The sequence below is a fragment of the Streptomyces ambofaciens ATCC 23877 genome (assembly GCF_001267885.1).
Classification (GTDB): Bacteria; Actinomycetota; Actinomycetes; order Streptomycetales; family Streptomycetaceae; genus Streptomyces; species Streptomyces ambofaciens.
On record NZ_CP012382.1, the window covers coordinates 1,475,001 to 1,929,878 of the forward strand.

At 72.5% G+C, this 454,878-nt stretch carries 401 protein-coding genes, 8 tRNA genes, 3 rRNA genes, 3 pseudogenes and 1 riboswitch (1 of these 416 cut by a window edge); of the genes and pseudogenes, 137 read left to right on the forward strand and 278 right to left on the reverse strand.

The window, feature by feature from the left end; translation table 11 throughout:
- Positions 1 to 369: 369 nt before the first annotated feature.
- Both SAM23877_RS06655 and ptsP read left to right on the forward strand, forming a co-directional pair.
- The gene (locus tag SAM23877_RS06655) at positions 370 to 819 is read left to right on the forward strand and encodes a PTS sugar transporter subunit IIA (protein WP_053127856.1); all 450 of its coding nucleotides are present in this window, start codon (positions 370 to 372) and stop codon (positions 817 to 819) included.
- 75 nt (positions 820 to 894) lie between these two features.
- A complete protein-coding gene (ptsP, locus tag SAM23877_RS06660; RefSeq protein WP_053127858.1) occupies positions 895 to 2,565 on the forward strand; it encodes a phosphoenolpyruvate--protein phosphotransferase in 1,671 nt (556 codons plus the stop codon).
- 68 nt (positions 2,566 to 2,633) lie between these two features.
- Here ptsP and SAM23877_RS06665 read toward each other — a convergent pair whose 3' ends face one another.
- Positions 2,634 to 3,524: a hypothetical protein gene (locus tag SAM23877_RS06665; RefSeq protein WP_053127860.1), complete on the reverse strand. Its 891-nt coding sequence runs from the start codon at positions 3,522 to 3,524 to the stop codon at positions 2,634 to 2,636.
- A gap of 123 nt (positions 3,525 to 3,647) precedes the next feature.
- Positions 3,648 to 5,624 (reverse strand): acetoacetate--CoA ligase, encoded by a 1,977-nt coding sequence (locus SAM23877_RS06670; RefSeq protein ID WP_053127862.1) that lies wholly within the window; start codon positions 5,622 to 5,624, stop codon positions 3,648 to 3,650.
- Positions 5,625 to 5,837: 213 nt separating this feature from the next.
- Here SAM23877_RS06670 and SAM23877_RS06675 point away from each other — a divergent pair, with 213 nt between their 5' ends.
- On the forward strand, positions 5,838 to 8,198 hold the full coding sequence (locus SAM23877_RS06675; RefSeq protein WP_053127865.1) for a glycoside hydrolase family 31 protein: 2,361 nt from the start codon (positions 5,838 to 5,840) through the stop codon (positions 8,196 to 8,198).
- Positions 8,199 to 8,215: 17 nt separating this feature from the next.
- On the opposite strand, the gene SAM23877_RS06680 is transcribed toward SAM23877_RS06675, so the two are convergent.
- Together SAM23877_RS06680 and SAM23877_RS06685 are read right to left on the reverse strand one after the other, a co-directional pair.
- Positions 8,216 to 8,752: an NUDIX domain-containing protein gene (locus SAM23877_RS06680; protein ID WP_053127868.1), complete on the reverse strand. Its 537-nt coding sequence runs from the start codon at positions 8,750 to 8,752 to the stop codon at positions 8,216 to 8,218.
- Positions 8,753 to 8,798: 46 nt separating this feature from the next.
- Positions 8,799 to 9,608: a M15 family metallopeptidase gene (locus SAM23877_RS06685; protein ID WP_053127870.1), complete on the reverse strand. Its 810-nt coding sequence runs from the start codon at positions 9,606 to 9,608 to the stop codon at positions 8,799 to 8,801.
- 151 nt (positions 9,609 to 9,759) lie between these two features.
- Here SAM23877_RS06685 and SAM23877_RS06690 point away from each other — a divergent pair, with 151 nt between their 5' ends.
- The 3 genes from SAM23877_RS06690 (at position 9,760) to glpK (SAM23877_RS06700) (ending at position 14,434) form a co-directional block, all read left to right on the forward strand.
- On the forward strand, positions 9,760 to 11,385 hold the full coding sequence (locus SAM23877_RS06690; protein ID WP_053127872.1) for a GGDEF domain-containing protein: 1,626 nt from the start codon (positions 9,760 to 9,762) through the stop codon (positions 11,383 to 11,385).
- Between the two features lie 706 nt (positions 11,386 to 12,091).
- Positions 12,092 to 12,847: an MIP/aquaporin family protein gene (locus tag SAM23877_RS06695; protein WP_053127874.1), complete on the forward strand. Its 756-nt coding sequence runs from the start codon at positions 12,092 to 12,094 to the stop codon at positions 12,845 to 12,847.
- A 60-nt stretch (positions 12,848 to 12,907) separates the two neighbouring features.
- The gene (gene glpK / locus SAM23877_RS06700) at positions 12,908 to 14,434 is read left to right on the forward strand and encodes a glycerol kinase GlpK (protein ID WP_053127876.1); all 1,527 of its coding nucleotides are present in this window, start codon (positions 12,908 to 12,910) and stop codon (positions 14,432 to 14,434) included.
- Between the two features lie 63 nt (positions 14,435 to 14,497).
- Here glpK (SAM23877_RS06700) and SAM23877_RS06705 read toward each other — a convergent pair whose 3' ends face one another.
- The 4 genes from SAM23877_RS06705 to SAM23877_RS06720 all read right to left on the reverse strand — a co-directional run bounded on the left by SAM23877_RS06705 (position 14,498) and on the right by SAM23877_RS06720 (position 18,989).
- Entirely contained in the window at positions 14,498 to 15,103 is a 606-nt protein-coding gene (locus SAM23877_RS06705) for a GTP-binding protein (RefSeq protein ID WP_053127878.1), read from the reverse strand.
- A gap of 106 nt (positions 15,104 to 15,209) precedes the next feature.
- Positions 15,210 to 15,605 (reverse strand): DUF742 domain-containing protein, encoded by a 396-nt coding sequence (locus tag SAM23877_RS06710; RefSeq protein ID WP_053127881.1) that lies wholly within the window; start codon positions 15,603 to 15,605, stop codon positions 15,210 to 15,212.
- 10 nt (positions 15,606 to 15,615) lie between these two features.
- A complete protein-coding gene (locus SAM23877_RS06715) occupies positions 15,616 to 16,050 on the reverse strand; it encodes a roadblock/LC7 domain-containing protein (protein ID WP_053127883.1) in 435 nt (144 codons plus the stop codon).
- Positions 16,047 to 18,989, reverse strand: coding sequence for a sensor histidine kinase (locus SAM23877_RS06720; protein WP_053142229.1), 2,943 nt, complete (start codon positions 18,987 to 18,989; stop codon positions 16,047 to 16,049). Before SAM23877_RS06720 ends, SAM23877_RS06715 begins: the two co-directional genes overlap by 4 nt.
- Before the next feature lie 426 nt (positions 18,990 to 19,415).
- Between SAM23877_RS06720 and SAM23877_RS06725 the strand changes: the two genes are divergently transcribed.
- Complete coding sequence (locus SAM23877_RS06725; RefSeq protein WP_053142233.1) at positions 19,416 to 19,973, forward strand: hypothetical protein; 558 nt, start codon at positions 19,416 to 19,418, stop codon at positions 19,971 to 19,973.
- A 164-nt stretch (positions 19,974 to 20,137) separates the two neighbouring features.
- On the opposite strand, the gene SAM23877_RS06730 is transcribed toward SAM23877_RS06725, so the two are convergent.
- The 4 genes from SAM23877_RS06730 to SAM23877_RS06745 form a co-directional block, all read right to left on the reverse strand.
- The gene (locus SAM23877_RS06730) at positions 20,138 to 24,802 is read right to left on the reverse strand and encodes a hypothetical protein (protein ID WP_053127885.1); all 4,665 of its coding nucleotides are present in this window, start codon (positions 24,800 to 24,802) and stop codon (positions 20,138 to 20,140) included.
- A gap of 86 nt (positions 24,803 to 24,888) precedes the next feature.
- Complete coding sequence (locus SAM23877_RS06735) at positions 24,889 to 25,770, reverse strand: hypothetical protein (RefSeq protein ID WP_053127887.1); 882 nt, start codon at positions 25,768 to 25,770, stop codon at positions 24,889 to 24,891.
- Between the two features lie 316 nt (positions 25,771 to 26,086).
- Positions 26,087 to 27,613, reverse strand: coding sequence for a hypothetical protein (locus SAM23877_RS06740; RefSeq protein WP_053127889.1), 1,527 nt, complete (start codon positions 27,611 to 27,613; stop codon positions 26,087 to 26,089).
- 329 nt (positions 27,614 to 27,942) lie between these two features.
- Positions 27,943 to 28,638: a GntR family transcriptional regulator gene (locus tag SAM23877_RS06745; RefSeq protein WP_053127891.1), complete on the reverse strand. Its 696-nt coding sequence runs from the start codon at positions 28,636 to 28,638 to the stop codon at positions 27,943 to 27,945.
- 129 nt (positions 28,639 to 28,767) lie between these two features.
- Between SAM23877_RS06745 and SAM23877_RS06750 the strand changes: the two genes are divergently transcribed.
- Both SAM23877_RS06750 and SAM23877_RS06755 read left to right on the forward strand, forming a co-directional pair.
- A complete protein-coding gene (locus SAM23877_RS06750) occupies positions 28,768 to 30,090 on the forward strand; it encodes an MFS transporter (protein WP_053127894.1) in 1,323 nt (440 codons plus the stop codon).
- The gene (locus SAM23877_RS06755; RefSeq protein ID WP_244902921.1) at positions 30,087 to 31,085 is read left to right on the forward strand and encodes a putative hydro-lyase; all 999 of its coding nucleotides are present in this window, start codon (positions 30,087 to 30,089) and stop codon (positions 31,083 to 31,085) included. The genes SAM23877_RS06750 and SAM23877_RS06755 overlap by 4 nt, the downstream gene beginning before the upstream one ends.
- Positions 31,086 to 31,241: 156 nt before the next feature.
- Here SAM23877_RS06755 and SAM23877_RS06760 read toward each other — a convergent pair whose 3' ends face one another.
- The 4 genes from SAM23877_RS06760 to SAM23877_RS06775 form a co-directional block, all read right to left on the reverse strand.
- Positions 31,242 to 32,399, reverse strand: coding sequence for a glycosyltransferase (locus tag SAM23877_RS06760; RefSeq protein ID WP_053127895.1), 1,158 nt, complete (start codon positions 32,397 to 32,399; stop codon positions 31,242 to 31,244).
- Positions 32,396 to 33,523, reverse strand: coding sequence for a glycosyltransferase family 4 protein (locus SAM23877_RS06765; RefSeq protein ID WP_053127897.1), 1,128 nt, complete (start codon positions 33,521 to 33,523; stop codon positions 32,396 to 32,398). Before SAM23877_RS06765 ends, SAM23877_RS06760 begins: the two co-directional genes overlap by 4 nt.
- 318 nt (positions 33,524 to 33,841) lie before the next feature.
- Complete coding sequence (locus SAM23877_RS06770) at positions 33,842 to 35,260, reverse strand: hypothetical protein (RefSeq protein ID WP_053127899.1); 1,419 nt, start codon at positions 35,258 to 35,260, stop codon at positions 33,842 to 33,844.
- Positions 35,261 to 35,594: 334 nt separating this feature from the next.
- Entirely contained in the window at positions 35,595 to 35,987 is a 393-nt protein-coding gene (locus SAM23877_RS06775; protein ID WP_053127901.1) for an ankyrin repeat domain-containing protein, read from the reverse strand.
- A gap of 320 nt (positions 35,988 to 36,307) precedes the next feature.
- On the opposite strand from SAM23877_RS06775, the gene SAM23877_RS06780 reads away from it, so the two are divergent.
- Together SAM23877_RS06780 and SAM23877_RS06785 are read left to right on the forward strand one after the other, a co-directional pair.
- Positions 36,308 to 36,502, forward strand: coding sequence for a hypothetical protein (locus SAM23877_RS06780; protein WP_003977410.1), 195 nt, complete (start codon positions 36,308 to 36,310; stop codon positions 36,500 to 36,502).
- Between the two features lie 52 nt (positions 36,503 to 36,554).
- A complete protein-coding gene (locus SAM23877_RS06785) occupies positions 36,555 to 38,474 on the forward strand; it encodes a hypothetical protein (RefSeq protein ID WP_053127904.1) in 1,920 nt (639 codons plus the stop codon).
- A gap of 157 nt (positions 38,475 to 38,631) precedes the next feature.
- Here SAM23877_RS06785 and SAM23877_RS06790 read toward each other — a convergent pair whose 3' ends face one another.
- Positions 38,632 to 40,134: an SCO1417 family PLP biosynthesis transcription factor gene (locus tag SAM23877_RS06790; protein ID WP_053127905.1), complete on the reverse strand. Its 1,503-nt coding sequence runs from the start codon at positions 40,132 to 40,134 to the stop codon at positions 38,632 to 38,634.
- A gap of 101 nt (positions 40,135 to 40,235) precedes the next feature.
- On the opposite strand from SAM23877_RS06790, the gene yczE reads away from it, so the two are divergent.
- From yczE to SAM23877_RS06810, 4 genes are all read left to right on the forward strand, one after another.
- The gene (yczE, locus tag SAM23877_RS06795) at positions 40,236 to 40,898 is read left to right on the forward strand and encodes a membrane protein YczE (protein ID WP_053127907.1); all 663 of its coding nucleotides are present in this window, start codon (positions 40,236 to 40,238) and stop codon (positions 40,896 to 40,898) included.
- Positions 40,895 to 41,671 (forward strand): glycerophosphodiester phosphodiesterase family protein, encoded by a 777-nt coding sequence (locus SAM23877_RS06800; RefSeq protein WP_053127909.1) that lies wholly within the window; start codon positions 40,895 to 40,897, stop codon positions 41,669 to 41,671. The genes yczE and SAM23877_RS06800 overlap by 4 nt, the downstream gene beginning before the upstream one ends.
- A gap of 74 nt (positions 41,672 to 41,745) precedes the next feature.
- Positions 41,746 to 43,092: an MFS transporter gene (locus tag SAM23877_RS06805; RefSeq protein WP_053127912.1), complete on the forward strand. Its 1,347-nt coding sequence runs from the start codon at positions 41,746 to 41,748 to the stop codon at positions 43,090 to 43,092.
- A 278-nt stretch (positions 43,093 to 43,370) separates the two neighbouring features.
- Positions 43,371 to 43,745, forward strand: a complete 375-nt coding sequence (locus SAM23877_RS06810) for an RNA polymerase-binding protein RbpA (protein ID WP_003977404.1) — start codon at positions 43,371 to 43,373, stop codon at positions 43,743 to 43,745.
- Positions 43,746 to 43,865: 120 nt separating this feature from the next.
- Here the strand turns inward: SAM23877_RS06810 and fxsA are convergent, their stop codons facing one another.
- The 4 genes and pseudogenes from fxsA to SAM23877_RS06830 form a co-directional block, all read right to left on the reverse strand.
- On the reverse strand, positions 43,866 to 44,438 hold the full coding sequence (gene fxsA, locus SAM23877_RS06815) for an FxsA family membrane protein (RefSeq protein WP_053127915.1): 573 nt from the start codon (positions 44,436 to 44,438) through the stop codon (positions 43,866 to 43,868).
- Between the two features lie 366 nt (positions 44,439 to 44,804).
- Positions 44,805 to 45,602: pseudogene (locus SAM23877_RS06820) on the reverse strand (polyprenol monophosphomannose synthase); the annotation flags it as partial.
- Positions 45,603 to 46,128: 526 nt separating this feature from the next.
- The gene (locus SAM23877_RS06825; RefSeq protein WP_053127917.1) at positions 46,129 to 47,733 is read right to left on the reverse strand and encodes an amidohydrolase; all 1,605 of its coding nucleotides are present in this window, start codon (positions 47,731 to 47,733) and stop codon (positions 46,129 to 46,131) included.
- A 135-nt stretch (positions 47,734 to 47,868) separates the two neighbouring features.
- Positions 47,869 to 48,309, reverse strand: coding sequence for an Lrp/AsnC family transcriptional regulator (locus SAM23877_RS06830; RefSeq protein ID WP_053127919.1), 441 nt, complete (start codon positions 48,307 to 48,309; stop codon positions 47,869 to 47,871).
- Positions 48,310 to 48,577: 268 nt separating this feature from the next.
- Here SAM23877_RS06830 and SAM23877_RS06835 point away from each other — a divergent pair, with 268 nt between their 5' ends.
- A complete protein-coding gene (locus SAM23877_RS06835) occupies positions 48,578 to 49,015 on the forward strand; it encodes a hypothetical protein (RefSeq protein ID WP_053127921.1) in 438 nt (145 codons plus the stop codon).
- A 375-nt stretch (positions 49,016 to 49,390) separates the two neighbouring features.
- Positions 49,391 to 49,612 carry a hypothetical protein gene (locus SAM23877_RS06840; protein WP_235614525.1) on the forward strand — a complete coding sequence of 74 codons (222 nt, stop codon included), beginning with the start codon at positions 49,391 to 49,393 and terminating at the stop codon, positions 49,610 to 49,612.
- Here the strand turns inward: SAM23877_RS06840 and SAM23877_RS06845 are convergent.
- The gene (locus SAM23877_RS06845; RefSeq protein ID WP_053127925.1) at positions 49,575 to 50,747 is read right to left on the reverse strand and encodes an acyl-CoA dehydrogenase family protein; all 1,173 of its coding nucleotides are present in this window, start codon (positions 50,745 to 50,747) and stop codon (positions 49,575 to 49,577) included. The two genes, SAM23877_RS06840 and SAM23877_RS06845, sit on opposite strands and share 38 nt — an antisense overlap.
- A 356-nt stretch (positions 50,748 to 51,103) precedes the next feature.
- On the opposite strand from SAM23877_RS06845, the gene SAM23877_RS06850 reads away from it, so the two are divergent.
- Positions 51,104 to 52,375 carry a glycoside hydrolase family 18 protein gene (locus SAM23877_RS06850; RefSeq protein WP_053127927.1) on the forward strand — a complete coding sequence of 424 codons (1,272 nt, stop codon included), beginning with the start codon at positions 51,104 to 51,106 and terminating at the stop codon, positions 52,373 to 52,375.
- A 63-nt stretch (positions 52,376 to 52,438) separates the two neighbouring features.
- Here the strand turns inward: SAM23877_RS06850 and SAM23877_RS06855 are convergent, their stop codons facing one another.
- From SAM23877_RS06855 to SAM23877_RS06860, 3 genes are all read right to left on the reverse strand, one after another.
- Positions 52,439 to 53,098, reverse strand: coding sequence for a TetR/AcrR family transcriptional regulator (locus SAM23877_RS06855; RefSeq protein WP_053127929.1), 660 nt, complete (start codon positions 53,096 to 53,098; stop codon positions 52,439 to 52,441).
- A gap of 82 nt (positions 53,099 to 53,180) precedes the next feature.
- Positions 53,181 to 53,321, reverse strand: a complete 141-nt coding sequence (locus SAM23877_RS38905; RefSeq protein WP_107291852.1) for an SCO1431 family membrane protein — start codon at positions 53,319 to 53,321, stop codon at positions 53,181 to 53,183.
- Between the two features lie 197 nt (positions 53,322 to 53,518).
- Positions 53,519 to 54,892: a peptidase C39 family protein gene (locus tag SAM23877_RS06860; protein ID WP_053127931.1), complete on the reverse strand. Its 1,374-nt coding sequence runs from the start codon at positions 54,890 to 54,892 to the stop codon at positions 53,519 to 53,521.
- Between the two features lie 926 nt (positions 54,893 to 55,818).
- Between SAM23877_RS06860 and SAM23877_RS06865 the strand changes: the two genes are divergently transcribed.
- Together SAM23877_RS06865 and SAM23877_RS06870 are read left to right on the forward strand one after the other, a co-directional pair.
- Positions 55,819 to 56,388, forward strand: a complete 570-nt coding sequence (locus SAM23877_RS06865) for a uridine kinase family protein (RefSeq protein ID WP_425314750.1) — start codon at positions 55,819 to 55,821, stop codon at positions 56,386 to 56,388.
- Between the two features lie 430 nt (positions 56,389 to 56,818).
- Positions 56,819 to 58,684 carry an AAA family ATPase gene (locus SAM23877_RS06870; protein WP_053127933.1) on the forward strand — a complete coding sequence of 622 codons (1,866 nt, stop codon included), beginning with the start codon at positions 56,819 to 56,821 and terminating at the stop codon, positions 58,682 to 58,684.
- An 8-nt stretch (positions 58,685 to 58,692) separates the two neighbouring features.
- On the opposite strand, the gene SAM23877_RS06875 is transcribed toward SAM23877_RS06870, so the two are convergent.
- From SAM23877_RS06875 to SAM23877_RS06915, 9 genes are all read right to left on the reverse strand, one after another.
- The gene (locus SAM23877_RS06875) at positions 58,693 to 59,730 is read right to left on the reverse strand and encodes a hemolysin family protein (protein ID WP_053127934.1); all 1,038 of its coding nucleotides are present in this window, start codon (positions 59,728 to 59,730) and stop codon (positions 58,693 to 58,695) included.
- Entirely contained in the window at positions 59,727 to 61,058 is a 1,332-nt protein-coding gene (locus tag SAM23877_RS06880) for a hemolysin family protein (RefSeq protein ID WP_053127936.1), read from the reverse strand. The genes SAM23877_RS06875 and SAM23877_RS06880 overlap by 4 nt, the downstream gene beginning before the upstream one ends.
- Before the next feature lie 204 nt (positions 61,059 to 61,262).
- On the reverse strand, positions 61,263 to 61,730 hold the full coding sequence (locus tag SAM23877_RS06885) for a PH domain-containing protein (RefSeq protein ID WP_053127938.1): 468 nt from the start codon (positions 61,728 to 61,730) through the stop codon (positions 61,263 to 61,265).
- A 20-nt stretch (positions 61,731 to 61,750) separates the two neighbouring features.
- Positions 61,751 to 62,608, reverse strand: coding sequence for an ATP phosphoribosyltransferase (gene hisG, locus SAM23877_RS06890; RefSeq protein ID WP_053127940.1), 858 nt, complete (start codon positions 62,606 to 62,608; stop codon positions 61,751 to 61,753).
- Positions 62,609 to 62,656: 48 nt separating this feature from the next.
- Positions 62,657 to 62,929 carry a phosphoribosyl-ATP diphosphatase gene (locus SAM23877_RS06895; RefSeq protein ID WP_053142239.1) on the reverse strand — a complete coding sequence of 91 codons (273 nt, stop codon included), beginning with the start codon at positions 62,927 to 62,929 and terminating at the stop codon, positions 62,657 to 62,659.
- A 34-nt stretch (positions 62,930 to 62,963) separates the two neighbouring features.
- On the reverse strand, positions 62,964 to 63,449 hold the full coding sequence (gene ribH, locus SAM23877_RS06900) for a 6,7-dimethyl-8-ribityllumazine synthase (RefSeq protein ID WP_053127942.1): 486 nt from the start codon (positions 63,447 to 63,449) through the stop codon (positions 62,964 to 62,966).
- Positions 63,450 to 63,469: 20 nt separating this feature from the next.
- Positions 63,470 to 64,759, reverse strand: a complete 1,290-nt coding sequence (locus tag SAM23877_RS06905; protein ID WP_053127944.1) for a bifunctional 3,4-dihydroxy-2-butanone-4-phosphate synthase/GTP cyclohydrolase II — start codon at positions 64,757 to 64,759, stop codon at positions 63,470 to 63,472.
- Positions 64,756 to 65,400, reverse strand: a complete 645-nt coding sequence (locus SAM23877_RS06910; RefSeq protein WP_053127947.1) for a nicotinamide mononucleotide transporter family protein — start codon at positions 65,398 to 65,400, stop codon at positions 64,756 to 64,758. Before SAM23877_RS06910 ends, SAM23877_RS06905 begins: the two co-directional genes overlap by 4 nt.
- Positions 65,397 to 65,999, reverse strand: coding sequence for a riboflavin synthase (locus SAM23877_RS06915; RefSeq protein WP_053127948.1), 603 nt, complete (start codon positions 65,997 to 65,999; stop codon positions 65,397 to 65,399). The genes SAM23877_RS06910 and SAM23877_RS06915 overlap by 4 nt, the downstream gene beginning before the upstream one ends.
- A gap of 152 nt (positions 66,000 to 66,151) precedes the next feature.
- A riboswitch (FMN riboswitch) is annotated at positions 66,152 to 66,282 on the reverse strand.
- Positions 66,283 to 66,512: 230 nt separating this feature from the next.
- Here SAM23877_RS06915 and SAM23877_RS06920 point away from each other — a divergent pair.
- The 3 genes from SAM23877_RS06920 (at position 66,513) to SAM23877_RS06930 (ending at position 70,373) form a co-directional block, all read left to right on the forward strand.
- A complete protein-coding gene (locus SAM23877_RS06920) occupies positions 66,513 to 68,894 on the forward strand; it encodes a chitinase C-terminal domain-containing protein (protein WP_053127950.1) in 2,382 nt (793 codons plus the stop codon).
- Positions 68,895 to 69,041: 147 nt separating this feature from the next.
- The gene (locus tag SAM23877_RS40525) at positions 69,042 to 69,839 is read left to right on the forward strand and encodes a sigma factor-like helix-turn-helix DNA-binding protein (RefSeq protein ID WP_244902922.1); all 798 of its coding nucleotides are present in this window, start codon (positions 69,042 to 69,044) and stop codon (positions 69,837 to 69,839) included.
- A gap of 66 nt (positions 69,840 to 69,905) precedes the next feature.
- On the forward strand, positions 69,906 to 70,373 hold the full coding sequence (locus SAM23877_RS06930; protein ID WP_244902923.1) for a hypothetical protein: 468 nt from the start codon (positions 69,906 to 69,908) through the stop codon (positions 70,371 to 70,373).
- 165 nt (positions 70,374 to 70,538) lie between these two features.
- Here the strand turns inward: SAM23877_RS06930 and SAM23877_RS06935 are convergent, their stop codons facing one another.
- Positions 70,539 to 71,732 (reverse strand): ROK family transcriptional regulator, encoded by a 1,194-nt coding sequence (locus tag SAM23877_RS06935; RefSeq protein ID WP_053127952.1) that lies wholly within the window; start codon positions 71,730 to 71,732, stop codon positions 70,539 to 70,541.
- A gap of 141 nt (positions 71,733 to 71,873) precedes the next feature.
- Here SAM23877_RS06935 and SAM23877_RS06940 point away from each other — a divergent pair, with 141 nt between their 5' ends.
- Positions 71,874 to 73,085, forward strand: a complete 1,212-nt coding sequence (locus SAM23877_RS06940; RefSeq protein WP_053127954.1) for an MFS transporter — start codon at positions 71,874 to 71,876, stop codon at positions 73,083 to 73,085.
- On the opposite strand, the gene SAM23877_RS06945 is transcribed toward SAM23877_RS06940, so the two are convergent.
- A complete protein-coding gene (locus tag SAM23877_RS06945) occupies positions 73,045 to 73,512 on the reverse strand; it encodes an acyl-CoA thioesterase (RefSeq protein ID WP_053127955.1) in 468 nt (155 codons plus the stop codon). The genes SAM23877_RS06940 and SAM23877_RS06945 overlap by 41 nt on opposite strands.
- Positions 73,513 to 73,677: 165 nt before the next feature.
- Here SAM23877_RS06945 and SAM23877_RS06950 point away from each other — a divergent pair, with 165 nt between their 5' ends.
- Positions 73,678 to 75,159 carry a uracil-xanthine permease family protein gene (locus tag SAM23877_RS06950; RefSeq protein WP_053127957.1) on the forward strand — a complete coding sequence of 494 codons (1,482 nt, stop codon included), beginning with the start codon at positions 73,678 to 73,680 and terminating at the stop codon, positions 75,157 to 75,159.
- On the opposite strand, the gene SAM23877_RS06955 is transcribed toward SAM23877_RS06950, so the two are convergent.
- Positions 75,141 to 76,274: a glycoside hydrolase family 6 protein gene (locus tag SAM23877_RS06955; RefSeq protein WP_053127959.1), complete on the reverse strand. Its 1,134-nt coding sequence runs from the start codon at positions 76,272 to 76,274 to the stop codon at positions 75,141 to 75,143. The genes SAM23877_RS06950 and SAM23877_RS06955 overlap by 19 nt on opposite strands.
- Before the next feature lie 174 nt (positions 76,275 to 76,448).
- On the opposite strand from SAM23877_RS06955, the gene SAM23877_RS06960 reads away from it, so the two are divergent.
- Positions 76,449 to 77,144 (forward strand): DUF5995 family protein, encoded by a 696-nt coding sequence (locus SAM23877_RS06960; RefSeq protein ID WP_053127961.1) that lies wholly within the window; start codon positions 76,449 to 76,451, stop codon positions 77,142 to 77,144.
- Positions 77,145 to 77,242: 98 nt separating this feature from the next.
- Positions 77,243 to 78,172: an LLM class F420-dependent oxidoreductase gene (locus SAM23877_RS06965; RefSeq protein ID WP_053127963.1), complete on the forward strand. Its 930-nt coding sequence runs from the start codon at positions 77,243 to 77,245 to the stop codon at positions 78,170 to 78,172.
- Positions 78,173 to 78,223: 51 nt separating this feature from the next.
- Here SAM23877_RS06965 and SAM23877_RS06970 read toward each other — a convergent pair whose 3' ends face one another.
- The 11 genes from SAM23877_RS06970 to fmt all read right to left on the reverse strand — a co-directional run bounded on the left by SAM23877_RS06970 (position 78,224) and on the right by fmt (position 91,590).
- On the reverse strand, positions 78,224 to 79,936 hold the full coding sequence (locus SAM23877_RS06970; protein ID WP_053127965.1) for a flavin monoamine oxidase family protein: 1,713 nt from the start codon (positions 79,934 to 79,936) through the stop codon (positions 78,224 to 78,226).
- A gap of 55 nt (positions 79,937 to 79,991) precedes the next feature.
- A complete protein-coding gene (locus tag SAM23877_RS06975; RefSeq protein WP_053127967.1) occupies positions 79,992 to 80,780 on the reverse strand; it encodes a carbon-nitrogen hydrolase family protein in 789 nt (262 codons plus the stop codon).
- Between the two features lie 539 nt (positions 80,781 to 81,319).
- Entirely contained in the window at positions 81,320 to 82,525 is a 1,206-nt protein-coding gene (locus SAM23877_RS06980) for an MFS transporter (protein ID WP_053127969.1), read from the reverse strand.
- 224 nt (positions 82,526 to 82,749) lie between these two features.
- A complete protein-coding gene (locus SAM23877_RS06985; RefSeq protein ID WP_003977367.1) occupies positions 82,750 to 83,202 on the reverse strand; it encodes an Lrp/AsnC family transcriptional regulator in 453 nt (150 codons plus the stop codon).
- A gap of 10 nt (positions 83,203 to 83,212) precedes the next feature.
- Positions 83,213 to 84,697, reverse strand: a complete 1,485-nt coding sequence (locus SAM23877_RS06990) for an amino acid permease (protein WP_053127971.1) — start codon at positions 84,695 to 84,697, stop codon at positions 83,213 to 83,215.
- 513 nt (positions 84,698 to 85,210) lie between these two features.
- Complete coding sequence (locus SAM23877_RS06995) at positions 85,211 to 86,653, reverse strand: GuaB1 family IMP dehydrogenase-related protein (protein ID WP_053142241.1); 1,443 nt, start codon at positions 86,651 to 86,653, stop codon at positions 85,211 to 85,213.
- 108 nt (positions 86,654 to 86,761) lie between these two features.
- Positions 86,762 to 87,115, reverse strand: a complete 354-nt coding sequence (locus SAM23877_RS07000; RefSeq protein WP_053127973.1) for a barstar family protein — start codon at positions 87,113 to 87,115, stop codon at positions 86,762 to 86,764.
- A 141-nt stretch (positions 87,116 to 87,256) separates the two neighbouring features.
- Positions 87,257 to 88,300, reverse strand: a complete 1,044-nt coding sequence (locus SAM23877_RS07005; RefSeq protein WP_053127975.1) for a sugar-binding transcriptional regulator — start codon at positions 88,298 to 88,300, stop codon at positions 87,257 to 87,259.
- A 77-nt stretch (positions 88,301 to 88,377) separates the two neighbouring features.
- On the reverse strand, positions 88,378 to 89,064 hold the full coding sequence (gene rpe, locus SAM23877_RS07010; protein WP_053127977.1) for a ribulose-phosphate 3-epimerase: 687 nt from the start codon (positions 89,062 to 89,064) through the stop codon (positions 88,378 to 88,380).
- A 92-nt stretch (positions 89,065 to 89,156) separates the two neighbouring features.
- Positions 89,157 to 90,578 (reverse strand): RsmB/NOP family class I SAM-dependent RNA methyltransferase, encoded by a 1,422-nt coding sequence (locus SAM23877_RS07015; RefSeq protein WP_053127980.1) that lies wholly within the window; start codon positions 90,576 to 90,578, stop codon positions 89,157 to 89,159.
- A 79-nt stretch (positions 90,579 to 90,657) separates the two neighbouring features.
- Positions 90,658 to 91,590 (reverse strand): methionyl-tRNA formyltransferase, encoded by a 933-nt coding sequence (gene fmt / locus SAM23877_RS07020; RefSeq protein ID WP_053127982.1) that lies wholly within the window; start codon positions 91,588 to 91,590, stop codon positions 90,658 to 90,660.
- Positions 91,591 to 91,925: 335 nt separating this feature from the next.
- Here fmt and SAM23877_RS07025 point away from each other — a divergent pair, with 335 nt between their 5' ends.
- Positions 91,926 to 92,477, forward strand: a complete 552-nt coding sequence (locus tag SAM23877_RS07025) for a hypothetical protein (protein WP_053142242.1) — start codon at positions 91,926 to 91,928, stop codon at positions 92,475 to 92,477.
- A 262-nt stretch (positions 92,478 to 92,739) separates the two neighbouring features.
- On the opposite strand, the gene SAM23877_RS07030 is transcribed toward SAM23877_RS07025, so the two are convergent.
- The 14 genes from SAM23877_RS07030 to pyrR form a co-directional block, all read right to left on the reverse strand.
- Entirely contained in the window at positions 92,740 to 94,890 is a 2,151-nt protein-coding gene (locus SAM23877_RS07030) for a primosomal protein N' (protein WP_053127984.1), read from the reverse strand.
- Between the two features lie 547 nt (positions 94,891 to 95,437).
- Positions 95,438 to 96,646, reverse strand: a complete 1,209-nt coding sequence (gene metK, locus SAM23877_RS07035) for a methionine adenosyltransferase (RefSeq protein WP_030973159.1) — start codon at positions 96,644 to 96,646, stop codon at positions 95,438 to 95,440.
- A gap of 240 nt (positions 96,647 to 96,886) precedes the next feature.
- Positions 96,887 to 98,089, reverse strand: coding sequence for a bifunctional phosphopantothenoylcysteine decarboxylase/phosphopantothenate--cysteine ligase CoaBC (gene coaBC, locus SAM23877_RS07040; RefSeq protein WP_053127986.1), 1,203 nt, complete (start codon positions 98,087 to 98,089; stop codon positions 96,887 to 96,889).
- Positions 98,090 to 98,217: 128 nt separating this feature from the next.
- Positions 98,218 to 98,490, reverse strand: coding sequence for a DNA-directed RNA polymerase subunit omega (gene rpoZ, locus SAM23877_RS07045; protein WP_003977348.1), 273 nt, complete (start codon positions 98,488 to 98,490; stop codon positions 98,218 to 98,220).
- An 80-nt stretch (positions 98,491 to 98,570) separates the two neighbouring features.
- Positions 98,571 to 99,164, reverse strand: coding sequence for a guanylate kinase (gene gmk / locus SAM23877_RS07050; RefSeq protein ID WP_053127988.1), 594 nt, complete (start codon positions 99,162 to 99,164; stop codon positions 98,571 to 98,573).
- A gap of 37 nt (positions 99,165 to 99,201) precedes the next feature.
- Positions 99,202 to 99,525: an integration host factor gene (locus SAM23877_RS07055; RefSeq protein ID WP_003977346.1), complete on the reverse strand. Its 324-nt coding sequence runs from the start codon at positions 99,523 to 99,525 to the stop codon at positions 99,202 to 99,204.
- A gap of 223 nt (positions 99,526 to 99,748) precedes the next feature.
- Positions 99,749 to 100,603, reverse strand: coding sequence for an orotidine-5'-phosphate decarboxylase (pyrF, locus tag SAM23877_RS07060; RefSeq protein ID WP_053127990.1), 855 nt, complete (start codon positions 100,601 to 100,603; stop codon positions 99,749 to 99,751).
- Complete coding sequence (locus tag SAM23877_RS07065) at positions 100,600 to 101,706, reverse strand: quinone-dependent dihydroorotate dehydrogenase (RefSeq protein WP_053127992.1); 1,107 nt, start codon at positions 101,704 to 101,706, stop codon at positions 100,600 to 100,602. Before SAM23877_RS07065 ends, pyrF begins: the two co-directional genes overlap by 4 nt.
- Before the next feature lie 80 nt (positions 101,707 to 101,786).
- Positions 101,787 to 105,095, reverse strand: coding sequence for a carbamoyl-phosphate synthase large subunit (gene carB / locus SAM23877_RS07070; protein WP_053127994.1), 3,309 nt, complete (start codon positions 105,093 to 105,095; stop codon positions 101,787 to 101,789).
- Entirely contained in the window at positions 105,088 to 106,245 is a 1,158-nt protein-coding gene (carA, locus tag SAM23877_RS07075; RefSeq protein ID WP_053127996.1) for a glutamine-hydrolyzing carbamoyl-phosphate synthase small subunit, read from the reverse strand. Before carA ends, carB begins: the two co-directional genes overlap by 8 nt.
- Positions 106,242 to 106,808 (reverse strand): PH-like domain-containing protein, encoded by a 567-nt coding sequence (locus SAM23877_RS07080; RefSeq protein WP_053127998.1) that lies wholly within the window; start codon positions 106,806 to 106,808, stop codon positions 106,242 to 106,244. Before SAM23877_RS07080 ends, carA begins: the two co-directional genes overlap by 4 nt.
- Positions 106,805 to 108,091: a dihydroorotase gene (locus tag SAM23877_RS07085; RefSeq protein WP_053128000.1), complete on the reverse strand. Its 1,287-nt coding sequence runs from the start codon at positions 108,089 to 108,091 to the stop codon at positions 106,805 to 106,807. Before SAM23877_RS07085 ends, SAM23877_RS07080 begins: the two co-directional genes overlap by 4 nt.
- Positions 108,092 to 108,095: 4 nt before the next feature.
- Positions 108,096 to 109,076, reverse strand: coding sequence for an aspartate carbamoyltransferase catalytic subunit (locus SAM23877_RS07090; protein WP_053128002.1), 981 nt, complete (start codon positions 109,074 to 109,076; stop codon positions 108,096 to 108,098).
- Between the two features lie 112 nt (positions 109,077 to 109,188).
- On the reverse strand, positions 109,189 to 109,806 hold the full coding sequence (pyrR, locus tag SAM23877_RS07095; protein ID WP_053128004.1) for a bifunctional pyr operon transcriptional regulator/uracil phosphoribosyltransferase PyrR: 618 nt from the start codon (positions 109,804 to 109,806) through the stop codon (positions 109,189 to 109,191).
- Positions 109,807 to 110,102: 296 nt separating this feature from the next.
- On the opposite strand from pyrR, the gene bldD reads away from it, so the two are divergent.
- Positions 110,103 to 110,606, forward strand: coding sequence for a transcriptional regulator BldD (gene bldD / locus SAM23877_RS07100; protein WP_007447547.1), 504 nt, complete (start codon positions 110,103 to 110,105; stop codon positions 110,604 to 110,606).
- A 174-nt stretch (positions 110,607 to 110,780) separates the two neighbouring features.
- On the opposite strand, the gene nusB is transcribed toward bldD, so the two are convergent.
- From nusB to SAM23877_RS07165, 13 genes are all read right to left on the reverse strand, one after another.
- On the reverse strand, positions 110,781 to 111,218 hold the full coding sequence (nusB, locus tag SAM23877_RS07105) for a transcription antitermination factor NusB (RefSeq protein WP_053128006.1): 438 nt from the start codon (positions 111,216 to 111,218) through the stop codon (positions 110,781 to 110,783).
- Positions 111,219 to 111,220: 2 nt separating this feature from the next.
- The gene (gene efp / locus SAM23877_RS07110; RefSeq protein WP_053128008.1) at positions 111,221 to 111,787 is read right to left on the reverse strand and encodes an elongation factor P; all 567 of its coding nucleotides are present in this window, start codon (positions 111,785 to 111,787) and stop codon (positions 111,221 to 111,223) included.
- A gap of 67 nt (positions 111,788 to 111,854) precedes the next feature.
- Positions 111,855 to 112,961, reverse strand: coding sequence for an aminopeptidase P family protein (locus tag SAM23877_RS07115; protein ID WP_053128010.1), 1,107 nt, complete (start codon positions 112,959 to 112,961; stop codon positions 111,855 to 111,857).
- Between the two features lie 167 nt (positions 112,962 to 113,128).
- Positions 113,129 to 113,998 carry a Pro-rich N-terminal domain-containing protein gene (locus SAM23877_RS07120; protein WP_053128012.1) on the reverse strand — a complete coding sequence of 290 codons (870 nt, stop codon included), beginning with the start codon at positions 113,996 to 113,998 and terminating at the stop codon, positions 113,129 to 113,131.
- 196 nt (positions 113,999 to 114,194) lie between these two features.
- Positions 114,195 to 115,286, reverse strand: coding sequence for a 3-dehydroquinate synthase (aroB, locus tag SAM23877_RS07125; protein ID WP_053128015.1), 1,092 nt, complete (start codon positions 115,284 to 115,286; stop codon positions 114,195 to 114,197).
- Complete coding sequence (locus SAM23877_RS07130) at positions 115,283 to 115,765, reverse strand: shikimate kinase (protein WP_079030646.1); 483 nt, start codon at positions 115,763 to 115,765, stop codon at positions 115,283 to 115,285. The genes aroB and SAM23877_RS07130 overlap by 4 nt, the downstream gene beginning before the upstream one ends.
- A 32-nt stretch (positions 115,766 to 115,797) precedes the next feature.
- Positions 115,798 to 116,982, reverse strand: a complete 1,185-nt coding sequence (aroC, locus tag SAM23877_RS07135; RefSeq protein WP_053128018.1) for a chorismate synthase — start codon at positions 116,980 to 116,982, stop codon at positions 115,798 to 115,800.
- 205 nt (positions 116,983 to 117,187) lie between these two features.
- Complete coding sequence (locus SAM23877_RS07140) at positions 117,188 to 118,027, reverse strand: shikimate dehydrogenase (protein ID WP_053128020.1); 840 nt, start codon at positions 118,025 to 118,027, stop codon at positions 117,188 to 117,190.
- Positions 118,008 to 119,741 carry an endolytic transglycosylase MltG gene (gene mltG, locus SAM23877_RS07145; protein ID WP_053128022.1) on the reverse strand — a complete coding sequence of 578 codons (1,734 nt, stop codon included), beginning with the start codon at positions 119,739 to 119,741 and terminating at the stop codon, positions 118,008 to 118,010. Before mltG ends, SAM23877_RS07140 begins: the two co-directional genes overlap by 20 nt.
- 130 nt (positions 119,742 to 119,871) lie before the next feature.
- Positions 119,872 to 120,366 (reverse strand): Holliday junction resolvase RuvX, encoded by a 495-nt coding sequence (gene ruvX, locus SAM23877_RS07150; protein ID WP_053128024.1) that lies wholly within the window; start codon positions 120,364 to 120,366, stop codon positions 119,872 to 119,874.
- Positions 120,363 to 123,035 carry an alanine--tRNA ligase gene (gene alaS, locus SAM23877_RS07155; protein WP_053128026.1) on the reverse strand — a complete coding sequence of 891 codons (2,673 nt, stop codon included), beginning with the start codon at positions 123,033 to 123,035 and terminating at the stop codon, positions 120,363 to 120,365. Before alaS ends, ruvX begins: the two co-directional genes overlap by 4 nt.
- Positions 123,035 to 123,406, reverse strand: a complete 372-nt coding sequence (locus SAM23877_RS07160) for a hypothetical protein (protein WP_053128028.1) — start codon at positions 123,404 to 123,406, stop codon at positions 123,035 to 123,037. The genes alaS and SAM23877_RS07160 overlap by 1 nt, the downstream gene beginning before the upstream one ends.
- A gap of 7 nt (positions 123,407 to 123,413) precedes the next feature.
- Positions 123,414 to 123,854 carry a DUF948 domain-containing protein gene (locus tag SAM23877_RS07165; RefSeq protein WP_053128030.1) on the reverse strand — a complete coding sequence of 147 codons (441 nt, stop codon included), beginning with the start codon at positions 123,852 to 123,854 and terminating at the stop codon, positions 123,414 to 123,416.
- A gap of 173 nt (positions 123,855 to 124,027) precedes the next feature.
- Here SAM23877_RS07165 and SAM23877_RS07170 point away from each other — a divergent pair, with 173 nt between their 5' ends.
- Entirely contained in the window at positions 124,028 to 126,202 is a 2,175-nt protein-coding gene (locus SAM23877_RS07170) for an ATP-binding protein (RefSeq protein WP_053128033.1), read from the forward strand.
- 29 nt (positions 126,203 to 126,231) lie between these two features.
- Here the strand turns inward: SAM23877_RS07170 and rpsD are convergent, their stop codons facing one another.
- The 5 genes from rpsD to SAM23877_RS07195 form a co-directional block, all read right to left on the reverse strand.
- A complete protein-coding gene (rpsD, locus tag SAM23877_RS07175; RefSeq protein WP_030185023.1) occupies positions 126,232 to 126,846 on the reverse strand; it encodes a 30S ribosomal protein S4 in 615 nt (204 codons plus the stop codon).
- 296 nt (positions 126,847 to 127,142) lie between these two features.
- Complete coding sequence (locus SAM23877_RS07180; protein ID WP_053128035.1) at positions 127,143 to 128,498, reverse strand: replication-associated recombination protein A; 1,356 nt, start codon at positions 128,496 to 128,498, stop codon at positions 127,143 to 127,145.
- 100 nt (positions 128,499 to 128,598) lie between these two features.
- Complete coding sequence (locus SAM23877_RS07185) at positions 128,599 to 129,261, reverse strand: vitamin K epoxide reductase family protein (protein WP_162492091.1); 663 nt, start codon at positions 129,259 to 129,261, stop codon at positions 128,599 to 128,601.
- Positions 129,262 to 129,456: 195 nt separating this feature from the next.
- Positions 129,457 to 130,719, reverse strand: a complete 1,263-nt coding sequence (gene hisS, locus SAM23877_RS07190) for a histidine--tRNA ligase (RefSeq protein ID WP_053128039.1) — start codon at positions 130,717 to 130,719, stop codon at positions 129,457 to 129,459.
- Between the two features lie 13 nt (positions 130,720 to 130,732).
- Positions 130,733 to 131,440 carry an MBL fold metallo-hydrolase gene (locus SAM23877_RS07195; RefSeq protein ID WP_053128041.1) on the reverse strand — a complete coding sequence of 236 codons (708 nt, stop codon included), beginning with the start codon at positions 131,438 to 131,440 and terminating at the stop codon, positions 130,733 to 130,735.
- A 183-nt stretch (positions 131,441 to 131,623) separates the two neighbouring features.
- Here SAM23877_RS07195 and SAM23877_RS07200 point away from each other — a divergent pair, with 183 nt between their 5' ends.
- Both SAM23877_RS07200 and SAM23877_RS07205 read left to right on the forward strand, forming a co-directional pair.
- A complete protein-coding gene (locus tag SAM23877_RS07200) occupies positions 131,624 to 132,448 on the forward strand; it encodes a peptidylprolyl isomerase (protein WP_053128043.1) in 825 nt (274 codons plus the stop codon).
- A 135-nt stretch (positions 132,449 to 132,583) separates the two neighbouring features.
- Positions 132,584 to 133,813, forward strand: coding sequence for a DUF349 domain-containing protein (locus SAM23877_RS07205; protein ID WP_053128045.1), 1,230 nt, complete (start codon positions 132,584 to 132,586; stop codon positions 133,811 to 133,813).
- Positions 133,814 to 133,894: 81 nt separating this feature from the next.
- Here the strand turns inward: SAM23877_RS07205 and relA are convergent, their stop codons facing one another.
- The 15 genes and pseudogenes from relA to pgsA all read right to left on the reverse strand — a co-directional run bounded on the left by relA (position 133,895) and on the right by pgsA (position 149,796).
- Positions 133,895 to 136,438, reverse strand: a complete 2,544-nt coding sequence (gene relA / locus SAM23877_RS07210) for a GTP pyrophosphokinase (protein ID WP_053128052.1) — start codon at positions 136,436 to 136,438, stop codon at positions 133,895 to 133,897.
- A 173-nt stretch (positions 136,439 to 136,611) separates the two neighbouring features.
- Complete coding sequence (locus tag SAM23877_RS07215; RefSeq protein ID WP_053128054.1) at positions 136,612 to 137,160, reverse strand: adenine phosphoribosyltransferase; 549 nt, start codon at positions 137,158 to 137,160, stop codon at positions 136,612 to 136,614.
- Positions 137,157 to 138,290 (reverse strand): protein translocase subunit SecF, encoded by a 1,134-nt coding sequence (gene secF / locus SAM23877_RS07220; protein WP_053128056.1) that lies wholly within the window; start codon positions 138,288 to 138,290, stop codon positions 137,157 to 137,159. Before secF ends, SAM23877_RS07215 begins: the two co-directional genes overlap by 4 nt.
- Before the next feature lies 1 nt (position 138,291).
- Positions 138,292 to 140,097, reverse strand: a complete 1,806-nt coding sequence (gene secD / locus SAM23877_RS07225) for a protein translocase subunit SecD (protein ID WP_162492092.1) — start codon at positions 140,095 to 140,097, stop codon at positions 138,292 to 138,294.
- Between the two features lie 131 nt (positions 140,098 to 140,228).
- Positions 140,229 to 140,729, reverse strand: a complete 501-nt coding sequence (yajC, locus tag SAM23877_RS07230; protein WP_053128058.1) for a preprotein translocase subunit YajC — start codon at positions 140,727 to 140,729, stop codon at positions 140,229 to 140,231.
- 175 nt (positions 140,730 to 140,904) lie between these two features.
- A complete protein-coding gene (gene ruvB / locus SAM23877_RS07235; protein ID WP_053128060.1) occupies positions 140,905 to 141,978 on the reverse strand; it encodes a Holliday junction branch migration DNA helicase RuvB in 1,074 nt (357 codons plus the stop codon).
- Between the two features lie 34 nt (positions 141,979 to 142,012).
- Positions 142,013 to 142,618 carry a Holliday junction branch migration protein RuvA gene (gene ruvA, locus SAM23877_RS07240; protein WP_053128062.1) on the reverse strand — a complete coding sequence of 202 codons (606 nt, stop codon included), beginning with the start codon at positions 142,616 to 142,618 and terminating at the stop codon, positions 142,013 to 142,015.
- A gap of 149 nt (positions 142,619 to 142,767) precedes the next feature.
- Positions 142,768 to 143,316: pseudogene (gene ruvC / locus SAM23877_RS07245) on the reverse strand (crossover junction endodeoxyribonuclease RuvC); the annotation flags it as partial.
- A gap of 113 nt (positions 143,317 to 143,429) precedes the next feature.
- Positions 143,430 to 144,182, reverse strand: coding sequence for a YebC/PmpR family DNA-binding transcriptional regulator (locus tag SAM23877_RS07250; protein WP_053128064.1), 753 nt, complete (start codon positions 144,180 to 144,182; stop codon positions 143,430 to 143,432).
- Positions 144,183 to 144,230: 48 nt separating this feature from the next.
- Positions 144,231 to 144,839 (reverse strand): pyridoxal 5'-phosphate synthase glutaminase subunit PdxT, encoded by a 609-nt coding sequence (gene pdxT, locus SAM23877_RS07255; protein ID WP_053128066.1) that lies wholly within the window; start codon positions 144,837 to 144,839, stop codon positions 144,231 to 144,233.
- A 13-nt stretch (positions 144,840 to 144,852) separates the two neighbouring features.
- Positions 144,853 to 145,764 carry a pyridoxal 5'-phosphate synthase lyase subunit PdxS gene (gene pdxS, locus SAM23877_RS07260; RefSeq protein WP_053128068.1) on the reverse strand — a complete coding sequence of 304 codons (912 nt, stop codon included), beginning with the start codon at positions 145,762 to 145,764 and terminating at the stop codon, positions 144,853 to 144,855.
- Between the two features lie 122 nt (positions 145,765 to 145,886).
- Entirely contained in the window at positions 145,887 to 146,429 is a 543-nt protein-coding gene (locus SAM23877_RS07265) for a LemA family protein (RefSeq protein WP_053128070.1), read from the reverse strand.
- 609 nt (positions 146,430 to 147,038) lie between these two features.
- The gene (locus SAM23877_RS07270) at positions 147,039 to 148,202 is read right to left on the reverse strand and encodes a glycosyltransferase family 4 protein (protein ID WP_053128072.1); all 1,164 of its coding nucleotides are present in this window, start codon (positions 148,200 to 148,202) and stop codon (positions 147,039 to 147,041) included.
- Positions 148,199 to 149,131 (reverse strand): phosphatidylinositol mannoside acyltransferase, encoded by a 933-nt coding sequence (locus tag SAM23877_RS07275; protein ID WP_053128074.1) that lies wholly within the window; start codon positions 149,129 to 149,131, stop codon positions 148,199 to 148,201. The genes SAM23877_RS07270 and SAM23877_RS07275 overlap by 4 nt, the downstream gene beginning before the upstream one ends.
- On the reverse strand, positions 149,128 to 149,796 hold the full coding sequence (gene pgsA, locus SAM23877_RS07280) for a phosphatidylinositol phosphate synthase (protein ID WP_053128076.1): 669 nt from the start codon (positions 149,794 to 149,796) through the stop codon (positions 149,128 to 149,130). The genes SAM23877_RS07275 and pgsA overlap by 4 nt, the downstream gene beginning before the upstream one ends.
- A gap of 260 nt (positions 149,797 to 150,056) precedes the next feature.
- On the opposite strand from pgsA, the gene SAM23877_RS07285 reads away from it, so the two are divergent.
- On the forward strand, positions 150,057 to 152,255 hold the full coding sequence (locus SAM23877_RS07285; RefSeq protein WP_053128078.1) for an elongation factor G-like protein EF-G2: 2,199 nt from the start codon (positions 150,057 to 150,059) through the stop codon (positions 152,253 to 152,255).
- A gap of 218 nt (positions 152,256 to 152,473) precedes the next feature.
- A complete protein-coding gene (locus SAM23877_RS07290) occupies positions 152,474 to 154,135 on the forward strand; it encodes a hypothetical protein (protein WP_053128080.1) in 1,662 nt (553 codons plus the stop codon).
- Positions 154,136 to 154,159: 24 nt separating this feature from the next.
- Here SAM23877_RS07290 and SAM23877_RS07295 read toward each other — a convergent pair whose 3' ends face one another.
- The 4 genes from SAM23877_RS07295 to SAM23877_RS07310 form a co-directional block, all read right to left on the reverse strand.
- Positions 154,160 to 154,711, reverse strand: a complete 552-nt coding sequence (locus SAM23877_RS07295) for an HIT family protein (protein WP_053128083.1) — start codon at positions 154,709 to 154,711, stop codon at positions 154,160 to 154,162.
- A gap of 150 nt (positions 154,712 to 154,861) precedes the next feature.
- Positions 154,862 to 156,838 carry a threonine--tRNA ligase gene (thrS, locus tag SAM23877_RS07300; protein WP_053128085.1) on the reverse strand — a complete coding sequence of 659 codons (1,977 nt, stop codon included), beginning with the start codon at positions 156,836 to 156,838 and terminating at the stop codon, positions 154,862 to 154,864.
- A 151-nt stretch (positions 156,839 to 156,989) separates the two neighbouring features.
- Positions 156,990 to 158,240: a hypothetical protein gene (locus tag SAM23877_RS07305; RefSeq protein ID WP_053128087.1), complete on the reverse strand. Its 1,251-nt coding sequence runs from the start codon at positions 158,238 to 158,240 to the stop codon at positions 156,990 to 156,992.
- On the reverse strand, positions 158,237 to 158,803 hold the full coding sequence (locus SAM23877_RS07310) for a DUF4365 domain-containing protein (protein ID WP_053142246.1): 567 nt from the start codon (positions 158,801 to 158,803) through the stop codon (positions 158,237 to 158,239). The genes SAM23877_RS07305 and SAM23877_RS07310 overlap by 4 nt, the downstream gene beginning before the upstream one ends.
- Positions 158,804 to 158,974: 171 nt before the next feature.
- Between SAM23877_RS07310 and SAM23877_RS07315 the strand changes: the two genes are divergently transcribed.
- Complete coding sequence (locus tag SAM23877_RS07315) at positions 158,975 to 159,700, forward strand: 3'-5' exonuclease (RefSeq protein WP_053128089.1); 726 nt, start codon at positions 158,975 to 158,977, stop codon at positions 159,698 to 159,700.
- A 47-nt stretch (positions 159,701 to 159,747) separates the two neighbouring features.
- On the opposite strand, the gene SAM23877_RS07320 is transcribed toward SAM23877_RS07315, so the two are convergent.
- The 9 genes from SAM23877_RS07320 to SAM23877_RS07360 all read right to left on the reverse strand — a co-directional run bounded on the left by SAM23877_RS07320 (position 159,748) and on the right by SAM23877_RS07360 (position 167,995).
- Positions 159,748 to 159,819: transfer RNA gene (locus SAM23877_RS07320), tRNA-Val, on the reverse strand.
- Positions 159,820 to 159,858: 39 nt separating this feature from the next.
- A complete protein-coding gene (locus tag SAM23877_RS07325; RefSeq protein WP_053142249.1) occupies positions 159,859 to 160,305 on the reverse strand; it encodes an SRPBCC family protein in 447 nt (148 codons plus the stop codon).
- A 40-nt stretch (positions 160,306 to 160,345) separates the two neighbouring features.
- Positions 160,346 to 163,081: an exo-rhamnogalacturonan lyase family protein gene (locus SAM23877_RS07330; RefSeq protein ID WP_053128097.1), complete on the reverse strand. Its 2,736-nt coding sequence runs from the start codon at positions 163,079 to 163,081 to the stop codon at positions 160,346 to 160,348.
- A 111-nt stretch (positions 163,082 to 163,192) separates the two neighbouring features.
- Positions 163,193 to 163,792, reverse strand: coding sequence for a hypothetical protein (locus tag SAM23877_RS07335; protein ID WP_053128099.1), 600 nt, complete (start codon positions 163,790 to 163,792; stop codon positions 163,193 to 163,195).
- Between the two features lie 12 nt (positions 163,793 to 163,804).
- Positions 163,805 to 164,695, reverse strand: a complete 891-nt coding sequence (locus tag SAM23877_RS07340; protein WP_053128101.1) for a carbohydrate ABC transporter permease — start codon at positions 164,693 to 164,695, stop codon at positions 163,805 to 163,807.
- Complete coding sequence (locus SAM23877_RS07345; RefSeq protein ID WP_053128103.1) at positions 164,692 to 165,693, reverse strand: carbohydrate ABC transporter permease; 1,002 nt, start codon at positions 165,691 to 165,693, stop codon at positions 164,692 to 164,694. The genes SAM23877_RS07340 and SAM23877_RS07345 overlap by 4 nt, the downstream gene beginning before the upstream one ends.
- Positions 165,693 to 166,982 carry an ABC transporter substrate-binding protein gene (locus tag SAM23877_RS07350; RefSeq protein ID WP_053128105.1) on the reverse strand — a complete coding sequence of 430 codons (1,290 nt, stop codon included), beginning with the start codon at positions 166,980 to 166,982 and terminating at the stop codon, positions 165,693 to 165,695. Before SAM23877_RS07350 ends, SAM23877_RS07345 begins: the two co-directional genes overlap by 1 nt.
- A gap of 406 nt (positions 166,983 to 167,388) precedes the next feature.
- A tRNA-Val gene (locus tag SAM23877_RS07355) sits at positions 167,389 to 167,460 on the reverse strand.
- Between the two features lie 79 nt (positions 167,461 to 167,539).
- The gene (locus SAM23877_RS07360) at positions 167,540 to 167,995 is read right to left on the reverse strand and encodes a TIGR02611 family protein (RefSeq protein WP_053128107.1); all 456 of its coding nucleotides are present in this window, start codon (positions 167,993 to 167,995) and stop codon (positions 167,540 to 167,542) included.
- Between the two features lie 191 nt (positions 167,996 to 168,186).
- On the opposite strand from SAM23877_RS07360, the gene SAM23877_RS07365 reads away from it, so the two are divergent.
- Together SAM23877_RS07365 and SAM23877_RS07370 are read left to right on the forward strand one after the other, a co-directional pair.
- The gene (locus tag SAM23877_RS07365; protein ID WP_004002642.1) at positions 168,187 to 168,600 is read left to right on the forward strand and encodes an SsgA family sporulation/cell division regulator; all 414 of its coding nucleotides are present in this window, start codon (positions 168,187 to 168,189) and stop codon (positions 168,598 to 168,600) included.
- 536 nt (positions 168,601 to 169,136) lie between these two features.
- On the forward strand, positions 169,137 to 169,697 hold the full coding sequence (locus SAM23877_RS07370) for a CGNR zinc finger domain-containing protein (protein WP_053128109.1): 561 nt from the start codon (positions 169,137 to 169,139) through the stop codon (positions 169,695 to 169,697).
- A gap of 94 nt (positions 169,698 to 169,791) precedes the next feature.
- Here the strand turns inward: SAM23877_RS07370 and SAM23877_RS07375 are convergent, their stop codons facing one another.
- Positions 169,792 to 169,971: a hypothetical protein gene (locus SAM23877_RS07375; protein ID WP_053128110.1), complete on the reverse strand. Its 180-nt coding sequence runs from the start codon at positions 169,969 to 169,971 to the stop codon at positions 169,792 to 169,794.
- A 193-nt stretch (positions 169,972 to 170,164) separates the two neighbouring features.
- Positions 170,165 to 170,614 carry a hypothetical protein gene (locus SAM23877_RS07380; protein WP_053128112.1) on the reverse strand — a complete coding sequence of 150 codons (450 nt, stop codon included), beginning with the start codon at positions 170,612 to 170,614 and terminating at the stop codon, positions 170,165 to 170,167.
- A gap of 191 nt (positions 170,615 to 170,805) precedes the next feature.
- On the opposite strand from SAM23877_RS07380, the gene SAM23877_RS07385 reads away from it, so the two are divergent.
- Positions 170,806 to 171,327, forward strand: coding sequence for a DsbA family protein (locus SAM23877_RS07385; protein ID WP_174532198.1), 522 nt, complete (start codon positions 170,806 to 170,808; stop codon positions 171,325 to 171,327).
- 41 nt (positions 171,328 to 171,368) lie between these two features.
- Here the strand turns inward: SAM23877_RS07385 and SAM23877_RS07390 are convergent, their stop codons facing one another.
- From SAM23877_RS07390 to SAM23877_RS07400, 3 genes are read right to left on the reverse strand one after another with little or no spacing between them, the layout of a single operon-like run.
- Positions 171,369 to 172,193, reverse strand: coding sequence for a GNAT family N-acetyltransferase (locus SAM23877_RS07390; RefSeq protein ID WP_053128116.1), 825 nt, complete (start codon positions 172,191 to 172,193; stop codon positions 171,369 to 171,371).
- 48 nt (positions 172,194 to 172,241) lie between these two features.
- Complete coding sequence (locus tag SAM23877_RS07395; protein WP_053128118.1) at positions 172,242 to 173,063, reverse strand: aminotransferase class IV; 822 nt, start codon at positions 173,061 to 173,063, stop codon at positions 172,242 to 172,244.
- Positions 173,060 to 174,112: a chorismate-binding protein gene (locus tag SAM23877_RS07400; protein ID WP_053128120.1), complete on the reverse strand. Its 1,053-nt coding sequence runs from the start codon at positions 174,110 to 174,112 to the stop codon at positions 173,060 to 173,062. The genes SAM23877_RS07395 and SAM23877_RS07400 overlap by 4 nt, the downstream gene beginning before the upstream one ends.
- Positions 174,113 to 174,289: 177 nt before the next feature.
- Here SAM23877_RS07400 and SAM23877_RS07405 point away from each other — a divergent pair.
- The 5 genes from SAM23877_RS07405 (at position 174,290) to SAM23877_RS07425 (ending at position 174,752) form a co-directional block, all read left to right on the forward strand.
- A tRNA-Gly gene (locus tag SAM23877_RS07405) sits at positions 174,290 to 174,362 on the forward strand.
- Positions 174,363 to 174,399: 37 nt separating this feature from the next.
- Positions 174,400 to 174,473: transfer RNA gene (locus SAM23877_RS07410), tRNA-Cys, on the forward strand.
- 1 nt (position 174,474) lies between these two features.
- A tRNA-Val gene (locus SAM23877_RS07415) sits at positions 174,475 to 174,546 on the forward strand.
- A gap of 49 nt (positions 174,547 to 174,595) precedes the next feature.
- Positions 174,596 to 174,667 (forward strand) — tRNA-Val (locus SAM23877_RS07420).
- 13 nt (positions 174,668 to 174,680) lie between these two features.
- Positions 174,681 to 174,752: transfer RNA gene (locus SAM23877_RS07425), tRNA-Val, on the forward strand.
- Positions 174,753 to 174,808: 56 nt separating this feature from the next.
- Here the strand turns inward: SAM23877_RS07425 and SAM23877_RS07430 are convergent.
- The 3 genes from SAM23877_RS07430 to SAM23877_RS07440 all read right to left on the reverse strand — a co-directional run bounded on the left by SAM23877_RS07430 (position 174,809) and on the right by SAM23877_RS07440 (position 176,478).
- A complete protein-coding gene (locus tag SAM23877_RS07430; protein ID WP_053128122.1) occupies positions 174,809 to 175,096 on the reverse strand; it encodes a TFIIB-type zinc ribbon-containing protein in 288 nt (95 codons plus the stop codon).
- 116 nt (positions 175,097 to 175,212) lie between these two features.
- The gene (locus SAM23877_RS07435; RefSeq protein ID WP_053128124.1) at positions 175,213 to 176,142 is read right to left on the reverse strand and encodes a phosphotransferase family protein; all 930 of its coding nucleotides are present in this window, start codon (positions 176,140 to 176,142) and stop codon (positions 175,213 to 175,215) included.
- Positions 176,143 to 176,295: 153 nt separating this feature from the next.
- Positions 176,296 to 176,478: a hypothetical protein gene (locus tag SAM23877_RS07440; RefSeq protein ID WP_053128126.1), complete on the reverse strand. Its 183-nt coding sequence runs from the start codon at positions 176,476 to 176,478 to the stop codon at positions 176,296 to 176,298.
- A 589-nt stretch (positions 176,479 to 177,067) separates the two neighbouring features.
- On the opposite strand from SAM23877_RS07440, the gene SAM23877_RS07445 reads away from it, so the two are divergent.
- Positions 177,068 to 178,528 carry a serine/threonine-protein kinase gene (locus SAM23877_RS07445; RefSeq protein ID WP_053128128.1) on the forward strand — a complete coding sequence of 487 codons (1,461 nt, stop codon included), beginning with the start codon at positions 177,068 to 177,070 and terminating at the stop codon, positions 178,526 to 178,528.
- Positions 178,529 to 178,750: 222 nt separating this feature from the next.
- Here the strand turns inward: SAM23877_RS07445 and SAM23877_RS07450 are convergent, their stop codons facing one another.
- The 9 genes from SAM23877_RS07450 to SAM23877_RS07490 all read right to left on the reverse strand — a co-directional run bounded on the left by SAM23877_RS07450 (position 178,751) and on the right by SAM23877_RS07490 (position 191,368).
- Positions 178,751 to 179,569, reverse strand: coding sequence for a TrmH family RNA methyltransferase (locus SAM23877_RS07450; protein ID WP_053128130.1), 819 nt, complete (start codon positions 179,567 to 179,569; stop codon positions 178,751 to 178,753).
- 1 nt (position 179,570) lies between these two features.
- Complete coding sequence (cobA, locus tag SAM23877_RS07455) at positions 179,571 to 180,821, reverse strand: uroporphyrinogen-III C-methyltransferase (protein ID WP_053128133.1); 1,251 nt, start codon at positions 180,819 to 180,821, stop codon at positions 179,571 to 179,573.
- 170 nt (positions 180,822 to 180,991) lie between these two features.
- Positions 180,992 to 185,065, reverse strand: a complete 4,074-nt coding sequence (gene cobT, locus SAM23877_RS07460) for a nicotinate-nucleotide--dimethylbenzimidazole phosphoribosyltransferase (protein ID WP_053128135.1) — start codon at positions 185,063 to 185,065, stop codon at positions 180,992 to 180,994.
- 395 nt (positions 185,066 to 185,460) lie between these two features.
- Positions 185,461 to 186,687 (reverse strand): precorrin-6y C5,15-methyltransferase (decarboxylating) subunit CbiE, encoded by a 1,227-nt coding sequence (cbiE, locus tag SAM23877_RS07465; protein ID WP_053128137.1) that lies wholly within the window; start codon positions 186,685 to 186,687, stop codon positions 185,461 to 185,463.
- Between the two features lie 118 nt (positions 186,688 to 186,805).
- Entirely contained in the window at positions 186,806 to 187,444 is a 639-nt protein-coding gene (locus SAM23877_RS07470) for a GNAT family N-acetyltransferase (RefSeq protein WP_053128139.1), read from the reverse strand.
- 127 nt (positions 187,445 to 187,571) lie between these two features.
- Positions 187,572 to 188,399, reverse strand: coding sequence for a MetQ/NlpA family ABC transporter substrate-binding protein (locus tag SAM23877_RS07475; RefSeq protein ID WP_053128142.1), 828 nt, complete (start codon positions 188,397 to 188,399; stop codon positions 187,572 to 187,574).
- An 82-nt stretch (positions 188,400 to 188,481) separates the two neighbouring features.
- A complete protein-coding gene (locus SAM23877_RS07480; protein WP_053128144.1) occupies positions 188,482 to 189,219 on the reverse strand; it encodes a methionine ABC transporter permease in 738 nt (245 codons plus the stop codon).
- Entirely contained in the window at positions 189,216 to 190,298 is a 1,083-nt protein-coding gene (locus SAM23877_RS07485; protein ID WP_053128146.1) for a methionine ABC transporter ATP-binding protein, read from the reverse strand. Before SAM23877_RS07485 ends, SAM23877_RS07480 begins: the two co-directional genes overlap by 4 nt.
- Before the next feature lie 419 nt (positions 190,299 to 190,717).
- Entirely contained in the window at positions 190,718 to 191,368 is a 651-nt protein-coding gene (locus SAM23877_RS07490) for an HAD family hydrolase (protein WP_053128147.1), read from the reverse strand.
- Between the two features lie 102 nt (positions 191,369 to 191,470).
- Here SAM23877_RS07490 and SAM23877_RS07495 point away from each other — a divergent pair, with 102 nt between their 5' ends.
- Both SAM23877_RS07495 and SAM23877_RS07500 read left to right on the forward strand, forming a co-directional pair.
- Positions 191,471 to 191,830 (forward strand): hypothetical protein, encoded by a 360-nt coding sequence (locus SAM23877_RS07495; RefSeq protein ID WP_053128149.1) that lies wholly within the window; start codon positions 191,471 to 191,473, stop codon positions 191,828 to 191,830.
- 1 nt (position 191,831) lies between these two features.
- Positions 191,832 to 192,248, forward strand: a complete 417-nt coding sequence (locus SAM23877_RS07500) for a hypothetical protein (RefSeq protein ID WP_053128152.1) — start codon at positions 191,832 to 191,834, stop codon at positions 192,246 to 192,248.
- Positions 192,249 to 192,297: 49 nt separating this feature from the next.
- On the opposite strand, the gene SAM23877_RS07505 is transcribed toward SAM23877_RS07500, so the two are convergent.
- The 3 genes from SAM23877_RS07505 to SAM23877_RS07515 all read right to left on the reverse strand — a co-directional run bounded on the left by SAM23877_RS07505 (position 192,298) and on the right by SAM23877_RS07515 (position 194,594).
- Positions 192,298 to 192,792, reverse strand: coding sequence for a GNAT family N-acetyltransferase (locus SAM23877_RS07505; RefSeq protein WP_053128155.1), 495 nt, complete (start codon positions 192,790 to 192,792; stop codon positions 192,298 to 192,300).
- 57 nt (positions 192,793 to 192,849) lie between these two features.
- Positions 192,850 to 193,344, reverse strand: a complete 495-nt coding sequence (locus SAM23877_RS07510) for a sigma-70 family RNA polymerase sigma factor (RefSeq protein WP_053128156.1) — start codon at positions 193,342 to 193,344, stop codon at positions 192,850 to 192,852.
- Positions 193,345 to 193,418: 74 nt separating this feature from the next.
- Positions 193,419 to 194,594, reverse strand: a complete 1,176-nt coding sequence (locus tag SAM23877_RS07515) for a glycerophosphodiester phosphodiesterase (protein ID WP_053128158.1) — start codon at positions 194,592 to 194,594, stop codon at positions 193,419 to 193,421.
- 599 nt (positions 194,595 to 195,193) lie between these two features.
- Here SAM23877_RS07515 and SAM23877_RS07520 point away from each other — a divergent pair.
- Complete coding sequence (locus SAM23877_RS07520; RefSeq protein ID WP_053128160.1) at positions 195,194 to 195,865, forward strand: lysophospholipid acyltransferase family protein; 672 nt, start codon at positions 195,194 to 195,196, stop codon at positions 195,863 to 195,865.
- 119 nt (positions 195,866 to 195,984) lie between these two features.
- Here the strand turns inward: SAM23877_RS07520 and SAM23877_RS07525 are convergent, their stop codons facing one another.
- From SAM23877_RS07525 to argH, 4 genes are all read right to left on the reverse strand, one after another.
- Positions 195,985 to 197,517 carry an MFS transporter gene (locus SAM23877_RS07525; protein WP_053128162.1) on the reverse strand — a complete coding sequence of 511 codons (1,533 nt, stop codon included), beginning with the start codon at positions 197,515 to 197,517 and terminating at the stop codon, positions 195,985 to 195,987.
- Between the two features lie 3 nt (positions 197,518 to 197,520).
- On the reverse strand, positions 197,521 to 198,066 hold the full coding sequence (locus SAM23877_RS07530; protein WP_174532199.1) for a TetR/AcrR family transcriptional regulator: 546 nt from the start codon (positions 198,064 to 198,066) through the stop codon (positions 197,521 to 197,523).
- Between the two features lie 82 nt (positions 198,067 to 198,148).
- Positions 198,149 to 199,120 carry an aldo/keto reductase gene (locus SAM23877_RS07535; protein WP_053128166.1) on the reverse strand — a complete coding sequence of 324 codons (972 nt, stop codon included), beginning with the start codon at positions 199,118 to 199,120 and terminating at the stop codon, positions 198,149 to 198,151.
- A gap of 74 nt (positions 199,121 to 199,194) precedes the next feature.
- Positions 199,195 to 200,622, reverse strand: coding sequence for an argininosuccinate lyase (argH, locus tag SAM23877_RS07540; RefSeq protein ID WP_053128169.1), 1,428 nt, complete (start codon positions 200,620 to 200,622; stop codon positions 199,195 to 199,197).
- Positions 200,623 to 200,741: 119 nt separating this feature from the next.
- On the opposite strand from argH, the gene SAM23877_RS07545 reads away from it, so the two are divergent.
- From SAM23877_RS07545 to SAM23877_RS07565, 5 genes are all read left to right on the forward strand, one after another.
- On the forward strand, positions 200,742 to 201,329 hold the full coding sequence (locus SAM23877_RS07545; protein ID WP_053128171.1) for a pyridoxamine 5'-phosphate oxidase family protein: 588 nt from the start codon (positions 200,742 to 200,744) through the stop codon (positions 201,327 to 201,329).
- A 3-nt stretch (positions 201,330 to 201,332) separates the two neighbouring features.
- The gene (locus SAM23877_RS07550; protein ID WP_053128177.1) at positions 201,333 to 202,043 is read left to right on the forward strand and encodes a L,D-transpeptidase family protein; all 711 of its coding nucleotides are present in this window, start codon (positions 201,333 to 201,335) and stop codon (positions 202,041 to 202,043) included.
- Between the two features lie 91 nt (positions 202,044 to 202,134).
- The gene (locus tag SAM23877_RS07555) at positions 202,135 to 203,517 is read left to right on the forward strand and encodes a ferredoxin reductase family protein (protein ID WP_053128179.1); all 1,383 of its coding nucleotides are present in this window, start codon (positions 202,135 to 202,137) and stop codon (positions 203,515 to 203,517) included.
- A 27-nt stretch (positions 203,518 to 203,544) separates the two neighbouring features.
- Positions 203,545 to 204,327 carry an FMN-binding protein gene (locus SAM23877_RS07560; protein WP_053128181.1) on the forward strand — a complete coding sequence of 261 codons (783 nt, stop codon included), beginning with the start codon at positions 203,545 to 203,547 and terminating at the stop codon, positions 204,325 to 204,327.
- A gap of 55 nt (positions 204,328 to 204,382) precedes the next feature.
- Entirely contained in the window at positions 204,383 to 205,120 is a 738-nt protein-coding gene (locus SAM23877_RS07565; protein WP_063796812.1) for an FAD:protein FMN transferase, read from the forward strand.
- Positions 205,121 to 205,449: 329 nt separating this feature from the next.
- Here SAM23877_RS07565 and SAM23877_RS07570 read toward each other — a convergent pair whose 3' ends face one another.
- The 5 genes from SAM23877_RS07570 to argC are packed head-to-tail and all read right to left on the reverse strand — an operon-like array spanning position 205,450 to position 210,283.
- Positions 205,450 to 205,989, reverse strand: a complete 540-nt coding sequence (locus SAM23877_RS07570; RefSeq protein WP_053128183.1) for an arginine repressor — start codon at positions 205,987 to 205,989, stop codon at positions 205,450 to 205,452.
- A gap of 7 nt (positions 205,990 to 205,996) precedes the next feature.
- On the reverse strand, positions 205,997 to 207,205 hold the full coding sequence (locus SAM23877_RS07575) for an acetylornithine transaminase (protein WP_053128184.1): 1,209 nt from the start codon (positions 207,203 to 207,205) through the stop codon (positions 205,997 to 205,999).
- Positions 207,202 to 208,110, reverse strand: coding sequence for an acetylglutamate kinase (gene argB / locus SAM23877_RS07580; RefSeq protein ID WP_053128187.1), 909 nt, complete (start codon positions 208,108 to 208,110; stop codon positions 207,202 to 207,204). Before argB ends, SAM23877_RS07575 begins: the two co-directional genes overlap by 4 nt.
- The gene (gene argJ, locus SAM23877_RS07585; protein WP_053128189.1) at positions 208,107 to 209,258 is read right to left on the reverse strand and encodes a bifunctional glutamate N-acetyltransferase/amino-acid acetyltransferase ArgJ; all 1,152 of its coding nucleotides are present in this window, start codon (positions 209,256 to 209,258) and stop codon (positions 208,107 to 208,109) included. Before argJ ends, argB begins: the two co-directional genes overlap by 4 nt.
- Positions 209,255 to 210,283, reverse strand: a complete 1,029-nt coding sequence (gene argC, locus SAM23877_RS07590; protein ID WP_053142253.1) for an N-acetyl-gamma-glutamyl-phosphate reductase — start codon at positions 210,281 to 210,283, stop codon at positions 209,255 to 209,257. The genes argJ and argC overlap by 4 nt, the downstream gene beginning before the upstream one ends.
- A gap of 152 nt (positions 210,284 to 210,435) precedes the next feature.
- Here argC and SAM23877_RS07595 point away from each other — a divergent pair, with 152 nt between their 5' ends.
- Entirely contained in the window at positions 210,436 to 210,930 is a 495-nt protein-coding gene (locus tag SAM23877_RS07595) for a MarR family winged helix-turn-helix transcriptional regulator (RefSeq protein WP_053128191.1), read from the forward strand.
- Positions 210,927 to 211,382 carry a helix-turn-helix domain-containing protein gene (locus SAM23877_RS07600; RefSeq protein ID WP_053128193.1) on the forward strand — a complete coding sequence of 152 codons (456 nt, stop codon included), beginning with the start codon at positions 210,927 to 210,929 and terminating at the stop codon, positions 211,380 to 211,382. Before SAM23877_RS07595 ends, SAM23877_RS07600 begins: the two co-directional genes overlap by 4 nt.
- A gap of 82 nt (positions 211,383 to 211,464) precedes the next feature.
- On the opposite strand, the gene SAM23877_RS07605 is transcribed toward SAM23877_RS07600, so the two are convergent.
- Positions 211,465 to 213,939 carry an alpha-L-arabinofuranosidase C-terminal domain-containing protein gene (locus tag SAM23877_RS07605; RefSeq protein ID WP_053128199.1) on the reverse strand — a complete coding sequence of 825 codons (2,475 nt, stop codon included), beginning with the start codon at positions 213,937 to 213,939 and terminating at the stop codon, positions 211,465 to 211,467.
- A 139-nt stretch (positions 213,940 to 214,078) separates the two neighbouring features.
- On the opposite strand from SAM23877_RS07605, the gene SAM23877_RS07610 reads away from it, so the two are divergent.
- Complete coding sequence (locus SAM23877_RS07610; protein ID WP_053128201.1) at positions 214,079 to 214,531, forward strand: DUF6314 family protein; 453 nt, start codon at positions 214,079 to 214,081, stop codon at positions 214,529 to 214,531.
- On the opposite strand, the gene SAM23877_RS07615 is transcribed toward SAM23877_RS07610, so the two are convergent.
- Together SAM23877_RS07615 and SAM23877_RS07620 are read right to left on the reverse strand one after the other, a co-directional pair.
- Positions 214,528 to 215,124 (reverse strand): histidine phosphatase family protein, encoded by a 597-nt coding sequence (locus SAM23877_RS07615; protein ID WP_053128203.1) that lies wholly within the window; start codon positions 215,122 to 215,124, stop codon positions 214,528 to 214,530. The genes SAM23877_RS07610 and SAM23877_RS07615 overlap by 4 nt on opposite strands.
- A 93-nt stretch (positions 215,125 to 215,217) precedes the next feature.
- Entirely contained in the window at positions 215,218 to 216,654 is a 1,437-nt protein-coding gene (locus SAM23877_RS07620) for an aminotransferase-like domain-containing protein (RefSeq protein WP_053128205.1), read from the reverse strand.
- Between SAM23877_RS07620 and SAM23877_RS07625 the strand changes: the two genes are divergently transcribed.
- Positions 216,653 to 217,615, forward strand: a complete 963-nt coding sequence (locus SAM23877_RS07625; RefSeq protein ID WP_053128212.1) for a DMT family transporter — start codon at positions 216,653 to 216,655, stop codon at positions 217,613 to 217,615. The genes SAM23877_RS07620 and SAM23877_RS07625 overlap by 2 nt on opposite strands.
- 28 nt (positions 217,616 to 217,643) lie before the next feature.
- On the forward strand, positions 217,644 to 217,838 hold the full coding sequence (locus SAM23877_RS07630; RefSeq protein ID WP_053128214.1) for a DUF1918 domain-containing protein: 195 nt from the start codon (positions 217,644 to 217,646) through the stop codon (positions 217,836 to 217,838).
- Here the strand turns inward: SAM23877_RS07630 and SAM23877_RS07635 are convergent.
- Positions 217,835 to 219,151 (reverse strand): glycoside hydrolase family 10-like protein, encoded by a 1,317-nt coding sequence (locus tag SAM23877_RS07635; protein ID WP_053128216.1) that lies wholly within the window; start codon positions 219,149 to 219,151, stop codon positions 217,835 to 217,837. The two genes, SAM23877_RS07630 and SAM23877_RS07635, sit on opposite strands and share 4 nt — an antisense overlap.
- Positions 219,152 to 219,327: 176 nt before the next feature.
- On the opposite strand from SAM23877_RS07635, the gene SAM23877_RS07640 reads away from it, so the two are divergent.
- Complete coding sequence (locus SAM23877_RS07640; RefSeq protein ID WP_162492093.1) at positions 219,328 to 220,200, forward strand: 3-hydroxybutyryl-CoA dehydrogenase; 873 nt, start codon at positions 219,328 to 219,330, stop codon at positions 220,198 to 220,200.
- 183 nt (positions 220,201 to 220,383) lie between these two features.
- Complete coding sequence (locus tag SAM23877_RS07645) at positions 220,384 to 220,641, forward strand: hypothetical protein (protein WP_053128218.1); 258 nt, start codon at positions 220,384 to 220,386, stop codon at positions 220,639 to 220,641.
- 11 nt (positions 220,642 to 220,652) lie between these two features.
- Here the strand turns inward: SAM23877_RS07645 and SAM23877_RS07650 are convergent, their stop codons facing one another.
- The 9 genes from SAM23877_RS07650 to infC all read right to left on the reverse strand — a co-directional run bounded on the left by SAM23877_RS07650 (position 220,653) and on the right by infC (position 230,511).
- Positions 220,653 to 221,216: an NUDIX hydrolase gene (locus tag SAM23877_RS07650; RefSeq protein ID WP_063481621.1), complete on the reverse strand. Its 564-nt coding sequence runs from the start codon at positions 221,214 to 221,216 to the stop codon at positions 220,653 to 220,655.
- Between the two features lie 114 nt (positions 221,217 to 221,330).
- Positions 221,331 to 222,671: an NsdA family TPR-like regulatory protein gene (locus tag SAM23877_RS07655; protein WP_053128222.1), complete on the reverse strand. Its 1,341-nt coding sequence runs from the start codon at positions 222,669 to 222,671 to the stop codon at positions 221,331 to 221,333.
- A 405-nt stretch (positions 222,672 to 223,076) separates the two neighbouring features.
- Positions 223,077 to 225,590 (reverse strand): phenylalanine--tRNA ligase subunit beta, encoded by a 2,514-nt coding sequence (gene pheT, locus SAM23877_RS07660; protein WP_053128224.1) that lies wholly within the window; start codon positions 225,588 to 225,590, stop codon positions 223,077 to 223,079.
- On the reverse strand, positions 225,590 to 226,711 hold the full coding sequence (gene pheS, locus SAM23877_RS07665; protein WP_079030070.1) for a phenylalanine--tRNA ligase subunit alpha: 1,122 nt from the start codon (positions 226,709 to 226,711) through the stop codon (positions 225,590 to 225,592). The genes pheT and pheS overlap by 1 nt, the downstream gene beginning before the upstream one ends.
- A 136-nt stretch (positions 226,712 to 226,847) precedes the next feature.
- Complete coding sequence (locus SAM23877_RS07670) at positions 226,848 to 227,987, reverse strand: sensor histidine kinase (RefSeq protein WP_053128228.1); 1,140 nt, start codon at positions 227,985 to 227,987, stop codon at positions 226,848 to 226,850.
- A gap of 50 nt (positions 227,988 to 228,037) precedes the next feature.
- Complete coding sequence (locus tag SAM23877_RS07675; RefSeq protein WP_053128230.1) at positions 228,038 to 228,886, reverse strand: TrmH family RNA methyltransferase; 849 nt, start codon at positions 228,884 to 228,886, stop codon at positions 228,038 to 228,040.
- 181 nt (positions 228,887 to 229,067) lie between these two features.
- Complete coding sequence (gene rplT / locus SAM23877_RS07680; RefSeq protein WP_053128232.1) at positions 229,068 to 229,451, reverse strand: 50S ribosomal protein L20; 384 nt, start codon at positions 229,449 to 229,451, stop codon at positions 229,068 to 229,070.
- 100 nt (positions 229,452 to 229,551) lie between these two features.
- Positions 229,552 to 229,746, reverse strand: a complete 195-nt coding sequence (gene rpmI, locus SAM23877_RS07685) for a 50S ribosomal protein L35 (RefSeq protein ID WP_003977225.1) — start codon at positions 229,744 to 229,746, stop codon at positions 229,552 to 229,554.
- Positions 229,747 to 229,857: 111 nt separating this feature from the next.
- Positions 229,858 to 230,511, reverse strand: a complete 654-nt coding sequence (gene infC / locus SAM23877_RS07690) for a translation initiation factor IF-3 (RefSeq protein ID WP_079030654.1) — start codon at positions 230,509 to 230,511, stop codon at positions 229,858 to 229,860.
- Positions 230,512 to 230,893: 382 nt separating this feature from the next.
- On the opposite strand from infC, the gene SAM23877_RS07695 reads away from it, so the two are divergent.
- A complete protein-coding gene (locus SAM23877_RS07695; RefSeq protein WP_053128235.1) occupies positions 230,894 to 231,250 on the forward strand; it encodes a DUF1844 domain-containing protein in 357 nt (118 codons plus the stop codon).
- Positions 231,251 to 231,411: 161 nt separating this feature from the next.
- Here SAM23877_RS07695 and SAM23877_RS07700 read toward each other — a convergent pair whose 3' ends face one another.
- Positions 231,412 to 232,140: an SseB family protein gene (locus SAM23877_RS07700; protein WP_053128238.1), complete on the reverse strand. Its 729-nt coding sequence runs from the start codon at positions 232,138 to 232,140 to the stop codon at positions 231,412 to 231,414.
- 179 nt (positions 232,141 to 232,319) lie between these two features.
- Here SAM23877_RS07700 and SAM23877_RS07705 point away from each other — a divergent pair, with 179 nt between their 5' ends.
- A complete protein-coding gene (locus tag SAM23877_RS07705; RefSeq protein ID WP_053128239.1) occupies positions 232,320 to 232,766 on the forward strand; it encodes a TIGR03618 family F420-dependent PPOX class oxidoreductase in 447 nt (148 codons plus the stop codon).
- Between the two features lie 86 nt (positions 232,767 to 232,852).
- Positions 232,853 to 233,752, forward strand: coding sequence for a serine hydrolase (locus SAM23877_RS07710; protein ID WP_425314782.1), 900 nt, complete (start codon positions 232,853 to 232,855; stop codon positions 233,750 to 233,752).
- Here SAM23877_RS07710 and mycP read toward each other — a convergent pair.
- Entirely contained in the window at positions 233,737 to 234,915 is a 1,179-nt protein-coding gene (gene mycP / locus SAM23877_RS07715; protein WP_053142258.1) for a type VII secretion-associated serine protease mycosin, read from the reverse strand. The two genes, SAM23877_RS07710 and mycP, sit on opposite strands and share 16 nt — an antisense overlap.
- 53 nt (positions 234,916 to 234,968) lie before the next feature.
- Positions 234,969 to 235,781 (reverse strand): hypothetical protein, encoded by an 813-nt coding sequence (locus SAM23877_RS07720; RefSeq protein WP_053128241.1) that lies wholly within the window; start codon positions 235,779 to 235,781, stop codon positions 234,969 to 234,971.
- Between the two features lie 1,606 nt (positions 235,782 to 237,387).
- On the opposite strand from SAM23877_RS07720, the gene SAM23877_RS07725 reads away from it, so the two are divergent.
- On the forward strand, positions 237,388 to 238,590 hold the full coding sequence (locus tag SAM23877_RS07725) for an amino acid deaminase/aldolase (RefSeq protein ID WP_053128243.1): 1,203 nt from the start codon (positions 237,388 to 237,390) through the stop codon (positions 238,588 to 238,590).
- Between the two features lie 10 nt (positions 238,591 to 238,600).
- Here SAM23877_RS07725 and SAM23877_RS07730 read toward each other — a convergent pair whose 3' ends face one another.
- The 4 genes from SAM23877_RS07730 to SAM23877_RS07745 are packed head-to-tail and all read right to left on the reverse strand — an operon-like array spanning position 238,601 to position 243,214.
- Positions 238,601 to 239,581 carry a DUF2510 domain-containing protein gene (locus SAM23877_RS07730; protein WP_053128245.1) on the reverse strand — a complete coding sequence of 327 codons (981 nt, stop codon included), beginning with the start codon at positions 239,579 to 239,581 and terminating at the stop codon, positions 238,601 to 238,603.
- A 37-nt stretch (positions 239,582 to 239,618) separates the two neighbouring features.
- Positions 239,619 to 240,401, reverse strand: a complete 783-nt coding sequence (locus SAM23877_RS07735) for a 3-oxoacyl-ACP reductase (protein WP_053128247.1) — start codon at positions 240,399 to 240,401, stop codon at positions 239,619 to 239,621.
- Between the two features lie 49 nt (positions 240,402 to 240,450).
- On the reverse strand, positions 240,451 to 241,842 hold the full coding sequence (locus SAM23877_RS07740) for an aldehyde dehydrogenase family protein (protein ID WP_053128249.1): 1,392 nt from the start codon (positions 241,840 to 241,842) through the stop codon (positions 240,451 to 240,453).
- 7 nt (positions 241,843 to 241,849) lie between these two features.
- Positions 241,850 to 243,214 (reverse strand): glutamine synthetase family protein, encoded by a 1,365-nt coding sequence (locus SAM23877_RS07745; RefSeq protein WP_053128251.1) that lies wholly within the window; start codon positions 243,212 to 243,214, stop codon positions 241,850 to 241,852.
- Between the two features lie 74 nt (positions 243,215 to 243,288).
- Here SAM23877_RS07745 and SAM23877_RS07750 point away from each other — a divergent pair, with 74 nt between their 5' ends.
- Positions 243,289 to 244,023: a FadR/GntR family transcriptional regulator gene (locus SAM23877_RS07750; RefSeq protein WP_053128253.1), complete on the forward strand. Its 735-nt coding sequence runs from the start codon at positions 243,289 to 243,291 to the stop codon at positions 244,021 to 244,023.
- Between the two features lie 72 nt (positions 244,024 to 244,095).
- The gene (locus SAM23877_RS07755) at positions 244,096 to 244,788 is read left to right on the forward strand and encodes a gamma-glutamyl-gamma-aminobutyrate hydrolase family protein (protein ID WP_053128255.1); all 693 of its coding nucleotides are present in this window, start codon (positions 244,096 to 244,098) and stop codon (positions 244,786 to 244,788) included.
- A 344-nt stretch (positions 244,789 to 245,132) separates the two neighbouring features.
- Here the strand turns inward: SAM23877_RS07755 and SAM23877_RS07760 are convergent, their stop codons facing one another.
- Positions 245,133 to 246,110: a LysR family transcriptional regulator gene (locus SAM23877_RS07760; RefSeq protein WP_053128257.1), complete on the reverse strand. Its 978-nt coding sequence runs from the start codon at positions 246,108 to 246,110 to the stop codon at positions 245,133 to 245,135.
- Positions 246,111 to 246,180: 70 nt separating this feature from the next.
- Between SAM23877_RS07760 and SAM23877_RS07765 the strand changes: the two genes are divergently transcribed.
- Positions 246,181 to 247,359, forward strand: a complete 1,179-nt coding sequence (locus SAM23877_RS07765; protein WP_053128259.1) for a TDT family transporter — start codon at positions 246,181 to 246,183, stop codon at positions 247,357 to 247,359.
- Here the strand turns inward: SAM23877_RS07765 and SAM23877_RS40660 are convergent.
- The 4 genes from SAM23877_RS40660 to SAM23877_RS07785 form a co-directional block, all read right to left on the reverse strand.
- Positions 247,286 to 248,110, reverse strand: a complete 825-nt coding sequence (locus SAM23877_RS40660) for a helical backbone metal receptor (RefSeq protein WP_053128261.1) — start codon at positions 248,108 to 248,110, stop codon at positions 247,286 to 247,288. The two genes, SAM23877_RS07765 and SAM23877_RS40660, sit on opposite strands and share 74 nt — an antisense overlap.
- On the reverse strand, positions 248,107 to 248,676 hold the full coding sequence (locus SAM23877_RS07775; protein WP_053128263.1) for a helix-turn-helix domain-containing protein: 570 nt from the start codon (positions 248,674 to 248,676) through the stop codon (positions 248,107 to 248,109). The genes SAM23877_RS40660 and SAM23877_RS07775 overlap by 4 nt, the downstream gene beginning before the upstream one ends.
- Positions 248,677 to 249,103: 427 nt before the next feature.
- A complete protein-coding gene (locus tag SAM23877_RS07780) occupies positions 249,104 to 251,719 on the reverse strand; it encodes an ABC transporter permease/substrate binding protein (protein ID WP_053128265.1) in 2,616 nt (871 codons plus the stop codon).
- Positions 251,712 to 252,797 (reverse strand): quaternary amine ABC transporter ATP-binding protein, encoded by a 1,086-nt coding sequence (locus tag SAM23877_RS07785; protein WP_053128267.1) that lies wholly within the window; start codon positions 252,795 to 252,797, stop codon positions 251,712 to 251,714. The genes SAM23877_RS07780 and SAM23877_RS07785 overlap by 8 nt, the downstream gene beginning before the upstream one ends.
- Positions 252,798 to 253,088: 291 nt before the next feature.
- On the opposite strand from SAM23877_RS07785, the gene SAM23877_RS07790 reads away from it, so the two are divergent.
- Positions 253,089 to 253,994, forward strand: a complete 906-nt coding sequence (locus SAM23877_RS07790; RefSeq protein WP_079030656.1) for a 5'-3' exonuclease — start codon at positions 253,089 to 253,091, stop codon at positions 253,992 to 253,994.
- A gap of 219 nt (positions 253,995 to 254,213) precedes the next feature.
- The gene (locus tag SAM23877_RS07795) at positions 254,214 to 255,059 is read left to right on the forward strand and encodes a siderophore-interacting protein (protein ID WP_053128271.1); all 846 of its coding nucleotides are present in this window, start codon (positions 254,214 to 254,216) and stop codon (positions 255,057 to 255,059) included.
- Positions 255,060 to 255,283: 224 nt separating this feature from the next.
- On the opposite strand, the gene SAM23877_RS07800 is transcribed toward SAM23877_RS07795, so the two are convergent.
- Positions 255,284 to 255,865 (reverse strand): GNAT family N-acetyltransferase, encoded by a 582-nt coding sequence (locus tag SAM23877_RS07800; protein ID WP_053142260.1) that lies wholly within the window; start codon positions 255,863 to 255,865, stop codon positions 255,284 to 255,286.
- A gap of 104 nt (positions 255,866 to 255,969) precedes the next feature.
- On the opposite strand from SAM23877_RS07800, the gene SAM23877_RS07805 reads away from it, so the two are divergent.
- Positions 255,970 to 256,932 carry an RluA family pseudouridine synthase gene (locus tag SAM23877_RS07805; RefSeq protein WP_053128273.1) on the forward strand — a complete coding sequence of 321 codons (963 nt, stop codon included), beginning with the start codon at positions 255,970 to 255,972 and terminating at the stop codon, positions 256,930 to 256,932.
- On the opposite strand, the gene SAM23877_RS07810 is transcribed toward SAM23877_RS07805, so the two are convergent.
- From SAM23877_RS07810 to SAM23877_RS07885, 16 genes are all read right to left on the reverse strand, one after another.
- Positions 256,926 to 258,416: a cytochrome P450 gene (locus SAM23877_RS07810; protein ID WP_053128275.1), complete on the reverse strand. Its 1,491-nt coding sequence runs from the start codon at positions 258,414 to 258,416 to the stop codon at positions 256,926 to 256,928. The genes SAM23877_RS07805 and SAM23877_RS07810 overlap by 7 nt on opposite strands.
- Before the next feature lie 66 nt (positions 258,417 to 258,482).
- Entirely contained in the window at positions 258,483 to 259,103 is a 621-nt protein-coding gene (locus SAM23877_RS07815; protein WP_053128277.1) for a GTP-binding protein, read from the reverse strand.
- On the reverse strand, positions 259,084 to 259,500 hold the full coding sequence (locus SAM23877_RS07820) for a DUF742 domain-containing protein (protein WP_053128279.1): 417 nt from the start codon (positions 259,498 to 259,500) through the stop codon (positions 259,084 to 259,086). Before SAM23877_RS07820 ends, SAM23877_RS07815 begins: the two co-directional genes overlap by 20 nt.
- On the reverse strand, positions 259,497 to 259,874 hold the full coding sequence (locus SAM23877_RS07825) for a roadblock/LC7 domain-containing protein (protein WP_370466402.1): 378 nt from the start codon (positions 259,872 to 259,874) through the stop codon (positions 259,497 to 259,499). The genes SAM23877_RS07820 and SAM23877_RS07825 overlap by 4 nt, the downstream gene beginning before the upstream one ends.
- A gap of 26 nt (positions 259,875 to 259,900) precedes the next feature.
- On the reverse strand, positions 259,901 to 261,523 hold the full coding sequence (locus SAM23877_RS07830) for a sensor histidine kinase (RefSeq protein WP_053128281.1): 1,623 nt from the start codon (positions 261,521 to 261,523) through the stop codon (positions 259,901 to 259,903).
- Positions 261,524 to 261,891: 368 nt separating this feature from the next.
- Positions 261,892 to 264,744 carry a DEAD/DEAH box helicase gene (locus SAM23877_RS07835; RefSeq protein ID WP_079030073.1) on the reverse strand — a complete coding sequence of 951 codons (2,853 nt, stop codon included), beginning with the start codon at positions 264,742 to 264,744 and terminating at the stop codon, positions 261,892 to 261,894.
- A gap of 91 nt (positions 264,745 to 264,835) precedes the next feature.
- Entirely contained in the window at positions 264,836 to 265,789 is a 954-nt protein-coding gene (gene tatC, locus SAM23877_RS07840) for a twin-arginine translocase subunit TatC (protein ID WP_079030074.1), read from the reverse strand.
- 47 nt (positions 265,790 to 265,836) lie between these two features.
- Entirely contained in the window at positions 265,837 to 266,124 is a 288-nt protein-coding gene (gene tatA, locus SAM23877_RS07845; protein ID WP_053128285.1) for a Sec-independent protein translocase subunit TatA, read from the reverse strand.
- A gap of 279 nt (positions 266,125 to 266,403) precedes the next feature.
- Positions 266,404 to 266,598: a hypothetical protein gene (locus SAM23877_RS07850; protein WP_053128287.1), complete on the reverse strand. Its 195-nt coding sequence runs from the start codon at positions 266,596 to 266,598 to the stop codon at positions 266,404 to 266,406.
- 54 nt (positions 266,599 to 266,652) lie between these two features.
- Positions 266,653 to 266,946 (reverse strand): hypothetical protein, encoded by a 294-nt coding sequence (locus tag SAM23877_RS07855; RefSeq protein ID WP_425314751.1) that lies wholly within the window; start codon positions 266,944 to 266,946, stop codon positions 266,653 to 266,655.
- Entirely contained in the window at positions 266,943 to 267,989 is a 1,047-nt protein-coding gene (locus tag SAM23877_RS07860; RefSeq protein WP_079030075.1) for a helix-turn-helix transcriptional regulator, read from the reverse strand. Before SAM23877_RS07860 ends, SAM23877_RS07855 begins: the two co-directional genes overlap by 4 nt.
- An 18-nt stretch (positions 267,990 to 268,007) precedes the next feature.
- Complete coding sequence (locus tag SAM23877_RS07865) at positions 268,008 to 268,985, reverse strand: helix-turn-helix transcriptional regulator (protein WP_053128291.1); 978 nt, start codon at positions 268,983 to 268,985, stop codon at positions 268,008 to 268,010.
- A 137-nt stretch (positions 268,986 to 269,122) separates the two neighbouring features.
- Positions 269,123 to 269,494, reverse strand: a complete 372-nt coding sequence (locus SAM23877_RS07870; RefSeq protein ID WP_053128293.1) for an FKBP-type peptidyl-prolyl cis-trans isomerase — start codon at positions 269,492 to 269,494, stop codon at positions 269,123 to 269,125.
- 60 nt (positions 269,495 to 269,554) lie between these two features.
- Positions 269,555 to 270,556 carry an FKBP-type peptidyl-prolyl cis-trans isomerase gene (locus tag SAM23877_RS07875; protein ID WP_053128295.1) on the reverse strand — a complete coding sequence of 334 codons (1,002 nt, stop codon included), beginning with the start codon at positions 270,554 to 270,556 and terminating at the stop codon, positions 269,555 to 269,557.
- Positions 270,557 to 270,712: 156 nt separating this feature from the next.
- Entirely contained in the window at positions 270,713 to 272,074 is a 1,362-nt protein-coding gene (gene pafA / locus SAM23877_RS07880; RefSeq protein WP_052837743.1) for a Pup--protein ligase, read from the reverse strand.
- A 9-nt stretch (positions 272,075 to 272,083) separates the two neighbouring features.
- Entirely contained in the window at positions 272,084 to 273,343 is a 1,260-nt protein-coding gene (locus tag SAM23877_RS07885; protein WP_053128297.1) for an MFS transporter, read from the reverse strand.
- A gap of 134 nt (positions 273,344 to 273,477) precedes the next feature.
- Here SAM23877_RS07885 and SAM23877_RS07890 point away from each other — a divergent pair, with 134 nt between their 5' ends.
- Positions 273,478 to 274,488, forward strand: coding sequence for a LacI family DNA-binding transcriptional regulator (locus tag SAM23877_RS07890; protein ID WP_053128299.1), 1,011 nt, complete (start codon positions 273,478 to 273,480; stop codon positions 274,486 to 274,488).
- A 275-nt stretch (positions 274,489 to 274,763) separates the two neighbouring features.
- Here the strand turns inward: SAM23877_RS07890 and prcA are convergent, their stop codons facing one another.
- The 5 genes from prcA to arc all read right to left on the reverse strand — a co-directional run bounded on the left by prcA (position 274,764) and on the right by arc (position 280,563).
- On the reverse strand, positions 274,764 to 275,522 hold the full coding sequence (gene prcA / locus SAM23877_RS07895; RefSeq protein WP_053128301.1) for a proteasome subunit alpha: 759 nt from the start codon (positions 275,520 to 275,522) through the stop codon (positions 274,764 to 274,766).
- A 59-nt stretch (positions 275,523 to 275,581) separates the two neighbouring features.
- Positions 275,582 to 276,427 carry a proteasome subunit beta gene (prcB, locus tag SAM23877_RS07900; protein WP_053128303.1) on the reverse strand — a complete coding sequence of 282 codons (846 nt, stop codon included), beginning with the start codon at positions 276,425 to 276,427 and terminating at the stop codon, positions 275,582 to 275,584.
- A 228-nt stretch (positions 276,428 to 276,655) separates the two neighbouring features.
- Positions 276,656 to 276,874, reverse strand: a complete 219-nt coding sequence (locus SAM23877_RS07905) for a ubiquitin-like protein Pup (protein ID WP_053128307.1) — start codon at positions 276,872 to 276,874, stop codon at positions 276,656 to 276,658.
- A gap of 178 nt (positions 276,875 to 277,052) precedes the next feature.
- Entirely contained in the window at positions 277,053 to 278,564 is a 1,512-nt protein-coding gene (gene dop, locus SAM23877_RS07910) for a depupylase/deamidase Dop (RefSeq protein ID WP_342342858.1), read from the reverse strand.
- 232 nt (positions 278,565 to 278,796) lie between these two features.
- A complete protein-coding gene (arc, locus tag SAM23877_RS07915; RefSeq protein WP_053142266.1) occupies positions 278,797 to 280,563 on the reverse strand; it encodes a proteasome ATPase in 1,767 nt (588 codons plus the stop codon).
- A gap of 245 nt (positions 280,564 to 280,808) precedes the next feature.
- Between arc and SAM23877_RS07920 the strand changes: the two genes are divergently transcribed.
- The gene (locus SAM23877_RS07920; RefSeq protein ID WP_053128311.1) at positions 280,809 to 281,114 is read left to right on the forward strand and encodes a ferredoxin; all 306 of its coding nucleotides are present in this window, start codon (positions 280,809 to 280,811) and stop codon (positions 281,112 to 281,114) included.
- Positions 281,115 to 281,188: 74 nt separating this feature from the next.
- Here the strand turns inward: SAM23877_RS07920 and SAM23877_RS07925 are convergent, their stop codons facing one another.
- From SAM23877_RS07925 to SAM23877_RS07935, 3 genes are all read right to left on the reverse strand, one after another.
- The gene (locus tag SAM23877_RS07925; RefSeq protein ID WP_053128313.1) at positions 281,189 to 281,767 is read right to left on the reverse strand and encodes a hypothetical protein; all 579 of its coding nucleotides are present in this window, start codon (positions 281,765 to 281,767) and stop codon (positions 281,189 to 281,191) included.
- Positions 281,768 to 282,043: 276 nt separating this feature from the next.
- Positions 282,044 to 282,946 (reverse strand): tRNA (adenine-N1)-methyltransferase, encoded by a 903-nt coding sequence (locus tag SAM23877_RS07930; protein ID WP_053128315.1) that lies wholly within the window; start codon positions 282,944 to 282,946, stop codon positions 282,044 to 282,046.
- Positions 282,947 to 282,993: 47 nt separating this feature from the next.
- Entirely contained in the window at positions 282,994 to 284,622 is a 1,629-nt protein-coding gene (locus tag SAM23877_RS07935; protein WP_162492094.1) for a site-2 protease family protein, read from the reverse strand.
- Between the two features lie 174 nt (positions 284,623 to 284,796).
- Between SAM23877_RS07935 and SAM23877_RS07940 the strand changes: the two genes are divergently transcribed.
- Both SAM23877_RS07940 and SAM23877_RS07945 read left to right on the forward strand, forming a co-directional pair.
- Positions 284,797 to 285,795 (forward strand): RecB family exonuclease, encoded by a 999-nt coding sequence (locus SAM23877_RS07940; RefSeq protein WP_053128319.1) that lies wholly within the window; start codon positions 284,797 to 284,799, stop codon positions 285,793 to 285,795.
- Between the two features lie 14 nt (positions 285,796 to 285,809).
- Entirely contained in the window at positions 285,810 to 286,481 is a 672-nt protein-coding gene (locus SAM23877_RS07945) for a response regulator (RefSeq protein ID WP_053128321.1), read from the forward strand.
- 142 nt (positions 286,482 to 286,623) lie between these two features.
- On the opposite strand, the gene SAM23877_RS07950 is transcribed toward SAM23877_RS07945, so the two are convergent.
- The 3 genes from SAM23877_RS07950 to metH all read right to left on the reverse strand — a co-directional run bounded on the left by SAM23877_RS07950 (position 286,624) and on the right by metH (position 293,014).
- Positions 286,624 to 288,228, reverse strand: a complete 1,605-nt coding sequence (locus tag SAM23877_RS07950) for an ABC transporter substrate-binding protein (RefSeq protein ID WP_053128324.1) — start codon at positions 288,226 to 288,228, stop codon at positions 286,624 to 286,626.
- A gap of 443 nt (positions 288,229 to 288,671) precedes the next feature.
- Positions 288,672 to 289,373, reverse strand: coding sequence for an HAD family hydrolase (locus SAM23877_RS07955; RefSeq protein WP_053128326.1), 702 nt, complete (start codon positions 289,371 to 289,373; stop codon positions 288,672 to 288,674).
- Between the two features lie 128 nt (positions 289,374 to 289,501).
- Positions 289,502 to 293,014, reverse strand: a complete 3,513-nt coding sequence (gene metH / locus SAM23877_RS07960; RefSeq protein ID WP_053128328.1) for a methionine synthase — start codon at positions 293,012 to 293,014, stop codon at positions 289,502 to 289,504.
- Positions 293,015 to 293,444: 430 nt separating this feature from the next.
- On the opposite strand from metH, the gene SAM23877_RS07965 reads away from it, so the two are divergent.
- The 6 genes from SAM23877_RS07965 (at position 293,445) to parJ (ending at position 300,584) form a co-directional block, all read left to right on the forward strand.
- On the forward strand, positions 293,445 to 294,209 hold the full coding sequence (locus tag SAM23877_RS07965) for an IclR family transcriptional regulator (RefSeq protein WP_053128330.1): 765 nt from the start codon (positions 293,445 to 293,447) through the stop codon (positions 294,207 to 294,209).
- Positions 294,210 to 294,597: 388 nt separating this feature from the next.
- Positions 294,598 to 295,392, forward strand: coding sequence for an MIP/aquaporin family protein (locus SAM23877_RS07970; RefSeq protein ID WP_053128333.1), 795 nt, complete (start codon positions 294,598 to 294,600; stop codon positions 295,390 to 295,392).
- Positions 295,393 to 295,477: 85 nt separating this feature from the next.
- A complete protein-coding gene (gene glpK, locus SAM23877_RS07975; protein WP_053128335.1) occupies positions 295,478 to 297,016 on the forward strand; it encodes a glycerol kinase GlpK in 1,539 nt (512 codons plus the stop codon).
- 17 nt (positions 297,017 to 297,033) lie between these two features.
- A complete protein-coding gene (locus SAM23877_RS07980) occupies positions 297,034 to 298,650 on the forward strand; it encodes a glycerol-3-phosphate dehydrogenase/oxidase (protein WP_053128337.1) in 1,617 nt (538 codons plus the stop codon).
- Between the two features lie 122 nt (positions 298,651 to 298,772).
- Entirely contained in the window at positions 298,773 to 299,444 is a 672-nt protein-coding gene (locus tag SAM23877_RS07985) for a FadR/GntR family transcriptional regulator (protein WP_053128339.1), read from the forward strand.
- Between the two features lie 156 nt (positions 299,445 to 299,600).
- Entirely contained in the window at positions 299,601 to 300,584 is a 984-nt protein-coding gene (gene parJ, locus SAM23877_RS07990) for a filament polymerization regulator ParJ (protein WP_053128341.1), read from the forward strand.
- Positions 300,585 to 300,650: 66 nt separating this feature from the next.
- Here parJ and mshC read toward each other — a convergent pair whose 3' ends face one another.
- The 4 genes from mshC to SAM23877_RS08010 all read right to left on the reverse strand — a co-directional run bounded on the left by mshC (position 300,651) and on the right by SAM23877_RS08010 (position 304,144).
- Complete coding sequence (gene mshC, locus SAM23877_RS07995) at positions 300,651 to 301,880, reverse strand: cysteine--1-D-myo-inosityl 2-amino-2-deoxy-alpha-D-glucopyranoside ligase (protein WP_053128343.1); 1,230 nt, start codon at positions 301,878 to 301,880, stop codon at positions 300,651 to 300,653.
- A gap of 108 nt (positions 301,881 to 301,988) precedes the next feature.
- A complete protein-coding gene (locus SAM23877_RS08000; RefSeq protein WP_053128345.1) occupies positions 301,989 to 302,819 on the reverse strand; it encodes an SCO1664 family protein in 831 nt (276 codons plus the stop codon).
- Complete coding sequence (locus tag SAM23877_RS08005) at positions 302,783 to 303,373, reverse strand: DUF3090 domain-containing protein (RefSeq protein ID WP_053128347.1); 591 nt, start codon at positions 303,371 to 303,373, stop codon at positions 302,783 to 302,785. Before SAM23877_RS08005 ends, SAM23877_RS08000 begins: the two co-directional genes overlap by 37 nt.
- A gap of 84 nt (positions 303,374 to 303,457) precedes the next feature.
- Positions 303,458 to 304,144, reverse strand: a complete 687-nt coding sequence (locus SAM23877_RS08010; protein WP_053128349.1) for a histidine phosphatase family protein — start codon at positions 304,142 to 304,144, stop codon at positions 303,458 to 303,460.
- Between the two features lie 61 nt (positions 304,145 to 304,205).
- Here SAM23877_RS08010 and corA point away from each other — a divergent pair, with 61 nt between their 5' ends.
- Positions 304,206 to 305,201, forward strand: a complete 996-nt coding sequence (gene corA / locus SAM23877_RS08015; RefSeq protein WP_053142268.1) for a magnesium/cobalt transporter CorA — start codon at positions 304,206 to 304,208, stop codon at positions 305,199 to 305,201.
- A gap of 22 nt (positions 305,202 to 305,223) precedes the next feature.
- Here the strand turns inward: corA and SAM23877_RS08020 are convergent, their stop codons facing one another.
- Together SAM23877_RS08020 and SAM23877_RS08025 are read right to left on the reverse strand one after the other, a co-directional pair.
- On the reverse strand, positions 305,224 to 306,012 hold the full coding sequence (locus SAM23877_RS08020; RefSeq protein WP_053128351.1) for a hypothetical protein: 789 nt from the start codon (positions 306,010 to 306,012) through the stop codon (positions 305,224 to 305,226).
- Positions 306,013 to 306,275: 263 nt separating this feature from the next.
- Complete coding sequence (locus SAM23877_RS08025; protein WP_053128352.1) at positions 306,276 to 307,331, reverse strand: LLM class F420-dependent oxidoreductase; 1,056 nt, start codon at positions 307,329 to 307,331, stop codon at positions 306,276 to 306,278.
- 111 nt (positions 307,332 to 307,442) lie between these two features.
- On the opposite strand from SAM23877_RS08025, the gene SAM23877_RS08030 reads away from it, so the two are divergent.
- Both SAM23877_RS08030 and SAM23877_RS08035 read left to right on the forward strand, forming a co-directional pair.
- Positions 307,443 to 308,429, forward strand: coding sequence for an aldo/keto reductase (locus SAM23877_RS08030; protein ID WP_053128354.1), 987 nt, complete (start codon positions 307,443 to 307,445; stop codon positions 308,427 to 308,429).
- Positions 308,426 to 310,924, forward strand: coding sequence for a helix-hairpin-helix domain-containing protein (locus SAM23877_RS08035; RefSeq protein WP_053128356.1), 2,499 nt, complete (start codon positions 308,426 to 308,428; stop codon positions 310,922 to 310,924). The genes SAM23877_RS08030 and SAM23877_RS08035 overlap by 4 nt, the downstream gene beginning before the upstream one ends.
- 246 nt (positions 310,925 to 311,170) lie before the next feature.
- Here SAM23877_RS08035 and SAM23877_RS08040 read toward each other — a convergent pair whose 3' ends face one another.
- Positions 311,171 to 311,944 carry a hypothetical protein gene (locus SAM23877_RS08040; protein ID WP_053128358.1) on the reverse strand — a complete coding sequence of 258 codons (774 nt, stop codon included), beginning with the start codon at positions 311,942 to 311,944 and terminating at the stop codon, positions 311,171 to 311,173.
- A gap of 47 nt (positions 311,945 to 311,991) precedes the next feature.
- On the opposite strand from SAM23877_RS08040, the gene SAM23877_RS08045 reads away from it, so the two are divergent.
- Positions 311,992 to 312,180 carry a DUF5703 family protein gene (locus SAM23877_RS08045; RefSeq protein ID WP_027758838.1) on the forward strand — a complete coding sequence of 63 codons (189 nt, stop codon included), beginning with the start codon at positions 311,992 to 311,994 and terminating at the stop codon, positions 312,178 to 312,180.
- A gap of 71 nt (positions 312,181 to 312,251) precedes the next feature.
- Here the strand turns inward: SAM23877_RS08045 and SAM23877_RS08050 are convergent, their stop codons facing one another.
- The 3 genes from SAM23877_RS08050 to SAM23877_RS08060 form a co-directional block, all read right to left on the reverse strand.
- Positions 312,252 to 313,013: a chaplin gene (locus tag SAM23877_RS08050; protein ID WP_053128360.1), complete on the reverse strand. Its 762-nt coding sequence runs from the start codon at positions 313,011 to 313,013 to the stop codon at positions 312,252 to 312,254.
- Between the two features lie 248 nt (positions 313,014 to 313,261).
- Positions 313,262 to 313,495, reverse strand: a complete 234-nt coding sequence (chpH, locus tag SAM23877_RS08055; protein ID WP_053128361.1) for a chaplin ChpH — start codon at positions 313,493 to 313,495, stop codon at positions 313,262 to 313,264.
- A 218-nt stretch (positions 313,496 to 313,713) separates the two neighbouring features.
- Positions 313,714 to 315,039, reverse strand: a complete 1,326-nt coding sequence (locus SAM23877_RS08060) for a M20/M25/M40 family metallo-hydrolase (RefSeq protein ID WP_053128363.1) — start codon at positions 315,037 to 315,039, stop codon at positions 313,714 to 313,716.
- Between the two features lie 173 nt (positions 315,040 to 315,212).
- Between SAM23877_RS08060 and SAM23877_RS08065 the strand changes: the two genes are divergently transcribed.
- Positions 315,213 to 315,300, forward strand: a tRNA-Leu gene (locus SAM23877_RS08065).
- 70 nt (positions 315,301 to 315,370) lie between these two features.
- The gene (locus SAM23877_RS08070) at positions 315,371 to 315,745 is read left to right on the forward strand and encodes a YchJ family protein (protein ID WP_079030658.1); all 375 of its coding nucleotides are present in this window, start codon (positions 315,371 to 315,373) and stop codon (positions 315,743 to 315,745) included.
- A 16-nt stretch (positions 315,746 to 315,761) separates the two neighbouring features.
- Here SAM23877_RS08070 and SAM23877_RS08075 read toward each other — a convergent pair whose 3' ends face one another.
- Entirely contained in the window at positions 315,762 to 316,463 is a 702-nt protein-coding gene (locus SAM23877_RS08075) for a FadR/GntR family transcriptional regulator (RefSeq protein WP_053128367.1), read from the reverse strand.
- A gap of 137 nt (positions 316,464 to 316,600) precedes the next feature.
- Here SAM23877_RS08075 and SAM23877_RS08080 point away from each other — a divergent pair, with 137 nt between their 5' ends.
- Entirely contained in the window at positions 316,601 to 317,128 is a 528-nt protein-coding gene (locus tag SAM23877_RS08080; protein ID WP_079030081.1) for a gluconokinase, read from the forward strand.
- An 85-nt stretch (positions 317,129 to 317,213) separates the two neighbouring features.
- Positions 317,214 to 318,611 carry a GntT/GntP/DsdX family permease gene (locus SAM23877_RS08085; protein ID WP_053128369.1) on the forward strand — a complete coding sequence of 466 codons (1,398 nt, stop codon included), beginning with the start codon at positions 317,214 to 317,216 and terminating at the stop codon, positions 318,609 to 318,611.
- A gap of 180 nt (positions 318,612 to 318,791) precedes the next feature.
- On the opposite strand, the gene SAM23877_RS08090 is transcribed toward SAM23877_RS08085, so the two are convergent.
- Both SAM23877_RS08090 and SAM23877_RS08095 read right to left on the reverse strand, forming a co-directional pair.
- Positions 318,792 to 320,330 (reverse strand): APC family permease, encoded by a 1,539-nt coding sequence (locus SAM23877_RS08090; RefSeq protein WP_053128371.1) that lies wholly within the window; start codon positions 320,328 to 320,330, stop codon positions 318,792 to 318,794.
- 34 nt (positions 320,331 to 320,364) lie between these two features.
- On the reverse strand, positions 320,365 to 321,315 hold the full coding sequence (locus SAM23877_RS08095; RefSeq protein ID WP_053128373.1) for a hypothetical protein: 951 nt from the start codon (positions 321,313 to 321,315) through the stop codon (positions 320,365 to 320,367).
- Between the two features lie 262 nt (positions 321,316 to 321,577).
- On the opposite strand from SAM23877_RS08095, the gene SAM23877_RS08100 reads away from it, so the two are divergent.
- The 4 genes from SAM23877_RS08100 to SAM23877_RS08115 all read left to right on the forward strand — a co-directional run bounded on the left by SAM23877_RS08100 (position 321,578) and on the right by SAM23877_RS08115 (position 324,210).
- Positions 321,578 to 322,471 carry a DMT family transporter gene (locus SAM23877_RS08100; RefSeq protein WP_053142272.1) on the forward strand — a complete coding sequence of 298 codons (894 nt, stop codon included), beginning with the start codon at positions 321,578 to 321,580 and terminating at the stop codon, positions 322,469 to 322,471.
- Positions 322,472 to 322,497: 26 nt separating this feature from the next.
- On the forward strand, positions 322,498 to 323,007 hold the full coding sequence (locus SAM23877_RS08105) for an NUDIX hydrolase (RefSeq protein ID WP_053128376.1): 510 nt from the start codon (positions 322,498 to 322,500) through the stop codon (positions 323,005 to 323,007).
- 421 nt (positions 323,008 to 323,428) lie between these two features.
- Positions 323,429 to 323,821, forward strand: a complete 393-nt coding sequence (locus SAM23877_RS08110; protein ID WP_053128378.1) for a YidH family protein — start codon at positions 323,429 to 323,431, stop codon at positions 323,819 to 323,821.
- A 2-nt stretch (positions 323,822 to 323,823) separates the two neighbouring features.
- Positions 323,824 to 324,210 (forward strand): DUF202 domain-containing protein, encoded by a 387-nt coding sequence (locus tag SAM23877_RS08115; RefSeq protein ID WP_079030083.1) that lies wholly within the window; start codon positions 323,824 to 323,826, stop codon positions 324,208 to 324,210.
- A gap of 22 nt (positions 324,211 to 324,232) precedes the next feature.
- Here SAM23877_RS08115 and SAM23877_RS08120 read toward each other — a convergent pair whose 3' ends face one another.
- On the reverse strand, positions 324,233 to 325,174 hold the full coding sequence (locus tag SAM23877_RS08120) for an NADP-dependent oxidoreductase (protein ID WP_053128379.1): 942 nt from the start codon (positions 325,172 to 325,174) through the stop codon (positions 324,233 to 324,235).
- Positions 325,175 to 325,247: 73 nt separating this feature from the next.
- Between SAM23877_RS08120 and SAM23877_RS08125 the strand changes: the two genes are divergently transcribed.
- The 3 genes from SAM23877_RS08125 to SAM23877_RS08135 all read left to right on the forward strand — a co-directional run bounded on the left by SAM23877_RS08125 (position 325,248) and on the right by SAM23877_RS08135 (position 328,105).
- The gene (locus tag SAM23877_RS08125; protein ID WP_053128380.1) at positions 325,248 to 325,544 is read left to right on the forward strand and encodes a hypothetical protein; all 297 of its coding nucleotides are present in this window, start codon (positions 325,248 to 325,250) and stop codon (positions 325,542 to 325,544) included.
- A gap of 320 nt (positions 325,545 to 325,864) precedes the next feature.
- Positions 325,865 to 326,884, forward strand: coding sequence for a phosphotransferase family protein (locus tag SAM23877_RS08130; RefSeq protein WP_053142275.1), 1,020 nt, complete (start codon positions 325,865 to 325,867; stop codon positions 326,882 to 326,884).
- Positions 326,885 to 326,890: 6 nt separating this feature from the next.
- Positions 326,891 to 328,105 (forward strand): acyl-CoA dehydrogenase family protein, encoded by a 1,215-nt coding sequence (locus SAM23877_RS08135; protein WP_053128382.1) that lies wholly within the window; start codon positions 326,891 to 326,893, stop codon positions 328,103 to 328,105.
- 38 nt (positions 328,106 to 328,143) lie between these two features.
- Here SAM23877_RS08135 and SAM23877_RS08140 read toward each other — a convergent pair whose 3' ends face one another.
- Genes SAM23877_RS08140 through SAM23877_RS08150 form a run of 3 tightly spaced genes read right to left on the reverse strand, consistent with a single transcriptional unit; the run spans position 328,144 to position 331,209 of the window.
- Complete coding sequence (locus SAM23877_RS08140; RefSeq protein WP_053128384.1) at positions 328,144 to 328,737, reverse strand: TetR/AcrR family transcriptional regulator; 594 nt, start codon at positions 328,735 to 328,737, stop codon at positions 328,144 to 328,146.
- Positions 328,738 to 328,771: 34 nt separating this feature from the next.
- Complete coding sequence (locus SAM23877_RS08145) at positions 328,772 to 330,442, reverse strand: class I adenylate-forming enzyme family protein (RefSeq protein ID WP_053128386.1); 1,671 nt, start codon at positions 330,440 to 330,442, stop codon at positions 328,772 to 328,774.
- The gene (locus SAM23877_RS08150) at positions 330,439 to 331,209 is read right to left on the reverse strand and encodes an SDR family oxidoreductase (protein WP_053128388.1); all 771 of its coding nucleotides are present in this window, start codon (positions 331,207 to 331,209) and stop codon (positions 330,439 to 330,441) included. The genes SAM23877_RS08145 and SAM23877_RS08150 overlap by 4 nt, the downstream gene beginning before the upstream one ends.
- Before the next feature lie 171 nt (positions 331,210 to 331,380).
- Between SAM23877_RS08150 and SAM23877_RS08155 the strand changes: the two genes are divergently transcribed.
- A complete protein-coding gene (locus SAM23877_RS08155) occupies positions 331,381 to 332,637 on the forward strand; it encodes an exo-beta-N-acetylmuramidase NamZ family protein (protein ID WP_174532200.1) in 1,257 nt (418 codons plus the stop codon).
- Between the two features lie 16 nt (positions 332,638 to 332,653).
- Here the strand turns inward: SAM23877_RS08155 and SAM23877_RS08160 are convergent, their stop codons facing one another.
- Complete coding sequence (locus tag SAM23877_RS08160) at positions 332,654 to 335,485, reverse strand: penicillin acylase family protein (protein ID WP_053128392.1); 2,832 nt, start codon at positions 335,483 to 335,485, stop codon at positions 332,654 to 332,656.
- A gap of 222 nt (positions 335,486 to 335,707) precedes the next feature.
- On the opposite strand from SAM23877_RS08160, the gene SAM23877_RS08165 reads away from it, so the two are divergent.
- Positions 335,708 to 336,310, forward strand: a complete 603-nt coding sequence (locus SAM23877_RS08165; RefSeq protein WP_053128393.1) for a hypothetical protein — start codon at positions 335,708 to 335,710, stop codon at positions 336,308 to 336,310.
- Between the two features lie 96 nt (positions 336,311 to 336,406).
- Positions 336,407 to 337,147 carry a 3-keto-5-aminohexanoate cleavage protein gene (locus SAM23877_RS08170; protein WP_053128394.1) on the forward strand — a complete coding sequence of 247 codons (741 nt, stop codon included), beginning with the start codon at positions 336,407 to 336,409 and terminating at the stop codon, positions 337,145 to 337,147.
- 257 nt (positions 337,148 to 337,404) lie between these two features.
- Here the strand turns inward: SAM23877_RS08170 and soxR are convergent, their stop codons facing one another.
- Positions 337,405 to 337,926, reverse strand: a complete 522-nt coding sequence (soxR, locus tag SAM23877_RS08175) for a redox-sensitive transcriptional activator SoxR (protein WP_053128395.1) — start codon at positions 337,924 to 337,926, stop codon at positions 337,405 to 337,407.
- A 120-nt stretch (positions 337,927 to 338,046) separates the two neighbouring features.
- Here soxR and SAM23877_RS08180 point away from each other — a divergent pair, with 120 nt between their 5' ends.
- Entirely contained in the window at positions 338,047 to 338,508 is a 462-nt protein-coding gene (locus SAM23877_RS08180) for a MaoC family dehydratase (RefSeq protein ID WP_053128396.1), read from the forward strand.
- Here SAM23877_RS08180 and SAM23877_RS08185 read toward each other — a convergent pair.
- From SAM23877_RS08185 to SAM23877_RS08195, 3 genes are all read right to left on the reverse strand, one after another.
- Positions 338,499 to 339,143: a TetR/AcrR family transcriptional regulator gene (locus SAM23877_RS08185; RefSeq protein WP_053128398.1), complete on the reverse strand. Its 645-nt coding sequence runs from the start codon at positions 339,141 to 339,143 to the stop codon at positions 338,499 to 338,501. The genes SAM23877_RS08180 and SAM23877_RS08185 overlap by 10 nt on opposite strands.
- Positions 339,144 to 339,203: 60 nt before the next feature.
- Positions 339,204 to 339,518 carry a YiaA/YiaB family inner membrane protein gene (locus SAM23877_RS08190; RefSeq protein ID WP_053128400.1) on the reverse strand — a complete coding sequence of 105 codons (315 nt, stop codon included), beginning with the start codon at positions 339,516 to 339,518 and terminating at the stop codon, positions 339,204 to 339,206.
- Positions 339,519 to 339,591: 73 nt separating this feature from the next.
- Positions 339,592 to 340,743, reverse strand: a complete 1,152-nt coding sequence (locus SAM23877_RS08195; protein WP_053128402.1) for an acyl-CoA dehydrogenase family protein — start codon at positions 340,741 to 340,743, stop codon at positions 339,592 to 339,594.
- A 105-nt stretch (positions 340,744 to 340,848) separates the two neighbouring features.
- Between SAM23877_RS08195 and SAM23877_RS08200 the strand changes: the two genes are divergently transcribed.
- The 3 genes from SAM23877_RS08200 to SAM23877_RS08210 all read left to right on the forward strand — a co-directional run bounded on the left by SAM23877_RS08200 (position 340,849) and on the right by SAM23877_RS08210 (position 343,421).
- On the forward strand, positions 340,849 to 341,490 hold the full coding sequence (locus tag SAM23877_RS08200; protein ID WP_053128407.1) for a TetR/AcrR family transcriptional regulator: 642 nt from the start codon (positions 340,849 to 340,851) through the stop codon (positions 341,488 to 341,490).
- A gap of 47 nt (positions 341,491 to 341,537) precedes the next feature.
- Positions 341,538 to 342,251 carry an ArsR/SmtB family transcription factor gene (locus SAM23877_RS08205; RefSeq protein WP_053128409.1) on the forward strand — a complete coding sequence of 238 codons (714 nt, stop codon included), beginning with the start codon at positions 341,538 to 341,540 and terminating at the stop codon, positions 342,249 to 342,251.
- A 216-nt stretch (positions 342,252 to 342,467) separates the two neighbouring features.
- Positions 342,468 to 343,421, forward strand: a complete 954-nt coding sequence (locus tag SAM23877_RS08210) for a DMT family transporter (protein WP_162492143.1) — start codon at positions 342,468 to 342,470, stop codon at positions 343,419 to 343,421.
- Here the strand turns inward: SAM23877_RS08210 and SAM23877_RS08215 are convergent.
- The 8 genes from SAM23877_RS08215 to SAM23877_RS08250 form a co-directional block, all read right to left on the reverse strand.
- Positions 343,418 to 344,515 (reverse strand): Zn-dependent alcohol dehydrogenase, encoded by a 1,098-nt coding sequence (locus SAM23877_RS08215; RefSeq protein WP_053128413.1) that lies wholly within the window; start codon positions 344,513 to 344,515, stop codon positions 343,418 to 343,420. The genes SAM23877_RS08210 and SAM23877_RS08215 overlap by 4 nt on opposite strands.
- A 22-nt stretch (positions 344,516 to 344,537) precedes the next feature.
- A complete protein-coding gene (locus tag SAM23877_RS08220) occupies positions 344,538 to 345,926 on the reverse strand; it encodes an aldehyde dehydrogenase family protein (RefSeq protein ID WP_053128415.1) in 1,389 nt (462 codons plus the stop codon).
- Between the two features lie 123 nt (positions 345,927 to 346,049).
- Positions 346,050 to 347,387, reverse strand: coding sequence for an ABC transporter ATP-binding protein (locus tag SAM23877_RS08225; protein WP_053128418.1), 1,338 nt, complete (start codon positions 347,385 to 347,387; stop codon positions 346,050 to 346,052).
- Between the two features lie 335 nt (positions 347,388 to 347,722).
- Complete coding sequence (locus tag SAM23877_RS08230) at positions 347,723 to 348,961, reverse strand: MFS transporter (protein WP_053128423.1); 1,239 nt, start codon at positions 348,959 to 348,961, stop codon at positions 347,723 to 347,725.
- 73 nt (positions 348,962 to 349,034) lie between these two features.
- Complete coding sequence (locus SAM23877_RS08235) at positions 349,035 to 350,486, reverse strand: CitMHS family transporter (protein ID WP_053128424.1); 1,452 nt, start codon at positions 350,484 to 350,486, stop codon at positions 349,035 to 349,037.
- Between the two features lie 135 nt (positions 350,487 to 350,621).
- Positions 350,622 to 352,853: a molybdopterin-dependent oxidoreductase gene (locus tag SAM23877_RS08240; protein WP_053128425.1), complete on the reverse strand. Its 2,232-nt coding sequence runs from the start codon at positions 352,851 to 352,853 to the stop codon at positions 350,622 to 350,624.
- 104 nt (positions 352,854 to 352,957) lie between these two features.
- Positions 352,958 to 353,575 carry a TetR/AcrR family transcriptional regulator gene (locus SAM23877_RS08245; RefSeq protein WP_053128426.1) on the reverse strand — a complete coding sequence of 206 codons (618 nt, stop codon included), beginning with the start codon at positions 353,573 to 353,575 and terminating at the stop codon, positions 352,958 to 352,960.
- Between the two features lie 326 nt (positions 353,576 to 353,901).
- Entirely contained in the window at positions 353,902 to 354,471 is a 570-nt protein-coding gene (locus tag SAM23877_RS08250) for a hypothetical protein (protein WP_053128427.1), read from the reverse strand.
- 182 nt (positions 354,472 to 354,653) lie between these two features.
- Here SAM23877_RS08250 and hmgA point away from each other — a divergent pair, with 182 nt between their 5' ends.
- From hmgA to SAM23877_RS08265, 3 genes are read left to right on the forward strand one after another with little or no spacing between them, the layout of a single operon-like run.
- Positions 354,654 to 355,979, forward strand: a complete 1,326-nt coding sequence (gene hmgA, locus SAM23877_RS08255) for a homogentisate 1,2-dioxygenase (protein WP_053128428.1) — start codon at positions 354,654 to 354,656, stop codon at positions 355,977 to 355,979.
- A gap of 26 nt (positions 355,980 to 356,005) precedes the next feature.
- The gene (locus SAM23877_RS08260; RefSeq protein WP_053128429.1) at positions 356,006 to 356,755 is read left to right on the forward strand and encodes a GntR family transcriptional regulator; all 750 of its coding nucleotides are present in this window, start codon (positions 356,006 to 356,008) and stop codon (positions 356,753 to 356,755) included.
- A 22-nt stretch (positions 356,756 to 356,777) separates the two neighbouring features.
- Complete coding sequence (locus SAM23877_RS08265; RefSeq protein ID WP_053128430.1) at positions 356,778 to 357,938, forward strand: type ISP restriction/modification enzyme; 1,161 nt, start codon at positions 356,778 to 356,780, stop codon at positions 357,936 to 357,938.
- A 484-nt stretch (positions 357,939 to 358,422) separates the two neighbouring features.
- Here the strand turns inward: SAM23877_RS08265 and SAM23877_RS08270 are convergent, their stop codons facing one another.
- From SAM23877_RS08270 to SAM23877_RS08280, 3 genes are all read right to left on the reverse strand, one after another.
- Positions 358,423 to 358,692 (reverse strand): hypothetical protein, encoded by a 270-nt coding sequence (locus tag SAM23877_RS08270; RefSeq protein WP_053128431.1) that lies wholly within the window; start codon positions 358,690 to 358,692, stop codon positions 358,423 to 358,425.
- A gap of 115 nt (positions 358,693 to 358,807) precedes the next feature.
- On the reverse strand, positions 358,808 to 359,620 hold the full coding sequence (locus SAM23877_RS08275; protein ID WP_053128433.1) for an anti-sigma factor: 813 nt from the start codon (positions 359,618 to 359,620) through the stop codon (positions 358,808 to 358,810).
- Positions 359,617 to 360,159 (reverse strand): sigma-70 family RNA polymerase sigma factor, encoded by a 543-nt coding sequence (locus tag SAM23877_RS08280; protein WP_053128435.1) that lies wholly within the window; start codon positions 360,157 to 360,159, stop codon positions 359,617 to 359,619. Before SAM23877_RS08280 ends, SAM23877_RS08275 begins: the two co-directional genes overlap by 4 nt.
- Positions 360,160 to 360,383: 224 nt before the next feature.
- Here SAM23877_RS08280 and SAM23877_RS08285 point away from each other — a divergent pair, with 224 nt between their 5' ends.
- From SAM23877_RS08285 to SAM23877_RS08300, 4 genes are all read left to right on the forward strand, one after another.
- Positions 360,384 to 361,910 carry a DUF4331 domain-containing protein gene (locus SAM23877_RS08285; protein ID WP_053128437.1) on the forward strand — a complete coding sequence of 509 codons (1,527 nt, stop codon included), beginning with the start codon at positions 360,384 to 360,386 and terminating at the stop codon, positions 361,908 to 361,910.
- A gap of 125 nt (positions 361,911 to 362,035) precedes the next feature.
- The gene (locus SAM23877_RS08290) at positions 362,036 to 363,520 is read left to right on the forward strand and encodes a tetratricopeptide repeat protein (protein WP_053128439.1); all 1,485 of its coding nucleotides are present in this window, start codon (positions 362,036 to 362,038) and stop codon (positions 363,518 to 363,520) included.
- Positions 363,517 to 365,028, forward strand: a complete 1,512-nt coding sequence (locus SAM23877_RS08295) for an urease accessory protein UreH domain-containing protein (RefSeq protein ID WP_053128441.1) — start codon at positions 363,517 to 363,519, stop codon at positions 365,026 to 365,028. The genes SAM23877_RS08290 and SAM23877_RS08295 overlap by 4 nt, the downstream gene beginning before the upstream one ends.
- A gap of 79 nt (positions 365,029 to 365,107) precedes the next feature.
- Positions 365,108 to 366,790: a serine/threonine-protein kinase gene (locus SAM23877_RS08300; RefSeq protein WP_053128447.1), complete on the forward strand. Its 1,683-nt coding sequence runs from the start codon at positions 365,108 to 365,110 to the stop codon at positions 366,788 to 366,790.
- On the opposite strand, the gene SAM23877_RS08305 is transcribed toward SAM23877_RS08300, so the two are convergent.
- A complete protein-coding gene (locus SAM23877_RS08305; RefSeq protein WP_053128449.1) occupies positions 366,760 to 367,566 on the reverse strand; it encodes an SGNH/GDSL hydrolase family protein in 807 nt (268 codons plus the stop codon). The two genes, SAM23877_RS08300 and SAM23877_RS08305, sit on opposite strands and share 31 nt — an antisense overlap.
- Before the next feature lie 620 nt (positions 367,567 to 368,186).
- Between SAM23877_RS08305 and SAM23877_RS08310 the strand changes: the two genes are divergently transcribed.
- The 5 genes from SAM23877_RS08310 (at position 368,187) to SAM23877_RS08330 (ending at position 372,829) form a co-directional block, all read left to right on the forward strand.
- Positions 368,187 to 369,062, forward strand: a complete 876-nt coding sequence (locus SAM23877_RS08310; protein ID WP_235614531.1) for a glycosyltransferase family 2 protein — start codon at positions 368,187 to 368,189, stop codon at positions 369,060 to 369,062.
- On the forward strand, positions 369,059 to 370,060 hold the full coding sequence (locus tag SAM23877_RS08315) for a glycosyltransferase family 2 protein (protein ID WP_053128452.1): 1,002 nt from the start codon (positions 369,059 to 369,061) through the stop codon (positions 370,058 to 370,060). Before SAM23877_RS08310 ends, SAM23877_RS08315 begins: the two co-directional genes overlap by 4 nt.
- Before the next feature lie 34 nt (positions 370,061 to 370,094).
- On the forward strand, positions 370,095 to 370,868 hold the full coding sequence (locus tag SAM23877_RS08320; protein ID WP_053142278.1) for a polysaccharide deacetylase family protein: 774 nt from the start codon (positions 370,095 to 370,097) through the stop codon (positions 370,866 to 370,868).
- A 100-nt stretch (positions 370,869 to 370,968) separates the two neighbouring features.
- On the forward strand, positions 370,969 to 372,063 hold the full coding sequence (locus SAM23877_RS08325; RefSeq protein WP_053128455.1) for a DUF5925 domain-containing protein: 1,095 nt from the start codon (positions 370,969 to 370,971) through the stop codon (positions 372,061 to 372,063).
- Positions 372,064 to 372,079: 16 nt separating this feature from the next.
- Entirely contained in the window at positions 372,080 to 372,829 is a 750-nt protein-coding gene (locus tag SAM23877_RS08330; RefSeq protein ID WP_053128457.1) for a DUF72 domain-containing protein, read from the forward strand.
- 70 nt (positions 372,830 to 372,899) lie between these two features.
- On the opposite strand, the gene SAM23877_RS08335 is transcribed toward SAM23877_RS08330, so the two are convergent.
- Positions 372,900 to 373,268: a GntR family transcriptional regulator gene (locus SAM23877_RS08335; RefSeq protein ID WP_053128459.1), complete on the reverse strand. Its 369-nt coding sequence runs from the start codon at positions 373,266 to 373,268 to the stop codon at positions 372,900 to 372,902.
- Positions 373,269 to 373,339: 71 nt separating this feature from the next.
- Between SAM23877_RS08335 and SAM23877_RS08340 the strand changes: the two genes are divergently transcribed.
- The 3 genes from SAM23877_RS08340 (at position 373,340) to SAM23877_RS41755 (ending at position 375,041) form a co-directional block, all read left to right on the forward strand.
- The gene (locus SAM23877_RS08340; protein ID WP_053128461.1) at positions 373,340 to 374,269 is read left to right on the forward strand and encodes a GNAT family N-acetyltransferase; all 930 of its coding nucleotides are present in this window, start codon (positions 373,340 to 373,342) and stop codon (positions 374,267 to 374,269) included.
- Positions 374,250 to 374,768: a ribonuclease FAU-1 family protein gene (locus SAM23877_RS08345; protein WP_053128463.1), complete on the forward strand. Its 519-nt coding sequence runs from the start codon at positions 374,250 to 374,252 to the stop codon at positions 374,766 to 374,768. Before SAM23877_RS08340 ends, SAM23877_RS08345 begins: the two co-directional genes overlap by 20 nt.
- A gap of 138 nt (positions 374,769 to 374,906) precedes the next feature.
- A complete protein-coding gene (locus SAM23877_RS41755) occupies positions 374,907 to 375,041 on the forward strand; it encodes a hypothetical protein (RefSeq protein ID WP_079030087.1) in 135 nt (44 codons plus the stop codon).
- A gap of 26 nt (positions 375,042 to 375,067) precedes the next feature.
- On the opposite strand, the gene SAM23877_RS08350 is transcribed toward SAM23877_RS41755, so the two are convergent.
- Positions 375,068 to 375,550, reverse strand: coding sequence for a GNAT family N-acetyltransferase (locus SAM23877_RS08350; RefSeq protein ID WP_053128465.1), 483 nt, complete (start codon positions 375,548 to 375,550; stop codon positions 375,068 to 375,070).
- 177 nt (positions 375,551 to 375,727) lie between these two features.
- On the opposite strand from SAM23877_RS08350, the gene SAM23877_RS08355 reads away from it, so the two are divergent.
- Positions 375,728 to 376,789: a lytic polysaccharide monooxygenase auxiliary activity family 9 protein gene (locus tag SAM23877_RS08355; protein ID WP_053128471.1), complete on the forward strand. Its 1,062-nt coding sequence runs from the start codon at positions 375,728 to 375,730 to the stop codon at positions 376,787 to 376,789.
- 75 nt (positions 376,790 to 376,864) lie between these two features.
- On the opposite strand, the gene SAM23877_RS08360 is transcribed toward SAM23877_RS08355, so the two are convergent.
- Both SAM23877_RS08360 and SAM23877_RS08365 read right to left on the reverse strand, forming a co-directional pair.
- Positions 376,865 to 377,728, reverse strand: a complete 864-nt coding sequence (locus tag SAM23877_RS08360; RefSeq protein ID WP_053128472.1) for an esterase/lipase family protein — start codon at positions 377,726 to 377,728, stop codon at positions 376,865 to 376,867.
- A 173-nt stretch (positions 377,729 to 377,901) separates the two neighbouring features.
- Positions 377,902 to 378,348 (reverse strand): MarR family winged helix-turn-helix transcriptional regulator, encoded by a 447-nt coding sequence (locus SAM23877_RS08365; RefSeq protein ID WP_053128473.1) that lies wholly within the window; start codon positions 378,346 to 378,348, stop codon positions 377,902 to 377,904.
- A 93-nt stretch (positions 378,349 to 378,441) separates the two neighbouring features.
- Here SAM23877_RS08365 and SAM23877_RS08370 point away from each other — a divergent pair, with 93 nt between their 5' ends.
- Entirely contained in the window at positions 378,442 to 378,816 is a 375-nt protein-coding gene (locus SAM23877_RS08370; RefSeq protein ID WP_053128477.1) for a cupin domain-containing protein, read from the forward strand.
- A gap of 12 nt (positions 378,817 to 378,828) precedes the next feature.
- Here SAM23877_RS08370 and SAM23877_RS08375 read toward each other — a convergent pair whose 3' ends face one another.
- Both SAM23877_RS08375 and SAM23877_RS08380 read right to left on the reverse strand, forming a co-directional pair.
- Complete coding sequence (locus SAM23877_RS08375; RefSeq protein WP_053128478.1) at positions 378,829 to 379,797, reverse strand: DNA polymerase Y family protein; 969 nt, start codon at positions 379,795 to 379,797, stop codon at positions 378,829 to 378,831.
- Positions 379,794 to 383,327 carry a DNA polymerase III subunit alpha gene (locus tag SAM23877_RS08380; RefSeq protein WP_053142280.1) on the reverse strand — a complete coding sequence of 1,178 codons (3,534 nt, stop codon included), beginning with the start codon at positions 383,325 to 383,327 and terminating at the stop codon, positions 379,794 to 379,796. The genes SAM23877_RS08375 and SAM23877_RS08380 overlap by 4 nt, the downstream gene beginning before the upstream one ends.
- A gap of 153 nt (positions 383,328 to 383,480) precedes the next feature.
- Between SAM23877_RS08380 and SAM23877_RS08385 the strand changes: the two genes are divergently transcribed.
- Complete coding sequence (locus SAM23877_RS08385) at positions 383,481 to 384,539, forward strand: ABC-2 transporter permease (protein WP_053128479.1); 1,059 nt, start codon at positions 383,481 to 383,483, stop codon at positions 384,537 to 384,539.
- Between the two features lie 73 nt (positions 384,540 to 384,612).
- Here SAM23877_RS08385 and SAM23877_RS08390 read toward each other — a convergent pair whose 3' ends face one another.
- From SAM23877_RS08390 to SAM23877_RS08405, 4 genes are all read right to left on the reverse strand, one after another.
- Entirely contained in the window at positions 384,613 to 385,695 is a 1,083-nt protein-coding gene (locus SAM23877_RS08390) for a S1 family peptidase (protein ID WP_053128480.1), read from the reverse strand.
- 424 nt (positions 385,696 to 386,119) lie between these two features.
- The gene (locus tag SAM23877_RS08395; protein ID WP_053128481.1) at positions 386,120 to 387,019 is read right to left on the reverse strand and encodes a S1 family peptidase; all 900 of its coding nucleotides are present in this window, start codon (positions 387,017 to 387,019) and stop codon (positions 386,120 to 386,122) included.
- 213 nt (positions 387,020 to 387,232) lie between these two features.
- The gene (locus tag SAM23877_RS08400; protein ID WP_053142282.1) at positions 387,233 to 388,015 is read right to left on the reverse strand and encodes a DUF1684 domain-containing protein; all 783 of its coding nucleotides are present in this window, start codon (positions 388,013 to 388,015) and stop codon (positions 387,233 to 387,235) included.
- A gap of 27 nt (positions 388,016 to 388,042) precedes the next feature.
- Complete coding sequence (locus SAM23877_RS08405) at positions 388,043 to 389,215, reverse strand: DUF5685 family protein (protein ID WP_167355225.1); 1,173 nt, start codon at positions 389,213 to 389,215, stop codon at positions 388,043 to 388,045.
- A gap of 289 nt (positions 389,216 to 389,504) precedes the next feature.
- Here SAM23877_RS08405 and SAM23877_RS08410 point away from each other — a divergent pair, with 289 nt between their 5' ends.
- A complete protein-coding gene (locus SAM23877_RS08410) occupies positions 389,505 to 389,942 on the forward strand; it encodes a cell division protein SepF (RefSeq protein ID WP_053128490.1) in 438 nt (145 codons plus the stop codon).
- A 43-nt stretch (positions 389,943 to 389,985) separates the two neighbouring features.
- On the opposite strand, the gene SAM23877_RS08415 is transcribed toward SAM23877_RS08410, so the two are convergent.
- Both SAM23877_RS08415 and SAM23877_RS08420 read right to left on the reverse strand, forming a co-directional pair.
- Positions 389,986 to 391,176, reverse strand: coding sequence for an acyl-CoA dehydrogenase family protein (locus SAM23877_RS08415; protein WP_053128493.1), 1,191 nt, complete (start codon positions 391,174 to 391,176; stop codon positions 389,986 to 389,988).
- Positions 391,177 to 391,287: 111 nt separating this feature from the next.
- On the reverse strand, positions 391,288 to 392,892 hold the full coding sequence (locus SAM23877_RS08420) for an MFS transporter (protein ID WP_053128496.1): 1,605 nt from the start codon (positions 392,890 to 392,892) through the stop codon (positions 391,288 to 391,290).
- A gap of 261 nt (positions 392,893 to 393,153) precedes the next feature.
- Between SAM23877_RS08420 and SAM23877_RS08425 the strand changes: the two genes are divergently transcribed.
- Positions 393,154 to 394,320, forward strand: a complete 1,167-nt coding sequence (locus SAM23877_RS08425) for a glycosyltransferase family 39 protein (RefSeq protein ID WP_053128498.1) — start codon at positions 393,154 to 393,156, stop codon at positions 394,318 to 394,320.
- Between the two features lie 238 nt (positions 394,321 to 394,558).
- The gene (locus SAM23877_RS08430) at positions 394,559 to 395,575 is read left to right on the forward strand and encodes a phosphatase PAP2 family protein (protein ID WP_053128500.1); all 1,017 of its coding nucleotides are present in this window, start codon (positions 394,559 to 394,561) and stop codon (positions 395,573 to 395,575) included.
- Positions 395,576 to 395,625: 50 nt separating this feature from the next.
- Here SAM23877_RS08430 and SAM23877_RS08435 read toward each other — a convergent pair whose 3' ends face one another.
- Positions 395,626 to 395,841, reverse strand: a complete 216-nt coding sequence (locus SAM23877_RS08435) for an I78 family peptidase inhibitor (RefSeq protein ID WP_053128502.1) — start codon at positions 395,839 to 395,841, stop codon at positions 395,626 to 395,628.
- Between the two features lie 312 nt (positions 395,842 to 396,153).
- Positions 396,154 to 397,149, reverse strand: coding sequence for a helix-turn-helix transcriptional regulator (locus SAM23877_RS08440; protein WP_053128503.1), 996 nt, complete (start codon positions 397,147 to 397,149; stop codon positions 396,154 to 396,156).
- Between the two features lie 431 nt (positions 397,150 to 397,580).
- Between SAM23877_RS08440 and SAM23877_RS08445 the strand changes: the two genes are divergently transcribed.
- Both SAM23877_RS08445 and SAM23877_RS08450 read left to right on the forward strand, forming a co-directional pair.
- Positions 397,581 to 398,381, forward strand: a complete 801-nt coding sequence (locus SAM23877_RS08445; RefSeq protein ID WP_053128505.1) for a hypothetical protein — start codon at positions 397,581 to 397,583, stop codon at positions 398,379 to 398,381.
- Between the two features lie 73 nt (positions 398,382 to 398,454).
- Entirely contained in the window at positions 398,455 to 398,745 is a 291-nt protein-coding gene (locus SAM23877_RS08450; RefSeq protein ID WP_053128507.1) for a hypothetical protein, read from the forward strand.
- 65 nt (positions 398,746 to 398,810) lie between these two features.
- Here SAM23877_RS08450 and der read toward each other — a convergent pair whose 3' ends face one another.
- From der to aroH, 5 genes are all read right to left on the reverse strand, one after another.
- Entirely contained in the window at positions 398,811 to 400,289 is a 1,479-nt protein-coding gene (gene der, locus SAM23877_RS08455) for a ribosome biogenesis GTPase Der (RefSeq protein ID WP_053128510.1), read from the reverse strand.
- A gap of 75 nt (positions 400,290 to 400,364) precedes the next feature.
- Positions 400,365 to 400,952 (reverse strand): lysophospholipid acyltransferase family protein, encoded by a 588-nt coding sequence (locus SAM23877_RS08460; protein WP_384700557.1) that lies wholly within the window; start codon positions 400,950 to 400,952, stop codon positions 400,365 to 400,367.
- A 62-nt stretch (positions 400,953 to 401,014) separates the two neighbouring features.
- A complete protein-coding gene (gene cmk / locus SAM23877_RS08465; RefSeq protein WP_053128514.1) occupies positions 401,015 to 401,710 on the reverse strand; it encodes a (d)CMP kinase in 696 nt (231 codons plus the stop codon).
- A gap of 112 nt (positions 401,711 to 401,822) precedes the next feature.
- Positions 401,823 to 402,908 carry a prephenate dehydrogenase gene (locus tag SAM23877_RS08470; protein ID WP_053128516.1) on the reverse strand — a complete coding sequence of 362 codons (1,086 nt, stop codon included), beginning with the start codon at positions 402,906 to 402,908 and terminating at the stop codon, positions 401,823 to 401,825.
- A complete protein-coding gene (gene aroH / locus SAM23877_RS08475) occupies positions 402,905 to 403,267 on the reverse strand; it encodes a chorismate mutase (protein WP_053128520.1) in 363 nt (120 codons plus the stop codon). The genes SAM23877_RS08470 and aroH overlap by 4 nt, the downstream gene beginning before the upstream one ends.
- A gap of 141 nt (positions 403,268 to 403,408) precedes the next feature.
- Between aroH and SAM23877_RS08480 the strand changes: the two genes are divergently transcribed.
- Positions 403,409 to 403,807, forward strand: coding sequence for a Rieske (2Fe-2S) protein (locus tag SAM23877_RS08480; RefSeq protein ID WP_053128522.1), 399 nt, complete (start codon positions 403,409 to 403,411; stop codon positions 403,805 to 403,807).
- 23 nt (positions 403,808 to 403,830) lie between these two features.
- On the forward strand, positions 403,831 to 404,574 hold the full coding sequence (locus SAM23877_RS08485; protein WP_053128524.1) for a nucleotidyltransferase domain-containing protein: 744 nt from the start codon (positions 403,831 to 403,833) through the stop codon (positions 404,572 to 404,574).
- Here SAM23877_RS08485 and SAM23877_RS08490 read toward each other — a convergent pair.
- The 12 genes from SAM23877_RS08490 to SAM23877_RS08545 form a co-directional block, all read right to left on the reverse strand.
- The gene (locus SAM23877_RS08490; RefSeq protein ID WP_053128527.1) at positions 404,500 to 405,252 is read right to left on the reverse strand and encodes a nucleotidyltransferase domain-containing protein; all 753 of its coding nucleotides are present in this window, start codon (positions 405,250 to 405,252) and stop codon (positions 404,500 to 404,502) included. The two genes, SAM23877_RS08485 and SAM23877_RS08490, sit on opposite strands and share 75 nt — an antisense overlap.
- Before the next feature lie 4 nt (positions 405,253 to 405,256).
- Complete coding sequence (locus SAM23877_RS08495; RefSeq protein WP_053128529.1) at positions 405,257 to 406,279, reverse strand: ADP-ribosylglycohydrolase family protein; 1,023 nt, start codon at positions 406,277 to 406,279, stop codon at positions 405,257 to 405,259.
- The gene (locus tag SAM23877_RS08500) at positions 406,276 to 406,995 is read right to left on the reverse strand and encodes an NUDIX hydrolase (RefSeq protein WP_053142284.1); all 720 of its coding nucleotides are present in this window, start codon (positions 406,993 to 406,995) and stop codon (positions 406,276 to 406,278) included. Before SAM23877_RS08500 ends, SAM23877_RS08495 begins: the two co-directional genes overlap by 4 nt.
- Positions 406,996 to 407,057: 62 nt before the next feature.
- Positions 407,058 to 408,173, reverse strand: coding sequence for a pseudouridine synthase (locus tag SAM23877_RS08505; protein WP_053128531.1), 1,116 nt, complete (start codon positions 408,171 to 408,173; stop codon positions 407,058 to 407,060).
- The gene (gene scpB, locus SAM23877_RS08510; RefSeq protein WP_053128535.1) at positions 408,173 to 408,826 is read right to left on the reverse strand and encodes an SMC-Scp complex subunit ScpB; all 654 of its coding nucleotides are present in this window, start codon (positions 408,824 to 408,826) and stop codon (positions 408,173 to 408,175) included. The genes SAM23877_RS08505 and scpB overlap by 1 nt, the downstream gene beginning before the upstream one ends.
- The gene (locus tag SAM23877_RS40005; RefSeq protein ID WP_425314783.1) at positions 408,823 to 410,070 is read right to left on the reverse strand and encodes a segregation and condensation protein A; all 1,248 of its coding nucleotides are present in this window, start codon (positions 410,068 to 410,070) and stop codon (positions 408,823 to 408,825) included. The genes scpB and SAM23877_RS40005 overlap by 4 nt, the downstream gene beginning before the upstream one ends.
- A gap of 231 nt (positions 410,071 to 410,301) precedes the next feature.
- Entirely contained in the window at positions 410,302 to 410,811 is a 510-nt protein-coding gene (locus SAM23877_RS08520; protein ID WP_053128536.1) for a hypothetical protein, read from the reverse strand.
- Between the two features lie 41 nt (positions 410,812 to 410,852).
- Complete coding sequence (locus tag SAM23877_RS08525; protein WP_162492095.1) at positions 410,853 to 411,980, reverse strand: ParA family protein; 1,128 nt, start codon at positions 411,978 to 411,980, stop codon at positions 410,853 to 410,855.
- A 449-nt stretch (positions 411,981 to 412,429) separates the two neighbouring features.
- Entirely contained in the window at positions 412,430 to 413,554 is a 1,125-nt protein-coding gene (ald, locus tag SAM23877_RS08530; protein WP_053128540.1) for an alanine dehydrogenase, read from the reverse strand.
- A 132-nt stretch (positions 413,555 to 413,686) separates the two neighbouring features.
- The gene (locus SAM23877_RS08535) at positions 413,687 to 415,714 is read right to left on the reverse strand and encodes a tetratricopeptide repeat protein (protein WP_053128542.1); all 2,028 of its coding nucleotides are present in this window, start codon (positions 415,712 to 415,714) and stop codon (positions 413,687 to 413,689) included.
- A gap of 491 nt (positions 415,715 to 416,205) precedes the next feature.
- Positions 416,206 to 416,841: an NUDIX domain-containing protein gene (locus SAM23877_RS08540; protein WP_053128544.1), complete on the reverse strand. Its 636-nt coding sequence runs from the start codon at positions 416,839 to 416,841 to the stop codon at positions 416,206 to 416,208.
- Between the two features lie 86 nt (positions 416,842 to 416,927).
- Complete coding sequence (locus SAM23877_RS08545; RefSeq protein WP_053128546.1) at positions 416,928 to 418,577, reverse strand: CTP synthase; 1,650 nt, start codon at positions 418,575 to 418,577, stop codon at positions 416,928 to 416,930.
- Between the two features lie 544 nt (positions 418,578 to 419,121).
- Between SAM23877_RS08545 and SAM23877_RS08550 the strand changes: the two genes are divergently transcribed.
- Both SAM23877_RS08550 and SAM23877_RS08555 read left to right on the forward strand, forming a co-directional pair.
- Positions 419,122 to 420,924 carry a glycoside hydrolase family 15 protein gene (locus SAM23877_RS08550; RefSeq protein WP_053128553.1) on the forward strand — a complete coding sequence of 601 codons (1,803 nt, stop codon included), beginning with the start codon at positions 419,122 to 419,124 and terminating at the stop codon, positions 420,922 to 420,924.
- Between the two features lie 578 nt (positions 420,925 to 421,502).
- Complete coding sequence (locus SAM23877_RS08555; protein WP_053128555.1) at positions 421,503 to 423,137, forward strand: PucR family transcriptional regulator; 1,635 nt, start codon at positions 421,503 to 421,505, stop codon at positions 423,135 to 423,137.
- A gap of 10 nt (positions 423,138 to 423,147) precedes the next feature.
- On the opposite strand, the gene SAM23877_RS08560 is transcribed toward SAM23877_RS08555, so the two are convergent.
- From SAM23877_RS08560 to SAM23877_RS08580, 5 genes and pseudogenes are all read right to left on the reverse strand, one after another.
- Positions 423,148 to 424,293 carry a glycosyltransferase family 4 protein gene (locus SAM23877_RS08560; protein ID WP_053128557.1) on the reverse strand — a complete coding sequence of 382 codons (1,146 nt, stop codon included), beginning with the start codon at positions 424,291 to 424,293 and terminating at the stop codon, positions 423,148 to 423,150.
- A gap of 188 nt (positions 424,294 to 424,481) precedes the next feature.
- Positions 424,482 to 424,952, reverse strand: a pseudogene (locus SAM23877_RS08565) (hypothetical protein); the annotation flags it as partial.
- A gap of 109 nt (positions 424,953 to 425,061) precedes the next feature.
- A complete protein-coding gene (locus SAM23877_RS08570; RefSeq protein ID WP_063796774.1) occupies positions 425,062 to 425,487 on the reverse strand; it encodes an STAS domain-containing protein in 426 nt (141 codons plus the stop codon).
- Positions 425,484 to 426,683 (reverse strand): cobalamin B12-binding domain-containing protein, encoded by a 1,200-nt coding sequence (locus tag SAM23877_RS08575; protein ID WP_079030093.1) that lies wholly within the window; start codon positions 426,681 to 426,683, stop codon positions 425,484 to 425,486. Before SAM23877_RS08575 ends, SAM23877_RS08570 begins: the two co-directional genes overlap by 4 nt.
- Positions 426,680 to 428,341, reverse strand: a complete 1,662-nt coding sequence (locus SAM23877_RS08580) for a PP2C family protein-serine/threonine phosphatase (RefSeq protein WP_053142291.1) — start codon at positions 428,339 to 428,341, stop codon at positions 426,680 to 426,682. The genes SAM23877_RS08575 and SAM23877_RS08580 overlap by 4 nt, the downstream gene beginning before the upstream one ends.
- Before the next feature lie 169 nt (positions 428,342 to 428,510).
- On the opposite strand from SAM23877_RS08580, the gene SAM23877_RS08585 reads away from it, so the two are divergent.
- Positions 428,511 to 428,885 carry an STAS domain-containing protein gene (locus SAM23877_RS08585; protein ID WP_053128559.1) on the forward strand — a complete coding sequence of 125 codons (375 nt, stop codon included), beginning with the start codon at positions 428,511 to 428,513 and terminating at the stop codon, positions 428,883 to 428,885.
- Between the two features lie 55 nt (positions 428,886 to 428,940).
- Complete coding sequence (locus SAM23877_RS08590) at positions 428,941 to 429,369, forward strand: ATP-binding protein (protein WP_053128561.1); 429 nt, start codon at positions 428,941 to 428,943, stop codon at positions 429,367 to 429,369.
- A gap of 91 nt (positions 429,370 to 429,460) precedes the next feature.
- On the opposite strand, the gene recN is transcribed toward SAM23877_RS08590, so the two are convergent.
- The 4 genes from recN to SAM23877_RS08610 all read right to left on the reverse strand — a co-directional run bounded on the left by recN (position 429,461) and on the right by SAM23877_RS08610 (position 433,368).
- Positions 429,461 to 431,179 (reverse strand): DNA repair protein RecN, encoded by a 1,719-nt coding sequence (gene recN / locus SAM23877_RS08595; protein ID WP_053128563.1) that lies wholly within the window; start codon positions 431,177 to 431,179, stop codon positions 429,461 to 429,463.
- A 164-nt stretch (positions 431,180 to 431,343) separates the two neighbouring features.
- Positions 431,344 to 432,249: an NAD kinase gene (locus tag SAM23877_RS08600; RefSeq protein WP_053128565.1), complete on the reverse strand. Its 906-nt coding sequence runs from the start codon at positions 432,247 to 432,249 to the stop codon at positions 431,344 to 431,346.
- A complete protein-coding gene (locus tag SAM23877_RS08605; RefSeq protein WP_053128568.1) occupies positions 432,246 to 433,061 on the reverse strand; it encodes a hemolysin in 816 nt (271 codons plus the stop codon). Before SAM23877_RS08605 ends, SAM23877_RS08600 begins: the two co-directional genes overlap by 4 nt.
- Positions 433,062 to 433,068: 7 nt before the next feature.
- A complete protein-coding gene (locus tag SAM23877_RS08610; protein WP_053128570.1) occupies positions 433,069 to 433,368 on the reverse strand; it encodes a hypothetical protein in 300 nt (99 codons plus the stop codon).
- A 42-nt stretch (positions 433,369 to 433,410) separates the two neighbouring features.
- Here SAM23877_RS08610 and SAM23877_RS08615 point away from each other — a divergent pair, with 42 nt between their 5' ends.
- Entirely contained in the window at positions 433,411 to 433,758 is a 348-nt protein-coding gene (locus SAM23877_RS08615; RefSeq protein ID WP_053128572.1) for a sterol-binding protein, read from the forward strand.
- A 203-nt stretch (positions 433,759 to 433,961) separates the two neighbouring features.
- Here the strand turns inward: SAM23877_RS08615 and SAM23877_RS08620 are convergent, their stop codons facing one another.
- The 4 genes from SAM23877_RS08620 to SAM23877_RS08635 all read right to left on the reverse strand — a co-directional run bounded on the left by SAM23877_RS08620 (position 433,962) and on the right by SAM23877_RS08635 (position 438,162).
- Positions 433,962 to 434,798: an ABC transporter ATP-binding protein gene (locus SAM23877_RS08620; RefSeq protein WP_053128574.1), complete on the reverse strand. Its 837-nt coding sequence runs from the start codon at positions 434,796 to 434,798 to the stop codon at positions 433,962 to 433,964.
- 47 nt (positions 434,799 to 434,845) lie between these two features.
- Positions 434,846 to 435,883, reverse strand: coding sequence for a FecCD family ABC transporter permease (locus tag SAM23877_RS08625; protein WP_053142294.1), 1,038 nt, complete (start codon positions 435,881 to 435,883; stop codon positions 434,846 to 434,848).
- A gap of 5 nt (positions 435,884 to 435,888) precedes the next feature.
- A complete protein-coding gene (locus SAM23877_RS08630) occupies positions 435,889 to 436,935 on the reverse strand; it encodes a FecCD family ABC transporter permease (protein ID WP_053128576.1) in 1,047 nt (348 codons plus the stop codon).
- Between the two features lie 189 nt (positions 436,936 to 437,124).
- On the reverse strand, positions 437,125 to 438,162 hold the full coding sequence (locus tag SAM23877_RS08635; RefSeq protein ID WP_053142297.1) for an HAD-IIA family hydrolase: 1,038 nt from the start codon (positions 438,160 to 438,162) through the stop codon (positions 437,125 to 437,127).
- Between the two features lie 71 nt (positions 438,163 to 438,233).
- Here SAM23877_RS08635 and SAM23877_RS08640 point away from each other — a divergent pair, with 71 nt between their 5' ends.
- On the forward strand, positions 438,234 to 439,526 hold the full coding sequence (locus SAM23877_RS08640; protein ID WP_053128577.1) for a DUF1015 family protein: 1,293 nt from the start codon (positions 438,234 to 438,236) through the stop codon (positions 439,524 to 439,526).
- Between the two features lie 61 nt (positions 439,527 to 439,587).
- Here SAM23877_RS08640 and SAM23877_RS40810 read toward each other — a convergent pair whose 3' ends face one another.
- Positions 439,588 to 440,361: a tetratricopeptide repeat protein gene (locus SAM23877_RS40810; protein ID WP_218922761.1), complete on the reverse strand. Its 774-nt coding sequence runs from the start codon at positions 440,359 to 440,361 to the stop codon at positions 439,588 to 439,590.
- A gap of 120 nt (positions 440,362 to 440,481) precedes the next feature.
- On the opposite strand from SAM23877_RS40810, the gene SAM23877_RS40815 reads away from it, so the two are divergent.
- The gene (locus SAM23877_RS40815; RefSeq protein WP_159041977.1) at positions 440,482 to 441,654 is read left to right on the forward strand and encodes a hypothetical protein; all 1,173 of its coding nucleotides are present in this window, start codon (positions 440,482 to 440,484) and stop codon (positions 441,652 to 441,654) included.
- A gap of 121 nt (positions 441,655 to 441,775) precedes the next feature.
- On the opposite strand, the gene rrf is transcribed toward SAM23877_RS40815, so the two are convergent.
- The 4 genes from rrf to SAM23877_RS08665 all read right to left on the reverse strand — a co-directional run bounded on the left by rrf (position 441,776) and on the right by SAM23877_RS08665 (position 448,093).
- Positions 441,776 to 441,892: ribosomal RNA gene (gene rrf, locus SAM23877_RS08650) — 5S ribosomal RNA — on the reverse strand.
- An 84-nt stretch (positions 441,893 to 441,976) separates the two neighbouring features.
- Positions 441,977 to 445,099: ribosomal RNA gene (locus SAM23877_RS08655) — 23S ribosomal RNA — on the reverse strand.
- 305 nt (positions 445,100 to 445,404) lie between these two features.
- Positions 445,405 to 446,932, reverse strand: a 16S ribosomal RNA gene (locus tag SAM23877_RS08660).
- Together the 16S, 23S and 5S rRNA genes form the textbook arrangement of a ribosomal RNA operon.
- Before the next feature lie 519 nt (positions 446,933 to 447,451).
- Positions 447,452 to 448,093, reverse strand: coding sequence for a DNA-3-methyladenine glycosylase (locus tag SAM23877_RS08665; protein WP_053128581.1), 642 nt, complete (start codon positions 448,091 to 448,093; stop codon positions 447,452 to 447,454).
- A 102-nt stretch (positions 448,094 to 448,195) separates the two neighbouring features.
- Between SAM23877_RS08665 and SAM23877_RS08670 the strand changes: the two genes are divergently transcribed.
- The 3 genes from SAM23877_RS08670 to SAM23877_RS08680 all read left to right on the forward strand — a co-directional run bounded on the left by SAM23877_RS08670 (position 448,196) and on the right by SAM23877_RS08680 (position 450,275).
- The gene (locus SAM23877_RS08670; RefSeq protein ID WP_053128583.1) at positions 448,196 to 448,978 is read left to right on the forward strand and encodes a sporulation protein; all 783 of its coding nucleotides are present in this window, start codon (positions 448,196 to 448,198) and stop codon (positions 448,976 to 448,978) included.
- A 49-nt stretch (positions 448,979 to 449,027) separates the two neighbouring features.
- The gene (locus tag SAM23877_RS08675; protein WP_053128585.1) at positions 449,028 to 449,567 is read left to right on the forward strand and encodes a YbhB/YbcL family Raf kinase inhibitor-like protein; all 540 of its coding nucleotides are present in this window, start codon (positions 449,028 to 449,030) and stop codon (positions 449,565 to 449,567) included.
- Positions 449,568 to 449,768: 201 nt separating this feature from the next.
- The gene (locus SAM23877_RS08680; RefSeq protein ID WP_053128587.1) at positions 449,769 to 450,275 is read left to right on the forward strand and encodes an HNH endonuclease; all 507 of its coding nucleotides are present in this window, start codon (positions 449,769 to 449,771) and stop codon (positions 450,273 to 450,275) included.
- A gap of 108 nt (positions 450,276 to 450,383) precedes the next feature.
- On the opposite strand, the gene SAM23877_RS08685 is transcribed toward SAM23877_RS08680, so the two are convergent.
- From SAM23877_RS08685 to SAM23877_RS08695, 3 genes are all read right to left on the reverse strand, one after another.
- Positions 450,384 to 451,337, reverse strand: a complete 954-nt coding sequence (locus SAM23877_RS08685; RefSeq protein WP_053128589.1) for an SPFH domain-containing protein — start codon at positions 451,335 to 451,337, stop codon at positions 450,384 to 450,386.
- A 168-nt stretch (positions 451,338 to 451,505) separates the two neighbouring features.
- Positions 451,506 to 451,937: an NfeD family protein gene (locus SAM23877_RS08690; protein ID WP_053128591.1), complete on the reverse strand. Its 432-nt coding sequence runs from the start codon at positions 451,935 to 451,937 to the stop codon at positions 451,506 to 451,508.
- 54 nt (positions 451,938 to 451,991) lie between these two features.
- Complete coding sequence (locus SAM23877_RS08695; RefSeq protein WP_053128593.1) at positions 451,992 to 452,789, reverse strand: ABC transporter ATP-binding protein; 798 nt, start codon at positions 452,787 to 452,789, stop codon at positions 451,992 to 451,994.
- Positions 452,790 to 452,942: 153 nt separating this feature from the next.
- Here SAM23877_RS08695 and SAM23877_RS08700 point away from each other — a divergent pair, with 153 nt between their 5' ends.
- Positions 452,943 to 453,731 (forward strand): hypothetical protein, encoded by a 789-nt coding sequence (locus tag SAM23877_RS08700; RefSeq protein ID WP_053128595.1) that lies wholly within the window; start codon positions 452,943 to 452,945, stop codon positions 453,729 to 453,731.
- A gap of 541 nt (positions 453,732 to 454,272) precedes the next feature.
- Here SAM23877_RS08700 and chpE read toward each other — a convergent pair.
- Both chpE and SAM23877_RS08710 read right to left on the reverse strand, forming a co-directional pair.
- Positions 454,273 to 454,518 carry a chaplin ChpE gene (gene chpE / locus SAM23877_RS08705; protein WP_053128597.1) on the reverse strand — a complete coding sequence of 82 codons (246 nt, stop codon included), beginning with the start codon at positions 454,516 to 454,518 and terminating at the stop codon, positions 454,273 to 454,275.
- A gap of 162 nt (positions 454,519 to 454,680) precedes the next feature.
- A protein-coding gene (locus tag SAM23877_RS08710) for a response regulator (RefSeq protein ID WP_053128599.1) crosses the window boundary here: on the reverse strand, positions 454,681 to 454,878 show its 3' portion. The gene runs 444 nt beyond the window's last position; only the last 198 of its 642 coding nucleotides appear in the window; its start codon lies off the right edge, out of view — the gene reads right to left on this strand; its stop codon occupies positions 454,681 to 454,683.

A 454,878-nucleotide genomic window follows, 5' to 3' on the forward strand; every position in this document is an offset into this window, starting at 1 on the left:
GTACTCACCCGAGAGACTCTCTCAGGCTTTCCTCCGGGCGCTTCCCTTCGGTGTTTCCAACACTACCAGTGTTTCCCGGTGCTTCTGACCACCGTCCTGCGAGCATGCAGAAGGCGATCCAGCGATAGGATCTGATGAGTTGGGTACTGCCGAGGCGAGGACGCGCTCGCATCGCTCAACCTCAAGCAGGAGTAACGACTGTACACGGAGCCGTGGAACGGGTGCAAATCCGTGGGGACTGTGGTCTAGACCTCTAATCGGAACACTCATGCGGAACCGGTACTTCCTATGACATACCCTGCTGCACAGTGCGCCGTCCGGGACAGGTAGTGACGGCCCGTATACATCTCCGCCCCTGGGAGGCTTCCCATGACCACCGTCTCGTCCCCGCTCGCCGGACGTGCCATCGGACTGGCCGCCGTGCCGGACCCCGTCTTCTCCGGGGCCATGGTCGGCCCGGGTACCGCCATCGATCCCGTTCGGGAGCCCTCCGAGGCGGTAGCCCCCGTGGACGGGGTCATCGTCTCCCTGCACCCGCACGCCTTCGTCGTCGTCGACGAGAGCGGGCACGGTGTGCTGACCCACCTGGGCATCGACACCGTGCAGCTCAACGGAGAGGGTTTCGAGTTGCTGGTGAACAAGGGCGACACCGTCGTGCGCGGACAGGGCGTGGTGCGCTGGGACCCGGCCGCCGTCGAGGCCGCGGGCAAGTCGCCGATCTGTCCGATCGTGGCCCTGGAGGCGACGGCCGAGGCCCTCACCGAGCTCCGCGAGGACGGGGAAGTGAAGGCCGGCGAAAGCCTCTTCCTCTGGAAGTGACGGCAACGCCGTCACAGACGGCTGGCAGGACAACCACCGCGGCGGCGGGCCCGCCGCACTATCGGGACGGGTGAGATGGAGACAACGCTGCGAGGCGTCGGCGTGAGCCATGGTGTGGCGATCGGCGAGGTTCGGCACATGGGGACGGCGGTGCTCGAACCGCCGGCCAAGCAGATTCCGGCCGAGGACGCGGAGCGCGAGCAGGGGCGCGCCCGCAAGGCGGTGGAGGCTGTTGCGGCCGACCTGATGGCGCGCGGCAACCTGGCCGGGGGCGAGGCCCAGGCGGTGCTCGAGGCCCAGGCCATGATGGCCCAGGATCCCGAACTGATGGCCGACGTCGAACGGCGGATCGCCGTCGGCAGCACGGCCGAGCGTGCGGTGTACGACGCCTTCGCCGCCTACCGCGCTCTGCTGGCCGGTGCCGGTGAGTACCTGGCCGGTCGCGTGGCCGACCTCGACGACGTGCGGAATCGTATCGTCGCCCGTCTGCTCGGGGTGCCGATGCCCGGTGTCCCCGACAGCGACGAGCCGTACGTCCTCATCGCGCGCGACCTGGCGCCCGCGGACACGGCGCTGCTGGACCCGACGCTCGTCCTCGGTTTCGTCACCGAGGAGGGTGGGCCGACCAGCCACAGCGCGATCCTGGCACGAGCCCTCGGTGTGCCGGCCGTGGTGGCCCTCCCCGGAGCCGGAGAGCTCCCCGAGGGCACGGTCGTCGCCGTGGACGGGAGCACCGGCGAGATCTTCGTGAACCCGAGCGAGGAGAACAAGGCGAGGCTGGCGGCGGAGGCTGCCGAGCGCAAGGCGGCCCTGGCCGCCTCGACCGGGCCGGGTGCGACCTCGGACGGCCACAAGGTGCCGCTGCTCGCGAACATCGGTGGCCCCGCGGACGTGCCCGCGGCGGTCGAGGCCGGGGCCGAGGGTGTCGGACTCTTCCGGACCGAGTTCCTCTTCCTCGACGACAGCGAGAACGCGCCCTCGGAGGAGAAGCAGGTCGCCGCCTACCGGCAGGTGCTGGAGGCGTTCCCCGAGGGCCGGGTCGTGGTGCGGGTGCTGGACGCCGGCGCGGACAAGCCGCTGGACTTCCTGACCCCGGGCGACGAGCCGAACCCGGCGCTGGGCGTGCGCGGGCTGCGGACGCTGCTCGACCACCCGGACGTGCTGCGCACGCAGCTGACCGCGCTGGCGAAGGCCGCCGAGGGCCTGCCCGTGTACCTCGAGGTCATGGCCCCGATGGTGGCCGACCGCGCCGACGCCAAGGCGTTCGCGGACGCCTGCCGCGAGGCCGGGCTGCGCGCAAAGTTCGGCGCCATGGTGGAGATCCCGTCGGCCGCGCTGCGGGCGCGCTCGGTGCTCCAGGAGGTCGAGTTCCTGTCGCTGGGCACGAACGACCTCGCGCAGTACACCTTCGCGGCCGACCGGCAGGTGGGTGCGGTGTCCCGGCTGCAGGACCCCTGGCAGCCGGCGCTGCTCGACCTGGTCGCGCTGTCCGCCGAGGCGGCGAAGGCCGAGGGCAAGAGCTGCGGTGTCTGCGGTGAGGCCGCGTCCGACCCGCTGCTGGCGTGTGTGCTGACCGGCCTGGGCGTCACCTCCCTCTCCATGGGAGCGGCGTCGCTCCCGTACGTGCGGGCGACGCTGGCGAAGTTCACGCTGGCGCAGTGCGAGCGTGCCGCCGCGGCCGCCCGGGCCGCGGACAGCGCCGAGGAGGCGCGGAACGCCGCTCAGGCGGTGCTGTCCGGCGAGTAGGTACCGGGCGGGCCGGCATGGCCGAGGTGCGGGGCGTTCCACCTTCGGGTGGGGCGCCCCGCACGCGTTCAGTGGTGGTGTCCCGGTGGCAGGCGGTCGTCTCCGAGGTCGGGCGGCGCGCAGTAGTCGACGTTGGATTCCGGGGAGATGAGGTCACCCGACTCGACGTCGGTGCAGTAGGCGTCGAAGACCTCACCGGCGGTGAGGGGTTCGAGGCCGTATCCCCGCAGGCGCCAGCCGTGGACGCGGTCGGGCCCGCCGGGGGTGCTGACGCGCATGACCAGTCCGCCGGGGCTGTGGGTGGCGAGGCCGAGGGCGAGGACGCCGGTGAATTCGAGGGCCTCGGCCTCGTCGACGTGCGGGGTGCCGTCGAGATCGTCGTCGGCGTGGAGGACCGCGACCAGGGTCTCCGGGGCGCCGGAGACGCTGCAGACGAGGTGCCGGTCGCCCGGTGGAGCCGTCTCGAGGACCCGGCGAAGGAGGCGGGAGGCCCGGGCGAAGGCGGCTCGGCCCAGGTCCTCGCCGCAGGTGGCGCAGCTGCCGAGGCGCGCGAGGAGGGTGGACGCGTACTCCCAAGTGGCCCGGCGGACGGCTTCGTCGACGAGGGCGGGGAGGAGGTCTGCGAGGGGCTGGCCCTCGTACGGAACGGTGGGTCCGCGGGCGGCGAGCTCGGCGGCGAACCGGCTGCGGCTGGCGGGGGCGTCGGGGTCGAGGCCGGCCGCCATGCAGAAGTCGGCGTACTCCTCCGGGTCGAAGAGGGCGACGGTGGTGTGGGTGCCCTGTGACGCGCGGGCCCTGAGCAGGGCTTCCACCTGACGCAGGTAGGTGGCGTGGTCGTCGAAGGTGAAGCTGCGGTAGCGCCGCATGGCGCGGAAGTCGTGCTCGTCGGCGAGCAGTCCGATGGTGCCGGCGATCTCCCGCCGCAGTACGCGTCGCGTGGTCTGGTCGGTGTGCGCCATGTTTCCCCCTGTGCGCGGTGAATCAATGCTCACTCACAGTAATCGGCGGCACTGACAACGGCGGCGGGCAGGGGCCGGGAGCCGGTCGCCCCTCGGGGCGACCGGGCTCGTCGGTCGGCGTGGTCAGGGGCGCTTGCGGGCGAGGTCCTCGTAGAAGTGGAGCAGGTCGAGGTTGTCGATCGAGCCGGGGTTGACGGCCTTGTCGAGCGGGGTGCCCTGCAGGAGGCGTTTGACCGGGACCTCGATGCGTTTGCCGGTCAGGGTGTGCGGGACGCCGGGGACCTCGATCACCTCGTCGGGAACGTGACGCGGGGAGAGCTGTTCGCGGATGGTCCGCTTGATGCGGTCGAGCAGGTCCTCGTCGAGAACGGCCCCGGGGGCGAGGTGGACGAAGAGGGGCATCCAGTAGCCGCCGTCGGGCTGTTCGACGCCGATCACGAGGGATTCCTTGATCTCGGGCAGACGCTCGACGGCCTCGTAGATGTCGGCCGAGCCCATGCGGACGCCCTGCCGGTTGAGAGTGGAGTCGGAGCGGCCGTGGATGACGACGGACCCGCGGGCGGTGAGGGTGATCCAGTCGCCGTGCCGCCAGACGCCGGGATAGGTGTCGAAGTAGCTGTCGTGATAGCGGCTGCCGTCGGGATCGTTCCAGAAGCGGATCGGCATCGAGGGCATGGGGTTGGTGACGACGAGCTCGCCGACCTCGTCAGTCAGGGGCGTGCCGCCCGGGTCCCAGGACTGCAGGTCGGTGCCCAGGCCGGGGGCCTGGAGCTCGCCGATGTGCACCGGGAGGGTCGGTACGGCGCCCGCGAAGCAGGAGCACACGTCGGTGCCGCCGCTGACGGAGGCGATCCACAGGTCCGCCCCGCTCTCCGCGAACTCGTCGTGCAGCCAGCGGAAGCCGTCGGGCGGGAGGGGGGAGCCGGTGGTGGCGACGCACTGGATGCGGGAGAGGTCGTGGTCACGGGCGGGGTGCACACCGGCCTTGCGGCAGGCCATGACGTAGGCGGCGGAGGTGCCGAAGAGCGTCGCCCCGGTGCGTTCGGCGATGCGCCACTGGGCGCCCGTGTCGGGATGGCCGGGGCTGCCGTCGTACAGGACGATCGTGGTGCCGGTGAGCAGGCCGGAGACGAGGAAGTTCCACATCATCCAGCCGGTCGAGGTGTACCAGAAGAACCGGTCCTCGGGACCGAGGTCGCAGTGCAGGCCGAGCTGCTTGAGGTGCTCGACCAGGATGCCGCCCTGGGACTGGACGATGGCCTTGGGCAGGCCGGTGGTGCCGGAGGAGTAGAGCACCCACAGGGGGTGGTCGAACGGCACCTGCTCGAAGACGGGTTCCGTGTCCGCGGCCGTCAGGGTCTCCCAGTCCAGCGCGCCGTCCGGGGCCTTGCTGCCGAGGAGCGGGATGTGGATCACGGCGCGCAGGGTGGGCAGTTCGCGGCGGAGTTCGGCCACGGTGTCGCGGCGGTCGTGCTCCTTGCCCCCGTAGCGGTAGCCGTCGACGGTGAACAGGACGACGGGTTCGACCTGCTGGAAGCGGTCGAGGACGCTGCGGGCGCCGAAGTCGGGGGCGCAGGAGGTCCAGACGCCCCCCACCGCGGCGGTGGCGAGGAGGGCGACGACGGCCTGCGGGATGTTCGGGAGGTAGCCGCTGACGCGGTCGCCCGGGCGTACGCCGAGGGTGCGCAGTTCGGCGGCGAGGGAGCCGACCTGGCGGCGCAGCTCGGACCAGGAGACGGGACTCGGTTCATGGGTCTCGTCGACGTGGAGGAGTGCCGGTTCGTCCGCTCGGGTGGCGGCCGCGCGCAGGGCGTGCTCGGCGTAGTTGAGCGTGGCGCCGGCGAACCACTGGGCGCCGGGCATGGAGCGGTCGCCCAGTACGCGCGCGTAGGGGGTCGAGAAGCGGACGTCGAACCACTCCGTGACGGCCTTCCAGAAGGTGTCCAGTTCGTCGACGGACCAGCGGTGCAGGGCGGCGTAGCCGCCTTCGGCGGGCGCGCCGTGGTGTTCTGCGGCCCAGGTCTGGAAGCTGGTGATCCGTGCCTGGGCGATGCGCTGCGGATCTGGCTGCCAGAGCGGCTGCGGGTTCACGGTCGACATGGGGCGGCTCCCGGACTGTGCGCGTCGTGTGCGTCCTCCGCGCACGGGCTGGGGTGTGCGCGTGACGCGGCTGACACGGACGATGCCATGTGATCGACTTCCACACCAGGGCGCGCCCCACATAGTCGGTGTCATGAAGATGTGGTGCGGTCACGGGTGAACGGCAGTTGAACGACACCCGCGCGGGCGTTGATCGGTGGCAGGGTGAGCAGCATGGACGGTCGTGACCTGGTGCGTTCGATGAAGGCGGTCGGTTCTGCGGGGGCGACGCAGGGGTTGCGTACCGTACGGGCGGCCTGGCGCAGGCGTCGTGCCGACGCGGCGGGTCTGCCACCTCGGGGTGCGGAGCGTGCGCGGGTGCCGGGGCCCATGCGGGAGGTGGAGCCGGGACCCGGCGGCGGGGTCGTCCGGTTCAGCCGCTCGGAGCTGCAGGTCCGCGTCGCGGTGAACGGTGCCGTGTTCTGGGGCTGGGACGGCGCCGGGGCGGAGCCCTCGTACGCGTTGGCGGGCCGCTGTCCGGAGCCGGACCCGCGGGCGGTGCTGGAGCCGGACAAGGACGGCGGCTGGCGGGTGGTGGCCGAGCGGGCGACGGTGGCCGTGTCCCGGCACGGCGCGGTCGAGGTCCGTACGCCCGGTGGTGTCGTGCTGCGCCGTGATCTGCCGCCCCGCTGGTGGGAGCCGGTCGGTGGCGGCCCGGCGCGCTGGTCGCAGCGGTCGGAGGTGGCGGCGGACGCCCGGTTCTTCGGGCTCGGCGGACGGGCTGCGGGGCCGCGGTTGCGGGAGGGGACGTACCGGCTGTGGAACACCGGGCCGGGCGGGTCTCTCGCGCCGGGCGACGATCCGTCGTCCCTCACGATGCCGGTGCAGTTGGTGGTGGCCGACGCGGGCACGCATCTGGTATTCCACGACAGTTCGTGGGACGGCACCGTGACACTGCGGGAGGGCGAGGAGGGGGCGGGGTCGGGGCACGACCGGCCCGGGCGGAGCGTGCTGCGCATGGACGGGGGCCCGCTGCGGTGCTGGGTGACGGTGGGCACTCCCGCGCGCGTGCTGCTTGCCTGGGCCTCGCTGACCGGGGCGCCGGCGCTGCCGCCGGCGTGGGCGCTCGGTCACCATCACGCGCGGTCGGGGTCCGGCGACGAGCAGGAGGTACGGCGTACCGTCATCGATCACCAGGAGCGTGATCTGCCGCTCGACGCCGTGCATCTGGGCGTCGGTCACCTTGACGCCCACGAGCCGTTCACCGTGGACGAGGAGCGGTACCCGAAACTGCCCGTCCTCGCCGAGGAGCTGCGCCGGGACGGCGTCCGGCTGGTGTCGGCCGTCGTTCCCTCGGTGCCGACCGCGTCCGGCGGCGCCGTGTACGAGAGCGGGACGGGCGCGGACGCCTTCGTGCGCGGCGCCGCGGGGCCGGTCCTGCGGGGTGCGGCCCCATCCGGTGACGTGGTCTTTCCGGACTTCACGAACGCGGGTGCGCGTGCCTGGTGGGGCGGGCTCCACGAGGAGCGGCTCGGGCAGGGGTTCGGCGGGGTCTGGCACGACCTGAACGAGCCCACCTCGTCGGCCGCGTTCGGGGATCCGACCCTGCCGCTTTCGGCCCGGCATGCGCTGGAGGACCGCGGCGGTGACCACCGGGAGGCCCACAACGTGTACGCGCTGTGCATGGCCCGGGCCGCGTTCGAGGGCTTGCGGACCCTGGCGCCCGAGGAGCGCCCGTTCGTCTTCTCGCGCTCCGGGTGGGCGGGGATGCAGCGTTACGGCGGCGCGTGGTCGGGGGCGGTGGCCACGGGATGGCCGGGGCTGCGTGCCTCGCTGTCGCTGGTGATGGGGCTCGGACTGTGCGGGGTGCCGTACTCGGGGACGGACGTGGGCGGGGTGGGCGGGAGGCCGTCGCCGGAGCTGTACCTGCGGTGGCTCCAGCTGGCGGCCCACCTGCCGCTGTTCCGGACCCACGGGGACCTGCGGGCGGGGGGCGGGGTGCCGTGGGAGTTCGGTTCCGAGGTGTTGGAGCACGCGCGCGCGTCGCTCGTCGAGCGCCGGCGGCTGCTGCCGTACTTCGTGACCCTGGCGCATCTGGCCCGTCGGACGGGCGCGCCCTACGTACGGCCGCTGTGGTGGTCGTCGCCGGAGGAGCGTGCGCTGCGGGACTGCGAGGACGCCTTCCTGCTGGGTGACTGTCTGCTGGTGGCCCCGGTGCTGGGGCCGGGGGTGGACCGGCGGGCGGTGCGGTTGCCGCGGGGGCGGTGGTACGACGTGGTGACGGAGCGGGCGTACGAGGGGCCCGCGCAGGTTCTCGTCGAAGCTCCGCCGGCGCGGATTCCGGTGCTCGCGCGCGCGGGAGCGGTGCTTCCGGTGCGTGGGGAGGACGGAGGGCCGCAGCTGGAGGTGTGGGCGCCCGCGCGGGGGCGGATCGGCGGGGGGCTGGTGGTGCCGGACGCGGGAGACGGCTGGGTGGAGCCGGAGATCGAGCGGTACGTCTCGCGCTGGGAGGGGCGGCGGGTGGTCGTGGAGCGGGAGGTCGAGGGCGGCGTGGCCGAGCCGTCCTGCCCGGTGCGGGTCCGCGGGCTCGCGTAGGGCGCGTAGGGCGTGATTCAGACGTAGCGGCCCTCGAACCAGGCCCGCACGGCGCGGGTGTGCAGGGGGAAGGCGAGGTCCTGCGCTCTGCGCAGCAGGTGCCATCCCTCGGTCTCGTTCGTGGCGGCGGACCTCGGGAGCCCGTGGGCCGGCCGCTCGGGGAGGAGTCCGAAGAGCAGCAGGTGGCCGTCGGGCGAGCTCATGGCGTCGGCGAGCCGCACGCCGCGGCTCGCCGCGTCGATGCCCGTCTCCTCCTTGAGCTCGCGGACCACGGCCCGCCGCCAGTCCTCCCGGTCGTCGACATAGCCCCCGGGCAGTGCGATGCCACCCCGCGCGGGGGCGACGGTACGGGTGATGACGACCAGGGCGGTGCCCTGGGTGTCGTACACGGGCTGGAGGGCGACCGCTACCGGCAGCGGGTTGCGGTAGGCCGTGGTGCCGCACGCCGGGCACGTGCGGGGCCAGCCGGAGACGCCCTCTCCGTAGCGTGTTCCGCAGCTCGAACAGTGCGAACCGGGTGCGGAACCGGGAACGGGGACTCGGGTTTCGGACACGCGGCGGACTGTATCCGATCCTCGAAGGGCGGCTCCGGCAGGCGGCTCAGCGGCGGCCGGTGAGCGACTTGGCGGAGACCGGGAAGTCGAAGTAGGTGCCCGGGTAGGGCTCGGGCTTGTACGTGAAGTGCCACCACTCCTCGGGGAGGTTCACCAGACCGGCGTCCTCCAGGGTGCTCTTGAGCAGCAGCCGGTTCGCGCGCTGGGCGCCCTGGACGCGGGGGTCGAGGGTGTGTGAGCGGGTGTCGAAGCAGTCGTAGCCGGTGCCCATGTCGACGGAGTTGTCGGGAAAGCGCTCGCCCCGCGGCGCGTAGCAGGGCACCAGGGGCTGTCCGGGGTGGTACGGCCGGGTCGGCCTCGCCGGGAGCTCGACGATCGTGAGGTCCACGGTCGAGCCGCGGCTGTGCCCGGACTTCTCCGCGATGTAGCCGTCCGCGAACAGGCGGGCCTTGTCGACGTCCGGGTAGAACTCGGCCTTCATGTCCTGGTCGTCGAGGTCTTCGGCCCAGCGGACGAAGTGGTCGACGGCCCGCTGCGGCCGGTAGCAGTCGTACACCTTGAGGGAGTAGCCCTGGCGCAGCAGCCGGGTCTGGGCCCGGTGCAGCGCCTCGGCCGCGGGGCGGGTGAGGATGCACAGGGGTTGCCGGTAGCCGTCGATGCGCTCGCCGACGAAGTTGTGCCGGGTGGTGTAGCGCATCTCCTGGATGATCGTCGGATCGACGCTCCTGAGGGCCACGAAGTCGCCGGGGGCGCGCGGTTCGGGATCGGCCCGGGCGGTGGCGGGGACGGCGGTCGCGGCGAGCAGGGCGGCGAGGGCGGTGACGAGACCGCGGAGTGCGGCGGAGAGTCGTGTCATGTCCCCTGCATCTATCAGGTTCTGCTTCCGGGAGGGAAGCCACAGTGAGGACCGCGCACCCCCTCCGCGCGGTGCGTGATCGGGGCGGAACGCTGCGTGAACGTCTCATGAACTGGCTCCGGGCGGACGCCCACGACGCGATCCTGCTCCCGTGCGCTCCTGGACGGACTCTCTCCGCTTCGCCTTCCAGCCGGTGGTCAACCTGACGACCGGCGGGGTGGCGGCGCTGGAGATACTCGCCCGCCCGGAGGCCGGCGACATCCTGGCCGAGGCGCGTCGCGACCCCGAACTCGACGGCCGACTGGCGGTGTCGGCGTTCCGCGCGGCGGTGCGCAGGGAGACGCTGCTGCCGCTGCACGTCAACGTGTTCGCGGGCACGCTGGCCGACCTCGGCGGCCTCCAGCCCCTGCACGACGCCGTGCGCGAGGCGGGGCGGATGCCCTGGGAGGTGACGCTGGACGTGTGTCCGCCGTACGCGCACGTGCCGCGGCGGGCTCTGCTGGAGGCGGTGAGCGCGCTGCGGGGCCAGGGTTTCCGGATCTGCGCGGACGGCGTCGGCGACGGGGACGCGCCGTTGCGGCTGCTGACGGACCTGGCGCCGGAGCTGGTCAAGCTCGACGCGTCACTGCTCACACGGCCGGCGGCGGTGCGGGCGATGCGGGTGCTGTGCGACGAGTCGGGGGCCTTGCTGTCCGTCGAGGGGGTGGAGACGGAACTGCAGTGCGCTGCCGCGCGGTCGGCCGGTGCGCAGTTGGCACAGGGTGAGTTGTTCGCACCGCCGGCACGGCTGCCCGCGGCGGACGTGTACGTTCCGCCCGGTTCGCAGGGGGCCGTGCCTGCGGCGCGCTCGGGGCCGCCGGTCCGGCAGTTCGTGCGGCCCGCCGCGCTGCTGCCGTCGACCGCGTCGGCGGGGCGGGTGCGGGCCCTGCTGACCGGTTCGCCCGACGTGTCCGGAGTGCTCCTGGTGGACCGGGACGGCGTTCCGGTGCGGTCGCTCCACCGGTCCCGCTTCCTGCTGTCGATGTCGGGGCGCTACGGGCACGCCCTGTACGCCGACCGGCCCGCCGTCAAGCTCGGCGACCCGCCGCGGACGGTGGGCGTCGACGCGACGGCCTGGGAGGTGCTGGACGTCGTGGCGGTCGGCGACCGGGACCGTACGTCGGACGACGTGGCGGTGGTCGACGCGTACGGGCGGTGCGTGGGCGTCGTACGGCTGGCGGACCTCGTACGGGCGCTGGCCGACAGCCGGGTGGAGGAGGCGGCCCGGCTCAATCCGCTGACCCGGCTGCCCGGTTCGGACGCGATCACGGGCGAGGTGGACCGGTGGGTCGCGGAAGGGCGGGCGTTCGCGCTGAGCTGGCTGGACGTGGATCACTTCAAGCGGGTGAACGACGGGGCCGGGTTCGCGGCGGGCGACGACCTGATCCGGGCGGTCGGGCGGGCGTTGTCGCAGGCGGCGACGGGGTCCGCGCGCGTGGGACACATCGGCGGCGACGACTTCCTGGCCCTCACCGACCCGGAGGGGCTCGACCCGCTCGCCGCCGCCGTGCTGGACGTGCCGTGGTCGGCCGGGGGCCGGCGCGTGACGCTGTCCCTGGCGACGGTCCTGTGCGCGCCGGGCAGCGTGCCGGGGCACCGGGAGGCCGCGGCGTGCCTGGCCCCGCTGAAGGAGGCCGCGAAGGCCTTGCGCGGGGCGAGTTGGGTGCTGGGCCGGGCGGGGGCGCCGGGGCACGAAATCCGGCGCGGCTCGGACCGGGCCGCGGCACCGGCCGGGTGAGCCGGGGGACGTCTTCGTCGCCGGCGCCGGGGCGCGCGGGAGGTCCGGGACGGCAGGGTCCGGCCGGCCGGGCAACCCGGCTACACGGACGCGCGATGCGTCGAGCAAGCGCGTGGCGGGCCCCGACCGGATCGGTGACGGGCCCCGACCGCCTCGGTGGCGGGTCCCAACGGCTCGGTGGCGGGCCCCGACCGCCTCGGTGGCGGGTCCCAACGGCTCGGTGGCGGCCGCGCACTCGCAGCCGTGGGCCAGCGGCCGCCCTCATGCGCCGTCCGGTGACGCCCGGCACCGCACCTGATGCCCGGGGGCGCGCGGGGGCCCGGCGGGGACGTGACACACGCGGACGGGACGCCCGCCCGCCTGGCGCACGCGGGCGCGTGCTCGTCGGTGGCTCCGGGTGGACGCTCGCGGTTCCGTGGGGGCGCCGGTCCGTCCGGCGGGCCGGAACCGTTGCGGTCGACCACCTTGACGCTCCCCGGGCGCCGGTGAACACTGCCGGTGTCAGTCGACATCGCCGTACATCTCGGCGTATTCCGGCACTGCGCCGCGCGGGCTCTCCCGTGCTGCGAGGCCCACTCCCCCACGGGCGGTTCGGCTGCTACGGCACGCTCGTCACTCACGCCCCCTCGGCGCACATCGCCATGGGAGACGCACCCCGCACGTGCGGACCGGGGCCCTCGTCCCGGGCCAGGGCCAAGGAGCCGCCATGAGCAACGGAGACATCTTCGTCGGCGAGACCATCGGTACGGCCATCCTCATCCTCTTCGGGGCGGGCGTCTGCGCCGCCGTGACCCTGAGGTACAGCAAGGCGCGGGCGTCGGGATGGGTGGTGATCGCGTTCGGCTGGGGCTTCGGCGTGCTGGCGGGCGCGTACACCGCGGCGCCGCTCTCCGGCGGGCATCTCAACCCCGCGGTCACCCTGGGAATCGCCGTCGACACCGGCGAGTGGGGCACGGTCTGGGTGTACGTACTGGGGCAGTTCGCCGGCGCCGTGATCGGTGCCCTTCTGTGCTATCTCACGTACTTCGCCCAGTTCCAGGCCAACGCCCGCGGTACCGGCACCGGTACCACCGAGGGCGCGGCGGACGAACCGGTTCCGACGCTCGGGGTCTTCTCCACGATCCCGGAGATCCGGAACCCGGTCGCCAACCTGGTGACGGAGATCATCGCGACCGTCGCACTCGTCCTGCCGATCCTCGCCTTCGGCCTGACCGAGGGCCTCGGCGAGTCCGGGACCCTGGTGCTGATCGTCTCCTTGCTCGTCGTCGGCATCGGTCTCTCCCTCGGCGGGCCGACCGGCTACGCCATCAACCCGGCACGCGACCTCGGCCCGCGCCTCGTGCACACCTTCCTGCCGATCCCGAACAAGGGCACGTCCGACTGGAGCTACGCCTGGATCCCGGTGGCCGGTCCGCTGATCGGCGGCGCTCTCGCCGGGGTCGTCTACAACGCCGCCTTCTGAACAGCCGCACGCGCGAACGCCGCAGCAGTCCATCGAACCGGCCCAGCCCGAGGGGTAGCCATGACGGACCACTTAGCGAAATACGTCGCCGCAATCGACCAGGGCACCACCTCCAGCCGCTGCATCGTCTTCGACCGGGACGGGGCGATCGTCGCCGTCGACCAGCGCGAGCACCGCCAGATCTTTCCCAAGCCCGGCTGGGTGGAGCACGACGCCACCGAGATCTGGTCCAAGGTGCAGGCCGTGGTCGCCGGGGCGCTCGCCAAGGCCGGTCTGCGGGCCGACCGGCTCAGCGCCCTGGGCATCACCAACCAGCGCGAGACGACGGTCCTGTGGGACCGTACGACCGGCAAGCCCGTGCACAACGCCATCGTGTGGCAGGACACCCGTACATCCGCACTGTGCCGCCGACTGGGCGGCGCGGACGGGCAGGACCGTTTCCGCGAGCGGACCGGGCTGCCGTTGGCCAGCTACTTCTCGGGGCCCAAGGCGGCCTGGCTGCTCGACAACGTGCCCGGCCTCAGGGCCCGTGCCGAGCGCGGTGAGATCGCCTTCGGCACCATCGACTCCTGGCTGATCTGGAACCTCACCGGCGGCACCGACGGCGGCCGGCACGTCACCGACGTGACCAACGCCGGTCGCACCATGCTGATGGACCTCCGGACCCTGCAGTGGGACCCGTCCATCCTGTCGGCGATGGACATCCCCGAGGCCGTACTCCCCCGGATCCGGTCCTCCGCCGAGGTCTACGGCACCGCCGTCGGCCAACTGGCCGGCGTACCGGTGGCCTCCGCACTGGGCGACCAGCAGGCGGCCGTGTTCGGGCAGGCCTGCTACGACGTGGGCACGGCGAAGAACACGTACGGCACGGGCTCCTTCCTGCTGCTCAACACCGGTGACCGGCCGGTGCCGTCCAAGAACGGGCTGCTGACGACGGTGGGCTACAAGATCGGCGAGGAGGCGCCCGTCTACTGCCTGGAGGGGTCGATCGCGATCACCGGTGCCCTGGTGCAGTGGTTCCGCGACCAACTCGGCATCATCCGCAGCGCCGACGAGATCGAACCACTGGCGGCGAGCGTCGCGGACAACGGCGGCGCGTATGTCGTACCCGCCTTCTCCGGGCTGTTCGCCCCGTACTGGCGCTCGGACGCGCGCGGAGTCGTCACCGGTCTCACCCGGTACGTCACCAAGGCACATCTCGCGCGTGCGGTGCTGGAGGCGACGAGCTGGCAGACGCGCGAGGTCGTCGACGCCATGTACCAGGACTCCGGGGTACGCATCACGACCCTGAAGGTCGACGGCGGCATGACGAGGAACGGTCTGTTGATGCAGCACCAGGCGGACGTGCTGGGCGTGCCGGTGATCCGGCCCAGGGTCTCCGAGACGACCTGCCTGGGTGCCGCGTACGCGGCGGGGCTGGCCACGGGCGTGTGGAACGGCCTAGACGAACTGAAGTCCCACTGGCGCAAGGACGTCGAGTGGACCCCGGCCATGGAGGCGTCGGTGCGGGACCGCGAGTACCGCAACTGGCGCAGGGCGGTGGAGAAGAGCTTCGGCTGGACGGAGGACGGCGACGGGGACGGATAGGCGTCGCCGTCCGGCGGGCTCGGGGCACGCGCGCGGGAGTGTCGTTCCGCTGCCCCGGGCCGGTCAGGTCGCGACGGCGCGGCGCCGGTCCGCCGCCTGGGCCATGGCGTGCTGGACCACGCCGACGAGGACCTCCTTGACCGACTCCCGGTCACGGGCGTCGCACATCACCAGGGGCACGTCGGTGTCGAGGTCGAGCGCCTGACGGACGGTGTCGGCCGGGTAGCGGGCCGACCCCTCGAAGCAGTTGACGCCGACCAGGAACGGGATGGAGCGCCGCTCGAAGTAGTCGATGGCGGCGAAGCAGTCCTCCAGTCGGCGGGTGTCGGCCAGCACGACGGCGCCGAGCGCGCCCTCGGAGAGTTCGTCCCACATGAACCAGAACCGCTCCTGGCCCGGTGTCCCGAAGAGGTACAGCACCAGGTCCTCGCGGAGCGTGATCCGTCCGAAGTCCATGGCCACCGTGGTGGTGTGCTTGCCCTCGACGCCGCTGACGTCGTCGACGGGACGCCCCGCCTCGGTGAGGAGTTCCTCGGTGCGCAGCGGCCTGATCTCGCTGACCGCGCCCACGAGGGTGGTCTTGCCGACCCCGAAGCCGCCGGCGACCAGGATCTTGAGCGTGACGGGCTCGACCGGCGGCTTGCCGCGTTGAGAACGCCCGAAGATCATCGATCTCTTCTCCTTAACGTGCCACTTGTCGTGCCGCTCACCGGGCGGCTTGTCCTGCGGCTTGCCATGCTGCCTGCCATGCGCCCTGTCTCGCCCGGGGACCGGTTCACAGTGCCCTCAATCCGCTGATCACGTCGCGCAGGATGTTCTCGTCCGGCAGTTCGGCCGGGGGCACGGGCCGGTTCACGTGGACGAGTTCCACGTCCACCAGGTCGCCGACCAGAACCCGTACGACCCCGACGGGCAGGTCCAGTTCGGCGGCGAGTTCGGCGACCGACTGCGGGGTGTCCCGGCACAGGCCGACGATGTCCACGTGCTCGGGGGCGAGCGTGACGTCCGCCTCCGGGTCGTCCGCGTGGGGCTCCGTGACGACCACCGCGATCAGGTCGAGACGGTGCTGGGCCGCGCTGGACGTGCGGCCCCGCGTCATGGCGTACGGACGGACGACGGGGCCGGCCTCGTCGTCGAACCAGTGGTTGCTTCCCTGACCGTCTGCGCTCATGTCATCCCACTTACCCGTCCGAGGGCAGATCGGTACGCGGGGCGGTGCCCAGGTGCACGCCGACCCGCTTGACGAGGAGGGTCATCTCGTAGGCGACCTGCCCGACGTCCGAGTCGGCGTCCGACAGGACGGCCAGGCAGCTGCCGTCGCCCGCGGCGGTGACGAACAGGAAGGCGTCGTCGAGTTCGACGACCGTCTGCCGGACGCTGCCCGCCTCGAAGTGGCGGCCCACGCCCTTGGCGAGGCTGTGGAAGCCGGACGCCACGGCGGCCAGGTGCTCGCTGTCCTCCCTGGTCAGATCCTTGGACGCCCCGGTCGCCAGGCCGTCGCCGGACAGGACGACGGCTTTGCGGATGCTCGCGACACGGTCCACCAGGTCGTCGAGGAGCCAGTTCAGCTCCCCGGACCTCGTCGCGGTGTGGCCGGTCGCCTTCGGTGCGGTCATCGACCGTCCCCCTCTGTCGTTCCTCGTGGTGCGTGTGGCGCTGCGCCGCCGGGGACGTCGTCACCCGCGGCGTTCTCCTTGCGGCCGCGCTGCCAGCCACGCTGGAGCGAGGCCATGCGGCTGCGTACCTCCTCGGCGTCCCGGTCGGCGGGATCGGGACGGTGCTCGGCGGGGCGCCCGGCGCTCTGTCTGAGCTGAGGGGCCAGGTTGGCCTGCCGTACGCGTCTCGGCAGCGCGCCGGTGCCTGGGTCGGGGGCACCGGGGGCGGCCGGGGCGCCGGGCGTGGGGTCGGCGCGCCGCGCGCGGTCCTCCGCGACGTCCGGCGGCCCGTACGCGCGCGTGGGGGACGCGCCGCGGCGGCGGGCCGGGAGCGACGGCAACGCGTCGGTCCTCGTGTCGGCGCCACGGCCGTCGGTGCGGTCGCTCTCGGTTCCGTCGGCAGGGGCGCCGTAGCCGCCCTCGGAACGGCCGTCGGTGCGGCCCTCGGCACGGCCGTCGGTGCGGTTCCCGTGTCGGCGGCGGGTCGGCAGGGCGGGCGGCTCCCCCGGTCGCTCCTGCGGTGCCACAGGGGCCCCGGGCCGGTCGGCGCCTGCCGGACCCTTCTCGTCCGCGCCGTCCCGGGAAGCGCGCTCAGGCACCGGACGACCGTGCGAACTGACCAGCTTGGGAGTCCGGCGGCGGGGCAGCGCGACCGGCGTGTCCGCCTCGTCCCGGCCCTGAGACGGGTCACCGCCGTGGCCGGGTTCCCGACGCCGCCGTTCGGCCCGGCGGCCCACCTGGTCGTCGTCCGGCGCGGCGAGGGAGCGCCGGGGGCGGAACAGGCCGTCCTGCTCGCCGTCCTGGTCCCCGAGCACGTCCGGCAGGTCGTCGAGGGCGTCCAGGTCGACGGGCGCCTCCAGTTCGACGGGTCCGTCCAGCAGCGGGGCCGGCCGACCGGGCAGCCGCGCGGGCACGTGGGAGAGGGCCGAACGGCGGCCCTCCTCCCGCTCCTTCTGCCTGACGTGCTGGGGGCGGTCGAGACGGAAGCCGACACCGTTGGTGTCCGGGGCGTCGTCCGTGAGCAGCGCGTCGGGGACGAAGACGACCGCGGTGGTGCCGCCGTACGGGGACGGCTGCAGGGACACCCGGACGTTCTGCCGCTGGGCGAGCCGGCTGACGACGAACAGACCGAGCCGGTCGGTGTCGGAGAGTTCAAACTCCGGTGTCTCGGCCAGACGCAGGTTGGCGTCGAGGAGGGCGTCGGCGGCCATGCCGAGACCGCGGTCGTGGATCTCCAGGGTGAAGCCGTTGGCGACCCGGTCCCCCAGGACCTGCACGGCGGTGTGCGGCGGCGAGAACACCGTGGCGTTCTCCAGGAGTTCCGCCACGAGGTGGGTGAGGTCGGCGACGGCCGGTCCGGTGACGGCGATGCGGGGCAGCCGACGGACCTCGATGCGCTCGTAGTCCTCGACCTCGGCGACGGCGGCGCGGACCACGTCCATGAGCTGGACGGGTTTGCGCCACTGCCTGGACGGGGCGGCGCCGGACAGGATGACCAGGCCCTCGGCGTGTCGTCGCATACGGGTGGTCAGGTGGTCGAGGCGGAACAGGTCGGCGAGTTCCTCGGTGTCCTCGGTGCGGCGCTCCATGGTGTCGAGCAGGGTCAACTGCTTGTGCAGCAGCACCTGGCTGCGGCGGGCGAGGTTGACGAACACCTCGGAGACGCCGGACTGGAGAGCCGCCTGCTTGACGGCGGCCTCCACGGCGGCGCGCTGAAGGGTGTTGAGCGCCTGGCCGACCTCGCCGATCTCGTTCTTGTCGTACTCCAGACGCGGCACCTCGGTCTCCACGTCCACCTGCTCGCCCGCCGCGAGGCGACGCATCACGCTGGGCAGCCGTACGCCGGACGCCTCATGGGCCTCCAGGCGCAGCTGCTTGAGGTCGCGGATGAGGGAGCGTCCGACGCGCACGGACAGGAAGAGGGAGAACAGCAGCGCCGTCAGGCCGAGGGCGCCGGCGAGGACCACCTTGGTGATGACGTTCATCGCGACCGGGCTGACCCGGTCCTGGTAGCGGTCGGCGGCGTTGTCGTCGAGGGCGGCGAGTTCGTCGAGCACGCTGCCCGCGGCGGTGTCCCAGCTCTTGGCGGTGACCCCGCGCGGCGGGCCGCCCTCGGTGGAGACGGCCGCCTCCTCGGCGACCCGCAGCGGGGCCGAGGAGGCGTTCTTCCAGAAGCGCTGGTAGCGCCCGCGTTCCGCGGCGGGCAGCAGCGGGAGGTTGATGTCGTACATCACGGTGCGCTGGGCCACGAGGTCGGAGACGTCCCGTACCTCGCTCCGGGTGAGCCGGCCGGTGACCAGGGCGGAGCCGAGGAGGGCGTCCTCGCGGGAGAGCAGTTCGCGGGCCCGGGAGACGTTGACCAGTGCGCGGTACTGCTTGTCGAGGCCCACGTCGTCGACGACGTGGAGGTTGGCGAGCAGCTCGTGGCAGGGGTCGACCAGGCGGTTGTAGAGGCCGAGCGCCTGCGCGCGGTCGACGGTGCCGTCCTCGACGCTGCGGCGCAGCGAGCCGAGGCCGTCGAAGGCGTCCAGCACGGCGGTGATCCGCTCCTCCTCGGCCTGGCCCAGCGCGTCGCGTACGTCGGCGTCGGCGGCGTTGCGGCGGATCTCGGCGACGGCCTCGTCGGTGGCGGTGCGGCTGCGCCGCAGAGCCGAGAGGCTGTCGGAGGCGCGCGGGTCGGCGAGGTGGACGAGGGTCTGGCGGCGTTCCTGCTGCAACACGCGGACGGTGTCCTCGACCGGGTAGCCGATCTCCTCGACGACGGTCGAGACGCTGAACAGCCGACTCGCCTCGCGGCCCGTGAGCACCGTGGCGAAGGCCCAGATCGCGGTCAGGGACACCAACGGCACGAGAAGCAGCGCCACGATCTTCCGGCGGATCGACTTCCCGCGAAAGCGCATGGCCTCCCCCAGCTCGACCCCCGTCGGCCGGGGGTGCACATGTACGTCAACAAACGGCGCGAGCCTACTACTGACGCACAGGTAACTCGAAGGCCCGTCCGGAGGCCGAACCTCCGCACAGGCGGCCGACGATGGTCAGTTGTCCGGTCATTGCGGGAGATTGCCTCCCCGATCCGGGGGTGGGCGCGGAGGAGAGGTCGTCGGGCGGCACGGGCGAACTGGCCGAAAGTTTTCGATTGCACGGGACTCCGGGAATCTTGGGCGGCCTTCGTTCGTCCTTCACTACGGGAAATGGAGGCGGAATCGGCCACAGGAGCCGCGTCCCGCCTCCGGGCGGCGTAAAGCAGCGCAAGCCGGGCAGCCAGAGGGGAGCCGTGTCTTCGGACGCGGACGAGCTGTCTCCTGGCGGTGGGGAGTGACATGTCGATGGGCACGGCGGAACGGCACAAGGCGCCCGAGGACGGGGGTGCGGCCGAGTGGGCGGCGGGTCCGACCCCCGAGGCGCCGGATCGCGACATCGCGGCGTCCGGGCAGGACGCGTCGGCACCGGCGCGCGTCGAGCAGCCGGACGGACGGGCGGAGCGCCCGCCGGGCTACCGGCCGTTGTGGACGGAGGAGCCCGCGCGGCGGCGCCGACTGCCGGACCCGGTCCGTACGGCGGCCGTCCGCGCGGTGCTGGTGGTCGCCGTGACGCTGATACTCGCGATGGTGGCGTTCCTCTGCACGCTCGCGGGGTCGTGGCTGGCGTTCCCGATGGTGATCGGCAGCGTGGCGGGCACGGTGGTGGCGACTTGGGGCGTGCTGGACGTCTGGGTGACCCGGCAGGTCTGGAACCAGCGGCACGGTGTGGTCTCGGCGCCGAGCAGCACCGCGCGGGCCATGCGCCGCGAGCGTCGCCGGGCCAGGCGGCAGGGACGGGCGGCCGAGCGGGCCCAGGAGCGGATAGGCCGACGGGGCGGCGCGGGGCAGTTGTCGCACTCCTGAGTGGCGGTCCCCGGGCGGGCCGCGTCGTCACACCGACCGGACGGGAAGTGCCGCACCGCCCTCACGCCCTCCGCCGCGTGCCCGGCCGACGGGTCGGCCACCGCGCCCCCGGGGGTGTCCCGGGGCGGGGGCCGACCGGCTCGGCAGCCACGAGGACCGGCCCCCTACACGGGTGACTGCGCGGGCCGCTTGAACATCCGCGTCGCCGTGATCTCGCTGTGCACCGACTCGCCCTCGCCTTCGACGGCCGGGGTCGGCTGGGGCAGACCAGGCCGCAGGTGCTCCTCCACACTGATGTACTTGAGGCCGGCTCTGAGGTCGGCGTCGTTGCGCAGCCGGATGACCAGCGGGAACTCGGCGAGCGCGGTCGTGTCGAACAGGCCCGTCGTGTACAGGAGCTGGACGCCGAGCGCGTCGGACACGGCTCGCTGGAGCTCCAGCAGGTAGGTGGCGTTGGCCCGGCCGATGGGGTTGTCGAGGAACAGGGTGCCGGCGTGGCGGTGTCGGTCACGGCCCCGGTCGTTGCTGCGCAGTGCGGCCATCGTGCAGTACAGGGCGATGGCCGCGGTGAGCAGCTGGCCGCCCGAGAAGACGTCGCCCATCTGACCGACGGGGACGCGCTCGGCGCGCAGGACGGCGTCGGGCTTGAGGATCTCGACGGCGACGCCCTTGGGCTGGAGGGCGGCGGCGACGCCGCGCAGCAGCAGGGACATGCCGTCGCGGCGCAGGTCGGAGTTCTTCTTCACGGCGGCGCGGGTGGCCTCGTCCACGACCTCGCCGAGCCGCTCCGTGAGGGTGGCCTGGTCGGGTTCCTCGAAGCGGATGCGCAGGAACTCCTGCCCGGACCACTCCCCGAGGCCCTCGGGCAGCCGGGAGAGCCGCTGGGCGGAGCGGAGGGTGGCGAGGGCCGACTCGACGAGGCCGCGCAGCCGGTCCACGATCGAGTCGCGGTTGCGCTCGAGTTGCGCCAGCTCGTCCGTCAGCACCCGCAGCCGTGGCGCGAAGGCGTCCGCCCACTTGGCGGCGTGCTCGGGAAGCGCGGAGGCGGGCAGTTCCCGGATCTGCTGGCGGGCGGGGGTGCGGACCTGCTCGTAGCGGGTGGAGTTGGCGTGCCGGACGAGGATGTCGCTCGCCTCGCGCACGGCGGCCTCGGCGGCGGACAGGTCCGTGGCGCAGCCGCGCAGCGAGCGGCGGGCCTCGGCGGCGGCGTGCCGGGCCTCCTCCAGACCGCCCGGATAGGGCTCGGTCTCCTCCTGCTCCTCCTCGGGCGGGTGCTCGCGCAGCAGGTCGCGGAGCAGGGCGGCGGTCTCGTCGAAGCCGCCCGCCGCGTCCTCGGCGGCGCGGTGCGCGTCGAGGAGTTCGGCGTGGGCCTCGCGGGCCTGCGTCAGGGCCTCGGCGCGGGAGGCGAGTTCGGTGGTCGCCGTGCGCAGCAGGGTCTGGGCGTGCTCGGCGTCGCGCGGGACGAGTTCCTCGGGCAGTTCGGTGTGGGCGTCGCCGTCCTCGGGCGCGTGCCGTTCGGCCTCGCCGCGCAGTCGGCCGAGTTGCTCGCTGGCGCTCGACATCCGGGTCTCCAGGAGCTGTACCAGCTCCTCCGCGCGGGCGGCGGCGGCCTGCCGGGAGGGTCCGTCGGACCCGTCGGGCGACTCCAGCAACTGCCCGGCCCGCGTGCGGACCTTGTTGCTGAGCCGGTCCAGCTCCGCGCGGGCCGTGCTCTCGTCGCTCTCCGCACGGGCCTGCTCCGCACGCAGGTCGGCGCCGACGCCGACCTGCTCGTAGAGCTGGGAGGCGGCTCGGTAGGCCTCACGCAGGGCGGGCAGGGACGCGTTCCGCGCTTCCGTGCCGCTCCCCGGCGCATCGTGGGCGACGTCGTCGGGGGCGCCGGCGATCTCGGAGCGCTCGGCGCGCAGCGCGCGGGCGGTGCGGCGCGCGTCGTCGGCGGCACGCTGGGCGGCGCGACGGTCCTCGTCGGCGGCGCGGGCCCGTTCCACGCATGCCTGCGCGCGAGCCTCGGCCTCGGCGCCCTCGTCGGCGAGTTCGCGGAGCCTGGCCTGCCAGCCGGCGCGCTCGCGCAGCCGGAAGGCCAGCCCGGCCAGGGCGTCGGCGACGCGGCGGGCTCTTTGGGCGGCTTCCTGCCGCTCGTCCCTCACCCGCAGGGCCTCGGCGGCGCTCTCGTCGGCCTCGGCGCGTACGGTGCGCGCCTCGGTCAGCTCGGCCTCGGTCTCCTCGGCGAAGGCGCGCGCCTCCTCGGCGGCCCGCGCCAGTTCGGCGAGGCGTCCGGTGGGGCAGCCGGTGCGCCAGGAGGCGAGCCGGGCCGCCAGCTCCCGGTCCTTGCCGAGCCGGGCGGCCAGGGCGCGGATCTCCTCGTCCCGCTCCGTCGCCCGCGCGCGCAGCGCCTGCCGCTCCTCGTCGGCGGCGTGCTCGTCGTGCATGGCGGGGTTGGGCGGTACGAGGAAGACGTCCCCGGTGTCGGAGTCCGGCGACGGGGTCGGCGCGAGCAGGGCGGCGGCCGTGCCGACGGCGACGGCGGAGCGCGGCAGCAGCGCCGCGTCGCCGAGGACGTCGCGGGCGCGGGTGTGCGAGTCGGGATCGGTGATGATCACGCCGTCGACCAGCTCGGGCCGGGCGGCCAGCACGCGCGCGTGGTCGGCGGGGTCGACGGCCTGGGCGAGGTAGCGCCAGCCGGGCAGGGCGGGGATGCCGTGTTCGCCGAGGAACTCGACGGTGGCCAGTACGTCCGGGCCGGGCGGCAGCAGGCCGCCGTCGCCGAGGGCGCCGAGGATGCGGGAGTCGTCGGCGGCGGCGGTGCGCAGCTCGAACAGGTGGCGTTCGGCGGAGGAGACGGTGTCGTCGAGCAGTTCGCGCAGTTCGTCGGCGAAGCGGTCGAGCTCCTCGGGGGTGAGCGCCCCTTCCTCCGCCGTCCTGGGCACGGCGGTCCGGTCGTGGTCGGTCCCCCGGCGGGGCTGCGGAATGCCCGGGCGGGTGCCGGCGGCCAGGCCGAGCAGCTCGGCCAGCCGTTCCTCGGCCGCCAGGGCCTCGGCCGTGCGGCGCTCCGCCTCGTGGGCGCGCTCGGCCGCGGTGGCCGCGTCCGCCGCGCGGGCCGCCGTCAGTTCGGCGCGGCTCTCCGCGGCGGCCGCCTCGCGCGCGTGCTCCGTGGCGCGGCGCGCCGCCTCACGGGCCGTGTCCCAGGCCGCCACGGTGGTCTTCTCCGCGTCACTGGCGGCGAGTGCGGCGCGGGCGGGGTCGGCGTCGGGTGCGCTGTCATCGAGCCACCCCGCGCGGACCGCCTCCGCGGTCTCCTGCTCGACCTCGGTGAGGCGCTGGCGCAGATGCCCGGCCTCGCTGCGGGCGCGCTGCGCCTCGGTGGCGGCGGCGGTGGCGTCACGGTGGGCGGTGTCGCTGATGTCCTGGAGGGCGGCGGACCGCTCCTCCTCCTCGTTGGCGTGGTGCTCGGCCTTCCCGGCCGCCGCCTGGAGGGCGCGTACCAGGTCGACGGCTGCCTCGGCGCGGGCGGCGAGCGCGGGGGCCGCGTCGCGCTCGGCCTCCTGGATCGCGGCGGACACGCGGGCGACGCGGTCGGCGGCGGCGCGGTGGCGCAGCACGGCTTCGGCGGCCTGCCAGGCGGAGTGCAGGGTGCGCGCGTCGGCGAGTTCCCGCTTCTGCGCGGCGGCCGACTTCTCGGCCGCGGTCAGGGCCAGCGAGGCGTGCCGGTAGGCGAGTTCGGCGGCGATGAGGGCACTGCGGTCCCGGGCCGACTCGGCGTGCGTGACGGCGTAGGCGGCGGCGGTGACCCGCTGGGCGAGGTCCCCGGCCCGGACCCGCTCCCTGGCGCCGCGGGAGGAGAGCCGGCGGGCCAGGGCCCTGGTGCGGCGCTCGGCGGCGTTGTGCACTTCCCGCGCGCGGGTGCGGGTGTCGGTGGCGTCCACGATCCGGCCCAGGAGGTCGACGGAGCCGGCGGTGAAGTCGCGTTCGGCGATCAGCTCGGCGCGCCTGCCGAGCTTGTTGCCGAATCCGCCGACCAGGTCGGCGAGTCCGTCGGTGTCGCGGGTGTCGGTGACGGCGCGCAGCAGCAGGTCGGTGAAGTCGGAGTCCTTCTTGACCGCGAAGAGGCCGGCGGCCTCGCCCTCGTCGGCGTTCATCTCGCGCTGGTAGCGGAAGAGTTCGGGGTCGAGACCGAGGTCACCGAGGTGCTCGATCCACCGGTCGTGGATCTCCTCCCAGTGCACCTCGAGGTGCGGATACGCCTTCCCGGCCTCGGTGATCGCGTCCCGGAACCCCTTCATGGTGCGCCGCCTGCCCTGGGCGCCGGAGACGCCCTCGACGGGCGGGCGTACGGCGGTGGCCTCGGCGACGGGCAGGTTGTCCAGGGTCAGTCCGGGTCCGGGCCGGAAGGAGTACCAGGCCTCGGCGAACTTCCGCGGGTCGTTGGAGACCTGACGCCCCCGCCACTCGCTGACCTTGCCGACGACGACGCACTCGCCGGTCTGCACGTGCTGCCACTCCAGCGCCACGTGCCCGCAGTCGTCCGCGAGCAGGAACTTGCGCAGCACGCCGGAGCTGGCGCCTCCCAGGGTGTTGCGGTGGCCCGGCAGCATGACGGAGAAGATCAGCTTGAGCAGGACGGACTTGCCGCCGCCGTTCTCCAGGAACAGCACGCCGGCGGGTGCGGGCCGGCGCGGCGGGCCGACGGGCTCCTCCTCGAAGAACTCCGCCTGCGTGGGCGCGGGGTCGGGCACGGGCTCGCCCACACCGCGCAGGTCAAGCACGGTGTCGGCGTAGCGCGCACCGGCGGGCCCGATGGAGTAGAGGCGGACCCGGGACAGCTCGTACATGGCGGACTCTCGTAAGTCTTCGGGTAATCAGGGGGGGAGGTGCAGGGGTGACGGAGGTGGTGTGCGGGGTCAGGTGGTACGCGGGGTCAGGTGGAGTGGAAGGGCAGCCCGGCGTCGGCCACCAGGTCCAGGTCGTCCGTCTCCTCGGCGGGCAGCAGTGTCGCGGTGCCGTCGGTCACCGGGACGACGCCCAGGTCCAGCAGCTCGGCCATGGCGGCGCTGCCCGCCATGTCACGCACCTGGAGCTGGTAGCGAGCCGTGGTGCGGTACGTGCCGCCGTTGTCGTCGCCGGTGCGCTGGAGGAAGCCGGACTCGGTGAGGAAGGCGGCTGCCTTGCCGACGATGCCGGTGGTGGAGCCGGGGAGCCTGCGCGCGTCCTTGGTGGCGCCGGTGGAGCTGCGTCTGGCCCAGATCCGCCAGGCGGCCTCCAGGCCCGGGGCGTCGGTGGCCGGGTCGGTGTTCTCGCCCTGCTCCTCGGCCCGCTCCTCCAGCCGTCGGCAGGCCTGGCGGACGAAGGCGTCCACGCCGTTGACCGTGACACGGCCGATGTAACCGTCATCGGCGAGGTCCTCGGGTCGCGGGTAGGCCATGGCCGCCACGGCGAGGTGGGCGAGTCCGTGCAGGAAGCGGTCGCCGGAGTCGGTGGCGGCACGACGCGCGTAGTCGCCCATCCGGACGGCGAACACCGAGTCCTCGGCGGCGGTCACGGCCATTCCCGCGCGCGGGGACACCTCCAGGACGATCAGCCCGAGTCCGGCGGCCACGGCGTCCGCGAGCCGCGCGAAGGGCGGGTCCTCGCGGTACCGGCGCAGCAGGTCGGCGTACTCCTGGTCGCGGGCGGGCAGCAGCTTGGGCTGGAGCCCGAAGGCGACGAGCCGCGCCGCGTCGGCGGCGTCGGCGGGCGTGACGGCAGCGGTGGCCGGCGCGGCACCCGCCTCCGGTTCGCTCCGGTCGACGTGCTCGGTCACGGTCGGTACTCCTTGCTGTGCTGTTGCTCGGGGGTGCGGCGGGGGGTGCCGCCGCTCTGCTGCCGGGGGGTGGGACCGGGCCGGCCCGTGGTGCCGGATGCGGGAGGCGCGGATTCGGGCGAACCGGACCTGTCGCGTGGGTGGGGCGCCGGTTCGGGCGAGCCGGTCAGGCGCCGGGGCGCAGGTGCGGGCCGGCCGGTCGTGCCGCGTACGGGGGGCGCGGGTTCGGGCGAGCAGGTCCTGCCGCCTCCGCGGTGTACGCGTTCGAACGAACCGAACCCGCCGCCTCCGCGGGGCACAGGTTCGCGAGGGCCGGTCATGCCGCCTCCGTGCGGTCCGCGGCCATGCCGGCCGCGTCCAGCAGGGCGGTGCCGACGATGAGGTCGGCGCCGCCGAACTCGGGGTCTTCCAGCTCGGTGCCGTCGTCCACGGCGAAGAGCAGCTTCGGCTCGCCCTGCCGATAGGCGGTGCCGACCGGCGGGCTGGCCGCGTGCACGGCGAGCAGCGCGACGAGGTACGGCAGGTCGGGGTCCTGGGCGCGGGCGTCGGCCAGCAGTCCGGAGAGCCGGCGCGGGGCGTCGTGCGGCAGGTCGAGCAGGGCCATGGCGGCGGCCAGCTGTTCCTCGCTGAAGCGGCTGTCGTCCGGCGTGGCGATCAGGTCGGGCTCCGGCATCTCGGCGCCGAGGTGCTCCCGCTCCACGGGCGGGGTCAGCAGTATGTCGACGAGGTCGCCGACCCGGACGGAGACGGGCGTGCGCAGACCGGTGCCTCGCGCGAAGAAGGCGTCGGTGACGCGCAGCGCCTGCTCCAGGGGCAACGGCAGGACGGGGGCGACGAGATGGCCGTACAGGTCGAGGCCCGAGGTCGTCAGGGGGGCGGCGAAGGCCTGCCGGTCCTGCTCCGCGCGGAAGAGCGGGCCGGCCTCCAGGAGCCGGGACTGGAGCTGGGTGTGGCGGCGGATGCAGTCCTTGACGATGTCGACGAGCTCGGCGGCGCGACGCTTCTGCTCGGCGTCCTCGGACTCGTCGCGGGCCTTGCGGATGTTGGTGAGGATGGCGTTCTCGTGCCGGTACCGGTCGGCGACGTGGTCCAGCGCCTCGGCGATCATGTCGGGGACGGCGCGCAGCCAGTCGACCGCGCGGACGTTGCGCCGAGTGGCGTCCAGGGCCTTGCGGAGGGTTTCCGAGTACTGCACGGTGCGGTACCGGGCCTGCTCGGCGGCGAGCTGGGCGTCGGCGAGGCGCCCGCGGCTGATCAGCACCTCCAGCTTGACCTCGGCGGCGATCTGCGCGCTGGTGACGTCGGTGTCCAGGGCGCCGACGAGGACGTTGACCGCTTCGTCGGTGGTCCGCAGGTAGACGGTGCCGCCGGGGCCGGGGACCTCTTCGAGCAGCTTGAAGTCGTAGTCGCGGCGCACATAGGTGCCGTCCGGTCCGAAGGTGCCGTACACCGCGCGGAAGCCGCGGTCGACGCTGCCCACGTTGATCAGGTTCTCCAGGACCCAGCGGGCCACCCGCTCGTGCTCGGCGGCGGGCCGCGCCGGGGCCTGGGCGGCGACGCGCGGGACCAGCCGGGCCACTATCTGGTCGTGGTCGGCACCGGTGTCGAAGTCCATGTTGAGCGTGACGAGGTCGATGGCGGAGAGGGCGACCTCCGCCATCCCGTAGACCGAGTACTCACCGGCGAGATTGGCCTTGCGTGCGTCGAGGTCGTGCAGCGGCGCCGTGCAGGCGAGCGCGCGCAGCCGCCGCGCCAGTCCCTCGTCGGCGGCCGGGCCCGGCGCGGGGCGCGGCCCCGCGCTGAGCTGGGGCGGAACGCTGTCCGTCGATGCAGGCGAAGTCACGGTGCACAGACTAGGTCCTCGGTCCGACAACGACCCAAACGACGCAGATGCGCCCCGACGCGACAGGGACGGCGAGCGCCCGCCGGGGCCCGCCCCGGCAGGCGGCGCACCGACCCACGCCGCCCGGGCACGCGGCACTCCGACCCGCGACACCCCTCCACGCGAAGCCCCAACACGCGGCGCCCCGAACCACCACGCCCCAGCACGCGGTACCCCGGCACGCGTGGCCCCGGCCCGCCCCGCGGGAGCACTCGGGGCCGCGCCCCTCGCTCCCCCTCCGTGCGGTCCCGGAACTGGTCCCGGAACCCCAGCGCGGCGGCGCCCCGGTCCTACCCCTCGTCGCCGACCCGGCGCAGGTAGACCTCGACGACCCGCTCGAGCGAGTTGTCGAGGTAGACCGCGAGCAGCCGCTCCGCCGTCTCCCGCTCGCCGGTATCCAGGGCCGCGAGGATCTCCGCGTTCCGCGCGATGTAGGGCTCGTGCAGGCGCCGCGGGTCGTCCACGACGTGGAAGGCGAGGCGCAGTTCGGCGAAGACGCTGCGCATCAGCTCGTCCGTGCGTTCGCTGCCGGCGAGGGCGACCAGTTCCCGGTGGAAGTGGATGTTGGCCGTACCCACCCCTTTCCAGTCACCTTCGCGAGCCGAGCGCCGCCCCTCCTCGACGGCCTCGGCGAGCCCGCCGAGGCCGTACGGCGGATCTCCGAGGCCGCGGACCACGGCGCACTCGACGAGGGAGCGGGTGCGGTAGATGTCCTCGACGTCCTCGACGGTCAGGACCCGGACGAAGACGCCCCGGTTCAGCTCGTGGACGAGGAGTCGTTCATGGGTGAGCAGCCGGAACGACTCCCGCAGCGTGTTGCGGGAGACCCCGAGCGCGCCGCCGATGCTGTCCTCCGACAACCGGGTCCCGGGTGGGAAGTAGCCCTCGGCGATCCGGCTCCTGAGGATGTCCGAGACCCGCTCGGCGGTGCTGGTCCGCCCGAGGAGCGCACGGTCGTCGGCCAGTCCCGTCAACTGCTCTGCCATGCCCGGAATTCAACCGCAGATGTCAGAACGAAACAACAGGGGTATTGAGGGATCGTTGAACGATCCCCTACCGTGCCTCCAAGTGCCCACTCGACCAGCACCCTCCGTCCTCCCCCTGCGAGGTGCACCATGAGCACACCCCCTCCACCGCGGGCCCTGCCCGCCGCAGCCCCACCTGCCGGCACGGCCGAACAGCCCTCGGACGACGGCCCGTTCGGCTGGCTGCGCGCTCTCGGTCCGCGCGGCCGCCGTGCCTTCGGCGGTGCGTTCGGCGGCTACGCCCTCGATTCGTACGACTACTTCACCCTGCCGCTGACCATGGTCGCGCTGGCCGCGTACTTCGGCCTGGACAGCGGGCAGACCGGGCTTCTCACCACGGTCACCCTGGTCGTCTCGGCGGTCGGCGGCGCCCTGGCGGGTGTCCTGGCGGACCGCATCGGCAGGGTCAAGGCGCTGCTGCTCACCGTCATCACCTACGCCGTGTTCACGGTGGCCTGCGGATTCGCGCCCAACTACGAGACCCTGCTGGTCTTCCGTGCGCTTCAGGGGCTCGGCTTCGGCGGCGAGTGGGCGGTCGGCGCGATCCTGGTCGCCGAGTACGCGAGCGCCAAGCACCGGGGGCGCACGCTGGGGGCGATCCAGAGCTCCTGGGCGGTGGGCTGGGCCCTCGCCGTGGTCGTCTACACGCTGGTGTTCTCACTGGTCGGCGACGACCTGGCCTGGCGTGTCATGTTCTGGACGGGCGCGCTGCCCGCGCTGCTCGTGGTCTGGGTGCGGCGCAGCGTCCACGACGCGCCGCGGGCCGCCGAGGTCCGCGCGAAGGGCGCCGGGAAGGGCTCGTTCGCGGCGATCTTCTCGCCGGGCTCGGCCGGCACGCCGGGCCTGCTGCGGGTCACGCTCTTCGCGAGCCTGCTCTCCACCGGTGTCCAGGGGGGTTACTACACGCTCGCCACCTGGGTGCCGACGTATCTGAAGGACGAGCGCGGCCTGTCGGTCGTGGGCACGGGCGGCTACCTGACGTTCCTGATCTCGGGCGCCTTCATCGGCTACCTGACCGGCGGCTACCTCACCGACCTCCTCGGCCGCAAGCGCAACATCTGGCTCTTCGCGCTGCTGTCGGCGGTCTGCATCCTGGCGTACGCGAACATCCCCAGCGGCGCCGACACCCTGCTCCTGGTGCTCGGTTTCCCGCTCGGTTTCTGCATGTCGGCGATCTTCAGCGGCTTCGGTTCGTACCTGAGCGAGCTGTACCCGACGGCCGTTCGGGGCGCCGGTCAGGGGTTCACGTACAACACCGGACGCGCCGTGGGGGCCGTCTTCCCGACCACGGTCGGCTTCCTGGCCGACAGCTGGGGTGTGGGCGGCGCGCTGGTCTTCGGCGCCATCGGTTACGGCATCGCGGCACTGGCGCTGCTGGGGCTGCCCGAGACGCGCGGAAGGGAACTGACGTGAAGCACTCACGCGACATGACCGCAGGCCTCCCGGCCGAAGACCGACCGGCCGCGGGCGTCCCGGCCGAAGACCGACCGACCGCGGGCGTCCCGGCCCCGGACCGGCCGACCGAGGACCGGCCCACCGAGAACCCGCCGCCCGAGAATCGGCCCGCCGAGCACCGATCCGCCGCGGACGGGTCGTCCGGGGACCGCGCGATCGTCCTCGTCGACGAGCACGCGCACGCGTGGAGCCCGAGAACGGCCCGCTCGCGCCTCCGCGAGGGGCTGTCCGGGCCCACGGCGGGCGTAGCGGCCGGGCACACCCAGGCCAACCTGATCTCGGTGCCCGCCGACTGGGCGTACGACATGCTGCTCTTCTGCACCCGCAACCCGAAGCCGTGCCCGGTGCTCGACGTCACGGACGCGGGATCCTGGACCACCGCGCTGGCCGACGGCGCCGATCTGCGCACCGATCTGCCGCGCTACCGGGTGTGGCGGGACGGTGAGGTGGTGGACGAGCCGACGGACGTCCGCGCCCACTGGCGGGGCGACCTGGTGTCGTTCCTGATCGGCTGCAGCTTCACCTTCGAGTGGGCGCTGACCGCGGCCGGCGTCCCCGTCCGCCACGTCGAGCAGGGCCGCAACGTCCCGATGTACGTCACCAGCGGGCAGTGCCGTCCGGCCGGGCGACTGCACGGGCCGATGGTCGTGTCCATGCGCCCGGTGCCTCCCGAGCACCTGTCCGCCGCGATCCGCGAGACCGGTCTGCTCCCCGCCGTGCACGGCAGTCCGGTGCACTGCGGGGACCCGTCGGCGCTCGGTATCCGCGATCTGGGCCGGCCGGACTTCGGCGACCCGGTGGACGCCGAGCCGGGCGACATCCCGGTCTTCTGGGCCTGCGGCGTGACCCCGCAGGCCGCGGTCATGGCCTCTCGGCCACCTTTCGCGATCACCCACGCGCCGGGGCAGATGTTCCTCACCGACGCCCGGGACGAGCAGTACCGCGTGCTGTGAGAGCGGCACCCCGAGGCCCGGGACCACGGTGGGGGCCGCTCGCCGTACGACGCCTCCCGCGCCGCGTACCGCGGACCCCCGCCGTGCCATGGCCCCGCCCGGAGGCTCCGCCGCGCGGCAGGCCCGCCGGCCCGGTGGGAGCGGGGAGGCCGTGTCTCACGGCACGGCCTCCGGCAGTACGGGAGACGCGGGGGCCGTCGCCTCGTGCGCGGCCAGGAACGCCTCGACCGCCGCGTCCCAGCCGAAGCACTCGGCACGCGCGCGTGCGGCCTGCCGCCGGTCCGCCTCCCGGCGTCCGAGGAGCAGCTCCACGGCGTCCGCGAAGGCCTCCCCCCGGTCGGCGGCGACGGCACCGGCGGAGCCGATCACCTCCGGCAGCGCCGAAGACGCGCTGGCCACCACGGGCGTGCCGCACGCCATCGCCTCCAGCGCGGCCAGTCCGAAGGTCTCGGCCGGCCCGGGGGCCAGGCAGACGTCGGCGGACGCCTGGAGCACGCCGAGGAGCCGCCGGTCGGCGACGTGTCCGAGGAAGGTCACGGGCAGCCCTCGTTCCCGCGCCCGCTGTTCGAGCCGCGGACGCAGCGGTCCGTCTCCGGCGACCACCAGCACCGCCCGCGCTCCGCGCCGCCGGAGCGCCGCCAGCGTGTCGAGGGCCGTGCCGGGGCGCTTCTCCACGGACAGCCGCGAACACATCAGGAGCAGGGTCTCGTCTCCCCCGGCGTGCCGGGCGCGCAGCCCCGGGTCGCGCAGTGCCGGATGCCGCCCGGCCAGGTCGACGCCCAAGGGAGCGCGTACGACGTTGCGGGCCCCGATACGGACGAACTCCCCCTCGGCGAACTCCGTCGTGCACACCACGCGCGCGTAGGTGTGCGCCGTACGGGTGTTGAGGGCGTCGGCGGTGCGCCGGGCGGTGCGCTCGGGCAGGCCCCAGGTGCGCAGCACGCCGTCGGCGGTCTCGTGGGACACCATCACGGCGGGGACCCGGGCCCGCCGGGCCCACTTGCCGGTCCACCGCAGGGTGGTGCGGTCGGACACCTCCAGGCGGTCGGGGGCCAGCTCCTCCAGGAGCGCGGCCACGCGCCGCCTGTCGGTCAGGACGCGGTAGCCGCCGGTGCCCGGCAGCAGCGGTCCGGGGAGGGTGATCACCCGGCCCTGCTCGGTCTCCCGGTCGTCGGCGTGCTCGCCGGGGACGATCAGGACGGGGTCGTGTCCGGCCGCCCGGAAGCCCTTGCCCAGCTCGCGCAGCGCGGTGCGCAGGCCTCCGGACGCGGGGGCGACGAAGTTGGCGAGGCGGACGATCCGCAGGGCGCTCATGCCGCCAGCACCGCCTTCCGCGAGGCGAGCACGTCCGAGTAGTGCCCGATCAGCCGGTCGCCGACGGCCGCCCAGGTGCGCCCCTCGACGGCGGCCCGCCCGGCGGCCCCGTACGCGGCCCGGAGCACGGGGTCGGCGGACAGCGACCACACCGCGTCCCGCACGGCGGCGGCGTCGCGCGGCGGTACCAGCAGACCGGTGCGCCCGGGGGCGACGAGGTCCAGGGGGCCGCCGGCGGCGGGCGCGACGACGGGCACGCCGCTGGCCATGGCCTCCTGCACGGTCTGGCAGAACGTCTCGAAGGGGCCGGTGTGCGCGAAGACGTCCAGCGAGGCGAAGATCCGGGCGAGGTCGTCGCCGGTACGGCGGCCGAGGAAGACCGCGCCCGGCAGCGCCTGCTCCAGGCCCGGGCGGCTCGGCCCGTCGCCGACGACCACGACGCGCACTCCGTCCAGGCCGCAGACGCCGGACAGCAGCTCCACGTGCTTCTCGGGGGCGAGCCGCCCGATGTAACCGACGATCAGTTCGCGCTTCGGGGCGAGTTCGCGGCGCAGTTCCTCGTCGCGCCGGTCGGGCCGGAACCGGACGGTGTCCACCCCGCGGGGCCACAGCGCGACCCGGGGTACGCCGTGCGCCCGGAGGTCGCGCAGGGCCGCGCCGGACGGGGCGAGGGTGAGGTCGGCGGCGGAGTGCACGGAGCGGATGCGCCGCCAGGCCGCCGTCTCCCCCGCACCCATGTACGTACGGGCGTATCCGGCGAGGTCGGTCTGGTAGACGGCCACGGCGGGCACGCCGAGCCGGGCGGCGGCGGCCATGCCCCGGACGCCGAGGACGAAGGGGCCGGCGAGGTGGACGAGGTCGGCGCGGTGCTCGGCGATCGCGGCGGCCACGCGGCGGCTGGGGAGGGCGACGCGGACCTGGGGGTAGCCGGGGAGCGGGAGGGAGGGGATCCGGACGAGGGGGCACGGGGCGGAGGCGTCCGGGGCGTTGCCGGGGGCGGTGGCCGGGGCGACGACGACGCAGTCGTGACCGCGGCCGACGAGGTGCCGGGCGGTCTGGAGCGCGCAGTGGGCCACGCCGTTCACATCGGGGGGAAAGGATTCGGTCACGATGACGACACGCATACCGGTGTTGTCGCCGGACGGGACGTGCTCGCGTCAACGTCGATCTTTCCGGGCGGGGAACGTCCTGTGAGCGTTGCCCTGCCCACCCGAGCGGGTCGGACCGCGGCCATGCCCGTCGAACCCGCGGGCCATCCGTCGTTCACCCGGCGGGGGCGCCGTCGCCCTGCGCCGGAGGGCGGCGCCGGGGCGGGAACCCCCTGCCCGCACCGCCTCGCCCGGGGCGGGAATCCCCTGCCCACAGTGCCCCGCCCGGGTCCGTCATCCGGCCCGAGGCCGCAGACCGCCCGTGGCGACCCGTGCCGCGCGCCGCTCCCGTCGTCACACGGCGGGGGCGTCCGGGCCGAAGCGGCTGCGTACGGCCGTCTGGACCTCGTCCTCCTCGGCCGGATCGGCGGCCAGCCTGCGCAGCCGTTCGACGACCCGGTTGTCGCCGGTCTCGGCGTGGCGGGCGGCGAGTTCGCGGGTGGTCTCCTCGCAGTCCCACAGGCACTCGATGGCGAACCCGGCGGCGAAGGACGGGTCGGTGGCGGCCAGCGCGCGGGCGGCCCGGCCCCGCAGGTGGGAGGAGGCGGTCTCACGGTAGATGTGACGCAGGACGGGTGCGGCGCAGGCGATGCCGAGCCGTCCGGTGCCGTCGACGAGGGTCCACAGCGTCTGAGCGTCGGGTCCCTCGCCGCGCACCGCCTCCCGCAGGGCGGCGAGGACCAGGTCGCGGTCCCGCGCACCGCCCCGGCAGGCGAGGACGCGCCCGGCGGCGGCGCCCAGCGCGTCGGGCCGGTGCACCCAGCGGCGCGCCGTGCCGACGGCGGCGAGGCTGCGCATCCGCTCGAAGGCGGCGACGGCGGCCTCCACGACCGGGGCCGAGCCGGTGGCCACGGCACCCTCGATCAGGTCGAGGGCGTCCGAGTCGTTGCCGTCGGCGAGATAGCGCAGGGCGGTGCAGCGGGCTCCCTCGTCGCCGGACCGCGCGGCCTCGACGATCTCGGGCCGGTCCTCGGGGCCGGCGACCGCCGTGAGGCACCGGGCGGCCGGCACGTGGAGCGCGGCGCCGCGCTCGACGCCCTGGTCGGCCCACTCGAACACGGCGCGCACACTCCAGCCCGGACGCGGTCCGGTGGGGCTCATCTGACGCTGCCAGCGGTCGAAACACCCCGTCTCCTGGGCGGCCCGCACCCGCGAGGCGATCGACTCGCGGGGATCGTCGGCCCAAAGACGCCAGGGGCGGGGCTCGAAGGCGTCGCGTACGGCGACGGCCAGTTCGGCGTCGCCCTCGGGATCGCGCGGGAAGCGCGCCAGGACGGGCGCGGCGAGGGCGCGCAGACCGGCGTCGTCGTCGCGCAGGGCCAGCTCGTCCAGGGCCCACGCCCAGTTGACGCCGTGGGCGGCGTACCTGCGCAGCAGCTCGAGCGCGTCGAGTCTGCCGTAGGACGCGAGGTGGCCGAGGACCGCGAGGGCCAGCCCGGTGCGCGACTCGTCGGAGTCGAGGACGTCCTCGGGGTCGAAGAGGTGGGCCTCGATCGCGTCCAGCTCGCCGTTGAGATCGAGGTAGAGCCGGGCGTAGTAGAGGGAGCGGTTCTCGACCTGCCAGTCGTGGCGGGGGTCGTGGAGCACACAGTGGTTCAGTGCCGCGAGCGCCTCGGCCCGCGGAGCGGTGAGCGCGTGCAGCGTGCCGTCGCCGCGACCCCGCTGAAGCAGGCCGAGCAGCGTACCGCTGGGCGCTATGACCGGATCGAACATGGGAAACAGCCTCACATCAAGCGTCGACGCAACCGGGGACCACGCGTTACCTGGCCGTGCGCCAACACGTCGGAGCGCCCACCGTCTCTTGCTTGCTGAAGACCATGTTCCTCTGCCTCTCGTCGATGGCCCGTGCGGGCCGTGTCACGGCCCACGCGGTGCGGCAACACCTGCCCGGCCATCGCGTCCGTGAACCACGTCGTCATGATGACCCGGCGGTCACATCTGCCGCGACCGAAATTTCGGCGGCCCTGTACCGCCTCCCCCGTTGTTCGTGTTTTCCCTGGTCGGATTGGGTGGAGCCGATCCGGAGCGGTACCGGCCCGGCGCCCGGTCACTCGACGCCGAACAGCTCCAGCAGCTCCGTGCGGGCGAACATCCGCGCCGTGTCGACGGCCGACGGGGTACCCGCGGCCGGGTCCGCGCCGGCCTCCAGAAGCGCCCTGGTCACTTCCGTCTCGCCCTTGAAGGCGGCCCCGGCGAGCGGCGTCTGTCCGCGGTCGTTGACGCGGTCGGCCTCGGCGCCGCGCGCCAGCAGCGCACGCACCGCGTCGGCGTGGCCGTGGTAGGCGGCGAGCATGACGAGGGAGTCCCCGCGGTCGTTGGTGAGGTTGGCCGGCACACCGGCGTCGACGTACGCCACCAGTTCCTCGGTCCGCCCCTGCCGGGCCAGATCGAAGATCTTGGTCGCCAGCTCCACGACCTCGGGGTCGGGGGCTTCGCTCATCGGCCGGACCACCTCTCACTACGAACGCTTCACGACGTGAACGTTGGGGACTGCGCGTGCGTACGGCCGCGAGCGGCGCGGCCGTACGAGTGAATCGCCAGGGTAGCGGCTCGCGCCGCGCCTCAGCCGACGTGCCCGAGGTAAAGATCAGCACGGACCCGGCAGGGCGCAACCGCCCTGCTCAACCGGCCGAGAGGAGCACTACGCCACCCGGGGCAAATTCGCCGAATTTCCCCCATTTGCACCTTTAATCGTATGGATACATGCTGTGATCCTGGAAGTACTCATGGTGACTGTCCCCGCGAACCAGGAGAACTCACATGATCCTCTCGATCTCAGGCGTGGTCCTGCTCGGCATCGTCGTCTTCATCTTCTTCCGCAAGGACGGCCTCAAGGCCTCGCACGCGCTCGTCGCGGTCCTCTTCGGGTTCTATCTCGCGAGCACCGCCATCGCCCCGAGCATCAAGGCGGGCGGCGAGAGCCTGGCGGGCCTCCTCGGCGGAATCAAGTTCTGACGGCCCGCACCACCGCCCGACATCCGCACGTACGCACCTCCAGGAGGCAGCAGTGGCCCGGCGGCCCCTCCCCCGCATTCTGAGCAACGGCGGCGCACAGCTCGCCCGGAGCCGGGAGCTGGCCCGGACGGCGGCCGACAGCGCCACCGACGTCCTCCAGCCACTGATCACGATCGCCCGCGGTCTGCGCCGCCTGGCCGCGGCCGCGCGGCGCAGATGGTCCGAGACCCCCAAGGACCGGCGCGGCGCGCTGCTGTTCCTGGCGGCCTCGGTGGTCCTGGTCGTGGCACTCGTGCCGTACGGTCCGCTGCTCGCCGCCATCAGCCTGATGGCGGCAGCCGCCTGGCAGGGCCGGGACCGCACGCCGTCGGAGCCGGAAGGCCCCGACGACTCCCAGACCAAGCGCCTGCAGTCCCTCTACGAGGCCCTGGTCCCCTACTTCTCCCTCGCCGAGGACCCCGACCCCCTCTACGCCCACGGTGGCGACTGGGAGAAGGCCTTCCCGGCGTACGAGTTCGACGACGACGGCCGTTTCGCCCATCTGGTGATCCGCTACCCGGCGTACTTCACCGACGGGGAGGCCGAGTCCCGGGCCCGCATCGAGCACCTGCTCGCCGCCAAGGCCGGCCGGGGGCGCGAGTACCACTTCGCGTGGGACGAGGAGGCCAACCACCTCTGCGTCGACGTACTCACCGCGCTGCCCACCGACATCGCCGCCCAGCGGTTCGTGACGGCGCCCGGCGAGACCGTCCTCGGCTTCACCGACCCGACCCGGGTACAGCGCACGCTCCCGCTCACCCACGGCGAGGAGCGACGGGACGTACCGCCGGTCGTCTGGCGCACCGGCATCCGTTCGACCGAACCCCACCTGCTCGTTCTGGGGCAGCCCGGAACAGGCACCTCCACCCTGCTCCGCTCGGTCGCGCTGCAGGCGGTGCACCACGGCGACCTGCTGATCGTCGACGGCGGCGGCACCGGCGAGTACGCCTGCCTGGTCGGCCGGGACGGCGTGCTCGCCGTCGAGTGCGGCCTCACCGGGGCGCTGACCAGCCTCGAGTGGGCCGCGGCCGAGACGGAACGGCGACTGATCGCCGTCAACCGGGCTCGCCAGGAGGGCCGACCGGCGCCCGACGACACCCGGCGCCCCCTGTGGATCTTCCTCGACCGGCCGAGCGCCTTCGCGCACCTCGCCTCCACGGACGGCCGCAGGGACCCGCAGTCCCTGCTCCAGGTCCCGCTGCGGCACGGCCGCGCCGCGAACGTGACGGTGGTCGTCGCCGACCAGCTGGACGCCCTGTCCGACCTCGGCGACGCCGTACGGCAGCACACACGCGCGCGGGTCGTCCTCGGCCCGGCCACGGCCGAGGAGCTCGCGACCGTGCTGGGCGCGCCCCCGCACACCACTCCCGTCCCACAGGTTCCGCCCGGTCGCGGCTACGCCCGCCTGGGCACCGGTCCGGTGCACCGCCTCCAGGTCCCGGCCACCCCCGACCCCTACGACGACGCGACCAGCGACGCGCACCGGCAGGCCGTCCTCGACCTGCTCCCGCCGCGCACGACCCCCGCGGACGGCGAACAGGCTCCGGTGCCCGCGGAGGCTCCGGTGGGGACCGCCACCACGGAGCAGGGCGACACGGCCGGGAAGCGCGACCCCGCCGGGGAGACCGCCACCGCCGACAAGGCCGTCCGCACCGTCAAGACCGTGGTCACCGACAAGACCGTGGCCGCCGACAGGACCGTGGCCGCCGACGGGAGCGCCGCCACCGGCCCGAGGGAACCGGGCACCCCGGCGGAGCCCGCGTCCGAGCCGGAGGAGCCCGGCGACCCTGGGAAGCCCGTGGCGGACGTCCAGCCGGCACCGGTCGTACTGGAAGCTGCGGCCGTGGCGCAGGCCCCCTCGGAGGCGGCGACCGTCGGTCCGGTTCGCACGGAGAAGGTCCCGGCCGAAGCGGTCGCGGCGGAGACCTCCTGACCCACGCGCCGCACCGGAGACACCCGGCGACCCGTCACCGACCGGCACCGCGGACGCCTTGACCGCCGCGCCGGATGCCCTCCGGCGCGGCACGCCGGTGCGGTCCCGCCGCACCGGTCGGCGCCCCGGCCCCGCCGCCGGGGCCCCGGTGTCCCCGCTACGCCACGAACGTCCGCGGCGCCTCGCCACCGCCGCCGACGCCGCCGTTCTCCACCAGCCGGGCCGCCGCGGCCAGACGGGCCGCGGCCTCCTCGGCCACCGCGCCGCCGACGGTGAACGGCAGCCGGACATAGCCCTCGAAGGCCCCGTCGACCCCGAACCGCGGCCCCGAGGGGACCCGGACCCCCACCCGCTCCCCCGCCTCGGCGAGCCGGGAGCCCGAGAGGCCCCCGGTGCGCACCCACAGGGTGAGCCCACCGCGCGGCACCTCGAACTCCCAGTCGGGCAGCTCCCGACGCACCGCGTCCACCAGCTCGTCCCGGTTCTGCCGGGCCTGTGCGCGGCGCACCGCCACGGCCTGCTCCCAGCCCCCGGTGCTGAACAGCCAGTTCACCGCCAGCTGCTCCAGTACGGGCGTGCCCAGGTCCGCGTACGCGCGCGCGGCGACCAGGCTGCGGATCACGTCGGGCGCGGCGCGCACCCAGCCGATGCGCATCCCGGCCCAGAACGCCTTGCTGGCGGAGCCGACGGTGACGACCGTGGAACCGGCCGGGTCGAAGGCGCACACCGGGCGCGGCATCTCGACCTCGTCGTCGAGCCACAGTTCGCTCATCGTCTCATCGGCCACGAGCACCGTCCCCGCCGAGCGGGCCGCGTCCACCAGACGCCGCCGCTGGTCGTCGTCGGCGAGCGCGCCGGTGGGGTTGTGGAAGTCGGCGACCACGTACGCGATGCGGGGGGCGGCGTCGCGCAGCACCTGGCGCCAGCGGTCCACGTCCCAGCCAGTGAGCCCCTCGGCCATCGCGACGGGGACGAGCCGGGCCCCTGCCTCACGCATCAGCTGGAGGATGTTGGCGTACGACGGCGACTCCACGGCGATGCGCTCGCCGCGCCCCCCGAACAGGTGACAGATGGCGTCGATCGCGCCCATCGCCCCCGTGGTCACCATGATCTGCTCGGGCATGGTCGGGATGCCACGCGCGCTGTAGCGCTCGGCGATCATCGAGCGCAGCGCGGGCAGTCCCGCCGGATAGTCGCCGTGGGTGTGCGCGTAAGGGGGGAGCTCCTCCAGAGCGCCCTGCACCGCCCGGGTCAGCCAGGGTTCGGGCGCGGGCAGCGCCGCGCAGCCGAGGTCGATCACCGAACCGAGGGCCTCCGGGGGCAGGGGTTCCAGCCCGCGCGCGGGCAAGGGATTGCCGGCCGGTACCGCGGTCCAGCTCCCCGCGCCGCGCCGGGACTCCAGGAAGCCCTCGGCACGCAGGGCCTCGTACGCGGCGGCGACGGTGGTGCGGCTGACGGTCAGGGCGAGGGCCAGCTCGCGTTCGGCGGGCAGCCGGGCGGCGACGGGGACCCGCCCTTCGAGCACGAGCAGCCGGATGCCGTCGGCGAGCGCGCGGTAGGCGGGCGGGCGGCGGGTGCCGGGCCCGGCCGGGCGGTCCTGCTGGGAGCCGAGCAGCCGGGCCAGCTGGCCCGCCCCCACGGCAGAAGTCCACTGCGCCATGGAAATCAGTCCACCTTCCCCGAATTGGCCCTGGTTGGCTCTCCTTCTCAAGCCACAGGGTGTCATGGAGCAGGCCACCACGACCACACAGGGGGCACGTCTTGTCCAGGCGATCCGGGCCGCGGCACCTCACGCGGCGACTGACACAGCTCTACGGCGGTCTCGTCCTGTACGGCGCGAGTTCGGCGCTGCTGGTCGCGTCCGGGCTCGGTCTGGAGCCGTGGAACGTGCTGCACCAAGGTCTCGCCGAGCGCACGGGCCTGTCGATGGGCCTGGTGCTGACCGTCGTCGGCGCGGCGGTGCTGCTGCTGTGGATCCCGCTGCGTCAGCGGCCGGGCCTCGGCACGGTCTCCAACGTGCTGGTGATCGGCGCCGCCATGGACGCGACGCTGGCCGTCGTGCCCGACGCCCACGGCTGGACGGCGCGGATCGCCATGATGGTGGCGGGGATCGTCCTGAACGGCGCGGCGACCGGCCTGTACATCGCCGCGCGGTTCGGTCCGGGCCCGCGGGACGGCCTGATGACCGGGCTGAACCGGCGCACGGGCCTCTCGGTGCGGCTGGTGCGGACCGCCGTCGAGATCACCGTCGTGGCGACGGGCTTCGCCCTCGGCGGCACGGTCGGTGTCGGCACCCTGCTGTACGCCGTGACGATCGGCCCACTCGCCCAGGCGTTCCTGCGCCTGTTCGCCGTCCCGCCGGCGTCCGGCGGCAGCACGGTGGTTGCCGCCGCTCCACCCCGCCGCGCGATACTGCGTCGGTGACCACCCCGATACGCCACCCCCGCCACCCCTATCTGGACCATCCCGGTCCGATCGCCTTCGCCCACCGCGGCGGAGCGGCGGACGGCCTGGAGAACACCCTCCGGCAGTTCCGGCGCGCGGTCGAGGCGGGCTACCGGTACATCGAGACCGACGTCCACGCCACCCGGGACGGGAAGCTCGTCGCCTTCCACGACGCGACCCTGGACCGGATGACGGACGGGGCGGGGCGGATCGCCGACCTCACGTGGGAGAGGGTGCGCCGCGCGCGGGTGGCGGGCGAGGAGCCGGTGCCGCTCTTCGAGGAGCTGCTGGAGACCTTCCCCGCGGTGCGCTGGAACATCGACGTCAAGGCGGAGTCGGCGCTGCTGCCGTTGCTGGACCTGATCGAGCGGACGGCCAGCTGGGACCGGATCTGCGTCGGCTCCTTCTCCGAGGCGCGCGTGGTCCGCGCCCAGCGCCTGGCCGGCCCGCGCCTGGCCACCTCGTACGGCACCAGGGGCGTCCTCAACCTGCGACTGCGTTCGTGGGGCGTCCCGGCCGCGCTGCGCCGTTCGGCGGTGGCCGCGCAGGTGCCCGAGACCCAGTCGGGCATCCAGGTGGTCGACCACCGCTTCGTGCGCGCCGCCCACGCGCGCGGCCTCCAGGTGCACGTGTGGACGGTGAACGATCCGGGTCGGATGCACCGGCTCCTGGACCTGGGAGTGGATGGCATCATGACCGATCACATCGACACACTGCGCAAGGTCATGGAGGACCGCGGCGTCTGGGTCTGAGACGGTCCGGGACCGTCCGGGACCCGCGGCCGGGTCCCGCGACGTCGCGTGTTCACGGGGAAGCGAGGGCACGGGTGGGTACCGACACCCTGCGGACGGACGCGGCCGACGACGCCGACGGCCGACGGCGCGAGCAGCGCGGCTGGTACGTCTACGACTGGGCGTGCTCGGTCTACTCGACGAGCGTGCTCACCGTGTTCCTGGGCCCCTATCTGACGTCGGTCGCCGAGTCGGCGGCGGGCGCGGACGGCCATGTCCACCCGTTGGGCATACCCGTGCGCGCCGGCTCCTTCTTCGCGTACTCGGTCTCGCTGTCGGTGATCGTCGCGGTGCTGGTGATGCCCCTGGTGGGCGCCGCGGCCGACCGCTCCGGCCGCAAGAAGCCGCTGCTGGCCGCCGCCGCGTACACCGGCGCGGGGGCGACGACCGCCATGTTCTTCCTCGACGGCGACCGCTACCTGCTGGGCGGACTGCTCCTGATCGTCGCCAATGCCGCGCAGTCCGTGGCGATGATGCTCTACAACGCGTACCTGCCCCAGATCGCCGGCCCCGAGGAACGCGACGCGGTCTCCTCCCGCGGCTGGGCCTTCGGCTACGCGGCCGGGGCGCTGGTCCTGATCGCGAACCTGATCCTCTACACCGCCCACGACTCCTTCGGGCTGAGCGAGAGCGCGGCGGTCCGCGTCTGCCTGGCGTCGGCCGGACTGTGGTGGGGCGCCTTCGCGCTGATCCCGCTGCGGCGGCTGCGGGACCGCCGCGTCCCCGCGCGCGAGGCGGCACTGCCGGGCTTCCGCCGGCTCGCGGCGACCGTCCGCGACATGCGCCGCCGTCCGCTGACCCTGGCCTTCCTGCTGGCGTACCTCGTCTACAACGACGGCATCCAGACGGTGATCTCCCAGGCCTCGGTCTACGGCTCCGAGGAACTGGGCCTCGGGCAGTCCACCCTCATCGTGGCCGTGCTGCTGGTACAGCTGCTGGCGGTGGCGGGCGCGCTGGCGCTCGGCCGGCTGGCCCGCTCGTACGGGGCGAAGCGCACGATCCTCGGGTCGCTGGTCGCCTGGACGGTGACCCTCGCGGCTGGGTACTTCCTGCCGGCCGGGGAACCGGTGTGGTTCTTCGTGCTGGCCGCCGGGATCGGGCTCGTCCTCGGCGGCAGCCAGGCGCTGTCCCGCTCCCTCTTCTCCCACCTCGTGCCGCCCGGCAAGGAGGCCGAGTACTTCTCGGCGTACGAGTTGAGCGACCGCGGGATGAGCTGGCTGGGGCCCCTGCTGTTCGGCCTCACCTACCAGCTCACCGGGAGCTACCGGGACGCGATCATCTCCCTGGTGGCGTTCTTCGTCATCGGTTTCGTGCTGCTCGCGCGGGTCCCGGTGCGGCGGGCCATCGACGACGCGGGCAACCCCGTACCGGCGAGGATTTAGCACTCGGCGCGAAAGCGCTGTAGTGTACGCGTTTGGCCTGCCAGGCGTACCGTTACTGCGCGTCAATGGTGCCGAAACGCTATGTCACAACTGCTAGCAGAGGTGACAAACCGGGCGTCGGCGGGTACTGCACTGGTTGCAAGGCTGCGACTGCGACGGCGACGCAGACGCCCGGAACGGGAGTCGGGACGGGAATCTTTACCGCCGCCCGGACGTTGACCGGATGACGACGACAGCGACACCTGTCCTGTGGGCGACAAGCCCGGGAGGCACGATTCATGAGTGAGCGAGCTCTTCGCGGCACGCGCCTCGTGGTGACCAGCTACGAGACGGACCGCGGCATCGACCTGGCCCCGCGCCAGGCCGTGGAGTACGCATGCGAGAAGGGGCATCGATTCGAGATGCCCTTCTCGGTGGAGGCGGAGATCCCGCCGGAGTGGGAGTGCAAGGTCTGCGGGGCCCAGGCACTCCTCGTGGACGGCGACGGCCCTGAGGAAAAGAAGGCCAAGCCCGCGCGTACGCACTGGGACATGCTGATGGAGCGCCGCACCCGCGAGGAACTCGAAGAGGTCCTCGAGGAGCGGCTGGCCGTTCTGCGCTCCGGCGCGATGAACATCGCGGTGCATCCGCGGGACAGCCGCAAGAGTGCGTAGCGGGAAACCGTAAGCAACGAACACCGCGGGTGCCGGACGTGAGCTTCACGTCCGGCACCCGCGGTTTTTGCTGCGTGGGAGACGTCCGGACCGCTCGCCGGACGGCGCGCGGCCTTCAGGTCAGTGCGTCAGCGGCGGGCGGGGACCCTGCGGGGCTTCCTGCGGGTCGTCGCGCACGACCTCGCCCTGGACCACCTTGCCGTCCGGCTGGTGCATGCGGGCCTGGCGGAAGGCGTCGCCCAGGGTGCCCGGACGGGCCTCACGGAGCTTGCGCTCCACCGTCCGCTCCGCGTACCGGCTCACCGCCTTCTGGACCGGGGGCAGCAGCATGAGCAGCCCCAGCGCGTCCGAGATCAGGCCGGGGAGGATCAGGAGCAGCCCGCCCAGCATCATCAGGCCGTTGCCCTCGCTGTTCGGCCGGGCCTCGGGCGGCATGCCGGACTGCTGCTGCTGCAGTGTGCGGGTCAGGTTCCGGAAGGCCCGGCGGCCCGCGGCCTTGATGACCACGGAGCCGAGGACGATGCCCGCGACCAGCAGCAGGAAGACCACGAAGCCGCTGGAGGCCCCCGCGACCACGGTCAGCAGCCAGATCTCCAGGACGAGCCAAGCGGCGACACCCAGCGGCAGGAACGTGCGCAGCCGGGAGCGTGGGGGCCGGGCGGGGGACCTGGGGGTCTGAGCGCCAGTCGTCATACCCCCAGTGTGCCTGGCCCCGGCTCAGCGCGGCATAAGGGGGCGTCAGGCGTTGTCGTCGGGTGCCCGGGTCGACTTGTCGCCTGTTCCGGCGGGCTCCTCGGCCGAACCGGCAGCAGGCTCCTCGGCCGCCTCGCTCCGCTTCTCGGCGGGCTCCGGCGCACCCTTCCCCGACGACCCGGACGCCGCCTTCCCCGACGACCCGGACGCCGCCTTCCCGGCCGACTCGGAGGCGAGCCCCCCGGCCGACTCCGGGACGTCCTTCCCGGCCGCCTCCGAAACGTCCTTCCCGGCCGGCTCCGTCGCCGATCCGGCCGGCTCCTTCGCCGCTTCGCCGGACGCCCCGCCGATCGGCTCACCGGCCGCCCTGCCCGGCTGCCGGTCGCGCCCCAGGACCTTGCCGACCCGCTCCCCCACGCCCCACGTGGTGACCCGCCAGAGGGCCTCCACGAGGATGTCGCGGCTCATCTTGGAGTCGCCGTGCTCGCGCTCGACGAAGGTGATGGGCACCTCGACGACGTGGTAACCGGCCTTGATCGCCCGGCGGGCCAGGTCGACCTGGAAGCAGTAGCCCTGCGAGGAGACCTCGTCCAGGCCGAGGCCCTCCAGGGTCTCGCGGCGGAAGGCGCGGTAGCCGCCGGTGATGTCGCGCAGCGGCAGGTCGAGTGCGAGGCGCGAGTACATGCTGCCGCCCCGGGAGATGAACTCGCGGGACTTGGGCCAGTTCACCACCCGCCCGCCGGGCACCCAGCGGGAACCGAGCACCAGGTCGGCGCCCTTGAGGGCGGTGAGCAGGCGGGGCAGTTCCTCGGGCTGGTGGGAGCCGTCGGCGTCCATCTCGATCAGCACGCCGTAGCCGTGCTCCAGGCCCCAGCGGAAACCCGCGAGGTAGGCGGCGCCGAGGCCCTCCTTGCCCCTGCGGTGCAGGACCTGGACGTGGTCGTCCCCGGCGGCCAGTTCGTCGGCGAGCTTGCCCGTGCCGTCGGGGCTGTTGTCGTCGGCCACGAGGACGTGCGCCTCGGGGACCGCCTCGCGCACGCGCGTGACGATCGCCTTGATGTTCTCCGCCTCGTTGTAGGTCGGGATGATCACCAAGGCCGTACCCAGGGGATCGAACCGCCTCCCCCGTCCCGCTGCCGCGGGCGTCCCGTCGCCGTCGTTCACCGCTGCCCCTTCATGTCCGTACGCAGAGCACCACCTTAATGGCCGCGGCCTGCGCCGACGTGACAGGACGTGCGTACGGCGGTGTCGTTTCCCGGGGAGCGGGGTAGGGATGCCCGTTCAGGACCGTTTCCGCTGCGGATGGGGGCCCGGCGCCCTTCGGGCCGACCTGGGACCCGCTGGCTGCGGATCGACCGAAAGCCGTTGTCTACTGAGCGCCCGGGCCCCACCCGGGTCACACCTCCCGACCGGCGGGAACGTTCCCTCGTCGCGGCGCGAGCGCTGAGCCTGGCTCCCAGCGACGGTGCCCCGGTGCGGCACACCGTCCCTGACCCAGCGGTGCCGCGACGCGTGCGCGAAGGATTCCCCGGTCGGACGTCCGGTGGTGGACTCCGCCGAACCTACCGGCCCCCCGCCGTCGCCTGTCAACAGTCGTGCGACCTGCGACTTCCGCGCCAATGCCCAGGTCAGCGGGGAGGCGCCGCAGGTCGTACCCGGGAGAAGATCATCGCCCCGTCGGCCGCCGAGATCACTCGCCCGGCCGTACGAAGACGGTCCGGCCGCCGACGACGGTGCGCAGGCAGACGGGCAGATCCCGGCCCGGGGTGAGGTCGGGCAGGCCCGGGGTGCCGGAACGCGGGTCGGTCGACCAGCGTGCGACCCGGTCGTCGGGAGCCTGGACCACCAGTTCACCGGTACGCCAGACCGCGTAGTCGGCGGGGGCGCCCGGCACCAGGACGCCCGCGTCGTCGCGTCCCACCGCCCGCCAGCCACCGCGCGTGTGCGCAGTGAACGCCGCACGCACGGAGACGCGGTGCTCCGGCGTGCGGTGGAACGCGGCGGCCCGGACGGTGCCCCACGGATCGAGGGGCGTGACCGGGCTGTCGGAGCCGAAGGCGAGCGGGACACCGGCGCGCAGCAGGGCGGCGTAGGGGTTGAGCGTGCGGGCCCGTCCGGCGCCCAGGCGGGCGGCGTAGAGGCCGTCCTCGCCGCCCCACAGGGCGTCGAAGGCGGGCTGGACGGAGGCGGTCAGGCCCAGCTCGGCGAAGGCCGCGACGGTCTCGGGCGTGAGCATCTCGGCGTGCTCGACGCGGTGGCGGGCGGCGCGGACGCGCGCGAGGCCGAGCTTCTCGGCGGCGGCGCGCACGCCCTCCACGACGGCGGTCACGGCGGCGTCGCCGATGGCGTGGAAGCCCGCCTGGAGTCCGGCCTCGGTGCAGGCGACCACGTGGGCGGCGACGGCGGCGGCGTCCAGGTAGGCGATGCCCTGGTGACCGGCGTCGGCGTACGGCTCGTGCAGGCAGGCCGTGTGGGAGCCGAGGGCGCCGTCGACGAAGAGGTCACCGGCGGCACCGACAGCGCCCAGCTCCCTCGCCTTGTCGACATCCTGTTCGGCCCAGTAGCCGATCACCCGGGGTCCGGCCTCTGCGGCCGACAGCCGCAGCAGGCCGGTGAGGTCGTCCTCCGAGGAGATCTCCGGCCCTGCGCATTCGTGAACGGTGCCGATACCGAGCGAGGCGGCGTGCGCGAGGGCCGCACGCTGGGCCTCCGTGCGCTGGGCGGGGGCCACGGCCCCCAGGGCGGCCGCGCGTACGGCGTGGTGGGCGTCGGCCGTGAGCGGACCGTCCGCGCGGTCGCCGGCCCCGGGGATCAGGTCGAGCAGGGCGGTGGTGACGACGGCCGAGTGGACGTCGATACGACTGAGGTAGAGCGGGCGGCCGCCGGTCGCCTCGTCCAGCTCCGCGCGCGTCGGGGGCAGGCCGTCGGGCCAGCGGGAGGCGTCCCAGCCGTGCCCGAGGAGGACGCGGTCGCCCGGGCGGGCCGCCGCGAAGTCCCGTACGAGGGCGAGGGCCGCCTCACGGGTGGGAGCGCCGGAGAGGTCGAGGCCGGTGAGGGCGAAGCCGGTGGCGGTGGTGTGCACATGTGCGTCGGTGAACGCCGGGGTGACCAGGGCGCCGTCCAGGTCGATCACCTCGTCCACGCCGTCCGCGAAGGCGTCGGCGGCGCCCTCGGAGCCGACCCAGGCGACCTGGCCGCGTTCGACGACCATCGCCGTCGCGAAGGGGTCGGCGGGACTGTGGACCTCGCCGCGGCGCAGCAGGACGGTCGTGGACGGGGTGGTGGACTCACTCATGGCACCAGTCTCGCCCCTCGCGCGGACCGGCCGGCACGCAGGTCGGCGCCGTGCGGGGGTGCGCGCACTCCTGACCGCGAACGGCTGCGGGCGTCCGCCGGCGGCCGGGCCGGCGCTCGCGGCCCGCGGCGGCGGTCAGACGCGGGGCGGCCGGGCCTCGTAGGGCGTGGACAGCACCACGGTGGTCCGGGTCGAGACGCCCGCGAGGGAGCGGACGCGGGCGAGCAGTTCCTCCAGCTCGTGCGGGGTGGCCACGCGCACCTTGAGGATGTAGTTCTCGTCGCCCGCGACGCTGTGGCAGGCCTCGATCTCGGGGACCCCGGCCAGGCGCTCCGCGATGTCGTCGGGGGCGCTGGGGTCGAACGGTTTGACGGAGATGAACGCGGTCATCGGCAGCCCGACGGCCTCCGGGTCGACGACCGCGGCGTACCCGCGGATGACGCCACGCTGCTCCAGCCGCCGCACCCGCTGGTGCACGGCCGACGTGGACAGGCCCGTGGCCTTGCCCAGGTCTGTGTAGCTCATCCGCCCGTCCCTGACGAGCAGCTGCACGATCTGTCGGTCCAGCTCCTCCATGGCGCAAGAACCTACAGTGCGCTTGATCTCCTCCGATACCTGAGCGGCCCAGGTCATGCCCTGTTCGTGATGTGACGGCCGGTCGGCCGGCGGACGGGCGGGGCACGAACCCGTCGCAGAGGGCACTTGTAGGGGGTGTGTGACGAAGACCACACCTCCCGGCCGTTCTCCGTGATGTTCTCGTGATTACCCCGTAGGGGGGACGGGAAGTGCTTGCTGTGGTCGAGGCCGCAGTGCCTTCACGGCCCAGCCCGAGGGGGAGAATCCCATGCAGAGTCTTAAGCGCCCTGGACGTACCACGCCCAAGCGGCAGCAGCCGGTCGTCGAGCCCGTTCCGGAGGGCGTCGAACCCGACGCCCTCGACGAGGAGGAGCTCGACACCTACGACACGTTCGAGATGTACCGGGTGATCTGCCCGGACTGTGCGCAGCCCATCGCCCTGCTGGCGGACGAGGAGGTGCTGCCGCAGCACGCGCTGTGCGCCTCACCGTGGAACCCGTTCGGCCTCACGGCGTGTGCGGGCACCGGCCGCAGGGCCACCGACGCCCGCCCGGCGGACGAGTCGTTCCAGCCCCACGAGCAGGACACCGCCCTGCTGTTGACGCTCCCCCAGGGCCTCGACTGGCGGACCCAGCCCTTCTCCCACGTCGGCGGTCCGGGCTCGCGCCCGATGCGCGTGCCGACGATGCGGCGCGAGGCGGCCTGAGCCCACGTGTGCCACCCGGGCGGTCACTGTCCGGGGGCGACCGTCGCTCACCCGCGACGACCCACCTGCTTCGCGATCCGTGGACGGCCGTGAAGCAGGTGGGAGCGCTCCCCGGAGAAGGTCGCGGGGGCCGGAGGACCGTGGGGGACGACGGCGCGTCAGGCACCGTGCGGCGCCGACGACTCGGCGGCGGACACCCGCGAACTCACTCTCGATTCCGCGGGCCGGTGACCTGTCCGCACTCTGCCGCGTTGCCCGTGCATGACCCCCACGTACTCGGCGACCGGGCCTCGGCGCCGCGCGTTCGTCCCGGTGCCCGCGGGACCGGTTCCGCCGGCCCCGCAGCCCCCGGACCCGCCGATCTACCGTGAGCTGATGCGGACCTGGGCCGACCGCGGCCGCACCCTGCCGGGACGGGACGACCCGGAATGGGTGCGCCTGGCGGCGCCCCCGCGCGGGCTGGGGGACTTCTTCACCACCGGCGACCTCCGCGTCGCCGGCGGGTTCAGCGCGACCGGCGACTTCACCGTCACCGGTGACTGGAACGTCACCGGTGGCTTCAGCGTCCCTCGGGACCCGCGAGGTGACGGGCGATGACCATCCGCTGGATCTGATTGGTGCCCTCGACGATCTGCAGCACCTTCGCCTCGCGCATGTAGCGTTCGGCCGGGAAGTCGGCGGTGTAGCCGTACCCGCCGAGGACCTGTACGGCGTCGGTGGTGACCCGCATCGCCGTGTCGGTGCAGTGCAGCTTGGCCATGGCGGCCTGCTTGGCGAAGGGCAGTCCGGCGTCGCGCAACCGTGCCGCGGTCAGGTACAGGGCACGGCCGGCCTCGATCTGGGTGGCCATGTCGGCGAGCATGAAGCGCAGTCCCTGGAAGTCGGCGATCGGCTTGCCGAACTGCCGCCGCTCCACGGCGTAGGACACCGCCTCGTCCAGCGCCGCCTGGGCCACACCGATCGCGCAGGCGGCGATGCCGAGCCGTCCCGAGTCGAGCGCGGACAGGGCGATCGCGAAGCCCTGTCCCTCGTCGCCGAGGCGTCGGGCGTCGGACACCCGCACGCCGTCGAGGTGGATCTGGGCGGTGGGCGAGCCCTTCAGCCCCATCTTCTTCTCCGGCACCGCGGCGCTCAGCCCTTCGGCGTCGGCGGGGACCAGGAAGGCGGTGATGCCCCGTGGCCCCTCCTCGCCCGTGCGCGCCATGACGGTGTAGAAGTCGGCGACGCCGCCGTGCGTGATCCACGCCTTGGTGCCGGTGATCACCCAGTCGTCGCCCGCGCGCACGGCTCTGGTGCGCAGCGAGGCGGCGTCCGAGCCCGAGGCGGGTTCGGAGAGGCAGTAGGCACCGAGCAGGCCCCCGCCGAGCATCGCGGGCAGGTGCTCGATCTGCTGTTCCTTGGTGCCGTAGGCGGCGAGCGCGTAGGAGGCGAGGGTGTGCACGCTGACGCCGAGGCCGACCGTGAGCCGGGCCGCGGCCAGCTCCTCGAGGACCTGGAGATAGACCTCGTAGGGCTGCTCACCGCCGCCGTAGTCGGCGTCGTAGGGCAGGCCGAGCAGGCCGGACTCGGAGAGCAGGGCGAAGACCTGGCGCGGGAAGCGTCCGGCGTCCTCCTCCTCGGCCGCGTTCGGGGCGATCTCACGCTGCGCGATGTCGCGGACGAGCGAGATCAGATCCCGTGCCTCGTCCGTGGGCAGTTGCCGGTCCACCGGCTGCGGGGCGCGGTCGGGCATGGCGACGCTCTCCTCCCTGTCGGGCGCAACGGCGGACGTGCGCCTTGGGTGGAGGCGGTTCCGCCGGGTCGTTCGGGCCAGGCCGATGCTCGCACTCCCGGGTCGCGGAAGCGGCTGACCAGCGGCTGTGCGCTGTGAGTATGCCCGATCGGAGGCATGGAGTCACCAGTTAACGACCGCTTACTTCAAGAAATGCTCCGACCGGTTCCCGAGCCCCGGACCCGGCACTCCGGCCCGAAAATGGTCCGAACCATTGACCACACTGGTCTAGTCCTCCTACGGTGACGGACCGAACGCATTACCGCGTTCATGCCAATCGGCGAGCGTTCCCTCTTCCCCCCACGAGGAGACACCCGATGCACGTCCCGCACCTCCCCCACGCCCGGCCCCGCTCGCGCGGGCGGACCCCCGCCCGGGCACTCCTCGCCGCCCTGTGCTCCGCCGCCCTCGGCGCGGGGCTGCTGGCCGGCGCGGGCACGGCCACCGCCGCGGCCACCCCCACGGCGCCCGCTCCCCAGGCCGCCGCCGGCTCCAAGGTCGTCGGCTACTTCACCGAATGGGGCACCTACGACCGGAAGTACCACGTCAAGAACATCGAGACGTCCGGCTCCGGCGCCGAACTGACCCACATCAACTACGCGTTCGGCAACGTCACCGGCGGCAAGTGCGCCATGGGCGACGCCTACGCGGCGACCGACCGGGCGTACACGGCGGCCGACTCCGTCGACGGGGTCGCCGACACCTGGGACCAGCCGCTGCGGGGCAACTTCAACCAGCTGCTCAAGCTGAAGAAGAAGCACCCCGGCCTCAAGGTCCTCTGGTCCTTCGGCGGTTGGACCTGGTCCGGTGGCTTCGCGGAGGCCGCGAAGAACCCCGCCGCCTTCGCCCGGTCCTGCTACGACCTGGTCGAGAACTCCAAGTGGGCCGAGGTCTTCGACGGCATCGACATCGACTGGGAGTACCCCAACTCCTGCGGGCTGAGCTGCGACACCAGCGGCCGGGACGCGTTGCCGAAGCTGATGAGCGCCCTGCGCGCCGAGTTCGGCTCCGACAACCTGGTCACCGCCGCGATCACGGCCGACGCCACGCCCGGAGGCAAGATCGACGCGGCCGACTACGCGGGAGCGGCCCAGTACGTCGACTGGTACAACCCAATGACGTACGACTTCTTCGGCGCCTGGGACGCCGCCGGGCCGACCGCTCCGCACTCGCCGCTGACCTCGTACTCCGGTATCCCGAAGGCCGACTACCACTCCTCGGCGACCATCGCGAAGCTCAAGGGCCTGGGCATCCCGCCCTCGAAGCTGCTGCTGGGCATCGGCTTCTACGGCCGCGGCTGGACCGGCGTCACCCAGGCCGCACCGGGCGGCACCGCGACCGGCCCCGCGAAGGGGACGTACGAGAACGGCATCGAGGACTACAAGGTACTGAAGGCCACCTGCCCGGCGACCGGCACCGTGGCCGGCACGGCGTACGCCAAGTGCGGCAACGACTGGTGGAGTTACGACACGCCGCAGACCATCGCGACCAAGATGGCGTACAAGGACCAGCAAGGGCTGGGCGGCACCTTCTTCTGGGAGCTGAGCGGTGACACCGCGAACGGCGAGCTGATCAAGGCGATCGACTGACCTGACCCACGGGGGGCGGAGGGGCGGAGGCCGGCTCGGGTCTGCGCCCCTCCGCTGCGCGCGTCAGGCGTCCCGGCGGGCGGGGGCCGGGGCCGGGCAGGCGGGATCCAGCTCCTCGATGGCGCGAAGGGTGCCGCCGAGCGACTTGACCAGCAGGTCGCGCATGGTCTCGCGGGACAGCCCGGGGCGGCCGATCCAGTCCAGGGTGGCACCCTCGACGCCGCACACCCAGGAGAGCAGGCCCATGCGGGCCACCGGTCCGACGTCGGAGCGGCCGTACGCCCCTTCGGCGATGGTGACGACGATCGCCTCGCGCACCCCGTCCCGGACCGCGTGCACCTCGGCGTCGAAGCCGACGCCGCCGCTGACGATGGTGCGGTAGGCGGCCTGGTGGTGCTCGGCGTAGCGCAGGTAGCCGTCGATGGTGCGGTGGACGCGGTCCACCTGCGGCAGTTCGGTACCGCCCGCCGCGGTGGTGACCAGGTCGGCGACGGAGTCCTGGATGATCGCCAGGTAGTAGCCCCGCTTGGACTGGAAGTAGTAGTAGATCAGCCCTTTGGCGACATGTGCCTGGCGGGCGATGTCGTCCATCGAGAGCGCGTCGTAGGACGTGTCGGCGAACAACTTGCGCCCGATGGCGATGAGTTCGGCCCGACGTGCCAGCGAGCGCTCGGTGCCGCGCGCCCTTGGACGGGCGTCGGCACGTTGTTGACTGATGTTCAATTTCGACCCTGGTTTCCTGCGGGCGGCGGGACTTCCGCAGTATGGCAGGTCGAATCGTGGGACAGGTCACACCCGGATCACGTCACAGCAGACCCAGCTGGACCACGAGCATCGCGAGTACCACGACGAGGGTCCAGCCCATGACGTGCTCGAGGACCTTCGGGCCGTCGTCCTTGGGTCCGCCGGTACGGACACGGGTGGCTGTGGCGGTGTGTGCGGTCATGGCTACTCGCTGATCTCGGAGTTCGGTGGACTCCCCCCGCCTCCCGTCGAGGGCGATCCCCGAGGTGGCCCTGTCCACCTTGCCACCGTGGGCGGCATGTGCGGCGGAGACGTTGGTCACAGCGAGCGGCCCCCGGAACCGGCCGAGCGGCGCAGGAGGCCGTCGTCGCGGTGCCGGGGGCCGTCGTCGCGGTGCGGTCAGACCACGCCCACCGCGGCGAGAGCCTTGCGCTGGCGCGGGGTCGGGTGCGCCGGGAAGTACAGGTAGCAGACGCCGCCGGTGCCGGAGACGACTTTGCCACTGGCGTTGTACCGCTTGGTGCGCAGCCAGATGTTCTCCCACTCGCGCCGCTTGTAGACGCGGCGCACGGCCTCGTTGTCGTCCGAGGCGGGGTCGTTGGCGATCACGTCGCCGTCGGCGGTGAAGCCGATGACGGTCATGAGGTGGCCCGACGTGCCGTAACCGGCTCCGGTCAGCTCCTCCTTCAGGAAGGACTGGGACGTTATGGCCGGGATGCCGGCCGCGATCAGCGTCTCCAGGTCGGTGAGGGAGCCCAGGCGGGTGACGACGCCCTGGAGGCCCTTGAACGTGGCCGCGTAGGCGGCGTTGAAGGGCCAGTTGCCGCAGCCGGCGTACTGGTGGTCGTACGTGTACCGGGCCGCGTGGCAGACCTGCGGGTCGGCGTAGGACGGGTCGACCCAGGCGAGCTGCTCGTCGGTGAGCCGGCCGCCCCAGTACTCGATGATCATCTGCGAGGAGGTGGGGCTGCACCAGGCCTCGCCGCCGTTGTCGTACTCGGGGTACTGGCCCTTGTGGATCTCCTGCGAGTACCGCGGGACGCGCAGCTCCTGGGCGAGGCCGGGGGCGGAGGCAGGGACGGTGAAGCGGTCGGGGACGTCCGAGCCCATGGCGCCGAGCCGCCATACCGTGGGCGTCGTCCTCGTGCCGGGGCGGCGGTAGAGGGTGAGCCTGAGCCGGTAGGAGGCCAGGCGCAGCCCCGTGGAGGCGTCGTCGACGGCGAAGGTGTCCGTCCAGACGCTGCTCTTGCCGTCGCCCTGGTCGTCGACCGAGGTCCGCTTGATGTCCTGGTCGCCGGCCGCCCAGCGGCCCATCACGTACCAGGGCGTGTCCGTGCCGTCGGAGTACCCGCCCTTGAGCTCGACCTGGAGCCAGGTGCCGCTCGGGGTGTGCGCGTTCCAGGAGGCGATGACCTCCGTCGAGGGCACGGCGAGCCGGTGGACGGGCGAGGTCCAGGTCGCGTACTCCCAGGTGGCGGTCCTGCCGGTGTGCGGGTCGGTGTAGTCGACGGTGCCGGCCGGTGCGCCGATCACCACACCGGGCCGGGCGCCCGCGACCGGGCGGGTCCCTGCCGCGGTCCCGCGCCGCCAGTCGCGGAACGTGGTCCAGGCCCGGTAGTCGACCTGCCGGGCGGGAGTGCGCTCGCGGTCCGCCGGGCCCCCGTCCGCGGCGGGCGAGGCTTCGGCGGTGGCCGGGACCGCGCTGCCCGCCACGGCGGCAGCGACGGCTGCGGCCAGGACGGTTCTGCGGGACGGCTGTTCGGCTCTGCTCATGGGTGGAAGACCCCCAGTGTCCGAGTCGGGCGGGTCCGTTGCACGGTTGTGCGCCAACTATGGCCGCAGGCGCCCGGTCCTGCCAGCACTTCTGCGCACGCCACGCCACGAATATTGGTGTCGACCAGTGGCGGGGCGGGGCGCGTGTCAGGGGGCGGGCCTGAAGGCCCTGCCCGGCGATGCCCCGTGGATCCGCCCCGGGCGGTCCCGTTGCTCCCGCCCGGGCGAGGCGTCGGCCCGGCCGGACCAGGCATGGGCCCGGCCCTGGCCCCGGCGAGGCGTGGCTTGGCCCGACGGCCCGTGGTCGTGGCCCGTGGTCGTGGCCCGGGGGCCCGTGGTCGTGGCCTCACGGCCCATGGTCGTGGCCCGGGGGCCCACGGGCGTCGTCCAGCGGCGGCCACTGGACGGGGTCCAGGTGGCCCGAGGGCGGCCCGGACGACGGTCCAGGTGGCCCGAGGGCGGCCCGGGCGACGGTCTGGGCGGCCCATGGAGATGAACCGGCGGCATTGGGCCCGCCCGGCGGTGGCCATCGGACCCCGCCCGGCCGGCCCGTGGGCCCGGTCCGCGCCCTTTGGGGCCGGTGGACCGGGCCGAGGCGCCCGAGGACCCCACCCGAACGACTCGTGGCCCCGGCCCGTCGGTGGCCCGTGGCCAGGCGGGCCGCGGGGACCGACGAAACGCACAGGGACCCGAACGTGGCCCGCAGGGCCCGGGCCTGGCCCGCAGGGCCCGGGGCCTGGCCCGCAGGGCCCGGGCCTGGCCCGCAGGGCCCGGGCCTGGCCCGCAGGGCCCGGGCCTGGCCCGCAGGGCCCGGGCGTGGCGCGGTTAGAGTGCGGGGAACGTCGACCGTCCCCTCGTACAACACAGGACCCGCCATCCACACCCTCGCAGCCCTGCTCCGCCGGCTCCCGCCCTCCTGCGGACCCGTGCGTCTGATCGGCGTCGACGGGCACGCCGGGTCCGGGAAGTCCACGTTCGCCGGGCGGTTGGCCGCCGAGCTGGGCGGCGCCCCCGTGCTGCGCCTCGACGACATCGCCAGTCACGACGAGCTGTTCGACTGGACCGGGCGGCTGCTGAGCCAGGTGATCGAACCCCTGGAGCGCGGTGACACCGCGCACTACACCCCCTACGACTGGCGGGCCCGCCGTTTCGGAGCGCCCCGCCCGCTGCCGCCCGCCCCGGTGATCCTGGTCGAGGGCGTCGGCGCGGGCCGCGAGGCTCTCCGCCCCCGCCTGGCCCGGCTGATCTGGATGGAGCTGCCGCGCGAGGAGGCGTGGGCGCGCGGCAGGGCGCGCGACGGTGCGGAGCAGCGGACGTTCTGGGACGGGTGGATCCCGGCGGAGCGCCGGCACTTCGCCGATGACCCTTCGCGCCCCTTCGCGCATCTTCTGGTGCGCCAGGGTCAGAAGGGGTACGAGATGCTGCCGGGTCCCGCGGGAACCGCCTCCGAGGCTCACTTCCTCACACAGGGTGACGGACCCTCCGCAATGTGCTGAACTCGTGAAGATCGCTCGGTGGCAACCTGCCAGAGTGCCTCAACTGCGCTTGACCCAGGGGCCGTACAGGTCTTACGTTCTAGATGTGCGGCCATTCGGTGCCGCCGGCAGACGCGAAGCCCCCGATTGTTCCCCCGTGATCGGGGGCTTCGTTCTGCCCTGAGCGCGTTTTCCGGCTGCTGCGCGGCGCGATCCGCTCACCCTCAGTCACTGCGCCGTGTGCGCCCCGTCCGCCCCCGCCTCGCGCAACGGCCTGCCCCGGCACCCTTCGGAGGACAGTCCGCCGCAGGTACGATGCCCCCGGTGCGACCTACGGGCGGTTGCCGCGCGCACCTTGCAACTCCGGTCCGCGGTACACCCGTTGGCCGAGGCGGTCGGCGGGCGACGGCTCGTCGGCATACCGACGGGGGCACGGTACGTGGGGGACGGGATGGACTTCGGCACGCGGGGCCCCCAGGCCCCGGCCGACCTCGCCTGGCTGCGCGGCGTGGACGCCTACACCATGGGGGCCTATCCGCAGGCCGAGGAGGAGTTCCGGACCGCGGTGCGCATCGATCCCGCGATGGCCGACGGCTGGCTGGGACTGCACGCGCTGCGCGTCGACACCACGAACGCCCTGCTCAGGATGTTCCGGCACCGGGAGCGCTTCGGCGAGCAGCGTGCCCGCCACCGCCGCACGCTCAACTCCTGGTACTGGCTGGGCTGGTGGGTGCAGCCCGTGCTGGAACACCCCCGCGACCTGCTGCTGGCGCACGCCTCCCACTGGCTGGACGGCCGCCACGTCCCGGAGCTGGACCGGGCCCTGGCCGGGCTGCCGCCCGTGGACGCCGACCCCCAGGTCCGCTTCCTGCACGCCTGTCGCGCCTATCTCGTCAAGGACTGGGAACAGCTCGTCCGGCACACCGACCCGCTGCTCGGCGATCCCCTGCTGGGTATCGAGGCCGGCCTGTTCAGCGGCATGGCCCGGGTGCGCCTGGAGATGTACGGACAGGCCGAGCCGCTGCTGTCGGCGGCCCTCATGCGCTGCCGCAGCGAGCAGCCGCAGCGCAAGGAGCTGCGCTACTGGCTGGCGCGGGCCCACGAGGGGACGGGCCGCAGCGCCGCGGCACTCCCGCTGTACCGGGCCGTGCACCGCGTCGACCCGGCCTTCATGGACACCTCGGCCCGGCTGGCGGCGATCGCCGAGGGGGACGACTACGACGACGCCGGCGACCTCACCGGCCTCGCCCAGGCCGGCCTGGGACCGGACGGGCTGGACTGCGCCGACGGACTCGACCCCCTCTTCGGCACCGAGGAGCGCGACCTCAAGCTCTCCGTCCCCGAGCCCCCGCCCGGCGCCCCGCTGTCCTCGCTGACCGGCCCTGCGGTGCGCGAGAAGACCGACGGGCCGCACCCCTCCCTGCCCACCGGGCCCACCGACCCGGCCTTACTCGAGGAGGCGCTCGCGGAGCTGGAGCGCATGGTGGGACTGGAGCCGGTGAAACGGCAGGTCAAGGCCTTGTCCGCGCAGCTCAACATGGCGCGGCTGCGGGCCGGCCAGGGCCTGCCGGTCCAGCCGCCCAAGCGCCACTTCGTCTTCTCCGGCCCCTCCGGCACCGGCAAGACCACCGTGGCCCGCATCCTGGGCCGTGTCTTCTACGCCCTCGGCCTGCTCGGCGGCGACCACCTCGTGGAGGCGCAGCGGGCCGACCTGGTCGGCGAGTACCTCGGCCAGACCGCCGTGAAGGCCAACGAGCTCATCGACTCCGCGCTCGGCGGCGTCCTCTTCGTCGACGAGGCGTACTCCCTGTCGAACTCCGGGTACGGCAAGGGCGACGCCTACGGCGACGAGGCGCTCCAGGTGCTGCTGAAGCGGGCCGAGGACAACCGCGACCACCTCGTCGTCATCCTCGCCGGCTATCCGGAGGGCATGGACCGCCTGCTGACCGCCAACCCGGGGCTGTCCTCGCGGTTCACGACCCGCGTGGACTTCCCCTCGTACCGGCCGCTGGAGCTCACCTCGATCGGTGAGGTGCTCGCGGCGGAGAACGGCGACGTGTGGGACGAGGAGGCGCTCGACGAGCTGCGCTCCATCGCCGGGCACGTGGTGGACCAGGGATGGATCGACGAGCTGGGCAACGGTCGGTTCCTGCGGACGCTGTACGAGAAGAGCTGCGCGTACCGTGATCTGCGCCTGTCGGTGTATCCCGGGGCGTTGACGCGGGACGATCTGGCCACGTTGCGGTTGCCGGACCTCATGCAGGCCTACGGGGAGGTGCTCTCGGGAAGGGGGCCGCAGGACCCGGCGGCCCCCTGACACCGGAGCTAGGTGGCCAGCGTCACCTCCCGGTGGGCCGGGTCGCGCACCTCCCCGACCAGGAGCTCCAGGACGTCCTCCAGGGCGACCAGACCGAGCACGCGTCCCGACGCGTCCGTCACCTGGGCCAGGTGCGTCGCCGCACGGCGCATCACGGTGAGGGCGTCGTCCAGGGGCAGTTCGGGGCGGAGGGTGGTCATCGGACGCCAGAGGTGCTGCGGGACCGCCCGGTCCGAGTCCTCCAGGTCCAGGACGTCCTTGACGTGGAGGTACCCCATGAAGGCGCCCTTCTCCACCGCGACCGGGAAGCGCGAGTACCCGGTGCGAGCGGTGAGCCCGACGATCTCGCCCGGTGTGACGGACGGGCTGACCGTCACCAGCGACTCCCGGGCGAGCAGCACGTCGGTCACCGGACGGGAGCCCAGTTCCAGGGCGTCCTCCAGGCGTTCCTGCTCCTCCGGGTCGAGCAGTCCGGCCTGGCCCGCGTCCTCCACCAGCCGGTTGAGCTGCTCGCTGGTGAAGACGGCCTCGACCTCGTCCTTGGGCTCCACACGGAACAGCCGCAGGATGCCCTGGGCGCAGGCGCCGAGCGCGGCGGTGAGCGGCCTGCACAGGCGGGCGAAGGCGACCAGACCGGGGCTCAGCCACAGCGCCGCCTTCTCGGGGGCGGCCATCGCGAGGTTCTTCGGGACCATCTCGCCGATGACGAGGTGGCAGAAGACGACCGCGGCCAGGGCGATCACGTAGCCGAGGGGGTGGATCACCCCGTGCGGCAGGTGCATCCACTCGAAGACCGGCTCCAGCAGGTGCGCCACCGTGGGTTCGGCGACCGCGCCGAGCGTCAGCGAGCAGACCGTGATGCCGAACTGGGCGGCGGCCATCATCTGCGGCAGCCGCTCCAGGCCGTACAGCACCTGGCGGGCGCGGGCGGTGCCGACGGGTTCGATCTGGCTGCGGCGCACCGAGACGAGCGCGAACTCGGCACCGACGAAGAAGCCGTTGGCGAGCACGAGCAGCGCGGCGAAGAGGAGTTGCAGGACGCTCATCGGGCGGCCTCCAGCACGGACACCGGCGCCGTGCGCACCAGGCGTATCCGCTCGGCGCGGTAGTGGCCGACCTGGCGGACGGAGAGCCGCCAGCCGGGCAGTTCCGCCCGGTCGCCGACGGCGGGGATACGGCCGAGCAGGTCGGCGACGAGCCCGGCGGCGGTCTCGTACGGTCCCTCGGGCGCCTCCAGGCCCACGCGCCGCAGGGCGTCCACGCGGCAGCTTCCGGCCACGTCCCAGGCGGGCCGGCCGTCCTCCGGCGGGGCGGCGGCGAGTTCGGGGACGTCGTGGCCGTCGTGCTCGTCGCGGACCTCGCCGACGAGCTCCTCGACGATGTCCTCCAGCGTGACGACACCGGCCGTGCCGCCGTACTCGTCGACGACGACCGCGATGGGCTGCTCGCTGCGCAGGCGGGTCAGCAGCGGCCGGACGGGCAGGGTCTCGGGGACCAGCAGCGCCGGGCGGGCGATCCGGCCGACGGGGGTCCACAGCCGGTCGGGCGCGGGGACGGCGAGGGCGTCCTTGAGGTGGACCATGCCGACGATCTCGTCGATCTTCTCCCGGTAGACGGGGAAGCGGGACAGACCGGTGGCCCGGGTCAGGTTGACCACGTCCTCGGCGGTGGCCGAGGAGTGCAGGGCGCTGACCTTCACGCGGGGGGTCATGACGTGCTGGGCGGTCAGTTCGCCCAGCGACAGGGTCCGCACGAAGAGGTCGGCGGTGTCCTGCTCCAGTGCGCCGGCCCGGGCGGAGTGCCGGGCCAGGGAGACGAGTTCGCCGGGGGTGCGGGCGGAGGCCAGCTCCTCGGTGGGTTCGATGCCCAGGGCGCGGACCAGGCGGTTGGCGACGGCGTTCAGCGCGGCGATCACCGGGTGGAACACGCGGGCGAAGGCGTGCTGCGGGCCCGCGACGAAGCGCGCGACCTGGAGCGGCTTGGACACCGCCCAGTTCTTGGGCACGAGTTCGCCGATCACCATCTGCACCGCCGAGGCCAGCAGCATGCCGACGACGACCGCGACGCCGGGTACGGCGCCGTCGGGGACGCCGATCGCCGTGAACGGGCCGTCCAGGAGCCGGGCGAGGGCCGGTTCGGCGAGCATGCCGACGACGAGGGAGGTGATGGTGATGCCGAGCTGGGTGCCGGAGAGCTGGAAGGACAGCTCCTTGAGGGACTCGACGACCCGGCGGGCGCGTCGGTCGCCGTCGGCGGCCGCCTGCTCGGCGTCCTGCCGTTCGACGGTCACCAGGCCGAACTCGGCGGCGACGAAGAAGCCGTTGGCGAGGATCAGCAGGAACGCGGCTGCCAGGAGCAGCAGGGGGGTGGTCATGATGCCGCCGCCTGTGAGGGGTCACAGCAGGGGGCGGCGCAGGTACTGCAGGACGATCCGTCCATCGCCGGAGGGAGTCACTCCTCGGGTAGCGGGGACCCCCGCGCACCGGGCGGAGCGACAGGGGTGAGGACGCGACGACCGCGTCCTCGTTCCCAGATTAATCACGAAAAGGGTGCCTGCGGCAGGGGCGCCGCGTCCGCTTCAGCCGCGCGGCGTCTCGGGCGCGGCGGCGGAACGGGCCTCGACGAGGGCGCGCAGGGCACGCGCGTCGTGCACGGCGCGTTCCCGGGCGATGCCCGGCTGGATGCCGAGCGCGGGCAGGCTGGTGCCGTCGCTGAGGTCCAGGAAGGCCCAGGGGTCGCCCTGCCTGAGGTTGACCCGGACGATCTCGGCCCAGGCGAGGCGCCGCTTGGTGGTGAGGTTGACGACGGTGACGCCGGTGTCGTCGGCGACGACCCGGGGCCGGGCCAGCAGGAGCACGACCCCGGCGAGGAGGAGGGCGGTGAACACGAAGCTGAGCCGCTCCCCCGGGCCGAGGCCGTCCAGCAGCAGGCCGACCGCCGTGATCGCCGCGAAGGTGAGCACGGCGAGGGCGGTCAGGACGGCACGGGTGCGCCCCGGGCGGAAGGTCACCGGCAGGGAGGGCAGGTCCGGTGTGGTGTCGGGCATGGCGTCGCTCCGGGTCGCGCTCAGAGACGGCAGGCGTGGATGGCCGTGGTCAGGATGGCCCGGGCACCGATCTCGTACAGGTCGTCCATGATCCGCTGGGCCTCCTTGGCCGGGACCATCGCACGGACGGCGACCCAGCCCTCGTTGTGCAGCGGGGAGACGGTCGGGGACTCCAGGCCGGGGGTGAGCGCGACGGCCTTCTCCAGCTGCTCCACCCGGCAGTCGTAGTCCATCATCACGTACGTCCGGGCCACCAGGACGCCCTGGAGGCGGCGCAGGAACTGCTGCACCTTGGGTTCGGTGGTCGCGTCGGGCTCCGCGCCGGAGCGGCGGATGACGACGGCCTCGGACTTCATGATGGGCTCGCCGAAGACCTCCAGACCCGCGTTGCGCAGCGAGGTCCCGGTCTCGACGACGTCCGCGATGACCTCGGCGACGCCGAGCTCGATGGCGGTCTCGACGGCGCCGTCGAGGTGGACGACGGAGGCGTCGACGCCCCGGTCGGCCAGGTGCGCGGCGACGATGCCCTCGTAGGAGGTGGCGATCGTCCTGCCCTTGAGGTCCTCGATGCCGTTCGCGGTGCCCGGCCGGCCGGCGAAGTGGAAGGTGGAGCGGGCGAAGCCGAGCGGGAGGATCACCTCGGCGTCGGCGCCGGAGTCGACCAGCAGGTCCCGGCCGGTGATGCCGATGTCGAGCCTGCCGGAGGAGACGTAGATCGCGATGTCGCGGGGGCGGAGGTAGAAGAACTCGACCTCGTTCGTCGGGTCGACGATCCGCAGTTCCTTGGACTCGCGGCGCTGCTGGTAGCCGGCCTCATGCAGCATCTCCCCCGCGGGGCCTGACAGGGAACCCTTGTTGGGGACGGCGATGCGCAGCATGAGGTCGGCTTCCTTTGCGTGAAGGGGGTGGAGGGAAGGGGGTCCGGCTTAAAGGTGGGCGTAGACGTCGTCCAGGGAGATGCCGCGGGCGACCATCATCACCTGGACGTGGTACAGCAGCTGCGAGATCTCCTCGGCCGCCGCCTCCTTGCCCTCGTACTCGGCGGCCATCCAGACCTCGGCGGCCTCCTCGACGACCTTCTTGCCGATGGCATGGACCCCCTTGTCCACCAGCTCGGCGGTGCGGGAGGTGGCGGGGTCACCGCTGACGGCCTTGTGCTGGAGCTCGGTGAAGAGCTCCTCGAAAGTCTTCTTGGACATGGTGGCGCCCACTTTACGCGTACTGCCGAGCGGCCTAGCGCCACGGTTCGGATACCGAGCGGAGCGTGGCCGCCGTGGCGACGGCCGCGGTCACCGCCTCGTGGCCCTTGTCCTCGCGGGAACCCTCGATGCCGGCCCGGTCCAGGGCCTGCTCCTCGGTGTCGCAGGTGAGGACACCGAAGCCGACGGGGACGCCGGTCTCCGCGGAGACCTGGACGAGGCCCTGGGTGACGCCCTGGCACACGTAGTCGAAGTGGGGGGTGCCACCGCGGATGACGACGCCGAGGGCGACGATCGCGTCGTAACCGCGGCCCGCGAGGACCTTGGCCACCACCGGGAGCTCGAAGCTGCCGGGGACCCTGAGCAGGGTCGGCTCGTCGATGCCCAGCTCGTGCAGGGCGCGCAGGGCGCCGTCGACGAGTCCGTCCATCACCTTGTCGTGCCACAGCGCCGCGACGACGGCGACCCGCAGGTCCCCCACGTTGCGTACGGTCAGTTCCGGTGCGCCCTTGCCGCTCATGTCTCTCCTGGAGTCCTTGCTTACTGGTTGCCGCAGGTGGACACGGGGGTCGTGTCCAGCCAGGGCAGGTCGTGTCCCATCCGGTCCCGCTTGGTCCGCAGGTAGCGGAGGTTGTGCTCGCCGGCCTGGACGGGCATCGGCTCGCGTCCGGAGACCTCGATGCCGTGCCGGACGAGGGCGTCGCTCTTGTCCGGGTTGTTGGTCATCAGGCGGACGGAGCGCACGCCGAGGTCCTCGAGGATCTGGGCGCCGGCGCCGTAGTCGCGGGCGTCGGCGGGCAGGCCGAGTTCCAGGTTGGCGTCGAGGGTGTCCCGGCCGCGCTCCTGGAGTTCGTAGGCACGCAGCTTGGACATCAGACCGATGCCGCGTCCCTCGTGGCCGCGGAGGTAGACCACCACGCCCCGGCCCTCGGCCTGGATGCGGTCCAGGGAGGCGTCGAGCTGGGGGCCGCAGTCGCAGCGCTGGGAGCCGAAGACGTCGCCGGTGAGGCACTCGGAGTGGATGCGGACGAGGACGTCCTTCCCGTCGCCGAGGTCGCCGTGGACGAGGGCGACGTGCTCGACCCCGTCCACGGTGGAGCGGTAGCCGTAGGCCGTGAACTCGCCGTGCCGGGTGGGCAGGTGGACCTCGGCCTCGCGGCGGACGGTCGGCTCCTCGCTGCGGCGGTAGGCGATCAGGTCCTCGATGGAGATGATCGTCAGGCCGTGCTTGCGGGCGAACGGGATCAGCTCGGGCAGCCGGAGCATGCGCCCGTCCTCGCCGGCGATCTCGACGATGGCGCCGGCCGGGCGCAGGCCCGCCAGGCGGGCGAGGTCGACGGCGGCCTCGGTGTGGCCGTTGCGGACGAGCACTCCGCCGGAGCGGGCGCGCAGCGGGAAGATGTGGCCGGGGCGGACCAGGTCGGCCGGCTCGGCGGTGCCGCTCGCGAGGAGCTGGAGGGTGGTCGCGCGGTCCGAGGCCGAGATGCCCGTGCTCACGCCGTGAGCGGCGGTCGCGTCGACGGAGACCGTGAACGCGGTCTTCATCGACTCGGTGTTGTCGTCGACCATCTGGGGCAGGCGGAGCCGGTCCAGTTCGTCGCCCTCCATGGGCGCGCAGATCAGGCCGCGGCACTCGCTCATCATGAAGGCGACGATCTCCTCGGTCGCCTTCTCGGCGGCGATGACGAGGTCGCCCTCGTTCTCGCGGTTCTCGTCGTCGACGACGACGACCGGGCGTCCGGCGGCGATGTCGGCGACGGCCTGGCGGACGGGGTCGAGGAGCAGGTCCTCGGGACCGTCGGGGCTGTAGAGGATGGGGGCCGTGCTCATGCGGGCGCTCCTTCCGGGACGGGCCGCGCCGCGGTGCGGGAGCGCAGCCACCAGTCGCGCAGGCCCCACAGGACGAGCGCGCCGTAGATGACGTAGACGAAGCCGGAGAAGGCGAAGCCGTTGGCGAAGTTCAGCGGGACGCCGACCAGGTCGACCAGCAGCCAGGCGAACCAGAACTCGACCATGCCCCGGGCCTGCGCGTACATGGCGACGACGGTGCCGACGAAGATGTACGCGTCCGGCCAGGGGTCCCAGGACAGGGTCGGGAAGGCGGTGAACAGGCCGCCGACCGCGAGGGTGCCGACGGCGGCGGCGCCGATCAGGGCGCCGCGCTCGCGCCAGGTGGCGAAGCGGACGGCGATGGAGCCGTCCTGGGTCTGCCGCCGGCCCCGGTTCCACTGCCAGAAGCCCCACGCGGCGACGACCATGACGACGATCTGCTTGCCCGCGCTGCCGGAGAGGTGGGCGGTGGCGAAGGCCGTGAAGAGGACGAGCCCGGAGACGAACTGCACGGGCCAGGTCCAGATCGAGCGCCGCCAGCCGAGCGCGAGGCCGAGCAGACCGATCACGTTGCCGATCATGTCCGACCACTTGATGTGCTGGTCGAAGAGGGTGAACGCCTCGGAGTTGAGCCAGTTCACCGGGTGCCCCCCTGGGTGCCGAGCAGGCGCTCGACGTATTTGGCGATGACGTCCACCTCGAGGTTGACCGGGTCGCCGGGCTGCTTGAGGCCCAGCGTGGTCAGGGCGAGGGTGGTCGGGATGAGGCTGACGGTGAAGAAGTCGGGCCCGGCGTCGACGACGGTGAGGCTGATGCCGTCGACGGTGATGGAGCCCTTCTCCACGACGTAGCGCGCGAGGTCCGCGGGCAGGGAGATCTTGACGATCTCCCAGTGTTCGGAGGGCTTGCGCTCGACGATCTCGCCGGTGCCGTCGACGTGCCCCTGCACGATGTGTCCGCCCAGGCGGGCGCCGACGGCGGTGGGGCGTTCGAGGTTGACGCGGGAGCCGGTGGCGAGGACGCCCAGGCTGGAGCGGTTCAGGGTCTCCGCCATCACGTCGGCGGTGAACTCGTCGCCCTCGTGGTCGACGACGGTGAGGCAGACGCCGTTGACGGCGATGGAGTCGCCGTGTCGTGCCCCTTCGGTCACGACGGGGCCGCGCACGCGGAAGCGACAGGCGTCGTCGAGGGTCTCGACGGCGGTGATCTCGCCCAGCTCTTCGACGATTCCGGTGAACACTTCCCGGGTCCTCCTGCCTCTTCGGGCACGGACTCCGGGGCTGTCGAGGAACGACAGAGATCACGGACGAGGACACCGGGAGCGACGCCGGACGGGACCCGCCCGGTGAGGGGCGAGCCCAGAGGTCGGCGGCGCGCACGCATGCTCGCCCGCCGCGCACTGCCTCCCATCCGGACTTTAACCGTCGGTCCAGGAATTTCACCTGGTCAACCGGTCGCTGGAGGCGACCGGGTCGCGGACTGTAACCGCCGGTTCGGACTTTCACCGACCCCGGAGTGCGCTGCTTCTGGTACAGGGCCAGTGTGCCACGCCCGGTCATGGTCCATGCGAGCGGAGTGTGTGGAGTGGCTCACAGACCGCCGCGCGCGAGTGCCGCTCGAGCCTTCGCCGCTCCGCCAACCGCGCTCCGCCAACCGCGCCGCCGCACCCCCGCGTTGAGATTGGTCCATACCTATTGACTCACTGGTCTAGTCCTCTTAGGGTCTGCGCAACTTCCGTGGAGAGGAACCGACTGTGCCTTCCCCCTCACGCTCCAGAACGCGCCACCGGGCGAGACCGGCCCTGTTCGCGGCGGCCGCAGCCGTCGCCGGTCTGGTCCTCGCCGGCCTCCCCGCGACCGCCTCGCAGGCCGCGGACCAGGAGAGCTGTCGACCCGACGGGCTCTACCGGACCCCAGGCGTCGACGTCCCCTACTGCTCGGTCTACGACTCCGCGGGCCGGGAGAAGATGGGCGCCGACCACCCACGCCGGGTGATCGGCTACTTCACGGGCTGGCGCACGGGCAAGGACGGCAAGCCGGCGTACCTGGCCTCGGACATCCCGTGGGACAAGATCACCCACATCAACTACGCCTTCGCGCACGTGGACGGGGGCAACCGGCTCTCCGTCGGCCCGGACGGCGAGAAGAACACCGCGACCGGCATGACCTGGCCGGGGGTCGAGGGTGCCGAGATGGACCCCGGTCTCCCCTACAAGGGCCACTTCAACCAGCTCACCAAGTTCAAGAAGCAGCACCCGGACGTCAAGACGATGATCTCGGTGGGCGGCTGGGCCGAGACGGGCGGCTTCTTCGCCGCCGACGGCTCGCGCGTGGACTCCGGCGGCTTCTACTCCATGGCCACCAACGCCGACGGCTCGGTCAACCAGGCGGGCATCGACACCTTCGCGGCCTCGGCGGTCGACTTCGTCCGGAAGTACGGCTTCAACGGCGTCGACATCGACTACGAGTACCCGACGACGATGAAGGACGCGGGCAATCCGCTCGACTGGACCTTCGCCAACGGCCGCCGGGCCGGGCTGGTCAAGGGGTACGCGGCGCTGATGAAGACGCTGCGCGAGAAGCTCGACCGCGCGGGCGCCGCGGACGGCAGGCACTACCTCCTCTCCGTCGCCGCCCCGTCCTCCGGGTACCTGCTGCGCGGCATGGAGACCTTCCAGGTCCAGAAGTACCTGGACTACGTCAACATCATGTCGTACGACCTGCACGGGGCCTGGAACGAGCACGTCGGTCCGAACGCCTCCCTCTTCGACGACGGCAGGGACTCCGAACTCGCCGCCGCGGGCGTGTACTCCACCTCCCAGTACGGCGGCATCGGCTACCTGAACACCGACTGGGCGTACCACTACTTCCGCGGCTCGATGCCGGCCGGCCGGATCAACATCGGCCTGCCGTACTACACGCGCGGCTTCAAGAACGTCACCGGCGGCACCGACGGGCTCTGGGGCAAGGCACCCTCCACGACGTGTCCGGCCGGGGCCGGCCTGACCAAGTGCGGTGACGGTGCGGTCGGCATCGACAACCTCTGGCACGACCTGGACACCGACGGCAAGGAGTCGCCCGCGGGCTCCAACCCGATGTGGCACGCCAAGAACCTGGAGAAGGGTGTCGTCGGCGACTACGTCACCGACTACGGCTTCCCGGCCGGCACCAGGCTGACCGGGACGTACGCCCGCAAGTACGACGCCACCCTGGTGGCGCCCTGGCTGTGGAACGCCGAGAAGAAGGTGTTCCTGTCCACCGAGGACGAGCAGTCGGTGCGGGCCAAGGCGGACTACGTGGTCGACCGCGGCATCGGCGGCACCATGGTGTGGGAGCTCGCGGGCGACTACGCCTGGGACGCGGGCAAGGGGCAGTACGTGCCGGGCTCGACGCTCACGGACACGATGTACGACACCTTCAGGACGGCCTCCCCCTACGGTGCCGAGCGCGCGACGACCGACCTGCCGGCCGAGGCGCTGGACGTCGACGTGGAGTTCGGGCAGTTCCCGCTCGGCGACTCCAACTACCCGATCAGCCCCAAGCTGAAGATCACCAACAACACGGGGACGGCGCTTCCGGGCGGTACGGAGTTCCGGTTCGACTACGGGACCTCCGCGCCCGGCAACGCCAAGGACCAGTCCGGCTGGGGCACTTCGGTCGTCCGCAGCGATCACACGGGCGGCAACGTCGGCGGGCTGAAGGGCGACTACCACCGCGTCTCGCTGAAACTGCCGGCCTGGCAGTCGCTGGCGCCGGGCGCGTCCACCGAGCTGGACCTCGTGTACTACCTGCCGGTGTCGACGCCGTCGAACTGGACGGTGACGTTCGGCGGCAGGACGTACGCCCTCAAGGGGGACCTGGCGCGGGGGACGACCGTGGTGGAGCCCGGGACGCCGACACCCACGCCCAGCCCCACGGGCACGCCGACGGGCAGCGCGTCCCCGAGTCCGAGTCCGAGCCCGACGGACGGCACCCGGCCGTGCACGGCGCCGGCCTGGGACGCGGCCACGCCCTACGGCGGTGGCATCACGGTGGCCCACGCGGGGCACTCGTGGAAGGCCAAATGGTGGACGAAGGGCGAGGAGCCCGGCACCACCGGTGAATGGGGGGTCTGGCAGGACCTCGGCGCCTGCTGACCCCGGCGAGACCGGCCCGGCGGCGGTGACGAAGGCCCTTGCCCGCCGCCGGGTCTCCTCAAGTCCCCCGCCGGGCTTCTGGGCGGGTGGCACGCGTGACGACCGCGATCGCCGAGCGGTTCGAACGCCACCGGCCACGCCTGTTCGGTGACCTCCGACGGCACTCCGGGCCCGCTGGAGTCGGCCGAGCGGCGGGACGCCGTGTCGACGGCGATGCTCTTCCTGCTGGAGCGGCTGACGCCGACGGAGAGGGCGGTGTACGTGCTGCGTGAGGCGTTCGCGTACGGGCACCGCGAGACGGCCGAGGCGCTGGACCTGACCGAGGCGAACTGCCGTCAGCTCCACCGCCGGGCCGTGGCGCGGGTCGGGGAGCCCGGGACCCGGTTCCCGCCGGCGCCGGAACGGCAGGAGCAACTGGTGAGGTCGTTCCTCGCGGCGGCCCGCGACGGCGATCTGGCGGGGCTGGAGAAGCTGCTCGCCGAGGACGTGGTCTGGTGGAGCGACGGCGGCGGAAAGGCCGGCGCGGTCCGGCGCCCGATCGAGGACCGCGCCAAGGTCGCCCGCTTCGTGCTGGGCGGGCTCCCGAAGTTCGCGAGCGGCTGGGACGTGGCCGTCGCCGAGGTCAACGGCGCGAGCGGGCTGGTCGCACGGGTCGGCGAGGTGGCGGAGGTCGCGGACCGGCTCGCCGGACTGGCCGGCGGCGCGCCCGCCGGGCGGGTCGCCGACCTGGGCGGGCCCGAGGTGCGCACCGTCGAGTCGCTGGCCCGCGCGTTCCTGAGCGCGACGGGACGCCGCCGGGCCGTGGTGAAGGTGCCGCTCGCGGGGAAGGTGTACCGCGGGTTCCGCTCGGGCGGGCACCTCGCGCCCGAACGGGCGGTCGGCAAGGGGACGTTCGAGGACCATCTGGCGGTGCGATATGGCGACGGGGCGGACGGACGGCGTTGACGAGACGCGGCACGGGCGGCTGCGCGGCGTATGGGTGAACCCGCACGAGCGGCTCGGGGCCGGGCGATGAGCCGGCGCCGGTGGCTGCGGAGCGGACTGGGGGTGCTCGCCGCCACGCAGGTGGTGCTCGGGTTGTGGGTCCTGCTGCTGCCCGAGCTGTTCTGGAAATGGCCCTGGGTGTCGCACCTGCCGCCCTACAACGAGCACCTGCTGCGGGACTTCGGCGGGGCGAGCGCCGCACTCGCCGTGGTGCTGTGCTCGGCGGTCGCGGCGATGGAGCGGCGCCTGGTGGTCACCGCGCTGGTGGCCTACCTGGTGTCCTCGGTCGCCCATCTCCTCTTCCACGCACAGCACCTGGAGTCCCTGTCGGCGGCGAGCGGTGCCGGATTCATGGCGCTGCTGGGAACGGCGGTGCTGCTCCCGGCGGCCTTGCTGTGGCTCGCGGCGGACGGGACGGCCTTCCGTGCGGACTCCCCCGGGGGGACGGAGCGCGCCCCTCGGGCCGGAGGGCCTGGGCAAGGGTCAGGAACCTGAAGGTCTGGGCATCGGCCCGGTCGGGCCGGGCGCCTGCTGAGGCCCTGCGCTCGGGCCGGGCGCCTGCTGAGGCCCTGGGCTCGGGCCGGGCGCAGAGCCGTCGCGGAGGTCGGCGCGCCTCCCGGACGGCGCCGCGGCCGGCCTCCGTTCGACCGCCGCCGCGGGCTACCGCTCCGGGGGCGCGAACAGGGCGTCCTGGGCGCGGTCGCGTGCGGTCAGCAGGGCTCCGCGCAGTACGGCGCCGCCGCCCAGGATGCTGGGCCGCACCTCGGTGGCCAGCGGCGACATCCGGGTGAGGCGGTGCTGGACGCGGGTGGCCAGGGCGTCGGCGCCGGCCCGGCCGACCTCGCCGGCCAGCACCACGCAGCCGGGGTCCAGGACCGAGACGACGGCGGCGGCGCCGAGGACGACCCGGTCGGCGAGCGCGTCGAGGAAGCGTGCGGCGGCCGGGTCCGTGCCGGACCGGCGCACCGCATCCCGTACCAGCGCGGCGGCGTGCCGTTCGGGTTCGTCCGGGGGTGCCGTCACCCCGTGCTCCGCCGCGAGGGCGGTGACCGCCGCGGCGCCGGCCACGGAATGGAAGCCGCCGTCGCAGTCGGTGGCCGACGGCAGCCCCGAGGTGCCCGGCACCGGCAGGAAGCCGATCTCGCCGGCGCCGCCGGACACGCCCCGCCGCAGGGTGCCGTCGAGGACGATCGCGGCGCCGATGCCGAGGCCGAGCCAGAGCAGGACGAAGGTGTCCCGGTCCCGGGCCGCTCCGTCGCGCTGCTCGGCCAGGGCGGCCAGGTTGGTCTCGTTCTCGACGCCGATGCGTGCCTCGGGGAACTTCTCCTGCAGCGCGGCCATCAGCCGGCGGTGCCACTCGGGCAGTCCGGTGGAGTCCCGCAGCTCGCCGCCCGCCGGGTCGATCAGGCCGGGTGCGCCGATGCCGACGGTGTGCAGCCGGACGGCGCCGGCCTCCTTCGCCGCGCGCTCGACCAGGCTCACCGCCTGCTCCACCGCGGGACCGGTCCCGGTGTCGTCGCCGATGGGTACGGACGCCTCGGCGAGCACCCGGCCGAGCAGGTCGGACACCAGCACGGCGACGCCTTCGGTCCGGACGTCGAGGGCGGCCAGGTGGGCGCGGCCGGCGACGATGCCGTACAGCTTGGCGTTCGGCCCGCGGCGCTGCTCGCCGGACTCCCCGGCCACCTCGATCAGACCGGAGACGGTGAGGCGTTCGACGAGGTCGGCCACGGTGGGCCGGGACAGGCCGGTCAGCTGCTTCAGCTGCCCCGCCGTCAACGGGCCCTCCTGCTGGAGCAGGCGCAGGGCGAGCCGGTCGTTGATGGCCCGGGCGGTGCTCGGGGATGCGGGCATGCCGGGATCCTTCCAGATCGGCGGCGCGGAGGCCCACGCCGATATCCCCTATCTATCAGGCAGGGTTCCTGATAGTTTACGCGGCGCAGCGACGCCAGGGGGCCGAGTCGGCCGAACGGACCCGACGAAGGGGGCAGGAGAATGAGCACAGTGGTCTACGCGCTACGCGAGGTGAGGCGCGCCCGGTACGCCGTGGCGGCCGTGTTCGCCGTGCACGGCGCCGTCACCGGCTCGTTCGCGACGCGGGTGCCGTGGATCCAGGACCATGCCGGGGTGAGTGCGGGCCAGTTGGGCCTGGCGCTCGCCTTCCCGGCGCTCGGCGCCTCCGTCGCCATGCCGCTGGCCGGCAGCGTCAGCCACCGCTTCGGCGCCCGCACCGCCCTGCGCGGGCTGCTGGCCCTGTGGACGCTGGCACTGGTCCTGCCGTCCCTCGCCCCGAGCCTGCTGACGCTGTGCCTCGCCCTCTTCGTCTACGGCGCCACCGCGGGCATGTCGGACGTGGCGATGAACGCGCTGGGCGTGGAGATCGAGAACCGCCTCGACAAGTCGATCATGTCCGGTCTGCACGGCATGTGGAGCGCGGGCGCCCTGGTCGGCTCGGCGGCCGGCACGCTCGCCGCCCACCTGGGCTCGGACGCCCGGCTGCACCACGCGCTGGCCGCCGCGGTGCTGACCGTGGCGGGCCTGGTCGCCTGCGCCTGGGTGCTGGACCTCCAGCCCGCCGAGGACGAGGACCCGCCGCCGAGGTTCGCGCTGCCCCCGAGGTCGGCGCTGCTGATCGGCGCGGTCGGGTTCTGCGCGGTGTTCGCGGAGGGCGCGAGTCTGGACTGGTCCGCGGTCTACCTGCGGGACGAGCTGGGAACCTCCGCCGGTCTGGCGGCGGCGTGCACGACGGGCTTCACGCTCACCATGGCCCTGGCCCGGTTCGCCGGCGACAAGGTGGTGGACCGGTTCGGCGCGGTGCGCACGGTCCGGGTGAGCGGTGTGCTGGCCGCGCTCGGCGGTCTGCTCATCGTCCTCGGGGGACATCCGGCGGTGGCGATGACCGGCTTCGCGCTGATGGGCCTCGGCATCGCCGTGGTCGTGCCGCTGTGCTTCGCCGCCGCCGGACGCGCCGGCTCCAACCCCAGCCTGGCCATCGCGGGCGTCGCCACCATCACGTACACCTCGGGCCTGGTCGCGCCGAGCGCGATCGGCGGCCTGGCCGAGGTGACCAGCCTGGTGGTGTCGTTCGGTCTGGTGACCCTGCTGACCTGCTGTCTGGTGGTGTTCGCGAAGGTGCTGCGCGCCGGGGACCGGGACCGGCCGAAGATCAGTCCGTCGAGCGCAGGAGTGCCCGACCGGCGGCCCTGAAGGTGTCGCTCCACGGCGCCGGACGCAGTGTCGCGGAGTCCAGCCTGACCAGCACCCGGGTACCGCGGGCGTACGTGGTGGTGCCGTCCGGGGAGCAGAACCGGAAGCCGTACGTCAGCCCGGTCGTGCCGAGGCGGTCCAGCCAGAGGTGGACGGCGTACGCGCCCGGCCGGGTGACCGGCGCCTCATAGGTGATGGTCAGTTCCTTGACCGCGTTGCAGGCGTCGCCGGCCGCCGCCCAGTCGCCCTCGAAGCGGAAGCCGTGCTCGGTCCACAGCTCGGCCCAGGCCCGCTCGACCATCACGGGGTACCGGGCGTTGTGCAGCAGCCCGAGGGCGTCCAGGTCGTCGAAGTGCACGGTGACGGGAACGAGCCGGCCGTACCGCGGGGCGGACAGGGCGGGGGCGGTGGGGACTTGGGCGGTCACGGCGGACTCCTGGTGGTGCGCGGTGGTGCTGACGAACGGACGATCCCCTCCATCCTAAGCGGACGCTCAGTACGCCCTCTCGGGAAGGTGCAGGTCAGCCGCACGGCCGGGCACCCCCGACAATGGTCCGGACAGACCTCAGTACAGAGAAAGCGAAACCTCACCATGGACCTCGGCGTGCGCTGGAAGCTGCACGGTGACGGGCGCACGCCCGCACCCGGAGCGGTGGTCCGCCCCGACGAACGGCTCTCGTGGCCCCGCACGGTCGGGCTCGGCGCCCAGCACGTGGTGGCCATGTTCGGGGCGTCCTTCGTGGCTCCGGTCCTGATGGGCCTGGACCCCAACCTCGCGATCATGATGTCGGGCGTGGCGACCGCCATCTTCCTGCTCGCCACCCGCGGCCGGGTGCCGAGCTATCTCGGCTGCTCGCTCTCCTTCGTCGGCGTCGCCGCGGTGATCCGGGCCCAGGGCGGCACCAGCGCCACGGTCACCGGCGCGGTCCTGGTCGTCGGCGCCGCGCTGTTCCTGGTGGGTCTCGCGGTGCAGCGGTTCGGGGCGCGGATCATCCACGCCGCGATGCCGCCCGTCGTCACGGGCGCGGTGGTGATGCTGATCGGCTTCAACCTGGCCCCGGTCACCGCCTCCACCTACTGGCCGCAGGACCAGTGGACGGCCCTGCTGGTGATGCTGTTCACCGGTCTGGCCGTCGTCTGCCTGCGCGGCTTCTGGTCCCGGATCGCGATCTTCATGGGGCTGGTCTTCGGTTACGTCCTCTCCTGGGTCCTCGACCGGATCTTCGGGAGGATCCACTCGGTGGACGGCAGCGGCAAGCTCACCGACCACTGGCGCCTCGACCTCTCCGGCGTGGGCCAGGCCGACTGGATCGGCCTGCCGTCCTTCCACGGACCGAGCTTCGAGTGGTCGGCGATCCTGGTCGCCCTGCCGGTCGTCATCGCGCTCGTCGCGGAGAACGCCGGGCACGTCAAGGCGGTCGGCGAGATGACCGGCGACCCGCTCGACGACAAGCTGGGCACGGCGATCTCCGCGGACGGCGTCGGCTCCATGCTGTCCACCGCGGTCGGCGGCCCGCCCAACACCACGTACTCCGAGAACATCGGCGTGATGGCCGCGACCCGGGTCTACTCCACGGCCGCCTACTGGGCCGCCGCCGGATTCGCCCTCCTCTTCGGCGTCTGCCCGAAGTTCGGCGCGGTCGTGGCCGCCATCCCGGGCGGCGTCCTCGGCGGCATCACGGTCATCCTCTACGGCATGATCGGCCTGCTCGGCGCGCAGATCTGGATCAACGCCGAGGTGGACCTGCGCAACCCGCTGAACCTGGTGCCGGCCGCCGCGGGCATCATCATCGGCGTCGGCAACGTCAGCATGGAGTTCACCGACACCTTCTCGCTCAGCGGCATCGCGCTCGGCACCGTGGTCGTCATCACCGGCTACCACGCGCTGCGGGCCTTCGCCCCGGCCCACCTCAAGACGCAGCGGCCGCTGCTCGACGAGGGCACGTCGTCGTACGACGAGAAGTCCGGGCCCTCGCACGACGTGAAGACCGGGGCGCCGCAGCAGGAGAAGACCGGGGCGCCGCGCGACGAAGGGCCCGGCGGCGCCGACGGTTCTCAGCGCGCCAGGTCGTAGGCGTAGGACGGCGTGAAGGTGCCCGGCTCCCCCTTGCAGCCGTCCGACTCCCCCGGCAGCTTGACCCACAGGTAGGCGTCGACGCGGCCCAGGCCGGTGCTCAGGGTCGGGGCGCGGCCCAGCTTGCGGCCGTCCGGGTCGCACCACTGGCCGTCGGGTGGGGCGCCGTTGCCGTTGCGGCTGGTGTCGATGACCGCGCCGAGACTCGCGGGGCCGCCCAGGGCGTCGAGCACCGCGCGGTCGTAGGCGACCTCGTCGGCGGTGGCGTGGAAGTTGGAGACGTTGCTGAAGATGCCGTCGGAGGAGGCGGCCGAGGCGGCGCCGGCCTGCTTGAGCCAGCCCGCCTGCCTGGCGGGCGCGTGCCAGCCCGAGTGGCCCGCGTCGAAGTAGACCCGGGCCCTGGGGTTGGCGTCCTTCATGACCCGCCCGGCCCGGGCCAGCGAGGCGAAGCGGTCGGCGCGCTCCCCGGCGCTCAGGCACTCCGCCTGGGCCACCGAGTCGGGCTCCAGGACGACGATGACGTCTCCGGAGCCGAGCCCGGCGGCGAACCGGTCGATCCAGTCGTCGTAGGCGTCGAGGTCGGGCGCCCCGCCCTCGGAGTGGCCGCCGCAGTCCCGGCCGGGTACGACGTAGGGCACGACGACCGGCACCCGGCCCGACTCGGCACCGCCCGAGGTGACGGCGCGGACCCGGGCGGTGATGTTCGCGGGCGTGTGGTCGGCGAACCAGACGGCGGCCGGGTGGTCGGCTATCCGGGAGCCGATGACGTCCTGGCGCGGGTCGTCGGGGTGGGCCCGGACCCAGTCGAGGACCTGGGACTCGGGGTGCCGGTAGAGCCGGGTGGGGGCCGCGGGGGCAGGAGGCGTCTTCCTCTGCGACTTCTTCGCGGGCCTCTTCGCCGGCGAGGGCCCGGGGCTCGCCTTCTCCGACGGAGACGGCGAGGCGGTGGCCGTCTCCGTCGCCGACGGTGACGGCACCACGGGCAGGGAGTGCAGCCGGGGCGAGTGCGTCACCTGCGGCCGTGCCCCGTCCGCGCCGCCGCCGTCGTCGCCGAGCACGGACAGCATGCCGGTCGCGGTGCCCACCGCGACCACGACGGACGCCGCGGCGACCATCGCGCCGCGGCGGGCGGCACGCCTGCGCTCGGCCCTGCGAGCGGCCAGGCGCCGGGCACGAAGGCCTGACACGTACGGTTCCCCCTCCCCCGCACGGCGGGCGCGTTCCCCCGTTCTGGGGAAGCGGCGGGCCCGCCGGCACTCCGGCCACCCTAAAGCTGGAACCCTGCCGCCATGGCGCACTGCGAACAAGTCCCGGCGGCCGTCCGGACGGTGGACACGGTCCTCACCCGGATGCGCGCCCTCGACACGGCGCTGCCCGCACAGGACGGGGTGGCCGTCTTCAACCGCGTCTACCTGACCGTCACCGAGACGGTCGACCGGCACATCGACGGTGGCGGGTTCCCGGACGCCCGGGCCGCGATCGCGCTGGACGTGCGGTTCGCCGAGCGCTATCTGGCGGCCGTCGACACGCTGGAGAGGGGGCACCGGCCGCCCGCGTGCTGGCGGCCCCTGTTCCAGTTCCGCCGCCATCCCGGCGTACGACCGCTGCAGTTCGCGCTGGCGGGCATCAACGCGCACATCGGTCACGATCTCGCGCTGGCCGTGGTGGACACCTGTCGTACGCTCGGCTGCGATCCCCTGGAGCTGGAGGACGAGTTCGACCGGGTGGGCGAGCTCCTCGTCTCGCTGGAGGAGCGCGTCCGCGACGAGCTGATGCCGGGTCCCGACCTCCTCCAGATCACCGACCCGCTGACCCATCTGCTCGGTTCCTGGAGCCTGGAGCGCGCCCGCGACGCCACCTGGGCCGCGGCCCGCGCCCTGTGGGCGCTGCGCCGGCTCCCGGACCTGGCCGGGGAGTTCACGGAGCGGCTGGACGCGGCCGTCGGCTTCGCGGGCCGCATGCTGCTCACCCCGCTGCCGGACTGAACCGCCCGGTCGCCGCATGCGGGCGGAACTCCCGCACGATCACTGCACGTTGCACCTTTCAGCAGCCTCGCACCCCGACCGCGAAGGAGCACCCGGACATGGCGACCCGGCTCGGACTCGGCCTCCCCCAGATGCGGCAGTACGACCTCGGCAAGGACGTCCCCGACGTGGCCCGCGCGGCGGAACGGACGGGCTACGACAGCCTGTGGGTCTTCGAGCGGGCGCTCTTCCCCGAGCCCGCCACCCAGGGGCTGTACGGCGTCGAGGGCCTGCCCTGGCCGGACGAGTACCGGAACGTGGCGGAGCCGCTGGTGACCCTGACCCTCGCCGCCGCGGCCACCGAGCGGGCGGAGCTGGGCACCAGTGTGCTCGTCGCCCCGCTGCACATCCCGTTCCAGCTGGCCAGGGCGCTGGCCTCGCTGGACGCGGCGAGCGGCGGCCGGGTGGTCGCGGGCTTCGGCACGGGCTGGTCCCACGACGAGTACGCGGCGGCCTCGGTCCGCCCCTTCGCCGAACGCGGGCGGGCTCTGGACGAGCTGATCGCGGTGTGCCGCGCGGTCTGGGGCCCGGACCCGGTGGTGTACGACGGCGACCTCACGAAGATCGCGTCCGCGGTCGTCGGTCCCAAGCCCGTCAGGCCCGTCCCGATCCTGCTGGCGGCGAGCAGCGGGAAGGCCCGGCGCCGGCTCGTCGACCACGCCGACGGCTGGCTGCCCGCGGGCACGGGTGTCGAGGCCGTGGCCGCCCAGTGGCGGCAGCTGCGGGAGCTGGCGGAGGAGCGGGGGCGTACGGAGCCGATCCGCACGGTGCTGCGGGCCAACGCCCGCCACCGCGCGTCGGCCCCCGCGGGCGCCGGCCGCCGCCCCTTCCACGGCAGCGTCGACCAGATCGTCGAGGACCTCGCCGCCCACGCCGGGATCGGGCTCGACGAGATCCTCGTCGACCTCCAGGGTTCCGCGCGGGACGCCGAGGAGCTGAAGGACGTGGCCGCCGAGGTCTACGAGAAGGCCAGGGCGGCCGGGGTCTAGGTCTCCCCCCTGCTGGTCTCTCCCTGGCTGCGCCGGCCCCGGAGGGCCGGGCTAGTCCTCGGGGAGCTCGACGGGCGCGATCTCGTCGTAGACGTCGCCCGGGCCGGGGTTGGTCGCGTCGGTCGTCCCGCCGAAGTGGTGCATGACTCCCCAGACGGCGTTCAGGGCGGTCTGGACGGCTCCCTCGGCCCAGCCCGCCGTCCAGGAGATGTCGTCGCCGGCGAGGAAGATGCCCCGCTTGTCCTCGGGCAGGTCCTCCTGCATGAAGTGGGTGAACAGGCGCCGCTGGTACCGGTAGTGTCCGGGCAGGTTGGCCTTGAAGGCGCCCATGAAGTAGGGCTCGTTCTCCCAGGAGACCGTCACCGGGTTGCCGATGATGTGCTTCCTGATGTCGACCTTCGGGTAGATCTCGCCGAGCGACTTCAGCATGACCTCCATCCGCTCGCCTGCGGACAGCGGCAGCCACTTCAGGCTGTCGTCGCACCAGGTGTAGGAGAGGCAGATGACGGCGGGCCTGTCCGGACCGTCGTCCAGGAGGTAGGTGCCGCGGGTCATGCGGTCGGTGAGCGTCATCGACATGACGTCCCGCCCGGTCGGCTCCCCGTTGTCGTCGACGGCCTTGTCGAGCCAGAACGGGCGGTCCACGGGGACGAAGAGCTTGGAGCTCTCCATGTAGTGGGTCCGCTCGATCGCGGTCCAGTGGTCGATCGGGAAGAGCGAGTCGTCGCAGTCGATCTTGGAGAGCAGCATCCAGGACTGGGCGGTGAAGATCGCCGCCCGGTAGGTGCGGATGTCGCCGTCGGCGTCGGTCACGGTGATCCGGTTGCCGGCGGTGCGGGTCAGCCGGGTCACGGCCGGGCGGGGCTCGCCGTTCACGTGCAGGGACTGCAGCGAGGTGCCGTACGGCCAGTGGACGATCTTCTCCGGCTCGCGCTCCCAGAGCCTGAGCGGCAGCTGCTGGGAGCCGCCGACGATGCCGCGGTGGTGGTCGTCGGCCTCGGTGTAGACGACACGGAGGATCTCCAGGATGGAGTTGGGGAAGTCGGTGTCCCAGCCGCCGGTGCCGAAGCCGACCTGGCCGAAGATCTCGCGGTGCCGGAAGGACTTGAAGGCCTCGGAGTCGCAGAGGAAGCCGTAGAAGGTCTGGTTGTCGAGCTTCTCGACCAGCTTCGCCCAGATCTCGCGGATGCGCGGGACGTCGCGCTCGCGCAGGGCGCGGTTCATGTCGGAGAAGTCGGCGCCCTCCTCGAGGCACCTGGCCCAGGCGTCGGCCACGTCACGGTAGACCTGCGGCAGGTCGTCGAGGGTCTCGGCGTAGTGCGACTCGCCCTTGAGGTCCACGACGGTGGAGGGTGTCGCCTCGGCGAGGGGGTTGGGGAACGCGCGGGTCTCCAGTCCCACCAGGTCGATGTAGTGCTGGAGGGCGGTGGAGGACGGCGGGAAGCGCATCGCGCCCATCTCGGCGGTCAGGGACGGGTCACACCCCTCGAAGCCGACGGTGCGCAGGCGCCCCCCGATCCGGTCGGCCTCGTAGACGACGGGCTTGAGGCCCATCTTCATCAGCTCGTAGGCGGCCACGATGCCGGACATGCCGCCGCCGATGATCGCGACCTCGCTGCCGTGCTCGGTCGCGGGTATCTGGCCGAGACCGGCCGGGTGGGCGAGGAAGTCGTCGTACGCGTACGGGAAGTCCGGACCGAACATGGTGATCGGCGGCTGCTGCTCGTCTGCGTGCTCGATCGCGTTGGGCACGGTGGACGTCATGGGGTACGGACTCCTTGCACAGGTGGAACGGGGGTGAGGGCTCGGCGCGCGGGACTCAGACGAGGGCCCCGTAGAGACCGGGGCGGCGGTCCTTCAGGTACGGGTTGGCCTCGCGGGAGGCGGCGAGGAGGACCGGGTCGACGTCGGCGAGGACCAGTTCCTCGGCGCGCCCGGCCCGGCCGCGGACGGTCCCGTCGGGTCCGGCGAGCGCGGACAGCCCGACGAACTCGTACTCGCCCTCCTGGCCGACGCGGTTGACGTACGCCACGTACATCTGGTTCTCGAAGGCCCGCACCGGCACGACGGACTCGGCGACGAACTGGAACGGGTGCATCTGCGCGGTCGGGACGAGCAGCAGGTCGGTGCCGGCCAGGGCGTGCGCGCGCACGTTCTCCGGGAACTCCACGTCGTAGCAGATCATCAGGCCGACGGTGACCCCGTCGAGCTCGGCCTGGACGACGGACCGCTCGCCGGGCGTGAAGTGGTCGCGCTCGAAGCAGCCGAAGAGGTGGGTCTTGCGGTAGTTGGCCAGGCGGGTGCCGTCGGCGGAGATCAGCTGGACGGAGTTGAACACGTCCGCGCCGGCCCGCTCCGGGTAGCCGTACGCGACGGCGAGGCCGTGGCGCCCGGCGATCTCGGCGACGGCGTCGGCCGCGTCGCCGTCGGCGGGCTCGGCGAGGGCGGCGACGGCGTCGCCGATCGCGTACCCGGTGAGGAACAGCTCGGCGGTGACCAGCAGCCCGGAGCCCGCGGCGGCGGCCCGGCCCGCGGCCTCGTCGAGGACCTTGAGGTTCTCGGCGGTGGAGCCGGGCCGGCCGGAGCTCTGGAGCAGGGCGGTGCGCATGCGTGATCCTCACCGGTGGGAGGGGGTCGGGGGGCCAGATAGACGGTACGGTCGGCGGTCTCGCCCGGACAAGCAGGAGCCGTTGCGCGCCGGTGAGCGGTTCGTTGCGTCCGCTCGGCGCCCGGCGGCGATTCGTTGCGCGCCTCGCACGCCGGGCCTCCGAACGGGCCGCTCGACGGCGGAGCACCCGGCCCGCGGGGCACCCGGCGCGCGGGGCACCGGATGCTCTCCCGACGGTGCGGAGCGCGCCCGTTCCCCGCACCGTGGCGGAGGCGCTTGGCCGAGGGTGCCCGGGCGAAGCCCGACACCTACCGCCTCGCGACCGGCGGTGCCGTGTCCGTCGTCCACGGAGTCGTCACCGACTCCGAGCTGCCCGGCGGGGGGGCGGGCGGGGTCGGTGGCGGCACGGTCCGCGAGCCTCGGGCGCGACGACCGGCCCGGCCGCCGCCGGGCCTCCACGGGCAGCCCCCGGGGGGGCGAGCCGCCCCGGGGCTGTGCCGTCGGCCCCTTCGAGGAGGTCAGGAAGGGGACCGGCGGCTTCAGGATCGTGCCCCGGCGGCCGCGGCACGGGCGGCCGTCGCCAGCAGCAGCGCCGTCAGCAGGTACGGCACCGCGGACCAGGCGAACGCGGTGGCGTGCCCGGTCGCCGTGGCCGTCGCCGCGTAGGCGGCGAAGGTGGCGAGGGTGCCCAGCTCCGCACCGAGGCCCGCGACCGACGTCAGCGTGGCCCGTCCGGTGTCCTCGATGCGTCGCTGGAGGCGGGCGTCGGCCAGCACGGTCGCCAGCTGGAAGCCGCCGAACGCCAGCGCGACCAGGACCACGGCGCCCGGGGTGCCGGCGGCGGCGCCCACCGCCAGGGCGAGCGCGGAGCCGGTGAGCAGGGCGGCGAACCCGGTCGTGGTCAGGCGTTCGGCGGGGCCGGCCAGCAGGCTGCCGGCCGTGGCGCCGGCCCAGACCACCAGCAGCAGCCAGGGGACGGTCTCCTGGGCCACGCCGGTGTCCCGCACCAGCAGCGGCGTGTACTCGTCGAGCGCGCCCCACACCGAGGTCACCGCCGGCACGAGCAGCAGCGCGCCCCGCACGGAGCGGTCGCCGCGGGCTTCGGCGAGGCCGGCGCGCAGGGTGGCGGCCCAGTGGCCGCCGGCGGCGGGCGGTGTGCGGCGCTCGGGGAAGCGGGTCGCCACGGCCGCTCCGGCCAGGCAGACCAGCACGCTCGCCGCGCCCACCGCTTGGTAGCCGCCCCAGGAGAAGACCGGGCCGGCCAGGCCCATCGCGGCCATCGTCGCGGCGATGCCCACCGCGCGGGCCCGCCCCATCACCCGGGCGTACCGGTCGGCGGCGCCGTCCCGGTCGAGTTCGTCGTAGACCAGCGCCTCCAGCGCTCCGGAGCCGAGCGCGCCGCCGGCGCCCCACAGGACGAAGCCGAGCGCGAAGGCGCCGTAGGAGGGCACGAGCACCCACAGGGCGAAGCCGGCCGCGGTGAGCAGCGGGCCGAGGACCAGCAGCCTCCGCCGTGAGGTGGCGTCGGCCCAGGCACCGGAGGGCACCTCCAGGACGACGCCGGTGAGCGACCACAGGGCGAACAGGGAGGAGATCTGCCAGACGGACAGACCGGTGTCGCTGAACAGCAGCGCGTACACCGGGTAGAGCAGGACGAAGTCGTCGCAGAACGCGGAGGCGTACAGCGTGCGCGACAGCCGCCGGGTACCGGCGGTGACGGGGACACGCTCGGGTGAGAGAGTCATGAGGCCTTCCCGAGGGGGCGGTTCGGACACCGGGGGTACGGCGTCCGAGGCGGCCCTCGGGGGCAGGCACGGCTGGGGGATCAATGTCGCCAGGTCATGACACCGATGCTAGCCGGGTGACCCGGACCCGGTCAGGCGGTCGGCCGATCAGGTCGCGCGCCCAGGTCGCGCGCCAGACCGGGCACCCAGACCGGGCGGTCACGCCGGGCGATCAGGCCGGGCGGTCAGGTCGGCGACCCGGACGAGAAGCGCCGGAGCAGCGGCGAGAGCACCAGCACGGACTTGGTCCGTTCGACGAACGGCTCCCCGGCGATCCGCTCCAGGACCCGTTCGAAGTGCCGCATGTCGGAGGCGAAGACCTGGGCGACCGCGTCCGCGTCCCCGGTGACGGTGGAGGCGGCGACGACCTCCTGGTAGCGCTCCAGGCCCCGCTGGATGGTCTCCGGCGAGGTGTTGCGGCGGCAGAAGATCTCGACGAACCCCTCGGTCTCCCAGCCGAGCGCGGCGGGGTCCACCCGTACGGTGAATCCGGTGATGGCTCCGGTGGCGCGCAGCCGGTCCACGCGCCGTTTGACGGCGGGCGCGGACAGGCCGACCGACTGCCCGATGTCCGCGTAGGAACGGCGGGCGTCCTCGGCGAGGGCGTGCACGATGCGTTCGTCGAGATCGTTCAGCACTGCGGGTGGTTCACTTCACTTCTGGTGTCACGGTGTCCGGTGCGGCCAGCCGGGAACGCCGGTGGCCGTACACGAAGTAGAACACGAGCCCCACGGCCATCCAGACACCGAAGACCACCCAGGTGACGGTGGACAGGCTGCCCATCATCCAGACGCAGAGGGCGAAGCCCAGCGCCGGCAGGACCGGAGACAGCGGTACCCGGAAGGTGCGGCGCATGTCCGGGCGGGTGCGGCGCAGGACCACGACGGCCACGTTGACCAGGGCGAAGGCGAAGAGGGTGCCGATGCTGGTGGCGTCGGCGAGCTGCCCGAGCGGAATCGCGGCGGCCAGGACACCGCAGAACAGGGAGACGATCAGCGTGTTGGCGCGGGGCGCGCCGGTCTTCGGGTGGACCCGGGAGAACACCTTCGGCACCAGTCCGTCGCGGGACATGGCGAACAGGACGCGGGTCTGGCCGTAGAGCACGGTCAGGACGACGCTGGCGATGGCGACGACGGCGCAGAACGCCAGCAGGGTGCCCCAGAAGTCCTGCCCGGTGACGTCGGCCATGATCTGGGCGAGGGAGGCCTCGGAGTCGGTGAAGGTGCGCCAAGGGCGGGCACCGACGGCGACGGCCGCGACGAGGACGTAGAGCACCGTCACGATGACGAGGGACAGCATGATCGCGCGGGGCAGGTCGCGCTGGGCGTTCTTCGCCTCCTCGCCGGCGGTGGAGGCGGCGTCGAAGCCGATGTACGAGAAGAACAGCGTCGCGCCGGCCGCGCTCACCCCGGCCATGCCGAGCGGCATGAAGTTCTCGTAGTTGCCGGAGCGGAAGCCCTGCACGCCGATCGCGCAGAACAGCACCAGCGCCGCGATCTTGACGACGACCATGATCGTGTTGGCGCGGGCCGACTCGCGGGCGCCGCCCAGCAGGAACGTCATGGCGAGGAGCACCACGATCAGCGCGGGCAGGTTGAAGACGCCGCCGTCGCCCGGCGGGGCCGACAGCGCGGCCGGGATGGTGACACCGATGGTGCCGTCGAGGAGCTCGTTGAGGTACTCGCCCCAGCCGACGGCGACGGCGGCGACCGACACGCCGTACTCCAGGACCAGACACCAGCCGCAGATCCAGGCGATCAGCTCGCCCATCGTCGCGTAGGCGTACGAGTACGAGGACCCGGCGACCGGGATGGTGCCCGCCAGTTCGGCGTAGGACAGGGCGGAGAAGAGCGCCGTGAGGCCGGCGATGACGAAGGAGAGCGTGACGGCGGGCCCGGCCTTGGGGACGGCCTCGCCGAGGACGACGAAGATGCCGGTGCCGAGGGTGGCGCCGATGCTGATCATCGTGAGCTGCCACAGGCCGAGGGAGCGGCGCAGTGTGCCGCCCTCGCCCTGGCCGCCCTCGGCGACCAGCCGTTCCACGGGTTTGCGGCGCATGAGGCGCGCGGCCAGGCCCGGGGACGTGGGGCCGGCCGATGCGTCGTGGTGCGGGGGTGCGCCTTGGTCGAGCACGCGTTGACTCCTTTGTCGCTGCCGGTCGCTCCGCCGGTGACGAGCGGTCGGGCTCCCGGCGGGTCTCTGGAGCGGCGGGGAACGGCGGGCGCCCCGTGAAGGAGCGGGAACCCACCGAGCGGGGTTCCCGCCACGCCACGTACAGCGCAGAACACTACGAGCGGTGCGGTGCCCGGGTAATGCAGCAACCTTGCGCGTCCCCGGACGATCGTTGCGTTCACCGGGGCGCGGCGCGTGTTCGTTGCGCGAGGGCTCGTGAGGGGCTGCGTACAGCGATCTTCGAGCGGCGCGTCGCCCCTGGTCAGCCGCCGTCCGGAGAGGATGGCGCACGGACAGGACGGCGTACGGGCGGAGGAGGACGGACGAGGTCCGGGCCCCGGTCAGGATCCGGACCGAACGACGTACGGGCTGAACCACGTACCGGCCGAACCACGGCGTACGGGCTGAACGAGGCACGGCCCCGGCCGCCCGCTTCCCGGGGACGGTCAGGGCCGTACGGAGGTCTCCGCGCGCTCAGCTCCAGCTGGCGTGCAGCGGCTTGCCCTCGGCGTATCCGGCGGCGCTCTGGATGCCGACGATCGCCTTCTCGGCGAACTCCTCCAGGGAGCCGGCGCCGGCGTAGGTGCACGAGGAGCGGACACCGGCGATGATCGAGTCGATCAGGTCCTCGACGCCGGGACGGGTCGGGTCGAGGAACATCCGGGAGGTCGAGATGCCCTCCTCGAACAGCGCCTTGCGGGCCCGGTCGTACGCCGACTCCTCCGAGGTGCGGTTGCGCACCGCGCGGGCGGAGGCCATGCCGAACGACTCCTTGTAGGGGCGGCCGTTGGCGTCGTGCTGGAGGTCGCCCGGGGACTCGTACGTGCCCGCGAACCAGGACCCGACCATGACGTTGGACGCGCCGGCCGCGAGGGCCATCGCCACGTCGCGGGGGTGGCGGATACCGCCGTCGGCCCACACGTGCTTGCCGTACTTCTTCGCCTCGGCGGCGCACTCCAGGACGGCGGAGAACTGCGGCCGGCCGACGCCGGTCATCATGCGGGTGGTGCACATGGCGCCGGGGCCCACGCCGACCTTGATGATGTCGGCGCCCGCCTCGATCAGGTCGCGCACACCCTCGGCGGAGACGATGTTGCCCGCGACGATCGGAACCCGCGGGTCGAGGTCGCGCACCAGCTTGACCGCGCCGATCATCGACTCCTGGTGGCCGTGCGCGGTGTCGATGACGAGGGTGTCCACACCCGCGTCCAGCAGCTGCTTCGCCTTGCCCGCGACGTCGCCGTTGATACCGACGGCGGCGGCGATGCGGAGCTTGCCGTTCGCGTCGAGGGCCGGGGTGTAGAGGGTGGCGCGCAGGGCGCCCTTGCGGGTGAGGATGCCGGCCAGGCGGCCGTCCTTGTCCACGGCGGGCGCGTAGCGGCGGTTGGCGGCATCGAGCGTGTTGAAGGCCTCGCGCGGGTCCAGGTCGGCGTCGATGAGGATCAGGTCCTTGGACATGACCTCCTCGAGCTGCGTGAAGCGGTCCACGCCGGACAGGTCGGCGTCCGTGACCACGCCCACCGGCCGGTTGTCCTCGTCGACGACGACACCGGCGTTGTGCGCCCGCTTGGGCAGCAGGGACAGCGCGTCGGCGACGGTCTGGTGCGGGGCCAGCACGATCGGGGTGTCCAGGACGTGGTGCCGGCTCTTCACCCAGGTGACGACGTCGGTGACGACCTCGATCGGAATGTCCTGCGGGATGACCACGAGGCCACCGCGCCGGGCCACCGTCTCGGCCATCCGGCGGCCCGCGATGGCGGTCATGTTGGCGACGACCAGCGGGATGGTGGTGCCCGTGCCGTCCGGGGAGCCGAGGTCCACGCCCTGCCGGGAGCCGACGGCGGAGCGGCTCGGCACCATGAACACGTCGTCGTACGTCAGGTCGTACGAGGGCTGGATGTCATTCAGGAAACGCACGTGCTGCACATCCCAGTCGATCAGAGGTGGCCCCCGGACAGGTCAGCCAGGGGGAAAGAGCACGTACTTCATTGTCCCACGGACGATGGCCGACAACCCCCGGGCAGATCATCCAGGCTGGTCAGCGACCTCCTTGGAGGATCCTCCAGGCCCGAGGGTCACGAAGAGTCCCGGACCGCGGTCCGTCGCCTCCGCGAAGACCTCCTCCGCTACGGCCCACTCGTCCGGCCGTGCCTCGGCGTACGCCCGCCAGCCCCGTACGACGAGGACCAGCCCCCGCTCCGCAGCTTCCCCGGGCCAGACCGAGGGGTCGGCCAGGGAGTCGGCGAGCGCGTCCCAGTTCCGGCCGAACCAGTCGGGCAGGGCCAGGTCACGGGCGCAGCGGTCCATCAGGCCCGCCTTGTCCGTGACCCCGTCGAGGTCCAGCGTGACCACGAGCCGCCCCGCGGGATCCTCCGTCATGCCGTGCCCTTCCCTCCGTCGTCCGCGTGCCTGTGCGTCACTCGTCGTCCGAGTGCCCGTCCCGACGCTCGTCGCTCCGTCGCCCGAGAGCCCGTCCCGTCGCTCCGGTAGCCCGTCCAGTCGCCCGGAGGACGCCGTCCCTCAGACGCCGTCCGGGTCCGTCCGGTTGAGCGTCGACTTCGGCGCGGAGCCCGCCGTCATCAGGTAGTCCGCGGCCGACGTGTCCGTCACCAGGCTGGTGACCAGCCCGGAGCGCAGCACCGCGTCGATGGCCGCCGCCTTGCGCTGGCCGCCCGCGATCGCCACGACCTCGGGGATGTGGCGAAGCTGGTCGGCCTTGACCGTGATGCACCGCTCCCCCAGGTCCCGCCCGACCCGGCGCCCCTCGGCGTCGAAGAGGTGCGCGGACATCTCGGCGGCGACGCCGAGCGAGGCGTAGTGCGCGCGCTCCTCGTCGCTGAGCATGTCGTGCACCGTCGAGATGCCCGGCTCCCAGGAGCCGATGGAGACGCAGGCGACCGTGACCTTGTCGAAGTACTCGAAGGCCCGGGCGATCCCGGTCTGGTGGCGCAGCGCCTCGGCGGTGGCCGCGTCCGGCAGCAGCATCGGCGCGTAGATGGGATGCGCGTCGCCGCCCGACACCTGGGCCGCGCGGCGCACCGCCTCGACCGAGCCGCGCTCGGCGGTCCCGGCGTCGTACACGCCGGTCAGCTGCACCACCGTGCACGGCGGCAGCCGGTCCAGGGCCGCCGCCATGTGGATGGTGGACCGGCCCCAGGCCAGGCCCAGCACATCGCCCTCGTTGACCAGCTCGCCGAGCAGGTCGGCGGCCACCTCGCCCAGGTTCTCCGGGTCGGGCGTCTCCTCGGCGTCGGCCGGGGACTCCACCACGACGGCGTGCCTGAGGCCGTAGCGGGCCCGCAGGGCGTCCGAGCGCTCCGCGTCCAGCTCGGCCGGCACCCGGATCTCGATTCGTACAAGGTCCCGCTCGAGGGCGGTCTCCAGGACCCGGGCCACCTTGAAGCGGCTGACGCCGAACTCCTCCGCGATCTGGATCTTGGACTTGCCCTCGAGGTAGAAGCGGCGGGCCATGGCCGCCGCCTGGACCAGCTCAGCGGGTCCCATCCGCATGGCTGAACGGCCCGCCGACATACCCGACACGGCGATCTCCTCACTGCTGTTCACACTCTGGATACGCCGTTCATCCTTGCAGATTCGGCGCACTTGATCAGCCCTGATGGGAGCCGTTCACGTTCTGTTCCTCAGTGGTCGCACGCCCAGGACGCCTTGGCGGTCGCCGCCTCGGCCTGCGTGCGCAGTGCACGTACCGCCTCGGCCGGGTCCGATGCCCCGTACACGGCGGAACCCGCGACGAAGACGTCCGCGCCGGCCTCGGCGCACCGCTCGATCGTCGACGCCGACACCCCGCCGTCGACCTGGAGCCAGAGCTCCAGTCCATGCTTCTCGATCAGCTCACGCGTGCGCCGGATCTTCGGGAGCATGATGTCGAGGAACGCCTGCCCCCCGAAGCCCGGCTCAACCGTCATGACCAGCAGCATGTCCAGCTCGGGCAGCAGATCCTCGTACGGCTCGATCGGCGTCGCGGGCTTCAGCGCCATGGACGCGCGGGCCCCCTTGGCCCGGATCTCGCGGGCGAGCCGCACCGGCGCGGCGGCCGCCTCGACGTGGAAGGTGACCGAGCCGGCGCCCGCCTCCACGTACTGCGGCGCCCACCGGTCCGGCGCCTCGATCATCAGGTGGCAGTCCAGCGGGGTGTCCGTCGCCCGGGCCAGCGACTCCACGACCGGCACGCCGAGCGTGAGGTTGGGGACGAAATGGTTGTCCATGACGTCGACGTGGAGCCAGTCGGCTCCCTCCACCGCCTTGGCCTCGTCCGCGAGGCGGGCGAAGTCGGCGGACAGGATGCTGGGGTTGATCTGCGCGGCCATGCCCCAAGACTGCCATGCCCCGTGGGGGTGGGGGGCATCGGTCCCGGACGGAGGCGCTCGCCCGCGCGGGCCCCGCGTCCCGTCCGGTCCCCTCAGGCGGTCCGGCGGATCAGCGCCAGGTACATCGCGTCGGTCCCGTGCAGGTGCGGCCAGAGCTGGATGTCGGGGCCGTCGCCCAGGTCCGGTACGCCGGGCAGCAGCGGGCGGGCGTCGAGCAGCTCGGTGTCCGGATGCCGCTTGAGTGCGTCGGCGACGACGGCACGGGTCTCGGCGAGGTGCGGCGAACAGGTCGCGTAGCCGACGACTCCGCCCACCCGTACCGCCTTCAGGGCGCTGCTCAGCAGCCCGCGCTGGAGCGGGGCGAAGCCGTCCAGGTCCTCGGGACGGCGCCGCCAGCGCGCCTCGGGACGGCGGCGCAGGGCACCGAGCCCGGTGCACGGCACGTCGACCAGGACGCGGTCGAAGCTGCCGGGGCGCCACGCCGGACGGGTGCCGTCGGCGGTGATGACCTGGTACGGCCCCGGATTGCCGTCCAGTGCCTTGGCCACCAGCCCGGCCCGGTGCGGCTGCTTCTCCGAGGCGAGCAGGAACGCACCGCGTTCGGCGGCCAGGGCCCCGAGGAGCGCCGCCTTGCCGCCGGGTCCGGCGCATCCGTCCAGCCAGCGGCGGTCCGGCCCGTCCAGGGGCGCGTTCGCGAGGGCGAGCGCGACGAGCTGACTGCCCTCGTCCTGCACGCCGGCCCGGTTCTCCCGTACGGCCTCGACGGCCCCCGGCTCGCCGCCCTCGCTCAGTCGCACGGCGTACGGCGACCAGCGGCCGGGCACCGCGGCCTCCTCGCCGAGCAGCTCTTCGGCCGTGGCGCGTCCCGGACGGGCGACGAGCGTCACCTCGGGCCGCTCGTTGTCCGCGGCCAGCAGTTCCTCGATGCCCGCCCGGCCGCCGCCGAGCGAGTCCCACAGCGCGGAGACGACCCAGCGCGGATGGGCGTGCACGACGGCGAGGTGGTCCTCGGGGTCCTCGTCGTAGGGCGGAGCGACCCGCTCCAGCCACCCGTCGAGGTCGTCCCGCGCGACCTTCCGCAGCACGGCGTTGACGAACTTGGCCCGCCCGTCGCCGAGCACGACCCGTGCCAGCTCCACGGAGGCCGACACGGCGGCGTGGCTCGGGATCCGGGTTCCGAGCAGCTGGTGGGCGCCGAGGCTGAGCACGTCCAGTACGGGCGGGTCGACCTCGCGCAGCGGCCGGTCGACGCAGGCGGCGATGATCGCGTCGTAGGTCCCCTGCCGGCGCAGCGTCCCGTACACCAGCTCGGTGGCGAGCGCCGCGTCCCGGGCGTCGAAGCCTTCGTCCCGTTCCCGCGCCTTGCGCAGCAGCGGCGGCAGGACGAGGTTGGCGTACGCGTCCCGCTCGTCCACGGCCCTGAGCGCCTCGAAGGCGAGGAGGCGGACGGGGTCCTTCTGGGGCCTGCGGTACGGCTTGCCGGGCTTGCGGGGACGACGAGGCTGCTCGCTCACGAAAAAGGTGCTCCGGGTGTGGGATGAAGTGCGTTCACCAGCGTACGTCGGGCCGGTGAACGGTGGTGCGGAGGCCGGGTCAGCCGCCGAGCGACTCGCCCTCGGCGATCCGCACCCCGCGTGCCCAGTCGGCGGCCCGCATCGGCTTCTTGCCCTGCGGCTGCACCCAGAGCAGCTCGACGGCGTACGAGCCGGTGCCGACGTACACGTTGTTCTTGCCGGCGGCGAGCCGGCCGGGGGCGAGGTCGGTCCGGTCGGCCACGGGCACGGCCTGCACGAGCTTGAGCCGCTCGCCCCGGAAGGTGGTCCAGGCGCCGGGGGCCGGGGTGCAGCCGCGCACCACCCGGTCCACACGCAGCGCCGGGGCCGCCCAGTCGACCCGCGCGTCCTCGACGGTGATCTTCGGGGCCAGGGTCACCCCGTCGGCCGGCTGCGGCACCGCCTCCAGGCTGCCGTCCTCGATGCCGTCCATGGTGGCCGCGAGCAGTCCGGCGCCGGCGAAGGCGAGCCGGGTCAGCAGGTCGCCGCTGGTGTCGGTGGGGCGGACGGTCTCGGTGACCGTCCCGTAGACGGGACCGGAGTCGAGGCCCTCCTCGATCAGGAAGGTGGACGCGCCGGTGATCTCGTCGCCCGCCATGAGCGAGTGCTGCACGGGGGCGGCGCCGCGCCAGGCGGGCAGCAGCGAGAAGTGCAGGTTGACCCAGCCGCGCGCGGGCACGTCGAGGGCGACGCGGGGCAGCAGGGCACCGTAGGCGACGACCGGGCAGCAGTCGGGCGCGATCTCGCGCAGCCGCTCCAGGAAGGCGGGGTCGCGCGGCTTCGCAGGCTTGAGCACCTCGATCCCGGCCTCCTCCGCCCGCTCGGCCACGGGCGAGGCGACCATCCGGCGCCCACGCCCCGCCGGAGCGTCGGGCCGCGTGACGACGGCGGCCACCTCGTGGCGCCCGGAGGCGATCAGGGCGTCCAGGGCGGGGACGGCGACCTCGGGGGTGCCGGCGAAGACGAGCTTCATGGGTGGGACGGGCCTCTCGGGCGGGGGCGGGTGCGGGCGACGCACCAGTCTACGAGCCCGGGGGCGACCGGCAGCCGCCGACGGCGGCACACCCCCGCGGCGGGGCCCGGCCTCTCGACCGCCCGGAAACGACGGGTGCGCGGGCGGGAGAGAAGGACACCGGCGGCCGGTCATCGGCCGAGGCGCACGCCCCGTTCGACCGGGCGCACGCATATGCCGCCACGCCCCCACCCCGTGACCAGCGGAGCGCCCACGCGTTGGTCAAGGAAGAGTTGACCACACCGGACCGCCCGCGCGGCCCGATCCCTTTCAACGCCGGTTCGAGAGGCTTGTTCATGGCCGACCACGCAACCCACGACGCCCAGGCTCGGGCCAGCCTGCACTTGCTGGTGCGGGACATCGAGCGGGTCCGCCGGCAGGTGGACGCACTGCGCACCCTCACCGCCCAGCTGGGCAACGTCTACCGTCCGCGCCGTTCCGGCCCCTCCACGGGCTTCGTCGTCTACGGACGAGCCCCCGCACCGACCGTCCGTCTCGCCCAGGAGCTGCGGGACAGCGTCGAGACACTGGTCACGGCAGCCGTGGACTTCGACCGCTCGCTCGGCTTCTCGTGGGACGCGGTGGGCTCCGCGCTCGGTGTCACCAAGCAGGCGGTGCACCGCCGCTACGGCTCCCGCCGCGCCACGGCCCAGACCGCGCCCGCCGCCGAGGCCCCCGAACACGCACCGGAGCCGGCGGGCGCCCGCACGGTCAACGTGGGCTCCGCCCTGCCCACGGTGCCCACGGTCCCGGCAGCCCGGTCCATGCCGACCCAGCCGACCGCGGGCAGTCCGGCCCTGCGCGAGGACGTCCGGCCGACCACCTTCCCCGGGCCGCGCAACGGCTGACCGCGAGGACCCGCCGGCCCACTGCCCTCCCGTTGTACTCGGAGGGCGGTGGGCCTCCGTCCGACCGCTCCCCAACCGCCCGCCTGGCGCGAGGACACGCGCACGCGCCCACGCCTTCGCCGGGTCCGCCTCACCCCCACCTCCGCTGGGGCCTGCCTCATCCGCGCCTCCGCCGAGGCCGCCTCACCCACGCCCCCGCCAGGCCCATTCCACCCACGCCACCGCGGGGCCTGCGTCACCGGCGCCCCCCGCCGGGCCCGTCTCACCCGATGTCGGGCGGATCGATCCGCACCCATACCGCCGTCTCGCCGCCCCGCGCCATGCGGGCCGCCTGAGCGGCCTTCAGCGCACCCGCCAGCGCAGCGCCGCGCCCCGGCGGCACCCGGACCAGCGCGCGCTCCCACTGCTCCCCCGGCGGCGGGTCGCCCGCCCGCCGGGGGCGCCCCGCGGACGTCACCGGCAGCGGCACCGGGCCCAGTACCTCGGCCTCGCCCGGCAGCTCCACGGCACGCAGGAAACCGGCCACCGCGTCGGGCGGACCCGCCACGGACGCCATCCGGGACACCGGCGGAAAACCCAGCTCGGCCCGCTCGGCCAGCTCCCGCACCGCATGGCCGACGGGGTCCCAGCGCACCAGGGCCTGCACCGGCCGCAGGGTCGGCTCGGCGACCGCGACGACGGTGCCCCCGGCGCCCTGCGGCCGCACCAGCGCGGCGGCGGCCAGCCAGCGCCGCAGCGCGTCCTCACCGGCGCGCAGGTCGGGCCGTCCGAGCATCGCCCAGCCGTCGAGCAGCAGGGCCGCCGCGTAGCCGCCCTCGGCGACGGGCTCGGCGCCCGGGGTGCTCACGACCAGGGCGGGAGCCTCGGACACGGTGTCCAGCACGTGCTCGCGCCCCGAGGTCCGCACCGGCACGGCCGGGAACGCCCGTCCCAGCTCCTCGGCCGTGCGCCGCGCCCCCACCACCTGCGCGCGCAGCCGGAACGCCCCGCACTCCGGGCAGTGCCAGCCGCCCTCCTCGCGCCCGCACCATCCACAGCGCAGCGCGGCCCCGGACTCCTGGCCCTCCAGCGGCCCCGAGCAGTGCCGGCACCGCGCGGGCGTCCGGCAGGCGGCACACGCCATCCTCGGTACGTAACCCCGCCGGGGCACCTGCACGAGCACCGGTCCCTGCCGCAGTCCGTCCCGGACGACCTGCCAGGCGAGGGTCGGCAGCCGCGCGGCCCGCGCCGCCTCGTCACGCGCCAGATCCCCGTCACCCACGGTCCGTACGAGCGGGGCGGCGGACCGCACCTGCTCCCGCGCGGCGACCAGGGGCCGGGCCCAGCCGCTCTCCACGAGCTGGGCGGCCTCCACCGTGCAGCTCCAGGCGCCCAGCAGGAACGCACAACGGTCCTGGGCGGCACGCAGCAGCAGCACGTCACGCGCGTGCGGCTGCGGGGCGTGGGGCTCGCTGTGGCTGTCGTCGCCGTCGTCCCACAGGGCGACCAGACCGAGGTCCCGCACCGGCGCGAACATGGCGGCGCGCGTCCCGATGACCGCCCGGACCGCGCCTCGGCGCACCGCCAGCCACTGCGCGTACCGCTTCTCGGGCCCGGCGTCGGCGGTGAGCACCGCGTGCCGTCCCTCACCCAGCAGGGCGGTCAGCGCGGCGTCCGCGCGGGCGACGGCCCGTCCGTCCGGCAGGACGACGAGCGCGCCGCGCCCGGAGGCCAGCGTCGCCGCGACGGCCCGGGCCAGCTCCTCGCTCCACTGCGGGCCGGGCAGGGCGTTCCACACCGCGCGCGGCGCGCCTCCGGCGGCGAGGGCCGCGACGAAGGCGGCGCCCTGCTCGTACCGCGTCCAGGGGCCCGGCGCGGGCACCGGTGGCGGGGGCATCGGCTCCGGCGAGGTCCGCTTCTCGGCGCGCGCGTTGCGCGGCGGTACGGCGAGCTGCAGCACGTCGGCGAGGCTGCCCGCGTACCGGTCGGCGACCGCCCGCGCGAGTCCCAGCAGCTCCTCGTCGAGCACCCGCTCGGGCGACACGACCTGCGCCAGGGCGGCCAGGGGCCCCGAGTAGTCGGACTCGGCGAGCCGCTCGATCAGAAAGCCGTCGATGAGCCCCCCGCCCTCACGCCGCCCGTCCCGCACCCGGTGGCGTCCGGCCCCGAAGCGCACCCGCACCCGCACACCGGGCTGGGCGTCGGCGTCCAGCTCCTCGGGGACGGCGTAGTCGAAGTACCGGTCGAGGTGGAGTACGCCCTTGTCGACGAGCACCCGGGCGACGGGCCGGTCCTTGGCGAGCGCGGCTCCGCGCCAGGTCCGCGGCTTGGCCCGCGGCGCCTTCGCCCGGCGCACGCTCTCCCGGATGAGCGCGAGCTGCTCGGGCGGCGCGTCCTGCGCGCCGCCGCCCGACGGTTCGTTCTCGCTGCTCACGCCTGCATTCTTACCAAAGACCACTGACAACGAGGACGGGCCCGGGCCCCCGGTCGTTCGCCCGCGGCCACGGTGCGTCCGTGCCGCGGGCCACCCCAGCTCGCCGGTCGCCTCCGCCCCGCGGACGACGGCACCGGAGCCCTGGGGAGCCCGAGCGGTACGACTCGGTCGCGGTCCGGACTGCGCTCGCAGGGCGGACGCAGCCCGGGCCCCACAGGTTCCGTCCAGACCCGACAGCCTCCGTCCCAGGCCCCACAGCCCGTTCCAGGCCCCACAGCCTCCGTCCAGGCCCGACAAGCACCGTGCAGGCCTCGCGTGCGCGTCCAGGCCCCCCCGAGCGCCGTCCAAGCCCCGCGCAGGCCCACTCAGACCCCGCGTGCGCCGCCCAGGCCCCCAGGCGCCGCCCAGGACCCGGCAGGCGCCGCCCAGCCCGCAAGGCCCATCCACACCCCGCAGGCGCCGTCAGCCCCGGTGCCGGACGCACCGAGGCCCGGTGTCCCCGCCGAGGGGGCACCGGGCCTCGCCGTATGGCCGTCGGGCGGGAGCCTTACAGCCCCGCCGCCTGACGCAGCGCGTCCACGCGGTCCGTGCGCTCCCAGGTGAAGTCGGGAAGCTCACGGCCGAAGTGGCCGTACGCGGCGGTCTGGGCGTAGATCGGGCGGAGCAGGTCGAGGTCGCGGATGATGGCGGCCGGACGGAGGTCGAAGACCTCGTCGATCGCCTTCTCGATCTTCTCCGCGTCGATCTTGGCGGTGCCGAAGGTCTCCACGAACAGACCGACCGGCTCGGCCTTGCCGATGGCGTAGGCGACCTGGACCTCGCAGCGGGCGGCGAGACCCGCGGCGACGACGTTCTTGGCGACCCAGCGCATCGCGTACGCGGCGGAGCGGTCGACCTTGGACGGGTCCTTGCCCGAGAAGGCGCCGCCGCCGTGGCGTGCCATGCCGCCGTAGGTGTCGATGATGATCTTGCGGCCGGTCAGACCGGCGTCGCCCATCGGGCCGCCGATCTCGAAACGACCGGTGGGGTTGACCAGGAGACGGTAGTTCTCCGTGTCGAGCTTGATGCCGTCGTCCAGAAGCGCCTTCAGCTCCGGCTCGACGACGAACTCCTTGATGTCGGGGGCGAGCAGCGATTCCAGGTCAATGTCGCTCGCGTGCTGCGACGAGACGACGACTGTGTCAAGTCGGACCGCCTTGTCGCCGTCGTACTCGATGGTGACCTGTGTCTTGCCGTCCGGACGCAGGTACGGGATCGTCCCGTTCTTGCGGACCTCGGACAGGCGCTTGGACAGGCGGTGCGCCAGGAAGACCGGCAGCGGCATCAGCGTCGGCGTCTCGTCGGACGCGTAGCCGAACATCAGGCCCTGGTCGCCGGCGCCCTGCCGGTCCAGCTCGTCCTCGTCGCCCTCGACCCGGTTCTCGTAGGCCGTGTCGACGCCCTGCGCGATGTCCGGGGACTGGGCGCCGATCGAGACCGAGACGCCGCAGGAGGCGCCGTCGAAGCCCTTCTTCGAGGAGTCGTAGCCGATCTCCAGGATCTTGCCGCGGACCAGCGTGGCGATGTCCGCGTAGGCCTTGGTGGTGACCTCACCGGCCACGTGCACCAGACCGGTGGTGATCAGGGTTTCGACGGCGACCCGGGAGGTCGGGTCCTCACGCAGAAGCGCGTCGAGAATGGTGTCGCTGATCTGGTCAGCGATCTTGTCGGGGTGACCTTCGGTCACGGACTCCGAGGTGAAAAGGCGACGGGACACAACGCTCCCTGGGGTTGCAGCGGCTGCTGGCTGATCATTGGTGGACGGCACGGGGAGCTGCACCCGGCGACGTCCGAGAACAGTTTATCGGTCGCACTCGGCCGCGGACCCACCCGTCTCAGCTCTCGGGAGGGCTGTGACCTGCGGCACGGGCATTCTGCCCAGAACGGAGCGCCGATGGCCAGGGGCGCCACGCTCGAATGCGCGGGCTTCGCGAGGACCGTGGAATGAATGAGTCATTCAGCCGAGCCGTTCGGCCACGAGGTCCCACACGGTTTCGGCCAGTGCTTCCTTCGGGCCGTGCGCCACCGGGGTCTCGCTGCCGTCGGCGCCGAGGACCACGGCCTCGTTCTCCTCGGAGCCGAAGGTCTTGCGCTCCCCCACCTCGTTCACCACGAGGAGGTCGCAGCCCTTGCGCTTCAGCTTGGCCCGTCCGTTGGCGAGGACGTCGTCGGTCTCGGCGGCGAAACCGACGACCACCTGTCCCGGGCGGGCCCGGTCCGCGGCGATCTCCGCGAGGATGTCCGGGTTGCGCACCAGGGTGATCGGCGCGGGTTCCCGGTCGTCCTTCTTCTTGATCTTCCCGGTGGCGTACGTGGCCGGGCGGAAGTCCGCGACCGCCGCGGCCATGACCACGGCGTCGGCGTCCGCCGCGGCGCTCAGCACGGCCTCGCGCAGTTCCACGGCGGTGCCCACCGGGACCACGTCCACGCCGGCCGGGTCCGGCAGCGAGGCGTTCGCCGCGACCAGGGTGACGCGGGCGCCCCGGGCGGCGGCGGTGCGTGCCAGGGCGTAGCCCTGCTTGCCCGAGGAGCGGTTGCCGAGGAAGCGGACCGGGTCGAGGGGCTCCCGGGTGCCGCCGGCGCTCACGACGACGTGCCGTCCGGCGAGGTCGGGCTCGGCCACGCCGCGGGCGAGGACGCGTCGGCACACCTCGAAGATCTCGCCCGGGTCCGGCAGCCGCCCCTTGCCGGTGTCGACGCCGGTGAGGCGGCCGACGGCGGGTTCGACGACGACGGCACCGCGACGACGCAGCGTCGCCACGTTCTCCTGGGTGGCGGGGTGCTCCCACATCTCGGTGTGCATGGCGGGGGCGAAGACGACCGGGCAGCGGGCCGTGAGCAGGGTGTTGGTGAGGAGGTCGTCGGCGAGTCCGTGAGCGGCCTTGGCGAGCATGTCCGCGGTGGCCGGAGCGACGACGACCAGGTCGGCGTGCTGGCCGATGCGCACGTGCGGGACCTGGTGGACGTCGTCCCACACCTCGGTGGACACCGGGTTGCCCGAGAGAGCGGACCAGGTGGCGGCGCCGACGAACTGCAGCGCGGAGGCGGTGGGGACGACCCGGACCTCGTGTCCCGACTCGGTGAACCTGCGCAGCAGCTCGCAGGCCTTGTACGCGGCGATACCGCCGCTGACCCCCAGGACGACCTTGGGCTTGTCCACCGTCTCTCCCCGGCTCGGATAACGCGCTCGGACCACGCGTACGACCCATCACACACCACAGGCCCGACAGTCGGACTGCCGGGCCTGTGGAAAAGTCAGCGCGAGGCTGAAAATAGTACCGCCGGGTGTTACTGCGCCGGGCCTTCGATGGCCTCGGACGTCAGCAGCCCCGCGTTGATCTCGCGCAGGGCGATCGAGAGCGGCTTCTCGTGGACGTGGGTGTCGACGAGCGGACCGACGTACTCGAGGAGGCCCTCGCCGAGCTGCGAGTAGTACGCGTTGATCTGGCGGGCCCGCTTGGCCGCGTAGATCACGAGGCTGTACTTCGAGTCCGTGGCCTCGAGAAGCTCGTCGATCGGCGGGTTGATGATGCCCTCGGGCGCGGAGATGGAAGAGGACACGCTCTACCTTCCGATGGATGGGAAAGATTCAGTCGGGTGACCGGTCGGCCGATCGGTCGGGACCGGCGGACCAGGAACGATCACACGACGTTCGTCAAGGCTAGCAGCTCGCGGGCCACGTCCTCGACGGAGGTGTTGACCAGGGTCTGGTCGAACTCCGGCTCGGCCGCCAGCTCGACCGTGGCCGCGGCGAGGCGGCGCTCGATCACCTCCGGCGGCTCGGTCCCCCGCCCGGTGAGCCTACGCACCAGTTCGTCCCAGGAGGGCGGGGCCAGAAACACGAGCTGCGCCTCGGGCATGGACTCGCGGACCTGCCGTGCGCCCTGAAGGTCGATCTCCAGGAGCACCGGCTCACCGGCCTCCAGGCGCTCCAGTACGGCCGCGCGGGGCGTGCCGTAGCGGTTTCCCGCGAACTCCGCCCACTCCAGCAGCTCACCGTTGGCGATCAGCTTGTCCATCTCGTCGTCGGTGACGAAGAAGTAGTGGACGCCGTGCTGCTCGCCGGGGCGGGGCCGGCGGGTCGTCGCCGAGACCGACAGCCATACCTCGGGGTGTTCCTTGCGCATATGGGCGACGACCGTGCTCTTGCCGACCCCCGAGGGGCCGGAGAGCACGGTCAGCCGCGGACGTGCGTCCGGGGGTACGGGGGACGTCCCCCGGGGTGTTGCAGCCATGCAGCGATTATTCCAGCAATCCCGGAGTGGTCCGGACTCAGCTGCCGGTGCTGCCGAACTCGCGCTCCAGGGAGGCGATCTGGTTGGAACCGAGCCCGCGCACGCGGCGGCTCTCGGAGATGCCCAGTCGCTCCATGATCTGCTTGGCGCGGACCTTGCCCACGCCCGGCAGGGACTCGAGGAGGGCGGAGACCTTCATCTTGCCGATGACGTCGTTCTCCTGGCCCTGCTTGATGACCTCGTGGAGGGAGGCGCCGGAGTGCTTGAGTCGATTCTTGACCTCGGCCCGCTCCCGGCGAGCCGCGGCGGCCTTTTCGAGCGCGGCTGCGCGCTGTTCAGGGGTAAGGGGCGGAAGAGCCACGCCTACGTCACCTCGGATGTCGAACTGTCGGATACGGACCGGTGAGGAACCTAGTCGCCCCACACCTGGGGAGCCACGAGCAACACGCTCGCCCGTTGACTCTTCCCGGAGACTAGCGTCCAAGTCCTCCAGAGTCAGCGAGAACAGCGGAAAAGTCCTGGTCAGCCTCCGTCAGGACGGACATTCCAGACATACCGCCTCGGATTTGAGGATGTATCCGGGCTCAGGCCGCCGTGACCGCGCTGCGGATCTCCTCCGCGAAGCGGTCCGCGGCCGTCCGCAACGCCTCCACATCGGGACCGTGACGGAGAACACCCCGGCTGACGTTGGGTACGACGTTGCGCGACACGGCGCCGAAGACCGTCGCCAGGTCCGCGGGGGCGGCTCCCTGGGCACCGATGCCGGGTGCCAGGAGCGGGCCGTTGATGTCCAGGTCGTACGACGACAGGTCGCCGAGGGTGGCGCCGACCACCGCCCCGAAGGAGCCGAGGGGCTCCTCGCCCGCGTTCTCGGCGGCCAGGTGCGCCAGCATCGTCGCACCGACGCCGCGTCCGTCGGTCCGCACCGCGTGCTGGACCTCCCCGCCCTCGGGGTTGGAGGTCAGCGCCAGCACGAAGAGGCCCGCGCCGTTCTCGCGCGCCATGTCCACGGCCGGCTTCAGGGAGCCGTAGCCGAGGTACGGCGAGACGGTGAGCGCGTCGGAGAACAGCGGGGCGCCCCTGAGCAGGAAGGACTCGGCGTAGGCGGCCATGGTCGAGCCGATGTCGCCGCGCTTGGCGTCCATGACGACCAGCGCGCCGGCCGCCCGGGCCTCCTCGACCGACTTCTCCAGGACGGCGACGCCGCGCGAACCGAAGCGCTCGAAGAAGGCGCTCTGCGGTTTGAGGACGGCCACCCGGTCGGCCACCGCCTCCACGACGGTGCGGCTGAAGCGCTCCAGGCCCGCCACGTCGTCGTTCAGGCCCCAGTCGGCGAGCAGGGAGGCGTGCGGGTCGATGCCGACGCACAGCGGGCCGCGCTCGTCCATCGCGCGGCGCAGCCGGGCGCCGAAGGGTTCGAGTACCGTCGTGCCGCTCATCGGGGCTTCCTCACGTCGGCGCCGACCGCGTCGGCGAGGGTGGCGTACGGGCTCTGCCGCAGGCGCGCGGCGAGGCCCTTGTGGACGGCTCGGCCCCAGAAGGGCCCCTCGTAGATGAAGGCGCTGTAGCCCTGCACGAGCGTGGCACCGGCCAGGATGCGCTGCCAGGCGTCCTCGGCGCTCTCGACGCCGCCGACGCCCACCAGGGTGATCCGGTCGCCCACGCGCGCGTAGAGGCGGCGCAGCACCTCCAGGGACCGCTCCTTGAGGGGGGCGCCGGACAGGCCGCCGGTCTCCCGGACGAGGACGGGCGAGGAGGTGAGGCCCAGTCCCTCACGCGCGATGGTGGTGTTGGTGGCGATGATGCCGTCCAGCCCCAGCTCCACCGCCAGGTCGGCGACCGCGTCGACGTCCTCGTCGGCGAGGTCCGGCGCGATCTTGACCAGGAGGGGCACGCGCCGTGCGGTGACCGCGCGGTCGGCCGCCTCGCGGACGGCGCTCAGCAGCGGACGCAGGTGGTCCACCGCCTGGAGGTTGCGCAGGCCCGGCGTGTTCGGCGACGACACGTTGACGACCAGGTAGTCGGCGTACGGGGCCAGCCGCTCGGCCGACTTCACGTAGTCGTCGGCCGCCTCCTCCTCGGGCACCACCTTGGTCTTGCCGATGTTGACGCCGACGACCGTCCTGAAGACGGGCGTCCGGAAGGCCAGGCGGGCCGCCACGGCGAGCGAGCCGTCGTTGTTGAAGCCCATGCGGTTGATCAGGGCTCGGTCCCCGACGAGGCGGAACAGCCGCTTCTTGGGGTTGCCCGGCTGCGGCTCCCCCGTCACGGTGCCGATCTCGACGTGGTCGAAGCCGAGCATCGCCATCCCGTCGATGGCGACCGCGTTCTTGTCGAAGCCGGCGGCCAGGCCGAAGGGGCCGTGCATCCGCAGGCCGAAGGCCTCGGTGCGCAGCTCCTTGTACCGGGGGGCGAGCACGGCCGCGACGAAGGTGCGCAGGACGGGGACGCGGACGGCGCGGCGGATCCAGCGGAAGGCCAGGTGGTGCGCGGTCTCCGGGTCCATGCGTCGGAAGACCAGGCGGAAGAAGAGTTCGTACATCTCTCAGGCTCTCGGTGTCCTCATGAGGAACTGCCCTCATGAAGAGGGGGACACCGTTTCCGGTGTCCCCCTCGGGGCTGCTAGTCGCGGGCCGCGGTCAGGAACTCGGCGTGTTCCTGGAGGGAGCGCACTCCCACGTCGCCGTGGTTGAGGGCGTCGATGCCCTGGACCGCCGCGGCGAGCGCCTGGACCGTCGTCAGGCACGGCACGGAACGGGCCACGGCCGCCGTGCGGATGTCGTAGCCGTCCAGGCGGCCTCCGGTGCCGTACGGGGTGTTCACGATGAGGTCGACCTGACCGTCGTGGATCAGCTGGACGATGGTCTTCTCGCCGTTCGGCCCGGTTCCTTCGGACTGCTTGCGCACGACGGTGGCGTTGATGCCGTTGCGCCTGAGGACCTCGGCGGTGCCGGAGGTGGCCATCAGCTCGAAGCCGTGGGCCACCAGCTCACGGGCCGGGAAGATCATCGAGCGCTTGTCGCGGTTGGCGACCGAGATGAACGCCCGTCCCTTGGTCGGCAGCGGGCCGTACGCGCCCGCCTGCGACTTGGCGTAGGCCGTGCCGAAGACGGAGTCGATGCCCATGACCTCGCCGGTGGAGCGCATCTCCGGGCCGAGGACGGTGTCGACGCCGCGGCCGTGGATGTCCCGGAAGCGGGACCACGGCATCACGGCCTCCTTGACGGAGATCGGCGCGTCCAGCGGCAGCTCGCCGCCGTCGCCGGTGGCCGGCAGCAGCCCCTCGGCGCGCAGCTCGGCGATGGTGGCGCCGAGCGAGATGCGCGCGGCGGCCTTGGCCAGCGGCACCGCCGTCGCCTTCGAGGTGAAGGGGACGGTGCGCGAGGCGCGCGGGTTGGCCTCCAGGACGTAGAGGATGTCCCCGGCCAGGGCGAACTGGATGTTGATCAGGCCGCGCACGCCGACGCCCGCGGCGATGCCCTCGGTGGAGGCGCGCAGCCGCTTGATGTCGAAGCCGCCCAGCGTGATGGGGGGCAGGGCGCACGCCGAGTCGCCGGAGTGGATACCGGCCTCCTCGATGTGCTCCATGACGCCGCCGAGGTACAGCTCCTCGCCGTCGTACAGGGCGTCGACGTCGATCTCGATGGCGTCGTCCAGGAAGCGGTCGACCAGGACCGGGCGGGACGGGCTGATCTCGGTCGACTCGGCGATGTACGCCTCCAGGCGGGTCTCGTCGTAGACGATCTCCATGCCCCGTCCGCCGAGGACGTAGGAGGGCCGGACGAGGACGGGGTAGCCGATCTCGTCGGCGATGGCCTTGGCCTCGGTGAAGGTGGTGGCGGTGCCGTGCTTGGGAGCGGGCAGGCCCGCCTCCTTCAGGACCCGGCCGAAAGCGCCGCGGTCCTCGGCGGCGTGGATGGCCTCGGGCGAGGTGCCGACGACCGGCACGCCGTTGTCCTTGAGCGCCTGGGACAGGCCCAGCGGGGTCTGGCCGCCGAGCTGGACGATCACGCCCGCGATGGGGCCGGCCTGCTTCTCCGCGTGGACGATCTCCAGGACGTCCTCCAGCGTGAGCGGCTCGAAGTACAGCCGGTCGGAGGTGTCGTAGTCGGTGGAGACGGTCTCCGGGTTGCAGTTGACCATCACGGTCTCGTAGCCGGCGTCGCTGAGCGCGAAGGAGGCGTGGACGCAGGAGTAGTCGAACTCGATGCCCTGGCCGATGCGGTTCGGACCGGAGCCCAGGATGATCACCGCGGGCTTCTCGCGCGGCGCGACCTCGGTCTCCTCGTCGTAGGAGGAGTAGAAGTACGGCGTCCGCGCGGCGAACTCGGCGGCGCAGGTGTCGACCGTCTTGTAGACCGGGCGGATGCCGAGCGCGTGGCGGACCTCGCGGACGACGTCCTCGCGCAGGCCGCGGATCTCACCGATCTGCTGGTCGGAGAAGCCGTGCCGCTTGGCCTCGGCGAGCAGGGCGGCGGTCAGCTCGGGCGCCTCGGCGAGCTCGTCGGCGATCTCCTTGATCAGGAAGAGCTGGTCGACGAACCACGGGTCGATCTTCGTGTACTCGAAGACCTCCTCGGGCGTGGCGCCGGCGCGGATGGCCTGCATGACGGCGTTGATCCGGCCGTCGGTGGGCCGGACGGCCTCTTCGAGGAGAGCGGCCTTGTCGCCGGGTTCGCCGACGAAGGTGAACTGGCTGCCCTTCTTCTCCAGCGAGCGCAGCGCCTTCTGGAAGGCCTCGGTGAAGTTGCGGCCGATGGCCATGGCCTCGCCGACCGACTTCATGGTGGTGGTCAGCGTGGAGTCAGCCGACGGGAACTTCTCGAAGGCGAAGCGCGGAGCCTTGACCACCACGTAGTCGAGCGTCGGCTCGAAGGAGGCCGGGGTCTCCTGCGTGATGTCGTTGGGGATCTCGTCCAGTGTGTAGCCCACGGCGAGCTTGGCCGCGATCTTCGCGATCGGGAAGCCGGTCGCCTTGGAGGCGAGCGCCGAGGAACGCGACACGCGGGGGTTCATCTCGATGACGATGACGCGGCCGTCGGCCGGGTTCACCGCGAACTGGATGTTGCAGCCGCCGGTGTCGACGCCGACCTCGCGGATGATCGCGATGCCGACGTCGCGCAGCACCTGGTACTCGCGGTCGGTCAGCGTCATCGCGGGCGCGACGGTGATCGAGTCGCCGGTGTGGACGCCCATGGGGTCGAAGTTCTCGATGGAGCAGACGACCACGACGTTGTCGTTCTTGTCGCGCATCAGCTCCAGCTCGTACTCCTTCCAGCCGAGGATGGACTCCTCCAGGAGCACCTCGGTGGTCGGCGAGAGGGTGAGGCCCTGCCCGGCGATGCGGCGCAGCTCCTCCTCGTCGTGCGCGAAGCCGGAGCCGGCGCCGCCCATGGTGAAGGAGGGGCGGACGACGACCGGGTAGCCGCCGAGCTCCTCGACACCCTTGAGGACGTCGTCCATGGAGTGGCAGATGTAGGAGCGGGCCGACTCGCCGTGCCCGATCTTCTTGCGGACCTCCTCGACGACCTCCTTGAACAGGTCGCGGTCCTCGCCCTTGTTGATGGCCTCCACGTTGGCGCCGATGAGCTCGACGCCGTACTTCTCCAGGACGCCGTTGCCGTGCAGCGAGATGGCGGTGTTGAGCGCCGTCTGGCCGCCCAGGGTGGGCAGCAGCGCGTCGGGGCGCTCCTTGGCGATGATCTTCTCGACGAACTCGGGGGTGATCGGCTCGACGTAGGTGGCGTCGGCGATCTCCGGGTCGGTCATGATCGTCGCCGGGTTGGAGTTCACCAGGATGACGCGCAGGCCCTCGGCCTTGAGCACGCGGCAGGCCTGGGTGCCGGAGTAGTCGAACTCGGCGGCCTGGCCGATGACGATCGGGCCGGAGCCGATGACCAGGACGGACTGGATATCGGTGCGCTTAGGCACGCTGGCCCTCCATCGAAGCGGTGCTCATCAAAGACGTGAAGCGGTCGAACAGGTAGGCGGCGTCGTGCGGGCCGGCCGCCGCCTCGGGGTGGTACTGGACGCTGAAGGCCGGCTTGTCGAGCAGCCGCAGGCCCTCCACCACGTTGTCGTTGAGGCAGACGTGGGAGACCTCGGCGCGCCCGTAGGGGGTGTCGGAGACCTTGTCGAGCGGGGCGTCGACGGCGAAGCCGTGGTTGTGCGCGGTGACCTCGACCTTGCCGGTCGTACGGTCCTGCACCGGCTGGTTGATGCCGCGGTGGCCGTACTTCAGCTTGAAGGTGCCGAAGCCGAGGGCACGGCCCAGGATCTGGTTGCCGAAGCAGATGCCGAACAGCGGGGTACCGCGCTCCAGGACGCCCCGCATCACGGAGACCGGGTGGTCGGCGGTGGCGGGGTCGCCGGGGCCGTTGGAGAAGAACACGCCGTCGGGGTTGACGGCGTAGACGTCCTCGACGGTGGCCGTGGCGGGCAGGACGTGCACCTCGATGCCGCGCTCGGCCATGCGGTGCGGGGTCATGCCCTTGATGCCGAGGTCGATCGCGGCGACGGTGAACTTCTTCTCGCCGATCGCCGGGACGACGTACGCCTCGGTGGTGGCGACCTCGGCGGAGAGGTCGGCGCCGGTCATCTCGGGGGCTTCCTGGACGCGGGCCAGCAGCGCGGCGTCGTCCTGGAGCGCCTCGCCGCTGAAGATGCCGACGCGCATGGCGCCGCGCTCGCGCAGGTGGCGGGTGAGGGCGCGGGTGTCGATGCCGGAGATGCCGACGACGCCCTGGGCGGCCAGCTCCTCGTCCAGCGTGCGCGTCGAGCGCCAGCTGGAGGGCACGCGCGCGGGGTCGCGCACGACGTAGCCGGAGACCCAGATCTTCTTGGACTCCATGTCCTCGTCGTTGACGCCGGTGTTGCCCACGTGCGGCGCGGTCATCACGACGACCTGGCGGTGGTACGACGGGTCGGTGAGGGTCTCCTGGTAGCCGGTCATACCGGTGGAGAACACGGCTTCGCCGAACGTGGCCCCCACGGCCCCGTAGGCACGGCCGCGGAAGATCCGGCCGTCCTCCAGGACGAGTACGGCGGGAGTCCTGGTCACTCCCCTGGTGGAGGTCGTCATCGTGCGCCTTCCGTTTCCGTCTTGTTGATCATGTCGTTCAGGGTCTCGACCCACTCGTTGTGCTCGGCCGCGTGGTCGGAGCGGAAACCGGAGTCGATCAGCTTGTCGCCGTGCTCCCAGGTGACGACCAGCAGGCCGCCCTCGGTGAGCACCTTGCCGGCGATGCCCTTGTCGAGCCGGGCCTCGCGCAGCGCGGTGACGGGGACGAAGAAGTCGGTCGCGCCGGGCCGCACCACGTCCAGTCCCGCGTCCGTCAGGGTGAGCTCGACCCGGCTGCGGGTGCCCAGGCCGTGCGCCACGATGCGGTCCAGCCACTGACCGGCGGTGGTGGAGCCGTGGTAGCGGCCGCTCATGCCCAGTCTCGCCGGGCCGGGGGCGTCCGGCGCGCCGAGCAGCTCCGGCAGGTCCGACTGGAGGGTGCTGCGCCACTTCCAGCCCTCGCGCATCAGCCAGTAGACGAGCGCGACGAACAGGCCGAGGCCGACGACCCAGCCGATACGGGCGGCCCAGTCGGTCACTTCCGCCGATTCCTTCTCGGCGGCCAGCAGGATTACAGGTGTCACGTGAGCTTCCCGTCGACGAGCGTGGCCTTGCCCCGCAGCCACGTGTGTGTCACACGGCCCGGCAGCTCACGCCCCTCGTAGGGGGTGTTGCGGCTGCGCGAGGCGAAGCCCGCGGGGTCCACCTGGCCACGGTATGCCGTGTCGACGAGGGTGAGGTTGGCGGGCTCACCAGCCGAGACGGGACGGCCGTGCCCGGTGGCCTGTCCGATCTGCGCGGGCTTGAAGGACATCCGGTCGGCGACGCCGGCCCAGTCCAGCAGGCCCGTGTCCACCATGGTCTCCTGGACCACCGACAGCGCGGTCTCCAGGCCCACCATGCCCATGGCGGCGGCGGCCCACTCGCAGTCCTTGTCCTCGTGCGGGTGCGGGGCGTGGTCGGTGGCGACGATGTCGATGGTGCCGTCGGCGAGCGCCTCGCGCAGGGCGAGCACGTCGCGCTCGGTGCGCAGCGGCGGGTTGACCTTGTAGACCGGGTTGTACGACCGGACCAGCTCGTCGGTGAGGAGCAGGTGGTGCGGGGTGACCTCGGCGGTGACGTCGATGCCGCGGGACTTGGCCCAGCGGACGATCTCGACGCTGCCGGCCGTCGACAGGTGGCAGATGTGGACGCGGGAGCCGACGTGCTCGGCGAGCAGCACGTCCCGCGCGATGATCGACTCCTCGGCGACGGCAGGCCAGCCGCCGAGGCCCAGCTCGGCGGAGACGACACCCTCGTTCATCTGGGCGCCCTCGGTGAGCCGGGGCTCCTGGGCGTGCTGGGCGACGACGCCGCCGAAGGCCTTCACGTACTCCAGGGCGCGGCGCATGATCACGGCGTCGTGGACGCACTTGCCGTCGTCGGAGAAGACGGTGACGCCGGCCGCGGACTCGTGCATGGCGCCCAGTTCGGCGAGCTTGCTGCCCTCCAGGCCGACGGTGACGGCGCCGATGGGCTGCACGTCGCAGTAGCCGGACTCCTGGCCGAGCCGCCAGACCTGCTCGACCACGCCGGCCGTGTCGGCGACCGGGAAGGTGTTGGCCATGGCGAAGACGTTGGTGTAGCCGCCGCTCGCCGCCGCGCGGGTGCCGGTCAGGACCGTCTCGGAGTCCTCGCGGCCGGGCTCGCGCAGGTGGGTGTGGAGGTCGACCAGGCCCGGCAGCAGCACCTTGCCGCCGGCCTCGACGACCTCGGCGCCCTCGGCGGAGAGGCCGGTGCCGACCTCGGCGACGGTACCGCCGTCGATCAGTACGTCCTGCGGCTCGCCGCCGAGCACCTTCGCACCGCGGATCAGGGTCTTGCTCATCGTCTTACTTCTCCTCGGTGGTGCGGGCGTGGGTGACGGCGGGCTCGTTGCCGCCGAGCAGCAGGTACAGGACGGCCATCCGGATGGAGACGCCGTTGGTGACCTGCTCCACGGCGGTGCAGCGGTCGGAGTCGGCGACCTCGGCGGTGATCTCCATGCCGCGCACCATCGGGCCGGGGTGCATCACGATGGCGTGGTCGGGCATCTTCGCCATGCGGTCGCCGTCGAGGCCGTAGCGGCGGGAGTACTCGCGCTCGGTGGGGAAGAACGCGGCGTTCATGCGCTCGCGCTGCACGCGCAGCAGCATCACCGCGTCGGACTTCGTCAGGGTGGAGTCGAGGTCGTAGGAGACGTCGCAGGGCCAGGTCTCGACGCCGACCGGCAGCAGCGTGGGCGGGGCGACGAGGGTGACCTCGGCGCCGAGGGTGTGCAGCAGGTCGACGTTGGAGCGGGCGACGCGGCTGTGCAGGATGTCGCCGACCAGGGTGACGCGGCGGCCGTCGAGGTCCTTGCCGAGACCGGCGTCGCGGCCGACCAGCCGGCGGCGCATGGTGAAGGCGTCCAGGAGTGCCTGCGTGGGGTGCTGGTGGGTGCCGTCACCGGCGTTGATGACGTGGGCGTCGATCCAGCCGGAGGTGGCCAGGCGGTAGGGGGCGCCGGAGGCGCCGTGCCGGATGACGACGGCGTCGACGCCCATGGCCTCCAGGGTCTGCGCGGTGTCCTTGAGCGACTCGCCCTTGGAGACGCTCGATCCCTTGGCGGTGAAGTTGATGACGTCCGCCGACAGGCGCTTCTCGGCCGCCTCGAAGGAGATCCGGGTCCGGGTCGAGTCCTCGAAGAAGAGGTTGACGACGGTACGGCCGCGCAGGGTCGGCAGTTTCTTGATCGGCCGGTCCGCGACCCGGGCCATCTCCTCGGCGGTGTCGAGGATCAGGACGGCGTCGTCGCGGGTGAGGTCGGCGGCCGAGATGAGATGACGCTGCATCTGACAGGCTCCGTAGGGCGATTCTTGCGGAAGAGCGGGATGATTCGGGCGGCCGGGCATGCGTGTGGGCACACCGAGCGGGCGTACGGCACGCGGGCGCGTACGCGGGGTGCTACGGGTGGGCGCCCGGGGCGGCCGGCTTGGCACCGAGCAGCACGGTGTCGCGACCGTCCTCCTCGGCGAGCTGGACCTTGACCGTCTCCCGCAGCGACGTCGGGAGGTTCTTGCCGACGTAGTCGGCGCGGATGGGCAGTTCACGGTGGCCGCGGTCGACGAGGACCGCCAGCTGCACCGCGCGCGGGCGGCCGATGTCGTTCAGCGCGTCCAGGGCGGCGCGGATGGTCCGGCCGGAGAAGAGCACGTCGTCGACGAGGACGACCAGGCGGCCGTCGATGCCGTCCCCGGGGATCTCGGTGCGGGCCAGCGCGCGCGGCGGGTGCATGCGCAGGTCGTCGCGGTACATGGTGATGTCGAGCGATCCGACCGGGATCTTGCGCTCGGTGATCTGCTCGAGCTTGTCGGCGAGCCGGCGGGCGAGGAAGACGCCCCGGGTCGGGATGCCGAGGAGCACCACGTCGTCGGCGCCCTTGGCGCGTTCGACGATCTCGTGGGCGATGCGGGTCAGGACCCGCGCGATGTCGGGCCCTTCGAGAACGGGCCTCGCGTCCGACTGCGCGTCGGCCTGTGTGCCCGGCTCGTCACGCTCGTCGTGCCTGCTGTGCTTGTCCATACGAAACGGACCTCCTTCTCCGCCTCACGGGACGGACCTTAAAGGACGTCGGGATGTGCGTCACCCACGGTATCAGGCTCACAGAGCGGCCCCGATGACCCCCCGGACACTCCCCCGTCACCCTTCCGCCGCCCCGATGTCACCCGCTTGGAGCAATGGAGTGCGGATATCACGGAAGCGTCGGTGCGGACCATTCGGCTTGACGCAGCAGAGTAACGCTGCGTAACCTCACAGTGAGTCACCAGCCGCGCGGCACGCAACAGCAGTCCGCGTCGACACCTTGTCCGGGGAGCCATATGTCCAGCGAATACGCCAAACAGCTCGGGGCCAAGCTCCGGGCCATCCGCACCCAGCAGGGCCTTTCCCTCCACGGTGTCGAGGAGAAGTCACAGGGCCGCTGGAAGGCCGTCGTGGTCGGCTCGTACGAGCGCGGTGACCGTGCCGTGACCGTGCAGCGCCTCGCCGAGCTGGCGGATTTCTACGGCGTCCCCGTCCAGGAGCTGCTGCCGGGCACCACCCCCGGCGGTGCCGCCGAGCCGCCGCCGAAGCTGGTCCTGGACCTGGAGCGGCTGGCCACGGTGCCGGCCGAGAAGGCGGGCCCGCTGCAGCGGTACGCGGCCACGATCCAGTCGCAGCGCGGTGACTACAACGGCAAGGTGCTCTCGATCCGCCAGGACGACCTGCGCACGCTCGCCGTCATCTACGACCAGTCCCCCTCGGTCCTCACCGAGCAGCTCATCAGCTGGGGCGTCCTGGACGCGGACGCGCGCCGCGCGGTGGCGTCCCACGAGGAGCTCTGAGCCGAGGCAGGCTCAGCAGAAACGTGCCGCCGGGGTGGCCGGGACCATGGGTTCCGGCCACCCCGGCGGTTTTGTCATGATCCCGGGCGGGCGACGCGGCCGGGAGAACGCCGGAGGGCCCACAGCACGTGGCTGTGGGCCCTCCGGCATGGTGGGTGTCTCCCGCGGTGCCGCTCAGCTCTCGTCGTCGCGACGCAGCGAGGGCTTGAGATCCTTCAGCCGGCCGAGCAGGCCGTTGACGAACGCGGGCGACTCGCCCGTGGAGAACTCCTTCGCCAGCTGCACCATCTCGTCCAGGACGACGGCGTCCGGGGTCGCGTCCATCCAGATCAGCTCGTACGCGCCGAGACGCAGGATGTTGCGGTCGACGACCGGCATGCGGTCCAGCGTCCAGCCGACCGAGTACTGGGCGATGAGCTCGTCGATGCGCTTGGCGCGCCCGGCGTAGCCCTCGACCAGCTCCATCGTGTACTCGCTCACCGGCGGCTGCCGGGTGTCGGACCGGGAGTGCCGCACCCAGTCGGCGAGCACCGTCAGGACGTCGGCGCCGCGCTGATCGCCCTCGAAGAGGATCTGGAAGGCGCGCTTGCGGGCCGTGTTGCGGGCAGCCACGGTTAGCTGTTCACCCGGCCGAGGTAGTCGCTCGTGCGGGTGTCGACCTTGATCTTCTCACCGGTGGTGATGAAGAGCGGGACGTTGATCTGGTGACCGGTCTCCAGGACGGCGGGCTTGGTGCCGCCGGTGGAGCGGTCGCCCTGGACGCCCGGCTCGGTCTCCTGGACGACCAGCTCGACGGCGGCCGGCAGCTCGACGAAGAGCACCTCGCCCTCGTGCTGGGCGACGGTGGCGGTGAAGCCCTCGATCAGGAAGTTGGCGGCGTCGCCGACGGCCTTGCGGTCGACGTGCAGCTGGTCGTAGGTCTCCATGTCCATGAAGACGAAGTACTCGCCGTCCATGTAGGAGAACTGCATGTCACGCTTGTCGACAGTGGCCGTCTCGACCTTGACGCCGGCGTTGAAGGTCTTGTCGACGACCTTGCCGGAAAGCACGTTCTTGAGCTTGGTGCGCACGAAGGCCGGGCCCTTGCCGGGCTTGACGTGCTGGAACTCGACGACGGACCAGAGCTGGCCGCCTTCGAGCTTGAGCACCATGCCGTTCTTGAGGTCGTTCGTGGAAGCCACGGTTGCGGAATCTCCTGGACTGGACTGACGTGGACGACCCCGGTGCAGACATGCGCACAGCGCGAGGCTAGAGCGCGAGCAGCTCCTTGGTCGTGATGGTGAGTAGCTCGGGTCCGCCGTCCGCCTCGGGGCGCACGACGAGCGTGTCATCGATCCGGACCCCGCCCCGGCCCGGGAGGTGGACCCCCGGTTCGACGGTGACCGGCACACAAGCGTCCAGTTTACCCATGGCCGCGGGGGCCAACTGCGGGTCCTCGTCGATTTCGAGTCCGACGCCGTGACCGGTGAGGCTCGGAAGGTTCTCCGCGTACCCGGCCGAGTCCAGTGCCTGGCGGGCCGCGCGGTCCACATCACGGCAGGCGGCGCCCGGTGCGAGGGCCTCCCGGCCGGCCCGCTGGGCGGAGAAGACGAGGTCGTACAACTCGATCTGCCAGTCGGCCGGCGAGGTGCCGATGACGAACGTACGGCCGATCTCGCAGCGGTAACCACGGTAGGTCGCGCCGAGGCAGACGGAGAGGAAGTCCCCCTCCTCCACCCGCCGGTCGGTGGGCCGGTGGCCGCGGCGCCCCGAGTTCGGGCCGGTGCCGACGGAGGTGGGGAACGCGGGGCCGTCGGCCCCGTGGTCGACCAGGCGGCGCTCCAGTTCCAGGGCGAGGTGCCGCTCGGTCCGGCCGACCAGGATGGACTCCAGGAGTTCACCGAGGGCCTGGTCGGCGATCTCGGCGCCGATGCGCAGGCAGGAGATCTCCTCCTCGTCCTTGACGACCCTGAGCTGCTCGACCGCCTGGCCGAGGTCGGTCAGGCGCAGCCGGGGTGCGACCGAGCCCATGGCGCGGTGCCGGACGACGGTGAGGTGGTGGTCCTCGGTGGCGAGGGACTCCGCGCCCTGGGCCGCGGCGAGGCCGGCGGCCGAGACGGCCGGATCGCCGCCGGGTCCGGGCAGCGCGCGCACCGGGAGGGACTCGTCCGGCCGGCCCTGCGTGGGCCGGTCGTCCGGTGGGCCGGAGCAGACCAGCAGATCCTCGGTCTTGCCCAGCAGCAGCACGGCGCCGTGCGGGGCGGCGCCCGCGAGATAGCGCACGTTGGCGGGCCGGGAGACGAGCGCCGCCGCGCTGCCGCCCGCGTTGCAGCGTTCTCGTAGGCGCGTCCGGCGGGCCGCGTACACCTCTGACATGAGCCGAGCGTAAGAGCTCCGCTCGAAGGGCGCCGCTCGGGAGAGGCCGACTGGGCACGCCGGGTGCGCCGACCGGGGTGGGGACGGCCGTCGTGGGGCGCCCGCGGCACCGGTGCGGGCGGATCGCGCGGTCTTCCGCGCTCCTCACCCCGGCTCGGTCGCCCGCGTCACCAGGTGGGCGGGCTCGCTATGGAACGGGACAGGACCTCGTCCAGGATCCGGGCCGTCTCCGGCACGTCGAGGGTGGAGTTGTCGATGATCGGCAGGCCCGAGCCGTACCAGCCGGCCATCCGGCCGTGGATGCGGGCCACCTCCTCGTCGGTGAGACGGCGGTTGCCGCTGCGTTCGGCGTTGCGCTCCAGGACGACGTCCAGGCCCGGCAGGAGGACGACCGGGAGCAGGCCGGGGCCCACGTGTCGCTTCCAGCCGCCGAGTCCGACGACCGGGCGGTCCGGGAAGACGGCGTCGTCGAGGATGCAGGAGATGCCGTTGGCGAGGAAGTTGCGTGCGGAGAAGCCGCAGGTGCGGCGGGCGAGGCGGTACTGGGCCTCGGAGTTCTCGTTCCACCCGGTCTGGGGGTCGGCGAAGCCGGAGCGGACCCATTCGCGGACGTCGTCGAGGCTGATGTGCGCGGTGGGGACCCTGCGGTGGTCGGCCCAGTACTTGGCGACGCTGGTCTTGCCGGCGCCCGCGGGTCCGATGAGCAGCACCGCGAGGGTGGTCGTCGTGGGGTCGGGGGCCGCGGCCGGGGGCACGGCCACGGGGCCCCCGGGCGGCAGCGGTACATGACCGGTGGTGTCCGGCGGGGGCGGGACGGGCGCCGCCTGGTGCGGTCCCGGGGCCCGGTGCGGGGCCGCGGCCTGCTGGGGCGCCACCGGGGGCGGGGCCTGCATCGGGTAGCCCGGCGCCGCGGGCGGCGGCACGGGGGCGGGGCCCTGGTGCGGGCCCGGGTGGTGCGCGGCCGGGGACCAGCCGACGGCCGGTCCGTGCCCCGGCTGATGGGGCGGCGGCAGCGGAGAACCCACTGCGTGCTGCATCCGGTGCCACTCCGTCTCGTACAGGCGATGGGCGCTGACAGCAGGAGAGGTCCCCCCGCTTTCCCCCACACCCTAAAGGGCCTGGGAGGACGACCGACCGAACGGTACCGCCCCCGGCCGTCGTTTGGTGAACGGCCGGGGGCGGTACGAAGTGCCCGTCGCGCACGGCGGATCGGACCTAAGGTGCGCCGGGGTACTACTCGCCCACCTCGCCGTAGGCGGCGAGGAGGACGGCCGGGTCGGGTCCCTCCAGCACGGTGGGCCTGGCGAGGCCGTCCAGGACGATGAAGCGCAGCAGGTCGCCGCGGGACTTCTTGTCGATCTTCATGTTCTCGACGAGCTTGGGCCACTGGTCGTGGCGGTAGTGCAGCGGCAGCCCGACCGCTCCGAGGATGCTGCGGTGGCGGTCGGCGGTGGCGTCGTCCAGCCGGCCCGCGAGGCGGCCCAGTTCGGCGGCGAAGTGCATGCCCACCGAGACCGCGGCACCGTGGCGCCACTTGTAGCGCTCGTTCTTCTCGATGGCGTGGCCGAGCGTGTGTCCGTAGTTGAGGATCTCGCGGCGGCCGGCCTCCTTGAGGTCGGAGGAGACGACCTCCGCCTTCACCCTGATCGAGCGCACGATCAGCTCGGCCGTGTGCGGTCCGGCCGGGGTGCGCGCGGCCTGTGGGTCGGACTCGATCAGGTCGAGGATCGCCGGGTCGGCGATGAAGCCGGCCTTGATGACCTCGGCGAGGCCCGAGACGTAGTCGTTGACCGGGAGGGAGTCCAGCGCCGCCAGGTCGCACAGGACGCCGGCGGGCGGGTGGAAGGAGCCGACGAGGTTCTTGCCCTCGGCGGTGTTGATGCCGGTCTTGCCGCCGACGGCCGCGTCCACCATGGCCAGCACGGTGGTCGGGACGGCGATCCAGCGCACGCCGCGCAGCCAGGTCGCGGCCACGAATCCGGCCAGGTCGGTGCTGGCGCCGCCGCCGACACCGACGACGACGTCGGTACGGGTGAAACCGGACTGGCCGAGCGCCTTCCAGCAGTAGGCGGCGACCTCGGCGGTCTTCGCCTCCTCGGCGTTGGGCACCTGGATGGCGACGGCCTCGTAGCCCTGCTCGGCGAGGTCGGCGCGCAGCGCGTCGCCGGTCTCGGCCAGGGCCTCGGGGTGGATCACCGCGACCCGCTTGGCCTGGGCGCCGATCAGGCCGCCGAGCTCGCCCAGGAGCTGCCGTCCCACCAGGACCTCGTAGGGGTCGGACCCCTCGGTGCCGCCGACCTGGATCCGGGTGACTGCCTCGCTCATGCTTCCTTCAACTCCAGTGCGTCCAGGGCGGCTCGGGTGACTTCTTCGGGCGTACGGCCGTCCGTGGCCACGACGACCGTGGCGACCTCCTCGTAGAGGTGGCGGCGGGCCTCCATCAGCTCGCGCCACTGCCTGCGCGGGTTGACCGCCAGCAGGGGGCGGGCGGCGTTCAGACCGGTCCGCCTGACGGCCTCCTCGACGTCCATCGAGAGGTACACGACACGCTGCCCGGCGAGCAGGCCGCGGGTGTCCGCGTCCAGGATCGCGCCGCCGCCGAGGGCGAGGACGCCGTCGTGCTCGGCGAGCGCCCGGTGCACGGTCTCCTTCTCCAGGGCCCGGAAGGCCGCCTCACCCTCGTCGACGAAGATGTCGGCGATGGTGCGCCCCTGACCGGCGACGATGTCCTCGTCCGTGTCCCGGTAGCCGACGCCGAGCCGCTCGGCGAGGAGCTGTCCCACGGTGGACTTGCCGACGCCCATCGGGCCGACGAGGACGAGCAGCGGGGCGGCGCTCACCGGATGGCCAGGTGGTCGAGGTAGGAGGTGACGTTGCGGCGGGTCTCGGCCACGCTGTCGCCGCCGAACTTCTCGGCCACCGCGTCCGCCAGGACCAGGGCGACCATCGCCTCGGCGACGATGCCGGCGGCCGGGACCGCGGAGACGTCGGAGCGCTGGTGGTGGGCGGCGGCTTCCTCGCCGGTGGTGACGTCGACGGTCTTCAGGGCACGGGGGACGGTGGCGATGGGCTTCATCGCGGCGCGCACCCGCAGCAGCTCGCCGGTGGTCAGACCGCCCTCGGTGCCACCGGAGCGGCCGGAGACCCGCCGGATGCCCTCGGGCGTGTTGACGATCTCGTCGTGCGCCTCGGACCCGGGCACCCGGGCCAGCTCGAAGCCGTCGCCGACCTCGACGCCCTTGATCGCCTGGATGCCCATCAGCGCGGCGGCGAGGCGGGCGTCCAGCCGGCGGTCCCAGTGCACGTGCGAGCCGAGGCCCACGGGGACGCCGTAGGCGAGCACCTCGACGACGCCGCCGAGCGTGTCGCCGTCCTTGTGCGCCTGGTCGACCTCGGCGACCATCGCCTTCGAGGCGTCCGCGTCCAGGCAGCGCAGCGGGTCGGCGTCGAGCTTGTCGACGTCGCCCGGCGTGGGGTACACACCCCGCGGAGCCTTCACGGAGCACAGCTCGACGACATGGCTGACGATCTCGACGCCCGTCGTCTCCTTCAGGTACGACCGGGCGACCGCGCCCAGGGCGACACGGGCCGCCGTCTCACGGGCGGAGGCACGCTCCAGCACCGGACGGGCCTCGTCGAAGCCGTACTTCTGCATACCGGCGAGGTCGGCGTGGCCGGGCCGGGGGCGGGTCAGCGGGGCGTTGCGGGCGAGGCCGGCGAGCACCTCGGGGTCGACCGGGTCGGCCGCCATGACCTGCTCCCACTTCGGCCACTCGGTGTTGCCCACCATGACCGCGACCGGGGAACCGAGGGTGAGGCCGTGCCGGACGCCGCCCAGGAAGGTGACCTCGTCCCGCTCGAACTTCATCCGCGCACCGCGTCCATAGCCGAGCCGCCGCCTCGCCAGATGGTCCGCCACCATGTCCGTGGTGATCGGCACGCCGGCGGGCAGTCCCTCCAGCGTCGCGACGAGTGCGGGACCGTGGGACTCCCCCGCGGTCAGCCAGCGCAACCTGCTCAACGATGCTCCTCAGTGCTCGCGCCCCGGTATGCCCTGCGCACGCGTCTGCTCCGCGTGCGGCAACGGCCCGACCGGGTGCGCGGCCCCGGTCCGCCACTGACGATCCTCCCACGTCCGCAGGTACGGGCCGGAATCGGTCCGCTTGCCGGACATGCGGCGAGGTGCGCCGGGGACCGCCTCCGGCAGGCGCGGACGTGCTCCGCGGTCAGCCGCCGGCGAGCGCGCGCTCCCCGGCGGCCCGCATCGCCGCGAGCGGTACCGACGAGCTGCCCGTCATCCGCTCCACCTGGAGCACCGCCTGGTGCAGCAGCAGGTCGAGGCCGCTGACGACGGCGCCGCCGTGAGCCGACCAGCGGGCTGCGAGCGCGGTCGGCCACGGGTCGTAGAGCACGTCGAAGAGGGTCGCGGGCATCTCGGGTACGGCGGCGGCGAGCGCGTCGGTGGTGCCGGCCGGGGTGGTGGACACGACCAGCGGGGCGCGCAGCGCCTCCTCGGCGTCCGCCCAGTCCGCGATGCGCACGCCGACGTCCAGCCGCGCGGCCCAGCCCCGCATCTCGGCGGCGCGTGCCTCGCTCCGCACGTACACGGTGATCTCTCCGGTGCAGATCCGGGCGAGTGCGGCCAGGGCGGAGGAGGCGGTGGCGCCGGCGCCGAGGATGGCGGCGGTCTCGGTCTTCTCCACGCCGTGCTCGCGCAGGGCGGCGACCATGCCGGGGATGTCGGTGTTGTCGCCGGTCCTTCGGCCGTCCTCGGTGAGGACCACGGTGTTCACCGCGTCCACGGAGGCCGCCGTGTCGCTGATCCCGTCGAGCAGCGGGATCACCGCCCGCTTGAGCGGCATGGTGAGCGACAGCCCCGCCCATTCGGGGCCGAGCTTCTCGAAGAAGTCCGGCAGCGCCGCCTCGTCGACGTCGAAGCGGTCGTAGGTCCAGCCTTCGAGGCCCAGCTCCGCGTAGGCGGTGCGGTGCAGTACCGGGGAGAGGGAGTGGGCGATCGGGGAGCCGAGCACGGCTGCCCGACGACGCTCAGTTGCCCGAGCTGGCATCGAACTTTTCCTTCAGCTTCAGGAACTCGTCGTGTGTCTTGGCGAACTCGGTCTTGCTCACGCCGTCGGTGGCCACGAAGTAGATCCAGCCGTCCTTCGTGGGGGTCAGCGCCGCTTGCAGGGCCTCTTCGCCGGGGTTGCCGATGGGTCCGGGCGGCAGGCCCCGGTTGGTGTAGGTGTTGTACGGGTCCATGTTGCTGTTGATCTCGGACTCGCTGATGTGGATCTTGCTCTGGCCCATCAGGTAGTTGAAGGACGAGTCGAACTGGAGCTTCTGGTTGGTCTCGGTGTTGGTGGGCTTGAGCCGGTTGTAGACGACCTCGGACATCATGCGGAAGTCGTCGTGCGTCTTGCCCTCCGCCTGCACCAGGCTCGCCACCGTGAGCAACTGCCACGGTCCGTCGAGGCCGAGGCCCTCGGCCTTCTCCTCGAGTCCGATCCTCTTGTACTGCTCGTCGGCCCGCGCCACCATCTGCTTCAGCACGTCGGCGGGCTTCTGGCCCTTGGCCGCCGAGTAGCTCGACGGGTAGAGGAAGCCCTCCAGCGGGTCCTTCACGTTCTTGTGGTTGACCGCCCAGTCGGGCAGACCGAGGCTCTTCCACTCCGTCTTGGCCACCTTGGCCGTGGTGCCCTGGGCCACACCGAGCTGCTTGTCGATCATCTTGTAGACGTCGACGTTGCGTTTGCCCTCGGCGATGATCAGGTTGCTGCGGCTCTTCGGGTTGAGCAGGAGTTCGACCGCGCTCTCGGCCGACATCTCCTTCTGCAGCGTGTACGCGCCGTCCTGGATGCTCTTGCCGTTGGGGTTGCTCTGCTGGGCGGCGATGAAGGCGTCGACGCTCTTCACCACGCCCTTGCGCTTGAGCTCCTGGCCGATGGTCGAGCCGCCGGCGCCCCTGGGGATGGAGACGGTCACCTGCTCGCCGTTGCCGTCGCCCGCGTAGTCCGGAGCCGCGCCGAAACGCTCCTGGTAGAACTGGTAGCCGAAGTACGCGACGCCCGCCGCGCCGCCGCCGAGCACCAGGCAGACCACGAGGCACGCGACTCCGTTGCGTCCCTTCTTGGACTTGCCTCCCCGGCCGCCCCTGCGGTCACCGCGCCCGCGCCCGCCCGCGTCGTCCTCTGCGTCCGCGTCCCCGCCCGCGAAGAAGGCGTGCTCCCCCTGGTCGGGACCCGGGTCCCAGTCGTCGTGCCGCGGCTCGGGCTCGCTGCGCCGACGGCCGGGCGGCTCCGGGGGCGGGTACGCCTCCGAGGTGCCGTAGAAGTCGGGCTGCTCCGCACCGAAGGCGGCCGGCTGCTGGCCGTAGGGGTCCGACGGGTCGGCGGGGTACTGCGCGGGGGGATGCGCGCCGGTGTCCCAGCCGCCGTCACCGTAGCCCTGCTGCTGCTGCTGCTGCTGGTGCTGCTGCTGCTGCTGCTGGGAGGCGTACTGCTGTTCGTACCGCGGCCGGCCGTACTCGTCGTACTGCGGCTCGGGATGCTGCTGCCCGTACTGGTCGTACTGCGGCTGCTGACCATAGGCGGACTGACCGCCGTCGCCCCAGTCGCCGTACTGCTGCTGCGACTGCTGCTGCTCCGGATACTCCTGTGGCTGGCCGCCGTAGGGGGACTGCTGACCCGCGTGGGCCTGCTGTCCGCCCCATCCGCCGTCCCCGTACAACGGGTCCTCCGGATGCCACGGTTCGGAGCCTGGGCCCCGGCCATACTCAGTCATCGATCCCCTAGAGCCGCGAGGCGACGGGGCGTGCGCGGCCTGACAGGGAGGGCCCGCTTCCGTTCCGCCTCTTGCTGTGCGGTGGCTGTTCGAATGCCTCCGCATCGCGCGGAACGTTACCGTATCGCGATCAGATGACCACTTCGACGCCCTCGCCGGGTGCTCTGCCTGACACCCGTTCGGATTCCAGTGCCTGCTGGAGGATGATCACAGCGGCGGCCTGGTCGATCACGGACCGGCCCTTCTTGGACTTCACACCCGAGGCGCGCAGCCCCTGACCGGCCGTCACCGTCGTCATCCGCTCGTCGACGAGTCGCACCGGGACGGGTGCGATGCCACGGGCCAGCTCCTGCGCGAAGGCCCTGACCTTGACCGCGGCCGGGCCCTCGCCCCCCTTGAGGGAGCGAGGGAGCCCGACGACGACCTCGATCGCCTCGTACTCCTCGACCAGCTGCCTCAGGCGGCGGTGCGCCGCCGGGACGTCGCGGCCGGGGACGGTCTCCACCGGGGTCGCGAGGATCCCGTCGGGGTCGCACGAAGCGACCCCGATACGGGCGTCCCCCACGTCGACGGCGAGGCGGCGGCCCCGGCGCAGCGCCGGGGTGTCCTGCTGGTCGGCGCTCACTTGGCGGTGTCCGCCACGAGGCGCTCGACGGCGTCGACGGCGTCACCGACGGCGGCCGGGTTCTGGCCGCCGCCCTGGGCGACGTCCGGCTTGCCGCCACCGCCGCCGCCGAGCGTCTTGGCGGCGGTGCGGACCAGGTCGCCGGCCTTGAGACCGCGCTCGCGGGCGGCCTCGTTGGTGGCGATGACCGTCAGCGGCTTGCCGTTGACCGTCGTGAACAGGGCCACGACCGCGGCCCGGCCGCCCTGGATGCGTCCGCGCACGTCGAGGACCAGCTTGCGCAGGTCGTCGGCGGTGGTGCCGTCCGGGACCTGGCCGGTCACCAGGGCGACCCCGCGTACGTCCTTGGCGGACTCGGCGAGACCGGCGGCGGCCTGGAGGACCTTCTCCGCGCGGAACTTCTCGATCTCCTTCTCGGCGTCCTTCAGCTTGCCGAGCATGGCGGAGACCTTCTCCGGGAGCTCCTCCGGGCGGCCCTTGATCAGCTCCTGGAGCTGGGCGACGACCGTGTGCTCACGGGCGAGGAAGTTGTAGGCGTCCACGCCGACCAGGGCCTCGATGCGGCGCACGCCGGAGCCGATCGAGGACTCGCCGAGCAACTTCACCAGGCCGAGCTGGGCGGTGTTGTGCACGTGGGTGCCGCCGCACAGCTCCTTGGAGAAGTCGCCGATGGTCACGACGCGCACGCGCTCGCCGTACTTCTCGCCGAACTCGGCGATGGCGCCCTGCTTCTTGGCCTCGTCGATGCCCATGACGTCGGCCCGCACGTCCAGGTCCCGGGCGAGCACCTCGTTGATCTTCTGCTCGACGTCGGTCATCACGGCCGTGGGCACGGCGGAGGGCGAACCGAAGTCGAAGCGGAAGCGGCCGGGCTGGTTCTCGGAACCGGCCTGGGCGGCCGTCGGGCCGAGGGCGTCGCGCAGCGCCTGGTGGGTGAGGTGGGTGGCCGAGTGGGCGCGGGCGATGGCCGTGCGGCGGCGGCCGTCGATGGAGGCGTGGGCCTTGGCGCCGACGGTGATCTCACCGACCTGGACGACGCCCTTGTGGACGTACACGCCCGGGACGGGCTTCTGGCAGTCGCGGACCTCGATGACGGCGCCGGTGTCGACCTTGATCCGGCCGGTGTCGCCGATCTGGCCGCCGCCCTCGGCGTAGAACGGGGTGCGGTCGAGGACGATCTCCACCTCGTCGCCCTCGGTGGCCGCCGGGGAGGAGGCGCCGTCGACGAGGATGCCGACGATCGTGGACTCGCTCTCGGTGTCGGTGTAGCCGATGAAGTCGGTGGCACCGGCCTGGTCGGCGATCTCGCGGTAGGCGCCGACGCCGGCGTGGCCGGTCTTCTTGGCCTGGGCGTCGGCCTTGGCGCGCTCCCGCTGCTCCTTCATCAGGCGACGGAACCCGTCCTCGTCCACGGACAGGCCCTGCTCGGCGGCCATCTCCAGGGTGAGGTCGATCGGGAAGCCCCAGGTGTCGTGGAGCAGGAAGGCCTTGTCGCCGGCGAGGACGCTGCCGCCGGCGGCCTTGGTGTCGCTGACCGCGGTGTCGAGGATGTTGGTGCCGGCCTTCAGCGTCTTGAGGAAGGCGTTCTCCTCGGCGAGGGCGACCTTCTCGATCCGCTCGCGGTCGGTGATCAGTTCCGGGTACTGCTGCCCCATCATCTCGATCACGACGTCGATCAGGTCCTTGACGACCGGACCGGTGGCGCCGAGCAGGCGCATGTTGCGGATGGCGCGGCGCATGATGCGGCGCAGCACGTAGCCGCGGCCCTCGTTGCCGGGGGTGACGCCGTCGCCGATGAGCATCACGGAGGTGCGCATGTGGTCGGTGACCACGCGCAGGGAGACGTCCGAGGCGTGGGCGTCGCCGTAGGCCACGCCGGTGAGGTCGGTGGCCTTCCTGATGACCGCCATGGACGTGTCGATCTCGTACATGTTCTGCACGCCCTGCAGAATCATGGCGAGCCGCTCCAGGCCGAGGCCCGTGTCGATGTTCTGGCTCGGCAGGTCCCCGAGGATCTCGAAGTCCTCCTTGCCGATGCCCTCGCCCCGCTCGTACTGCATGAAGACGAGGTTCCAGATCTCCACGTACCGCTCGTCGTTGACGGCGGGGCCGCCCTCGGCGCCGAACTCGGGGCCGCGGTCGTAGTTGATCTCGGAGCAGGGACCGCAGGGGCCGGGGACGCCCATGGACCAGTAGTTGTCCTTCTTGCCGAGGCGCTGGATGCGCTCGGAGGGGACACCGACGACGTCGTGCCAGATGCGCTCGGCCTCGTCGTCGTCCTGGTAGACGGTGATCCACAGGCGCTCGGGGTCGAGGCCGTAACCGCCCTTGTCCTGGGCGCTGGTGAGCAGCTCCCAGGCGTACTTGATGGCGCCTTCCTTGAAGTAGTCGCCGAAGGAGAAGTTGCCGCACATCTGGAAGAACGTGCCGTGGCGCGTGGTCTTGCCGACCTCTTCGATGTCGGGCGTGCGCACGCACTTCTGCACGCTGGTGGCGCGGTCGAAGGGCGGCTTGACCTCACCGAGGAAGTAGGGCTTGAAGGGCACCATGCCGGCCGGGACCAGGAGCAGAGTCGGGTCGTCCGCGATGAGCGACGCCGAAGGGACGACGGTGTGCCCGCGCTCCTCGAAGAAGCTCAACCAGCGGCGACGAATCTCGGCCGACTCCATCAGTGGTCCTCATTCCGGTTGTACGAGTGCGTCGTCCTGACGTCGACGACGGACTTCGGGTTGCTGCGGTTCTCGATCGTGCGGTTCTCGATGGCGGCGCGGCGCCGGGACGCGGGGAGTTCACCGTCGACGGGGGCGTTCAGCCCCAGCGCGTCGTCCAGTTCGGCCTCCCGCTGGGCCATGTTCTCGCGGACGTCGAGTGCGAACCCCACCGCGCGGTCCTTGAGCCGGGTGCCCGCGTCGAGTGCCTTGTTCGCCGCGGTCGCGGCGAGGCTCTCGGGGGTCAGCTGCTTGAGCTTCCGGTTGACCTTGGTGGTGGCCCACACACCGGCGGCGACGCCGGTGCCGAACCAGAACGTACGGCGGAACATCGCTGGATCAGTCCTTCTTCCGCTTCGTCCGCCGCGCGGCCGGGATCGTACGGCCGACGATCACGGTGCGCCGCGGCTCCTTGGCCGGGCCCGCGGGGCCCTCCTTGCGACCGCCGAGTGCCCGGCGAACGCCGTAGCCGAACGCGGCGACCTTGACCAGGGGGCCGCCGAAGGTGGAGGCCACGGTGGTGGAGAGCGCGGAGGCGTTCGACGTGACCTCCTGGACGTCCGAGGCGATCGCGTCGACCCGGTCGATCTGGGTCTGCGCGGAGCGCACCGCGGACGAGGCGTCGGCCAGCAGGGGGACGGCCTGGTCGGTGACGTCCGCCACCAGCTTGGTGGTCGCCCTGAGCGTCTGGGCCAGCCTCGCGAGTGCCACGGCGAGGAAGGAGACCAGGATCGCCCAGAAGACGGCCACCAGGATTCCGGCCACCTCGCCACCGGACACTGTGCACCCGCTCCCTGGAAGTCGTGCCTGAACATCGGGAAAAGTCGTGCACCGAGCCTATCGCGCCGGGCGCGGAGCTCCGTACCGGATTACCGCCCGCGCCGGGGGGCGTACGGCGGAGTCGCGTGAAGCGATTGTACGGAGTGAATACGGTTCAGTACGCTCTGTGTTCCATGCGAGACCATCGACGCGACGGCGTCCCGCTCGGCAACCTGCCGCTGGAACTCGACGCCTTCGTGGGGAGAGCGGCGGAACTCGCCGAACTGGCCGGTGCGCTGGACTCCGGCCGGCTGGTGACCGTGACCGGGACCGGCGGGGTCGGGAAGTCGCGCCTGGCGGCGAGAGCGGCCTCGCGGTGCGCGCCCCGGGACGGGGTGTGGCGGGTGGATCTGGCTCCGGTGCGCGACGAGGAGTTCGTCGACTACGCCGTCGTCGAGGCGCTCGGACTGACCGACCACACGACCCGGCTGCCGCGCGAGACGCTGGTCGCGCACCTCGCCGAGCGGGACCTGCTGCTGGTCCTGGACGGGGTCGAGCATCTGGTGGACGCCTGCGCCGCGCTGACGGCGGACCTGCTGGGCCGCGCCCCGGCGCTCAGGGTCCTGGCGGTGGGCCGCAGGCCGCTGGGCGTGGCCGGGGAGCGGCTGATACCGCTGGCGCCGCTGCGCCCGGAGGAGGCCGTGGAGCTGCTGACGGTCCGGGCCGGGCAGCGGCACCTGCCCTGCGGTCAGGACGCGCTGGAGGGCGATGGGGAGGTACGCGAGCTGTGCCGGCGCCTGGACGGCATTCCGCTGGCCATCGAGCTGGCGGCGGGGCGGCTGGGCGCGTTGTCGCCCGGGCAGGTGCTGCGACGGCTGGACGACCGGTTCCGCCTGCTCACCGGCGGGGACCGCACCGCGCTGCCCCGGCACCGGACGCTGCGCACGGCGATCGGCTGGAGCCACGAGCTGTGCACGCCGCAGGAGCGCCTGCTGTGGGCCCGGCTGTCGGTGTTCGCCGGGCCGTTCGACCTGGAGGCGGCCGAGTACGTGTGCAGCGGCGAGGGCCTGGCCGCCGACGAGGTCCTGGACGTGCTCTCCGCGCTGCTCGCGCAGTCCGTGCTGACCCGCGAGGAGACCGTGGCCGGGGTGCGCTACCGGATGCTCGACACGGTGCGGGCGTACGGCGCCGACTGGCTGGAGGCGACGGGTGACGCGACGCGGCTGCGCAGGCGGCACCGGGACTGGTACGTGGGCCTGGCGACCTGGTGCGAGCTGGAGTGGTTCTCGCCGCGCCAGCGGGAGGTCGCCGTGCGGGTGGACGCGGAACTGCCGAACCTGCGCAGTGCCCTGGAGCACTGCCTGACCGAGCCGGACGAGGCGCACCTGGGCCAGTACCTGGCGGGTGCCCTCTGGTTCCACTGGGTGGGCTGCGGACGGCTGTCGGAGGGCCGGCGCTGGCTGGAGCAGGCGGTGCGGCTGGACGCGGAGAACACGGCGGGCGAGCAGTCCCGGCTGAAGGCGCTGTGGGTGCTCGGCTACGTCGCGATCCTGCAGGGCGACACGGTGCCCGCCCTGGCGGCGTTGCAGGAGTGCCGGGAGGAGGCCGAGCGGTCGGCGAACCCGACGGCGGTGGCCTACGCGGAGCACCGCACCGGCTGCCTGGCCCTGGTCACCGACGACATGCAGCGTGCGGAAACGCTGCTGCGCTCCGCGCTCGAGCGCTATCGGGAGATCGGGGAGCTCAACAGCAACGTGCTGATGGGCCAGGTGGAGCTGGCCATGACGCGGGCCTTCCAGGGCGATCTGCCGGACGCCGTGCGCCTGTGCGAGGACGTGCGCCAGGTGTGCGAGGACCACGGCGAGCGCTGGGCCCGCGGCTACGCCCTGTACGTACTGGCCTACGCGGCCTGGAGCGACAGCCGGCCGGAACGCGCCCGCGAGCTGCTGACCGACTGCCTGAGCGGCGCCCACCGCTTCCGCGATCAGCTGGGCTCGGTGCTGGCCGTGGAGCTGCTGGCCCTGGTCACGGTGGCCCAGGGCGACGCGGCGGAGGCCGCGGTGCTGCAGGGCGCGGCCGGGCGGATGTGGCCGTCGGTGGGGCTGCCGCTGTTCGGCTCGGCGCACTACAACGCGCCCCACGAGCTGTGCGAGGCGGCGGCGCGGGAGCAGCTGGGCGACGAGCGGTACGAGGAGTGCGTGCGGCACGGAGCGCGGCTCGGCCGGCGGGAGGCGGTGTCGCGGGCGCTGCGGCGGCCCGGAACGCCGCTGCCGGTGCCGCGCGGGGCCGGGCGGCGCGCCAGGGCGGGCGCGCGTACGGCGAAGCCCGCCGCCTCACCCACCCGGAAGGGCGAGGAGACGGCGGGCTGAGTACCGCTGGTACTGCGCCGGGGCTGGGATCAGCGGGCGTAGTACTCGACGACGAGCTGCTCGTCGCAGATCACCGGGATCTCCTTGCGGTTCGGCTCGCGGTCCAGGCGGAACGCCAGGGCCTTGAGGTTCACCTGGAGGTAGCGCGGGGTCTCGCCGTCGGGGGCGAAGCCACCCTCACGGGCGATCGTGAAGAGGGTCTTCTCCTTGGAGCGCTCGCGCACCTGCACGACGTCGTCCGGACGGACACGGAAGGACGGCTTGTCGACCTTCTGGCCGTTGACCTGGATGTGGCCGTGGACGACCATCTGGCGGGCCTGGTAGATCGTGCGGGCGATGCCCGAACGCAGGACCAGCGCGTCGAGGCGGCGCTCGAGCTCGATGACCAGGGCCTCGCCGGTCTTCATGTTGGTCTTGGAGGCACGCTCGTAGGCGCGGACGAGCTGGCGCTCGCTGAGGTCGTACTGCGCGCGCAGACGCTGCTTCTCGAGCAGACGGACCTTGTAGTCCGAGTTCTGCTTGCGGCCGCGGCCGTGCTCACCCGGCGGGTAGGGGCGGGCCTCGAAGTACTTGACGGCCTTCGGCGTCAGCGCGATGCCGAGGGCACGCGACTTCTTGACCTTGGGGCGGGACTGGTTCGCCACTGTCTGTGTCTCTTTCCTGGTTTTCCGGCTTGTCAGGGTTGAGGGAGGTCGCAATCCGCAGCCGGGGAAACCCGCCGGGCCCGCGTGGGGCCTGCCGGGCAGCCGCTCCCCTGGTCTGGGCACATACGTGCAGCACGCGAGTGGCCCACCGACCGCTCCCGGAGCTCCGGGTGGTGGTGGGCTGCCCGCGACACCTATCGACGGTGCGCGACGCTCCTGGAACCCGCTGGGGGTTCCGGCCGGTTGTCCCGTTCTGACTGCACGGGACTCGGCACTCCGAGCGAGTCTACAGGTGCTCAGGTCCGCTTGCGACCGAGGTGCCCGCGGGTCCACTCGACCGCGTCCGCGTACCTGGCCTCGGCGCCGTGCCGGGTCGGGGCGTAGTAGGTGCGGTCCTTCAGCTCGTCCGGCGCGTACTGCTGGGCGGCGATGCCCTCCGGCAGGTCGTGCGGGTACACGTACCCCTGCCCGTGTCCGAGCTTGCCCGCGCCCTTGTAGTGGCTGTCACGCAGGTGCGACGGCACCGGACCGGCGAAACCCTTGCGCACGTCGTCCAGGGCGGCGCCGATGGCGGTGGTCGCCGCGTTGGACTTGGGGGCGAGGGCCAGGGCGATGGTCGCGTGGCTCAGGGTGAGCGCGGCCTCCGGGAAACCGATCATCGCGACGGCCTGGGCGGCGGCGACGGCGATCGGCAGGGCGTTCGGGTCGGCGAGGCCGATGTCCTCGCTGGCGGAGATCATCAGCCGGCGGGCGATGAACCGGGGGTCCTCGCCCGCCTCGATCATCCGGGCCAGGTAGTGCAGGGCGGCGTCCACGTCGGAGCCGCGGATGGACTTGATCAGGGCGCTGGCGACGTCGTAGTGCTGGTCGCCGTCGCGGTCGTACTTCACCGCGGCCCGGTCGACCGTCTCCTCCAGCGTGGTGAGGGCGATCTCCGTCTCGCCCTTGTCCAGCGCGGCCCCGGCGGCGGCCTCCAGCGCGGTCAGGGCGCGGCGGGCGTCGCCGCCCGCGATGCGCAGCAGGTGCTCCTCGGTGTCCTCGGGAAGGCCCACGGCCTCCTTCAGGCCGCGCTCGTCGGCCAGGGCCCGGCGGAGCAGGCCCCTGACGTCGTCGTCGGTGAGGGGTTCGAGGGTGAGGAGGAGGGAGCGGGAGAGCAGGGGGGAGATCACCGAGAAGTACGGGTTCTCGGTGGTGGCGGCGATCAGGGTGACCCAGCGGTTCTCGACGGCCGGGAGCAGGGAGTCCTGCTGGGCCTTGCTGAAGCGGTGGATCTCGTCGAGGAAGAGGACGGTCTCCTTGCCGTACCCGCCGACCGCGCGGCGGGCGCCGTCGATGACCGCGCGGACCTCCTTGACGCCCGCGGTGATCGCCGACAGTTCCACGAAGCGCTTGTTGGTGGCCTTGGAGACCACGTAGGCGAGGGTGGTCTTGCCGGTGCCCGGCGGGCCCCAGAGGATCACGGAGGAGGGTCCGGCGGGGCCGGAGGCGCCCTCGCCGACCAGACGGCGCAGGGGCGAACCGGGCTTGAGCAGGTGCTGCTGGCCGACGACCTCGTCGAGGGTGCGCGGACGCATCCGCACGGCGAGGGGACTGCCGGTCGGGTCCTTCTCCTGGCGTTCTTCTGCTGCGGCGGTGAACAGGTCGGGCTCCACGGTTGAACCCTACCGGGGGGTCTGGGGGTCGCCCCCAGAGGGCACAGCACCGCACCGACAACCCGGTGGGCCGCTTCCGCGGAGCGGCCCGGCCGGTCCGTCAGCTGGTCCAGAAGTCCCACCAGCGGGTCAGGATCATCATGCCGATGATGCCGATGTGCAGCACCGGCAGGACCCAGGTGAACTCGCCGAAGAAGCTCTTGAGCCAGGTCGGCGCGGGCAGGAAGCCCTTGCGGACGTTGAAGGACGTCACGTACCAGAACATGATGATCGTGGCGACCCAGGCCAGGCAGCACCACAGGCACAGCGCGTTGATCCGGTACAGGGACTGGAACTGCAGCCAGGTGCAGAAGCCGACGCCGAAGAGCGTGCCCGCGTTGAAGGTGAGCCAGTACCAGCGCGGGAAGCGGGCCCCGGCGAGCAGGCTCATGCCGACGCAGACCACGATGCCGTAGGTGACCAGGCCGAGCACCGGGTTCGGGAACCCGAAGACGGCGGCCTGGTCGCTCTCCATGACGCTGCCGCAGGAGACGACGGGATTGAGGCTGCACCCGGGCGTGAACGTGGTGCCCGCGACCTTCGCCTCGAGCAGCTTGAACTTGTCCAGCGTGATGACCCAGGCGGCGAGCACTCCGGCCGCGCCCGTGATCACCAGCAGCAGGGCCAGGGCGCGGCTGCCGCCCTCGGCCCGCGACGCTCCGGCGGTGGGTTCCGGCGCGGGCTCCGCCACGGTGGAGACGTCCTTCACTGTCGTCTTGCTCATCACGCCGATTCCGTCACTTGAGTCGGACCTGCTTCGGGCAGGGCCATTGTGCCGCACCACCCTGTATGGCCACTGTTCGATGAACATAAGAACGCACCGGTGACCGCCCCGGAGAGTTGCGTTCCGGCCGATTCGCGTTCTCCAGGGGCACACGCGAGCGAACGCGCGCCCCTGGGCCGACAGGGCCGCGGAACGCTAGCCGAGCCGCGACTCCAGCTCCGCGACGATCTCGTTGACACCGATCGCGATCTGCTCGCCGGACTCCATGTCCTTGAGCTGGACGACCCCCTCGGCGAGATCGCGCTCGCCGAGGACCAGGGCGTAGCGCGCGCCCGAGCGGTGGGCCGCCTTCATCGCGGCCTTGAGGCCCTTGCCGCCGTAGGAGAAGTCGGCGGCCACGCCGTTCTTGCGCAGTTCGGTGACCTTCGAGAAGAGCACCCGGCGGGCCTCCTCGCCGAGCGGGACGGCGAAGACGGAGGTGACCGACGGGATGTCCAGTTCGATGCCCTCGGCCTCCAGGGCGAGGACGGTGCGGTCGACCCCCAGGGCCCAGCCCACGGACGGGAGGGCCGGTCCGCCGATCATCTCGGACAGTCCGTCGTAGCGGCCGCCGCCGCCCACCGCGGACTGGGAGCCCAGGCCGTCGTGGACGAACTCGAAGGTCGTCCGCGTGTAGTAGTCCAGGCCGCGCACCAGCTTCGGGTCGTCCTCGAAGACCACGCCGGCCGCCGTGATCAGCTGCCGCACCTCCTCGTGGTACGCCTTGCAGGCGTCGCACAGGTAGTCGCGGAGCAGCGGTGCGTCGGTGAGCTGCTTCTGCACCTCGGGGCGCTTGTCGTCCAGGACGCGCAGCGGGTTGATGTCGGCGCGGCGCAGCGTCTCCTCGTCCAGGTCGAGACCGCGCAGGAAGTCCTGGAGCGCGGCCCGGTAGACCGGACGGCACTCCTTGTCGCCCAGGGAGTTGAGCAGGATGCGGAAGTTCTGCAGGCCCAGCGCCCGGTACGACTGGTCGGCCAGGATGATCAGTTCGGCGTCCAGGGCCGGGTCCTCGGCCCCGATGGCCTCGGCGCCGACCTGGGAGAAGTGGCGGTAACGGCCCTTCTGGGGGCGCTCGTAGCGGTACTGCGAGCCCGAGTACCAGACCTTCACCGGCAGGTTGCCCGCCTTGTGCAGGTTGGCCTCCAGGACCGCGCGCAGCACGGGGGCCGTCGTCTCCGGGCGCAGCGCGAGCCGGTCGCCGCCCTTGGTCTCGAAGACGTACATCTCCTTGGTCACGATGTCGGTGGACTCGCCGACACCGCGCGCGAAGAGCTCGACGTTCTCGAAACCGGGCGTCTCGATGTAGCCGTAGCCGGAGTTGCGCAGCGGGGCGGCGATCGCCTCGCGGACCGCCAGGAACTTGGCGGAGTCCGGCGGCAGAAGGTCGTACGTGCCCTTGGGGGCCTTGAAGGTGCTCACGGGAGGTCTCTCGTCACATTCCTCGTCGGGGAGCCCCGGGGGCTCCCTGGCCGGCGGCCACCTGCCGCAGATAGGGGTTGGTGGCGCGTTCCTGGCCGATGGTCGTGTAGTCGTTGTGCCCGGGCAGCACCACGGTGGAGTCGTCGAGCGGGAGGACCACGCGGGCCAGGGACTCGAGCATGTCGTCCATGGAGCCACCGGGGAAGTCGGTGCGTCCGATGGAGCCGGCGAACAGCAGGTCGCCCGAGAAGAGGACCGGCGGGATGTCCGCCGCCTCGGGCATACCGAAGGTCACCGACCCCTTGGTATGGCCCGGCGCGTGCGCGACGGTCAGCTCCAGGCCCGCCAGTTCGAGCTTCGTGCCGTCGGCCAGTTCCCTGACGTCGTCCGGCTCGCCGACGGTCAACTCGCCCATGAGCGGCATGCCGATGGTGCGGCCGATCCCCTTCTCGGGGTCGCTCATCATGTAGCGGTCGTCCGGGTGGATCCAGGCCGGCACGTCGTGCGCGCCGCAGACCGGGACGACCGAGGCCACGTGGTCGATGTGGCCGTGGGTGAGGACGACGGCGACGGGCTTGAGCCGATGCTTCCTGATCGCTTCCTCGACTCCGGGGGCCGCCTGATGGCCCGGGTCGATGATCACGCACTCCTCACCGGCGGCGGGGGCGACGAGATAGCAGTTCGTCCCCCAGGCCCCGGCGGGGAACCCGGCAATGAGCACGATCGTCCTTCGTTTGTGTCGGTTCGGGTGGGCTTGCGAACAGGTCGCGCCCGTGGTCAGAGCCTACCGGCGGTGCCGATTCCTCAGCGAACCCATATACGGTACGGGGCTACACGCCCACGGTCGGCTCATCGCACGCACGCGTACCGGTCGGCACACGAAGACGCATGAGGAGAGAACCCGGTGGTCACCCAGGAGCAGCGGCGGCGTCAGCTCGCCCGGGAGAAGTTCTTGCGGCAGCAGCAGCGACGTACCTCCGCTCGACGCAAGGCGCGCATGCGCAACGCCGCGATCGCGTCCGTGCTCGGCGTGATTCTGATCGGCAGTGTCGCGCTCTACACGACCGGGGTGGTCCTGGACGACGACGACACCAAGTCGAACGCGAACGCGGAGGTCACCCCGAGCGCCTCGGCGAGCAGCAAGGCGCCGGACCCGTGCGACAAGCCGGCCGAGGGGAAGGTCAAGACGCAGACCTGGAAGAAGGAACCTGCGATGACCATCGACAAGTCGGCGAAGTACACGATGAAGCTGGCCACGACCTGCGGCGACATAGACATCGCCCTGAAGACGTCGGCGGCGCCGCACACCGTCAACTCGTTCAGCTTCCTGGCCGGCAAGGGCTTCTTCGACCACACGCCGTGCCACCGGCTCACCACCAACGGGATCTTCGTGCTCCAGTGCGGCGACCCGACGGGACAGGGCAACGGCGGCCCCGGCTACACCATCCCGGACGAGAATCTGAAGGACAAGAGCCTCAAGAAGAACACGTATCCGGCGGGCACGGTGGCGATGGCGAACACCGGGCAGCCGGGCTCCGGCGGCAGCCAGTTCTTCCTCGTGTACCAGGACAGTCCGTTGCCTCCCAGCTACACCCCGTTCGGCACCATCTCGGACGAGGGCATGACCGTGCTGAAGAAGATCGCCGCCGCCGGCGAGAGCACGGGAGCGGGCGACGGAGCACCCAACGCGACGGTCGTGATCGACAAGGCGACCGTCGCCAAATCCTGACCCTCATCAGCGAAAGTTCGGTCGCGCGGGATGCGGACAGGCCACCCGCCGGTCGCCTATGTTGGCCGTGACGAAACTGTGGACGATGCCCGGGGGTAGCGAAGCCCTCCGCAGGCATCATGTGGAGGAGGCGCTGTGAGCAGCGACCCGTGGGGCCGCGTCGACGAGACGGGGACCGTGTACGTGCGTACGGCCGACGGCGAGAAGGTCGTCGGTTCCTGGCAGGCAGGCTCCCCCGAGGAGGCGCTGGCCTACTTCGAGCGCAAGTACGAAGGCCTGGTTGTCGAGATCGGCCTCCTCGAGAAGCGCGTGAAGACCACCGACCTGTCGGCGAAGGACGCCCAGACGGCCATCGACCACCTGCGGGAACAGGTCGACGCGCACCACGCGGTCGGTGACCTGGACGCCCTGCGCACCCGGCTGGACAAACTCGTGGAGCTGGTCGACAAGCGCCGCGAGGAGCGGAAGGTCCAGCGGGCGAAGCAGTCCGACGAGGCGCGCGGCGCCAAGGAGGCGCTGGTCGCCGAGGCCGAGGAGCTGGCCGGGTCCGACCAGTGGCGGGCGGCCGGTGAGCGACTGCGCTCGCTGGTGGACACCTGGAAGGGCCTGCCGCGGCTGGACCGCAAGTCCGACGACGAGCTGTGGCACCGCTTCTCGCACGCGCGCTCGGCGTTCTCCAAGCGCCGCAAGCAGCACTTCGCGCAGCTGGACGCGCAGCGCGAGGACGCCCGGCAGACCAAGGAACGGCTGGTCGCCGAGGCCGAGGCGCTGTCGAACTCGACGGAGTGGGGGCCGACGGCCGCGCGCTACCGCGACCTGATGTCCGAGTGGAAGGCCGCGGGCCGCGCCCAGCGCGAGCACGAGGACGACCTGTGGAACCGCTTCCGCGGCGCCCAGGACGTGTTCTTCGCGGCCCGCAGCTCGGTCTTCGCCGAGCGGGACGCCGAGCAGACGGAGAACCTCAAGCTCAAGGAGGAGCTGGCCGAGGAGGCCGAGAAGCTCCTGCCGGTGACCGACCTGAAGGCGGCCCGCGCCGCGTTCCGTTCGGTCAACGAGCGCTGGGAGGCCATCGGCCATGTGCCGCGCGACGCCCGGCCGAAGGTCGAGGGCCGGATGCACGCGGTGGAGCGGGCGCTCCAGGAGGCCGAGGAGAGCGAGTGGCGCCGGACGAACCCGGAGGCGCGCGCGCGTGCCGAGGGTCTGACCGGTCAGCTCCAGGCCGCCGTGGACAAGCTGCGCTCCCAGATCGAGCAGGCACGCGCCCAGGGCAACAACGCCAGGGCCGACAAGCTCCAGCGTGAGCTGGAGGGCCGGCAGGCGCTGCTGGACCAGGCCCTGAAGGGGCTGCACGAGTTCGGCGGCTGACACCGCGCGCGAAAGGGGCTCCCGTACCAGGTACGGGAGCCCCTTCGTGTTCTTCGTATCGTCTCCGGCGTGTGCGGCCCGCTACGACGGCCTGCGCGCCGATGTCACGCGGTAGACGTCGTACACGCCCTCCACGCCGCGTACGGCCTTCAGGACGTGCCCGAGGTGCTTGGGGTCGCCCATCTCGAAGGTGAAGCGGGAGGTGGCCACCCGGTCGCGGGAGGTCTGGACGGCCGCGGAGAGGATGTTGACGTGCTGGTCGGACAGCACACGCGTGACGTCCGACAGCAGCCGGGAGCGGTCCAGGGCCTCGACCTGGATGGCGACCAGGAAGACCGAGGACTGGGTGGGTGCCCACTCGACCTCCAGGATGCGCTCGGGCTCGCGGGAGAGCGAGTCCACGTTCACGCAGTCGCTGCGGTGGACGGAGACTCCGCTGCCGCGGGTGACGAAGCCGATGATCGGGTCACCGGGGACGGGCGTACAACAGCGGGCCAGTTTGACCCACACGTCCTCGACGCCCTTGACCACGACGCCCGGGTCGGCGCTCGTGCGGCGTTTGCGGCCGCGACCGCGGGCCGGCGGCACCGACTCGTCGATCTCCTCGGTGGCCGCTTCCTCGCCGCCGAGCGCGTGGACGAGCTTCTGGACGATGTTCTGCGCGGAGACGTGGCCCTCGCCGATCGCCGCGTACAGCGCGGAGATGTCCGAGTAACGCATCTCGTGGGCGAGGGTGACCAGGGAGTCGCCGGTGAGGATGCGCTGGATCGGCAGGTTCTGCTTGCGCATGGCGCGGACGATGGCGTCCTTGCCCTGCTCGATCGCCTCGTCGCGGCGCTCCTTGGAGAACCAGGCGCGGATCTTGTTGCGGGCGCGCGGCGACTTCACGAAGCCGAGCCAGTCGCGGGAGGGGCCCGCCCCGGCCGCCTTGGAGGTGAAGACCTCCACCAGGTCGCCGTTGTCCAGGGTGGACTCCAGCGGGACGAGGCGGCCGTTGACGCGTGCCCCTATCGTGCGGTGTCCGACCTCGGTGTGGACGGCGTAGGCGAAGTCCACGGGGGTGGCGCTCGCGGGCAGCGCTATGACGTCGCCCTTGGGGGTGAAGACGAAGACCTCGTTGCGGGAGAGGTCGAAGCGCAGGGACTCCAGGAACTCGCCGGGGTCCTCGGTCTCCTTCTGCCAGTCGAGCAGCTGCCGCAGCCACGCCATGTCGTTGAGGTGGTCGTCCTTGCCCTTGCCGGACGACTTGGGCGCGTCGGAGCGGACCTTGGAGGCGCCGGCGACGGCCTCCTGCTTGTACTTCCAGTGCGCGGCGATGCCGTACTCGGCGCGGCGGTGCATGTCGAAGGTGCGGATCTGCAGCTCGACCGGCTTGCCGTTGGGCCCGATGACCGTCGTGTGCAGCGACTGGTACATGTTGAACTTGGGCATCGCGATGTAGTCCTTGAACCGCCCCGGAACCGGGTTCCAGCGGGCGTGGACCGTGCCGAGCGCCGCGTAGCAGTCGCGGACCGTGTCCACCAGGACGCGGATGCCCACCAGGTCGTAGATCTCCGCGAAGTCACGGCCGCGGACGATCATCTTCTGGTAGACGCTGTAGTAGTGCTTGGGGCGGCCGGTCACGGTCGCCTTGATCCGGGCCGCGCGCAGGTCCTGCTGCACCTCGTCGGTGACGATGGCGAGGTACTCGTCGCGCTTGGGGGCGCGCTCGGCGACCAGGCGGACGATCTCGTCGTACATCTTGGGATAGAGGATCGCGAAGGCGAGGTCCTCCAGCTCCCACTTGATGGTGTTCATGCCCAGCCGGTGGGCGAGCGGCGCGTAGATCTCCAGCGTCTCGCGCGCCTTCTTCTCCTGCTTCTCGCGCTTGAGGTAGCGCATGGTGCGCATGTTGTGCAGGCGGTCGGCGAGCTTGATGACGAGGACGCGCGGGTCCTTCGCCATCGCGACGACCATCTTGCGCACGGTCTCGGCCTGCGCCGCCTCGCCGAACTTGACCTTGTCGAGCTTGGTGACGCCGTCGACGAGGAGGGTGACCACGTCGCCGAAGTCGCGGCGCAGGTCCTCCAGGCCGTACTCGGTGTCCTCGACCGTGTCGTGCAGCAGCCCCGCCATGAGCGTGGCGGGGTCCATGCCGAGCTCGGCGAGGATGGTGGTGACGGCGAGCGGGTGCGTGATGTACGGGTCGCCGCTCTTGCGCTTCTGGCCGCGGTGCCAGCGCTCGGCGACCTGGTAGGCGCGCTCGATCTGGCGCAGCGTCGCCGTCTCGATCTTGGGGTCGTTGCTGCGCACTATCCGCAGCAGGGGCTCCAGGACCGGGTTGTACGGGTTGGCGCGCTGCACACCGAGACGGGCGAGGCGGGCCCGGACGCGGTTGGAGGAGCCGGAGCGCGCGGGCTGCCCGGCGGGCGCGCGGACCACGGGCGCGTTCCGGCCGCGGTCGGGCGGGATCGGCTTGGGACGCGGCTGCTGGTCGGCCGGCTTGTCCACGGGCGCCGACGGGGCGTGCTGGATCGGCCCGTGCGTGTCGTTCTTCGCCTGCGGCGCGCTCGGTACGGGCTTCGCCGCGGGCGCCGAGGCGGACTCGGGCTTTGCGGCGGTCAGTGGCTGGGCCTCGTCTGGCAAGAGGACTCCTCGTGCGCGATCCGGGTCCCCCGGTCAGGCTCCGGAGTCCCCATGGTAGCGATCCTGCACGCCAGGATCGCCTTCAGGCCACTGTGAGGGCCGTCAGCCCCGTAAACGCCCGAGGCGGGCCCCGGATTCATCCGGGGCCCGCCTCGGGTGAGCGGTGCGAGTCGTCAGACCGTGAGCAGGGCCTCCAGCGGTGCCCCGGCCAGGGCCGGCTCCAGCCGGGCCCGTCCGCCGAGGAAGCCCAGCTCCATCAGCACGGCGAGACCCGCCACCCGCGCGCCCGCCCGGCGGATGAGCTCGAGCGAGGCCTCGGCGGTGCCGCCGGTGGCGAGGACGTCGTCGATGACCAGGACCCGGTCGTCGGCGCTCAGGTCCTCGGCGTGCACCTCGATCTCGGCCGAGCCGTACTCCAGGTCGTACGCCTGGCTGAGGGTGGCTCCGGGGAGCTTGCCCGCCTTGCGTACGGGGATGAAGCCGAGGCCCGCCCGCAGGGCCACCGGGGCGCCCAGGATGAAGCCGCGGGCCTCCAGGCCGACGACCTTGGTGGCGCCGGTGCGCCCGGCGGCCTCGGCGAGCGCGTCGGTCAGGGCGGCGAAGGCCGCCGGGTCGGCCAGGAGCGGGGTGATGTCCTTGAACACCACGCCCGGCTCCGGATAGTCGGCCACGTCGCGGATGCGGCTGAGCAGCAGCTCCGTGACGTCGGTGGTCCCGGTCATCGGCGCTTCCCCGAGGGCCGGCCGCGTCCCCTGTTGCGGGAGGCCGGCTGGTTGCGGGGGCCGACGACCGCGGGGGCCGCGTCCTCGGGGTCGTCCTCGGCCTCGTCGTCGGCGTACCACTCCTCGTCCACGGCGTTCTCCGCCGGCTCGCCCTTGGCCGCGGCCTGGGCGCGCTTGGCGAGGACGCGCTTCTTGAGCGCCTTCATCTGCGGCTCGGCCTCCTTGAGGTCGGCGACGAGCGGCGTGGCGATGAAGATCGACGAGTAGGCGCCCGCGGCGAGACCGACGAAGAGCGACAGCGAGATGTCGTTGAGCATGCCGGCGCCGAGGACACCGCCGCCGATGAACAGCAGGCCGCCCACCGGCAGCAGCGCGACCACCGTGGTGTTGATGGAACGCACCAGGGTGCTGTTGATCGAGCGGTTGGCGATCTCGCCGTAGGTCCAGCGCGTCTGTTTGGTGATGTCTCTCGTCTGTTCCTTGAGGCTGTCGAAGACCACGACCGTGTCGTAGAGCGAGTAGCCGAGGATCGTGAGCAGACCGATCACCGTGCCCGGCGTGACCTCGAAGCCCACCAGGGCGTAGATGCCGACCGTGATGGTGATGTCGTGGATCAGCGCGACGAAGGCGGCCAGGGCCATGCGCCACTCGAACGCGATCGCCAGATAGATCACCACCAGGACCATGAAGATCCCGAGGCCCTGCCACGCCTTGTTCGCGATCTGGTCACCCCAGCTGGGGCCGACCAGGTCCGCGTTGATCCGCTCCGCCGGGACGTCCAGGTCCTTGGAGAGCTCTTCCTTGATCTGGTCCGACGCCTCGGTGTCGGTGCCCGCGATCTGGATGCGGAGACTGCCGTCGCCGAGCTTCTGGACGATGGCGTCGTGGCCGGAGGCCTCTTCCGCCCAGGTCTCGGTCTGGGAGACCGAGGCGCTCATGTTCTTCGGGGTGGTGAAGACCGCGCCGCCCTGGAACTCGATGCCCATGTGCAGACCGCGCACCGCCAGGCCGACGATGGCCGTGATGGTGATGAGGATCGAGATGCCGTACCAGAGCTTGCGGTTCTTGACGAAGTCGTAGCCGATCTCGCCATGGTGCAGTCGAGCGCCGAGGGTGCCGAGCTTTCCCATCTCACGCCTCCTTCGGGTCGACAGGGCCGGCGGCGGGGCGGGCGGTACGGCGGGTGCGGCGCAGCGGCGGCTTCGCCCCCAGGCTCTTCGGGTCGAGACCGGACCACTTGTGGCCGCTCGCGAAGAACTTGCGCCGGGCCATCAGCGTCAGCAGCGGCTTGGTGAAGAGGAAGACCACCACCACGTCGAGCAGCGTGGTCAGACCCAGGGTGAACGCGAAGCCCTGCACCTTGCCGACGGTGACGATGAAGAGCACCGCGGCGGCGAGGAAGGACACGAAGTCGGAGACCAGGATGGTGCGCCGGGCCCGCGGCCAGGCGCGCTCGACGGCGGGGCGCAGCGAGCGGCCCTCCCGGATCTCGTCGCGGACGCGTTCGAAGTACACGATGAACGAGTCCGCCGTGATGCCGATGGCGACGATCGCACCGCAGACGGCCGGCAGGTTCAGCGCGAAGCCGATGGCCGGGCCGAGCAGCGACATGATCACGTACGTGAGGGCCGCGGAGATCAGCAGCGAGGCGACGGCGATGAACGACAGGCCGCGGTAGTAGACCAGCAGGTAGAGGACGACGAGGGCGAGGCCGATCGCGCCCGCGATCAGACCGGCCTTCAGCTGCTCACCGCCGAGTGCGGCGGTGACGGTGGTGACGCTGTCCTCCTTGAAGGTCAGCGGCAGCGCGCCGTAGGACAGCATGTTGGCGAGGCCCTGGGCCTCCTCCTGGTCGAAGTTGCCGGAGATCTCCGCGCTGCCGCCGGTGAGCGCCTGGCTGACGTAGGGGTCGGAGACGACCTCGTTGTCCAGGACGATGGCGAACTGGTTCTGCGGGGACTGGTTCTGCGCCAGCTTGCCGGTGATGTCGGCGAACTTCTTGGCGCCGCCGTCCGTGAACTTCATCGTCACGGTCCAGCCGGCGGCGGTCTGCGTGTTGAAGACCGCCTCGGACTTGTCGACGTCGGTGCCGTCGACCGCTGCCGGGCCCAGGATGTACTTCTGCCACTGGCCCTGGGAGTTCTGGCCGCAGGCGACCATCGAGTCGCCCTGCTTGGCGCCGGCGCCCGCCTTGGCCCGGGCGGCCGCGTCGGTGCAGTCCAGTGCGGCGTACGCGGTCTGGAGCTTGGCCGTCGCGTCGTCGCCGGAGGCGCTGGCGCTCGCGGAGGGGGAGGCACCGTCGGTGGCCCCGCCGGACGGGCTGGGGTCGGCCTTCAGGGCGTCGCTGGCGGCACGGCCCTGGGGGCTGGAGCTCGCCGACGCGGTGCCGGAGGGCGAGTCGCTCGCCTTGTCACCGTCGGTGGCCTTGTCCTGGTCGGCCGCGCCGTCCGTGGCCTTGTCGGTCGCCTTGTCCTTGTCGGAGGCGTTGCCGGTCGGGCTCGGGGAGGGGCTGCCGGTCGCGCCCGCGCCGGACAGCTCGGTGGCGACCACCGGGCGGAAGTAGAGCTTGGCGGTGGTGCCGACCTGCTCCCGGGCTTCCTTGGAGTTGGTGCCCTTGGGGATGTTGACGATGATGTTCCGGTTGCCCTGGGTCTGTACCTCGGCCTCGGAGACACCCAGACCATTGACACGGCGTTCCATGATCTCGACCGCGGTGTCCATGTTGGTCTTGTTGATCGCGGACTCCTGGCCCGCCTCCGGCACCGCGCGGAGCGTGATGCTGGTGCCGCCGGCCAGGTCGATACCGAGACGCGGAGTCGTGTGTCCGGAGACGAACATGCCGCCGGTGAGCGCCACGATGGCGATCAGAATCAGGGCCAGCGAGCGCCCGGGCTTACTCTGAGCGCTCGCATTCTTTCCCTTTTTAGGTGCTACCACCTTTGCGTACTCCCTCTCGGGCCGCTCGCGCCGGGTAGGCGTCGCCGGCGGCCATCACATGGTGTCCGGATCCGTGCGAGCCGCGCGTCACACGGGGCGGGCGGGAACGGCCCGCTCGCCCCGGAGCACGGTTACTTCGCCTCGGAGCCGCCGTCGGACTTCTTCGCCTGCTCGTCCGTCGTCGCCTCGGCGGGCGCGGCGTCGGCCGTCGGCTCGTCGGCCGCGTCCTTCTTGCCGAGGTCGACGGGCTTGTCGTCGGAGACGGCAGCGTCGTCGGCGGAGGCGTCGGTCCCGGTGAGGGAGGAGGCATCGTCCGGGACGATGTCGGCGTCGGACTTCAGGTCGTGCTCGACGCCGTGGACGATGCGGTTGTACTCGTCGTCGGTGAGGACGGCACCGATGCTGTTCTTGGCGAAGAGCAGCTCGACACCCGGGCCGGCGTCGAGGAGGACCGTGTCCTCGTTGACCTCCTTGACCGTGGCGTACATGCCCCCGATGGTGCGGACGCCGGAACCGGGCTGCATCTGGTTCCGCATGTCGACGGCCTGCTGCTGCTTCTTCTTCGCCGACCGGGTCATCAGGAACATGGCCCCGATGAGCACGATGAACGGGAGGAGGGTCACGAGACTCACGGGTCGGTACTTCCTTCACACGACCGCGATGGTGAGCGGCCTGATGGTTGGGGGTGTGTGCGCCGCCGACAAGGGCGGCATCGGCGGAGTCTAAGCGAGTCCGCGCGCATGGAACAACGCTCAGCATGGCACCGGGGTTCCTGCACCGGCGAATGTCCTCTTCGTGACCGGGTGGTCACGCCCCGAACAGGTCCTGTTGTCCGTTTCCGGAGCCCTGGGACCGTGGCGGGGTGAGGCCGAGGTGGGCCCATGCCGCCGGGGTCGCGACCCGTCCGCGCGGTGTGCGGGCCAGCAGGCCCTCCCGGACGAGGAACGGTTCGGCGACCTCCTCCACGGTCTCACGTTCCTCCCCCACGGCGACGGCGAGCGTGGAGAGGCCGACGGGACCGCCGCCGAACAGCTTGAGCAGGGCCTCCAGCACACCCCGGTCCAGCCGGTCCAGTCCGCGGGCGTCGACCTCGTAGACCGCGAGGGCGGCCGCGGCGATCTCCTGGGTGATCAGGCCGTCGGCCTTGACCTGGGCGTAGTCGCGGACCCGGCGCAGCAGGCGGTTGGCGATCCGGGGCGTGCCCCGGGAGCGGCCCGCGATCTCGGCGGCGCCGGCCGTGTCGATCCCGACGTCGAGCAGGCCCGCCGAGCGGTGGATGACGCGCTCCAGCTCGGTGGGGCCGTAGAACTCCATGTGCGCGGTGAAGCCGAAGCGGTCGCGCAGCGGGGGCGGCAGGAGTCCCGCGCGGGTGGTGGCGCCGACCAGGGTGAACGGCGGGAGTTCGAGCGGGATGGCGGTGGCTCCCGGGCCCTTGCCGACGATGACGTCGACGCGGAAGTCCTCCATCGCCATGTAGAGCATCTCCTCGGCGGGCCGCGACATGCGGTGGATCTCGTCGAGGAAGAGCACCTCGCCCTCCTGGAGGGAGGAGAGGATCGCCGCGAGGTCGCCGGCGTGCTGGATGGCGGGCCCGGAGGTGATCCTGATCGGGGCCTCCATCTCGGCCGCGATGATCATCGAGAGGGTGGTCTTGCCGAGGCCGGGCGCGCCGGAGAGCAGCACGTGGTCGGCGGTCGCGCCCCGCGCCCGGGCGGCCCGCAGGACGAGGTCGAGCTGCTCGCGGACCTTCTCCTGGCCGATGAACTCGCCCAGGTCCTTGGGTCGCAGGGCGGCCTCCACCGCCTGGTCCTCCCCGTCGGCGGACGCACCGACGAGCCGCTCGGCGGTGGCGTCGGTGTCGGTCGTGTCGTCCCAGTTCATAGCGGTGTGTGCCTCGGGGGTCGGGGGTGGCGGTTCAGCGGGCGCGGTTCAGGGTCTGGAGGGCCGACTTCAGCAGCTGTCCCACCTGGGGCGTGCCGCCGGCGGCCGCCGCCTGGGGGGCCACGGCGGAGACGGCCTCGTCGGCCTCACGGGTCGCGTACCCGAGGCCGATCAGGGCCGCGTGCAGCTGGTCGCGCCAGCCGGTGCTGACCGGGGCGCCGACGGCGGGGGCGCCGATGGGCTCGCCGAGGCGGTCCTTCAGTTCCAGGAGCAGCTTCTGCGCGCCCTTCTTGCCGATGCCGGGGACGGCGGTGAGCGCCTTCTCGTCGCCGGTGGAGACGGCTCTGCGCAGGGCGTCGGGGCTGTGCACGGCGAGCATCGCCTGGGCCAGCCGGGGGCCGACGCCGCTGGCGGTCTGGAGCAGCTCGAAGACCTGGCGCTCGTCGTCGTCGGCGAAGCCGTACAGGGTGAGCGAGTCCTCACGGACGACGAGCGAGGTGGCAAGCTTGGCGGGCTTGCCGACGCGGAGGGTGGAGAGCGTGTTCGGCGTGCACTGGAGGGCCATGCCGACGCCACCGACCTCGACCACCGCGGCATCGGGAGCGAGGGCGGCTACGGTGCCGCTGACGAAGGCGATCATGCCGGGTGGCCTTTCGGTGCGTGCGGTGTGTTCGGGGACTGCTGGACGGCCGGGGGCTGCTGGACGGCCGGGGACTTTTGGACGGCCGTGGACTGCTGCGGGGTCGCGGCCTGCTGCGGGGTCGCGGCCTGCCGCGGCGACAAGGTCTGACGGGCGGTCGCCGCTTGTCGGGCCGGCGGGGTCCGCGGGACGTGCCGGGCCACGGCCTGCTGGAGCCGGTTCTGGGCGGGAGCGCGCCAGATGTGGCAGATGGCGAGTGCGAGGGCGTCGGCGGCGTCGGCCGGCTTCGGTGGCGCGGCGAGCCGCAGCAGGCGGGTGACCATGGCGCCGACCTGCGCCTTGTCGGCACGGCCGCTGCCGGTCACGGCGGCCTTGACCTCGCTCGGGGTGTGCAGGGCGACCGGGATGCCGCGGCGGGAGGCGCACAGGATGGCGACGGCGCTGGCCTGGGCCGTGCCCATCACCGTGCGCACGTTGTGCTGGCTGAAGACGCGCTCCACCGCGACGTACTCCGGCCGGTGCTCGTCCAGCCACCGCTCGATGCCCTGCTCGACGGCGACGAGGCGGTGGCCGAGGTCGGCGTCCGCGGGCGTGCGGACGACGCCGACGCCGATCATGGTGAGCGGTCTTCCCGCGACGCCCTCCACGACACCGACCCCGCAGCGGGTCAGCCCCGGGTCCACCCCCAGTACGCGCACGTGCCCTCCCGTTCGATCGCCTGTTTGTGCAGGCTATCGGGTGCCACCGACAACGGCGGTGGGCCGGGGGACGTGTCCCCCGGCCCACCGCAGCCGTCGTGTGCGCCGCGGCGCTACGCGTCGACCTTCTCCATGACCTCGTCGCTCACGTCGAAGTTGGCGAAGACGTTCTGCACGTCGTCGCTGTCCTCCAGGGCGTCGATGAGACGGAAGATCTTCCGGGCGCCCTCCTCGTCCAGCTCGACCTGCATGGTCGGGACGAAGTTGGCGTCGGCGGACTCGTAGTCGATGCCGGCGTCCTGGAGGGCGGTGCGGACGGCGACCAGGTCGGTGGCCTCGCTGAGGACCTCGAAGGTCTCGCCGAGGTCGTTGACCTCCTCGGCGCCCGCGTCCAGGACGGCGGCGAGGACGTCGTCCTCACTCAGTTCGCCCTTGGGGACGATGACGACGCCCTTGCGGTGGAACAGGTACGACACCGAGCCCGGGTCGGCCATGGAGCCGCCGTTGCGGGTCATGGCGACGCGGACGTCGGAGGCGGCGCGGTTGCGGTTGTCGGTCAGGCACTCGATGAGCACCGCGACGCCGTTGGGGCCGTAGCCCTCGTACATGATCGTCTCGTAGTCGGCGCCGCCGGCCTCGAGGCCGCCGCCCCGCTTGACCGCGGAGTCGATGTTCTTGTTCGGGACCGACTGCTTCTTCGCCTTCTGGATGGCGTCGTACAGCGTCGGGTTGCCCTCGACGTCGACGCCGCCCATGCGCGCCGCGACCTCGATGTTCTTGATCAGCTTCGCGAAGAGCTTGCCGCGCTTGGCGTCGATCACGGCCTTCTTGTGCTTCGTCGTAGCCCATTTAGAGTGGCCGGACATCTGCCTGTCTCCTTCGCGTAACCCATCTCTGCAACGAACGCAGGAATCCTACAAGGGCCGAGCCGGGCGGTTCGCGCGCACCATGTCGGCGAAGAGCCGGTGCACGCGGTGGTCGCCGGTCAGTTCCGGGTGGAACGACGTGGCGAGCGCGTTGCCCTGGCGGACCGCGACGATGTGGCCGTCGTGCTCGGCGAGCACCTCGACCGACGCGCCCACGGACTCCACCCAGGGGGCTCGGATGAAGACGCCCTCCACAGGATCGCCGCCGACGCCCTCGATGTCGACGGCCGCCTCGAAGGACTCGTTCTGCCGTCCGAAGGCGTTGCGGCGCACGATCATGTCGATGCCGCCGACCGTCTCCTGCCCGGAACGCGGGTCAAGGATCTTGTCGGCCAGCAGGATCATGCCGGCGCAGGTGCCGTAGACGGGCAGGCCGTCGCGCACGCGTGCGCGCAGGGGGTCCATCACTCCGAAGAGGACGGCCAGCTTGGAGATGGTGGTGGACTCGCCGCCGGGCAGGACCAGGCCGTCCACCTCGGCGAGTTCTTCGGGGCGCCGCACCGGCCTGGCCACGGCATCGGCCGCGGCCAGGGCGACGAGGTGCTCCCGTACGTCGCCCTGGAGGGCCAGGACGCCGATCACGGGGGTGTCACTCATGGGATCGGGTGCCTTACCAGCCGCGGTTGGCGTAGCGCTCGGTCTCGGGAAGGGTGTCGCAGTTGATGCCGACCATGGCCTCGCCGAGGTTGCGGGACGCGTCCGCGATGATCTTCGGGTCGTCGTAGAAGGTGGTGGCCTTCACGATGGCGGCGGCACGCTTGGCCGGGTCGCCGGACTTGAAGATGCCGGAGCCGACGAAGACGCCCTCGGCGCCGAGCTGGCGCATGAGCGCGGCGTCGGCCGGGGTGGCGACGCCGCCGGCGGAGAAGAGGACGACCGGCAGCTTGCCCAGCTCGGCGACCTCCCGGACGAGCTCGTAGGGGGCGCGCAGTTCCTTGGCTGCGGCGTACAGCTCGTTGTTGTCGTAGCCGCGCAGGCGGGCGATCTCGTTCTTGATCTGGCGCAGGTGGCGGACCGCCTCGACGACGTTGCCGGTGCCGGCCTCGCCCTTGGAGCGGATCATCGCGGCGCCCTCGGCGATGCGGCGCAGGGCCTCGCCCAGGTTGGTGGCGCCGCAGACGAACGGGGTGGTGAAGGCGAACTTGTCGGAGTGGTTGACCTCGTCGGCCGGGGTGAGGACCTCGGACTCGTCGATGTAGTCGACGCCGAGGGACTGCAGGACCTGGGCCTCGACGAAGTGGCCGATGCGGGACTTGGCCATCACGGGGATGGAGACCGCGCCGATGATGCCCTCGATCATGTCCGGGTCGGACATGCGGGCCACACCGCCGTCCTTGCGGATGTCGGCCGGGACCCGCTCCAGGGCCATGACGGCGACGGCCCCCGCGTCCTCGGCGATCTTCGCCTGCTCCGGCGTGACGACGTCCATGATCACGCCACCCTTGAGCTGCTCGGCCATGCCGCGCTTCACGCGGGCGGTGCCGGTCTCGGGGGCCTGGTTTTCGGAGAGCGTGCTGGACACGGGTACCTCGCTGAGGGGAAGGGGGCTTGTGCAGCTCCGAGGAAACGCGACGCGACCAGGCCACAGCAAGGGCCAATGAGAAGGCGGTGGATCGTTTTCGGCGTGAGGTCGGCGAGCTGCGGTCAGGCGGCCCGCTCCACCAGGGCCGTCGGCGACTCGTCGTCCATCTCGAAGGCCAGCGGGAAGGGCGCGTGTCCGGCCAGGCGGAACCAGCGCACCTTGCGGTGCTCGCGGAGCCTGCGGGCGGCGCCCACCGCGTCGTTGTGGAACCGCCGGGCCATCGGGACGCGCCGTACGGCCTCGGCCAGTTCGAGGGCGGCTTCCTCGCCCCCGGGGGCCTCCCGCAGGGCGTCCACCTGCTGCGGCTCGGCGAAGACCGCCCGCAGGGCCTGGCTCAGCTCGCTCTCGGCGACCTCCCGCTGTTCCTCCTCGGCCTGCCGCGCGGCGTGCGCGGCCTCGTACAGCACGATGGAGGCGGCCGGGTCGAGGACGCCCGAGGTGGCCAGTTCCTGGGCCACGGACGCCCTGCGCAGCAGCTGCGCGTCGAGTGCGGCACGGGCGGCGTCGATCCTGGCGTGCAGCCGGTCCAGCCGCCCTGCGGTCCAGCTCAGGTACAGGCCGATCGCGACGAGGACGACCAGGATCCAGATCAGGGTTGCGGTCACGGGCCGCAAGCCTACGGGGACGCTCCGCGGAGGCGGCGCAGTGCCCTGGAGGCGGACGCCGCCGGGATGGCCGCCCCGGCCTCCGCCCCCGCCCGGACGAGACGGGCGCCGCCGCAGTGGCCGCCTCGGACGCCCGCACCTGCCCGGCCGAGGCGGGCGCCGCCGGGGTGGCCGCCTCGGGCCCGCCCGTGCCCGGCCGGGCCTCGCACCGGGCGGGCCGGCCTGGCGGGGCGTGGCGGCCGGGGCGGGCCCGAAGTGCCGGTGCGGGCCGGGTCCGGCGCGTCGGCGCGCGGCCGGTCCGAGCGCCGAAGCGGACTGGGTCCGGACCGCCGGAGCGCGGCCGGTACCAGTGCCGACGCACGGCCGGTACGAAGCGCCGGTCCGCGCTGGACCCGGACCACCGAAACCCGCCCGGCCCAAGAGCCCACGCACAGCCGGTACGAAGCGCCAGTGCGCGCAGGACCCGGACCGCCCGAACCCGCCCGGCCCAAGAGCCCACGCACAGCCGGTACGAAGCGCCAGTGCGCGCAGGACCCGGACCGCCCGAACCCGCCCGGCCCAAGAGCCCACGCACAGCCGATCCGAAGCGCCGGTGCGCGGGCCGGCCTCTCAGTCCCTCGCCAGTCCGAAGCGTGCCCTCAGTCCCGTCGCCCGGTCGTCCGTCGCCACCGCCGCCGCGCCTGCGGTGACCGTCTCGTAGACGGACAGGATGTCGGCGCCGACGGTCGACCAGTCGAAGCGCCGTACGTGCGCGCTGCCCCGCTCCCGCAGTTCGGCCCGGCGCCGCGGGTCGGCCAGCAGCCGCACCGCCGCGTCGGCGAGTGCGTCGGCGTTCTCGTTGGGGAACAGCTCGCCGGCCGCTCCCTGGTCGAGGACCTGCGCGAAGGCGTCCAGGTCGGAGGCGAGCACGGGCGCGCCCGCCGACATGGCCTCGACCAGGATGATCCCGAAGCTCTCGCCACCGGTGTTGGGCGCGACGTACAGGTCGACGCTGCGCAGGAAGCGGGCCTTGTCCTCGTCGCTGATCATGCCGAGGAACTCCACACGGGAGCGCAGCTCCTTCGGCAGGCTCTCCACGGCCTCCTCCTCGTCGCCGCGGCCCGCGACCACCAGCCGGGTCTGCGGCCGGGCGGCGAGGATCTTCGGCAGCGCCCGCATCAGCACCGGCAGGCCCTTGCGGGGCTCGTCGATGCGCCCTATGAAGCCGATCGTGTCGCCCTGCCACTCGGGGTTGGGATCGGCACCGGCGAAGAAGTCGACGTCGACGCCGTTGGGGATGACGACGGCGTCCCCGCCCAGGTGCTCGACGAGGGTGCGGCGGGCGTACTCGCTCACCGCGATCCGGGCACTGATCTTCTCCAGCGCGGCCTGGAGGATCGAGTACGCGGCGATCATCGCGCGGGAGCGCGGGTTGGACGTGTGGAAGGTGGCCACGATCGGCCCCTGCGCCGCCCAGCAGGTGAGCAGGCCCAGCGAGGGCGAGGTGGGCTCGTGGATGTGGATGACGTCGAAGGCGCCGTCGTGCAGCCAGCGCCGTACCCGGGCCGCCGACAGGAAGCCGAAGTTGAGCCGGGCCACCGAGCCGTTGTACGGCACCGGCACCGCGCGGCCGGCCGAGACGACGTACGGGGGCAGCGGGGTGTCGTCGTCGGCGGGGGCGAGGACGGACACCTCGTGGCCGAGGCGGACGAAGTACTCGGCGAGGTCCCGGATGTGGAACTGGACGCCACCCGGCACGTCCCAGGAGTACGGGCAGACGATGCCGATCCTCACGGGGCGCCCTGCCCCTCGGCCGCCGGGGGTGCCTTGGCGGGGTCGAGGTCCTTCAGCCACAAGCGCTGGAGCATGTGCCAGTCCTCCGGGTGGTCGGCGATCCCCGTGGCGAAGGCGTCGGCCAGCGCCTGTGTCATGACGGACGTCTTTTCCGCACGGGTACCTGACTCGGGCACCTCGACCGGTGGATGGACCCGGCCCCGCATCACGGGCGAGTCGTCGTACCAGAGCGTCACCGGCAGCAGCCGCGCGCCGGTCTGCAGCGCGAGCAGGGCGGGCCCGGCCGGCATGCGGGCCGTCTCGCCGAAGAAGTCGACCTCCACGCCGGAGGCGGACAGGTCGCGGTCGGCGACCAGGCAGACCAGGCCGCCGTCGCGCAGCCGCCGGGCCAGCGTGCCGAACGCCGTGCCGCCGCTGTGCGGGAGGACCTCCATGCCGAGGCCCTCGCGGTAGGCGACGAAGCGGTCGTAGAGGGTCTCCGGCTTGAGGCGCTCGGCGACCGTGGTGAAGGGGATGCCCAGCTGCGTCGTCACCCAGGCACCGGCGAGGTCCCAGTTGGCCAGGTGCGGAAGGGCCAGGACCACGCCCTTGCCGGCGTCCAGGCCGTCGGTGAGGTGGTGCAGGTCCTCGGGGACGAAGCCCGCCGCGACGCGCTCGCGGCTCCAGGCCGGGAGCCGGAAGGACTCCATCCAGTAGCGCAGGTACGAGCGCATGCCCGCGCGCGACAGCGCGGCGAGCCGTTCGGGGCCCGCGCCCGGCACCACGCGCGCGTAGTTGCTCTCCAGGCGGCGGACGCCCGTGCCGCGCTGCTTCCAGGCGATGTCCGCGACCGTGCGGCCGAGCCGTGCGGCGACCGGCTCGGGCAGCTTCTTCACGGTGCTCCAGCCGGCGCCGTACAGGCCGTCGGCCAGCCGGTCCCGAGCGCTCACTTCGCCGCCTCGGTGCCCTGGTCCTCCTGTGCGGCGGCATCCGCCTCGGCGGCCTCCCGGCGCACGGTGACGACGCGCTGGACGAGCGTGACGAGGCTGCCGACGGCGACGACCCACAGGGCGACGGGGAGCAGGTACTGGATCCCCGGCACGCCGAACGTGTGCAGTCCCGCGAATCCGGCGGCGACCAGGGAGACGACGAGCCGCTCGGCGCGCTCGACGAGTCCGTTGACGGCGACCGGCAGACCGATCGACTCGCCGCGCGCCTTGGTGTACGACACGACCTGGCCGCTGGCCAGGCAGAAGATCGACACGGCGCACAGCACGTTGTCGTCACCGCCGCCCGCGTACCAGAGGGCGAAACCGCCGAAGATCGCGCCGTCGGCGACCCGGTCCAGCGTGGAGTCCAGGAAGGCGCCCCAGCGGCTGGAGCGGCCGAGCTGGCGGGCCATGTTGCCGTCGACGAGGTCGGAGAAGACGAAGAGCGTGATCACGACCGTGCCCCAGAAGAACTCGCCCATGGGGTAGAAGACCAGCGCTCCCGCGACCACACCGGCGGTGCCGATCAACGTGACCGTGTCCGGGCTGACGCCCCGGCGGATGAGAAACGCGGCGAACGGTGTGAGGACACGCGTAAAAAATGCACGCGCGTACTTGTTCAGCATGGCCTTCCCGACGGTCGCTGTGGCCGCGGCCCCTGCTGGCCACCGGCTGGCCCATCGTAGCCACGCGCGCGCGTGGGTGACGGCCGGGCACCCTCTCCCCCGGTGGGCGGCCGGTGGGGCGGCGGGATCGGGGCCTTCGTATGGACGGCGCGTGACGGGAGTGGAAAGCTCGAAGGACCGCGGGCGTCACCGGAGCCGCCAGCACGCGGTCCCGCGTGTCCGCGCCCACAGCGACCTCACCGTGCACGGGAGGCAAGGACATGGGCGACAAGGCGCACACCCACCCCGGAGCCGCCGGAAGGGCGACGGCGGCCGACCATCCCACGTCCGTACGGAATGTGGTGCTGGTCGGCCACTCCGGATCGGGCAAGACGACTCTGGTGGAGGCTCTCGCGCTGACGGCGGGAGCACTGAACCGGGCGGGCCGCGTGGAGGACGGCGGCTGCGTCTCGGACTACGACGAGATGGAGCACCGGCAGCACCGGTCCGTACAGCTGTCGCTGGTGCCGGTGGAATGGGACGGCATCAAGGTCAACCTCCTGGACACTCCCGGGTACACCGACTTCGTCGGTGAGCTGAGGGCCGGTCTCCGTGCGGCGGACGCGGCCCTCTTCGTCGTCTCGGCCTCCGACGGCGTGGACGGCTCGACCCGCATGGTGTGGGAGGAGTGCGCCGCCGTCGGCATGCCGCGCGCGATCGTGATCACGCACCTGGAGGCCGCCCGCGCGGACTTCGAGGAGATGACGCGGATCTGCGCGGAGGCCTTCGGCGGGGACGACCCCGATGCCGTACTGCCGCTGTACCTGCCCTTGCGAGGGCCGCAGGCGCCCGACGGGCACGCGCCCGTGACCGGACTCATCGGGCTGCTGTCGCGGAAGCTGTTCGACTACGCGTCCGGCGAGCGCAGGGAGTCGGAGCCGGACGGGGACCGGCTGCCGCTGATCGACGAGGCCCGGTCCATGCTGATCGAGGGGATCATCTCGGAGAGCGAGGACGAGACCCTCATGGAGCGCTATCTCGGCGGCGAGCAGGTCGACGTCAGGACGCTCATCCAGGATCTGGAGCGGGCCGTGGCCCGCGGGGTGTTCTTCCCCGTCCTGGCCGCCGCCCCGGCGGCCGAGGGCGCCCGCCAGGGACTCGGTACGGTCGAGCTGCTGGAGCTGGTCACCCGCGGCTTCCCGACCCCCCTGGAGCGCGCGGCGCCCCCGGTCACCACGCCCGACGGCGCGCCGCGCGAGCTGCGGAGGTGCGATCCCGACGAGTCGCTGGTCGCGGAGGTCGTCAAGACGTCCTCCGATCCCTACGTCGGCCGGATCTCGCTGGTCCGCGTGTTCTCGGGCACCCTGCGCGCCGACCAGACGGTGCACGTCTCCGGCCACGGGCTGGCCGACCGCGGCCATGAGGATCACGACGTCGACGAGCGGATCGGCGCCCTGTCGACGCCGTTCGGCAAGCAGCAGCGGCCGGTCCCGCACGTGATCGCGGGCGACCTGGCGTGTGTGGCCAAGCTGAGCCGCGCGGAGACCGGGGACACGCTGTCGGCCAAGGACGACCCGCTGCTGATGGCCCCGTGGGAGATGCCCGACCCGCTGCTGCCGCTCGCCATAGAGGCGCACAGCAAGCCCGACGAGGACAAACTCTCCCAGGGACTGGCGCGGCTGGTCGCCGAGGACCCGACGATGCGGCTGGAGCAGAACCAGGACACGCACCAGGTGGTCCTGTGGTGCCTGGGCGAGGCCCACGCCGACGTGGCGCTCGAACGGCTGCGCAGCCGGTACGGCGTCCAGGTCGACGTCGTACCGCACCGGGTGTCCCTGCGGGAGACGTTCGGGAGCAGGGCGGCGGGGCGCGGCCGGCACGTCAAGCAGTCCGGCGGGCACGGGCAGTACGCCATCTGCGAGCTCGAGGTGGAGCCGCTGCCGAACGGTTCGGGCATCGAGTTCGTCGACAAGGTGGTCGGCGGCGCGGTGCCCCGGCAGTTCGTCCCGTCCGTCGAGAAGGGCGTGCGCGCGCAGGCCGCGAAGGGAGTCGTCGCGGGCCATCCGCTGATCGACGTACGGGTGACGCTCCTCGACGGCAAGGCGCACTCGGTGGACTCCTCGGACGCCGCGTTCCAGACGGCGGGCGCGCTGGCGCTGCGGGAGGCGGCGGCCGAGGCGAGGATCCATCTGCTGGAGCCGGTCGCCGAGGTGAGCGTCCTGGTCGGCGACGCGTACGTGGGCGCCGTCATGAGCGACCTGTCCGGGCGGCGCGGCAAGGTGCTCGGCACCGAGCAGACCAGCGGGGGCCGGACCGTGATCCGGGCCGAGGTGCCCGAGCTGGAGATCGGCCGGTACGCCGTGGACCTGCGCTCCCTGTCGCACGGCACCGCGCGCTTCGACCGCCGGTACGCGCGGCACGAACCGATGCCGCAGCAGATCGCGGACCGGGTGCGGGAGGAGCTGCGGGCCGTGTCGTAGCGCTGCCGGGGCCGGCGCGGGACTCCCCCGCGCCGGTGGTGGCGACCCGGCGTGCGACGGCGCGTGTACGCGGTCGACCCGCGCGTCCGCGGGCGCCTTCCGGCGTCCGGTGACGCATGCCGGTCGCGGCGGATACGCTGATGACCTGATCAACAGGTGTGCGGGGCTGGGAAGTCGGGAAGGCCGCAGAACGACAGTGGTGGCGATCGGGGGCGGGTATGACCGTTGACGGCGGTTACGCGGACTTCTTCGGGCCGCAGGTGCCGCGTACGGACGGCGGGGGGCAGACGGCCACCTTCGCGCTGGCCTCGGCCGCCTACCGGGACAACCCGATGGAGGAGATCAAGAAGGCCGACAACGAGTGGCACCAGACGGCCGTCAACCCGGGCCGGTCCTGGGCCACGATCTTCCGGCCCAACCTCGGGGAGGCGTTCTCCCGCGCGGTGGCCGACCGGATGCTGGGCGGCGGACGCAAGCCCCTCATCCAGTCCTTCGGGGCCGAGCCGCAGGTGGTCGTCGAGCACTGTCTGGCGGCCAACGGCATCCGCAAGGCCCGCGACGCGCGGCTGTCCATGGTGATCGTGCTGTGCGGCCTGCTGTTCCTGCCCGGCATGCTGGTGTGGCTGCTCGGCTTCCAGATCCGCACCACCGTCGCCAAGGCGGAGAACAAGCAGGCCGGGGCGCTGGGCACCGCGGTGCTCGTGGCCATCGCCGCGCTGGCGGTGCTGTTCCTCGTCAAGATGCCCTTCACGGGCTTCTGGGCCTGGTACGCGCGCGCGGCGGTCGTCCTGCCGGTGGTCGGCTGGTTCTGGGCCAAGCGGATCTGCGAGGGCACGGCCAGGGATCTGCGGGAGCGCTGGGACGGCCTCCTGTCGGGCAGCGGCGTCGGCGCCAAGGTTCCCGAGGCGGTGCCCAGCAATCCGGGCGAGACGGCGGCCGAGCAGCTCCGGCAGTCCCTGGCCAAGCTCGGCGCCGAGCAGCAGTCCAACTCGGTCTTCTACGCCGGTCCCAAGGGCATACTCGGCATGGGCACGCGCTGGGGCAGCTGGCAGCTCGCCGAGAACCTGGTGCCGGCCGACCCGACCCGGGAGATCCACCCCTTCCGCAGCTGGGACGTCGTCCGGGCGGTCCACGACCAGCTGCGCATGCTGGAGCGCGGTCCGCTGAACACCGGCGGTTTCCCGAAGCCGTCCATACGGCACTGGGTGGTGACGCCGATCGGCGAGAACGCCACGGCGGTGTCGCGTCCGGAGGGCACGGACGTCGAGGCGTACCAGGTCAAGTCCCACGCGATACAGGACATCTGCAACAAGCAGCAGTTCGGGGCCGGTGACCGGCACTACCTGGGCGTCCAGTGGACCCTGTGGGACGGCCAGCTGGTCATCACCATGCTGATCACCGTGACCGTGCTGCACGAGACGCTGCGCATCGAGGTCACGGGGCACGCGCTGGGCCCGGTGAACCCGCTCTTCACCACCAAGCCGGAAGCCCCCTCCAAGGAGGTCGCCAAGTCGTTCAAGCCGTGGGAGACACGCAAGGTGATGCTCCCGCTGGTCACCGCGAACGAGGTGGTACGGCTCGCGGTGCGCGCCCCGCTCACCTGGTATCCGCCGCTGCTCAACTGGCTCGGCGGCTCGATCGGACTGCCGGAGCCCTTCGGGCTGCGGCACGCCTGGGCGGACCAGCCGTGGCGGCACCGTTTCATGGCCGACGACGCCCTGCGGGCGGCCGCGCCGGTGCTGCGGGTGGTGCACTCGGCGGCGATCAAGGTGCTGCAGGAGAACGGCGTGGACACGGAGAAGTTCGGGACGCGCTCGGCCTTCCTCAGCACGGCCGTGCAGGACCCGGCGCCGGGCAAGGCGGATCTGTACAACGCGTAGGCCCCTCCCGGGGCCTGCCCGCCGCTACTCGGCGGAGGGCCACGCCTCCGCCAGCATCTTGCGGGTGTCCCCCAGCAGCTGCGGCAGCACCTTGGTGTGGCCGACGACCGGCATGAAGTTCGTGTCCCCGCCCCAGCGGGGCACGACGTGCTGGTGGAGGTGGGCGGCGATGCCCGCGCCGGCCACCGAGCCCTGGTTCATGCCGATGTTGAAGCCGTGGGCGCCGGAGGCGGTGCGCAGGGCCGTCATTGCCTGCTTGGTCAGCTCGGCGAGCTCCGCGGTCTCCACTGCGGTCAGCTCGGTGTAGTCGGCGACGTGGCGGTACGGCACGGTCATGAGGTGACCGCCGTTGTACGGGTACAGGTTGAGCACCGCGTACACGTGCTCGCCGCGCCGGACCACCAGCCCGTCCTCGTCGGACTTGGCCGGGATCGAGCAGAAGGGGCAGCCGTCGTCGGCGCCCGGGCCGCTCGGCTTGTTCTCGCCCTGGATGTAGGCCATCCGGTGGGGCGTCCACAGGCGCTGGAACGCGTCCTGCGTCCCCACTCCGATCTGCTGCTCCGGCTCACTCGTCATGCGTGCAGCATATGGCGTCGCGCACGGCGACAGGGAAAGGCCCCCGGGAAGATCCCGGGGGCCTGAAGCCCCGCTTCGGCGGGGAGCACGGCGCCTTGTGCTCTTGGGCCTTGCGAATCTTGGGGCCAGCCCCGCTCTTGCGGGGAGCAATCACACGTGCACGCGGCGCTGCACGACGTCAACGAGCTTCGCCAGCGCATCGTCACGCTGGATGCCGTTCTCCTGCGAGCCGTCGCGGTAACGGAACGACACCGTGCCCGCGTTCATGTCGTCGTCACCCACGATGATCATGAACGGCACCTTCTGCTTCTGGGCCGTCCTGATCTTCTTCTGCATGCGATCGGAGGAGGCGTCGACCTCCACCCGCAGACCCTTCTGCCTGGCCTCCGCGGCGAACTTCTCCAGATACTCGACGTGTGCGTCACCCACCGGGATGCCCACCGCCTGCACCGGCGCGAGCCAGGCCGGGAAGGCGCCCGCGTAGTGCTCAAGGAGCACCGCGAAGAAGCGCTCGATGGAGCCGAACAGCGCGCGGTGGATCATCACCGGCTGGGTCTTGGTGCCGTCGGCGGCCGTGTACTCCAGGTTGAAGCGCTCCGGCAGGTTGAAGTCGAGCTGGATGGTCGACATCTGCCAGGTGCGCCCGATGGCGTCCTTGGCCTGCACCGAGATCTTCGGGCCGTAGAAGGCGGCGCCGCCCGGGTCCGGGACCAGGGGCAGGCCCTGCTTCTCGGCGACCTGGCGCAGCGTCTCGGTGGCCTCTTCCCAGGCTTCGTCCGAGCCGACGAACTTCTCCGGGTCCTTGGTGGACAGCTCCAGGTAGAAGTCGGTGAGGCCGTAGTCGCGCAGCAGGTTCAGGACGAAGGTGAGCGTCTTGTCGAGCTCCTCCGACATCTGCTCGCGGGTGCAGTAGATGTGCGCGTCGTCCTGGGTGAAGCCGCGGGCCCGGGTCAGGCCGTGCACGACGCCCGACTTCTCGTACCGGTACACGGTCCCGAACTCGAAGAGGCGCAGCGGCAGTTCACGGTAGGAACGTCCGCGCGCGTCGAAGATCAGGTTGTGCATCGGGCAGTTCATGGGCTTGAGGTAGTAGTCCACGCCCTCGTCAAGCTGCATGGGCGGGTACATGCCGTCGGCGTACCAGTCCAGGTGGCCCGAGGTCTCGAAGAGCTTCCCCTTCGTCGCGTGCGGGGTGTAGACGAACTCGTAGCCCTCCTCCTCGTGGCGCCGCCGCGAGTAGTCCTCCATGACCCGGCGGATGATGCCGCCCTTGGGGTGGAAGACGGCCAGGCCCGAGCCGATCTGCTCGGGGATCGAGAAGAGGTCGAGTTCGCTGCCGAGCTTGCGGTGGTCGCGCTTCTCGGCCTCGGCGAGGAACTCCAGGTGCGCCTTCAGCTCGTCCTTGGTCGGCCAGGCGGTGCCGTAGATGCGCTGGAGCATCGGGTTCTTCTCGCTGCCGCGCCAGTAGGCGGCGGCGTTGCGCATGAGCTTGAACGCCGGGATGTTCCGGGTGGTGGGCAGGTGGGGGCCTCGGCAGAGGTCCTTCCAGCACAGGTCGCCGGTCTTGGCGTCCAGGTTGTCGTAGATCGTCAGCTCGCCGGCGCCGACCTCGACGTCCGCGCCGTCGTCGTGCGACGCGGAGCCCTTGATGCCGATGAGCTCCAGCTTGTACGGCTCGTCGGCGAGCTCCTCGCGGGCCTCGTCATCGGTCACGACGCGACGCGAGAAGCGCTGACCGCGCTTCTGGATCTCCTGCATCTTCTTCTCGATGGCCTTGAGGTCATCGGGGTGGAAGGGCTTCTCGACATCGAAGTCGTAGTAGAAGCCGTCCTTGACCGGCGGGCCGATGCCCAGCTTGGCCTCGGGGAAGAGCTCCTGCACGGCCTGCGCCATGACGTGCGCCGTGGAGTGGCGCAGGATGTTCAGGCCGTCCTCGGAGGAGATCTCGACGCCCTCGACGGTCTCGCCGTCCCGGACCTCGTGGGCGAGGTCCTTGAGCTCGCCGGCCACCCGCGCCGCGATGATCGAGCGCTGGCCGGCGAAGAGCTCGGCGGCCGTGGTGCCCGTCGTCACCACGCGTTCTTCCCGCTCGGAATCGCGCTGGATGATCACACGGACGTCTGACACCGGTCTCTCCTGACTGAAGGGGGGCCGCGGCGCCATACCGGAGCGCACGCGTGAGGGCGATCGTACCGACCCGGGCCGGTGCATCGCGAAATCGTTCCCTCCGCAGGTCCAGGTGGTCGGTCCGCGCAGTCCCCGCCGCCGCTCCAGGTGGTCAGTCCGCGCAGTCCCCGCCGCAGGTCTCCTCGAAGAAGGCCGCCACCTCGACGTGCTCCTGCACCGCCTTCAGGAGCCGGTCCCGTTCCGCGTCGTCGACCGGCACGGGGGCGATCTCGCAGGCGCCGGTGAGCCGGCGGAATCCGCCCCGGCTCTCCAGCCGGCCGAGCACCCGCACCGGCAGCCCCACCAGATGGGCGTGCCCGGCGATCCGGTAGGCCTCCTCGTCGAGCGTGATCCGGACCTGCGGGACGTCCGCACCGGCCAGCACGCGCAGCCGTACGGTGCCCGCGCCGCGCGGGCCGGGCCGGCGCATCCGGACGACGGTGCCGGTGATCCGCACCGGCACGGAGGGCTCCGCCCGCAGGTAGCGGGTGGCGGCCTCCCGCAGGGCGGGCAGGTCGCCGGGCGAGAACTCCACCGGTTCGGCGAGGGCGGCGCAGCCCTCGGGGACGCCGGCGGCCGGGGCCCAGTCGACGGTGACGCGGGCCCCCTCGGTGCCGCGGACCAGGGCGACGAGCGCCTCGGTCAGTTCGTGGCTGACGCCCGCCGCCACCGCGGCGTCGAAGGCCTCCGTGCCGCCGGTGGCCCGCCGGTAGTCGACGGCCTCGCGGGCCGCGTACAGGGCGTGGTGGAGGCGTACGGCGAGGGGGCGGCCGGTGGTGACGGGCACGAACGCCGTGAGCCGGCGGCCGCCGGGGGCGGGACCGACCAGGACGTTCTCCAGGGCTTCGGCCGCGGCACGCCGGTGCCGGGCGCCGTAGTAGCCCGCCCGCGCGCGCGTGGCGAGCGCGCCGGCGAGCAGCATCCGGCGGGCGGCGGAGCGCAGCCGCTCCTCCGCGGTCCACGAGGAGGCGTCACCGGGCCCGGCCGGCACGTCGCGCGCCCAGCGGATCTCGTCGCTGGGTACGGCGAGGGAGACGAGGATCTCGCGGGCGGCGGGTGTGCCGCTGCGGGACAGGGCGAGCAGCGCCTCGCCCAGCAGGTCGTCGCTGTCGGGGAAGGAGCGGCTGACGGGCACCAGCAGGCTGGTGGCACCGGCGCCCGGGCCGGGCGGGGTCCAGCGGCCGTACCGGCCGGGGGCGCCGCCGCGACGCCGCCAGCCGTGCCGGTGGAGCAGGGCGGTCAGCACGGCCGGGTCCACGGCGGCGGGCTCCGGCGTGTGGTCGTCCCGGGCACCGTCACCCGTGGCGTGGACGGGGTGCGGCCCGAGGGGCCGCGGCGGCTCACCGGTCGGGCGGTGCGTCATGGTGTCCCTCCCGTCCCGACCCGCGTCATGATCTCGCACAGCGCCCGGTCGTCGAAGACCCGTGCGGTCGGTATCCGCACGGTGGTGCGCCGCCGGCCGGTGACCGGATGTCCGGCGAGGTTGGTCCAGTAGCAGCAGTGCCTGAGGTCGAGCCGGTCGTGGCCGGCGCGCAGCCACTGGTCCCGGGACCGGGGGACGATCATCACGACCAGGATCTTGTGCACGGAGACCGGGGTGCGGGCGAGCTTCGCCAGGTGGTCGTTGTCGAGCGTGAAGGAGAAGAAGCGGCCCGGTGGGCTGGGCGGGAGCTGGTACGTGGCCTTGAGCTGCACCTTGATGGTGACCTCGTCGTCGACCGTGTGCCCGGGGGCGCTGTGGCTGACGTGCCAGTCGATGCCGTTGTCCGGGAAGGGCTGCGAGAGCGAGCAGCCCGCCGCCGCCGCGACCGCGTGCAGGTAGCCGACCTGCAGGGTCTCCATGCAGGCGGTGGTGGCGAGGGAGCCGCGGGTGGGCGCGATGCGCTCAGGCAGCAGCCCGCCCCGTTCGGGCTGCGCTATGGCCATGACCAACAGCCTTCCGAAACTGGTGCGTCCCCACTGCGGGTCGCTGAACTGCAAAGACCCGTACTCCTGTTGTGTCCTTCCGGCGTACGCCGCAAACAGCCCGGGTATCACCGAACCGGGACAGAAGACGGCGCGTCAGCAGCCGTTGCCGCAGGAGGAGTTGAGTGCCCTATGACGTGCTGGTACGAGGGGCCCCTGGCCGCCTTCGACACGGAGACCACGGGTGTGGACGTCGAGACCGACCGGATCGTGTCGGCGGCCCTCGTCGTGCAGGACGCCCCGGGCCTCAGGCCCCGGGTGACCCGGTGGCTGGTGAATCCGGGTGTGCCGGTGCCGGAGGCGGCGACGGCGGTGCACGGACTGACGGAGGAGCATCTGCAGCGCCACGGCCGCTGGCCGGCGCCGGTGATGTACGAGATAGCCGAGGCGCTGACCGAGCAGGCCCGCGCGGGGCGCCCGCTCGTGGTGATGAACGCGCCGTTCGACCTCACGCTGGTGGACCGGGAGTTGCGCCGGCACCGCGCCTCGTCCCTGGGCCGCTGGCTGGAGCGGACGTCCCTGCACGTGCTGGATCCGCGCGTGCTCGACAAACACCTGGACCGCTACCGCAAGGGCCGCCGCACCCTCACCGACCTGTGCGCGCACTACGGCGTCGAGCTGGAGGGCGCGCACGACGCGGCGGCCGACGCGCAGGCCGCGCTGGAGGTCGTACGGGCGGTGGGCCGCCGCTTCCCGGGGCGGCTGGAGCGCCTCTCGGCCGCCGAGCTGCACACGCTCCAGGCGGTGTGGCACGCGGGGCAGGCGCGGGGGCTCCAGGCGTGGTTCGCGCTCAACGGGACGGAGGAGGCGGTGGACCCGGCCTGGCCACTGCGTCCCGACCTGCCGGCGGCGGCGTGAGCACACGAAGAAGCCGGCCCGTCGTGCGACGGACCGGCTTTTCCCGGTGGGCGATACTGGGTTCGAACCAGTGACCTCTTCGGTGTGAACGAAGCGCTCTCCCACTGAGCTAATCGCCCGGGAACGCACTGAACCATACAGGGACCGGCACGCACTCTTCAAACCGCTTCCAGCCGAGCGGCCAGCCCGCGGCGCCCCGCCCGCATCATCAGCCGGTGGTTGGCCCGGAACAGGGGCCGTCCCGGCACGGCGAGGCGGCGCAGCAGCGGCTTGCGCACGACGACCTCCTGGTCGTAGCGGGCGAGGGTGCCGGAGCCCCGCGGACCGAGCGTCCAGCGCGCCCAGCCCTCCATGTCACCGCTCATCGCGACCTCCAGCACCCCGGCCTCCGGGTCGCGCCGCCCCTCGCGCAGGGTCGCGGTCAGGTCGTACGGGAGGAGGGAACGGAAGCGGACGAGGCCGCTGGTGTCGTCGAGCCGGGTGACCTCGCGCACCTGCGGCCACCAGCGGGGGTAGTCCTCGATCCGTTCCAGTTCCCGGTAGACGGCCGGGACGGGCGCGGGCAGGGTCCACAGGCTGCGGAATCGGTAATGGTTCCAGTCCACGTACCGGAGTGTGCCCGTGCCCGCGTCCGGCACGTGCGGACTACGGCATCCTGTCCCCCAGAAGTGCCAGGTTCTCGATGGCGGCGAGTCCGTAGAGCGCGGTGTCGTTGGTGGAGACCCAGGGCGCCTCGCTGCCCGGTACCAGCGCGGCGGGGCCGTTCAGCTTCTCGGTCCGCCAGGGTGCCGACTCCTTGTAGCCGTCGGAGTCGTAGAACTTCTGCCACGCGCGCGCGGCGAGCTTCTCGTCCCCGGTCCGCACGGCCGCGTAGGCGTCGAGACGCGAGTGCCCCTGGAAGAGGATGAGGCTGCCGAAGTTGCTGCCGTACCGGGCCGCCTGTTCGGTCTTGGTGGCGTTGAAGTAGCGGCAGTAGTCGTAGTACGCCTCGTGGAACTCCGGCATGTCGACGAGGTCGATCAGCTCGGCGCACAGCTCGTTCAGGCCGAAGACGGCCGACAGGTGGGACACCTCCACCTTCGGGGTGTCGGCCACGGCGAACCTGCCCGTGTCCAGGTCGTACAGGCCGCTGCCCTGGACGAAGCCGTTGGGCTGGGCGGCGATGGTCTCCATGGTGGACAGCACGCGCGCGCGTGCCTTCTCCCACTGGGGGCCCCTGCGCTCCCACTCGGTCAGCCACGCCGAGACCAGGCCGCTCCAGTCGGTGCCGAAGCCGATCGACAGGGCGTGCCGGTCGGGGGTGTAGGGCTCGGTGCGGATCTTGCGGAGCGGGTCGAGGGCGAGGAACGTCTCGTCGGAGTCGACGTTGGCCCGCATCAGGTCGCCGACGCGCTCGTCGGCGGTGAGGAAGTAGTAGAAGCGCCGGTAGGTGGTGTTGGCGATGCGCTGCTGCTTGGCGCTGTCCGCGTAGTGCTGGACACCGTGCCGGGTGCCGAGTCCGGCCCACTCCCCCAGGTGGTAGACGTCGACCTCGCCGGTGTGCCGGGTCATGGCCTCGGCGAAGCGGAAGATGTCGGCGCGGCCGGAGCGCAGGTAGGCGTACCAGAGCCAGAGGTCGGGCGAGAGTTCGGAGTTGTCCCACGCGTAGCCGCCGACGTCGTAGCGCCATTGGTGGCGGGTGGTGTCGTAGGTGTGCATGATGTCGCCGTAGTCCCAGAAGCCGTACCAACGGCGCTGCTCCACCTGGTCCTTGTAGTAGGTGAAGAGGAAGTCGAGGTGGTCCTCGATCTTCGCCTTGGCGGGGGTGGAGCGGTCGGGCTCGGCGTAGAGGCCGGGGCCGAAGACTCCGGCCCTGATGAGCTGCTCGGGCGGGGCGGCCAGTTGCGGCAGGACGCGCACGGCCTCGACCTGTTCGGCGAGCCGCTCGGCGCTCGGGGTGGCGGCGTTGGCCCAGAAGAGCAGCTCGGAGGTGCGGGCGATGCCGTACGGGGTGCCGAACCCGGGCTCGTAGTCCTCGTAGGTGATGTTGAGGCCCTCGATCTGCTCGGGGAAGGTGTCCTGGCCCAGGCCGTCGTGGTAGAAGCGCAGGTCCATGGGCTGGGCCTCGGGTGACCAGAGCCAGAGGGTGACCTCGGCCTCGTCGGTCTGTGCGTCGCGGATGTCGAGCTGGGCCGGGTACTTCTCCCAGAAGTCGCGCAGCCCGAAGGAGAGTCCGCCGCTCGTTCCACCGACGTAGCCGAAGCCCGAGGCGCGCCGGCCGCCGCCGGCGCCGATCCAGCCGTGGCCCTTCTTGGTGCGCTTGCGCAGCGTGAAGCCGTCGGCGGAGAGCTGGGAGAGGGTGTAGTCGCCCCATTCCGGGATGTACTTCAGGCGGGTGGTGACCCGCTGGTCCCAGGTGGCGGGGTCGGGGAGCTTCTCCCCCGCGTACTGAGCCGCCTGGACGGCCGCTCCGGGGTCGCGGCGCAGTCCGGTGATGCCCTTGACGGCCTCGCGCAGCAGACCGGTGCCCTCGCCGCCGATGCGGATGTGGCGGTCGTAGGACTCGTCGCGCATCGGGACGGTGAAGCGGACTCCGAGGCCCCGGACGAAGTCGCCGCTCGCCTTTCCGGGCTCCTGCTTCCCGTCGAACGTGACGGTGTGCACCATGCGGAAGGAGTCGGCGCCCGCGTAGAAGTAGAGGCGGATGGAGAAGGGGAGCCAGCCGCGGTTGCCCTTGCGGTGCTTGCCGTCGACGCGGACGACGGCGCGGACCGGGCCGGCCTGCTCGACCTCCACCTCGTCGACGGCGCCGTCGAAGCGCTCGTACTTCACCGTGCCCTGGTCGCCGTCCTCGATCTCGGGCTGGCGCAGCAGGACGAGGCGGCCGTTCTTCGCGATCTCGGTGGAGCCTCTGGTGACCGACCTGACGAGTGTCGATCCCGACGTGCCGATTCTCGCGGTGATGACGCCGGTCGATATGTCGATCGTTCCGCCGCGCCGGTCGACGGTGACCTTCTTCGCGGGAGCCGCGGGGGTGCCGGTGGTCAGGGTGAGCGCGCCGGTGCCGGAGCCCACGGCGTGCGCGGTCCACTTCAGGGAGCCGTCCGGCCAGTACGCCAGGGGCCAGGACTGCACGGGTACGGCCGCCCCGCCGGCGTCCGTGACGGCGAAGGCCTGGTCCTCCTGGCAGGTGCCCTTGGGCCAGGGGACGCCGACGGTGGAGCCGGGGGCGGCGCCCAGGCCGCCGTCCTCCAGCCAGGTCAGGGTGACGGGCCCGGCGTCGCCGGTCTCGGCGGCTGGAGCGGCCTGGGCGTTCCCCGCGCCCAGGGCCCAGCTGAACTGGGCGGCGGCTCCGGCGGCTGCGGCTGCCTTGAGGAGGGACCTGCGGGGGATGGGGGACATGGCCTTTCCTTCCGTTGCGTGCGGATGCCGGACGTGTCGCGTAGGGCATGTCAGGGGCATGACAGACAGAGGTGCGGCGCCGAAGCGCCGGACCCGGGGCGGACGCCGCCGTCAGCGGTTCCGGTGACGCTCCTCCACGGCGACGGCCGCCGCGGCGACGGCACCCACCACGGCGACCGCCAGTGGGGCGCTGAACCAGGCGGAGCAGACCACCACGGCCAGCCCGCCGACGATCAGGAAGGAGCCGGCGGGGTCGAGCACGGTGCGGCGGCCGGCCCCTGCGAGCAGCGACCGCCAGGAGGCGCCGGGTTGCCACGAAGCCGCCGCGCGCAGCCCCGCCACGGCCGCGCCGATCAGGGCGAGCACGCCGACGGCGCCCACCACGGGGCCGCCCGGCAGTCCGTCGCGCACGGCCCGTACGTCCGCCCACACCACCGCCAGGGCGGCCCAGCCGGCGACCCCCACGACCCACCCGCGGCGCAGCGCCGACCGGAAGTCGGCGGCGAACTCCCGCAGGCCGCCGCGCTCGTGGGCGAGCCGGCGCCCGAGGTGCCGCGACCCGGCCGCGAACGCAGCGGGGTAGGTGACCAGCGGCAGGGAGGCCACCGCGATCCACACGCCGGTGAGCAGGCACTCGGCGAACAGGGCGAACCTCTCGGCGAACCGCGACTCCTCCCGCTCGGTGCGGGCCCGCGCACGCGCCTCGGTCATGATCGGTTCACCTCAACCCTTCAGACCGGACGTCGCCATGCCGTCGATCAGATAGCGCTGGAAGGCCAGGAAGAAGGCGAGGACGGGCAGCAGCGCGACGAGCGACATGGCGATCATGCCGCCGTAGTTCGCCAGCCCTTCCTGGTCGACGAACATCTTCAGGCCGAGGGAGACGGTGTACTTGCCGGGCTCGTTGAGGTAGATCAGCGGGCCCATGAAGTCGTTCCACGCGTTGATGAAGGTGAAGATCGCGCTCGTGATCAGGGCCGGGCGGCACAGCGGAAGCACGATCGACCAGTAGATGCGGAGGTGCCCGCAGCCGTCGAGACGGGCCGCCTCGTCGAGCTCCCGCGGCAGGTTGCGCATGAACTGCACCATGAGGAAGACGAAGAACGCCTCCGTGGCCAGGTACTTCCCCAGCAGCAACGGGGTGTACGTGTTGATCATGTCCAGGTTGCGGAACAGCACGTACTGCGGGATCAGCAGCACGTGGTACGGCAGCAGCAGCGTGCCGATCATCAGCGTGAAGAGCAGGTTGCGGCCTGCGAACCTGATCTTCGCGAAGGCGTACGCCGTCAGCGAGCAGGACACCACGATCCCGATCACCGAGCCCACCGCGAGGAAGAGCGAGTTGAGGAAGAAGGTGGAGATCGAGATGTCGGCGATGCCGTCGGCCAGGCTCGTGTAGTTGGAGACGATCGGGTCGGCCGGGAAGAGGTCCAGGCTGCCGACGATGTCCCCGCTCTCCTTGAAGGAGCCGCCGACGACCCACACCACCGGGTAGAGGATCACCGCCAGGATCGCCAGGGACCCGATGTGCCAGGCGAGCGAGCCCGGCAGCCTGCGCCGCAGGGCGCCCTTCGCGGACGGGGCCGGCGTGACTTCGGTGGCCTGCGCGCTCATCGGCCGCCCTCCTCGTAGTGCACCCAGCGCTTCTGTGACCAGAACAGCACCGCGGTGACCAGGGCAACCGCGACCAGCAGCATCCAGGCCATGGCGGAGGCCAGGCCCATGCGGCTGTTCTCGAAGCCCTGGACGTACAGGTAGCAGGTGTAGACCATGGAACCGTCGGCCGGACCGCAGGCGTTGCCCCCGGCCCCGCCGCCGACGATGTAGGCGGAGCTGAAGATCTGGAAGGAGTGGATGGTCTCCAGCAGGACGTTGAAGAAGAGGACCGGGGAGATCATCGGCAGCGTGATGTTCCAGAACTGCCGCAGCCTGCTCGCCCCGTCGACGTCGGCCGCCTCGTACAGTTCGCGCGGGACCTGCTTCAGGCCGGCCAGGAAGATGACCATCGGGGCGCCGAACTGCCAGACGGTGAGGGCCACGAGACTGTAGATGATCAGATCCGGGTCACCGGTCCAGCCACCGGCGTCGATCCCGAAGAACTGCTGGGTGCGGTCGACGGCCGCGTCGTCCGAGAAGATCGCCTTCCACACGACGGCGACGGAGACGCTCGCGCCGATCAGCGACGGCGCGTAGAAGGCGGCCCGGTAGAAGGCCTGGCCCCGCCGCTTCTGCGCCAGCAGCAGCGCCACGCCCAGTGCGGCGATCAGCTTGATCGGCGTGCCGACGACGACGTACCAGAGGGTGACCTGCACCGAGTGACGCCAGCGCGGGTCGCCGAACATCTCGGAGAAGTTGTCCAGGCCGATCCACTTCGGGGCGTCGAACAGGTTGTAGTCGGTGAACGCGAAGTAGAGCGAGGCGACCATCGGTCCCGCCGTCAGCAGCAGGAACCCGGCGATCCAGGGGGACATGAAGAGGTAGCCGGCCAGGTTCTCCCGGCGGCCCCGCCGCTTCAGCTCGGCGGAGCGCGGGGACTTCACCGGGCCGTGCCGCGGGCTGGAGCCCTCGGCCAGGCCCTCCCTCACGGGGGCGTGTGTCACGGCGCTTCCCATCAGCCGACGAGAGCCGTCTTCGACTCGGTGAAGAACTGCTTCACGGCGTCCTCGACGGACCGCTCGCCGAGCGCCATCTCCTCGGCGATGCGCAGGAACGCGGCCTCGCAGATGTCGGCGCCGTTCGGGTGCGGGGTGATCTCCTCCAGGACACCCGCGTCGACGAGGGACTGCTCGTAGGCGGCGATCGCCTTGTTGACCGGGTCGGCCGGGCGGTAGGCGTCGTACTGGGCCTGCGTCGTCGGCACGCCGCGGTCGTAACCCATGATCTCGGCGACCTCGGGGTCGTGGACCATGAAGTCGATGAACTGGGCGACTTCCTTGGGATGCCGGGTGCGCTTGTAGGCGCTGAGCATCAGCGAACCGAGGTACTGGCCGGTCCGCTTGCCGTCCGTGGTGGGGATCGGCGCGAGACCGTACTCGCTCTTGCCCTCGGAGGTGTAGCGGACGGTGAAGTTGTCCCAGGTGTACTCGCTGCCGGCGAGTTCGGCGGAGAGCGCCGACTTGGGCTTGATCTGGGCGACCTTCTTCGGGTCTGCGAAGAGACCGGACTTCACGTCCCTCTCCGCCTTGCTCCACCACGCGGTCAGGTCCGCCTCGGAGAAGCCGAGGCCGTCCTCGGTGAAGAAGGCCTTGCCGTTCTGACGCAGGTACAGGTCGTAGAGGTACATCACGCCGTACATGCCGCTGTCGCCCGCACGCCCCGTCCGGTCCCGGACCCTGGTCATCGCCTCGTGGAAGTCGTCCCACGTCCAGCCCTGTTCGGGCTTGATCCCGGCGCGGGTGTAGACGGGCTTGTCGATGACGAGGGCCATCGAGTTCGAACCGACGGGCACACCGAGGAGTTTGCCGTCGATCTCCCCGAACTTCTCCAGGCCCGCGCGGAAGCCGTCCATGGAGAGGTTGCCCGCCTCGACCTGTGCGCCCAGGTCGAGCAGAACGTTCTTCGCGTCGTATTTGCGCAGGAATCCGATGGCATTCTGGAAGACGTCCGGTGGATTTCCGCCGGAGGCCTGGGTGTTGAACTTCTTCCAGAAGTCCGTGTACGGCTGGAAGTCGGTCTTGACCTTGATCTTCGGGTATTTCTTCTCGAAGAGGGCGATGGTCTTGTTGATGCGTTGCGCCCGGTCCTCCGCACCCCACCAGGAGTAACGGATCGTCACTGTTCCGTCTCCCGACCCACTGTCGCCGCCGCACGCGGTGGCCGTGGCCCCCAGCCCCGCGACGGCCAGCGAGGCCCCCGCCGCCTTGAGGACCGTCCGCCTCTCCACCTTGCTGCCCTGCTGCATATGAGCCTCCCCGCGACGTGGCGTCCGCCCCATGAATCGTTTCAAGTAAGCGCTTGCTGGCACAAGGTACGAAGGTCCCGGGGGCCCGTCAATGAGTCGGACGGGATTGATGTGCACGGGACGCCGACCGCGAGAGAGCCCCAGGTCCCGCCCGCTCCCGGACGGAGGGGCCGATTCCGCAGGTCGGCGCGGCGTGGCCGAGGAGCCGAACACCGGCGAGCCCGCCGGAGCGGGCGACGCGGAAGGTCACGGTTGGGTGAAGCCGGGCGGAAAGCGGAACGGATGCACGGCCGCCCCGGCCGCCCGGGCGTACCCGTCCCGTGGGCAAGGACGACTCCTCCGGCGGCGCGTCGCACGACGAAGCGGCCCGGCTCACGATCGTGAGCCGGGCCGCCTGATGATCCGGTGGGCGATACTGGGTTCGAACCAGTGACCTCTTCGGTGTGAACGAAGCGCTCTCCCACTGAGCTAATCGCCCGGACGCAGGAAGAACATTACCCCATGTCAGGGGGTGCCCGTGACCAGCGGGGGCCGGGTCGCCGCACCCCCGCCGCCCCTCACTGGTCCTTGATCTTCCAGGGCATCTGCAGGCCGAACTTGTACAGGTAGATCCCGGCCAGCACGGCCACGATCACCAGGCCGATCGAGGTCAGGATGATGTTCCGGCGCCGCACCCTGGGATCGAGGGCGCGCTGCGCCGCCTCGGTGACCTTGCGCTTGGTCCAGCGCAGGACGAGCTGGGCCCAGACGAACTCGGTCGCCCAGATGGCCATGCCCCCGAAGATCACGACCCAGCCCGGGCCGGGCAGCGGCAGCATGATGATGCCGGCCACCACGACCGCGAGCCCGACGATGAAGACGCCGACCTGCCAGCTCAGGTGCAGGGCGCGGCGCGCCTTGATGAAGTCCGGCGCCCGCGAACCGAGGGCCCGCGCGGCCGCGGCCTCGTCGTCCGTCCCCGTACGGTCCTCCGCCACGGCTGCCTCGCCGGGCTTGTTACTCCCCGTGTTCATACAGCCAAACACTACCGGAGCGAAACCTGTCACCGGAATGGGCGCAGGACCCGAACGACCGCTCGGCCGGAAGAGTTACGTAAACACCCGCAAAACGCTCAGAGGGGTTTACAACGGCACCGTAGGTGGCATGTCGATTTCGCCGACGTGCGAATCCCCGAGCGCACACTGAGCGAAAGGCCCTGGCGCTTATGAACACCACGGTCAGCTGCGAGCTGCACCTGCGCCTCGTTGTGTCGAGCGAGTCCTCCCTGCCTGTCCCCGCAGGCCTGCGGTACGACACGGCCGACCCCTACGCCGTGCACGCCACCTTCCACACCGGAGCCGAGGAGACCGTCGAGTGGGTGTTCGCCCGCGACCTCCTCGCCGAAGGTCTCCACCGTCCCACCGGCACCGGCGACGTCCGTGTCTGGCCGTCGCGCAGTCATGGCCAGGGCGTCGTGTGCATCGCTCTGAGCTCCCCTGAGGGCGAGGCACTGCTGGAGGCCCCGGCGCGGGCCCTGGAGTCCTTCCTGAAGCGCACAGACGCCGCCGTGCCGCCCGGCACGGAACACCGGCACTTCGACCTCGATCAGGAGCTCTCGCACATCCTGGCGGAAAGCTAGGGCGAGGCCCCGTGAAGCCGCCCGTCGCCGTCGACTCGGGGTGACGGCACGGGCCCGGACAACCGCATACGGCACACACGGCGTCGTCGCCGCGGATCTCCGCGGAGGCGGCGTCGGCGTGTCCCGGATCCACGGGACCTCGCGAAGGCGCCCTGTCGCCGGTCCTGCTCCCTCGCACGCCGTCCGGGGCCCCCGCCGCCGTCGGCCTCTCTTCTCCGGCCCTGGACGCCCCTGCGGCCCGGCCCGGCCCCACCGCCCCGCCGGCTGCTCCCGCCCCCGGCGCCGTTGAGCTTCCGACACCCATGGCACGTCCGACGCCGCCGACGCCCCTGACGCCGCCGTGCGGTCTCGCGGTCTCGCGGTCTCCGGCCGGGAACGAAGACCGGGCGGCCGCCGTTGTACGGGCGACCGGCGGACCGGCGCCGGGCCGGCCGGCGGCAGAGGCCGTAATCGGAGCCGGTTCCCCCGCCGCGCAAGCCACTACCATCGGCCAGCATCGGCGGGCGCCCGCCCGACCCCAGGCCAGGGAGCGAAATGTGCTGATCACCCACGACACCCGGTGTGCCCTCGACACCGTGGTGGATCTGGTGAACACCGTGCCGGAGGACGATACGGCGCCCGACGGGCTGCCGGATGTCGCGGCCCTCCAGGAATTTGTGGGAACGCACGAAATCAGCGACGTCGGAGTGCTCTCCGCACTCGACCTCTCGGCGGTGCGCAAGATCCGCGGCCGGTTCGCCGCGGTCTTCGCGGCGCCCGAGGCCCGCACCGCGGCGGGGCTGATCAACGATCTGGTCGCCGCCGCCGGAACCACGCCCCGGCTCACCGACCACGACGGCTACGACTGGCACATCCACTACTTCGCACCCGGCGCCTCCGTCGCGGACCACCTGGCCGCCGACTGCGGAATGGCGCTGGCCTTCTTCGTGGTCGCCGGGGAGCAGGAGCGGCTGCGGCGGTGCGAGGCCCCCGACTGCCGGCGTGCCTTCGTCGACCTCTCGCGCAACCGCTCCCGGCGGTACTGCGACAGCCGTACGTGCGGAAACCGGTTGCACGTGGCCGCGTACCGGGCACGGCGCAAGGAGGCCGCGGGCTGACGTCGCCCCCGCACGCCCCCGGACGCCGGGACCGGGTGGTGCCCGGACGGCGACGCGATCCCCGGCGGGTGGCGCCGGGGAACGCGGGTACGGCTCACAGCAACAGCAGATCGTGCAACGCAGCCATGAGCAGCAGACACCCGATCACCGCAAGGAAGATCATGAGCGGTGGCTGGGAAAGGGCGAAGAGGCAGCCGCGCGGTTCACTCCGTGTGGGCGCGGTTTCGCTCTGTCTCGTGTCCAGCTGGGGATCCAGCTGAGTGGTGTCCGGCATCTCGCCGCGATGATGACGCAGTGTGCGGGGCCCACGCGATCAACACGCCAGCACGGACCGGGAGTTCGTTGAATCCGCAAGGTCCGGGTCGGAACGTGATCATTCCGGAGCACGCCTTGACGGCCTCGGACCGCTGGGTCGTTTCAGTGGCGGCGGAGAGGGGCGTCAGATGCCGTGCTTCTGCTGACGGGCGTCAGATGCCGTGCTTCTTCAGGATGGCTTCGATGTCGCTGAAGTCCTCGTCACCCCGGGGCGCGGCCGTCGGCTTGGCGGCGGGCCGGGTGGCCTGGCGGTCACCGGGGCCGAGGGACGGTGCCGAGGCCGCCGGGGCCACCGCGTCGCGCCGCGCCGCGGCCCGGGCCTCCTTGCGCTCCTTGCGTGTGCCACCGCGGCGGCGCTCCACGGCGCGCGTAGTCATGAAGAGCGCCCAGGAGACGCCCAGCACCGCGAAGCCCGCCCAGGCCACCGGACTGAAGGCCGTGTCGGCCAGCCACTCGACGACGCCGGTCATCACCAGGCCGATCGGGACGAGCGAGTAGGCGGCGATGCGGGCCGCGGTGAGGAAACGCCTGCGGTACGCGGTGACCGCCGCGATGCCCAGGCCCGCCGCGGACACCGCGGAGCAGACGGTCTCGGCAATCATCCGGTCCTCCAGGCTGGGCTCGCTCGGGCTTGAGTACGTCGTCCCTTCCATCCTGCACCGTCCGGACGCCGTCGGGCCATGCCGCCGCCGGAGATCAGGGAGATCTCGGGGTCGGCGCTCCTCCCCAGGTGCCGGTGAGCGGCGTACGACGGTGGTCGGGGCGCCGTCCCCCGGGCTGGGAGAATGGGGGCATGAGCGACCTCTCCCCCGACCGTCCCGCCGCGCCCGTCCTCGACGTCTGGTGCGAGCTCCAGTGCGCGGACTGCCGCACCGCGCTGGAGGACCTCCGCGCCCTGCGCGCCCGCTACGGCGACCGCCTGGAGCTGCGGCTGCGGCACTTCCCCCTGGAGAAGCACAAGCACTCCTTCGCCGCCGCGCAGGCCGCCGAGGAGGCCGTGGTCCAGGGGCAGGGGTGGCCGTACGCCGAGGCCGTGCTGGGCCGGATCACCGAGCTGGACCGCAAGGGCGAGCCCTTCCTGGTCGAGGTCGCCCGGGAACTGGGACTGGACGCGGAGGAGTTCGACACGGCGCTCATCGACGGCCGGCACATCCTGATCGTCGACGCCGATCAGGCCGAGGGCAAGGCGATCGGCGTGACCGGTACCCCCACGTACGTGATCGGCGGCGAGCGCCTCGACGGCGGCAGGAGCCAGGAGGGGCTGCGCGAGCGCGTCGAGGAGATCGCGGACCGGCTGCTGGCCGAACAGGGCTGATCCGGGGCCCTGACGCCCGGGTGTCAGGGCCCGCGCCGGCGCTAGAGCAGGGGCTTGTAGAAGCTGTACCGCGTGGTCGTGTAGCCGAGCGACTCGTACAGCCGCTCGGCCGGGGTGTTCCCGGCGAAGACGTTGAGACCGATCAGCGGCCGCCCGGCGGCGATCGCCTGCGCCTCGGCCAGCAGCATCAGCGTACGGCCGTGTCCCCGGCCCCGATGGGCCGCGTCGGCCTCGACGTCGAACACGTAGGCCCGGTCCTCGCGCAGCGCCAGCCACAGGACGCCGACCCGCACACCCTCCTGCTCCAACACGCTGAACAGCATGTTCTCGGTGTCGAGCCCTCGCGGCAGGAGCAGCTCGTGATCGCGGCGCGCCTTGGCGTGCGCCTCGGCCTCGGGGACCCCCCGCTCGATCCAGGTACGGGCGTACTCCTGCGACTCGTAGGCGTGCCAGGTCTCGAACTCGTCCCGGGTCATGGGCCGCGCGGCGCTGCCCGCGGGCAGGGCGGGCGGGGCGTCGCCGAGGGGCTTGGTCATGCCGCGGTTGCGCAGGACGTAGCCGAGGGTTCGTGCCAGGCCCAGTCCGGCCTCGGCGTCACCGGCGACGCTCGCCTCGATCCGCCGGCAGCCCCAGCCCCGCGCGACCTCCTCGGCCGCGAGCGCGGCGACCGTGCCCCGGCCTCGCCTGCGGTCCGGTTCGTCGATGCGCAGTTCGTCGATCACGGCGACCGAGTCGCCGAAGGCGTGCGAGGTGGCGAGGCGTATCGCGCCGACGGGACGGCTGTTCACGCAGACCTGGTAGCGGCGTGAACGCGTCCCGTCGGCGGCGCGCTGAAGCGGCTCGGTCGGCCGCAGGGTCGTGGTCATCACGGGTGTTCTACCCGCCGGGGACCCGGAGGGCAGCCGAATATCCGCTCACGGGTCCAGGTCGTCCCCGGACCGCTCCTCGAAGATCCGCATGGCCTTCGCGGTCACCGGCCCCGGGGCGCCCGGCAGTTCGCGGTCGTCCACGCGGTGCACGGCCTGGACGTCCCGCAGCGTGGAGGTCAGGAAGATCTCGTCGGCGCGCTCCAGGACCTCCAGCGGGAGGTCGGTCTCGCGGGCGCCGGTCCACTCCACGGCGAGGGCGCGGGTGATGCCGGCGAGGCAGCCGGAGGCAACGGGCGGGGTGTGGATCTCGCCGTCGAGGACCACGAAGACGTTCGACCCGGTGCCCTCGCAGAGCTGCCCGACCGTGTTGCCGAACAGTGCCTCCGAGGCGCCCCGTTCGCGGGCGCGGGCGAGGGCGACGACGTTCTCGGCGTAGGAGGTGGTCTTCAGCCCGGTGAGCGCGCCGCGCTCGTTGCGGGTCCAGGGGACCGTGACGACGGCCGTGGAATCGGGGCGGCGGCCGGTCTCGCCGAGGGCGACGACGAGGGTCGGGCCGTGTTCGCCGCGGTCGGAGCCGAGCGGACCGTGGCCGCCGGTGTAGGTGACGCGCAGTCGGCCCAGCGGCATCGGGTTGGCCTCGATGACGGCCGCGCAGGCGCGACGGACCTCGTCGAGGTCGGGATCGGGCAGCCCCAGGCCGCGTGCCGAACGGGTCAGCCGGTCGAGATGCCGGGTCAGCGCGAACGGCCTGCCGTCCACCGTCTTCACCGTCTCGAAGATGCCGTCGCCCACGGTCAGCCCGTGGTCGAAGACGGAGACGCGGGCGGAATCGGTGTCCTGCAACCCGCCGTCGAGCCAGATCTTCACGTCTGTACCGCCTCTCCGCTTTCGGTCACCTCGTACACCCCCGACGCTACCGCGAGCAGCCGGGACGCCTTCAGTTCCGTCTCCCGCCACTCCCCCTCGGGGTCGGACCCCCAGGTGATGCCGGCGCCGGTGCCGAAGCGCAGCAGCCCCGCGGGCCGGTCGATCCAGAAGGTGCGGATGCCGACGGCCAGCTCCCCGGTGCCCCGGTCGGCGTCGACCCAGCCGATGCCCCCGCAGTACGGGCCCCGGGGCGCGTTCTCCAGCGCGTCGATGATCCGCAGGGCGCTCGACTTGGGCGCGCCGGTCACGGACCCGGGCGGAAAGGCCGCGTCGAGCAGCTCCGGCCAGCCGGCGCCCGCGCGCAGCTCGCCGCGCACCGTCGACACCAGGTGCACGAGTCCCGGGTGCTTCTCCACCGCGCACAGGTCGGGCACCGTCACACTGCCGGTGGCGCAGACCCGCCCGATGTCGTTGCGGACCAGGTCCACGATCATCACGTTCTCGGCGTAGTCCTTCTCCAGCAGGTCGGCCTCGGTCCGTCCGGTTCCCTTGATCGGCCCGGACTCGACGACCCGGCCGTCGCGGCGCAGGAACAGCTCGGGGGACGCGGTGGCGATCTCGACGCCGTGCCCCGGCAGCCGGATAGTTCCGGCGTACGGCGCCGGGTTGCCGCGGGCCAGCAGGGCGGTGAGGGCGTCCACGTCGGCGCCGGGGGCGACGGGCGCCGAGAGCACCCGGCAGAGGTTGGCCTGGTAGACCTCACCGGCGGCGATGTGCGCGCGTATCCGCCGCACGGCCGCGGTGTACGCGGCGCGGTCGAGGGAGGACGCCCAGTCACCGACCGCCGGCCCCCGCCATCCGCCCGGTACCGGGGCCGGCACCGCTTCCGTCCGTACGTCCGCGAAGCGGGCGCAGGTCAGACGGCCCTCGAAGTCCGCGCAGACGGCCCAGAAGCCCTCGGACTCCAGGGCCGCGGGATCGCTCGTGACGTCGAGGAGACCGGTGGCGAGGCGGTCGCCGAAGCGGGCGAGGGGAGGCAGGTCGAGCACGTGACCGAGTCTAGGCGGGTGTCCCCGAGGTGACCCGAACGTGTCCTTCCAGGTGCCCTGACCAGGTCCGCGAGCGGACGCACCGCAGCACGCTGCACAAACGCGTTTTTGTGCTGGCCCCGGAATCCGCTAGAGTTCATCACGTCGCCGGGACGCGCAAGCGCACCGAACCGACAGGCGGACGTAGCTCAGTTGGTAGAGCGCAACCTTGCCAAGGTTGAGGTCGCGAGTTCGAACCTCGTCGTCCGCTCGCAGGAACGGGGGCCTCCCGGGCCCCCCGCACTCCTGGTGGAGTGGCCGAGAGGCGAGGCAACGGCCTGCAAAGCCGTCTACACGGGTTCAAATCCCGTCTCCACCTCCAAGGACGATTAGCTCAGCGGGAGAGCGCTTCCCTGACACGGAAGAGGTCACTGGTTCAATCCCAGTATCGTCCACTGGATCTTCGAGTCCTCGATCCACGGATCATGGATCTCCGGGTCCCTCGCGCGATTAGCTCAGCGGGAGAGCGCTTCCCTGACACGGAAGAGGTCACTGGTTCAATCCCAGTATCGCGCACGCAGCACTCCCAGGACGATTAGCTCAGCGGGAGAGCGCTTCCCTGACACGGAAGAGGTCACTGGTTCAATCCCAGTATCGTCCACACCCACCGAAGCCCCCGGCCGTCGTGTACGGCCGGGGGCTTCGTCGTGTCCGGGTTCAGCTGGAGAAGAGCATGCGGCCGAAGCTCTTCTGCCGGTGGTGACCGTGGTGGCCGTGGTGGCCGACCTGCGGGGCGCCCCAGGCGGGAGCCGGAGCGGCCGGGTAGGCCTGCGGGGCCGCGGGCGGGGGCGGCGGAGCGGGCTGGGACCACTGCGCCTCGAGGCGGGTCAGCGACTCCAGCTCGCCGTAGTCGAGGAAGATGCCTCGGCAGCCGCTGCACTGCTCGATCTGAACGCCATTGCGGTTGTAGGTGTGCATCGGTGCGTGGCACTTGGGGCACTGCATGGTCGGCTCAACTCCTCGCCGGTCGGTCCTGATTCGCGTATCGCCAGGACAGACTCTGTCCGGCCGCGGGTCGGTTGCACCCTACTTCGCGCAACTTCGCCTCAGCCGCGGGGGGCTCAAGGGCGGACCGAGGGCATCCGCGCGCAGGCGTCGATCAGTGACCGCTCCACCTCGTCCGGGGCGCGGCCCGCCGCCACCGCCTTGGTGAGGGCCCGGGCGGCGGTCTGGACGGTGAGGGCACGCGCCGGTACGTCGAGCGCGGTCCAGGGGTCCGCGTGGGACGGGACGGCCGGGCCGCCGGCCGAGCGGTACGCGGTCAGGAAGCGGTGCCAGTCGTCCGGCGGCAGCAGTCCGCACGCGTACCAGGCCGCCGGCCGGGCCAGGTCCCACGCGGGGACGCCGGTGCCGAGGTCGTCGACGTCTATGAGCAGCCAGGGGCCTTCGGGGGCGGGGTGGCGTACGAGCTGGCCGAGGTGCAGGTCACCGTGGCAGAGGGTGGTCGCGTCCGGCATCGCGGCCTCCCCGCGGGCCCACGCGGGGAGGCCGGCCCAGGCGTCCAGCACGGGGGCGGTGGCGGGGTGGCCGGGGGCGGTGGCGCGGAGCCGGGCGACCGCCTGGGCCGCCTTGGCCGGGCCGCGCATCGGCGGCACGGCGGCGGGGGCCGGGGACCGGTGGAGGCGGGCGAGGAGGGTGGCCGCGGCCTCCCACGGCGCCGCGTCCGGGTCCTGCGGGTCGACGGGGGTGCCGTACGGCCAGTAGGTGACGAGCCGCTCGTGCAGGGTGACGGGCGTCGGACCGAGCGGGGGCAGGAGGATGCCGGGGAGACGGGCGGCGACGGTGACACGGCGGGCCAGCTCGACGGGGTCGGTGTCCGCCGCGTGGGCCTTGGCGACGGTGCCCGCGTGCCGGACGACGGTGGCGTCGGGGCGGTCCGCGAGCGTGGTCTCGGCGCGGGGTGCCGTGCCGCAGGGGCAGGCCGCGGTGCGGGCGTGGGCCGCGTCCCGGAGACGGGCGGTCAGGGAGGGGAGGAGGGCGTCCGTTGTCACGGGGTGAGGGTACGCAGGGGCCGGGGAAGAGCAATGCCGGCGCAGCTCCCCAGCTGCGCCGGCATTTTGCCGTCCGCCGCACCCCCGTCCCCACGGGGTTTCATGGATGGATGTCCCCGCCCGGACCGCTCTTCCGGGCCTGGGGGTCGCCTCTCAGCGCCCCAGCATCACACCCACGGACGACGCTTGTGTGGCCACTGTCTCCCACCCGTCGAAGACGAGGAGGAGCAGAGCCGCCAGGGGCAGGGCCATGAGCGTCGCCACCACCGGGTGACGCCGCGCCTGACGGCGGTCCTGCCGCGTGCGGACCAGCGTCCGCGGTGCCGTCTGGGCCATGGTCCCTCTCCTGACCGTTCGGTTGTCCTCTGACAGCGGCGGGCGTCCGACCTCGGGGGACGAGTGCTGCACCCGCCGCTTGACCTCAAATCTAGGTGCCCGGCGGTCCCCGGACGTCATGCCCTCGTACCGATTGCCGGGCCTCCCGGAGGATGAGCCGCCACCTGGGGCGTACTCCCCTGGGTGGAGACCGGGTACCCGGTCTCGGGGTCTTCCCGGAAGGGGCGCCGCCCGTGACCCGCTATCCGCGCGCCGTCCCGTGACATCGCTCACTTCCGCCGCGCTCCGGCGTGCCCCGGTCCCCGCTCGGCGCACGTCCCCGCCCACCGCCGCGCCGCCGCCGGGGGGCGTCTGCCCGATACCCCTCTCCCCCTCCGCGCGCACACGCTCCCCCGGTCCAATCCCCCGCCCTCGTCGGGCGGTTGGGATCACCGGCGGGCCGGGGCCGGCTCGCTCACCTGTTCCCTGACCGTCCCTCAACTCTCCCACCCCGCACTGACAATCCGTTGCCCGGATGGGGCGCGGCCTCTGCGCGCGGGCGGCCGTGGAAACGTAAGCTGGGGCTCGTCACAGGGACCGGGCAGCGGGGATGAACATGGCGATGATGCGCCTGAGGCGCGAGGACCCGCGCGTCGTCGGCTCGTTCAGGCTTCACAGACGGCTCGGCGCGGGTGGAATGGGCGTGGTCTACCTGGGCTCCGACAAGAAGGGGCAGCGGGTCGCGCTGAAGGTCATCCGGCCGGACCTGGCCGAGGACCAGGAGTTCCGCTCGCGATTCGCCCGGGAGGTGTCGGCGGCCCGGCGCATCCGCGGGGGCTGCACCGCGCGGCTGGTCGCCGCGGACCTGGAGGCGGACCGTCCCTGGTTCGCCACGCAGTACGTGCCCGGCCCCTCCCTGCACGACAAGGTCGTCGACGGGGGGCCGCTCGGAGCGGCGGACGTCGCCGCCGTGGGCGCCGCCCTGTCCGAGGGACTGGTCGCCGTGCACGAGGCGGGCGTGGTGCACCGGGACCTGAAGCCGTCCAACATCCTGCTGTCCCCCAAGGGGCCGCGGATCATCGACTTCGGCATCGCGTGGGCGACGGGCGCCTCGACGCTCACGCACGTCGGCACCGCCGTCGGCTCACCCGGGTTCCTCGCGCCCGAGCAGGTGCGCGGAGCGGCGGTCACCCCGGCCACGGACGTGTTCTCGCTCGGCGCGACGCTGGCCTACGCCTCGATGGGCGACTCACCGTTCGGGCACGGCAGTTCCGAGGTGATGCTGTACCGCGTGGTGCACGAGGAGGCGCAGCTCCACGGCGTCCCGGACGCCCTCGCTCCGCTGGTACGGGCGTGCCTGGCCAAGGACCCCGAGGAACGCCCCAGCACGCTGCAACTGTCCCTGCGGCTCAAGGAGATCGCCGCCCGGGAGGCCCAGGGCCTGGCCGACGTACGGCCGCCCGCGCCGCGCAGCCCGGAGGCCGACCTTCCCACGGGACGGCTCGCCGACACCTATCCGGAGCGTGCTCAGCGGCGTCCGCAGAGCCGGCCGGGCGCGCAGGGCACGCCCGTCCCACGGAGCACGCCGGGATCCCGTGGGCCGACGCCCGCACGCGGCGCCGACCCGTCGCGCGGCGGCGGTCCCTCGCGCGGTGCCGATCCCTCGCGCGGTGGCACGCCGTCGCGGGGCGGCAGTGGCTCGCGCGGCGGTGGCAACGGCCCGGGCGCCCGCTCCGGGTCACGGCCCACACCCGCCTCCCGCGGCAACACCGGCCGGAACACCTCCCGCCACAACAGCGGGGGCCGGCCCACGCCGCGCGGAGGCCCCGGCCGTACGGCGCCGAGGACGACCGGGACCCGCTGGCGGCGGCCGGCCAATCCGCGGTTGCTGCGGCAGCGTCTGTTCGTGTTCGTGGTCGTCACCCTGCTGGTCGCGTTGGGCATCGCCGCCGCGCAGGGCTGCCAGGGGCCGTCCAGGGGACTGGGCGAGGAACGGGGCGGTGTGCGGGCGCAGCAGGAGCAGGTCGACGGGCGCGGCGACACGCCGGGGCGGCACGCGGTCGGACTGTAGAGGCCGGACCGTGGTCCCCCGGGCCCCGCGCAGGCGGACTGTCGACGGCCAGGCCCCCGGCAACCGGGTCCCGGGCAGCGCAGCCGCAGACCGCGGGGCCGCGGACAGCAGGGCCGGGACAGCGTCGCCGCAGACGGCCGGTCCGCGACAGCCGGACCACGGACCGCCGGGCCACGGACCCTCCGGACCACGGACGCTTCGGCCGCAGGTGCCCGGCGGGCCTCATGCCGAGGGTCGGCCCGCCGTCACCGCGTAGAAGGCGACCGCTGCCGCCGCACCCACGTTCAGGGAGTCGACGCCGTGGGACATGGGGATGCGGACCCACTCGTCGGACGCCGCCAGGGCCCGCCGGGAGAGTCCGTCGCCCTCGGCGCCCAGCATGAGCGCCACCCGGTCCATCCGGTGCGGGGCGACCTCGTCGAGGGCCTTGGCCCGCTCGTCGGGAGTGAGGGCGAGGAGCGCGAAGCCCGCCTCGCGGACCGCCTCCAGTCCGGCCGGCCAGGTGTCCAGGCGGGCGTAGGGAACCGAGAAGACCGCGCCCATGGAGACCTTCACGCTGCGCCGGTACAGGGGGTCGGCGCAGTCCGGTGAGAGCAGCACCGCGTCCAGCCCGAGGGCGGCGGCGGAACGGAAGATCGCGCCGATGTTGGTGTGGTCGTTGACGGACTCCATGACGACGACGCGGCGGGCGGTCGTCAGGAGGTCGGCCGCCGCCGGCAGCGGCTTGCGCCGCATCGAGGCGAGGGCGCCGCGGTGCACGTGGTAGCCGGTGACCCGCTCGGCGAGCGCCGGGTCGACGACGTACACCGGGGCGGGGGCCTCGTCGATGATGTCGCGCATCGTGTCGACCCACTTGGCGGAGAGCAGCATCGACCGCATCGCGTAGCCCGCTTCGCCGGCCCGCCGGATGACCTTCTCGCCCTCGGCGATGAACAGGCCCTCCGCGGGTTCGCGGCGGCGGCGCAGCTCGACGTCGGTCAGGCCGGTGTAGTCGTGCAGACGCGGGTCGTCGGGCTCGTCGATCGTGAGGAGTTCGCCCATGTCACGCCGCTCCGTGGGGGCCGGTGCCGCTGTACGGGCCGACGCCGACGACCTCGCCGACGACGATGACGGCGGGCGGCTTGACCTCCTGCTCGACGACCGTGTCGGCGACTGTCGCGAGGGTCGCGTCGACCCGGCGCTGGGCGGCCGTGGTCCCCTCCTGGACGAGGGCGACCGGGGTCTCGGGGGACTTGCCGTGCGCGACGAGGGTCTCGGCGATCCGGCCGATCTTGTCGACGCCCATCAGGATCACGAGGGTGCCGGTGAGCTTGGCCAGCGACGGCCAGTCCACCAGGGAGCGCTCGTCGTCGGGGGCGACGTGGCCGCTGACCACGGTGAACTCGTGGGCGACGCCCCGGTGGGTGACCGGGATGCCGGCCGCTCCGGGGACCGAGATGGAGCTGGAGATGCCGGGGACGACGGTGCAGGGGATGCCCGCGTCGGCCAGCGCCTGCGCCTCCTCCATGCCCCGGCCGAAGACGAACGGGTCGCCGCCCTTCAGCCGGACGACCGCCTTGCCCTGCTTGGCGTGCTCGATCAGCGCGTTGTTGATGGCCTCCTGGGCCATGAAACGGCCGTACGGGATCTTCGCCGCGTCGATGACCTCGACGTGCGGCGGCAGCTCGGCCAGCAGGTCGCGCGGGCCGAGCCGGTCCGCGATGACGACGTCGGCCTCGGCGAGCAGGCGGCGGCCGCGGACGGTGATCAGGTCCGGGTCGCCCGGGCCGCCGCCGACGAGGGCGACGCCCGCGGTGCGGGTGCGGTGGTGCGGGGCGACGAGGGTGCCGTCGCGCAGGCCCTCCACGACCGCGTCCCGGATGGCGGCGGTGTGGCGGGGGTCGCGGCCGCGCGCGTTCGTGGTGAGCACGGCGACGGTGACGCCCTCGCTGTGGCCGGTCGCCGGGGTCCAGGCCGTGGCCCGGTCGGCGTCGTCGGAGCGGACGCACCAGACGCGGTGCCGCTCGGCCTCGGCGGAGGCGGCGGCGTTGGCCTCGGTGTCGCTGGTGGCGATCAGGGCGTACCAGGCGTCCGCGAGGTCGCCCTCCGTGTACGGGCGCCGCTCCCAGGCGATCTCTCCCGCGTCCGCCATCGCCTCGACCGAGGGGGTCGCCGCGGGGGAGACGAGGCGGATGTCCGCGCCCGCCGCGATGAGGGCCGGCAGGCGGCGCTGGGCGACCTGACCGCCACCGAGGACGACCACGCGACGGCCGGTGAGGCGGAGGCCTACGGGGTAGGCGGGGTGTTCGGCCATGAGGGTGGGCTCCTCGTGCTGGCGGTGCGGTGGGCGCTACGGCGGTGGAGCGGCCCTGACGTGGGGATACGTGCGGATTCTAGGAGACGTGCGGGGACGGCACGAGGCCGGTCCGGCGTACGGCGGGGGGCGGCGTCGGGCTCCGGCCGCGCCGCCCCTGCCCGGTGCGGCTACTTCTCGGTGACGCCCGCCGAGTCGAACGTCGCCACCTCGTGCATCGCCCGCGCGGTGCTCTGCACCATCGGCAGGGCCAACAGCGCGCCGGTGCCCTCGCCGAGGCGGAGGTCGAGGTCGACCAGCGGGCGCAGGCCCAGTTTGTTGAGCGCGGCGACATGGCCGGGCTCGGCGCTGCGGTGGCCCGCGATACAGGCCGCGAGGACCTCGGGGGCGATGGCGCGGGCCACCAGGGCGGCGGCGCCGGCGCTGACGCCGTCCAGGAGCACCGGCGTGCGCAGGGAGGCGCCGCCGAGCAGCAGGCCGACCATGGCCGCGTGCTCGAAGCCGCCGACCGCGGCGAGCACGCCGATGGGGTCGGCCGGGTCCGGCTGGTGGAGTTCCAGGGCGCGGCGGACGACCTCGGTCTTGCGGGCCAGCGTCTCGTCGTTGATGCCGGTGCCGCGACCGGTGACCTCGGCCGGGTCCGCGCCGGTGAAGACGGAGATCAGCGCGGCGGACGCGGTGGTGTTCGCGATGCCCATCTCGCCGGTCAGCAGGGCCTTGTTGCCGGCCGCCACCAGGTCGCGGGCGGTCTCGATGCCCACCTCGATGGCCTGCTTGGCCTCCTCGCGGGTCATCGCGGGGCCGGTGGTCATGTCGGAGGTGCCCGCGCGGACCTTGCGCGGCAGCAGACCGGGGGTGGCGGGCAGGTCGGTGGCGACGCCGACGTCCACGACGCACACCTCGGCGCCGACCTGGGTGGCGAAGGCGTTGCAGACCGCTCCGCCGCCCAGGAAGTTGGCCACCATCTGGGCGGTGACCTCCTGCGGCCAGGGGGTGACGCCCTGGGCGTGCACCCCGTGGTCGCCGGCGAAGACCGCGACGGCGGCGGGCTCCGGGATCGGCGGCGGACACTGCCGGGACAGGCCGCACAGCTGGGCGGAGATGATCTCCAGCATGCCCAGTGCGCCGGCCGGCTTCGTCATGCGCTTCTGTCGCTCCCACGCCTCGCCGAGCGCCTTGGCGTCGAGCGGGCGGATCTGTGCGACGGTCTCGGCGAGCAGGTCGTGCGGCGCCTCGCCGGGCAGGGCGCGACGGCCGTACGTCTCCTCGTGCACCACCCAGGAGAGCGGGCGGCGCTTGGACCAGCCGGCCTGCATCAGCTCGGGCTCGTCCGGGAACTCGTCGACGTACCCGACGCACAGGTAGGCGACGACGTCCAGGTGCTCGGGCAGGCCGAGGGCACGGACCATCTCGCGCTCGTCGAAGAAGCTGACCCAGCCGACGCCGAGGCCTTCCGCGCGGGCCGCGAGCCACAGGTTCTCGACCGCGAGAGCGGAGGAGTACGGCGCCATCTGCGGCTGCGTGTGGCGGCCGAGGGTGTGGCGGCCGCCGCGGGTCGGGTCGGCGGTGACGACGATGTTGACCGGGGTGTCGAGGATGGCCTCGATCTTCAGTTCCTTGAACTGCTTGGCCCGGCCCTTGGGGAGGGACTTCGCGTAGGCCTCGCGCTGACGCGTCGCCAGTTCGTGCATGGCACGGCGGGTGTCGGCGGAGCGGATGACCACGAAGTCCCAGGGCTGCGAGTGGCCGACGGAGGGCGCGGTGTGGGCGGCCTCCAGGACACGGAGCAGCACCTCGTGCGGAATGGGGTCGCTGCGGAAGCCGTTGCGGATGTCCCGGCGTTCCCGCATGACCTTGAGGACGGCCTCGCGTTCGGCGTCGGCGTAGGCGGGCGCCACCGGGCCGGTGGACTGTCGGGCTTGCGCCATCGCGGCCGTGCTCACGTCGTGCTGGTCTTCCTGGTCTGCGGGGACTTCCTGGCCCGGCCGGCCGGCCGGTTCCGTGCGGGCCGCGTCCTCTTCCTGGTCGGCGGCGCGGGTGTCGAGGTCCTCGGGGCTCTGGGCGACTTCGGGGTCGGCCTCGCGCGGGGCGGGGACCGGGGTCACCGAAGCGGGCACCTGGGCCTCCGGCGGGAGGACGAGTGCCTCGGGCGGGGTCGGCGCGAGCTGCGGGGTCGTGGGCACCTGGCCGCCGTCGACGGGCACGAACCCGCCCGCGGACTGGTCGGGATACACGCCTGCGGGCTGCTCCAGGTGTCCGCCGGGCACGTCCGCGGGCTGCTCGGGGTGGGACTCCGGTCCGACGGCGTCCGACGGGGCCCCCTCCGTCCACGCGGACTCGGACACGGTCCGGGCCACGTCCGCTTCCCGCGGGAGGTCGGCTTCCACCAGGGACTGGGGCCCCTGAGCCGGCTGCGGATCGACCGGGCCGGGCTGGACGACCGGCGCGGTGACGGCGTCGGGCTCCGGCTCCGGCATGGCCGGGGCGGCGGGCTCGGCGGTGGGCCCCGCTACGGCGACGGGCTCGGGGCCCGGCGCGGCTACGGCGACGGCCTCGGGGGCCGGCGCGGCTTCGGCGGCGGGGAGGACGTCCGGCGCGGCCTCGACCTCCGGCGCTGCAACGGCGACGGCCTCGGCCTCCGGCGCTGCAACGGCGACGGCCTCGGCCTCCGGCGCTGCAACGGCGACGGCCTCGGCGTCCGGCGCGGCCTCGGCGGCGGGGAGAACGTCCGACTGCGGTGCGGCAACCGGCGGTACGGGCTGCGCGTCCGGCTGCGGGTGCGTCGCCGTGGGCTGGGCGTCCGGCTGCGGCGGCTCGGGCTGCGCAAGCGACTCAGGCTGCGCGGGCGGCTCGGGCTGCGCGGGCGACTCCTGTACCGGGTGCGGCTGCTCCACGGCGGACGGTGCCTCCGTCGGCTGCTGGGCCTCCGGGGACGGTTCGGCCTGCGCGAGGTCGGGGCCGGCCACGCCGGGCGTCTCGGGCGTGCCGGGCGTCTCGGGAACCTGGGCGGCCTCGTGTGCGTCGGAGGCGTCGGGTGCCTGGGCGTCCGGAGCCCCGGGGGTCTCGGGGAGGAGGGCTTCCTGTGGCTGGTGGGCACCGGTCGGCTCGACGTGCTGGACGGGCGCGGGGTCCCCGGCGGCCCCGGACACCCCGGGTGCCTCCGGCACCGGCTGCTCGGAGACGGCCTGGAGGGTCCCGGCGGGCTGAGCGCTGTCGTCGGCTTCGGGGTGGACCGGCTCCATGGCCGATTCGCCTTCCCCGGTGGGCACGGGCACCGCGTCCGGCTCCACGGCCTGGGCCGCCTCGGCCTCCGGGGCGGAGGGCGCGGTGACGGCCGGGTCGGCCGCGGGCGCCGGGGCCTCCTGCGGAGCGGACCCCTCGCCCGCCGCGGCGTCGGCGACCGCTTCCGGGACACCGGCACCGACGGCCGGGTTCCGCGGGCCGTCCGGCACCTCGTCACCCGTCGCCGCGTCGGCGCCGTCGGCAGGCGCGGGCACCGGCACGGGCTCGGCGTCGGCAGGGGTTTCCCCGGTCGGCCCGGCCGCCTCGGCGGCTTCGTCCGTCGCGGCCGGCTCCTCGGTCACCCCGCCCGTCGCCGCCACGGCCTCCGTCGCCACGCGGGTCACGAGTGCCTGCGCGGCGCCCACCGGCTCACGCACCTGCTCCGGTACCGGAACAACCGTTTCCGCATGCACCGCCCCGGCGTCCGCCGGAGCCTCCGGCGCCTGCGGAGCCGCCTGCGCGGCCCAGGGCGCCGCACCTTGCGGAGGCATCGCGACGGCCTGCGGAACGTCGAGGTACTCGGGGCCGGCGGTCGGCGGCCCGGCGTGCCGTACCGGCGCGTCGGCGGGTCCGCGGTCGGCGAGGGAACGGACCGGGCTCGCGGAGGTGTCGGGGATCGGCGGACCGAGGTGCAGGGGCCTGCGCGGCGGTACCGGGGCGGACGCGGACTCCTGTGCCGGATCGGGCAGACGGACGCCGCCGAGGTCGACCGAGCCGCTGTCGCGGCCGGACATCTCGTGCGGTCCCGGCTGGTGCACGGTCTCGACGACCGGCTCCGGCGCGGGCGGCGCGACCTCGTTGCCCCAGGCGCTCTGAGCTCCCGGCAGCAGCAACAGGTCCTCGTCCTCGGCGGTGGTCTCGGAGAGGTAGGTGTACGCGCCGGGTGCGGGGACGCCCGGCTGCTCCACCATGCCTGCGTTCTCCGGCAGCCCCTCGCCCGGGATCTGGCCGGTGTCGGTCATGCGTAACCCCTCGCCCATCGGTTAGTGCTTCTACGACCAGCTCGCCCGGGACGGCGCACCGACCGCCCCACAGTGGAGAACGAGCGTGCGTGCCCAGCGGCACGAACGACCCGCCGGAAATGACGACAAAGCCACTGAGTGGCATTGTCGCGGTCGTTCCCCCGTCACGACAGCTTGATCCGCGACGGCCCGCTGTGGACTGCGCCACGTTGCGCGTCCCCCGGTTCTGCCGTACCACACCCCGTCCGGAACAGGCGGGTTTTTACGGACTTCGACCGACGAAGTGCCGGGGGTCCCAGTGCGGTACAACAATCCGCCAGCCTACCCCGCGAGGTATGACAACCCGATCACGGGGCGTGGCCCGGCGGTCCGCCCGCCACTCCGCCCGGCACCGCTCAACGGGGCGCTTCGCGCCGCTGGATCTCCCCGCTGAGCAGGAACACCACGCTCCGCTCCGTCTCCGTCCAGGACCGGGTGTCGAGTCCGACGGACTGCAGCAGGGCGCACTCGACCCGGTAGCCGTGCTCCTTCAGGTCCCTGCCGACGAGTTCGGCCGCGTCGCGGGTCGCGGCGTGCGCCACGATGCGCTGCGGCCGCCGGTCGGCGACCGCGGAGACCACGGCCGCTCCCCCGCCCCCTACGCGGACGACATCCGGTTCGGGGAGGTTCTCCAGGACGTGCGGGGCGGTGCCGTGCACGGTCTGGAGCTGGACGCCGAAGTGCCGTGCGGCGGCCTCGGTACGGGCGCAGGCGTCCGGGTCGCGGTCCACGGCGATGACGGCGGCGCCGCCGCGGGCGGCATCCGTGGCGAAGGCGCCGCCGCCGCAGCCGATGTCCCACACGAGGTCGCCGAGGCGCGGTCCGAGCCGGGCGAGTTGGGCGGTGCGGAGCAGGTCGGTCTCGCCCTCGCCGAGTTCACCGCCGTACGCCTCGGCGGGCAGCGACCAGCCGCGCGGCCCGGCGGCCGGGTCGCGTCCGGCGAACCAGCCGGTGCCGTCGGCCGCGGCGCCCGGTCCGAGCGCCCCGCCGACGACGATGACGACGTTCGGGTCGCGCCAGGTGTGGTCGGCGGCCTTCTCGGAGGTGACGACGGTGACCTGTTCGCGTGTGGTGCCGAGTTCCTCGCAGATGACGAAGGTGCGGTGGATGCCCTCCATCAGCAGGCCGAGTTCGGCCGGCCCGGCGCCCGGGGAGGTGAGAACCGCGACCTTGGTGTGCGCTCGACACACGTTCACCGCGCGTCGCAGGGTGCGGGGGTGGGCGACGACCACATGGGCGTCGTCCCACGGCATGCCGGCGCGGGCGAAGGCGGTGGCCACGGAGGAGACCGCGGGGACGACCTCGACCTCGAGGCCGAACTCGGGAGCGCGCAGGGTGCGTACGACGCCGAAGAAGCCCGGGTCGCCGTCGGCGAGGACGACCGCCGTCCCCCGGTGGGCGGCGATGCGGCGGGCGGCGAGGGCGGCGCTGCCGAGGCGGATGCGTTCGGCGGCGGGCGGTACCTCGGGAAGTGTCAGGTGGTGGGAGGCACCGGCCACCAGGGTGGCGGCTCCCAGTGCGGAGCGTGCCGCGGCGGTCAGCGGCGAGCCGTCCCAGCCGATCACCGTGACCCGGTCGGCCATCGTCGTCAGTCTCCAGGTTTCGCAGGTCGTGTCGCGGAGCCGTTCGGGGGCGCGCCCCGTGAGGGTACCCGGTGCGGCCTCGGGACGGGGTCGTGCCGGGCTGTCGGGTTCCCGTGGATCAGTTCCAGTCGGTGAAGGTGGTGAAACCGTCCTCGTCCGTCAGTTGCCCGGCCGTGCCCTCGATGTCCTCCGGCAGCAGACTCCACACGATGAAATCGGTGCGTACGTCCGTCCAGACGTCCCCGTCGGTACGGACGCGGGCTATGCAGGCGTTGCGCAGCACGCCCTCGCTGATGCAGCCGATCTTCTGGGCGACCTGCTGGGAGGCGGTGTTGTCGGCCGCGGTGCGCAGCTCGACGCGTTCGAACTTCTGGTCGCCGAAGAGCCACTGGGTGGTGGCGAGCGCCGCCTCCGAGGCGTAGCCCTCCCCCCGGGCCCAGGGGGCGACGATGTACGACAGCTCGGTCGAGCGTACGTGCCAGTCGGTGTTGGTCAGCCGGACGGTGCCGACCAGGCGCTGGGTGAGGAACTCGGTGACGGCGAGGTCGAGTCCCCGTCCCGCCGCGCGTTCGGCGGGGACGTGCTCCTCGATCCAGGTGCGGGCGGTGTGCTCGGTGTAGGGCTGGGGCACGTGGGTCCAGGCGGCGACCTGCTCGTCGTTCATCATGGCGGCGAGGGCGGGGACGTCGTCCTCGTCGAGGGGGCGCAGCACCAACCGCTCCGTGCTGATGGAGATGTTGGGGAAGGTGCTCGTCATGCGCCGCTCCGTAACCTGTGAAACCGTCGGGGCCTACTCGAACTGCCCAGCATGCAGCATGTAAGCACTCAACCACACCACGGGGTCCGCTCCGGTGGAGCGGACCCCGTGGTGTGCGGCGGGAGGATCAGAAGGTCGGGAGCACGGACCCGGCGTAGTTCTCCTCGATGAACTTCTTGACCTCGGGCGAGGTGAGGAGCTTCGCGAGCTTCTTCACGCGCGGGTCGTCCTCCTGGCCCTCCTTGACGACCAGGAGGTTGACGTTCGGGTTGTCCTCGGCGGACTCCAGGACGAGGGCGTCCTTCGCCGGCTTGAGGTCGGCCTCCAGGGCGTAGTTGCCGTTGATGACCGCCGCGTCGACGTCACCCAGGGAGCGCGGGGTCTGGGCCGCCTCCAACTCCTTGAACTTGAGGTTCTTCGGGTTCTTGGTGATGTCGGCGGGGGTGGCCGAGTTGCCCGCGCCCTCCTTGAGGGTGACCAGGCCCTCCGAGGCGAGCAGCTGCAGGGCGCGGGCCTCGGTGACGGTGTCGTTGGGAAGGGCGATCGTCGCGCCGTTCTTGAGGTCGCCGGCCTTGTCGGCCTTCTCGGAGTAGAGGCCGAGCGGCTCCAGGTGCACCGAGGCGAGGGACTTCAGGTGGGTGCCGTTCTTCTTGTTGAAGTCCGCGAGGTAGGGCTCGGTCTGGAAGTAGTTGGCGCCCACCGAGCCGTCCTCCGTCGCCGTGTTCGGCGTGACGTAGTCGGTGAACTCCTTGACCTCCAGGTCGAGGCCCTCCTTCTCCGCCAGGTTGTCCTTGACGTAGTTGAGGATCTCGGCGTGCGGGACGGGCGTCGCGGCGACGACCAGCGGGCCGGAGGTGTCGGAGGCGGAGTCCTTGTCCGAGCCGCAGGCGGAGAGGCCGAGGGTGAGGGCTCCGGCGGCGAGGACGGCGGTGGTGATCTTGGCAGTGTTACGCACGAAAAGTGCCTTTCCTGAGGTGGTGCGACCCGTCACGGGTGGAACGGGGGAACTGGGGGTGCGGCGGGGGTGGGCGGTCGGCTCACGCCGCCTTGCTCACGTCGGCCGCAGCGGGCTCCTTCGCCTTGAGCAGCCGGAGCCGGGGCCCGGCGCCCCCGCGTCCGCCGCGGCGGTGCAGGGCGCGGGCCGCGGCGTCGCCGGCGAACTGGATGAGCGAGATGACCACGGCGAGCAGCGCGACGGTGATCCACATCAGGCCGGTCTCGAAGCGCTGGTAGCCGTAGCGGACGGCGAGGTCTCCGAGACCGCCGCCGCCGACGGTGCCGGCCATGGCGGAGTAGCCGATCAGGGCGATGATCGTGGTCGTCGTGCTCGCGATCAGCGACGGGAGCGCCTCGGGGACCAGGACCTTGCGGACGACGGTCCAGGTGTTGCCGCCCATGGCCTGGACGGCCTCGACCAGACCGCCGTCGACCTCGCGGACGGCCGTCTCGACCAGCCGCGCGAAGAAGGGGATGCCGCCGATGGCGAGCGGCACGATCGCGGCCTCGCTGCCGATGGTCGTGCCCGTGATCCAGCGGGTGAAGTTCATCAGGGCGACCATGAGGATGATGAACGGCAGCGAGCGGCCGATGTTCACGATCTGGCCGATGACCTTGTTCACCACGGTGTTCTGCAGCAGGCCGCCCTTGTCGGTCAGCACCAGCAGGATGCCCAGCGGGAGTCCGCCGACGACGGCGATCAGGGTCGACCAGCCGACCATGACCAGGGTCTCCTGACAGGCCTGCTCCAGCAGGGGCTGCATCTCGGACCAGGTCACTTGGCACCTTCCTTCACCAGCAGCGGCTGGTCCTCGTTCACCGTGTCGCCGTTGACCGGGTCGCCGTTGTCCGGGTCGCCGTTCACCACGTCGATCTGGAGTCCCTGTTCGCGCAGGAAGCCGACGGGCACCACGTTGTCCTCGTAGCGGCCGGGCAGTTCGATGCGCATCCGGCCGACCTGGAGGCCGCCGACGGTGTCGATGGCGGCGCCGAGGATCGATATGTCGATGTTGTAGGTGCGGGAGAGCTGGGAGATGACGGGCTGGGTGGCGGCCTCGCCGTGGAAGGTGACGTCCAGGACGGTGCGGTCGTCCGCGGATGCCTCGCCGCCCACCGGGAAGAGCGCGGCGGCCAGTTCGGAGCCCGGGGTGGCGAGCAGGTCGCCGACGGTGCCGGACTCCACGATCCGGCCCCGGTCCATGAGGGCGGCCGAGTCGCAGACGCGCTTGACGACGTCCATCTCGTGCGTGATGAGCAGGACGGTCAGGCCGAGCTGCCGGTTCAGGTCGCGCAGCAGCTGGAGGATGGAGCGGGTGGTCTCGGGGTCGAGGGCGCTGGTCGCCTCGTCCGAGAGCAGGACCTTGGGGTCGCCGGCCAGCGCGCGGGCGATGCCGACGCGCTGCTTCTGGCCGCCGGAGAGCTGGGCCGGGTAGGCCTTGGCCTTGTCGGCGAGACCGACGAGGTCGAGCAGCTCCAGCGCCTTGCGGGAACGTTCCTGCCCGGACTTGCCGAGGATCTCCAGCGGCAGTTCGACGTTGTCCTGCACGGTCCGTGTCGAGAGCAGGTTGAAGTGCTGGAAGACCATGCCGATCCGGCTGCGGGCCTCCCGCAGCTCCCTGCCCGCGCGGGGGCCGCGGCCGGCGAGCGCGGTGAGGTCCTGGCCCGCGACGGTGACCGTGCCGGCGGTGGGGCGCTCCAGGAGGTTGACGCAGCGGATGAGCGAGGACTTGCCGGCGCCGGACTGACCGATGACGCCGAACACCTCTCCCTCGCGGACGTGCAGGTCGACGCCGTCGAGGGCGGTGACCTCGCGGCCGCGGGAGCGGTAGACCTTCGTGAGGCCCGATGTGGTGATCACGTGGGTTTCCGTCACTGTCGAGTGCGCGGCGCGGGGGTGTGCCGGGCACGGGGCGTTGTTCTTCGGGGTTCTGGGGGTCCTTCGGAACGCGGCACGGTTCTCGCGGTGGCGATGCACGGTGGTGGAACCGGGGAGAAACGTGTGCGCGGGGCGTGGCTCAGCCGCGGACGCGGGGCGCGGTGGCGGCCGTGAGCGGGCGCTCGCTTCGGGGCGCGAGGCTCAGGTGGTGCAGGGGCCCTCTAGGAGGCGCACATTCGACACATACAACGAGCACCGGGCGTCATCGTCGCCTCGGTCGCAGGGGTGCGGTCGCTCGTCGTGCTCATGCGATCAGTAAAGCAGACGTACGGTCCTGACCGGGACACCGCTGTCCGGATGCTGGACAGCGGTGGACGGTGGCCGGACGCGCCGGGCGCGGGTCAGTTCCGCACGGAGATGTCGATCCCTCCGCCGGTGACCAGTACCGACAGGGCCGACAGGTCGGGGACCACCAGGTCGGCGTCGAGCTCGTCGGCCCGGTGGGTTGTGGCCAACGCCACGGTGGTCATGCCGGCGGCGCGGCCGGCCTGGAGCCCGGCGGGGGCGTCCTCGAAGACGACGCAGGCGGCCGGGTCCACGCCGAGGGCGCGGGCGCCGAGCAGGTAGGGCTCGGGGTCGGGCTTGCCGCGGGTGATGTCGTCGGCGGCGACCAGTGTCTTGGGGAGGATGCCGACGGCGCCGAGCCGGGCCTCGGCGAGCCGCCGGGTGGCCGAGGTGACGACGGCCCAGCGGTCGGCGGGCAGCGCGGCGAGGAACTCCCAGGTGCCCGGCAGCAGGTGCACGCCGCCGTCCGGCACGTCGTCGACCTCCAGCTGCTCGATCCGCGCGACGGCCGCGGGCACCACGTGGGCGGGCAGCAGGTCGGCGGCTATCTCCGCGGCCGGCCGCCCGTGCAGCTCGACCCGCCCGAACTCCTCCGCCGTGATCCCGTACTCACCGGCCCACCGCTTCCAGCAGCGGCGCACGGATGCGAGGGAGGAGACGAGGGTGCCGTCGTTGTCGAACAGGAGGGCTTGTGCGTGGATGTGCATGCCTTCGACCCTACGGCGACTCCGCGTGACGCCGTCGCTCCGCCCGGCGCCGGGACGGGGCCGGGCGCGGCGAGGCTTTTGGGGCGTAATAGGGTCGCTGCCATGCTTGACGTCCTGACGCTGGTGACCGGCGTCGCCGCGCTGCTGCTCGCCGCCTGGTGCGGCTGGGCCGCCTACCGTGACCAGCCGACGAAGGACTGGCACTTCATCGGCATGGCCGTGGTCACCCTGCTGGCGCTGATCCAGCTGGTGGTCGGGATCGTGCTGCTGGCGCGGGGCGAGGAGCCGGAACAGGGCACGACGATCTTCGTGGCGTATCTGCTGGGCGCCTTCGCCTGCGTACCGGCGGCGGGATTCATGTCGCTGGCCGAACGCACCCGCTGGGGCTCGGTGACGGTCGCCGCGGGCGGGGTCGTCCTCGCCGTCCTCCAGGTGCGGCTGTACGACATCTGGGGAGGCTGAGATGGCGGCGACGGAGCGGCGGCAGGACGGGAAGCGGCTGATCGGCGGGCCCGGCATCCTGCTGGTGTGGCTGTACGGGGTGATGGTCGTCGGCGCCGTGTCGCGGTCCGCGTACCAGATCGCGACCGAGTTCGACCGGGCCCCGCTCCCCTACACGCTGTCGGCGATCGCGGGTGTCGTCTACGGGTTCATCACGTACACCCTGGTGCGCGGCGGCGAGACGGCCCGTCGGGCGGCGCTGGTGTGCTGCGCCGCCGAACTCGTGGGTGTGGTCGCGGTGGGCACCTGGACGCTGGTGGAGCCGTCCGCCTTCCCCGACGCGACGGTGTGGTCGGACTTCGGGATGGGGTACCTCTTCATCCCGGTGCTCCTGCCGCTGTCGGCGCTGTTCTGGCTGCGCCGGGCCCGCACCGCCTAGCGACCGGGCCCGCGCCGACCGGCGACCGGGCCCGGCGAGGATCGGCGCCTCAGGCCGTCGTCACGTACGCCCCGGCCGGCTTCTCCAGGACGATCATGGGGACGCCGTCCGCGCCCTGGGCGGTCCCGACCGTCTCGTAGCCGACCCGCCGGTACAGCCGCAGGTTGCTCTCGCTGCGCCCGGTGTGCAGGCGGAAGCGCTTGGCGCCCCGCTCCCCGGCGAGTGCCGACTCGGCGGCCCGCAGCAGCCGGGCACCGATGCCGTGCCCCTGCAGCCGCGGGTGGACGCACAACTTGCCGATGGACGCCGCCCCGTCCTCGGTCACCCTGCCGCGCACGGAGCCGACGACCTCGTCGCCGAGGCGCGCCACGTACACGCAGTCGGCGGCGACCTCCTCGCGCACGGAGTCGAGGGTCTGGACGAGCGGGTCGATGCGGTAGTTGCCGTGCAGTGCCGCCTCGCCCTGGAAGCAGAGGTACTGCAGCCGGAAGATCTGCTCGGCATCCTGCTCGGTCGCCGCCGAGATGGTCACGCTCATGCCCATGTGCGCATGCCTCCCGCTCACCTGATCAGTTGTGGTCCCCCACTCCTATCCCCGTCCTCAGCGAGCCGCAACCTCCGGCGTCAGCAGTCGCCGCAGACATCCCAGACATCGGGAACGTTCCGGGCCAAGGCTGCCCTGTGAGATACCCAACTCCCCCGCGATCTCCCGGTATGTGAGGTCCCTGGGCGACAACAGGGCCTCCAGCAGCCGGGGGCAGCGGCCGGGCAGCCGGCGCACGGCCTCGCGCAGGGCTCGGCGCCGTGCCGCGGTGAGCGCGAGCTGCTCGGGCCCGGGCTCGGCGGCGTCGGCGGGTTCGGCCGCGTACGGGCGCTCGGCGCGGCTCGTGCGGCGGGGGCGGCGGGCCTCGCTGCGGACGGCGCCCCGCACCCAGCGGTAGGGGTCGGGGGGCGGTCCGTCGGCCTCCAGGCGTTCCAGGAGGCGCAGCCACACCGCCTGTTCGAGGTCGCCGGGTTCGGCGCCGGACCCGTACGCCTCGGCCGAGGCCTCGGCGGTGAGCAGGGGACGCAGGGCGGCGACCAGGTCGGATGTCATATGCAGGTCGACGCGGCCGCCCGGGCGGCGGGTTGCCCGGGCGGCCGAAGCTCACCCCAACCGGGGGCTCGCGCTCAGCGGTTGACGAAGTCCTCGCGGGCCAGGACGCCCGTGTCCGGGTGGTCGGTGAAGACACCGTCGATGCCGGTCGCGAAGTAGGTCCGGAACGCGGCGAAGACGTCGCCGTAACCGTCGGGGTCGCCGCCCTTGCGGAAGTCCGCGGGCAGGAAGGGGTTCTCGTTGCGCATCGTGTACGGGTGCAGGATCAGGCCCGCCCGGTGCGCGTCGCGCACGAGCGTGGTCGGCTCGGTGAGCCGCCCGGCGGAGTCCTTCGGGATGATCAGGTCCAGGGTCGGCCCGATGCCCTGCGCGTAACCGGCGATCTCCTTCAGCCCCTCGGGCGTGACGAGGTCGGCCGTCGTACGCGGGTCGCCGGTCCGCACGAAGTCCCAGGGCCGGCTGTTCGCGCCGGACAGCAGGACGGCGAGCGGATTGCCGACGAGCCTGTTCATCCGCTGGATGCTGGTGGGCTCGAAGGACTGGATGATGACCGGCGAGTTCTTCTTGTCCTTGCCGTACTTGCGCAGCAGCCGGGCGAGGCGCTCCTCGGTGCCCAGGCCCAGGTCGCGGAAGTAGGTGGGGTGCTTGAGCTCGGGGTAGATCCACACCTGCTTGCCGCGCCTGCGGGTCTGCTCGTTCTGCCAGCGCAGCACCTCCTCGAAGGTGGGGATCTCCCAGCGGCCGTCGTAGAGGGTGTTGTGCGGGCGGTTGGCCGGGATGCGTTCGGTCGCGCGGAGCGTCTTGAGCTCGGCGAGCGTGAAGTCCTCGGTGAACCAGCCGGTGGTGGAGACGCCGTCGAGCAGCTTGGTGCGCTTGCGGTCGGCGAACTCGGGGTGGTCGGCGACGTCCGTGGTGCCGCCGATCTCCGGCTCGTGCCGGCAGACGAGGTGACCGTCCCTGGTCGGGACCAGGTCGCCGGCCTCGACGATGTCGGCGCCCATGTCGAGGGCCAGGTCGTAGGCGCCGAAGGTGTGCTCGGGGCGGTGGCCGCTGGCGCCGCGATGACCGATGACCGTCGGCACGGGCAGGCTCTTCACGCCGCCGCCGTGTCCGCCGCCGTGCCGGGCGTCGGCGGCTCTCGCCGTGCCGGACAGGCCGAGTACGGCTCCGCCCGCGCCGAGCACCGCCGCTCCGAGGAGCGCCCGCCGTCCGGTGCCGCCCGCCTGCTCGTCCGACTCCTGCGTTTCCATGGGGCCCTCCTGCCGTCGACCGTCAGTGCGGGCCGATCGTAGGGGCGCGTACATGACCAGTGGGAGACCGCGGCCGGAACACGCGGATGCGTGGGGATGTCGTATGGGCGTGCCGGGGCCGGTGGGGCGGGATGTCTGACGTTTCGTCGGCTTCGAGGTGGCGTGGCGGGGTACGCGGTGGGTGGCCGCGGCCGTCAGGCGGTACCGGACGGACCCCGTGGCCGGAGAAGGGGTCGGCGGCGGGGCTTCGGCGGCGCGCCTCGCACGGTCCGCGCGTCGCGTGTGTTTCGATCCGGGCCGTGTCCGGACCCCCGGGCCGGCGACGCCGGTCCCTGCGGACCGGGACGGTGACGGCGACGGCCATGACGACACGGAGCGGTGAGGAAGATGAGGACCGGCGCGGGATTCCCTGCCCGTGGACGCGACCTGCCTCACACCCCCGTGACCGCGGCACGCCCGCCCGAAGCCGTCGCACCGCAGGTGAACGCACGTCAGCACCGCGCTGGACCCGCATGACCCGACGTGCGCGACCCCCTCGGCCGCGAGTAATGTCCTCACCTGCACAGACTCATACCGCATCCCCGACACCGGAGGACCCGTTGTCCCGCTTCGCGCTCATCAAGGCAGTGCTCGGACCGATCATGCGCCTGATGTTCCGCCCACGGGTGGAGGGCGTGGAGAACATCCCGGGCGACGGTCCGGTGATCCTGGCCGGCAACCACCTCACCTTCATCGACTCGATGATCCTTCCCCTCGTCTGCGACCGGCAGGTCTTCTTCATCGGCAAGGACGAGTACGTCACCGGAAAGGGCGTCAAGGGCCGGTTGATGGCCTGGTTCTTCACCGGCGTCGGCATGATCCCGGTGGACCGCGACGGTGGCCGGGGCGGGGTCGCGGCGCTGATGACCGGGCGCCGGGTGCTGGACGAGGGACGGGTCTTCGGCATCTACCCGGAGGGCACGCGCTCCCCCGACGGCCGCCTCTACCGCGGTCGCACCGGCATCGCCCGCCTCACCCTGATGACCGGCGCCCCCGTGGTGCCGTTCGCCATGATCGGCACCGACAAGCTCCAGCCGGGCGGCGCGGGCCTGCCCCGGCCGGGCAGGGTCACGGTCCGCTTCGGCGAGGCGATGGAGTTCTCCCGCTACGAGGGGATGGACCGCGACCGCTACGTCCTGCGGGCCGTCACCGACTCCGTGATGACCGAGGTCATGCGGCTGTCCGGCCAGGAGTACGTGGACATGTACGCGAGCAAGGCCAAGGCGGCGTAGCCCGCACGCAGGGAACGCGTGCGCAGGCACGGCAGACGGTAGACGGCGGGTCGCTCGGGGAGCGACCCGCCGTTTCGCGTGCGGCGGCCGTCGGACGCCCCCGCCTCTTCCCCGTCGGCCTACGGGTGTTCCACCCCGTCCTCCAGGCGCTGGCCCCGCAGCAGGAACCAGGCCGACGCCGCGGCGGCCAGGAGGACGGCCGCGCCCACGCCCGTCGCGAGGTTCAGGCCGTCGACGAAGGCCTGGCGGGCGGCGTTCAGCAGGGCGTCCGCCGAGGATGCGGGGAGTTGGCCCGCGATCTCCACCGCGCCGCCCAGCGACTCGTGGGCCGCCGCCGGCGTACCCGCCGGGCCGGAGAAGTCGCGGTAGACGCCGGTCACGATCGAGCCGAGCACCGCGATACCGAGGGCGGCGCCGAGTTCGTAGGCCGTCTCGGAGACCGCGGAGGCGGAGCCCGCCTGTTCCCTGGGCACGCTGGACAGGATCACGTCGGCGGTGACGGTGAACGAGAACCCCGCGCCGACGCCGACGACGAGCAGGGCCGCGCCCAGCAGGGGGTAGCCGGTGCTCTGGCCGACGAAGGTCAGCGCGGCGAGCGCGAGACCGACGGCGGCGAGGCCGCCGGAGACCACGGCACGGACCGAGAAGCGCCGGGCCGCCCGGCCGGCCAGCAGGCCCGCCGCCACCGCGCCGACGGCGGCGGGCAGCTCGGCCAGCCCCGCCTCCAACGGCCGCCTGCCCTGGACGAGTTGCAGGTACTGGGAGAGGAAGAACACCGCGCCGGACAGCCCGAGGATGGTCAGCAGGTCGGCCAGCACCGCGCCGCTGAAGCCTCGGCTGCGGAACAGCCGCATGTCGAGCAGCGGGATCGGCATGGTCAGCTGGCGGCGCACGAAGCCGTGGAGCGCAGCGGCGCCCAGCAGGCCCGCGGCGAGCGTGGCCCAGGCGAACCCGTGTGCGGCGGCCTCCTTCACGGCGTACACGACACCGACCATGCCGACCAGGGAGAGGACGACGCTGAGCAGGTCCCAGGGGCCCGGGTTCGGGTTGCGGGACTCGGGGAGCAGTTTGACGCCGACGACGACCAGGACGGCCATCACGGGCAGGTTGATCAGGAAGACCGAGCCCCACCAGAAGTGCTCCAGCAGGAACCCGCCGACGACCGGGCCGACCGCCGCGCCGGCCGAGGCGGCGGCGCCCCAGACGCCGACGGCGAGACTGCGTTCGCGCGGATCGTGGAAGAGGTTGCGGATCAGCGCGAGGGTGGCGGGCATCAGGGTGGCGCCCGCGACGCCGAGCAGGGCCCGGGCGACGATCATGAGCTCGGGCGTGGACGCGTAGGCGTTGAGCACCGACACCGCGCCGAACGCCGTGGCGCCGATGAGCAGGATGCGCTTGCGTCCGATGCGGTCACCGAGGCTGCCCATGGAGACGAGCAGGCCGGCGATGACGAACGAGTAGACGTCACCGATCCAGAGCAACTGCGTGCTGGAGGGCGCCAGGTCCTCGCTGATGTAGGGGGTCGCGAGACCGAGCACGGTCGCGTCGACGGCCACCAGCAGTACGGCCAGCACGAGGACGCCCAGCGCGAGCCAGCGGCCGGGGCGCTTCACCGCCTCGGTGGTCTGCGCCGACTGCAGGGTGCGGGTCATGGTTCACTCTCTCCGAAGTGCGCCGCCGAGCAGCAGCTCGACGATCATGTGGGTGAAGTCGTTGCGGGCCACGCGGCCCTCGGCCACGGCCCAGGCGCCGGCCCCGAGCAGCCCGTAGAGGGCCTCGGTGAGCCAGGCCGGGGACAGGTCGATGCGGAACTCGCCGTCCTCCTGGCCGCGGCGGAAGACCGCGGCCATCCGGGCGTCGATGTGGGCCCAGCCCTCGTTCTGCTCCTCGCCCTCGAACAGCTGGTTCTCGGTGTAGAGGAAGCCCAGCAGGCCGGCGGCGGGCTCGATCTCGCGCACGAGCCGGCGCACCGCGTCGGCCGCCGGGCCCTCGTCGAGGCGGGCGGCATCCAGGGCGGCCTCGCACTCGGCGATGCCGAGCGACTCCAGTGCGCGGACGAGGGCGTCGCGCCCCGCGAAGTGCCGGTGCAGCGTGGCCCGGCTGAGGCCGGCGGCCCTCGCGACCTCGTCCATGGTCGCGGTGGACCTGCGGGTCAGCAGGGCCGCGGCGCTGCGCAGTACCTGTTCTCGGTCAACGGCCATGAGACGACGATAGCCCACATGAGACATTTTTGTCTCACCCTGGACATGCGTGACTCATATCTCATGGCGTGCGGGGTGCGGCTCAGTGCCAGGGGAGCTGTCCGCGCCGCTCCCAGTAGGCCTTCGGCTCCTCGACCAGCGCGCCGAGTCGCGCCACCTGGTCGTCGTCCAGGTCGACCACGGCGGCGTGCAGATTGGAGCCGAGCTGGTTCACGGTCGCGGCTCCGGAGAGGACGACCCCGGTCCAGGGCTGCCGGAGGACCCGCGCGAGGGCGACCGCGTCGCAGCCCAGGGTGGTCTCCTCCGCCACGGCCTTCAGCACGTCGGGCGCGTGGGGGTCCGCGAGGCGGCCGTTGGCCATGCCCTCCTTGACGATCACGGTCAGCCCCGCCTCGTGGGCCTCGGCCAGCGCGGGCCCGGCGGAGGTCTCCAGCACGTTGTACGTGGACTGCACGGTACGGAAGAGGGGTTCGCCGTCGACGGTCACGGCGAGCGCGGCCCGGATGGCGTCGGCCTGGGCGGGACCGCTGGTGGAGAAGCCCACGGTGACGCCGCGCGCGGCGGCCTCGGCCAGCTTCGCGTGCAGGTCCTTGTCGGTCAGCGCCGGGCTGTCGGGGGTCAGCGAGTGGATCTGGTAGAGGTCGAGCCGGTCGCCGAGCAGGGCGTCGGTCTCGGCGCTCTGGCGCTCGTACGTCGCGACGCCGTGGTCCTTGACCTCGTGCCGTTCGGCCTCGGCCGACCAGTCGGCGGTGTACGTGTAACCCCATTTGCTGCCGACGACCACGTCGTCGATGTCGGGACGGTCCCGGAGCCAGGCGGCCAGGAACTCCTCCGAGCGCCCGTAGGAGCGCGCCGCGTCGAAGTAGCGGACGCCCTGCGCGTAGGCCGCGTCGAGAAGGTCGTGGGTCCGCTCGCGCATCGCCTCGACGCTGCGGTCGGCCGGCAGGTCCCGGTCGCGTCCGAGGTTGATGTAACCGGGGCGGCCGACGGCGGCGAGGCCCAGCCCGATGTGGAAGGTGGGGGTCGTCGCGGCGGCGAGGCGGGCGAAGGGCATCGCGGGCTCCGTTCGGTCGGCTGCTGGCAGCTGATGACCAACGTAACCGCGATGCCCTGGGGGCACACGGGCGACTACCGCCTCGCGTTCGCCCACTCGTGCTGCGCCGCCACGTCCGCCTTGACCTCGGCGAGCTGGACGGCGACCGCGCTGGGCGCCGTTCCGCCGCGGCCGTTGCGCGAGGCGAGCGCGCCGGGGACGTCGAGCACCGAGCGGACCTCGGGGGTGAGGTGCGCGGAGATCTTCGCGAACTGCTCGTCGGTGAGCTCGTCCAGCTCCTTGCCCTCGGCCTCGGCGGCCTTCACGCACTCACCGGCCACCTCGTGCGCGACCCGGAAGGGCACGCCCTGCCGGACCAGCCACTCGGCGATGTCCGTGGCGAGCGAGAAGCCGGCCGGGGCCAGCTCCTCCATCCGCTCGCGGTGGACGGTGAGGGTGGCCATCATGCCGGTGAAAGCGGGGAGCAGGATCTCCAGCTGGTCGATGGAGTCGAAGACCGGCTCCTTGTCCTCCTGCAGGTCGCGGTTGTACGCGAGCGGGAGGGCCTTGAGGGTGGCCATCAGGCCGGTCAGGTTGCCGATGAGGCGGCCCGACTTGCCCCGGGCGAGCTCGGCGATGTCCGGGTTCTTCTTCTGCGGCATGATCGACGAGCCGGTGGAGAAGGCGTCGTGCAGGGTCACGAAGGAGAACTCCTTCGTGTTCCAGATGATGATCTCCTCGGCGATCCGGGAGACGTTCACGCCGATCATCGCGGTGATGAAGGCGAACTCCGCGACGAAGTCGCGGGAGGCCGTGCCGTCGATGGAGTTGCCGGCGCTGCCCCGCTCGAAGCCCAGGTCCTTGGCGACCGCCTCCGGGTCCAGGCCGAGGCTGCTGCCCGCGAGCGCCCCCGAGCCGTACGGCGACACGGCCGTGCGCTCGTCCCACTGCCGCAGCCGCTCCGCGTCCCGGCCGAGCGCCTGGACATGGGCGAGGACGTGGTGGGCGAAGAGCACCGGCTGGGCGTGCTGGAGGTGGGTGCGGCCGGGCATCGCCACGTCGGGGTGCGCCTCGGCGAGGCCGACCAGCGCGTCCTGGAGGTCGGCGATCAGACCGCCCACGGTCCGGGCGTGGTCGCGCAGGTACATGCGGAAGAGGGTCGCCACCTGGTCGTTGCGCGAGCGGCCGGCGCGCAGCTTGCCGCCGAGGTCGGGGCCGAGGCGCTCCAGCAGGCCGCGCTCCAGGGCGGTGTGCACGTCCTCGTCGGCGATGGTGCCGACGAAGGAGCCGTCGGCGACGTCCGCTTCGAGCCGGTCGAGTCCCTCGATCATCCGGGTCAGCTCGTCCTCGGTGAGCAGGCCCGCCGCGTGCAGCACGCGCGCGTGGGCACGCGAGCCGGCGATGTCGTAGGGCGCGAGCCGCCAGTCGAAGTGGACGGACGCGGACAGCTTGGCCAGGGCCTCGGCGGGACCGTCGGCGAAACGCCCGCCCCAGAGCCGTACGTCACCGCTGTTGCTGCTCACCTGTGTCGCTCCTCACCGTACGAACGCTGCTTTGCATGAGTATGCAGAGCTCTGCATGATTCGTCAATCTCGCAGGCGGGCGGGACGGGCCCGACTCCCGCGGCGCATACTCCTTGGACATGGGAAAGACTTACGCGGGTATAGACGGCAGACTCCGCTCCTTCATCGAGGCGCAGCCCGTCTTCTTCACCGCCACCGCCCCCCTGTCGGGCGACGGCACGGTCAACCTCTCCCCCAAGGGCCTCACCGGCAGCTTCGCGGTGCTCGACGAACTCACCGTGGCCTACCTCGACTTCGCCGGCTCCAATGCCGAGACCATCGCCCACCTGCGCGAGAACGGGCGGATCACCCTGATGTGGTGCGCCTTCCAGGGCCCGCCGAACATCGTCCGCGTGCACGGCCGCGGCGAGCCGGTCTTCCGCGACGACCCCCGCTTCCCGGAGCTGCTCAGCCGTTTCCCGGACATCGACACCTCCGCGCACGGGCTGCGCGCCATCATCGTCGTGACCGCCGAACTCGTCCGCGACACCTGCGGATACGCCGTCCCCTTCATGGCCTACGAGGCGGACCGCGACCTGCACGGCAAGCGGTTCGCCCGGGAGGACGACACCTCGCTCAGCGACTACTTCACCAAGAAGGAGCACGTGGCGACCAGCCTGGACGGCCTTCCCGGGCTGCCGTTGCCGCTGCCCCCGTCTACCGTCTGAGCCATGCGCCCCGGTGTCCTCACCGCCCTCCTGTCCGCCTCGCTGCTCGTGCTCGGTGCCGCGCCCTCCGGCGGTCCCGCGTCCCGGCCGCTCCCGGCCCGGATGGCGGACACCGGCGGCGGCACCCAGCTGATCACCGCGGTCGCGCCGGGCACCGGGTCGACCGAGGGCCGGGTCACCTGGTGGGACCGCAGGGGCGGCGGCCGCTGGGTGAAGGCCGGTTCCGCCCCCGCCCGCTTCGGGGCCAACGGACTGGCCGACGGGGCGACGCGCCAGCAGGGCACGAGCACCACCCCGACCGGGCTGTACGACCTGCCGTACGCCTTCGGCATCCGGACGGCGCCGCGCGGGACGGCGTACCGGTACCGCGCGGTGCGCCCGGACTCCTGGTGGTGCCAGGACAACGACTCGCGCGCCTACAACCGCTGGACCGAACCGCGCCCCGCCGACTGCCGCGCCGCCGAGGCCGAGCACCTGATCACCTACTCGGCGCAGTACGCGCACGCCCTGGTCGTCGGCTTCAACTACCAGCGCCCGGTGCGCGGACGCGGTGCGGGCATCTTCCTGCACGTGAACGGGGCCGGGGCGACCGCCGGCTGCGTGTCGGTGCCCGCGGAGGCGATGCGGCGGATCCTGCGGTGGGCCGACCCGGCGGCCGCGCCGCACATCGCGATCGGGACCTCGGGCGGGGCGACGGCGATCACGCGCTACTGAGTGGTGACAGGAGTACCGCGACGGCCTGAACGCTCGGGTGGCGCGGCGCGTATCTGTGGGCCAAGGGCCACGTCCCACGGAGGAACCAACCGTGACCACCACGCTCGCCGGCGGCCGTGCCGCCCGCCGACAGACGATGCGGCGCATCCGCCCGCGCCGCTCCCCCGCCGTCCCCCTGCTGCTCGCCGTGTGGGCGGGCGCGGCGGGCGTGTTGTGGCTGTGGTGGCGCAACACGCCCGCCATCTCCGACGACACCGGCAGGATCATGAACGCCGGCCGGATCACCGGACTGCTCGCCGGATACCTGATGGCCCTGGTGGTGCTCCAGATGGCCCGCGTGCCGGCCCTGGAGCGGCGGGTGGGATCCGACCGGGTCGCCCGCTGGCACGCCATGACCGGCCGCTACACCCTCTGCCTGATCCTCGCCCACGTCTTCCTGATCATGTGGGGTTACGCCGCCCAGGCCGGCAAGGGCCTCGGCGACATCGTCCAGCAGACGATCGACTCCGTGAACCAGCTCCCGGACCTGGGCAAGGCCGCCATCGGCACCGGTCTGCTGGTGCTCATCGGACTGCTCTCCGCCGCCCCGGTACGCCGCCGGATCCCGTACGAGGCCTGGTACCACGTGCACCTGCTCACCTACGTCGCCGTGTTCCTGGTCTTCTGGCACCAGCTGACCACCGGCAACGACTTCGCCGTCGAGCCGGTCGCGAAGACCGTCTGGTACGCGCTGTACGGGTCGGTGACCGCGCTCGTGCTCTGGTACCGCTTCCTGACCCCCCTGCGGCTCAACCTGCGGCACCGGATGCGGGTCGAGGCGGTCATCGAGGAGACGCCCGGCATCGTGTCGGTGCTGATCGGCGGGCGCCGGCTGCACCGGATGGGCGCGGAGGCCGGCCAGTTCTTCCGCTGGCGGTTCCGGGCGCCGGGGATGCGGTTCAGCTCGCACCCGTACTCGCTGTCGGCGGCTCCGCGTCCGGACATGCTGCGGATCACGGTGAAGGCGATCGGCGACCACAGCGCCCGGCTGCGGGAACTGGAGCCCGGCACCCGGGTGTGGGCGGAGGGCCCGTACGGCGCCCTGACCGCCCAGCGCCGCAGCCGCGGCAAGGTGCTGCTGGTGGCGGGCGGGGTGGGGATCACGCCGATGCGGGCCCTGTTCGAGACGCTGCCCGGCGCGTCCGGTGACATCACCCTGCTCTACCGGGCCAACAGCACCCAGGACCTGGCCCTGTGGGACGAGCTCGCCGGGATCGCCGACGAGCGCGGGGCCCGGCTGATGTACGCGGTCAACAGCCCGGACGGAGAGCGTCCGGACATCTCGGCGGAGACCCTCAGCCGCAAGATCCCGGACGTCGACCGCCACGACGTCTTCCTGTGCGGGCCGCCCGGCTTCGCCCAGTCGGTGTACGAGGCGCTGCGCGGCGCGGGTGTCCCCGCCCGCCGTATCCACCACGAGTCGTTCGAGATGTGAGCGACGGACATCAGGAGTCCAGGACAGATGAGGAAAAGCCACCCCGTTCGGCGCGCCGTGCTCGCCGGCGCCGCGACCGTGTCCGGGATCGTGCTGCTGCTGTCGCTGAAACCGGCGTCCGACCCGGGCGCCGCCTCGGCGGCGGGCGGTGCCCCGCCGGTGGCCGCGCAGTCCCCGCAGGGCGGCCGGGGCGCGGGGTCCGGCACGGTCACGGGTGACGTGGCCCGCACCGAGTACGGGCCCGTGCAGGTCCGGCTCACGGTGGCCGACGGGCGCATCACCGGCGCGGAGGCCGTGCAGGCGCCCAAGGGCGGACGCAGCGACCAGGTCACCGCCGACGCCGTACCCCAGCTCAACCGTGCCGCCGTCGCCGCAGGCAACGCGGACATCGACGCCGTCTCCGGCGCCACCTACACCAGCGCCGGATACAAGCAGTCCCTCCAGTCCGCGCTGGACAAGGCGGCCGCGGGGTCCGCCGGGCAGGGCTCCGGCGGACAGGCCTCCGATGGGCAGGACTCCGACGGTGCGGCCCAGGGAACCCTGACCCTCACCGGCTCCGTCGCGCAGACCCAGTACGGGCCCGTGCAGGTCCGGGTCACCGTCAGCGGTGGGCGCATCACCGGCGCGGAGGCCCTCCAGGCGCCCGAGGGCGGACGCAGCGACCAGGTCACCGCCGACGCCGTACCCCAACTCAACCGAGCCGCAGTCGCCGCCGGAAACGCGGACATCGACGCCGTCTCCGGCGCCACCTACACCAGCGCCGGATACAAGCAGTCCCTCCAGTCCGCGCTGGACCGGGCCGGTGGCTGACACCGTGACCGGGCCCACTCAGGCTCCCGCCGCGGTGCGTCACGTGGAGGAGACGATGGGGACCGTCTTCTCCTTCGACGTCCGCGGCGGGGAACCCGCGGCGGTCCGCGCGGCGCTGGACGAGGCGGTCGCGGGGCTGCACCGGGTGGACGAGGTGTTCAGCACCTACCGGGCCGACAGCCAGATCTCGCGGCTGGCCCGCGGTGAGCTGACCGTCGACGCGTGCGCCCCCGAGGTCGCCGAGGTGCTGGGGCTGGCCTCGGAGGCGGAGCGGGTGAGCGGAGGCTGGTTCAGCACGTCGTACCGGGGCCGTCTCGACCCCACCGGGATCGTCAAGGGCTGGGCGGTGGAGCGAGCCGCGCGGCGGGTCGCTGCGGCCGGGGCGAGGGGCGTCAGCGTCAACGGCGGCGGGGACGTGCAGGTGCTCGGGACGCCGGGAGCGGCGCGGCCGTGGCGCGTCGGGGTGTCGGACCCCCTGCGCCCGGGTGGGCTGGCGGCCGTCGTCTCCGCCGCGGCAGCGGCCGAGCTGGCCGTCGCGACGTCCGGTTCGGCGGAGCGGGGCGCGCACATCGTCGATCCGCGCACGGGGCGCTCCGCGATGACCGACCTGGTGGCGGTGACGGTGGTCGCGCCCCGGCTGACCTGGGCGGACTGCTGGGCGACGGCGGCGTTCGCGATGGGGTCGCGGGAGGGACTGCGGTGGCTGGAGTCCCTCGACGGGGTCGAGGCGCTGCTGGTGACGTCGGGGGACGAGGTGCGGTGCACGGGAGGTCTGGCGAGATGGCTCGGCTGAGGCCGCGGGGCGCCCCCGGCGAGGCCCTTGGACGAAGGGCACGGGCCCGTACCCACGGGTGACTCCGACGCGGGCCCAGGGGACCTGAGCGCGGACCTTCTGGCTTGGGTGACTCCGGCGCGGGCTCGCCGGTCACTCCGGCGCGGGCCTCGGGGGCCCCGGGTGAGACCCACGGGAGAGCGGTTCGGGGTGCGTCTCCGAGGGGCGACCGCAACGCCTCAGGGGCGCGGGGAACTGCGCGACCAGCCACGCACCACCCGCACCCTGCATCCGACAGCCACCCCCGCCGCGTCGGGCGCCGGCGCCACCCACCCGCCGCGGCGCAGCCCTCAGTGCCCGTTCTGAGCCAGCCGCAGCAAGTGGTCCGCGAGCGCCTGCCCACCCGTCGGCTCCCGGCTGATGAGCATCAGCGTGTCGTCGCCCGCGATCGTGCCCAGGATGTCGTGGAGTTCCGCCTGGTCGATCGCGGAGGCCAGGAACTGGGCCGCCCCCGGAGGGGTCCGCAGGACCACGAGGTTCGCCGACGCCTCCGCGGAGATCAGCAGCTCCGCGGAGAGCCGCCGCATCCGCTCCTCCTTCGCCGACTCCCCGAGCGGCGCCCGCGGGGTGCGGAAGCCGCCCTCGCTGGGCACCGCGTAGATGAGGTCGCCGTCGGTGTTGCGGATCTTCACCGCGTTCAGCTCGTCCAGGTCCCGGGAGAGCGTCGCCTGCGTGACGGTCAGCCCGTCGTCGGCGAGCAGTTTGGCGAGCTGGCTCTGCGAGCGCACCGCCTGCCGGTTGAGGATGTCCACGATCCGGCGGTGACGCGCGGTGCGGGTCTGCGGTACGGCAGCCCCACCGGTCTGCTCGTGCTCCTGCGCCTGGCTCATCGTCGTCTCATTCTCCGGATCGTCCGTCCCCGTGGGCCGCCCGGGCGGCCTGGTCAAGGATGCCGGGCAGTGCCCCGAGGAACGCGTCCACCACGTCGTCGCCGACGTTCAGCGGCGGCATCAGCCGTACGACATCGGGCGCGGGCGCGTTCACCAGGATTCCGGCGTCCTGAGCCGCCTGCTGCACCTGGGCTGCGAGCGGCTCGGTGAGCACGATACCCAGGAGGAGTCCGGCGCCCCGGAGGTGGCCGATCAAGGGGTGGCCCAGCGCCTCCACGCCGCCGCGGATCTTCTCGCTCTGCCGCTTGACGTTGTCCAGCAGGCCCTCGTCCGCGATGGTGTCGAGCACGGCGAGTCCGGCGGCGCAGGCCACCGGGTTGCCGCCGAAGGTGGTGCCGTGCTGGCCGGGCCTCAGGAGGTCGGCGGCCCGGCCGAAGGCGACCGTCGCGCCCAGCGGCAGTCCGCCGCCGAGGCCCTTCGCGAGGGTGACGACGTCCGGCAGCACACCCTCGTGGGCCTGGTACTCGAACCAGTGCCCGGTCCGGCCGACACCGGTCTGCACCTCGTCCAGGACGAGCAGCGCACCGGTGGCGGCGGTGATGGCCCTGGCCGCCTTCAGGTAGCCGGGGGGCGGGACGACGACGCCGTTCTCGCCCTGGATCGGCTCGATGACGACGAGGGCGGTCTCCTCGGTGACCGCGGCCGCGAGCGCCTGCGCGTCGCCGTACGGCACGTGCGTGACGTCACCGGGCAACGGCAGGAAGGGCTCCTGCTTGCCGGGCTGGCCGGTCAGCGCCAGGGCGCCCATGGTGCGGCCGTGGAAACCGCCCTGCGTGGCGACCATGTGCGGCCGGCCGGTGAGCCGGCCGATCTTGAAGGCGCCCTCGTTGGCCTCGGCGCCGGAGTTGCAGAAGTACACCTTGCCGTCGCGGCCGAAGCGCTGGAGCAGCCGTTCGGCGAGCAGGACGGGCGGCTCGGCGATGAAGAGGTTGGAGACGTGGCCGAGGGAGGCGATCTGCCGTCCGACCGCCTCGACCACGGCGGGGTGGGCGTGGCCCAGCGCGTTGACCGCGATGCCGCCGACGAAGTCCAGGTACTCCTTGCCGTCGGCGTCCCAGAGCCGGGTGCCCTCGCCGCGGACCAGGGGCAGGCGCGGCGTGCCGTAGTTGTTCATGAGCGCGCCCCGCCACCGCTCGGTCAGCTCTTCGTTGCTCACGGCTCCCCCTGTTCGTCCGGCACGACCATCGTGCCGATGCCCTCGTCGGTGAAGATCTCCAGCAGGATCGAGTGCTGGACCCGGCCGTCGATGACGCGGGCGGTGGTCACGCCGTTGCGTACGGCGTGCAGGCAGCCCTCCATCTTCGGCACCATGCCCGAGGACAGGTCCGGCAGCAGCTTCTCCAGCTGGGAGGCGGTGAGGCGGCTGATCACCTCGTCGGAGTTCGGCCAGTCCTCGTAGAGGCCCTCGACGTCGGTGAGGACCATGAGAGTCTCGGCGCCGAGCGCCGCAGCGAGTGCCGCAGCCGCCGTATCAGCATTGACGTTGTAGACATGTCCGTCGTCCTGGGAGCGGGCGATCGAGGAGACGACCGGGATCCGGCCGTCGGCGAGCAGCGCCTCGATGGCACCGGTGTCGAGTTCGGTGATCTCGCCGACCCGGCCGATGTCGACGGGCTCACCGTCGATCTCGGGCCGGTGCTTGGTGGCGGTGAGGGTGTGCGCGTCCTCGCCGGTGAGGCCGACGGCGAGCGGCCCGTGCTGGTTGAGCAGGCCGACCAGTTCGCGCTGCACCTGTCCGGCCAGCACCATCCGTACGACGTCCATGGCGTCCTCGGTGGTGACGCGCAGGCCGGCCTTGAACTCGCTGACGATGCCGTGCCGGTCGAGGGCGGCGCTGATCTGCGGGCCGCCGCCGTGCACGACGACGGGCTTGAGGCCGGCGTGGCGCAGGAAGACCACGTCCTGGGCGAAGGCGGCCTTCAGGTCCTCGTCCACCATGGCGTTGCCGCCGAACTTGATGACGACCGTCTTCCCGTGATGCCGGGTCAGCCAGGGCAGCGCCTCGATGAGGATCTGGGCCTTGGGGAGCGCGGTGTGCTTCCGCGTGGGTCCGTTGCTCATGACGAGTACGCGCTGTTCTCGTGGACGTAGTCGGCGGTGAGGTCGTTGGTCCAGATGGTGGCGGTGGCGTCGCCGGCGGCGAGGTCCGCCACGATGTGGACCTCGCGGTAGCGCATGTCGACCAGCTCGCGGTCCTCGCCGACGCCGCCGTTCTTGCAGACCCGGACGCCGTTGATGGCGACGTTGAGGCGGTCGGGCTCGAAGACGGCGGAGGTCGTGCCGATCGCGGAGAGCACGCGGCCCCAGTTGGGGTCCTCGCCGTGGAGGGCGCACTTGAGGAGGTTGTTGCGGGCGATGGTGCGGCCCACCTGGACGGCGTCCTCCTCGGTCGCGGCGTTCACGACCTCCACCTTGATGTCCTTGCTGGCGCCCTCGGCGTCCCGGATGAGCTGCTGGCCGAGGTCGTCGCAGACGGTGCGCACGGCCTCGGCGAAGTCGTCGTACTCCGGGGTGACGCCGGAGGCTCCGGAGGCCAGCAGCAGCACGGTGTCGTTGGTGGACATGCAGCCGTCGGAGTCGATCCGGTCGAAGGTGACCCGGGTGGCGTCGCGCAGGGCACGGTCGAGCACGGCGGTGTCCGCGTCGGCGTCGGTGGTGAGCACGACGAGCATGGTGGCGAGCCCCGGCGCGAGCATGCCGGCGCCCTTGGCCATGCCGCCGACGGTCCAGCCGCCCCGGGTGACGACGGACGTCTTGTGCACGGTGTCGGTGGTCTTGATGGCGATGGCGGCCTTCTCGCCGCCGTGCTCGGAGAGCTGCCCGGCGGCGGCCTCCACGCCCGGGAGCACCTTGTCCATGGGCAGCAGTACGCCGATCAGTCCCGTCGAGCAGACGGCGACCTCGCCCGCCCCCGTCCCGAGCACCTCGGCGGCCTTCTCGGCGGTGGCGTGGGTGTCCTGGAAGCCCTGGGGGCCGGTGCAGGCGTTGGCGCCACCGGAGTTGAGGACCACGGCGGACACCTGCCCGCCCTTCAGCACCTGCTCGGACCAGAGGACCGGCGCGGCCTTGACGCGGTTGGAGGTGAAGACGCCCGCGGCGGCGCGGCGGGGTCCGGTGTTGACCACGAGGGCCAGGTCGGGGTTGCCACTCTCCTTGAGCCCGGCCGCGATGCCCGCCGCCGTGAATCCCTTCGCTGCCGTCACACTCACGGCGCAACTCCGATCGTCGTCAGTCCCGTGGTCTCGTCGAGACCCAGGGCGATGTTCATGCTCTGGACGGCACCGCCCGCGGTGCCCTTGGCCAGGTTGTCGATGGCGCTGATGGCGATGATGCGGCCCGCCGCGGCGTCGTACGCGACCTGGACCTGAACGGCGTTGGAACCGTAGACGGACGCGGTGGCGGGCCACTGGCCCTCGGGCAGCAGGTGCACGAAGGGCTCGTCGGCGAAGGCCTTCTCGTAGGCCGCGCGGACGGAGTCGGCGCTCACGCCCGGGCGTGCCTTGGCGGTGCAGGTGGCGAGGATGCCGCGGGGCATCGGCGCGAGGGTCGGGGTGAAGGAGACGGAGACGGCCTCGCCGGCGACCGCGCCGAGGTTCTGCATCATCTCGGGGGTGTGCCGGTGGCCGCCGCCGACGCCGTACGGCGACATGGAGCCCATGACCTCGCTGCCCAGCAGGTGCGGCTTGGCCGCCTTGCCCGCGCCGGAGGTGCCGGACGCGGCGACGATCACGGCCTCGGGCTCGGCCAGCGACGCGGCGTACGCCGGGAAGAGCGCCAGCGACACGGCGGTCGGGTAGCAACCGGGCACCGCGACACGCTTGGACCCCTCCAGCGCGGCGCGGGCACCCGGCAGTTCGGGCAGCCCGTAGGGCCAGGTGCCGGCGTGCGGGGAGCCGTAGAACCGCTCCCAGTCACCGGCGTCCTTCAGCCGGAAGTCGGCGCCCATGTCCACGACCAGCACGTTGGGCCCGAGCTGCTCGGCGACGGCGGCGGACTGCCCGTGCGGCAGCGCGAGGAACACGACCTCGTGCCCGCCCAGCACCTCGGGGGTGGTCGCCTCCAGGACCCGGTCGGCCAGGGGAAGCAGGTGCGGTTGCAGCGCGCCGAGCCTCTGTCCCGCGTTGGAGTTGCCGGTCAGGGCGCCGATCTCGACCTCGGGGTGCGCGAGGAGCAGGCGCAGCAGCTCACCGCCCGCATACCCACTCGCTCCGGCCACCGCCGCACGTACCGCCATGACGTCCTCCATCCTTGATGGCATGACTATACGTAGACACGCACGTTTATGCAACGCGTCCGCGCGACGCACCCGCACTCCGACCGCCCCGGAACGGCACCCCGGCGCAATAAAGTAGCCATAGCTATAATAGCTATGTACTCTAAATTGCCATGAGCGAGGCTTCTCCGGGCCCCACGCCCGGCTTCCTGGTATGGCGGCTCGCCAACAAGTGGCGCGTCGCGGTCGACCGCGCGCTGGCTCCGCTGGGCCTCACCCACGCGCAGTACGCGGTGGTGGCGTCGCTGTACGGCATGCAACGCGCCGGCGAGCGGCCCAGTCAGCGCCGGCTCGCCGACCACACCGGCCTGGAGGCCCTCTACGTCTCCAAGCTGGCGCGCGCCCTGGAAGCGGCCGGCCTGGTCGAGCGCACCCGCGATCCCCGCGACCCGAGGGCCGTGCAGCTGGCCCTCACCGAGCAGGGCCGGGCCGTGACACAGCGGGCGATCACGGTGGTGCGGGATCTGCTCCAGCGGTTGCTGGAGCCGCTCGGCGGCCTCGACGCACCCCGCACGCGCACGTTCACCGAGGAGCTGGAGACCCTGCTCGGCACACCTCTGGCTCCACCCGTACCGCACGACGAGAGCTCTCAGGGGGAGAGACCATGACCGACGACGCACCGACCACCGCACCCGTCGCGGACTCCCGGGCACTCGCCCTGGCCCACTACGCCGCCCGCGGCGTGCTGGAGCACGTCCTGGCCCGGCACGACATCACGTTCCAGCAGCATGTCACCCTCCGCGCGGCCGTCACCGCGGCCGCTCCGCAGACGCCGCAGGACCTCGCCGGCCAGGTCCGCGAGAGTCTCAAGGCCGACCCGGCGGGCATCCGCGCCACCGTCGACGAGCTGCTGGCCGCGCGACTTCTCGTCGCGGACGGCTCGCACCTGCGCCCCACGGACTCCGGGCGCGGACTGCTCGCGGCCGTGGGCGCGGAGGTCGCCCCCGTCTCCGCCCGCATCTGGGGCGGGATCCCGGCCGAGGACCTGGCGGCCGCGGGCCGCGTTCTCGCCCTGGTCGCCGAGCGCGCCGACGCGGAACTGGCGGGGCTGACCGCCTGACGGCCGCGCCGGCGTTCGCCGGGTTCGAGAGCCTGGGACGACCGCGTGTGCCGGTGAGGCCGTCCCAGGTCCGCACGGACGGCTACCGCTGCCTGATCCGCAGGAACGTCACCGAGTTCGCCGGGAAGGTGTAGGTGAACTTCCCCGCCACTCCCGAGAAGGTCGACGTCACCGGGGTCACCGGCGTGTCCGTCTCGGTGTTGACCGCGTCCTGGTCGGCGGCCAGCGTGGTGACCCGGGCCCTGGAGGCGACCTTCGCGCCGCCGAGGTCGACGGCGGTGCGGGCCGCGGCGTCCTGGGCGTTGACGACCTTGACGATCAGCTCGCCCGTCCGCTCGTCCTCGGTGACGATCTGACGGAACGGCTCGGCCGGCTTGTCGTCGGTGAAGCTGCCCCACTCCTGGCCGTCGAGGTACAGGGTCACCTGGCGGCCCCGCACCTTGATGTCGATGTCGTAGGCGCGGCCCGTCTCGATCGAGCCGGCCTTCGACAGGAGCGTCGACCTGCCGCCGTCAGAGGCCTGTTCGACCGCGGACCGGGTGTTGTTCCAGCCGCCCAGGTTCCACCAGTAGTAGTTGCCGGTGTCCTTGACTCCGAAGGCGACGAGGAAGCCCTCCTTGCCGGACTTCTTGGTCGCCCTGACGTGCAGGTCGTAGTCCTTCCAGGCCGGGTCGCCGGCCGTCACGAGAGTGTTCTCGGCGGCGGTGTCCGTCTGGACGTACTCGCCGTCCCGCACGCTCCAGCTGCCCGCGCCCGTGGGGGTCCACTGCGACGCGTCACCGGAGAAGTCGTCGGACAGGAGCGTCCGGCCGTCCGCCGACACCACCTTCACGTCGTCGTACGCCGCGCCGGTCGCCCAGGTCGACAGGCCGACGGCGCCGGTGATGGGGCCGCTGACGGCCGGTGTGCCGGTCGCCTCCGAGGGGACGACGCGGTCGCCGGTGTTGTTCATGAAGAGCTTCTGGACCTCGTAGTTGGCCGAGTTCCAGGAGGCGTGGTTGTTGAACCAGATCATGTCCGGGCTCCACTGCACGTAGTCCTCGTTGGCCAGCAGCGGGGCGTAGGAGGCGAGCTTGACGATGTCGGCGTTGCGCTCCAGGCCGGTCATGAAGGCGGCCTCGGACAGGGCGTTCTTCCAGGCGTTGCCCTGGGAGGCGTACTCGCCGAGGAAGACCTTCGGGCCGTTCCTGTCGTAGGCGTCGTAGCGGTCGTTGTTCTGCAGGAACCACTGCGGGCTGTTGTAGTAGTGCTCGTCGACCAGGTCGACGCCGGCCTCGCGGTTCAGCTGCCAGGCGGTGTCGAAGGTGGCGCCGGAGTCGTCCGGGCCGGAGTTGGAGACGACCGTGATGTCCGGGTACCGCGCCTCGATCGCGGCGCGGAACTCCTTGAAGCGGGCCATGAACTCCCGGGGCAGGTTCTCCTCGTTGCCGACGCCGATGTGGGTGAGACCGAAGGGCCGCGGATGGCCCATCTCGGCACGCTTGGCGCCCCACTCGCCGGTACGGGGGCCGTTGGCGAACTCGATGAGGTCCAGGGTGTCCTGGATGTGCCGCTTCAGGAGTGCGTCGTCGTCGGTGGCCTTGTTCTGGCCGCACCCGGTGACCAGGGCGGGGACCACGGGCAGCGGCATGGCGCCGATGTCCTCGGCGAAGCGGAAGTACTCGTAGTAGCCGAGGCCGTAGCTCTGGTTGTAGCCCCAGAAGTTGGCGTTGGTGGCGCGCTCCTCGACCGGCCCGATGGTGTCCTTCCACTGGTAGCTGCGCGCGCGCTGCCAGCCGCTCTCCTCGCTGTAGTCCTCCATCGAGCCGGTGTTGACCAGGCAGCCGCCGGGGAAGCGCAGGAAGCCGGGGCGCAGGGCCTCGATCTTCTCCGCGAGGTCCTTGCGCAGACCGCCCGGCTGCCCCTTGTAGGTGTCGCGGGGGAAGAGGGAGACCATGTCGAGTGCGGCGGGGGCGGTGGTGGCGACGGCGAGCCGGCCGCGGTTGCTGGTGCGGCTCGCGGTGAAGGTGGCGGTGTACTTGCGCCACTCCCCCTCGGCGGCCACCCGGCGCACCTGCGCGAGGGTGCCGGTGGCGTCCCGCAGGGCGACGGTGAGCGTGGTGCCGCTCTCGGCGCGGGCCCACACCGAGAAGTCGTACCTCTTGCCCTTCTCCACCCGGATGCCGGTGTTGTAGCCCGCGTTGGCGACGGACGAACCCGCGCCGAGGGAGAGGTAGTTGCGGTTGCGCTCGTTGAGGCGGCCGGCGTCGTCCACCACGTCGGCCGTGCCGTCGACCGCCCAGGAGGTGAGCGGCGTGTAGGAGGCGTTGTCGGCGGTGGAGTACTCGAAGGACCGGTTCTGCACGAGTTCGGCGTACAGACCGCCGTCGGCGGCCCGGTTGATGTCCTCGTAGAAGACGCCGTACATCGTGTCGTCGATCGCGGCGCCCTCGGCGGACGGGTCGACGGTGATCGCGTAGTCGGTGACGGCCTCCGCGTGGGCCGGCGACGGCAGCAGGGCCGAGGCCGCCAGGAGGGCGGTGACGCTGAGACCGAGTCTCCAGCGGGTGCGTGACATGGATACTCCGCGGCTCTCACTAGGTCGTTCGAAATATCGGACATTGGTCAGCACTTCGAACGGCAAGATAGGGAGGGGGTGGAGGCGCGTCAATGGGTCGCGCGGCAACCAGGGGGCGGGAGACGGAAAGCGGGTGGAAATGGGCGAGTTGTGGCCGGTACCGGATGTGCTGGCGTATCTCGCGGGCCGGTGGCGCACCGAGCGGTCGGTGCGCGACCTGGCGAGCGGCGCCGAGGGCCGCTTCGAGGGGGTCACGGAGTTCGGCGCGCTGGCCGGCGGCGGGCTGCTGAGCCACGAGTCCGGCGCCTTCACCTGGCAGGGCGTGACCCGCCCCGCCGAGCGGACCCTGCGCTACGAGCCGGGGGCCGCTCCGGGCACCGCCGACGTGCGCTTCGCGGACGGCCGGCCCTTTCACGGGCTGGACCTGACCACGGGGCACCACGTGACCGACCACCCCTGCTCCGCCGACCTCTACCGGGGCGAGTTCACCGTCCGGGACCGGGACCGTTGGCGGACCGTGTGGCGGGTGGGCGGCCCCGCCAAGGACCTGCTGCTGACGACCGATCTCCTCCGCGAGAAGCCGAGTTGCTAAATTCCGGAGGCCCTGGAGGAGGTCCCGCCTTCGAAGCGGAGGTGCCAGCGGCCCGCACGGCCCGTGACGGTGGTCGTGGAGAGGGGCCGGACGTCCAGGTTCCAGTACGTCGCGGGCGGCGCCCTGAGCACGTACACCAGCGCGGCCCGGATCACGGACGGTTCGGCCACCGCGACGATGCGGTCGCCGTCCTCGCCGGGACGTGTGTCGAGCCAGCCGCCGACCCGGGTGACGAACGCGACGAGCGATTCCCCGCCGTGCGGGGCCGAGCGCGGGTCGGCGAGCCAGGCGTCGACGGCCCCCGGCTCACGCGCCATGGCCTCGCCCACCGTCATCCCGCGCCAGCGGCCCATGTCGCACTCGCGCAGGGCGACCTGCACCAGCGGGGCACACCCCAGGGCGTCCCCGGTGGCACGGCTGCGCGGCGTGGGCGAGCAGTAGCGCAGCTCGGCCGCCGCGAGCGGCAGCAGGTCACGCGCGGCGCGCAGCGCCTCGTCCCAGCCGGCCTGGTCCAGGGGCCGGTCGTCGTCGAAACGCTCCGCGAGCAGCGGTGAGCCGCGCGCGGCCGCGACGAACGTGACCCGAAGCGCCATGCGGTGATGGTGCTGCGCACAGGTGCGCAGGTCAAGAGGTGTTACCTGCGGTCGTCGTGGAGAACGCCCCCGCCGATCCCTCGTCCCAGCCCGTCAGCCCCACACCTCGGTGCAGGCCGTGCGCAGCCGCCGTACCCCTTCCGCGATCTCACCGGTGCCCGCGACCGCCGCGAAGCTCAGCCGGAGATGGGCGGCGGGGGGCTCGGCGCTGAAGTACGGACGGCCCGGGGTGATGGCGACGCCCGCGCGCAGGGCCGCCGAGGTGAGCGCGGCCTCGTCCGTGCCCTCGGGCAGGCGTGGCCACAGGTGATAGCCGCCGGAGGGGATGTGGGGCAGGGACACCTCGGGCAGGTGCAGCCGCAGCGCGGACGTCATCGCCTCCCGGCGGGCCCGCAGCTCCGCCGACACGGCGCGCAGATGGCGTGGCCAGGCGGGCGAGCCGACGAGTTCCAGCGCCGCTTCCTGGAGCGGACGGGGCACGAAGAAGGTGTCGACGATCTGGATGGCCCGCAGCCGCTCCAGCACCGGCCCGCGCGCGACCAGGGCGCTCACCCGGAAACTGGGCGAGGTCGCCTTCGTCAGCGAGCAGACGTGGACCACGACACCGTCCGGGTCGTCGGCGGCGAGCGGGGCGGGGAGCGGGCCCGCGTCCTCGTGCACCAGCCGCCGCACGAAGTCGTCCTCGACGACGAAGGCACCGGCCTCGCGGGCGATGCGCAGCACCTCGCCGCGCCGCCCGGGGGCGAGCACGGCACCGGTCGGGTTCTGGAACAGGGGCTGGCAGACGAAGACGCGAGCGCCGGTCGCCCGGAAGGCGTCGGCGAGCAGGGCCGGCCGCACACCGTCCGCGTCCACCGGGACCGGCACCGGACGCAGGCCGGCCGCCCGCGCGATGGCCAGCATGCCGGGGTAGGTCGGTGACTCGACGAGGACGGGGGCGCCCGGCGGGGCGAGCGCGCGCAGGGCGGTGGTCAGCGCGGACTGGCCGCCCGCCGTGACCAGCACCTCCGCCGCCGTGATGGCCCCGCCGACGCTGCGCGCGAACCACTCCCTCAGCTCCGGCAGTCCCTCCATGGGCGGCCGGCCCCACGCCCCGGGACGCCGTCCGGCCCGCGACAGGGCCGCCGCCATCGCCCGCTCCGGCTGGAGCGAGGGGTGCAGGTAACCGCCGTTGAACTCCACCACGCCGGGCGGTGGGGCGGCCAGCGAGACCAGCACCCCGGAGGCGTCCACCGAGCGCGGCACGAGGTCGGCGGAGCCCTCGGCGCTGAGCGTCACCTCCTGCCAGGAGGTGTCCCCGGCGGGCGCGGCCGAGGGGCGCGGCCGGGCCCGGAAGGCGCCGGCGCCGGGACGGGTGACCACCAGCCCCTCGGCGGCCAGCTGCGCCAGGGCGCGGGAGACGGTCACCGGGCTCACCCGGAACCGGTCGACCAGGACCCGGCTGGACGGGAGCTTTCCGCCGGGTGAGTAGCGGTCGAGTTCTCGCCGCAGCTTGTTCGCCAGGTCAGAGACGCTGCTACGCTCTTGCATGAGAGCACAGAGTAGCGCTACCGCACCGCCTCGGATAGCAGTCACCGATCCGGGCCCGGCGGTCGGCGGCAGGTCCCTCGGCACACTCCAGGCCGCCCTCGGGGTGGTGGCCTTCTCCCTCACCTTCCCCGCCACCGCCTGGGGCCTGGAGGGCTTCGGCCCGTGGTCGCTGATCTCCGTGCGCAGCATCCTCGCCGCGGTGATCGCCGGTGGCTGCCTGCTGGCGGTGGGGCTCCCCCCACGCGAGCGAGGCCGAGCGTGGGGGAGGGTGCCGCTGCCCGAGCGGCGGCACTGGTTCGGGCTCGCGGTGGTCGGCGCCGGGGTCGTCCTGGGCTTCCCCCTGCTGACCACGCTCGCCCTGCGGACCTCGACCACCGCACACGCGGCCGTCGTGGTCGGCCTGCTTCCGCTGACCACCGCCCTGCTGTCCGCCCTGCGCGTCGGCAGCCGCCCCTCGCGCGGCTTCTGGATCGCCGCGCTGGCCGGCGCGGCGGCGGTGGTCGCCTTCACCGTGCAGCAGAGCGGGGGCGCCCTCACGGCGGCGGACGCCTACCTGTTCGCGGCGCTGCTGGTGTGCGCGGCCGGCTACACGGAGGGCGGCCGGCTGGCCCGGGTGATGCCGGGGTGGCAGGTCATCGGCTGGGCGCTGGTGCTGTGCCTGCCGCTGACCGTGCCCATGGCCGCCGTGGCCCTGTCGTTCGAGCCGGTGCACCTGACCGCGCACAGCGTGAGCGGGCTGCTGTGGGTGGCGGTCGGCTCGCAGTTCCTCGGCCTGGTCGTCTGGTACCGGGGCATGGCGGCCATCGGCATTCCGAAGGCCAGCCAGTTGCAACTGGCCCAGCCGCTGCTCACACTGGTGTGGTCGGTACTTCTCCTGGGCGAGCACCTGACGGTGGCCGCTCCACTGACGGCCGCGGCGGTCCTGGTGTGCATCGCGGTCACCCAGCGGGCCCGGGGTTGAGCGGCACACAGGTGAGGAGGCCTCACGGATGCACGCAACCAAGGGCGACCAGCTGATCCAGCACGGCAGGGTGGTGGGTGAGCACGACAAGGTCGCCGAGATCGTCGAAGTCATGGGCGCGCAAGGCGCTCCCCCGTACCGGGTCCGGTTCGAGGACGGTCACGAGGCCGTGTGCTCGCCCGGCCCCGACTCCGAGATCCGGCACCGGGAGATCCGGCTCTAGGACCGGTCGGCCGGTCCTACCGGGCGGCGCGCCTGCCGGCGTGCGATGCCGGCCGGTGTTCCGTAGTGGTCGGCGCTCACCCGCGCCATCGCCCCGATCCGGTCCTCGGCCACCTCCTTCGCGGAGAAGAAGACGTGCCCGCGCACCTCGGGATGCTGCCGCGCCAGCGTGAGGTGCCGGGACAGTTCGGCCGGGTCCTGCCAGGCGGCCGGCTGCGCCGGGTCACCGGCCTTGTACAGCGCCTCGCCGATGTACAGCTGGGTGCGGCTGCCCTTGGCCACCTCCGCCCACCAGGGGATGAGCTTCGCGTAGTCGGCGGCCTCCAGGTCCACGTTCCAGTACAGCTGGGGCACGATGTAGTCGATCCAGCCCTCGCGCACCCACGTCCGGGTGTCGGCGTACAGGTCGTCGTACGTCTGCACGCCCGCCCTGGTGTCGGAGCCCTTCGCGTCGGTGGCCGCGTTGCGCCAGACCCCGAACGGGCTGACCCCGAAGCGGGCGGCCGGCCGGATCTTCTTGACGCGGGCGGCCGTCTCGCGCACCAGCAGGTCGATGTTCTCCCGGCGCCAGGCGGCCTTGGTGGCGAAGTCACCGCCGTAGGTGCTGTAGGTGCCGCCGTCGGCGAAGCTCTGGCCCGCCACCGGATAAGGGTAGAAGTAGTCGTCGAAGTGGACGCCGTCCACGGCGTACTTCTCCACCGCGTCCATCATCGCGTCCTGGACGAAGGCCCGGACCTCGGGCAGCCCCGGGTTGTAGTAGAGCTTCCCGCCGTAGGGCACCACCCAGCCGGGGTTCTTCCGCGCGGGGTGGGAGGGCACCAGGTGGGCGGGGTTGTCGTGGGTGGCGACGCGGTACGGGTTGAACCAGGCGTGCAGCTCCAGGCCGCGGGCGTGGGCCTCCTCGACGGCCGTGCCCAGCGGGTCCCAGCCCGGGTCGCGGCCCTGGCTGCCGGACAGGTACTCCGACCACGGCTCGTGGGCCGACGGCCACAGCGCGTCGGCCGTGGGACGCACCTGGAAGATCACCGTGTTGAGGCCCCGGCGGACCGCCGCGTCGAGCAGTCCGACCAGTTCGGCGCGCTGCTCGCCCGCGCGCAGTCCCGCGCGGGTGGGCCAGTCGCGGTTGGTGACCGTGGCCAGCCACATCCCCCGCATCCCGGTGACGGCGCGGCCCGCGGGCGGTCCCGCGGCGGGCACCGGCGACGTCGGCGGGGTGGGTGCGACCGGTGCGTCCGGCGCCGCCGACGCACGGGGCGCCATGGTGAACGCCGACAACGCCGCCACCGCGAACGCGCGACGCGAGACACGGCCCATGGGGAACCTCCTGAACGCTGTGGATCCGTACGGTCACGGATCGTGCACGGGTCCTCAGCATGCATGACCCGGGAGACGGATCCGTGACCATTCGGGGGTAACGTGCTCGATCGGAGCAGGCACCGGGGACCCCGGCATGTCTGCTGCCAAGCCGTGGAGTCAGCGAAAGGGACGATGTGACCGGCATCTCGGGAGATATCGCACGCGTCGGCGTGGTGGGCTGCGGTCAGATGGGAGCGGGCATCGCCGAGGTGTGCGCCCGCTCCGGACTGGACGTGATGGTCGCCGAGACCACCGGCGAGGCGCTGGAGATCGGCCGGACCCGGTTGTACAACTCGCTCACCAAGGCCGCCGAGCGCGGCAAGATCACCGAGGAGGAGCGGGACGCCACGCAGGCGCGCCTGAGCTTCACCACCGACCTCGGCGAGTTCGCCGACCGTGATCTGGTGATCGAGGCCGTCGTCGAGAACGAGCAGGTCAAGACCGAGATCTTCCAGGTCCTGGACCAGGTGGTGACCCGGCCGGACGCGATCCTGGCCTCCAACACCTCCTCGATCCCGCTGGTGAAGCTGGCGGTCGCCACCTCGCGGCCCGACCACGTCATCGGCATCCACTTCTTCAACCCGGCCCCGGTGCAGCAGCTCGTCGAGCTGATCCCGGCGCTCACCACCTCGGAGGGCACGCTCAGCCGGGCGCAGCTCTTCACGGAGAAGGTGCTCGGCAAGCACGCGATCCGCGCCCAGGACCGCTCGGGCTTCGTGGTCAACGCGCTGCTGATCCCGTACCTGCTCTCCGCGATCCGGATGTTCGAGTCGGGCATCGCCAGCCGCGAGGACATCGACAACGGCATGGAGATGGGCTGCGCCCACCCGATGGGCCCGCTGAAGCTGTCGGACCTGATCGGCCTGGACACGGTCGCCTCGGTCGCCTACTCGATGTACGAGGAGTACAAGGAGCCGCTGTACGCCGCTCCCCCGCTGCTCCAGCGCATGGTCGACGCGGGCCGCCTCGGCCGCAAGAGCGGCTCGGGCTTCTACTCCTACGGCTGACACGGAGAGTGACGCGGCGCGGGCCCGGCACCTGGTGGGGTGCCGGGCTCGCGGCGTTCACACGGCGTGTGCGCTTCGGGCCCGCATATGCCGTTCGCACACTCTCCCCAGGCGTCCACCTGGCGGGTTGACTCACCATGCACATGCAAGGGACGTGAGACGACTACGGAAAGGAGCGGTTTCGTGACCGCCGATCCCGAGCATTCCGTCGCCCAGGGAGAACTCGCTGAGTTACGACGCCGGCTGGACGTGGCCTACGCCCGCGTCGAGGGCGGGCTGGCTCTGCTCTCTCACCGCACCGAGGAGACCACCAAGGAGCTGGACGAGCTGAACACGCGGCTGACCGCCCTGGAGCACGCGCGCTGGCCGCTTCCCTCGGTCGCGGTCGTCACCGCCGTGGGCGCCCTGGTGGTGGCGGTCTGGCAGGCCCTCGGGCGCTGAGCCCCCGGACCTCAGGCCGTGCCGTCCGGGCCGGGCGGGCCGTCCTGCCCGAGCCTGAGGTGGTGCAGCAGGAGTAACGCGGCCGCCATGTTCGCGGCCGGGACCTCCCCCCGGGCGACCAGGTCGGGAACGAGCTTGAGAGGGACCCACTCCCGGCGGTCCGACTCGAAGTCGTCCACGGGGTGTCCGACGTACGTGCCCTCCTCGGACCAGTAGATGTGGTGCCGGGCGTCGGTGAGCCCGTTGGACGGCTCCACGCTCATGAGGTGGCGCAGCGGTCCCGGCCGCCAGCCGGTCTCCTCCTCCAGCTCCCTGGCCGCCGCGACCGCGACGTCCTCGCCGTCCTCGACGACGCCGGCCGCGAGTTCCCAGCCCCAGCTGTCGGTGATGAAGCGGTGCCGCCACAGCAGGAGCACCTCGCCCGCGGCGTTGACGACCGTGGCCACGGCCACCGGGCGCATACGTATGAGGAAGTGGTCGAGATGCCGGCCGTCCGGGAGCGCGACATCAGCGAGATTGACGCTGAACCAGCGATTTGCGTACACGTTTTGTTCGCTCTGTTTCGTCCACTGCACGGTTCTGCCACCTTTCCTTGAGTAGGTGGCAATATCGCAGCAGGAACGGCTCGGCAGCAGGCGCACGGTGGCCGCTCGGGGCGCAGGGGTGGCGCAGGGCCCCGGGCGAGGACGTCAGAGCGGTACGCGCAGGGCTCCGTCGATGAGTTCGGCAGCCTCGGCCGTGCCCGCGCCGCCGCTGCGCACCAGGTGCTCGCGTACCGCGCGGAGTCTGTCGCGCAGGCGCTGGGACTCCATGCCCCGGGCCTGTTCGGCCATCTGCACCGCGGTGGCCACCGCCTTGTCGGCGTTGCCCCGGCGCAGTTCGATGGTGCTGAGCATGGCGAGCCGGTGCACCCGGCCCCGGTCGTGCGCCGGGTTGTCGACGGCCGCCGCGGCGTGCTCGCCGGCCGCCGCCAGTTCCCCGAGGCTCAACAGCGCCTCGGCCACCTGGACGTTGACCAGGCCGGGCTGGACATAGCCGGTCTCGTCGGGTTCGTACCCGCGCCGGATGCGCTCGGCGGCCTGCTCGGCCCGCCGGATGCAGGACAGGGCGCTCGTGCCGTCGCCGAGATGGGCGTACGCCTTGGCCTGCATCGCGTAGAGGTCGGAGGCGAGAGCGGGGGTGATGTGCCGTCCGGCGGCGCGCAGGGCGGCCTCGGCGAAGGCTACGGCCTGGCGGTACTCCCGCAGGAACAGCGCCTGGTTGACCAGCAGCGCGATGACGTAGGCACCCAGGCCCCGGTCCCCGCTGGCCTTGGCGAGCCGCAGGGCCTGGTGGAAGTAGCGCTGGGCCAGGCCGTGCGCGTCGGAGTCGTACGCGCAGATGCCGGCGACCGCGACCAGGCCGCCGGTGGCCCGGTGGAGCTGGCGGCCGGTGGCGTCGGTGTAGCCGCCGCGCAGCAGGGGGGCGGCCTCGGAGTTGAGGAAGCCGACGATGCGGGCGCGGGTCGCTATGCCGCCGGCCTTGCGGTAGAGCTGCTCGTAGTGGGCGCGCGCGCAGCGCAGCATCTCCAGGTCGGCCGCGGTGACCCGGTGCCGGCCGCCGCGGGAGACGTCCACGTCCTCGGGCGGGTTCTCCCACTCCCACACGGGCATCACGGCCGGGGTGCCGGTGAGCGCGGGGGCGCCGAGGATGTGCGGGCGCCGCTGCTGGTCGGAGCGCCACAGGGCGGTCGCGCGCTCCACGAACCCGGAGAGGGAGCCGGTGTGCGGGGCGGCCGGTTCACCGGGCACGCCGAGGCCGATGTCGTCCAGGGTGACGGGGCGGTGCAGCCGGGACGCGAGGACCTCGCAGATCAGGTCGGGCACCTGACCGCGCGGACGCTGGCCCTTCAACCACCGGGCGACGGCGGTGTGTTCGTATCTCAGCGCGAGCCCGCGTGCCCGCCCCGCCTGGTTGACGTGCGCGGCCAGACCCGCGTGCGAGATCCCGGCCTCGTCCAGGATCGCGTCGAGCAGGGTGTTGGGCTGCATGGGATGCCCCCCGGTGATTCGGTGCCGACAGCGTAGTGCGTCGGTCCTCACACGGGGTGTGAACGGAGTACGCGCATCCGTACGGTGTGCGCGCTGTCGCGGAGAGTTCGGGGCCGGTTGACTGAGCTGCCTCGAAAGAGGCCGGCCGGGCCGCCGGCTCCCCCTCGTACAGTGCGGCGGCCCGTTCTCAAGCCGTCCGTCCCGCTGCCTGCCCGACACTCCGTGGCGGGGCGGACGGCTCCGCCGGCCGCGTGGAGGTTTGCGGTGCGTTGTCGGCAGCAGGTCCGCTGTGGCCGGTCGCGCAGTTCCCCGCGCCCCTTGAAGGGGCGCGGGGAACTGCGCGAGCGACCACGGCGTATCCGCGGTCGCCGGACCGGCAGAAGCCCCCGCCTTCGGGCGCACCGCCTAGCTGCGCAGCACCGCTCCGACGCGCTCGCCCGCGAGGGCGACCGCCGCGTCCCGCGCGGCCGACGCCTCGTCGACCGTCAGCGTCCGGTCCCCCGCACGGAAGCGCAGCGCGTACGCGAGGGACTTGCGCCCCTCGCCGAGCTGCTCCGCGTTGTCGTAGACGTCGAACAGCCGGATCGACTCCAGCAGTTCACCGGCGCCCTCGCGCAGTGCGGCCTCGACGTCGGCCGCCGGGACGAACGCGTCGACGACCAGGGCGACGTCCTGGGTGGCGACCGGGAAGGTGGAGATGCCCGGCGCCTGCGGGGTGTCGTCGCCGGCCCGCGCCACCGCGTCGAGGTCGAGCTCCATCGCGCAGCTGCGCGCGGGCAGGCCGAGCGCCTTCAGCACCCGAGGGTGCAGCTCGCCGGCGTGCCCGACGACCCGCTCCTCGCCGTCCACCGTGATGGTCAGCTCGGCGCAGCGTCCCGGGTGCCAGGGACCGTACTGGCCCTTGCGCGTGCCCAGTTCGGTGCCGGCCTCACGGGCGACGGTCCGGGCGGCCTCGACCGCGTCGGCCCAGTCGGCCGGGCGGCCCTTGCCCCACCAGCCGGCCTGCTCGCGGGCGCCGGCCAGGACGACGGCGACGTGCCGCGGCTGGTCGGGCAGCGCGGCGTCGAGCGCGGCGAGGTCGTCGGCGTCGGGGCGCCGGTCCACGGGCAGGTTCGCGGCGATGCGCCGCTCGTCGCGCGGGTGGAAGACCAGGCCGGTCTCGAACAGCGCGAGGTCGTGCGAGCCCCGGCCGTCGTTGCGGCGCAGCGCGCCGAGCAGGCCCGGCAGCAGCGTGGTCCGCAGCGCGGGCTCCTCGTCGCTGAGCGGGTTGACCAGCTTGACGACGCGGCGGGCCGGGTCGTCGGCGTCCAGCCCGAGCTGGTCGAAGACGCGCTCGCTGAGGAAGGGGTAGTTCGGCGCCTCGACGTAGCCGGCGCCGGCCAGGGCCCGTCCGACCCGGCGGTGCAGCCGCTGCCGGGAGGTCAGGCCGCGGCCCGCCGAGGGCCTCGGCAGCGTGGCGGGCAGGTTCTCGTAGCCCTCCAGGCGGATGACCTCTTCGGCCAGGTCGTTGGGGTCGGCGAGGTCCGGCCGCCAGGACGGGACGGTGACGATCAGCTCGTCCTGCCCGTACACGTCGCAGCCGACCTCCTGGAGGCGGCGCACGACGGTCTCGCGGCCGTAGGTCACCCCCGCGACCTTGTCCGGGTGGTCGGCCGGGACGCTGATGGTGTGCGGCACCGGCGGAGCGCTGAGCTCCGTGACGCCGGACTCGGCGGTGCCGCCCGCGAGCAGCACCAGGAGGTCGACGGTGCGCTGCGCGGCGGCGGCGGCGGCCTGCGGGTCGACGCCGCGCTCGAAGCGGCGGGAGGCCTCGGAGGACAGCTTGTGCCGGCGGGCGGTGCGCGCGACGGTCACCTGGTCGAAGTGGGCGGCCTCGATCACCACGTCGCTCGTGGCGTTCCCGGCGTCGCCGTGGTCGGCGATCTCCGTGTCGGCGCCGCCCATGACACCGGCGAGGCCGATCGGGCCGCGGTCGTCGGTGATGACCAGGTCCTCGGCGTGCAGCTTCCGCTCGACGCCGTCGAGGGTGACGATCTTCTCGCCCTCCTCGGCGCGGCGCACGCCGATGGTGCCCTGGACCAGCGAGCGGTCGTAGGCGTGCAGGGGCTGGCCGAGCTCCATCATCACGTAGTTCGTGACGTCGACGGCGAGCGAGATCGGGCGCATGCCGACCTTCTGCAGGCGCCGCTGGAGCCAGATCGGGGAGCGTGCCTCGGGGCTGAGCCCGGTGACCGTGCGGGCGGTGAAGCGGTCGCAGCCGGTCGGGTCGGCGATCTTCACCGGGTAGCCGTAGGCGTTCGGGGCGGGCACGTCCAGCAGGGCCGGGTCGCGCAGCGGCAGGCCGTAGGCGATGGCGGTCTCGCGGGCGACGCCGCGGATGGACAGGCAGTCACCGCGGTTGGCGGTGACGGCGATGTCCAGGACCTCGTCGACCAGCTCGAGCAGCTCGATGGCGTCCTTGCCGACCTCGGTCTCGGGCGGCAGCACGATGATGCCGTGCGAGCCGTCGTCGCCCATGCCCAGCTCGTCGCCGGAGCAGATCATGCCGTGGGAGGTCTTGCCGTACGTCTTGCGGGCGCTGATCGAGAAGCCGCCCGGCAGGGTGGCGCCGGGGAGGACCACGACGACCTTGTCGCCGACGGCGAAGTTGCGGGCGCCGCAGACGATCTCCTGGGGCTCACCGGTGCCGTTGGCCTGGCCGACGTCGACGGTGCAGAAGCGGATCGGCTTCTTGAAGCCCTCCAGCTCCTCGATGGTGAGGACCTGGCCGACGACGAGGGGGCCCTTGAGGTCGGCGCCGAGGTGCTCGACGGTCTCGACCTCCAGGCCGGCCGAAATCAGCTTGGCCTGCACGTCGCGGCCGGTCTGCGTGGCCGGCAGGTCGACGTACTCCCGCAGCCAAGAAAGCGGGACCCGCATCAGATCTCCATCCCGAACGGCCGGGTGAACCGGACGTCACCCTCGACCATGTCTCGCATGTCCTCGACGTTGTGGCGGAACATCAGCATCCGCTCGATGCCGAACCCGAAGGCGAAGCCGCTGTACTTCTCCGGGTCGACGCCGCAGGCGGTGAGCACCCGCGGGTTGACCATGCCGCAGCCGCCGAGCTCGATCCAGCCCTCGCTGGAGCAGGTGCGGCAGGGCCGGTCGGGGTTGCCGACGGACGCGCCCTTGCAGACGTAGCAGAGCATGTCCATCTCGGCGGACGGCTCGGTGAAGGGGAAGAAGTTCGGCCGCAGCCGGGTCTTCATCTCCGCGCCGAACAGCGACTGGACCATGTGGTCCAGGGTGCCCTTGAGGTCCGCCATGGTCAGGCCCTCGTCGATGGCGAGCAGCTCGACCTGGTGGAAGACGGGGGTGTGCGTGGCGTCCAGCTCGTCGGTGCGGTACACCCGGCCGGGGCAGATCACGTAGACCGGCAGCTCACGGTCGAGCGCGGAGCGGATCTGCACGGGTGAGGTGTGGGTGCGCAGCACGACCCCGGACTCGGAGCCGCCGTCGGGGCCCTGGACGAAGAAGGTGTCGGCCTCGCCGCGGGCCGGGTGGTCCGGGCCGATGTTGAGGGCGTCGAAGTTGAACCACTCGGCCTCGGCCTCGGGGCCCTCGGCGACCTCGTAGCCCATGGCCACGAAGACGTCCTCGATGCGCTCGGAGAGCGTGGTGAGCGGGTGCCGGGCGCCGGCCGGCACCCGGTCGTAGGGCAGCGTGACGTCCACGGCCTCCTCGACCAGGACGCGCGCGTCGCGCTCGGCCTCCAGCTCCTCCTGGCGGGCGGCGAGCGCCTTGTTCACGGCGCCGCGGGCCATGCCGACGCGCTTGCCGGCCTCGGCCTTGGCCTGCGGCGGCAGGGCGCCGATCTCGCGGTTGGCCAGCGCCAGCGGGGAGGTGCCGCCGGTGTGGGCGACCTTCGCCTCCTGGAGCGCGTCGAGGGAGCCCGCTGCGGCGAAGGCGGCGAGCGCCTCGTCCCGCATGCGCTCGATCTCTTCCGGTTTCAACGCCTCGACCTCGACAGGGTCGTACGACTTATTCGGTGCCGACATCTCTTCCCGTGCTTCCGATTGGCTGGCTGGGACGCCCCGTCTACGGTCCGAGACGATGGTCTGCGGAGCTGGACGCAAAGGTGCCAAAGACCGAGTCTAACGGGGCTGTGGAACGCGACCGCGCCCGTGGGGCCGCTCAGGCCAGGTAGGCCGGGGCCGCCACGGGCAACGTAAATCGGAACTCGGCGCCGCCGCCGGGGGCGCGGCCGACCGTGATGGTGCCGCCGTGGGCCTCGACGATGCCCTTGACGATGTACAGCCCGAGGCCGGTGCCACCGCGCTTGCTGCCCCGCCAGAAGCGGGTGAAGACGCGGTTCATGGACTCCTCCGGGATGCCGGCCCCTTCGTCGCTCACCGTGACCGACGTGCCGGTGTCCTCCCCTTCGCGGGGGGACGCCGTGGGCGTGACGTCAATGGTGACGGTTCCCTCGCCGTGCCGCACGGCATTTTCGAGCAGGTTGCCCAGCACCTGGTCGACCTTGTCGGGGTCGGCCCACAGGTCGGGCAGCGGCTGGGCGATGCGGAGCAGGAAGCGGTCGGCCTCCTGGCCGGCGGCGACGTACGCCTGGATGTGGCGGCCGACGGCGGCACCGATGTCCACGGGCTGGCGGCGGACCTCCAGCCGGCCCGAGTCGATGCGGGAGATGTCCAGCAGTTCGGCGATGAGCCGGGTGACGCGGTCGGCGTCGGCGTCCACGGTCTCCAGCATCAGCCGCTTCTGGTCGTCGGTGAACCGCTCCCACTTGGCCAGCAGGGTGGCCGTGAAGCCCTTGACGGAGGTGAGCGGCGAGCGCAGTTCGTGGGCGACGGTGGCGATCAGCTCGGCGTGGCTGCGCTCGGTGCGGCGGCGGGCCTCGGTGTCGCGCAGGGTGACGACGACGCGGTGGACGGGGCCGGTGGGTTCGGTGCGCACATAGCGGGCGGAGACGAGGACTTCCCGGCCGCCGGGCAGCAGGAGGTTGCGTTCGGGCTGGCGGACGCGGATGGCGAGGCCGCCGTAGGGGTCGGTCAGCTGCCACCAGCGCCGGCCCTCCAGGTCCTCCAGCGGGAGGGCCTTCTCCAGCGGCTGTCCGAGGGCATCGGCCACGGGCACCGCGGTGATGCGCGCGGCGGCGGCGTTGAAGCAGACGACGCGTCCCCGCTCGTCGGCGACGACGAGACCGTCGGGCAGCTCGTCGGGGTCGATGCCGAGGTCGGCGAGATCGCCGGGCCGGCGGGGCGCGGGCGGACGCGGCGCCTGGCGTGCTCCCGGTGCGCTGCTCGTGCCGACGCTCATCCCCGTACCCCACCTCTCAACCGCTCAGGGGCCTTGAGCTGGTCACCCTACTAGGCCTTGGTGACTGAGCGGCACCCTCCGGCGGCGCGCTGTGCACGCGCCGACGCGTAGAGACATACGGCGGCGGCGGTCGCGAGGTTCAGACTTTCGGCCTTCCCGTGGATCGGGACGCGCAGAACGGCGTCGGCGAGCGCGCGGGTCTCCTCCGGGAGCCCCCAGGCCTCGTTGCCGAAGACCCAGGCGGTGGGGCCGCCCATGGTGCCCTCGTCCAGCTCGGCGTCGAGGTCGTGCTCGCCCGCGCCGTCGGCGGCGAGGATGCGCACACCGGCGTCCCGCAGCCCGGCGACGGCGTGCTCCACGGGTACGCCCACGGCCACCGGCAGGTGGAACAGGGAGCCGACGGAGGCGCGTACGGCCTTGGGGTTGTACAGGTCGACGGAGGCGTCGGTGAGGACGACGGCCTCGGCGCCGGCGGCGTCGGCGCAGCGCAGCACGGTGCCCGCGTTGCCGGGGTCGCGGACGTGGGCGAGGACGGCGACGAGCTTCGGGCGGGCGGCGAGGATCTCGTCGAAGGGGGTGTCCAGGAACCGGCAGACCCCGACCAGGCCCTGCGGTGTGACGGTGGTGGAGATGTCCTCGATGACCTGCTCGGCGGCGAGGTGGACGCGGGCGCCCGCGTCACGGGCGGCGCCGATGATGTCGGCGTACCGCTCGGCGGCCTCGACGGTGGCGAACACCTCGACGAGCGTGTCCTCGTACCCCGCGGCCTCCCGCACGGCCTGCGGCCCCTCGGCGAGGAACAGCCGCTCCTTCCCCCGGAAGTTCCGCTTGGCCAGCCGCCGCGCGGCGACGACCCGGGGGGAACGGGGGGAGATCAGCTCGGGGGCGGCGGGATGCACTCTTCTCACCTTTACAAGTAGATCGACGCCGGCTGCGGCGCCCCCTCAGGGGCGCGGGGAACTGCGCGACCAGCCCCAACGAACCGGCACCCGAAGCACGACAACGGCAGACGGCAACAACAGGACCCGCAGGCGTCACAACCTGCGGGTCCAGTCACGTCGGCTCAGAGCCAGCGCAGCGTCACGCGGCCTTCGGCGCGTTGACGTCGCTCGGCAGCGCCTTCTGGGCGACCTCGACGAGCGCGGCGAACGCGGCGGCGTCGTTGACGGCCAGGTCGGCCAGAATCTTGCGGTCCACCTCGATGTTGGCGGCCTTCAGACCCTGGATGAAGCGGTTGTACGTGATGCCGTTGGCGCGGGCAGCGGCGTTGATGCGCTGGATCCACAGCTGGCGGAAGTCACCCTTGCGCTTCTTGCGGTCGTTGTAGTTGTAGACCAGCGAGTGGGTGACCTGCTCCTTGGCCTTGCGGTACAGGCGCGAACGCTGACCGCGGTAGCCGGAGGCCTGCTCGAGGATCGCCCGGCGCTTCTTGTGGGCGTTGACTGCCCGCTTGACGCGTGCCACTTGTTAACTCCTTGTAGCGGGGCCGCGGTGGTACTCACGCGGCCCGGTATCGATTGGGTCCCGGTCCTGGCGTACGGCGCTCAGTGGTGGCGCCGTGACGTCACTTGCCGAGAAGCTTCTTGATCTTCGCGGCGTCGCCCGGGGCCATCTCGGCGTTGCCGGTGAGGCGACGCGTCACGCGGGACGACTTGTGCTCGAGCAGGTGGCGCTTGCCGGCGCGCTCACGCAGCACCTTGCCGGAGCCGGTGATCTTGAAGCGCTTGCTGGCACCGCTGTGCGACTTGTTCTTCGGCATAGCGCCGTTCTCTCCTCGTCGGTGGCGCTCCGGTGCCCGGTCGTGAAACCGGGCACGGTGGAGCGTCGCTTGTATCGGTTACGTCCTGGGGACCTGGAGAGTCCCCCGGAGTCACGCCTCGGCGGGAGCCTCGGCCGGAGCCTCGGCGTCCACGTCGTCGGTCTCCGCGACGTTCTGCGACTTGCCGGGGTTGGCCTTCGCGTCCGCCTTGCGGGCTTCCTGCGCCTGGCGAGCCTCGGCCATCGCCTCGGTCTTCTTCTTGTGCGGACCGAGGACCATGATCATGTTTCGGCCGTCCTGCTTCGGGTTCGACTCCACGAACCCGAGGTCGGCCACGTCCTCCGCGAGACGCTGCAGCAGTCGGTAGCCGAGCTCCGGCCGGGACTGCTCGCGACCACGGAACATGATCGTGATCTTGACCTTGTCGCCCTGCTTGAGGAACCGAACGACGTGACCCTTCTTGGTGTCATAGTCGTGCGGGTCGATCTTCGGCCGGAGCTTCATCTCCTTGATGACCGTGTGCGCCTGGTTCTTGCGCGCCTCACGGGCCTTCATGGCCGACTCGTACTTGAACTTCCCGTAGTCCATGAGCTTGCACACGGGCGGACGGGCGTTCGCCGCGACCTCGACGAGATCGAGGTCGTACTCCTGCGCAAGCTCCAGGGCCTTGGCAAGCGGGACAATCCCGACCTGCTCGCCGCTGGGACCGACAAGTCGCACCTCGGGAACGCGAATCCGGTCGTTGATGCGGGGCTCGGCGCTGATGGATCCTCCTCGGTAGCACCACGCGACGGTCTGGCGGACAGCCGCGTAACGTCTGTGTTCGATAGACCTAACCGCGCCGGCGCAACAAAAATGCCCCGGACGATCACAGGCGGGGCTCCTTGGACTACTACCGGAGCACCGCCGCGATGGCCGCGGGGCGCGATCTCGGGCTGGTCGCCGCCGTGGGACGGGACCGCCTGACCGGTGACCCGCCGTCCTGAGGACGGCCAGGTGGGAGTTCGGAGCCTCCACTTGTGGGCCGGATTCGCTGCCGTGGGCGTGCGTTTCCGACCGGTCGTTACACAAGGTTAGCAGCTCGGCAGGGGAAGGGCTAACCGAGACCGGGTGGGGCCGGGTCCCCCGCTGCGCCTATCGTGGGCGCATGAGTGAGACCCCTCCTGAGACGCCCGACTTCGACGCCATGACCCGCGACATCGCCGAGGTCCCCGCGGTCGAGGTGATCGTGACGGTCGCCGTCAACCTGATGAGCGCCGCCGCCGTGAAGCTGGGGCTGACCGAGGAGGGCGACGCGCACAAGGACCTGGACGAGGCCCGCAAGCTGGTGCACGCGCTGGCCGGTCTGCTCGACGCGTCGGCGACGGAGATCAGCTCGTTCCACGCGGCACCGCTGCGCGACGGGCTGAAGTCGCTCCAGCTGGCCTTCCGCGAGGCCTCGCTCGTCCCCGATGAGCCGGGCCAGGGCCCGGGCGAGAAGTACACCGGCCGGGTCTACGGCTGAGTCGCCTCCGTACTGTCCGGCCGGTCCACGGCTGAGACGCCCCACACCGTCCGGCCGGGTCTAGGGGTGAGCCGTCCCCGCAGGTACCCGGACGGGTACCTGCGGGTCAGTTTTTCCCCGCACGTGTCCGGCGCTGTCCTGCCGGGTCCGGGGTCGAGCCGTCACCGCACGTACAGGGGCTCGCCCGGCGGCGTCGCCCCGGCCGGCAGCAGGGCCAGGTCGAGGCCGCGCACCAGGCGGGCCCTCAGTGTCTCGTCGGCGGCCAGGCGCTCGGCGACGGCCCGGGCGGCCGTGGCGGGGTCGGCTCCGGGGTCGAGGAGCAGCGCCAGCGTGCCGTCGGCCCGTCCCGGCCCGAGGTGGGCCCGGAGTACGGCGGGCTCGGCGGCCACGGCGGTGCGTACCGCCTCGGTGACGGCCGGGTCGGCCAGCGGGTCGGTCGTCGTACGCCCCTCGGCCAGCGCCAGCAGCACCGCGCCGGTCAGTTCGAACGGAACCGGTCCGGCCAGGTCCAGGACCACCGTGTCCGCCTTCTCGTGCGCGGCGGCCTGCAGCGCCTGGTGCACGGGGACGGCGACGGGGCGGGCACCGGGGTCCCAGCGGGCCAGCGACTCGGTGGAAGTGAAGGCGGGCAGGGCGGTGCGGCCGCCGGCCTTCAGGGTCGGGACCGCCATGTCGCTGGTCTTCTCGCGGCGCAGCCCGCGCTCGTCCTCCTCCACCTCGCCGAGGACGGCCACGACGGGGACGAGCAGCCGGGCGCCCTTGAGGGCCTCCAGTACGGGAGCCAGGGCGGTGCGGTCCTCGGCCCAGGCGGCGAGGGCCGCGCTCAGCCGGGGGTCGGCCGAGCCGTCGTCGTCGGAGTAGCCGGAGTCGGGAATGTTCTTGTTCGCCACAGCCCCGACCCTAATCGAGGGCCCGGACGGCTCGGCGGGGCCCACCGCGCAGGCGTCCGGACACGTCGGCACGGGACGCGGTGGCGCGGTGGCGCGGTGGCATCGAGGAGGCGCGTCGCGGCTTCGGCGGCCGGAGGGCGGGCCGTGGCGCCGACGATCATGGTTGGTAGCCTCGCCGGATGACAGCGACCTTTGACGACGCCGTCCGCGCTCGGCTGCGAGCTCCGCACATCTGGTACGTCGGCACCGTGTTCGCCGACGGAGCACCGCAGGTCAGTCCCATGTGGGTGGACCTGGAGGGAGAGAACGAGCTGACGTTCAACACCTCGGTGGGCCGAGTGAAGGAGGAGAACCTGCGCCGCGACCCCCGGGTCTACCTCTCGCACGCGGACGCCGCCGATCCCTTCGACCGTGTGCAGATCAGCGGGGTGGTGTCCCGCTTCGTCGAGGGCCCGGAGGCGCACGAGCGGATGGACCGGCTGGCCCGCAAGTACCTGGGCAGCGAGCGCTTCGAGTGGATCATGCCCGGGGAGCAGCGGATCGCGGTCGTCGTGCGTCCGGTGAAGGTGCGGCACATCGTCGGGGTGGAGCGTTTCCGTCCCGGCGGCCCGGTCCCCGCTCCCTGAGTACGCGTCCGGTCGGGCTCCTCACGGTCCTCTCAGGGACCTTTGACCAGGACCTCACGCCGGTCCCACACTCCGCACAGCCTGTACTGGCAGGGCAGGGACACACCCGCCCGGCGGCGGGCGGCGTGACCTCTTCGCCCCCGGCACCCGTGGACGAGGAGGCATCGGTGGTGGAGACGACCGAACCGGTCGGACCGGTTGAACCGGTCGAGGACCGTGACGCGCTGCTGGCCTCGGCCATGGCGTCGGTGCCCGTGGCGGACGGCGCCGAGGTGTCGGTGGCGGTGTTCGACACGGCCTCGGGCGAGAGCGCCTCGCACGGCACGGACCTCTACGACACGGCGAGCATCGTCAAGGTCGACATCCTGGCGGTGCTGCTGCTCCAGGCGCAGGACGCGGGGCGTGCGCTCACCGCCGCGGAGAAGGCGTACGCCGTCGCGATGATCGAGAGTAGCGACAACGACTCGGCGTCGGCGCTGTGGCGGGCGATCGGGGCGGCGGACGGGCTCGACGCCGGGAACGAGCGCTTCGGACTGACGCGGACCCGGGGCGGCGACGGCCCCCTGTGGGGGCTGACGCAGACCACGGCCGCCGACCAGGTGGCGCTGTTGCGGCAGGTGTTCGTGGCGGACGGCTCGGAGCTGAGCGAGGCCTCACGGGCGTACGTGCGCGGGCTGATGGGGCGGATCGCCGACGGTCAGCGGTGGGGTGTGTCGGCCGCGGCGGACGACACCGGCGATTCGGCGTGGGCGCTGAAGAACGGCTGGCTGCGGCGCAGCACCACCGGGCTGTGGGTGGCCGACAGCATCGGGCGGGTCACGGCGGGCGGACGCGACCGTCTGGTGGCGGTCGTGTCGCGCGGCAGTGCGACCCGGGCGGAGGGGATCGCGCTCACCGAGGCGGCGGCGCGGGCGGCGGTGGCCGTCTTCTCCGGGGCCGTCCCGTCCGGGGAGGACGGCGCGGCCTCGGGTCAGAAGTCGTCGTAGCGTTCGCGGCGGCCCCGCCACAGGACGACGGCCGCGACGATCATGACGCCGCCCGCGCCGCCCGCGAGGGGCGCCGCCCAGGCGGCGGTGCCCTCGTCGGAGCCGGCGGCGTCGGGTCCGGAGCCGAAGTACTCGTCACCGTACGCGGCCGATTTGAGGCCCCGGGGCTCCAGACGTCCGGCCGCCTCGATGGCCGCGGCGGGATCGACGAAGCCGTAGCCGCGGGAGTCGTCGCGGCCCTCGGTGGGGGCGTTGCGGGCCGTGTCCTCCAGGAGGGACTTGACCTGGGCCGGGGTGAGGTCGGGGTGGGCCGACTTCACCAGGGCGGCGGCCCCGGAGACGAAGGCGGAGGCGGCGCTGGTGCCCCAGCCCTCGTAGTAGCGGTGGTCCGGGTCGGCGATGATCACGTCGACGCCGGGGGCGCTGACCGTGGCGTACCAGCGGCGGGTGGAGAAGGAGGCGCGGGTGCCGTAACGGTCGACGGCGGTCGCGGCGATCACGCCCGGATAGGCGGCCGGGTAGGAGATGTGGTCGCCCTTCTCTCCTCCGTTGCCGGCCGAGGCGACGACGACCACGCCCTTCCGCAGGGCGTACTGGATGGCCTCGTCCTCGGCGGGTTCGGGGTGGGCTGAGGCGGAGTCGTCGCCCAGGGAGAGGTTGATGATGTCGGCGCCGTGGTCGGTGGCCCAGCGGATGCCGTCGGCGAGGGCGTTGCCGCGGGTCTTGCGGGCCTTGGCGCGGGACGGGTCGCCGTCCTCCAGGATGACGCGCAGGGGCAGGATCTTCGCCTCCGGGGCGACGCCCATGGCGCCCTCCGCGTTGCCGGCGCCGTGTCCGTGGCCGGCGATGATCCCGGCCATGGCGGTACCGTGCCGAGCCCAGGCGCGCTCCCCCTCGCTCGCGCCGAAGCCGACCAGGTCCTTGCCGTCGAGGACGTTGCCCGCCAGGTCGGGGTGGTCGGCCTCGACGCCGGTGTCCAGGACGGCGACGGTGACGCCCGCGCCCTTGGTGGTGCGCCACGCCTCGTCGGTGTGCAGGGCGTCCAGGGCCCACTGCTGGGCGCGGATGCCGTCGGCGTGCGCGGCGGGCGCCGGGACGAGGACCAGGGCGGCGGCGAGGAGGAGCCCCAGGGCGCCCGTCCTGCGGGCGCCGGTGTGCGGCACGGGGGCGGCGGGCCTCACGGCGGTCTCGGCGGCGCCGGCGGTGTGGGCGGTCTTCACGACGGACGCTCCGTGGCCTGGCCGACGTTCTTGCGCAGGGCACGTTCGACGCGGTCGGCGAGGCCCTGCGCCTCGTGGCCGAGGCCGGCCTGGGCGGGGGCCGAGCCCGCGCCGGACTCCATGGCCTCCTCGGCGGGCTGGGGCTCGTCGACGCCGCGGCCGTCCGCCCAGCCGGAGACGGCGTAGACGACGACGGGGCCGTCGGTGAGGACGGAGACGGTCCACGAGGCCCGCTGCCGCGCACCGAAGCCGGCGGCGACGGTGTCCTCGGCGGCGTACGGCAGCGGCATGAGGTCCTCCCGGCGGCCCAGGCCCTCCTTCTCGAACCGGCCCGCCAGCGAGGTCATGGCGGCGGCGTCGGCCTTGGTGAAGAGCATGCCGACGGTGGTGACGTAGCTCTGGGTGGCGTCGGTGTAGGTGGCGCGCAGCAGGCGCCGGCAGCCGACGGGGTCGAGGAGCTTGGCCAGCAGCGGGTCGAAGGCGCCCTCGCAGCCGCTGTCCGGCGCGACGGCGACCCGCGTCCACGTGCGGTCGGCGCCGCCGGGTCCGGCGCCCTGTCCGCGCACGGTGGGCGGGAACAGCTGGTCGACCGGCACGCTGTGCCACAGGTCTCCCGCCTCGGTGAACGCGCTGCGCGCACCGTCGTCACCCGAGTCCCCGGTGAGCCAGCTGCCGGTGACGGCCCCCGTGACCAGCCCCAGGCCCAGCACGAGGCAGACGGCCGCGGCGACGGCCTGCGCCCGCCCGCGCTCACCGAACGGACGCGGCCGGGCGTGCTCGTCGTACCCCTCGGGCTCCGCGAACGACACCCGCGGCCGCCCTTCGCCGGGCGCCGTCGGAGCGCTCCAGGACCGCGCGGGGTCGGGTGCGGCGGCCGTGCCGGCCGGGCCGGACGCGGGGTGCGGCGCTGACGCCGGTTCCGGTTCCGGCGGGACGGGGCGAAGGCGCCGGGTCGTCTCCGACGGGGCCTCCGGGGGCGCGGTGGGGCGCGGGGGCGACGTGGTGGCGCCCCGTGGGGGCCCCGCGGGTGTGCCGGGGCCGGAGGACGACGAGGCCACCGGGCCGCGGGACGACGCCTGCGACGGGCCACCGTTCCACGAGGCGTCAGCGGGGCCACGGGAGGCGGGTGCGCCGGCGGCGGGCGCACCAGGGCCACCGGAAAGGGGTGCGCCGGGGCCACGGGAGACGGATGCACCGGAGGCAGGCGCATCGGGGCCACCGGAGACGCGTGCGCCGGGGCCACGGGTGACGGATGCGCCGGGGCCACGGGTGACGGATGCGCCGGGGGCGGGCGCGTCGGGGCCACCGAAGACGGGCGCACCGGAGGCAGGCGCGTCGGGGCCGCCGAAGACGGGCGCACGGGAGGCGGGCGCTTCGGGGCCACCGAAGACGGGCGCATCGGGGCGGCCGGAGGCAGGTGCGCCGGAGGCAGGTGCGTCGGGGCGACGTGGTGGAGGTGGCGCGGGGCGGTGCGTCCGCCGGGCCCCGCCGTCCCCCGGGGCACCACGGCCGACGGTCGGCGGGGTGTCGGGGAAACGCGCGGAGGCGCTGGGAGGCGGAGGCGCGGGCTCGGTGGCCCGGGAGTCGGCGGGCCGCAAGTGCGGGTAACGGGGGCGGGCGCCGGAGTCCGAGGCCTCGCGGCCACCGCCCCTACGCGGCTCGGGCGAGCAGGTGTCCCGGCCGTCGCCCCGGCTCCCGGAACCGTCCACCGGGTCCTGCTCCCGGGCCGTACGCGGGCCGGGAAAACCCTCGTCGCCCGCTGCCGGCGACCCGTCCGCGCCCGGGCGGGAGTCGGCGGGCCGGGCGTTCGAGTCGCGTGCCTCCGTGTGCCGTGAGGCGGGGTAGGACGGTGCGACCGGTGTGCGTCGGTCCGTGCCGGCCGGGTCCCCACCGGGCGCCGCCGGCGGCTGGGCCGACTGGGGCGGGTCGACGGGGCGCGGCGGCGTACCGGGACGGGCCTGCGGGGCCGGCGGCGTACCGGGACGGGGCGGGGCAGCCGGGTGAGGTGGGATTCCGGGACGGGGGGAGCCGCCGGGGCTCGGCGGGGTCTCCGGGCGGGGCGGCGTCTCCTGGCGGGGCGGGTGCCCCGAGTGTGGGGGGAGGGAGGCGCGGCGCGCTTCCGTGCTCATGCACCCCCCGTTTCCTCGGGCCCGGGCCGTTTCTCCGACGCGGGCCGGTGATGTGGTCTCCTGCCCCGGCCCGGCGCGGAGCGCTCCGTCCCGGGCACGCATACCCGCACGGGAGGACCGCCATCCCGGCGCGGACTCCGGAGCCCTGCCTCGGGGGCCGTGCCGCCGTGCGTGCGCGTCACTCTACGGCGTGACCCCGCCCGGCGGGGAACCAGTCCGCGCCCTCGTGGCATTGGCCCGGAACGTCCCCCTACCCTGCGGTAATCCTGTCTGGCAGGCTGCGTCCATGACTGCGCGCGCCGCCGACCGGGCCCGTTACGACCGGGCCACCGCCCATCTGGACGCCCCCGTGGCGATCGTGGACCTGGAGGCCTTCGACGCGAACGCGGACGACCTGGTCCGTCGGGCCGGAGGCAAGCCGATCCGGGTCGCCAGCAAGTCCGTGCGCTGCCGGGCCCTGCTCGAACGGGTCCTGGGCAGGGACGGTTTCGCGGGGGTCATGTCGTTCACCCTGGCCGAGTCCCTGTGGCTCGCACGCTCCGGTTTCGAGGACGTGCTGCTCGCCTACCCGTCGGCGGACCGCGCCCGGTACGCCGAACTGACCGCCGATCCCAAGCTCGCCTCCGCCGTGTCCGTGATGATCGACGACCCGGCGCAGCTGGACCTCATCGACGCGGCGCGCGACGGCGGCCGGGAAGTCGTCCGGGTGTGCCTGGAGTTGGACACCTCGCTGAGGCTGCTCGGCGGACGCGTGCGGGTCGGCGCACGGCGCTCTCCGCTGCACTCCCCCGCCCAGGTCGCCGACCTGGCCCGCGCGGTGGCCCGCCGGCCGGGGTTCGAGGTCGTCGGCATCATGGCGTACGAGGGGCATGTCGCCGGGGTCGGGGACGCGGTGGCGGGGCGGCCGCTGCGGTCGCGGGCGGTGCGGCTGATGCAGGGGGCCGCCCGCCGTGAACTCGCCGAGCGGCGTGCCGCGGTCGTCCGGGCGGTCCGGGCGGTGGTACCCGGTCTGGAGTTCGTCAACGGCGGCGGCACGGGCAGCGTGCAGCACACCGCCGCGGAGGACGCGGTCACGGAGATCGCCGCCGGCTCCGGGCTGTACGTGCCGCGGCTGTTCGACAACTACACGTCGTTCCGGGGGCGCCCGGCGGCGCTGTTCGCCCAGCCCGTCGTCCGGCGTCCGGGGGTCGGCGTGGTGGCCGTGCTCGGCGGCGGCTATCCGGCCTCCGGCGCGCCCGGCGCCGACCGGCTGCCGGAGCCGTACCTCCCCGAAGGGCTGCGCTACGACTCCCAGGAGGGGGCCGGCGAGGTGCAGACGCCGCTGCTCGGCACGCCCGCCGACGACCTCCTCATCGGCGACAAGGTGTGGTTCCGGCACGCCAAGGCCGGTGAGCTGTGCGAGCGGTTCGACGCGCTGCACCTGGTCGAGGGGGACGCGGTGACGGCGACGGTGCCGACGTACCGGGGCGAGGGGCACACCTACCTGTAGGCGCGCCGGGTCAGTTCGACGGGCCGATTCCGCTGCCCACGCCGCCGCCCGTGTCCGCGTCGCCGACGGGCCGGATGCCCTTGGTGATCCGCTCCATGTCGTCCAGGGGCGGACCGTCCTCGCCGGCGTCGAAGACGTAGCGGACGAGGATCGGGGACTCGGTGCCGACGGTGGAGGGGAACACCATCGACTGCACGTAGCCGCCGGGGCCCTCGGCCGTCGTGACCCGCCAGCGCACGTAGTACCCGGCGCGTCCGGCGACGGCGACCGGCCCGGACGCCACCTCCTCGTGGGACTCGATGCCGCCGAAGGGCTTGTTGCCGACCAGGTCGCGGTCGTAGGCGTCGTCGGCCGCGTCCTCGATGTCCTGCTCGGCGAGGGTCTTCGGGGAGGACTCGGCGTTCGCCGTGACGGTGCGCGAGACGACGAGTCCGTGCCGGCACACACCGCCGTCGGCGGGACAGTCGTAGGTGCCGTCCGTGGTCATCATGACGTCGTCCTCGGTGACGTGCTTCGGCGGGACCCAGCCGTCCGGCAGCGGGAAGGTAATGCCGTTGAGCTGGTCCTCGACCACGGTCGGGGCGTCGGTGGGGGTCGGCGAAGGGGTCGGCGTCGCGCTCACCGGCGACGGGCCGGTGGGAGCGGCGGAGGACGGCGAGGTCGGTGTCCGCGGGCCGCCGTCCTCCTCGCCGAGGAAGAACACGCCGCCGGCGATCGCCGCGACCAGCACGGCCCCGGCGGCGGTGAGGGCGACGGCCTTGCCGCGCACGGTGCCGTCCGCGGGCCGGCGCTGCTCCGGGTGGCCGCCCGTGAACAGGGGCACGGTCGACGACGGCCCGGGCGCCCCGGGTCGTACCTGCTGCTGGGCCGGGGGTGCCCCGTACCCGGCGGGCTCGGGCGCCCGGCGGTGCTCCGTCCAGGCCGTTCCGTCCCACCACCGTTCCTGGTGCGGGGCCGACGGATCGGAGTACCAGCCGGGCGGCGGCGTCATGCTCATCCCGGCACTGTAGGGCGCCGCTCGCGGTGATCTACAGCGGTGTGACGTACGCCCCGGAGATCCCGCCGTCGACCAGGAAGTCGCTGGCGTTCACGAAGGAGGAGTCGTCGCTGGCCAGGAAGGCGACGGCGGCGGCGATCTCCTCGGCCTCGGCGAAACGCCCGAGCGGAATGTGGACGAGGCGGCGCGCGGCCCGCTCCGGGTCCTTGGCGAACAGTTCCTGGAGGAGCGGGGTGTTGACCGGCCCGGGGCAGAGGGCGTTGACGCGGATGCCCTCCCGCGCGAACTGCACGCCCAGTTCGCGGGACATGGCGAGGACACCGCCCTTGGAGGCCGTGTACGAGATCTGCGAGGTGGCCGCGCCCATCCGGGCCACGAAGGACGCCGTGTTGATGATGGACCCGCGGCCCTGACGCCGCATGTAGGGGATGGCGGCCTTGCAGCACAGGTAGACGGAGGTCAGGTTGACCTCCTGGACGCGCTTCCACGCCTCCAGGCCGGTCTCCAGGATGGAGTCGTCGTCCGGCGGCGAGATACCGGCGTTGTTGAACGCGACGTCGACGCTCCCGTAGGTGTCGTACGCCGTCTCGAACAGCGCCTCGACCTGCCCCGGGTCGGTGACGTCGACCTTGACGAAGGTGCCGCCGATCTCGTCGGCCGCCGCCTTGCCCCGGGTCTCGTCCACGTCGCCGCAGACGACGTGCGCGCCCTCGGAGGCGAGCCGGCGGACGGTGGCGAGGCCGATGCCGCTGCCGGCCCCGGTGACGACGGCGGTACGGCCGACGAGCCTGCGGCAGACGATGTCTTCGCTCACTGTGCGGGTCCTCCGTGCTCGACGGGACGTTACGGGACGCTGTGGGGCGTCACGGGGCGGTGCTGATGAAGACGTTCTTGGTCTCGGTGAAGGCGGTCAGCGCGTCCGGGCCGAGTTCGCGGCCGAGACCGGACTGCTTGAACCCGCCGAACGGCGTCCAGTAGCGGACGCTGGAGTGGGAGTTGACGGACAGGTTCCCGGCCCGCACCGCCTGGGAGACGCGCAGGGCGCGGCCGACGTCCCGGGTCCAGACCGAGCCGGACAGACCGTAGTCGGTGGCGTTGGCCAGGTGGACGGCGTCGGCCTCGTCCTCGAAGGGCAGGACGACGGCGACGGGCCCGAAGACCTCCTCGACCGCCACCCGCGCGTGCGCGTCGACACCGGTCAGAACGGTGGGCGGGAACCAGAAGCCGGGGCCGCCCGCGGGGGCCTTGCCCCGGATGCCGTCGGCGTCCTCGGGGACGTAGGAGCGGACGCGGTCCAGCTGGGCACGGGAGATGAGCGGGCCCATGTCGGTGCGTTCGTCGGCCGGGTCGCCGACGAGGACGGACTCGATCGCGGGGGCGAGGAGGCCGAGGAAGCGGTCGTACACCGCGCGCTGGACCAGGATGCGGGTGCGGGCGCAGCAGTCCTGGCCGGAGTTGTCGAGGAAGGACATGGGCGTGGCGGTGGCGGCGGCCTCGAGGTCGGCGTCGGCGAAGACGATGTTGGGGCTCTTGCCGCCGAGTTCCAGGGTGACGGGCTTGAGGAGTGCCGCGCCCTTGGCCGCCACCTGCCGGCCCACGGCCGTCGACCCGGTGAAGACGATCTTGGCGACGCCCGGGTGGGTGACGAGCGCGTCGCCCGCGACGGCCCCGTGTCCGGGCAGCACCTGGAGGAGGCCTTCGGGGAGTCCGGCCACAAGGGCCAGTTCGGCCAGGCGCAGCGCGGTCAGCGGGGTCGTCTCGGCGGGCTTGAGGAGGACCGCGTTGCCCGCCGCCAGTGCGGGCGCGGTGCCCCAGGCCGCGATCGGCATGGGGAAGTTCCAGGGCGCGATGACGCCGACGACGCCGAGCGGTTCGAGGAGTGTGACGTCCAGGCCGCCGGCGACCGGGATCTGCCGTCCGGTGAGCCGTTCCACTCCCCCGGCGGCGTAGTCGAGCAGGTCGCGGACGTTCCCGGCCTCCCAGCGGGCGTTGCCGATGGTGTGTCCGGCCTCGCGGACCTCCAGGCGGGCCAGCTCCTCCAGGTGGTCGTCGACGGTGGCGGCGAACCGGCGCAGGAGCCGGGCCCGGTCCCCGGGGGCCAGGGCGGCCCAGGCCGTCTGCGCCCGTGCGGCCCGTGCGACGGCGGCGTCGACGTCGGCGGCGGAGGCCGCGGGGACGGTGGCGACGACCTCCTCGGTGGCGGGGTTCAGTACCCGCAGGTCGGGTGCCGCTGTTCCGGGTGCCTGGTGGGACAAGGGGACCTCACATGCGTTCGAAGGAGCGGCGCAGCTCCCAGTCCGTGACCGCGGCGTCGTAGGCGTCGAGTTCGACCCGCGCCATGTTGCGGTAGTGGGCGACGACCTCGTCCCCGAAGGCGGCCTCGGCGAGGGCGCTGTTCTCCCAGAGCTCGGCGGCCTCGCGCAGGGTGGTCGGGACGTGCGCGTAGTCCGCGGCGTAGGCGTTGCCCGGGCACGGCTCGGGCAGCTCCAGCCGCTGCTCGACACCGTGCAGCCCCGCCGCCACCATGCCCGCGACCGCGAGGTACGGGTTCACGTCGCCGCCGGGCAGCCGGTTCTCGAACCGCAGGGAACGGCCGTGGCCGACGACGCGCAGGGCGCAGGTGCGGTTGTCGCGTCCCCAGGCGACGGCGGTCGGGGCGAAGGAGCCCGGCTGGAACCGCTTGTAGGAGTTGATGTGGGGGGCGTAGAGGAGGGAGAACTCGCGCAGCGCCACCAACTGTCCGGCGAGGAAGTGCCGCATGGTCTCGGACATGCCGCCCTCCTCCTCGCCGGCCATGGCGCTGTTGCCGTCGGCGTCGGCGAGGGAGAGGTGGATGTGGCAGGAGTTGCCCTCACGCTCGTTGTACTTGGCCATGAAGGTGAGGGACATGCCCTCCTGGGCGGCGATCTCCTTGGCGCCGGTCTTGTAGACCGCGTGCTGGTCGCAGGTGACCAGGGCCTCGTCGTAGCGGAAGACGATCTCGTGCTGGCCGGGATTGCACTCGCCCTTGGCGGACTCGACGGTGAGGCCGGCACCGGCCATCTCGTTGCGGATGCGGCGCAGCAGGGGCTCGACGCGGCCGGTGCCGAGGACCGAGTAGTCGATGTTGTACTGGTTGGCCGGGGTCAGGCCGCGGTAGTTGGCGTCCCAGGCCTGTTCGTAGGTGTCCCGGAAGACGATGAACTCCAGCTCCGTGCCGACCCGCGCGCTCAGGCCGTGTCCGGCGAGGCGCTCGAGCTGGCGGCGCAGGATCTGGCGGGGCGCGGCGAGCACCGGTGAGCCGTCCTCCCAGGCGAGGTCGGCGACGACCATCGCGGTGCCCTCGTTCCAGGGCAGGCGGCGCAGGGTCCGCACGTCGGGGTGGAGGGCGAAGTCGCCGTAGCCGCGGTCCCAGGAGGACATCGCGTAGCCGTCGACGGTGTTCATGTCGGCGTCGACGGCGAGGAGGTAGTTGCAGCCCTCCGTGCCGTGCCGGAGGACCTCGTCCAGGAAGAAGCGCGCGGCGAACCGCTTGCCCTGGAGGCGTCCCTGCATGTCGGGGAAGGCCAGGACGACGGTGTCGATCTCACCGCCGGCGACGAGGGCGTGCAGTTCCTCGACCCCGAGAGGGGGTGTGCGGTCTGGCACGGGGAGAGCCTCCTTGTGGCCGGGAGCCATAAGGTATTGCGGGTGACCATTGCTTGGGAAGGGGGCGCGGCCGCATGCCGGAGGAAACCGGCGGGAGCGTGACGGACCGGCTCGCGCCGGTCCTGCGGACGGTACGGGCCGGCAACGGCTTCGAGGAGGCGCTGGAGCAGATCCTCCAGGTCGTGCGGCTGGGTCTGGTGTCCGGGGGCGAGCGGCTGCCGGCCGAGCGGGAGCTGGCGGAGCGGCTGGGGATCAGCCGGGTCACGCTCCGCGAGGTGCTGCGGGTGCTCCAGGACCAGGGGCTGGTGGAGGCCCGGCGCGGCCGGTACGGCGGAACGTTCGTGCTGCCGCGGGCGGATTCCGGCGGTGAGGACGAACTGCGGCGCCGGGTCGCCGGGGTCGACATCGAGGACGTGCTGCGCTTCCGGGAGGTGCTGGAGGTGGGCGCGGCCGGGCTGTGCGCGGCGCACGGGCTGACGGACGCGCGGGCGGCGCGGCTGCGCGAGGCGCTGGCCGGCACGCGGGACGCGCCGCTGGCCTCCTACCGGCGGCTGGACACGAGGCTGCACCTCACCCTCGCCGAGCTGTGCGGCTCACCGACCCTGGCCGCGCAGTACGCCGCCGTCCGGGCCGGCCTGAACGACCTGCTGGACTGCATCCCGCTGCTGGTGCGCAACCTGGAGCACTCGCAGCGGCAGCACACCGCGCTCGTGGCGGCGGTGCTCGACGGCGACGCCGACGGAGCGCGGGAGATCGCGCGGGAGCACTGCGCGGGGACGGCCGCGCTGCTGCGCGGGTTCCTGGCCTAGGGCGCGTACGCGTCTTGCCGCGGCGACGGCGCCCGGCAAAGGTATGAGGACGAGCCATTACCGGGAGGTCGGATGGCGGGCATGCCGCTGATCGGCGTCAGTACGTACCTGGAGACCGGGGCGCGCTGGGGCGTGTGGGAGCTGGAGGCGGCGCTGCTTCCGGCCGGGTATCCGCGGCTCGTGCAGCGGGCGGGCGGGCTGGCCGTGATGCTCCCGCCGGACGCGCCGGAGCACGCCTCCGCCACCGTCGCCCGACTGGACGGCCTGGTGATCGCGGGCGGCCCGGACGTGGAGCCGGCCCGCTACGGTGCCGAGCGCGACCCGCGCACCGGACCGCCGGCCCGGGCCCGCGACACCTGGGAACTGGCGCTCATCGAGGCGGCCCTGAGCACGGGGGTGCCCCTGCTGGGCGTCTGCCGGGGCATGCAGCTGCTGAACGTCGCCCTGGGCGGCACCCTGGTCCAGCACATCGACGGCCACGCCGAGGCGGTCGGGGTCTTCGGCGGCCACCCGGTCACGCCGGTGCCGGGGACGCTGTACGCCGGTGTCGTGCCCGAGGAGGTGTTCGTGCCGACGTACCACCACCAGGCGGTGGACCGGCTCGGTACGGGGCTGGTCCCCTCCGCCCACGCCGCGGACGGCACCGTCGAGGCCCTCGAACTGCCGTCCGGCCGGGGCTGGGTCCTCGGCGTGCAGTGGCACCCGGAGATGGGCGAGGACGTGCGGGTGATGGCGGCACTGGTGAACGCGGCGGCATCGGACTGAACCGGCCCACCCCACCTGGCCCGTGCCGCACGAGCCGGACCCGGCACCCAGCCGACCGACCGGCACCGGCGCGGCACACCCGAGTGGAACCCGGCACCACCCACCCGTGCCCCACGAGCCGAACCCGGCACCCAGCCGGCCCACCGGCACCGGCGCCGCACACCCGAGCGAAACCCCGGCGACACACCCCGCCCACGACACCCACCCGTGCCCCACGAGCCGAACCCGGCACCCAGCCGGCCCACCGGCACCGGCGCGGCACACCCGAGCGGAACCCGGCGGTTCGGCCGCGTGGCGCCCACGGCGAGGTTCGGCGGTCAGGTCCCTCGACCGCGCCACACGGCCTACGCCCGCGTCAGTGAGAGCAGTTGCCGGGCCGGGCCGGTCGGGCGGTGGCCCGTGGGCCAGACCGCTCGCAGGTCGCGGGCCAGGGCGACGTCCGCCACGGGCACGCGCACCAGGCGCCGGGTCGTGAGTTCCTCGCCGACGGCGAGTTCGCTGAGGACCGAGGGGCCGGCCCCGCTCACCGCGGCCGCCTTGACGGCGGTGGTCGACGAGAGCTCGATCAGGGGGCGGGCCAGGCCGCCCAGCGCCGCGTCCAGGACCTGCCGGGTGCCGGAGCCCTGTTCCCGCAGGATCAGCGGGGTGGCGGCCAGTTCCGCCGCCTCGAGCGGGCGCCGGCGGCGGGCCCAGGGGTGACCCGGTGCCGTCACGACGATCAGGCGGTCGTGGGCGATGACAGCCGAGTCGAGGCCCGCGGGGACGCTCACTCCCTCCACGAAGCCCAGGTCGGCCTCGCCGGACAGCAGGCGCTCCGCCACCGCCGCGGAGTTCCCGGCGAGCAGCGACACCGCGGTGTCCGGCAGCTGGGTGCGCAGGGCGACCAGCCAGCCCGGCAGCAGGTACTCGGCGATCGTCATGCTCGCCGCCACCCGCAGCCGCGAGTCCCGCCGGTCCCGCAGCGCCTGCGCTCCCGCGTCGAACGCCTCGGCGGCCTCCACGATCCGGCGCGCCCAGTCCGTGACCAGCGCCCCGGCGTCGGTCAGCCGCGAACCGCGCGGCGAACGGTCCACCAGGGCGACCCCGAGCTGGCGTTCCATCGACCGGATGCGGCTGCTGGCGGCCGGCTGGGTGATGCCCAGCTCACGTGCCGCCCCGCCGAGACTGCCCAGCCGCGCCACCGCCAGCAGCAGCTCCATGGCGCCGAGATCCGGCACCCGGTGCGCCAGGGAGCCCGCCACGTGCCGCCCCCGGGGGTCCTGTCCGCCCTCCGCGCCGTCCGTGTCACCCGACCGCCTGGCGCTGCCCGTACCGCTGCTCATAACCCCAGCTTATGCCCTCATAGAGGAAGGGTCCCTGGTCAGGACATTCGGCCGGCAGGACCGTGGACGCATGGTCACCGCAGCCCGGTCCCGCTCCGTCCCCGCGGAGCAGCCCCTCTCCCCCGCCGCCCCCGCCCGGCGCGCCCTCGCCGTCCGTCATCTCGGGCCCAACTGGTACGCCTGCGTCATGGGGACCGCCGTCGTCGGTACCGCGGGAGCCGCGCTGCCCTGGCACGTGCCGGGGTGGCGCGCCGTCTGCACCGCGGTCTGGGCGCTGTCCTTCCTCCTGCTGGGGACGCTGCTGGTGGCCCGTTCCCTGCACTGGCGCCACCATCGCGACCAGGCCCGTGCCCATCTGCTCGACCCGGCGGCGGCGCCGTTCTACGGCTGTCTGTCGATGGCGCTCCTGGCCGTCGGCGGCGGGTCCGTCTCCCTGGGCCGGGACTGGATCGGCGCCTTCGCCGCGGTCGCCCTGTGCGCCGTGCTCTTCGCCGCCGGTACGGCCGTCGCGCTCGCGGCCGCGGTCGGGGTGCCGTACCTGATGGCCGTGCGCCACCGGATCGGGCCCGGGCAGGCAGGGCCGGTGTGGCTGCTGCCGCTCGTCGCGCCGATGGTCTCCGCGGCCGTCGGGCCGCTCCTGGTCCCGCACCTCCCGCCGGGACAGCCGCGCGAGACGCTGCTGCTCGCCTGCGTCACCCTGTTCGGGATGAGCCTGCTCGCGGCGCTGGTGACGCTGCCCGTGATCTTCGGCAGGCTACTCACCGGCGGTCCGCTGCCGCTCGCGCTGACTCCGACGCTGTTCCTGGTGCTGGGCCCGCTCGGGCAGTCCACGACCGCCGTGGGGCAGTTCGCGGAGGTGGCCCCCGGGGCCGGCCCGACCCCGTACGGCACGGCGTTCGGGGTCTTCGCCGTCCTGTACGGCGTTCCCGTCATGGGCTTCGCGCTGTGGTGGCTGTGCCTCGCCGCCGCGCACGTCGTGCGGGCCCGGCGCGAGGGCATGGGGTTCTCGATGACGTGGTGGTCGTTCACCTTCCCGGTGGGCACCTGCGTCACCGGCTCGCAGTCGCTGGCCCGGCACACCGGACTGGCCGCCTACGACGCCCTCACCGTCGTCCTGTACGCGGTGCTCGTCGCCGCCTGGGCCGTCGCCGCCGTGCACACCGCGCGCGGCGTGGTCAGCGGCGCGCTGCTCGCAGGGCCGCGTCCAGCACCCGGGGGGCCTCGGCCAGTGACGGTCCGTACCACGTGAGGCACCGCCCGTCGACGAGGGCGCAGGGCAGGCCGGGGAAGGCCTCGGGGCCGTCGTCGGCGGTGAAGCGGTACGGCTCGTCCGGCAGGACCACGACGTCCGGGCGGGCCGCCCGGAGCTCCTCGACCGCGATCTTCGGGTACCGCTCGGCGTGAGGGCCGTACAGGTTGTCCACGCCGAGGCGGGCCAGCACGTCGCCGGCGAAGGTGTCCCGGCCGAGCACCATCCAGGGCCTACGCCAGACGGGCACGACGGCCGTACGGCGCCGCTCCGGGGCCAGGGACGGCGACGACGACGGGGCAGGGGCCCGGGCAGGGGACCTCGGGGCCGAGGCCGAGGACGGCGACGGGGCTCGGGACGGCGACGAGGGAGCCGGGGCCGGTGGCGCCGCCGCCCAGGCCGCCTCCGCCTCGTCCAGCCACCGGGGCCTGGAGGCCGCGCCGCAGGCGGCCAGCACCCGGTCCAGTTCGGTGAAGGCCTGCGACACCGTCCGCACCTCCGTCACCAGCACCTCGACGCCCGCCGCGCGCAGGGCGTCCAGGTCGTCGGGGCGGTTCTCCTCCTCGTTGGCGATCACCAGATCGGGCGCGAGCGAGAGGATGCGGTCGGTCTTCGGGTTCTTGGTGCCGCCGACGCGGACGACGTCGAGACCGGCCGGGTGCGTGCACCAGTCGGTGGCACCGGCCAGCACGCCCGGGAGCGTCACGGCGACGGCCTCGGTCAGCGACGGGACCAGGGAGACCGCCCTCACCGGCGGGGCCCTTCCCGGACCGCCTCGATGTGCTCGGCGACGGCGACGACGACCAGCCGGGTGTCGGGCACCGTCGCCCGCCACCGGTGCCGCACCCCGCCGGTGAGGTAGAGCGTGTCGCCCCGCCCCAGCCGATAGGCGCGGCCCTCCGCCTCGATCTCGACGGCGCCCTCGGTGACGAACATCAACTGGTCGTTGCGGTACTGCAGTTCACGCCCGGCGTCGTGATCGCCGGTGAACTCGGAGGCGTGCATCTGGTGGTGGCCGCGCACCAGGGAGCGCACGCGGGGCGCCAGCTCCGGATCGGGGTCCTCCGCCCGCACCACGTCCACACTGCACGCGGGGTCGGCGGCGGCGAGCAGCTCCACGGCGGTGGTGCGCAGCGCGTCGGCCACCTTCTCCAGGGAGCTCGGACTGGGCCGGGCCCGGTCGTTCTCGACCTGGCTGAGGAAGGGCACGGACAGGCCGCTGCGCTCGGACACGACGGCGAGGGTGAGCTCCAGGGCGCGGCGCCGACGCCGCACGGCCGCGCCCACCCGAAGGTGCTGATCTTTGTGGTCGCCCATCGCTCCGGCTCCCTCCTTCACCCGTCGTCGTGCCGCCGCGGTGCCCTGGACCGGGCGCCGTTCTCCTGTTGAGTTCTCTGCACCCTACGCATGTTCGGCAAACCGTTTCATGCGGCCGTCACATCGATGTCACGGTGCGGTGGCCGCGACCTCACAGTTCTCGCCATCGCGCGCCCCGACCGTGGACGGGTGGCGGCACCTTACCGGTTCAAGGCGCGGGCGGCCCTCCGTGTTCCCGCCAGCCGCTCCGGCCCCGGTGCACGGAGGCCAGGGCAGGGGGTGGCGCTCCGTGGTTGTCCAAATCCTTACGGTGCCCCGCCCGGACACGCCCCGAGGGGTGGGCCGGCGCGCCTCCTGACGGAGCGCGTCGGGCCCACCCCTCGGAGTGGTCGGTACGGCGGTGCCGCACCGGTGTCGTGTCGTCGTGCTACTGCGGGGTCATCCGGTCGACCATCTCCGGGTGCTCCTTCAGCCAGGCGGCCACGGCTTCCTCCTCGTGGCCCTGCCCGCGGTCCTTGATCTCGGCCTCCAGGGTGCCGAGCTCGTCCTCACTCATGTGGAAACCCTTGATCCACTTGGTGAGCTGCGGGTACTGCTCGGGGAACTTCTTGCTGGAGATGGTGCGGATCGTGTTGCCCTCGCCGAAGGCCTTCTTGGGGTCCTTCAGCTTGGTCAGCTCGTAGTCGCTGTAGGCCCAGTGCGGGGACCACAGGGTGACCGCGACCGGCTCCTTCTTGGCGTAGGCGCGCTTCAGCTCGGCCAGCATCGCCGGCGTGGAGCCGTCCACGATCTCGTACTCGTCCTCCAGGCCGTAGCCCGGCAGCACCTCGTCCTTCGCGAGCTGCATCTCACCGGTGCCGGGCTCGATGCCGATGATCTTCCCGTCGAAGAGGTCGGCCTTGCCCTTGAGGTCCGCGAGGGACTTGACGTCCTTCACGTAGGAGGGGACGGCGATCTCCAGGGAGGTCGGCTCGTACCAGGTGCCGAGGTCGGTGAGGTTGTCCTTGTTCTTCTCCCAGTAGTTCTTCTGGGCGTGCGGCAGCCAGGCGTCGAAGTTGAGGTCGAGGTCGCCGGAGGCCAGGCCGGTGTAGACCGGGCCGACGTCCATCTGCTTCAGGTTCATCTTGTAGCCGCGACGCTCCAGGACGTTCTTCCACAGGTAGGTGACGGCGACGTCCTCCTCCCACGGGAACCAGGCCACGTCCAGGGTGCGCTTCGCCTCGGCCGGGGTGCCGCCGGCGCCACCCTCGACCGGGGCGAGCTTGTCGACGAGGCCCGGGTTGCTCTTCAGCCAGGTGCGGACGGCGTCCTGCTGCTTGCCCTTGCCGGCCTTGTTGATCTCGGCCTCGAGGCTGGTGAGCTGCTGCTCGGTCAGCTTGAAGTCCTTGAGCCACTTCGCGGCGGTGGGGTCGTCGCCGGCGAAGCCCTTGCGGGACAGCGTGTGCACGCCGTCGCCCTCGCCCCAGGCGCCCTTCGGGTCCTTCAGCTTCTTCAGGTCCAGGTCGTTGTACGCCCAGTGCGGGGACCAGAGCGTGACGACGATCGGTTCCTTCTTGCTCATGGCCCGCTTCAGCTCGGCCAGCATCGCCGGGGTGGAGCTGTCGACGACCTTGTACTCCTCGTCGAGGCCGTACTCCTTGGCGACCTTGTCCTTCAGCAGGGCCATCTCGCCGGCGCTGGACTCGATGCCGGTGATCTTGCCCTTGAAGAGGCCGGCCTTGCCCTTGAGGTCCGCCAGCGAGTTGATGTCCTTCATGTACGCGGGGACGGTCAGCTCCAGCGAGGTCTCGTCGTACCAGGAGCCGAGGTCGTCGAGGCGGTCGCCGTACTTCTTCCAGTACTGCTCGTGGGTGGTCGGCAGCCAGGAGTTGGTGACGACGTCGATGTCGCCCTGCGCGAGCGAGGTGTACAGCGGCCCGGCGTCGAACTGCTTGGCCTCCACCTCGTAGCCGCGCTGTTCGAGCATCTCCTTCCAGAGGAAGGTGGACGCGACGCCCTCGTCCCACGGGACGTAGCCGAGGGTGACCTTCTTGCCCTGACCGACGTTCTTGCCGTCGGCGACGCTCTCGGAGTCGCCGGAGCCGCCGAACATGCCCATGCCGCCGGCCACCAGGGCCAGGATCACGACGCCGATCACGGCGACCTGCGGACGGGGACGGTAGGACCAGATCTTCAGGCCGCCCGCGGCCCGCGCCTTGGCGGCGGCGCGCCGGCCCAGCGGCGATACCTGGGTGCCCAGGGCGCTGGTCATGCGGTCCAGGTAGATCGCCAGGATGACGATGGCGACGCCGGCCTCGGAGCCGAGACCCACGTTGAGCTGGCCGATGGCCTCGTTGACGTCGCCGCCGAGGCCGCCGGTGCCGACCATGCCGGCGATCGCGGCCATGGACAGGCCGAGCATGATGACCTGGTTGACGCCCGCCATCACCGTCGGCAGGGCCAGCGGGAGCTGGACGCGCAGCAGGGTGTTGCGGGGGGTGGTGCCGAAGGCCTCGGCGGCCTCGACCAGTTCCTTGTCGACCTGGCGGATGCCCAGCTCGGTCATGCGCACGCCGGGGGCGAGCGCGAAGATGAGGGTGGCGACGATGCCCGCGGAGGCACCGGTGCCGAAGAACAGGATCGCCGGGATGAGGTAGATCATCGCGGGCAGCGTCTGCATGAAGTCCAGCACGGGCCGCACGAGGCCGCTGACCCGGTCGGAGCGGGCGGCCCAGATGCCGACGGGCACCGCGATGACGAGCGCGATGATGGTGGCCACCAGCACCAGCGCCAGGGTGATCATCGCGTTCTCCCACAGCTCCATGGAGATGATGAACGCGAATCCCAGGAAGGTGAGGACACCGGCGACCGTGCCGCGCAGCCAGAAGGCGATGATCGCGAAGATGCCGACGAGGAGCAGCGGTTCGGGCGCCTGGAGGACGGCGTTGATGCCGTCGTAGGTGCCGGTGAAGACGGTCTTGAGGAAGTCGAAGAGCCACGCGACGTGTCCGAGCAGCCAGTCGACCGCTTCGTTGACCCAGTCGCCGAGCGGGATCCTAGGCACGGGCCATCACCTTCTCGCCGCCCTTGTCGCGGGGGGAGTCGCAGGTGCCGGCCTCGGCCTGCTCGTCGCCGAGGAAGCCGATGAGGCGCCGGGAGGGGACCACTCCGACGAGGGCGCCCTCGTCGACGACCGCCACGGCGTGCGGGACCCGGGCGCTGATGGCGCACAGCTCGGTGAACGGCGTCTCGGGCGTCGCCGTCTCACAGGTGCAGTCGGCCTCGTCGCCGCGCACGTCGGTCTCCATGACCGCGCGGGCGGTGAGGACGCGGGAGCGGTCGACGTCCTGGGTGAAGGAGGCGACGTAGTCGTTGGCGGGGCGTATCAGGATGTCCTGCGCGGTGCCTATCTGCACGATCTCGCCGTCGCGCATGACGGCGATGCGGTCGCCCAGGCGCATGGCCTCGTTGAGGTCGTGGGTGATGAAGACGATGGTCTTCTTCAGGGTCTTCTGCAGTTCGAGCAGCTGGTCCTGCATGTCCCGGCGGATCAGCGGGTCGAGGGCGCTGAAGGACTCGTCCATCAGCAGCAGGTCGGCATCGGTGGCGAGCGCGCGGGCGAGGCCGACGCGCTGCTGCATACCGCCGGACAGCTCGTCGGGCCAGGACTTCTCCCAGCCGGCCAGGCCGCACAGGGCGAGCGCCTCGTCGGCGCGGCGTTCGCGCTCGGCGCGGGGCACGCCCTGCACTTCGAGACCGTAGGCAGCGTTGTCACGGACGCTGCGGTGCGGGAACAGCGCGAAGTGCTGGAAGACCATGCTGATCTGCTGGGAGCGGACCTCGCGCAGCCCGCGGTCGCCGAGTTCCGTCAGGTCCTGGCCACCGAAGCGGACGTGCCCGGCGGTCGGCTCCAGCAGACCGTTGAGCATGCGCAGCAGCGTGGACTTCCCGGACCCGGAGAGCCCCATGACGACGAAGATCTCGCCGGGCTCCACGGTGAAGGACGCGTCGATGACGGCGGCCGTGGTCCCGTCGGCCCGCAGTTCCTCCCGGTCGGCACCCTGGCGCAGTCGTTCGACTGCCTGGTCCGGTTTTCTGCCGAACACCTTGTACAGGTTCTCGGCCTCTAGCCTCGCTGACACGCTTACCTCTTGGCTCGGGGGCAGGGACAGGGGCGCGAAGACTCGTTGGCACAAGGACCCGTCGAAGCGGGGGACTCGTCGATCCGAGAACCCGTCGGTCCGAAGACTCGTTGATCCGAAGACTCATTGATCCGAAGACTCTCTAACAGTTGAATGCATCAACCAGCTTCGGCCCGGAAGCGCACCTGCCCCCTTGCCCCCGACCCAAACACAAGAGTGACCCAGTTCACATGACCTCCACCGTGCACCCCCGCCGCCTGCGGCATGATGCGAGGCGTGACCGGACGACTGATGCTTCTCGACACCGCCTCCCTCTACTTCCGCGCCTACTTCGGGGTGCCCGACTCGGTGAGGGCCCCCGACGGCACGCCCGTCAACGCCGTACGCGGACTCCTGGACTTCATCGACCGCCTGGTGAAGGACCACCGGCCCGACCAGCTGGTCGCGTGCATGGACGCCGACTGGCGTCCGCAGTGGCGGGTGGAGCTGATCCCCAGTTACAAGGCGCACCGGGTGGCCGAGGAGACGCCGCAGGGCCCGGACACCGAGGAGGTGCCCGACACGCTCTCGCCGCAGGTACCGGTCATCGAGGCCGTGCTCGACGCGCTCGGCATCGCCCGCGTCGGCGTGGCCGGGTACGAGGCGGACGACGTCATCGGCACCTACACCGCGCGGGCGACGGGTCCGGTCGACATCGTCACCGGCGACCGGGACCTGTACCAGCTGGTCGACGACGCCCGGGGCGTGCGCGTGCTGTACCCGATCAAGGGCGTCGGCACCCTCGCCCTCACCGACGAGGCCGCGCTGCGCGAGAAGTACGGCGTGGACGGCCGCGGCTACGCCGACCTGGCGCTGCTGCGCGGGGACCCGAGCGACGGCCTGCCCGGCGTCGCGGGCATCGGCGAGAAGACGGCGGCCAAACTGCTCGCGGAGTTCGGCGACCTGGCGGGCATCCAGGCCGCCGTGGACGATCCCAGGGCGAAGCTCACCCCCTCGCAGCGCAAGCGGCTGACCGAGGCGCGGCCGTATCTCGCGGTCGCCCCGAAGGTCGTCCGGGTCGCCGACGACGTCCCGCTGCCGGACGTCGACACGACGCTGCCCGGCGCCCCGCGCGACGCCGCCGCCCTGGAGGGACTCGCGGCCCGCTGGGGCCTGGGCGGCTCGCTGCAACGGCTGCTGGCGACGCTCGCGGCCTGAGCCGCGCCGCGCGCGGGAGCACCACCCGCGCGGCCCGCGCCGTGCACGGGAGCGATGGCCACGCGGCGAACCGGAGCCCCGGCAGGAGAAGCCGTACGCCGCAGGCGGGGTACGCGGGTCTCGGGGAGTGCGCCGCCACGAGGCGACGGAGAAGGCGGGGATGCTAACTTAGGTAAACCTAAGTCACGATGCCCTCACGTAGGGAGCAGGGAGGCCGTCATGGCAGACCGTCCGGGACGCAAGCCGCGCAAGCCGCACACCGCACAGGTCGTCCGCACCGAGCGGCTGACCCCGCACATGCAGCGCGTGGTGCTCGGCGGTGAGGAGCTCGCCGGGCTGCCGGCGGACACCTGCACCGACCACTACGTGAAGCTTCTCTTCGCCGCCGAGGGCGTGACCTACCCGGAGCCCTTCGACATGGAACGGATCCGGGAGGAGTTCCCCCGCGACCAGTGGCCGGTCACCCGGACGTACACCGTGCGCCACTGGGACGCGGAGCACCGCGAGCTGACCCTGGACTTCGTGATCCACGGCGACGAGGGACTGGCCGGTCCCTGGGCGCAGCGCGTCCGGCCGGGTGAGACCGTCCGCTTCATGGGCCCCGGCGGCGCCTACGCGCCCGATCCCGCCGCCGACTGGCATCTGCTGGCCGGTGACGAGAGCGCGCTGCCCGCGATCGCCCGGTCCCTGGAGGCGCTGCCCGACGGCACCCGCGCCTTCGCGTTCATCGAGGTCGACGGGCCCCAGGAGGAGCAGAAGATCGACTCCGACGTGGAGGTCGTCTGGCTGCACCGCGGAGACCGTCCGGTGGGGCAGGCCCTGGTCGAGGCCGTACGCGGCCTGGACTTCCCCGAGGGCCGGGTGCACGCCTTCGTGCACGGCGAGGCGGCCTGCGTGAAGGAGCTGCGCAAGCTGCTGCGGGTGGAGCGCGGGATCCCTCGCGAGGACCTCTCCATCTCCGGTTACTGGCGCCTCGGCCACAACGAGGACGGCTGGCAGGCCTCGAAGCGGGACTGGAACGCCCGCATCGAGGCCGAGCAGGAAGGCGCCGCGCCGGCCGCCTAGCACGGCCACCGGTTCGGACCCCGGCGTCGCACCGCGCGGGCCGTACCAGCGCGGCTCCCCGGCCGGGTCACGCGGCGCGCACTCCCGCTCACGGCGCGGCACGGGGGACGCACAGCGCGCGGGCTCGCCGGCGAGCGGGCACGCCGGCATGCGGCCCGCCAGCGCATGTCGCCCGGCACGTACGGCACACGGCGCTCGGGCGCCGCCTGCGCGTACGTACCTGCTCAGTCGCCGCGTACGCGTGCGTGCAGGTGCATGTCGTGCCAGCCGTCGGGATGGAGCAGGGCGCTGCGCTTGGTGCCCTCCAGGGTGAACCCCGCCTTCCGGGCGACCCGGCAGGAGGCCTCGTTGGCGACGGCGTGGCTCAGTTCCAGCCGCTGGAAGCCGATCTCGTCCAGGGCCCAGCGGGCGAGCGCCTGCGTGGCCCGGGCGGCGACACCCCGGCCGCGGGCCGCCGCCGTCGTCCAGTAGGCGACCTCCGCCACCCCGTCGCCGAGCGCTATCTCCCGCAGCGCCACCCGCCCGAGCAGCCCTTCGCCGGCCGCGTCGGCGACCGCCCACTGGACGGCCCGCTCATGCTCCCAGGCCTGCTGCCACTCGGCGATCCAGCCGCGCACCTCCTCCTCGGAGTCGGCGGTACGGATGTGCCACTGGTGCATCACCGGGTCCTGGAAGGCCGCGTGGACGGCGGGCGCGTCCTCGGCGCGCCACGGGCGCAGGACCAGTCCGTCGCCGGTGGGGAGCGTGGGCTGCGGAGTACGGGAGAGGGTGCCGGCGGGCAGCACCGGGTGGGTCAGATAGGGCATGGTCCGCATCCTGCCAAGGCTCCGGCCGCCGGGCCCGGCGTTTTCCGGTGCCGCGGGGCCCGGCGTTTTCCGGTGCCGCCCGCCGCCTCGTACGCTGGCAGACGATGAGACGCCGTACGCCTCCCCCGCCCTCGCCCCTCCCGCAGCGCGACGGGATCGATCCGGTGCGGGTGCGGTTGCCCCCGACCGGACCGTGGACCACCGTGCGGGAGCACCTGGCGGAGCGGCTGTCCGGCGCGGGCGCCGACGTCGTGGACGGCATGTTCGACGCCGGCCTGTTCGTGGGGGCGGACGGACGGGCGGTGCCGGCCGACGCGCCCTACGAGCCCGGGCTGTTCGTGTGGTTCCACCGCGACCGGCCGGCCGAGGTGCCGGTGCCGTTCCCCCTGGAGATCGTGTACCGCGACGAGCACATCGTCGTCGTCGACAAGCCGCACTTCCTGGCCACCACCCCGCGCGGCGGCCACGTCACCGAGACCGTGCTCGCCCGGCTCCGCAGGGAGCTGGGCATCCCGGCGCTGGGAGCCGCGCACCGCCTGGACCGGCTTACCGCCGGACTCGTCCTGTTCACGGTGCGCCCGCAGGAGCGCGGCGCGTACCAGGGCCTCTTCCGTGACCGGCGGGTGCACAAGGAGTACGAGGCCGTTGCGCCCCACGATGCCGCGCTCGCCCTCCCCCGGACCGTGCGCAGCCGCATCCTCAAGGTGCGCGGAGTGCTGGCCGCGCAGGAGATCGAAGGGGAGCCGAACGCCGTGAGCCACGTCGAGCTGATCGCCCACCGGCCGGGCCCGGACGGGGAGCTGGGGCGGTACCGGCTGGTGCCCGGCACCGGGCAGACCCACCAGCTGCGTGTCCACATGACCTCGCTCGGCGTGCCGATCCTCGGCGACCCCCTCTACCCCGAGGTGACCGCCGCCGTGCCGGCCGGTGACTTCCGGCGCCCGCTGCAACTGCTGGCGCGGGAACTGGGGTTCACCGATCCGGTCACGGGACGGGAGCACCGCTTCCGCAGCGGACGGTCCCTCGCCGCCTGGACGGCGTACGAGGACTGGGCCGGCCGTCAGTAACCGCGCCACCAGAGCAGGAAGCGCTGCCAGGCCCCGCGGGGCCGGGGTTGCTCGGGCACCGGCTGGGGCCGCGCGGCCGCCAGCGACACGGGTTCGGGCGGTCGCGGCGGAGCCTGCGGTGCGGGCCGCTCCTCCGGGCGCGGGATGCCGACGTGCCAGGCGGTGCGCTGAGCCGGGGCCGGAGCGTGGCTCGGCTGCTGCCTGATGTCCTGCTGCGCCTTGGGCTCGAACCGCACCGGCAGCTCCACCAGGTGCCGGGAGGCGATCGACGACCGCCACTGGAGGTCGTCCTCGTCGCAGTCGAGCTGGACATCCGGCAGTCGCATCAGCAGCGCGTCGATGCCCGCGTCGGCGATGGCCCGCCCGATGTCCTGGCCGGGGCACTCGTGCGGGCCGCCGCCGAAGGCGAGGTGGGCGCGGTTGCCCTGCATGCTCGCCGCCAGGTCGGGACGGATGCGCGGGTCGACGTTGCCCGGCGCGATGCCGAGCAGCAGTCCGTCGCCGGCGCGGATGCGCTGACCGCCCAGTTCCGTGTCCTGCTTGGCGAAGTAGGCGAAGACGGTGCTGAACGGCGGCTCGTCCCACAGGGACTGCTCGACCGCCTCGAAGACGGTCATCTGGCCGCCGCTGAGCTGGGCGCGGAAGCCCGGATGGGTGAGCACCACGCGCAGCACGTTGCTGATGAGGTTGACGGTCGCCTCGTACGCGGCGAGGAGGACCAGCCGCAGGTGCTCCCTGACCTCGTCGTCGGTGAGCCCGGCGGGGTGGGTGACGAGCCGGCCGGCGATGTCGTTCTCGGGCCGCTCCCGGCGCTCGGCGCTGAGCCGTCCCAGGGACTCCATGAGGTAGGCGTGGCTGGCGATCGCGGTGTCGGTGCCCTTGAGCGTGTCCCGCGCCGCCTCCACCATCCGGTCGTTGTACTCGTCCGGCATGCCGAGGAGGTGGCACATCACCCCCATCGGCAGGTGCTCGGCGAACTGGCCGACGAGGTCGGCGCGGCCCTCCTCGCAGAACCGGTTGACGAGGCGCTGGGTGTAGCGCTTGATGTGGCGGCGCAGTTCCCGGTAGTCGAGGCCGGCCATGGCGCCCATGACCGCACCGCGCAGCCGCTTGTGCTCCTCGCCCTCGGCGTGCGAGCAGATGGGCTGCCAGGCGATGTGCGGCATGAGCGGGTGGTCCGGCTTGACCATGCCCTCGTTGAGCGGGGTCCAGATGCGGCTGTCGCGGCAGAACTGGGTGGGTGTACTCACCATGTGCAGGTTCTCGGCGTGGCCGAGCACGACCCACATCGGCACGTCGTCGTGGAGCAGCGCCGGCGCCACCGGTCCGTGCTGCTCGCGCAGCTTCTCGTACAGCTCCTCCAGGTCGTCCGCCTCGTGCAGCCGGTGCAGTCCGCCCGGTCCGAGGCCGTGCGCGGGACAGCCGGGCGGCGGTTCGAGCAGGGGGTCGCCCGTTCCGGTCAGGGAGTGGCGTTCAGGCGTCACAGTGTCGCTCCGCAACAGAAGTGTGGGTTCAGGGGTGGGGGTTCGGGAGGGGTGGGCCGCGCCCGGTCAGGTGAGCGCGCCCTTCATGGCCAGGGAGTGCAGGAAGCGCATCAGGGTCAGCAGGACGTCCCGGCTGGAGGCCCGGCGCCGCACGTCGCAGTCGAGGATGGGGATCTCCTCGGGCAGGTCCAGGGCCGTGCGCAGTTCCGCGACGGGATAACGGGGCGCGTCGGGGAAGGTGTTGACGGCCACCACGAAGGGCACGCCACGCTCCTCCAGACGCCCCATGACGTCGAAACTGACCTCCAGGCGGCGGGTGTCGACGAGGACCACCGCACCGAGGGCACCTTCGAACAGGCCGTTCCACAGGAACCAGAAGCGCTCCTGGCCGGGCGTGCCGAAGAGGTACAGCACCAGTTCGTCGGTGATGCTGATGCGGCCGAAGTCCATGGCCACCGTGGTGGCCGTCTTGGAGGCGGAGCCGTAGTTGTCGTCGACGCCGATGCCGGCCTGGGTCATCGTCTCCTCGGTGGTCAGCGGTCTGATCTCGCTGACCGAGCCGACCATGGTGGTCTTGCCGACTCCGAAGCCGCCCACGATGACGATCTTCACGGCGGCCTCGGCCGTGTGCGGCAGCCGGTCCTCCGTCCGCGGGCCCGGGATCGTGTCAGAGTTTTTGAAGTCCATGCATCACCGCTTCGAGGAGGGTTCGGTCGGCGACCTTCTGGCGGACGATCGGGGCGCGGGCCTGCACCAGTTCCGCGGCCAGCAGGTCGGTGAGCAGCACGGACACCACGCTGAACGGCAGGCTCAGGTAGGCCGACAGCTCGGCTACGGACAGCGGGGCGACGCACAGCCTCAGCAGGGCGGCCTGTTCCGGGGTGGCGGACACCGGCGGTTCGGCGAGGGCCACGATCAGCGTCACCAGGTCGAGGTCGGCGCGCTCGCCGCCCCCCTCGCCGCCGATGACGAACAGCCGCTCGGGGTTGCGGATCTCGCCTTCCTTGGGGGGCGGGTCGGGGGCGGGAGACGCCGCGGACGGCTGCTGCCCCGGGGATCGCCTCTGGCGTTGGGGAGGAGTCATACGGTCTGCCCGTTGCGCCGGGCGGGACTGGTGAGATGGGGTCCGATCCGGGCGACCAGGTCCGCCATGCTGAGGCCCATCCGGCCGGGCTCGCAGCGGACGTCGGAGAGCACGGCGAGGTAGGCGTTGGGGCCGGCGGCCATGAGGTAGAAGTAGCCGCCGTTCATCTCGATGAGGACCATCTTCATGTCGCCGTCGCTGGTGGGGATCTCCTGGGCGACCGCGCCCGCCAGGCTCTGCAGGCCCGCGCAGGCGGCGGCGACCCGGTCGGCGGCGTCCGGGTCACCGGAGTAGCGCGCGATGCGCAGGCCGTCGGCGGACAGCACCACGATCATCTCGATGCCCGGAACACCGTCGTAGAGATCCTTGAGCATCCAGTCGAACTTGCCTTGCTGCTCGATCACTTGAGGTTCCCCTCGTCGTCGGCCGGGGCATGGGCCGGCTCGTTGCTGCTGGACTGCTGGTGGGCCTGGGTGATGCCCGGGTACTGCTTGAGGCCCTCCCAGAAGGCCCCGATCCAGTGCCCCGGCGGGAGTTGCTCGGTCTCCTCCTGCACGGGCTCCGGGGCCGCGGGCGCCGGGATGCCCTTGCGGGCGCGCTCGGCGGCCAGACGGGCCTCGCGCTCGGCGTCCTCCCGCTCCCACTGCGCCTGTTCGGCCAGGCGCTGGCTGAGCGGCATCTTGACCCGGCTGCGGCGCTGCGGCAGGCCGCCTGCGGTCCACTCGGTGACCTCGGGCACGTCGTCCTCCAGGGAGACGCCGGCCGGGATGCGGGGGCTGGTGGGGCGGCGCTTCTTGGGCCGGCGCTCGGGGCCGGGCAGGGCGTCCGGGCCCGGGGTGGGGATCGAGGTGGCGCCGATGCCGTGGGCGAGTCCGACGCCGGGCTCGGTCGTCATCATCTTGCTCGGCACGATGAGGATGGCCCGCACCCCGCCGTACGCGGAGGCCCGCAGCGAGACGTCCATGCCGAACTGCGTGCACAGCCGGCCCACGACGGACAGGCCCAGGCGCGGGTGGTGGGCGAGGTCCTGCACGTCGGTGCCGCGCTTGGCGTCCTCCAGCAGGCCCTCGATGCGCGCGCGGGACTCCTCGCTGAGGCTGACGCCGGCGTCCTCGATCTCGATGCAGACGCCGCTCTGCACCTCGGTCGCCGTGACGTGCACCTTGGCGCCGGGCGGCGAGTAGCGGGTGGCGTTGTCGAGGAGCTCCGCCGCGGCGTGGATGACCGGCTCGACGGCGGTGCCCTTGATGTTGACCTTGGCGATGGAGGCCAGGTTGATCCGGCCGTACTGGAGGATCCGGGACATCGCGCCGCGCAGCACGCTGTAGAGCGCCACCGGCTCGGGCCACTGGCGTCCGGGCCGGCCGCCGCCGATGACGGAGATCGAGTCGGCGAGGCGGCCGATCAGCGCGGTGCCGTGGTCGATGCGCAGCAGGTCGTCGAAGACCTCGGGGTTGCGCCCGTGGTCCTCCTCCATCTCGCGGAGTTCCTTGTTCTGCTGGTGGACGATCGCCTGGACGCGGCGGGCGATGTCGACGAAGGAGCGCTCGGCGGACTCGCGCATGGAGTCCTGGTGGTCGACGATGTCGCACACCATGCGGATCAGCTTGCGCTGGGGCTGGCCGAGTTCGGTGTAGGCGGGGTTGACCTCGGGGAGGCGGCGCATCACCTCTTCGGGTGTGCTCCCCGTGCGCATGAAGTCCAGCACGTCCGGCAGGACGACCTCGCCGAGGTACACCATCTCCTCGTGGTGGCTCGCCACCCGGTGTTCCAGATACGCGGTGTGACGGGCGTGCTCGGCGCGCAGGGCGCGCAGCGCACGGCCGCGGCGTACCACTTCGGTCGCCGCCACGATCACCAGCAGCGTGGCGACCACGCCGCAGAGGCCGACGGCGAGCCGGGCCGGTTCCGTCACCAGGGCGACGGCGGCCCCGGTGGCCGCGGCCATCAGTATGGCCGGCAGCAAGAGCGTGCGCGCGTACGGAAGTCCGCTGCGACCTGGAGGGGAATCGACACTCACCATGTAGGCCCTCTGAAAACGAATCGGCGGGGATGGGGGAGCTTGCGACGGGGTATCTCTGGGAGTTGTCGGTATCTTCGGCGCATTGGGAACAAGCACGCGAATACACCTCAACTCGGTGCGCTGCGGGCGAGCTTAGTCCGGGGGGATCATCGCCGTGTCATATTCAGCAAGCACCTGAAACGGGCACCGGGGCTGGAGTAACCTCGGACCCATTTACACGCCCGGGAGTCATTCGAACACATGGAGTAATGCCCTCCGAGTGTGCGAGAACAACTCACCGTGACGAGCGAAGAAGGCGCCGCGAGCTGCGCCCGGGACGCGAAGAGGCCCGGCGGAGAGCCGCCGGGCCTCTGGGAGGGACGCGGGGGTCAGCCCACGGACGAGTAGGCGACCACCCCGCGCAGCAGTCCGTCGACCGCCTTGCGCGCGTTCTTCGGCACCGTCGAGCCCTCCCGGGGCGCGGCGGCCGAGATCTGGCCGAGGACGTCGATGACCTGCTTGCACCAGCGCACGAAGTCACCGGCCGGCATCTCCGCCTCGCGCAGTACCTCGTCGAGGCCCTTGCCGGACGCCCACATGTACGCGGCCCAGGCGAAGCCGAGGTCGGGTTCGCGCTGGCCGACGCCCTCGGTCTGGCTGATCCGGAAGTCCTCCTCCAGGGCGTCCAGGCGGCCCCAGATGCGGACCGTCTCGCCGAGCGCGGCCTTGGCCTTCCCAGAGGGCAGCTTCGGCGCCATGGCGTCGTCGGCGGCCCGCGACTCGTAGACCAGCGCGGAGACGCAGGCGGCCAGCTCGGCCGGGGAGAGCCCCTCCCAGACGCCCTCGCGCAGGCACTCGCTCGCGAGCAGGTCCAGCTCTCCGTAGAGCCGGGCGAGGCGCTTGCCGTGCTCGGTGACCTCGTCGCCGCGCAGGTAGTCCATCTCCGTCAGCAGCGCCACGATCCGGTCGAAGGTGCGGGCGATGGTGTTCGTCCGGCCCTCGATCCGGCGCTCCAGCTGCGAGGTGTCGCGCATCAGCCGGTGGTAGCGCTCGGCCCAGCGGGCGTGGTCCTCGCGGTCGTCGCAGCCGTGGCAGGGGTGGGCGCGGATCGCCTTGCGCAGCTGGGCGATCTCCCGGTCGTCGGCCGCCTGGGAACGCTTCTTGCGGGCCCGCTCCGGCGGGATGTGCCCGGCCTTGGTGCGCAGCGCGGAGGCGAGGTCGCGCCGGGACTGCGGCGAGCGCGGGTTGAAGGACTTCGGGATGCGCATCCGCTCCAGCGCCTCGACCGGCACCGGGAAGTCCATCGACGCCAGCCGCTTGACCTGGCGCTCCGCCGTCAGCACCAGCGGGCGGGGGCCGTCGTGGTGCTCGAAGCCGCGGTGGCCGTTGGACCGCCCGGCGGGCAGCCCGGGGTCCAGCACCAGGGCGAGGCCTGCGTACTTGCCCGTGGGGACGTGGATGACGTCGCCGGGCTTGAGCTTCTCCAGCGCGACGGCGGCCTCGGCGCGCCGCTCGTTGGCACCCTGCCGGGCCAGCTCGTTCTCCCGGTCCTTCAGCTCCCGGCGCAGCCGCGCGTACTCCTCGAAGTCCCCGAGGTGGCAGGTCATGGAGGCCTTGTAGCCGTCGAGGCCCTCCTCGTTGCGCTGCACCTGCCGGGAGATGCCGACGACCGACTTGTCCGCCTGGAACTGCGCGAAGGACGTCTCCAGCAGCTCCCGCGAGCGGTGCCGGCCGAACTGCTCGACGAGGTTGACCGCCATGTTGTACGACGGCCTGAAGCTGGAACGCAGCGGGTACGTGCGGGTGCCGGCCAGTCCGGCGAGGTGCTCGGGGTTCATGCCGCGCTGCCACAGCACGACGGCGTGTCCCTCGACGTCGATGCCGCGCCGCCCGGCCCGGCCGGTGAGCTGCGTGTACTCGCCGGGGGTGATGTCGGCGTGCTGCTCGCCGTTCCACTTCACGAGCTTCTCGAGCACCACCGAACGCGCGGGCATGTTGATGCCGAGGGCGAGGGTCTCGGTGGCGAAGACGGCCTTCACCAAGCCGCGGACGAACAGCTCCTCGACGACCTCCTTGAAGGTCGGCAGCATGCCCGCGTGGTGGGCCGCGATGCCCCGCTCCAGGCCCTCCAGCCACTCGTAGTAGCCGAGGACGTGCAGGTCCTCGGCCGGAATGGAGGACGTGCGCTCCTCGACGAGGGAACGGACCCGCTCCCGGGCGTCCTCGTCGTTGAGCCGCAGGCCCGCGAAGAGGCACTGCTGGACGGCGGCCTCGCAGGCGGCGCGGCTGAAGATGAAGGTGATCGCGGGCAGCAGCCCCTCGGCGTCGAGCCGCTCGATGACCTCCGGCCGGCTCGGCGTCCAGATGCGGGAGCGCTGCCGGCGCTCGCGCTCCCGGTCGGCCTCCTTCATGGCGCGGCCGCGCCTGCGGTCCTGGTAGGACGGGCGGCTCGCCTCCAGGCGCGCCATGCGCGTGAGGTCGGGGTTGACGGCCCTCTTGCGGCCCTCGCCCTCCTCGAACAGGTCGTACATCCGGCGGCCGGCGAGCACGTGCTGGAACAGCGGCACGGGCCGGTGCTCGGAGACGATCACCTGGGTGTCGCCGCGCACGGTGTCGAGCCAGTCGCCGAACTCCTCCGCGTTCGACACGGTCGCCGACAGTGACACCAGGGTCACGGACTCGGGGAGGTGGATGATCACTTCCTCCCACACGGCCCCGCGGAAGCGGTCGGAGAGGTAGTGCACCTCGTCCATGACCACGTACCCGAGGCCGAGGAGGGTCTGGGAACCGGCGTACAGCATGTTCCGCAGGACCTCGGTGGTCATCACGACGACCGGGGCGTCGGAGTTCACGCTGTTGTCGCCGGTGAGCAGGCCCACGCGGTCCGCGCCGTAGCGGCGGCACAGGTCGGCGTACTTCTGGTTCGACAGGGCCTTGATGGGCGTCGTGTAGAAGCACTTCTTGCCCTGCTCCAGGGCGAGGTGGACGGCGAACTCGCCGACGATCGTCTTGCCGGAGCCGGTGGGCGCGGCCACCAGCACGCCCTTGCCCGCCTCGAGCGCCTGGCAGGCCTCGATCTGGAAGGGGTCGAGGCCGAAGTCGTACATCTCGCGGAAAGCAGCGAGCGCGGTGGCCTGCTCGGCGGCCCGCTGACGGGCTGCCGCATACCGCTCGGCCGGAGAGAGATCCTCTGTCATCGTGCTTTCGAGCGTACCGGGCCGCACTGACAACAGGACGATCATTATCGGGATCGGTCCTGTGAGGGGTTCCGGGGGAGATTCCGCAGGCCGTGCCGTGGGGCGGCGACGCGCGCCGTCACCGCCCCCGTGTGCCTCAGGTCACGTCGTCGTAGCCGTTGACCCGGTCCTTCGTCGCCTGCTCGGGCAGTGCGCGGGCCGTGGTCACGGGCTCGATCTCACCGATCGCCTCGGGGGTGAGGTCCAGCTCGGAGGCCTCGTCGTCGTCGGGCTCCAGCGCCTCGCGGCGGGCCCTGCGGCGGTCGTTCAGCAGCGAGACGGCGACCGCGACGAAGTACAGGACCCAGATCGGACCGGCCAGCGCGATCATGGTCAGCGGGTCCGTGCTGGGCGTGGCGATGGCGGCGAACAGCGTGATGCCCATGATCATGCCGCGCCACCAGCCGACCATGCGCTTGCCGGTCAGCACGCCGGTAAAGTTGAGCATCACCAGCAGCAGCGGCAGCTCGAAGGAGAGGCCGAAGACGACCACCATGCGCGTGACGAGGTCGAGCAGGTCGTCCAGCGGGAGGAGGTTGTCGACACCGAACGGCGTGAACTCGATCAGCACCTTCGCGGTGGTGGGCAGCACCACGTAGGCGAAGTAGGCGCCGAAGAGGAAGAGCGGGGCACCCGTGGCCACGAAGGCGTAGGCGTACTTCTTCTCGCTCTTGTGCAGGCCCGGGGCGACGAACGCCCAGAGCTGGTAGAGCCAGACCGGCGAGGCCAGTACGACACCCGCCATCAGGGACACCTTCAGCGCCAGCGTGAAGGGGCCCAGCAGACCGTTGATGGTGATCTGCGCGCAGGGCTCGGAGTCGGCCGACGACCTGGCCAGCTCCTCGAACGTCTTCGTGCAGCCGACCGAGTCGAGGACCGGGTCGGTGAAGAAGTTGATGATGTCGTTGTAGAAGAAGGCGGCGACGACGGTGACGGCGACGATGGCCAGCAGCGCCTTCGCGAGCCGGTTGCGGAGCTCACGAAGGTGCTCCGCGAGGGGCATCCGCCCCTCGGGGTCCCTCTCCTTGGTGGTGCGGGCAGACTTCAGCAACCCACGTTCCCATCTCGTGCGGCGGGCCGGAGGTCACCGGCCCTGCGTCAGCGCTTGGTCGTGTCCGTCGGCTCGGTGACCGGCCGGGAGCTGGTCACGTCGCCGGGGGCGGCCTGGATGGTGCGCTGTGCCGCGGCCTGCTCGGGGTTCGGCGGGTCGGCGGGGGCGGCGTCGTCGGACTTGCCGTCGCTCTTCATCGCCTTGGCCTCGCTCTTGAGGATGCGCGCCGACTTGCCGAGCGACCGCGCCATGTCCGGAAGCTTCTTCGCGCCGAACAGCAGGATGATGACGACGAGGATGAGAATGATCTCGGGGGCGCCGAGCCTTCCGAACATAAGTCTTTACCTTCTCACCGAGGCGGCTGGGTGGGGGTGCTGTCCGACCGGTCGGACATACGTCCGATCGATCGTCTTGTGCAGCGATCGTAACGCTCAGGGGTAAACGTGAGGCAATCCCCGTGCGTACTCCCGTCCGCGGCCGGGCCTCGTTTTCCGGACCGCGACCAGCAGCGTACCTTCCGGTACCTGTGAGGTGACAGGGCGAAGTGCCCCAAAACGCAACTCACACGCGTCCGTCCGGTCACTCCCGCCCGGTCCTCGGCGGGGTTCAGCGCCTCACAGCGCGTCCACGGCGCGGGCGGCGCTCTCGGTCGCGCGCTCCAGGTCGTCGGCGGCCCGGCCGATCCGGCGGGCCGAGTCGGTCACCTGCCGTCCCAGGCGCTCCGCCTCCACGAACACCTTCACGGCGAGCACCGCGAGAACGGCGAGACCCAGGAAACCCACGGCAACCGCGAACATCGGCCAGAACATGACGCCGAGCCTAGACCGTCGGGCCGCCGGTCCTGAACGCCGGTCCGGGAGCCGCTAGACGGTGGAGTGCAGCCGCAGGGTCCTGACCCCGCCGCCGGTGAGCAGTTCCACGACCCGCTCCCCCGCCGGCTTGCGGACCGCGGAGCCGCACTCGGGGCACGTGAACGAGTAGAAGGTGGTGCGGCTCGTGGCGCCGATGGCGAGGCGCAGGGCGCTCGCGGCGAGCTCGAAGCGGCCTCGGCAGTCGGGGCAGCCCGCCTTGAACACGACCGGGGACACCCTCCTCATGCCGGCGAACGCGGACGCCGCCGTCATGCCCGGCACCGCCGGCCGCGCGGACTCGCTCACAGTGCTCGCTCCTGCCTGTCGTGCCGCTCCGCGCCCGGTCCGTCGGGCGTCCCGGCCGCCTCGATCCCGTCGTACGCCGCCAGCGCCTCGCGGGCCGCCCGCCGGGCGCTGTCGGCCAGCTCGGGCGGGGAGACGATCCGCCCGTCGCGCCCGAGCCGCAGCGCCAGCCGCCGCAGGGACGCCGGGTCGGGGGTGCGCAGGGCGATGCGCAGCCCGCCGTCGGCCAGCTCCTCCGCACTGTCGTGGGGGTAGTACTCGGCGACCCAGCGCCCGCCCGGGCCGACCTCCACGACGACCTCCGGGTCCTCGGCGGCGGGCTGCACCAGCCCTTCGGAGAGGTCCCGCAGCTCGACCTCGGGCGGCGCGGACGGCTCGTCCAGGATGCGGATCTCGGCGACCCGGTCGAGCCGGAAGGTGCGCCGGGCCTCGGACCGGCGGCACCAGGCCTCCACGTAGGTGTGCCCGACGCTGACCAGCCGGATGGGGTCGATCTCGCGCTCGGTGAGCTCGTCGCGGGCCGGTGAGTAGTAGCGGATCCACAGCCGGCGGCGCTCGGAGATCGCCCGGTCCACGTCGGCGAAGACACCGCCCTCGGACTCGAAGGTGACGGACAGGCGCGAGCTGGCGCCCGCGGCCTCACCGGCCGAGGTCTCCACCTTGGCGGTCGCCCGCAGCAGCGCCTGCCGGTCGCTCTCGCGCAGTCCGGGCAGGGTCGCCACGGCCCGGGCCGCGACGAGCAGCGCGGTGGCCTCGTCGGCGGCCAGCCGCAGCGGCTCGGCGGCGTCCGCGCCGAGGGCGGCGGGATTGTGCCACCAGATGCGCTCGCCGTCGGTGTCGATGTCGAGCAGATCGCCGCCGCGGAAGCTGGTGCCGCACATGGGCAGCACGTCGAGGTCGGAGACCAGCTCGTCCTCGGTGATGCCGAAGGCGCGCGCGACGTCCTCGACGCGGGCGCCGGGGCGCTCCCGCAGATACGTCACCAAGGACAGCATCCGTCGGGTCTGGTCGATGGCGTTCACGGGCCTGACCGGTTTGCCTGCCACTGTGTTGTCCGCTCCCCCTCAGCCCTTGGCCACGGCACGCAGCCGGTCCACCACGTCCGCACGCAACTCCGCGGGCTCCAGCACCACCACGTCCGGCCCGAACTCCACCAGCCAGGCGTCCAGACCGTGCCCGTACGGGATCTCCAACTCGTCCCAGCCGTCGCCGAGTTCCCGCACGGCCGTGGCCTTGGCCCGCAGGGGGTAGCCCGCGCCCGTGCGCAGCCGGATCAGCGCGGAACGGTCGGCGGTCTCCCCCGCCCAGCTCGCGACCGTCTCGCGGACGGTGACGACGTCGGGCACGGGGGCGGTGAACCGCGCGGCGCGCGAACGGACCTTGCCGGTGATCCGCGACAGCCGGAAGACCCGTTCGGCACCGCGGTCGCTGTCGAACCCGGCCAGGTACCAGTGGCCGCGCCAGCACTCCAGCGCCCAGGGCTCGACGTGCCGGACCTCGGGCTGGGCCGCGTTGGCCTTGCGGTAGTCGAAGACGACCGGGCGACGGTCCCGGCAGGCCAGCATCAGCGGCTCGAAGGCGGCCTCGTGCACGGGAATGCGCGGCTCCAGCGCGCTGTGCGCCTCGTACGGGTCGACGTCCTCGGGCAGCCCGGCCGCGCGCAGCTTCTGCAACGCGCCGCTCGCGGCACCGGCCAGCCTGGCCTGCTGCCACACCTTGGCGGCCAGACCGAGCGCGGCGGCCTCCTCGGCGTCCAGGGTGATGGGCGGCAGGCGGTTGCTGTCGCGGCGGGCCAGGTAGCCGACCTCGCCGTCGAGGCTCTCGACGGTCTCGATGACGAGCCCGAGCTCCCGCAGGTCGTCCTTGTCCCGCTCGAACATGCGATTGAAGGAGTCGTCGGAGCCGGCCGCACCCTGCCCCGACCTGGAGGCCTCGACGTAAGCCTCGATGGAGTCACGCAGCTCACGCTTGCTGAGGGGCCGCCGCGTCCCGAGCAGACACAGCGCCAGGTTCATCAGCCGCTCGGCCTTGGCAATGGCCATCGACGCCCTTCTCCCTATGGTGCTTACGACGGATGACCGTACCGCCCCGGAGCGGCGCGGCAAAAGCCGAGGGCCCATGCCCGAGCAGGCATGGACCCTGGATGACCGGCTCTGATCACTGTCCGTTCGGACGTCGATCAGACTCCGAGCAGATCGACCACGAAGATCAGCGTCTCGCCGGGCTTGATGGCCGGGGTCGGGCTCTGGTCGCCGTAGGCGAGGTGGGCCGGGATGGTCAGCTGGCGACGGCCGCCGACCTTCATGCCCTGCACGCCCTGGTCCCAGCCCGCGATGACGCGGCCGCCACCGAGCGGGAAGCGGAACGGCGTACCGCGGTTCCAGCTGGCGTCGAACTCCTCGCCCGTGCTGAACGCCACGCCCACGTAGTGGACGGTCACGGTCTGACCGGCCTGCGCAACCGGGCCGTCGCCCTCCCAGATGTCCTTGATCTCGAGGTCCGCCGGGGGCTCGCCGCCCGGGAAGTCGACCTCGGGCTTGTCGATGCTCACGTGTTCAGCTCCTGCTTGTGTACGGAAAGGCAACGGGCCAAGTCTTACATCCCCGAGGGGTCACATCTTCGCCAGGATGTCGACGGAGAAGACCAGCGTGGAGTCCTTCTCGATGCCGCTGCCCTGCGGCGGGTTGTCGCCGTAGCCCAGGTCGGGCGGGATGACGATGAGGACGCGGCTGCCGACCTTCTTCCCGGTCAGGCCCTGCGACCAGCCCTTGACGACCTGCTGGAGCGAGAACGACGTCAGCTGCTTCCTGGCGTACGTGGAGTCGAACTCCTTGCCGCCGTCCCACACCACGCCCTTGTACTGCACGAGCACGCTGTCCTGGGCGCCGACCTCGGCGCCGTCGCCCTCCAGGACGTACTCGGCGACGAGCTTCTTCGGCGCGTCGGCCTTGGGCACCTGGATGGAGGGCGCCTTGCCGTCGGTGTTGGTGCCGACCTCGGGCAGGGCCGCGTCGTCCTGGGGGACCTTCTTGCCCTTGGCGGAGCTCTTGGCGTTGAAGGTGTCCTGGACGTCGACCACGAACACCAGCGTGTCAGTGCCCTTGATGCCCGCGTCCTCGTTGCCCTGCTTGCCGTATCCCCAGGTGGGGGGCACGGAGAACTGGACCCGGCTGCCGGTCTTCCTGCCCGCGAGCGCGTACCGCCAGCCCTCGATGATGCTGCCCTGGGCGAGCTGGATGACCAGCGGGGTCTTGCGGTCGTAGGAGTTGTCGAAGACCTTGGCGCTGCTCCAGATCTGGCCGAGGTAGTTGGCGACCACGAAGTCGTTCTCGGCGACCGCCTTGCCGCCGCCGGCGATGACGGTCTTCACCGCGAGGTCCTTGGACGGGTCGCCGCTGCCCTTGGCGACGGTCGGCTTCTCGTCGAACTTCGTTCCCGCGGTGATCGCCGGCAGCGGACCGTCGACGATCTTCGGGGACGGCGGTGCCGACGTGCCCGACGCCTCGGGCGAGGCGCTGTCGCCGGCACTGCTCGAGCCGGAGTCGTCGTCGCCGCACGCGGCGAGTGTGACCAGTCCGGCGGGGACGGCGATGAGGAGTGAGCGTCGGCGCACGGTGGGGGCCTCGTAATCGGTGTCGGGTCGATCCTGCGGGACGGGGGTGCGCGCAACTCTACGACGCGAGAAGGGCACCGTACGGTTAACGTACGGTGCCCGTGTGGCGTTCCGCCCCTTCGTGCGGGGCGGGTGCCCGCCTCGTCCTCGCCCGGCTCACATCCCGGCGATCAGCTTCTCCACCCGGTCGTCCACGGAGCGGAACGGGTCCTTGCACAACACGGTGCGCTGCGCCTGGTCGTTGAGCTTGAGGTGGACCCAGTCGACGGTGAAGTCCCGGCGCTGTTCCTGGGCCCGCCGGATGAAGTCGCCGCGCAGCCGGGCCCGAGTGGTCTGCGGCGGGACGGACTTGCCCTCGAAGATCTTCAAGTCGTTGGCGACCCGGGCCGCCTGCCCCTTCTTCTCGAGCAGGTAGTACAGGCCACGACGACGGTGGATGTCGTGGTAGGCGAGGTCTATCTGGGCCACCCGGGGGTGCGACATGGTCATGTTGTGCTTGGCCCGGTACCGCTCCAGGAGCTTGTACTTCATGACCCAGTCGATCTCGGTGCCGATGCGGTCGAGGTCTTCCGCCTCGATCGCGTCCAGTGTGCGGCCCCAGAGCTCCAGCACGCGCTCGACGGTGCCGGTGCGGATGCCGCGGCGCTCGCAGAAGTCCACGGCCTTCTCGTAGTACTCCCGCTGCACCTCCAGCGCCGACGCCTCCCGGCCGCTGGCCAGGCGCACCTTCCGCCGGCCGGTGATGTCGTGGCTGACCTCGCGGATCGCCCGGATCGGGTTCTCCAGGGTCAGGTCGCGCATCACCGTGCCCGCCTCGATCATGCGCAGCACGAGATCGGTGGCACCGACCTTGAGCAGCATGGTCGTCTCGGACATGTTGGAGTCGCCCACGATGACGTGCAGCCGCCGGTAGCGCTCGGCGTCCGCGTGCGGTTCGTCGCGGGTGTTGATGATCGGACGGGAGCGGGTGGTCGCCGAGGAGACTCCCTCCCAGATGTGCTCGGCCCGCTGGCTGACGCAGTACACGGCACCGCGCGGCGTCTGCAGCACCTTGCCGGCCCCGCACAGCAGCTGCCTGGTCACCAGGAAGGGAATGAGGATGTCCGCGAGACGGGAGAACTCCCCGTGCCGGGCCACGAGGTAGTTCTCATGGCACCCGTAGGAGTTTCCCGCGGAGTCGGTGTTGTTCTTGAAGAGGTAGACGTCGCCCGCGATTCCCTCCTCGTGCAGGCGTCGTTCGGCGTCCACCAGGAGTCCTTCGAGAATGCGCTCGCCCGCTTTGTCGTGGGTGACGAGCTCGATCACGTTGTCACATTCGGGTGTGGCGTATTCCGGATGTGATCCCACGTCGAGATAGAGGCGGGCTCCGTTGCGCAGAAAGACATTGCTGCTGCGGCCCCATGACACGACACGGCGGAAGAGGTACCGCGCCACCTCGTCAGGCGACAGGCGGCGCTGTCCCCTGAACGTGCACGTGACGCCGTACTCGTTCTCCAGCCCGAAAATGCGGCGGTCCATGACTGAACATTACGCCTGATGACCCGAACTGAAACGGGGTTCGACGGCACGGTTTGGATCATTTTCCGATGAAGCCGCAACCACCGCTTGCTGGGCGGGAGCTGCGAGGACCCGTCCGGTGCAGGCCAGGACGAGCAGGGACACGAGGCCGGCCGCCCCGGGCAGGGCGAAGCCCCACACCGCCCCACCGTGCTCGACCACCGGCCCGGCGAGGCCCGTTCCCACCGAGGCGCCCACGGTGAAGGTCGTCACCAGCCAGGAGAAGGCCTCCGTCACCGTGCCCCGCGGCGCGTGCCGGTCGACCAGGACGAACGCACAGGCGATGCAGGGCGCCAGGAAGACGCCCGCGAGCACCGTGAGCAGCACCATGGCGAACGCGTCCGGCATCAGCAGCAGCGGCAGGTAACAGACCGCCAGCAGCGCCACCAGCACCCGCAGTCGCCGCGCCGGGTCACCGGTCCACGGCCGGGCCCCGTACACCGCACCGCCGACCAGCGCGCCGAGGCCCAGGGCTGCCATCAGCCAGCCGTAGACCGCGTCACCGCCGTGCGCGTCCGCGTAGGGCACGGAGGCGACCGTGATGGACCCGAGCGCCATCCCGATGAACAGGAAGGCGCCCAGCAGCGCCAGCAGCCCGGACGAGCGCAGCGCGCCCAGCCAGTGCGCCTCGCGCGGCGCCGACCGCCACGCGCGCGAGGGCGGCGAGACCACCACGGACAACGCGCCGAGCACCCCCACCGCGTTCAGCACGAGCAGGGCCACCAGCGGTGACCAGAGCGACACGCACACCGTCACGAGCAGCGGCCCGACGGTGAACATGACCTCCTGCGCGATGGCGTCCATGGCGTACGCGGTGTGCACCTGGTCCTCCTTGCCGAGGACGCTCGGCCACAGGGCCCGCAGCCCGCCCTCCAGCGGCGGCGTGAACAGCCCCGCCGTCCCCACCGCCGCGTACGCGAGCCAGACCGCACCGGTGCCGGCGAAGGCGAACACCCCCATGGCGACCCCCGACAGCACGGCGGCCGGCAGCTGCACCCGCGGCTGCCCGTGCAGGTCCACGAGCCGCCCCAGCACGGGCTGCCCCACGGCGTTGGCGACCCCGTACACGGCGGCCAGCGCGCCCGCGAGGCTGTAGGAGCCGCCCTCGGCCCGTACGAACAGCACGATCGCGATCGCCGCGGTGGCGTTGGGCAGCCGCCCCACCAGCGTGCCGACGAGCAGCCGCACGGCATGCCGCGCCCGGAGGATGTCCAGGTATCCGGCGACCACGGCCGCCCCCTTTCCCAGAACCCCGCGAGTCCCGACCTCGCCGAGGTTGTACGTATAACTACCTCGGTCATACGTACCATGTCGCCTGTTCACGAGTCCAGACGAACGAGTCCACACGAAAGCGCAGGCGCACGGTGGCACGAGGCAGCACCCGCCCGACCAGCCGGGACGTCGCCCAGGCCGCAGGGGTCTCCCAGGCCGCGGTCTCCCTGGTGCTGGGCGACAAGTGGCGCGGCCGCGTGTCGGAGCCCACCGCCCAGCGGGTCCGCGAGGCGGCTCTCGAGCTGGGCTACCGCCCCAACCTCGCCGCCCGCAACCTCCGCCTCGGTCGCACCCGCACGGTCCTCCTGGTCGTTCCCGCGCTGACCACGGAGTTCTTCGCGGAGGTCTACACGGGCGCCGCGCGGGTCGCCGCCGAGCACGGGTTCGGCGTGGTGCTCTACCCCTCCCCCGAGGGCGTGGGCCCGGCCAGGGATCCCTTCGCCTCCGCCGCGGCGGCCCTGGACGGCGTCATCGCGTCGTCCATGGCGGCCGACGCGCTCACCGCCATCCGGGGCGACCAGCTGCCGCTGGTGATGCTGGACAGCGACCCGCAGGGCAGCCTGGGCGCCGCGACGGTCAACCTGGACATCGCCGACGGCATCCGCCAGGTCACGGAGCACCTGCTGTCGCTGGGACACCGCCGCTTCCTCCACCTGGCGGCCGACGTCCCGTCCTGGACCTTCGAGATCCGTGCCCGGGAACTGTCGGCACGGCTGTCCGCCGTCCCCGGCGCCGGCCTCCGCACCGCACACGCCCCCATCTCCGTCGCGGGCGCCCTGGCCGCCACGGAGGCGGCTCTGGCGGCACCCGGGCCCCGGCCCACGGCGCTCGTCTGCGACGACGACAAACTGGCGGTCGGCGCGTACAAGGCGGCCCGGCGGGCCGGGCTCCGTGTCCCCGACGACCTGTCGGTCACCGGTCTGGACGACCTGGGCCTGGCCACGGCCATCGACCCCGAGCTGACCACCGTCCGCCTGGACGCCGAGCTCTTCGGCGAACGCGGCATGCGGGCCCTGCTGGCGGTCATGGAGGGCCGGTCCCCGGAGGAGGGGGACATCCCGGTGCACCTGGTGGTACGGGGCTCCACGGCACCGCCCTCGTGAGACCACCCGGGCCCCGCGAGGCCACCCGGGCCGCGCGAGGCCGGGCAGGGAGCCGCGTACGGCCGGAGGAGGGCCGTCGGGCGTGGCCGCCCGTGACGGTCGGCGCGTCGGCCCGGCACGGCTCGTCGCGGACCGACTCCGCGCCGTTCGGAGGGTGGGTCGCCGGGCAGGGCCCGACCGTCCCGGGACGCGCGACGCCGGGCGCCGGCCACGACGTCACCGACTCCGCTCAGGTGCCCGCGGGCGCCCGCACAGGCGCCGCGGGCACCCCCGCGCTACTTCTCCCCGCCGTCGCTCTCGTCCTCGACGTCGTCCGCCAGGGTCGACGTCCCCGATCCGGCGTCCAGCAGCCGCGAGAGCTGACCGCCCACGATGCGCTTGAACTTCCGCTTCTGCGGACGGGTGCGGTCCAGCACCGCGACCTCCAGCCGCTCCGCCGGGATCTCCCGCTCACTGCCGTTGGTGTCGCGGGACAGCGCCTGGACCGCCAGCTTCAGCGCCTCGGCCAGGGTCATGTCGTCGCGGTGCCGCTGATCCAGGTAGCCGCTGATCTGCTCGGCGTTGCCGCCGACCGCGACCGAGCCGTGCTCGTCCACGATCGAGCCGTCGTGCGGCAGCCGGTAGATCTGGTCGCCGTCGGCGCTCTCGCCGACCTCCGCGACGACCAGCTCCACCTCGTACGGCTTCTCGGCCTGGCTGGAGAAGATCGTGCCCAGCGTCTGGGCGTAGACGTTGGCCAGGCCCCGGGCCGTCACGTCGTCGCGGTCGTACGTGTACCCGCGAAGGTCGGCGTAGCGCACCCCGCCGATCCGCAGGTTCTCGTACTCGTTGTACTTGCCGGCGGCCGCGAAGCCGATCCGGTCGTAGATCTCGCTGAACTTGTGCAGCGCGCGGGACGGGTTCTCGCCGACGAACACGATGCCGTCGGCGTACTGCAGCACGACCAGGCTGCGGCCACGGGCGATGCCCTTGCGGGCGTACTCCGCCCGGTCGGCCATGGCCTGCTGGGGTGAGACATAGAACGGCGTCGACACCGGTTATCCGTCCCTTTCTGTCGAAGTCACTGGACCACCTGACAACACGAACGCGCCCGTTACAGCAGCGCGGCCCGCGGGCCGTCGGGCTGCTCGAGCCGCCGCTCCAGCACCGAGCGGGCCAGCCGTGCGGACTCGTCGTCGCCGAGCCGCCGGAAGCCGTCCTCGGTGATCACAGTGATGATCGGGTAGATCCGGCGGGCGACATCGGGACCACCGGTCGCCGAGTCGTCGTCTGCCGCGTCGTACAGCGCCTGGACCACGAGGGTGGTGGCCTGCTCCTCGGTCAGGTCGTCACGGAACAGCTTCTTCATCGCGCCGCGCGCGAAGACCGAGCCCGAACCCGTGGTCGCGAAGTTCCGCTCCTCGGACCGGCCGCCCGTCACGTCGTACGAGAAGATGCGGCCCCGGCCCCGGTCCACGTCGTAACCGGCGAAGAGCGGCACCACGGCCAGCCCCTGCATGGCCATGCCGAGATTGGACCTGATCATGGTCGACAGGCGGTTCGCCTTGCCCTCGAGGGACAGCTGCGCGCCCTCGACCTTCTCGAAGTGCTCCAGCTCCAGCTGGAAGAGTTTCACCATCTCCACGGCCAGACCCGCCGTGCCGGCGATGCCCACCGCCGAGTACTCGTCGGCCGGGAACACCTTCTCGATGTCCCGCTGCGCGATCATGTTGCCCATGGTGGCCCGCCGGTCACCGGCGAGGACGACCCCACCGGGGAACGTGACCGCCACGATCGTGGTGCCGTGCGGCGCCTCGATCACACCCTGCACCGGCGGCAGCTGCCGGTTGCCCGGGAGCATCTCCGGCTGGTGCTCGCCGAGGAAGTCCATGAACGAAGAGGACCCGGGCGTCAGGAAGGCAGCTGGTAGACGCCCGTTGCTACGAGTGTTGGCTTCCACGCGATTCCTTCCACGTATGCGACAGCTGTGTCACGGACCCTACCCGCCCGACGGCGGTGATCCACATACTCGGCGGGAACCACGGAACGATCACTCCGGCCCCCGCCCGAGGCCGCGCGCGGCGCGGCTCCGCACCGCACCGCGCACGACACCTCACGTTCTGCTCGTCCGCCCCTCACGCGGCCCACGGGCCGTCGGAGCGAAGGTGAAGCAGGCCCGAAGGGCGGCCTACTGGCCACCCTTCTGCACGAAGGACCGCACGAAGTCCTCCGCGTTCTCCTCCAGGACGTCGTCGATCTCGTCCAGGACGGAGTCCACGTCGTCGTTCAGCTTCTCCTGACGCTCCTTGAGGTCCTCGGAGGCCTGCGCGTCCTGCGCCTGCTCCTCGACCTCCTCCGTGGAACGCGTGGCCTTCTGCTGCCCGCCGCCGGTGTCCTTGGTCGCCATATCCCTCACCCCGCTCGGTTCGCCCGACACAGTTGCTCGGTCAAGATCAGACCCTACAAGCCGGGTCCGACATCGGCCCCGCAGTTCGTCCAACGAACGGGGGCCATCTCGATGGTTCCCGGACCAGGTGCCTTTCACCCTGTCCGGCGATCTCCTCCCGGGTACCCGCTCGGCGCCGTCACCCGCCGGACAGGACCTTGACCAGGTCTTCCGCGGTACGGCAGCGGTCCAGGAGCTCCTTGACGTGATTACGCGTTCCGCGAAGCGGTTCCAGGGTTGGCACCCGCTGGAGCGAGTCCCGGCCCGGCAGATCGAAGATCACCGAGTCCCAGGAGGCTGCCGCGACGTCGTCCGCGTACTGCTCCAGACAGCGTCCGCGGAAGTAGGCGCGCGTGTCCTCCGGCGGCTTCGTACGGGCCCGCTCGACCTCCGGCTCGTCCAGCAGCCGCTTGATGCGGCCGCGGTCCACCAGACGGTTGTACAGGCCCTTGTCGGGCCGCACGTCGGCGTACTGGAGGTCCACGAGGTGCAGGCGGGCCGCGTCCCAGTCCAGGTCGTCCCGGCGCCGGTAGCCCTCCATGAGCTCGCGCTTGGCGACCCAGTCCAGCTCGCCGGCCAGGCTCATCGGGTTGTTCTCGAGCCGGTTGAGCGTGTCCTCCCAGCGGATCAGGACGTCCTTGGTCTGGTCGTCGGCGTCCGCGCCGTACCGCTCCTCGACGTACTTGCGGGCCAGCTCGAAGTACTCCATCTGAAGCTGGACGGCGGTCAGCGTCCGGCCGCTGCGCAGCGTGACCAGGCGCTTCAGCGTCGGGTCGTGCGAGACCTGGTGCAGCGTCCGCACCGGCTGGTCCACGGCCAGGTCGACGGCGATGAAGCCGTCCTCGATCATCGAGAGCACCAGCGCCGTCGTGCCCAGCTTGAGGTAGGTCGAGATCTCGGACAGGTTCGCGTCGCCGATGATCACGTGCAGGCGCCGCCACTTCTCGGCGTCCGCGTGCGGTTCGTCGCGGGTGTTGATGATCGGCCGCTTCAGCGTCGTCTCCAGGCCCACCTCGACCTCGAAGTAGTCCGCGCGCTGACTGAGCTGGAAGCCGTGCTCGTGCCCGTCCTGGCCGATGCCGACGCGGCCGGCTCCGGTGAAGACCTGGCGGGAGACGAAGAAGGGCGTCAGGTGGCGCACGATGTCCGAGAAGGCGGTCTCCCGCTTCATCAGGTAGTTCTCGTGCGTGCCGTACGAGGCGCCCTTGTTGTCGGTGTTGTTCTTGTACAGGTGGATCGGCTGTGCGCCGGGAAGCTGGGCCGCCCGCTCGGCGGCCTCGGCCATGATCCGCTCACCGGCCTTGTCCCACAGCACCGCGTCCCGCGGGTTGGTGACCTCCGGAGCGCTGTATTCGGGGTGGGCGTGGTCGACGTAGAGCCGCGCACCGTTGGTGAGGATGACGTTGGCCAGGCCGATGTCCTCGTCGGTGAGCTGGCTCGAGTCGGCGACCTCACGGGCGAGGTCGAAGCCTCGCGCGTCCCGCAGCGGGTTCTCCTCCTCGAAGTCCCAGCGGGCCCGGCGGGCCCGGTGCATCGCCGCCGCGTAGGCGTTGACGATCTGGGACGAGGTGAGCATGGCATTGGCGTTCGGGTGGCCGGGGACGGAGATTCCGTACTCCGTCTCGATGCCCATTACTCGCCGTACGGTCATGCGGCCCTCCTTGCCCGGCGACGCCCGTCCTGGGCGCCGCTCAAGTACCGCTGGCGCTCCGATGCGTATGCGGTGCCCGTCCCCGCACTGCGCGACTCGGCGGTATGGAAGAGCCTAGAACGCCTTTGCGCTGGTGGGGAGATCATTTGCGGCATTGCCTTGCTCCAGTCGGGGCTCCGGAAAACAGTCGGCTGCGGGTACCCACCAAGGGCACCCGCAGCCGCCCCGCCTTTTACAGGTACTGACCGGTGTTCGCCACCGTGTCGATGGAGCGTCCGGTGTCCGCGCCCTGCTTTCCGGTGACGAGCGTACGGATGTACACGATCCGCTCGCCCTTCTTTCCGGAGATGCGGGCCCAGTCGTCCGGGTTGGTGGTGTTGGGCAGGTCCTCGTTCTCCTTGAACTCGTCCACACAAGCCTGGAGGAGGTGGGAGACGCGAAGGCCCTTCTGGTTCTTGTCGAGGAAGTCCTTGATCGCCATCTTCTTGGCGCGGCCCACGATGTTCTCGATCATGGCGCCGGAATTGAAGTCCTTGAAGTAGAGGACTTCCTTGTCGCCATTGGCGTAGGTGACCTCCAGGAAGCGGTTCTCCTCGGATTCGGCGTACATGTGTTCCACCGCCGTCTGGATCATGCTCTGGACGGTGGCCGCCTTGTCCTTCTCGTGCTCCGTGAGGTCGTCGACGTGGAGCGGGAGACGCTCGGTGAGGTACTTGCCGAAGATGTCCTTGGCCGCCTCGGCGTCCGGACGTTCGATCTTGATCTTCACGTCGAGCCGGCCGGGCCGCAGGATGGCGGGGTCGATCATGTCCTCACGGTTGGAGGCACCGATCACGACCACGTTCTGCAGGCCTTCCACACCGTCGATCTCGGCGAGCAGCTGCGGGACGATGGTGTTCTCCACGTCCGAGCTGACACCGGAGCCGCGGGTGCGGAAGAGGGACTCCATCTCGTCGAAGAAGACGATGACGGGGGTGCCCTCGCTGGCCTTCTCACGGGCCCGCTGGAAGACCAGGCGGATCTGCCGCTCGGTCTCACCGACGTACTTGTTGAGAAGCTCCGGGCCCTTGATGTTGAGGAAGAAGCTCTTGCCGGCGGCCTGGCCGGTCACCTCGGCGACCTTCTTCGCCAGCGAATTGGCGACCGCCTTGGCGATGAGCGTCTTGCCGCATCCGGGGGGCCCGTAGAGCAGGACGCCCTTGGGCGGACGCAGCTCGTGCTCCTTGAAGAGGTCGGGGTAGAGATAGGGGAGCTCGACGGCGTCGCGGATCATCTCGATCTGTCCGCCGAGGCCGCCGATCTGCTCGTAGCCGATGTCGGGGACCTCTTCGAGGACGAGCTCCTCGACCTCGCTCTTGGGCACGACCTCGTAGACGTAGCCGGAGCGGGGTTCGAGCAGGAGGGCGTCGCCGGGGCGGATGGTGATGCCCCGCAGCGGCTCGGCGAGCCGCACCACCCTCTCCTCGTCGGTGTGACCGAGCACCAGGGCCCGCTCGCCGTCCTCGAGGATCTCCTTGAGGGTGACGATGTCACCGACGCTCTCGTACTCCATGGCCTCGACCACGTTGAGAGCCTCGTTGAGCATCACTTCCTGGCCGCGCCGGAGCTCGTCGAGCTCGACGCTCGGGCTGACGTTCACCCGGAGTTTGCGGCCGCCGGTGAAGATGTCGGCGGTGCCGTCCTCGTTGGCCTGCAGGAAGACACCGAAGCCTGCCGGTGGCTGGGCCAGCCGGTCGACCTCCTCCTTGAGGGCCACGATCTGGTCGCGGGCCTCGCGGAGGGTACCGGCGAGTCGCTCGTTCTGGGCGGACACGCCGGCCAGATTGGTCTGCAGTTCGACGATCCGCTCTTCGAGAATTCTCGTATGCCGCGGAGATTCGGCGAGCTTGCGTCGCAGGACGGCGATCTCCTGCTCAAGGTAGGCCACCTGCCCGGCCGGGTCGTCGGACCCGCGTCCCGGGCGGATGCCGCGGTTCATGTCGTCGTCGTGGGCTGCCACGGTCCTCACCTCCTCCATGGGGAGCTGGACGCTTCCAGACCCTACCTGGGTGGGTGTCGATTGAAACCCCTAGATCACAAAGACTGTCGGGGTGTGTCCGATCTTCACCCTTGCGCTCTCCCTCACGCCAGGGGAATACCCACCGAACGTGAATGGAACCCAGCCGGAGGTAGGGTCGAAGCGTTCAACACCCGTCAGAGCTGGCCGGATTCCCGAAGGGCTCGACGCAGGAAACGGCAGGAGAGATGAGCGTGCAGCAGGAGGCCGGAGTCGACGGCGAGGCACTCGAGGTCTGGATCGACCAGGACCTGTGTACCGGCGACGGCATCTGCGCGCAGTACGCGCCCGAGGTGTTCGAGCTGGACATCGACGGTCTGGCCTACGTCAAGGGCGCGGACGACGAGCTCCTCCAGAGCAAGGGGGCGACAACGCCCGTGCCGTTGCCGCTTCTCACGGACGTGGTCGACTCCGCGAAGGAGTGTCCGGGCGAGTGCATCCACGTGCGTCGCGTTTCGGACAGGACCGAGGTCTACGGCCCAGACACAGAGTGACCGAACCGTTACTCATTCTGCACGCTGCGTGACCACTGTCGGCCGGGTCGCACTGTCTGCCGCGGGAGCACCGGTCATACGGTGCGCGCCTGGGACGGCGTGTCGCGGACGAACGCGCCGTTCTTCCACTGCCACTTCACGTCGTCCGTGACGTCGGGGCAGCAACTGGGCACGTCGGCCGACGAGTAGCCGAGGAGCGTGGCGCGGACGACGCCGGCACGCACGGCGAAGTCGGTGACCGTCCGCCGGTCCCGGGGGTCCACGAGGGTGGCGACGACGCGGGGCTCACCGCCGTCGGCACCGCGCGTGAGGACGTACACACCGTCGGGCGGGGTGCCCATGGGCGCGTCGCAGTGCACGACGGCCACCGTCTCCGGCCGGCCGTCGCCGTCGAGGTCGCCGGAGGCCTTCTTCTGCACCACCGCCTTGACCGGACCGCACTCCAGGGGGAAGGCGACGGCCGCCGGATCGGGGGGTGCGATGTGGGCCGGGGCGTTCTTCTTCTCGGGCACGGCGGTCTGCGCCGCCGTCGCGGCGTCGGGCTGCAGGACCGAGGACAGGGCGACGACTCCGGCGAGGGCCGTGGCGGTGGCGACCCAGTGGATCGGACGGGTGTGCGTGTGCGACAGGTCCGGAACGGCGGGGTGCTGCACGAGGAGTGTCTCCTGTGAGGGCTGTGCCGGCGGGGTGTGGCCAGCATCGTGCCACACGTCACAGTGCGGGGGAACGGTGGGGTGGGTAGTCGGTCCGGTTGCGCCGCCTCGCGCCGCCTCGCGCCGCCTCGCGCCGCCCCCGCACCCCCGCACCCTCGCCTCGGGTCGCCTCGGGGCCAAGACGGCGGCGCCGTGGTGGAGTTCCCGAGGGGTCTCGGGAACTCCACCACGGCGCTTGTACGTTGTAGGCGGCACCGGGCCGCCCCGGGCCGGCGTCTAGCGGCCGGAGCCTCCGCCGGCGTTGGGGCCGTCGTAGTCCTCGCCGTAGGCGCCCTTGGCGGGGCGGCGGCGGCGCATGGGCGGCTCGACGCCGTCCGCGAGGCGGCGGGCGGTGAGCAGGAAGCCGGTGTGGCCGATCATCCGGTGGTCCGGGCGGACGGCCAGGCCCTCGACGTGCCAGTTGCGGATCATCGTCTCCCAGGAGGTCGGCTCGTTGAAGCAGCCGATCTCGCGGATGGACTCGACGGTCCGCGCGAGCTGGGTGGTGGTCGCCACGTAGCAGCACAGGATGCCGCCGGGCACGAGTGCCTTCTTGACGACGTCCAGGCACTCCCACGGGGCGAGCATGTCGAGGATGACGCGGTCGACGTCCGTGTCGGACAGGTTGTCCTGGAGGTCGCCCACGGTGAGCTGCCAGGCGGGGTGCGGCCCGCCGAAGTAGCGCTCCACGTTCTGCTGGGCGATCTCGGCGAAGTCCTCGCGGCGCTCGTAGGAGTGCAGCATGCCCTGGTCGCCGATGGCGCGCAGCAGGAAGCTGCTCAGGGAGCCCGAGCCGACCCCGGCCTCCACGACGCGCGCGCCGGGGAAGATGTCGGCGAAGGCGAGGATCTGCCCCGCGTCCTTCGGGTAGACGACGGCTGCCCCGCGGGGCATGGACAGGACGTAGTCGGGGAGCAGGGGGCGCAGCGCGAGGTAGGCGACGTTCCCGGTGGTGCGGACAACGCTGCCCTCGGGAGCACCGATCAGTTCGTCGTGGGGGAAGGAACCCTTGTGGGTGTGGAAGTTCTTCCCGGCCTCGAGCGTGAACGTGTAGTGGCGGCCCTTGGGGTCGGTCAGCTGAACCTGGTCCCCGACCTTGAAGGGCCCGCGCCTGCGGGCGGCACCGGTCGGTTCGGACATGTGACCAGCCTACCGGTCCCCGGCGGGGCCGCCGACCACGGCGGAGGTCAGGACGGGCGGGCCATGGCCTTGACGAAGGCGCGCTCCACGTCGGCCGCGGACAGCACGCCGTAGATCTCGCCGGTCTCCTCGACCACCAGGTACTCGGTGGCCGGGTTGGCGCGCAGGGCGTCCAGGAGTTCCTCGCCCGAGAGCTCGGCCGAGACGCGCATGCCGTCGGTGAGGTCCTGGGCGAGGCCGCTGACCGGCACCCAGGGGCGGCGGTGCTCGGGTACGCCGACGATGGCGGCCTCGCGGACCAGGGAGACGGGGATGCCGTCGGCGTCCACGACGACCAGGGCGCGGGCCCCCGAGGCGTTGGCACGCCGCAGGGCTTCGGAGAGCGGCGTGTCGGCCGGGACGGGGACGGCGCGCCGGGTGAGGGCGCGGGCGCGCAGCTCCGGGAGGTGTTCGCGCAGGCGGGCCATGCGGAGGCTGTTCCCGGCGCCGGTCCAGATGATCGCGGCGAGGATCGCGGCGAGCAGGGCGTCCATCACCGTGTCCATGCCGACGTCGTCCACGGCGCCGGAGCCGAGGGCGCTGGTGACCAGGGGCAGTCCGACCAGGACGGCGATGGCGAGGGCCCGGCCGACCCAGGCCGCGGCGACCGTGCCGGTCATCGGCTTGCCGGTGATCTTCCAGACGACGGCACGGAGCATCCGGCCGCCGTCGAGCGGGAGACCGGGGAGCAGGTTGAACGCGGCCACGAGGAGGTTGGAGATCATCAGGCCGGCCAGCAGCACGCCGGGGACCGTGCCGGGCTCGACGGGGAGCATGGCGACGTAGAAGACGCCGGCCAGGACGAGGGAGAGCAGCGGGCCGACGAAGGCCAGCACGAACTCGCGGCCGGGGGTCTCGGCCTCCTTCTCGATCTCGGAGACGCCGCCGAAGAACTGGAGCTGGATGCGGCGGACCGGGAGCTTGAAGCGGAGGGCGGCGATGGTGTGGGCCAGCTCGTGGACGAGGACGGACGCGTAGAAGGCGACCGCGAAGAAGAGGGAGACCAGGTAGCGGGCGGCGCCCAGCTCGGGCAGCACGCGGTCCAGCTGGCCGCCGAACACCCAGGTGATCAGGGCGGCGACCAGGAACCAGCTGGGCGCGACGTACACGGGCACGCCGAAGGGCCGGCCCATCAGCAGCCCGCCGCCGGGCTCCGGCCGCCGCTGCGGCGGCCTTCCCGGACCGGTCCCCTGAGCGTGGGCATCGGCACGGGGACGGTCGGGGTGGGCGTCGTAAGGACCGTGACCCGGCTCCACGGGCGGTGGGGAGGGGCGGTCACCTCCCGGTGTACCGGGGCCCTGCGCCTCGGGACGTGGTGTGCCGGGAGCCGGGGTGCCGGGGCCCGGGGTGCCGGAACCCGGTGTACCGGAACCCGGTGACGGCGGGCTCTGCGTCTCCGGACCCGGTGTCGGCGCGTCCGGTGTCGACGCGTGTTCCCCGGTCGCCGGTCCGGGGTGCTCGCCCGGGGCCGCGTCCGCCGGCCGGGGCGGCCGGGCCGCGGGGCGTTCCCCGGGCGGACCGGAATCCGCGGGGTCCGGCCGTGCGGAGCCGGTGGCCGGGGCCGTGGAGCTCGCCTCGGGCTCGGCCGGCTCCTCGCTGCCGGACCGCGGCTGCCCGTTCCCGCCGCTCACGTCCACGGTGTCCCCTCGTTCGAAGCGTCTCCCGCGCCTGCCGGACGGGAGGGTCTCGTCTCGATGGTATGCGTCCGTCGTGGCCCGTTGGCTCCGGCACCCCCGTGCTCCCCTTCTGTCGCACGGGTCGGAGCCGCGGGGCGGGGGCACTGTCAGTCGCGGGCCGTAAGGTCTGTGGGCATGGAGACGAGCATCGAGGATGTCGCGGAGGACGCCGGTGGGGCCGCCCGACCGGCGATGACGGCGACGGGCCTCTCGGGCCCCGCGGGCCCGACGACCGGCGCGGCGGCGGACGTGGCCGCCGCGGCCCCCGCGCCCACCCCCGCGGCCGTGGCGCCCGCCTCGCTCTCGCCCTCCCGGGCCGGCGACTTCATGCAGTGCCCGCTGCTGTACCGGTTCCGGGTCATCGACCGCCTCCCGGAGAAGCCGAGCGAGGCCGCGACCAGGGGCACCCTGGTGCACGCGGTGCTCGAGCGGCTCTTCGACGCCCCGGCGGCCGAGCGCACCGCACCGCGGGCGAAGGCCCTGGTCCCCGGTCAGTGGGACCGTCTGCGGGAGAGCAGGCCGGAGGTCGGGGAGCTGTTCGCCGACGACCCGGCGGGCGAGCGGCTGGCGCAGTGGCTCGGCGAGGCCGAGCGGCTCGTCGAACGCTGGTTCACCCTTGAGGACCCGAGCCGGCTGGAGCCCGCCGAGCGGGAGCTGTTCGTGGAGACCGAGCTGGACTCGGGTCTGCGTCTGCGCGGCATCATCGACCGGGTCGACGTGGCCCCCACCGGCGAGGTGCGGATCGTCGACTACAAGACGGGCAAGGCGCCCCGGCCGCAGTACGCCGAAGGCGCCCTGTTCCAGATGAAGTTCTACGCCCTGGTGGTGTGGCGGCTGAAGAAGGTCGTCCCGCGCCGACTGCAGCTCGTCTATCTCGGCAGTGGTGACGTGCTCACCTACGATCCGGTCCTCGCCGACCTGGAGCGGGTCGAGCGCAAACTGCTGGCGCTGTGGGAGGCCATCCGGCTGGCGACCGAGACGGGCGACTGGCGCCCGCGGCCCACCAAGCTGTGCGGCTGGTGCGACCACCAGGCGCACTGTCCGGAGTTCGGCGGCACTCCCCCGCCCTATCCACTGCCCGTGAGGGCGGCCGACCCCGGTGACGGCGGACAGGGCAGAATGGGGCCGGACTAGCGAAGGAGACTTACGTGGCCATCCGCGTCCTACTGGTCGACGACCAGCCGCTGCTGCGCACGGGCTTCCGGATGATTCTGGAGGCGGAGCAGGACCTCGCGGTCGTCGGCGAGGCCGGAGACGGCCTCCAGGCACTCGACCAGGTGCGGGCGCTCCAGCCCGATGTGGTGTTGATGGACATCCGCATGCCGCGGATGGACGGTGTCGAGGCGACCCGGCAGATCACCGGGCCCGAGCGGGACGGCCCGGCGAAGGTGCTGGTGCTGACCACCTTCGACCTCGACGAGTACGTGGTGGAGGCGCTGAAGGCGGGCGCCAGCGGCTTCCTGCTGAAGGACGCCCCGGCCAACGAACTGGTGCAGGCCATCCGCGTGGTGGCGAACGGCGAGGCGATGCTCGCGCCGAGCATCACCCGGCGGCTGCTCGACAAGTACGCCACGCATCTGCCCTCCGGGGACGACCCCGTGCCGAACACGTTGCACACCCTCACCGAGCGTGAGGTCGAGGTGCTGAAGCTGGTGGCCCGCGGTCTGTCCAACGCGGAGATCGCCGCCGACCTCTTCGTCAGCGAGACCACGGTCAAGACCCACGTCGGTCACGTGCTGACCAAGCTGGGCCTGCGCGACCGGGTGCAGGCCGCGGTGTACGCGTACGAGAGCGGTCTGGTCCGTCCCGGCGCGCAGTAGCAGGCCGGCCGGGCTCCTATGCGGCACGACCCGTACGAGGCACAGCGCCCGACCCGCGGCACGAGCCCTCACCCCGTCACCACGAAGGGCGCCCTCTTCCCACGGGAAGAGGGCGCCCTTCGGGTCGTGTCCGGCGGGGACGTCAGCCGCTCACGCCCCGGCCCAGCTCCCACACCTGGAGGGTGGAGGAGGAGTTGAGGACGTAGGCCGTGCCCGTGATGTCGTCGCGTGCGGCGACGTACTGCTTGCCCTGCCACAGCGGGATCACCGGGACGTCGGTGGCGGTGATCTCCTGGATCTCGTTGAGGCTGTCCACGGCGGAGAGCCGGTCGGCCTCACGACGGGACTCGGGGATCAGGGTGTTGCGGATCTGCGGGTTCGCGTACGGCGAGTTGAGGGTGTTGTCCTTGTCGAGGAACGGCGCGATGAAGCTGTCGGCGTCCGGGAAGTCGGGGAACCAGCCCATGCCGAAGACGTCGTACTCGCCCTTCAGCTCCGCCGGGCGGAACTTGTCCCAGGGAGCCCCCTGGATGTCGACGTCGAAGAGACCGCTGTCGTTCAACTGCTTCTGCAGCTGCTCGAACTCCTGCTTGGTGGCGGCACCGTAGTGGTCCGTCGTGTAGTGCATCGTGAGCTTCACGGGCGTGTTGACGCCCGCGTCCTCCAACAGGCCCTTGGCCTTGTCCGTACTCGGGTCGCCGTACTTGTTGAAGAACGAGTTGGAGTGGCCGGTGATGGTGGCCGGGACCATCGAGTACAGCGGTTCGGCCTGGGAGCCGTAGACCGCGGAGACGAGTTCGCTGCGGTTGATGAGCTGGGCCATCGCCTGGCGGACGGCCTTGTCCTTCACCGTCGCCGCGTCCGTGTTGAAGCCCAGGTAGCGGATCTCGAGACCGGCCACCTCGACCAGGTCGACGTCGGAGTCCGTGGCGTTGGAGAGCTTCTGGATCTGGTCCGGCGTCATCGCACGGGTCATCACGTCGATGTCACCCTTGTCGAGCGCCTTGCCCATGGCGTCGGCGTCCTCGAACGACACGACCTCGACCTTGTCGTTGTTCACCGTGAGACTCCCCTTGTAGTCGGGGTTCTTGGTGAACACGGCCTTGGTCATCTCGTCGCCCTCGACCTCGGCCTTCATCGTGTACGGCCCGGAGCCGTCCAGTTCGAAGCCCTCGCGCAGCTTGCCCTTCTCGTAGTCGTCCGGGTTGACGATGCCGGCGACCGGGGTCGACAGCTTGTACGGGAAGGTGGCGTCGGCGGTCTTGAGGTGGAAGATGACCTCGCTGTCGCCCTGCGTCTCGATCGTGTCGACGGTCGAGAGCAGACCGAACACCTGGCTGTCCGCCTTGATGGACAGGGCGCGCTCGATGGAGTACTTCACGTCCTCCGCGGTGACGGCGTCGCCGTTGGCGAACTTCAGACCGTCACGCAGGGTGCACGAGTAGCGCTCGTTGCCGGTGTCGGTGAAACCGCACTGCTCGGCGGCCTCGGGCACGGGTTCACCGTCGCCGCGGGGCTGGATCATCAGGGTCTGCGTGGTCTGACGCAGGATGTTCCAGGTGCCGACGTCGTAGGCGAACGCCGGGTCGAGGGGCGCGGGTGCGTCCTCGGAGGCGGTGAACCGGTCCGTGGTGCCGACGACGATCGCGTCCCCGCCGCCGCTGCCGCTGTCGGAGTCGCCGCAGGCGGCGAGCACCGGCGCGAGCAGGCCGACGACGGCCGGCAGCACCAAAGTCTTGCGGTTCATGCTCGAGTTTCTCCAGAGCTGTCGGTCCGTGTATCCGGCATGCAGGGGTGTCGCGGCGGATCACGGGGGTAGTGGCCGATGTTCTCGCGACGAGATTAGTCCGCGCCCGCACGGGGGTTCGCAGCCAGTGGAGTTGAGGGCTCATCACGGAGCGAAACCGGGTGCGGACACACCGAAAACCCGACAGTGGAAGGATTAGTGCAGGCTTTCACCAATCAGGACACAAGGGCGCCTCGACAACGTTCGCCAAGCCCGGAACAGCACACCTACGCCCTCATGTCGACCCCGCGCAAGGTGGCGAACGTCACACTTCGGTCGGGTCGACGAGTGCTCCTATTCAGCCATCCTGAACGGCCGCAATTCCCCACCCGTCTCCCCCTGTTGACGCGGACACGCAGTTCCCGGAATTACCGCGTTATCGGCGCCGCACGCTCGGTGAACACCTAGCGCATTCGTGTGATCAGGCCGCGCAGAAATGCCAGGTCGACCTCTTCCAGCGAGCCGACCACCGTGCGCCGGAGCGCCGGGGTGATGGGCGCGACCGAGGGCACGGCCACGACGTGGCAGCCCGCGGCCTCGGCGGCGGCGACCCCGGTCGCGGTGTCCTCCACGACGGCGCACCGGGCCGGGTCCACGCCGAGTCCGGTCGCGGCGGCCAGGTACGGGTCGGGGTGCGGCTTGGTGCGGGGCACCTCGTCGCCGGCGACGGTGAGGGCGAAGTACTGGGGGCCGAGCGAGGCGAGGACGCGGTCGATGATGCGTCGGTGCGAGGCGGAGACCAGGGCCGTGGGGATCTCGTGCGCGGCGAGCTCGGCGAGCAGCCGGGCGGCTCCCGGCATGAGCGGCAGGGCGCGGTCGATGCGCTGCTCGAAGCCGTCGTTGAGCAGCACGCTCAGCTCGGCGAGGGTGATGTCGGCCCCGGTCGCCTCGATCAGGAAGCCGGCGCTGCGGCTCATGGGACCGCCGACGACCACATGGCGCCACGAGTCGTCCAGGGTGTGACCGAGGGAGGCGAAGACCTCCACCTCGACGTCCCACCAGAAGCCCTCGGTGTCCACCAGGGTGCCGTCCATGTCGAGCAGCACGGCCTGCAGGGCGGAGCCTTCGGCCGTACGGGTTCCGAGTGCGGGGACCGTACTGGTCATCCACGTACCTCCTTGAGGGACGATCAGGCCGGTTCCCACGGGGGAACCGGCCTGCGGTGGACCGACCAGTGTACGTCGTACGGGTCGAGAACGCCTGGTGTGGCCCGTGCGGCGGGTACGGGGGGGCCTCAGCGGGCGTTGAAGTACTTGGCCTCCGGGTGGTGGATCACGATGGCGTCGGTGGACTGCTCGGGGTGGAGCTGGAACTCCTCCGACAGGTGGACCCCGATGCGTTCCGGCCGCAGCAGGTCGGCGATCTTGGCGCGGTCCTCCAGGTCGGGGCAGGCGCCGTAGCCGAGGGAGAAGCGGGCGCCCCGGTACTTCAGGGCGAACATGTCCTCCATCTCGGCGGGGTCCTCCCCCGCGAAGCCGAGCTCGGAGCGCACGCGCGCGTGCCAGTACTCGGCGAGGGCCTCGGCGAGCTGGACCGACAGTCCGTGCAGTTCGAGGTAGTCGCGGTAGGCGTTGGCCTCGAACATCCGGGCCGTCTCCTCGCCGATCCGGGAGCCGACGGTGACGACCTGGAAGCCGACGACGTCGGTCTCGCCGGACTCCTCCGGGCGGAAGAAGTCCGCGAGGCACAGCCGCCGGCCGCGGCGCTGGCGCGGGAAGGTGAAGCGGGTGCGCTCGTTGCCCGCGTCGTCGAGGACGATCAGGTCGTCGTCCTTGGAGACGCAGGGGAAGTAGCCGTAGACCACGGCCGCCTCCAGCAGGTTCTCCGTCTGGAGCCGGTCCAGCAGCCCGCGCAGCCGCGGCCGGCCCTCGGTCTCGACCAGTTCCTCGTACGACGGCCCCTCGCCGGTGCGGGCCTGCTTGAGGCCCCACTGGCCCTTGAACAGGGCGCCCTCGTCGAGCCAGGACGCGTACTCCTTGAGCTGGATGCCCTTGACGACGCGCGTGCCCCGGAAGGGCGGCTCGGGGACGGGGTTGTCGACGGCGACGTCGGAGCGGACGTGTCCCTCCTCGGGCCGCTCCTCGACCTCCACCGTGGCCGCCCGCACGCGGCGCTGGCGCAGCTCGGGCAGCTGCGCGCCGGGCACGCCCCGCTTGATGCCGATCAGCGCGTCCATCAGCCGCAGGCCCTCGAAGGCGTCGCGGGCGTAGCGGACCTCGCCGTCGTAGATCTCGTGCAGGTCCTGCTCGACGTAGGCCCGGGTGAGGGCCGCGCCGCCGAGGATCACCGGGTAGTCGGCGGCCAGCTTGCGCTGGTTGAGCTCCTCCAGGTTCTCCTTCATGATCACCGTGGACTTGACCAGGAGCCCGGACATGCCGATGACGTCGGCTCGGTGCTCCTCGGCCGCCTCCAGGATGGCGGAGACGGGCTGCTTGATGCCGAGGTTGACGACGGTGTAGCCGTTGTTCGACAGGATGATGTCGACGAGGTTCTTGCCGATGTCGTGCACGTCGCCGCGGACGGTGGCCAGCACGATCGTGCCCTTGCCGTCGTCGTCGGTCTTCTCCATGTGCGGCTCCAGGTGGGCCACCGCGGTCTTCATGACCTCGGCGGACTGGAGCACGAACGGCAGCTGCATCTGACCGGACCCGAAGAGCTCGCCGACGACCTTCATGCCGTCCAGCAGGGTCTCGTTGACGATGTCGAGGGCCGGACGCTCCTGGAGGGCCGCGTCCAGGTCCTGCTCCAGGCCGTTCTTCTCGCCGTCGATGATGCGCCGCTTGAGCCGCTCCTCCAGCGGGAGCGCGGCCAGCTCCTCGGCCTTGGACGCCTTCAGCGACTTCGCGGTGGCGCCCTCGAAGAGCTGCATGAGCTTCTGCAGCGGGTCGTAGCCCTCGCGGCGGCGGTCGTGGATCAGGTCGAGGGCGGTGGTGACCTGCTCCTCGTCGAAGCGGGCGATCGGCAGGATCTTCGAGGCGTGCACGATCGCCGAGTCCAGGCCGGCCTTCACGCACTCGTCCAGGAAGACGGAGTTCAGCAGGATGCGGGCGGCCGGGTTGAGGCCGAAGGAGATGTTCGACAGACCGAGGGTGGTCTGCACGTCCGGGTGGCGCCGCTTCAGCTCCCGGATGCCCTCGATGGTGGCGATGCCGTCCTTGCGGGACTCCTCCTGACCGGTGCAGATGGTGAAGGTCAGACAGTCGACGAGGATGTCCGACTCGTGGATGCCCCAGTTGCCGGTCAGGTCCTCGATCAGCCGTTCGGCGATCTCGACCTTCTTCTCGGCGGTGCGGGCCTGCCCCTCCTCGTCGATGGTCAGCGCGATCAGCGCGGCGCCGTGCTCCCGCGCCAGCGCGGTGACCTTGGCGAAGCGGGACTCGGGACCGTCGCCGTCCTCGTAGTTGACGGAGTTGATCACCGCGCGGCCGCCCAGCTTCTCCAGACCGGCCCGGATCACCTCCACCTCGGTGGAGTCCAGCACGACCGGCAGCGTCGAGGCGGTCGCGAACCGACCGGCCAGCTCCTCCATGTCGGCCACCCCGTCGCGGCCCACGTAGTCCACGCACAGGTCCAGCATGTGCGCGCCCTCGCGGATCTGGTCGCGGGCGATCTCCACGCAGTCGTCCCAGCGGCCGTCCAGCATGGCCTCGCGGAACTTCTTGGACCCGTTCGCGTTCGTCCGCTCGCCGATCGCCAGGTACGACGTGTCCTGGCGGAAGGGCACCGACTGGTAGAGGGAGGCCGCGCCCGGCTCCGGGCGCGGGTGCCGCTCGGTCGGCGCGGTGCCGCGGACCCGCTCCACGACCTGCCGCAGGTGTTCGGGCGTGGTGCCGCAGCAGCCGCCCACCAGCGAGAGGCCGTACTCGCGGACGAAGGTCTCCTGGGCGTCCGCCAGCTCCGGCGCGGTCAGCGGGTAGTGGGCGCCGTCCTTGCCGAGGACGGGCAGACCGGCGTTGGGCATGCAGGACAGCGGAATGCGGGAGTGGCGGGCCAGGTAGCGCAGGTGCTCGCTCATCTCGGCCGGACCGGTCGCGCAGTTCAGCCCGATCATGTCGATGCCGAGCGGCTCCAGCGCGGTCAGGGCGGCGCCGATCTCGGAACCGAGGAGCATCGTCCCGGTGGTCTCGACCGTCACGGACACGATCACCGGGACGTCGAGGCCGAGGGCGTCCAGGGCGCGCCGGGCGCCGAGCACGGACGCCTTGGTCTGGAGCAGGTCCTGGGTGGTCTCCACCAGCAGCGCGTCCGCGCCGCCCGCCACCAGCCCCTCGGCGTTGCGCTGGTAGGCGTCGCGCAGGATCTGGTAGGGGGCGTGGCCGAGGGTGGGGAGCTTGGTGCCGGGGCCCATGGAGCCGAGCACCCAGCGCTGCCGGCCGTCCCGGGCGGCGAACTCGTCGGCGACCTCGCGGGCCACCCGCGCGCCGGCCTCCGACAGCTCGTGGACCCTTTCGGGGATGTCGTACTCGCCGAGAGCCGAATGGTTCGCGCCGAAGGTGTTGGTCTCCACGCAGTCCACACCGGCGGCGAAGTACTCCTCGTGCACCGAGCGCACGATGTCGGGCCGGGTCAGGTTCAGGACCTCGTTGCAGCCCTCCAGCTGCTGGAAGTCGTCCAGCGAGGGGTTCTGCGCCTGGAGCATGGTGCCCATCGCGCCGTCGGCGACCACCACACGGGTGGCGAGCGCCTCGCGCAGGGCGGACACACGGGTCCGGGTGTCGGCGGAAGGGGTGGACGGCGACGAGGCCATGAAGGGGCTCCCTAGGATGCGACGGCTGTCGGCTTTGCGCTGCCCGGGACCTTCCGCAGGGAACGTCCCGGGGAGGACGCACGCCGCCAGGGTAGCCGGGACCGGAGGTCCACGGTCAGGGCGTCCACGACACGGACGCGGATGGCGGGGCGGACAGCCGCCGAAGGAGTGACCTTCCGGCGCGAGGACCGGCCCGCGCCGCGCCCGGCGACGGCCCACCGACGGCCCCCGGCGGCCCGGTGACGGCCCCGCGCGCCCCCAGGGAGAGGGCCCGCGGGAAGGGATACGGGCCACCGCCGCGTGGCCGAAGTGCAACAGTTGCCCACCGACCATTAGCGGGAGGTCGGCATCGACCGGTAGTGTTCGGCATTGCCGAACGACGTCAGCGTCGCCGAGGTCGGCAGTCGAAGGGGACGGAGGCAGTACGTCGATGGCACGGAACATCCAGTCGCTCGAACGGGCGGCCGCGATGCTGCGCCTGCTCGCGGGCGGCGAGCGGCGGCTCGGCCTGTCGGACATCGCCTCGTCGCTGGGACTGGCCAAAGGCACCGCCCACGGCATCCTGCGCACCCTCCAGCAGGAGGGCTTCGTGGAGCAGGACGACGCGTCCGGGCGCTACCAGCTCGGCGCCGAGCTGCTGCGCCTGGGCACCACCTACCTCGACGTGCACGAGCTGCGGGCCCGCGCCCTGGTGTGGACGGACGACCTGGCGCGCTCCAGCGGCGAGAGCGTCCACCTGGGCGTCCTGCACCAGCAGGGCGTCCTGATCGTGCACCACGTCTTCCGGCCGGACGACAGCCGGCAGGTCCTGGAGATCGGGGCCATGCAGCCCCTGCACTCCACGGCCCTGGGCAAGGTGCTGTCGGCGTACGACCCGGTCGCGCACAGCGAGGCGCTGGAGGCCGACCGCAAGGCGTTCACGGACCGGACCGTCTGCGAGCCGGACGGTTTCGAGAGCATCCTGGACATCACGCGCGCGCGTGGCTACGCGGCCGACGTCGAGGAGACCTGGGAGGGTGTCGCCTCCATCGCCGCACCCATCCACGACCGCAGGCGCATGCCGGTCGGAGCGGTCGGCATCACCGGGGCCGTGGAGCGGCTGTGCCGGGACGGCGAGCTGCGGCCCGAGCTGGTCGCGGCGGTGCGGGACTGCGCCCGCGCGGTGTCGCGGGACCTGGGCGCCGGGCGCTTCTAGACGCCCGGCCGCGGACACGATCGTGAGGACCGGGACGCCGGACGGCGTCCCGGTCCTCACGTGCGTCCCGGGGCGGACCCGCCAGGGATTCCCACCCGCGCGGACGCGCACCCGCGGAGCCGGTCCGCCCGTCGTCCGCCCGGCCCCGTGAACCGATAACCCGCGACGATCAATAACGATCGTGCTTTCGATTACAGAGCTCTTGACGCATGTGTGACGGCGAAGCGAGACTCGCGTCCATCGGTCGGCATTGTCGAACACCTACCGGCAATACGCGTTAGAGTGTGACAACGCCAAGGGCCGCCATCGCTCTCACACCGAGGGCGCCGGAACACCCGGAGGGACCCGGGGTTCGGCTTCCCCTGGACGAAGGACAAAGGAGTCGCGGGTGTCCAGCTCCGACATCTTCATCGGCGAGACCATCGGTACCGCCATACTCATCCTGCTCGGCGGCGGTGTCTGCGCCGCCGTGACGCTCAAGGCCTCCAAGGCCCGCAACGCCGGATGGCTCGCCATCACCTTCGGGTGGGGCTTCGCCGTCATGACGGCGGCGTACATCTCGGGTCCGCTCTCCGGTGCCCACCTCAACCCGGCCGTCACGGTCGGCATCGCGATCAAGGACGGTGACTGGAGCAACACCCCGACCTACTTCGCGGGTCAGCTCCTCGGCGCCATGATCGGCGCGGTCCTGGTCTGGATCGCCTACTACGGCCAGTTCCAGGCCCACCTCACCGACCGGGAGATCGTCGGCGGTCCCGGCGCGCAGGACACGACGGCCAAGGCCGTCGAGGCCCAGGAGAAGGGCGCCGGCCCCGTCCTCGGCGTCTTCTCCACCGGCCCCGAGATCCGGCACACGGTGCAGAACCTCGCCACCGAGATCATCGGCACCTTCGTCCTGCTGCTCGCCATCCTCACCCAGGGCCTCAACGACGAGGGCAACGGCCTGGGCATCCTGGGCGCCCTGGTCACCGCGTTCGTGGTGGTCTCGATCGGCCTGTCCCTCGGCGGCCCGACGGGCTACGCGATCAACCCGGTCCGTGACCTCGGCCCGCGCATCGTGCACGCCCTGCTGCCCCTGCCCAACAAGGGCGGCTCCGACTGGTCCTACGCCTGGATACCGGTCGTCGGCCCGCTGATCGGCGGTGCGATCGCCGGAGGTGTCTACAACGTCGCGTTCGCCTGAGCGGACCTCCGCTCGGTCATCATCGAGCCGCAGTACACGCGCCGTACGCACCGGCCACCCCACCACGGAACCCCAGGAGCACACAGTGACCGACGCCCACACCGCAGGCCCCTTCATCGCCGCGATCGACCAGGGCACCACCTCCTCGCGCTGCATCGTCTTCGACCGCGACGGACGCATCGTCTCCGTCGACCAGAAGGAGCACGAGCAGATCTTCCCCAAGCCGGGCTGGGTCGAGCACGACGCCACCGAGATCTGGACCAACGTCCAGGAGGTCGTCGCCGGGGCGGTCGAGAAGGCCGGCATCACCCGCGACGACATCAAGGCCATCGGCATCACCAACCAGCGTGAGACCACGCTGGTCTGGGACAAGAACACCGGCGAGCCCGTCCACAACGCCATCGTCTGGCAGGACACCCGCACCGACGCCCTGTGCCGGGAGCTCGGGCGCAACGTCGGCCAGGACCGCTTCCGCCGCGAGACCGGCCTGCCCCTCGCCTCCTACTTCGCCGGTCCCAAGGCACGCTGGCTGCTCGACAACGTGGAGGGCCTGCGCGAGCGCGCCGACGCGGGCGACCTGCTCTTCGGCACCATGGACACCTGGGTCATCTGGAACCTGACCGGCGGGGTGAACGGCGGCAAGCACGTCACCGACGTCACCAACGCCTCCCGCACCATGCTGATGAACCTGCACACCATGCAGTGGGACGAGAAGATCGCCGAGTCGATCGGCGTGCCGACGCAGATGCTCCCCGAGATCCGCTCCTCCGCCGAGGTCTACGGCGAGATCACGGGCGGCAGGCTGGGCGAGCTGCTCGGCGGCATCCCGGTGGCCTCCGCGCTCGGCGACCAGCAGGCGGCCCTGTTCGGCCAGACCTGCTTCTCCGAGGGCGAGACCAAGTCGACCTACGGCACCGGCACCTTCATGGTGATGAACACCGGTGACAAGCTCATCAACTCCTACTCGGGCCTGCTCACCACCGTCGGCTACAAGATCGGCGACCAGGACACGGTCTACGCCCTGGAGGGCTCGATCGCCGTCACCGGTTCGCTGGTGCAGTGGATGCGCGACCAGATGGGCCTGATCTCCACCGCCGCCGAGATCGAGACCCTCGCCCTCACCGTCGAGGACAACGGCGGCGCCTACTTCGTGCCGGCCTTCTCCGGTCTGTTCGCCCCGTACTGGCGCTCCGACGCCCGCGGTGTGATCGCCGGTCTCACCCGGTACGTCACCAAGGCGCACCTCGCGCGCGCCGTCCTGGAGGCCACCGCCTGGCAGACCCGCGAGATCGCGGACGCCATGACGAAGGACTCCGGGGTGGAGCTGACCGCCCTCAAGGTCGACGGCGGCATGACCTCCAACAACCTGCTGATGCAGACCCTCGCCGACTTCGTGGACGCCCCCGTGGTGCGCCCGATGGTTGCCGAGACCACCTGCCTCGGCGCCGCCTACGCCGCCGGTCTGGCCGTCGGCTTCTGGAACAGCACCGACGACCTGCGCGCCAACTGGCGACGGGCCGCCGAGTGGACCCCCCGCATGGACGCGGAGACCCGCGACCGTGAGTACAAGAGCTGGCTCAAGGCCGTCGAGCGGACCATGGGCTGGATCGCCGACGAAGACTGACTAGGAGCAAGACCGCAATGACCACTCAGCCCACCCTGCAGTCCGTGCCTGCCCTGGGGACGCACTCGGCCTCCGGCTCCAACCCGAGCCGGGCCGAGACCCGGGAGCAGCTCTCCAAGGCGTCGTACGACCTTCTCGTGATCGGCGGCGGCATCCTCGGCATCTCCACCGCCTGGCACGCCGCGCAGTCCGGCCTCAGGGTGGCCGTGGTCGACGCCGGCGACTTCGCCGGCGCCACCTCCTCAGCCTCCTCCAAGCTGCTCCACGGCGGACTGCGCTACCTGCAGACCGGCGCGGTGAAGCTGGTGGCGGAGAACCACTTCGAGCGCCGTGCGGTCTCCCGCCAGGTGGCCCCCCACCTGGCGAACCCGCTCACCTTCTACCTCCCCGTGTACAAGGGCGGGCCGCACGGCGCGGCGAAGCTGGGGGCCGGCGTCTTCGCGTACTCGGCCCTGTCCGCCTTCGGTGACGGCGTCGGCCACCTGCTCTCCCCGGCCAAGGCCGCGCAGGACGTGCCGGAGCTGCGCACCGACAACCTCAAGGCCGTGGCCGTGTACGGCGACGACCAGATGAACGACGCCCGCATGGCCCTGATGACCGTCCGCGCGGCGGTCGAGTCCGGCGCGGTCGTCCTGAACCACGCCGAGGTGACCGGCCTGCGGTTCACCCGGGGCCGGGTGACCGGCGCCGAGCTCAGGGACCGGATGTCCGGCGACGAGTTCGGGGTGAACGCCCGCCTGGTGCTCAACGCCACCGGTCCCTGGGTCGACCACCTGCGCCGGATGGAGGACCCGGACGCCGCGCCGTCCATCCGCCTGTCCAAGGGCGCGCACCTGGTGCTCAAGCGCACCGCCCCCTGGAAGGCCGCGCTCGCCACGCCGATCGACAAGTACCGGATCACCTTCGCCCTCCCCTGGGAGGACATGCTGCTGCTCGGCACGACCGACGAGGAGTTCGAGGGCGACCCGGGGGACGTCTCGGTCAACGAAAAGGACATAGCCCAGATCCTCGACGAGGCCGCGTTCTCCATCCGCGACCAGCAGCTCGACCGGGACCTGATCACGTACTCCTTCGCGGGTCTGCGCGTGCTGCCGGGCGGTCCCGGTGACACCGCGAAGGCGAAGCGCGAGACGGTCGTCACCGAGGGCCGGGGCGGCATGCTGTCCGTCGCCGGCGGCAAGTGGACCACCTTCCGCCACATCGGCCGTACGGTCATGAAGAAGCTGGAGGCGCTGCCGGGCCACCCCCTGGGCGACGACTTCGAGCCGATCGCCTCGCTGCCGAAGAAGCTGCCGCTGCCCGGCGTCGCCAACCCGCGCGCGGTCGCCCACCGGCTGCTGGTGGACGGCCCGGCGCCCGGCCCCCGCATGGCGGCGGACACCGCCAGGCACCTGGCCACCCACTACGGTTCGCTGGCCTTCGACATCGCCCGGCTCGCCAACGAGAACCCGGAGCTGGCCACGCGCGTCCACCCGGACGCCCCGGAGATCTGGGCACAGGTCGTGTGGGCGCGGGACAACGAGTGGGCCCAGACGCCGGACGACGTGCTGCGCCGCCGGACGACGCTGACGATCCGCGGCCTGGCCACGGACGACGTCCGCGCGAAGGTCCAGGACCTGCTCGACGAGAAGTGAGACCCCCGTCCGCCGCCCACCGGCGCACCACCGGTGGGCGGCGGGCGGCGGTCCGTGAGACCCCCATAATGTCCTGAGACATCGGATGTCTGAGCGGCATCCCGGACACAGGGAGGTCGGCCGTGGCGGTCACCGACGAGGCGATCGAGAAGATCAAGGACATGATCGTCTCCGGCGCGCTGCGGCCGGGTGACCGGCTGCCCAGGGAGAGCGAGCTCGCCGCCGCCCTCGGCCTGTCCCGCAACTCCCTGCGCGAGGCCGTGCGCGCACTCTCCCTGATCCGGATCCTGGACGTGCGCCAGGGCGACGGCACCTATGTCACCAGCCTGGACCCGCAACTCCTGCTGGAGGCCCTCAGCTTCGTCGTCGACTTCCACCGCGACGACACGGTGCTGGAGTTCCTCGCCGTGCGCCGCATGCTGGAGCCGGCCGCGACCGCGCTGGCGGCCGCCCGGATCAGCGAGCGGGAACTGGACGCGCTCGCCGCCCGCCTGGACGCCCTCGGCACCGAACCGTCGGTGGAGGAACTGGTCGCCTGCGACCTTGAGTTCCACCGGAGCATCGCGGGAGCGTCGGGCAACTCGGTCCTGTGCTCCCTCCTCGACGGGCTGTCCGGCCCCACCACCCGGGCCCGGGTCTGGCGCGGCCTCACCCAGGAGGACGCGGTCGGCCGCACCCTGCACGAGCACCGCGCGATCCTCGCCGCGCTGCGCGACCGGGACGCGGAGGCGGCGCGTTCGTGGGCGACGGTGCACATCGCGTCCGTGGAGCAGTGGCTGCGTTCCAGCCTCTGAACGTCCCGGCCGGTGGTGCGGTGGCGCGTCGGGTGTCCGGGCGCCGGGAACGGGGCAGTGATCCGTTCACCAGCCCGCGCAAGGGGGCTGCGGAGGGCCCCTCCGCACGCCGTAAGGTTGGGGGGTACGCGAGGGTACGTCGGAAGGAGGCGCTGGGTGATCGAGCTCGAGGGGGTTCCCGAGCTGGTCGACCCGGTCATGGTGGCCGCGTTCGAGGGCTGGAACGATGCCGGTGACGCCGCCTCCACCGCGGTCGCGCATCTCGACCGCGAGTGGAAGGGCGAGGTGTTCGCGGCGCTGGACGCCGAGGACTACTACGACTTCCAGGTCAACCGGCCCACGGTGTTCATGGAGGACGGTGTCCGCAAGATCACCTGGCCGACGACCAGGCTGTCGGTGGTCCGGGTCGGCGGCGACACACCGCGCGACCTCGTCCTGGTCCGCGGTATCGAACCGTCCATGCGCTGGCGCTCGTTCTGCAACGAACTGCTCGGCTTCGCCCATGAGCTGGGCGTCGAGCTGGTGGTCGTCCTGGGCGCCCTGCTGGGCGACACCCCGCACACTCGTCCGGTCCCGATCAGCGGAACCACGTCGGACGCCGACCTGGCCCGGCGCATGGACCTGGAGGAGACCAAGTACGAGGGGCCCACGGGCATCGTCGGCATCCTCCAGGAGGCCTGCACCCACGCGGGCGTGCCGGCCGTGTCCCTGTGGGCCGCGGTGCCGCACTACGTGTCGCAGCCGCCCAACCCGAAGGCCACGCTGGCCCTGCTGAACCGGCTGGAGGACCTGATCGGCGTGCGCGTGCCGCTGGGCGAGCTGCCCGAGGACGCGCGCGCCTGGCAGACGGGGGTGGACCAGCTCGCCGCCGAGGACAGCGAGGTCGCCGAGTACGTCCAGTCGCTGGAGGAGGCCCGGGACACCGCGGAGCTGCCGGAGGCGTCGGGTGAGGCGATCGCCCGCGAGTTCGAGCGGTACCTGCGGCGCCGGGACGGCTCCGGACCGGGGGGCCACGCCACGGCCGACGGCGGCGACGGCACGCCCCAGACACCGTTCCTGCGGGACAACCCGAGCGGGCGGACCCGCCCGCCGAGACCGCCGAAGGCGAGCGGCGACGACGAGGAGTCCTCGGAGGACTGAGTCGACGCGCATACGGAGAGGGGGGCGCTTCCCGCGGGAAGCGCCCCCCTCTCCGTATGCGCGTTCCTACAGGGCGACGCCGAGCAGCGCGTCGACGGCACGGGAGACGACGCCGGGAGCCCCGATGTCCGTGCCGCCGCTCTCCCGCTGGAGCGCGGCCCAGCGGTCGACGGCGTCCAGCGCGGCCGGGGAGTCCAGGTCCTCGGCGAGAGCCGCGCGGATCTCCTCGACGAGGGCCTCGGCGGGCGGCCCGTCGGGCCGGGAGACGGCGGCGCGCCAGCGCTCCAGGCGGTCCAGGGCGTCCCTCAGCACCTGGTCGGTCCACTCCCAGTCGGAGCGGTAGTGGTGGGCGAGCAGCGTCAGCCGTATCGCGGCCGGGTCGACGCCCTCGTGCCGCAGCTTCGACACGAAGACGAGGTTGCCCTTGGACTTCGACATCTTCTCGCCGTCGAGACCGACCATGCCGGCGTGCACGTACGCCTTGGCCATGGGGAACTCGCCGGTCAGCGCCTGCGCGTGCGAGGCGCCCATCTCGTGGTGCGGGAAGGCGAGGTCGGAGCCGCCGCCCTGGACGTCGAAGCCCATGCCGAGGTGGTCGAGGGCGATGGCCACGCACTCGATGTGCCAGCCGGGGCGTCCGCGGCCGAGCGATCCGCCGTCCCAGCTGGGCTCGCCCTCGCGGGCGGCCATCCACAGCATCGGGTCGAGCGGGTTCTTCTTGCCCGGCCGGTCCGGGTCGCCGCCGCGTTCGGCGGAGAGCAGCCGCATGGCGGCCGCGTCGAGGTGGGAGACGCCGCCGAAGTGGGGATCCGCCTCGACGGAGAAGTAGGTGTCGCCCTCGAGCTCGTAGGCGGCGCCGATGTCCCGCAGCCGCTCGACGAGCGGGACGATCCCGGGTATGGCCTCGACTGCGCCTATGTAGTGCCGCGGCGGGAGCATCCGCAGCGCCGTCATGTCCTCGCGGAAGAGGGCGGTCTCCTTCTCGGCGAGGGCGGTCCAGTCGACGCCGTCCCGCACGGCACGCTCCAGGAGCGGGTCGTCGACGTCGGTGACGTTCTGGACGTAGTGAACCTGCCGCTTGTTGTCGAGCCACACGCGCTGCACGAGGTCGAACGCGTTGTAGGTCGCCGCGTGCCCCATGTGGGTGGCGTCGTACGGCGTGATGCCGCAGACGTAGATGCGGGCGACGGGACCGGGGTCGAGGGTGACCAGGCCTCCGGTCGCGGTGTCGTGGATCCTCAGGTCGCGACCCTGACCAGGCAGGGCGGGGACCTCGGAAGCGGGCCAGGCATGCATGTCATGAGCCTAACCGGACTGATGTTCCGTGCACGAACCGGACCGGGCCGGACGGCCGGTAAGGCGCTCTTGCGCGATACGCGCCGACGTGCAGGCCCGGTGGGGCGACTAGACCGGCGGCCAGGGGATGGCCGGCCACTCCCCGCTCGGCTCGGGGTGCCGCCCGGAGGCCAGCAGGGCGTCGACCCGCGCGCGCGTGGCGTCGAGTTCGGCGGGGGTGATCAGCGTGCCGAGCCGGCCGCCCAGGCCGTCGCCGTCCTTCAGCGCCTCACCGAGGGCGTCCAGGACCGTCACGGCCTCCGCGGTCAGCGGGTCGCCCGCCCAGCCCCACAGGAGGGTGCGCAGCTTGTTCTCGGCGTGGAAGGTGACCCCGTGGTCGATGCCGTACAGCCGCTCGCCGGCCGCGGGCAGCAGGTGGCCGCCCTTGCGGTCGGCGTTGTTGAGTACGGCGTCCAGGACGGCGAGCCGGCGCAGCCGCTCGTCGTCGGCGTGCACCAGCAGCGCGGTACGGCCCTCGCCGACCTCGGCGAAGGCGACGGCCTTCCAGCCGGGGCCGGGCTCCTCGGTGTCCACCAGGGCGAGCAGTTCCGTCTCCGGCACCGCCTCGATCCACAGCTGGACCATGCCCTCGCCGTACGGCCCGTCGCGCAGCACGGTGGGCGGTACGAGGCCCCAGCCGGTCGCCTCGGCGACCTCGTAGGCGGCGACCTCGCGCTGGGCGAGGGTGCCGTCGGGGAAGTCCCACAGGGGCCGCTCGCCGGCGACCGGCTTGTAGATGCAGGCCGCCTCGCGTCCCTCGTGCGTCACCGTGCAGTACAGGGCCGCGTTGGAGGCGTCACGGATGCGTCCGCGCACGGTCAGCTCGCCCCGGGCGAGCAGCTCGGCGGCCGCGGCGTCGGGGGTCACGCTCCGCGGCGGTATCCGTTCTGGCGCGGACATACGTGTCCTTCCGGGTCGAGCGGGAGGCTGCACAGCGGGCACGGCGGCCGCCCGGCGTTGACGACGTCGAGGGCGCGCTTGGCGAAGGCCCTGGCCTGCGCGCCGGTGAGGCGGACCCGGAGCATCGGCGGGCCGTTCTCCTCGTCCTGGAGGAGCCGTTCCTCGGCCTCCGCCAGGTCCTCCTCGGACTCGGCGTCCAGCTCCACCAGGGCCTGGGCCTCGACGATCATGCGCTGGTCCTCGCCGTCCCAGGCGAGCGCCATGGTGCCGACCCGGAACTCCTCCTCCACGGGGGTGTCCAGCGGGGCGGTGTCGGCGGGTTCCGTGGGCGCCACGGCGGGGACGGCGGTGCTGCCGCCGCTGCGCCGCACGACCTCGTCGAGGAGTTCGTCCATGCGCTCGGCGAGAGCGGCGACCTGGGTCTTCTCCAGGGCCACGCTGGTCACCCGGGAACCCGCGGTGGCCTGGAGGAAGAACGTACGGCGCCCGGGCAGCCCGACCGTGCCGGCCACGAAACGTTCCGGTTGGTCGTAGAGGAACACCTGACGGGACACGTCCTGTCTCCATGAGAAGTCGTAAGAAGCGGAATGACCGAGCCGGTCACTGCTGCGATCGCCTCACCCTACTGCGGCCGACGATCACGGTGCGCCCGCACCACCACCGACGGTGGCCTCGTCGCCCGGCGGCTCCTGCCGCGGGGCCAGGGAGGCGAAGTCCCCGGTGTCGCCCAGGCGCACCAGGAACGGGCGCAGCCGGGTGTAGCGGATCGCGGTGACGGAGCAGGGCTCGACGGAGATCCGCTGGAAGAGGTCGAGGTGCAGGCCGAGTGCCTCCGCGACGAGGGACTTGATGATGTCGCCGTGGGAGCACATGAGGTACACGGCGTCGGCGCCGTGGTCGCGCTCCACGCGCGCGTTCCACTCGCGCACCGCCTCGGCGGCGCGGGTCTGCATCGCGCGCATGGACTCTCCGCCGGGGAACGCGGCGGCGGACGGGTGCGCCTGCACCACCTCCATCAGCGGCTCGTCCTTGAGTTCGGCGAGCTTCCGGCCGGACCAGTCGCCGTAGTGGCACTCCCCGATCCGTTCGTCGGTGTGCGCCCGCAGTCCGGGCCGGGCGTCGAGCAGGGGCCGGATCGTCTCCTGGCAGCGCTGCAGCGGGCTGGCGACGATCTCGGAGAGGGGCAGGCCGGCGAGGCGACCGGGCAGTGCGGCGGCCTGAGCGGCGCCGCGTTCGTCGAGGGCGACTCCGGGCGTCCAGCCGGCGAGGAGCCCCTCGGTGTTGGCGGTGGAACGTCCGTGCCTAACCAGGATCAGCGTGGGCATGCGGCCAGGGTAGGCGTACGGCGCGGTACGAGGGCGCCGGGGCGAAGGGAGAATGCGTTCGGTGATCGTCGACTGTGCCATCTACCGGGACGGGCACCGCGCGGACGGGCCCGAGGACTTCTCCGACGCGGTCGGCGAGGCGCGCTCCGCGGGCGGCTTCGTCTGGATCGGGCTGCACGAGCCGACGGAGGAGGAGTTCGACCTGGTCACGCAGGAGTTCGGACTGCATCCGCTGGCGGTGGAGGACGCCCTGAAGGCGCACCAGCGGCCCAAGCTGGAGGTGTACGAGGACTCGCTCTTCGCGGTCCTCAAGCCGGTGGTCTACGACGCGGAGAGCGACGCCGTGTCCACCGGTGAGCTCATGCTCTTCATGGGCGACGCCTTCGTGGTCGTCGTCCGGCACGGCGAGGGAGCCCCGCTGAAGGCCGTACGGCAGCGTCTGGAGCAGGAGCCGAAACTGCTCGGGAAGGGCCCCACCGCGGTGCTGTACGCGATAGCCGACGCCACCGTCGACCACTACCTGGACGTGGCCGTCGAGCTGCAGAACGACCTGGAGGAGCTGGAGGCCGAGGTCTTCTCACCGGACGGCGGCGGCTCGCGCCACACCGCGTCCCGGATCTACAACTTCAAGCGGCAGATCCTGGAGTTCCGGCGGGCGACCGGTCCGCTGGCGCCGCCGCTGGCCCGGCTGTCGGGGACGGGGGCGGTCGGCGCGGGGGTGCCGTTCGTGAACGAGAAGGCACGGCCGTTCTTCCGGGACGTGAGCGACCACCTCACGCGGGTGAACGAGTCCGTGGAGGGCCTTGACCGGCTGGTCTCCGACATCCTGTCGGCGCACCTGGCGCAGACGAGCGTCCGGCAGAACGACGACATGCGGAAGATCTCCGCGTGGGCGGCCATGGCGGCGGTCCCGACGATGGTCGCGGGGGTGTACGGCATGAACTTCGACCACATGCCGGAGCTGCGCTGGGAGTGGGGTTATCCGGCGGTGATCGTGGTGATGGCCGTGCTGGAGGTGCTGCTCTACCGGACGTTCAAGAGCCGGGGCTGGCTGTAGCGCGGCGGCGGGTCCGGGCCCCTCAGGCGACCTCCGGGGCCGCGGTCGCGGGCCCGCCGAGCGCGTCGCGGCGTGCGGGTGTGCGCAGCGTCACCATGCGGCGCCAGCCGACCAGCCGCTCGTACGCGTACACGGCGTGGATGCCCGCCGCGAGCACCGCGGACCGGGAGCGCGGCCACCCGAGGACGCGGCCCATGCGGGCCATCACCGCGAGGCTGACGTCCCGGTGGACGCGGATCTCCGCGAGCGCGCACTCGCGCAGCGTCCGCTGGATGTACCGGCCGTGTCCGGCGGCGGCGTAGCGCAGCAGTTCCTCGTGGGAGTAGGCGAGGTGGTTGTCCTCGTCGGCCGAGATCATCCGGACGGCGCGGCCCAGGTCCGGGTGGTCCCCGAAGTACTTCAGGAGCATCGCCATCTGCTCGGCCGCGCGCTGCTCGGTGACCCTGCTGTGCGCGAGGTAGGTGATGACGTCCCGCACCGTGAGCGGCCGGTCGGCCTTGAGCTTGTCGTGGGCGAGGCCGATGCCGTGCCGCTCCAGGAGCATGGTGTAGTCGGTCTCGGGGGGCACCTCGACGGGCTCCAGGCCGCGCTTCTTCAGCAGGGCGCCGAAGATCCGGCCGTGCTTGTCCTCGTCGGCGCCGTGCCGGGTGATCTTGGGGGCGAGGGCACGCTCGCTTTCGGGCACCAGCTCGGCGATGCGCGCGTTCTCCCAGCCGCCCTGCGACTCGCCGCTGGCCGCGATCGAGCAGAAGAGACGGAACGACTCGTCGTTGTCGAGGATCTCCTGGAACAGACTCCTGGCCGAAAGCATCGGTGGCCCCTCTCCTGCCGCTGCCGCGGTTCCGCGGACTCCGCAGAGCACGAGTCAAGTGCGGGTGGCGGGGCGCGGCAACAGCTGCGGCGGACGACTGCGCCGAACGAGGGACGGCCGGGGGCGGGAGAAGGCGTAACCACACGCGTGTGGGCGCGTTGATCCTCGTGACGGCCGTGGCGGGGAAGACCCCCGAGCCCCCACCACGGCCGCGGAAATCCACAGCGGGCCCCGGGGCCCCTCCGGTGGACCCGGATCGCGGGCTAGGCCAGCCCGGCGCGCTCCAGGGCCTCCGTACCGGCGCGGAGCGAGGCGATCCGCTCGTCCAGGGTGAAGCCCGCGGGCGCCAGGGTCAGCGTGGTGACACCGGCGGCGGCGTAGGCCTTCATCCGGTCCGCGATGCGGTCCACGGAGCCGAGCAGCGTCGTCTGGTCGATCAGGTCGTGCGGTACGGCCGCGGCGGCCCCCTGCTTGTCGCCGGACAGGTACTTGTCCTGGATCTCGGCGGCCTCCCGCTCGTAGCCCATGCGCTGGGCGAGCTGGTTGTAGAAGTTCTGCTTGCGGCTGCCCATGCCGCCGACGTAGAGCGCGGTGTACGGACGGAAGGTGTCGGCGAGGGCGGTGACGTCCTTGTCGTCGCCGAGGGCGAGCGGCACGGTCGGGCAGACGTCGAACCCGTCGAGGGTCTTCCCGGCCTTCTCGCGTCCGGCGCGCAGGTGCCGGATCGCGGTGTCCTCCAGGTGGTCGGCGGACGGGAAGATCAACAGGGCGCCGTCGGCGATCTCGCCGGTCTGCTCCAGGTTCTTCGGGCCGATCGCCGCGATGTACAGCGGGATGTGCTCGCGCTGCGGGTGCACGGTCAGCTTGATCGGCTTGCCGGGGCCGCCCGGCAGCGGCAGCGTCCAGTGCTGCCCCTCGTACGACAGGCGCTCGCGGGTCATGGCCTTGCGCACGATCTCCACGTACTCGCGGGTGCGGGCGAGCGGCTTGTCGAACGTGACGCCGTACCAGCCCTCGGAGACCTGGGGGCCGGAGACACCGAGGCCGAGGCGGAACCGGCCCTGGGAGAGGGAGTCCAGGGTGGCGGCCGTCATCGCGGTCATCGCGGGCTGGCGGGCCGGGATCTGGAAGATGGCCGAGCCCACGTCGATGCGCTCGGTCTGGGCGGCGACCCAGGTGAGCACGGTGGCCGCGTCGGAGCCGTAGGCCTCGGCGGCCCAGCAGACGCCGTAGCCGAGCCGGTCGGCCTCCTGGGCGACGGCCAGGTTGTCCGCGTCCATTCCGGCACCCCAGTAGCCGAGGTTGATCCCGAGCTGCATGGCCGATTCCCCTTACCGATCAGTAACGTTGTGTGCGCCCGACCTTAGCGCGGGAATTCGGTTGTCCACAGGCCCCCACAGCGCAAGCCGTGGCCAGTAATGTCGCCGTCCATGGAGCAGAGGCATCTCGGCCGCACGGGCCTGCGCGTGTCCCGTATCGGTCTCGGCACCCTGACCTGGGGCCGGGACACCGACGAGCATGACACGGCCGACCTCTTGAAGACCTTCTGGGAGGCGGGCGGGACCCTCGTCGACACGGCGGACGTGTACGGCGACGGGGAGGCCGAGTACCTGCTCGGCCGGCTGATGGAGGGCCTCGTGCCGCGCCGGGACCTGGTGATCTCGACCAAGGCGGGCAGCGTGCCGGACCCCGACCGCCGCTTCGACGGTTCGCGTGCGCACCTGCTCTCCGCGCTGGACGCCTCGCTGGCCCGTCTCGGCACGGACCACGTCGACGTGTGGCATCTGCACGCCTTCGATCCGGACACCCCGCTGGAGGAGACGCTGCACGCCCTCGACGTGGCGGTGAGCAGCGGCCGGGCCCGGTACGCGGGGGTCTCGAACTTCTGCGGCTGGCAGCTGGCCAAGGCGGCGACCTGGCAGCTGGCGGCGCCGGGCGTGCGCAACCGGCTGGCGAGCACGCAGCTGGAGTACTCGCTGCTCCAGCGGGGCATCGAGCGCGAGGTGTTGCCGGCCGCCCTGGACCTGGGCATCGGCCTGCTGCCCTCCTCTCCGCTGGGCCGCGGGGTTCTCACCGGCAAGTACCGCAAGGACGCGACGCCTCCGGACTCGCGGGGTGCCTCGGAGCATCTGGCCCCGTTCGTCGCGCCCTACCTCGACGAGGCGGCCGGTCACATCGTGGACGCGGTGGCGACGGCGGCGGACGGGCTCGCGGTGACGCCGCTCCAGGTGGCACTGGCCTGGGTCCGGGACCGGCCCGGCGTGGTCGCGCCGATCGTCGGCGCGCGCAACGCGCGGCAGCTCACGGCGGCGTTGTCAGTGGAGACCCTTAGTCTTCCTGACGAGATCTGCCGGGCGCTGGACGACGTGTCGGCGCCGGTGCACCGCTATCCCGATCACGACTGGAGCACGCTGTGAGCACGGAGCCCGAGTCCGCCTCTGAGGACACCGCGGAAGCCGTGGACGCCGGGCCGGGAGCCCCGGGCGCCACGACCGGGGCGGCCGCGGAGGGCGGGGCAACGGCCGACGGCCGGGCCGAGGGGGCCGCCGGGGAGCCGGAGGCCGCCGGGGAGCCGGTAGCCGCCGGCACGGAAGCCGCCGGGCCGACGGCGACGGGTGACGGGGGCTCGGGCGGCCCGGGCGCCGAGGCGGACGGGGAGACGACCGGCCCGGCAGCCGACGGTCCCGGGGGCGAGGGGGCCGTCGGAGAGCCGGACGGTGCGCGCGCTGACGATGCCGGCGGAGCGGCTCGGATCTCCGAGGCCGAGGCCGAGCTGGCCGCGCAGCGGCTGGAGCGGGAGCGGATCGAGCGGCGCAAGGCCGAACGGCAGGGGACGATCGCCGCCGGGGGCAAGCTCAGCGGCACGGCGGCCGACCTGCTGGCCGCCGTGCGCGCCGTGGAGAGCGGCGAGAAGCCGCAGGCCACGGTCTTCGACGACGCCGCCCCCGCGCCGCGTCGGCCCGCCGAGGAGCCGGTGCGGCGACCGCGGCCGGCCCCGGCCGAGCCCGCCGCCGGGCCTGCGGGGCCGGCACCGGAGGCCGTCGAGGCCGTCCGGCGCGTCCTGGCCGAGGGCGGCGCCCCCGAGGCGCTCGCCCCGCAGACGACCGCGCTCCTCGGTGAGGCGGCGGAGGAGGCGCTGCGCGCGGACCCCTGGCAGTTGCTCAGGGTCGGCGGGGTCCGGCCGGAGCAGGCCGACGGGTTCGCCCGGGCCCTGCTCGGCGCGGAGTGCCGCCCGGACGACGAGCGGCGCGGCCGCGCGGTCACCGTGTGGTTGCTGGAGCAGGCGGCGCTGGCCGGGCACACGGCCCTGGAGCTGCCGCGGCTCACGACGACATTGGCCCAGCGGGGCGTACCCGACCCCGACGCCGCCGTGCAGAGCACGCTCGCCGAGGGTGAGGCGCTCGCCTTCCAGGACGCCCTGGAGCAGACCGGCACCCACCCCCAGCCCACGCCGGGCCGGACGGATCAGGCGGAAGCGGCGGACGGGACCGACAGGACGGACGGGACGGACGAGGGTGAGGATCTCCCGGTCCGGGTCCTGATCGGTCTGGAGCGCTACGCGCTCGCCGAGGAGAGCCTGGCCGACGGCCTGGCCCGGCTGGTCAACTCGACCCCGAAGCAGGACGGTTCCGCGGCCGACTGGGAGCGGGCCGCCGCCGGCGCGCCGGGCTCCGCCGCCGACCTGATCCGAGCCGTCGCGGGCCACGGGCTGGTCCTGCACACCGGCGGGGAGGCCTCCCTGGCCGAACCGGCCGCCCTGCTGCGCGCCGCACACGCCCTGGGCCTGCGTGCCTGGGCAGCAGCGCCCGGGCCGCTCGGCCGGGACCGCTTCGCCGCCCTGTCGGCCGACCGGTCGGCCGAGCCGCGCTCCCAGGCCTCCCTCGCACCGGCCTCCCCCGCACCGGACCCCGCCGCCCCTGAGGGCTCCGTCCCGATCGGTTCCGCCGTGGACGCCCGGACCGTCGTCACCCTGAACGGGCTGCTGACCGGGGCCGAGGGGCCGGGGCGGGACGCGGACGGCGCGCTGGACCTCGACCTGCTCGTCGTGCTCGACGCGCCGCAGCTCGACGTCGAGGCGGGCGCCCTGCTGGCGGAGTCGCTGCCGGACGGAGCCCGGCTGGTGCTGGCGGGTGACCCGGCGGTGCTGGGCTCGGTGGGCCCCGGGCGGGTCTTCGCGGACCTGCTGGCGGCGCAGATCTGCCCCCGCGTCGCCTCGCGGCGCCCGGACCCCGGCCCACTCGGCGAGCTGGTCTCCGGCATCGGGATCGGCGAGCTGGGCCAGGTGGAGGCGCCCGGCAAGGAGGTCGTGATCGTGCCGGTGCGCGACGCCGGCGAGGCGGTCCACCGCACCGTCCAGCTCGTGGCCGACTCGGTGCCCCGCGCGATCGGCGTTCCCGCCGAGGAGACCCAGGTGATCACACCGGGCCACGGCGGCGCGGCGGGCACCCGGGCGCTCAACACGGCACTGAAGCAGCGGCTGAACCCGGGCCCCGGCCGCTTCGGCGGTTTCGACCCCGGCGACCGCGTCGCCTACTCCCCCGTGCCCGGCCGTACGCTGCCGGGCCGGGTGGTGCGGGCGGACGCCGACGGGCTGCACCTGTCCTGCGCCGGCGAGACCGTCGTCGTACCGAAGGAGCGGGTGGAGCAGTCCGTACGGCACGGATGGGCGCTCACCGCTCACCAGGCGATGGGCGGCCGGTGGCCGGCCGTGGTCGTGGTCCTGCCGGGAGACGCCGCGCAGGCCCTCAGCCGTCCCTGGGTCTACACGGCGTTCGGCCGGGCCGCCCGTCATCTGTCCGTGGTGCACGGTGTGGAGCAGGCGCTGCCGCGGGCGGTCTCCGAGGTGGTCGCGAAGCCGCGCACGACCCGGCTGCCGGTACTGCTGGCGCCGCAGGTCCCGGTGGCCGACTGAGCGTCCGGGCGGATGCCCGGCCACCCCCCGGCCACTCCCCCGGCGCCTCACCGTCCCGAGCCGCCACCGGACGGCCCTTCGCCCGCCCTCCGTCGGCCACCGCCGGCGTGCCCGCCCACCCCCTAGCACCTCACCGAGGCCCGGACGAACGCGACGGCGGCGGCCACGGGGCTCTCCCCGCGACCGCCGCCGTCATGCCGTCATGCCGTCATGCCGCCCGGCCTACCTCGTAGCGGCTCGCGCCGTTCAGCGGTCCGACTCCAGCCGCGCCGGTCCGCCGTCCCGGCCCCGGCGGTGCTCCAGGTCCTCGTCCGGGTCCAGATCCTCGTCCAGGTCGAGGTCCTCCTCCAGGTCCTCCAGGTCGGCGTCGCCGTCGGCGTCCTCCTCCTCGACGCCGTCGTCCATGTCGTCGTCGAACTCCTCGTCGAACACCGCGCTGACGTCGAAGCGGCAGACCACGTGCTGCGCGTCGACCTGTTCGAACGGGGCCTCCAGCCACTCGCCGGGGTCGGGGGTCTCCTCCGAGGCCGTCACCCAGAGCGTGGAGTCGCCTTCCTCCAGGCCGAACTCCTTGTGCCGGGAGGCGATCTCGTCCGGCTCGAACTCGCCGAACAGGAGACCGAGCGCCCCGTGCACCGTGCCCGAGGCCGCCACCCCCACGCCGTCGTCGTCCGCCGCCTCGATCCGCCGGGCCTGGGCCATCAGCCGCTGCGGCTCGGCCACCGCGTAGTCACGGCGGATCAGGACGCTCAGCGCGTTCGGCTCCTCGGGGCCCGTGTACGGCGGCATCGAGTCGTCCGCGTCGGGGATCTCGAAGGGAGTGACCTCGTCGTAACGGTCGTAGAGCAGTTCGTCGTACGCCTCCGCGGCCGCGGCCAGCTGGTTGAACGCGTCGTAGACGGCCGGGTCGTCCTCCCCCGACCGGCGTTCGACCGCGGCCAGGTGGCGGTCGAGCGCGGTCTTGACCGCCTCGGCGGCGGCGCGTACCTCGGCAGCGGTGGGCTGCGCAGCATCAGACATAGTGCAGACGCTATCCGTACCGGACCCCAACCCGCACAATAGATGCGATGCCGGAATACGAATTTGTCGACGTGTACGTCCCGCGCGGGGTCTCCCGCAAGGAGACGACGCGTCTGCTGACGGACCACGCCGAGTACGGACACTGGGAGCTCTACCGCCTGAGCCTGCTGCGCGACGGCAGCCGCCGGGTGCGGTTGCGGCGGCGGATCATCCGCCAGGTACGCGCCACCTGGTGAGGCCGGTGACCGAAACGGAGCGGGCCCCGCTGGTGCGGGGCCCGCTTCACGTGCCGCTCCTCCTGCCCGCGTCACGCCGAGGCGCGCGCCTTGCGATAGAGCACCGTGCCCGCGAGCAGCGCACCCGCACCGACCGGGAGGGCGAGGCCCAGGGGCAGGTCGCTGCCGGTCTCGGCGAGCCGCGCGTCACCCCGGGGCTGGGCGACGCTCTGGGCGCCCGGCTGGTTGCCGTCGGAGGAACCGCCCGGCGTCTCGCCGTCCGTTCCGGGCGGGGTGCCCGGTGTACCGGGGTCGCCGGGATTGCCGGGGTCACCGGGGTCACCGGGGTCACCCGGCCCTCCGGGGGGCGTCTCGTGGCCGCCGCCGGGCGGCGTCGAGTGATCCCCGCCACCCCCGTTGCGGCAGTCGTTGCCGGTGGTCGGGTTGAGGACGCCGACGACGTCGACGCTGTTGCCGCAGACGTTCACCGGCACGTGCACCGGCGCCTCGACGTGGTTGCCGGAGCCGACGCCGGGTGAGTCGGTGGCGTGCCCGCCCGCGTGCGAACCGCCCCGGTCCCCGGAGTCGCCGTACCCGCCGGACGGACCGCCGCCCTGGTTGGCGCACGAGTTGCCCATCGCCGGGTTGAGGACGCCGACGACGTCGACCGTGTTGCCGCAGACGTTCACCGGCACGTGCACCGGCGCCTGCACCGTGTTGCCGGAGAGCACGCCGGGCGACCCCGAACTCGATCCGTGCGCGCCCGAGTCCGCGTGGGCGGTGCCGCCCGCGGCGGCGATCACGCCGGTGGCCGCCGCCATCGTCATCAGGCCCTTGCGGGTGACCTGTCGCATTTCCTGAATCCCTGCCTTGCCCTAGTCCCGTGGTACGAGAAGTCTCGTGAAACGGAAGTCCAGTGAAGCGGAAGTCCCGTCGTGCAGAAGTCCCGTGCCGCAGAAGTTCCGTAGCCCGAGAATGCCGGGAATTCCGACGGTGCCGTCGCTCCCACGCCCATGAAGGCCGCAAAGGCCGTCGGCCCCGGAGCGCGTGGCGCGCACTCCGGGGCCGGCGGACTCAGACCCTCATGGGGTGAGGCACAACGTCACTTGTTGATGCAGACGTTGCCGAAGGCGGGGTTCAGCAGACCGATCACGGAGATCGTGTTGCCGCAGACGTTCACCGGCACGTGAACGGGCACCTGAACGACGTTGCCGGAGAGGACACCGGGCGAGTGCACAGCGGCACCCTGAGCACCGGAGTCGGCGACGGCCATGCCGGCGCCCGCGAGAACCAGACCACCGGTGGCAGCCGCGGCGGCGACGACCTTCTTGAACATTATTCCTCCTAGTTGGCAAAGCGATCCAGGTTGCTGATCGCATCACTTGTAACGAGGAGGGAGTAATGAGGCTACGAGCTTATGAGCGCATTCACCCGTCCCGGGCGCCTCCCGCACACGCGAGCGAATAGCACCGTGTGCGGAAATCGCGTTTCTTCGGGCGCTTCGGGACGCGTCGAATCCTCGGGCGGTTCAGGACGCGTCGAATCTCGGGCGGTTCAGGACGCGTCGATGAAACGGTCGAGCACCCGCACGCCGAACCGCAGTCCCTCCACCGGCACCCGCTCGTCCACACCGTGGAACATGCCCGCGAAGTCCAGCTCCGGCGGCAGCTTGAGCGGCGCGAAGCCGAAGCCCCGGATACCGAGGTCGTCGAAGGACTTCGCGTCCGTGCCGCCGGAGAGCATGTACGGGATCGCCTTCGCGGCCGGGTCCTCGGCCACCAGCGCGGACTGCATCGCGTCGACCAGCGCACCGTCGAACGTGGTCTCGACGGCCTTGTCGGCGTGCACGTCCTCGCGCCGCACCTTGGGGCCGAGGATCCGGTCGAGGTCGGCGAGGAACTCCTCCTCGTGGCCGGGCAGGAACCGGCCGTCGACGTGCGCGGTGGCCTCGCCGGGAATGACGTTGACCTTGTAACCCGCGCCCAGCTGGGTCGGGTTGGCGGTGTTGCTCAGGGTCGCGCCGATGAGCTTGGCGATGCCGCCGAGCTTGGCGAGGGTTCCCTCCATGTTCTCCGGGTCCAGCTCGGTGCCGAGCGCGTCGCCCAGTTCGTCGAGGAAGGCCCGGGTGGTCTTGGTGACCCGGATGGGGAAGGTGTGGCGGCCGAGGCGTGCGACGGCCTCCGACAGCTCGGTGATGGCGTTGTCGCGGTGGATCATCGACCCGTGCCCGGCGGTGCCGGCCACGGTCAGCTTCATCCAGTGCATGCCCTTCTCGGCCGTCTGGATCAGATAGAGGCGGCGCTGCTCGCTCACGGTGAAGGAGAAGCCGCCCACCTCGCTGATCGCCTCGGTGACGCCTTCGAAGAGGCCGGGGTGCTTGTCGACGAGGTGACGGGCGCCGTACGTCCCGCCGGCCTCCTCGTCCGCGAGGAACGCCAGGACGATGTCGCGCGGCGGCCTGCGCCCGCTGCGCAGCCGGTCGCGGACGACCGCGAGGGTCATCGCGTCCATGTCCTTCATGTCGACCGCGCCGCGGCCCCAGACGCACCCGTCCGCGATCTCGCCGGAGAAGGGGTGGTGGGTCCAGTCGTCCGCGTTGGCCGGGACGACGTCGGTGTGGCCGTGGATGAGCAGCGCGGGCCTGGACGGGTCCTCGCCCTCGATCCGGGCCACCGTGGACGCGCGTCCGGGGTGGGACTCGAAGATCTGCGGTTCGAGTCCCACCTCGGCGAGCTTCTCGGCGACCCATTCGGCCGCCTTGCGCTCGCCCGGACCCGAGTGGTCCCCGTAGTTGCTGGTGTCGATCCGGATCAGCTCGCGGCAGAGGTCGACGACCTCGTCCTCGCCGGTGACGCTCCTGGCCGTGCCCGAGTCGCTCACGTGGTTCCTCCCGCTGTCACTGCTGGTGTCCCTGCTGGTTTCCCTGCCGGTGGGTCTCCCTCATCCTCCTCCCTGGACCGCCCGGGCCCAAGGAGGGGGTGATCGGCCACCCCGGAAAGCCTGGTAATGTTTACGTCGTCGCCAAGGGCAAGACCCCGCGCGACAGACACCTTGTCCGGGTGGCGGAATGGCAGACGCGCTAGCTTGAGGTGCTAGTGCCCTTTATCGGGCGTGGGGGTTCAAGTCCCCCCTCGGACACCACTGAAGACCCCTGTTCACCAGGGGTCTTCTGCTGTTCGGTCTCCGGCCGCGACCGGGCACAATGGCCGCCATGACCACCCCTTCCTGCCCGTGCGGGCTGTCCGGTCCGTACGAGAAGTGCTGCGGCCGCTTCCACTCGGGCGCCGCCTCCGCGCCGACCGCCGAGGCCCTGATGCGCTCGCGCTACAGCGCCTTCGTCCGACTGGACGCGGGCTACCTGCTGCGGACGTGGCATCCGCGGACACGGCCGGAGCGGCTCGACCTCGACCCGGGCACGCGGTGGACCGGACTGGAGATCCTCGGCTCGACCGACGGGTCCGCCTTCCACACCACCGGCACCGTGACCTTCCGCGCCTCCTACCGCGGCGGCTCACTGCACGAGCGGAGCCGGTTCGAGCGCGTCGACGGGGCGTGGGCGTACGTCGACGGCGCGTTCCTGGCGTAGCTCCGCCCGGCAGGCTTCACGGCGCCAGGATGTCCAGCTCCTGGAGCGCCCCCACCGTGATCTCCCGGGTCAGCCGCTCCGCACGCTCCGCGTCCCGGGCGCGCACCGCCTCGGCGACCTGGACGTGCAGGGTGACGGCGGCCGGGTCGGGGTCCTCGAACATCACGTCGTGGTGGGTGCGGCCCGCCAGGACCTCGGCGACGACGCCGCCGAGACGGGCGAACATCTCGTTGCCGGAGGCGGTCAGGATGACGCGGTGGAAGGCCACGTCGTGGAAGAGGTACTGCTCCAGCCGGTGGCCGCTCGAGTTGGCGACCATGCCGAGCGCGCACTCGGTCAGCTCGGCGCACTGCTCGGGCGTGGCCAGGCGGGCCGCGAGTCCCGCCGCCACCGGTTCGACCGCCGAGCGCAGCACGGTCAGGGAGCGCAGCTGCCGCGGGCGCTCGGAGCCGGCCAGGCGCCAGCGGATGACCTGCGGGTCGTAGACGTTCCACTCGCATTCCGGCAGGACGGTCACGCCCACGCGGCGGCGCGACTCCACGAGGTGCATGGACTCCAGCACCCGGACCGCCTCGCGCATCACCGAGCGCGACACCTCGAAACGCTGGGCCAGCTCGTCGGTGCGCAGAACGCTGCCCGCAGGGTATTCGCCCGCTGTGATCGCGGGGCCGAGGGTGTCCAGTACGCGGCCGTGCAGCCCCCGGCCCGGTGTGCTCATGCACTCAGCGTACGGGTCGGATCACGGGAACAAAAAGTCAGACTTATATGTCACACGCTCTTGAATTTGTCGTACCTAATGGGTTTCAGTTGCGTCGACATCACGTGTCGACGAAGACAGCAGACAGCGAGAGTGCGATGCAGCGACTGCACACCCCCCATGTCGTCGTGGTCATGGGCGTAGCGGGTACCGGGAAGACCACCATCGGCCCCCTGCTCGCGGCCCGGCTCGGCGTTCCCTACGCCGAGGGCGACGACTTCCATCCGCCGGCCAACATCGCCAAGATGACGGCCGGCACCCCGCTCACCGACGAGGACCGGTGGCCCTGGCTGGACGCCATCGGCGGCTGGGCGCACGGGCGGGCGGGGCTCGGTGGGGTGGTGAGCAGTTCGGCGCTGAAGCGGTCCTACCGCGACCGGTTGCGGGCCGCCGCTCCCGGTGTCGTCTTCGTCCACCTCACGGGCAGCCGGGAGCTGATCGAGGACCGGATGTCGCACCGGCAGGGGCACTTCATGCCGACGGCCCTGCTCGACTCCCAGTTCGCCACGCTCCAGCCGCTGGAGCCGGACGAGGCGGGGGTCGCGGTGGACGTCGCCGGCTCCCCCGAGGAGATCACCGAACGGGCGGCGACCGCCCTGACGGACCTTCCCGAGCCGGTCCAGTAACCCCCACCCCTGTGCGGGGTCGTGCCGCCACCGGCGGGCCCGGCCCCTCAGTCCCCCGAACCCCCATCACCGCAAGGGAACCACCGTGACCAGACTCAGCGTCGAGATGCTGGCAGCGGACACCGTCGAGCCCATCACCTCGGCCGGCCACGCCCAGCTGGGCATCGCCGTGCTCCTGGGCATCGCCGTCATCGTCCTGCTCATCACCAAGTTCAAGCTGCATGCCTTCCTGTCGCTGACCATCGGGTCGCTGGCGCTCGGCGCGTTCGCCGGGGCCCCGCTGGACAAGGTCATCACCAGCTTCACCGCCGGGCTGGGCTCCACCGTCGCGGGCGTCGGCGTACTGATCGCCCTCGGCGCGATCCTCGGCAAGATGCTCGCCGACTCCGGCGGCGCCGACCAGATCGTGGACACCATCCTCGCCAAGGCGAGCCCGCGTTCGATGCCGTGGACGATGGTGCTCATCGCCTCCGTCATCGGACTGCCGTTGTTCTTCGAGGTCGGCATAGTCCTGCTGATCCCGGTCGTCCTGATGGTCGCCAAGCGCGGCAACTACTCCCTGATGCGCATCGGCATCCCGGCCCTGGCCGGTCTGTCCGTCATGCACGGTCTGGTCCCGCCGCACCCCGGTCCGCTGGTCGCGATCGACGCGCTGGGCGCCAACCTCGGTGTGACCCTGGCGCTGGGCGTCCTGGTCGCCATCCCGACGGTGATCATCGCCGGGCCGGTGTTCTCGAAGTACGCGGCCCGCTGGGTGGACGTCCCGGCCCCCGACCGCATGATCCCGCAGCGCGCCTCGGAGGAACTGGAGAAGCGCCCCGGCTTCGGCGCCACCCTGGCGACCATCCTGCTGCCGGTCGTGCTGATGCTGGCCAAGGCGCTCGTCGACATCATCGTCGACGACCCGGAGGCCCTGGTGCAGCGCACCTTCGACGTGATCGGCAACCCGCTGGTCGCCCTGCTCGCCGCCGTGATCGTCGGCATCTTCACGCTGCTGCGCCCGGCCGGGTTCGGCAAGGACCGTCTGTCGGGCCTGGTCGAGAAGGGCCTCGCGCCGATCGCGGGCATCCTGCTGATCGTCGGCGCGGGCGGCGGCTTCAAGCAGACGCTGATCGACTCCGGCGTCGGCCGGATGATTCTGGAGATCTCCGAGGACTGGTCCATCCCGGCGCTGCTGCTGGCCTGGCTGATCGCGGTGGCGATCCGGCTGGCGACCGGTTCGGCGACCGTGGCGACCGTCTCGGCGGCCGGCCTGGTCGCACCGCTGGCGGCCGACATGTCGACGACCCACGCGGCCCTGCTGGTCCTGGCCATCGGCGCCGGCTCGCTCTTCTTCAGCCATGTCAACGACGCCGGCTTCTGGCTGGTGAAGGAGTACTTCGGCCTGAACGTCGGCCAGACCATCAAGACCTGGTCCGTCATGGAGACGATCATCTCGGTGGTCGCCGGTGCCCTGGTCCTGCTGTTGTCCCTGGTCATCTAACCGAGCACGCAGGAGCGCGGCGACACCGAGCCGCCGCGCGAGGCAGCGGTACCGGCGGGGGGGTCCCGGTGGCGGGACCCTCACCGGGCTCCCCGCACCCAGGGGCGCGACCGACCGCGCCTGGCGCCTTCGTGCTCGCCACCCCGGACCAGTCAGCCCCCCTCGGCGTCCCCCTGAGACTCAGGGGGACGCCGCCTTGTCCAGCTGGAAGGCCTCGTTGCCCTGCCCGATCCGTGCGTGCCGTTCGGGGGCCCGGGCGCGCAGGACCAGGCCCTGCACCAGGCCTGTGAGCGCCGCGAGGCCGATGACGCCCGGCAGCATCCAGCTCAGGGAGGAGCCGGGGCCGGCGCCGACGAGGACGTCGAAGTCCTTGACGGTGTAACCGGCGATCACCAGCAGGGCGACGCCCGCGACGGTGGAGGTCGCCAGCCGCACGCCCTGGGCGCCGGCCGCGCCGCGGCGGACGAAGAAGGCCACCACGGAGAACGAGGCGGCGGCCATCAGCACGATGACGCCGAGGGCGCCGATGTTGCCGCCCCAGGTGAACAGGTGCAGGACGGGCTGGGTCGGGTCGCCGTTCGGCTTGTCGTCGGCGACGGCGAAGCCGGCCACCACGACCGCGGACACGGCGGTCTGGAGCAGCGAACCGGTGCCGGGCGCACCGCTGGAGCCACTGGTCCGCCCGAAGGCGGCGGGCAGCAGCCCCTCCCGGCCCATGGCGAAGGCGTACCGGGCGACGACGTTGTGGAAGCTCAGCAGGGCGGCGAACATGCCGGTCACGAAGAGGACGTGCAGGACGTCGGTGAAGGTGCCGCCCAGCCGGGACTCGGTGAGGAAGAAGAGCAGCCCGGCACTCTGCTCCTGAGCGGTCCCGACGATCTTGTCCGGTCCGGTGGCGACGGTCAGCGCCCAGCTGCTGAGCGCGAAGAACACCGCGACCCCACCGACCGCCAGGAACATGACACGCGGCACCAGCACATGCGGCCGACTGGTCTCCTCGGCGTACACGGGAGCCTGCTCGAAGCCGAGGAAGGCGGCGATGCAGAAGCACAGCGCGGTCCCCACGCCCGCCCCCGTCAGGGTGTCCGGATCGAAGGCGTGCAGCGAAAGCCCTTGGGCGCCCGGATCGGCGACGGCGGCGATGTCGAACACGACCACGAGGGCCACCTCGATCAGCAGCAGCACGCCCAGCACCCGCGCGTTGACGTCGATCTTCAGCCAGCCCAGCGCGCCGACCGCGAGCACGGCCAGCAGCGCCGGTATCCACCAGGCGACCTCCAGGTCGGCGTAGGTGGCCAGGAGCCCGGAGACCTCGAAGCCGAAGATGCCGTAGATGCCGACCTGGAGGGCGTTGTAGGCGACCAGGGCGACGAGCGCGGCGCCGGCGCCGGCGGTGCCGCCGAGTCCGCGGGAGATGTACGCGTAGAAGGCGCCGGCGTTGTGGACGTGCCGGCTCATCTCGGCGTATCCGATGCTGAAGAGGATCAGCACCACGCCCAGGAGCACGAAGAGCAGCGGCTGCCCCACGATGCCCATCACCGCGAAGGTGGTGGGCATGACGCCCGCGACCACCATCAGCGGGGCGGTGGCGGCGAGGACGGAGAGCAGCAGGCCCCCCGTGCCGAGCCGGTCGGCGCGCAGCGCCCGCTCCTGCCCCTTGAAGGTGCTGATGGCGCCACCGCTCGCGGATCGGCTCGTGCTCGAACTGCCCCTGGTCATCGCAGGACGTCCTTCTTTCGTGTGCGTCGGGGGGTCAGGCCGTGCCCAGTGCGCTCGCGCGGGCGGCACGGAAGGCCGGGTACGGCTCGCGGTCCGGATACGACCACGGGGCGGGTGTGGCGTGCTCGCCGATGCGGTGGAAGAGGGCGGCGGCCTCGGCGCCGCGGCCCTCGCAGACCTTGGCGTGGGCGAGGAAGTTGAGGTCGATCAGCCGGCGGGGGTGGCCGTCCTGCTCCCACTCCAGCCACCAGTCGAAGGCGGCCTTCATCACCAGCCGGGCCCGCCGGCCGACCCAGTGGCCGGAGGCGCTCGGGTGGGCGGACTCGTGCCCGGCGGCGGCGAGCACGCGGTAGCGCTCGGCGTGCGCGACGACCGGGAGGACGGCCAGCGGGGAGTCGGCGGGGGCCTGCTCGGCGGCCCAGTTCGCGAAGTCGTACACCTCGTGCAGCGGGTCCGGGTCACCGTCGCCGAGGCGTTCGGCGAGCCGGGCCACCATCAGGTGATGGGCGTGGTGGTGATCGGCGTACCGTCCGCGCACCGCCTCGAAGACCCGCACGACGTCGTCGTCCACGCCCAGTGAACGCTCCAGCACGAGCAGCCCGAGCCACGGTGTGGGATCGCCGGGGACGAGCGCGGCCGCTTCCCGGCACGCCTCCCGTGCCCGGGCCGCCTTCTCCTTGCCGCGCAGGGCGCGGTGGACCAGCGCGAAGGCGAGCAGGACCGAGGCGTCGGCCGAATCGGGTTCGGCGAGCAGCCACTCGCGGGCCCAGGCGGCGCAGTAGGGCTCCTTGGCGAGGACGGTCACCCGGTGGCCCCGGCGGTCCCAGTCGTCCCCCGTATGGACCAGCAGGGAGCGCGCGGACTGCCAGCGTCCCTGGGCCAACGCGGCCCGGACCGCCACGAGTTCGGCGTCGTCGAGGGCCTCGTCGAAGACCTGGGCGGCGCGCTTGCGGCCGCGGCCGAGGGGAGGCGGAGGTGGGGACACCGCGGGAACTTCCTCACGCGACGCGGTAGGTCGTCGTAGCCGGATTGCCATGAACTGATCACGCACAGCAAACCGGCAGCCAAGGCTTGACGTCAAGGGGAGTCGAGCCGTTACACGCGTCAACTCTCTTATTGAAAACGGGACTTGTCGGTCGCCGCCCCACCCCGCCACCCGGATGCGGCGCCCACCCGGCACCCCGGGTCCACCGGCACTAGAGTCGCCCTACGCACCCGTGACCCGACTGACGATCGAGGTACGCAGCGTGTCGGTTCTGGTTCTGGTCCTCGCCGTGAGCGCCGCGTGCTGCCTGGGCCTCGGCTTCGTCCTCCAGCAGAACGCGGCCCAGCGCGCCCCGCTGGGCGACTTCCTCTCGCCCCGTCTCCTGCTGGATCTCGTACGGGTGCCGCGCTGGCTGGCCGGCATGGGCCTGATGGTGGCCGGCATGGTGCTGGGCGCGCTCGCGCTGGGCGGTGGCGAGCTGACCCTCGTCGAGCCCCTCCTGGCGACGAACCTCCTCTTCGCCCTGGCCCTCTCCCGCGCGCAGACCCGGCAGCCGCTGGGCCGCCAGGGCTGGGCGGGCCTCGTACTGCTCGCCGGCGGGGTCACCGCGTTCATCGTGGCGGGCGAGCCGCGCGGCGGCAGCACGGTGACCGACCCGGTACGGCACTGGCTGCTCATCGGCGCGATGCTGGGTGCGGCCCTGCTGCTCACGGTGTGCGCCGGCCGTTCCCGGCTGACGTGGGGGCCGACCCTGCTGGCGCTGGCGGCAGGCCTGGTCTACGGCGTGCAGGACGCGCTGACCCGGGTCAGCGGCCGGCACTTCTCCGAGGGCGGCCTGGCGGACACGCTGACGGGCTGGCAGCCGTACGCGGTGGTGGTGCTCGGCATCACCGGCCTGGTCCTGGTCCAGAGCGCCTTCGAGACCGCCCCCCTGCGCAGGTCGCTGCCCGCTCTGACGGCCGCCCAGCCGCTCGCGGGCATCGCCTGCGGGGTCGGCTTCCTCGGCGACCGGCTGCGGACCGACACCGGGGCCCTGGCGTGGGAGGCGGGCGGCCTCGCGGCGGTCGTGACCGGCATCGTCCTGCTGGGCCTGCATCCCGCGATGCCGCAGGGCACGCGCGAGAGCCGGCACACACGGGACCTGCAACGGCGCTGACCGCGCGGCGCTGCTTGGATGAGGGCATGAGCGCAGCTGACGAGATCCTCGACATCGTCGACGAGAACGACCAGGTCGTCGGGCAGGCCCGGCGGGGCGACGCGTACGCGCGGGGACTGCGCCACCGCTGCGTGTTCGTCCTCGCCCGGGACCCCCGGGGCCGCGTCTTCGTCCACCGCCGCACGCCGACGAAGCTGGTGTTCCCGTCCCTGTACGACATGTTCGTCGGCGGTGTGGTGGGCGCGGGCGAGTCCTACGACGACGCGGCCCTGCGTGAGGCCCAGGAGGAACTGGGGGTGACCGCGCTGCCGCGCCCGGAGCACCTCTTCACGTTCCTCTACGACGACGGCGCGGGCCGGAGCTGGTGGTCGGCGGTGTACGAGGTCCGCTGCGAGCCCCCGGTCGCCCCCCAGGCGGAGGAGGTCGCCTGGCACGGGTTCCTGACGGAGTCAGAGGTGGAGCGCCGCCTCGGGGAGTGGGAGTGGGTCCCGGACGGCCTGGCGGCGTACGCGCGGCTGCGCGCCCGGCGAGCATGACCCCACCGCGAGTCCACGCGAGAAACACGAGCGACACCCCGCACCCGCGCACGGCGAGCAGGTACGAACCGGGGGGCCGCACCAGCGCACGGCGAGTAGACGCGAACCGAGGGACCCGCACCCGCATACGGCGAGAAGGAGGCCATGTCGGGAGGACCCGCACCCGCGTACGGCGAGTAGACACGAACCGGTGGACCCGCACCCGCGTACGGCGAGAAGGGGCCGTGTCGGGGGGTGTCCGCCCGCAGCGGTTGGCGCGTCAACACCCTCACCTCATGAAGCAACCGATTCCGCGCCGTTCCGAGGACGGACACCCCCCGGCGCGGCCCCGACCCACAGACCGCCGCACGCGCACCGCGCACCCCCACCGGACCGGCACAGGCGCCGCAGGCACCCCGCACCCGCCCGATAGGGTCCCCGAGTGATCGAATTCGTGCGGAACGTCCGGCTCTGGTTCGCCCCCGAGGAGGTCCGGCAGGAGGGCGGCACCCCCGACTACCGGTTCTCCCTGGCCAACGAGCGCACCTTCCTGGCCTGGTTGCGCACGGCCCTCGCCCTGATCGGCGGCGGTTTCGCCGTGGACCAGTTCCTGCCGGACCTGCGCTGGGGCTGGCGGGTGGGACTCGCCCTCGCCCTGCTCGCCGCCGGCGTGCTCTGCTCGCTGCGCGCCGTGAACCACTGGGTGCGCTGCGAGCGGGCCATGCGCCGCGGCGAGGACCTCCCGGTCTCCCGCTTCCCGGCCCTGCTCAGCCTGGTCGTCGCCGTGGTCGCCGTGGCCATGGTCGTCGTGGTCCTCGTCGGCTGGGAAGGCTGAGCGTGAGCGCTCACAGCGACGGCGACGGCACAGGCACAGGCACAGGCACCGGCACCGGCACCGGCACCGGCACCGAAGGCCACCCCACCCGCGACCCCGGCCTCCAGCCCGAACGCACCCGGCTCGCCTGGCGACGCACGACCCTGTCGGGCACCGTCGTCGCCGTACTGGCCGCGAAGGCCGCACTGCACGGGGGCGCGGCCCCCGCCTCGGTCGTCGCCACCGCCCTGTGCTGCGTCCTGTGGCTGACCTTCCTGCGCATCGCCCACGTCCGCATCCGCACCCTCGCCTCGACCAACCGCCCCCGCGCGCTGACCCCGCCGTACGCCACGGCGGCGGCCCTGTGCACGGTCGCGCTCGCGGTGTGCGGCGCCTTCCTCGTGCTCTAGCCCCCGGCCCGGGTCACCCTCGTCACCCGCTCTCCTCCCAGTCCACCGTGACCACGATCTTCCCCCGCGTCCGGCCCTCCTGGTTCCGCCGGTGCGCGTCCGCAGCCCGCTCCAGCGGGAACGTCTCCGACACGTGCACCGTCACCACCCCCTGCTCCGCCAGCTCCGTCAGCCGCAGCAGATCGTCCGCGTCGGGTCGCACGAAGCAGTACCGCCCGCCGTAGTCGACGACGTCCGGGTCGGCGATCGACGCCAGGCGGCCCCCGGGGACCAGCAGGTCGGCCGAGGTCCTCAGCGTCTCGCCGCCGACCGTGTCGAACACCGCGGCCACGCCCTCGGGCGCCAGCCCCCGCACCCGCTCGGCCAGCCCCTCCCCGTACGCCACCGGTTCCCCGCCCAGCCCTCGCACGAAGTCGTGGTTGTGCTCGCTCGCCGTACCGATGACCCGCGCCCCGGCGTACCGGCCCAGCTGGACGGCGATCGAGCCGACCCCGCCCGCGGCGGCGTGCACGAGTACGGTGTCGCCCCGGCCGACCCCCAGTGCCCCGTTCATCACCTGGTACGCGGTCAACCCGGTCAGCGGCAGCCCCGCCGCCTCCTCGTAGGTGAGGTTGCGCGGCTTGCGCGCGAGGGTGCGCACGGGCGCCGCCACGTACTCGGCGAAGGTGCCCCGGGAGAGGAAGTCCTCGCGGACGTAGCCGATGACCTCGTCCCCGACCGCGAACTCCGTGACGGCCGCCCCGGGCTGCACCACGACTCCCGAGACGTCCCATCCGGGGACCACCGGGAAGACGGGCTGGAGGAGGGCGTCGAGGTGTCCGTCCCGGCATTTCCAGTCGACGGGGTTGACGGCGGCGGCCCGCACCTTGACGAGCACCGAGTCGGGCCCGACCCGCGGATCGCGGACCTCCCCGTACTCGAGCACCTCGGGACCGCCGTACCGTGCGTAACTGATCGCCTTCATGGCTCCGACCCTCCGGGGTACCCGGACCCCACGCAACCGGAATGTCCGCATATGCACCACTAAGATGAGCGCCATGACCACTCTCCACGAGGAACACACGGCCCACGAGCACGACCACGGCCCCACCTGCGGGCACGCCGAGGTGCCGCACGGCGATCACGTCGACTACGCGCACGACGGGCACCTGCACCGCGCGCACAGCGGCCACTGGGACGAGTGCGAGCCCTCCGGGCACACCGCGCACGGGAGTCACGAGCACCGCCACGACGAGAACTGCGGGCACGCGCGCGTGCGCCACGGCGACCACGTCGACTACCTCCACGACGGCCACCGGCACGCCGCGCACGACGGCCACTGGGACGACCACTGACCGAAGGTCACCACGCCGCCCGCCGCCCTCACGACGAGCCGCCGAACGGACCACCGACGCCACGACGGACCACCCACGCCACGACGGACCACCGGCACCGCGGCAGCCCACCGCCGCACAACAGACGGACGGCACCACTACGGACCACCGCCGCCCCGACAGACGGACGGCGCCACGACGAACCGACGGCTCCCCGCACGAGGATGCGGGGAGCCGCCGCCGCGTCGTGGCGCCGATCACGTTCCGTCCTCCCACTGGACGGCATACCGACTGGTCGGCATCATGACTCGGGTACTGTACGCCTGCCCGTAGGAGCGATGATGAGCCCCGACCACCCGCCCGGACTCGATCTCGACCGGTTGCGCGGCCTGCTCGACCGCGAGCGGCCCGGTCTGGTGACCGGCCCGCTGTCCGGCCGGCTGATCGAGGGCGGACGGTCGAACCTCACCTACGCGGTCTCGGACGGTACCGCGCGCTGGGTCGTACGGCGTCCCCCGCTCGGCCACGTCCTGGCCACCGCGCACGACATGAAGCGCGAGCACCGCGTGATCAGCGCGCTGCACCCGACGAACGTGCCGGTGCCGCGGACCGTCCTCCTCTGCGAGGACGAGGAGGTCCTCGGAGCGCCCTTCTACGTCATGGAGTTCGTCGAGGGCACCCCGTACCGCACCGCCGACCAGCTCGCTCCGCTCGGCCCCGAGCGCACCCGCTCCGCCGTGCTGAACCTGGTCGACACGCTCGTGGAACTGCACGCGGTGGACCCCGCCGAGGTGGGCCTCGCGGACTTCGGCCGCCCCGAGGGCTTCCTCGACCGCCAGCTGCGGCGCTGGGCCAAGCAGCTGGACGCCTCCCGCAACCGCGACCTGGCCGGCATCGACGAGCTGCACGCCACGCTCGGCCGGGAGCTGCCCGTCTCCCCGGCCCCGGCGGTCGTGCACGGTGACTACCGCCTCGACAACGTGCTGATCGACGGCGACGAGATCAAGGCGATCCTCGACTGGGAGATGTCCACGCTCGGGGACCCGCTCACCGACCTCGGCCTGCTGGTGATGTACAGCATGCCGCTCGGCATGCCCGACTCCCCCGTCTCCACCACCGCCCAGGCCCCCGGCCACCCCGCGCCGTCCGAGCTCGTCGAGCGGTACGCCGAGCGCTCGGGGCGCGACGTGTCCGCCGTCGCCTGGTACACGGCGTTCGCCTGGTTCAAGCTCGCCGTGATCCTGGAGGGCATCCACTACCGCTACACGCTGGGCCAGACGGTCGGCCGCGGTTTCGACCGCATCGGCGATCTCGTCCCCGTCTTCATCGAGCACGGCCTGACCACCCTTCAGGAAGGCTGACCCGTCATGGACTTCGCGTTCGACGCACGCACCGAGGAACTCCGCGCCAAGCTGCTCGCCTTCATGGACGAGTACGTCTATCCGGCCGAGCAGGTCGCCCACGAGCAGCGCGCCCGCCTCGCCTCGCCGTGGGACACCCCGCAGGTCGTCGAGGACCTCAAGGCCGAGGCCCGCCGCCAGGGCCTGTGGAACCTCTTCCTGCCCGACGCCGAGCACGGCGCGGGCCTCACCAACCTCCAGTACGCCCCGCTCGCCGAGATCACCGGCCGCAGCCCGCAGCTGGCGCCGACGGCGACGAACTGCGCGGCGCCGGACACCGGCAACATGGAGGTGCTCGCCCAGTTCGCCGACGAGGCGCAGAAGAAGCAGTGGCTCCAGCCGCTGCTCGCCGGTGAGATCCGCTCCGCGTTCGCGATGACCGAGCCGGAGGTGGCCTCCTCGGACGCCACGAACATCACCACGCGCATCGAGCGCGACGGCGACGAGTACGTCATCACCGGCCGCAAGTGGTACATCTCCGGGGCGATGAACCCGGACTGCCAGATCTTCATCGTGATGGGCAAGACCGACCCGGGCGGCGAGGACATCCGCCGCCAGCAGTCGATGGTGCTGGTCCCCCGCGACACGCCCGGCGTCACCGTCGACCGGGCCATGCAGGTCTTCGGCTACGAGGACCACTACCACGGCGGCCACGCCGAAGTGACCTTCGACCACGCGCGCGTGCCGGTGGCGAACCTGATCGGCGAGGAGGGCGGCGGCTTCGCCATCGCCCAGGCCCGCCTGGGCCCGGGCCGCATCCACCACTGCATGCGGCTGATCGGCATGGCGGAGCGCGCGATCGAGCTGATGTGCCGTCGGGCGGTGGACCGTACCGCCTTCGGCAAGGCGCTCGCCCAGCAGGGCGTCGTGCACAACTGGATCGCGGACGCGCGGGTGACCGTGGAGCAGCTGCGGCTCCTCGTGCTGAAGACCGCCTGGCTGATGGACACCGTCGGCAACCGGGGCGCCCACACCGAGATCCAGGCCATCAAGATCGCCACGCCCCGCGCGGTGGTCGACATCATCGACCGGGCCATCCAGCTGCACGGCGCGGGCGGCGTGAGCCAGGACTTCCCGCTGGCCGAGCTCTACGCCGGTGCCCGGACGCTGATGATCGCCGACGGTCCGGACGAGGTGCACCAGCGCTCGCTGGCCCGCCGGGAGATCAAGAAGTACCTCTGAGCGAGACGGCGCCCCCCGGAAGAGCGGGGGGCGTCACCTCACGGGCGCAGCGCGCGCAGCAGCAGGTCGGCGAGGTGGTCGGCCACTTCCTGCGGGGTGAGCGGTCCGTCGGGGCGGTACCAGGTGGACAGGTGGTGGACGGAGCCGAAGTGGTAGTCCACCACCAGGGAGGCCGGGGCCTCCTTGGTGAAGACGCCGGCCTGCTGGCCCTCCTCGATGAGCGCGCGGAAGCGTTCGTGGTAGCGCCGGCGTTCCGCGCGTACCTGCTTGTTCTTCTCCGGGCTCAGCTGGTGCATGGAGCGGAAGAAGATCGACGCGTCGTCGAGGTTGTCGATGGTGGTGACGACGACGTCGGCCGCCGCGTCCCGCACCCGCTTCTCGACCGGCTCGTCGGAGTCCGCGAAGGCGTCCAGGCGTTCCTGCTGGAGGCGCAGCACCCGCGCGTACACCTCGTGCAGCAGGTCGTCCTTGGAGCCGAAGTAGTGGTACAGGGCCCCCTTGGTGACGCCGGCCGCCTCCACGATCTCCTGTACCGAGGTGCGGTCGTAGCCCTGCTCCGCGAAGAGCCGGGTGGCGGCGGCCAGGAGCCGCTGCGGCACCGGAGTGCCGTCCCCGTCCGTGGTCCTGGGCACTGCCGTCACCTGCCTTTCCGTTGTCAGTGTCCGTTCACTGTCCGTCCTGGTGTGCACGGGAACGCAGTTCCCGACGGAGGATCTTCCCACTCGCCGTCTTCGGCAGTTCGGGCAGGATCTCCACCTGGCGCGGGTACTTGTACGCGGCCAGTTTCTCCTCGCAGTAGGCGGCGAGCGCGTCCGGGTCCGTCTCGGCACCCGGACGGAGGCTGATGTACGCCTTGACGGTCTCGCCGCGGTACCCGTCGGGCACGCCGACGACGGCGGCCTCGCGCACCGCCGGGTGGGTGTAGAGCACGTCCTCGACCTCGCGCGGCCAGACCTTGAAGCCGGACGCGTTGATCATGTCCTTCTTGCGGTCGACGACGTAGAGCCACCCCTGGGCGTCCATGAAGCCGATGTCGCCGGTGCGCAGCTCGCCGCCGGGGAAGGTCTCGGCGGTGGCGTCGGGACGGCGCCAGTAGCCGGGGACGACCTGCGGGCCGCTCACGACGATCTCGCCCTGCTCCCCGAAGGGCACCTCGGCGCCCTGCTCGTCGACGATCCGGACCACGGTCTCGGGGCCGGGCACGCCGACGGCGAGGGTCCCGGAGACCGGGTCGACGGGCGCCTCCAGGTGGGGCGGTACGGAGGCGCAGGGGGCGGTGCACTCGGTCAGCCCGTAGCCGTTGCGGATGTACGGTCCGAAGCCGGCCCGGAACTTCTCGACCAGGGCGGGCGGCAGCGGGGCGCCGCCGGAGGAGATGTTCGCGAAGGACGCGAAGTGCTCGCGGGTCACCGACGGGTGGGCGGCCAGCGCCATGAAGGCGGTGGACGGGCCGACCGTGTAATGCGGCCGGTGCTCCGCGAAGGCGTCCAGCACGACACCCGCCTCGAAGCGGTAGGCCAGGACGAGCGTGCCCACGCTGTTCAGGCAGGCGCCGAACTCGCAGACCATGCCGGTGATGTGGAACAGCGGCGCCAGCGCGAAGTAGACCGGTGCCTCGGGCAGACCGAGCCCGGTGCGCTGCCGCTCGGCGTTGTACATGATGTTGCGGTGCGTGTTGGTGGCGCCCTTGGGCGTGCCGCTGGTGCCCGAGGTGTAGCTGATGAGCGCGGTGTCGTCCGGGCGCGGGTCGCGGCCCTCGGGCGCCCTGTGGCCGGTGCGGGCCACCTCCGCGAGGTCGTCGGCGTCGGCGGCCCGCGGCAGCCGCTCGAACGTCAGGACGCGCTCGTCCCGGCGGCTCTGGAAGTCCAGCTCGCAGCCGGTGAGCACGATCCGCACCGGCGAGTCGGCGGCCGCCTCCCGCAGGTACGACTCCCAGGCCCGGTCGGAGCAGATCAGGGCGGCCACCTCGCCGTCCCGCAGGACGTGCCCGACCTCCCCGGCCTTGTACATGGGGTTGACGGGCACGACCACCGCGCCGGCCTTCCAGGCGCCCAGCACCGCGAGCACGAAGTGCGGCGAGTTCTGCAGGAGGACCGCCACCCGGTCGCCGCGCTCCAGGCCGCGTGCGGCGAGGTGCCCGGCGACGGAGTCGCTCAGCTCGTCCACCTCGCGGTAGCCGAGGCGGCCGTCGAAGTAGGCGAGGAAGGTGCGGTCGGGGGCCTCGGCGGCGGCCCGGCGCAGGGCGTGCACCAGGGACGGCTCCGGGGTCAGCGGCGCCTTCTGGGCGTCGGTCAGCAGGTCCAGCCAGGGCTTGACCGCGTAGCGGGAGCCGGTCATCGGGCCGCCGCCTCCTCCCACTGCCGCTGGAGGCGGTTCATGCCGTGCAGCCAGCGGTCCGGCTCGGTGGCGCGGGCCTGGTAGTACTCGGCGACCTCGGGGTGCGGGAGGATCAGGAACCGGTCCTCCTCGATGCCCTGGAAGAGGGCCGCCGCCACGTCCTCGGGCTCGATGGCGGTCGGCGCGAGCACCAGGTCGCCCGCGCTGCCGCTCGCGGTGAGCATGTCGGTGCGCACGCCCTGCGGGCAGATGGCGTGGACCTTGATGCCGCGGTGGCGGTAGGTCAGGGACAGCCACTCGGCGAAGGCGTAGGCGCCGTGCTTGGTCACGCTGTAGGGCGCGGCACCGATCATGGTGAGCAGTCCGGCGGCGGAGACGGTGGAGACGAAACGGCCGCTGCCGCGCTCCAGCCAGTCCGGGATCAGTTCGTGCGCCGCCCGTACGTGTGCCATGACGTTGACGTCCCAGGCGAGGGCCCAGACGGCCTCGCCGGCCGCCTCGGTGCCCCCGGAGCCGACGCCCGCGTTGGCGCAGTACACGTCGACCCTGCCGTCCAGCGCCTCACGCGCCTCGGTGACGATCGCCGAGGCGTCGCCCGGGACGGCGACGGCGCCGATCTCGTCGGCCACGGCCTTCGCCCGGTCGGCGTCCAGGTCGTTGACGACGACCCGGGCCCCCTCGGCCGCGAAGCGGCGGGCCAGCGCGGCACCGATGCCGCCTCCCGCCCCGGTGACCACGACTCCGGCATCCTGCACGGCTTCCACCATCGTCTCCTTCGACACGGCTCGGGCACTGCTGGCTCCCCGTTGCAGCGCCAGACTAACCAGTCGGTATGTGCGACGGAAGAGGCGAACCGCGGTTCGCCTCGTTCCGCGCGGACGGGGGCGCGGGTTAGCGTGCGTGCGCATGACACCCGCCGCGATCACGGAGGTCACCGCATGACGCTGTCCAGACGGTCCCTGCTCGCCACCACGGCCGCGGTGGCGGCCACCACCACGGCCGCCGCGACCGGCACGGCGCAGGCGGCGCCCGCCGGGCACGGGGGCCGCCGGCTGCGCACCGGCTTCGAGCGCCTCGCCGACGACGGCTACGCCCTCCTCGACGGGCAGCGGGTGGGCGTCGTCACCAACCCGACCGGCATCACCCGGGACGTGCGCCACATCGTCGACGTCATGCACGCCGACGACCGGGTGAACCTGACCGCCGTCTTCGGCCCCGAGCACGGTTTCCGGGGCACCGCGCAGGCCGGCGGCTCCGAGGGCCGGTACGACGACCCCGCGACCGGACTGCCGGTCTACGACACGTACCTGAAGAGCGGGCAGCCGCTGGCGGACGTCTTCACGGCGTCCGGCGTGGACACCGTCGTCTTCGACATCCAGGACGCGGGCGCGCGCTTCTACACGTACATCTGGACGCTGTTCGACTGCATGGAGGCGGCCGGGCTCGCGGGCAAGCGGTTCGTCGTCCTGGACCGGCCCAACCCGGTGACGGGGCGGGCGGCCCTCGGCCCGGTCCTGCACGAGGAGTTCGCGACCTTCGTGGGCCGCAAGCCCATCTCCCAGGCGCACGGCATGACCGTCGCCGAGCTGGCGCGGCTCTTCAACGGCGAGTTCCTCCGGTCGCCGGTGCCGCTGGAGACGGTGGCCATGTCGGGCTGGCGGCGTTCGGACTTCTACGACGCCTCCGGGCTGCCCTGGGTGCCGCCGAGCCCGAACATGCCGACGCCGGAGTGCGCGCTGGTGTACTCGGGGACGTGCCTGTTCGAGGGCACGAACCTGTCCGAGGGGCGCGGCACCACCCGCCCCTTCGAACTGCTCGGCGCCGAGGGCGTCGACGGGAACTGGGCCGCCGCCGCGAACGAGCTCGGCCTGCCCGGCGTGCGGTTCCGCGAGGCGTACTTCGCGCCCACCTTCTCCAAGTTCCAGGGGAAGACCGTGGGGGGCGTGCAGCTCCACGTGCACGACCGGGCCGCCCTCGACCCGGTGCGCACGGGGATCGCCCTCCTGGTGACGGCGAAGCGGACCTGGGACGGCTTCGCCTGGCGGCCGGACAACTGGATCGACAAGCTCACCGGCTCCACACAGGTGCGGACGATGATCGACGCGGGTGCGGACACCGACGAGGTGGTGGGCGGCTGGGAGAGCGAACTGGCGGCGTTCCGAAGGACGCGCCGCCAGTACCTCCTCTACCGGTGAGTCCGCGGCCGGCCGGTCACCGGTGGGACGTGAACTCCACGACCTGCTGGTAGGTCGGCCGGTTCTGCCAGCCGATCCCGCCGTGCTTGATGCCGCCGAGGGTGCGGTGGATCACGGAGTCGGCGCACCACTGGTCGCCCGCCGCGCAGTGGTCGTCGCCGGGGTAGACCTGGGCGGCCGTGCGGCCCGCCGCTTCCTCGAGGGTGGCGACCAGGGTGTCCCGGCAGGCGGCGAGGTCGCCGCCCCCGCAGTACTCGCGCGCGAGGGGCCCATCGACGGGCTCGCCGAGCACGGCCCGGAGGTCCTTGTCGACATAGCTCCACCAGCCGTACTGGAAGGCGCTGCCGGCGTGTGCGCCGGTCGGGCCGTGGGCGGCGGACGGGGACTCGTCGACGGGGATGTTCCGGGTGAAGGCGGTGTACAGCTCGCTGCCCAGGCCGGGTTCGAACTCGGCCTTCACCAGCAGCGGCCACCAGGCGTCCAGCGTGCGGATCGCGTCGGCGTGGGCGTACTTCCTCGAGCCCGCCGAGGTCTCCGTGCGCAGGGCGCCCGCCCCGAGCCACGCCCGGAGTCCGTCCACGGCCGCCGCGGCCGCCGGGTCGGTCACCGGCGCGGAGTCGATCACCTTGAGCAGGTCGGGCAGTACGGCCTCGGCCCGCAGGTCGGCGAGCCCCGCCTCGGCCATCGCCCGCACCAGCGCGGCCCGGGTGACACCGCCCTCGGCGACCAGCTTCCTCACCCGGTCGTCGAGCAGGTCGCCGCGGTGGACGGAACCGTTGCCCCAGGGGGCGGTGGTGTAGTCCTTGGCCTGCTTGTTGTTCCACGAGACGTAGTAGTCCTGGTCGAGCGACCGGGGGTGGGCGGACGGGGGCGTGTAGCGGGCGGTGTTGGCGGCCGGGTCCCAGTCCGCCCACTCGTACGGCGGGCGCGCCCAGACCGGGAAGTCGGCGTCGACGCCGTCCGCCCGCACCGGATTGTCGCCGCTGTTGTAGTACGCCGTGCGCTCGGAGTCGGCGTAGAACCAGTTGAAGGTGTAGTTGATGTTCTGGACGGCGCTCTGGAAGCGCTCGGGACCGGTCAGGTAGTCGGGGTCGTTCAGCATCTGGAAGCCGATGATCGAGTCGGCCTCGTGCAGGTACGAGGAGCGCAGCGTCACGTAGGCGACCTTCTTGCCGCCGACGGTGGCGCGGTACTCGACCGGGCCGTACTTCGTGCGCCAGACCCGCATCGTGTAGGAGCCGGCCGCGGTGGAGTCGGCGACCGTCGGTTTCCAGGCGTTCTTGCGCTCGATCTTCTCCATCGGCGTGCAGGTGCCGCGGTGCAGGTAGTGGTAGTCGTCCTGGCACAGCTCGACGGCGTAGGTGTCGATGATGTCCTGGCCCGAGGTGGTCGCGCTCCACGCGTAGTCCTGGCCGCGGCCGAGTTCGACGTACATGCTCAGGCCCGCGAAGGAGGCGCCGCGGGCGCTGATGCCGGGGCCCTGGATCTCCTGGAGCATGAGGAGCTGGGGGGCGAAGTAGCCGGTCTGCGGGCCGAAGACGGCGACCGGGTGACCGCTCGCGGTGTGCTCGCCGCTGACGACGAGGGCGTTGGACATGCCGCGCCGGGCCGAGGTGACGGCTGTGTCCGCCGCCCTCGCCGAGGCGCCGGCCGCCGCCGGGCCGCCCGCGCCGCCGGTGCGGTCGTGGACCAGCGGCTCGGCCGTGACCGAGCCGGCGTCGGGAAGGGCGCGCCCCCGGGGGTCGTCCGGCCTGGGCAGGTACGGGAAGCTGCCGTCCTGCTGTGTGAGGACAGCCTCGGGATCGTTGCGCTGGCGGAAGGACTCCCAGACCTCGGTCCCCTCGGCGACGCCGTGCTTCTCCTGGGCGACGAGCAGCGACAGGGCGTTGCTGACCTCGCCGCCGCCGCCCGAGCCGAAGAGGGAGCCGATCACGGAGGCCAGGGCGATCAGGTCGGTGCGCTTGAAGCGCTCGATCGTGCCCGCGTTGGTGAGGGCGTTCTTGTGGCCGGTCAGCACGTACTCGCCGGGGAAGTAGCGGCCCTTGTCGGAGGCGTCGATGTAGGCGTTGATGCCGGCGACGTAGGCGTCCACGTCGGCCAGGGCCAGCTCGCCGCGCTCGCCGGCCTTGGCGGCGGCGCTGAGGATCTGCGCCTCGAGGTCGGCCTCGGTGTACGGGGCGCTGCGCCAGAACTGCTGCTCCAGGCCCTGATTGGCCGGGGCGCCGCCGGCGAAGGGGGTCAACTGGCCGCGTCCGACGTGCCGGAAGAGGTCCATGAGCCACAGCCGGTCCTGGGCCGCCGCGTACCCCGCGCCGAACTCGGTGCCGTAGCGGGTCGTGCCGGTGATGTGCGGCACACCGGTCCTCTTGTCGCGCACGATCGTCACGTCACCGCGTCCGGCGGGGCGGACGGTGGAGGCCACCTGGCCGGCGGGGACACCGAACGAGGCGTCGTTGAAGAAGTCGTTGATCTTGTCGTTGGTGAGGCCGGAGTAGCCGGTGGCGAGCTTCGCGTAGGGCCCGAGCTGATCCTCGGCGTGGGCCGGCTGGGTGCCGAAGGCCTGGTTGAGGAGGATCTGGGCGAGCGTGGCGTTGCCGTTCTGGCCGGGCGGCAGGATGTCGGAACACTGGCCGCCGCAGTGGTCGTTCGCCGCCGTCCCGGCGGTCGCCGCGGTGGCCTGTTCCGGGGCCCGGTCCGCGGAGGGGTCCGTTCCGGCGGCCATCGCGGGGGAAAGCGGTGACAGAAGACCGGCAACGAGGGCGCATACGGAAGCGCCCTTCAGGAACCCGTGGAAGCCGCGGGGAGTTCTCAGTCTGTCGAGGGCGTTGCGTGGGGTGCGCCGTGGCATGGCAGCTCCTCCCGACGGGGGTGTGGCGGGACGTTACCGCCGGTATCCCCGAGTGGGAAGGTGAACATGCGTCACTTTTTTGGAGTGGGTGGATCGGCTGATGAGGGGCATCGGAAATCGGATGGAGCCGATTCGCGTGTCGATACGTCTATTCGGCGACGTCCGTACGACGACGCCGAAGTGACCGAAGTGCAGGTGCAGGTGTGACGGAGGTGCAGGGCGATGGCCGGTTTCCGAAGTCTGGCGAGACAGGTCCGCGATCCACGGTGCGACCTGGCGCTGCGGCGCTATTCACTGCGCAAGTGCCTTGAGCGGTTCGCCCCTTACGGGCACAGGGCGACCTGGGACCATCTGTGCTCCCGGGCCGGGTTCGGACCCGAGGACCGCTCTCCCGAACCGGCGCGGCTCGTGGCCGCACTGGAGGAGCTGGAGGCGGCGCGCTCGGTGTGGCTGGCCTACGAGGGCGAGTTCGCCGAGCGACGCAGGAAGGAGAAGCACGACGGGCTGCGCAGGCCGGGCAGCGTCGACGACTGGCACCGGCTGACCTGGGGCGGTTTCGGGGTCGCCTGGTGCGACGACCCCCGCGTCCATCCCGACGGACCACTGGCCGAGGTGCTGCGGAATCTCATCTCCGCGCTGGAGCGCGCGCCCGGGTCCGTGTGCCCGGTGTGCGACGGGGAGCAGCTCGTCTGGAAGTACGACCTGGATCACGAGCCCTCGACGGGGCCCGTCTGCACGGACTGCGGGATCCTCGTCCCGCGGCCCGTCCTCACCCCGGACGCGCTGGCGGACGCCCGCCGGGGACGGCTGCTGATGTCGGCCTAGCCGGCCCGGGGGTGTGCAGGGGATGCCGCACCCCCGACGGCCCGTGCGGGACCGCGGCCGACGCGTGGCGGCCGTGGCGACGGGCACCATGGGGAGATGGTGCAGTTGTGCGCGAACGGCGACCGGACGAGCGCCGACGGGGCGGTGGTGCCGCTGTCACCGGAGGCGATCGCCGACTCGGTGGCCGGAGCGGTCGCCGCGGGGGCCACGGACGTCCATGTCCATCCCAAGACGCCGTGCGGGCGGGACTCGTTGTCGCCCCGGGTGCTCGCGGCCACCCTGGACGCGATACGGGCGCGGGTGCCGGCACCGGTGGCGGTCGGCGTCACCACGGGCGCCTGGGCCGAGCCCGATCCGGCCGTCCGCGCGGCACGGGTGCGGAGCTGGACGGTCCTGCCCGACCACGCCTCGGTCAACTGGCACGAGCCCGGCGCCGAGCAGGTCGCCGCCGCGCTGATCGAGCGCGGGGTGGGCGTGGAGGCCGGCCTCTGGTCGGGCACGGACGGCGCGGCCCGGTTCCTGCGCTCACCTCTCGCGCCGAAGGTGCTGCGCGTCCTGGCGGAGGTCACGGACACCGACCCGGCGACCGCGCGGGACACGGCGCGCGCGCTGCTGTCCGAGCTCGGCACGGCCCACGACCGCCCCGTCCTGCTCCACGGCGAGGGGGCCGGCGCCTGGCCGGTCCTGCGCCTGGCCGGCCGCCTCGGACTGCCGACCCGCATCGGCCTGGAGGACACCCTGTGCCTCCCGGACGGCCACCGGGCCACGTCCAACGCCGAGTTGGTCACCGCGGGCCTGGCGGAGTGGACGTCGGCCCGGCGGAGCGGACGGACGTGAGGACGCGTCCCGCGGACGGACGTGAGGACGTGTCCGCGAAGGGGCCGGCGAGGGCGCGCCCCCGCGGCGGGACCGGCCGAGCACGAGGCCGGCCCCCACCCGCGTACGTGCGGGTCAAGGGCGCACGGTTTCCGCCCTGGTCACCGCCGGCCCCTCGGTTCGGGCGGCCGTGCCGTGCGGCGCGCGCGGGCAGGACGTCTCCTCCCGGGCCCTCCGCGTCGTCGGGCGGCGTGCGGGCGGGCGCCCTGCCCCGACCCTCAGTCGCAGCACTCCGTCTGCGACCGGCGCCCGCGCCGCGCGCGCCCGCCCTTGGTGGCGGGGTCCCGGCGCTCCACCAACAGGCGGGATCCGGTGCCGCGTTCGCCGAAGACGTCGTCGGGGTTGGACAGGACACAGGTGTCCAGGGACAGGCAGCCGCAGCCGATGCAGTCGGTGAGGTGATCGCGCAGCCGGTTCAGCTGCTTGATGCGCTCGTCCAGTTCGGAGCGCCAGGACTCGGAGAGCCGTGCCCAGTCCTCCTCGGTGGGCGTGCGCCCCTCGGGCAGCTCGGCGAGCGCCTCGCGGATCGTGGCGAGCGGGATGCCCACGCGCTGCGCCGCGCGCACGAAGGCGACGCGGCGCAGCGTGTCACGGCTGAAGCGGCGCTGGTTGCCCGAGGTGCGGCGACTGCTGATCAGGCCCTTGGACTCGTAGAAGTGCAGGGCGGAGACGGCGGCGCCGCTGCGCGCGGCGAGCTGGCCGACCGTGAGCTCGTGAATCTTCTCGGGAATCTGAGGCACTCCCCGAACCCTACCGACCCCGCCGCCGCGCCGGTCCGTTGACATGGGCTTCGCGGGCGACCATGCTAAGCAGTCGCTTAGAGTCGTGAGAACAGGTCGAGCGAGCAGAGAGGCCGGGACATGGCAGAGCCGAGGATCTTCACATCCGCCGACGAGGTGAAGGCGGCGGTCGGCGAGCAGCTGGGGTACACCGACTGGCTGGACGTCGACCAGAAGCGGATCGACCTGTTCGCGGAGGCGACCGGGGACCACCAGTGGATCCACGTGGACCCGGAGAAGGCCGCGGCGGGCCCGTTCGGCACCACCATCGCGCACGGTTATCTGACCCTGTCGCTGCTTCCGCTCTTCGGACCGCAGCTCATCCAGGTCGAAGGCGTGACGATGGGCGTCAACTACGGCACGAACAAGGTGCGCTTCCCCTCCCCCGTCCCGGTCGGCTCGCGCCTGCGCGCCACGGCGACGATCACCGGCGTCGAGGACGTCAAGGGAGGCATCCAGGTGACCGTCGCCTTCACCGTGGAACGCGAGGGCGGCGACAAGCCCGTGTGCGTCGCCGAGTCCGTCTCGCGCTACTACGTCTGAGCGACGCCCGGCGCTTCGGCACCCACCATCCGCAGCACGAGGTCGGCGTAGAGCGCGCCGACCTCGTCGGGCGTCCGGGGCCCGTTCACGTTGAACCAGCGGGCCACGTCGATGCAGAGCGAGAGCACCGCCAGTGTGGTCCCCTTGACGTCCGGCACGTCGAACTCGCCCGACGCCACACCGTCGTCGATGATGCCGCGGACGGCGGCGTCGCACTGCCGGCGCAGCGCGAGGATCTCGTCGCGGGCCTCGGGGCCGAGCGCGTCCAGCTCGTACTGGACGACCCGCGCGGTGGTGCGCCGCCCGGCGTGCCAGCGCACGAAGGAGCTCACGGCGTCGGCGAGCCGCTCCGTCGCACTGCCCTCGCCCTGGGCCGCGGTGCGCAGGATGGCGACGGCCCGTGCGTGACCGATCCGGCTGATGCGGTGGAGCAGCTCTTCCTTGGTCTTGTAGTGGATGTAGAGCGCGGCCGGGCTCATGCCGGCCCGCCCGGCGATGTCGCGGGTGGTGGTCGCGTGGTACCCGCGCTCCGCGAAAGCCTCCACCGCGGCGACCAGGAGCCGCCGGGCCGCATCCGGGGTGACCTCTTCCCACGGCTCGGTCTCGCCGCCCGTCGTCTCGGCCGCCGTACTCATCGCTTGTTCGCCCCTCTCGGTGACAGGAGCACCACCATACCGCCGAAGCTGAGCGGTCGCTTAGGGGCGCTGCTGCGCCGGGGTGCCGCCCGGCTTCTGGAAGGGGTCGTGCTCGACGAGGATCTTGTCCAGTCGCGCCTGGTCCACCCGGCTCACGATCTGCCCCACCTCCTGGCGGTCACGGATGATCTTGGCCAGGGTGAAGGCCGAGGTGACCAGGTACAGGACCGCTATGGCGAGGAAGGCGCGCACCCACGGGTCGGCCTCGAGCTGGTAGATGCCGATGGCGGTGGCGGCCATGGCGACCGAGAACGACGCGACGGCCTGACCGTAGAAGGCCGCCGTGCTCTGCTGCTTGACCGATGTGTCATTCATGGGAAAAGGATCGGCGGATGTGGCCGGGGCCACATCCGCCGACGTACTCAGTTCCGGTACTCAGAGCCCGGGCTCAGAAGGCCGACACACCCGTCAGCGCCCGCCCGATGACCAGCTTCTGGATCTGGCTGGTGCCCTCGTAGAGGGTCATCACGCGGGCGTCGCGCAGCAGCTTCCCGGCCGGGTACTCGTCGATGTAGCCGTAGCCGCCGAAGACCTGCAGGGCGTTGTTGGCGGCGCGGACCGCGGCCTCCGAGGCGAACAGCTTGGCCTTGGAGGACTCGACGGTGAAGGGCTGTCCGCGGTCGATCAGGTCGGCGACCCGCCAGGTCAGCAGCCGGGCCGCGTCCACGTCGAGGGCGATGTCGCTGATCAGCTCCTGCACCAGCTGGTGGTGGGCGATGGTCTTCCCGAACTGCTCGCGCTCGCCCGCGTACCGCACGGCCACGTCCAGTGCGGCCTGGGCGATACCGACGCACCCGGCCGCCACCGACATCCGGCCCTTGGCGAGGGCCGACATGGCGACCGAGAAGCCCTTGCCCTCGGGGGCCAGCATCGCGGAGGCGGGGACGCGGACGTCCTCCAGGACCAGCTCGGCGGTGGCCTGGCCGCGCAGCCCGAGCTTGCCGTGGATGGTGCGGCGGCTCAGGCCGGGCGTGTCGGTGGGCACCAGGAAGGCGGAGACGCCCTTGTGGCCGGGGGCGTCCGTGGAGCGGGCGAAGAGCAGCACGACGTCGGCCCAGGTGCCGTTGGTGATGAACATCTTGGTGCCGTTGATGACGTAGTCGTCGCCGTCGCGGACCGCGCGGGTGGAGAGGTTCCCGGCGTCCGACCCCGTGCCGGGCTCGGTCAGCCCGAAGCAGCCGACGTACTCGCCGGAGGTGAGCCCCGGCAGCCAGCGCCGCTTCTGCTCCTCGTCGCCCCACGCGGCGACGGTCTTGGCGACCAGGCCGAGGGAGACGGACACGATGCCGCGCACCGAGCTGTCACCGCGCCCCAGCTCCTCGGTGACGAGGCAGTACGCGAGGTGGTCGCCGCCGGAGCCGCCGTACTCCTCGTCGACGGTGAGCCCGAGGAAGCCGACCTCGCCGAGCTTCTTCACGATCGACCGGTCCACCTCCTCGGCCCGGTCCCAGGCGATGACGTGCGGGGCGATCTCGCGCTCCACGAAGTCCCGCGCGAGCTGCCGTACGGCGCTCTGCTCCTCGCTGAGCTCCAGGTTCATGCCGAGTCACCCCACAGAAAAGACGTCTTGAAAGCCGTACACCTTGAAAGCCGTACATTTAAATTAGCACTGCTAGTTTCTGTTCGCAGCCCTACTATGTGCGCCATGGCCCGACCGCGCAAGCCCCTGCTCAGCACCGACCGGATCATCGAGACGGCCCGCGCGCTGGTGGACGCGGAGGGCCTCGCGGCCGTCTCCACCCGCCGGCTCGCGGCGGAGCTGGGGGTGAGCGGGCCCTCGCTCTACAACCACTTCCGCACCAAGGACGAGATCCTGGAGGCGGTGGCCGACTCGGTGAGCGCCCAGGTCGACCTGTCGATGTTCGAGGACGGCCGGGAGTGGCGGACCGCGCTGCACGACTGGGCCGTCTCCTACCGGGCGGCGCTGCGCGACCACCCCAACATCGTCCCGGTCCTGGCCCACGGCCCGGGCCGCCGTCCGGCCGCCCTGCACCTCGCCGACGCCGTCTACGGGGCGATGGTCGACGCGGGCTGGCCGCCGGCCCAGGCCACGTCCATCGGCGCGCTGATGCGCTACTTCGTCATGGGCTCCGCGCTCGGCTCCTTCGCCCGGGGCTTCCCGGACGACGCGAGCGCGTACGACCCCGCCGACTACCCGCACCTCGGCAAGGCGCACCTGCTGGCCGAGCAGCAGGAGAAGATCGACGAGCGCGCCTTCGAGACCGGGCTGGCGGCCCTGCTGGACGGGCTGGCGCAGCAGTACCAGCAGGTCGCGGGGAACGCGTGAGGACACTTCGGCGGGGGCCGAACGGTGCGTGACGCATCCTGGGTCACATGACCACCAGGGAAACCGGGGCCCCCGGACTCGCCCGGCTGGCCGGGCTGATCGCCGACGAGACCCGGGCCGCCTGTCTGCTGGCACTGCTCGACGGCCGGGCCTGGACCGCCGGCGAGCTGGCCCGGCACGCGGGCGTCGCCGCGTCGACGCTCAGCGAACACCTGAGCAAGCTCGTGGCGGGCGGCCTGCTCGCCGAGGAGCGGCAGGGGCGGCACCGGTACGTGCGGCTGGCCGACGAACGGACCGCCCAGCTCGTGGAGGACCTGGCCGCGCAGGTCGCCCCGGAGGCCGCGGCACGGCGACCGCGCACCCTGCGGGCGTCCGGCGCCGGGTCGGCGATGGCGCGCGGACGCACCTGCTACGACCATCTCGCCGGGCGGCTCGGGATCGCGGTGACCGACGCGCTGACCGGGCGCGGGCTGCTGCGCCAGGACACCGGTTTCGCCCTCACGGACGCGGGCCTGGGCTGGTTCGCCACCGCCGGGATGACCCTGGAACTCACCGGCCGCAGGCCGCTGGCCCGTGCCTGCCTCGACTGGACCGAACGCCGGCCGCACCTGGCGGGCGTCGCGGGTGCGGCCCTGTGCCGGCACGCCCTGGAGACGGGCTGGTGCGTGCGCATCGGCTCCGAGCGGGCGGTGAAGGTGACGGCGGAGGGTGAGCGGGCGCTGTCGGAGCTGCTGGGCATCGACCCGGTGGCCCTGCGCTGAGCGCCTCGCGTCCCCCGCCGTGAGCCCGGCCTCGCGTCCCCCGCCGTGAGCCCGGCCTCGCGTCCCCCGCCGTGAGCCCGGCCTCGCGTCCCCCGCCGTGATCCCGGCCTCGCGTCCCCCGCCGTGAGCCGTCCGCGCCCCCGTCCGGCGGCCGTCGACTCGCCGTCCGGAAACCGCCGGTCGTCGCACCCCTCCCTTCCTAGCCTCAGGAGCATGATGAGTACCGCCCCGCACGCCGCCTCCCGCCGCCCGCAGCTGCTCGCGGCCGGCGCCGCCACCGCCACCGTCGTGCTGTGGGCCTCCGCCTTCGTCTCCATCCGCAGCGCGGGTGAGGCCTACGCCCCGGGCGCGCTGGCGCTCGGCCGGCTGCTCTCGGGCGTCCTGGCGCTCGGCGTGATCTGCCTGCTGCGCCGGGAGGGGCTGCCACCGCGGGCCGCCTGGCGGGGGATCGCCATATCAGGACTGCTGTGGTTCGGCTTCTACATGGTCGTCCTGAACTGGGGCGAGCAGCAGGTGGACGCCGGTACGGCCGCCCTGGTGGTGAACGTCGGACCGATCCTCATCGCCCTGCTCGGCGCCCGGCTGCTCGGGGACGCGCTGCCGCCGCGACTGCTGGCGGGGATGGCGGTGTCGTTCGCCGGGGCGGTGACCGTAGGCCTGTCGATGTCCGGCGAGGGCGGGTCCTCCCTGTTCGGCGTGGTGCTGTGCCTGCTGGCCGCCGTGGCGTACGCGGGCGGGGTCGTCGCCCAGAAGCCCGCGCTGGGACACGCGAGCGCGCTCCAGGTGACGACGTTCGGGTGCCTGGTCGGCGCGGTGCTCTGCCTGCCGTTCACGGGGCAGCTGGTGCGGGACGCGGCCGACGCGCCCCTCTCCGCGACCCTCAACATGGTGTACCTGGGCGTCTTCCCGACCGCCCTGGCGTTCACGACGTGGGCGTACGCCCTGGCCCGTACGACGGCCGGCCGCATGGGCGCGACCACGTACGCGGTGCCCGCCCTCGTCGTCCTGATGTCCTGGCTGGCGCTGGGTGAGGTGCCGGGGCTGCTCACGCTGGCGGGCGGCGCGCTGTGCCTGGCGGGCGTGGCGGTGTCGCGCTCCCGGAAGGGCGCGGCGGCTCCGGAGCCCGAGGGGGCCGCGGAGCCGCACGCGAGGGACGGCGGGCGGGTCTAGAACACCACCAGCGCCCGCCCTCCCTTGCCCGCCAGCATGTTCTCGAAGGCCGCCGGGATGCCGTCCAGCGCGATCCGCTCCGTCACCAGGGCGCCGAGGTCCAGCCGCCCCGCGCGGACGTGCTCGGCCAGGACGGGGAGGTCCCGGACGGGGTCGGCGTTGCCGTAGACGCAGCCGGTGAGGGTGCGGCCCCAGTGGAAGATCTCCAGGGCGTTGAAGGTGACCTGCTGGTCCTTGCCGCCGATGCCGACGACCGTGGTGCGGCCCCCGCGCCGGGTGGATTCCCAGGCGGTGCGGATGGTGACGGCCCGGCCCACGCACTCGACGGCGACGTCGACGCCCTGCCTGCCGGTGAGGGCACGGATCTCGCGGGCGGTGTTCTCGCCGGCGACGAGGTAGTCGGTGGCGCCGGCGGAGCGGGCCAGCTCCTCCTTCTCCGGGGACACGTCGACGGCGACGATCTTCGAGGCGCCCGCGATACGGGCCGACTGCAGCGCGGCGAGCCCCACTCCCCCGACGCCGAACACCGCGACGGTCTCGCCCTCCCGGACCTTGGCCGAGTGGTGGACGGCGCCGTACCCGGTGAGGACGGCGCAGCCGAGCAGGGCCGCGTCGGTGAGGGGGATGCCGTCGGGGACGGGCAGGACGCAGGACGCGGAGACCACCGTCTCCTCGGCGAAGGCGGCGACGTTCAGCCCGGGGTGCAGGTCGGTGCCGTCGTCGGCGCGGCGGGCGTGCACGTTCGCCGCGCCGGACAGGGCGTCCGCGCACAGCCAGACCTCGCCGAGCGAGCAGGCGTGGCAGGCGCCGCAGGACGGGGCCCAGTTGAGGACGACGTCGTCGCCGGGGGCGACGTGGGTGACGCCGTCGCCGACGGCGAGGACCGTGCCGGCGCCCTCGTGGCCGAGGACGGCGGGGACCGGCACCCGCATGGTGCCGTTGGACAGGGACAGGTCGGAGTGGCAGACGCCGGCGGCGGCGAGCTTCACGTGGACCTGGCCGGGGCCGGGCTCGGGCAGCTCGATCCCGGTGACCTCCAGCGGGGAGCCTACGGCGGGTACGACGGCGGCGCGGACAGCGGTACGGACGGCCATGACGTGGGCAACTCCCCTGGAGCTAGAACTGGAGGGACTTGGTCTGGAGGTACTCGGCCAGGCCGTGCGAGCCCAGCTCGCGGCCCACGCCGGACTGCTTGTAGCCGCCGAAGGGCGCCAGCGGGTTGAACCGCCCGCCGTTGATGTCGACCTGGCCGGTGTCCATGCGGCGGGCGAAGGCGACCGCCTCGGCCTCGTCCCCGGCCCAGACGGCGCCGGCGAGGCCGTACACCGTGCCGTTGGCGATCCGCAGGGCGTCGTCCTCGTCCTCGTAGCGGAGGATGGTCAGGACGGGGCCGAAGATCTCCTCCTGGGCGACGGTCATCTCCTCGGTCACGTCGGCGAAGACCGTCGGGCTGACGAAGTACCCCTGCTCGCGCGGGGCTTCGGGGCCGCCCGCGACGAGGCGCGCGCCCTCGGCGACACCCTTGTCGATGTACCCGCGCACCCGCTCCTGCTGCTTGGCGTTGACGACCGGGCCGATCCGGTCGCCGTACTTCGCGGCGGCCTCGGCGGCCAGCTCCACGGCCTCGTCGTACTGGTCGCGGTGGACCAGCATCCGGGTCCAGGCGCTGCACGTCTGGCCGGAGTTGGACATGACGTTGGCGACGCCCACGTTGACGGCCTTGGCCAGGTCGGCGCTCGGCAGGATGACGTTGGCGGACTTGCCGCCGAGTTCGAGGGCGACCTTCTTGACGGCGGCGCCGGCGAGGGCGCCGATCCGCCGGCCCACGGCCGTGGAGCCGGTGAAGGAGACCAGGTCGACACCCGGGTGCTCGGCGAGGGCCTGCCCGGCGACCGGACCGAGGCCGGTGACCAGGTTGAAGACGCCCGCCGGTACGCCGGCCTCGTGCACGGCCTCCGCGAAGAGCTGGGCGGTCAGGGGGGTGTCCTCGGCGGGCTTCAGCACGACGGTGCAGCCGGCCGCGAGCGCCGGGGCGACCTTGGCGACGATCTGGTGCAGGGGGTAGTTCCAGGGGGTGATGGCGCCGACCACGCCGATCGGTTCGTGGTGGACGACGGAGTTGCCGACCTTCTCCTCGAAGGCGTACGTGGCCGCCAGCTCGGCGTAGGAGCCCGCGACGGCGATCGGCGCGCCGGCGTGCACGGCCTGCGAGAACTTCAGCGGGGAGCCGAGCTCGGCGGTGACCGTCTCCGCGATCTCGTCCTTGCGGGCGACCAGCACGTCCCGCAGGGCGGCCAGGCGCGCGGCCCGCTCGGCGGGCGGGGTCGCGGCCCAGCCCGGCAGGGCGGCACGGGCGGCCCGTACGGCGGTGTCGACGTCCAGGGCGTTGCCGGCCGGGACCTTGCCGATCACCTGCTCGTCGGCCGGGTTCACGACGTCGATCGTCTCCCGTCCGTCTGCGGGCCGCCAGGCTCCGTCGATGTACATGCCGTCATGTGCCTTCATCGCGTTCCTTCCGGGCGGGCCTCGTCGTCCGGCCCCAAACTAGCGCCGATAGTTTTACGGCACCAGGGGCGGCCACCATGGTGGCGCGGGTCACCCTCCCGGAAGGGCCGCTTCTCGCGAGGCTCACTCCTCCAGGTCCGGCAGCCGGGCGGGGGCGGGACAGATCCGTTCGCCGTGCTGGTCGAAGACGAACAGGTGCGCGAGGTCGACGAGGAGGGGGACCTGCATGCCGTGGCGCAGGTCGATGTCGGGGGTGGTCCGGACGATCAGGTCGCCGGGCAGGCGCCCGTCGGGCGGGGCCACCGCGGGGCCGGGCTCCTCCGGTTCGTCCATGACCACCACCGGTCCGGCGCGCAGGGCGTCCGCCCGCTCCTTCAGCCGGTGCAGGACCGTGCCGTCGCGGCGGCGGCGCCGGGCCGGCCGGGTGAGGGGGCGCGGCGCCTCCAGATCGGGCACGACGGCCGGCCGCGAGCCGGTGTCGAAGTGCACGAGGACCTCGTGCCCCTGGAACTCGACGTGTTCCACCAGGCCGGTGAGCAGCACCTCGCCGGGGCGGGCGGCGGAGGGCTTCGCGATCCTCACGGCCTCCGAGCGCAGACCGACGATGACCTCGCGGCCCTGCTGGACGCGGAGCAACTGGTGGTCCAGGGAGAGCGGTTCCGGCAGGCGCAGGAACTGCTTGCCCAGGCTGATGGTCATCGCGCCGTCCAGCGGGGCGCGCACGACGCCGCGCAGCAGGTTGATGCGCGGGGTGCCGATGAAGGCGGCGACGAAGACGTTGCGCGGGAGCGCGTACACCGCGCGCGGGCTGTCCACCTGCTGGAGCACGCCTCCGCGCAGGACGGCGACGCGGTCGCCGAGGGACATGGCCTCCGACTGGTCGTGGGTGACGTAGAGGGTGGTGACGCCCAGTTCCCGGGTCAGTTTGGTGATCTCGGCGCGCAGGTGGTTGCGGAGCTTGGCGTCGAGGTTGGACAGCGGCTCGTCCATCAGGAAGGCGGTGGGGTGGCGGGCGATGGCCCGGCCCATGGCGACGCGCTGGCGTTCGCCGCCGGAGAGCTGGGCGGGGAAGCGGTCGAGGAGGTCCTCGATGCCCAGCATGCGGGCGGTGGCGTCCACGCGGGGTCCGTGGTCGGCCTGCGGGGCCTCGACCCGCAGCGGGAAGCCGATGTTCCCGCGGGTCGTCATGTTGGGGTAGAGGGCGAAGTTCTGGAAGACCATCGCCATGCTCCGCGCGGAGGGCAGCAGGTCGTTGGCGTACTCGCCGTCCAGCAGCAGTTCGCCGTGGCTGATCTCCTCCAGGCCGGCGATCATGCGCAGCACGGTGGACTTGCCGCAGCCGGAGGGGCCGAGCAGGACGAGGAACTCGCCGGGCGCGATGTCCAGCGACAGCCGGTCCACCACGCGGACGCCTCGCGCGTAGGTCTTGCTCACGTCGTGCAGGGAGATGGCGCGTGTCATGGCAGGTGCCCCCGGGGACTCACTGAGCGCTGGTGCTCCGCGGTCGGACGCCCTCGTGCGGGTCGTACGGGGCGTGTGAGTCACGGAAGTTAACGGAATGTGCGCGGGCGGGGGAAGACACCGGACCCAAACTCGGTGCCGGCGTCCATCTGCTGAGAAAGCGGACGGCCGAATTCAGCCACCGGGCCGCCACGGCAGGGCGTGCGGGGGCCCGGGGCGGTGCGGGCGGGGCGCCTCCGCTCCGTCAGTGGGCCGTGCGGCGCGGTGAGCGGCGCCCGGGCCGCCCACCGAGGGGCGTGCGGCGGCCCGGGCGGTGGGCGGGCGCACCCGAGCCGTCAGCGGGCCGTGCGGCGCGGTGAGCGGCGGCTGCGGGGCGCGGCCTCCCCCGCGGGCGACGCGTCCCCCGGCCGGCCGGACGGGGAGCGCAGGGCGATGCCCGAGGACAGGAGCAGCAGGGCCCCGAGCATCACGAACGGCGCCGCCACACCCGCGGCACCGGCGATCAGACCGGCCGCGGCGGGTGCGGCGACCTGGCCGAGGCGGTTGCCGGTCAGCCGCAGGGCGAGGGCGGTGGAGCGGGCTCCCTCGGGGGCCGCCTGCACGACCGTGGTCATGGACAGCGGCTGGCCGACGCCGAGGCAGAACCCCAGCACGACCAGCATCAGCGCGAGCCCCCACACCGGCACGGGCAGCGCGACACCGGCGCACAGCAGGGCGGCCAGCAGACAGGTGACCGTGAGCAGGGCGGTGCGGCCGAGCAGCCGCAGCAGGGGCGTCAGCACCAGCCGGCAGGCGATCGTGGCCGCCGCGCGCAGGCTGAGCAGGACGCCGATCAGGGCCGGGGAGATGCCCCGGTGCTCGCCGACCACCGGCAGGTAGGCGGTGAGGATGTCCGTCGCGGAGAGCACGGACAGGCTGATCAGGATGCCCGCGGGCACGCCCCGGGCCCGCAGGATGCTCCCCACGGGCACGCGCGCGCCCTGGTCCGGACGGGACCCGGCGGCCGTGCGGTGCTCTATGCGCCACAGCGAGGTGAAGGCGACCGCCGCACCCGCGCCGGCCACCACCAGGGCCAGGGCGCTGCTGCCGGCCATGTCGTGGCCGCCGATCAGCGCGCCCGCCGCGACGGGGCCGATCAGCTGCCCGAGCGAGGCGCCGATCGTGAAGTGGCCGAAGTTGCGGTCCTGTTCGTGCGGCGCGGACTGGCGGGCGACCAGCGACTGGGCGCCGATGACGAAGCAGAGGTGGCCGAGGCCCATGACGCCGCTCCACAGGGCCATCGCCCACAGCGAGCCCGCGACGCCGCTCAGCGCGCAGCCGCCGGCGATGAGCACCACGCCGACGGGCAGCAGCGGCGCGCAGCGGCCGTGGTCGGTGCGGCGGCCGAGCGGGACGGCGGCGAACAGCGGCAGCAGCGCGTAGACACCGGCGATGACGCCGATCGCCCGCTCGTCCGCGCCCAGTGCGAGGGCCCGGTAGGAGACGGCGGGCCGGGCCATCGACACGGCCCCCTGCGCGAAGCCGAAGGCGATGACGAGGCGGAGCAGCCAGCCGCGGTTCCCACCGGGCGCCATGATCGTGTCCTTCCCGGACTGCCGTGTCCCCACAACCGGCCCCGGGGCGAGTCCCCGGGAGCCGGCCCGATGATCAGATGATGCCGAACAGGATGCCCGCCGCGAGAATGACCAGGCTCGTCAGGACCGCCCACTTCACCACGAACCGCGTGTGGTCGCCGAACTCGACCTTGGCCATGCCGACCAGGACGTACACGGCCGGGACGAGCGGGCTGGACATGTGCAGCGGCTGGCCGACGATCGAGGCGCGGGCGATCTCCAGGGTCGACACCCCGTGCGCCTGGCCGGCCTCGGCGAGCACGGGCAGGACACCGAAGTAGAAGCCGTCGTTCGACATGAAGTAGGTGAGCGGCAGGCTCAGCAGACCGGTGACCAGGCCCATGTGCGGGCCCATGCCCTCGGGGATGGTGTCCACCAGCCAGTTGGCCATGTGGTCGACCATGCCGGTGCCGGTGAGGACGCCGGTGAAGACGGCGGCGGCGAAGACCATGCCGGAGACGTTGAGGACGTTGTCGGCGTGGGCCGCGATCCGGGCCTTCTGGTCGGGGATGTGCGGGAAGTTGACGGTGAGCGCGAGCGCGGCGCCGAGCAGGAAGAGCACCGGGATCGGCAGCAGCTCCATGATCATGGCGCTGAGCAGCGCGACCGTGAGCAGCGCGTTGAACCAGTAGAGCTTGGGACGCAGGGTGGCCCGGTTCGGGTCGAGGCCCTGGAAGTCGTCGTCGGAGGCGTCGCCCTCCGCGGCGGGGTCACGCGAGTCCCCGGCGCCCGCGGACGCCTTCTCCGCACCGGCACCGGCCCCGGCACCCGTGCTCGAAGCCGCGCTCGCACCCGTACGGCCCCCCGCCCCGGCGCCGACCAGCACCGTCTCGCTCTCCGGCTCCCGCACCAGCGCCTCGTCCAGCGTCAGCGTGCCCACGCGCCGGCGCTCGCGCAGGCCGAGCACGTACGCGAGGACGACGACCGCGAGCAGACCGACGGCCAGGGCCGGGATCATCGGGACGAAGATGTCGGTGGCGTCGACCTTCAGCGCGGTGGCGGCGCGGGCGGTGGGCCCGCCCCAGGGCAGCGTGTTCATCACACCGTTGGCCATGGCCGCGACACCGGTCATCACGACCAGGCTCATCTTCAGGCGCTTGTACAGCGGGTACATCGCCGAGACCGTGATCATGAAGGTGGTGGAGCCGTCGCCGTCCAGCGAGACGATCGCGGCGAGCAGGGCCGTGCCGACGACGATCCGCATCGGGTCGGCCTTGCAGAACTTCAGGATGGCCCGGACGATCGGGTCGAAGAGTCCGACGTCGATCATCACCCCGAAGTAGACGATCGCGAACATGAGCATCGCCGCGGTGGGGGCGAGGCTGGACACGCCGTCGATGACGTAGTCACCGAGGTGGGCGCCCTTGCCGACGAACACGCAGAACAGCGCGGGGATCAGCACGAGCGCCGCGATCGGCGACATCTTCTTCATCATGATCAGGACCAGGAAGGTCGCGATCATGGCGAAGCCGAGGATGGTCAGCATGAATGAGTACCTAACGTTCGCCCTTGAACATCCCACCGGGGCAGGCGGTGCGAGCGACGTTAGGTGCCGTGTACGCGCGTTAACAAGACGTTGACACGCGAGCAATAAGCGCAAAACTCCAGGTCACAGCTTTGCTCAGATCACCGGGCCGACCTCGACGGGTACACAGTTGAGGACCGCGTTGCCCGAGAGCGGGTCGAGCACGCTGCCGTCGAGGAGCTGGTTGACGTTGACGCCGGGATCGGTGGCGGCATGGGTCAGACGGGTGCCCGGCCGGTCGTGCCCCCAGCCGTGCGGGAGGCTGACCACGCCCGGCCGGACCGCGTCGGTGACCTCGGCGGGAGCGGTCACCTCCCCGCCGGCGCCCTTCACGCGCACGTCCTCCCCGGTGCGCACGCCGAGCCGTGCGGCGTCGTCGGGGTGGAGGTGCAGCGTGCAGCGGTTGGAGCCGCCGGTGAGGGCCGGGACGTTGTGCATCCAGCTGTTGTTGGACCGCAGGTGGCGGCGGCCGACGAGGACGAGCCCGTCGGGGCGCTCGGCCAGGGCCCGCCGCAGCCGCGGCAGGTCGTCGGCGATCGGCCCCGGCAGCAACTCCACCCTGCCGCTGCGGGTCTTCAGCGGCTGCGGCAGCCGCGGGCGCAGCGGCCCGAGGTCGATGCCGTGCGGGTGGTCGAGCAGCCGCCGGAGGGACAGCCCGTCCGGGCGTACGCCGAAGCCGTCGCCGTAGGGGCCCAGGCGCAACATCATGTCCAGCCGTCGTTCGGGGCCGTTCTCGCCGGTGAGCCGTGCGGTCAGTTCGCCGGGGTCGCGTCCGTGCACGGGTGAGTGCGGGTCGCGGACGGACCGGCCGAGGGTCTGCTCGATCACCATCGCGTCGACGGCGGCCGGGTCGGTCCCGTGCATGCCGGTGGCGGCCAGGGTCAGCCGGGCCAGGATCTCGGTCTCGGCCAGGCGTCCGGGCTCCAGCGGGACGGCGGGCCGGGTGTAGCGGACCTGGTTGCGTACGGCGAGGGTGTTGAAGGCGAAGTCGTGGTGCGGGCTCTGGGCCGGCGGGGGCGGCGGCAGGACGACGTGGGCGTGGCGCGAGGTCTCGTTCAGGTAGGGGTCGACGCTGACCATGAAGTCGAGTGAGCCCAGCGCCTTGTCGAGCCGGTCGCCGTCCGGTGCCGACAGGACGGGGTTGGCGGCGACGGTGATCAGGGCGCGGACCGGCTCGCCCTCGTCGGTGGCGGTGTCGATCTCCTCGGCGAGGGCGGACAGCGGCAGCTCGCCCTTGGCCTCCGGATGCCCGCTCACCCGGGAGCGCCAGCGCCCGAGCGCGAAGCCCCGGCCCGGCCCGGCGGGGCGGGGCGTCCGGTCGGTGGCCGCCTGCGGGAAGAGGGCACCGCCGGGCCGGTCCAGGTTGCCGGTGAGGACGTTGAGGACGTCCACGAGCCAGCTGGCGAGGGTGCCGTGCGGGACGGTGCAGCTGCCGATGCGGCCGTAGACGGCGGCGGTGGGGGCCGCGGCGAGTTCACGGGCGAGGGCGCGCGTCACGCCGGCGTCCACGTCACAGGCCGCGGCGACGGCCTCCGGCGTGAAGTCCCGCACCGAGGCGGCGAGTTCGTCCAGGCCCTCGACGTGCGGGGCGAGCTCGCCGAGTGCCACCAGGCCCTCTTCGAACAGCACGTGGGCCATCGCGGCGAGCAGCAGCGCGTCGGTGCCGGGGCGGATCGCCACGTGCCGGTCGGCGAGCTTCGCGGTGCGGGTGCGGCGCGGGTCGATGACGGTGAGGGTGCCGCCGCGGGCCCTGAGCGCCTTGAGGCGGCCGGGGAAGTCGGGCGCGGTGCACAGACTGCCGTTGGACTCCAGCGGGTTGGCCCCGATGAGCAGGAGGTGGTCGGTGCGGTCCAGGTCGGGCACCGGGATGGCGTTGGCGTCGCCGAAGAGCAGCCCGCTGGAGACGTGCTTGGGCATCTGGTCGACCGTGGAGGCGGTGAAGAGGCTGCGGGTGCCGAGGGCGCCGAGCAGAACGGGCGGGTAGAGGGCACCGGCCACGGTGTGCACGTTGGGGTTGCCGAGGACGACGCCGACGGAGTGCGAGCCGTGTCGTTCGACGACGGACCGGACACCGGCGGCGACCGCGTCGAAGGCCTCCTCCCAGGTGGCCTCGCGCAACGCGCCGTCCCTGCGCACCAGGGGCGCGCGCAGCCGGTCGGGATCGGAGTCGACGGCGCCGAAGGACGCGCCCTTGGGGCAGATGAACCCGCGGCTGAAGACGTCGTCGCGGTCGCCCCGGGCGGCGGTGACCGTGGTGCCCTCGATGGTGAGGGCCAGGCCGCAGGTGGCCTCGCACAGGGGGCAGATACGCAGGGCGGTGCGGGACACGGGTCCTCCCAGGGGGCGGCGGCAGCGGCGCTTCCTCGCGGTGAGCATACCGACCGGTAGGCATGTTGGGGAGCCCCGCGTGGAGGCCGTGCGGCACCGGCCCGTCACTCCAGTACGCGCCCCAGGTACGCCCGCAGCAGTTCCCGGGCCTCCTCGATGATCTTCTCGTCCCCGTCCGGCGCGACCCGGAAGGCGAGCTGGACCAGGGAGTCGGCGGTCTCCACGGCGACGAGGAAGACGCGGCGCAGATCGTCGTCGGGGCGGCGGCCGAGGTAGCCGGAGAGCAGCTCGGTGAGCCGGTCGGCGACCCGGTGGTTGGGGACGGCGTGGCGGCCGCCGACCGGGACCTGGTTGCCGAAGTCGATCAGGGAGAAGCCGGGCGCGGTGCGCTTCATCGCCAGGTACTCGTCGAGCACCGCGTCCAGCGCCCCGCGCCAGCCGCCGTCGCCGGTCTCGGTCAGCCGTTCGGTGACGCGCTCCGCGTAGCGCTCGAGGTTGCGCTGGGCGAGCGCGTCCACCATCTGCCGCTTGTTGCCGAAGAAGCGGTACACCGAGCCGATGGGGACGTCCGCGCGCAGGGCGACGGCCCGGGTGCTCAGGGCGTCGTAGCCGACCTCGTCGAGGAGGTCGGCGCAGGCGTCGAGGATCCGGGTCAGCCGTTCGGCGCTGCGCCGCTGCACGGGGGCCCGGCGGAGCGAGGTCGCGTGGGACACGGGTCTCATGATGCCCTTCCGCCGGGGTCCGGTGAACTGTGACCTTCAGTACGGTGCGGGCCGACGCCTCCGTTCACCGGGCCGCCGCGCCTGCGGAGCGGACCCGTCCCCCGGCGCTCACCGGGCCACCGCGCGTGCGGAGCGGACCCGTCCCCCGGCGCTCACCGGACCGCCGCGCGTGCGGAGCGGACCCGTCCCCCGGCGCTCACCGGACCACCGCGCATACCGAGAAGCCACGCCCCGACACTCATCGGGCCACCGCCCGTCCGGAAAGAGCCCGCGCCCCGGCACTCACCGGGCCGCCGCCCACGCGCGCGGGACCCGCCCCCCGGCGCTCACCGGACCACCGCGCGTGCGGGCCGGCCCTGTTCCTCGATCTTCTCCGGCTCCGTCGCCTCCGTGGGCTCCGCGCCCGAGGCCGTGATGTCCGCCGTGCTCTCGACGGGCTCGCCGTCGACGGCCCAGACGGTGCCGTCGTCGGCGTACAGGCGGACCGTGACCTGGTGTGTGCCGCGCGGGACGAGGCCGGCGGCGAGGCGGTGCTCCGGGCCGCGCAGGCGGGTGACGAGGTCGCCGTCGAGGAAGAGGTGGGCGACGCCGCGGCCGGCCACCGCCTTCGCCTCCGTACCGGGCGGCGAGAACCTGAAGCCGCGGACGGTCAGGCGTACGTCCCAGCCGTCGTCGCTCTCGGGCTGCACCTCGATGCCGACCTCGGGCGCCTGCGCTCCGTCCACCTCCCGGTAGCGCCGGCCCTCCTCGTCGGTGGTGTCGAGCAGTCTGCCCGCCGGGGTGGCCGAAGCCCGGGCCTCCGGTTCGCCCGCACCACCGGAGCCGCAGCCCACGGATCCGGTCAGCAGCAGGACACAGACCGCGAGCACGGTGAGCACTCCCCGCGTCCACGACATGACGGGAGACTAGAACACCGGTCCGACCCGGCGGATCCCCCTGGGGTCCGGTTCCGGACATCCTCCTCGAGAGGGACCCGTATCGGCCCGCGTCGGCCCGGAAGGACCCGTGCGCCCTCTTGCGCACGGGAAACCGCAATCCTACGGTGTCCCATAGGAATCGGGTGGCGAGGGAGCGATCGATGAGCGGGGACGCGCGGAAGACCGCGGAGGGGCTGGCCTATCTGACCGGCTTCGGCAACGAGCACAGCTCGCAGGCCGTTCCGGGCGCGCTGCCGGAGGGCCGGAACTCGCCCCAGCGGGCACCCCTCGGGCTGTACGCGGAGCAGTTGAGCGGCACCGCGTTCACGGAGCCCAGGGCGGACAACCGGCGTTCGTGGCTGTACCGCATCCGCCCGTCGGCCGCGCACCCGGCCTTCACCCGCACGGGCAACGGCGCGATCCGTACGGCGCCCTTCACCCAGTCCGTGCCCGACCCGAACCGCCTGCGCTGGAACCCGCTGCCCGCACCCGAGGCCGGCACGGACTTCCTGGCGGGCCTGTGGACGCTCGGCGGCAACGGCGACGTCACCCAGCGCACCGGCATGGCCGTGCACCTGTACCACGCGACGGCCTCCATGGAGCGCGTGTTCAGCGACGCGGACGGAGAGCTGCTGATCGTCCCGGAGCGCGGCGGTCTGCTGCTGCGCACCGAGTTCGGGCTGCTGCACGCCGAGCCGGGCCACGTGGCGCTGATCCCGCGCGGGGTGCGCTTCCGGGTGGAACTCCTCGACGAGGACGCCCGCGGCTACGTCTGCGAGAACTACGGCGCCCCCTTCCGCCTCCCCGACCTCGGTCCGATCGGCGCCAACGGCCTGGCGAACGCCCGGGACTTCAAGGCACCGGTCGCGGCCTACGAGGACGACGAGCACACGACGGGCCCGGTGGAGGTGGTCAACAAGTTCTGCGGCAACCTCTGGACCGCCCTGTACGACCACTCCCCGCTCGACGTGGTCGCCTGGCACGGCAACCACGTGCCGTACGTCTACGACCTGCGCCGTTTCAACGTCCTCGGCACCATCTCGTACGACCACCCGGACCCGTCGATCTTCACGGTGCTCACGTCCCCGTCGGACACCCCGGGGCTCGCCGGCGTGGACTTCGTGGTCTTCGCGCCGCGCTGGCTGGTGGGCGAGGACACCTTCCGGCCGCCGTACTTCCACCGGAACGTGATGAGCGAGTACATGGGACTGATCGAGGGGGCCTACGACGCGAAGGCGGAGGGCTTCGTCCCGGGCGGCGGTTCGCTGCACAACATGATGTCGGCGCACGGACCGGACCGGGAGACCTTCGACCGGGCCAGCGCCGCCGAACTGAAGCCGCAGCGGATCGACGACGGCCTGGCGTTCATGTTCGAGACGCGGTGGCCGGTGACCCTCACGCCCCAGGCGGCCCGCGCCGAGCACCTGCAACCGCGCTACGACGACGTCTGGCGGGGCATGGAGCCTCACTTCCGCCCCTTGCACTGAGGAATGCCTACCGGTACGGATGGCCCGTGACCTCCTTCGCCCCGGACTCCATCGTCCTGAACCGCAAGCTGCCGCTGTGGTACCAGGTGTCGCAGTCGCTGCGCGCCTCGATACTCGGCCGCTCGCCGCGGGACCCGCTGCGCCTGCCCACCGAGGAGCAGTTGGCGGGCCACTACGGGGTGAGCGTGCTGACCATGCGGCAGGCCCTGAAGGAGCTGGAGGACGAGGGGCTGATCACCCGGCACCGCAGGCGCGGCACGTTCATCGAGCCGCACGCCAGGCGGGGCGCCCCGGTGCGGCTGCTGGGCTCGGTGGACGCGATCGTGGCCCAGCAGTCCGGCATGAAGACCGAGCTGCTGGCCCACGGCACCGGCCCGGTCCCGGCCGAACTGGCCGAGCACTTCCCGGATCTGGCCGAGACGGCGACGTACCACCGGCTGCGCTGCGACGAGAAGACGGGCGAGCCCACCAACCACGCCCGCAACTACGTCCGCCCCGAGGTCGCCGCCCGCGTCGACCCGGACGATCTGGCCCGCTGGCCGATGACCAAGGTGCTGCGGGACGTGGTGGGCATGGACATCAGCCGGATCACGGACACCGTCGAGGCCCGGCTCGCGGACCCGGAGACGGCCCGGCTGCTCGACGTCCCGCTGCTCAGCCCGATCCTGCACTACACCGGTATCACCTACGACACCGCGGGACGGGTGCTGGACGTGGCCGTCATCCAGTACCGGGGCGACCGCTTCTCCTTCACGGTCACCCTGGACGCCACCTGAGGCCCGGGTGCCCCGTCGTACGATGCCCAGCGTGACGCACGACGACGCTCCGCCGCTGGCGGACCTCATGCCGTGGTCCGTCGCACCGCCGCGGCTCGGCCGGGGGTGGCCGGCGGCTCCCGACCCGGCATCCCTGAAGGCCCGTTGGGACGCCCTGATGAAGGCGGAGGGCCCCGACCGCGAGGCCCTGCTGGAGCCGACGCGTTCCCGCACCCTGCACACGGCGGTCGGCCGGCTGCCGGGCGCGTCCGGCGGCACGGAGAAGCTGCTGCGCGCCGGCGGGCCCTGCCCGCAGCCCGTCCGCGTGCTGCGTGCGCCCTTCGACGAGCAGTGGCTGATCCCCGACCACCGGCTGATCGACGCGGCCCGTCCGGAGTTGTGGCGGGTGGCGGACGAGCGGCAGGTCTTCGTGACGGAGACCGCTGAGGCCGGCGGCCCTCCGCTGCTCCTGGCGACCTCCCGGCTGCCGCTGCTCGGCGGCGCCCGGGTCCGTCCGCTGTTCCGCCGCCCCGGCGGCACGGAACCGAACCTGCCCCCCGGCCTCCTCGACCACCTGGCCGCCCGGCTCGGCCGGCGTCCCGACCCGCTGGACGTCCTGGCCTGGACGGTGGCGGCGGTACGGGAGGGCTCCCGGGTCCCGCTCACCGCGGATCCGGCACTGTGGGAGTACGGCGTCGGTCTGGGCCGGCGCGCCCTGTGGCTGATGCGCCGCGACGGCGAGCGCCCGAAGCTGCCCGGCGGCCGTCGCCCGTACGTCCGGGCCCCGCTGCCCGCGCGCCCGCTGACCCTGCGCTACGACCGGGACGAGGAGGCCCTCTACCTGGACGAGGGCCGGGTCTCCCCCGTGCCGCCCGGTGCCTGGGACTTCGAGGCGGGCGGGGTGCGGGTGCTGGAGCAGTGGTTCGCGGCCCGCACCACGGAGGGCGAGCCGGGGACCCTCGGGGCGATCCGCCCGGCCGGCTGGCCGCAGGCCTGGACGTCCGAGCTGCTGGAGCTGATCACGGTCCTCGCGCTGCTCGCCGAGGTCCGGCCGCGGTGCCGGGAGCTCACGGTGACGGCGGAGATCACGGCGGCCGAACTGCGCGCGGCGGGCGTGCTTCCGGTGCCGTCGGCGGCCCGCCGGCCGGCCTCCGTCCTGGACGGCCGGGAGGAGGGGCCGGAGGGGCAGCTGGCGCTGCTGTAGGCCTGCGGCGCGGAGGGCGGTGTCGCGGAAGGCGACGCGCTGGCGCGGGCGGCGGCGGTCCTCGACCGGCTCACCGCGCGGAGCCGACGCTGGACACGACGGGCATGCGTCAGGCGGCCCAGGACACGCACGCACCGGGGCGTGACGGACCGGTACGCCGATACGGGCGCGGGGGCGACTGAAGAGGTGGGTGGGTGTCACCGCCGGGCGGGGAGACGGGGACCCGAGCCCACGCACGAGGACGCGAGCCCACGCACGGGGCGAGAGGGCCGGACCACCGGACGGACGTACGGAGCCGGGCGCACGAGACGGACGTTCGGAGTCGGCCTACGAAGTCATGCCTACGAAGTCATGCGTACGGAGTCGGGCGTACGGGGTCGTGCCCGCGCTCGGGAGCACACCGGGGCGCCGCTGCGTGCCGTGGGGATGACGGACGAGTGCGGCGGCGCCGCGCCGGGACGGTGTGACCGCCGGAGCGCGGGCCTCAGTTGCTGCCGAACAGCGAACGACGCAGTCGGCGCAGCGGCGCGAACAGCGAGACCCGGCGCACCCTGGCGCCCCTGCTGCTGCGCTTGTGCGCGGGCTCACGCGCGGTCAGCTCACGCATCAGCGACGTCGCCTCCACCGTCTCCCGCTGTGGAAGGGCAGGCCCTCCCAGCACCGCGAGATGGCGGTCGAGACGCGAGCTGGTCGCGCTGCTCCCGCAGGTGATCGCAGGGACCCTGGCCCTGCTGCGCACTGTTATCTGTTCCATGTCACTCCCCACCCGTACGAGTCCACCCGGCCCGGGCAGGGTAACCCTATCGCCCCGGTGCGGCATGCGTGTATCGCGGTCACAGGATTCACCTTCCCCGTAAGGGGGTTGACGATTACTCTCCGAATCCAACAGATTCCAGGGTGAGTTGGACAACCGGCCTGCTCGTCGGCCGGTCCGAGCCGCCGTCGGGTTCGACGGTCACGGCCAGTGACGTGGCGGACCGTTGCAGACCGGAGGCGATCAGGGGCGTGTCGTCGTCGAGGAGCCCCAGGGAGCGCGGTCCGGCGCCGGGGCGTACGAGCCACAGTTGGTGCACGCGGTCGCCGGACGGCTCGCCGTATCCGCTCAGGGTGACGACCGCGCGCCCCTCGGCGGCGGAGGCGACCACCGCGATGGTGCGGCCCCGGGCGTCCGCACCGGACGTCGCGCGGGCGTCCGGAGCCGCGAGAACGTGGGCGATCTCACGTGCCCGGTCCCGCGCGGTCTCCAGCTCGCCCTGCGTCCGGTTCGCCTGCACGGCGAAGAGCGAGGCCACCACGAGGGCCGCGGCGGCCGTGGCGGTGGCGAACGGCACGAGCAGCGGACGGTGCCGGGAGGCGCGGGAGCGCTCCGGCGGCGGCCGGACGCCCCACACGTGCGGCGGCAGCCGTGGCACGGTGCCGTGTCCGGGCGCGGGTTCCTGCGGGGTGGTGCGTACGGCGGCCATGACGCGCTCGCGCAGGGCCGCCGGTGCCGGGGCGGCCGTGGACCAGGCCAGCCGGACGGCGTCCTCGGCCAGGGCCCGCACCTCGGCGGCGCAGCGGTCGCACCCCTTCAGGTGCCGTTCGAAGCGGACCCGTTCGGCGCCCTCCAGGGCGTCCAGGGCGTAGGGGGCGGCGAGGGAGTGGAGGTCGCCGCGGCGCGGCAGCCGGCCGAAGAGGCTCATGCGACGCCTCCCAGGCAGTCACGCAGGCGGGTGAGGCCGTCCCTCATCCGGGTCTTCACGGTGCCCAGGGGGAGGGAGAGGCGCTCGGCCACCTCCCGGTAGGTGTAGCCGTCGTAGTAGGCGAGGGTGACCGACTGGCGCTGCAGGGCGGTCAGCCGGTCCAGGCAGCGGCGTACCCACTCGCGTTCGAGACCCGCCTCGACCTCCTCGGACACCTGGTCGAAGGCCGGGTGGTGAGCGCGCCGGGCCTCACGTTGCTCGCGTTCGCCGGCCGCGCGGGCGCTGCGGACCCGGTCGACGGCGCGGCGGTGGGCGACCGTGAGGATCCAGGACAGGGCGCTCCCCCGGCGCGGGTCGAACCGCGCGGCGGACCGCCAGAGTTCGAGCAGCACCTCCTGCGCCACCTCCTCCGACTGGGCCGGGTCGCGCACCACGCGCCGTACTAGTCCGAACACCGGGCCGGAGACCAGTGCGTACAGGTCCTCGAAGGCCTTCTGGTCACCGTCCGCCACGAGCATCAGCAGCTCGTCCGCCTCCACGGGGCCCCCTTCTCCGCGGGCCGCACCGGCCCGTCGACGTCAGCGCGGGGCGCGCGGCGGCGCACCCCTCGCAGGAGTTACGGATCGGCGGGCGGAAAACGCGGGTCGGCCGGGCGCGCGTTGTCGCCGCCCCGGATTTCCGTCCCGGACCAATCCTGCCCCGGGCCCGCTCCGAATGCCGGTGCGTCAGGGAAGTCGGCACATCGGCACAGAGGACGGACGGCATGACACCTATCTCCGGAAGCGGTGGCGCACGGCACCGGGGCCTCGCCACGCTGCTCTGCGGTGCGCTGGCCGCCGGGGGGCTCGCGGCGGCCGGCACGACCGCGCTGGGACCGGGGGCGGCGTCCGCCTCCAGCCACCGGGAGGCCCCGCTCGTATCGGGTACCCCGCAGTACGACAACACGGACCTGTACGCGTTCGTGAGCCCGGACCGTCCGGACACGACGACGCTCGTCGCGAACTGGATCCCGTTCGAGGAACCGGCGGGCGGGCCGAACTTCTTCACGTTCGCCGAGGACGCCCAGTACGACCTGCACGTCGACAACGACGGCGACGCCCTGGGCGACCTGGTGTTCCGGTACACGTTCACCACGCACACGAAGAACGAGGCGACCTTCCTCTACAACACGGGCCCGGTCACGAGCCTCGACGACCCGGATCTCAACATCACGCAGACCTACGACATCGAGCTGATCAAGCTGCACGGCGGGAAGGAGGCCTCCCGGACGGCGATGGCCCACGACGTGCCGGTGGCGCCGTCGGACGTCGGCAGGGCGTCGATGCCGGACTACGGTGCGCTGCGCGACCAGGCGGTCCACGAACTCGCGGGCGGGGCACGCACGTTCGCGGGACAGGCCGACGACCCGTTCTTCCTGGACCTGCGCGTCTTCGACCTGCTGTACGGGGGGAACCTGTCCGAGGTCGGCAACGACACCCTCAAGGGCTACAACGTCAACTCGGTCGCCCTCCAGGTGCCGACCGACATGATCGTGGAGTCGGCCGGCCAGCCGGTCGTCGGCGTCTGGACGACGACCCGGCGCAAGAACGCGCAGGGCGAGTTCACGCAGGTCTCACGGCTCGGGAACCCGCTGGTGAACGAGGTCGTCAACCCACTGAAGGACAAGGACGCGTTCAACGCGTCCCAGCCGGCGGACGACGCGCGCTTCCTGCGCAACGTCACCCACCCCGAGCTGCCGAAGCTCATCGAGGCGGTCTACAAGATCGAGGCGCCCGCGGAGCCGCGCGACGACCTCGTCGACGTGTTCCTCAAGGGCGTCGAGGACCTCAACCAGCCCCCGCACGTCACGCCCTCGGAGCAGCTGCGCCTCAACACCTCGATCGCACCGGCCGCCGAGCCCGAGCGCCTCGGCGTCCTCGACGGCGACAACGCGGGCTTCCCCAACGGGCGCAGGCTGACCGACGACGTGATCGACGCCGCGCTCCAGGTGGTCGAGGGCGAGCTGGTCGGCGCCGCCAACGACCTGGGCGACGCGGTCGACGCCAACGACAAGGAGTTCGGGTCCGCCTTCCCGTACGTGGCGAACCCGACGGAGGGTTCGCGCGGCCCACTCGCCGACGGCACGGGCGGGGGCAACGACGTACGCAACCAGCTGGGCGACGCGCTGCGGCCGGCCGACGCCGACGACACGACCCTCATCGCCGCCTCCGCGGGCGCCGGGGCCGTCGGCATCCTGCTGATCGGCGGTGCCCTCGCGTGGTGGCGCCGCATGCGAGGCCGGGCCTACTGACCGGCCCCACCGACCGGCGCGGTCCGCTCCTTCCCTCCCCCACGGCGGGCCGCGCCGCCTCGCCTTCCGTCCCGCGTCCTTCCGTTCCCGATTCCCGTACGTCGTTCGAGCGCTCGAGGAGAGGCATGGCCCCGCAGAGGATCACCGGCGCCGGCAGTGGGCCGGCCGAGGCATCCGGCACGCCACCCGGGGCGGTGAGCCCCGGAGCCGGTGGCGCCGCGGTCTCCGGTGCCCGGCTCACCGGGTCCGGGGGGCGGACGGCCGCCGCGCGGCGGTTCGCCGCGATCGCACGGCGGCGGGGGGCGGGCCGGGCCGGCTGTGCCGTGCTCCTGGCCGTGGCCCTGACCGCCGGGTCCGTGGCCCTCGGCGGCGTACGGGAGGACCGGGACGGCGTCGCGGCCGGCGCGGCGCGCGGCGGACCCGGGCCGCTGAGCGCCGCCGGCCCCGACGCGAGCGTCCCCGCCCTCCAGGCCCGGCTCCGGGCCCAGCCGCGGGACTTCGGCGGCTGGGCGGCCCTCGGGCTGGCCCACGTCGAGCAGGCCCGCACCGACGGCGACCCCTCGCGCTACCCGCGGGCCGAGCAGGCGCTGCGGCGCTCGCTCGACCTGAACCCCGGCAACGACCAGGCCCTCGCGGGACACGCCGCCCTCGCCGCCGCCCGGCACGCGTTCACGGACGCGCTGGCGTACGCCGACCGGGCCCTGGCGGCGAACCCGTACAACGAACGCGCCCTGTGCTCCCGTATCGACGCCCTCGTCGAACTCGGCCGGTACGCCGACGCGGCCCGGGCCGCCGACACCGCCGACGCCCGGCGGCCCGGTGTCCCGGTCTTCACCCGGTACGCGTACGTCCGGGAGCTGCACGGCGAGGTGGGCACCGCGCGACGCGTGCTGGAGCAGGCGCTCGCCGCCGCCTCGTCCCCCGCCGACGTGGCGTACGTCGCGACCCAGCTGGGCCGGCTCGCCTGGGACCAGGGGGACCACGGCGCCGCCCTGCGCCACTACGCGCGTGCCCTCGCCGCCGACGACACCCACCTGCCCGCTCTGGAGGGACGCGCCCGGGCGAAGGCCGCGAGCGGGGACCGGGCCGGCGCGGTCCGGGACCTGGAGGCCGTCGTCGCCCGCCACCCGCTGCCGGGCCCCCTGGTGGCGCTCGGCGAGCTGTACGAGGTGCGCGGCGAGACGGCGAAGGCCCGTGAGCAGTACGCCCTCGTCGACGCCTGGACGGCCCTCGCCCGCGCCGGCGGCGTCGACGTGGACCTGGACACCGCCCTCGCCGCCGCCGACCACGGCGACCGGGACGCGGCCCTCCGCGCCGCCCGCGCCGAGTGGGACCGCCGCCGCACCGTGCACACCGCGGACGCCCTGGCCTGGGCCCTGCACGTGAACGGGCGCGACGAGGAGGCGCTGCCGTACGCCCGCCGGGCCTCCGCGACGGGGTACCGCAACGCCGTCTTCCTCCACCACCTGGGCATGATCGAGCGGGCCGTGGGGCGGGAGGAGGACGCCCGCCGTCACCTGTCGGCGGCGCTGGACCTCAACCCCGGCTTCTCCCCGCTCGGAGCCCGCGAGGCCCGGGCCGCGCTGAAGAGCCCGGAGGCCGGCCGTTGAGCCCCCGCCGCCTCCCGGTCCGCCGCGCCGCGGTCCTCGTCGCCGTCTGCGCCCTCGCCCTGCTGCCGGCGGCCGGGGCGGGCGCGCACCCGCTCGGCAACTTCACCGTCAACCGCTACGACGGTCTGGTCGCCGCCCCCGGCGAGCTGCGCATCGACCACGTGGAGGACCTCGCCGAGATCCCGGCGACCCAGGCCGGCCCGGACGTCGAACGGCTCGGCACCGCCGAGTGGGCCCGGCGGCGCTGTGCCGTCGCCGCCCGGGACAGCCGGGTCACCGTCGACGGCCGTGCGGTCGCCCTGGTCCCGCGTGGCGGCCGGGCGAGCGTGCGGCCCGGTCAGGCCGGACTCGACACCCTGCGCCTGGAGTGCCGGTTCACCGCCCCGCTGCCCGAGTCCGCCGAAACGACCGTCGTGTTCCGGGCCGCAGGTGCCTCGGCCGGCCCCGGCTGGCGGGAGGTCACCGCGCGCGGCGACCGCACGACGCTCACCGAGTCGGACGTGCCCGCGACATCGGCGTCGCGCGAACTGACGAGCTACCCGGAGGAGTCGCTGTCCTCCCCGGCCGGCACCACCGGCGCGGCCCTGCGGCTGCGGCCCGGCGGTCCCGCCCTGGACCGGGAACGGCAGGACGCGCCCGGCGCCTCCGTCCTGCCCCGGGGCGCCGACCGCTGGACCCGTGCCCTGGACTCCCTGGTCGCCCGCCACGACCTCACCCTCGGCCTCGCCGGTCTCGCCCTCGTCATCGCGGTCGTCCTGGGTGCGGCGCACGCCCTCGCACCGGGCCACGGCAAGACACTGATGGCCGCGACGGCGGCGGCCCGGGGAGGCCGGGCACGGCTGGGGGACGTCCTGCCGATGGCCGCCTCGGTGACGGTCACGCACACCCTGGGCGTGGTCGCCCTCGGCCTCCTGGTCACCGCGGGCTCGGCGGCCGCGCCCTCCGTCGTCGCCTGGCTCGGCGTCGCGAGCGGAGCGCTGGTGACCCTGGCGGGCGCCGGCCTCGTACGCCGCGCGCTCCGCGCCCGAGGGGGCGCACACGCCCACGCCCCCAGCCACGACCACGACCACAGCCACAGCCACAGCCACAGCCACAGCCACAGCCACCAAGGTGACCCGCACCGGCACGGTCACGGCCCGCACACCCACACCCACCCCGCCGCCCCCACGCTCCGCGGGACGATCCTCCTCGGATTCGCCGGCGGACTCGTGCCCAGTCCGTCCGCCGTGGTCGTGCTCGTCGGCGCGGCGGCCCTCGGCCAGGCCTGGTTCGGCCTGCTCCTCGTGGTCGCGTACGGCGTCGGGCTCGCCCTCACCCTCACCGCGGCCGGTGTCGCGGTCGTCCGCCTCGGCGGCGGGGTGAGCCGACTGCTGCGGCGGCGCCCCCGCTGGGCGTCGGGGCCGCTGGCCGGTGCGGTGCGCCGGGCCACCCCCCTGGGATCGGCGTGCGTGGTGATGGTCCTCGGGGCCGGACTGGTGTTCAGGGGGGCGGCATCAGCACTGGGCTGAGCTACTTCCGGGGTGAACGCGGGAGCGATTCCGGCCCGTTCCCGAGGCATGTCCGCGCGAGACGTCATAGGGGGCGCCGGTGTTCGAGGAACCTGGCAACGAGCGCGTGATCGCAGGCCGTTACCGTCTCCTGTCCCGCCTCGGCGAGGGTGGCATGGGCACGGTGTGGCGCGCCCGCGACGAGGTGCTGCACCGCGAGGTCGCCGTCAAGGAGGTGCGCGCGCCCGCCGGACCGCCGGACGCCGACGTGCGGCGGATGTACACCCGGCTGGAGCGCGAGGCGTGGGCCGCGGCCCGGGTCGCCCACCACAACGTGGTCACGGTGTACGACGTGGCCACCGACGGCGGCCGGCCCTGGATCGTGATGGAGCTGGTCCGCGGACCGTCCCTGGCCGACCTGCTGGAGGCCGAGGGTCCCCTGGACCCCCGGCGGGCCGCGCGGATCGGTGCCGAGGTGCTGTCCGCGCTGCGGGCCGCGCACGGCGCGGGGGTGCTGCACCGGGACGTGAAGCCGGCCAACGTGCTGCTGGCCGACGACGGCCGGGTGGTCCTCACCGACTTCGGGATCGCCATGGTCGAGGGCGACTCCGCGCTGACCATGACCGGCGAGGTCATCGGCTCGCCCGAGTTCCTCGCCCCGGAGCGGGCGCTGGGCCGCACGCCCGGTCCGGAGTCCGACCTCTGGGCCCTCGGCGTACTGCTGTACGCGGCGGTGGAGGGAACCTCGCCCTTCCGTCAGGACACCCCGCTGAACACCCTGCGGGCCGTCGTCGACGAGGAACCGCCGCCGCCTACCCGGGCCGGAGCGCTCGCGCCCGTCGTCCGGGGCCTGCTGCGCAAGGACCCGGCCGCACGGCTGCCGGCCGAGCGGGCCGAGCGGGAGCTGCGGCTCGTGGCCGGCGGGGGCGCACCCGCCGGGCCGGGCGCCCCGCGCGCCGGCACGGTGCCGGCCGGCCCGTACGGCCCGACGGTCGCGGCCCGTACCCGGTCGTCGGCCTCTCCGGCTCCGCCGGGGCCCGGGACCGCCACGACGGCCGGGTACGGGCCCGCGGGCCGGGACCGGCGCGTGCGGGCCGTGCTGGTCCTGGGGCTGGTCGCCTCGGCGCTGGCGCTGGCGCTGGCAGGACTGACGTACGCCCTGCTGAACCGCTCGGACGGCGGCGACGGCGCGGAGGATCCGGGCGAAGGCCGGGGACCGGGCGCGAGTGCGGGGGCGCCGGGCCATGCCGAGAGCGGTGACGGGCCCGGCCCGTCGGCCTCGGGCGAGGGCGACGGCGACGGCGACGGCGAGGACGAGGGCGCGGGGAGCACTCCCCCGCCGCAGTCGGTGCGGGTGTCCGTCGCGGGTGCGCACACCGAGTACGCGGGGCCCTGTCCCCCGCCGCGCCACCTGGCACCCGCCTTCACGGCGACGTTCACGGTGGGGCGGCTGCCGGCCCGGGTGGGCTACCGCTGGGTGACGGAGGACGGGGCGGTCTCCGACCGGGGGTGGCGGACGCTGTCCTTCCCCGCGGGCGGTGAGCGATCGCGGCAGGACACGGTCGTCGTCACGACGGATGACGAGGACGGGAGGTTCGGGGGTGCCGTCCGCGTGGAGGTGCGGGCACCGGTGGAGGCCACCTCGGACGCGGTGGCGTTCACCTTGACCTGCGAGACGGAGACGGAGACCCCGACGGGCGGGGCCTCCCCCTCCTCTTCTCCTTCTGCTTCCGCTTCCGCTTCCGCTTCCGGTCAGGCGGCGCTGTTGAGGACCGGCAGGTAGCCACCGGACTGGCCGGCCGCGGTCGGGTGGTACGACTCGCCGATGTTGAGCCAGTTCACGCTGTGCAGCCAGGAACTGCCGGAGCAGATCTCGTGCCCGGTGAACGTCGGCCGTACGTCGCCGAAGGTGAAGCCGTGGTCGGCGGCGCGCTTGGCGATGGCGGTGTTGAGGTGGTCGGCGGCGTCGTTGATCGCCTTCCGCTTGGTCTCGGAGAGGCCGAGGCAGGTGGCGCCGAGCTGGTAGAAGCGCGGGTAGCCGATGACCACGACCTCGGCGTTCGGGGCCCTGCCGCTGATCGCCGAGTAGACGCCGTCGAGGTTCGCGGGCAGCGTCGAGTCGACGTACGCCTTCGCGGTGGCGATCCGCGACAGGCAGGAGCTGTCGGACTGGAGCACACAGGTCATCATCACGTCGGCGAACCCTGCGTCGTTGCCGCCGACGCTGATGGAGACCAGTCCGGTGGCGGAGCTGAGCGGGCCGAGCTGACCGGCGAGAACATCACCCGTACGGGCGCCGGAACAGGCGGTGAAGTCGAACGTCGAGGGTGAGTTGGCGGCCGCCCACAGGTAGGGGTGGGCCTTCGTGCTGCGCTTGCAGTCGCCGCTGGAGGCGATGTAACTGCCCGCTCCGACGCCGGAGGAGTAGGAGTCGCCGAGCGCCACATAGCCGCCGGACACTGCGGGTTGGGCTGCCTGGGCGGTCGCGGCCCCGGTGAGGGCGGCGCCGGCGGCGAGGAGGACGGAAGTCAGGAAGCCGACAAGTCGGGAACGTCTCATGGAACCTCCTTTAGCAGGATCTCTGCGTGAACCGTGGTACCAGCTACGCGTGTTGACAGGAAGTGTCCATGCCAAAAAATGGCTGACGGTCGTTCAAAATCGGACGAAAACCGGCGGGAACACCTGTGCCGTCTTGACGGTCTCCGGAGAGCTGCGCCACATTGAGGCCCGGCATCTTGGGCTTCGGGGGGCAAAGCGGAACGGTCCGGGGGACCCACTCCGTACGAAATCGCCCCCTATGAAGAACAGATGGCGTTAAACCAACAAAAACGTGAGACCTGGTTCCAGGTCTTGCCATACGGGTTCAATCGTCAATACCGTCATACATCTCTCGCATCGGAACGTCGGCAAGCGGCTCAGGGGAGGGCTCGAGGCCGCGGCGGACCGGGCGGGAGGGCGCGGTAGGGGGGTGCCGTGCTCGGTGGCCGCACAGGCGACCGGGCCGTGCCGCGCGGTCGGCTGCCGTTTTCCTTCCGGCGCCGGCAGGCTTTGCCAGCTCGTCCGACACGTACGGAGCTCCGCTCCGCCGTGCCGTGAGACGAGAACCCCCCTTTCGAACCGGATACAGAGCCGGACCGTCCATGGGGCGGGCGGTCCGCCGGACGAGAGGGACCAGACTCATGAGCTCAGTTCTGCAGCCGGCGTCGACGGGCAACGATCCGTCACCCGATCCGTCACCGGCCGACAAGTACCGGCCCGTCTCCTCGCACCTGGCGATAGCACCGCCGGTGAGCGTGGTGATACCCGCCATGAACGAGGCGGAGAACCTTCCCTACGTCTTCAAGACACTGCCCGACTGGGTCCACGAGGTCGTCCTCGTGGACGGCAACTCCACCGACGACACGGTGGAGGTCGCCCGGGAGCTGTGGCCGGACGTCAAGGTCGTCGAGCAGCGCGGCAAGGGCAAGGGGGACGCGCTGATCACCGGCTTCAAGGCGTGCACCGGGGACATCATCGTGATGGTCGACGCCGACGGCTCGGCCGACGGCCAGGAGATCGTGTCGTACGTCTCCGCCCTGGTCTCCGGCGCGGACTTCGCCAAGGGCTCCCGCTTCGCCAACGGCGGCGGCACCGACGACATGACCTTCATCCGCAAGCTCGGCAACCGCGCCCTGTGCGCGGTGGTCAACCGGAAGTTCGGCGCCCGCTACACCGACCTCTGCTACGGCTACAACGCCTTCTGGCGGCACTGCCTGGACAAGATCGACCTCGACTGCACCGGCTTCGAGGTGGAGACCCTGATGAACATCCGGGTCGTCAAGGCCGGCCTGAAGGTCCAGGAGATCCCCAGCCACGAGTACCTGCGCATCCACGGCGTCAGCAACCTGCGCGCCGTCCGGGACGGGTTGCGCGTGCTCAGAGTGATCCTCGACGAGCGTTCCAACCGGCGTGCCCTGCGCAGCCGTACACACTCGCCGACGCTCGGCCCGGTCGGCGCCGTCGGCCCGGTGCGGGCGGTCGGCCCGGTCGTCCCGGTCCGGAGGAAGGCGTCTTGAGCGGTCCCGACGCCTCGCTCACGGTCTCCGTGGTGATCTGCGTCTACACCGAGGACCGCTGGGAGGACATCCTCGCGGCGGTCTCCTCGGTGCGGGCGCAGTCCCGCCCGGCCCGGGAGACGCTGCTGGTCGTCGACCACAACGAGGCGCTGCGGGGCCGGCTGTCGCGGGAGTACGCGGAGAGCCGGGACGTGCGGGTGCTCGCCAACGCGGGCCCCCGCGGTCTGTCCGCCGGCCGCAACACCGGCATCGCCGCCTCCCGCGGCGAGGTGATCGCCTTCCTCGACGACGACGCCGTGGCCGAGCGCGACTGGCTGCGGCACTTCGCCGAGGGGTACGCCGACCCGCGCGTGCTGGCCGTCGGCGGACGCACCGAGCCCGTCTGGGCGTCGGGACGCCGGCCCGCCTGGTTCCCCGAGGAGTTCGACTGGGTGGTGGGCTGCACGTACCGGGGCCTGCCGCCCGGCCGGGTCCGGGTGCGCAACGTGCTGGGCGGGAACGCCTCCTTCCGGCGCGAGGCGTTCGAGGCGGCGGGCGGCTTCGCCACCGGCATCGGGCGCGACGGCGACAAACGGCCGCTGGGCTGCGAGGAGACCGAGCTGTGCATCCGGCTCGCCCGCGCCCGCCCCGACGCCGTCCTGCTGATCGACGACCGGGCGGTCATCCACCACCGGGTGCCCGGGGCGCGGGAGCACTTCGGCTACTTCCGCACCCGTACCTATGCCGAGGGACTGTCCAAGGCGCTGGTGGCCCGCAGCGTCGGGGCGGACAAGGGGCTGGAGTCCGAACGCCGCTACGCCACCCGGGTCCTGCCGGCCGGGGTGGTGCGCGGTCTGCGGGACGCCGCGCTGGCCCGGCCGGGCGGGGCGGGACGGGCGGGCGCGATCGTCGCCGGGGTGCTCACGGCGGCGGGCGGTTACCTGGTGGGGACGGTGCGCGCGCGGCGGGGCGGGGTCGCCTTCTCCGTGGCGCCGGTGGAGGGGGGCGCGCGTGGCTGACACCCACGAGGACGACGGGCGCGTGCCGGTCCTCATGTACCACGCGGTCGCGGCGGAGCCGAACGACGCCACCCGCGCCCTGTCGGTGGCCCCGCGGGCGTTCGCCGAGCAGATGGCGGCGATCGCCGACCGGGGCCTGACACCGATCGGCACCGCGGAGCTGGCCGCCGCGTGGCGCTCCGGGCGCCCGCTGCCGAGGCGGCCCGTCCTGATCACCTTCGACGACGGCTACGAGGGCGTCCACCGGCACGCGCTGCCCGTTCTGGCCGAACACGGCTTCCCGGCCACCCTGTTCGTGTCCACCGGCTGGCTGCGGGGGCCGTACGACACCGGCAGGGCCCTGGACACCATGCTCGGCTGGGACCAGGTCCGCGAGCTGGCCGCCTCCGGTGTGGAGATCGGCGGGCACAGCCACACCCACCCGCAGCTCGACCAACTCCCGGAGGACCGGCTGCGGTTCGAGCTGATCCACTGCAAGGAGATCGTCGCCGACCAGCTGGGCGCGGCGCCCGTGTCCTTCGCCTATCCCTACGGGTACTCCGACCGCCGGGTGCGGCGGGCGGTGCGTGAGACGGGGTACGCGCAGGCGCTCGCCGTCGGCAACGGCCTGGCGCGCCGCGCCCAGGGCCCGTACGCCCTGCGGCGGGTCACCGTGCGACGGGGGACGGGGCCCGACGAGTTCGCCCGGCTGATCGAGGGCCGGGCGATCGCCCGCACCTTCGTGCGGGACCGGGCGCTCACCAAGGGGTACGCCGTGCTCCGCGGGACACGGCGGCTGCGGGGGTGGTGGTCGAGGGCCGGCGCCTGAACCGCCGGCCGTCGGCCCGCCACGCCGCGCCACGCCGCGGGTGCCGCGTGTCCCCGGGAAAGCGCGTGCACGCGGCGGCCGCGTGCCGGATCATGGCGGCATGTCCGTGAACCCGCACGACGCCCTGCCGATCAGGCTCAACGTCGACGACAGCGACTCGCCCTCCGATGTCGTCGACGCGCTGTTCCTCGGCCGTTTCGCGACGGGTGAGCAGCCCTTCGCCCACGCGGCGAACATCGACCGGGTACGGCCCGGGGCGACCCTGCTGCCGCCCGGCGCGCGGGTCCTGCGGCTCGCCCGCGACGACGACCGCAGCGCGACGCTGGCCGAGGGCGACGGCTGGACGCTGTTGATCTCGCGCTGGAGCCGGGGCGCCGACGTCACGGTCACGGCGACCAGCGCCGACCTGGCCGAGAAGGTGCTCGCCGACGCCACGGACGGTGCCGCGGACGAGCCCGAGCCGCAGCCGGAGAACGTCACGATGGGCTTCTGGTACGTCTCCCCGCGCCGCGGCCCGCACCGCACCACCCGGCAGATCTCCGCGGGCACCTGGGACGAGGTCCGGGCCAACTACACCGCCCCGGTCGCGGTGGCGTTGGACGGCCTGATGAAGACGACCCCCGAGGACATCGCGGGCCGGCTGCTGCTCCTGCACGGGCCGCCGGGCACCGGCAAGACCTCGGCGCTGCGCACCCTGGCCCGGTCCTGGCGGGACTGGTGCCAGGTGGACTGCGTGCTCGACCCGGAGCGGCTCTTCTCCGACGTCGGCTACCTGATGGACATCGCCATCGGCGAGGAGGACGCGACGGGCAAGGGCCGCTGGCGGCTGCTGCTGCTGGAGGACTGCGACGAGCTGATCCGCGGCGAGGCCAAGCACACCGCGGGACAGGCCCTCTCCCGGCTGCTGAACCTCACGGACGGGCTGCTCGGCCAGGGCCGCAACGTCCTGGTCGGCGTGACGACCAACGAGGACCTGGAACGCCTCCACCCCGCCGTCGTCCGGCCCGGCCGCTGCCTGGCCCGCATCGAGGTCGGACCGCTGACCCGCCGGGAGGCGGTCGGCTGGCTCGGCGGCGAGGAGGGTGTGGGCCGCGAGGGCGCCACGCTGGCGGAGCTGTACGCGCTGCGCCGCGGGACCTCGCCGACGGCGCTGCCGGAGCCGCGGACCGGTGCGGACGCGGGACTCTACCTGTAGCTGTTCTGATGGGGGTATGACCCTTTTCGTCGGCACGTCGGGCTGGCAGTACCGGGACTGGCGGGACGTCCTGTACCCGCCCGGGCTGCCCGTGCGGCTGTGGCTGGAGCGGTACGCGGCCGACTTCGCGACGGTCGAGATCAACAACGCGTTCTACCGGCTGCCGACGCGGGAGACGTTCGAGGCGTGGCGCGAGCGGGTGCCGGCCGACTTCGTGGTCGCGGTGAAGGCGAGCCGGTACCTCACGCACATCAAGCGCCTGCGGGACCCGGCGGAACCGGTCGACCGGCTGATGACCCACGCGGCCGGCCTGGGTGACCGCCTCGGTCCCGTCCTGCTGCAACTGCCGCCGACGCTGCGGGGCGACGCGGAGCTGCTGGACGCCTGCCTCGCGTGCTTCCCGCCCGGCACGCGGGTCGCGGTGGAGCCCCGGCACGAGTCCTGGTGGACGCCCGAGGTGCGCGGTGTCCTGGAGGCCCGGGGCGCGGCACTGTGCTGGGCCGACGTCCGGGCCCGGCCGGTGGCGCCGCTGTGGCGCACCACCGACTGGGGCTACGTCCGCTTCCACCAGGGGCGCGCCGCCGCCTGGCCGCGCTACGGCCGCCGGTCCCTTGCGACGTGGGTCCGGCGCATCCAGGACACCTGGCCTCACAGGGACGTCTACACGTACTTCAACAACGACCCGAACGCGGCAGCCGTCCGCGACGCACAGGTCTTCGCCCGACTGGCGCGGACGTCGGGGCTCCCGGTCACGCGCACGCCCTGAGGGGCGCGGTGAGGCGCGCGACGGCCACCGCGGATCCGCGGCCGTCCGCCGGGCCTCACCGAAACGGCGCTCACCCGCCGTAGGCCGCCCGCAGCGCGTCCCGCACGGCGGCCTCCGCGTTCTCCTCCGTGACCCCGAGCCGCCGTGCCCGCGACGCGTACTCCTGCGCGGCGGACGCCACCTCCCGCTCCGCCGCCGAGCCCGCGGCGGCGACGAACGTGCCGTTGCGCCCGCGCGTCTCGATCACCCCGTCCCCTTCCAGGGCCCGGTACGCCTTGGCGACCGTGTTGGCCGCCAGGCCCAGGGACTCGGCCAGTCCGCGCACGGTCGGCAGCCGGTACCCGACCGGCAGCACCCCCGACCGCGCCTGTTCGGAGATCTGCGCACGCACCTGTTCGTAGGGCGGGGCACCGTCGTCGATGTCGATCCTCAAGGTCACGCGGCGATTGTCCCGCACCCACGGAAAAATGGGAGGCAACCGCCCGCCGGACCGCCGTAGCGTGCGCTCACATGACCGTTCTCGTGCGCGACCTGCGTTCCGACGATCCGGCCGACGTCGCGGCCTTCGCCCGCGTCCGCCACCTCGCCCTGCCGTTCATCCTGTGGACGCCCCAGGCCGTCGTCCACCACCTCCTGCACACCCACCCGGACGCCCGGAGCCGGTCCCTCGTCGCGGAGGAGGACGGGGAGGTGATCGGCACGGCCCAGATCGGGCTGGTGCACGACAGTCCGGAGCCCGAACAGGCGTACCTGAACATCTACGTCCACCCGGACAGGGTCCGGCGCGGCGCCGGCGGGCTGCTGGTGCGCACGGCCGAGGAGCACCTCGCCACCGAGGGCGCGAGGAAGCTGTTCGCCTGGGTGCTGGACGAGCCCGCCCACCTGGCCTTCGCCGAGCGGCACGGCTACGAGCGGCGGCGGTCCGCCCACTTCCTCCGCCTCGGTCTGGCGGACAGCACCCTCCCGCCCCCGCCGCCCCTCCCCCCGGGCGTCGAACTGCGCACCGCCGCCGACTTCGCCGACGATCCGCGCCCGATGTTCGAGCTGGACGCGGAGACGCTGGCGGACGAACCGAGCGACGTCGCGATGGAGTTCACGGACTACGAGGCCTGGCTCGCCGAGACCTGGCGGCATCCGCTGCTGAACCGGGAACTGACCTCGGTCGCGGTGGCCGACGGCCGCCCCGTCGCCTTCAGCGTCGCCTACACCGACGGCGGCACCCGCTACTCGAGTGCGATGACCGGCACGGTCCGCGCCCACCGCGGCCGGGGCCTCGCCAAGCTCACGAAGACCGACTCCCTGCGCCGGGCCCGCGCCGCCGGGTGCACGGAGGCGTTCACGGGCAACGACACCGACAACGGCCCGATGCTGGCGATCAACAAGTGGCTCGGGTACGAGGTCTGCGGGACGGAGGTGCGGTATGTCCGCGAACTCGGCTGAGGCACCGACCGGTGTGGACGTGGTCCTGGTCAAGGCGGGCCGTACGAAGATCCGTTACGCGAGCCGGCTGCTGCACGACGACGGCACCCGCCTCGCCGTCCGCGCCCCCTGGGCCGGCACCGGCGTCCGCGACTTCGGCTTCGTCCGCTTCGAGGCGGGCGACGTCTTCACCGAGTACTACTGGCGCGACCGCTGGTACGCGGTGAAGGAGGTGCGGACCGGGACGGGCGTGCTGAAGGGCTGGTACTGCGACATCACCCGCCCCGCCGTGCTCACCGGCACGGAACTGGTCGTGGAGGACCTCGACCTGGACCTGTGGCGCTCCGCGGACGGCACGGACGTACGGCGGCTGGACGAGGACGAGTTCGCCGGGAGCGGGCTGGCGGAGCGGGACCCCGGGGCCGCTGCCGCCGCCGTGGCCGCCCTGGACGAGCTGGAGCGGCTGGCCCGAGGGAAGGGGTTCACCGACCTGCTGTCATCACCCGAGCGCTCACAGTGACGCCCGGTACCGACGGCACGGGCGTGGCACGGGAACGTGACAACCGCCACTGACAGGAATGCATCGATGAGCAAGTCTCGGGGAAAGGGTCTACCTCCGTGACAACGCGGAACCCGGTGGATCCGTAAGGAGGCAGCCATGCGCCGTCTGACCGTGCAGAAGCCCCTGAAGAAGACCGACGCCCGCCGTGTCCGCGAGGAGACCGACGAGCGCCCCTCGGGGCGCCCGGAGGTCCGCAAGGACATCGCGCGCACGTGGTGGCCGGACAGCTGACCGGGCCGGTCACGTCATGAGACGCGTCAGAGCAGCCGCTTGCGGTAGTGGAGGCGGTCGTAGGGCCCGTCCGTCCGGCGCTCCACGAGTTCGTAGCCGTACTTCGGGTAGATCTTCTGGTTCTCCCACATCAGGGCGTTGGTGTAGAGCCTGACCTCGGGCAGGCCCAGTGCCCGCGCGCGTGCGTCCACGAAGCGCAGCAGCCGTCGCCCCACGCCGCCGCCGTGTGCGTCGGGGTGGACGGCGATGCTGTCGAGGAACAGGTGGTCCGCGAAGACCTCCAGGACCACGACGCCCACCACTTCCCCGCCCTCGCCGGGCCCGTCGCCCTCGCCCGGCCTCGTCGCGACGAACACCTTCCCCGCGGCCACGTTCGCCGCGTGGTCCGCCTCCATGGGCCTGGGCACCACCGCGATGCGCTCGATGTAGGGGCGGTAGGCGGCGTCCGTGACGGCCTTCACCGCCGGCACGTCCGCGGTGACCGCCTGTCTGATCCGCTCTTGCGTCATGCCGCGAACGGTAGCTACCTGAGCCCAGCCTGAGCACTCCCTTAACGCGACCATAAGGATCTCCGTCACCCGCCTCCAGCAGGCGATTTCACGGTTTCCCGGGGCTAGCTTGCTGATCACCCCCACGGGTTCCGGCCCGGAGTCCACGTCCCCCGTGACCGTTTCGAGGAGTTCCCCATGCCCGCATCGTCCGCCTCCCGCAGGGTCGCCGCCGTCGCCGTCGCCGGTCTCGCCCCGCTCGCCCTGACCACGCTGGCCGCCGCCCCCGCGTCCGCGCACGGTTCGATGGGCGACCCGGTCAGCCGGGTCTCGCAGTGTCACGCCGAGGGGCCCGAGAACCCGAGGTCCGCGGCGTGCAAGGCGGCCGTCGCGGCCGGCGGCACGCAGGCGCTGTACGACTGGAACGGCATCCGCATCGGCAACGCCGCCGGCAAGCACCAGGAGCTGATTCCGGACGGCAAGCTGTGCAGCGCCAACGACCCGGCCTTCAAGGGCATGGACCTGGCGCGTGCCGACTGGCCCGCGACCGACGTGAGCAGCGGTGCGTACACCTTCAAGTACCGTGTGACGGCTCCGCACAAGGGCACCTTCAAGGTGTACGTCACCAAGCCCGGGTACGACCCGGCGCAGCCGCTGGGCTGGGATGACCTGGACCTGTCCGCCCCGGTGGCGACGGTCACCGACCCGGTCGCCTCGGGCGGGTTCTACACCTTCTCCGGCACCCTTCCCGAGCGCTCCGGCAAGCACCTGCTGTACGCGGTGTGGCAGCGCTCGGACAGCCCGGAGGCCTTCTACTCCTGCTCCGACGTCTCCTTCGGCGGTGACGGGGGCTCGGCCGCGGGCGGTTCGGCCCCGGCCGAGGACGCCTCCGGGGAAGCCGCTCCGGCTCCCGCGGCCTCCGCGCCGTCCGAGGAGCAGATCGCGGCCGCGGCCGACAGGTCGACGATCGAGCACCACGGCCACGGCGACCAGGACGCCCAGACGACGACGGACCCGAAGGACCCGGCCGGCCCGGACACCCCGGAGGCGGCGCCCGACGCGGCCACCGAGCCGGCCGCGGGTGAGCCCAACGAGGTCAGGGCCGCCGGCGCCGGCACCGAGAACCTCGCCGAGACCGGCGGGGACAGCACCACGCCCTACATCGCCGTCGGCGGTGCCGCCGCCCTCGCGGTGGGCGCGGCGGCGCTGTTCGCGTCGGTCCGCCGCCGTGCGCAGACCGGTGGCCGGCACGGCCGCTGACCCGGGGCACGGGGGGCGCGGGGCCTGTCGGGCGGCTCAGGCCGGACAGGCCCCGCGTGGTGTGCCGGGCCGGGGTCAGTCGAAGACCGAGGCGCAGGTGGTGGGCGTGGCGTGCGCCGGGTCCAGGGCGCCCGCCACCGCGTGGAAGGCGACGCGGTCGAAGAGCCCGATCGCCAGGTGCTCGGACAGGTCGACGGGGCACAGGTCCTGCAACAGGACGTTGCGCACCCCGGGGCCGCTCAGGTACTGGCTGCGGTACGGGGTGACCACCTGGTCGTACCGGGTGGCGAGGACGGTGTAGCGGACGCCGGGCACGGTGTCGCCGCCCTCGTTCAGCCTGGTGAGGACGTCGGAACCGACGACCTGGTCGGCGAGGGCGGGGGTGTGCTCGTCCAGCAGGTCCCCCACGCCGGGGAAGTGCGGCAGCAGCCGGGTGAGGCCGGACAGCGTGGTGCCGTGGTTGCTGGGCGCGATGCCGACCAGGGCGTTCACCTCGTCGGCTCCGCCGAGGAACTTCAGGTAGTAGCGGGGCATCATGCCGCCCTGGGAGTGGCCGACGATGTCGGTCTCGGCGGCGCCGGTCGCGTCGAGCACCTTGTCGACGTAGGCGGCGAGCTGCTCCGCGGACTTCTCGACCGGGCCGAGGCCGTGGAAGAACGGGACGCCGGGCAGTTGGCCGTAGTCGAGGGAGAAGACGCAGTACCCGCGGTCCTCGAGGTAGGGCGCGAGGCCCAGCCAGTTGTCGACGGAGTTCCCGAAGGTGCCGTGGACCAGGACGACGGGGCGCGGGTGGGCGGCGGAGGGCCGGCAGGAGTAGTCGTTCCAGCCGGCGCTCGGCCGCGCGTCGGCGGCCTGGGCGGTGGTGGCGGGGACCAGGGCGGCCACGGCGGTCAGCAGCAGCGCGGCCAGGGGTCTGAGCACTCGCTTGAAGGGCAGCATCGGGTGATCTCCTTGCGGCTCAAGGGAGGTGCGGCGGCAGGACGCCCTGTGATCCGGATCACGGGATGCTGTTCACTCATCAAGTTACGGTCGGGTAGTGCAGGCGTGAAGTTACGCGTCGGTAAAAACTTCCAGTGATAACCGGCACCGGTCGCGGCGCAGGTGACGAGGGGTCACCAGGTGGGCCGCAGGGGCCCGTTGGGGGCGACGCGCGCCAGGAGGCCGTGCAGCGCGCGCACCTCGACCTCGCCGATGACCTCGGCCCACGCGCGCACCGCCTCGGCCGCGGCCTCCTCGGCGGCCCGCGTGCAGTCCCACCCCCGCTCGGTGAGCACGATCAGCCGGGCCCGCGCGTCGACGGGGTGCGGTCGGCGTTCGGCGAACCCCTTGCGGACGAGCTCCTCGACGAGCTGACTGGCGGCCTGCTTGGTCGTGCCGAGGTGCGCGGCGAGGTCGGTGACCGTGGCGCCGTCCGGGGCGAGCCGGGCGAACGCGAAGCCGTGGGCGGGCCGCAGGCCCTCGAAGCCACGGGCGACGACGCCCTCGTGGATGCGCTGTGTGAGTCCGCCGGCGGCGGCGAGCAGCGCGGCGGACAGGGCCATGGCGTCGGAGTTCTGCACGGGGGAATTGAAACACCCTTGACGCATTGGTCAAGCAGCTTGACCATAGGGGAAGTAGTCAAGCAACTTGACCATTCAGCGAGGAGTCCCGCCATGCCCGTCGTCCGCTCGTCCGAAGCCGTGACCCACGAGATCCACGGCGCCCGCTTCGTCTCGTACGCCGCTCCCCGCACCGGCAGCAAGGAGCTGTGCGCCTGGCGGGGCGAGATCCCGGCCGGGACGAGGGCGCCCGCGCACACCGTCAACCGGGAGGAGATCTTCCACCTGCTCACCGGCGAGCTGCTGATCACCCTCGACGGCCGCACCGAGCGCGTCACCGCGGGCGACACGGTGATCATCAACGCGGGAGCCACCTTCGCCGTCGAGAATGACACCGACCGGACCGCGACGTCCTGGGTCACCACCTCCGTGGGCCTGGAGGCCGAGCTGGCCGACGGCACCCGGATCACTCCCCCGTGGGCCAACTGACCCGCGGGGGCCTCACGCCGCCAGCGACCCGGGCATCACCGCCCTCGGCCCGAACTTCGCCCGCGCGCGGTCCGCGACCTCCTCGATCCGACGGACCTTCTCGTCCACGGGATCGAAGGTGAGCTGGTGGGAGGCGTGCTCGGCGGGGGCCAGACCCTCGGCGCGCAGGGCGATCGAGCGGACCCGGGCGCGCTGGAGGCCGAGCGCCTCGTACATGCCGTAGGCGGCCCGCGTGAGCGCCGCCGAGTGCGCGGTCGGCTCCTTCAGGGTGCGGCTGCGGGTGGTCGCGGAACGGTCGGCGTAGCGCACGGTGAGGGTGAGGGTGCGGCACACCTTGTCCACGGCGCGCAGCCGGGTGCCCAGTTCCTCGGCGGCCGAGAGCAGGGCCCGGCGGTGCCGGTCCGGGGCGAGTTCGTCGCGGGTGAAGGGGCGTTCGGCGGCCAAGGAGCGCGAGATCCCGTTGGGGACGACCCGGCCGCGGTCGACGCCGTTCGCCTTCTCGTGCAGCTCGCGGCCGGCCTTCGCGCCGACCAGCCGCTGGAGGGTGGACAGGGGGGCGGAGGCGACCCGGCCCAGGGTGTCGAGACCGTACTCGCACAGGACCCGGGCGGTCGCGGTGCCGACGCCGGGCAGCGCGGCGACGGGCTTCCCGGCGAGGAACTCCCGTACCCCGTCCTCGGGCACCGCGCGGGTCAGCCCCGGCCGGGCGTCCCGCAGCGCCATGCGGGCCGGCATCGGGCTCGGTCCGACGCCGATCACGCAGTCGACGCCGTACAGCGCGAGGGCGCGGACGCGGATCACCGAGGCCAGCTCCACGGCGTCGCGCCCGAAGTACCGCTGCGCACCCCGCAGATCGGCCAGCGCCCCGTCCGGCGGCAGCGCCTCGACGACCGGCGTGAACTCCTCCAACAGCCCCAGCAGCCGGGGCAGGGCCGCCTCGTACATCGGCGGCAGCTGGAAACGTACGCAGAGGATGGTCATCCCGCACTCCCCGGGCTCTGGTGCCACAACTTCCTTCCCACCGCGGGCCCTTCGCCCGCGGGGCGCAGATCGGCCCAGGGGTGCATCTCGTACCCCGTGGGCATGCGGATGGTCCGCTGCCGTTCCCTCGCGTCCTGGGCCGCGGACCCGGCCGGCGCGGGCAGCCCGTCCGACCCGGCGAGCCGGCGACGCGCGGGGCCGTCCCCGGGATCGTCGCCCGGGGGGCCGCCCGTGCCGGCCAGCCGGGCCGCGACGCCCTCCAGACCCTCCTCCCGGCGCACCTCCAGCAGGTCGGCGAGGTTCCAGGCGGCGGAGCCGACCACGCTGAAACTGCGCGGGCCGCGCCGCTGCACCACCCCGCGCACCAGCAGCAGCCAGGAGTGGAAGACGGTGTGCGCGCAGGTGTCGTGCGAGTCGTCGAAGAAGGCGAGGTCGACCAGGCCGGTGCCGTCGTCGAGGGTGGAGAAGATGACCCGCCGCCCGGAGCGGACGGGCGGTGTCTGCGTGGCCGCCTTGGCGCCCGCGACCAGCACCGTCTCCCCGTGCCGGACCTCGCGCAACCGCTTGGCCGACACCACGCCCAGCTCGTCCAGGAAGGTGCGGTGGTCGTCCATCAGGTTGCGGGAGGCGTCCATGGACAGCACGCCCAGCTCGGCGCTGAGCTTCTCCGCCGAGGTGAGGTCGGGCAGCCCGGCCGGCGCCGTCCTGCGCCCGCCGGACAGCGGGAGCTGGTCGCCGCGTCCGCCCCGGGCGCCGCGGTGCAGCTCGGTCAGGTGCAGTTGCAGGTCACGGCGGTTGGCGCCGAACGCGTCCAGCGCGCCGACCTGGGCGAGCCGTCCGGCCAGCGGCCTGCTGGGGCGGGCCCGTTCCCAGAAGTCGAGCAGGGAGGCGTAGGGCTGCCCCTCGGCGATCCGTTCCGCCTCGGCCTCGCTGATGCCGTGGACGTCGCGGAGGGCGAGGCGGAGCCCCCAGGCCTTCGCCCGACGCACCTCAGTTGATTCAGACACCAGTTCGATCCTGTGTGCGACCCCCGACTTGTTCACGTCCAGCGGCAGGATCGGCACCCCGCGCCGCCGGGCGTCCGCCAGCAGCAGCCGCTTGGGGTACATGCCGGGGTCGTGGGTGAGCAGGCCGGCGTAGAAGGCGGCCGGGTGATGGGCCTTCAGCCACGCCGACTGGTACGTCGGCACCGCGAAGGCGACCGCGTGCGCCTTGCAGAAGCCGTACGAGCCGAAGGCCTCGACGATCTCCCAGGTCCGCCCGATCGTCTCCGCGTCGTACCCGCGCGCCGCCGCGTGCTGGGCGAACCACACCTTGATCCGCCCCTGCGACTCCGGGTCGGACAGCCCGCGCCGCACGCGGTCCGCCTCGCCGCGCCCGCAGCCGGTCATGATGGCCACGATGTCGATGACCTGCTCGTGGAAGACGACGACTCCGTAGGTGCCCTCCAGCGGCTCCGACAGGTCCTCGTGCGGGTAGCGCACCGGCGCCCGCCCGTGCCGGGCCTCGATGAACGGCCGCACCATGTCGGCGGCGACCGGACCGGGCCTGAAGAGCGAGATGTCGACGACGAGGTCGTGGAAGGTCGAGGGCTGGAGCCGCCCGACCAGGTCCCGCTGCCCCGGCGACTCGATCTGGAAGCAGCCCAGCGTCTCCGCGGAGCGGATCATCCGGTACGTCGCCGGATCGCCCTCCGGCACCGAGTCCAGGTCGACCTCGGCGCCCGTCGCCCGCTTCACCTCGGCCACGGCGTGCGCCATCGCCGACTGCATCCGCACCCCGAGCACGTCCAGCTTGAGCAGTCCGAGATCCTCGACGTCGTCCTTGTCGAACTGCGCCATGGGGAAGCCCTCGCCGCTGGTCGGCATGACCGGCGTACGGGAGAGCAGGGAGGCGTCGGAGAGCAGCACTCCGCAGGGGTGCATGGCGACCCCGCGCGGGAGGGCGTCCAGGCCCTCGACCAGCTCCCACAGCTTCCCGTACTCCTCCTTCCGCCCCGCCAGCTCCCTCAGCTCGGGCAGCTCCTCCAGTGCGGCGCGGGCGTCGCGGGCCCGGATGTGCGGGAAGGACTTGGCGACGCGGTCGATCTCCGCCGGGTCCATGGACAGGGCGGCACCGACGTCACGGATGGCGTGGCGCACGCGGTACGTCTCCGGCATCGCGACCGTGGCGACCCGCTCGGTGCCGAAGCGGTCGATGATCGCGCGGTAGACCTCCAGGCGGCGCGCGGACTCCACGTCGATGTCGATGTCGGGGAGCACGACCCGTTCCTTGGACAGGAAGCGCTCCATCAGCAGCCCGTGTCGGACCGGGTCGGCGTGCGCGATGCCGAGGAGGTGGTTGACGAGCGAGCCCGCGCCGGAGCCGCGCGCGGCGACCCGGATGCCCATGTGCCGCACGTCGTCCACGACCTGGGCGACGGTGAGGAAGTACGAGGCGAAGCCGTGGTGGGCGATGATGTCCAGCTCGTGGTGCATCCGCTCCCAGTACGCGCGGCGCCGGTCGTAGCCGCGCAGCACCATGCCCGCCGCCGCCCGGGAGGCGAGCGCGCGCTGGGCGGTGCGGCGGCCGGCGCCGACCAGGTGCGGCTCGGGGAAGTGGACGGCGCCCATGCCGAGGTCGTCGTCCGGGTCGACCAGGCACTCGGCGGCCGTGGCCTGCGTCTGCTCCAGCAGACGGTGGGCCGTGTCGCGCCGGAAGCCCGCGGCCTCGACGATCCGCTCGGCGGCGTGCCGCATGGCGCCGGCGTCCTTCAGCCAGGCCTCGCCGGAGTCCGGTTCCCCGTTCGCTTCGATGGGGACCAGGCGGCGGGCCGCGTCCAGGACGTCGGCGACCGGGCCCTGGCCGGGGTCGGCGTAACGGACGGCGTTGGTGAGCACCGGCCGGACGCCCTGCTCGGCGGCGAGGCCGACGGTGCGGGCGGCCAGGCGCAGGGAACCGGGCCCGGTGCCTTCGCGGCCGTGCCAGACGGCCTCCAGACGCAGGGCGTCGCCGTAGACCTCGCGCCAGGGGGCGAGGAGCTTCGCCGCGCGGTCGGGGCGGCCGGCGGCGAGGGCGCGGCCGACGTCGGAGGAGGGGCCGAGCAGCACGGTCAGGCCGGCACCGTGGTTGTCGGCCCAGGACAGCAGCGGGGTGCCCTCGCAGGTGTGGGCGGCGGACACCAGCCGGCACAGGTCGGCCCAGCCGCGGGCGCCGTCCCGGGCGAGGAAGGTCACCCGCGGGGCCGACTCGTCGACGAAGGCTCCGCCGCGCACGGGGACACGGCGCCGGTCCCTGCGTACGGAGGTCTCCGTGCGGTCCGCTCCGGGCTCGGGGGCGGCCACCGCCAGCTCCGCGCCGAACAGCGGACGGACACCCGCCTTCGCGCAGGCCTTGGCGAAGCGGACCGTGCCCGCCAGGGTGTCGCGGTCGGTGAGGGCGAGGGCGTCCATGCCCCGTTCGAAGGCGCGCTCGGCCAGCCGCTCCGGGTGGGAGGCGCCGTAGCGGGCGGAGAACCCGGAGACGGTGTGCAGATGCGTGAAACCCGGCACACGCACCTCCCGATCCTTTGAACCCGACGCCTTATCGAACGTCTGTTCCCAACTACCTCACCCCCACCATACCCCCATCCTCGAATGTTTGTGCGACATCCGTTCGGCCCCGCCCCACCTGCGCAAACGCCTCTCGGCCCGGACCGTGGGGACATGTCGCACACCCCAGGCACCGGCACCCGGAGCGGCTCCTTCCTCGGTGAGGTGAAAGACGCCGTCACCCCACGGGCCACCCTGCTCGTGCTCGGGGTGATCGCGCTCCAGCTGCTGTTCATCGCCTCCTACGTGGGAGCGCTGCACGACCCGAGGCCGAAGGACGTGCCCTTCGGGGTGGTCGCTCCTGCGGCGGCGGCCGAGCGGACGCTGAGCACACTGGAGCGGCTGCCCGGATCGCCGCTGGACCCGCGCGCGGTGGCCGACGCGGCGGACGCCCGGAAGCAGATCGAGAACCGGGAGATCGACGGCGCCCTGGTCGTCGCCCCCTCCGGCCGCACCGACACCCTGCTGGTCGCCTCCGGCGGCGGCACCGTCCTCGCCACCACCCTGGAGAGCCTCGTCGCCCAGGTGGAGCGGTCCGAAGGCCGTGCGGTGCGGACCGTCGACGTGGCCCCGGCCTCGGACCGGGACTTCGACGGGCTGTCGTCCTTCTACCTGATCGTGGGCTGGTGCGTCGGCGGCTACCTGTGCGCCTCGATCCTGGCGATCAGCGCCGGCGCCCGCCCGGCCAACCCGGTCCGCGCGGCGATCCGGCTGATCGTGATGGCCCTGGTCGCCATCGTCGGCGGGCTCGGCGGCGCGGTGATCGTCGGACCGGTCCTGGGCGCGCTGCCCGGCAGCGTGGTGGACCTGTGGGGGCTGGGCGCGCTGATCACCTTCGCCGTGGGCGCCGCGACACTCGCCCTCCAGGGCGTCCTCGGGGTGGTCGGCATCGGGCTGGCGATCCTGCTGGTGGTGATCGCGGGCAATCCGAGCGCGGGCGGCGCCTTCCCGCTGCCGATGCTGCCGCCGTTCTGGAGGGAGATCGGGCCGTGGCTCCCACCGGGTGCGGGCACCTGGACGGCCCGCTCGATCGCCTACTTCAAGGGCAACGACACGACCGTCTCCCTGGTGGTGCTGTGGGCGTGGGCGGTCGCGGGGACGGTGATCACGGTGCTGGCGGCCGTGCTGCGCGGCGCGCGCCGGGAACCGGAGCTGCCCCCGCAGACGGGCTGAGCCGCCCGCGGACACGCCGAAGTCCCGCCCCTCGCGCGCGGGACGGGACTTCAGTGCTGCACAGGTGCGCTGCTCAGCCGATCTGCGTACCGGTGGCCGACAGGGCCTCCGTCACCGGCTGGAAGAAGGTCTCACCGCCGGAGGTGCAGTCGCCGCTGCCACCGGAGGTGAGGCCCACGGCCTTGTCGCCCGAGAAGAGCGAGCCGCCGCTGTCGCCGGGCTCGGCGCAGACGTCGGTCTGGATCAGGCCGTTGACGATGTCGCCGTTGCCGTAGTTCACGGTGGCGTCCAGGCCGGTGACCTTGCCGGAGTGCACCTGGGTGGTGGAGCCGCTGCGGGTCACCTCCATGCCGACGGTGGCCTCGGCGGCGCCCGAGATGGCCTGCGAGGAGCCGTTGTAGAGGTTGACCTCGCTCGGGTGGTCCACCGCGCCGGAGTACTTGACCAGGCCGTAGTCGTTGTCCGGGAAGCTGGACGTCACGTTGTCGCCCAGCTGGTTGCCGGAGGAGTCCTGCCAGCTGGTGATGCCTTCGGTGCAGTGACCGGCGGTCAGGAAGTGCGGCTCCCCGCCCTTGGTCACGTTGAAGCCGAGCGAGCAGCGGCCACTGCCGTCGGTGATGGCGTCGCCGCCCGCGATGAAGGGCTTGTACTCACCCTTGGTCCGCTGGAGCTCGGCCTTGGCGCCGAGCCCGTCGACCACCTTGGTCAGCTTGGCCCACTCGGCCTCGGAGACCGTGCGGTCGGCGGTGACGACGACCTTGTTGGTGACCGGGTCGGTCGCCCAGGCGGTACCCGGGACGGCCGCGTCCTCGGCGAGGGTGGTGCGCGCGCTCTTCAGCTCGGCGAGCGAGTTCTCGACGACTCTGGCCTCGGCGCCGGCCTCCTCGACCGCCTGCGCGGCGGTCTCGTCGAGCACGTTGACCACGAGGCTCTTCGCCTTCGCGTCGTAGTACGTGCCCGCCGCGTCGGTGCCGAGGTCGCCCAGCAGCGCGGAGGCGAGCTTTCCGGCCGCCGTGACCGACAGGGTCTGGGGGGCGGCGGCCTTCGGGGCCTCGCTGGCGTTCGCACTCTGGAAGGTGACTCCCGCGGCGACCAGTGCGGTGATTCCCGCACCTACCACGGCGGCCCGTCGCCTGGGTATGCGTCGGTGCTTCAACTCATGTCCTCCTGTGGGGGGTCGGCCCGGGAGGTTGTGGGGACCTCGCGAACCGGAAGGCTGGTTGACGAGCGCTCACTCTTCCGAACACACAGGGGGCACACAAGGTCGACTTCAGGACGTGCGCACGACAACACCAGCGCGGTCACACGACCTTCACCATTCATGTCCCTTCCAGCAGGATTCGCGCGGCGAACACATCAGCAAACGTTACGGGCGAGTAACAGCGGTCCGGCCGACCGGATCTCGCCCTGTCCGGAACTCGACTCTTGCGCGTCCCTCCACGCGTGTGCGTCTACACGCGGTGGCGACCTTCGGAACCGGGCCAGGACGGCCCGGGACCGGACCAGGACAAGGGAAAGCCCCCGCACACCTGTCGGTGTGCGGGGGCTAGTGCACCGCCGGCTGCGATCCGGGGACCGGCCTAGTAGACGCTGACGCCGTAGGCGCTCAGGGCCTCCGTGACCGGCTGGAAGAACGTCGTACCGCCGGAGGAGCAGTTGCCGCTGCCGCCGGAGGTCAGACCGTACGCGGTGCCGTTGCTGCCGTAGAGCGCGCCGCCGGAGTCACCGGGCTCGGCGCAGACCGTGGTCTGGATCAGCCCGCCGACGACGTCGCCGCCGCCGTAGTTGACGGTGGCGTTCAGGGCGGTGACCCGGCCGCTGTGGGTGCCGGTGGTGGAACCGTCGCGGATGACCGTGGTGCCCACGCTCGGGGTGGCCGCACGGGTGATGTCCACGCCGTTCGCGGTGCCGGGCCGGCTGACGGACCCGGAGTACCGGACGAGACCGTAGTCGTTGCCCGGGAAGCTGGAGCCGGCCGTGGAGCCGATGACCGAGGTGCGCCCGGAGTTGGAGTACCAGGTGCCCGCGCCGTCGGTGCAGTGACCGGCGGTCAGGAAGTACTCGGTCCCGTTGCTGGCCCGGACGTTGAAGCCGAGGGAGCACCGCCAGCTGCTCGCGTAGATGGCGTCACCGCCCTGGATGAGCTTGTTGAACGTGCCGGGGGTGCGCTTGATCGTGAGCGCGCCGGCCTTGTCGCCGGCCTGCTCCTTGATCTTCGCGATCTCGGCCTGGGAGACCGTGCTGTCGACCGTGAGAAGCACCCGGTTGCCGTCGACGGCCCAGGCGGTGCCGGGGACGTCGGCCTTGAGCACCGCGCCGCTGGCGCTGTTGAGCTCGGCGGCACTGAAGGTGGCCGGGGTCGGTGCTGCGGTCGCGCTGGGGATCGCGATCGCGGCCGCGGCCACGAGGCCGGAGGAGACGGCGATCAGCCGAGTCCGTCTCGTGAAGCCACTGCGGGGGGTGGTGCGCTTGTTCCTCACTTTTCGTTCCTCCACGGGGGAAGTCGGGGGCCCCTCCTGTGGGGTTGGGGGCCCGTGAGGCGCAGCCAGGGGCGGGAACGTCCGGGTTCCGGACGCGTCGTGCTCCTGACAAGCGCTGAGGTTGGAGTATTCGGCCGAACGACCGGTCGGCGCAAGGGTGCCTTTCGGCCGTCGCCTTTTGAACCACCCGCCTCCGCCCCCGGAGGACGGCGTTCAGCGCGGTTCGCGCTCCCCCGCCTCGACGCGGACCTCCAGGGTGTTCCCCGGCGGAGGGAAAGGGCAGACGAAGTGGTCGGCGAAGGCACACGGCGGCAGCAGCGCGCGATTGAAGTCGACCGTGGTACGGCCTTCGGCGTCCGGCGCGGCCGGCCGCAGGAACCGGAAGCGGTAACTGGTGCTCCCGCTGGTGGCGTCGGCGAAGACGGCCCACAGCGAGCCGTCCTCCTCGACGCTCACCTGGAGGGTGAGCTCTCGCCCCTCCAGCGCGAAGGCCAGTTCCCCGCCGAGGCCGAGCCCGCGCTCCCGCCCGTCCGCGTTCGGCACCCGCACGCTGCGCCGCCCGGTGTCGTACGGCGTGAAGCGCCCCGGCACCGACCAGCGCGGATCGTGGGGCGTGGCCGCGATGCCGCCGAAGGCCCGCCGCGCCCCGGCGGCCGGGTCGAAGTCACGCACACCCCAGGCGCCCTCGCGCCTCAGGACGACCAGGTGCCGCTCGCCGTGGACCACCCGGGAACCCGCCGGCCCCGGATCGGCCGTGAGCCGCACCTCCCCGTCGAGGGGCCGGCCGTCCACGGTGAGCCCGTCCGTCCCGGCGGCCGTCAGCAGCACCGCCTCGCCGTCCGTCGTCCAACTCCCGGGAACGTCGGGCAGGTGCCCGTCCGGATGGTCCTCCAGCCAGTACGTGCCGGTCAGCGCGAGCGGCCCGTAGGGCGCCGCCACCGCCGCGACGCGCTGTGCGTGCCACCGCTTCCACTCGTCGGATGCGTCCGTCGTCACGCGGACCACCCTCCCACGCCGGGTGCTTCAGCAGCTGCAACCGCAGTCGCAGCCGTCGCACCCGCATCCGTCGTCGCCGCAGCAGTTGCCGCAGCAGTCGCAGCATTCACAGCAGTTGCCGCAGTCGCCGCTGGAACAGGGCGACTGCTTCTCCTCCCCGCTCCACGGGTCGTGGTACGTGCCGCAGCACATCTGGCACGTACACGCCAGCCCCAGCCACACCGCGCACCCCGCGAGCAGCCCTCGACGGTCCCGGCGCGGCGGCTCCGGAGGCATCGGCGCACCGGGGCCGCCGGGGGCGCCCGGAGGGGCGTACGGATGGCTGCCGTGGGCGCACGAGACGGTGCCGAATGCGCGGTCGACCGAGTTGCCCAGCTCGTGCACGAGCAGCCGGTGCACCAGCCGCCCGTCGTCGAACTCCGCCTCGCGCAGCGCGAGCCGCACCCCGTGCACGGCGTCGTCCGCCAGCCGCCGGGCCTCCGTGAGCGGGGTCCCGGTGGCGGTGAGCGGGTTCCAGGCACCCGACGCGGCGTCAGTTTCCCTGTCCTCCACGGCGTCGAGCAGGTGGGCGAGCCGGCCGAAGAGCCGCCCGGCCTCGGCCAGCGGCTCGGCGTTGTGCGGCCGGCCGGCGAGGTGGGCGGTGTGCGCGAACGCGGCGGCGGTCGCGGTCTCGGTCGGCTCGGTGACGGTGAGCAGCGGCGTGCCGAGCCCGGCGAGCGCCTCGATGCCGCCCTGCCGGTCCACGGCGTCGACCAGTACGGCGGTGTCGAAACCGACGGCACCGCCACCGCGGGCACCGGCGGCGTCCCAGCCCGCGGCGACCCGGCGGGCGGCCCGGGCCACCGGACGGCGGGCCAGCATCCCGTCCCCGTCGGCGACATGGTCGCGCACCTTGGCCGAGGCCAGCACGAGCGAGACGGCCGCCGCGAGCCGGGCTCCCTCACCGTGTGCGACGGACGCGGTGCGCATCCCGCGCAACGGACAGGGCCCGGCGGTGCGCCGTCCGGCACCCGCTCCCTTCTCCCCGGACTGAGCCTCCGTCAAAACCGATATGAGCAGTCCGTCATAGTTCGTCACGATGCGCGCGAGCTGGCCGTGATCCTTGCGCAAGGCGAGACACAACCCGCACAAATGCGCCATCCACTGGCTCGTGAGGCTCTCTCCGAGCCGGTGCCTGCAAGGCCTGACTATTCCGAACACGACATTCCCCCGTGGTTCGTACGACGCTGAGCTGCGGCATCGTACCGACCGACGGGTTCACCCGTACGCACCCGCCCTCACCCGTCCGCCGGGAAGAATCATATTTCACTCACAGTCAGCATCCGTTTGGGAAACGGCCCTTGGGACACAAGGACTCTCGACGGATTCGCTGTGCACCAGTACCGTCACAAACCCCCCGCGCGGCGTCTATCCACTTGGCGCGACGTCCGCATCATGGATGACCATAGGGATGCGGAAGCACGAAAGACCGCTGTGAGAGGAGGCGTCCATGGGATCGGTACGCAAGGCGAGTGCGTGGCTCGGCCTCGTCGACGACAACGATGACGAGCGCTACTACGACGACGACTACACCGAGGGCACCGAGCCCCGGGACGCCTGGGTCACGGACCCCCGGGTGAAGGTGGCCTCGGACGTGGCCGAGGAGAAGGGCCGCCGCATCGCGACCGTCACCCCGGACAGCTTCCGGGACGCACGGTCCATCGGCGAGCTGTTCCGGGACGGGGTCCCGGTCATCATGAACCTGACGGCCATGGAGGCCACCGACGCCAAGCGGGTGGTCGACTTCGCGGCCGGCCTGATCTTCGGCCTGCGCGGCTCCATCGAGCGGGTGTCCACCCGGGTGTTCCTGCTGAGCCCGGCCGACACCCAGGTCATCAGCGGCGAACCCGCCGCGCACCGTTCCGACGGTTTCTTCAACCAGAGCTGAGGCGGGGCCACGCACCACGGCCCCGCCCCCCCCCGCCGGACGCCTACCGGAAGGCGTCGAGTCCGGTGAGCGCCTTGCCCAGCACCAGCTGGTGCATCTCGACGGTGCCCTCGTAGGTGAGCACCGATTCCAGGTTCGTCGCGTGCCGCATCACGGGGTATTCGAGGGAGATCCCGTTGGCGCCGAGGATCGTGCGGGCCGTACGGCAGATGTCGATGGCCTCGCGTACGTTGTTGAGCTTGCCGAAGCTGACCTGCTCGGGACGCAGGCGGCCGGCGTCCATGCGCCGCCCCAGGTGGTGGGCGAGCAGGATCCCCTTGTGCAGTTCGACCGCCATGTCGGCGAGCTTGGCCTGGGTCAGCTGGAAGCCGCCGATGGGCCGCCCGAACTGCTCCCGCGACTTCGCGTACTCCACGGCCGCCTCGAAGGAGCTGCGGGCCGCGCCCATCGACCCCCAGACGATGCCGTAACGGGCGTGCGTGAGGCAGCTGAGCGGTCCGCGCAGACCGGTGACCTCGGGCAGCACGGCGTCGGCGGGCAGCCGTACGCCGTCGAGGACCAGCTCACTGGTGACGCTGGCGCGCAGCGACCACTTGTGCTTGATCTCGGGCGCGGAGAACCCGGCGCTGTCCGTCGGGACCACGAACCCGCGGATGCCTTCCTCGGTCTGCGCCCACACCACGGCGACACCGGCCACGGACCCGTTGGTGATCCACATCTTGCGTCCGTCGAGCACCCAGTCGCCGCCGTCCCGCTTGGCGCGGGTGCGCATGTGGGCCGGGTCGGAGCCGTGGTCGGGTTCGGTCAGCCCGAAGCAGCCGATGACCTCGCCGGCGGCCATCCGCGGCAGCCACGTCTCCTTCTGCTCCTCGCTGCCGAAGCGGTGGATGGCGTACATGGCGAGGGAGCCCTGCACGGAGACCAGGGAGCGGATGCCGGAGTCGGCCGCCTCCAGCTCCAGACAGGCCAGCCCGTACTGCACGGCGCTCGCGCCGGCGCAGCCGTACCCCTCCAGCGACATGCCCAGGGCGCCGATGCCGCCGAGCTCGCGGGCCAGCTCCCGGATGCCGGGCAGCTCACCCTTCTCGTACCAGTCCGCGACGTACGGCAGCACCCGGTCCGCGGCCCAGTCCCGCACGGTGTCGCGGACCGCCAGATCCTCCGGCTCCAGAAGGTCGTCGACGCCGAGCGGATCGGCGGGGTCGAACGCGGGCGGCTTGGGGGACACGGCCATGGAACACCCTCCGGGACGTGAAAACTAGCGCTGCTAGTCGCGGTTCTCGTGCCGACGTTACGGTGCGGTGTCCCGCACGTCCACCATGCTCACCCGGGCGTCACCCGGGGCTCACACGGAGACCCGGGACTTCGACGCGTCCCGGGGGCCGGGCACGGAGACCGCCTCCCCCTCGCACTGCATCACCCGAGGCAGCCGCAAGGCCATCACGGCCCCCAGCAACAGCAGTCCCGCGCTCACCACCAGGGTCACGTGCAGCCCGTGCACGAACGCGTCGGCGGCGGCCCGCCGCAACGCGGCCCCCGCGGGCCCGCCGAGCTGCGCCGCGACCTCGTACGCCTCCCCCAGCGAATGCCCCGCCGCCACCGAAGCCGGTGCCGGCACCCCGGGCACGCCCCCCGTGAGCCCCGGGGCGTACGCCACGTTCATCACGGTGCCCAGCAGCGCGATCCCGATCCCGGCGCCCAGCTGGTACGACGTCTCCCCGATCGCCGCCGCCCCGCCGGCCTGCGCCTGCGGCGCCTCGCTCAGCATCGACTCGTACGCCCCGAACAGCGTCGTCTCCAGACCGAAGCCGAGCAGCACGAACCCCGACAGCATCAGCGCGCAGTTGTCGGTCCGGCCCAACGCCGTCAGCAGCACCACCGCGAAGGCCGTCAGACAGAAGCCCGCGCACACCATCCGCCGCGGCCCGAACCGCCGCAGCATCCGAGCGCCCGCGAGCCCCGCCGCCATCGCCGCGAGGGTCAGCGGCACCAGCCGCAGCCCCGTCTGCAGCGGGGACAGCCCGAGCACGAGCTGGAGGTACTGGGCGGCGATCAGCTCCAGACCCACCAGCGCCAGCATCGCCAGCACGATGCACCCCACCGACGTGCTGAAGGCCGGGCGGCGGAACATCGTGAGGTCCACCAGCGGATGGGCGCGCCGCCGCTGCCGCCGGACGAACGCGGTCAGCAGGGCCGCTCCGACCACCAGCGGCACCACGGTGAGCACGCTCGCCACCGGCTCGCCACCGCCGAGCCGCTTCACGCCCAGGACGGCCCCGAACAGACCGCCCGCCGCCATCAGCGCGCCGACCACGTCCCAGGGCCCGCGGCCGTCGCCCTTCGACTCGGGCAGCAGCAGCCGCCCCACCGGCAGGCTGACCAGCATCAGCGGGATGTTGACCAGGAAGACCGAGCCCCACCAGAAGTGCTCCAGCAGGAACCCGCCGAGCAGGGGCCCGACCGCCGCGCCGACCGCGGCCACGGCGCTCCAGACACCGATGGCCAGCGCCCGCTCCCGCCGGTCGGGGAAGACCTGCCGCAGGATCGACAGCGTCGCCGGCATGATCATGGCGCCGCCCACACCGAGCAGCGCCCGGGCGAGGATCAGGACCTGGGCGTTGTCGGCGAGCGCCGCGAGCGCGGAGGCCACCCCGAAGAGCGCGTACCCCAGAAGCAGGATGCGTCTGCGGCCCACCCGGTCACCCAGCGTGCCGAACAGGATCAGCAGCGAGGCGCAGACGAGGGGGTAGACGTCGACGATCCAGAGCAGTTCGATCGCGCCGGGCCGCAGGTCCTCGGTGACGGCGGGGACCGCCACGTGCAGCACGGTCGCGTCCACCGCGACCAGCAGCAGGCTGACGCAGAGGACGACCAGGACGACCCAGCGGTTGGCACCGGCCCCGGCCGTCCGACGGCGCAGCGCGGTGGCAGCCGTGGTCGTCCCGGACATGCACGTACCTCCAAGATGTTCCCTCGCGTCCGGCGGGCTGCGCGGGGGTGGGGACTCCCCTGCGGCTCGGCCGGAGAGGAGCGGTGCCTCCGGGCCGTGCAACGGAACGCGAGTGACTGGCCAGAGTACGCGAGAGCGTCCACCACGCACGTGGCGGGCCTCACACCTGCCGCGTCGTGCGTGTGGCATCCGCCACTGCGCCCGTGTCCCCACCCGCCCCGGCGGGCGGGGCGCCCTCGTACCCGGCAGATAATCGGGTCCGTGACCGATCTTGAAACGTCCGCGGCGGGCCGCGGGGCCCTGCGCCGGGCCGCCCCGGCGCTCCTCGGCTACGCGGCCGTGCGCGCCCTGGGCCTGCTGGCCCTGGCCCTGTGGAGCGCCGCGCGCGACAAGAGCGCGTACACGCTGCTGACCGCCCGCTGGGACTCCCTCTGGTACACCAGGGTCGCCGAGCTGGGTTACGGCTACGAGGTGCGCCTGCCGGGCGGCGACGTCCACTCCAACCTGGCCTTCTTCCCGCTCCTCCCTTGGCTGGAGCGGCTCGGCGCGGCGGTCTCGCCCCTGTCGTACGCGGACGCGGGCTTCGTCGTGAGCCTGCTCGCCTCGCTCGCCGCGGCCTGGGGGATCTTCGCCGTGACGGAGTGGGTGTACGGCCGCCGCGCGGGGGTCTGCGCGGTGCTGCTGTGGGCCGTGCTGCCGGTCGGCGTCGTGCAGTCGATGGCGTACAGCGAGTCCCTCTTCACCGCCCTGGCCGCCTGGTCGCTGTATGCGGTGCTGACCGGACGCTGGGTGACTGCGGGGGTGCTGGCCGCGCTGGCCGGGCTGACCCGCCCGGTGGGGCTCGCGGTGGCGGCGGCGGTGTGGGTGGCCGCGATCGCGGCACACGTACGCGGCCGGGACGGCGCCGCCCCGGAGCGCCCCCGCGGTGACGCCGCGCGCCGCGTGCTGGGGATGCTGCTGGCGCCCCTGGGTGCCGCCGGTTACGTGCTGTGGGTCGGCCACCGCACCGGCGGGGGCCCGCTCGGCTATCTGGACGTCCAGGCCGGCTGGCGCAACGGCTTCGACGGGGGCGCGGCCTTCGCCCGCTTCGTCGCCGGGAAGTTCACCTCGTTCCCGTCGGCCCTGGCGGGCGTCGGACTCGTCGTCGGAGTCGCCGCGCTCGTGTGGCTGTACGTCGTGTGCGTACGGCAGCGCCAACCGCTCGCCCTGCTGGTGTACGCGGGGTTCGTGATCGCCCTCGCGCTGTGCGCGTCGAGCTACTTCGGCTCCAAACCGCGGCTGCTGCTGCCCGCCTTCCCGCTGCTGCTGCCCCTGGCCCTGGCCCTGGCCCGGCTGCGGACCTCCAGGTCGGCGCTGGTCGTGGGCGGCGTCGCGGTGGCGTCGGCGGTCTACGGGGCGTTCTGGCTGAACGGCTCCGGCCCGCCCTGACCGGCCCGGGACACCCGATGGCCGCCGGGAGAATTCCGTACCAGCATTCGGTTAACGAATTCATAAGCACGATAAAACCGCCGACCGGACCGATCAAAGGAATTGAAGTCCGCAGCCCGCCCGGATTGCGGATTCCTCGGAAATAAACCGCCTCCTGAGAGCAATCCCACATCACATCGTCATCACAAAGCCGTTGATTCGGCCGGGATCACTCCTCACTCGCTGTAACGTCGATTGGGTGCGTACCGAACGGAAGCTCACCCGTCTGGACCGGGTGTTCGCGAGACTGGACCGGGAGCCGGAACGACCGGCGCTCCTGGACGTGCCGGAGATGAGCCGGCACAGGTTCGCGCTGTTCGCCGGAACCCTCGCGTTCTACGTCGCGATCGTGTGGGCCGTCCTGATCACCTCGTGGCTGGTCCGCCTCGACTGGCAGGTCATGTTCTTCCGGCCCTACCAGCAGTGGCCCGGCATCCACGCGTTCGTCGACTACTACGTGGTGCTGGGCCAGCGCGGCCCCACCGCGGTGATGGTCACGGCCTGGCTGGGCTGGCGGTCCTGGCGGCAGCACACCCTGCGCCCGCTGATCGCGCTCGGCGTCTCGCTGCTCCTGCTGAACGTCACGGTCGGGGCCGCCAAGTACGGCATGGGCCGGCTGGGGCCGCACTACGCGACCACGATCGGTTCGAACGAGATGTGGCTCGGCGGGGATATATTTCCGAGCGGTCACACCGCGAACGCCGTCGTGACCTGGGGCATCCTGGCCTACCTGGCCTCGACGCCCAGGGCGCGGCGCTGGCTGTCGGCCCTGTCGGCGGTGGTCTCGCTCGGGGTGGGCATGTCCACCGTCTACCTCGGTACGCACTGGCTCAGCGACGTGCTCCTCGGCTGGGCCGCGGGGCTGCTGATCCTGCTGGCGCTGCCGTGGTTCGAGCCGCTGATCACCCGCGCCGAGGCCTGGATCCTCGGCCTGCGCGACCGCTGGTACGCCCGCCCGGGCCGTCCGGGAGGCGCGAAGCGGCCGGCCGGTCCGCCCGTGGTCGTCTCCCCGCCCGCCTCCGTCCAGGAGGGGACCCCGGCCCGCGAGCCGGTCGCCGCGCCCCGCACCCGGGCTCCGGCGTATCTGGCCCCGGGCCCGCACACGGCCCGCTCGGACCGTACGCCGGTGACCCCGGCCGGCAGCCGCCGGCCGCCGCACGCCGACCGGCACCCGCGCAACACGGCCCCCGCCGCACGGCAGGTCTCGGGCGGCTGACCCGTCCGCACGGCGACGCGCAGGCCGGTACGCACCGCCCTCCCCGCGTCTCAGCCCTTCCAGGAACGGGTCACGCGACCGTCCTTCACCTCGAAGTTGAGGCGGCCCACGCGGTACTCCATGGTGATGATCGTCCCCGGTGCCAGTGACCGCACCGTCGACCAGCCCCGCTCCCGGGCGAGCCGCTCGGCGGCGCCGGATTCGAGGCCGACATAAGTGTCCGGACTGTCCTGGGGTTCGGCCGGTGGTGTCGGAATCGGTGCCATGTCGCCACGCTAAGCCCTGCCCCTCGGACGGGGAAGCCCAGGCCGGTAACAGGGATCACAGATGCCCCTCCGGTCACACTTCTGTCACAGGATCACTGACCGCGTTTTGGTCGGGCGACGCCACTCGGAAGGATGGTTTCGTACTCCTTCCGGGGCCGCGAAAGGTGAATTACCGCGTGTCGCCCCACTCCGTCGAATAAACGCACGGAAAAGTCCCGCGGAGCGTCCTCGGGCCCCTGCGCATTCCGGACTCGAACGGTCCCGAACCCGCTTGCGGGGAGCGGTCACCGGCACAGGAAACACATCCGCTTCTCACAGGGTCTCCACCTCCACCCCGGGCCGCTCGGCCCGGGACAGGGCACGGGTGAGCCGGTCGCGTGCCGCCCCGATCGCCTCCGTCAGCCCGGCCGGCTCCAGCACCTCGAACTCGAAGCCCAGCAGCATGACGTGCACCACCATGACGTCCAGGCTCCCGGCGCCGGTGCGCAGGAGGCAGCTGCCGGGCCCCTCCGCCTCCAGGACCCCCGCGGTGGGCGAGATCCGCTCGGCGGCCTCCGCCAGCGGGACCAGCAGCCGCACGACCGCGTGTGTGGCGTACGCGCGCGTGGACACACCCTCGGAGACGTAGGCGGCCAGGTCCTCGGCCGGCGGCTCACGCGGGACGAAGCGGGGGCCGTGCGGGGGCCTGGGCGAGACGCGGTCCACCCGGAAGGTGCGCCAGTCGGCTCGGTCGAGATCGAAGGCGACCAGGTACCAGCGGCGCTCGGAGCAGACCAGCCGGTACGGCTCGACGGTGCGGCGGCTGTCGGTCCCGTCGTGGCCCCGGTACGCGAAACGCAGCCGCTCCCCGTCCCGGCACAGGTGGGCCAGCTCGGTCAGGACCGCCGGATCGACGGTGGACGGCTGCGGGTCGCGCAGCATCGGCACGGTGAAGGCGTTGAGGGCGCCCACCCGGCGCCGCAGCCGGCTCGGCAGCACCTGCTCCAGCTTGGCGAGGGCGCGTACGGAGGTCTCGCCGATGCCCTCGATGCCCTGCCCCGCCGCCGTACGCAGCCCCACGGCCACGGCGACCGCCTCGTCGTCGTCCAGCAGCAGCGGCGGCAGCTCGGCGCCGGCGCCCAGCTGGTAGCCGCCGCCGGTGCCGGGGCTGGCGTTGACGGGGTAGCCCAGCTCGCGCAGCCGGTCCACGTCCCGGCGCACCGTGCGCGGGGAGACGCCGAGCCGGTCGGCCAGGTCGGGGCCGGACCACTCGCGGTGGGCCTGGAGGAGGGAGAGCAGGCGCAGCAGTCGTGCCGAGGTCTCGAGCATGGCACCGAGTCTGCCGTCCGTCGCGGACAGGTGCGGTCCGCGATCCTCAGTCCGCCAGGACGGCGACGGACACCGACAGGTCGTCGTACGGCAGCCGCACTGCTTGTCCGTGTCCGATGGCGAAGTGGTCACGGTCAGGACACTTCCGGTCACCCGGTTAATTCACTGATTTCCTGATATGTCGACTGTCCAGCGTCCGCGCGACCACCACCCCCATCGGCTCAACACCGTTGCGCGGCAGTCCACTTGGGCAGGGACGAGCACCGCGGGCCGAGCGGCGGCCGGCCGTGTCCCGCGGTTCGATTCCCTTGGCCATGGGCGTGACTCCGGCCACAGATCACCCGTTGTCTCTGCATGAGCCGGGGACCGCCCGGACCACGGCCCGGGAGCCACCCGGTCCGGCCATGCACCGCATCCCGAGGGAGCCACCCGTGCCGCGCATGCTCGACGTCAGCGACGACGTACGCGCCGAGATCGGCGACGAAGAAGCCGACCGCCTGCTCGCCGGGGAATCCGCCCCGGGCAGCTACGACTGCACGTCCTGTCGCACCCCGGGCGACTGCGAGCAGGAGCGCACCAGCACCGTCCTCTTCATCGGCGAGGAGACGGCCGTCCTCGCCTTCGCCCACGCCGGCTGCCTGCCCTCGCAGGTCGTCAAGGTGACCGAGGAGCAGCTCCAGGGGGCGGTGCGCTCCATCAACGCCGACCACGCCCGCCCCGAGCCCCAGCGGGCCGCGCCCGAGCAGGCGGCGCCCGAGCAGGCCGTGCTCGGTGTCACCAGCGGGCTGATCCTGATCGCCGGGGAACTGCACCCGGCCCTGGTGGTGGAGCCGACCGCCCCCATCGCGCGGCCCGGCACGACGGGCGGCCAGGGCGACGACTTCCTGCCGCTCCTCATCGAGCAGGGCTTCATGCCGGTCATCGAGCTGACCACCGCGCCGGGCGTGCTGCACGGCTGGTCGGTGCTGCTCGCGATGGGCCAGCTGCACGCGGTGCTCCAGCCGGGGACGAACGGCGGCCGTCCGGTGGCCTGGTGGCAGGCGCACCAGCCCCTCCAGGTCACCGAGGGCTGGCGCACCGCGGCCAACAAGCACCAGCAGGTGCTGATGTTCGCGGCGCCGGTGGGGTCGATCGGGCGGCAGCCGCGCGAGGACCTGCTGCGGGACGCGCTGGACAAGGCGGCGGCGAACGGGCAGCTGGTGGCGGCGGCGCTGCCGCTGGCGGGGACCTGACCTCGATCCCTCCGGTACCGGACGGGCACCGTCCGGGCCGCATCCCTTCCCGCGCGGTGTCGTTTGGACATACGTGTACGCATACGACGCCTTCCACCGCCAGGGTGGCCCTTCGGCCACACCGATCTACGACGCGCTCTACGCCGAGTACGTCCGGTCCTTCCGATCGCTGCCGGGCGATCGCAGCGGCGAGGAGGAGCTGGGGTTCACGTCGTTCAGGAGCATTCCGCGCAGCAGGGGCACGTACAGCGCCTACAGCGCGGGGGCCCACAGCGCCCGTGTCGGCCAGCAGTCGGTGTGGCAGCGCGTCGGCACGCACCACGTACCGGCCGCGCTGCCCCCGGCGCCGCGCAGAGGCGCCTGACGGCCCCGGTGTGACGAAGAGAGGGCGACCCCGCCTCGGGGTCGCCCTCTCTCGTGCTCCTGCCGCTACTTCTTCTTCGCGCCGCGCTTCTCGCGCACCCGCACCGAGATGTGGATCGGCGTCCCGTCGAAGCCGAACTGCTCACGCAGCCGGCGCTCGATGAAGCGCCGGTAGCCCGCCTCGATGAAGCCGGAGGCGAAGAGCACGAACCTCGGGGGCTTGGTGCCCGCCTGGGTGCCGAACAGGATGCGCGGCTGCTTGCCGCCCCGCACCGGGTGCGGGTGGGCGGCGACCAGCTCGCCGAGGAAGGCGTTCAGCCGGCCCGTCGGGACCCGGGTCTCCCAGCCGGCCAGGGCCGTCTCGATCGCCGGGACCAGCTTCTCCATGTGGCGGCCGGTCTGCGCCGAGACGTTGACCCGCGGCGCCCACGCCACCTGGCCGAGCTCGGTCTCGATCTCCCGCTCCAGGTAGTAGCGGCGCTCCTCGTCGAGGGTGTCCCACTTGTTGTAGGCGACGACGATCGCGCGGCCCGCCTCCACGGCCATGGTGACGATCCGCTGGTCCTGGACCGAGATCGACTCGGAGGCGTCGATGAGGATGACGGCGACCTCCGCCTTCTCGACGGCGGAAGCGGTGCGCAGCGAGGCGTAGTAGTCGGCGCCCTGCTGGAGGTGGACGCGCTTGCGGATGCCCGCCGTGTCGACGAACTTCCAGGTCACGCCGCCCAGCTCGATCAGCTCGTCGACGGGGTCGCGGGTGGTGCCGGCCAGTTCGTTGACGACGACGCGTTCCTCGCCGGCCACCTTGTTCAGCAGGGAGGACTTGCCGACGTTCGGGCGGCCGATCAGCGCGATGCGGCGCGGGCCGCCGACGGCGCTGCCGAAGGTCTGGGCCGGGGCCTCGGGCAGGGCCTCCAGGACCCGGTCCAGCATGTCGCCGGTGCCGCGGCCGTGCAGCGCCGAGACCGGGTGGGGCTCTCCCAGGCCCAGCGACCAGAGGTAGGAGGCGTCGGCCTCGCCGCTCTGGCCGTCCACCTTGTTGGCGCACAGCACCACGGGCTTGCCGGCCTTGCGCAGCAGGCGTACGACCGCCTCGTCGGTGTCGGTGGCGCCGACCTTGGCGTCCACGACGAAGACGACCGCGTCGGCGGCCTCGATCGCGTACTCGGCCTGCGCGGCGACGGAGGCGTCGATGCCGAGGACGTCCTGCTCCCAGCCGCCGGTGTCGACGACCTTGAAGCGGCGGCCGGCCCATTCGGCCTCGTAGGTGACGCGGTCGCGGGTGACGCCGGGCTTGTCCTCGACGACGGCCTCGCGGCGGCCGATGATCCGGTTCACCAGGGTCGACTTGCCGACGTTGGGGCGGCCCACGACGGCGAGGACGGGGAGCGGGCCGTGTCCGGCCTCCTCGATCGCGCCCTCGACCTCGTCGACGTCGAAGCCCTCTTCCGCGGCGAGCTCCATGAACTGCGCGTACTCGGCGTCGCCGAGCGCCCCGTGGTCGTGCTCCCCGCCCGAGCCCTCGGAGTGGATGTGGTCGTTCATGAAGTCCGTACCTCGTTCATCGTGGTGATCGGTGGAAAACCCCCAGTTCCGGGTGATCCACTACTCAAGTGTCGCCTAGCGTCCGGTGAGACGCCTGGCGTTTTCCAGGTGCGCGGTGAGCTGCTTCTGGATGCGTTCGGTCGCCTCGTCCAGTGCCTTGCGGGTGCGCCGCCCGCTGCCGTCGCCCGCGTCGAAGGGGTCGCCGAAGACGACGTCGATGCGCGAGCGCAGGGGAGGCAGCGCTTTTATCAGCCGTCCGGGGCGGTCGGAACTTCCCAGCACCGCGACCGGGACGATCGGCGCGCCGCTGCGGACCGCGAAGTACGCGAGCCCGGCACGCAGCGCGGCGAAGTCGCCCTCGCCCCGGGTGCCCTCCGGGAAGATGCCCAGCACGCCGCCGTTCTCCAGGACGCCCAGCGCCTGGGTGATGGCGGTGCGGTCGGCGGTCGAGCGGTCCACCTTCAGCTGCCCGATGCCGAGCAGGAAGGGGTCCAGCGGACCGATGAACGCTTCCTTCTTGATCAGGAAGTGCGTCGGCCGGGGGGCGACGCCCATGACCATCGGGCCGTCGACGTTGTGCGAGTGGTTGACGGCGTAGATCACCGGGCCGGTGGCGGGCACCCGCCAGGCGCCGAGCACCCGCGGTCTGAACAGCCCGTACATCAGGCCGACGCCGATGCGTCGCCCGACCTCGGCGCCCTTCTCGGACGGGACGGAGGCTGCGGTCACTTCCCCGCCCGCTTCTCCTCGACGAGGGTGACGACACACTCGATGACCTGGGCGAGGGTGAGCTCGGTGGTGTCGACCTCGACGGCGTCGCCGGCCTTCGCCAGCGGCGAGGTCTTGCGACTGGAGTCGGCCGCGTCCCGCTTGATCAGGGCCTCACGGGTGACGTTGACGTCGGCGCCCTTGAGCTCGCCGCTGCGGCGGGCGGCGCGGGCCTCCGCCGAGGCGGTGAGGAAGATCTTCAGGTCGGCGTCCGGCAGCACGGTCGTGCCGATGTCGCGGCCCTCGACGACGATGCCGAGCGGGGCGGCGGCGGCGATCGCGCGCTGCAGCTCGGTGATCCGGGTCCGCACCTCGGGGACGGCGCTGACCGCGCTGACCTTGGCGGTGACCTCCTGGGTGCGGATCGGGCCGGCCACGTCCACGCCGTCGACCGTGATGGTCGGGGCGGCCGGGTCGGTGCCGGAGAGGATCTCGGGCTTGCCGGCCGCGGCGGCGATCGCGTGCGGGTCGTCGGTGTCGATGCCGTTGGTCACCATCCACCACGTGATCGCCCGGTACTGGGCGCCGGTGTCCAGGTAGCTCAGGCCGAGCTGGGCGGCGACGGCCTTCGACGTGCTCGACTTGCCCGTGCCGGAGGGGCCGTCGATGGCGACAATCACGGCCGGGACGGTCGGGGCGGCGCCGTTTTCCACGAGGGGACACCTTCCTGGTGCGGTGCGGTGAGTGGTGTGCGGGACACGAATGCGCCCCGCACCAGGTTACTGGCTCCCCGGGACCCCTCCGACAGGCGCCCGATCCCCGGGATCACTGCCGGATCGCCCAGCCCCGTTCCCTCAGCGCCGCCGTCAGCGCCGGGGCGGTCTTCGGCTCGACCATCAGCTGGACCAGGCCGGCCTGCTGCCCGGTCGCGTGCTCGATCCGGACGTCCTCGATGTTGACCCCGGCCCGTCCCGCGTCCGCGAAGATGCGGGCCAGCTGGCCGGGCTGGTCGTCGATCAGGACGGCCACGGTCTCGTAGAGCCGCGGGGCGCTGCCGTGCTTGCCCGGGACCCGTACCTGCCCGGCGTTGCCGCGCCGCAGCACCTCGGCGATGCCGGTGCCGCCCTCGCGGCGCTTGTCGTCGTCGGAGGACTGCAGGGCGCGCAGGGCCCGCACCGTCTCCTCCAGGTCGGCGGCGACGTCGGTGAGCAGGTCGGCGACCGGCCCGGGGTTGGCGGAGAGGATGTCGATCCACATCCGGGGGTCGGAGGCGGCGATGCGGGTCACGTCGCGGATGCCCTGCCCGCACAGCCGTACGGCGGCCTCCTCGGCGTGCTCCAGGCGGGCCGCGACCATGCTGGACACCAGGTGCGGCATGTGGGACACCAGGGCCACGGCGCGGTCGTGGGCGTCCGCGTCCATCACCACGGGCACCGCACGGCAGTGCGAGACCAGCTCCAGGGCGAGGTTCAGCACCTCGGTGTCGGTGTCCCGGGTCGGGGTCAGCACCCAGGGGCGGCCCTCGAAGAGGTCGCCGGTGGCGGCCAGCGGGCCGGACTTCTCCCGGCCGGACATGGGGTGCGTGCCGATGTACGCGCAGAGATCGAGGCCCCGGGCCTCCAGCTCGCGCCGGGGGCCGCCCTTGACGCTGGCGACGTCGATGTAGCCGCGCGCCGCGCCGCGGGCCATGGCGTCGGCGAGCACGTCGGCCACCAGGGCGGGCGGGGCGGCGACGATCGCGAGGTCGACGGGCCCGCCCGGCGCCTCGTCGGTGCCGGCGCCCAGGGAGGCGGCGGTGCGGGCCTGCTCGGGGTCGTGGTCGGTGAGGTGCACCGTGACGCCCCGCTGGGTCAGGGCGAGGGCGGCGGAGGTGCCGATGAGGCCGGTGCCGATGACGAGTGCGGTTCTCACTGGGCGATGTCCTTGCGCAGGGCCGCGGCGGCGCCGAGGTAGACGTGGGCGATCTCGGCGCGGGGCCGGCCGGACTCGACGTGCGCGAGGATCCGGACGACCCGGGGCATGGCGCCCTCGATGTCCAGCTCCTGGGCGCAGATCAGCGGGACGTCGGTGATGCCGAGCTTGCGGGCGGCGGCGGCCGGGAAGTCGCTGCGCAGGTCGGGCGTGGCCGTGAACCAGATGCTGATCAGGTCGTCGCCGGTCAGATCGTTGCGCTCCATGACCGCGGTCAGCAGGGCCGCGACCTGCTCGTCCATGTGTCCGGCTTCGTCCCGCTCCAGTTGGACGGCGCCCCGGACCGCTCGTACCGCCACGGCGATGCTCCTTGCTGACGTGCGTATCGGTTTGTGGTCCGTCCAGCGTAGTCAGCCCGCCGCGTACCGGCCCGGGGCGCCCGTCTCCTGAGACGCTGGCCGCGGCCGGCACCTTAACCGCATCCCCTTCGGAGCGACCCCATGAACCACAGCCCGACGCGTCGTACGGCACTCCTCTCGGCGGGCGCGGCGGCGCTCGCCGTCGGCTGCGGCGAGGACGACGGCGGCTCCTCCGAGGCGGGGACCTCTCCCGGGCGGGAACTGGCGTCGACGAACGACATCCCGGTGGGCGGCGGCAAGGTCTTCACGGCCGAGAAGGTCGTGGTGACCCAGCCGGAGCCGGGCGACTTCAAGGCCTTCTCGGCGGTCTGCACGCACCAGGGCTGCATCGTGTCGGAGGTGCGCGACGGCACCATCGACTGCGCCTGCCACAACAGCCGGTTCAGCGTCGCCGACGGCGCGGTGGAGCAGGGCCCGGCGACGGAACCGCTGCCCGCGAAGCGGATCACGGTGGAGGGAAATTCGGTCCGCCTGGCGTGAGGGGCCCGCGTACGCTCCCCCGCATGCGCCCCGAGACCCTGGTACGCGACCACACGATCTACGCCTGTGTCATGGGCTCGCGCGCCTTCGGTCTGGCGACGGAGGAGAGCGACACCGACCGCCGGGGCGTGTTCCTCGCGCCCACTCCCCTGTTCTGGCGCTTCGGCAAGCCGCCGACGCACGTGGAGGGCCCGGCCGAGGAGCAGTTCAGCTGGGAGCTGGAGCGCTTCTGCGAGCTGGCGCTGCGCGCGAACCCGAACATCCTGGAGTGCCTGCACTCCCCGCTCGTGGAGCACGCCGACGACACCGGCCGGGAACTGCTCGCCCTGCGCCACGCGTTCCTCTCCCGCCGGGTCCACGAGACCTTCGCCCGGTATGCGCACGGCCAGCGCCGCAAGCTGGACGCCGCCGTGCGCACCCACGGCGCCCCGCGCTGGAAGCACGCGATGCACCTGCTGCGGCTGCTGACGTCCGCCCGCGACCTGCTGCGCACGGGCACCCTGACGATCGACGTCGGCGACCACCGGGACGCCCTGCTCGCGGTGAAGCGCGGCGAGGTGTCCTGGCCGGAGGTCGAGTCCTGGATGACCCGGCTGGCCGGGGAGGGCGAGGAGGCCGCCCGGCGCAGCCCGCTGCCCGAGGAGCCGGACCGGCGCCGCGTCGAGGACTTCCTCGTCCGCGTCCGCCGCGCCTCAGCGCTCCAGCCGGACCCGTACGACGAAGTCGTGCAGGGCGTCGTACACGGTGGGAGCCTCGGGCAGGGCTGAGACGGCCCGCGCCTCGTCCAGCTCGCCATGCAGCCGCTCCACGTCGGCCCGCACGCACACACGGTCGACACCGGCGTCCCCGTGCTCGCGCTCGGCCTTGGCGGCGATCAGCTCGGGCAGGTAGCCGGGGGCGGCGTCGACCTCCCCGAGGAGCGTGGGAAGGTGCGGCTGCACCTCGCCGGCGCGCATCAGGTGGATGCCCGTGAGCAGCACCCGGAAGGTGTAGAGCAGCGGTTTCAGCTCGCCGGTCTTCTCGAACAGCCGCCACTGGGTGCCCGCGAACCCCCGGTAGTGGTGGGCGTGGTGGCTCGTGAGGACGCCCGGCGCGAGCGCGGCCAGCTCCCGGTGGGCGTCGGTGGTGTGCACGACCAGCGGGGAGAGCAACTGCTCCAGCACGTAGCCGTTGCGCCGCAGCATCAGCCGCACGAACTTGCGCAGGTCGTGCGTGACCAGGTCCATCTCGACGCCGTCCCGGTCCCACATCCGCGACCGGGTCTCCTCGGGCTCGCGCAGGCCGACCAGGTCGGCGGCGGGCAGCAGGTGGACACCTCGCAGGTCGACGTCCGAGTCGCGGGAGGGGAAGCCGTAGAGGTGGGCGCCGGAGACGGTGGCGAACAGCACCGGGAAGGGCTGTTCGGCCACCACCGGGGCCAGGTCGATGTCGAGGGCGTCGATCATGCGCCTAAGCGTCCCAGAGCGCTCCGAGGGCCAGCAGGTCGGTCCGGTACTCGATGCGGTCGGCCCACTCGGCCGGCCAGGCGTCGGCGCCCAGGTACGCGCCCGCGAAGGCGCCCGCGAGGCAGGCGATGGAGTCGGAGTCGCCCGAGGTGCAGGCGCCGCGGCGCAGGGCGGTCAGCGGCTCGTCGACGAAGAGCAGGAAGCAGAGCAGGCCGGCCGCCATGGCCTCCTCGGCGATCCAGCCCTCACCGACGGCGAGGCACGGGTCGGCCTCCGGCGAGACGGTGCGCACCGCCCGCTGCAGCCGGTCGAGTATCGCCAGGCACTCGTCCCAGCCGCGGGCGATGAAGTGCTCCGGCGTGGGGTCCTGGGCGCGGGCCCACAGGTCGCCGAGCCAGCGCTCGTGGTAGCGGGTGCGGTTGTCGTAGGCGTACGACCGCAGCAGACCCACCAGCCCGGTCGGCTCGGCTCCCTGGGCGAGCAGCCGCACGGCGTGCGCGGTGAGGTCGGAGGCGGCGAGCGCGGTGGGGTGCCCGTGGGTGAGCGCGGACTGCAACTGGGCGGCCCCGGCGCGCTGTTCGTCGCTCAGGCCGGGGACGAGCCCGACGGGCGCGACGCGCATGTTGGCGCCGCAGCCCTTGGAGTGGATCTGGGAGGCGTCCTGCCAGGGGCGGTCCGGTCGTTCCAGGAGTTCGCAGGCCCGCAGGCAGGTGTTGCCCGGGGCCCGGTTGTTCTCCGGCGAACGGTTCCAGGCGATGAACTCCTGCCGTACGGGGCCCGCCATCCCCTCAGGCGCGAGGACACCCCGGCCCACGGCCGTCCGCAGTCCCTTCCCCAGTGCCACCGTCATCTGGGTGTCGTCCGTGACGATCGCCGGCCGGGGCAGCGGCATCTCCCGCCAGGGGCCGCACTTGGCGAGGATGGCCGGGACGTCGTTGAACTCGGTGGGGAAGCCCAGCGCGTCGCCGAGGGCGAGGCCGGTGAGCGCGCCGGTGGCGGCGCGCTTGGTGACGGTCGTCATGGTCATGCGGGGCGTCCTTCCCGAGGGGTGCGGAGCAGCGGTGGGTGCAGGGCGGTGGCCGGACCGGCGCGGTAGACGGCGGCGGGCTTGCCGCGGCCGCCGGTCAACCGGGCGGCGCCCGGGACGGGCTCGACGAAGCCGGGGGTGGCGAGGACCTTGCGGCGGAAGTTCGGCCGGTCCAGGGCCGTGCCCCACACCGTCTCGTAGACCTGCTGGAGCTCGCCGAGCGTGAACTCGGGCGGACAGAAGGCGGTGGCCAGGCAGGTGTACTCCAGCTTGGCGCCGACCCGGTCCCGGGCGTCGGCCAGGATCCGGTCGTGGTCGAAGGCGAGGTCCACGGCCTCCTCGTACGGCGTCCAGCGGGCCTGCGAGGCGTCACCGCCGCCACGCGGCTCGGGAGGGTCGGGCAGCAGCGCGGCGAACGCGACGGACACCACCCGCATCCGGGGGTCGCGGCCGGGCTCGCTGTAGGTGCGCAGCTGCTCCAGGTGCAGCCCGGTCACATCCGCGAGGCCGGTCTCCTCGGCCAGTTCCCGCCGGGCCGCCGTCTCCGCCGACTCCTCGGGCAGCAGGAAGCCGCCGGGCAGAGCCCAGCGGCCGGCGTACGGCTCCTGCCCCCGCTCGACGAGCAGCACGTGCAGCGCGCCCGCGCGGAGCGTGAGGACGGCCAGATCGACGGTGACGGCGAAGGGCTCGAAGGCGTACTTGTCGTAGCCGTGCACGAACACCCACCCCCTTAATAGTCAGTACGACTATAAAGAGGGTGGGTGTCCTCGAACAACCCCTAGAGCTCGACCTCCTGCATCAGCATCCCGACCTCCGTGTTGGACAGCCGGCGCAGCCAGCCCGACTTCTGGTCGCCCAGCGTGATCGGACCGAAGGAGGTGCGCACCAGCTTGTCGCAGGGGAAGCCCGCCTCCGCCAGCATCCGGCGGACGATGTGCTTGCGGCCCTCGTGGAGGGTGACCTCGACCAGGTAGTTCTTGCCGGTCTGCTCCACGACCCGGAAGTGGTCCGCGCGCGCGTACCCGTCCTCCAGCTGGATGCCGTCCTTGAGCTGCTTGCCGAGGTCGCGCGGGATCGGGCCCACGATGTGCGCGAGGTAGGTCTTCTTCACGCCGTACCGCGGGTGGGTCAGGCGGTGCGCCAGCTCGCCGTGGTTGGTGAGCAGGATGACACCCTCGGTCTCGGTGTCGAGCCGCCCGACGTGGAAGAGCCGGGTCTCGCGGTTGGTGACGTAGTCACCGAGGCACTGCCGGCCGTCCGGGTCCTCCATGGTGGAGACGACGCCGGCGGGCTTGTTGAGCGAGAAGAACTGGTACGACTGCGTGGCGACGGTCAGGCCGTCGACCTTGACCTCGTCCTTCTCCGGGTCGACCCGCTTGCCCTGCTCCAGAACGATCTCGCCGTTGACCTCGACGCGCGCCTGCTCGATCAGTTCCTCACAAGAGCGCCGGGAGCCGTAGCCCGCGCGGGCGAGGACCTTCTGGAGCCGCTCGCCCTCCTGCTCGGCGCCCGGGAAGGTCTTGGGGAGCTTGACGTCCTTCTTGCCCGCGTACCGCTCCCGGTTGCGCTCCTCGGCCCGCGCCTCGTACTCGCGGGACGTGGCCGGGACCCAGCGCCCCCGCTGGAGGGGCTTCTTCGGCCCGCCCTTGGCGCCGCCGCGGGCCGAGGGGCCACGGCCCGACTTCGGACCGTCCTGGGTGGCGCCGGGGCCCACGTCGTAGCGCCGCTCCTCCGGGCGCGGCTTCTTCGGACGGCCGCCCTGCTTGTCGTCACGGTTGCCACCGGCGCCGCGGGGGTTACCGCGGCCACCGCTGCTCCCGCCGCGGCCGCCGCTGTTGCCACCACGGCTCCCGCCGTTGTTTCCGCTGCTGTTCCTGCCGCTGCTGCTTCGCATCAAAGTTCCGTCTTGTCGTCTGCGTCCTCGGAATCCGGAGCGTCCGGATCGAACGACGGGACCCCTTCCAGCGTCTCGGCCTCGATCGCCGCCGCCTCCGGGAGGAACGGCGCGAGCTCCGGGAGCTCGTCCAGGCCGCGCAGGCCCATCCGCTCCAGGAAGTAGTTCGTCGTCACATACAGGATCGCACCTGTTTCGGGTTCCGTGCCCGCCTCCCCGACCAGACCCCGTTGCAGGAGGGTGCGCATCACGCCGTCGCAGTTCACGCCCCGGACCGCGGAGACGCGGCTGCGGCTGACCGGCTGGCGGTAGGCGACCACCGCGAGGGTCTCCAGGGCGGCCTGGGTGAGACGGGCGTGCTGGCCGTCCAGGACGAAGCCCTCGACGGCCGCGGCGTACTCGGGGCGGCTGTAGAAGCGCCAGCCACCGGCGACGACCCTGAGCTCGAAGCCGCGGCCCTGGACGGTGTACTCGTCGGCGAGCTCGCGGAGCGTGTCCGCGATCTGCCGCTGTGGCCGCTGGAGTATCCGGGCGAGATGCTCCTCGGTGGCGGGCTCGTCCACGACCATGAGGACGGCCTCCAGGGCGGGCTTCAGTTCGAGGCCGGCGACGGCCTCCGGCCCGCCCGGGGCCTCGGTGGTCTCGTCACTCACGCCTTCCGCTCCTCCTCGGCCTCCAGCGGAGGCCGGTCGAACTCGTCGGTCACCACCGGCTCGGCGTCCCCGTCGGGGCCAGTCCAGCGGACCAGCAGGTCGCCCAGCGCGGTCTCCTGGTCCAGGGCGACGGCCTTCTCCCGGTACAGCTCCAGCAGGGCGAGGAAGCGGGCCACGACCGTCAGGGTGTCGTCGGTGTCCTCGACCAGGACCCGGAAGCTGGTCTCGCCCAGCTCCTTCAGCCGGGCGACGACGATCCCGGCCTGCTCCTGCACACTGACCAGGGGCGCGTGGATGTGCTCGACGTAGACCTGCGGCCTGGGTTTGGGCTGCATCGCCTTCACGGCGAGCTCGGCGAAGCCCTCCGGGCCGATGCTGATGACGACCTCGGGCAGCAGCTCGGCGTGGTGGGGCTCCAGGCCGACGGTACGGGGGTGGCGGCGGGCCTCGGCCTCCAGCCGCTCGTTGAAGATCGCCGCGATCTGCTTGAACGCGCGGTACTGGAGCAGCCTCGCGAAGAGCAGGTCACGAGCCTCCAGCAGCGCCAGGTCGGCCTCGTCCTCGACCTCGGCGGCGGGCAGCAGCCGGGCCGCCTTGAGGTCGAGCAGCGTGGCCGCGACCACCAGGAACTCGGTGGTCTCGTCGAGGTCCCAGTCGGGCCCCCGCGCGCGGATGTGCGCCATGAACTCGTCGGTCACCTTGGAGAGCGCGACCTCGGTGACGTCCATCTTGTGCTTGGAGATCAACTGGAGGAGCAGATCGAAGGGACCCTCGAAGTTGGCGAGCCGCACCTTGAAGACGCCGTCGCCTTCACCCGGCTCGTTCTCCGCGGGGGCGGCGGGCGCGTGGCCCGTCCCCGCTCCGGGCACCGTCAGGCTCCCGGGCGGCTCCTCGGCCGCCCCGGGCAGGCTCTCGGGACGCGCGGGACCGTACCCCGCTCCGCCGGCCTCCGGCGCGACGGCGGACCCCTGCGGCCCGGCCTCCGGACCGACGGCTGATCCCCGCGACCCGGCCTCCGGACCGACGGCTGATCCCCGCGACCCGGCCTCCGGACCGACGGCTGATCCCCGCGACCCGGCCTCCGGACCGACGGCTGATCCCCGCGACCCGGCTCCCGGCGCGACGGCGGACGTCTGCCGTCCGGCCTCCGACGGCGGGACGCTCACCGGGGCTGTGACCGGCGCTTCCGTACCGCTACGGGCGACGACCGGTTCCGGCTCCGGTTCCGGCCCGGAGGCTTCCAGGGCCGGGGGCTCGGGAGTCGCGCTCGTCGACCGGGCTTCCCCTGCCGCGCCCCCATCCTCCGGCCCGGTGGGGGCGGGGGTCCCGGAGCCCGGCGGCGCCTCCTCGGCCTCCGCGGAGACCGGCGGGGCCGCAAGGGGCCCTCCCGGGCCCGTCCCCAGCGCACGCCGACGGCCGGCGCGGGCACCGGGGCGGGGGGCGTCGTTCGAGGTCATGGCCCCCGCAGGCTACCGCTACCGCCCGCGCAGCCGTCGTACGAGGATGCTGGCGTCCCCGCGGGTCTCCAGGTCGGCGAGGACCACGGCGACCGCCTCGCGGACGATACGGCCGCGGTCCACGGCCAGTCCGTGCTCGCCCCGGAGCACCAGACGGGCGTGCTCCAGGTCCATGAGCTCCTCGGCGGAGACGTACACGGTGATCTTCTCGTCGTGGCGCTCGCGTCCGCTCGGGCGGCGTGCGGCGGCACGGCCGCGCTTGCGGGACTGAGCGGCAGAACCTTCCTGCACGCCCGCGTCCGGGCCGGGGCCCCGCGTGGAGCGCTCCGTGCCCCGGCTGCGCGACTCGCCCGCCGAGCCCGGTTCCGCGTCCGCCGCGGCGTGCTCGGCGCCCTCGCCGTCACCGCCCCGCGCGGGCACCGACTGCGGTGCGTCCTCGGCGGCGGCCTGGTCGCTCTCCCCCGCCGGCGCCGGCACCCGGGCTTCCCCGTTGGCCGGCCGCCGCGGGGAGGACGCCTGGAGCGCCATTCCCCCTGTCGTACGGAAGAGTTCGTCGGCCCCCGGCAGACTCACTCGGCGTGACACCGGGCGAGCACCTCCCTGGCGAGCTGGCGGTAGGCGGCGGCGCCGACGGAGTTGGAGGCGTACGTGGTGATCGGCTCACCGGCGACCGTGGTCTCCGGGAAGCGGACCGTGCGTCCGATGACCGTGTGGTACACGTGATCGTCGAAGGCCTCCACGACACGCGCGAGCACCTCGCGGCTGTGCACCGTGCGCGAGTCGTACATCGTGGCGAGGATGCCGTCGAGCTCCAGGTCGGGGTTGAGCCGCTCCTGGACCTTCTCGATCGTCTCGGTCAGCAGCGCCACTCCGCGCAGCGCGAAGAACTCGCACTCCAGGGGCACGATCACCTTGTGCGCGGCGGTCAGCGCGTTGACCGTGAGCAGGCCGAGCGAGGGCTGGCAGTCGATCACGATGTAGTCGTAGTCGTCCAGCAGCGGCTTCAGCGCCCGCTGCAGCGTGGACTCGCGCGCGACCTCGCTCACCAGCTGCACCTCGGCCGCCGACAGGTCGATGTTGCTGGGCAGCAGGTCCATGTTGGGGACCGCCGTCTTCAGCAGCACCTCGTCGGCCGCCATGCCCCGCTCCATGAGCAGGTTGTAGACGGTGAGGTCGAGCTCCATCGGGTTGACGCCGAGACCGACCGACAGCGCGCCCTGCGGGTCGAAGTCGACGAGCAGCACCCGGCGCCCGTACTCGGCGAGCGCGGCACCCAGGTTGATGGTCGACGTGGTCTTGCCGACGCCGCCCTTCTGGTTGCACATCGCGATGATCTTCGCGGGGCCGTGATCGGTCAGCGGACCCGGGATCGGGAAGTACGGCAGCGGACGTCCGGTGGGACCGATGCGCTCACGGCGCTGGCGCGCCGCGTCGGGCGCGAGCGTGGCCGCGTACTCGGGATCGGGCTCGTACTCCGCGTCCGGATCGTAGAAGTGCCCCTCGGGCAGTTCGTCGTAGTCGGCGAAGTGGTTGCGGGGCGCGCCACTTCCGTCGCCGGCCATGGCGTTCACGTGTTGGCCATCCATACTCATGTGTGCTGTCTGAGTTGCCTGCGGACTCTGGTGGGCTGCGAAGGTGCGTACAGCGACGGAGCCGACAGCCTCGAGACGCCCGGGGCTCTCGGCCCGTGCAGGCATTCCTGGTTGACCACCCCCGGGAGTAAATGTCGACTCATTCACAAGTCGTCTTACCTCCTTGGTGACCAGGAAACTTCTAGACAGGTCAGCGTGGCACCATGCCGACGTTCGGCGACTCTATGGCGTGTCGGGCGTCCGCAGCAACACAATCCGCCGGACCCGGCCCGATGTGTCGGCAATGAAACATCCCTCTGTCAAGGGCGTACGGCCGTCGCACAGCAGGTTTCACCGGTGCGCGAATCGGTTGAAGCGTTACGTTCGAGGCGAGTTGGCCGAGAATCGCAAAGTGACCATACACACACCCGGCCGGACCTTGTCGGGCAAGGTCCGGCCGGGTGTGTGGGGTTGACGGCGACTGTTGACGTATCGCCTTTGCCGGTCGCCGACTTAGCCGATTCACCGACCGGGCCGTCGGCCGCCGGCAGCCGTCGCCGGCCGGCGCGGGAGCCTCAGGCGAGCAGTGCGGCCAGCTCGACGTGCTCCAGACCGTGCGCCTCGGCGACCTCCTTGTACACGACCTTGCCGTCATGGGTGTTGAGGCCCTTGGCCAGCGCGGGGTCGCGCCGCAGCGCCTCGGCCCAGCCGCGGTTCGCCAGCTCCACGATGTACGGCAGGGTGGCGTTGGTCAGCGCGTAGGTGGAGGTGTTCGGCACCGCGCCGGGCATGTTGGCGACGCAGTAGAAGACCGAGTTGTGGACCGGGAAGGTCGGCTCGGCGTGCGTGGTCGGGTGGGAGTCCTCGAAGCAGCCGCCCTGGTCGATCGCGATGTCGACAAGGACACTCCCGGGCTTCATCCGGGAGACCAGCTCGTTGGTGACCAGCTTCGGGGCCTTGGCACCCGGGATCAGCACCGCGCCGATCACGAGGTCGGCCTCCAGGCAGGCCTTCTCCAGCTCGAAGGCGTTGGAGACGACGGTCTGGATCTTCGTGCCGAAGATCTTGTCGGCTTCCTTGAGCTTGTTGATGTCCTTGTCGAGCAGGGTCACGTGGAAGCCCATGCCGATGGCGATCTGCGCCGCGTTCCAGCCGGAGACCCCGCCGCCGATGACGACGGCCTTGCCGGCCAGCACGCCGGGGACACCGCCGGGCAGCACGCCGCGCCCGCCGTTGGCGGCCATCAGGTGGTAGGCGCCCACCTGGGGCGCCAGCCGGCCCGCAACCTCGGACATCGGGGCGAGCAGCGGCAGGGCGCGGTTCGGCGTCTCGACGGTCTCGTAGGCGATGGCGGTGGTGCCGGACTCGATGAGCGCGTCCGTGCACTCCTTGGAGGCGGCCAGGTGCAGGTAGGTGAAGAGCGTCTGGTCCTTGCGGAGGCGGTGGTACTCCTCCGCGATGGGCTCCTTGACCTTCAGCAGCAGGTCGGCGGTGGCCCAGACCTCGTCGGCGGTGTCGAGTATCCGCGCGCCGGCGGCGACGTACTCCTCGTTGGGGATCGAGGAACCGACACCGGCGTCACGCTCGACGACGACCTGGTGCCCGTGGCGCACCAGCTCGTGGACGCCGGCGGGGGTGATGGCCACCCGGAACTCGTTGTTCTTGACCTCGCGGGGGATACCGACCTTCACGTCGATCACGGTCCTTGGCTCAGAGGATGGGTCTATTACTACACGTACCCGCGCACACGAGGGCACAACGGGAGAGACCGCAAGAACGTGCGGCAGAGCCAGTCTAATGAAGGTGTTCCCGCTGTCTAGCCTTTCAAAGCATCAATCTTCAGACGAAGCGCTGCGGATTTCGCAGGCTTCGGCGGGATCTTCCCTCAACATGCGATCGGCCGTGCTCCGCTGCAGGCCGGCCGCCGTGTGATCGCCGAGCCGGTCGAGGGTGTCGGCCAGCCGCAGGTGCAGCGCGGCCTGGAGCCGGTCGTCCTCGGCCCGGCGGGCCCAGTCGACGGCCTCCTGGCAGGTGCGCAGCGACTCCTCGGGACGCCCGGCGTACTCCTGGACGCGGGCCAGCTCGCTCAACGCCCGCGCGTGTGCGGCCACGTCGCCCGTCCTGCGGTACCCGGCGGCCGCGGCGCGCCAGCCCCGCAGCGCCTCGCCGTAGCGGCCGGCGTAGGTGTGGGCGGTGGCGAGGCGGCCGTAGACGCGGGCGGCGTCGGCGCGCTCGGCCCGGGCCAGCCGCTGGGCGAGGGCCCGGCCGAACCAGTCGGCGGCCCGGTCGTAGTCGCCGAGCTCCAGGTGGGCGCCGCCTACGGATTCCATCGCGCGGGCGGTCGCGTACGGGTCGTCCGCCTCCCGTCCGGCGTCCAGCGCGGCCCGGTAGCGCACCAGCGCCTCGGCGGTACGGCCGGTGCGGGCGTCCAGGTCGGCCAGGTTGAGCAGGGCCGCCGCCTTCTCGCGGGGCAGTTCGCGCCGCTCGGCCACGTCGAGGACGAGGCGGTGGATGCCGTACAGGTCGGGGGCCGCCGCATGGGTGCCGAAGTGCGCCACCATGGCGCGCACCAGCTGGGACATCAGCCGCCGGGCGAGGGTGTCCAGCTCCCCGTCGGCGACCGCGAGGCGGGCCGCGGCCAGCAGCGCGGGCCGGCGGACGCTCAGCCATTCGGCGGCGGCCCGCGGGGTGGGGAAGCGCAGGGCGCGGGGCAGGGTCAGAAGCTTCTCGCGGGCCTGCGGGCTGTCGGTCTCGGTGACCGCCCGGCAGGACTGGAGCAGCCGTACCGTCCGCTCCAGCATGCGGGCGCGGGCGAGCTGGAGCTCGGCGGGCCGGTCGTGGGTCGTGGCGAGTCTGCGCAGGAAGGCGTGCAGGCAGCCGGGGACCTCGTACTCGGGCAGCGGGGAGTCGACCGCGCGCAGCACGCCGAGAGCGACGAAGTCGTCCAGTGCGGTCCGGGCGCCGTGCACCGAGCAGCCGGCGAGCGCGGACGCGGTGTGCGGGTCGACCAGGCCGGCCGGGGCGAGGGAGAGCAGCCGCAGCATCCGGGCGGCGGTGCTGGGCAGGGACGCGTAGGCGAGGCGGAAGACGCGGCTGAGCGGGGTGCCCTCGTCGTCCTCCGCGTGCACGTGCTTGGCGAGGTCGGCGACGGCCGCCTGGGGGCGGGCCGCGAGCCAGCCGCCGGCCAGGGTCAGCGCGGCGGGCTGCGCCTGGCAGACCTCGACCAGCTGCTCGGCGGCACGGGGGTCGACGGTGATGCGGACCGAGCCGGTGTGCCGGGACAGCAGCTCCATGGCCGACTTGGTGTCCAGCCCGCCCAGCGTGCACGGCCGGACGTCCGCGATGCCGGTCAGCGGGCCCTCGGCGACGACGACGGCCAGGCAGTGCGGGGTGTCCGGCAGCAGGGCGTCGACCTGCTCCGCGTCGGCCGCGTCGTCGAGCAGGAGGAGGACCTTGCGGTCGGCCAGGGCGGTACGCAGGGCCTCGGTGAGGTCGTCCTCGTCGGCCCCGGGCGGGGTCGGCCGGTCCAGCTCGGTGAGCAGTTCCCTGGCGAGCCGCGAGACGGGCACGCGCGTGCCGTCCGGTTCGCTCAGACGGGCCCGCAGCACACCGTCGGGGTAGCCGTCGGCCACCCGGGCGGCCAGTTCCCCGGCGAGCGCGGTGCGGCCCGAGCCGGGGCGGCCCGCGATGAGCAGCACGCGCGCGCGGGGGGCCTTGCGGCCGGAGAGGGTGTCCAGGCCCGCGCGTTCGATGTCGGCGCGCAGGTCCTTCAGCTCACGGTCGCGGCCCAGGAACCGACTCTCCTCGGCCACGTCCTCCGACAGCCGTACGCCGTCCGTGTCCACCGCCTGATCCGTCACGGGCCACACTCCCGATCCCACCGCACGTCGGCGCCCGCCGGAACCCCGGTTCGGGCGTTTCCAGAGCCTAGTTCACGCTCTGCTACGTTCCCGGCGGAGCGCGGCGGGCACGTCCCCCGATCGGATCAACCGATGGTCACACCGTGGAGGGCCCCGGGGGCGAGTGGGTCGGCGGCCCCGGCCCGCGCCGTGTGGGCGGCGTCCAGGCCCCGAGCGGGCGGGGCTCCCACCCCGGGAGCGAGTGGCACCGGCCGCGACCGAGCGGGACCGACCCCGGCAGCGAGTGGGACCGACCGCGACCGAGCGGGACCGACCCCGGCAGTGGCCGACGTCAGCCCCCGGAGCGAGTGGGGCCAGCCCGGAACTGAGGCGGACCGGGCCTCGGTTCCGGGTGGGAGTCAGCCTCCGGACCGGGCGGGAGTCAACCCCGGGGCCGGATGGGAGTCAGCCCCGGGATCGGGGTGGGAGTCAGCCCCGGGCCCCGGTGGGAGTCAGGCCTCGAACGGACGCGCCGGCCAGGGTGCCTCCGCCGGGCGCAGGGTGTCGAGCCCGTCCCCCTGCTCGGCCGCGACCAGCGACAGCACGCCCACCACCAGGCAGTTGTTGTGCAGCTCGCCCGCGAGCACACCCCGGACCAGGTCCGCGACGGGCACCCGCGCCAGCTCCATGTCGGCCTCTTCGTCCTCGACCTCGAAGCGCGCGCCCTCGGCCTCGGACAGGTTCCGCGCGAGGAAGATCCGCACGGCCTCGTCGCAGCCGCCGGGGGTGGTGTAGACGTCGGTCAGCACCCGCCAGTCCTCGGCCTTGACGTGGGCCTCTTCGTAGAGCTCGCGCTGGGCGGCGTGCAGCGGGTTCTCGCCGGGGACGTCGAGCAGGCCCGCCGGGATCTCCCACAGCTTCTCGCGCACCGGGTGGCGGTACTGCCGGATGACCAGCACCCGTCCCTCGTCGTCCAGGGCGAGGACGGCCACGGAGCCGGGGTGGACCTGGTAGTCGCGGGTCACCACGGAGCCGTCGGGCATGACCACGTCGTCCTGGCGGACGGAGGTCTTGTTGCCCTGGAACGGCGTCCGTGTGCCCCGGACCTCCCACTCTTCGGGGATGTCCTTGATGCTGCTGCCCGTCATGCCTGACCTGCCCTTCCAGACGTACGCGAAAAGCCGGGGCACGCGCCGTTGAATGCGCGCGCCCCGGCCACCGTACAACTGGTGTGTTACTTCGACGTCTTCCGCTCGACCGCCGCCTTGACCAGCCCGGCGAAGAGCGGGTGCGGGCGGGTCGGGCGCGAGCGCAGCTCCGGGTGCGCCTGCGTGGCGACCAGGTACGGGTGGACGTCGCGCGGGTACTCGACGTACTCGACCAGCTTGCCGTCCGGGGAGGTGCCCGAGAAGACGATGCCCGCCTTCTTCTCCAGCTCCGCGCGGTAGGCGTTGTTCACCTCGTAGCGGTGGCGGTGCCGCTCCTCGACGTACTCCTTGCCGTCGTAGACCTCGCGGACGATGGAGCCCTCGGCCAGCTTGGCCGGGTACATGCCGAGCCGCATCGTGCCGCCCATGTCGCCCTCGCCGGCCACGATGTCCAGCTGTTCGGCCATGGTCGAGACGACCGGGTGGGCGGTGGCCGGGTCGAACTCGGTGGAGTTGGCGTCCGCGACACCGGCCAGGTTGCGCGCGGCCTCGACCACGATGCACTGCAGCCCCAGGCACAGGCCCAGCAGCGGGATCCCGTTCTCGCGGGCGTACTTGATCGCGCCGACCTTGCCGGTGACGCCGCGCTCGCCGAAGCCGCCCGGGATGCAGATCGCGTCGACGTCCCCGAGCTGCGCCTGGGCACCGGCCGGGGTCTTGCAGTCGTCGGAGGTGACCCATTTGATCTTCACGCGGGCCTTGTTCGCGAAGCCGCCCGCACGCAGCGCCTCGGTGACCGAGAGGTAGGCGTCGGGCAGGTCGATGTACTTGCCGACCAGCGCCATGACGATCTCGTGGTCGGGGTTGTGGACGCGGTCGAGCAGGTCGTCCCAGGTCGTCCAGTCCACGTCGCGGAACGGCAGGTCCAGCTTGCGGACGACGTAGGCGTCCAGACCCTCGCCGTGCACGGTCTTGGGGATGTCGTAGATCGAGCGGGCGTCGGGGCAGGCCACCACCGCTGCCTCGTCGACGTCGCACATCAGGGAGATCTTGCGCTTGATCGCGGTCGGCACCTCGCGGTCGCAGCGCAGCACGATCGCGTCCGGCTGGATACCGATGTTGCGCAGCGCCGCCACCGAGTGCTGGGTCGGCTTGGTCTTGAGCTCGCCCGAGGGGCCGATGTACGGCAGGAGCGAGATGTGGACCACGAAGACGTTGTCGCGGCCGACCTCGTGCCGGACCTGGCGGACGGTCTCCAGGAACGGCAGCGACTCGATGTCGCCGACCGTGCCGCCGACCTCGGTGATCACGACGTCGACCTCGTCCGTCGCCATGCGGCGGATGCGGTGCTTGATCTCGTTGGTGATGTGCGGGATGACCTGGACCGTGTCGCCCAGGTACTCGCCACGCCGCTCCTTGGCGATCACCGTGTTGTAGACCTGACCGGTGGTGACATTGGCGGAGCCGTCGAGGTCGCGGTCGAGGAAACGCTCGTAGTGGCCGATGTCCAGGTCGGTCTCGGCGCCGTCGTTGGTGACGAACACCTCACCGTGCTGGAAGGGGTTCATCGTGCCAGGGTCGACATTGAGGTACGGGTCGAGCTTCTGCATCACGACGCGCAGACCCCGTGCCTTGAGCAGCATGCCGAGGCTGGAGGCGGTCAGCCCCTTGCCGAGCGAGGAGGCGACACCCCCGGTGACGAAGATGTGCTTGGTCGTCGAGGATTTGGGCGGCATGGCCAAGAGGGGGCTCCCGTGGTCGCGGTCTGGGGTGCGGTGCGTTCGTCGTCCGACCCGGTCGTACCGGGTTGTCGTCGGCGGCGCCGTCGCTGCGGTTCCGGGGTTTTTCTCCCACCGGTCCACGGGCTACCAGCGTATCAGCGCCTCGGGGCGATGGCTTCCGGCCACCCTCCGCGCACGCCCGGACACGCAGGCGCGCGGCTCACCGTTTCCTCACCCGGTGGTCACCCGTTCGGCGGACCCGGGTTGCCCGGAGCGGCACACAGATCATCTACGTGCGACGTATCCTGCTCGGACGTTCGCTGCCGAGACCGCCCCGGTGAGACGGCACCACCCCCCGCCCGTCAGCACCGGAACAATGAGAGCTCGTCGGTTCGTTGAGAAACGGTTGACCTTTGCGGCACAGCGTTTGGCTTCCCGGCCGAACGGCTGCTTTGCTTCATGGCTCAACGACGCATGACACAGACACCTGACCTCACCCTTGACCGCACTAGCGACCGCCCCCACGCGGGGTGACGTGGCCGTTCGACTGGAGTTGCACGTGGCCGGGCGCATCGAAGACTACGCACTCATCGGAGACATGCAGACCGCTGCCCTGGTCTGCCGGGACGGCACAGTCGACTGGCTGTGCCTGCCCCGCTTCGACTCGCATGCCATCTTCGCCGGTCTGCTGGGCACCGGAGAACACGGGTTCTGGCGGATGGGCCCCGCCTACGCGCCCGGCGCCGAGCCGCCCACGGCGGCCCGGCGGAGCTACCGCGGCGACTCGCTGGTCCTGGAGTCCGAGTGGGACACCCCCCGCGGCACCGTCAGGGTGATCGATTTCATGCCGCCGCGCGACGGCGCACCGCAGCTGATCCGGATCGTGGAGGGTGTCTCCGGCCGGGTGCCGATGCGCTCGGAGCTGCGGATGCGGTTCAGCTACGGCCGTGTCGTCCCGTGGGTGCACAAGCACGAGGGCCGCACGGTGGCCGTCGCGGGCCCCGACTCCGTGTGGTTCGACACAGAGGTCGAGACCTACGGCAAGGCGCTCACGACCTTCGCGGACTTCACGGTCGCGCCGGGTGACCGGATCGCGTTCACCATCTCGTGGGAGCCGTCGCACAAGGAGCCGCCGGCGCTGCCGGAGCCGGAGCAGTCGCTGGTGGCGACGGAGGAGTTCTGGCGCGACTGGGTCGAGCACTGCACGTACCACGGCCCCTACCGGGAGGCCGTGGTCCGCTCCCTGATCACGCTGAAGGCCCTGACGTACGCCCCCACCGGCGGCATCGTGGCCGCGCCCACCACCTCCCTGCCGGAGGACATCGGCGGCGTCCGCAACTGGGACTACCGCTACACCTGGCTGCGCGACGCCGCGATCACCCTGTCCTCGCTGCTGCGCACCGGCTACCGCGAGGAGGCCCGCGCCTGGCGCGAGTGGCTGCTGCGCGCGGTCGCCGGCGACCCGGAGAACCTGCAGATCATGTACGGCATCGCCGGCGAGCGCGAGCTGGGCGAGGCGGAGCTGGACTGGCTGCCCGGCTACGAGGGCTCCGGACCGGTGCGGGTCGGCAACGGCGCCGCGCACCAGCTCCAGCTGGACGTCTACGGCGAGGTCACCGAGGCCCTGCACCTGGCCCACATGACGGGCCTGTCCCGCAACGACTACGCGTCGGTGCTCCAGCTCAAGCTGATCCGCTACCTGGAGGACCACTGGCAGGAGCCGGACGAGGGCATCTGGGAGGTGCGCGGCCCGCGCCGCCACTTCGTGCACTCCAAGGTGATGGCCTGGGTCGCCGTCGACCGCACCATCAAGCTGATCGAGTCCGGTGACGCCGACGGCCCGCTGGAGCGCTGGAAGCAGCTGCGCGACGACATCCACCGGGACGTGTGCGAGAAGGGCTACGACAAGGAACGCAACACCTTCACGCAGTCCTACGGCTCCCGGGAGCTGGACGCCTCGCTGCTGCTGATCCCGCAGATGGGCTTCCTGCCGCCGGACGACAAGCGGGTCATCGGCACCATCGAGGCCATCCAGCGGGAGCTGTCCACCTCGGACGGCTTCATCCTGCGCTACCCGACGGAGGGTGGCGACGAGGGCGTGGACGGTCTGCCCGGCGACGAAGGCGCCTTCCTGGCCTGCTCGTTCTGGATGGCCGACGACCTGGCAATGATCGGCCGGGTGGACGAGGCGCGGAAGCTCTTCGAGAAGCTCCTGTCCCTGCGCAACGACCTGGGCCTCCTGGCCGAGGAGTGGGACCCCCGCCTCCAGCGTCAGGTCGGCAACTTCCCGCAGGCCTTCAGCCACGTCCCCCTGATCGACACGGCCCTGCGGCTCACGGCGAGCGGGGCCTACGGGGGCTGACCCGCCCGTCCTGCCCGCAGCCACCACCGGCCGCGGGCAGCCACGCCGTGACCGCACGCGGCTGCGGGCGGTCACACCGGACGTACGGCTGCGGGCGGTCACACCGGTAGTGCGGTTGCGGGCGGTCACAGCGGTAGTGCGGTTGCGGGCGGTCACAGCGGTAGTGGGGTTGCGGGCGGTCACGCGGGCCGCGCGTCCGCGGGCCGGCACGCGCCGGCCGCCGTCACCGCGGGCGCGCGCCCCCGCCCGCCGCGGGGCGAGGGCCCGCACGGCCGCGCGGGCACTCGCCCCGCGACTCGGGCCCTCGCCTCGCTGGAGCGGCACGCGGGGGCGCCCGGGGCCCGCGCGGCCCCGGGCCCTCGCCTCGCTGGGGCGGCACGGTGGGCGCTGGGCGGCCTCCCATGCCGTTCGGACCCTGGGGGAGGCACCGCGCGGCGCCGGGCCGCGCCCCGCCTCAGGACCGCGCGGGCGCCGGGCACCCGGCAGGCACGGGCCACGCGGGCCCCGCCCCGGGGCACCCCCGGGGCACCGCCCGCCCGAGATGAAGCCGCCCCTCACCCCCAGGTACCGTCCGCTGCATGAACACCCCCAGCGCACCCCCACCCTCGGGGATCACCGTGCAGCGTGCCCTGGAACTCCCCGGCCTCCGCAGCGGCCTGCCGGAGATCCTGGCCGGTGCCGACCGCCTGCACCGCACCGTGCGCTGGGTCCACGCCGGGGAGGTGCCCAACATCGCCTCCCTGCTCAAGGGCGGCGAGCTCCTGCTGACCACGGGCTACGGCCTCGGCACCCGCCCGGCCGAGCAGCGCGCCTTCGTCCGTACGCTCGCCGAGCGCGGCATCGCGGCCCTCGTCGTGGAGCTCGGCCCGCGCTTCACCCGGTTGCCCGCGACCCTCGTGGACACCGCCCGCGCGGCCGGACTGCCGCTGGTCCAGCTCCACCGCGAGGTGCCCTTCGTGACGGTCACCGAGGAGGTCCACACCGAGATCGTCAACGGTCACTACGCGCTGCTCCAGCGGGCCGAGGAGGTGCACCGCCGCTGTACGGAGGCCCTGCTGGGCGGCGGCGGGGTGCCCCAGGTCCTCGGCATCCTGGCCGACTTCGGGGACAACCCGGTCTTCCTGGAGACCACCGACGGCCGCCTCCTGTACGCCGCCGGCTCCGGCCCCGAGGGCGCCGACCCGCTCCAGGTGTGGGAGGGGCTGCGCGGCCCGCACAAGGACGCCCCTCCCCCGGCGGGCTCGGTCCTGGTGGACGTACCCGGCGGCGGCCCGGGCGCCGGTTCGGTGCGCGCCCGGCTCGCCCTCCTGCCCGTGCGGTCCCCGCTGGCGCCGGTGCACCGGATGGCGGCGGAGCGGGCGGCCGGCATCCTCGCCGTGGTGCTGATGCAGGCGCGGCAGGAGGAGGAACTGGCGGCGCGTGGGCGCGGCGACTTCCTCACCGACCTCGCCGAGGGGCGGATCACCGCGGAGGACGCCCCGGCGCAGGCACGCGTCCTGGGCTTCAAGCCCGGCGCCGGCCCGCTGCTCCCGGTGGTGATGCGGCTGGGCGACTCCCTCTCCCCCTCCGGTGGCGGCTGGGCGGTGCTGGCGCGCGCGGTCGCCGAGGAACTGGCGTCGGTCGGGGTGCCGGTCCTGCTGGGCGTACGACCGGTGGAGGGCCGGGTCCCGCTCCTGGTGGGCCTGCGCTCGGAGCCGGAGCGGGCGGCGGTCGCGGACCGGGTTGCGGCGGCGCTGCGGGCGGGCGTGGAGCGGGCCGGGATGCGGCGGCCGGGGGCGCAGCCGCCCGTCGTGGTCGTCGGGGTGGCGGGCGGCTGGGCGGCGGCCTCCGCGAGCCTCAGGCACGCGGCGGAGACGGCGACCGCGGCCCAGGGGCTCACCGACCGGCCCTGGTACGACGCCCGGCGTCTCGACATCGACCTGCTGCTGTGGCGGCTGCGTGACCACCCGGACCTCGCGGCCTTCGTGGACCGGGCGATCGGTCCCCTCCGCGACCACGACGACCGGTCCAAGCCGCCGTTGCTGCCCACGCTCCAGACGTACCTGGCGCACGCCGGACGCAAGGCGGAGACGGCGCGCGAACTCCACCTCAACCGACAGACGCTCTACAACCGGCTGGCGCGGATCGGGGAGTTGCTGGGCACGGATCTCGACGACCCGCAGACCGTGCTGGCGTTGAGCCTGGCACTGCGCGCGCGTCGGCACGTGGCGTGACCGGGCCCGTTCAGAGCATCGGCGTGGGCTGCGTCAACTCGTCGTAGACGCTGAGGACCTGCGCGACGGTCTCGTCCTCGGTCGGCCAGGTGGCGGCCTGCCGCACGCCCCTGTCCCTCAGTTCCTCGCACCGCCCGGGATCGTCCAGCAGCCGGATCACGGCGCGGGCGAGTGCCTCCGCGTCCCCGGCCGGGACGAGTTCGGCGGCGTCACCGACGAGTTCGGGGATGCCGCCCGCGTCACTCGCCACGAGCGGCAGGCGCGCGGTGAGCGCCTCCTGGGCGAGGACGGAGCGGGCCTCCCGGCGGCTCGGCAGCAGCGCGAGGTCGGCCGCCGCCAGCAGGTCGCCGACGTCGTCACGGCTGCCGATGAGGACCACCGGCAGCCCCTCGTCCTCGATCCGCCGCTGAAGGTGCGGGCGTGCGGGGCCCTCACCGGCGACGACGACCAGCGGTACGGGATCGAGACGGCGCCAGGCGCGGGCCGCGTCGAGCAGGACGTCGTAGCCCCGGTGCGGCTCCAGGGAACCGACGGCGAGGAGCAACGGGCGTCCGATGGCGCCGAGTTCGGCTCGGATCTTGGGGCGCCGCCGGTCGGGGTCGTCGGGTTCGGCCGGCCCGCACGGCCGGGCGGGGAGCGCGACGGGCCCGAGCCGGGCGTCCCGCGCACCGGCCCCTCGTGCCCCGTCGACCAGTTCCGACGTGGCGCCCAGCACCACGGTGGCGGCCTTCATCACCCGCCGTTCCAGGACGCGCAGCAGATGGGCGCGCGCTCCCTCGGCGCGGGCCCGGTCGTGCCAGGTGACGACCAGCGGGGTGCGGACCCGTCGCCCGCCGAGAGCCAGCGCGGCGCGGAAGGAGGCGTGCAGTCCGTGCGCGTGCACCAGGTCGGCGTCCGCGCACACCGCCCGCAGCGCGGCCACGGAGACGGGGTCGCTGCTGCGCGGTACGTGCACGTGCTCCGCTCCCGCGCCCGTGAAGTCGTAGGTGCGTTCCGCATCGGCGGGGGCGCACACCGTCACTTTCACGCCCCGTGCGACGAGCCCCGCGGCCAGGGAGCGCACGTGCGCGCTGCTGCCGGCGTTGCCGCCGCCCAGCACCTGCACGGTGCGCAGCGGCGACTGGCCGTGCGGGGCGTGGCTGCTCACGGGGGTCACGTGGCCGGGGCTCCTGGTTTCTGCGGGGGGACGGTCACGAAGAACGTACAGAACGATGGTGCGGGGAGGGCGCGCCGCAAGGCCTCTGCGCGGCACACCCTCAAGGATGCCAGGCCGTACGGGTGTTCCGGGTACGACGACCGTCGCGCGCGGGCGACCGGCGGGGCAACGAGACAGGGCCAGTTCACTCACACGAGTGAACGGGCGGCCTCGCTCACCTGCTCCCCGTACGCTGCCGCGGTCACGAGCGCGACGGCGTGCGCGGCCAGCCCGGCCCGGCCGGTCCCGACCACCACGGCGGCGCCCAGGGCCGCGCCGAGCGCGTGCGCTCCCGTGTCGCCGAGCATGGTCCGCTCGGCGAGGTCGTCGGGCAGGACGGCCGCAGCGGCCCCCATCGCGGCGGCGGCCGTCTCCGCTCCGGGCCCCTTCCTCAGCAGTCCCGGCGCCCCGAGCGCGAGCACCGCCGCGCCGGCCCTGCCGGGGCGTACGTCCACGAGGTTGACCAGGTGCGCGGCCCCGGCGACGACGACGCCCGCGAGCACCTTGTCCAGCGGCCTATCCCTCAGCACCGCGCCCGCGGCCGGCCCGGCCGCGGAGATCCCGAGCAGCTTCACGGCGCCGCTGGTGACCTGGCCGTCCCGCAGCGCCGTCAGGTGCGCGGTCCTGCGGGCGGGGACGGTCATCGGATCACCCTACGGCTCACGCGCGGCCTCGGTCCGGGGCCTTCCTCGGCCCGGGTGGCCCGGTGTCGTACGGACCGTCGTCCCGTCACGGTCCCTGGTCGGACCGCGTCCGGCCGTCGGCCTGCTGAGCCTGGCGTATGCCCTCTCCGTCCGCGGAGGCAGGGGACTCGGCCGGCGGTGCGGGCGCGAACTGGTCCAGGGTGCCGGTGACTTCCAGCAGGCGGCGGAGGAAGTCGGGTCGGCCGTCGAGACGGAGGGCGGCACCGGTGTCGCTTGCGATCCGCTCGATCATCAGGAGCGTGGCCAGGCCCATGGAGTCGCAGGTGGTGAGGCGCGCGCAGTCCAGCCGCACCACGCGGGGCACCGGTTCGAGCGCGAGCCGGTCACGGGCGGCGGCCAGCAGCTCGTCGGCGCTGTCGTAGTCGAGGTCACCGCTGAGCCGCAGCAGTACCTCGTCGGCTTCCGACGGGGTGACGGTGACGTGGAAGTCGTTCTGGGGGCGCGTGGTCATACGGTGATTCCGGGTCCGGGAGTCGTGGGACGGGAGGGGCGTGCGTCGAGCACCGCTCGGCCTCGTTCCAGGAGGCGCAGGGCCCGTGGGAAGTCCTTGACCTCGTCGGCCAGGACGACGAGCGTGGGGCGCAGCACGGTGGCCGGGACGCCGCGGGCCTCCAGGATGTCGGCGGTCCAGTCCAGGAACTCGGTGAACAGCCGGGCGTCGTCGGCGTAGAGGGCGGCGGACAGGAAGTCGACGACGTGGGCGACGTCCTCAGCGGTGCGTTCGCGCTGGGTGTCGGTGTAGGCGCGCATCGCGGGCAGGCGTGCGTCGAGGCCGGCCAGGGTGTTCCTGACCAGCCGCGCCTTGCCGCGGACGATGAGGGTGTACTCCTGGTCGGTCAGGTGCGGCAGGCCGTCGACCGGCGGGTGCGCGGCGTCGGGACGGGGCCGCGGGACGCCCCGGCCGAGGAGGTCGGCGGCGGCGCGGGCGTCGGGTGCCCAGGCGTCGGCGCCCAGGAGGCGGGCGTGACGGCCGTCCGCGCCGAAGGCGGCGCCGCCGGCCAGGACGGGGATGCCGAGGGCCTGGACGGCGGTGATGGCCGTGTGTGCCGCGGGGAGCCGGGTGGGCAGCGACGAGGACAGGGCCAGGACGTCCGGGGCGGTGCGGTGCATGTGCGCCACCAGGTGCGGGGTGGGTACCTGGGCGCCGAGGAAGTCGACCTCGTGACCGCGGCCCCGCAGCACCTCGGCGAGGATCCGCGCGGGCAGGGCGTGCCACTCCCCGTCCACGCAGGCGACGGTCACCGTGCCGGCCGTGCCCGCCGCGGCGCCGGGGCCGGCGGCGTCGCGGTGCGCCATGGCGGCGATGACCCGGTCGTGGATGGCGGTGGCCGCGTGCTCCTGCGCGACGCTGATGCGTCCCGCGGCCCACTCCGTGCCGACCCGCACCTGCACGGGGACGATGACGTCCAGGAGCACCTCCTCGGAGGAGAGGCCGCTGTCCAGCGCGCCGAAGACGACCTGCCCGGCCGCGCGCTCGTCGCGGGCCGTCACCGCCCGCCACAACGCGGTCCGCAGCTCCGGCACGGACCCGGGTCTCCCGCCCTTCGGCTCCGTCCCGGTGCCGGCTCGGGTCTCGGTGCCGGAGTCGATGTCGGCGCCGGTGCTGGTGTCGGTGCCGGTGCTGGTGTCGGTGCTGGTACGGATCATGCTGTGTACCTGCCCGGGGTGTGACCGTCCACCGCCGTCAGGTGCGCCTGTTGCGGCGCGGTGATCGCCACCAGCGCCATGTCGTCGTGCCGCTGGTCACCGATCCAGTCGGCCGCGAGCAGCTGGACGCGTTCGACCACGGCTTCCGCGGGCATGCCGGCGCAGTCGGCCACGGCGGCCCTCAGTCGCGCCTCCCCGAACATGGTGTCGCCCAGGGGGCCACCCCTGGCCTCGGTGATGCCGTCGGTGTACATCAGGCAGGTCTCGCCCGGGGCCAGGTCGACGTGCGCGGTGTGCGCCCGGATCCGGGGCAGGGCGCCGATGAGCGTTCCGGACGTGTCGGCCTCCTCGACGGCACCGCTGTGGCGCACGATCAGGGGCGGCGGATGGCCCGCGCTGGTCAGCCGCAGACGGACCTGCCCGCCGCGCCGGACGACCGAGGCCAGGACGAGGGTCGCGAACCGGGTGTGGCTGCTGTTGAGGAGCGCGCCGTTGAGGAGGCGCAGCATGTTCTCGTGGTCGTCCGCCAGGGGCAGCAGCGCGTGCAGGGTGTTGCGGATCTTGCCGGTGAGGACGGCGGCGTCCAGCCCCTTGCCGCACACGTCGCCGAGGACGGCGAGGGTCTCCTCGCCGGGCCCGGCCCCCGGGTGGACGTCGTAGAAGTCGCCCCCGATCCGCTCGGCGTCCCTGGACGCGCGGTAACCGCCCGCGAACTCGACACCGTGCACCTGCCGCAGCGCGGGCGGCAGCAGGTCGGCCATGAGGGTGGCGGTGATGCTCGTCTGCTCCGAGTACAGGTGGGCCGCCGAGAGGGCGGACCCGGCCCGGGAGGCGAACAACCGGGCGAAGACCTCCTCGGAGTCGTCGAAGGCCGCGTGGTCGCTGCGGCGCAGCAGGATCAGGGCCCCGGCGGGGACCCCGTGCCCGGGCAGCGGGCAGACGACCACGGAACCCACCGGACCGGCGAAGCCCTCGGGCAGCGCCCACTCCGGCAGGGCCGACGGATCGATCCACCGCGACGGCACCGGCGGGAACCCCTGGAGGGCCTCACCGAGGCCGGGCACGGAGGCCGGGTCGATCCGGGCGGTGGTCTGTCTGGTCGCGTCGCCCCCGACGCTGCTGGCGAGCGGGTGCTGCCGTCCGTTGGCGGGGCCCACGAGGAGCGCCGCGTCGGCCAGGTTCTCGGCCGCCAGCCGCACCGTGACGTCCATGCAGCGCTGGACGTTCAGCGAGGCGAGCAACCGGGTGGACGTCTCGGCGAGGAAGGCGGTGCGCTCCTGCTCGTTGCGCAGCGCGCTCTCGGCCAGCAGTCGGTCGGTGTCGTCGACCAGCCACCACACCACGTCCCCGTCGGCCCCCGGGGTGGGGTGCGCCTCCAGCGTCAGGCTCCGGTGCCGTCCCCTGACCGACCGCACCGGGGCGGCGAGCTCGCGTCCGGCGGTGCGCCGGTGGGCGTCGGCGAGCCAGTGGGGCGCCACGTCCTCCAGGGCCGCTCCGCGGGCGGCGCCGGGGAACAGGGCGGCGGCAGCGGCGTTCGCCTCCGCGATCCTGCCGCCGGCGTCCGCGACGACGACCGGGTAGGGCGCGCTCATCCACGACGCCCCGATGCTCTGCGGGGAGCCGTGCGGCTGCGCTGGAGCGTCCTCAAAAATCGTCATCATCGCGAGACCGCACGCTACGGGCCTCATCACCTTCCCTGAAAGACACGTTCCGTCCCACCATGTCCCAACGCCTCCTCGTGTTCAACCCGTCTTCCCCGTCCCCGGCTTGATGTGCGCGCCCGGACCGGTCTGTGACGGGCCGGGCCGTGGCTGCCACAATGCCGTGATGAGTGAAGATCAGGAAGTGCGGACGACCCTGGAGGGCGGCATACGCGTCGTGAGTGTCAGCGGGGAGTTCGACCTCGACACGATCGACGTCCTCGCTCAGGCTCTCACCCGCGTCCCCGAGGGCAGCACCGGCACGGTGCTGGACCTGGCCGGGGTCGTCTTCGCCGACTCGGCGTTCCTGCACCTGCTCCTGCAGGCCAGGCGATACCACGGTACGGTCGGCGCTCCCCTCGTCCTCGCCCGGCCGAGCGCGACCGTGTCGCGGCTGCTGGACGTCACGGGCACCGCCGGCGCCTTCACCGTCGCCCCCTCCGTACCGGCCGCCACCGCGGGCATCCGGGCCACGGAGACCGGCGGAAACGTGATCCGGTGACCGGCCTCGGAAGCCACTCCTTCGGCACTCCGGCGCCGGGAAGGGCTACGGACGGATGACCGAGGGAAGTACGGCGGTCCCCGGCACGGCAGGCGACCGGTCGCCGCTGCCGACGACGGCCGCGGAGGCACGCGCGCAGGTGCAGGACCTGCTGGACACCCACCCTGAAGCACCGTCCCGCATGGTGATCAACGACATCCTGCTGGTCACCTCCGAGCTGGTGACCAACGCGCTGAGGCACGGCGGGGGCCTCACGGCGTTCCACGTCGCTCGGGAGCCCGACGGGCTGCGCGTCGCGGTCACCGACCGGTCCCCCGACCTGCCCCGCACCTCGGCGTCGGCTTCGTCACACGACCCCGCCGGCAGGCTGGGCGGCTTCGGCTGGCCGTTGATCCAGCGGCTGAGCCGGTCCGTCACCATCACCCCGGCTCCGCCCGGGAAGACGATCGAGGCCGTGCTGGCCTACGACCTCCCGGCTCTCTGACCCCTGCGCCCACCGAGCCCGCCCCCTGGGAGCCGTCCACCTCCGGACCGATCGCTCCCGGGACGAGCGGGTCACCGGAGGGGGGCCCGGCCTACGCGTCCGCCCTGGCCGTCGCGAGCAGTTCCTCGGCGTGTGCCCGGGCCGTCTCCGAGTCCTCCTGGCCGGCCAGCATCCGGGACAGCTCCCGGACACGCTCCTCGCCCTCCAGCACCTTGACGCCGGAGCGGGTCACCGAGCCGTCGTTCGTCTTCTCCACCAGCAGCTGCCGGTCGGCGAACGCGGCCACCTGCGGCAGATGGGTGACGACCACGACCTGCGCGCTCTTCGCGAGCCGCGCCAGGCGCCGCCCGATCTCGACGGCCGCCTTGCCGCCGACTCCGGCGTCGACCTCGTCGAAGAGGTACGTGGGCACCGGGTCCGTACCGGCGAACACGACCTCCACGGCGAGCATCACGCGCGAGAGTTCACCGCCGGAGGCTCCCTTGGCGATCGGCCGCGCCGGCGCGCCCGGATGCGGGGCGAGCAGCAGCTCCACCTCGTCGGCGCCCGACGGCCCGTAGGCGACCGTGCGGCCGCCGACCTCCACGCCCTCGGGGTCATCGGTCTGCCGGATCTCGAACGACACCCGCGCGTGGGGCATGGCCAGCGAGGCCAGCTCCGCGGTCACCGCGGCGGCGAACCGCTCGGCGGCCTCCGTCCGGGCGTCCGTGAGCGCCTGCGCCAGCCCGCCCAGTTCGGCGCGGAGCGCGTCCCGTTCGGCGGTCAGCTCGCCGATCCGCTCGTCGTCGCCGTCCAGCTCGGTCAGCCGCGCGGCGCTCTGCTCGGCCCAGGTCAGCACGGCGGCGACGTCCTCGCCGTACTTGCGGGTCAGCGCGGTGAGCGCGGCCCGCCGCTCCTCGACCGCCGCCAGCCGCAACGGGTCGGCGTCCAGGTCGTCGGCGTACCCGGCGAGTTCACCGGCCACGTCCCGCAGCAGGATGCCGACCTCGCCGATCCGCTCGGCGAGCGCGGCCAGCGCCGGGTCGTGCGACCGCACGGCGTCCAGGGCCCGCTGCGCGCCCGCCACGAGCGTCGAGGCGTCGACGCTCTCGGGGTCCTCCGGATTGCCCGCCAGCGCGGCGTGCGCGGCCGTGGCGGCCGACGCGAGGGCCTCGGCGTGGCCCAGCCGCTCCGCCTCCTCCGCGAGCTCGACGTCCTCACCGGCGCGCGGCTCGACGGCCGCGACCTCGTCGAGGCCGTAGCGGAGCAGATCGGCCTCCTGGGCGCGTTCACGCGCGCGGGTGGTGATCTCCTCCAGCTCGCGGGCGACGGCCCGCAGCCGCCGGTAGGCCTCGGCGTACTTGGCGAGCGGTCCGGTGACCGCGTCACCGGCGTACCGGTCCAGTGCCTGCCGCTGCCGGGTCAGTTTGAGCAGCCCCTGCTGGTCGGTCTGACCGTGCACGGCCACCAGTTCGTCGGCCAGCTCGGCGAGCATGCCCACGGGCACGGACCGCCCGCCCAGATGCGCGCGCGACCGTCCCTCGGCGGACACGGTGCGGCTGATCAGCAGCGCCCCGTCGTCCAGCTCGGCCCCGGCCTCCTCGGCCCGGACGGCGACGGCGGCGTCCTGGGGCACGGCGATCCGCCCCTCGACGACGGCGTTCTTCGCGCCGATCCGCACGAGCGCCGCGTCCGCGCGCCCGCCCAGCAGCAGCCCCAGGCTGGTGACCACCATGGTCTTGCCGGCACCCGTCTCACCGGTGACAGCGGTGAACCCGGGCGACAACTCGACCACGGCGTCGTCGATGACCCCGAGCGACCGTATCCGCATCTCCTCAAGCACGGACACGACCTTACGAGGTCCACGACGCAAAGTGCGACCGGCCCACCCCTGTCCCGCCGCTGAGGGCACGCTGCTCAGGGGCGCGGGGAAAGGCGCGACCAGCCACGACGCGCCCGCACCCGCCGGCGTCGGGAACCACCCCTTCGAGACCGCTAGTGCGGCGCGCCGCGCCACCCCGAAACCGGCAGCGCGAACTTCGCGACCAGCCGGTCGGTGAACGACGCGTGGTGCAGCCGGGCCAGCCGCACCGGCACCGCTCCCCGCCGCACCTCCACCCGCGCGCCCGGCGGCAGCTCCACCGTCCGCCGCCCGTCGCACCACAGCACGCCCGGCGGGATGTGCGGCAGCACCTCCACGGCGAGCACCGAGTCCGGCGAGGTCACCAGCGGCTTCGCGAACAGCGCGTGCGCGCTGATCGGCACCATCAGCAGCGCCTCGACCTCGGGCCACACCACCGGCCCCCCGGCCGAGAAGGCGTACGCCGTCGATCCGGTCGGCGTGGACAGCACGATGCCGTCGCAGCCGAACCCCGTCACCGGTCGGCCGTCGATCTCCAGCACGACTTCGAGCAGCTTCTCGGCGCCGGCCTTCTGCACGGCGGCCTCGTTCAGCGCCCAGTCGGTGTGCACGATGTCGCCGTTGCGGTGCACGACGACGTCGACGGTCATCCGTTCCTCGACCTCGTACGCCCGGCTCACCACCCGGTCCACGACCTTGTCCAGGTCGTCGCGCTCGGCCTCGGCGAGGAAGCCGACCCGGCCCAGGTTGACGCCGAGCATGGGGACCCCGGAGGCACGGGCGAACTCGGCACCCCGCAGCAGCGTCCCGTCACCGCCCAGCACGATCAGCAGCTCGCACCCGTCGAGGCACTGCGGTGTGGCCTCCCCGACCAGCTCCACCTCGCTGGGCAGCGGCAGGTCACAGGCCTCCGCCTCCAGGACGCGCACCCCGAGCCCGGCGTTCAGCAGCCCCTTGACCACGAGCTCCGCGCTGCGGATGGCCGCCGGCCGCCCGGTGTGGGCGAGCAGGAAAACAGTACGAGCTCGGTTCTGTGTCAACGCGGCCCCTCCGCCACTGCACGGTCAACGTCGGCCGGGTCCAGTTCACCGGCCCCGGCCCGCAGCCACAGAAAGTACTCGACGTTCCCGGAGGGACCGGGCAGCGGACTGGCCGTGACCCCCCTCACACCGAGCCCCAGTTCCCAGGCCCTGCGGGCGACACCCCGCACGGCCTCGGCCCGCAGCTGCGCACTGCGTACCACTCCCCCGCTGCCCAGCCGCTCCTTGCCCACCTCGAACTGCGGCTTCACCATCATCACCAGGTCGGCGTCCGGTCGCGTGCACCCCACCAGCGCGGGCAGTACCAGTCCGAGCGGGATGAAGGACAGATCCCCCACCACCAGGTCCACCAGCTCCCCGTCGATCGCTTCCGGCGTCAACTCGCGTACGTTCGTACGGTCCTTGACGGTGACGCGTTCATCCTGCCGCAGACTCCACGCGAGTTGTCCGTATCCGACGTCCACGGCGACGACGTGTGCCGCGCCCGCCCGCAGCAGTACGTCGGTGAAGCCTCCGGTGGACGCGCCGGCGTCCAGCGCCCGCCGCCCCTCGACGACGAGCCCCTGCGGTACGAACGCCGACAGGGCGCCGGCCAGCTTGTGGCCGCCGCGCGAGACGTAGTCGGGGTCGCCGTCGTCGGCGGTCACCACGATCGCGGCGGCGGTCTCCACCTGCGTGGCGGGCTTGGTCGCGACGGTCTTGCCGACGGAGACCCGCCCGGCGGCGATCAGCTGGCTCGCGTGCTCGCGCGAGCGCGCCAGCTTGCGGCGGACCAGCTCCGCGTCGAGACGGCGGCGTGCGACTCCAGCCACGTTCGGTTCAGCTCCTGTGTTCGTGCGGGCGCGGGGGCGCCGGAGGTCCCGGGCGGGCGTCGAGCGCGGTGAGCGCGTCGCGCAGCCCCCGGTGTACATCCTCGTACACCTGGACGTGTCCGTCGGTGGCCAGGTGGTCGGCGTCGGCCAGCCGGGCCAGTCCGGCGTCCACCTCGGCGTTTCCGGTGGGAGGGCGGGGCACGCCGAGGGGCGCGGGAGCCGCGGGATCGTACCCCGGCAGGCCCTGGGCCCCGGCCCCGTCCGCCTCGCTGTCGTCGGCCGCGGGCACCGGTACTGCGTCGCTCATGCCCCGACGCTACCGCGTACCGCTGGGGTACGGTCGGTCCCGATGGCGACGACCGAGGAGTGCCGCGCCGCACTCGAGAAGCTCGCGGACGACATGGGCCGTGCCGAGGGGGACGTCCGCTCGGCCGCCGAGCTGGACCGCTCGGTGAGCTGCCACATCACCGACCTGGACGTCACCTTCGCGGGCCGCATGGCGGACGGCCGGATCGACGTGCGCGAGACCCTCGAGGGGCCGCCGCGCGAGAAGGCCGAGATCAGGCTGGCGATGACCGGAGACGACCTGGTGGCCCTGGTCGGGGGCGAGCTGAACTTCGCCAAGGCCTGGGGCTCGGGCCGGGTGAGGCTGGAGGCGGGCCTGCGGGACCTGTTCCGCCTCAGGAAGCTCCTGTAGCCACCTGGGCGAGTCTCTCTGGCCGCCCCGGCAAGCTCCTCCAGCCACCTGGACGAGTCCCTTCGGCCGCCCCGGCAAGCTCCTCCAGCCACCAGGACGAGTCCCTTCGACCGCCCCGGGAAGCAACTCCAGCCACCGGGACGAGGCCCTTCGGCCGCTCCGGGAAGCTCCTCCAGCCACCCGGGCGAACTCCTTCGGCCGCATCAGGAAGCCCTGGAGGCCACCGCCTTCTCCGGCCGCCCTGCCGCCGTCACCCGCGCCTTGCGCGCGGCCGGCACCACCAGCGGCGTCCCCGTCTCCGGGTCGTCGATGACCTGGCAGCGCAGCCCGAAGACCCGCTCGACGAGTTCGGCCGTGACGATGTCCTTCGGGGCGCCCTCGGCGATGATCTCCCCGCCGCGCAGGGCGATGAGGTGGGTGGCGTAGCGGGCGGCGTGATTGAGGTCGTGCAGGACGGCCACGAGGGTGCGGCCCTGCTCCTCGTGGAGCTCGGCGCACAGGTCGAGGACGTCGATCTGGTGCTGGATGTCCAGGTAGGTCGTCGGCTCGTCGAGGAGCAGCAGCGGGGTCTGCTGCGCGAGCGCCATGGCGATCCACACCCGCTGGCGCTGGCCGCCGGAGAGTTCGTCGACGTAGCGGTCGGCCAGCTCCGAGATGCCGGTCTGGGCCATCGACTCCTGGACGACCCGCTCGTCCTCGGCCGACCACTGGCGCAGGATGCCCTGATGCGGGTAGCGGCCCCGGCCGACCAGGTCGCCGACCGTGATCCCGTCGGGCGCGATGGACGACTGCGGCAGCAGACCGAGGGTGCGGGCGACCTGCTTGGCCGGCATCGACTGGATGACGTTCCCGTCCAGCAGTACCCGGCCGTCGCTGGGCTTGAGCATCCGCGACAGCGCCCGCAGCAGGGTGGACTTGCCGCACGCGTTCGGGCCGACGATCACGGTGAAGGAGTTGTCGGGTATCTCCACCGACAGCTTCTCCGCGATGACACGCTGGTCGTAGGCGAGGGTGACGTTCTCGGCTGACAGGCGGTTCACATTGCTCCCTTGGTTGTTCAGCCCGCTGCGGATACCGGCGCCGGTGCTCAAATCCGGCCCGCCTTGCGCTCGGTGACCAGCAGCCACAGCAGGTAGACGCCGCCGACGACGCCGGTGACCACACCGACGGGCAACTGGTCGGCGCCGAAGGCCCGCTGCGAGACCCAGTCCGCGCCGACCAGCAGGGCGGCCCCCATGCACAGGGACGCCAGCAGGTTGGGACCCGGCGAACGGGTCAGGCGGCGGGCGAGCTGCGGGGCGGTGAGCGCGACGAAGCTGACCGGCCCCGCGGCGGCGGTGGCGGCAGCGGTGAGCAGTACGGCGGCCACCATCAGCAGCGCCCGCACGCGCTCGACGCGCACTCCGAGGGCGTACGAGACGTCGTCGCCCATCTCCATCATCCGCAGGGCCCGTCCGTTGGTGAGGACGAGCGGCACGAGGACGGCGCACAGCCCGAGCAGGGGCCATACCTGGTCCCAGTCGCGGCCGTCGAGGGAACCGGTCATCCAGACGACGGCGCGGGACGCGTCGACGATGTCGGCCCGGGTGAGCAGATAGCCGTTGACCGCCGTGACGATCGCGGACATGCCGATACCGACCAGGACCAGCCGGTAACCGTGCACTCCCTGCTTCCAGGCGAGCAGATAGATGGCGAGACCGGTCACCAGACCGCCCACCAGCGCGCCGGCGGTGACCTGGGCCGAACCTCCGGAGAACAGGACGATCATCGTGAGGGCGCCGGCCGTCGCACCCTGCCCGAGGCCGAGCACGTCCGGACTGCCGAGCGGGTTGCGCGAGATGGCCTGGAACAGCGCGCCGCCCAGTCCGAGCGAGGCGCCGACCAGCAGGCCGACCAGCACACGGGGCAGCCGCAGTTCGTTGACGATGAACTCCTGGCCGGGGTCCCCTTGGCCGACCAGGGTCCTGAGTACGTCGGCCGCCGGGATCTCGAAGTCGCCGGTGCCGATCAGCAGGACGCTCGCGGCGAGGGCGACGACCAGCAGCAGGGCCACCACGACGGTCGCCCGGACGTCCAGGCGGAACGACAGCCCGCCCGGGCTGCGCACCGCGCGGTTGGTCTTCACGGTCTTCACAGCTGGGCCGTCCTCCGCCGTCGTACGAGATAGATGAAGACCGGCCCGCCGAGCACGGCGGTGACGATCCCGACCTGGAGCTCCGAGGGCCGGGCGACGATCCGGCCGAGCACGTCCGCGCCCAGCAGCAGCACGGGCGACAGGATCGCGGCGTACGGCAGGATCCAGCGCATGTCGGGTCCGGTGAAGGAGCGGACGATGTGCGGGACCATCAGTCCGACGAAGACGATGGGCCCGCAGGCGGCGGTCGCGGCCCCGCAGAGCACGGTCGCGGCGAGCATGGACAGCGCGCGGGTGCGGTTCAGGTTGGCCCCGAGGGCCTTGGCGGTGTCGTCGCCCATCTCCATGGCGTTGAGCGGCCGGGAGAGCGCGAGGGCGAGGACCGTGCCCACCGCGAAGAAGGGCAGCACCTCCCTGATGGTGCCGTCGGTCGCCGAGGAGAGCGAACCGACCGTCCAGAAGCGCATCCGGCCCAGCGCCGCGTCATCCATGATCATCACGGCCTGGAGGTAGCCGAAGAGCGCCGCGCTGATGGCGGTGCCCGCCAGCACCAGCCGCACCGGCGTGGCCCCCCGGCTGCCGCCCAGGAACCAGACCAGCGCGCCGACCCCCGCCGCACCGGCGAAGGCGAACCACACGTACCCGGTCAGCGAGGTGACGCCGAAGAAGGAGATGGCCGTGACCACCGCGGCGGAGGCTCCCGCGTTGATGCCGAGCAACCCGGGATCGGCCAGCGGATTGCGGGTGAGCGCCTGTAGTACGGCTCCGGCGAGGCCGAGCGCGGCTCCGGCGAGCAGGCCGATCACGGTCCGCGACAGCCGCTCGCCCACCACGACGTCACCGTAGGTACCGGAGTCGTGGAACAGGCCGTGCCAGACCTGCGCCAGGGACAGGTCCTTCGCGCCGATCGCGATACTCGTCATCGCGACCAGGCCCAGGAGGGCCGCCGAGACGGGCAGACCGACCGCGCGCAGGACACGGCGCTTCGGGGGCGGCGCGGGGGCGGTCTCCGCGCGCTGTTCGGGGGGACTGTCGACCAACACGCAGTTAGGTTAGCCTACCCTGCCAATCGATCACGATCCCGAGCGTGCTCCCTGCCCGCCTGGCGGCCCGACCCTCACCGACGACCGACAGCCGACAGCCGACAGCCGACAGCCGACAGCCGACAGCCGACAGCCGCAGTCAGGCTGCTTCCCGTTCGCCGCAGTCAGGTTGCTTCCCCGTACGACGGATCACAACCCCAGTCGTGCCAGCGCCTTCCCCGAGTCCAGCCCGCACGCCGCGTCGCCGCCCGCCGTCCAGGCCGCCGCGCACAGGGCGCGCAGTCCGTCCAGCGCCGCGCCGTCGCCCGTCAGTTCCAGCCGGTCCTGGCCGGCCGTGGCCGTCCAGCCGCCGCAGCGGAAGCGGGCGTCGCCGTCCCCTTCCCGCGTCACCTCCGGCTGTCCGGTCAGCAGGCCGCGCAGATCGGCGTCGACGTACGTCGGCCGGTGCTGCGGCGGCGCCGCCAGCAGTTGCGCACCGTCGGTGACACCCGTCAGGACGAGCAGCGAGTCCACCTCCCCGTTGAACGCGCCCTCGATGTCCGTGTCCAGCCGGTCGCCCACCACCAACGGCCGCTGCGCGCCGGTCCGCAGGATCGTCTCCCGGTGCATCGGAGGCAACGGCTTCCCCGCGACCTGCGGCTCGGCACCGGTGGCGATCCGGACGACCTCCACCGCGGCGCCGTTGCCCGGTGCGATACCCCGGGCGCCCGGAATTGTCAGGTCCGTGTTGGAGGCGTACCAGGGCACGCCGCGCGCGATGGCGTAGCAGGCTTCCGCGAACCGCCCCCACGGCAGGTCGGGCCCTCCGAAGCCCTGCACGACGGCCGCCGGATCGTCCTCCGCCGACTCCACCGGTTCCAGGCCCCGCTCCCGCAGCGCCACCCGCAGCCCCTCGCCGCCGATCACCAGCACCCTCGCGCCGGACGGCACTTGCTCGGCGATCAGCCGCGCCACCGCCTGCGCCGAGGTGATGACGTCGTCGGCTCCCGTCGGTATGCCCAGCTCGGTCAGGTGCTCGGCGACCGCGTCCGGGGTGCGGAGCGCGTTGTTCGTGACGTACGCCAGGTGCATGCCGCCTGCCCGTGCCGAGGCGAGCGAATCGACGGCGTGCGCGATGGCGTTCCCCCCGGCGTAGACCACGCCGTCCAGGTCGAGCAGTGCCGTGTCGTACGCCTCGCTCAGGCCCCGCCCACTGCCCTCGGGCCTCGTCCTGACGCTCCGGCTCATGTACATCGCTCCTCGTTCGACGCCTTTCCCCCGATCATCCCCCATGCCACTGACACACGTACGATGCCGGGATGAACACAGCAGGTCACCCGGAAGCAACGGCGCGCCGGGGCCTGGAACTCGTCCCGTTCCGAGGCCTCCGCTACGACCCCGACCGGGTCGGCAGTCTGGCCGCCGTGACGTCCCCGCCCTACGACGTCGTGGTCCGCCCCGACGGCCTGCTCCATCTCGAGTCCGCCGACCCGCACAACATCGTGCGCCTGATCCTGCCCCAGGCCGCCACGCCCGAGGCGCGCAACGAGCAGGCGGCCCGCACCCTGCGACGCTGGATCTCCGAGGGCGTCCTCACCCCCGACCCCGAACCGGGCCTGTACGTCTACGAGCAGCGCGACGGCGACGGCCTGCTGCAACGCGGCATCATCGGCGCCGTGCGGGTGTCGGACCCCTCGGAGCGGGTCGTCCTGCCGCACGAGGACGTGATGCCGCACGTCGTCGCCGACCGCGCGGCCCTTATGCGCGCCACCTGCGCGAACCTCGAACCGTTGCTCCTCACCTACCGCGGCGACGACGCCACCGCGGCCACGACCACCGTCGTGGAACGCACCGCGGAACAGCCGCCGCTGCTCTCGACGACCACGGAGGACGGCTTCTGCCACCGCCTGTGGTCGGTCACCGACCCCGACGACGTGGCCCGCGTACGCGCCGAGCTGGCCGGGCACCAGGCCCTGATCGCCGACGGCCACCACCGCTGGGCGACCTATCGCACGCTCCGCGCGGAACACCCCTCTCCCAGTCCCTGGGACCACGGCCTCGTCCTCCTGGTCGACACCGTCCGCTACCCGCTCCGCGTCCGCGCCATCCACCGCCTGCTGCACGGACTTGCCGTCGCGGAGGCCGTGGCCGCCGTGACCGGCGGTTTCCGCGTCCGTCGCCTGGACACTCCCCTGCCGAGGGCCATGGATGCCCTGGCGGAGGCGGCCGAAGCGGGCAACGCCTTCCTGCTCGCCGGTGACGGCGCCTTCCACCTGGTCGACCGGCCGGACCCCGGCCTGCTGGCCCGCACGGTTCCCGCCGATCGCCCCGAGGCCTGGCGCACGCTGGACGCCACCGTCCTGCACGCCACGCTCCTGGCCCACGTCTGGCACGTACCCGACGACTCGGCGGCCCACGTCTCCTACATCCACGACACGGCGGCCACGGTCGAGAAGGCGGAACGCGACGGCGGTACGGCGGTGCTGCTGCACCCGGTCCGCGAGGAGGTCGTCCGCGACCTGGCACGCCAGGGCGTCACCATGCCCCGCAAGTCGACGTCCTTCGGCCCGAAGCCGGCCTCGGGCCTGGTCCTGCGTGCGCTCGATCTGTGACCCGGCATGAGGAAGGGGCGGGACCGTGCGCCGGTCCCGCCCCTTCCTCATGTCTCGGACGTCAGTCCTTCTCGCCGTCCTCGGCGGAGGGGTCCTGCGCGTCGTTCACGCCCTCCCCCTGAGGCGCCCCCTCGCGCTCGGACTCACCCTCACGCTCGTCGAGGGCGTCCATGAACTCCACACCGTCCAGCTCGGCGAGCCGGTCGGAGGCGTCCGTGCTGCCGTCGCGGTCGGACTCCACCGCCTTCGCGAACCACTCCCGCGCCTCCTGCTCCCGGCCGGCGGCCAGCAACGCGTCGGCGTAGGCGTACCGCAGTCGCGCGGTCCAGGGCTGTACGGAGTGGGCGGCCAGCTCGGGGCTCTGCAGCGTCACGATGGCCGCGTCCAGCTGCCCCATGTCACGCCGGGCACCGGCCGCGACGAGCCGCATCTCGACCTGACCGGCCTTGTCGAGCTTGTGCACCTCGGGGGCGCCCGCCATGTCGAGCGCCTTCTCCGGCCGGCCGAGCCCGCGCTCGCAGTCGGCCATGACCGGCCACAGCTCGACGGACCCGGTCATCCGGCGGGCCGCCCGGAACTCGGCCAGGGCCTCGCTGTACTTCTGGTTGGCGTAGGCGGCGAATCCACCGGCCTCCCGTACCGCGGCGACGCGCGACGCCAGACGCAGGGCGATCTTGGAGTACGCGTACGCCGCCTCCGGGTCCTCGTCGAGGAGCCGGGCGACCATCACCAGGTTCCTCGCGACGTCCTCGGCGAGCGTCTTGGGAAGACTCTGCAGTTCCTGCCGTACGTCCTTGTCGATCTCGTCGCCCGTGACCTCCTCGGGGATCGGCAGGCGCTTGATCGGCTCCCGGTCGCGATCCCGCTCGTCACGGAAGCGGCCGCCGCCGCCCTGCCGGTCGTCGCGCCCACGGAAACCACCGGGCCGCCCGCCGCGGTCGTCATGCCGGGGCCCATGGCCCCCGCGATCGTCCCGACGGTCGTCCCGCCCGCGGAACCCGCCACGGTCGCCACCACGGTCATCACGCCGGCCGAAGCCACCGCGGTCACCACGGTTGTCATCACGCCGGAAACCGCCCCGATCACCGCGGTCGTCACCCCGACGCTCGCCACGGTCGTCACGACGGAAGGAGGGACGGTCACCGCCCCGATCGTCACGACGGTCATCCCGACGGTCATCCCGACGGTCGTCACGACGGAAGGAAGGACGGTCGCCACCACGGTCGTCACGACGGTCGTCACGACGGAAGGAAGGACGGTCGCCACCGCGCTCGTCACGACGGAACGGAGGTCGGTCGCCGCTGCGCTCGTCGCGACGGAACGGGGGACGGTCGCCGCCACGGTCGTCACGGCGGAACGAGGGACGGTCACCGCCCCGATCGTCACGGCGGTCATCCCGACGGTCGTCACGACGGAAGGGCGGGCGATCGCCACCGCGGTCATCACGACGCGGCCCACGGTCACGATCGTCACGACGCCCGTAGCCACCACCACGGTTGTCATCGCGACGGTCGTCCCGGCGGAAGCCGCCGCGCTGCCCGCCACGGTCGTCACCACGACGCTCGTCCCGCCCGCCGAAGCCACCCCGGTCATCCCGGCGGTCGCCGCCGCGGAACGGAGGGCGGTCGCCACCGCGCTCGTCGCGACGGAACGGGGGACGGTCGCCACCGCGCTCGTCACGACGGTCACCGCCGCGGAACGGGGGACGATCGCCGCTGCGCTCGTCGCGACGGAACGGGGGACGGTCGCCACCGCGCTCGTCACGACGGTCACCGCCGCGGAACGGGGGACGGTCACCGCCCCGATCGTCACGGCGGTCATCCCGACGGTCGTCACGACGGAAGGGCGGGCGATCGCCACCGCGGTCATCACGACGCGGCCCACGGTCACGATCGTCACGACGCCCGTAACCACCACCACGGTTGTCATCGCGACGGTCGTCCCGGCGGAAGCCGTCACGCTGCCCGCCACGGTCGTCACGGCGGAACCCGCCACGGTCGCGGTCGTTGTCGCGGCGGAAACCACCACGGTCTCCGCGCTGACCACTTCGGTCACCGCGGTCGCCACTGTCCCGTCGCCGCTGGTCGCGCTCCGGTCGGTCGTCGGGAGAGTTAGGGGACATCGGTGACTCCTGTCTTCGGTACTACAAGTCATTCTCGCGCAGCCGGGTACCCGGTGCGCACTGGAAAAACGAAAGGACCCTTGGTCCCCAGCTGAACGCTGGGGACCAAGGGTCCTTTCCAAAGATTGTTCGGCGGCGTCCTACTCTCCCACAGGGTCCCCCCTGCAGTACCATCGGCGCTGTAAGGCTTAGCTTCCGGGTTCGAAATGTAACCGGGCGTTTCCCCTACGCTATGACCACCGAAACACTATGAAACTGACAACCGCACCATGTGTGGCACATGGGGTTGTTCGTGGTTTCAGAACCAACACAGTGGACGCGAGCAAATGAGGACAAGCCCTCGGCCTATTAGTACCGGTCACCTCCACACCTTGCGGTGCTTCCAGATCCGGCCTATCAACCCAGTCGTCTACTGGGAGCCTTAACCCCTCAAGGGGGTGGGAGTCCTCATCTCGAAGCAGGCTTCCCGCTTAGATGCTTTCAGCGGTTATCCCTCCCGAACGTAGCCAACCAGCCATGCCCTTGGCAGGACAACTGGCACACCAGAGGTTCGTCCGTCCCGGTCCTCTCGTACTAGGGACAGCCCTTCTCAAGACTCCTACGCGCACAGCGGATAGGGACCGAACTGTCTCACGACGTTCTAAACCCAGCTCGCGTACCGCTTTAATGGGCGAACAGCCCAACCCTTGGGACCGACTCCAGCCCCAGGATGCGACGAGCCGACATCGAGGTGCCAAACCATCCCGTCGATATGGACTCTTGGGGAAGATCAGCCTGTTATCCCCGGGGTACCTTTTATCCGTTGAGCGACGGCGCTTCCACAAGCCACCGCCGGATCACTAGTCCCGACTTTCGTCCCTGCTCGACCCGTCGGTCTCACAGTCAAGCTCCCTTGTGCACTTACACTCAACACCTGATTGCCAACCAGGCTGAGGGAACCTTTGGGCGCCTCCGTTACTCTTTAGGAGGCAACCGCCCCAGTTAAACTACCCATCAGACACTGTCCCTGATCCGGATCACGGACCCAGGTTAGACATCCAGCACGACCAGACTGGTATTTCAACGACGACTCCACCCACACTGGCGTGCGAGCTTCAAAGTCTCCCAGCTATCCTACACAAGCCGAACCGAACACCAATATCAAACTGTAGTAAAGGTCCCGGGGTCTTTCCGTCCTGCTGCGCGAAACGAGCATCTTTACTCGTAGTGCAATTTCACCGGGCCTATGGTTGAGACAGTCGAGAAGTCGTTACGCCATTCGTGCAGGTCGGAACTTACCCGACAAGGAATTTCGCTACCTTAGGATGGTTATAGTTACCACCGCCGTTTACTGGCGCTTAAGTTCTCAGCTTCGCCCCACCGAAATGGAGCTAACCGGTCCCCTTAACGTTCCAGCACCGGGCAGGCGTCAGTCCGTATACATCGCCTTACGGCTTCGCACGGACCTGTGTTTTTAGTAAACAGTCGCTTCTCGCTGGTCTCTGCGGCCACCCCCAGCTCAGACCGTAAAGATCATCACCAGGTGTGGCCCCCCTTCTCCCGAAGTTACGGGGGCATTTTGCCGAGTTCCTTAACCATAGTTCACCCGAACGCCTCGGTATTCTCTACCTGACCACCTGAGTCGGTTTAGGGTACGGGCCGCCATGAAACTCGCTAGAGGCTTTTCTCGACAGCATAGGATCATCCACTTCACCACAATCGGCTCGGCATCAGGTCTCAGCCTTGTGTGCGACGGATTTACCTACCGCACGGCCTACACCCTTACCCCGGGACAACCACCGCCCGGGATGGACTACCTTCCTGCGTCACCCCATCACTCACCTACTAACCGCTTGGTCCGGCGGCTCCACCACTCCCCTCAACTCCGAAGAGATCAGGGCGGCTTCACGGCCTTAGCATCACGATGCTCGATGTTTGACGCTTCACAGCGGGTACCGGAATATCAACCGGTTATCCATCGACTACGCCTGTCGGCCTCGCCTTAGGTCCCGACTTACCCTGGGCAGATCAGCTTGACCCAGGAACCCTTAGTCAATCGGCGCAAACGTTTCTCACGTTTGTATCGCTACTCATGCCTGCATTCTCACTCGTGAACCGTCCACAACTCGCTTCCGCGGCTGCTTCACCCGGCACACGACGCTCCCCTACCCATCCATACAGGCGTTGGCCCTAATGTATGAATGACACGACTTCGGCGGTACGCTTGAGCCCCGCTACATTGTCGGCGCGGAATCACTAGACCAGTGAGCTATTACGCACTCTTTCAAGGGTGGCTGCTTCTAAGCCAACCTCCTGGTTGTCTGTGCGACTCCACATCCTTTCCCACTTAGCGTACGCTTAGGGGCCTTAGTCGATGCTCTGGGCTGTTTCCCTCTCGACCATGGAGCTTATCCCCCACAGTCTCACTGCCGCGCTCTCACTTACCGGCATTCGGAGTTTGGCTAAGGTCAGTAACCCGGTAGGGCCCATCGCCTATCCAGTGCTCTACCTCCGGCAAGAAACACACGACGCTGCACCTAAATGCATTTCGGGGAGAACCAGCTATCACGGAGTTTGATTGGCCTTTCACCCCTAACCACAGGTCATCCCCCAGGTTTTCAACCCTGGTGGGTTCGGTCCTCCACGAAGTCTTACCTCCGCTTCAACCTGCCCATGGCTAGATCACTCCGCTTCGGGTCTTGAGCGTGCTACTGAAACGCCCTATTCGGACTCGCTTTCGCTACGGCTTCCCCACTCGGGTTAACCTCGCAACACACCGCAAACTCGCAGGCTCATTCTTCAAAAGGCACGCAGTCACGAGACACCAAGCAAGCTTGATGTCCGACGCTCCCACGGCTTGTAGGCACACGGTTTCAGGTACTATTTCACTCCGCTCCCGCGGTACTTTTCACCATTCCCTCACGGTACTATCCGCTATCGGTCACCAGGGAATATTTAGGCTTAGCGGGTGGTCCCGCCAGATTCACACGGGATTTCTCGGGCCCCGTGCTACTTGGGTGTCTCTCAAACGAGCCGCTGATGTTTCGACTACGGGGGTCTTACCCTCTACGCCGGACCTTTCGCATGTCCTTCGCCTACATCAACGGTTTCTGACTCGCCTCACAGCCGGCAGACTGTGAAAGAGAGATCCCACAACCCCGCACACGCAACCCCTGCCGGGTCTCACACGTATACGGTTTGGCCTCATCCGGTTTCGCTCGCCACTACTCCCGGAATCACGGTTGTTTTCTCTTCCTGCGGGTACTGAGATGTTTCACTTCCCCGCGTTCCCTCCACACTGCCTATGTGTTCAGCAGCGGGTGACAGCCCATGACGACTGCCGGGTTTCCCCATTCGGAAACCCCCGGATCAAAGCCTGGTTGACGGCTCCCCGGGGACTATCGTGGCCTCCCACGTCCTTCATCGGTTCCTGGTGCCAAGGCATCCACCGTGCGCCCTTAAAAACTTGGCCACAGATGCTCGCGTCCACTGTGCAGTTCTCAAACAACGACCAACCACCCATCACCCCGGGACAACATCCCGAGTGCACTGGGGCCGGCACTGAAAGCAGGCCAACGGCCGTACCCTCAGATACCCAACAGCGTGCCCGACACGAACCACTCTCAGGACTCACGTTCCACGCCGAAGCAGTACTAGTGATCCATCAAGCCGATCGTGCCGAGTAGTCAACGTTCCACCCATGAGCAACCAGCATCAGACATTCGCTGATGTACTGGCCTCTGAACCAGGCAAGCCTGGCTTAGAAGTGCTCCTTAGAAAGGAGGTGATCCAGCCGCACCTTCCGGTACGGCTACCTTGTTACGACTTCGTCCCAATCGCCAGTCCCACCTTCGACAGCTCCCTCCCACAAGGGGTTGGGCCACCGGCTTCGGGTGTTACCGACTTTCGTGACGTGACGGGCGGTGTGTACAAGGCCCGGGAACGTATTCACCGCAGCAATGCTGATCTGCGATTACTAGCGACTCCGACTTCATGGGGTCGAGTTGCAGACCCCAATCCGAACTGAGACCGGCTTTTTGAGATTCGCTCCACCTCGCGGTATCGCAGCTCATTGTACCGGCCATTGTAGCACGTGTGCAGCCCAAGACATAAGGGGCATGATGACTTGACGTCGTCCCCACCTTCCTCCGAGTTGACCCCGGCGGTCTCCCGTGAGTCCCCAACACCCCGAAGGGCTTGCTGGCAACACGGGACAAGGGTTGCGCTCGTTGCGGGACTTAACCCAACATCTCACGACACGAGCTGACGACAGCCATGCACCACCTGTACACCGACCACAAGGGGGGCACTATCTCTAATGCTTTCCGGTGTATGTCAAGCCTTGGTAAGGTTCTTCGCGTTGCGTCGAATTAAGCCACATGCTCCGCCGCTTGTGCGGGCCCCCGTCAATTCCTTTGAGTTTTAGCCTTGCGGCCGTACTCCCCAGGCGGGGCACTTAATGCGTTAGCTGCGGCACGGACAACGTGGAATGTTGCCCACACCTAGTGCCCACCGTTTACGGCGTGGACTACCAGGGTATCTAATCCTGTTCGCTCCCCACGCTTTCGCTCCTCAGCGTCAGTATCGGCCCAGAGATCCGCCTTCGCCACCGGTGTTCCTCCTGATATCTGCGCATTTCACCGCTACACCAGGAATTCCGATCTCCCCTACCGAACTCTAGCCTGCCCGTATCGACTGCAGACCCGGGGTTAAGCCCCGGGCTTTCACAACCGACGTGACAAGCCGCCTACGAGCTCTTTACGCCCAATAATTCCGGACAACGCTTGCGCCCTACGTATTACCGCGGCTGCTGGCACGTAGTTAGCCGGCGCTTCTTCTGCAGGTACCGTCACTTTCGCTTCTTCCCTGCTGAAAGAGGTTTACAACCCGAAGGCCGTCATCCCTCACGCGGCGTCGCTGCATCAGGCTTTCGCCCATTGTGCAATATTCCCCACTGCTGCCTCCCGTAGGAGTCTGGGCCGTGTCTCAGTCCCAGTGTGGCCGGTCGCCCTCTCAGGCCGGCTACCCGTCGTCGCCTTGGTGAGCCACTACCTCACCAACAAGCTGATAGGCCGCGGGCTCATCCTGCACCGCCGGAGCTTTCGAACCGCCTGGATGCCCAAGCGGATCAGTATCCGGTATTAGACCCCGTTTCCAGGGCTTGTCCCAGAGTGCAGGGCAGATTGCCCACGTGTTACTCACCCGTTCGCCACTAATCCCCCACCGAAGTGGTTCATCGTTCGACTTGCATGTGTTAAGCACGCCGCCAGCGTTCGTCCTGAGCCAGGATCAAACTCTCCGTGAATGCTTTACATCACGGGAGCGGAACAGTCGGAGGAATAATCCGACCGTTCACAGCGTCCTCGCTGTATTTTTTCAAAGGAACCTCAACCCGATCAGAGATCCGATCAGGTCGGGGTATCAACATATCTGGCGTTGACTTTTGGCACGCTGTTGAGTTCTCAAGGAACGGACGCTTCCTTTGTACTCACCCGAGAGACTCTCTCAGGCTTTCCTCCGGGCGCTTCCCTTCGGTCTTGCGTTTCCGACTCTATCAGATCCTTTTCGATCCGATTCCCTGTCGGCGGGATTTGTCTTGGCTTCCCGGCTTTCGCCCGTCGGCCTTTCGACATTCACTACGTTAGCTGATTTCTCCGTGGGCTCATAATCGAGTCCTGCGAGTTCGAATTCAGGCATGCGAGCATGCCGAAATCGCCCCCGCTGAGGGGAAATCGTAGGTAGTGGGTGGCCGCTTCCGGCTGCGGGCGATTGCCCTACCCCGGTCAAGCGGCTCGGGCTACGTTACGCGCCTGTCCACGGAGAGTCAACTTCGGCGTCGCCTGGGCACATGGGCCCGGTACGGGCTCACCGTGGGGTCGTCCGCGACCCAGTACCGCCACGGATGGACGCCGCCCTCTCCGGACACTCCCGTGCGCGGGCCGTTGCGTACCTGGTCGCGGGGGGCCGGGCTGCCGGTCAGGACGCGCAGGGGGGTGTCCCCGGCCGTGCAGGCGTCCGTGCCGTTCAGGGCGCGGTCGACGTCCAGGGCGGTGGCCAGTCGGGCGGGGCCTTTGGCCAGTTCCTTGTCATTGCGGGCCGAGAGTCGGCGGGTGCGGGCCAGTTCGGCGCCCTCGATGATCTCGCCGGCGCGGAGCAGGACCGCGCTCGCCCTGCCCTCGGGACCGCACACGAGGTTCATGCAGAACCACATGCCGTAGGTGAAGTAGACGTACACGTGTCCAGGGGGGCCGAACATCACGTCGTTGCGGGGTGTGCGGCCGCGGTAGGCGTGGGAGCCGGGATCGTTCTGACCGTCGTAGGCCTCGACCTCCGTCAGACGGAGGGCGATGGGACCGTCGGGTGTGTCGCGCACGAGGATGCGGCCCAGGAGGTCGGGGGCCACGTCGAGGACGGGCCGGTCGAAGAAGTCCCTGGGCAGGGGCGTACGGTCGGGGCTCGCGATCATGCCCTCCGAGCGTAACGCAGGTGAGTGGTACGGAACCGGCCACGGGCGAATCGCGTTTGTAGGGGTCAAGGGTTCACACGCACAGCCTGGAGAGGGAGAGACATGGCGTTCAAGAAGCTGCTCGCGAGCCTGGGGGCCGGTGGGGCTTCGGTCGAGACCGTGCTCAGCGAGGTCAACGTCGTTCCGGGCGGTGTCGTCCAGGGCGAGGTGCGGATCCAGGGCGGGTCGGTGGACCAGCAGATCGAGGCCCTGTCCGTGGGGCTCCAGGCCAAGGTCGAGGTGGAGAGCGGCGACCAGGAGTACAAGCAGGACATCGAGTTCACGAAGACCCGGCTCGGGGGTGCCTTCGAGCTGAAGGCGAACGCGGTGCACGCGGTGCAGTTCGGGCTCGAGATCCCCTGGGAGACGCCGATCACGATGATCGACGGGCAGGCCCTGCGCGGAATGGACATCGGGGTCACCACGGAGCTGGAGATCGCCCGCGCGGTGGACTCCGGTGACCTGGACCCGATCAACGTGCACCCGCTGCCGGCGCAGAAGGCGATCCTGGACGCGTTCATCGGGCTGGGCTTCCGCTTCAAGAACGCGGACATGGAGCGCGGCCACATCCGCGGCACGCGGCAGAAGCTGCCGTTCTACCAGGAGATCGAGTTCTTCCCGCCGCAGCAGTACCGCGGGCTCAACCAGGTCGAGCTGAGCTTCGTCGCCGACGCGCAGGCGATGGACGTCGTGCTGGAGATGGACAAGAAGCCGGGGCTGTTCAGCGAGGGCAGCGACACGTTCCGTTCCTTCACGGTGGGGCTGAACGACTACCAGGGGACCGACTGGACGGCGTACCTCAACCAGTGGCTCTCCGAGGTCGGCAGCAAGCGCAACTGGTTCTGAGGGTTCTAGGCTCGGACACCACTGCACCGAACGATCAGGAGGTACCGAGGTGACCGAGCTCAAGCGGCGTCCGCTCCCCCATGACTTCCACCCGCCCGTGCCGTCCTTCACTGTCACGAGTGAGGACGTCCAGGAGGGGGCGACGCTCAAGGACGCCCAGGTCCACGCGGCCGGCAACACCTCGCCGCAGCTGCGGTGGGAGGGCTTCCCGGCCGAGACCAAGAGCTTCGCCGTGACCTGCTACGACCCGGACGCCCCGACGGGGAGCGGGTTCTGGCACTGGGTGGTGTTCGACATCCCGGCCTCGGTGACCGAGCTGCCGGTGGGCGCGGGCAGCGGCACGTTCGAGGGTCTGCCGGAGGGCGCCGTACAGGCGCGCAACGACTACGGCAGCAAGGACTTCGGCGGCGCCGCTCCGCCGGCCGGGGACGGACCGCACCGTTACGTGTTCACGGTGTACGCCGTGGACCAGGAGAAGCTGGGTCCGGACGCGGAGGCCACGCCGGCCTTCGTCGGCTTTAATCTGCGCTTCCACACGATCGCGCGCGCCCAGCTCGTCGGTGAGTACGAGGTGCCCGCCGAGGACTGAGTGTCCCGAGCGTTCAGGGAACGTTTGCCCGCCTCTGGTCTTGGAATGGATCAGGGGCGGGCATTTTTGTTGCCGGGGGGTGCGGGGGGAGCGTCCCCCCGCCGGAGCAGCAGATATTGCGTTGTCCATCCCGGCGTGCCCGGCCAGAGTTGTTCCCAGCCCGCCAGGGGGTGGGCCGGTGCACACGGGAGGTGGGCTGGTATGCGGGACACGCTGGTGCTGAACGCGAGCTTCGAGCCGTTGTCGACGGTGACGTTGAATCGAGCCGTCGTTCTGGTGCTCCAGGACAAGGCCGTCGTCGAACAGGCCCACCCCTCCCTGCGGATGCGCGGAGCCGCGCTCGACATACCGGCGCCACGGGTGATCAGGCTGTGCCAGTACGTACGGGTGCCCTTCCGAAGACGCGCTCCGTGGTCCCGGCGGGGCGTCCTGGTCCGGGACCGGCACCGGTGCGCGTACTGCGGTCGGCGGGCGACGACCGTCGACCACGTGGTGCCGCGGTCGCACGGCGGTCAGGACTCCTGGCTGAACACGGTGGCCTCGTGCGCGGAGGACAATCACCGCAAGGCGAACCGGACGCCTGAGCAGGCGGGGATGCCGTTGCTGAGGGAGCCGTTCGAGCCGACGCCCGCCGACGCGATGTTGCTGGCGCTGGCCCGGGACGACCTCGAGGCGCTGCCAGACTGGTTGGCGCTGAACGCTGCGTGAGCCTCGCGCCGCCGGGACCGACGGGCGTCGCCGGGTGCCGGTGCGGTGCGGCTGGTCACGCGGTTCCCCGCGCCCCTTGCGGGGGCGCGGGTGCGGGCCCGGTGTCGGCTAGTCGATGGTCGGCTTCTCGCGGCGTTCCTGGGCCGGGACACTCGCGCCGCCGTTGCCGGAGCCGGAACCGCCGCCCATGCCGCCGAAGTTGCCCATGGCGCCCGACAGGCCCTTGAGGGCGTCGCCGATCTCGCTGGGGACGATCCAGAGCTTGTTGGCGTCACCCTCGGCGATCTTGGGGAGCATCTGGAGGTACTGGTAGGAGAGCAGCTTCTGGTCCGGGTCGCCGGCGTGGATGGCCTCGAAGACCGTGCGCACGGCCTGTGCCTCGCCCTCGGCGCGCAGGGCTGCGGCCTTCGCCTCACCTTCGGCGCGCAGGATCTGGGACTGCTTCTCGCCCTCGGCGCGCAGGATCTCGGACTGCCGGACACCCTCGGCCTGGAGGATCGCGGCGCGCTTGTCACGGTCGGCGCGCATCTGCTTCTCCATCGAGTCCTGGATGGAGGTGGGCGGTTCGATGGCCTTGAGCTCGACGCGGTTGACGCGGATGCCCCACTTGCCGGTGGCCTCGTCGAGGACGCCGCGCAGGGCCGCGTTGATCTCCTCGCGGGAGGTCAGGGTCCGCTCCAGGTCCATGCCGCCGATGATGTTGCGGAGCGTGGTGACGGTCAGCTGCTCGATGGCCTGGATGTAGCTGGCGACCTCGTAGGTCGCGGCGCGGGCGTCGGTCACCTGGTAGTAGATGACGGTGTCGATGTTGACGACCAGGTTGTCCTGGGTGATGACCGGCTGCGGCGGGAAGGGGACGACCTGTTCGCGCAGGTCGATGCGGTTGCGGATGGTGTCGATGAACGGGACCACGATGTTGAGGCCCGCGTTCAGCGTCCGCGTGTAGCGGCCGAAGCGCTCGACGATGGCGGCGCTGGCCTGTGGGATGACCTGGATGGTCTTGATCAGGGCGATGAAGACCAACACCACCAGGATGATCAAGACGATGATGACCGGTTCCATCGTGGTTGTCCGTCCCCTTCTCCGCCTCGGCGCTCCGGCAGATTCCGTCGACCCTGGCTACGGGCCCTGACTACGGCTGATCCTACGGCTGTTGAGGATCTTGCTGGTCGAGTCTGTCAGACCGCCGCGCACCTCGGAGGGTGTTCGGTCCACTTGTGCCCGGCGAGGTCACATGATGATCGCCGTCGCCCCCTCGATGTCCACGACGTCCACTTCCTCGCCCGTCTCGTAGGCGCGTCCGGTGTCGAGCGCGCGTGCCGACCAGATCTCTCCGGCGAGCTTGATCCGTCCGCCGGAGCCGTCGACCCGCTCCAGCACGACGGCCTGTCTGCCCTTCAGGGCGTCGACTCCGGTGGCGAGTTGCGGTCGTTGGGAGCGGTGCCGGGCGGCGATGGGCCGTACGACGGCGAGGAGGGCGACCGAGACGACGACGAAGACCAGTACCTGGACGACGAGGTCGGCGCCGAACCCGGAGGCGACGGCGGCGGCGACCGCGCCCACGGCGAGCATCCCGAACTCCGGCATCGCGGTCACGACGAGCGGGATTCCGAGCGCTGCCGCGGCGACGAGCCACCACACCCATGCGTCGATGTCGTTCACACGGTCATGGTAGGTCCGCGGGAGCCGCCGGGGACAGGGCGCACGGGGGGCGGGTCAGGACAGCGGGAGCCCCTGCGCGGTCCAGCGGTCGCCCATCTGCTCGACGAGGAGCGGGAGTCCGAAGCAGAGCGAGAGGTTGCGCGAGGTGAGTTCGAGCTCCAGCGGGCCGGCGGCCAGCACCTTGCCCTGACGGATCATCAGCACGTGGGTGAAGCCCGGGGCGATCTCCTCGACGTGGTGGGTGACCATGATCATCGAGGGGGCGATCGGATCGCGGGCGAGGCGGCCGAGGCGGCGGACGAGGTCCTCGCGGCCGCCGAGGTCGAGACCGGCGGCCGGCTCGTCCAGGAGCAGCAGCTCGGGGTCGGTCATCAGGGCGCGGGCGATCAGGGTGCGCTTGCGCTCGCCCTCGGAGAGGGTCCCGAACCTGCGGTCCAGGTACTCGGTCATGCCGAGGCGGTCGAGAAAGGCGCGGGCGCGCTGTTCGTCGATGTCCTCGTACTCCTCCTGCCAGCCGGCGGTCATGCCGTAGGCGGCGGTCAGCACGGTCTGCAGGACGGTCTGACGCTTGGGCAGCTTGTCCGCCATGGCGATGCCGGCCATGCCGATGCGCGGGCGCAGTTCGAAGACGTCGGTACCGGGCTTGCCGAGGGTCTCGCCGAGGATGGTGGCGGTGCCGTTGCTGGGGTAGAGGTAGCTGGACGCGACGTTGAGGAGGGTGGTCTTGCCGGCGCCGTTCGGGCCCAGGATGACCCAGCGCTCGCCCTCCTTGACCGACCAGGAGACCTGGTCCACCAGAGCCCGGCCCTCGCGGACCACGGATACGTCCTGAAGCTCCAGAACATCGCTCATGAGCGCGTTGTCTCCCCTTGCAGTGTGGCCGGTTCCGGCTGTCGCATACGCCTGTGGGCTCGGGCCGCCGCGCCGGTGGGCGCAGGCCCTCCAGGAAATCTACGCCACCGGTCGGCCGCACCGTTCCATCGGTCCGGTCCTTAGGGTGGGGGGATGCTCTCGGAACCACGCGCAGGGCGCCTTGCCGCCTGGGGAAATGCCCTTATTGCCGGAATGGTCTCGCCGGACGACGCCGCGGTGGCGATCGTCGGCGACGACGCGGTGCACCGGGTGGAGGATCTGCCGGGTGAGTCGGCGCCGGTGGGTCTCACACTGGCGCTGGGGCGGCTGCGGACGCTCGGGGCGACCGGACTGCGGGTCGCGCTGCCCGCGCCGGGGCATCCGCTGGGGCTGAGCGGGCCGCCGGACTTCAACGCGCGGGCGCTGGAGGCCGAGGAGGCGGTGATCTGCCACGGTGCCGCGCTCGGGCTGGTGCCGGAGGTGTACGAGGCCGGGCCCGAGGGTGATGTGCATGTCGAGGTCGTCTGGCACTGCCTGCCGGTGCGGGAGGCGCCGCCCGCCGACGTGCCCGCTCTCGGGGAGGCGGAGCGGGAGCTGGCGGAGGCGTTGCGGGACGCGACGGAGGTGCTGACGCGGCTGGACGTGGCCGGGTCGGGGCCGGTGGCCGAGGCGGCCGTGGCGGCTTATCGGGCGCGGGCCGAGCGAGGGCGGGAGGTGCTGGCGCCGGGGTATCCGCCGCGGGCGGTACGGGTGCTGGAGCTGGCGCAGCGGGTGGGGGCGTTGGTGTCGCTGGCGTGTGAGAACGGACACGGGGGTGCGGTGAGCGCCTCCGAGATGGCGGCGCGGTGGGAGGCGTTGCGGCCGGTGGAGCGGACGGCTCGGCGGGCGCAGGTCGCGGCGTACAACTCCGTTGTGGAGGAGCGGGAGAAGGGGGCGCGGTGACGTCCCTCGGGGGGCGGGGTCCGGGGGGTTGCGGTGACGTTTCTTGTACCGCGGGGACTCGTGAGATGCGGTCGCATTCCTTGTGGGCGAGGCCCATGGGTGGTGCGTCCCTCGGAGGGGCGGGGTCGGGGTCCGGTGGCGTCGCTCGGTGGAGTGAGCGGGGTGAGTGCGGGGCGGGGGTGGGCGTCGCGGCCGGGCGTTCGCCGGGTGCCGCCGCGCCCACCCGTGCCGCCCCAGCGGCACTGCTGCCCGCAGCTACGGCGAGGGGAACGACGTCCGCAGCGCCGGCGGCATGCGGTCGGGCGTGACTGCGGCGGGGTGGAGGCGACCGTGACTGCGGCGCGGTAGGCGCGGCCTTGCCCCGGCGAAGCGCGAGCGGCCGTGACTGTGACGGGGCGTGGCCGACCGGGTGTGGGCGGCCTCGCTCCGGCGGGGTGTGGGCGGCCGTGGTTGGGGGGTGTGGCGGTCGTGGGTGGGTGTGCGACCGGCCTCCCGGGTGGGGCCGGGAGGCCGGGGGTCTGGTGCGGGGTGCCGCGTCGGGTCAGTGGTTGAGACCCAGGTTGCCGAAGGCCGGGTTCAGGACGCCGATGACGTTGACGCTGTTGCCGACGGCGTTGACCGGGATGTGGATCGGTGCCTGGACGACGTTGCCGGAGGCGACGCCCGGGGAGCCGATGGCCTCGCCGTGGGCGACGGCGCCGTCGGTGGCGGAGGCCATGCCCGCGCCGGCGGCGATCAGCCCGCCGGCCATCATCGTCACGGCCGCTGCCTTCTTCAGGTTCTTCACTTACAAGCCCTCCTCGCGATCGCCGCGGCAGTCGCCGCGGCACGCACTGGAGAACGGCCGGGGCGCGCGGAGGATGCGCCATATGGGGGACATTCCCACGACGGTATGAATCTCGGACCGGAAGGGAACCCTCCAGGTTGCCGTCGCGTACGCGCGTACGGATCAGCCGGTCACACCATGTCGCACGGCCCACAGCGCGGCCTGGGTGCGGTCCGCGAGGTCGAGCTTCATCAGGATGTTCGAGACGTGGGTCTTGACGGTCTTCTCGGAGAGCACGAGCGCGCGGGCGATCTCCCGGTTGGAGCGGCCGTCCGCTATGAGGCTCAGCACCTCACGCTCCCGTTCGGTGAGGGAGCCCGC

Bases quoted from the DNA above. Each gene is read 5' to 3' on its own strand.
- SAM23877_RS07185 (WP_162492091.1), bottom strand. From the start codon at position 129,261: ATGAGCAAGACGACAGTGAAGGACGTCTCCACCGTGGCGGAGCCCGCG.
- SAM23877_RS06980 (WP_053127969.1), bottom strand. From the start codon at position 82,525: ATGACTCTCTCACCCGAGCGTGTCCCCGTCACCGCCGGTACCCGGCGG.
- SAM23877_RS08665 (WP_053128581.1), bottom strand. From the start codon at position 448,093: ATGATCGCGAGCCCCGACCGTACGCCCCTGCCCAGGGACTTCTTCGAC.
- SAM23877_RS08130 (WP_053142275.1), top strand. From the start codon at position 325,865: ATGAGCCCCGACCACCCGCCCGGACTCGATCTCGACCGGTTGCGCGGC.
- SAM23877_RS06715 (WP_053127883.1), bottom strand. From the start codon at position 16,050: ATGACCGCACCGAAGGCGACCGGCCACACCGCGACGAGGTCCGGGGAG.
- SAM23877_RS07140 (WP_053128020.1), bottom strand. From the start codon at position 118,027: ATGCCAGCTCGGGCAACTGAGCGTCGTCGGGCAGCCGTGCTCGGCTCC.
- SAM23877_RS06665 (WP_053127860.1), bottom strand. From the start codon at position 3,524: ATGGCGCACACCGACCAGACCACGCGACGCGTACTGCGGCGGGAGATC.
- SAM23877_RS07695 (WP_053128235.1), top strand. From the start codon at position 230,894: ATGAGTGAGACCCCTCCTGAGACGCCCGACTTCGACGCCATGACCCGC.
- SAM23877_RS06750 (WP_053127894.1), top strand. From the start codon at position 28,768: ATGAGCACACCCCCTCCACCGCGGGCCCTGCCCGCCGCAGCCCCACCT.
- SAM23877_RS08225 (WP_053128418.1), bottom strand. From the start codon at position 347,387: ATGACACGCGCCATCTCCCTGCACGACGTGAGCAAGACCTACGCGCGA.
- SAM23877_RS07440 (WP_053128126.1), bottom strand. From the start codon at position 176,478: ATGGCCCAGACGGCACCGCGGACGCTGGTCCGCACGCGGCAGGACCGC.
- SAM23877_RS08195 (WP_053128402.1), bottom strand. From the start codon at position 340,743: ATGAACCTGGAGCTCAGCGAGGAGCAGAGCGCCGTACGGCAGCTCGCG.
- SAM23877_RS08265 (WP_053128430.1), top strand. From the start codon at position 356,778: ATGCCCAGCGTGACGCACGACGACGCTCCGCCGCTGGCGGACCTCATG.
- ruvB (WP_053128060.1), bottom strand. From the start codon at position 141,978: ATGAACTGGGACGACACGACCGACACCGACGCCACCGCCGAGCGGCTC.
- SAM23877_RS07940 (WP_053128319.1), top strand. From the start codon at position 284,797: ATGGAGACGAGCATCGAGGATGTCGCGGAGGACGCCGGTGGGGCCGCC.
- SAM23877_RS08160 (WP_053128392.1), bottom strand. From the start codon at position 335,485: ATGCCACGGCGCACCCCACGCAACGCCCTCGACAGACTGAGAACTCCC.
- SAM23877_RS07755 (WP_053128255.1), top strand. From the start codon at position 244,096: ATGGCGGGCATGCCGCTGATCGGCGTCAGTACGTACCTGGAGACCGGG.
- SAM23877_RS07965 (WP_053128330.1), top strand. From the start codon at position 293,445: ATGGCACGGAACATCCAGTCGCTCGAACGGGCGGCCGCGATGCTGCGC.
- SAM23877_RS08320 (WP_053142278.1), top strand. From the start codon at position 370,095: ATGTACCACGCGGTCGCGGCGGAGCCGAACGACGCCACCCGCGCCCTG.
- SAM23877_RS08025 (WP_053128352.1), bottom strand. From the start codon at position 307,331: ATGCAGCTCGGGATCAACCTCGGCTACTGGGGTGCCGGAATGGACGCG.
- SAM23877_RS08305 (WP_053128449.1), bottom strand. From the start codon at position 367,566: ATGAGACGTTCCCGACTTGTCGGCTTCCTGACTTCCGTCCTCCTCGCC.
- SAM23877_RS07825 (WP_370466402.1), bottom strand. From the start codon at position 259,874: ATGCTCAAGGATCTCTACGACGGTGTTCCGGGCATCGAGATGATCGTG.
- SAM23877_RS06930 (WP_244902923.1), top strand. From the start codon at position 69,906: ATGAGCCGGCGCCGGTGGCTGCGGAGCGGACTGGGGGTGCTCGCCGCC.
- SAM23877_RS08330 (WP_053128457.1), top strand. From the start codon at position 372,080: ATGACCCTTTTCGTCGGCACGTCGGGCTGGCAGTACCGGGACTGGCGG.
- SAM23877_RS07525 (WP_053128162.1), bottom strand. From the start codon at position 197,517: ATGACCCGCACCCTGCAGTCGGCGCAGACCACCGAGGCGGTGAAGCGC.
- SAM23877_RS08215 (WP_053128413.1), bottom strand. From the start codon at position 344,515: ATGGCCGTCCGTACCGCTGTCCGCGCCGCCGTCGTACCCGCCGTAGGC.
- argB (WP_053128187.1), bottom strand. From the start codon at position 208,110: ATGAGCAACGGACCCACGCGGAAGCACACCGCGCTCCCCAAGGCCCAG.
- SAM23877_RS08210 (WP_162492143.1), top strand. From the start codon at position 342,468: ATGAGTACCGCCCCGCACGCCGCCTCCCGCCGCCCGCAGCTGCTCGCG.
- SAM23877_RS08285 (WP_053128437.1), top strand. From the start codon at position 360,384: ATGACACCTATCTCCGGAAGCGGTGGCGCACGGCACCGGGGCCTCGCC.
- SAM23877_RS07850 (WP_053128287.1), bottom strand. From the start codon at position 266,598: ATGTTCTGGCCGATGTTCGCGGTTGCCGTGGGTTTCCTGGGTCTCGCC.
- SAM23877_RS08020 (WP_053128351.1), bottom strand. From the start codon at position 306,012: ATGCTTTCGGCCAGGAGTCTGTTCCAGGAGATCCTCGACAACGACGAG.
- SAM23877_RS07285 (WP_053128078.1), top strand. From the start codon at position 150,057: ATGGGCGACAAGGCGCACACCCACCCCGGAGCCGCCGGAAGGGCGACG.
- recN (WP_053128563.1), bottom strand. From the start codon at position 431,179: ATGCGGATACGGTCGCTCGGGGTCATCGACGACGCCGTGGTCGAGTTG.
- SAM23877_RS06840 (WP_235614525.1), top strand. From the start codon at position 49,391: ATGCGGACCTGGGCCGACCGCGGCCGCACCCTGCCGGGACGGGACGAC.
- SAM23877_RS08585 (WP_053128559.1), top strand. From the start codon at position 428,511: ATGAGTGAAGATCAGGAAGTGCGGACGACCCTGGAGGGCGGCATACGC.
- pheS (WP_079030070.1), bottom strand. From the start codon at position 226,711: ATGTCGGCACCGAATAAGTCGTACGACCCTGTCGAGGTCGAGGCGTTG.
- SAM23877_RS06685 (WP_053127870.1), bottom strand. From the start codon at position 9,608: ATGACACGACTCTCCGCCGCACTCCGCGGTCTCGTCACCGCCCTCGCC.
- SAM23877_RS06770 (WP_053127899.1), bottom strand. From the start codon at position 35,260: ATGTTCGATCCGGTCATAGCGCCCAGCGGTACGCTGCTCGGCCTGCTT.
- SAM23877_RS06670 (WP_053127862.1), bottom strand. From the start codon at position 5,624: ATGTCGACCGTGAACCCGCAGCCGCTCTGGCAGCCAGATCCGCAGCGC.
- SAM23877_RS07950 (WP_053128324.1), bottom strand. From the start codon at position 288,228: ATGAACCGCAAGACTTTGGTGCTGCCGGCCGTCGTCGGCCTGCTCGCG.
- SAM23877_RS07375 (WP_053128110.1), bottom strand. From the start codon at position 169,971: ATGCCGGACACCACTCAGCTGGATCCCCAGCTGGACACGAGACAGAGC.
- SAM23877_RS06745 (WP_053127891.1), bottom strand. From the start codon at position 28,638: ATGGCAGAGCAGTTGACGGGACTGGCCGACGACCGTGCGCTCCTCGGG.
- SAM23877_RS07635 (WP_053128216.1), bottom strand. From the start codon at position 219,151: ATGGGCCGTGTCTCGCGTCGCGCGTTCGCGGTGGCGGCGTTGTCGGCG.
- der (WP_053128510.1), bottom strand. From the start codon at position 400,289: ATGAACGACCACATCCACTCCGAGGGCTCGGGCGGGGAGCACGACCAC.
- SAM23877_RS08310 (WP_235614531.1), top strand. From the start codon at position 368,187: ATGAGCTCAGTTCTGCAGCCGGCGTCGACGGGCAACGATCCGTCACCC.
- SAM23877_RS08050 (WP_053128360.1), bottom strand. From the start codon at position 313,013: ATGCGACAGGTCACCCGCAAGGGCCTGATGACGATGGCGGCGGCCACC.
- dop (WP_342342858.1), bottom strand. From the start codon at position 278,564: ATGACCGTACGGCGAGTAATGGGCATCGAGACGGAGTACGGAATCTCC.
- SAM23877_RS08345 (WP_053128463.1), top strand. From the start codon at position 374,250: ATGTCCGCGAACTCGGCTGAGGCACCGACCGGTGTGGACGTGGTCCTG.
- SAM23877_RS07830 (WP_053128281.1), bottom strand. From the start codon at position 261,523: ATGGTGAGTGTCGATTCCCCTCCAGGTCGCAGCGGACTTCCGTACGCG.
- SAM23877_RS08155 (WP_174532200.1), top strand. From the start codon at position 331,381: ATGACGCTGTCCAGACGGTCCCTGCTCGCCACCACGGCCGCGGTGGCG.
- SAM23877_RS07805 (WP_053128273.1), top strand. From the start codon at position 255,970: ATGAGACGCCGTACGCCTCCCCCGCCCTCGCCCCTCCCGCAGCGCGAC.
- SAM23877_RS08385 (WP_053128479.1), top strand. From the start codon at position 383,481: ATGTCGCACACCCCAGGCACCGGCACCCGGAGCGGCTCCTTCCTCGGT.
- SAM23877_RS08480 (WP_053128522.1), top strand. From the start codon at position 403,409: ATGAACCACAGCCCGACGCGTCGTACGGCACTCCTCTCGGCGGGCGCG.
- SAM23877_RS06845 (WP_053127925.1), bottom strand. From the start codon at position 50,747: ATGCCCGACCGCGCCCCGCAGCCGGTGGACCGGCAACTGCCCACGGAC.
- SAM23877_RS08680 (WP_053128587.1), top strand. From the start codon at position 449,769: ATGCGGGACACGCTGGTGCTGAACGCGAGCTTCGAGCCGTTGTCGACG.
- SAM23877_RS40815 (WP_159041977.1), top strand. From the start codon at position 440,482: ATGGCCCCCGCGATCGTCCCGACGGTCGTCCCGCCCGCGGAACCCGCC.
- SAM23877_RS07295 (WP_053128083.1), bottom strand. From the start codon at position 154,711: ATGACGAGTGAGCCGGAGCAGCAGATCGGAGTGGGGACGCAGGACGCG.
- ptsP (WP_053127858.1), top strand. From the start codon at position 895: ATGGAGACAACGCTGCGAGGCGTCGGCGTGAGCCATGGTGTGGCGATC.
- SAM23877_RS06975 (WP_053127967.1), bottom strand. From the start codon at position 80,780: ATGCGCACCGCCCTGCTCCAGAGCTCCGGCCGGCCCGGCTCCACCGCC.
- SAM23877_RS07620 (WP_053128205.1), bottom strand. From the start codon at position 216,654: ATGCAAGAGCGTAGCAGCGTCTCTGACCTGGCGAACAAGCTGCGGCGA.
- SAM23877_RS08670 (WP_053128583.1), top strand. From the start codon at position 448,196: ATGGCGTTCAAGAAGCTGCTCGCGAGCCTGGGGGCCGGTGGGGCTTCG.
- SAM23877_RS08350 (WP_053128465.1), bottom strand. From the start codon at position 375,550: ATGACGCAAGAGCGGATCAGACAGGCGGTCACCGCGGACGTGCCGGCG.
- SAM23877_RS08615 (WP_053128572.1), top strand. From the start codon at position 433,411: ATGGCGACGACCGAGGAGTGCCGCGCCGCACTCGAGAAGCTCGCGGAC.
- SAM23877_RS06850 (WP_053127927.1), top strand. From the start codon at position 51,104: ATGCACGTCCCGCACCTCCCCCACGCCCGGCCCCGCTCGCGCGGGCGG.
- SAM23877_RS08695 (WP_053128593.1), bottom strand. From the start codon at position 452,789: ATGAGCGATGTTCTGGAGCTTCAGGACGTATCCGTGGTCCGCGAGGGC.
- bldD (WP_007447547.1), top strand. From the start codon at position 110,103: ATGTCCAGCGAATACGCCAAACAGCTCGGGGCCAAGCTCCGGGCCATC.
- tatA (WP_053128285.1), bottom strand. From the start codon at position 266,124: ATGTTCGGAAGGCTCGGCGCCCCCGAGATCATTCTCATCCTCGTCGTC.
- SAM23877_RS08145 (WP_053128386.1), bottom strand. From the start codon at position 330,442: ATGACCGGCTCCCGCTACGCGGTCAAGCCCTGGCTGGACCTGCTGACC.
- SAM23877_RS08700 (WP_053128595.1), top strand. From the start codon at position 452,943: ATGCTCTCGGAACCACGCGCAGGGCGCCTTGCCGCCTGGGGAAATGCC.
- glpK (WP_053127876.1), top strand. From the start codon at position 12,908: ATGACGGACCACTTAGCGAAATACGTCGCCGCAATCGACCAGGGCACC.
- SAM23877_RS08235 (WP_053128424.1), bottom strand. From the start codon at position 350,486: ATGCTGACCATCCTCGGCTTCGCCATGATCGCGACCTTCCTGGTCCTG.
- pgsA (WP_053128076.1), bottom strand. From the start codon at position 149,796: ATGCTGAACAAGTACGCGCGTGCATTTTTTACGCGTGTCCTCACACCG.
- SAM23877_RS06860 (WP_053127931.1), bottom strand. From the start codon at position 54,892: ATGAGCAGAGCCGAACAGCCGTCCCGCAGAACCGTCCTGGCCGCAGCC.
- ribH (WP_053127942.1), bottom strand. From the start codon at position 63,449: ATGAGCGGCAAGGGCGCACCGGAACTGACCGTACGCAACGTGGGGGAC.
- SAM23877_RS07725 (WP_053128243.1), top strand. From the start codon at position 237,388: ATGACTGCGCGCGCCGCCGACCGGGCCCGTTACGACCGGGCCACCGCC.
- SAM23877_RS08360 (WP_053128472.1), bottom strand. From the start codon at position 377,728: ATGCTGCCCTTCAAGCGAGTGCTCAGACCCCTGGCCGCGCTGCTGCTG.
- SAM23877_RS07625 (WP_053128212.1), top strand. From the start codon at position 216,653: ATGAGAGCACAGAGTAGCGCTACCGCACCGCCTCGGATAGCAGTCACC.
- SAM23877_RS08370 (WP_053128477.1), top strand. From the start codon at position 378,442: ATGCCCGTCGTCCGCTCGTCCGAAGCCGTGACCCACGAGATCCACGGC.
- SAM23877_RS07610 (WP_053128201.1), top strand. From the start codon at position 214,079: ATGGGCGAGTTGTGGCCGGTACCGGATGTGCTGGCGTATCTCGCGGGC.
- metH (WP_053128328.1), bottom strand. From the start codon at position 293,014: ATGGCCTCGTCGCCGTCCACCCCTTCCGCCGACACCCGGACCCGTGTG.
- SAM23877_RS08525 (WP_162492095.1), bottom strand. From the start codon at position 411,980: ATGCCTGCACGGGCCGAGAGCCCCGGGCGTCTCGAGGCTGTCGGCTCC.
- mltG (WP_053128022.1), bottom strand. From the start codon at position 119,741: ATGACTGAGTATGGCCGGGGCCCAGGCTCCGAACCGTGGCATCCGGAG.
- SAM23877_RS08180 (WP_053128396.1), top strand. From the start codon at position 338,047: ATGGCAGAGCCGAGGATCTTCACATCCGCCGACGAGGTGAAGGCGGCG.
- SAM23877_RS08580 (WP_053142291.1), bottom strand. From the start codon at position 428,341: ATGACGATTTTTGAGGACGCTCCAGCGCAGCCGCACGGCTCCCCGCAG.
- SAM23877_RS08190 (WP_053128400.1), bottom strand. From the start codon at position 339,518: ATGAATGACACATCGGTCAAGCAGCAGAGCACGGCGGCCTTCTACGGT.
- SAM23877_RS07025 (WP_053142242.1), top strand. From the start codon at position 91,926: ATGGCCGACCACGCAACCCACGACGCCCAGGCTCGGGCCAGCCTGCAC.
- SAM23877_RS07765 (WP_053128259.1), top strand. From the start codon at position 246,181: ATGGTCACCGCAGCCCGGTCCCGCTCCGTCCCCGCGGAGCAGCCCCTC.
- SAM23877_RS07430 (WP_053128122.1), bottom strand. From the start codon at position 175,096: ATGCAGTGCCCCAAGTGCCACGCACCGATGCACACCTACAACCGCAAT.
- SAM23877_RS08505 (WP_053128531.1), bottom strand. From the start codon at position 408,173: ATGCGAAGCAGCAGCGGCAGGAACAGCAGCGGAAACAACGGCGGGAGC.
- SAM23877_RS07215 (WP_053128054.1), bottom strand. From the start codon at position 137,160: ATGACCGGGACCACCGACGTCACGGAGCTGCTGCTCAGCCGCATCCGC.
- SAM23877_RS06760 (WP_053127895.1), bottom strand. From the start codon at position 32,399: ATGAGCGCCCTGCGGATCGTCCGCCTCGCCAACTTCGTCGCCCCCGCG.
- SAM23877_RS07795 (WP_053128271.1), top strand. From the start codon at position 254,214: ATGGCAGACCGTCCGGGACGCAAGCCGCGCAAGCCGCACACCGCACAG.
- SAM23877_RS08200 (WP_053128407.1), top strand. From the start codon at position 340,849: ATGGCCCGACCGCGCAAGCCCCTGCTCAGCACCGACCGGATCATCGAG.
- pyrF (WP_053127990.1), bottom strand. From the start codon at position 100,603: ATGAGCGGCACGACGGTACTCGAACCCTTCGGCGCCCGGCTGCGCCGC.
- SAM23877_RS06725 (WP_053142233.1), top strand. From the start codon at position 19,416: ATGGGCACGGCGGAACGGCACAAGGCGCCCGAGGACGGGGGTGCGGCC.
- SAM23877_RS07980 (WP_053128337.1), top strand. From the start codon at position 297,034: ATGACCACTCAGCCCACCCTGCAGTCCGTGCCTGCCCTGGGGACGCAC.
- SAM23877_RS06810 (WP_003977404.1), top strand. From the start codon at position 43,371: ATGAGTGAGCGAGCTCTTCGCGGCACGCGCCTCGTGGTGACCAGCTAC.
- SAM23877_RS06675 (WP_053127865.1), top strand. From the start codon at position 5,838: ATGGACGGTCGTGACCTGGTGCGTTCGATGAAGGCGGTCGGTTCTGCG.
- SAM23877_RS07390 (WP_053128116.1), bottom strand. From the start codon at position 172,193: ATGACCACGACCCTGCGGCCGACCGAGCCGCTTCAGCGCGCCGCCGAC.
- SAM23877_RS07510 (WP_053128156.1), bottom strand. From the start codon at position 193,344: ATGACATCCGACCTGGTCGCCGCCCTGCGTCCCCTGCTCACCGCCGAG.
- SAM23877_RS07365 (WP_004002642.1), top strand. From the start codon at position 168,187: ATGAACACCACGGTCAGCTGCGAGCTGCACCTGCGCCTCGTTGTGTCG.
- SAM23877_RS08640 (WP_053128577.1), top strand. From the start codon at position 438,234: ATGAACACAGCAGGTCACCCGGAAGCAACGGCGCGCCGGGGCCTGGAA.
- mshC (WP_053128343.1), bottom strand. From the start codon at position 301,880: ATGCATGCCTGGCCCGCTTCCGAGGTCCCCGCCCTGCCTGGTCAGGGT.
- SAM23877_RS07905 (WP_053128307.1), bottom strand. From the start codon at position 276,874: ATGGCGACCAAGGACACCGGCGGCGGGCAGCAGAAGGCCACGCGTTCC.
- SAM23877_RS06720 (WP_053142229.1), bottom strand. From the start codon at position 18,989: ATGCGCTTTCGCGGGAAGTCGATCCGCCGGAAGATCGTGGCGCTGCTT.
- SAM23877_RS07570 (WP_053128183.1), bottom strand. From the start codon at position 205,989: ATGAGCCAGGCGCAGGAGCACGAGCAGACCGGTGGGGCTGCCGTACCG.
- SAM23877_RS08120 (WP_053128379.1), bottom strand. From the start codon at position 325,174: ATGAAGGCGATCAGTTACGCACGGTACGGCGGTCCCGAGGTGCTCGAG.
- SAM23877_RS08575 (WP_079030093.1), bottom strand. From the start codon at position 426,683: ATGATCCGTACCAGCACCGACACCAGCACCGGCACCGACACCAGCACC.
- rpe (WP_053127977.1), bottom strand. From the start codon at position 89,064: ATGGCCGCGCAGATCAACCCCAGCATCCTGTCCGCCGACTTCGCCCGC.
- alaS (WP_053128026.1), bottom strand. From the start codon at position 123,035: ATGGAGTCGGCCGAGATTCGTCGCCGCTGGTTGAGCTTCTTCGAGGAG.
- SAM23877_RS08325 (WP_053128455.1), top strand. From the start codon at position 370,969: ATGTCCGTGAACCCGCACGACGCCCTGCCGATCAGGCTCAACGTCGAC.
- SAM23877_RS07500 (WP_053128152.1), top strand. From the start codon at position 191,832: ATGGCGGCGACGGAGCGGCGGCAGGACGGGAAGCGGCTGATCGGCGGG.
- SAM23877_RS07670 (WP_053128228.1), bottom strand. From the start codon at position 227,987: ATGAGCGTCGGCACGAGCAGCGCACCGGGAGCACGCCAGGCGCCGCGT.
- SAM23877_RS08555 (WP_053128555.1), top strand. From the start codon at position 421,503: ATGAACACCCCCAGCGCACCCCCACCCTCGGGGATCACCGTGCAGCGT.
- SAM23877_RS07000 (WP_053127973.1), bottom strand. From the start codon at position 87,115: ATGACGGAGGATCCCGCGGGGCGGCTCGTGGTCACGCTGGACCTCGAC.
- SAM23877_RS07350 (WP_053128105.1), bottom strand. From the start codon at position 166,982: ATGCAGCAGGGCAGCAAGGTGGAGAGGCGGACGGTCCTCAAGGCGGCG.
- SAM23877_RS08495 (WP_053128529.1), bottom strand. From the start codon at position 406,279: ATGACCATGACGACCGTCACCAAGCGCGCCGCCACCGGCGCGCTCACC.
- SAM23877_RS08150 (WP_053128388.1), bottom strand. From the start codon at position 331,209: ATGGTGGAAGCCGTGCAGGATGCCGGAGTCGTGGTCACCGGGGCGGGA.
- SAM23877_RS08030 (WP_053128354.1), top strand. From the start codon at position 307,443: ATGGAGCAGAGGCATCTCGGCCGCACGGGCCTGCGCGTGTCCCGTATC.
- SAM23877_RS08250 (WP_053128427.1), bottom strand. From the start codon at position 354,471: ATGTCGTGGACGCGGGGAGTGCTCACCGTGCTCGCGGTCTGTGTCCTG.
- SAM23877_RS07600 (WP_053128193.1), top strand. From the start codon at position 210,927: ATGACCGACGACGCACCGACCACCGCACCCGTCGCGGACTCCCGGGCA.
- SAM23877_RS07595 (WP_053128191.1), top strand. From the start codon at position 210,436: ATGAGCGAGGCTTCTCCGGGCCCCACGCCCGGCTTCCTGGTATGGCGG.
- SAM23877_RS06940 (WP_053127954.1), top strand. From the start codon at position 71,874: ATGAGCACAGTGGTCTACGCGCTACGCGAGGTGAGGCGCGCCCGGTAC.
- ruvA (WP_053128062.1), bottom strand. From the start codon at position 142,618: ATGATCGCCTTCGTCAGCGGCACCGTAGCCGCCCTCGCTCCCGATGCC.
- hmgA (WP_053128428.1), top strand. From the start codon at position 354,654: ATGAGCGGGGACGCGCGGAAGACCGCGGAGGGGCTGGCCTATCTGACC.
- SAM23877_RS38905 (WP_107291852.1), bottom strand. From the start codon at position 53,321: ATGACCGCACACACCGCCACAGCCACCCGTGTCCGTACCGGCGGACCC.
- pdxT (WP_053128066.1), bottom strand. From the start codon at position 144,839: ATGAGTGACACCCCCGTGATCGGCGTCCTGGCCCTCCAGGGCGACGTA.
- SAM23877_RS07955 (WP_053128326.1), bottom strand. From the start codon at position 289,373: ATGACCAGTACGGTCCCCGCACTCGGAACCCGTACGGCCGAAGGCTCC.
- SAM23877_RS06870 (WP_053127933.1), top strand. From the start codon at position 56,819: ATGGACTTCGGCACGCGGGGCCCCCAGGCCCCGGCCGACCTCGCCTGG.
- SAM23877_RS07495 (WP_053128149.1), top strand. From the start codon at position 191,471: ATGCTTGACGTCCTGACGCTGGTGACCGGCGTCGCCGCGCTGCTGCTC.
- SAM23877_RS08540 (WP_053128544.1), bottom strand. From the start codon at position 416,841: ATGACGGGCAGCAGCATCAAGGACATCCCCGAAGAGTGGGAGGTCCGG.
- SAM23877_RS06875 (WP_053127934.1), bottom strand. From the start codon at position 59,730: ATGAGCGTCCTGCAACTCCTCTTCGCCGCGCTGCTCGTGCTCGCCAAC.
- SAM23877_RS07085 (WP_053128000.1), bottom strand. From the start codon at position 108,091: ATGAGCAAGACCCTGATCCGCGGTGCGAAGGTGCTCGGCGGCGAGCCG.
- SAM23877_RS08635 (WP_053142297.1), bottom strand. From the start codon at position 438,162: ATGAGCCGGAGCGTCAGGACGAGGCCCGAGGGCAGTGGGCGGGGCCTG.
- SAM23877_RS07130 (WP_079030646.1), bottom strand. From the start codon at position 115,765: ATGGGCGTCGGCAAGTCCACCGTGGGACAGCTCCTCGCCGAGCGGCTC.
- SAM23877_RS08010 (WP_053128349.1), bottom strand. From the start codon at position 304,144: ATGCCCACGCTGATCCTGGTTAGGCACGGACGTTCCACCGCCAACACC.
- SAM23877_RS08170 (WP_053128394.1), top strand. From the start codon at position 336,407: ATGGTGCAGTTGTGCGCGAACGGCGACCGGACGAGCGCCGACGGGGCG.
- fmt (WP_053127982.1), bottom strand. From the start codon at position 91,590: ATGAAGCTCGTCTTCGCCGGCACCCCCGAGGTCGCCGTCCCCGCCCTG.
- SAM23877_RS07815 (WP_053128277.1), bottom strand. From the start codon at position 259,103: ATGGACTTCAAAAACTCTGACACGATCCCGGGCCCGCGGACGGAGGAC.
- SAM23877_RS07865 (WP_053128291.1), bottom strand. From the start codon at position 268,985: ATGGCCATTGCCAAGGCCGAGCGGCTGATGAACCTGGCGCTGTGTCTG.
- SAM23877_RS06960 (WP_053127961.1), top strand. From the start codon at position 76,449: ATGGCGCACTGCGAACAAGTCCCGGCGGCCGTCCGGACGGTGGACACG.
- cbiE (WP_053128137.1), bottom strand. From the start codon at position 186,687: ATGGCCGACCGGGTCACGGTGATCGGCTGGGACGGCTCGCCGCTGACC.
- SAM23877_RS06775 (WP_053127901.1), bottom strand. From the start codon at position 35,987: ATGAGCGAAGCCCCCGACCCCGAGGTCGTGGAGCTGGCGACCAAGATC.
- SAM23877_RS07315 (WP_053128089.1), top strand. From the start codon at position 158,975: ATGACGTGCTGGTACGAGGGGCCCCTGGCCGCCTTCGACACGGAGACC.
- SAM23877_RS07090 (WP_053128002.1), bottom strand. From the start codon at position 109,076: ATGCAGCGTCATCTCATCTCGGCCGCCGACCTCACCCGCGACGACGCC.
- SAM23877_RS08185 (WP_053128398.1), bottom strand. From the start codon at position 339,143: ATGAGTACGGCGGCCGAGACGACGGGCGGCGAGACCGAGCCGTGGGAA.
- SAM23877_RS06780 (WP_003977410.1), top strand. From the start codon at position 36,308: ATGATCCTCTCGATCTCAGGCGTGGTCCTGCTCGGCATCGTCGTCTTC.
- SAM23877_RS07615 (WP_053128203.1), bottom strand. From the start codon at position 215,124: ATGGCGCTTCGGGTCACGTTCGTCGCGGCCGCGCGCGGCTCACCGCTG.
- SAM23877_RS07515 (WP_053128158.1), bottom strand. From the start codon at position 194,594: ATGGAAACGCAGGAGTCGGACGAGCAGGCGGGCGGCACCGGACGGCGG.
- SAM23877_RS07535 (WP_053128166.1), bottom strand. From the start codon at position 199,120: ATGCCCTTCGCCCGCCTCGCCGCCGCGACGACCCCCACCTTCCACATC.
- SAM23877_RS08070 (WP_079030658.1), top strand. From the start codon at position 315,371: ATGACCACCCCTTCCTGCCCGTGCGGGCTGTCCGGTCCGTACGAGAAG.
- SAM23877_RS08270 (WP_053128431.1), bottom strand. From the start codon at position 358,692: ATGGAACAGATAACAGTGCGCAGCAGGGCCAGGGTCCCTGCGATCACC.
- SAM23877_RS08125 (WP_053128380.1), top strand. From the start codon at position 325,248: ATGACCACTCTCCACGAGGAACACACGGCCCACGAGCACGACCACGGC.
- aroB (WP_053128015.1), bottom strand. From the start codon at position 115,286: ATGAGCGAGGCAGTCACCCGGATCCAGGTCGGCGGCACCGAGGGGTCC.
- SAM23877_RS06880 (WP_053127936.1), bottom strand. From the start codon at position 61,058: ATGACCACCCCCCTGCTGCTCCTGGCAGCCGCGTTCCTGCTGATCCTC.
- SAM23877_RS07775 (WP_053128263.1), bottom strand. From the start codon at position 248,676: ATGGGCGACCACAAAGATCAGCACCTTCGGGTGGGCGCGGCCGTGCGG.
- SAM23877_RS06825 (WP_053127917.1), bottom strand. From the start codon at position 47,733: ATGAGTGAGTCCACCACCCCGTCCACGACCGTCCTGCTGCGCCGCGGC.
- SAM23877_RS08440 (WP_053128503.1), bottom strand. From the start codon at position 397,149: ATGCTCGAGACCTCGGCACGACTGCTGCGCCTGCTCTCCCTCCTCCAG.
- pyrR (WP_053128004.1), bottom strand. From the start codon at position 109,806: ATGGACAAGCACAGCAGGCACGACGAGCGTGACGAGCCGGGCACACAG.
- SAM23877_RS08545 (WP_053128546.1), bottom strand. From the start codon at position 418,577: ATGCCGCCCAAATCCTCGACGACCAAGCACATCTTCGTCACCGGGGGT.
- SAM23877_RS08490 (WP_053128527.1), bottom strand. From the start codon at position 405,252: ATGATCGACGCCCTCGACATCGACCTGGCCCCGGTGGTGGCCGAACAG.
- SAM23877_RS41755 (WP_079030087.1), top strand. From the start codon at position 374,907: ATGCGCCGTCTGACCGTGCAGAAGCCCCTGAAGAAGACCGACGCCCGC.
- SAM23877_RS08460 (WP_384700557.1), bottom strand. From the start codon at position 400,952: ATGTACGGGCTGTTCAGACCGCGGGTGCTCGGCGCCTGGCGGGTGCCC.
- pafA (WP_052837743.1), bottom strand. From the start codon at position 272,074: ATGGACCGCCGCATTTTCGGGCTGGAGAACGAGTACGGCGTCACGTGC.
- SAM23877_RS07530 (WP_174532199.1), bottom strand. From the start codon at position 198,066: ATGGCCGTTGACCGAGAACAGGTACTGCGCAGCGCCGCGGCCCTGCTG.
- secF (WP_053128056.1), bottom strand. From the start codon at position 138,290: ATGGGAAAGCTCGGCACCCTCGGCGCTCGACTGCACCATGGCGAGATC.
- SAM23877_RS08340 (WP_053128461.1), top strand. From the start codon at position 373,340: ATGACCGTTCTCGTGCGCGACCTGCGTTCCGACGATCCGGCCGACGTC.
- SAM23877_RS07345 (WP_053128103.1), bottom strand. From the start codon at position 165,693: ATGGGAAGCGCCGTGACACACGCCCCCGTGAGGGAGGGCCTGGCCGAG.
- fxsA (WP_053127915.1), bottom strand. From the start codon at position 44,438: ATGACGACTGGCGCTCAGACCCCCAGGTCCCCCGCCCGGCCCCCACGC.
- SAM23877_RS08685 (WP_053128589.1), bottom strand. From the start codon at position 451,337: ATGGAACCGGTCATCATCGTCTTGATCATCCTGGTGGTGTTGGTCTTC.
- SAM23877_RS07705 (WP_053128239.1), top strand. From the start codon at position 232,320: ATGACAGCGACCTTTGACGACGCCGTCCGCGCTCGGCTGCGAGCTCCG.
- SAM23877_RS07800 (WP_053142260.1), bottom strand. From the start codon at position 255,865: ATGCCCTATCTGACCCACCCGGTGCTGCCCGCCGGCACCCTCTCCCGT.
- SAM23877_RS06955 (WP_053127959.1), bottom strand. From the start codon at position 76,274: ATGGTCGCCGCGGCGTCCGTCGTGGTCGCGGTGGGCACCGCGACCGGC.
- SAM23877_RS08105 (WP_053128376.1), top strand. From the start codon at position 322,498: ATGAGCGCAGCTGACGAGATCCTCGACATCGTCGACGAGAACGACCAG.
- SAM23877_RS08485 (WP_053128524.1), top strand. From the start codon at position 403,831: ATGCGCCCCGAGACCCTGGTACGCGACCACACGATCTACGCCTGTGTC.
- SAM23877_RS07330 (WP_053128097.1), bottom strand. From the start codon at position 163,081: ATGTCCCCCATCCCCCGCAGGTCCCTCCTCAAGGCAGCCGCAGCCGCC.
- SAM23877_RS07630 (WP_053128214.1), top strand. From the start codon at position 217,644: ATGCACGCAACCAAGGGCGACCAGCTGATCCAGCACGGCAGGGTGGTG.
- SAM23877_RS08205 (WP_053128409.1), top strand. From the start codon at position 341,538: ATGACCACCAGGGAAACCGGGGCCCCCGGACTCGCCCGGCTGGCCGGG.
- SAM23877_RS08355 (WP_053128471.1), top strand. From the start codon at position 375,728: ATGCCCGCATCGTCCGCCTCCCGCAGGGTCGCCGCCGTCGCCGTCGCC.
- SAM23877_RS08435 (WP_053128502.1), bottom strand. From the start codon at position 395,841: ATGGCACCGATTCCGACACCACCGGCCGAACCCCAGGACAGTCCGGAC.
- SAM23877_RS07920 (WP_053128311.1), top strand. From the start codon at position 280,809: ATGAGCGTGCAGCAGGAGGCCGGAGTCGACGGCGAGGCACTCGAGGTC.
- SAM23877_RS08230 (WP_053128423.1), bottom strand. From the start codon at position 348,961: ATGGCGCCCGGTGGGAACCGCGGCTGGCTGCTCCGCCTCGTCATCGCC.
- SAM23877_RS07655 (WP_053128222.1), bottom strand. From the start codon at position 222,671: ATGCAGCCCAACACCCTGCTCGACGCGATCCTGGACGAGGCCGGGATC.
- chpH (WP_053128361.1), bottom strand. From the start codon at position 313,495: ATGTTCAAGAAGGTCGTCGCCGCCGCGGCTGCCACCGGTGGTCTGGTT.
- SAM23877_RS07605 (WP_053128199.1), bottom strand. From the start codon at position 213,939: ATGTCACGCACCCGCTGGAGACTCGGTCTCAGCGTCACCGCCCTCCTG.
- SAM23877_RS07820 (WP_053128279.1), bottom strand. From the start codon at position 259,500: ATGACTCCTCCCCAACGCCAGAGGCGATCCCCGGGGCAGCAGCCGTCC.
- SAM23877_RS08275 (WP_053128433.1), bottom strand. From the start codon at position 359,620: ATGAGCCTCTTCGGCCGGCTGCCGCGCCGCGGCGACCTCCACTCCCTC.
- SAM23877_RS08520 (WP_053128536.1), bottom strand. From the start codon at position 410,811: ATGGCGCTCCAGGCGTCCTCCCCGCGGCGGCCGGCCAACGGGGAAGCC.
- SAM23877_RS07760 (WP_053128257.1), bottom strand. From the start codon at position 246,110: ATGAGCAGCGGTACGGGCAGCGCCAGGCGGTCGGGTGACACGGACGGC.
- SAM23877_RS06730 (WP_053127885.1), bottom strand. From the start codon at position 24,802: ATGTACGAGCTGTCCCGGGTCCGCCTCTACTCCATCGGGCCCGCCGGT.
- SAM23877_RS08415 (WP_053128493.1), bottom strand. From the start codon at position 391,176: ATGGCCGTGTCCCCCAAGCCGCCCGCGTTCGACCCCGCCGATCCGCTC.
- gmk (WP_053127988.1), bottom strand. From the start codon at position 99,164: ATGGCTGCAACACCCCGGGGGACGTCCCCCGTACCCCCGGACGCACGT.
- SAM23877_RS07730 (WP_053128245.1), bottom strand. From the start codon at position 239,581: ATGACGCCGCCGCCCGGCTGGTACTCCGATCCGTCGGCCCCGCACCAG.
- SAM23877_RS06655 (WP_053127856.1), top strand. From the start codon at position 370: ATGACCACCGTCTCGTCCCCGCTCGCCGGACGTGCCATCGGACTGGCC.
- SAM23877_RS07290 (WP_053128080.1), top strand. From the start codon at position 152,474: ATGACCGTTGACGGCGGTTACGCGGACTTCTTCGGGCCGCAGGTGCCG.
- SAM23877_RS08000 (WP_053128345.1), bottom strand. From the start codon at position 302,819: ATGTCCGCGCCAGAACGGATACCGCCGCGGAGCGTGACCCCCGACGCC.
- SAM23877_RS07835 (WP_079030073.1), bottom strand. From the start codon at position 264,744: ATGATCGTCCTGTTGTCAGTGCGGCCCGGTACGCTCGAAAGCACGATG.
- SAM23877_RS07120 (WP_053128012.1), bottom strand. From the start codon at position 113,998: ATGCAGCACGCAGTGGGTTCTCCGCTGCCGCCGCCCCATCAGCCGGGG.
- SAM23877_RS06710 (WP_053127881.1), bottom strand. From the start codon at position 15,605: ATGAGCGCAGACGGTCAGGGAAGCAACCACTGGTTCGACGACGAGGCC.
- SAM23877_RS06885 (WP_053127938.1), bottom strand. From the start codon at position 61,730: ATGCCCGACACCACACCGGACCTGCCCTCCCTGCCGGTGACCTTCCGC.
- SAM23877_RS06970 (WP_053127965.1), bottom strand. From the start codon at position 79,936: ATGACGTCCACCGTGCCCAACGCGATCGAGCACGCAGACGAGCAGCAG.
- carA (WP_053127996.1), bottom strand. From the start codon at position 106,245: ATGACGACCTCCACCAGGGGAGTGACCAGGACTCCCGCCGTACTCGTC.
- SAM23877_RS06695 (WP_053127874.1), top strand. From the start codon at position 12,092: ATGAGCAACGGAGACATCTTCGTCGGCGAGACCATCGGTACGGCCATC.
- SAM23877_RS07445 (WP_053128128.1), top strand. From the start codon at position 177,068: ATGAACATGGCGATGATGCGCCTGAGGCGCGAGGACCCGCGCGTCGTC.
- SAM23877_RS08220 (WP_053128415.1), bottom strand. From the start codon at position 345,926: ATGAAGGCACATGACGGCATGTACATCGACGGAGCCTGGCGGCCCGCA.
- SAM23877_RS08045 (WP_027758838.1), top strand. From the start codon at position 311,992: ATGCCGGAATACGAATTTGTCGACGTGTACGTCCCGCGCGGGGTCTCC.
- SAM23877_RS07115 (WP_053128010.1), bottom strand. From the start codon at position 112,961: ATGTCAGAGGTGTACGCGGCCCGCCGGACGCGCCTACGAGAACGCTGC.
- cobA (WP_053128133.1), bottom strand. From the start codon at position 180,821: ATGGCCGAACACCCCGCCTACCCCGTAGGCCTCCGCCTCACCGGCCGT.
- SAM23877_RS06765 (WP_053127897.1), bottom strand. From the start codon at position 33,523: ATGCGTGTCGTCATCGTGACCGAATCCTTTCCCCCCGATGTGAACGGC.
- SAM23877_RS07550 (WP_053128177.1), top strand. From the start codon at position 201,333: ATGCGCCCCGGTGTCCTCACCGCCCTCCTGTCCGCCTCGCTGCTCGTG.
- SAM23877_RS07065 (WP_053127992.1), bottom strand. From the start codon at position 101,706: ATGTACGAACTCTTCTTCCGCCTGGTCTTCCGACGCATGGACCCGGAG.
- SAM23877_RS07385 (WP_174532198.1), top strand. From the start codon at position 170,806: ATGAGCGACCTCTCCCCCGACCGTCCCGCCGCGCCCGTCCTCGACGTC.
- SAM23877_RS08590 (WP_053128561.1), top strand. From the start codon at position 428,941: ATGACCGAGGGAAGTACGGCGGTCCCCGGCACGGCAGGCGACCGGTCG.
- SAM23877_RS06935 (WP_053127952.1), bottom strand. From the start codon at position 71,732: ATGCCCGCATCCCCGAGCACCGCCCGGGCCATCAACGACCGGCTCGCC.
- SAM23877_RS07490 (WP_053128147.1), bottom strand. From the start codon at position 191,368: ATGCACATCCACGCACAAGCCCTCCTGTTCGACAACGACGGCACCCTC.
- cobT (WP_053128135.1), bottom strand. From the start codon at position 185,065: ATGACCGACACCGGCCAGATCCCGGGCGAGGGGCTGCCGGAGAACGCA.
- SAM23877_RS07250 (WP_053128064.1), bottom strand. From the start codon at position 144,182: ATGTCCGGCCACTCTAAATGGGCTACGACGAAGCACAAGAAGGCCGTG.
- rpmI (WP_003977225.1), bottom strand. From the start codon at position 229,746: ATGCCGAAGAACAAGTCGCACAGCGGTGCCAGCAAGCGCTTCAAGATC.
- SAM23877_RS08610 (WP_053128570.1), bottom strand. From the start codon at position 433,368: ATGAGCGACGCAGTACCGGTGCCCGCGGCCGACGACAGCGAGGCGGAC.
- SAM23877_RS06895 (WP_053142239.1), bottom strand. From the start codon at position 62,929: ATGTCCAAGAAGACTTTCGAGGAGCTCTTCACCGAGCTCCAGCACAAG.
- SAM23877_RS07310 (WP_053142246.1), bottom strand. From the start codon at position 158,803: ATGGCCATAGCGCAGCCCGAACGGGGCGGGCTGCTGCCTGAGCGCATC.
- SAM23877_RS07790 (WP_079030656.1), top strand. From the start codon at position 253,089: ATGCTTCTCGACACCGCCTCCCTCTACTTCCGCGCCTACTTCGGGGTG.
- SAM23877_RS08135 (WP_053128382.1), top strand. From the start codon at position 326,891: ATGGACTTCGCGTTCGACGCACGCACCGAGGAACTCCGCGCCAAGCTG.
- SAM23877_RS08420 (WP_053128496.1), bottom strand. From the start codon at position 392,892: ATGTCCGGGACGACCACGGCTGCCACCGCGCTGCGCCGTCGGACGGCC.
- pheT (WP_053128224.1), bottom strand. From the start codon at position 225,590: ATGCGGGTCCCGCTTTCTTGGCTGCGGGAGTACGTCGACCTGCCGGCC.
- SAM23877_RS06705 (WP_053127878.1), bottom strand. From the start codon at position 15,103: ATGATCTTCGGGCGTTCTCAACGCGGCAAGCCGCCGGTCGAGCCCGTC.
- hisG (WP_053127940.1), bottom strand. From the start codon at position 62,608: ATGCTGCGCATCGCCGTCCCCAACAAGGGTTCCCTGTCAGGCCCCGCG.
- SAM23877_RS06830 (WP_053127919.1), bottom strand. From the start codon at position 48,309: ATGGAGGAGCTGGACCGACAGATCGTGCAGCTGCTCGTCAGGGACGGG.
- SAM23877_RS08080 (WP_079030081.1), top strand. From the start codon at position 316,601: ATGCAGCGACTGCACACCCCCCATGTCGTCGTGGTCATGGGCGTAGCG.
- SAM23877_RS08410 (WP_053128490.1), top strand. From the start codon at position 389,505: ATGGGATCGGTACGCAAGGCGAGTGCGTGGCTCGGCCTCGTCGACGAC.
- SAM23877_RS08075 (WP_053128367.1), bottom strand. From the start codon at position 316,463: ATGAGCACACCGGGCCGGGGGCTGCACGGCCGCGTACTGGACACCCTC.
- SAM23877_RS07360 (WP_053128107.1), bottom strand. From the start codon at position 167,995: ATGAACACGGGGAGTAACAAGCCCGGCGAGGCAGCCGTGGCGGAGGAC.
- SAM23877_RS08090 (WP_053128371.1), bottom strand. From the start codon at position 320,330: ATGACCAGGGGCAGTTCGAGCACGAGCCGATCCGCGAGCGGTGGCGCC.
- SAM23877_RS07545 (WP_053128171.1), top strand. From the start codon at position 200,742: ATGGGAAAGACTTACGCGGGTATAGACGGCAGACTCCGCTCCTTCATC.
- SAM23877_RS06790 (WP_053127905.1), bottom strand. From the start codon at position 40,134: ATGGCGCAGTGGACTTCTGCCGTGGGGGCGGGCCAGCTGGCCCGGCTG.
- SAM23877_RS07305 (WP_053128087.1), bottom strand. From the start codon at position 158,240: ATGACGCACCGCCCGACCGGTGAGCCGCCGCGGCCCCTCGGGCCGCAC.
- SAM23877_RS07340 (WP_053128101.1), bottom strand. From the start codon at position 164,695: ATGAGCGCGCAGGCCACCGAAGTCACGCCGGCCCCGTCCGCGAAGGGC.
- SAM23877_RS06965 (WP_053127963.1), top strand. From the start codon at position 77,243: ATGGCGACCCGGCTCGGACTCGGCCTCCCCCAGATGCGGCAGTACGAC.
- SAM23877_RS06950 (WP_053127957.1), top strand. From the start codon at position 73,678: ATGGACCTCGGCGTGCGCTGGAAGCTGCACGGTGACGGGCGCACGCCC.
- SAM23877_RS07335 (WP_053128099.1), bottom strand. From the start codon at position 163,792: ATGACCGAGGCGCGTGCGCGGGCCCGCACCGAGCGGGAGGAGTCGCGG.
- SAM23877_RS08375 (WP_053128478.1), bottom strand. From the start codon at position 379,797: ATGACCATCCTCTGCGTACGTTTCCAGCTGCCGCCGATGTACGAGGCG.
- SAM23877_RS07450 (WP_053128130.1), bottom strand. From the start codon at position 179,569: ATGGGCGAACTCCTCACGATCGACGAGCCCGACGACCCGCGTCTGCAC.
- SAM23877_RS06835 (WP_053127921.1), top strand. From the start codon at position 48,578: ATGCAGAGTCTTAAGCGCCCTGGACGTACCACGCCCAAGCGGCAGCAG.
- SAM23877_RS07750 (WP_053128253.1), top strand. From the start codon at position 243,289: ATGCCGGAGGAAACCGGCGGGAGCGTGACGGACCGGCTCGCGCCGGTC.
- argC (WP_053142253.1), bottom strand. From the start codon at position 210,283: ATGGCGGTACGTGCGGCGGTGGCCGGAGCGAGTGGGTATGCGGGCGGT.
- SAM23877_RS08290 (WP_053128439.1), top strand. From the start codon at position 362,036: ATGGCCCCGCAGAGGATCACCGGCGCCGGCAGTGGGCCGGCCGAGGCA.
- SAM23877_RS07930 (WP_053128315.1), bottom strand. From the start codon at position 282,946: ATGTCCGAACCGACCGGTGCCGCCCGCAGGCGCGGGCCCTTCAAGGTC.
- SAM23877_RS07565 (WP_063796812.1), top strand. From the start codon at position 204,383: ATGGGGACCGTCTTCTCCTTCGACGTCCGCGGCGGGGAACCCGCGGCG.
- SAM23877_RS08570 (WP_063796774.1), bottom strand. From the start codon at position 425,487: ATGACCACGCGCCCCCAGAACGACTTCCACGTCACCGTCACCCCGTCG.
- SAM23877_RS07470 (WP_053128139.1), bottom strand. From the start codon at position 187,444: ATGACGAGCACCTTCCCCAACATCTCCATCAGCACGGAGCGGTTGGTG.
- SAM23877_RS08245 (WP_053128426.1), bottom strand. From the start codon at position 353,575: ATGAGACCCGTGTCCCACGCGACCTCGCTCCGCCGGGCCCCCGTGCAG.
- SAM23877_RS06905 (WP_053127944.1), bottom strand. From the start codon at position 64,759: ATGAGCACGGCCCCCATCCTCTACAGCCCCGACGGTCCCGAGGACCTG.
- SAM23877_RS08040 (WP_053128358.1), bottom strand. From the start codon at position 311,944: ATGTCTGATGCTGCGCAGCCCACCGCTGCCGAGGTACGCGCCGCCGCC.
- SAM23877_RS07170 (WP_053128033.1), top strand. From the start codon at position 124,028: ATGCGAGACCATCGACGCGACGGCGTCCCGCTCGGCAACCTGCCGCTG.
- SAM23877_RS07505 (WP_053128155.1), bottom strand. From the start codon at position 192,792: ATGGGCATGAGCGTGACCATCTCGGCGGCGACCGAGCAGGATGCCGAG.
- SAM23877_RS07560 (WP_053128181.1), top strand. From the start codon at position 203,545: ATGAGGAAAAGCCACCCCGTTCGGCGCGCCGTGCTCGCCGGCGCCGCG.
- SAM23877_RS07160 (WP_053128028.1), bottom strand. From the start codon at position 123,406: ATGTTCCGCCGTACGTTCTGGTTCGGCACCGGCGTCGCCGCCGGTGTG.
- SAM23877_RS07380 (WP_053128112.1), bottom strand. From the start codon at position 170,614: ATGATTGCCGAGACCGTCTGCTCCGCGGTGTCCGCGGCGGGCCTGGGC.
- SAM23877_RS08165 (WP_053128393.1), top strand. From the start codon at position 335,708: ATGGCCGGTTTCCGAAGTCTGGCGAGACAGGTCCGCGATCCACGGTGC.